The 456,518-nt window shown below is 66.9% G+C and carries 361 protein-coding genes, 10 tRNA genes, 58 pseudogenes and 1 riboswitch (2 of these 430 only partly in view); of the genes and pseudogenes, 247 read left to right on the top strand and 182 right to left on the bottom strand.

The window, feature by feature from the left end:
* Window positions 1-6, top strand: partial view of a dodecin family protein gene (locus DL544_RS15690; RefSeq protein WP_005410663.1) — the final stretch only. The gene continues 198 nt to the left of window position 1, outside the view; the window shows 6 of its 204 coding nt (coding positions 199-204); its start codon lies off the left edge, out of view; it ends in the stop codon at window positions 4-6.
* Between the two features lie 6 nt (window positions 7-12).
* Here the strand turns inward: DL544_RS15690 and DL544_RS15685 are convergent, their stop codons facing one another.
* Complete coding sequence (locus DL544_RS15685; RefSeq protein WP_139727511.1) at window positions 13-840, bottom strand: kinase; 828 nt, start codon at window positions 838-840, stop codon at window positions 13-15.
* Between the two features lie 40 nt (window positions 841-880).
* On the opposite strand from DL544_RS15685, the gene pdxH reads away from it, so the two are divergent.
* Window positions 881-1,480 (top strand): pyridoxamine 5'-phosphate oxidase, encoded by a 600-nt coding sequence (pdxH, locus tag DL544_RS15680; RefSeq protein WP_065178210.1) that lies wholly within the window; start codon window positions 881-883, stop codon window positions 1,478-1,480.
* 84 nt (window positions 1,481-1,564) lie between these two features.
* Here the strand turns inward: pdxH and prpR are convergent, their stop codons facing one another.
* The gene (gene prpR, locus DL544_RS15675; protein ID WP_139727509.1) at window positions 1,565-3,148 is read right to left on the bottom strand and encodes a propionate catabolism operon regulatory protein PrpR; all 1,584 of its coding nucleotides are present in this window, start codon (window positions 3,146-3,148) and stop codon (window positions 1,565-1,567) included.
* A gap of 154 nt (window positions 3,149-3,302) precedes the next feature.
* On the opposite strand from prpR, the gene prpB reads away from it, so the two are divergent.
* The 9 genes and pseudogenes from prpB to pbpC all read left to right on the top strand — a co-directional run bounded on the left by prpB (window position 3,303) and on the right by pbpC (window position 19,069).
* Complete coding sequence (gene prpB / locus DL544_RS15670; protein WP_005418360.1) at window positions 3,303-4,196, top strand: methylisocitrate lyase; 894 nt, start codon at window positions 3,303-3,305, stop codon at window positions 4,194-4,196.
* A gap of 35 nt (window positions 4,197-4,231) precedes the next feature.
* Complete coding sequence (gene prpC / locus DL544_RS15665; RefSeq protein WP_005418357.1) at window positions 4,232-5,389, top strand: bifunctional 2-methylcitrate synthase/citrate synthase; 1,158 nt, start codon at window positions 4,232-4,234, stop codon at window positions 5,387-5,389.
* Between the two features lie 97 nt (window positions 5,390-5,486).
* Window positions 5,487-8,105, top strand: a complete 2,619-nt coding sequence (gene acnD / locus DL544_RS15660) for a Fe/S-dependent 2-methylisocitrate dehydratase AcnD (RefSeq protein WP_139727507.1) — start codon at window positions 5,487-5,489, stop codon at window positions 8,103-8,105.
* A gap of 99 nt (window positions 8,106-8,204) precedes the next feature.
* Window positions 8,205-8,447 carry a type II toxin-antitoxin system ParD family antitoxin gene (locus DL544_RS15655; RefSeq protein WP_139727505.1) on the top strand — a complete coding sequence of 81 codons (243 nt, stop codon included), beginning with the start codon at window positions 8,205-8,207 and terminating at the stop codon, window positions 8,445-8,447.
* Window positions 8,444-8,806, top strand: a complete 363-nt coding sequence (locus DL544_RS15650) for a type II toxin-antitoxin system RelE/ParE family toxin (protein ID WP_139727503.1) — start codon at window positions 8,444-8,446, stop codon at window positions 8,804-8,806. The genes DL544_RS15655 and DL544_RS15650 overlap by 4 nt, the downstream gene beginning before the upstream one ends.
* Window positions 8,807-8,809: 3 nt before the next feature.
* A complete protein-coding gene (gene prpF / locus DL544_RS15645) occupies window positions 8,810-9,988 on the top strand; it encodes a 2-methylaconitate cis-trans isomerase PrpF (RefSeq protein ID WP_065196951.1) in 1,179 nt (392 codons plus the stop codon).
* Window positions 9,989-10,112: 124 nt separating this feature from the next.
* Window positions 10,113-11,573, top strand: a complete 1,461-nt coding sequence (locus DL544_RS15640; protein ID WP_139727501.1) for a bifunctional 2-methylcitrate dehydratase/aconitate hydratase — start codon at window positions 10,113-10,115, stop codon at window positions 11,571-11,573.
* A gap of 185 nt (window positions 11,574-11,758) precedes the next feature.
* Window positions 11,759-16,639 carry an alpha-2-macroglobulin family protein gene (locus DL544_RS15635; protein WP_139727499.1) on the top strand — a complete coding sequence of 1,627 codons (4,881 nt, stop codon included), beginning with the start codon at window positions 11,759-11,761 and terminating at the stop codon, window positions 16,637-16,639.
* A 49-nt stretch (window positions 16,640-16,688) separates the two neighbouring features.
* Window positions 16,689-19,069: pseudogene (pbpC, locus tag DL544_RS15630) on the top strand (penicillin-binding protein 1C).
* A 115-nt stretch (window positions 19,070-19,184) separates the two neighbouring features.
* Here the strand turns inward: pbpC and DL544_RS15625 are convergent.
* Window positions 19,185-19,760, bottom strand: a complete 576-nt coding sequence (locus tag DL544_RS15625) for a ferritin-like domain-containing protein (RefSeq protein WP_139727497.1) — start codon at window positions 19,758-19,760, stop codon at window positions 19,185-19,187.
* A gap of 29 nt (window positions 19,761-19,789) precedes the next feature.
* Entirely contained in the window at window positions 19,790-20,272 is a 483-nt protein-coding gene (locus DL544_RS15620; RefSeq protein ID WP_005418341.1) for a peroxiredoxin, read from the bottom strand.
* A 261-nt stretch (window positions 20,273-20,533) separates the two neighbouring features.
* Here DL544_RS15620 and DL544_RS15615 point away from each other — a divergent pair, with 261 nt between their 5' ends.
* Window positions 20,534-21,421, top strand: a complete 888-nt coding sequence (locus DL544_RS15615) for a DnaJ C-terminal domain-containing protein (RefSeq protein WP_005418339.1) — start codon at window positions 20,534-20,536, stop codon at window positions 21,419-21,421.
* A gap of 80 nt (window positions 21,422-21,501) precedes the next feature.
* Here DL544_RS15615 and pilH read toward each other — a convergent pair whose 3' ends face one another.
* Window positions 21,502-21,873 carry a twitching motility response regulator PilH gene (gene pilH / locus DL544_RS15610; RefSeq protein ID WP_005410644.1) on the bottom strand — a complete coding sequence of 124 codons (372 nt, stop codon included), beginning with the start codon at window positions 21,871-21,873 and terminating at the stop codon, window positions 21,502-21,504.
* A gap of 88 nt (window positions 21,874-21,961) precedes the next feature.
* Window positions 21,962-22,956: pseudogene (locus tag DL544_RS15605) on the bottom strand (YhdH/YhfP family quinone oxidoreductase).
* A 153-nt stretch (window positions 22,957-23,109) separates the two neighbouring features.
* Here DL544_RS15605 and hflK point away from each other — a divergent pair.
* The 5 genes from hflK to DL544_RS15580 all read left to right on the top strand — a co-directional run bounded on the left by hflK (window position 23,110) and on the right by DL544_RS15580 (window position 27,741).
* Window positions 23,110-24,243, top strand: a complete 1,134-nt coding sequence (hflK, locus tag DL544_RS15600; RefSeq protein ID WP_005418335.1) for an FtsH protease activity modulator HflK — start codon at window positions 23,110-23,112, stop codon at window positions 24,241-24,243.
* Window positions 24,240-25,103, top strand: coding sequence for a protease modulator HflC (gene hflC / locus DL544_RS15595; RefSeq protein ID WP_005414169.1), 864 nt, complete (start codon window positions 24,240-24,242; stop codon window positions 25,101-25,103). Before hflK ends, hflC begins: the two co-directional genes overlap by 4 nt.
* 67 nt (window positions 25,104-25,170) lie before the next feature.
* Window positions 25,171-25,356: a DUF2065 domain-containing protein gene (locus tag DL544_RS15590; protein ID WP_065185447.1), complete on the top strand. Its 186-nt coding sequence runs from the start codon at window positions 25,171-25,173 to the stop codon at window positions 25,354-25,356.
* Between the two features lie 291 nt (window positions 25,357-25,647).
* Window positions 25,648-26,940 (top strand): adenylosuccinate synthase, encoded by a 1,293-nt coding sequence (locus DL544_RS15585; RefSeq protein WP_005418326.1) that lies wholly within the window; start codon window positions 25,648-25,650, stop codon window positions 26,938-26,940.
* 132 nt (window positions 26,941-27,072) lie between these two features.
* Window positions 27,073-27,741: a hypothetical protein gene (locus tag DL544_RS15580; protein ID WP_065178223.1), complete on the top strand. Its 669-nt coding sequence runs from the start codon at window positions 27,073-27,075 to the stop codon at window positions 27,739-27,741.
* Here the strand turns inward: DL544_RS15580 and DL544_RS15575 are convergent.
* Together DL544_RS15575 and DL544_RS15570 are read right to left on the bottom strand one after the other, a co-directional pair.
* The gene (locus DL544_RS15575; RefSeq protein WP_065178224.1) at window positions 27,671-28,351 is read right to left on the bottom strand and encodes a M23 family metallopeptidase; all 681 of its coding nucleotides are present in this window, start codon (window positions 28,349-28,351) and stop codon (window positions 27,671-27,673) included. The two genes, DL544_RS15580 and DL544_RS15575, sit on opposite strands and share 71 nt — an antisense overlap.
* Before the next feature lie 4 nt (window positions 28,352-28,355).
* Window positions 28,356-29,498, bottom strand: coding sequence for a L,D-transpeptidase family protein (locus DL544_RS15570; protein ID WP_255312988.1), 1,143 nt, complete (start codon window positions 29,496-29,498; stop codon window positions 28,356-28,358).
* Between the two features lie 52 nt (window positions 29,499-29,550).
* On the opposite strand from DL544_RS15570, the gene DL544_RS15565 reads away from it, so the two are divergent.
* Window positions 29,551-31,677, top strand: coding sequence for a methyl-accepting chemotaxis protein (locus tag DL544_RS15565; RefSeq protein WP_065178226.1), 2,127 nt, complete (start codon window positions 29,551-29,553; stop codon window positions 31,675-31,677).
* A gap of 88 nt (window positions 31,678-31,765) precedes the next feature.
* On the opposite strand, the gene DL544_RS15560 is transcribed toward DL544_RS15565, so the two are convergent.
* On the bottom strand, window positions 31,766-32,056 hold the full coding sequence (locus DL544_RS15560; RefSeq protein ID WP_032954416.1) for a hypothetical protein: 291 nt from the start codon (window positions 32,054-32,056) through the stop codon (window positions 31,766-31,768).
* A gap of 14 nt (window positions 32,057-32,070) precedes the next feature.
* Window positions 32,071-32,577, bottom strand: coding sequence for a hypothetical protein (locus DL544_RS15555; RefSeq protein WP_255312987.1), 507 nt, complete (start codon window positions 32,575-32,577; stop codon window positions 32,071-32,073).
* 173 nt (window positions 32,578-32,750) lie between these two features.
* On the opposite strand from DL544_RS15555, the gene DL544_RS15550 reads away from it, so the two are divergent.
* Complete coding sequence (locus DL544_RS15550; protein ID WP_065178227.1) at window positions 32,751-33,491, top strand: alpha/beta fold hydrolase; 741 nt, start codon at window positions 32,751-32,753, stop codon at window positions 33,489-33,491.
* Between the two features lie 9 nt (window positions 33,492-33,500).
* On the opposite strand, the gene DL544_RS15545 is transcribed toward DL544_RS15550, so the two are convergent.
* Together DL544_RS15545 and DL544_RS15540 are read right to left on the bottom strand one after the other, a co-directional pair.
* Complete coding sequence (locus DL544_RS15545; RefSeq protein ID WP_065178228.1) at window positions 33,501-33,977, bottom strand: hypothetical protein; 477 nt, start codon at window positions 33,975-33,977, stop codon at window positions 33,501-33,503.
* Between the two features lie 22 nt (window positions 33,978-33,999).
* Window positions 34,000-36,090: a catalase gene (locus DL544_RS15540; protein WP_139727495.1), complete on the bottom strand. Its 2,091-nt coding sequence runs from the start codon at window positions 36,088-36,090 to the stop codon at window positions 34,000-34,002.
* A gap of 114 nt (window positions 36,091-36,204) precedes the next feature.
* On the opposite strand from DL544_RS15540, the gene DL544_RS15535 reads away from it, so the two are divergent.
* The 3 genes and pseudogenes from DL544_RS15535 to DL544_RS15525 all read left to right on the top strand — a co-directional run bounded on the left by DL544_RS15535 (window position 36,205) and on the right by DL544_RS15525 (window position 38,973).
* Window positions 36,205-36,927 carry a helix-turn-helix transcriptional regulator gene (locus DL544_RS15535; RefSeq protein WP_005418296.1) on the top strand — a complete coding sequence of 241 codons (723 nt, stop codon included), beginning with the start codon at window positions 36,205-36,207 and terminating at the stop codon, window positions 36,925-36,927.
* 82 nt (window positions 36,928-37,009) lie between these two features.
* Window positions 37,010-38,376, top strand: a pseudogene (locus DL544_RS15530) (amino acid permease).
* Between the two features lie 186 nt (window positions 38,377-38,562).
* Entirely contained in the window at window positions 38,563-38,973 is a 411-nt protein-coding gene (locus tag DL544_RS15525; RefSeq protein WP_005418291.1) for a VOC family protein, read from the top strand.
* Between the two features lie 93 nt (window positions 38,974-39,066).
* Here DL544_RS15525 and gcvP read toward each other — a convergent pair whose 3' ends face one another.
* A complete protein-coding gene (gene gcvP / locus DL544_RS15520; protein WP_005418289.1) occupies window positions 39,067-41,934 on the bottom strand; it encodes an aminomethyl-transferring glycine dehydrogenase in 2,868 nt (955 codons plus the stop codon).
* A 62-nt stretch (window positions 41,935-41,996) separates the two neighbouring features.
* Window positions 41,997-42,099, bottom strand: a riboswitch (glycine riboswitch).
* Window positions 42,100-42,398: 299 nt separating this feature from the next.
* On the opposite strand from gcvP, the pseudogene DL544_RS15515 reads away from it, so the two are divergent.
* The 3 genes and pseudogenes from DL544_RS15515 (at window position 42,399) to DL544_RS15505 (ending at window position 45,126) form a co-directional block, all read left to right on the top strand.
* Window positions 42,399-43,624, top strand: a pseudogene (locus DL544_RS15515) (multidrug effflux MFS transporter).
* Between the two features lie 144 nt (window positions 43,625-43,768).
* Window positions 43,769-44,665 (top strand): siderophore-interacting protein, encoded by an 897-nt coding sequence (locus tag DL544_RS15510; protein ID WP_139727493.1) that lies wholly within the window; start codon window positions 43,769-43,771, stop codon window positions 44,663-44,665.
* Between the two features lie 68 nt (window positions 44,666-44,733).
* Window positions 44,734-45,126, top strand: a complete 393-nt coding sequence (locus DL544_RS15505) for a hypothetical protein (RefSeq protein ID WP_005418286.1) — start codon at window positions 44,734-44,736, stop codon at window positions 45,124-45,126.
* A 103-nt stretch (window positions 45,127-45,229) separates the two neighbouring features.
* Here the strand turns inward: DL544_RS15505 and DL544_RS15500 are convergent, their stop codons facing one another.
* The 4 genes from DL544_RS15500 to DL544_RS15485 form a co-directional block, all read right to left on the bottom strand.
* Window positions 45,230-47,194 carry a M2 family metallopeptidase gene (locus tag DL544_RS15500; RefSeq protein WP_139727491.1) on the bottom strand — a complete coding sequence of 655 codons (1,965 nt, stop codon included), beginning with the start codon at window positions 47,192-47,194 and terminating at the stop codon, window positions 45,230-45,232.
* Between the two features lie 603 nt (window positions 47,195-47,797).
* Complete coding sequence (locus DL544_RS15495; RefSeq protein WP_065179478.1) at window positions 47,798-49,447, bottom strand: phosphoethanolamine transferase; 1,650 nt, start codon at window positions 49,445-49,447, stop codon at window positions 47,798-47,800.
* On the bottom strand, window positions 49,444-50,211 hold the full coding sequence (locus DL544_RS15490; RefSeq protein WP_065179477.1) for a phosphatase PAP2 family protein: 768 nt from the start codon (window positions 50,209-50,211) through the stop codon (window positions 49,444-49,446). Before DL544_RS15490 ends, DL544_RS15495 begins: the two co-directional genes overlap by 4 nt.
* 112 nt (window positions 50,212-50,323) lie before the next feature.
* Entirely contained in the window at window positions 50,324-52,027 is a 1,704-nt protein-coding gene (locus DL544_RS15485) for an ArnT family glycosyltransferase (protein ID WP_065179476.1), read from the bottom strand.
* Between the two features lie 130 nt (window positions 52,028-52,157).
* Between DL544_RS15485 and DL544_RS15480 the strand changes: the two are divergent.
* The 3 genes and pseudogenes from DL544_RS15480 (at window position 52,158) to DL544_RS15470 (ending at window position 55,514) form a co-directional block, all read left to right on the top strand.
* A pseudogene (locus DL544_RS15480) lies at window positions 52,158-52,870 on the top strand (response regulator transcription factor).
* On the top strand, window positions 52,857-54,143 hold the full coding sequence (locus DL544_RS15475; protein WP_139727489.1) for a sensor histidine kinase: 1,287 nt from the start codon (window positions 52,857-52,859) through the stop codon (window positions 54,141-54,143). The pseudogene DL544_RS15480 and the gene DL544_RS15475 overlap by 14 nt, the downstream one beginning before the upstream one ends.
* Before the next feature lie 120 nt (window positions 54,144-54,263).
* Entirely contained in the window at window positions 54,264-55,514 is a 1,251-nt protein-coding gene (locus tag DL544_RS15470; RefSeq protein WP_005418276.1) for a DUF819 family protein, read from the top strand.
* A 222-nt stretch (window positions 55,515-55,736) separates the two neighbouring features.
* Here the strand turns inward: DL544_RS15470 and DL544_RS15465 are convergent, their stop codons facing one another.
* Window positions 55,737-55,961: a YbdD/YjiX family protein gene (locus DL544_RS15465; RefSeq protein WP_005410613.1), complete on the bottom strand. Its 225-nt coding sequence runs from the start codon at window positions 55,959-55,961 to the stop codon at window positions 55,737-55,739.
* Window positions 55,961-58,042: a carbon starvation CstA family protein gene (locus DL544_RS15460; protein WP_005418274.1), complete on the bottom strand. Its 2,082-nt coding sequence runs from the start codon at window positions 58,040-58,042 to the stop codon at window positions 55,961-55,963. The genes DL544_RS15465 and DL544_RS15460 overlap by 1 nt, the downstream gene beginning before the upstream one ends.
* Window positions 58,043-58,257: 215 nt before the next feature.
* Here DL544_RS15460 and DL544_RS15450 point away from each other — a divergent pair.
* Window positions 58,258-59,108 (top strand): annotated as a pseudogene (locus DL544_RS15450) (pirin family protein).
* A gap of 128 nt (window positions 59,109-59,236) precedes the next feature.
* Here DL544_RS15450 and DL544_RS15445 read toward each other — a convergent pair.
* The 3 genes and pseudogenes from DL544_RS15445 to DL544_RS15435 form a co-directional block, all read right to left on the bottom strand.
* Window positions 59,237-59,694 (bottom strand): annotated as a pseudogene (locus DL544_RS15445) (hypothetical protein).
* A gap of 196 nt (window positions 59,695-59,890) precedes the next feature.
* Window positions 59,891-60,610: an aquaporin Z gene (aqpZ, locus tag DL544_RS15440; RefSeq protein WP_139727487.1), complete on the bottom strand. Its 720-nt coding sequence runs from the start codon at window positions 60,608-60,610 to the stop codon at window positions 59,891-59,893.
* A gap of 121 nt (window positions 60,611-60,731) precedes the next feature.
* Window positions 60,732-61,595 carry a pirin family protein gene (locus tag DL544_RS15435; protein ID WP_005418267.1) on the bottom strand — a complete coding sequence of 288 codons (864 nt, stop codon included), beginning with the start codon at window positions 61,593-61,595 and terminating at the stop codon, window positions 60,732-60,734.
* 532 nt (window positions 61,596-62,127) lie between these two features.
* Between DL544_RS15435 and DL544_RS15430 the strand changes: the two genes are divergently transcribed.
* Both DL544_RS15430 and DL544_RS15425 read left to right on the top strand, forming a co-directional pair.
* Entirely contained in the window at window positions 62,128-62,421 is a 294-nt protein-coding gene (locus tag DL544_RS15430) for a transposase (RefSeq protein WP_032954795.1), read from the top strand.
* Complete coding sequence (locus DL544_RS15425) at window positions 62,418-63,278, top strand: IS3 family transposase (protein WP_065185370.1); 861 nt, start codon at window positions 62,418-62,420, stop codon at window positions 63,276-63,278. The genes DL544_RS15430 and DL544_RS15425 overlap by 4 nt, the downstream gene beginning before the upstream one ends.
* Window positions 63,279-63,509: 231 nt before the next feature.
* Here DL544_RS15425 and DL544_RS15420 read toward each other — a convergent pair whose 3' ends face one another.
* Window positions 63,510-65,573 (bottom strand): 3-hydroxyacyl-CoA dehydrogenase NAD-binding domain-containing protein, encoded by a 2,064-nt coding sequence (locus DL544_RS15420; RefSeq protein WP_005418265.1) that lies wholly within the window; start codon window positions 65,571-65,573, stop codon window positions 63,510-63,512.
* Window positions 65,574-65,808: 235 nt separating this feature from the next.
* Here DL544_RS15420 and rpoE point away from each other — a divergent pair, with 235 nt between their 5' ends.
* The 9 genes and pseudogenes from rpoE (at window position 65,809) to recO (ending at window position 74,459) form a co-directional block, all read left to right on the top strand.
* Complete coding sequence (gene rpoE / locus DL544_RS15415; protein ID WP_005418256.1) at window positions 65,809-66,429, top strand: RNA polymerase sigma factor RpoE; 621 nt, start codon at window positions 65,809-65,811, stop codon at window positions 66,427-66,429.
* Window positions 66,426-67,306: pseudogene (locus tag DL544_RS22550) on the top strand (sigma-E factor negative regulatory protein). Before rpoE ends, DL544_RS22550 begins: the two are co-directional and overlap by 4 nt.
* Window positions 67,307-67,380: 74 nt before the next feature.
* Entirely contained in the window at window positions 67,381-68,913 is a 1,533-nt protein-coding gene (locus tag DL544_RS15405) for a DegQ family serine endoprotease (protein WP_065185459.1), read from the top strand.
* Between the two features lie 182 nt (window positions 68,914-69,095).
* The gene (lepA, locus tag DL544_RS15400) at window positions 69,096-70,889 is read left to right on the top strand and encodes a translation elongation factor 4 (protein WP_005418237.1); all 1,794 of its coding nucleotides are present in this window, start codon (window positions 69,096-69,098) and stop codon (window positions 70,887-70,889) included.
* 54 nt (window positions 70,890-70,943) lie between these two features.
* Window positions 70,944-71,738 (top strand): signal peptidase I, encoded by a 795-nt coding sequence (lepB, locus tag DL544_RS15395; RefSeq protein ID WP_005418234.1) that lies wholly within the window; start codon window positions 70,944-70,946, stop codon window positions 71,736-71,738.
* 37 nt (window positions 71,739-71,775) lie between these two features.
* Window positions 71,776-72,159: a DUF4845 domain-containing protein gene (locus DL544_RS15390; protein ID WP_014038086.1), complete on the top strand. Its 384-nt coding sequence runs from the start codon at window positions 71,776-71,778 to the stop codon at window positions 72,157-72,159.
* Window positions 72,149-72,829: a ribonuclease III gene (rnc, locus tag DL544_RS15385; RefSeq protein WP_005418230.1), complete on the top strand. Its 681-nt coding sequence runs from the start codon at window positions 72,149-72,151 to the stop codon at window positions 72,827-72,829. The genes DL544_RS15390 and rnc overlap by 11 nt, the downstream gene beginning before the upstream one ends.
* On the top strand, window positions 72,826-73,722 hold the full coding sequence (gene era, locus DL544_RS15380; RefSeq protein WP_005410599.1) for a GTPase Era: 897 nt from the start codon (window positions 72,826-72,828) through the stop codon (window positions 73,720-73,722). The genes rnc and era overlap by 4 nt, the downstream gene beginning before the upstream one ends.
* An 18-nt stretch (window positions 73,723-73,740) precedes the next feature.
* Window positions 73,741-74,459: pseudogene (recO, locus tag DL544_RS15375) on the top strand (DNA repair protein RecO).
* A gap of 675 nt (window positions 74,460-75,134) precedes the next feature.
* On the opposite strand, the pseudogene DL544_RS15365 reads toward recO, so the two are convergent.
* Window positions 75,135-75,862 (bottom strand): annotated as a pseudogene (locus DL544_RS15365) (Hpt domain-containing protein).
* Between the two features lie 127 nt (window positions 75,863-75,989).
* On the opposite strand from DL544_RS15365, the gene rlmD reads away from it, so the two are divergent.
* From rlmD to DL544_RS15320, 9 genes and pseudogenes are all read left to right on the top strand, one after another.
* A complete protein-coding gene (gene rlmD / locus DL544_RS15360) occupies window positions 75,990-77,324 on the top strand; it encodes a 23S rRNA (uracil(1939)-C(5))-methyltransferase RlmD (RefSeq protein ID WP_139727483.1) in 1,335 nt (444 codons plus the stop codon).
* Between the two features lie 34 nt (window positions 77,325-77,358).
* A complete protein-coding gene (locus DL544_RS15355) occupies window positions 77,359-77,844 on the top strand; it encodes a CYTH domain-containing protein (RefSeq protein WP_053500339.1) in 486 nt (161 codons plus the stop codon).
* Window positions 77,845-77,956: 112 nt separating this feature from the next.
* Window positions 77,957-78,643 (top strand): DsbA family oxidoreductase, encoded by a 687-nt coding sequence (locus tag DL544_RS15350; protein ID WP_139727481.1) that lies wholly within the window; start codon window positions 77,957-77,959, stop codon window positions 78,641-78,643.
* Between the two features lie 164 nt (window positions 78,644-78,807).
* Window positions 78,808-79,815 carry a beta-N-acetylhexosaminidase gene (nagZ, locus tag DL544_RS15345; protein WP_139727479.1) on the top strand — a complete coding sequence of 336 codons (1,008 nt, stop codon included), beginning with the start codon at window positions 78,808-78,810 and terminating at the stop codon, window positions 79,813-79,815.
* Complete coding sequence (locus tag DL544_RS15340; protein ID WP_005418223.1) at window positions 79,815-80,369, top strand: hypoxanthine-guanine phosphoribosyltransferase; 555 nt, start codon at window positions 79,815-79,817, stop codon at window positions 80,367-80,369. Before nagZ ends, DL544_RS15340 begins: the two co-directional genes overlap by 1 nt.
* Window positions 80,370-80,450: 81 nt before the next feature.
* Window positions 80,451-81,196: pseudogene (locus tag DL544_RS15335) on the top strand (S-methyl-5'-thioinosine phosphorylase).
* A gap of 88 nt (window positions 81,197-81,284) precedes the next feature.
* Window positions 81,285-81,491 carry a cold-shock protein gene (locus DL544_RS15330; protein ID WP_005410590.1) on the top strand — a complete coding sequence of 69 codons (207 nt, stop codon included), beginning with the start codon at window positions 81,285-81,287 and terminating at the stop codon, window positions 81,489-81,491.
* 125 nt (window positions 81,492-81,616) lie between these two features.
* Entirely contained in the window at window positions 81,617-82,885 is a 1,269-nt protein-coding gene (locus tag DL544_RS15325) for an FAD-dependent oxidoreductase (RefSeq protein WP_139727478.1), read from the top strand.
* Between the two features lie 180 nt (window positions 82,886-83,065).
* Window positions 83,066-83,335, top strand: coding sequence for a hypothetical protein (locus DL544_RS15320; RefSeq protein WP_053500349.1), 270 nt, complete (start codon window positions 83,066-83,068; stop codon window positions 83,333-83,335).
* A gap of 1 nt (window position 83,336) precedes the next feature.
* On the opposite strand, the gene pdeM is transcribed toward DL544_RS15320, so the two are convergent.
* From pdeM to DL544_RS15300, 4 genes and pseudogenes are all read right to left on the bottom strand, one after another.
* Window positions 83,337-83,978: a ligase-associated DNA damage response endonuclease PdeM gene (gene pdeM / locus DL544_RS15315; RefSeq protein WP_061479805.1), complete on the bottom strand. Its 642-nt coding sequence runs from the start codon at window positions 83,976-83,978 to the stop codon at window positions 83,337-83,339.
* Window positions 83,968-86,426 (bottom strand): annotated as a pseudogene (locus DL544_RS15310) (ligase-associated DNA damage response DEXH box helicase). The gene pdeM and the pseudogene DL544_RS15310 overlap by 11 nt, the downstream one beginning before the upstream one ends.
* On the bottom strand, window positions 86,423-88,030 hold the full coding sequence (locus tag DL544_RS15305; protein WP_139727476.1) for an ATP-dependent DNA ligase: 1,608 nt from the start codon (window positions 88,028-88,030) through the stop codon (window positions 86,423-86,425). Before DL544_RS15305 ends, DL544_RS15310 begins: the two are co-directional and overlap by 4 nt.
* Window positions 88,027-89,025 (bottom strand): ligase-associated DNA damage response exonuclease, encoded by a 999-nt coding sequence (locus DL544_RS15300; RefSeq protein WP_005418210.1) that lies wholly within the window; start codon window positions 89,023-89,025, stop codon window positions 88,027-88,029. Before DL544_RS15300 ends, DL544_RS15305 begins: the two co-directional genes overlap by 4 nt.
* 113 nt (window positions 89,026-89,138) lie before the next feature.
* Here DL544_RS15300 and DL544_RS15295 point away from each other — a divergent pair, with 113 nt between their 5' ends.
* Entirely contained in the window at window positions 89,139-90,776 is a 1,638-nt protein-coding gene (locus DL544_RS15295; RefSeq protein ID WP_139727475.1) for an acyl-CoA dehydrogenase family protein, read from the top strand.
* Window positions 90,777-90,956: 180 nt separating this feature from the next.
* Here DL544_RS15295 and DL544_RS15290 read toward each other — a convergent pair whose 3' ends face one another.
* From DL544_RS15290 to DL544_RS15280, 3 genes and pseudogenes are all read right to left on the bottom strand, one after another.
* Entirely contained in the window at window positions 90,957-91,367 is a 411-nt protein-coding gene (locus DL544_RS15290) for a hypothetical protein (protein ID WP_005418205.1), read from the bottom strand.
* A 154-nt stretch (window positions 91,368-91,521) separates the two neighbouring features.
* A complete protein-coding gene (locus tag DL544_RS15285) occupies window positions 91,522-91,863 on the bottom strand; it encodes a hypothetical protein (RefSeq protein ID WP_005418203.1) in 342 nt (113 codons plus the stop codon).
* 124 nt (window positions 91,864-91,987) lie between these two features.
* A pseudogene (locus tag DL544_RS15280) lies at window positions 91,988-93,162 on the bottom strand (thiolase family protein).
* Window positions 93,163-93,344: 182 nt separating this feature from the next.
* On the opposite strand from DL544_RS15280, the gene DL544_RS15275 reads away from it, so the two are divergent.
* Complete coding sequence (locus tag DL544_RS15275) at window positions 93,345-96,188, top strand: autotransporter serine protease (protein WP_139727472.1); 2,844 nt, start codon at window positions 93,345-93,347, stop codon at window positions 96,186-96,188.
* A 47-nt stretch (window positions 96,189-96,235) separates the two neighbouring features.
* Here the strand turns inward: DL544_RS15275 and DL544_RS15270 are convergent, their stop codons facing one another.
* On the bottom strand, window positions 96,236-97,333 hold the full coding sequence (locus DL544_RS15270) for a Glu/Leu/Phe/Val dehydrogenase dimerization domain-containing protein (RefSeq protein WP_072169099.1): 1,098 nt from the start codon (window positions 97,331-97,333) through the stop codon (window positions 96,236-96,238).
* A gap of 277 nt (window positions 97,334-97,610) precedes the next feature.
* Between DL544_RS15270 and DL544_RS15265 the strand changes: the two are divergent.
* Window positions 97,611-98,687, top strand: a pseudogene (locus tag DL544_RS15265) (HDOD domain-containing protein).
* 3 nt (window positions 98,688-98,690) lie between these two features.
* Here the strand turns inward: DL544_RS15265 and DL544_RS15260 are convergent.
* The 3 genes and pseudogenes from DL544_RS15260 to DL544_RS15250 all read right to left on the bottom strand — a co-directional run bounded on the left by DL544_RS15260 (window position 98,691) and on the right by DL544_RS15250 (window position 101,657).
* Window positions 98,691-100,246, bottom strand: a pseudogene (locus DL544_RS15260) (phospholipase D family protein).
* Window positions 100,247-100,410: 164 nt separating this feature from the next.
* Window positions 100,411-101,109 (bottom strand): RNA pseudouridine synthase, encoded by a 699-nt coding sequence (locus tag DL544_RS15255; protein WP_065185471.1) that lies wholly within the window; start codon window positions 101,107-101,109, stop codon window positions 100,411-100,413.
* 47 nt (window positions 101,110-101,156) lie between these two features.
* On the bottom strand, window positions 101,157-101,657 hold the full coding sequence (locus DL544_RS15250) for a M48 family metallopeptidase (RefSeq protein WP_139727470.1): 501 nt from the start codon (window positions 101,655-101,657) through the stop codon (window positions 101,157-101,159).
* 63 nt (window positions 101,658-101,720) lie between these two features.
* Here DL544_RS15250 and DL544_RS15245 point away from each other — a divergent pair, with 63 nt between their 5' ends.
* Both DL544_RS15245 and DL544_RS15240 read left to right on the top strand, forming a co-directional pair.
* The gene (locus DL544_RS15245; protein WP_005418186.1) at window positions 101,721-102,278 is read left to right on the top strand and encodes a DUF2058 domain-containing protein; all 558 of its coding nucleotides are present in this window, start codon (window positions 101,721-101,723) and stop codon (window positions 102,276-102,278) included.
* 170 nt (window positions 102,279-102,448) lie between these two features.
* Entirely contained in the window at window positions 102,449-102,715 is a 267-nt protein-coding gene (locus tag DL544_RS15240) for a DksA/TraR family C4-type zinc finger protein (protein WP_005418184.1), read from the top strand.
* 522 nt (window positions 102,716-103,237) lie between these two features.
* On the opposite strand, the gene DL544_RS15230 is transcribed toward DL544_RS15240, so the two are convergent.
* Both DL544_RS15230 and DL544_RS15225 read right to left on the bottom strand, forming a co-directional pair.
* Entirely contained in the window at window positions 103,238-103,831 is a 594-nt protein-coding gene (locus DL544_RS15230; RefSeq protein ID WP_005418176.1) for a mechanosensitive ion channel family protein, read from the bottom strand.
* 35 nt (window positions 103,832-103,866) lie between these two features.
* Complete coding sequence (locus DL544_RS15225) at window positions 103,867-104,046, bottom strand: hypothetical protein (protein ID WP_005418175.1); 180 nt, start codon at window positions 104,044-104,046, stop codon at window positions 103,867-103,869.
* 126 nt (window positions 104,047-104,172) lie between these two features.
* Between DL544_RS15225 and DL544_RS15220 the strand changes: the two genes are divergently transcribed.
* The 3 genes and pseudogenes from DL544_RS15220 to DL544_RS15210 all read left to right on the top strand — a co-directional run bounded on the left by DL544_RS15220 (window position 104,173) and on the right by DL544_RS15210 (window position 106,172).
* Window positions 104,173-104,751, top strand: a complete 579-nt coding sequence (locus DL544_RS15220; RefSeq protein ID WP_005418173.1) for an RNA polymerase sigma factor — start codon at window positions 104,173-104,175, stop codon at window positions 104,749-104,751.
* Window positions 104,748-105,281, top strand: coding sequence for a hypothetical protein (locus DL544_RS15215; RefSeq protein WP_139727469.1), 534 nt, complete (start codon window positions 104,748-104,750; stop codon window positions 105,279-105,281). The genes DL544_RS15220 and DL544_RS15215 overlap by 4 nt, the downstream gene beginning before the upstream one ends.
* Before the next feature lie 10 nt (window positions 105,282-105,291).
* Window positions 105,292-106,172 (top strand): annotated as a pseudogene (locus tag DL544_RS15210) (DUF4097 family beta strand repeat-containing protein).
* A 49-nt stretch (window positions 106,173-106,221) separates the two neighbouring features.
* Here DL544_RS15210 and DL544_RS15205 read toward each other — a convergent pair.
* The 3 genes from DL544_RS15205 to DL544_RS15195 all read right to left on the bottom strand — a co-directional run bounded on the left by DL544_RS15205 (window position 106,222) and on the right by DL544_RS15195 (window position 108,300).
* The gene (locus DL544_RS15205; RefSeq protein ID WP_005410566.1) at window positions 106,222-106,404 is read right to left on the bottom strand and encodes a hypothetical protein; all 183 of its coding nucleotides are present in this window, start codon (window positions 106,402-106,404) and stop codon (window positions 106,222-106,224) included.
* A gap of 11 nt (window positions 106,405-106,415) precedes the next feature.
* Window positions 106,416-106,709 (bottom strand): YkgJ family cysteine cluster protein, encoded by a 294-nt coding sequence (locus DL544_RS15200; RefSeq protein ID WP_080104338.1) that lies wholly within the window; start codon window positions 106,707-106,709, stop codon window positions 106,416-106,418.
* Between the two features lie 229 nt (window positions 106,710-106,938).
* Window positions 106,939-108,300, bottom strand: coding sequence for an Hsp70 family protein (locus DL544_RS15195; protein WP_061480625.1), 1,362 nt, complete (start codon window positions 108,298-108,300; stop codon window positions 106,939-106,941).
* Between the two features lie 179 nt (window positions 108,301-108,479).
* On the opposite strand from DL544_RS15195, the gene DL544_RS15190 reads away from it, so the two are divergent.
* Window positions 108,480-108,815: a zinc ribbon domain-containing protein YjdM gene (locus DL544_RS15190; protein ID WP_005414225.1), complete on the top strand. Its 336-nt coding sequence runs from the start codon at window positions 108,480-108,482 to the stop codon at window positions 108,813-108,815.
* A 7-nt stretch (window positions 108,816-108,822) separates the two neighbouring features.
* Here DL544_RS15190 and DL544_RS15185 read toward each other — a convergent pair whose 3' ends face one another.
* Window positions 108,823-109,974, bottom strand: coding sequence for a transglutaminase-like domain-containing protein (locus DL544_RS15185; RefSeq protein WP_139727467.1), 1,152 nt, complete (start codon window positions 109,972-109,974; stop codon window positions 108,823-108,825).
* Window positions 109,975-110,217: 243 nt separating this feature from the next.
* Here DL544_RS15185 and DL544_RS15180 point away from each other — a divergent pair, with 243 nt between their 5' ends.
* The 4 genes and pseudogenes from DL544_RS15180 to DL544_RS15165 all read left to right on the top strand — a co-directional run bounded on the left by DL544_RS15180 (window position 110,218) and on the right by DL544_RS15165 (window position 113,066).
* Window positions 110,218-110,805 (top strand): HD domain-containing protein, encoded by a 588-nt coding sequence (locus tag DL544_RS15180; RefSeq protein ID WP_139727465.1) that lies wholly within the window; start codon window positions 110,218-110,220, stop codon window positions 110,803-110,805.
* A 49-nt stretch (window positions 110,806-110,854) separates the two neighbouring features.
* Window positions 110,855-111,028: an oxidoreductase-like domain-containing protein gene (locus DL544_RS15175; protein ID WP_049415754.1), complete on the top strand. Its 174-nt coding sequence runs from the start codon at window positions 110,855-110,857 to the stop codon at window positions 111,026-111,028.
* Entirely contained in the window at window positions 111,025-111,642 is a 618-nt protein-coding gene (locus tag DL544_RS15170) for a DUF998 domain-containing protein (protein ID WP_005418159.1), read from the top strand. Before DL544_RS15175 ends, DL544_RS15170 begins: the two co-directional genes overlap by 4 nt.
* Window positions 111,643-111,720: 78 nt before the next feature.
* Window positions 111,721-113,066: pseudogene (locus DL544_RS15165) on the top strand (virulence factor family protein).
* A gap of 128 nt (window positions 113,067-113,194) precedes the next feature.
* Here the strand turns inward: DL544_RS15165 and mprF are convergent.
* The gene (mprF, locus tag DL544_RS15160; RefSeq protein ID WP_139727463.1) at window positions 113,195-115,759 is read right to left on the bottom strand and encodes a bifunctional lysylphosphatidylglycerol flippase/synthetase MprF; all 2,565 of its coding nucleotides are present in this window, start codon (window positions 115,757-115,759) and stop codon (window positions 113,195-113,197) included.
* 193 nt (window positions 115,760-115,952) lie between these two features.
* Between mprF and DL544_RS15155 the strand changes: the two genes are divergently transcribed.
* Window positions 115,953-116,300, top strand: a complete 348-nt coding sequence (locus DL544_RS15155) for a RidA family protein (RefSeq protein WP_005418155.1) — start codon at window positions 115,953-115,955, stop codon at window positions 116,298-116,300.
* Between the two features lie 50 nt (window positions 116,301-116,350).
* Here the strand turns inward: DL544_RS15155 and rnfB are convergent.
* The 9 genes and pseudogenes from rnfB to DL544_RS15110 all read right to left on the bottom strand — a co-directional run bounded on the left by rnfB (window position 116,351) and on the right by DL544_RS15110 (window position 125,562).
* A pseudogene (rnfB, locus tag DL544_RS15150) lies at window positions 116,351-116,763 on the bottom strand (Rnf electron transport complex subunit RnfB).
* A 24-nt stretch (window positions 116,764-116,787) separates the two neighbouring features.
* Window positions 116,788-117,378, bottom strand: coding sequence for an HAD family hydrolase (locus DL544_RS15145; RefSeq protein WP_005418147.1), 591 nt, complete (start codon window positions 117,376-117,378; stop codon window positions 116,788-116,790).
* Window positions 117,379-117,456: 78 nt separating this feature from the next.
* A complete protein-coding gene (gene metG / locus DL544_RS15140; RefSeq protein ID WP_139727461.1) occupies window positions 117,457-119,532 on the bottom strand; it encodes a methionine--tRNA ligase in 2,076 nt (691 codons plus the stop codon).
* 99 nt (window positions 119,533-119,631) lie between these two features.
* Window positions 119,632-120,075, bottom strand: coding sequence for a DUF2147 domain-containing protein (locus DL544_RS15135; RefSeq protein WP_065179246.1), 444 nt, complete (start codon window positions 120,073-120,075; stop codon window positions 119,632-119,634).
* A 495-nt stretch (window positions 120,076-120,570) separates the two neighbouring features.
* Window positions 120,571-120,975, bottom strand: a complete 405-nt coding sequence (gene gloA2 / locus DL544_RS15130) for an SMU1112c/YaeR family gloxylase I-like metalloprotein (RefSeq protein ID WP_065185483.1) — start codon at window positions 120,973-120,975, stop codon at window positions 120,571-120,573.
* Window positions 120,972-122,042, bottom strand: a complete 1,071-nt coding sequence (locus DL544_RS15125; RefSeq protein ID WP_053498963.1) for a serine hydrolase domain-containing protein — start codon at window positions 122,040-122,042, stop codon at window positions 120,972-120,974. Before DL544_RS15125 ends, gloA2 begins: the two co-directional genes overlap by 4 nt.
* Before the next feature lie 16 nt (window positions 122,043-122,058).
* Complete coding sequence (locus DL544_RS15120) at window positions 122,059-123,999, bottom strand: DUF885 domain-containing protein (protein WP_139727459.1); 1,941 nt, start codon at window positions 123,997-123,999, stop codon at window positions 122,059-122,061.
* Window positions 124,000-124,093: 94 nt separating this feature from the next.
* On the bottom strand, window positions 124,094-124,882 hold the full coding sequence (locus tag DL544_RS15115; RefSeq protein ID WP_065185485.1) for a queuosine precursor transporter: 789 nt from the start codon (window positions 124,880-124,882) through the stop codon (window positions 124,094-124,096).
* Entirely contained in the window at window positions 124,879-125,562 is a 684-nt protein-coding gene (locus DL544_RS15110) for a DUF502 domain-containing protein (protein ID WP_005418129.1), read from the bottom strand. The genes DL544_RS15115 and DL544_RS15110 overlap by 4 nt, the downstream gene beginning before the upstream one ends.
* Before the next feature lie 76 nt (window positions 125,563-125,638).
* Here DL544_RS15110 and DL544_RS15105 point away from each other — a divergent pair, with 76 nt between their 5' ends.
* Entirely contained in the window at window positions 125,639-126,955 is a 1,317-nt protein-coding gene (locus DL544_RS15105) for a hypothetical protein (protein ID WP_139727457.1), read from the top strand.
* 135 nt (window positions 126,956-127,090) lie between these two features.
* Here DL544_RS15105 and DL544_RS15100 read toward each other — a convergent pair whose 3' ends face one another.
* The 4 genes and pseudogenes from DL544_RS15100 to trxA form a co-directional block, all read right to left on the bottom strand.
* The gene (locus DL544_RS15100) at window positions 127,091-127,543 is read right to left on the bottom strand and encodes a DUF4442 domain-containing protein (RefSeq protein ID WP_005418128.1); all 453 of its coding nucleotides are present in this window, start codon (window positions 127,541-127,543) and stop codon (window positions 127,091-127,093) included.
* A 97-nt stretch (window positions 127,544-127,640) separates the two neighbouring features.
* Window positions 127,641-129,263: a CHASE2 domain-containing protein gene (locus DL544_RS15095; protein ID WP_005418127.1), complete on the bottom strand. Its 1,623-nt coding sequence runs from the start codon at window positions 129,261-129,263 to the stop codon at window positions 127,641-127,643.
* A pseudogene (locus DL544_RS15090) lies at window positions 129,260-130,959 on the bottom strand (FecR family protein). Before DL544_RS15090 ends, DL544_RS15095 begins: the two are co-directional and overlap by 4 nt.
* A gap of 107 nt (window positions 130,960-131,066) precedes the next feature.
* A complete protein-coding gene (trxA, locus tag DL544_RS15085) occupies window positions 131,067-131,924 on the bottom strand; it encodes a thioredoxin (protein ID WP_005418123.1) in 858 nt (285 codons plus the stop codon).
* Between the two features lie 49 nt (window positions 131,925-131,973).
* On the opposite strand from trxA, the gene DL544_RS21330 reads away from it, so the two are divergent.
* The 9 genes and pseudogenes from DL544_RS21330 to DL544_RS15045 all read left to right on the top strand — a co-directional run bounded on the left by DL544_RS21330 (window position 131,974) and on the right by DL544_RS15045 (window position 139,071).
* Window positions 131,974-132,153, top strand: a complete 180-nt coding sequence (locus tag DL544_RS21330; protein WP_141653594.1) for a hypothetical protein — start codon at window positions 131,974-131,976, stop codon at window positions 132,151-132,153.
* A 28-nt stretch (window positions 132,154-132,181) separates the two neighbouring features.
* Window positions 132,182-132,780, top strand: a pseudogene (locus DL544_RS15080) (DUF998 domain-containing protein).
* Between the two features lie 105 nt (window positions 132,781-132,885).
* Entirely contained in the window at window positions 132,886-135,528 is a 2,643-nt protein-coding gene (leuS, locus tag DL544_RS15075) for a leucine--tRNA ligase (protein WP_139727456.1), read from the top strand.
* Between the two features lie 137 nt (window positions 135,529-135,665).
* Window positions 135,666-136,328 (top strand): LPS-assembly lipoprotein LptE, encoded by a 663-nt coding sequence (locus DL544_RS15070; protein WP_479692420.1) that lies wholly within the window; start codon window positions 135,666-135,668, stop codon window positions 136,326-136,328.
* A complete protein-coding gene (holA, locus tag DL544_RS15065; protein WP_139727455.1) occupies window positions 136,262-137,299 on the top strand; it encodes a DNA polymerase III subunit delta in 1,038 nt (345 codons plus the stop codon). The genes DL544_RS15070 and holA overlap by 67 nt, the downstream gene beginning before the upstream one ends.
* 3 nt (window positions 137,300-137,302) lie before the next feature.
* Complete coding sequence (nadD, locus tag DL544_RS15060; RefSeq protein WP_072168534.1) at window positions 137,303-137,968, top strand: nicotinate-nucleotide adenylyltransferase; 666 nt, start codon at window positions 137,303-137,305, stop codon at window positions 137,966-137,968.
* Between the two features lie 58 nt (window positions 137,969-138,026).
* Complete coding sequence (gene rsfS, locus DL544_RS15055) at window positions 138,027-138,437, top strand: ribosome silencing factor (RefSeq protein WP_005418109.1); 411 nt, start codon at window positions 138,027-138,029, stop codon at window positions 138,435-138,437.
* Window positions 138,438-138,501: 64 nt separating this feature from the next.
* Window positions 138,502-138,972 (top strand): 23S rRNA (pseudouridine(1915)-N(3))-methyltransferase RlmH, encoded by a 471-nt coding sequence (gene rlmH / locus DL544_RS15050; RefSeq protein ID WP_005418108.1) that lies wholly within the window; start codon window positions 138,502-138,504, stop codon window positions 138,970-138,972.
* A 22-nt stretch (window positions 138,973-138,994) separates the two neighbouring features.
* Window positions 138,995-139,071: transfer RNA gene (locus tag DL544_RS15045), tRNA-Asn, on the top strand.
* A gap of 101 nt (window positions 139,072-139,172) precedes the next feature.
* Here DL544_RS15045 and arcD read toward each other — a convergent pair.
* The 4 genes from arcD to DL544_RS15025 all read right to left on the bottom strand — a co-directional run bounded on the left by arcD (window position 139,173) and on the right by DL544_RS15025 (window position 145,347).
* Window positions 139,173-140,594, bottom strand: coding sequence for an arginine-ornithine antiporter (gene arcD / locus DL544_RS15040; protein ID WP_139727453.1), 1,422 nt, complete (start codon window positions 140,592-140,594; stop codon window positions 139,173-139,175).
* Between the two features lie 164 nt (window positions 140,595-140,758).
* Entirely contained in the window at window positions 140,759-143,548 is a 2,790-nt protein-coding gene (locus tag DL544_RS15035; RefSeq protein WP_061479655.1) for a TonB-dependent receptor, read from the bottom strand.
* A 195-nt stretch (window positions 143,549-143,743) separates the two neighbouring features.
* Window positions 143,744-144,394, bottom strand: coding sequence for an energy transducer TonB (locus DL544_RS15030; RefSeq protein ID WP_139727451.1), 651 nt, complete (start codon window positions 144,392-144,394; stop codon window positions 143,744-143,746).
* Window positions 144,395-144,609: 215 nt separating this feature from the next.
* Entirely contained in the window at window positions 144,610-145,347 is a 738-nt protein-coding gene (locus DL544_RS15025) for an SIMPL domain-containing protein (RefSeq protein WP_005418081.1), read from the bottom strand.
* Window positions 145,348-145,477: 130 nt separating this feature from the next.
* On the opposite strand from DL544_RS15025, the pseudogene DL544_RS15020 reads away from it, so the two are divergent.
* The 4 genes and pseudogenes from DL544_RS15020 to tldD all read left to right on the top strand — a co-directional run bounded on the left by DL544_RS15020 (window position 145,478) and on the right by tldD (window position 152,955).
* Window positions 145,478-146,085: pseudogene (locus DL544_RS15020) on the top strand (Maf family nucleotide pyrophosphatase).
* Entirely contained in the window at window positions 146,078-147,565 is a 1,488-nt protein-coding gene (gene rng / locus DL544_RS15015; protein WP_005418079.1) for a ribonuclease G, read from the top strand. The pseudogene DL544_RS15020 and the gene rng overlap by 8 nt, the downstream one beginning before the upstream one ends.
* Window positions 147,566-147,595: 30 nt before the next feature.
* Window positions 147,596-151,451 (top strand): annotated as a pseudogene (locus DL544_RS15010) (YhdP family protein).
* Window positions 151,452-151,509: 58 nt separating this feature from the next.
* Window positions 151,510-152,955 carry a metalloprotease TldD gene (tldD, locus tag DL544_RS15005; protein ID WP_005418077.1) on the top strand — a complete coding sequence of 482 codons (1,446 nt, stop codon included), beginning with the start codon at window positions 151,510-151,512 and terminating at the stop codon, window positions 152,953-152,955.
* A 41-nt stretch (window positions 152,956-152,996) separates the two neighbouring features.
* Here the strand turns inward: tldD and yjgA are convergent, their stop codons facing one another.
* The gene (gene yjgA, locus DL544_RS15000) at window positions 152,997-153,584 is read right to left on the bottom strand and encodes a ribosome biogenesis factor YjgA (protein WP_005418075.1); all 588 of its coding nucleotides are present in this window, start codon (window positions 153,582-153,584) and stop codon (window positions 152,997-152,999) included.
* A 68-nt stretch (window positions 153,585-153,652) separates the two neighbouring features.
* Between yjgA and pmbA the strand changes: the two genes are divergently transcribed.
* Together pmbA and DL544_RS14990 are read left to right on the top strand one after the other, a co-directional pair.
* A complete protein-coding gene (gene pmbA / locus DL544_RS14995; protein WP_070488917.1) occupies window positions 153,653-155,020 on the top strand; it encodes a metalloprotease PmbA in 1,368 nt (455 codons plus the stop codon).
* A gap of 87 nt (window positions 155,021-155,107) precedes the next feature.
* On the top strand, window positions 155,108-155,479 hold the full coding sequence (locus DL544_RS14990; RefSeq protein WP_065179227.1) for a DUF4870 domain-containing protein: 372 nt from the start codon (window positions 155,108-155,110) through the stop codon (window positions 155,477-155,479).
* A gap of 75 nt (window positions 155,480-155,554) precedes the next feature.
* On the opposite strand, the gene DL544_RS14985 is transcribed toward DL544_RS14990, so the two are convergent.
* The 5 genes and pseudogenes from DL544_RS14985 to DL544_RS14965 all read right to left on the bottom strand — a co-directional run bounded on the left by DL544_RS14985 (window position 155,555) and on the right by DL544_RS14965 (window position 160,828).
* Window positions 155,555-156,433 carry a polyprenyl synthetase family protein gene (locus DL544_RS14985; RefSeq protein WP_053498934.1) on the bottom strand — a complete coding sequence of 293 codons (879 nt, stop codon included), beginning with the start codon at window positions 156,431-156,433 and terminating at the stop codon, window positions 155,555-155,557.
* Window positions 156,423-156,683, bottom strand: coding sequence for an exodeoxyribonuclease VII small subunit (locus tag DL544_RS14980; protein WP_005410522.1), 261 nt, complete (start codon window positions 156,681-156,683; stop codon window positions 156,423-156,425). The genes DL544_RS14985 and DL544_RS14980 overlap by 11 nt, the downstream gene beginning before the upstream one ends.
* 35 nt (window positions 156,684-156,718) lie before the next feature.
* Window positions 156,719-158,004: pseudogene (tilS, locus tag DL544_RS14975) on the bottom strand (tRNA lysidine(34) synthetase TilS).
* 575 nt (window positions 158,005-158,579) lie between these two features.
* Window positions 158,580-159,125: a WG repeat-containing protein gene (locus DL544_RS14970; RefSeq protein ID WP_139727449.1), complete on the bottom strand. Its 546-nt coding sequence runs from the start codon at window positions 159,123-159,125 to the stop codon at window positions 158,580-158,582.
* A complete protein-coding gene (locus DL544_RS14965; protein WP_053497129.1) occupies window positions 159,122-160,828 on the bottom strand; it encodes an alkaline phosphatase in 1,707 nt (568 codons plus the stop codon). The genes DL544_RS14970 and DL544_RS14965 overlap by 4 nt, the downstream gene beginning before the upstream one ends.
* Window positions 160,829-160,982: 154 nt before the next feature.
* On the opposite strand from DL544_RS14965, the gene DL544_RS14960 reads away from it, so the two are divergent.
* Window positions 160,983-162,317: a dicarboxylate/amino acid:cation symporter gene (locus DL544_RS14960; protein ID WP_072168520.1), complete on the top strand. Its 1,335-nt coding sequence runs from the start codon at window positions 160,983-160,985 to the stop codon at window positions 162,315-162,317.
* A gap of 257 nt (window positions 162,318-162,574) precedes the next feature.
* Here the strand turns inward: DL544_RS14960 and DL544_RS14955 are convergent, their stop codons facing one another.
* Both DL544_RS14955 and DL544_RS14950 read right to left on the bottom strand, forming a co-directional pair.
* On the bottom strand, window positions 162,575-163,348 hold the full coding sequence (locus DL544_RS14955) for a C40 family peptidase (protein ID WP_139727447.1): 774 nt from the start codon (window positions 163,346-163,348) through the stop codon (window positions 162,575-162,577).
* A gap of 131 nt (window positions 163,349-163,479) precedes the next feature.
* Window positions 163,480-164,019 (bottom strand): C40 family peptidase, encoded by a 540-nt coding sequence (locus DL544_RS14950; RefSeq protein ID WP_005418044.1) that lies wholly within the window; start codon window positions 164,017-164,019, stop codon window positions 163,480-163,482.
* A gap of 111 nt (window positions 164,020-164,130) precedes the next feature.
* Between DL544_RS14950 and DL544_RS14945 the strand changes: the two genes are divergently transcribed.
* From DL544_RS14945 to DL544_RS14915, 7 genes and pseudogenes are all read left to right on the top strand, one after another.
* A complete protein-coding gene (locus DL544_RS14945) occupies window positions 164,131-164,613 on the top strand; it encodes an FKBP-type peptidyl-prolyl cis-trans isomerase (protein ID WP_005418041.1) in 483 nt (160 codons plus the stop codon).
* A gap of 99 nt (window positions 164,614-164,712) precedes the next feature.
* Entirely contained in the window at window positions 164,713-165,957 is a 1,245-nt protein-coding gene (locus DL544_RS14940) for a DUF418 domain-containing protein (RefSeq protein ID WP_139727445.1), read from the top strand.
* Between the two features lie 26 nt (window positions 165,958-165,983).
* Window positions 165,984-166,145, top strand: a pseudogene (locus DL544_RS14935) (amino acid dehydrogenase); the annotation flags it as partial.
* Window positions 166,142-167,500 carry a glutathione-disulfide reductase gene (gene gorA, locus DL544_RS14930; protein WP_139727443.1) on the top strand — a complete coding sequence of 453 codons (1,359 nt, stop codon included), beginning with the start codon at window positions 166,142-166,144 and terminating at the stop codon, window positions 167,498-167,500. The pseudogene DL544_RS14935 and the gene gorA, both read left to right, overlap by 4 nt.
* Window positions 167,501-167,659: 159 nt before the next feature.
* A pseudogene (locus DL544_RS14925) lies at window positions 167,660-168,578 on the top strand (DMT family transporter).
* A complete protein-coding gene (locus tag DL544_RS14920) occupies window positions 168,485-168,913 on the top strand; it encodes an MGMT family protein (protein ID WP_425604922.1) in 429 nt (142 codons plus the stop codon). Before DL544_RS14925 ends, DL544_RS14920 begins: the two are co-directional and overlap by 94 nt.
* Window positions 168,914-169,006: 93 nt before the next feature.
* Window positions 169,007-169,681: a rhomboid family intramembrane serine protease gene (locus DL544_RS14915; protein WP_139727441.1), complete on the top strand. Its 675-nt coding sequence runs from the start codon at window positions 169,007-169,009 to the stop codon at window positions 169,679-169,681.
* A 90-nt stretch (window positions 169,682-169,771) separates the two neighbouring features.
* Here DL544_RS14915 and DL544_RS14910 read toward each other — a convergent pair whose 3' ends face one another.
* From DL544_RS14910 to DL544_RS14875, 8 genes and pseudogenes are all read right to left on the bottom strand, one after another.
* Window positions 169,772-171,355 carry a phytoene desaturase family protein gene (locus DL544_RS14910; RefSeq protein WP_139727439.1) on the bottom strand — a complete coding sequence of 528 codons (1,584 nt, stop codon included), beginning with the start codon at window positions 171,353-171,355 and terminating at the stop codon, window positions 169,772-169,774.
* Between the two features lie 73 nt (window positions 171,356-171,428).
* Window positions 171,429-171,923, bottom strand: coding sequence for a VOC family protein (locus DL544_RS14905; protein ID WP_139727437.1), 495 nt, complete (start codon window positions 171,921-171,923; stop codon window positions 171,429-171,431).
* 123 nt (window positions 171,924-172,046) lie between these two features.
* On the bottom strand, window positions 172,047-174,056 hold the full coding sequence (locus tag DL544_RS14900; protein WP_139727436.1) for a M13 family metallopeptidase: 2,010 nt from the start codon (window positions 174,054-174,056) through the stop codon (window positions 172,047-172,049).
* Between the two features lie 220 nt (window positions 174,057-174,276).
* Window positions 174,277-176,379: a M13 family metallopeptidase gene (locus tag DL544_RS14895; protein ID WP_111201700.1), complete on the bottom strand. Its 2,103-nt coding sequence runs from the start codon at window positions 176,377-176,379 to the stop codon at window positions 174,277-174,279.
* A gap of 187 nt (window positions 176,380-176,566) precedes the next feature.
* Complete coding sequence (locus tag DL544_RS14890) at window positions 176,567-179,551, bottom strand: TonB-dependent receptor domain-containing protein (protein ID WP_139727434.1); 2,985 nt, start codon at window positions 179,549-179,551, stop codon at window positions 176,567-176,569.
* 186 nt (window positions 179,552-179,737) lie between these two features.
* Entirely contained in the window at window positions 179,738-180,082 is a 345-nt protein-coding gene (locus DL544_RS22065) for a hypothetical protein (RefSeq protein WP_235642161.1), read from the bottom strand.
* Between the two features lie 505 nt (window positions 180,083-180,587).
* Window positions 180,588-183,395 carry a TonB-dependent receptor domain-containing protein gene (locus DL544_RS14880; protein ID WP_065179173.1) on the bottom strand — a complete coding sequence of 936 codons (2,808 nt, stop codon included), beginning with the start codon at window positions 183,393-183,395 and terminating at the stop codon, window positions 180,588-180,590.
* Window positions 183,396-183,811: 416 nt separating this feature from the next.
* A pseudogene (locus tag DL544_RS14875) lies at window positions 183,812-186,599 on the bottom strand (TonB-dependent receptor plug domain-containing protein).
* Between the two features lie 214 nt (window positions 186,600-186,813).
* On the opposite strand from DL544_RS14875, the gene apbC reads away from it, so the two are divergent.
* Window positions 186,814-187,668: an iron-sulfur cluster carrier protein ApbC gene (gene apbC, locus DL544_RS14870; protein ID WP_005418013.1), complete on the top strand. Its 855-nt coding sequence runs from the start codon at window positions 186,814-186,816 to the stop codon at window positions 187,666-187,668.
* Between the two features lie 79 nt (window positions 187,669-187,747).
* Window positions 187,748-188,320: a dCTP deaminase gene (dcd, locus tag DL544_RS14865; protein ID WP_005418012.1), complete on the top strand. Its 573-nt coding sequence runs from the start codon at window positions 187,748-187,750 to the stop codon at window positions 188,318-188,320.
* Window positions 188,321-188,426: 106 nt separating this feature from the next.
* Here dcd and DL544_RS21325 read toward each other — a convergent pair whose 3' ends face one another.
* The 3 genes and pseudogenes from DL544_RS21325 to DL544_RS14855 form a co-directional block, all read right to left on the bottom strand.
* Window positions 188,427-188,594 carry a LiaI-LiaF-like domain-containing protein gene (locus DL544_RS21325; protein ID WP_005418011.1) on the bottom strand — a complete coding sequence of 56 codons (168 nt, stop codon included), beginning with the start codon at window positions 188,592-188,594 and terminating at the stop codon, window positions 188,427-188,429.
* A 15-nt stretch (window positions 188,595-188,609) separates the two neighbouring features.
* Window positions 188,610-189,032 (bottom strand): HIT domain-containing protein, encoded by a 423-nt coding sequence (locus DL544_RS14860; RefSeq protein WP_005418010.1) that lies wholly within the window; start codon window positions 189,030-189,032, stop codon window positions 188,610-188,612.
* A pseudogene (locus DL544_RS14855) lies at window positions 189,029-189,699 on the bottom strand (dienelactone hydrolase family protein). The gene DL544_RS14860 and the pseudogene DL544_RS14855 overlap by 4 nt, the downstream one beginning before the upstream one ends.
* A 203-nt stretch (window positions 189,700-189,902) precedes the next feature.
* Here DL544_RS14855 and rimO point away from each other — a divergent pair.
* Window positions 189,903-191,263 (top strand): annotated as a pseudogene (rimO, locus tag DL544_RS14850) (30S ribosomal protein S12 methylthiotransferase RimO).
* Window positions 191,260-192,084 (top strand): DUF3025 domain-containing protein, encoded by an 825-nt coding sequence (locus DL544_RS14845; protein WP_139727430.1) that lies wholly within the window; start codon window positions 191,260-191,262, stop codon window positions 192,082-192,084. Before rimO ends, DL544_RS14845 begins: the two are co-directional and overlap by 4 nt.
* Before the next feature lie 86 nt (window positions 192,085-192,170).
* Here DL544_RS14845 and greB read toward each other — a convergent pair.
* A pseudogene (gene greB / locus DL544_RS14840) lies at window positions 192,171-192,676 on the bottom strand (transcription elongation factor GreB).
* Between the two features lie 88 nt (window positions 192,677-192,764).
* A pseudogene (locus DL544_RS14835) lies at window positions 192,765-194,269 on the bottom strand (helicase HerA-like domain-containing protein).
* A 122-nt stretch (window positions 194,270-194,391) separates the two neighbouring features.
* On the opposite strand from DL544_RS14835, the pseudogene DL544_RS14830 reads away from it, so the two are divergent.
* Together DL544_RS14830 and DL544_RS14825 are read left to right on the top strand one after the other, a co-directional pair.
* A pseudogene (locus DL544_RS14830) lies at window positions 194,392-196,001 on the top strand (transglycosylase SLT domain-containing protein).
* 23 nt (window positions 196,002-196,024) lie between these two features.
* Window positions 196,025-196,372 (top strand): ribonuclease E inhibitor RraB, encoded by a 348-nt coding sequence (locus tag DL544_RS14825; RefSeq protein ID WP_139727428.1) that lies wholly within the window; start codon window positions 196,025-196,027, stop codon window positions 196,370-196,372.
* 46 nt (window positions 196,373-196,418) lie between these two features.
* On the opposite strand, the gene asd is transcribed toward DL544_RS14825, so the two are convergent.
* The gene (gene asd, locus DL544_RS14820; protein ID WP_053501139.1) at window positions 196,419-197,261 is read right to left on the bottom strand and encodes an archaetidylserine decarboxylase; all 843 of its coding nucleotides are present in this window, start codon (window positions 197,259-197,261) and stop codon (window positions 196,419-196,421) included.
* A pseudogene (locus DL544_RS14815) lies at window positions 197,258-197,906 on the bottom strand (SCO family protein). The gene asd and the pseudogene DL544_RS14815 overlap by 4 nt, the downstream one beginning before the upstream one ends.
* A 121-nt stretch (window positions 197,907-198,027) precedes the next feature.
* On the opposite strand from DL544_RS14815, the gene prmB reads away from it, so the two are divergent.
* From prmB to DL544_RS14750, 14 genes and pseudogenes are all read left to right on the top strand, one after another.
* Window positions 198,028-198,957, top strand: coding sequence for a 50S ribosomal protein L3 N(5)-glutamine methyltransferase (gene prmB / locus DL544_RS14810; RefSeq protein WP_069139585.1), 930 nt, complete (start codon window positions 198,028-198,030; stop codon window positions 198,955-198,957).
* Window positions 198,954-200,057: a chorismate synthase gene (gene aroC / locus DL544_RS14805; RefSeq protein WP_139727425.1), complete on the top strand. Its 1,104-nt coding sequence runs from the start codon at window positions 198,954-198,956 to the stop codon at window positions 200,055-200,057. Before prmB ends, aroC begins: the two co-directional genes overlap by 4 nt.
* Window positions 200,050-201,087, top strand: coding sequence for a 2-hydroxyacid dehydrogenase (locus DL544_RS14800; protein WP_065179164.1), 1,038 nt, complete (start codon window positions 200,050-200,052; stop codon window positions 201,085-201,087). Before aroC ends, DL544_RS14800 begins: the two co-directional genes overlap by 8 nt.
* An 89-nt stretch (window positions 201,088-201,176) precedes the next feature.
* A complete protein-coding gene (locus DL544_RS14795; RefSeq protein WP_065179163.1) occupies window positions 201,177-202,205 on the top strand; it encodes an aspartate-semialdehyde dehydrogenase in 1,029 nt (342 codons plus the stop codon).
* 148 nt (window positions 202,206-202,353) lie between these two features.
* A pseudogene (locus DL544_RS14790) lies at window positions 202,354-204,380 on the top strand (FimV/HubP family polar landmark protein).
* Window positions 204,381-204,406: 26 nt separating this feature from the next.
* Window positions 204,407-204,769 carry a VOC family protein gene (locus DL544_RS14785; RefSeq protein ID WP_139728134.1) on the top strand — a complete coding sequence of 121 codons (363 nt, stop codon included), beginning with the start codon at window positions 204,407-204,409 and terminating at the stop codon, window positions 204,767-204,769.
* Between the two features lie 33 nt (window positions 204,770-204,802).
* Window positions 204,803-205,573 (top strand): tRNA pseudouridine(38-40) synthase TruA, encoded by a 771-nt coding sequence (gene truA / locus DL544_RS14780; protein WP_065179161.1) that lies wholly within the window; start codon window positions 204,803-204,805, stop codon window positions 205,571-205,573.
* Window positions 205,570-206,226: a phosphoribosylanthranilate isomerase gene (locus DL544_RS14775; protein WP_065179160.1), complete on the top strand. Its 657-nt coding sequence runs from the start codon at window positions 205,570-205,572 to the stop codon at window positions 206,224-206,226. Before truA ends, DL544_RS14775 begins: the two co-directional genes overlap by 4 nt.
* A gap of 168 nt (window positions 206,227-206,394) precedes the next feature.
* The gene (locus DL544_RS14770; protein ID WP_065179159.1) at window positions 206,395-207,069 is read left to right on the top strand and encodes an OB-fold-containig protein; all 675 of its coding nucleotides are present in this window, start codon (window positions 206,395-206,397) and stop codon (window positions 207,067-207,069) included.
* Between the two features lie 40 nt (window positions 207,070-207,109).
* Complete coding sequence (locus tag DL544_RS14765) at window positions 207,110-209,086, top strand: hypothetical protein (protein ID WP_255312980.1); 1,977 nt, start codon at window positions 207,110-207,112, stop codon at window positions 209,084-209,086.
* Window positions 209,087-209,168: 82 nt separating this feature from the next.
* The gene (locus tag DL544_RS14760) at window positions 209,169-213,101 is read left to right on the top strand and encodes a DNA repair ATPase (RefSeq protein WP_255312979.1); all 3,933 of its coding nucleotides are present in this window, start codon (window positions 209,169-209,171) and stop codon (window positions 213,099-213,101) included.
* Window positions 213,101-214,555, top strand: a complete 1,455-nt coding sequence (locus tag DL544_RS22060) for a hypothetical protein (RefSeq protein WP_255312978.1) — start codon at window positions 213,101-213,103, stop codon at window positions 214,553-214,555. Before DL544_RS14760 ends, DL544_RS22060 begins: the two co-directional genes overlap by 1 nt.
* Window positions 214,552-215,259 (top strand): cell division protein FtsY, encoded by a 708-nt coding sequence (locus tag DL544_RS14755; RefSeq protein WP_065196986.1) that lies wholly within the window; start codon window positions 214,552-214,554, stop codon window positions 215,257-215,259. Before DL544_RS22060 ends, DL544_RS14755 begins: the two co-directional genes overlap by 4 nt.
* Window positions 215,260-215,303: 44 nt before the next feature.
* Window positions 215,304-216,413 carry a toxic anion resistance protein gene (locus tag DL544_RS14750; protein ID WP_065196987.1) on the top strand — a complete coding sequence of 370 codons (1,110 nt, stop codon included), beginning with the start codon at window positions 215,304-215,306 and terminating at the stop codon, window positions 216,411-216,413.
* Window positions 216,414-216,484: 71 nt separating this feature from the next.
* Here the strand turns inward: DL544_RS14750 and DL544_RS14745 are convergent, their stop codons facing one another.
* Entirely contained in the window at window positions 216,485-217,372 is an 888-nt protein-coding gene (locus DL544_RS14745) for a LysR family transcriptional regulator (protein WP_139727423.1), read from the bottom strand.
* 72 nt (window positions 217,373-217,444) lie between these two features.
* Between DL544_RS14745 and trpB the strand changes: the two genes are divergently transcribed.
* The 5 genes and pseudogenes from trpB (at window position 217,445) to glmM (ending at window position 222,622) form a co-directional block, all read left to right on the top strand.
* Window positions 217,445-218,686, top strand: coding sequence for a tryptophan synthase subunit beta (trpB, locus tag DL544_RS14740; protein WP_139727421.1), 1,242 nt, complete (start codon window positions 217,445-217,447; stop codon window positions 218,684-218,686).
* Entirely contained in the window at window positions 218,683-219,363 is a 681-nt protein-coding gene (locus DL544_RS14735; RefSeq protein ID WP_005417951.1) for a hypothetical protein, read from the top strand. The genes trpB and DL544_RS14735 overlap by 4 nt, the downstream gene beginning before the upstream one ends.
* Before the next feature lies 1 nt (window position 219,364).
* Window positions 219,365-220,172, top strand: a pseudogene (gene trpA, locus DL544_RS14730) (tryptophan synthase subunit alpha).
* 214 nt (window positions 220,173-220,386) lie between these two features.
* Window positions 220,387-221,261: pseudogene (gene accD, locus DL544_RS14725) on the top strand (acetyl-CoA carboxylase, carboxyltransferase subunit beta).
* Window positions 221,261-222,622, top strand: coding sequence for a phosphoglucosamine mutase (glmM, locus tag DL544_RS14720; protein WP_065196991.1), 1,362 nt, complete (start codon window positions 221,261-221,263; stop codon window positions 222,620-222,622). The pseudogene accD and the gene glmM overlap by 1 nt, the downstream one beginning before the upstream one ends.
* Window positions 222,623-222,700: 78 nt before the next feature.
* On the opposite strand, the gene DL544_RS14715 is transcribed toward glmM, so the two are convergent.
* The 3 genes from DL544_RS14715 to DL544_RS14705 are packed head-to-tail and all read right to left on the bottom strand — an operon-like array spanning window position 222,701 to window position 226,594.
* On the bottom strand, window positions 222,701-223,558 hold the full coding sequence (locus tag DL544_RS14715) for a polysaccharide deacetylase family protein (RefSeq protein WP_134955820.1): 858 nt from the start codon (window positions 223,556-223,558) through the stop codon (window positions 222,701-222,703).
* The gene (locus tag DL544_RS14710; RefSeq protein WP_134955819.1) at window positions 223,551-224,696 is read right to left on the bottom strand and encodes a glycosyltransferase family 4 protein; all 1,146 of its coding nucleotides are present in this window, start codon (window positions 224,694-224,696) and stop codon (window positions 223,551-223,553) included. The genes DL544_RS14715 and DL544_RS14710 overlap by 8 nt, the downstream gene beginning before the upstream one ends.
* A gap of 20 nt (window positions 224,697-224,716) precedes the next feature.
* Window positions 224,717-226,594 carry a DUF3413 domain-containing protein gene (locus DL544_RS14705; protein ID WP_139727419.1) on the bottom strand — a complete coding sequence of 626 codons (1,878 nt, stop codon included), beginning with the start codon at window positions 226,592-226,594 and terminating at the stop codon, window positions 224,717-224,719.
* 150 nt (window positions 226,595-226,744) lie between these two features.
* Between DL544_RS14705 and DL544_RS14700 the strand changes: the two are divergent.
* The 27 genes and pseudogenes from DL544_RS14700 to pnp all read left to right on the top strand — a co-directional run bounded on the left by DL544_RS14700 (window position 226,745) and on the right by pnp (window position 254,757).
* Window positions 226,745-227,721: pseudogene (locus tag DL544_RS14700) on the top strand (isopenicillin N synthase family dioxygenase).
* Window positions 227,722-228,567: 846 nt separating this feature from the next.
* Window positions 228,568-229,323 carry a triose-phosphate isomerase gene (gene tpiA, locus DL544_RS14695; RefSeq protein ID WP_005417939.1) on the top strand — a complete coding sequence of 252 codons (756 nt, stop codon included), beginning with the start codon at window positions 228,568-228,570 and terminating at the stop codon, window positions 229,321-229,323.
* Between the two features lie 31 nt (window positions 229,324-229,354).
* Entirely contained in the window at window positions 229,355-229,792 is a 438-nt protein-coding gene (gene secG, locus DL544_RS14690; RefSeq protein ID WP_065179767.1) for a preprotein translocase subunit SecG, read from the top strand.
* A 51-nt stretch (window positions 229,793-229,843) separates the two neighbouring features.
* Window positions 229,844-229,928, top strand: a tRNA-Leu gene (locus DL544_RS14685).
* 110 nt (window positions 229,929-230,038) lie between these two features.
* Complete coding sequence (locus DL544_RS14680) at window positions 230,039-230,395, top strand: NADH-quinone oxidoreductase subunit A (protein ID WP_005417937.1); 357 nt, start codon at window positions 230,039-230,041, stop codon at window positions 230,393-230,395.
* Window positions 230,386-230,940 carry a NuoB/complex I 20 kDa subunit family protein gene (locus DL544_RS14675; RefSeq protein ID WP_005417936.1) on the top strand — a complete coding sequence of 185 codons (555 nt, stop codon included), beginning with the start codon at window positions 230,386-230,388 and terminating at the stop codon, window positions 230,938-230,940. Before DL544_RS14680 ends, DL544_RS14675 begins: the two co-directional genes overlap by 10 nt.
* Window positions 230,941-230,973: 33 nt before the next feature.
* A complete protein-coding gene (locus DL544_RS14670; protein ID WP_099551935.1) occupies window positions 230,974-231,723 on the top strand; it encodes an NADH-quinone oxidoreductase subunit C in 750 nt (249 codons plus the stop codon).
* Entirely contained in the window at window positions 231,720-233,027 is a 1,308-nt protein-coding gene (locus DL544_RS14665; protein WP_005417935.1) for an NADH-quinone oxidoreductase subunit D, read from the top strand. Before DL544_RS14670 ends, DL544_RS14665 begins: the two co-directional genes overlap by 4 nt.
* Before the next feature lie 97 nt (window positions 233,028-233,124).
* Complete coding sequence (gene nuoE, locus DL544_RS14660) at window positions 233,125-233,652, top strand: NADH-quinone oxidoreductase subunit NuoE (RefSeq protein ID WP_005410460.1); 528 nt, start codon at window positions 233,125-233,127, stop codon at window positions 233,650-233,652.
* Between the two features lie 4 nt (window positions 233,653-233,656).
* Window positions 233,657-234,997, top strand: a complete 1,341-nt coding sequence (gene nuoF, locus DL544_RS14655; RefSeq protein ID WP_005417934.1) for an NADH-quinone oxidoreductase subunit NuoF — start codon at window positions 233,657-233,659, stop codon at window positions 234,995-234,997.
* Window positions 234,994-237,228, top strand: a complete 2,235-nt coding sequence (gene nuoG, locus DL544_RS14650) for an NADH-quinone oxidoreductase subunit NuoG (protein WP_139727417.1) — start codon at window positions 234,994-234,996, stop codon at window positions 237,226-237,228. Before nuoF ends, nuoG begins: the two co-directional genes overlap by 4 nt.
* Window positions 237,225-238,319: an NADH-quinone oxidoreductase subunit NuoH gene (nuoH, locus tag DL544_RS14645; RefSeq protein ID WP_065186670.1), complete on the top strand. Its 1,095-nt coding sequence runs from the start codon at window positions 237,225-237,227 to the stop codon at window positions 238,317-238,319. The genes nuoG and nuoH overlap by 4 nt, the downstream gene beginning before the upstream one ends.
* 3 nt (window positions 238,320-238,322) lie before the next feature.
* The gene (gene nuoI / locus DL544_RS14640; protein WP_005417924.1) at window positions 238,323-238,811 is read left to right on the top strand and encodes an NADH-quinone oxidoreductase subunit NuoI; all 489 of its coding nucleotides are present in this window, start codon (window positions 238,323-238,325) and stop codon (window positions 238,809-238,811) included.
* Window positions 238,812-238,820: 9 nt separating this feature from the next.
* Window positions 238,821-239,477, top strand: a complete 657-nt coding sequence (locus DL544_RS14635; protein ID WP_005417923.1) for an NADH-quinone oxidoreductase subunit J — start codon at window positions 238,821-238,823, stop codon at window positions 239,475-239,477.
* Window positions 239,474-239,779 (top strand): NADH-quinone oxidoreductase subunit NuoK, encoded by a 306-nt coding sequence (nuoK, locus tag DL544_RS14630; protein ID WP_005417921.1) that lies wholly within the window; start codon window positions 239,474-239,476, stop codon window positions 239,777-239,779. The genes DL544_RS14635 and nuoK overlap by 4 nt, the downstream gene beginning before the upstream one ends.
* Before the next feature lie 7 nt (window positions 239,780-239,786).
* Window positions 239,787-241,952: an NADH-quinone oxidoreductase subunit L gene (gene nuoL / locus DL544_RS14625; protein ID WP_065186671.1), complete on the top strand. Its 2,166-nt coding sequence runs from the start codon at window positions 239,787-239,789 to the stop codon at window positions 241,950-241,952.
* A gap of 23 nt (window positions 241,953-241,975) precedes the next feature.
* Entirely contained in the window at window positions 241,976-243,484 is a 1,509-nt protein-coding gene (locus tag DL544_RS14620) for an NADH-quinone oxidoreductase subunit M (RefSeq protein ID WP_005410452.1), read from the top strand.
* A gap of 15 nt (window positions 243,485-243,499) precedes the next feature.
* Window positions 243,500-244,960: an NADH-quinone oxidoreductase subunit NuoN gene (gene nuoN / locus DL544_RS14615; RefSeq protein WP_065179770.1), complete on the top strand. Its 1,461-nt coding sequence runs from the start codon at window positions 243,500-243,502 to the stop codon at window positions 244,958-244,960.
* Window positions 244,961-245,088: 128 nt separating this feature from the next.
* Window positions 245,089-245,165: transfer RNA gene (locus DL544_RS14610), tRNA-Met, on the top strand.
* An 82-nt stretch (window positions 245,166-245,247) separates the two neighbouring features.
* Window positions 245,248-245,324 (top strand) — tRNA-Met (locus DL544_RS14605).
* A gap of 367 nt (window positions 245,325-245,691) precedes the next feature.
* Window positions 245,692-246,135 (top strand): annotated as a pseudogene (gene rimP, locus DL544_RS14600) (ribosome maturation factor RimP); the annotation flags it as partial.
* 150 nt (window positions 246,136-246,285) lie between these two features.
* A complete protein-coding gene (gene nusA, locus DL544_RS14595; protein WP_005417911.1) occupies window positions 246,286-247,797 on the top strand; it encodes a transcription termination factor NusA in 1,512 nt (503 codons plus the stop codon).
* Window positions 247,798-247,888: 91 nt separating this feature from the next.
* Window positions 247,889-250,531 carry a translation initiation factor IF-2 gene (infB, locus tag DL544_RS14590; protein ID WP_139727415.1) on the top strand — a complete coding sequence of 881 codons (2,643 nt, stop codon included), beginning with the start codon at window positions 247,889-247,891 and terminating at the stop codon, window positions 250,529-250,531.
* A 132-nt stretch (window positions 250,532-250,663) separates the two neighbouring features.
* Complete coding sequence (rbfA, locus tag DL544_RS14585) at window positions 250,664-251,047, top strand: 30S ribosome-binding factor RbfA (RefSeq protein WP_065179361.1); 384 nt, start codon at window positions 250,664-250,666, stop codon at window positions 251,045-251,047.
* 107 nt (window positions 251,048-251,154) lie between these two features.
* Entirely contained in the window at window positions 251,155-252,063 is a 909-nt protein-coding gene (gene truB / locus DL544_RS14580) for a tRNA pseudouridine(55) synthase TruB (RefSeq protein WP_139727413.1), read from the top strand.
* Between the two features lie 173 nt (window positions 252,064-252,236).
* Entirely contained in the window at window positions 252,237-252,497 is a 261-nt protein-coding gene (gene rpsO, locus DL544_RS14575) for a 30S ribosomal protein S15 (protein WP_005417886.1), read from the top strand.
* A gap of 151 nt (window positions 252,498-252,648) precedes the next feature.
* A complete protein-coding gene (pnp, locus tag DL544_RS14570) occupies window positions 252,649-254,757 on the top strand; it encodes a polyribonucleotide nucleotidyltransferase (RefSeq protein ID WP_053499253.1) in 2,109 nt (702 codons plus the stop codon).
* 121 nt (window positions 254,758-254,878) lie between these two features.
* Here the strand turns inward: pnp and DL544_RS14565 are convergent, their stop codons facing one another.
* Window positions 254,879-255,871: an outer membrane protein assembly factor BamD gene (locus DL544_RS14565; protein ID WP_235646260.1), complete on the bottom strand. Its 993-nt coding sequence runs from the start codon at window positions 255,869-255,871 to the stop codon at window positions 254,879-254,881.
* A gap of 215 nt (window positions 255,872-256,086) precedes the next feature.
* On the opposite strand from DL544_RS14565, the gene DL544_RS14560 reads away from it, so the two are divergent.
* A complete protein-coding gene (locus DL544_RS14560) occupies window positions 256,087-257,277 on the top strand; it encodes a glycoside hydrolase family 18 protein (RefSeq protein WP_065186673.1) in 1,191 nt (396 codons plus the stop codon).
* Window positions 257,278-257,366: 89 nt separating this feature from the next.
* A complete protein-coding gene (locus DL544_RS14555; RefSeq protein ID WP_065186674.1) occupies window positions 257,367-257,771 on the top strand; it encodes a VOC family protein in 405 nt (134 codons plus the stop codon).
* 24 nt (window positions 257,772-257,795) lie between these two features.
* Here DL544_RS14555 and DL544_RS14550 read toward each other — a convergent pair whose 3' ends face one another.
* Genes DL544_RS14550 through DL544_RS14540 form a run of 3 tightly spaced genes read right to left on the bottom strand, consistent with a single transcriptional unit; the run spans window position 257,796 to window position 259,925 of the window.
* The gene (locus DL544_RS14550) at window positions 257,796-259,355 is read right to left on the bottom strand and encodes a PepSY-associated TM helix domain-containing protein (RefSeq protein WP_065179358.1); all 1,560 of its coding nucleotides are present in this window, start codon (window positions 259,353-259,355) and stop codon (window positions 257,796-257,798) included.
* Window positions 259,356-259,365: 10 nt separating this feature from the next.
* Entirely contained in the window at window positions 259,366-259,629 is a 264-nt protein-coding gene (locus DL544_RS14545; RefSeq protein ID WP_049413666.1) for a hypothetical protein, read from the bottom strand.
* The gene (locus DL544_RS14540) at window positions 259,629-259,925 is read right to left on the bottom strand and encodes a hypothetical protein (RefSeq protein ID WP_005410439.1); all 297 of its coding nucleotides are present in this window, start codon (window positions 259,923-259,925) and stop codon (window positions 259,629-259,631) included. The genes DL544_RS14545 and DL544_RS14540 overlap by 1 nt, the downstream gene beginning before the upstream one ends.
* 428 nt (window positions 259,926-260,353) lie before the next feature.
* Between DL544_RS14540 and thrS the strand changes: the two genes are divergently transcribed.
* The 9 genes from thrS (at window position 260,354) to DL544_RS14495 (ending at window position 268,146) form a co-directional block, all read left to right on the top strand.
* A complete protein-coding gene (thrS, locus tag DL544_RS14535) occupies window positions 260,354-262,255 on the top strand; it encodes a threonine--tRNA ligase (RefSeq protein WP_005417872.1) in 1,902 nt (633 codons plus the stop codon).
* 48 nt (window positions 262,256-262,303) lie between these two features.
* The gene (gene infC / locus DL544_RS14530; RefSeq protein ID WP_080104334.1) at window positions 262,304-262,846 is read left to right on the top strand and encodes a translation initiation factor IF-3; all 543 of its coding nucleotides are present in this window, start codon (window positions 262,304-262,306) and stop codon (window positions 262,844-262,846) included.
* Between the two features lie 266 nt (window positions 262,847-263,112).
* The gene (gene rpmI / locus DL544_RS14525) at window positions 263,113-263,310 is read left to right on the top strand and encodes a 50S ribosomal protein L35 (RefSeq protein ID WP_005410436.1); all 198 of its coding nucleotides are present in this window, start codon (window positions 263,113-263,115) and stop codon (window positions 263,308-263,310) included.
* Window positions 263,311-263,321: 11 nt separating this feature from the next.
* Window positions 263,322-263,681, top strand: coding sequence for a 50S ribosomal protein L20 (rplT, locus tag DL544_RS14520; RefSeq protein ID WP_005410435.1), 360 nt, complete (start codon window positions 263,322-263,324; stop codon window positions 263,679-263,681).
* 193 nt (window positions 263,682-263,874) lie between these two features.
* Window positions 263,875-264,870: a phenylalanine--tRNA ligase subunit alpha gene (locus tag DL544_RS14515; RefSeq protein WP_005417865.1), complete on the top strand. Its 996-nt coding sequence runs from the start codon at window positions 263,875-263,877 to the stop codon at window positions 264,868-264,870.
* An 87-nt stretch (window positions 264,871-264,957) separates the two neighbouring features.
* On the top strand, window positions 264,958-267,339 hold the full coding sequence (gene pheT, locus DL544_RS14510; RefSeq protein WP_065186676.1) for a phenylalanine--tRNA ligase subunit beta: 2,382 nt from the start codon (window positions 264,958-264,960) through the stop codon (window positions 267,337-267,339).
* A 26-nt stretch (window positions 267,340-267,365) separates the two neighbouring features.
* Complete coding sequence (locus DL544_RS14505) at window positions 267,366-267,665, top strand: integration host factor subunit alpha (RefSeq protein ID WP_005410432.1); 300 nt, start codon at window positions 267,366-267,368, stop codon at window positions 267,663-267,665.
* Window positions 267,646-268,002 carry a MerR family transcriptional regulator gene (locus tag DL544_RS14500; RefSeq protein WP_005410431.1) on the top strand — a complete coding sequence of 119 codons (357 nt, stop codon included), beginning with the start codon at window positions 267,646-267,648 and terminating at the stop codon, window positions 268,000-268,002. The genes DL544_RS14505 and DL544_RS14500 overlap by 20 nt, the downstream gene beginning before the upstream one ends.
* Window positions 268,003-268,070: 68 nt before the next feature.
* Window positions 268,071-268,146 (top strand) — tRNA-OTHER (locus DL544_RS14495).
* A gap of 82 nt (window positions 268,147-268,228) precedes the next feature.
* Here the strand turns inward: DL544_RS14495 and DL544_RS14490 are convergent.
* Window positions 268,229-268,702, bottom strand: coding sequence for a tyrosine-type recombinase/integrase (locus tag DL544_RS14490; RefSeq protein WP_005417861.1), 474 nt, complete (start codon window positions 268,700-268,702; stop codon window positions 268,229-268,231).
* A 19-nt stretch (window positions 268,703-268,721) separates the two neighbouring features.
* Between DL544_RS14490 and DL544_RS14485 the strand changes: the two genes are divergently transcribed.
* Together DL544_RS14485 and DL544_RS22055 are read left to right on the top strand one after the other, a co-directional pair.
* Window positions 268,722-269,225 carry a hypothetical protein gene (locus tag DL544_RS14485; protein ID WP_176556929.1) on the top strand — a complete coding sequence of 168 codons (504 nt, stop codon included), beginning with the start codon at window positions 268,722-268,724 and terminating at the stop codon, window positions 269,223-269,225.
* Between the two features lie 267 nt (window positions 269,226-269,492).
* Window positions 269,493-269,738, top strand: a complete 246-nt coding sequence (locus tag DL544_RS22055) for a Rid family hydrolase (RefSeq protein ID WP_255312977.1) — start codon at window positions 269,493-269,495, stop codon at window positions 269,736-269,738.
* A 115-nt stretch (window positions 269,739-269,853) separates the two neighbouring features.
* Here DL544_RS22055 and DL544_RS14475 read toward each other — a convergent pair whose 3' ends face one another.
* Window positions 269,854-270,315 carry a carboxymuconolactone decarboxylase family protein gene (locus DL544_RS14475; RefSeq protein ID WP_069139815.1) on the bottom strand — a complete coding sequence of 154 codons (462 nt, stop codon included), beginning with the start codon at window positions 270,313-270,315 and terminating at the stop codon, window positions 269,854-269,856.
* 555 nt (window positions 270,316-270,870) lie between these two features.
* On the opposite strand from DL544_RS14475, the gene DL544_RS14465 reads away from it, so the two are divergent.
* Window positions 270,871-271,071 (top strand): hypothetical protein, encoded by a 201-nt coding sequence (locus tag DL544_RS14465; protein ID WP_005417854.1) that lies wholly within the window; start codon window positions 270,871-270,873, stop codon window positions 271,069-271,071.
* Window positions 271,068-271,409 carry a low molecular weight protein tyrosine phosphatase family protein gene (locus tag DL544_RS14460; RefSeq protein ID WP_005417852.1) on the top strand — a complete coding sequence of 114 codons (342 nt, stop codon included), beginning with the start codon at window positions 271,068-271,070 and terminating at the stop codon, window positions 271,407-271,409. Before DL544_RS14465 ends, DL544_RS14460 begins: the two co-directional genes overlap by 4 nt.
* On the opposite strand, the pseudogene DL544_RS22545 reads toward DL544_RS14460, so the two are convergent.
* Together DL544_RS22545 and DL544_RS14455 are read right to left on the bottom strand one after the other, a co-directional pair.
* Window positions 271,388-271,474: pseudogene (locus tag DL544_RS22545) on the bottom strand (GNAT family N-acetyltransferase); the annotation flags it as partial. The gene DL544_RS14460 and the pseudogene DL544_RS22545 overlap by 22 nt on opposite strands.
* A gap of 137 nt (window positions 271,475-271,611) precedes the next feature.
* Complete coding sequence (locus tag DL544_RS14455) at window positions 271,612-272,127, bottom strand: DUF3011 domain-containing protein (protein WP_139727408.1); 516 nt, start codon at window positions 272,125-272,127, stop codon at window positions 271,612-271,614.
* 241 nt (window positions 272,128-272,368) lie between these two features.
* Between DL544_RS14455 and DL544_RS14450 the strand changes: the two genes are divergently transcribed.
* On the top strand, window positions 272,369-272,764 hold the full coding sequence (locus tag DL544_RS14450; protein WP_032954354.1) for a hypothetical protein: 396 nt from the start codon (window positions 272,369-272,371) through the stop codon (window positions 272,762-272,764).
* On the opposite strand, the gene DL544_RS14445 is transcribed toward DL544_RS14450, so the two are convergent.
* Window positions 272,756-273,469 carry an aspartate/glutamate racemase family protein gene (locus DL544_RS14445; RefSeq protein WP_065186022.1) on the bottom strand — a complete coding sequence of 238 codons (714 nt, stop codon included), beginning with the start codon at window positions 273,467-273,469 and terminating at the stop codon, window positions 272,756-272,758. The two genes, DL544_RS14450 and DL544_RS14445, sit on opposite strands and share 9 nt — an antisense overlap.
* An 86-nt stretch (window positions 273,470-273,555) precedes the next feature.
* Between DL544_RS14445 and DL544_RS14440 the strand changes: the two genes are divergently transcribed.
* The 5 genes from DL544_RS14440 to DL544_RS14420 all read left to right on the top strand — a co-directional run bounded on the left by DL544_RS14440 (window position 273,556) and on the right by DL544_RS14420 (window position 275,871).
* A complete protein-coding gene (locus DL544_RS14440; protein ID WP_005417843.1) occupies window positions 273,556-273,867 on the top strand; it encodes an ArsR/SmtB family transcription factor in 312 nt (103 codons plus the stop codon).
* Window positions 273,867-274,217 (top strand): SRPBCC family protein, encoded by a 351-nt coding sequence (locus DL544_RS14435; protein ID WP_065179579.1) that lies wholly within the window; start codon window positions 273,867-273,869, stop codon window positions 274,215-274,217. The genes DL544_RS14440 and DL544_RS14435 overlap by 1 nt, the downstream gene beginning before the upstream one ends.
* Window positions 274,218-274,254: 37 nt before the next feature.
* Window positions 274,255-274,863 (top strand): ATP-dependent Clp protease proteolytic subunit, encoded by a 609-nt coding sequence (locus tag DL544_RS14430; protein WP_005417839.1) that lies wholly within the window; start codon window positions 274,255-274,257, stop codon window positions 274,861-274,863.
* Window positions 274,864-274,961: 98 nt separating this feature from the next.
* Window positions 274,962-275,603 (top strand): LysE family translocator, encoded by a 642-nt coding sequence (locus DL544_RS14425; RefSeq protein WP_005417837.1) that lies wholly within the window; start codon window positions 274,962-274,964, stop codon window positions 275,601-275,603.
* 94 nt (window positions 275,604-275,697) lie between these two features.
* Window positions 275,698-275,871, top strand: a complete 174-nt coding sequence (locus tag DL544_RS14420; protein ID WP_005417836.1) for a DUF1328 domain-containing protein — start codon at window positions 275,698-275,700, stop codon at window positions 275,869-275,871.
* 36 nt (window positions 275,872-275,907) lie between these two features.
* Here the strand turns inward: DL544_RS14420 and DL544_RS14415 are convergent, their stop codons facing one another.
* The 3 genes and pseudogenes from DL544_RS14415 to DL544_RS22050 form a co-directional block, all read right to left on the bottom strand.
* Window positions 275,908-276,240, bottom strand: coding sequence for an SMR family transporter (locus tag DL544_RS14415; protein ID WP_065179577.1), 333 nt, complete (start codon window positions 276,238-276,240; stop codon window positions 275,908-275,910).
* Between the two features lie 33 nt (window positions 276,241-276,273).
* Window positions 276,274-276,507: a DUF1653 domain-containing protein gene (locus DL544_RS14410; RefSeq protein WP_005417832.1), complete on the bottom strand. Its 234-nt coding sequence runs from the start codon at window positions 276,505-276,507 to the stop codon at window positions 276,274-276,276.
* A 12-nt stretch (window positions 276,508-276,519) separates the two neighbouring features.
* Window positions 276,520-276,803, bottom strand: a pseudogene (locus tag DL544_RS22050) (hypothetical protein).
* Between the two features lie 402 nt (window positions 276,804-277,205).
* Between DL544_RS22050 and DL544_RS14400 the strand changes: the two are divergent.
* The 3 genes from DL544_RS14400 to DL544_RS14390 all read left to right on the top strand — a co-directional run bounded on the left by DL544_RS14400 (window position 277,206) and on the right by DL544_RS14390 (window position 278,477).
* Entirely contained in the window at window positions 277,206-277,412 is a 207-nt protein-coding gene (locus DL544_RS14400; RefSeq protein WP_065196610.1) for a hypothetical protein, read from the top strand.
* A 132-nt stretch (window positions 277,413-277,544) separates the two neighbouring features.
* Entirely contained in the window at window positions 277,545-278,102 is a 558-nt protein-coding gene (locus DL544_RS14395; protein ID WP_005417825.1) for a DUF3011 domain-containing protein, read from the top strand.
* 171 nt (window positions 278,103-278,273) lie between these two features.
* Window positions 278,274-278,477 (top strand): hypothetical protein, encoded by a 204-nt coding sequence (locus tag DL544_RS14390; RefSeq protein ID WP_005417823.1) that lies wholly within the window; start codon window positions 278,274-278,276, stop codon window positions 278,475-278,477.
* Window positions 278,478-278,609: 132 nt separating this feature from the next.
* On the opposite strand, the gene dxs is transcribed toward DL544_RS14390, so the two are convergent.
* From dxs to DL544_RS14355, 7 genes are all read right to left on the bottom strand, one after another.
* A complete protein-coding gene (gene dxs, locus DL544_RS14385) occupies window positions 278,610-280,517 on the bottom strand; it encodes a 1-deoxy-D-xylulose-5-phosphate synthase (RefSeq protein ID WP_053499260.1) in 1,908 nt (635 codons plus the stop codon).
* A 105-nt stretch (window positions 280,518-280,622) separates the two neighbouring features.
* The gene (locus tag DL544_RS14380; RefSeq protein WP_032954353.1) at window positions 280,623-281,288 is read right to left on the bottom strand and encodes an HNH endonuclease; all 666 of its coding nucleotides are present in this window, start codon (window positions 281,286-281,288) and stop codon (window positions 280,623-280,625) included.
* A gap of 413 nt (window positions 281,289-281,701) precedes the next feature.
* Window positions 281,702-283,492, bottom strand: coding sequence for an acyl-CoA dehydrogenase C-terminal domain-containing protein (locus DL544_RS14375; RefSeq protein ID WP_065196611.1), 1,791 nt, complete (start codon window positions 283,490-283,492; stop codon window positions 281,702-281,704).
* Between the two features lie 64 nt (window positions 283,493-283,556).
* On the bottom strand, window positions 283,557-284,033 hold the full coding sequence (locus DL544_RS14370; protein WP_053501243.1) for an LEA/WHy family protein: 477 nt from the start codon (window positions 284,031-284,033) through the stop codon (window positions 283,557-283,559).
* Window positions 284,034-284,196: 163 nt separating this feature from the next.
* On the bottom strand, window positions 284,197-284,748 hold the full coding sequence (locus DL544_RS14365) for a lipocalin family protein (protein ID WP_069139810.1): 552 nt from the start codon (window positions 284,746-284,748) through the stop codon (window positions 284,197-284,199).
* Between the two features lie 159 nt (window positions 284,749-284,907).
* A tRNA-Phe gene (locus tag DL544_RS14360) sits at window positions 284,908-284,983 on the bottom strand.
* A gap of 71 nt (window positions 284,984-285,054) precedes the next feature.
* A tRNA-Phe gene (locus DL544_RS14355) sits at window positions 285,055-285,130 on the bottom strand.
* Window positions 285,131-285,492: 362 nt separating this feature from the next.
* Between DL544_RS14355 and DL544_RS14350 the strand changes: the two genes are divergently transcribed.
* Window positions 285,493-286,518 (top strand): NADP-dependent oxidoreductase, encoded by a 1,026-nt coding sequence (locus DL544_RS14350; RefSeq protein WP_139727406.1) that lies wholly within the window; start codon window positions 285,493-285,495, stop codon window positions 286,516-286,518.
* 79 nt (window positions 286,519-286,597) lie between these two features.
* On the opposite strand, the gene DL544_RS14345 is transcribed toward DL544_RS14350, so the two are convergent.
* Window positions 286,598-287,440, bottom strand: coding sequence for a bifunctional transcriptional activator/DNA repair enzyme AdaA (locus tag DL544_RS14345; protein WP_005417800.1), 843 nt, complete (start codon window positions 287,438-287,440; stop codon window positions 286,598-286,600).
* Between the two features lie 132 nt (window positions 287,441-287,572).
* Here DL544_RS14345 and DL544_RS14340 point away from each other — a divergent pair, with 132 nt between their 5' ends.
* Window positions 287,573-288,334 (top strand): SDR family oxidoreductase, encoded by a 762-nt coding sequence (locus DL544_RS14340; RefSeq protein ID WP_065186026.1) that lies wholly within the window; start codon window positions 287,573-287,575, stop codon window positions 288,332-288,334.
* Window positions 288,335-288,340: 6 nt separating this feature from the next.
* On the opposite strand, the gene DL544_RS14335 is transcribed toward DL544_RS14340, so the two are convergent.
* Window positions 288,341-288,826 carry a hypothetical protein gene (locus DL544_RS14335; RefSeq protein WP_065179572.1) on the bottom strand — a complete coding sequence of 162 codons (486 nt, stop codon included), beginning with the start codon at window positions 288,824-288,826 and terminating at the stop codon, window positions 288,341-288,343.
* A gap of 164 nt (window positions 288,827-288,990) precedes the next feature.
* On the opposite strand from DL544_RS14335, the gene DL544_RS21315 reads away from it, so the two are divergent.
* On the top strand, window positions 288,991-289,161 hold the full coding sequence (locus tag DL544_RS21315) for a hypothetical protein (RefSeq protein WP_005417792.1): 171 nt from the start codon (window positions 288,991-288,993) through the stop codon (window positions 289,159-289,161).
* Window positions 289,162-289,221: 60 nt separating this feature from the next.
* Here DL544_RS21315 and DL544_RS14330 read toward each other — a convergent pair.
* Window positions 289,222-289,297, bottom strand: a tRNA-Ala gene (locus DL544_RS14330).
* Between the two features lie 497 nt (window positions 289,298-289,794).
* Here DL544_RS14330 and DL544_RS14325 point away from each other — a divergent pair.
* Window positions 289,795-292,124, top strand: a pseudogene (locus tag DL544_RS14325) (TonB-dependent receptor).
* 132 nt (window positions 292,125-292,256) lie between these two features.
* Here the strand turns inward: DL544_RS14325 and rnd are convergent.
* Window positions 292,257-293,336: a ribonuclease D gene (gene rnd, locus DL544_RS14320; RefSeq protein WP_005417789.1), complete on the bottom strand. Its 1,080-nt coding sequence runs from the start codon at window positions 293,334-293,336 to the stop codon at window positions 292,257-292,259.
* 84 nt (window positions 293,337-293,420) lie between these two features.
* Between rnd and DL544_RS14315 the strand changes: the two are divergent.
* The 4 genes and pseudogenes from DL544_RS14315 to DL544_RS14300 all read left to right on the top strand — a co-directional run bounded on the left by DL544_RS14315 (window position 293,421) and on the right by DL544_RS14300 (window position 297,884).
* A pseudogene (locus DL544_RS14315) lies at window positions 293,421-295,312 on the top strand (SUMF1/EgtB/PvdO family nonheme iron enzyme).
* Between the two features lie 88 nt (window positions 295,313-295,400).
* Window positions 295,401-296,297 carry a M48 family metallopeptidase gene (locus DL544_RS14310; protein ID WP_065186028.1) on the top strand — a complete coding sequence of 299 codons (897 nt, stop codon included), beginning with the start codon at window positions 295,401-295,403 and terminating at the stop codon, window positions 296,295-296,297.
* A 436-nt stretch (window positions 296,298-296,733) separates the two neighbouring features.
* Window positions 296,734-297,027, top strand: a complete 294-nt coding sequence (locus DL544_RS14305) for a transposase (RefSeq protein ID WP_032954795.1) — start codon at window positions 296,734-296,736, stop codon at window positions 297,025-297,027.
* The gene (locus tag DL544_RS14300) at window positions 297,024-297,884 is read left to right on the top strand and encodes an IS3 family transposase (protein ID WP_065185370.1); all 861 of its coding nucleotides are present in this window, start codon (window positions 297,024-297,026) and stop codon (window positions 297,882-297,884) included. Before DL544_RS14305 ends, DL544_RS14300 begins: the two co-directional genes overlap by 4 nt.
* A 201-nt stretch (window positions 297,885-298,085) precedes the next feature.
* Here DL544_RS14300 and xseA read toward each other — a convergent pair whose 3' ends face one another.
* Both xseA and queG read right to left on the bottom strand, forming a co-directional pair.
* Window positions 298,086-299,417 (bottom strand): exodeoxyribonuclease VII large subunit, encoded by a 1,332-nt coding sequence (gene xseA / locus DL544_RS14295; protein WP_139727404.1) that lies wholly within the window; start codon window positions 299,415-299,417, stop codon window positions 298,086-298,088.
* A gap of 44 nt (window positions 299,418-299,461) precedes the next feature.
* Window positions 299,462-300,532, bottom strand: a complete 1,071-nt coding sequence (gene queG, locus DL544_RS14290) for a tRNA epoxyqueuosine(34) reductase QueG (RefSeq protein WP_005417785.1) — start codon at window positions 300,530-300,532, stop codon at window positions 299,462-299,464.
* A gap of 23 nt (window positions 300,533-300,555) precedes the next feature.
* On the opposite strand from queG, the pseudogene DL544_RS14285 reads away from it, so the two are divergent.
* The 6 genes and pseudogenes from DL544_RS14285 (at window position 300,556) to DL544_RS14260 (ending at window position 308,114) form a co-directional block, all read left to right on the top strand.
* Window positions 300,556-302,039 (top strand): annotated as a pseudogene (locus DL544_RS14285) (NAD(P)H-hydrate dehydratase).
* The gene (gene tsaE, locus DL544_RS14280) at window positions 302,036-302,518 is read left to right on the top strand and encodes a tRNA (adenosine(37)-N6)-threonylcarbamoyltransferase complex ATPase subunit type 1 TsaE (protein ID WP_139727402.1); all 483 of its coding nucleotides are present in this window, start codon (window positions 302,036-302,038) and stop codon (window positions 302,516-302,518) included. Before DL544_RS14285 ends, tsaE begins: the two are co-directional and overlap by 4 nt.
* An 82-nt stretch (window positions 302,519-302,600) precedes the next feature.
* On the top strand, window positions 302,601-304,169 hold the full coding sequence (locus DL544_RS14275) for an N-acetylmuramoyl-L-alanine amidase (protein ID WP_053500617.1): 1,569 nt from the start codon (window positions 302,601-302,603) through the stop codon (window positions 304,167-304,169).
* 234 nt (window positions 304,170-304,403) lie between these two features.
* A pseudogene (gene mutL / locus DL544_RS14270) lies at window positions 304,404-306,208 on the top strand (DNA mismatch repair endonuclease MutL).
* An 11-nt stretch (window positions 306,209-306,219) separates the two neighbouring features.
* Window positions 306,220-307,149, top strand: a complete 930-nt coding sequence (locus DL544_RS14265; protein WP_053500615.1) for a DUF1684 domain-containing protein — start codon at window positions 306,220-306,222, stop codon at window positions 307,147-307,149.
* 2 nt (window positions 307,150-307,151) lie between these two features.
* Window positions 307,152-308,114: a TraB/GumN family protein gene (locus tag DL544_RS14260; RefSeq protein WP_139727400.1), complete on the top strand. Its 963-nt coding sequence runs from the start codon at window positions 307,152-307,154 to the stop codon at window positions 308,112-308,114.
* A gap of 74 nt (window positions 308,115-308,188) precedes the next feature.
* On the opposite strand, the gene phaR is transcribed toward DL544_RS14260, so the two are convergent.
* The 3 genes from phaR to gluQRS form a co-directional block, all read right to left on the bottom strand.
* The gene (phaR, locus tag DL544_RS14255) at window positions 308,189-308,722 is read right to left on the bottom strand and encodes a polyhydroxyalkanoate synthesis repressor PhaR (protein WP_005417756.1); all 534 of its coding nucleotides are present in this window, start codon (window positions 308,720-308,722) and stop codon (window positions 308,189-308,191) included.
* Between the two features lie 182 nt (window positions 308,723-308,904).
* Window positions 308,905-309,645 carry an acetoacetyl-CoA reductase gene (phbB, locus tag DL544_RS14250; protein WP_005417754.1) on the bottom strand — a complete coding sequence of 247 codons (741 nt, stop codon included), beginning with the start codon at window positions 309,643-309,645 and terminating at the stop codon, window positions 308,905-308,907.
* Between the two features lie 17 nt (window positions 309,646-309,662).
* Window positions 309,663-310,583: a tRNA glutamyl-Q(34) synthetase GluQRS gene (gluQRS, locus tag DL544_RS14245; RefSeq protein ID WP_065178239.1), complete on the bottom strand. Its 921-nt coding sequence runs from the start codon at window positions 310,581-310,583 to the stop codon at window positions 309,663-309,665.
* A 93-nt stretch (window positions 310,584-310,676) separates the two neighbouring features.
* On the opposite strand from gluQRS, the gene htpX reads away from it, so the two are divergent.
* On the top strand, window positions 310,677-311,543 hold the full coding sequence (htpX, locus tag DL544_RS14240) for a protease HtpX (RefSeq protein ID WP_049415827.1): 867 nt from the start codon (window positions 310,677-310,679) through the stop codon (window positions 311,541-311,543).
* A gap of 659 nt (window positions 311,544-312,202) precedes the next feature.
* On the opposite strand, the gene DL544_RS14235 is transcribed toward htpX, so the two are convergent.
* The gene (locus DL544_RS14235) at window positions 312,203-313,030 is read right to left on the bottom strand and encodes an inositol monophosphatase family protein (RefSeq protein ID WP_005417749.1); all 828 of its coding nucleotides are present in this window, start codon (window positions 313,028-313,030) and stop codon (window positions 312,203-312,205) included.
* A gap of 119 nt (window positions 313,031-313,149) precedes the next feature.
* Here DL544_RS14235 and DL544_RS14230 point away from each other — a divergent pair, with 119 nt between their 5' ends.
* The 3 genes from DL544_RS14230 to DL544_RS14220 all read left to right on the top strand — a co-directional run bounded on the left by DL544_RS14230 (window position 313,150) and on the right by DL544_RS14220 (window position 317,022).
* A complete protein-coding gene (locus DL544_RS14230; RefSeq protein WP_065178241.1) occupies window positions 313,150-313,920 on the top strand; it encodes an RNA methyltransferase in 771 nt (256 codons plus the stop codon).
* Between the two features lie 103 nt (window positions 313,921-314,023).
* Window positions 314,024-314,899 (top strand): phosphate/phosphite/phosphonate ABC transporter substrate-binding protein, encoded by an 876-nt coding sequence (locus tag DL544_RS14225; RefSeq protein ID WP_065178242.1) that lies wholly within the window; start codon window positions 314,024-314,026, stop codon window positions 314,897-314,899.
* A complete protein-coding gene (locus DL544_RS14220) occupies window positions 314,896-317,022 on the top strand; it encodes a putative bifunctional diguanylate cyclase/phosphodiesterase (protein ID WP_005417742.1) in 2,127 nt (708 codons plus the stop codon). The genes DL544_RS14225 and DL544_RS14220 overlap by 4 nt, the downstream gene beginning before the upstream one ends.
* A 68-nt stretch (window positions 317,023-317,090) precedes the next feature.
* On the opposite strand, the gene epmB is transcribed toward DL544_RS14220, so the two are convergent.
* Window positions 317,091-318,032, bottom strand: coding sequence for an EF-P beta-lysylation protein EpmB (epmB, locus tag DL544_RS14215; RefSeq protein WP_255313134.1), 942 nt, complete (start codon window positions 318,030-318,032; stop codon window positions 317,091-317,093).
* A 194-nt stretch (window positions 318,033-318,226) separates the two neighbouring features.
* Here epmB and efp point away from each other — a divergent pair, with 194 nt between their 5' ends.
* The 5 genes and pseudogenes from efp to DL544_RS14190 all read left to right on the top strand — a co-directional run bounded on the left by efp (window position 318,227) and on the right by DL544_RS14190 (window position 322,489).
* Entirely contained in the window at window positions 318,227-318,793 is a 567-nt protein-coding gene (gene efp, locus DL544_RS14210) for an elongation factor P (protein WP_005410381.1), read from the top strand.
* 205 nt (window positions 318,794-318,998) lie between these two features.
* Window positions 318,999-320,341, top strand: a pseudogene (locus DL544_RS22540) (TRZ/ATZ family hydrolase).
* 24 nt (window positions 320,342-320,365) lie between these two features.
* A complete protein-coding gene (gene ubiG, locus DL544_RS14200) occupies window positions 320,366-321,082 on the top strand; it encodes a bifunctional 2-polyprenyl-6-hydroxyphenol methylase/3-demethylubiquinol 3-O-methyltransferase UbiG (protein ID WP_049412667.1) in 717 nt (238 codons plus the stop codon).
* Window positions 321,079-321,773 (top strand): annotated as a pseudogene (locus DL544_RS14195) (phosphoglycolate phosphatase). Before ubiG ends, DL544_RS14195 begins: the two are co-directional and overlap by 4 nt.
* Before the next feature lie 11 nt (window positions 321,774-321,784).
* Window positions 321,785-322,489 carry a squalene/phytoene synthase family protein gene (locus DL544_RS14190; protein WP_065196619.1) on the top strand — a complete coding sequence of 235 codons (705 nt, stop codon included), beginning with the start codon at window positions 321,785-321,787 and terminating at the stop codon, window positions 322,487-322,489.
* 87 nt (window positions 322,490-322,576) lie between these two features.
* Here DL544_RS14190 and DL544_RS14185 read toward each other — a convergent pair whose 3' ends face one another.
* From DL544_RS14185 to yidD, 3 genes are read right to left on the bottom strand one after another with little or no spacing between them, the layout of a single operon-like run.
* Window positions 322,577-323,425, bottom strand: a complete 849-nt coding sequence (locus DL544_RS14185; RefSeq protein ID WP_065186035.1) for a M23 family metallopeptidase — start codon at window positions 323,423-323,425, stop codon at window positions 322,577-322,579.
* Window positions 323,425-324,771, bottom strand: coding sequence for a dihydroorotase (locus DL544_RS14180; protein ID WP_139727398.1), 1,347 nt, complete (start codon window positions 324,769-324,771; stop codon window positions 323,425-323,427). The genes DL544_RS14185 and DL544_RS14180 overlap by 1 nt, the downstream gene beginning before the upstream one ends.
* Window position 324,772: 1 nt before the next feature.
* A complete protein-coding gene (gene yidD, locus DL544_RS14175; protein WP_005417723.1) occupies window positions 324,773-325,027 on the bottom strand; it encodes a membrane protein insertion efficiency factor YidD in 255 nt (84 codons plus the stop codon).
* 271 nt (window positions 325,028-325,298) lie between these two features.
* Between yidD and dksA the strand changes: the two genes are divergently transcribed.
* Complete coding sequence (gene dksA, locus DL544_RS14170; protein ID WP_065186037.1) at window positions 325,299-326,525, top strand: RNA polymerase-binding protein DksA; 1,227 nt, start codon at window positions 325,299-325,301, stop codon at window positions 326,523-326,525.
* 605 nt (window positions 326,526-327,130) lie between these two features.
* Here the strand turns inward: dksA and DL544_RS14165 are convergent.
* The 3 genes from DL544_RS14165 to cysS are packed head-to-tail and all read right to left on the bottom strand — an operon-like array spanning window position 327,131 to window position 330,258.
* Window positions 327,131-328,378 (bottom strand): MFS transporter, encoded by a 1,248-nt coding sequence (locus tag DL544_RS14165; protein WP_005417718.1) that lies wholly within the window; start codon window positions 328,376-328,378, stop codon window positions 327,131-327,133.
* Window positions 328,375-328,827 carry a SufE family protein gene (locus DL544_RS14160; protein ID WP_005417717.1) on the bottom strand — a complete coding sequence of 151 codons (453 nt, stop codon included), beginning with the start codon at window positions 328,825-328,827 and terminating at the stop codon, window positions 328,375-328,377. Before DL544_RS14160 ends, DL544_RS14165 begins: the two co-directional genes overlap by 4 nt.
* A 54-nt stretch (window positions 328,828-328,881) precedes the next feature.
* Window positions 328,882-330,258, bottom strand: coding sequence for a cysteine--tRNA ligase (cysS, locus tag DL544_RS14155; protein ID WP_139727396.1), 1,377 nt, complete (start codon window positions 330,256-330,258; stop codon window positions 328,882-328,884).
* A 185-nt stretch (window positions 330,259-330,443) separates the two neighbouring features.
* Here cysS and DL544_RS14150 point away from each other — a divergent pair, with 185 nt between their 5' ends.
* The 11 genes and pseudogenes from DL544_RS14150 to DL544_RS14100 all read left to right on the top strand — a co-directional run bounded on the left by DL544_RS14150 (window position 330,444) and on the right by DL544_RS14100 (window position 341,822).
* Window positions 330,444-331,007: a glycine zipper 2TM domain-containing protein gene (locus DL544_RS14150; RefSeq protein WP_065178248.1), complete on the top strand. Its 564-nt coding sequence runs from the start codon at window positions 330,444-330,446 to the stop codon at window positions 331,005-331,007.
* Between the two features lie 319 nt (window positions 331,008-331,326).
* Window positions 331,327-332,336 (top strand): annotated as a pseudogene (locus DL544_RS14145) (N-acetylornithine carbamoyltransferase).
* Window positions 332,337-332,403: 67 nt separating this feature from the next.
* Window positions 332,404-333,596: pseudogene (locus DL544_RS14140) on the top strand (argininosuccinate synthase).
* Window positions 333,597-333,756: 160 nt separating this feature from the next.
* Window positions 333,757-334,845, top strand: coding sequence for an acetylornithine deacetylase (locus DL544_RS14135; RefSeq protein ID WP_139727395.1), 1,089 nt, complete (start codon window positions 333,757-333,759; stop codon window positions 334,843-334,845).
* 76 nt (window positions 334,846-334,921) lie between these two features.
* Window positions 334,922-336,250 carry an acetylglutamate kinase gene (locus DL544_RS14130; RefSeq protein WP_065178251.1) on the top strand — a complete coding sequence of 443 codons (1,329 nt, stop codon included), beginning with the start codon at window positions 334,922-334,924 and terminating at the stop codon, window positions 336,248-336,250.
* A gap of 3 nt (window positions 336,251-336,253) precedes the next feature.
* Complete coding sequence (locus DL544_RS14125) at window positions 336,254-336,856, top strand: GNAT family N-acetyltransferase (protein WP_065186041.1); 603 nt, start codon at window positions 336,254-336,256, stop codon at window positions 336,854-336,856.
* Window positions 336,853-337,806 carry an N-acetyl-gamma-glutamyl-phosphate reductase gene (gene argC / locus DL544_RS14120; RefSeq protein ID WP_065178253.1) on the top strand — a complete coding sequence of 318 codons (954 nt, stop codon included), beginning with the start codon at window positions 336,853-336,855 and terminating at the stop codon, window positions 337,804-337,806. The genes DL544_RS14125 and argC overlap by 4 nt, the downstream gene beginning before the upstream one ends.
* A gap of 20 nt (window positions 337,807-337,826) precedes the next feature.
* The gene (gene argH / locus DL544_RS14115) at window positions 337,827-339,122 is read left to right on the top strand and encodes an argininosuccinate lyase (protein ID WP_065178254.1); all 1,296 of its coding nucleotides are present in this window, start codon (window positions 337,827-337,829) and stop codon (window positions 339,120-339,122) included.
* Entirely contained in the window at window positions 339,122-339,385 is a 264-nt protein-coding gene (locus DL544_RS14110) for a YciI family protein (RefSeq protein WP_065178255.1), read from the top strand. Before argH ends, DL544_RS14110 begins: the two co-directional genes overlap by 1 nt.
* A gap of 11 nt (window positions 339,386-339,396) precedes the next feature.
* Entirely contained in the window at window positions 339,397-340,554 is a 1,158-nt protein-coding gene (gene proB, locus DL544_RS14105) for a glutamate 5-kinase (RefSeq protein ID WP_065186042.1), read from the top strand.
* A complete protein-coding gene (locus tag DL544_RS14100; RefSeq protein ID WP_065178257.1) occupies window positions 340,551-341,822 on the top strand; it encodes a glutamate-5-semialdehyde dehydrogenase in 1,272 nt (423 codons plus the stop codon). Before proB ends, DL544_RS14100 begins: the two co-directional genes overlap by 4 nt.
* A gap of 113 nt (window positions 341,823-341,935) precedes the next feature.
* Here DL544_RS14100 and pgaD read toward each other — a convergent pair whose 3' ends face one another.
* The 10 genes and pseudogenes from pgaD to DL544_RS14050 form a co-directional block, all read right to left on the bottom strand.
* The gene (gene pgaD, locus DL544_RS14095; RefSeq protein ID WP_065186043.1) at window positions 341,936-342,406 is read right to left on the bottom strand and encodes a poly-beta-1,6-N-acetyl-D-glucosamine biosynthesis protein PgaD; all 471 of its coding nucleotides are present in this window, start codon (window positions 342,404-342,406) and stop codon (window positions 341,936-341,938) included.
* Window positions 342,403-343,658: pseudogene (gene pgaC / locus DL544_RS14090) on the bottom strand (poly-beta-1,6-N-acetyl-D-glucosamine synthase). Before pgaC ends, pgaD begins: the two are co-directional and overlap by 4 nt.
* Before the next feature lies 1 nt (window position 343,659).
* Window positions 343,660-345,546 carry a poly-beta-1,6-N-acetyl-D-glucosamine N-deacetylase PgaB gene (gene pgaB, locus DL544_RS14085; RefSeq protein ID WP_139727393.1) on the bottom strand — a complete coding sequence of 629 codons (1,887 nt, stop codon included), beginning with the start codon at window positions 345,544-345,546 and terminating at the stop codon, window positions 343,660-343,662.
* Window position 345,547: 1 nt separating this feature from the next.
* Window positions 345,548-347,575 (bottom strand): poly-beta-1,6 N-acetyl-D-glucosamine export porin PgaA, encoded by a 2,028-nt coding sequence (gene pgaA / locus DL544_RS14080; RefSeq protein WP_139727391.1) that lies wholly within the window; start codon window positions 347,573-347,575, stop codon window positions 345,548-345,550.
* Between the two features lie 342 nt (window positions 347,576-347,917).
* Window positions 347,918-349,123, bottom strand: a complete 1,206-nt coding sequence (locus tag DL544_RS14075; protein WP_065178262.1) for a CynX/NimT family MFS transporter — start codon at window positions 349,121-349,123, stop codon at window positions 347,918-347,920.
* Between the two features lie 224 nt (window positions 349,124-349,347).
* Window positions 349,348-349,424: transfer RNA gene (locus tag DL544_RS14070), tRNA-Pro, on the bottom strand.
* A gap of 140 nt (window positions 349,425-349,564) precedes the next feature.
* A tRNA-Pro gene (locus DL544_RS14065) sits at window positions 349,565-349,641 on the bottom strand.
* Window positions 349,642-349,696: 55 nt separating this feature from the next.
* Window positions 349,697-349,813, bottom strand: coding sequence for a cytochrome bd-I oxidase subunit CydX (cydX, locus tag DL544_RS14060; protein ID WP_005410354.1), 117 nt, complete (start codon window positions 349,811-349,813; stop codon window positions 349,697-349,699).
* Between the two features lie 53 nt (window positions 349,814-349,866).
* Window positions 349,867-351,018 (bottom strand): cytochrome d ubiquinol oxidase subunit II, encoded by a 1,152-nt coding sequence (cydB, locus tag DL544_RS14055; RefSeq protein ID WP_069139781.1) that lies wholly within the window; start codon window positions 351,016-351,018, stop codon window positions 349,867-349,869.
* Between the two features lie 15 nt (window positions 351,019-351,033).
* Window positions 351,034-352,623 (bottom strand): cytochrome ubiquinol oxidase subunit I, encoded by a 1,590-nt coding sequence (locus tag DL544_RS14050; RefSeq protein ID WP_053501033.1) that lies wholly within the window; start codon window positions 352,621-352,623, stop codon window positions 351,034-351,036.
* A 228-nt stretch (window positions 352,624-352,851) separates the two neighbouring features.
* Between DL544_RS14050 and cydD the strand changes: the two genes are divergently transcribed.
* Window positions 352,852-354,597: a thiol reductant ABC exporter subunit CydD gene (gene cydD / locus DL544_RS14045; protein ID WP_065178265.1), complete on the top strand. Its 1,746-nt coding sequence runs from the start codon at window positions 352,852-352,854 to the stop codon at window positions 354,595-354,597.
* Window positions 354,594-356,267 (top strand): thiol reductant ABC exporter subunit CydC, encoded by a 1,674-nt coding sequence (cydC, locus tag DL544_RS14040; RefSeq protein ID WP_065196625.1) that lies wholly within the window; start codon window positions 354,594-354,596, stop codon window positions 356,265-356,267. Before cydD ends, cydC begins: the two co-directional genes overlap by 4 nt.
* 98 nt (window positions 356,268-356,365) lie before the next feature.
* Here cydC and DL544_RS14035 read toward each other — a convergent pair whose 3' ends face one another.
* From DL544_RS14035 to ccmA, 11 genes and pseudogenes are all read right to left on the bottom strand, one after another.
* On the bottom strand, window positions 356,366-356,710 hold the full coding sequence (locus DL544_RS14035) for a DUF1294 domain-containing protein (RefSeq protein ID WP_065178267.1): 345 nt from the start codon (window positions 356,708-356,710) through the stop codon (window positions 356,366-356,368).
* Window positions 356,711-357,823, bottom strand: coding sequence for a homoserine O-acetyltransferase MetX (metX, locus tag DL544_RS14030; RefSeq protein ID WP_065178268.1), 1,113 nt, complete (start codon window positions 357,821-357,823; stop codon window positions 356,711-356,713). It abuts the gene before it with no gap.
* 150 nt (window positions 357,824-357,973) lie between these two features.
* Window positions 357,974-358,963: a tetratricopeptide repeat protein gene (locus DL544_RS14025; RefSeq protein WP_065178269.1), complete on the bottom strand. Its 990-nt coding sequence runs from the start codon at window positions 358,961-358,963 to the stop codon at window positions 357,974-357,976.
* Entirely contained in the window at window positions 358,957-359,406 is a 450-nt protein-coding gene (locus DL544_RS14020) for a cytochrome c-type biogenesis protein (RefSeq protein WP_065178270.1), read from the bottom strand. The genes DL544_RS14025 and DL544_RS14020 overlap by 7 nt, the downstream gene beginning before the upstream one ends.
* Window positions 359,407-359,410: 4 nt before the next feature.
* Complete coding sequence (locus DL544_RS14015; RefSeq protein ID WP_005417655.1) at window positions 359,411-360,028, bottom strand: DsbE family thiol:disulfide interchange protein; 618 nt, start codon at window positions 360,026-360,028, stop codon at window positions 359,411-359,413.
* Between the two features lie 8 nt (window positions 360,029-360,036).
* The gene (locus DL544_RS14010) at window positions 360,037-361,956 is read right to left on the bottom strand and encodes a heme lyase CcmF/NrfE family subunit (protein WP_065186051.1); all 1,920 of its coding nucleotides are present in this window, start codon (window positions 361,954-361,956) and stop codon (window positions 360,037-360,039) included.
* Window positions 361,957-362,418 (bottom strand): cytochrome c maturation protein CcmE, encoded by a 462-nt coding sequence (gene ccmE, locus DL544_RS14005; protein WP_005417653.1) that lies wholly within the window; start codon window positions 362,416-362,418, stop codon window positions 361,957-361,959.
* On the bottom strand, window positions 362,415-362,603 hold the full coding sequence (locus DL544_RS14000) for a heme exporter protein CcmD (protein WP_005417652.1): 189 nt from the start codon (window positions 362,601-362,603) through the stop codon (window positions 362,415-362,417). The genes ccmE and DL544_RS14000 overlap by 4 nt, the downstream gene beginning before the upstream one ends.
* Window positions 362,600-363,370: a heme ABC transporter permease CcmC gene (gene ccmC / locus DL544_RS13995; protein ID WP_005417651.1), complete on the bottom strand. Its 771-nt coding sequence runs from the start codon at window positions 363,368-363,370 to the stop codon at window positions 362,600-362,602. Before ccmC ends, DL544_RS14000 begins: the two co-directional genes overlap by 4 nt.
* Window positions 363,371-363,413: 43 nt before the next feature.
* A pseudogene (gene ccmB, locus DL544_RS13990) lies at window positions 363,414-364,105 on the bottom strand (heme exporter protein CcmB).
* Window positions 364,102-364,729, bottom strand: a pseudogene (gene ccmA / locus DL544_RS13985) (heme ABC exporter ATP-binding protein CcmA). The pseudogenes ccmB and ccmA overlap by 4 nt, the downstream one beginning before the upstream one ends.
* 178 nt (window positions 364,730-364,907) lie before the next feature.
* On the opposite strand from ccmA, the pseudogene DL544_RS13980 reads away from it, so the two are divergent.
* The 3 genes and pseudogenes from DL544_RS13980 (at window position 364,908) to DL544_RS13970 (ending at window position 367,421) form a co-directional block, all read left to right on the top strand.
* Window positions 364,908-366,055 (top strand): annotated as a pseudogene (locus DL544_RS13980) (pyridoxal phosphate-dependent aminotransferase).
* Between the two features lie 14 nt (window positions 366,056-366,069).
* Complete coding sequence (locus DL544_RS13975) at window positions 366,070-366,876, top strand: amidohydrolase (protein WP_139727389.1); 807 nt, start codon at window positions 366,070-366,072, stop codon at window positions 366,874-366,876.
* Window positions 366,877-366,986: 110 nt separating this feature from the next.
* The gene (locus DL544_RS13970) at window positions 366,987-367,421 is read left to right on the top strand and encodes a hypothetical protein (RefSeq protein WP_139727387.1); all 435 of its coding nucleotides are present in this window, start codon (window positions 366,987-366,989) and stop codon (window positions 367,419-367,421) included.
* On the opposite strand, the gene DL544_RS13965 is transcribed toward DL544_RS13970, so the two are convergent.
* A complete protein-coding gene (locus DL544_RS13965; RefSeq protein WP_065186057.1) occupies window positions 367,408-367,701 on the bottom strand; it encodes a hypothetical protein in 294 nt (97 codons plus the stop codon). The two genes, DL544_RS13970 and DL544_RS13965, sit on opposite strands and share 14 nt — an antisense overlap.
* Window positions 367,702-367,796: 95 nt before the next feature.
* Complete coding sequence (locus tag DL544_RS13960; protein ID WP_139727385.1) at window positions 367,797-368,924, bottom strand: MFS transporter; 1,128 nt, start codon at window positions 368,922-368,924, stop codon at window positions 367,797-367,799.
* A gap of 90 nt (window positions 368,925-369,014) precedes the next feature.
* Between DL544_RS13960 and DL544_RS13955 the strand changes: the two genes are divergently transcribed.
* Window positions 369,015-369,803: an AraC family transcriptional regulator gene (locus DL544_RS13955; RefSeq protein WP_139727379.1), complete on the top strand. Its 789-nt coding sequence runs from the start codon at window positions 369,015-369,017 to the stop codon at window positions 369,801-369,803.
* A 116-nt stretch (window positions 369,804-369,919) separates the two neighbouring features.
* On the opposite strand, the gene DL544_RS13950 is transcribed toward DL544_RS13955, so the two are convergent.
* The 3 genes and pseudogenes from DL544_RS13950 to DL544_RS13940 all read right to left on the bottom strand — a co-directional run bounded on the left by DL544_RS13950 (window position 369,920) and on the right by DL544_RS13940 (window position 373,327).
* Window positions 369,920-371,512, bottom strand: a complete 1,593-nt coding sequence (locus DL544_RS13950; RefSeq protein WP_139727377.1) for a pseudouridine synthase — start codon at window positions 371,510-371,512, stop codon at window positions 369,920-369,922.
* Window positions 371,513-371,533: 21 nt separating this feature from the next.
* Complete coding sequence (scpB, locus tag DL544_RS13945) at window positions 371,534-372,409, bottom strand: SMC-Scp complex subunit ScpB (RefSeq protein ID WP_053497859.1); 876 nt, start codon at window positions 372,407-372,409, stop codon at window positions 371,534-371,536.
* A 13-nt stretch (window positions 372,410-372,422) separates the two neighbouring features.
* A pseudogene (locus DL544_RS13940) lies at window positions 372,423-373,327 on the bottom strand (segregation and condensation protein A).
* A gap of 374 nt (window positions 373,328-373,701) precedes the next feature.
* Here DL544_RS13940 and DL544_RS13935 point away from each other — a divergent pair.
* From DL544_RS13935 to DL544_RS13890, 10 genes are all read left to right on the top strand, one after another.
* Window positions 373,702-374,001 (top strand): YciI family protein, encoded by a 300-nt coding sequence (locus DL544_RS13935; RefSeq protein ID WP_005417634.1) that lies wholly within the window; start codon window positions 373,702-373,704, stop codon window positions 373,999-374,001.
* Complete coding sequence (locus DL544_RS13930) at window positions 373,998-374,273, top strand: BolA family protein (protein WP_005417632.1); 276 nt, start codon at window positions 373,998-374,000, stop codon at window positions 374,271-374,273. The genes DL544_RS13935 and DL544_RS13930 overlap by 4 nt, the downstream gene beginning before the upstream one ends.
* 148 nt (window positions 374,274-374,421) lie before the next feature.
* On the top strand, window positions 374,422-375,459 hold the full coding sequence (locus DL544_RS13925) for a LacI family DNA-binding transcriptional regulator (protein WP_005417630.1): 1,038 nt from the start codon (window positions 374,422-374,424) through the stop codon (window positions 375,457-375,459).
* Window positions 375,460-375,536: 77 nt separating this feature from the next.
* Window positions 375,537-378,593, top strand: a complete 3,057-nt coding sequence (locus tag DL544_RS13920) for a TonB-dependent receptor (RefSeq protein ID WP_049414530.1) — start codon at window positions 375,537-375,539, stop codon at window positions 378,591-378,593.
* A 250-nt stretch (window positions 378,594-378,843) separates the two neighbouring features.
* On the top strand, window positions 378,844-380,448 hold the full coding sequence (locus DL544_RS13915; RefSeq protein WP_005417626.1) for a glucoamylase family protein: 1,605 nt from the start codon (window positions 378,844-378,846) through the stop codon (window positions 380,446-380,448).
* Window positions 380,449-380,452: 4 nt separating this feature from the next.
* A complete protein-coding gene (locus tag DL544_RS13910; RefSeq protein WP_053497855.1) occupies window positions 380,453-381,793 on the top strand; it encodes a sugar ABC transporter substrate-binding protein in 1,341 nt (446 codons plus the stop codon).
* On the top strand, window positions 381,790-382,671 hold the full coding sequence (locus tag DL544_RS13905) for a carbohydrate ABC transporter permease (RefSeq protein ID WP_005410323.1): 882 nt from the start codon (window positions 381,790-381,792) through the stop codon (window positions 382,669-382,671). The genes DL544_RS13910 and DL544_RS13905 overlap by 4 nt, the downstream gene beginning before the upstream one ends.
* Entirely contained in the window at window positions 382,668-383,504 is an 837-nt protein-coding gene (locus tag DL544_RS13900; RefSeq protein ID WP_005417620.1) for a carbohydrate ABC transporter permease, read from the top strand. Before DL544_RS13905 ends, DL544_RS13900 begins: the two co-directional genes overlap by 4 nt.
* Window positions 383,501-386,668 (top strand): discoidin domain-containing protein, encoded by a 3,168-nt coding sequence (locus tag DL544_RS13895; RefSeq protein WP_065178281.1) that lies wholly within the window; start codon window positions 383,501-383,503, stop codon window positions 386,666-386,668. Before DL544_RS13900 ends, DL544_RS13895 begins: the two co-directional genes overlap by 4 nt.
* 2 nt (window positions 386,669-386,670) lie before the next feature.
* Window positions 386,671-387,555, top strand: a complete 885-nt coding sequence (locus tag DL544_RS13890) for an endonuclease/exonuclease/phosphatase family protein (protein ID WP_065178282.1) — start codon at window positions 386,671-386,673, stop codon at window positions 387,553-387,555.
* Window positions 387,556-387,720: 165 nt separating this feature from the next.
* On the opposite strand, the pseudogene rne reads toward DL544_RS13890, so the two are convergent.
* A pseudogene (gene rne / locus DL544_RS13885) lies at window positions 387,721-391,006 on the bottom strand (ribonuclease E).
* A 408-nt stretch (window positions 391,007-391,414) separates the two neighbouring features.
* On the opposite strand from rne, the gene DL544_RS13880 reads away from it, so the two are divergent.
* The gene (locus tag DL544_RS13880; protein WP_031269982.1) at window positions 391,415-392,389 is read left to right on the top strand and encodes an RluA family pseudouridine synthase; all 975 of its coding nucleotides are present in this window, start codon (window positions 391,415-391,417) and stop codon (window positions 392,387-392,389) included.
* 347 nt (window positions 392,390-392,736) lie between these two features.
* Here DL544_RS13880 and zupT read toward each other — a convergent pair whose 3' ends face one another.
* The 3 genes from zupT to DL544_RS13865 form a co-directional block, all read right to left on the bottom strand.
* Window positions 392,737-393,567 carry a zinc transporter ZupT gene (zupT, locus tag DL544_RS13875; protein WP_139727373.1) on the bottom strand — a complete coding sequence of 277 codons (831 nt, stop codon included), beginning with the start codon at window positions 393,565-393,567 and terminating at the stop codon, window positions 392,737-392,739.
* A 75-nt stretch (window positions 393,568-393,642) separates the two neighbouring features.
* On the bottom strand, window positions 393,643-394,059 hold the full coding sequence (locus DL544_RS13870) for an energy transducer TonB (protein ID WP_065178285.1): 417 nt from the start codon (window positions 394,057-394,059) through the stop codon (window positions 393,643-393,645).
* Entirely contained in the window at window positions 394,056-394,406 is a 351-nt protein-coding gene (locus DL544_RS13865) for a 4a-hydroxytetrahydrobiopterin dehydratase (RefSeq protein WP_021203009.1), read from the bottom strand. Before DL544_RS13865 ends, DL544_RS13870 begins: the two co-directional genes overlap by 4 nt.
* Before the next feature lie 90 nt (window positions 394,407-394,496).
* Between DL544_RS13865 and DL544_RS13860 the strand changes: the two genes are divergently transcribed.
* Together DL544_RS13860 and DL544_RS13855 are read left to right on the top strand one after the other, a co-directional pair.
* The gene (locus DL544_RS13860; RefSeq protein ID WP_049417239.1) at window positions 394,497-395,096 is read left to right on the top strand and encodes an NfuA family Fe-S biogenesis protein; all 600 of its coding nucleotides are present in this window, start codon (window positions 394,497-394,499) and stop codon (window positions 395,094-395,096) included.
* 10 nt (window positions 395,097-395,106) lie between these two features.
* Window positions 395,107-396,867, top strand: coding sequence for a hypothetical protein (locus DL544_RS13855; RefSeq protein WP_139727371.1), 1,761 nt, complete (start codon window positions 395,107-395,109; stop codon window positions 396,865-396,867).
* Window positions 396,868-397,051: 184 nt separating this feature from the next.
* Here the strand turns inward: DL544_RS13855 and DL544_RS13850 are convergent, their stop codons facing one another.
* Complete coding sequence (locus tag DL544_RS13850) at window positions 397,052-397,465, bottom strand: barstar family protein (RefSeq protein ID WP_065196636.1); 414 nt, start codon at window positions 397,463-397,465, stop codon at window positions 397,052-397,054.
* Window positions 397,465-397,917 carry a guanyl-specific ribonuclease gene (locus DL544_RS13845; protein ID WP_065178290.1) on the bottom strand — a complete coding sequence of 151 codons (453 nt, stop codon included), beginning with the start codon at window positions 397,915-397,917 and terminating at the stop codon, window positions 397,465-397,467. Before DL544_RS13845 ends, DL544_RS13850 begins: the two co-directional genes overlap by 1 nt.
* Before the next feature lie 218 nt (window positions 397,918-398,135).
* Here DL544_RS13845 and DL544_RS13840 point away from each other — a divergent pair, with 218 nt between their 5' ends.
* A complete protein-coding gene (locus DL544_RS13840; RefSeq protein ID WP_005410310.1) occupies window positions 398,136-398,747 on the top strand; it encodes a superoxide dismutase in 612 nt (203 codons plus the stop codon).
* Window positions 398,748-398,878: 131 nt separating this feature from the next.
* Here the strand turns inward: DL544_RS13840 and DL544_RS13835 are convergent, their stop codons facing one another.
* On the bottom strand, window positions 398,879-399,727 hold the full coding sequence (locus DL544_RS13835; protein WP_065186062.1) for an endonuclease/exonuclease/phosphatase family protein: 849 nt from the start codon (window positions 399,725-399,727) through the stop codon (window positions 398,879-398,881).
* A gap of 162 nt (window positions 399,728-399,889) precedes the next feature.
* On the opposite strand from DL544_RS13835, the gene DL544_RS13830 reads away from it, so the two are divergent.
* Entirely contained in the window at window positions 399,890-401,455 is a 1,566-nt protein-coding gene (locus tag DL544_RS13830) for a POT-type proton-dependent oligopeptide transporter (protein WP_061477998.1), read from the top strand.
* A 7-nt stretch (window positions 401,456-401,462) separates the two neighbouring features.
* Complete coding sequence (locus DL544_RS13825) at window positions 401,463-402,086, top strand: rhomboid family intramembrane serine protease (protein WP_005417591.1); 624 nt, start codon at window positions 401,463-401,465, stop codon at window positions 402,084-402,086.
* Between the two features lie 48 nt (window positions 402,087-402,134).
* Here the strand turns inward: DL544_RS13825 and DL544_RS21310 are convergent, their stop codons facing one another.
* Window positions 402,135-402,296: a hypothetical protein gene (locus DL544_RS21310; RefSeq protein WP_162911592.1), complete on the bottom strand. Its 162-nt coding sequence runs from the start codon at window positions 402,294-402,296 to the stop codon at window positions 402,135-402,137.
* A gap of 208 nt (window positions 402,297-402,504) precedes the next feature.
* Between DL544_RS21310 and DL544_RS13820 the strand changes: the two genes are divergently transcribed.
* The 3 genes from DL544_RS13820 to cfa are packed head-to-tail and all read left to right on the top strand — an operon-like array spanning window position 402,505 to window position 404,861.
* A complete protein-coding gene (locus DL544_RS13820; protein ID WP_005417588.1) occupies window positions 402,505-402,807 on the top strand; it encodes a GNAT family N-acetyltransferase in 303 nt (100 codons plus the stop codon).
* A gap of 37 nt (window positions 402,808-402,844) precedes the next feature.
* Window positions 402,845-403,726, top strand: a complete 882-nt coding sequence (locus tag DL544_RS13815) for a DUF3298 and DUF4163 domain-containing protein (protein WP_139727369.1) — start codon at window positions 402,845-402,847, stop codon at window positions 403,724-403,726.
* A gap of 19 nt (window positions 403,727-403,745) precedes the next feature.
* Entirely contained in the window at window positions 403,746-404,861 is a 1,116-nt protein-coding gene (gene cfa, locus DL544_RS13810; RefSeq protein WP_032954308.1) for a cyclopropane fatty acyl phospholipid synthase, read from the top strand.
* A 127-nt stretch (window positions 404,862-404,988) separates the two neighbouring features.
* Here cfa and DL544_RS13805 read toward each other — a convergent pair whose 3' ends face one another.
* The gene (locus DL544_RS13805; RefSeq protein ID WP_065186065.1) at window positions 404,989-407,157 is read right to left on the bottom strand and encodes a M3 family metallopeptidase; all 2,169 of its coding nucleotides are present in this window, start codon (window positions 407,155-407,157) and stop codon (window positions 404,989-404,991) included.
* Between the two features lie 130 nt (window positions 407,158-407,287).
* Between DL544_RS13805 and DL544_RS13800 the strand changes: the two are divergent.
* Window positions 407,288-407,766, top strand: a pseudogene (locus DL544_RS13800) (glutathione peroxidase).
* Window positions 407,767-407,842: 76 nt separating this feature from the next.
* Here the strand turns inward: DL544_RS13800 and DL544_RS13795 are convergent.
* From DL544_RS13795 to DL544_RS13780, 4 genes are all read right to left on the bottom strand, one after another.
* Window positions 407,843-408,622, bottom strand: coding sequence for a ferredoxin--NADP reductase (locus DL544_RS13795; protein WP_005417572.1), 780 nt, complete (start codon window positions 408,620-408,622; stop codon window positions 407,843-407,845).
* Window positions 408,623-408,702: 80 nt separating this feature from the next.
* Window positions 408,703-410,556, bottom strand: coding sequence for an ABC transporter ATP-binding protein (locus tag DL544_RS13790; RefSeq protein ID WP_139727367.1), 1,854 nt, complete (start codon window positions 410,554-410,556; stop codon window positions 408,703-408,705).
* Between the two features lie 141 nt (window positions 410,557-410,697).
* Complete coding sequence (locus DL544_RS13785) at window positions 410,698-411,147, bottom strand: carboxymuconolactone decarboxylase family protein (protein ID WP_053497828.1); 450 nt, start codon at window positions 411,145-411,147, stop codon at window positions 410,698-410,700.
* Window positions 411,148-411,183: 36 nt separating this feature from the next.
* Entirely contained in the window at window positions 411,184-412,080 is an 897-nt protein-coding gene (locus DL544_RS13780; RefSeq protein ID WP_065178295.1) for an RNA polymerase sigma-70 factor, read from the bottom strand.
* A 147-nt stretch (window positions 412,081-412,227) separates the two neighbouring features.
* Here DL544_RS13780 and DL544_RS13775 point away from each other — a divergent pair, with 147 nt between their 5' ends.
* From DL544_RS13775 to DL544_RS13765, 3 genes are all read left to right on the top strand, one after another.
* Complete coding sequence (locus tag DL544_RS13775) at window positions 412,228-413,745, top strand: fumarate hydratase (RefSeq protein ID WP_005417564.1); 1,518 nt, start codon at window positions 412,228-412,230, stop codon at window positions 413,743-413,745.
* Between the two features lie 122 nt (window positions 413,746-413,867).
* Complete coding sequence (locus tag DL544_RS13770) at window positions 413,868-414,206, top strand: hypothetical protein (RefSeq protein WP_005417563.1); 339 nt, start codon at window positions 413,868-413,870, stop codon at window positions 414,204-414,206.
* 58 nt (window positions 414,207-414,264) lie between these two features.
* Window positions 414,265-414,900 (top strand): glutathione S-transferase family protein, encoded by a 636-nt coding sequence (locus tag DL544_RS13765; RefSeq protein ID WP_139727365.1) that lies wholly within the window; start codon window positions 414,265-414,267, stop codon window positions 414,898-414,900.
* Window positions 414,901-414,972: 72 nt separating this feature from the next.
* On the opposite strand, the gene arsC is transcribed toward DL544_RS13765, so the two are convergent.
* From arsC to DL544_RS13750, 3 genes are all read right to left on the bottom strand, one after another.
* Window positions 414,973-415,314 (bottom strand): arsenate reductase (glutaredoxin), encoded by a 342-nt coding sequence (arsC, locus tag DL544_RS13760; protein ID WP_139727363.1) that lies wholly within the window; start codon window positions 415,312-415,314, stop codon window positions 414,973-414,975.
* The gene (locus DL544_RS13755; RefSeq protein WP_005417552.1) at window positions 415,314-416,468 is read right to left on the bottom strand and encodes a phospholipase A; all 1,155 of its coding nucleotides are present in this window, start codon (window positions 416,466-416,468) and stop codon (window positions 415,314-415,316) included. Before DL544_RS13755 ends, arsC begins: the two co-directional genes overlap by 1 nt.
* A 118-nt stretch (window positions 416,469-416,586) precedes the next feature.
* A complete protein-coding gene (locus DL544_RS13750; RefSeq protein ID WP_005417547.1) occupies window positions 416,587-417,072 on the bottom strand; it encodes a DUF456 domain-containing protein in 486 nt (161 codons plus the stop codon).
* A 235-nt stretch (window positions 417,073-417,307) separates the two neighbouring features.
* Here DL544_RS13750 and DL544_RS13745 point away from each other — a divergent pair, with 235 nt between their 5' ends.
* Complete coding sequence (locus DL544_RS13745; protein WP_005417546.1) at window positions 417,308-417,517, top strand: cold-shock protein; 210 nt, start codon at window positions 417,308-417,310, stop codon at window positions 417,515-417,517.
* Window positions 417,518-417,590: 73 nt separating this feature from the next.
* Here the strand turns inward: DL544_RS13745 and DL544_RS13740 are convergent, their stop codons facing one another.
* Both DL544_RS13740 and DL544_RS13735 read right to left on the bottom strand, forming a co-directional pair.
* Entirely contained in the window at window positions 417,591-418,085 is a 495-nt protein-coding gene (locus DL544_RS13740) for a glycine zipper 2TM domain-containing protein (protein ID WP_005417545.1), read from the bottom strand.
* A 136-nt stretch (window positions 418,086-418,221) separates the two neighbouring features.
* A pseudogene (locus tag DL544_RS13735) lies at window positions 418,222-418,655 on the bottom strand (hypothetical protein).
* Window positions 418,656-418,734: 79 nt separating this feature from the next.
* Between DL544_RS13735 and DL544_RS13730 the strand changes: the two are divergent.
* Window positions 418,735-419,562, top strand: a complete 828-nt coding sequence (locus DL544_RS13730; RefSeq protein WP_065186068.1) for a tRNA threonylcarbamoyladenosine dehydratase — start codon at window positions 418,735-418,737, stop codon at window positions 419,560-419,562.
* 77 nt (window positions 419,563-419,639) lie between these two features.
* Here DL544_RS13730 and DL544_RS13725 read toward each other — a convergent pair whose 3' ends face one another.
* A complete protein-coding gene (locus DL544_RS13725) occupies window positions 419,640-420,413 on the bottom strand; it encodes a TatD family hydrolase (protein ID WP_138952032.1) in 774 nt (257 codons plus the stop codon).
* On the bottom strand, window positions 420,410-420,625 hold the full coding sequence (locus DL544_RS13720; protein WP_005417541.1) for a DUF6116 family protein: 216 nt from the start codon (window positions 420,623-420,625) through the stop codon (window positions 420,410-420,412). Before DL544_RS13720 ends, DL544_RS13725 begins: the two co-directional genes overlap by 4 nt.
* A 163-nt stretch (window positions 420,626-420,788) precedes the next feature.
* Here DL544_RS13720 and DL544_RS13715 point away from each other — a divergent pair, with 163 nt between their 5' ends.
* The 9 genes and pseudogenes from DL544_RS13715 to DL544_RS13675 all read left to right on the top strand — a co-directional run bounded on the left by DL544_RS13715 (window position 420,789) and on the right by DL544_RS13675 (window position 430,430).
* Window positions 420,789-421,631, top strand: coding sequence for a glycine zipper 2TM domain-containing protein (locus tag DL544_RS13715; protein WP_065178309.1), 843 nt, complete (start codon window positions 420,789-420,791; stop codon window positions 421,629-421,631).
* A 125-nt stretch (window positions 421,632-421,756) separates the two neighbouring features.
* Window positions 421,757-422,299: a GNAT family N-acetyltransferase gene (locus tag DL544_RS13710; protein WP_005417537.1), complete on the top strand. Its 543-nt coding sequence runs from the start codon at window positions 421,757-421,759 to the stop codon at window positions 422,297-422,299.
* Between the two features lie 175 nt (window positions 422,300-422,474).
* Window positions 422,475-423,130, top strand: a pseudogene (locus DL544_RS13705) (glutathione S-transferase family protein).
* Between the two features lie 61 nt (window positions 423,131-423,191).
* A complete protein-coding gene (locus DL544_RS13700; protein WP_139727361.1) occupies window positions 423,192-425,471 on the top strand; it encodes a transketolase C-terminal domain-containing protein in 2,280 nt (759 codons plus the stop codon).
* 3 nt (window positions 425,472-425,474) lie between these two features.
* A pseudogene (gene asnB, locus DL544_RS13695) lies at window positions 425,475-427,417 on the top strand (asparagine synthase (glutamine-hydrolyzing)).
* A 66-nt stretch (window positions 427,418-427,483) separates the two neighbouring features.
* The gene (locus tag DL544_RS13690; RefSeq protein ID WP_049410520.1) at window positions 427,484-428,044 is read left to right on the top strand and encodes an NADPH-dependent FMN reductase; all 561 of its coding nucleotides are present in this window, start codon (window positions 427,484-427,486) and stop codon (window positions 428,042-428,044) included.
* A 247-nt stretch (window positions 428,045-428,291) separates the two neighbouring features.
* Window positions 428,292-429,722 carry a replicative DNA helicase gene (locus DL544_RS13685; RefSeq protein WP_005417526.1) on the top strand — a complete coding sequence of 477 codons (1,431 nt, stop codon included), beginning with the start codon at window positions 428,292-428,294 and terminating at the stop codon, window positions 429,720-429,722.
* Between the two features lie 241 nt (window positions 429,723-429,963).
* Window positions 429,964-430,176: a hypothetical protein gene (locus tag DL544_RS13680; RefSeq protein WP_065178303.1), complete on the top strand. Its 213-nt coding sequence runs from the start codon at window positions 429,964-429,966 to the stop codon at window positions 430,174-430,176.
* Entirely contained in the window at window positions 430,173-430,430 is a 258-nt protein-coding gene (locus DL544_RS13675) for a hypothetical protein (RefSeq protein WP_139727359.1), read from the top strand. The genes DL544_RS13680 and DL544_RS13675 overlap by 4 nt, the downstream gene beginning before the upstream one ends.
* 114 nt (window positions 430,431-430,544) lie before the next feature.
* Here the strand turns inward: DL544_RS13675 and lpdA are convergent, their stop codons facing one another.
* From lpdA to purB, 6 genes and pseudogenes are all read right to left on the bottom strand, one after another.
* Window positions 430,545-431,981 (bottom strand): dihydrolipoyl dehydrogenase, encoded by a 1,437-nt coding sequence (gene lpdA / locus DL544_RS13670; protein WP_005417523.1) that lies wholly within the window; start codon window positions 431,979-431,981, stop codon window positions 430,545-430,547.
* Window positions 431,982-432,044: 63 nt separating this feature from the next.
* On the bottom strand, window positions 432,045-433,244 hold the full coding sequence (sucB, locus tag DL544_RS13665; RefSeq protein WP_053499860.1) for a dihydrolipoyllysine-residue succinyltransferase: 1,200 nt from the start codon (window positions 433,242-433,244) through the stop codon (window positions 432,045-432,047).
* A gap of 40 nt (window positions 433,245-433,284) precedes the next feature.
* The gene (locus tag DL544_RS13660) at window positions 433,285-436,116 is read right to left on the bottom strand and encodes a 2-oxoglutarate dehydrogenase E1 component (protein ID WP_053499858.1); all 2,832 of its coding nucleotides are present in this window, start codon (window positions 436,114-436,116) and stop codon (window positions 433,285-433,287) included.
* Between the two features lie 185 nt (window positions 436,117-436,301).
* Window positions 436,302-437,198: a GNAT family N-acetyltransferase gene (locus DL544_RS13655; RefSeq protein WP_065186073.1), complete on the bottom strand. Its 897-nt coding sequence runs from the start codon at window positions 437,196-437,198 to the stop codon at window positions 436,302-436,304.
* Between the two features lie 11 nt (window positions 437,199-437,209).
* A pseudogene (locus tag DL544_RS13650) lies at window positions 437,210-438,624 on the bottom strand (ribosomal protein uL16 3-hydroxylase).
* A 727-nt stretch (window positions 438,625-439,351) separates the two neighbouring features.
* On the bottom strand, window positions 439,352-440,719 hold the full coding sequence (purB, locus tag DL544_RS13645; protein ID WP_065178598.1) for an adenylosuccinate lyase: 1,368 nt from the start codon (window positions 440,717-440,719) through the stop codon (window positions 439,352-439,354).
* 293 nt (window positions 440,720-441,012) lie between these two features.
* Between purB and DL544_RS13640 the strand changes: the two genes are divergently transcribed.
* Window positions 441,013-442,440 carry a class II fumarate hydratase gene (locus tag DL544_RS13640; RefSeq protein WP_005417504.1) on the top strand — a complete coding sequence of 476 codons (1,428 nt, stop codon included), beginning with the start codon at window positions 441,013-441,015 and terminating at the stop codon, window positions 442,438-442,440.
* A gap of 108 nt (window positions 442,441-442,548) precedes the next feature.
* Here the strand turns inward: DL544_RS13640 and DL544_RS13635 are convergent, their stop codons facing one another.
* The 6 genes from DL544_RS13635 to DL544_RS13610 form a co-directional block, all read right to left on the bottom strand.
* The gene (locus DL544_RS13635) at window positions 442,549-442,974 is read right to left on the bottom strand and encodes a hypothetical protein (protein WP_065186862.1); all 426 of its coding nucleotides are present in this window, start codon (window positions 442,972-442,974) and stop codon (window positions 442,549-442,551) included.
* Window positions 442,975-443,080: 106 nt separating this feature from the next.
* Entirely contained in the window at window positions 443,081-443,686 is a 606-nt protein-coding gene (locus DL544_RS13630) for a YggN family protein (protein ID WP_065178600.1), read from the bottom strand.
* Window positions 443,687-443,715: 29 nt separating this feature from the next.
* A complete protein-coding gene (locus DL544_RS13625; protein ID WP_139727358.1) occupies window positions 443,716-444,603 on the bottom strand; it encodes a GIN domain-containing protein in 888 nt (295 codons plus the stop codon).
* Between the two features lie 25 nt (window positions 444,604-444,628).
* Window positions 444,629-445,657 (bottom strand): ABC-2 transporter permease, encoded by a 1,029-nt coding sequence (locus tag DL544_RS13620; protein ID WP_065178601.1) that lies wholly within the window; start codon window positions 445,655-445,657, stop codon window positions 444,629-444,631.
* Window positions 445,654-446,529 (bottom strand): ABC transporter ATP-binding protein, encoded by an 876-nt coding sequence (locus tag DL544_RS13615; protein ID WP_061480097.1) that lies wholly within the window; start codon window positions 446,527-446,529, stop codon window positions 445,654-445,656. Before DL544_RS13615 ends, DL544_RS13620 begins: the two co-directional genes overlap by 4 nt.
* The gene (locus DL544_RS13610; RefSeq protein ID WP_005417481.1) at window positions 446,529-446,888 is read right to left on the bottom strand and encodes a GntR family transcriptional regulator; all 360 of its coding nucleotides are present in this window, start codon (window positions 446,886-446,888) and stop codon (window positions 446,529-446,531) included. The genes DL544_RS13615 and DL544_RS13610 overlap by 1 nt, the downstream gene beginning before the upstream one ends.
* Before the next feature lie 601 nt (window positions 446,889-447,489).
* Between DL544_RS13610 and DL544_RS13600 the strand changes: the two genes are divergently transcribed.
* The 8 genes from DL544_RS13600 (at window position 447,490) to DL544_RS22025 (ending at window position 453,574) form a co-directional block, all read left to right on the top strand.
* Window positions 447,490-448,077 carry a glutathione peroxidase gene (locus DL544_RS13600; protein ID WP_005417477.1) on the top strand — a complete coding sequence of 196 codons (588 nt, stop codon included), beginning with the start codon at window positions 447,490-447,492 and terminating at the stop codon, window positions 448,075-448,077.
* A gap of 96 nt (window positions 448,078-448,173) precedes the next feature.
* Complete coding sequence (locus DL544_RS13595; RefSeq protein ID WP_139727356.1) at window positions 448,174-449,151, top strand: FKBP-type peptidyl-prolyl cis-trans isomerase N-terminal domain-containing protein; 978 nt, start codon at window positions 448,174-448,176, stop codon at window positions 449,149-449,151.
* 23 nt (window positions 449,152-449,174) lie between these two features.
* Window positions 449,175-450,524 (top strand): UDP-glucose dehydrogenase family protein, encoded by a 1,350-nt coding sequence (locus DL544_RS13590; RefSeq protein WP_053499456.1) that lies wholly within the window; start codon window positions 449,175-449,177, stop codon window positions 450,522-450,524.
* Window positions 450,517-450,759: a SlyX family protein gene (locus DL544_RS13585; protein ID WP_005410256.1), complete on the top strand. Its 243-nt coding sequence runs from the start codon at window positions 450,517-450,519 to the stop codon at window positions 450,757-450,759. Before DL544_RS13590 ends, DL544_RS13585 begins: the two co-directional genes overlap by 8 nt.
* A 10-nt stretch (window positions 450,760-450,769) precedes the next feature.
* A complete protein-coding gene (locus DL544_RS13580) occupies window positions 450,770-451,450 on the top strand; it encodes a DUF2058 domain-containing protein (RefSeq protein ID WP_139727353.1) in 681 nt (226 codons plus the stop codon).
* 53 nt (window positions 451,451-451,503) lie between these two features.
* A complete protein-coding gene (locus DL544_RS22035) occupies window positions 451,504-451,764 on the top strand; it encodes an acyltransferase family protein (RefSeq protein WP_255312976.1) in 261 nt (86 codons plus the stop codon).
* Complete coding sequence (locus DL544_RS22030) at window positions 451,704-452,618, top strand: acyltransferase family protein (protein ID WP_255312975.1); 915 nt, start codon at window positions 451,704-451,706, stop codon at window positions 452,616-452,618. The genes DL544_RS22035 and DL544_RS22030 overlap by 61 nt, the downstream gene beginning before the upstream one ends.
* An 11-nt stretch (window positions 452,619-452,629) precedes the next feature.
* Window positions 452,630-453,574, top strand: a complete 945-nt coding sequence (locus DL544_RS22025; RefSeq protein ID WP_255312974.1) for an SGNH hydrolase domain-containing protein — start codon at window positions 452,630-452,632, stop codon at window positions 453,572-453,574.
* A gap of 14 nt (window positions 453,575-453,588) precedes the next feature.
* On the opposite strand, the gene DL544_RS13570 is transcribed toward DL544_RS22025, so the two are convergent.
* Together DL544_RS13570 and metH are read right to left on the bottom strand one after the other, a co-directional pair.
* A complete protein-coding gene (locus tag DL544_RS13570) occupies window positions 453,589-454,776 on the bottom strand; it encodes an MFS transporter (protein ID WP_139727351.1) in 1,188 nt (395 codons plus the stop codon).
* 86 nt (window positions 454,777-454,862) lie between these two features.
* On the bottom strand, window positions 454,863-456,518 hold the 3' portion of the coding sequence (gene metH, locus DL544_RS13565; RefSeq protein ID WP_139727348.1) for a methionine synthase. It continues 1,029 nt past the right edge of the window; the window shows 1,656 of its 2,685 coding nt (coding positions 1,030-2,685); its start codon lies off the right edge, out of view; the stop codon is at window positions 454,863-454,865.

The following is a 456,518-nucleotide window of genomic DNA, read 5'->3' as shown; positions in this document are numbered from 1 at the left end:
GAATAGGCGTGCTCAGCGCACGTCCTGCACTTGGCGCTGGCCGTCCAGTACCACCACGTGGTCGGCGAGGGCGGGCAGGGTGTGCAGTGCCTGCCGACTGACCCGCTCGTAGTACTGCACGAAGCGCTCCAGCTGTGGCCGGCTCATGCCGTGCCGGCCCGGCTGCGCGGCTTGCAGGTTCTGCTCCTGCTGCCAGCGCCAGCGCGGTACCACCGAAAAATCCGGCGGATGAAGGAACCATAGCCGGTCGCAGCGCTGCCACAGCGCCGGGTAGTCGCGGGCCAGCGCCTGGTTGCACCAGCGCCGCCAGCGGCCATCGGCGTCGGCCTCGCGCTCCAGCGCGTTCAACGGGCTGTCCAGCGCGTTGTCATCCTGCGCGGGCGTGCCCAGAAACCAGCCTTCGAACACCAGCAGGTCCAGCGGTTGGTGCAGGCGCGGCCATTGCGCTTCGGGCAGGCGTTCGTCGGCCAGCTTGTCGAAACGCGGCATCGCGAAGGGCTGGCGCGCGGCCACCGCATCCAGCACTGCGTGGGCCAGCGGCAGGTCATGGGTTCCCGGCGGGCCCCGGGTGATCAGCAGTGGATGCACCTGGCGGGCCAGCCGCTGCCGCTGTGCGCGGGTCAGGTAGACATCATCAATGGACAGCGTGGCGGCGTTCAGGCCGCGTGCCTGGGCGCGGGCCACGACCTGCGCGGCCAGCGTCGATTTGCCGCTCCCCTGCAGGCCGCTGATCGCCAATACTGGAACCGCTGCGCCACTGCCCAGTGCGTCGTCCAGCACCTGTTCGGCCAATGTTTCGGGGAATCCTTTCACCTGGGGCATATACGCAGCAGCGGCCATGCAGCCACAATAGCCCAATCCGTGTGAGAAGAACGCAATCATGAGCGACCTGTACGCCGAAGCCCTGTCCACGTTTGCCAGCCTGTTCGAAGAGGCCAGGCAGAGCCGCGAGGTCGAGCCGAACGCCATGACCGTGGCCACCGCCGATACGCACGGCCGTCCGTCGGCGCGCACCGTGCTGCTGAAGGCGTTCGATGAGCGTGGCTTCGTGTTCTACACCCACCTGGACAGCCACAAGGGCCGGGAGCTGCAGGCCAATCCGCAGGCTGCACTGCTGTTCCTGTGGCGCAGCCTGCGCGAGGCCGGCATCCAGGTGCGCATCGAGGGTCGCGTCGAGCAGGTGGCCGATGCCGAGGCCGACGCCTATTTCGCCAGCCGCCCGCGGATGAGCCAGATCGGCGCCTGGGCTTCGCAGCAGTCGAAGACGCTGGCCACGCGCGAGGAATTCGACGCGCGCGTGGCCGAGGTCGAAGCCCGCTTCGAGGGCCAGGACGTGCCGCGCCCGGACGGCTGGAGCGGCCTGCGCGTGGTGCCTGACCGCATCGAGTTCTGGTACGGCGCGCAGTTCCGCCTGCACGAGCGCTGGTGCTATGAAGCCGGTGCTGAAGGGCGCTGGAGCAAGCGACTGCTGTATCCGTAAGTCAGGGCGGTGCCGGGGCTGCTGTAGAGCCGAGCCCATGCTCGGCTGTTGTCCCTGCAGAAGCAGCCGAGCATGGGCTCGGCTCTACAGACCCTCCGCGCGCAGCCAGCGCCATAGCGTGGTGCGTGATACGCCCAGCGCCTGTGCCATGCCCTCGCGGTCATTGCGATGTTCCTGCAGCAATGCTTCCAGCTGCGCACGCGGCGGGCGTTTGCCGTTGCTTTCCAGCGGCAGTGCCGCCGCGCCTTCGCTTGCCAGCTCGGGCGCAAGCTGCAGCAGTCGCGAAGCATCAATAGGCCCTTCAGCCGGCTGCCAGTGGATGCGTAGTCGATCCACCAGATTGCGCAGTTCGCGCACGTTTCCCGGCCACTCGGCCGCGCTCAGCAACGCCAGTGCATCCTCATCCAATGGCGCGTCGATGCCACGCAGCTGGCGGAAGAAGTGCTGTGCCAGCAGCGGGATGTCACTGCGCCGCGCACGCAGCGGGGGCAGGGCGATGCGTAGCGCGGCCAGCCGGTAATACAGGTCGCGACGGAAGCTGCCGGTCGCCGCGCGCTGCTCCAGCGACTGCAGGGTGGCGGCCACCACGCGCAGGTCGACTGCGGTCGGTTCGGTAGCGCCGACACGCAGCACCTCGCGTTCTTCCAGCACGCGCAGCAGGCGGGTCTGCAACGGCAGCGGCAGTTCGCCGATCTCATCCAGGAACAACGTACCGCCATCGGCGGCCTCGACCAGGCCCACGCGACCACCGCGCCGTGCACCAGTGAAGGCACCATCGCTGTAGCCAAACAGTTCGGCTTCCAGCAGTGATTCGCTGATGGCGCCGCAATTCAGCGCCACGAAGCGCCCGCGACGGCCGCTGGCGGCGTGCAGTTGACGCGCTACCAGTTCCTTGCCGGTGCCGGTTTCGCCGGTGACCAGCACCGTGCTGTCGTGCGGTGCGTAGAGCGCGATCTGTGCGCGCACCTGGGCCATCGCTTGGCTGTCGCCGAGCAGTTCATGCGTGTCGGCACGCGCTGCCGGGCGCCGGCGCGGGGCGGCTCGGTTGCCGCTGGAGCGGGCCAGCGCCTGGGTCAGCTCCAGCGCATGTTCAAACGCCTGCCGCACCGAGTCGGCCGAATAGAGCAGTACCCCCGGCAGGCCGGCCTGCTCGGCATGGTCGATGGCCATGCCGGTGCCGACGATGACCTCGATGCCGTTGGCGCGCAGGTCGGCGATGCAGTCGCGCGCATCCTCGCGGGTGACGAAGCGGCGGTGCTCGATATCCAGGCCGAAACTCTGCTGGAAGTTGCTGAACGCCGGTACGTCGCTGGCGTGGGTGACCAGGCCGATGCGGCTGGCGATGCGGCGGGCACGGGCCAACGCTTCCATCAGGTCGAAGCCATTGGCCTGGATCGGCACCAGTGGCAGCTCCAGCCGACCGCGCAGCCAGGCCGCGTTGGAGCCGCCGGCGATGACCACGTCGCAATGCTCGCGGCGCAGGCGTTGACCGATCACATCCACCGCTTCCTCGAAACCTAGGTTGATCTGCTCGATGCGCGCGCGTCGATCGAATTCGGGAATGACATCGCCGAGCAGGCCGGTCAGGCGCGAGACGCTGACCGTCCAGATCACCGGGCGACCGGGGTCGGTGTCGGCGTGGCGCAGGGGTGAGCGGGGCAGGTACATGGCGGCTGGAGGTCGACGTGATGTTTCATGATACATCCGTTTCAGTGTTTCATACGTTTCACTATTGCGTGGCGGTCATCCCTGTGAAATCAACGGCTTGCAGCTTGGCATGGTGCTTGCGCCTACCTATCCGTTCTCCAACCTGGATTGCCGCATGACCGCTTCCGCCCCTTTCTCCGCCGGTGCCCGCTTCCGTGAGGCGCTTGCTGCCGAATCGCCGCTGCAGGTGATCGGCGCCATCAACGCCAACCACGCCCTGCTGGCCAAGCGCGCCGGCTTCCGCGCCATCTATCTGTCCGGCGGCGGTGTTGCCGCGGGCTCGCTGGGCCTGCCGGACCTGGGCATCAACACCCTGGAAGACGTGCTGGTGGACGTGCGCCGCATCACCGATGTCTGCGACCTGCCGCTGATGGTGGACATCGATACCGGCTTCGGGCCGAGTGCGTTCAACATCGCGCGCACCGTGAAATCGCTGATCAAGGCCGGCGCGGCCGCCTGCCACATCGAAGACCAGGTTGGCGCCAAGCGCTGCGGTCACCGTCCGGGCAAGGAGATCGTCTCGCAGGGTGAAATGGTCGACCGCGTGAAGGCTGCCGCCGATGCCAAGACCGATCCGGACTTCTTCCTGATCGCGCGTACCGACGCCATCCAGGTGGACGGCGTGGACAAGGCCATCGAGCGCGCCATTGCCTGTGTCGAGGCCGGTGCCGACGGTATCTTCGCCGAGGCGGCCTACGACCTGGACACCTACCGTCGCTTCGTCGACGCGGTGAAGGTGCCGGTGCTGGCCAACATCACCGAATTCGGTGCCACCCCGCTGTTCAGCCGCGATGAACTGGCTTCGGCCGGTGTTGCGATCCAGCTGTTCCCGCTGTCGGCGTTCCGCGCGGCCAACAAGGCGGCCGAGAACGTCTACCAGGCGGTGCGCCGCGATGGCCACCAGCGCAACGTGGTGGAAACCATGCAGACCCGCGAAGAACTCTACGACCGCATCGGCTACCACGCCTTCGAGCAGCAGCTCGATGCGCTGTTCGCCGCCAAGAAATAAGCAGTACCCTGCACCATCAAGTTTCGGAGGGAAACATGAACGATACGACCGCAACCCCGACCTTCAAGCCGAAGAAGTCCGTCGCCCTGTCCGGCACCGCCGCCGGCAACACCGCGCTGTGCAGCGTGGGCCGCAGTGGCAACGACCTGCATTACCGTGGCTACGACATCCTGGACCTGGCCAACACCAGCGAGTTCGAGGAAATCGCCTACCTGCTGGTGCACGGCAAGCTGCCAACCCGCGCCGAGCTGGTTTCGTACAAGGCCAAGCTGAAGTCGCTGCGTGGCATCCCGGCCGCGGTGAAGGCCGCACTGGAAGAACTGCCGCCGTCGGCACACCCGATGGACGTGATGCGCACCGGTGTGTCCGTGCTCGGCTGCGTGGCGCCGGAGAAGGATGACCACAATCATCCGGGCGCGCGCGACATTGCCGACAAGCTGATGGCCTGCCTCGGCTCGATGCTGCTGTACTGGTACCACTGGAGCCACAACGGCCGTGCCATCGACGTGGAAACCGACGATGACTCGATCGGTGGCCACTTCCTGCACCTGCTGCACGGCGAGAAGCCGCAGGACTCGTGGGTGAAGGCGATGCACACCTCGCTGATCCTGTACGCAGAACACGAGTTCAACGCCTCGACCTTCACCTGTCGTGTCATCGCCGGTACCGGCAGCGACATGTACAGCGCGATCTGCGGTGGCATCGGCGCACTGCGTGGCCCGAAGCACGGCGGCGCCAATGAAGTGGCGTTCGAAGTGCAGAAGCGCTACGACAATCCGGATGAGGCCGAGGAAGACATCAAGGCCCGCGTCGAGCGCAAGGAAGTGGTGATCGGCTTCGGCCATCCGGTCTATACCGTCTCCGATCCGCGCAACAAGGTGATCAAGGACGTGGCCCGCGAGCTGTCCGAAGAACAGTCGAGCATGAAGATGTACGACATCGCCGAGCGCCTGGAATCGGTGATGTGGGACATCAAGAAGATGTTCCCGAACCTGGACTGGTTCAGCGCCGTCAGCTACCACATGATGGGCGTGCCGACCGCGATGTTCACCCCGCTGTTCGTGATCGCGCGCACCGCCGGCTGGAGCGCGCACATCATCGAGCAGCGCATCGACGGCAAGATCATCCGCCCGAGCGCCAATTACATCGGTCCGGAAGACCGCGACTTCGTCGCCATCGACAAGCGCGTCTGATCCACCTGCTGTCCCCATCCGGCCGGCCGCGTGCCGGCCGGATGCTTTCGCCGCCGCACCGCCGGCACCCGGCCCGCCCCAAGCATTCCGCCAGCCCATGAATACCGATTACCGCAAGAACCTCCCCGGCAGCGCGCTGGACTATTTCGACGCGCGCGCCGCCGTCGATGCAATCCAGCCCGGCGCCTATGCCACCCTGCCGTACACCTCGCGCGTGCTGGCCGAGAACCTGGTGCGCCGCTGCGATCCGGGCACGCTCGCCGATTCGCTGAAGCAGCTGATCGAGCGCCGCCGTGACCTGGATTTCCCGTGGTTCCCGGCGCGCGTTGTGTGCCACGACATCCTCGGCCAGACCGCACTGGTCGACCTGGCTGGCCTGCGTGATGCGATCGCCGACAAGGGCGGCGACCCGGCCAAGGTGAATCCGGTGGTGCCGGTGCAGCTGATCGTCGATCACTCGCTGGCGGTGGAGTGTGGTGGTTTCGATCCGCAGGCGTTCGAGAAGAACCGCGCGATCGAGGATCGCCGCAACGAAGACCGCTTCCACTTCATCGACTGGACCAAGCTGGCGTTCGAGAACGTGGACGTGATTCCGCCGGGCAACGGCATCATGCACCAGATCAACCTGGAGAAGATGTCGCCGGTGATCTACGTGCAGGACGGCGTAGCCTTCCCCGACACCTGCGTGGGCACCGACAGCCACACCCCGCACGTGGATGCGCTGGGCGTGATCGCCATTGGTGTGGGCGGCCTGGAAGCCGAGAACGTGATGCTCGGTCGTGCCTCGTGGATGCGACTGCCGGATATCATCGGCGTCGAGCTGACCGGCAGGCCGCAGCCGGGCATCACCGCCACCGACGTGGTGCTGGCGCTGACCGAATTCCTGCGCAAGGAGCGCGTGGTCGGCGCGTACCTTGAATTCTTCGGCGAGGGAGCGGCGGCACTGACCATCGGTGACCGCGCCACCATCTCCAACATGTGCCCCGAATACGGCGCCACCGCCGCGATGTTCTACATCGACGGGCAGACCATCGATTACCTGCGCCTGACCGGGCGCGAGGAATCGCAGGTGGCGCTGGTGGAAAACTATGCGCGCACCACCGGCCTGTGGGCTGACGACCTGGCCACCGCACAGTATGAGCGCGTGCTGCGCTTCGACCTGTCCAGCGTGGTGCGCAACATGGCCGGCCCGTCCAACCCGCACAAGCGCGTGGCGACCGCCGAGCTGGCCGAGCGCGGCATCGCCGACGAGGCCAAGCTGGCAGCGGGCAAGGCCGAGCAGGCACAGGGGCTGATGCCGGATGGCGCGGTGATCATCGCCGCCATCACCAGCTGCACCAACACCTCCAACCCGCGCAACGTGATCGCTGCCGGCCTGCTGGCACGCAAGGCCAATGAGCGCGGCCTGCTGCGCAAGCCGTGGGTGAAGTCATCGTTGGCGCCCGGCTCGAAGGCGGTGCAGCTGTACCTGGAAGAGGCCGGCCTGCTGCCGGACCTGGAAAAGCTGGGCTTCGGCATCGTCGCCTTCGCCTGCACCACCTGCAACGGCATGAGCGGCGCGCTCGATCCGGCCATCCAGCAGGAGATCATCGACCGTGACCTGTACGCCACGGCTGTGCTGTCGGGCAACCGCAACTTCGATGGCCGCATCCACCCGTATGCGAAGCAGGCCTTCCTGGCGTCGCCGCCGCTGGTGATCGCCTATGCCATCGCCGGCACCGTACGCTTTGACATCGAGAAGGACGTGCTGGGCGTGGACGCCGACGGCAACGAGGTGCGCCTGAAGGACATCTGGCCGAGCGACGCCGAGATCGACGCCGTGGTCAAGGCCTCGGTCAAGCCGGAGCAGTTCCGCCGCGTCTACAACCCGATGTTCAATGTGCGCGTGGAGCACGGCGCGACGGTCAGCCCGCTGTACGACTGGCGCCCGCAGAGCACCTATATCCGTCGCCCGCCGTACTGGGAGGGCGCACTGGCCGGTGAGCGCACGCTGTCGGGCATGCGCCCGCTGGCGGTGCTGCCGGACAACATCACCACCGACCACCTGTCGCCGTCCAACGCGATCCTGGCCTCCAGTGCCGCCGGTGAGTATCTGGCGAAGATGGGCCTGCCCGAAGAGGACTTCAATTCCTACGCGACCCACCGCGGCGACCACCTGACCGCGCAGCGCGCCACCTTCGCCAACCCGAAGCTGTTCAACGAGATGGTGCGCAACGACGACGGCAGCGTGAAGCAGGGTTCGCTGGCGCGCGTGGAGCCGGAAGGCAAGGTGATGCGCATGTGGGAAGCCATCGAGACCTACATGGAGCGCAAGCAGCCGCTGATCATCATTGCCGGTGCCGACTACGGCCAGGGCAGCTCGCGTGACTGGGCCGCCAAGGGCGTGCGCCTGGCTGGCGTGGAGGCGATCGTGGCCGAGGGCTTCGAGCGGATTCACCGTACCAACCTGATCGGCATGGGCGTGCTGCCGCTGGAGTTCAAGCCGGGCACCACCCGCCTGACCCTGGGCATCGATGGCACCGAGACCTTCGACGTGGTCGGCGAGCGCACCCCGCGCGCCGAGCTGACGCTGGTCATCCACCGCCGCGACGGCCAGGACGTGATCGTGCCGGTCACCTGCCGCCTGGACAGCGACGAGGAAGTGGCGATCTACGAGGCCGGTGGCGTGTTGCAGCGCTTCGCGCAGGACTTCCTGGAAGGCGCCAAGGTGGCGTGATACCGGCCTGAATGCCTGCCCCGGAGGCCGGGGGCGGGCTTGTCCGACACCTGGGCAGGGCGCACACTGACTTGGCAAAAACTGCCAATGGAGAGTCTCATGGCCACCATGAACATTTCGCTGACTGATCCGCTCAAGCAGTTCGTGGACGAAGAAGTGCGCGAAGGCGGCTACTCCAGCACGTCGGACTATGTGCGCGACCTGATCCGCCAGCGCCAGCGCAGCAAGGCCGAAGAACTGCTCAAGCAGCTGATTGCCGAGGGGCTGTCTTCTGGTCCTTCGGCGCCTCTGGCGCCGGATCACTTCGACAAGCTCCGTGAGCGTGCTCGGAACCGCAAGTGAGACCTTCGCACTGGTCTCCTGCAGCGGTTCTAGATCTCGACCAGGCAGCAGCCTGGTATGCAGATCAGGGCGGAGAAGTGCTGGAAGTCGGCTTCATCGATGCGGTGGAGTCCGTCGTCAAGCTGGTCGAGGCTCACCCGGGTGCTGGTTCCACATTGCATGCGGATCTGTTGCCCTCGCTGCCAGCGCCGTTGCGTTTTCATCCGGTTCGTCGCTTCGACGGCTACCTGGTCTACTACGTGGAGCTACTTGCGCACGTTTCCATCGTGCGCATCTGGAATGCTTCGCGGGGTATGGAAGCACTGCTCGAAGACGAGGAGCTCAACCCCGATATTGGTTCGTCGCACCCAGGATACTGATCCATGACTTTCCTCCCGCAACTCCGTATTCCCGCCACCTACATGCGCGGTGGCACCAGCAAGGGCGTGTTCTTCCGCCTGCAGGACCTGCCCGACGCCGCGCAGGTGCCGGGCGCCGCACGCGATGCGCTGCTGATGCGCGTGATCGGCTCGCCCGATCCGTATGGCAAGCAGACCGACGGCATGGGCGGCGCCACCTCCAGCACCAGTAAATGCGTGATCATTTCCACCGCGTCGGTGCCGGACCACGATGTGGACTACCTGTACGGCCAGGTCTCGATCGACACCGCCTTCGTCGACTGGAGCGGCAACTGCGGCAACCTCAGCACTGCGGTGGGTCCGTTCGCGATCGCCAACGGCCTGATCGATCCGTCCCGCGTGCCACGCGACGGCCTGTGCACCGTGCGCATCTGGCAGGCCAACATCGGCAAGACCATCATCGCCCACGTGCCGATGCGCGATGGCGAAGTGCAGGAGACCGGTGATTTCGAGCTGGATGGCGTGACCTTCCCGGCCGCCGAGATCCAGCTGGAGTTCATCGATCCGTCCGATGACGGCGATGCGGGCGCGATGTTCCCGACCGGCAACCTGGTCGACACCCTGGACGTGCCGGGCGTGGGCAGTTTCGAGGTGACCATGATCACCGCCGGCATTCCGACCATCTTCCTCAATGCGGCCGACCTGGGCTACACCGGCACCGAACTGCAGCCTGCGATCAACGAGGACAAGGGGGCGCTGGAGCGCTTCGAGAAGATCCGCGCCTACGGCGCCTTGCGCATGGGGCTGATCAAGAACCTGGAAGATGCGGCGACCCGCCAGCACACGCCGAAGGTGGCCTTCGTGGCACCGGCGCAGGACTACGTGTCGTCCAGTGGCAAGGTCATTCCGGCCTCGGCGATCGACCTGCATGCGCGTGCGTTGTCGATGGGAAAGCTGCACCACGCGATGATGGGTACCGCTGCCGTGGCGATCGGCACCGCGGCAGCGATTCCGGGCACGCTGGTCAATCGCGCTGCTGGAGGCAGCGAACGCGAAGCGGTGACCTTCGGCCATCCCTCCGGCACGTTGCGCGTGGGTGCGCAGGCCGGTCTCGTTGACGGCCAATGGACGGTGACCAAGGCCATCATGAGCCGCAGCGCCCGCGTGCTGATGGAAGGCAAGGTGCGGGTACCGGTCGAGTGATGCGTTGGTGAACGCCAACCAAGGTTGGCGACTACCGGGCCGCAGAGACAGATTGCTTTGGTAGATGCCAACCTTGGTTGGCATGGTGCACGGGCGACCGTGCACCGCAACGAGGAGATCGATGATGTCCGACAGCCACACCCCATCCAACGAGCGTGCAGCGTGGGATGCGCTGCTGGTGGGCATCGTCGACTACGTGCGCGACGCGCGCATCGACTCACCGCTGGCGTTCCAGACCGCGCACCACTGCCTGCTCGACACGCTGGGCTGCGGCCTGGAAGCGCTGTCGTTCCCGGCCTGCAGCAAACTGCTTGGTCCACTGGTGCCGGGCATCAGCGTGGTCAACGGCGCGCGCGTTCCGGGTACGCATTACGTGCTGGACCCGGTGCAGGCCGCCTTCAACATCGGCGCGATGGTGCGCTGGCTGGATTTCAACGATACCTGGCTGGCGGCCGAATGGGGGCACCCTTCGGACAACCTGGGTGGCATCCTTGCCATCTGCGACTGGCTGGGGCGCAACGCGCAGGCTCTGCGGCGCCCACCTCCGACCGTGCGCGACGTGCTGCTGGCAATGATCAAGGCGCACGAGATCCAGGGCGTGCTGGCGCTGGAGAATTCCTTCAACCGGGTCGGGCTGGACCACGTGGTGCTGGTCAAAGTGGCCACCACCGCTGTGGTTGCGCAGCTGCTCGGCCTGGATCGCGAGCGCATGCTCAATGCGTTGTCGCTGGCCTGGGTCGATGGTCAGTCCCTGCGCACCTACCGGCACGCACCCAACACCGGCTCGCGCAAGAGCTGGGCAGCTGGCGATGCGACCAGCCGTGGCGTGCGCCTGGCGCTGATGGCGGCCAGTGGCGAGATGGGCTACCCCAGCGTGCTCAGCGCGCCGACCTGGGGCTTTGAAGCGGTGTCGATGCATGGCAAGGCACTGACGCTGGGGCGACCGCTGGGCAGCTACGTGATGGAGAACGTGCTGTTCAAGATCAGCTACCCGGCCGAGTTCCATGGCCAGACCGCAGTGGAGGCGGCCATCATGCTGCACCAGCAGTTGCGTGCGATGGGGCGGCGGGTCGAGGACATCGCGCATATCGCGATCCGGACCCAGGAAGCCTGCATCCGCATCATCGACAAGCAGGGCCCGCTGCATAACCCGGCCGACCGCGACCATTGCGTGCAGTACATGGTCGCCATCGCGCTGCTGCACGGGCGGCTGGTGGCCGAGGATTACGAGGACGACGTTGCCGCTGATCCACGCATCGATGCCCTGCGGGCGAAGATGGCCTGCCATGAGGATCCGCAACTCAGCGCCGACTACCTGGACCCGGACAAGCGCAGCATTGCCAACGGCCTGGGCGTGCGCTTCAGCGACGGTACTGAGCTGCCCGAGGTACTGGTGGAATACCCGCTCGGCCATGCCCGACGCCGGGAGGAAGGCATTCCGCTGCTGATGGACAAGTTCCGCCGGCACCTGGCCCACCGCTTCCCGACAGTCCAGCAGCAGCGCATCCTGGCGGCATCACTGGATCCGGTGGCGCTGGCGGCAATGCCGGTGACCGACTATGTGGACCTGTACCAGCCGGGGTGAGGCCGCTCTGGTAGATGCCAACCTTGGTTGGCATGTGGGGGGCGCCAGCCAAGGTTGGCGGCTAGCGGGTCCCGGGCGGAACCGGGTTTCCGACCGCCGGGGCGCCAACGCCTTGACGCGGCCTGCCTATAATGGCCACCTCGATCAAGGAGTGACGACATGAGCGGTCCGGCACGGCGGAAGCGGTGGGATGGGCGGCGGCGGTACTGGCAGGAGGCCTGTTGCTGGGCCTGGCCGGCTGCCGCAACGACAGCGCGCAGCTGCCCAAGGCCAGTGGCGAGGCGATCACCACCAAGGCCGAGCAGGTGAAGGAATTCACCCTGCTGCGGGCCTACCCGGACCAGAAGAATGACGGCCTGTCGCTGGCGCTGGAGTTCTCGCGCCCGCTGGTCGGCACCCAGGATTTCGACACGCTGGTGCGCTTCGAGGAGAAGGTCGGCACCGAGGACAGCAGCTGGACGCTGTCCGATGACGGCCTGACCCTGCGCTACCCGTTTGTCGAGGCCGGCAAGGAGTTCAGCCTGGTGGTCTCGCCGGACCTGCTGGCCGCCGATGGCAGCCGCCTGGGCAAGGAACTGAAGCAGAAGGTGTTCAGCGGCGAGCTGAAGCCGGTGGTTGGCTTCGCCTCGCAGGGCAGCGTGCTGCCTGCCAAGGACAGCCGTGGCCTGCCGGTGGTCTCGGTGAACGTGCCGGAAGTCGACGTCGAATTCCTGCGCGTGCGCGAGAAGGATCTTCCGACCTTCTTCAGCCAGTACCAGCGCGGCGGCCGCCGTGGCAGCTGGGAGCTGAGCAGCGACTACGAGCGCAGCCCGATCAACAAGCTGGCCGAGCCGGTCTACGTCAACCGCTTCATCCTTGGCGGCAAGCAGAACGAGCGGGTGCTGACCTACCTGCCCACCCAGGACATCAAGGAACTGCAGGAGCCGGGCCTGTACTTCGCCCTGCTCAAGCGTACCGGTGACTACGAAGGCGAGTTCGACACCGCGTTCTTCTCGGTCAGCGACATCGGCCTGCATACCCGCGCCTACAAGGACAAGCTGTTCGTGCACACCGCCGGCCTCAAGGACGGCGCGCCGCTGAAGGGCATCGACCTGCGCGTGCTCGACGCCAAGGGCGAGGTGGTGCTGAAGGGCAGTACCGACGGCAATGGTAATGCGCTGCTGAACTACACCCTGGATGCCACCCACGTGCTGGTCGCCAGCAGTGGCAAGGACACCAGCTTCCTGCCGTTCAACCAGCCGGCGCTGGACCTGAGCGAATTCGCCGTGGCCGGCCGTGACAATGCCTGGTTCGACGTCTATGCCTGGTCCGGGCGCGACCTGTACCGCCCCGGCGAGACCGTGCGCCTGTCCGCGCTGCTGCGCGACAACGACGGCAAGCCGGTCAAGGCGCAACCGGTGTTCCTGCGGCTGAAACAGCCCGACGGCAAGACCTTCCGCGAGACCCGCCTGCAGCCAGGCGACCAGGGCTACATCAATTTCGAGCAGGTGATCCCCGCCGAGGCGCCGACCGGGCGCTGGCAGGTCGAGTTCCGCACCGACCCGGCCAGCAAGGAAGCGATCCAGGGCATGACCCTGCGCATCGAGGAGTTCCTGCCCGAACGCATGAAGCTGGACCTGGACAGTGCGCAGAAGACGCTGAAGCCGGGTGAGGACCTGCGCCTGCAGGCCAATGGTGCCTACCTGTATGGCGCACCGGCCGATGGCAACCGCTTCACCGCACGCATGGCGGTGGCCGCCGAACAGAAGCCGGTGGACGGCCTGCCGGGCTATTTCTTCGGTGACCCGACCCTGCAGCTGCCGCGCGAGGCCAAGGACGTGATCGATACCACGCTGCCGGCCAATGGCCAGCTGCGTGAGGATGTGGCGTTGCCGGAAGAGGCGGCCAAGGCCAAGGCGCCGATCGCCGTGGTGCTGTCCGGCAGCCTGTATGAAACCGGCGGCCGCACAGTCACCCGCACCCTGAAGCGGGTGATGTGGCCGGCCAATGCGCTGGTCGGCGTGCGGCCGCTGTTCAACCCGGACGATGGCGCCGATTCCAATGGCAATGCGCGCTTCGAGCTGATGCGCGTGGATGCTGCCGGTACGCCGCAGCCGGCCAAGGGCCTGAAGATCACCCTGGTGCGCGAGCTGCGCGACTACCACTGGACCTTCAACGACAACCGCTGGGACTACGACTTCACCCGCCGTTTCGAGAACAGGGAAACCCGCACCGTCGATGCCGGCAACAGCGCGGTCGCCTTTGATTTCCCGGTGGAGTGGGGCGAGTACCGGGTGGACGTGTTCGATCCGTCCACCGGCCTGACCAGCCGCTATCCGTTCCGTGCCGGCTGGAGCTGGGGCGATGACAACCGTGGCCTGGATGCGCGCCCGGACAAGGTCAAGCTGGGCCTGGACAAGACCGGTTACAAGGCCGGTGACACCCTGGAGGTGACGGTGACCCCGCCGCACGCCGGCAAGGGCATCCTGATGGTCGAGACCGACCGCATGCTGTATGTGCAGGACATCGAGGCCAAGCCGGGTTCGACCTTCAAGATCCCGGTCACCGCCGACTGGGAGCGCCACGACGTCTACATCACCGCGCTGGTGTTCCGTGGCGGCAGTGCGCCGAGCAAGATCACCCCGGCCCGTGCCGTGGGCGTGGTGCACGTGCCGATGGACCGCAAGGGCCGCACCGTGGCCGTCGGCCTGGTCGCGCCCAAGCAGATGCGCCCGGAGCAGGACCTGCCGGTAACCGTCAGTGCGCCGCAGCTGGCCGGCAAGACCGCGCACGTCACCGTTTCGGCGGTGGATGTGGGCATCCTCAACATCACCCGTTTCCCGGTGCCCGATGCCGGTGCACACTTCTTTGCCCAGCGTCGCCTCGGTATCGATGCCTACGACATCTACAGCCGGGTGATCGAGAGCTTCGATGGTGGCAGCGGCAAGCTGAAGTTCGGCGGCGACATGGCGCTGCAGGCATTGCCGCAGGCCAAGCGCCCGACCGCGCGCGTGCAGACCGTGGACCTGTTCTCCGGCCCGGTACAGCTCGATGCCAAGGGCAATGCCCGCATCCGGCTGAAAGTGCCGGACTTCAACGGCACCCTGCGCGTGTCGGCGCTGGTCTACAGCGATGACCAGTACGGCAAGCGCGACGTGGAAACCATAGTGCGCGCACCGATCCTGGCCGAAGCCAGCATGCCGCGCGTGCTGGCCCCGGGCGACCGCAGCACCGTGACCCTGGACGTGCAGAACTTCACCGGCAAGCCGGGCCAGTTCAACGTGAAGGTGGAAACCGAGGGCCCGTTGAACCTGGGCGAGGGCAGCCGCAGCGTGCAGTTGAATGCCGACGCCAAGACCACGCTGAGCTTCCCATTGTCGGCACGCGAAGGCCACAGCGTGGCCAAGGTGAGGGTGCGGGTGGACGGCAACGGCTTCAAGGCCGATCGCCGCTACGACCTGCCGGTGCGTGCGGCGTGGCCGCAGGTGCTACGTTCGCAGGTGCGCACGCTCGATCCGCTGGCGGCGGTCAGCCTCGACAACAGCCTGACCGAGGGCCTGATGTCCGAGTCGGTGAATGCCCGCCTGCTGGTCAGCCCGCTGCCGCCGATCCCGTTCGCCAGTGCACTGCAGGGCGCGCTGAACTATCCATATGGCTGTGCCGAGCAGACCACCAGCAAGGGTTACGCCGCGCTGATCCTGGACCAGGCCACCTCGTCGATGCTCGGCGCCGATGGCCTGGATGCCAAAACCCGTAGAGAGCGCATGGAAGGTGCGTTCGGTCGCCTGGCGTCGATGCAGGTGGCCAATGGCAACTTCTCGATGTGGGGTGACGATGGCTACGTGAACCCATGGCTGACCCCGTACATCACCGAGTTCCTGCTTGATGCCAAGGACGCCGGCTTCGCCGTGCCCGACAACGTGCTGCAGAAGGCGCTCAACCGGCTCAGCGAGGATCTGCTGTCCGGCGGCAATCAGTTCTATGGCCAGGAGGATCGCGAGAAGCTGAAGTTCGCCAACCAGGCGTATTCGGGCTACGTGCTGGCCCGGGTCAATCGTGCACCGCTGGGTACCCTGCGCACGCTGTACGACAACGAACGCAGCAAGGCGGTCGGTGGCCTGTCGCTGGTCCACCTGGGCGTGGCGCTGTCGCTGCAGGGTGATGCCAAGCGTGGCCAGGCCGCGCTGGCGGCGGCCTTCGCCAAGTCCAGCAGCGAACGTCCGTCGTACTTCGGCGACTACGGCAGTGCGATCCGCGATGATGCACTGATGATCGCGCTGACCCACGAGAACAAGCTGGCCAAGCCCGCCTGGGATGCGCGTGCGGTGGATCTTGGCCGTGGCCTGGATGCGCGCCGCAATGCCGGCTGGATGTGGCTGAGCACGCAGGAACAGGTGGCGATTGCCCGCCTCGGCAAGGCCCTGGCCGCCAACCAGAAGGCGCTGGTGGCCGGTGAGCTGGTGATCGGTGGCAGCACCGAAGCCATCGGCGAGCGCAAGCTGTTCGGCCGCAACTTCAGCGCCAGCGAGCTGGCCAGCGGCGTGCGCTTCACCCCGCAGGGGCAGCCGCCGATGTTCGCCAGCATTGATGTGGCCGGCATCCCGCGCAGTGCGCCCGCACCGGACAACAGCGTAGTGGGTATTGAACGCAGTTACTTCGGTACCGATGGCAAGCCGTGGTCGCCGCGCCCGCTGAAGGAAGGCGAAGCACTGATCGTGCGCGTCACCGTCACCGCCGACACCACGATGCCCGATGCACTGCTGACCGACCTGCTGCCGGCGGGCCTGGAGATCGAGAACTTCAACCTGGGCGATGCCAAGCAGTGGGCCGACGTGGTGGTCGATGGCATCACCATCAGCGACCGGGGTGAGGCCGCCGATACCAAGCACGAGGAGTTCCGCGACGACCGCTACGTGGCCGCGCTGAAGCTCTCGCGTGGCAGCAAGGCTAACGTGTTCTACCTGGTGCGCGCGGTGACCCCGGGTACCTACTCGGTGCCGCCGCCGCTGGTGGAGGACATGTACCGGCCGCAGCTGCGCGGTGTCGGCCGCAGCAACCCGACCACGATCACGGTGGTACAGCCGTGACCGCGCGCACGGGCCGCGACGGCGCGGCCCGTCCTGCTGGCAACCCGCAATGAAGAACACGATGACGACCCGGCTGGCGACCCTGCGCCGCCGGTGGCGGCCGCTGTGGCCGTGGCTGCGCTGGGGCATGGCCGCTGCGCTGGCGCTGCTGCTGGTGCTGGATTTCGCCTTCCCGCCGCCGCTGCCGAAGCAGCGTGATACCAGCACACTGGTGGTGGCTGCCGACGGCACGCCATTGCGCGCGTTTGCCGATGCCGAGGGCGTGTGGCGCTATCCGGCCTCGATCGACAGCGTCTCACCGCTGTACCTGCAGGCGTTGCTGACCTATGAAGACCGCTGGTTCTGGCGCCATCCGGGCATCAACCCGCTGGCGATCCTGCGGGCCAGCGGCCAGCTGCTGCGCGGCGGCCGCATCGTGTCCGGTGGCTCGACCCTGACCATGCAGGTCGCGCGCATTCTCGATCCGCACTCACGCACCCCGTGGGGCAAGCTGAAGCAGATGCTGCGTGCGGTGCAGCTTGAGGTGCACCTGAGCAAGCAGCAGATCCTGGCCCTGTACCTGGAGCGTGCACCCTACGGCGGCACCATCGAAGGCGTGGAAGCGGCCAGCTGGGCCTATCTGGGCAAGCCGGCGGCGCAGCTGTCGCATGCCGAGGCTGCGCTGCTGGCGGTGCTGCCACAGGCGCCCAGCCGGCTGCGCCCGGACCGCCATCCGGAAGCTGCGCAGAAGGCGCGCGACAAGGTGCTGTCACGCATGGCCGAGCTGGGCGCGTGGACACCGGAAGAAGTGGAGGATGCGCGCGTCGAGAACGTGGTGGCGCGTTCGCTACGCCCTCCCTTGCACGCCGCGCTGCTGGCGCAGCGCCTGCACTCGGCGCATCCGGGCCAGGCACGCATCCAGAGCAGCATCGACATCGGCCTGCAGCGCACGCTGGAAGAGCGCGTGGCCAGCTATTTCTCGACGCTGCCCGAGCGTACCTCGGCGGCCCTGCTGGTGGTCGACAACCGGACCCTGCAGGCACGCGCCTATGTCGGTACATTGTCCTTCGGTGACCGCCAGCGGCTGGGTCACGTGGACATGGTGCAGGCCTGGCGTTCGCCAGGCTCCACGCTCAAGCCGTTCCTGTACGCGATGGCGCTGGACGATGGCCTGATCCATTCGGAAAGCCTGCTGGTCGATGCACCGCAGAGTTTCGGCAGCTACCGCCCCGGCAACTTCGACATGGCCTTCAATGGGCCCATCGGTGCCTCCAGCGCATTGCGGCTGTCGCTCAACGTGCCGTCGGTGGATCTGCTGCAGCGGGTCGGCGCGGCGCGCTTCGCTGCCCGCCTGTCGCACGCCGGGATCCAGCTGCGCTTCCCGCCGGGCAGTTCGCCCAACCTGTCGCTGATCCTGGGCGGCACCGGCGCGCGCCTGGAAGACCTGGTCGGCGCGTTCGCCGCGTTCAACCGGAGCGGTATCGCCGGCCGCGTGCGTTACACCGACGACGAGCCGATGATCGAGCGGCGCCTGGCCTCGCCGGGCGCCAGCTGGATCGTGCGCGAGATGCTCGAATCAAACCCGCGCCCGGGGTACAGCGCCGGGACGTTCGATGTCGGTGGCCGCCCGCGCGTGGCGTGGAAGACCGGCACCAGTTACGGGTACCGCGATGCATGGGCGATCGGCAGTACCCGCCACTACACGGTGGGCGTGTGGGTGGGCCGGCCGGACGGTACTCCGTTGCCGGGCCAGTACGGCGCGGTCACCGCGCTGCCGCTGATGTTCGAAGTGGTGGACAGCCTGCCGCGCCAGCGTGGTGATTCGGCGGCCGCGCCGATGCCGGCCAGTGTCAGCCAGGAAGACATCTGCTGGCCCACTGGCGAACGTGCCGAGGGACTGCCGGCCGCACTGTGCCAGCGGCGGATGCCAGCCTACCTGCTCGATGGCGCCGCACCGCCGACCTTCCCGAACGCGAGGCGCGGCGCTGGCAGCCGGGCCGGCAGCGTTACCTGGCCGATGCCCGCAGCGGACTGCGCGTGTCTGCTGATTGCCGCTTGCCGCACGAAGAAGTCGCCCGCGAGATCGCGCGCTGGCCGGCGTTGCTGTCACCGTGGCTGCCCAAGGCCACGCGCGAGGCTTCGCAGTTGCCGGGACTGTCGCCAGACTGCCGCGACGACGGGCGCGAGGCCAGCGTCGCGCTGCATGTGGACGGGCTCAATGACGGCGCCACGCTGGCGCGCGCGCCTAATTCGGAACACGGCGTGCGCCTGCAGCTGCGCGCGCTGGGCAGCGAGCAGGCGGTGGACTGGTTGCTGGACGGCCGCTGGATCGCGCAGACCCACGGCGCGCAGTTGATGCAGCGCGAGTTCGCCGATCCCGGTGCGCATACCCTGACCGCCTTGGCCGCAGACGGCGCGTGGACGCAGGTACGGTTCACTGTCCTCCGGTAGGCGCCGGGCCATGCGCGGCGCGCGGTCCAGCGCCAACGACACCGCCGTGCTCTGGTAGGTGCCAACCCTGGTTGGCACGCGGCAAAGGCGCCCACCAAGGTGGGCATCTACCGGATCACTCCCCGATCCACCCATCCAGCAGATCGGCGAACTCGTCGGCGTGTTCCTCTTCCTGTGCCAGGATCTCTTCGAGGATGCACTTGGTGGTGGTATCGCGGTCGCCGATGAAGTTGATCATCTCGCGGTAGCTGTCGATGGCGATGCGTTCGGCCACCAGGTTCTCGCGGACCATGTCGCGCAGGTCGCTGCCTTCCTTGTATTCGGCATGCGAGCGCGCGGTCAGCGTATCCGGGTTGAAGTCGGGCTCGCCGCCGAGCTGCACGATGCGCTCGGCCAGCTTGCCGGCATGCGCCTGTTCCTGCTGTGCATGTTCAAGGAATTCAGCTTTCACCGCGTCGGCCAGCATGCCCTTGGCCATGAAGTAGTGCCGGTAGTAGCGCAGCACGCACACGTACTCGGTGGCCAGTGCGTCGTTGAGCAGCTTGATCACCACCTTGCGGTCGGCGCTGTAGCTGTCGGTGATCGCACCATCCTCGATGTTGCGCCGGGCACGCTCGCGCAGGGCCGTGCGCTCGCTGATGCCGGGAATCTGCGCGGTGGGCTTGGGGGCTTTGGCTGGCTTGCTGGACATGGCTGGCCGTTTCCTCTTGCGGTGGGAGATCAGGTGGGCAGGTGCTCCAGCACGTAGTCGGCCGAAGACACTTCGAATTGACCGGGCTGTTCAACCCAGGCGGCGCGGACCACGCCGTCGACCACGAACAGGGCGAAACGGCGCGAGCGGATGCCCATGCCCGAGGCACTGGCGTCGAGCTCCAGGCCGAGCGCACGGGTCAGTTCGGCATTGCCGTCGGACAGCATCAGCAGGCCGTCGGGCACGTGCTGATCGGCGGCCCAGGCCTTCATCACGAACGGGTCGTTGACGGCCATGCAGTAGACATCGATGCCGCGCTGGCGGAAGGCCTCGAATTTCTCGACGTAGCCGGGCAGGTGGCGGGCCGAGCACGTCGGCGTGAACGCGCCGGGCACGGCGAACAGCACCACCTTGCGCGCGTCGAACAGCGAATGCGTATCGAGCGTTTCAATGCCCTCGCGGATGCGCTTGAGGGTGACTTCCGGAATGCGGTCGCCGACATGGATGGTCATGGGGAACTCCTTGCTGGGGCAGCGTAGTGGGCCGGATGGGACAGGGACGTCAAGACATTGGAAAACCGGCGTGCAGGGCCCATCTTCAGGCTTTGCGGAGCGGGCTTCCAGCCATAGCCTGGGGCAGGGCGATGGCAACCGCATTGCGCAGGATCAGTCGGCCTCACCGGGGCCGCACGAGCGACGGCGTAGCATCGCCGGCGCGTAGAATGAACCCGGGGCGGCGCCACCGGCGCGGCCGAAGCAGATCGAGGTAGCTGGATGGAATTCAAGGATTACTACGCCACCCTGGGGGTGGAACCGAGCGCGGGCGAGGCGGAGATCAAGACCGCCTACCGCCGGCTGGCACGCAAGTACCACCCGGACGTCAGCAAGGAGGCCGGGGCCGAAGACAAGTTCAAGGCGGTCAACGAGGCCTATGAGGCGCTGCGCGACCCGGAAAAGCGTGCAGCCTACGACCAGCTGCGCGCGCAGGGCTATCGCCCGGGCGAGGAGTTCAACGTGCCGCCGAACTACGGCGGCGCCGGTGGTTTCAACTTCGAGGAAGTGTTCGGGGGTGGTGGCGCCAACGGCGGCTTCAGCGACTTCTTCGAAAGCCTGTTCGCGCGCCAGCGCGGCGGTGCCGGCCCTGGCCCGGGATTCAGCAGCCAGGGCCATGCGCCCAACCGCGACACCCGCGCCAAGCTGTCGGTACCGCTGGAAGCGGCCTACAGCGGCGACAGCCTGCGCATCACCGTCAACGGCAAGCAGCTGGACGTGCGCGTGCCCAAGGGCATCCGTCCGGGCCAGGTGATCCGCCTGGCGGGGCAGGGCAACCATGGCGGCAACCTGCTGCTGGAAGTGGAGTACGCCGCACACCCGCAGTTCGAGGTCGATGGCCGCAACATCCTCTACACCCTGCCGGTCACGCCGTGGCAGGCCGCGCTGGGCACCAGCATCAGCGTGCCGACCCTGGGCGGCGCGGTGGAACTGAAGATCCCGGCCGACTCCGATGCCGGGCGCAAGCTGCGCCTGCGCGGGCGTGGCCTGCCGGGCAATCCGGATGGCGACCAGATCGTCGAGATCGAGATCGTGGCCCCGGCCGCGACCGACGAGGCGCAGAAGAAGGCCTACCGGAACCTGGCCAAGGCGTTTGGCGAGACGATCTGAGCACGCCTTCCGGTAGTGCCGGCCGCTGGCCGGCAATCACACATCATTGCCGGCCAGCGGCCGGCACTACCGCGCGCGTCTCAGCCCTGCCCGGCGAACACGCGCTCCAGCACTTCGGACAGCTCGTCTTCCGAGAACGGCTTGGTGATGTAGGCCTTGGCGCCTTGGCGCATGCCCCACATGCGGTCGGTGTCCTGGTCCTTGGTGGTCACCAGGATCACTGGAATATGCCGGGTTGCCTCGTCGCGGGCGAGGGTGCGGGTGGCCTGGAAGCCGTTGAGATTGGGCATCACCACGTCCATCAGGACCAGGTCGGGCAGCTCGGCCTTGGCGGTTTCGACCCCGGCGGCGCCATCGGTGGCGGTCAGGATCTGGTGCCCGAGCTTCTCGACGATGCGCTGTATCCCCAACAGCTGCGACGGTGAGTCGTCGACGATCAGAATGCGTGCCATGTTGTTCCCCATGTAATGCCCGCAGTGTAGTGCGGGCTCATTACCGGCGGGAGGGGCGCATCTGCCGTCCGTCGCCTGCCTGCTACGTTCAGTCGATCCGCACCACGGTGCGGCCCAGCGAGCCGCCCGCCAGCATCCGCTCGAACACGGCCGGCAGGCCATCAAGGCCAACCTCGGCGGTACAGATGCGGTCCAGGTGCTGCGGTTTCCATTCGTTGCCCAGCCGCGCCCAGACATCCTCGCGCAGCCCGCGTGGCGCATTGGCCGAGGACACGCCCAGCAGCGACACGCCACGCAGGATGAACGGCATCACGGTCATGTCCAGCGCCGGGCTGGCCGCCAGGCCGGCACTGACCACGCTGCCGTAGGGCGCGGTCTGCGCCAGCAGGCTGGCGAGCATGGCGCCGCCGGCATTGTCCAGGCCCCCACCGAAACGCGCCGATTGCAGTGGGCCGGTGTCGGCCAGGGCCTCACGCGGCAGCACCTCGGTGGCGCCGATGGCGTGCAGGAAACCGGTCTGGTCGGGTTTGCCGCTGATCGCATGCACCGTGTAGCCGGCGCGGCTGAAGATCGACAGTGCCAGCGCGCCGACGCCGCCACTGGCGCCGGTGACCGCCAGCGGTCCAAGTTCCGGGCTCTGCCGGTTGTCCTGCATGCGCAGCAGCGCCAACGCCGCGGTGAAGCCGGCGGTGCCCAGCACCATCGCCTCGCGTGGGCTCAGCCCGGTCGGCTGGGCGATCACCGCACGCGATTCCAGCCGCACATACTGGCTGTAGCCGCCGTCGCGGGTCTCGCTGAGGCCGCAGCCGGTGGCCAGCACCGCGTCGCCTTCACGCCATTCCGGATCGGTGCTGGCGACCACGGTGCCGGCTACGTCGATGCCCCCACCAGCGGGAAGCGGCGCAGGATCTTTCCCTTGCCGGTGCCGGCCAGGGCGTCCTTGTAGTTGACCGAGGACCAGTTGGCGCGGATCAGAACCTGGCCGGGGCTGAGGTCTTCGACCTTGAGCTGGGCCAGGCCGCTGCGGTAACCGGCGTCGTCGTTTTCGATGCGGAAGGCGGTGAACGGGGTGGTGGGGGCCATCGGCATTGCCTGACTTCGAGGAAAACGCCACCTTACCCCGTTGCCCCCCTTTCGATCCTGCCGATCCGCCCCATCTTGTATGATCGGTAATGGTTTCACGGCTGGCGCCGCGGGAAGGGCCCGCGCCGCAGCCCACATCTTGATGGAGCGTGCATGGCCTGGAATACACCCGGCGGCAACAAGGGCGGACAAGGCCCCGAGGACAATCGACGCGGGCCGTTCGGGTCACGCGGCGGTGGCAATGGTGGTGGCTGGGGCGGTTTGCCCGGGCCACTGAAGGACCTGTTCGACGGCGGCATCGTGCGTTGGGTGGTGGCGGCCGTGGTGCTGCTGGTGCTGTTCTCCAGCTTCCAGTTGATCGGCGAACAGCAGCGTGGCGTGGTCCTGCGCTTTGGCCAGTTCTCGCGCATCCTGCAGCCCGGTCCGAACTTCAAGCTGCCGTGGCCGATCGAATCGGTCACCAAGGTCAACGCCACCGAGATCAAGACGTTCTCGATCCAGGTGCCGGTGCTGACCCGCGACGAGAACATCGTCAACGTCTCGCTGAACGTCCAGTACCGCATCGACGACCCGCAGCAGTACCTGTTCGGCACCGTCGATGCCAACCAGGTGCTGGAGCAGTCGGCGCAGAGCGCGGTGCGCGAGGAAGTCGGCCGTGCCGACCTCAACGCCGTGCTGAACAACCGTGGCCCGCTGGCCGTGGCCGCCGAGGAGCGCCTGCAGGCACTGCTGAAGGCGTTCAAGACCGGCCTGACCGTGACCGGCCTGACCCTGCAGGACGCCCGTCCGCCGGAAGAAGTGAAGCCGGCCTTTGACGAGGTCAACGGTGCCCAGCAGGTCAAGGAACGCCTGATCAACGAGGCCCAGGCCTACGCTGCCAAGGTCGTGCCGGAAGCCCGGGGCCAGGCCTCGCGCGCCCGTACCACCGCCGAAGGCTACAAGCAGGCCGTGGTGTCCAAGGCCGAGGGTGACGCGCAGCGCTTCAGCCTGTTGCAGGCCCAGTACAAGGACGCCCCGGAAGTGACCCGCAAGCGCCTGTGGCTGGAGACCGTGCAGCAGGTGCTGAGCGAGAACCGCAAGGTGATCGGCGGCGATGGCCGCCAGCTGATCTACGTGCCGATGACCGGCGATACCCGTCCCACCACCTCGGCCCCGGCCGCAGTGGCGAACCCGGACGTGGTGATGCCGTCGCTGCCGGGTGCAGCGGTGGAAGCTTCCCGTGATCCGGGCCGGCCGGTGGGCCGCCCGACCGGGCGACCGAGCGGCCGTGAGGAGGGCAGCCGATGAAGAGTCCTATCTGGATCGCCGTGATCGTGGCGGTGGTGCTGGGCCTGCTCGGCTCGGTGTACGTGGTCCGTGAGGACCAGACCGCCATGGTGCTGAACCTGGGCAAGGTGGTGCGTTCGGACATCAAGCCGGGCCTGCATTTCAAGGTGCCGGTGGTGGAAACGGTGAAGGTCTTCGACCGCCGCTTCCAGGTGCTCGACACCGCGCCGGCGCGCTACTTCACCGCCGAGCAGAAGGACGTCAGCGTCGACTTCTTCGCCATCGGCTACATCTCCAACGTAGGTGACTACTTCCGTGCCACCGGCGGCGATCCGCGCATCGCCAATGCCCGCCTGGCACCGATCATCACCGACTCGCTGCGCAACCAGATCAACTCGCGCACCCTGCAGCAGCTGGTGTCCGGCGACCGCAGCGAGCTGATCGCCGAGCAGCTGAAGGGGATCAACGAGGCGGTGGCCGGCCTCGGCATGCAGATGATCGACCTGCGCATCAAGCAGGTGGACCTGCCGACTGACAGCCAGGTGATCAACGACGTGTACGAGCGCATGCGCGCCCAGCGCAAGCAGGAAGCGGCCAAGCTGCGTGCGGAGGGCGAGGAGCAGTCGCTGACCATCCGTGCCCAGGCCGACCGCGACAGCACCGTGCTGATCGCCGAGGCCGAGCGTGATGCACAGCGCCTGCGCGGTGAAGGCGATGCCGAGGCGGCCCGCATCTACGGCAAGGCTGGCTCGGCTGATCCGTCGTTCTATGCGTTCTACCGCAGCCTGGAGGCCTACCGTGGCTCCATGACCGACGGCAATGGCGTGATCGTGCTCGACAAGAACGACCCGTTCCTGCAGTACCTGAAGAACGACCGCTGAGGTCGCAGGGCACTACCCCACGGGGCCCGGCCAGACGCCGGGCCCCGTGCTTTTTCCGGAGTCCCCCATGAAAGATCTGTTCGCCGCCGTCTGCCTGGTCGCGGTGCTGGAAGGCCTGTTCCTGTTCGTGGCGCCGTTCGCCTGGAAGCGCACGGCCGAGCGCCTGCTGGACCTGCCCAGCCCGGCCCTGCGCAGCTTCGGCGGGCTGGTGCTGCTGGCCGGCCTGAGCCTGCTGTGGTGGGCGCGCCACTAGCAGGGTAGTGCCGGCCGCTGGCCGGCAACCTGGGATGCCGGCCAGCGGCCGGCACCACCGGGCGGGACGGCTGACCGGTGGGTGAAGCCGTCCGTCGGAAAGGTGGCAGCGGACCCCGGAAACCCGGATAATGCACAAAAGCCGGACGGGCCTCCCCGTTCGGCTTTTTCCGTGTCTGGGCCTTCCATCGCCGGCCGCTCCCGTCTGGAGCCGCCCTCCAGGTGCTGGCCAGCCCCGCCACGGTTTACCCGTCCGCGGCCCCGATGGCCGCAACAAATCGAGGAGCCCGTCATGGGTCAGTCTGTCGTAGTGTTGGGTGCCCAGTGGGGCGATGAAGGCAAGGGCAAGATCGTCGATCTGCTCACTGAGGAAATCGGCGCCGTCGTGCGCTTCCAGGGTGGCCACAATGCCGGCCACACCCTGGTCATCAACGGCAAGAAGACCGTCCTGCACCTGATCCCGTCGGGCATCCTGCGTGACGACGCGCTGTGCCTGATCGGCAACGGCGTGGTGATCTCGCCGGCCGCGCTGCAGAAGGAAATCGCCGAGCTGGAAGCCTCCGGCGTGGAAGTACGTTCGCGCCTGAAGATCTCCCCGGCCGCGCCGCTGATCATGCCGTACCACATCGCCCTGGACCAGGCGCGCGAACGCGCTGCCGGTGGCAAGGCGATCGGCACCACCGGCCGTGGCATCGGCCCGGCCTACGAAGACAAGGTGGCGCGTCGCGGCATCCGCATCGCCGACCTGCATTACCCGAAGCAGCTGGAAGAACTGCTGCGCACCGCGCTGGATTACCACAACTTCGTGCTGACCAAGTATCTGAACACCGATGCGGTCGACTTCCAGAAGACCTTCGACGAAGCGCTGGCCTTCGGCGAATACGTGCAGCCGATGAAGTCCGACGTGGCCGGCATCCTGCACGACCTGCGCAAGCAGGGTAAGCGCGTGCTGTTCGAAGGCGCGCAGGGCGCGCTGCTGGACATCGACCACGGCACCTACCCGTACGTCACCAGCTCCAACACCACCGTCGGTGGTGCGCTGGCCGGTTCCGGCGTCGGCGCCGATTCGATCGACTACGTGCTGGGCATCGCCAAGGCCTACGCCACCCGCGTCGGCGGCGGCCCGTTCCCGACCGAACTGGACGACGAAGTCGGCCAGGGCATCCGTGACCGTGGCGCTGAGTACGGTGCCTCGACCGGCCGCCCGCGTCGTTGCGGCTGGATGGACATCGTCGCACTGAAGCGCGCCGTGGCCATCAACGGCATCAGCGGCCTGTGCATCACCAAGCTGGACGTGCTCGATGGCATGGAAAAGCTGAAGGTCTGCATCGCCTACGAATACAACGGCAAGCGCACCGAATATGCTCCGCTGGATGCGCAGGGCTGGGAAGAGTGCACCCCGGTGTACCTGGAGTTCCCGGGCTGGAGCGAGAACACCCACGGCATCACCCAGTGGGACGAGCTGCCGCCGGCGGCACGCGCCTACCTGCGTTCGCTGGAAGAACTGGCCGGCTGCCCGATCAGCATCGTTTCGACCGGCCCGGACCGCGACCACACCATGGTCCTGCAGGATCCGTTTGCCTGAGTGAGAGACCGGTAGCGCTGGGCCCTGCCTGGTGTTGCTGAAGGAAAAGCCCCGCGCAAGCGGGGCTTTTTCGTTTTCGGTACTGTGGCGGCACAGCCGGCAGGGCAGCGCAGCGATGACGGAGACTTCGGTATGAAGGGCGAGACGGTCGCACGGGTGACTCTGTGGCTGCTGTGGAGCCTGTGGACGCTGGCCTGCATCGTGCTGGTGCTGGGCGCGCTCGCCAATTACCTGGCTTCGCGCACGCAGACCCTGCCGCTGGTGCTGCAGCCGGGCGCGACCGCCGAGATCACGGTGTACCGCTTCATCGACGACCCGCTGCGACTGCGTCTGCGTTATGCGGATGACGGCGCCGATCCGGCGGTCGATCCCGAGCTGCGCCTGCGCGCGGAAACCCCAACCGATCGCACCGAGTTCCGCGCGGAGAGCCGCTCGGCGGTGACCGATCCGGAGATCCATCGCGCACTGGAATCGGTCGAGCGAGACCGGGTCGCCGCCTCGTACTTCGGCTACGGCCGCAGTGACGCACTGCCGCGAGGCCGTTCCTCGCTGCGGCTGACCGTGCTGGAGGTCGATCCGGCGTTGGCCGGCCGTGCGGCCTCGGTGGACCTGCTGCCGCCGATGGACGTGCTGAAGCTGACCGACCTCGACTACCTCTGGCTGTGGCCGTTCTTCTTCTGGAAGATGGCGGCGCTGTTCCTGCTGATTCCAGGGGCCGCGTTGGCTGTCTTTACTGTGGCGTTGTGGCGCTGGCAGCGCCGGGCATCATCGCTGCCGACTTCAGCAGTGGATAGGGATTGATCGACTCTCCCTTCCACCACTGCTTCTCTGGCCCCAGCACATGCACCTCGAAATGCAGGTGCGGGGCATGGGCGCTGGCGTTGCCCGTGCTGCCGACGTAGCCGATCACCTCGCCGCGCCTGATCACCTGCTTTTCGGCCAGGCCATCGGCATAGCGCTGCAGATGCGCGTAGTAGTAGCACCAGCGTCCACCGGGCTCGAACTGGTAGATCGTCAGTCCACCGCGCTCGCTGTCGAACAGTTTTTCCACCGTGCCATCCGCCACCGCCAGTACCGGCGTTCCTGCATCGGCCATGATGTCGATGGCATCGTGTACGCGGCCCTCGCTGCGTGCATCGGTGAAGGTATCGCGCAGCTGCGAGGGCAGGATGCCCTGCACCGGCAGCAGCAGGCCGGACGGGGCATCCGGAGCCTGCGCGGCCGGCGGCGCAGTGGAGGCGGGTGGGGCTGTTGCACCTGGCGCTACCGGTTCCGTCACCGGCGCGGCGGCCACCGTCGATGGCGCTTCCGGCAGCGCGTCGGTCACCGGCTCATCCATATCGCGGTGCAGCCACCAACCTGCACCCAATCCCAGCAGAACACCCAGCACGATCAGTTGCGAAAGACGCATCGACTCACTCCTGCATCACGACAGGCACCGAGGTGTCCACTGCGTCGGCCACGCGCAGTGCATCCCAATTGGTCATGCGTACGCAGCCATGCGACTCGGTCTTGCCCACGTGGCCGGGTTCAGGCGTGCCATGCAAGCCGTAATGCGGCTTGGACAGATCGATCCAGACCCGGCCGACCGGATTGTTCGGGCCGGGCGGCAGCGTGGCTTTCTTTTCCCCCTTGCGGGCATCCCATAACAGCTTGGGGTTGTAGTGGAACGGCGGGTCGCGGTACACGCCCAGGATCTTCCATTCGCCGATCGGCAATGGGTCGTGCTGGCTGCCGGATGACACCGGCACCTGCGCGATCAGCTTGCCCTGTGCGTCCAGTAGCTGCAGCGTGGAGTCGGATTTGTCGACCACGATCCTGGCGGCCTTCGGCAATGCGGCCGGGGTGATGTTGGGGACCTGGATGCGGCTGCCAGCCCTGGTCAGATCCACGCCGGGATTGAGCATCTTCATCAGCTCTGGGGACGCGTGGAAGCGCTCGCCCAGGGCTTCTTCCACACTACCGTAGCCCAAAGATTTCAGCTTGGCCTGGGCGGCGGGTCCTTTCGGTATCGGCTGGAACGGGCCGACGACATCCTCAGCAGTCAGCGTGTAGCTGGCCAGCGGCGTGATCGTATCGGCCTGCAGAGCCTTCCAGGTGGCGTCGTCCAGCTCACCCGTTACGGTCAGGCCGTGTGCCGCCTGGAAGCCTGACACCGCCCGCCGCTGGTTGCTGCCTAGCTCACCATCAATCTGGCCCGGAGAGAAGTTCGCACGATCCAGCAGCACCTGGGCATGCAGTGCGGAGCGCACTGCGGTGTCCGGGCCAGCCTTCTCGGCAATGGGGCGGGCAGGTTGGGCGGCGGCGCCTGCGCGAAGGCCGGCGACGCCAGCAGCGAGATTGCGAGCAGGGTGGATCGAGACACAGATGAGCGCATTGGGATCTCCAGCAGGTACGCCGCCACCTTGCCCGCAGGCGGCGCCGAGCCGCCGTGAAAGGGATCTGATGCCCGCATGAGCAGGCATGTCATTGCGGCCGGTTGCCAGCGGCAGGTGCCGCTGGGGACGGGGGCTCACCAAGGTGAACGGTGGCCGACGCCGTCGATGGGCGGCGATCAAGATTGCCTGCCGTGCCGCCGATAAGCCCACATCCCCCGTTTTGGATACCCCCATGAACTACTTGAGGAACGTCAGGGTTGCCTGGCGTCTTGGGCTGGGCTTTGGCCTGTTGCTGCTGCTGGTTGCCGCCGTAGTGGCCACCGGCGCCACCGCCAGCGTCGTGCAGAAGCGCGCGATGCAGCAGGTGGTCGACGTCAGCGTGGCCAAGGTGCGCCTGTTGTCGCAGATGCTCGACGCCAACAACCAGATGATGGTGGTGCGCCGCGAGATGCTGATCCGCCAGGGCGAAGACCGCGGCAGCGATGAGAAGCGCATTGCCGATCTGGTCAAGCGCTATGAGGCCAGCTGGACCGCCTACCAGGCATTGCCAGGCGATGCGGAGGGCAAGGCCATCGCGGAAACCATCGCGGCCAAGCGTGCCATCGCGCGCCCACTCAACAAGCAGACCAGCGAACTGATGGAGCAGGGCGACTACCCGGGCGCCGTGGCGCTGACCCTGGGGCCGGTGCAGGAAGCCGCCAACGGCTGGAACAAGGCGCTGTCCGATGGCGTGGACTTCGAGGAGAAGGAAAGCCGTGAGGCTGCCGCCGAGGCGATCCGCCTGGGCGAGCGCAGCCTGCTGCAGCTGCTGGTGCTGGGCGGCGTCGCGCTGCTGGTGGGTATCGGTGCCTCGGTGATGATCGGCCGCAGCCTGACCGGTCCGCTGGCGCGCGCGGTGAACCTGGCCGAGCGCCTGTCCAAGGGACAGCTGGACCAGGAGTTCCGCCTCGGTGGCCGCGACGAGCTGACCCAGCTGGGCGAGGCGATGGCCAGCGTGCGCCAGAGTGTGCAGGCGGCGATCGGCGCGCAGTTGCAGATGGCCGAGCAGCACGAGGCCGGTGCAATCCGCTATCGCATGGACGCCAGTGCGTTCCCCGGTGATTTCGGCCGCATGGTGCAGGCCACCAACAGCCTGGTGGAGTCGCACGTGCAGGTGGAACTGCTGATGGCCGAGGTGATGCAGCGTTACGCCGTGGGTGACCTCAGCCGCGACCTGCCGGACTACCCGGGCGAGAAGGGCACGCTGACCCGCACCCTGGCAGCGGTGAAGCAGAGCCTGATGGCGATCAACGCGCAGATCGATGAACTGGCCCGCGCCGCACGCGCCGGCGATTTCAGCATGCGTGGCGATGCCGCTGCGTTCCAGTACCAGTTCAAGACGATGGTCGAGCACCTCAACGGCATGATGGCCAGTTCGCAGGCCAGCATCGCCGATGTTTCCGACGTGCTGCGCGCGATCTCGCATGGCGACCTGACCGCACGCATGGAGGGCGAGTACGACGGCGTGTTTGCGCGCATGCGCGACGATGCCAACACCACCACCGCGCAGCTGACCGGCATTGTCCGCGGCATCCAGGTGGCTGCCGACAGCATCAACAACGCGGCCCAGGAACTGGCCGCCGGCAACAACGACCTGTCGCGCCGCACCGAGCAGCAGGCCGCGAATCTGGAAGAAGCGGCCGCGTCGATGGAGGAGCTGACCTCCACCGTACGCCAGAACGCCGAACTTGCCCGTCAGGCCGACAGCGAAGCGCATGCCGCCGGTGCCGCCGTGCGCGAGACCGAGCAGGCGATGGCACAGATGGCATCGGTGATGGGCGAAATCGATCAGTCCTCGGCGCGCATCTCGGAAATCTCCACGGTGATCGACGGCATCGCGTTCCAGACCAACATCCTGGCGCTGAATGCCGCAGTGGAAGCTGCGCGTGCAGGCGAGCAGGGCCGTGGCTTTGCCGTGGTCGCCAGCGAAGTGCGCACACTCGCGCAGCGTGCCGGTGTCGCCGCCAAGGAGATCAAGGAACTGATCGAGGACGCCGCTTCCAAGGTGAAGAGTGGCCTGGCGGTGACCGTTGAATCGGAAGCCGCGATCGCACGCGTGGCGCAGGCCAGTTCGCGCACCACCCAGCTGATGAGCGACATCGCAGCGGCCAGCAAGGAGCAGGCCGCCGGCATCGAGCAGGTCAACCAGGTGGTGGTGCAGATGGACCAGGTGACCCAGCAGAACGCCGCGCTTGTGGAAGAAGCCACTGCCGCGAGCCGCGCGCTGGAAGAACAGGCGCATGCACTGACCACGTCAGTGGCGGTATTCCAGCTGGAGCAGGGGCCGCGCATGCCGGTCATGCCGGCGCGGGCGGCGTAAGCGACCTGTAACTGGATACTGGAAGGCGCCCTGCCTGCGATGTCCCGCATGCAGGGCGTCGATGCACCCACCGGAACGATGCCGCGGGCTAGCGCCCGCGCGCTGAGCGTTCGATCAGCCAGCCGGCTGCGTACAGCAACAGCAGTGTTGGCGGAACCAGCACTGCATATGCGGTCGACCAGGGTTTGCCACGCAGCAGGCCGCCTGCGCCGATGGCATCGAGTGCGGCGGACTGCAGGGTGATGGGGAGCGCCATCAGGATATAGGTACCCTTCGGGTCCCCTTCCGACTGCGCGCCGTGAACCAGCCATGCGGTCAACAGCAGGTAGACCACGCAAAGCGCAAGACCGGTCCAGCTCAGGAGTCGCCGCATCTTCATCCGCATGCCCCGGTTCAACGGACGTCGAAGCGGGCCTGCAGCGGCAGGCTCACCTTCCGCAGCAGATCCCGGACCACCACCTGCGCAGTCCACGTGCCTTTGGGATCACCGGCCTCGGCGACGAACTTCAGGTGCAGGTTGGTCATGTACAGCAGGTTTGGCGGGCCTGTCAGGGCGGCGGTGAAACAGGGAACATCGCGTTCGTCGATACTGGTACTGCCGTCCGGGCGCAGCATGCGCAGATCGCAGTGCACCTTGGGTACGCGGTTCTCGTCCAGTTGCGGGTTGGAGAGGAATGTCAGCAGGAACAACTCACCGCCCAGGTGGACTTCGTTGGCCTCGTTGAAGCCGGGAGTGGTCTCCGGCGGGGTCTCCCACTTGGCCCGCCAGTCGGCATCGGAAGTGACCAGCAGCGATGCCGCGAAGCCGCCGCTGGATTTCATGGCATCGGTCTCCGTCAACGCCTTGCCATCCCCATTTATCCAACCATCGCTGGCGGAGCTGTTCAGTGGCAGCATCATGGCCATCATGGCCAGCGCGCAGGTCCATCGCATCAACGGCTCTCCCGGGTAGCCGCGTCCCGCGGCAGAGCGGGTAGTATTGCCCAACATTGGCCGGCAAAGCAGCAGGACAGCCGGAGCAGGGGTTCCGTTGCCTGCCGATGTGGGTGATGCTTGCCAGCAAAGGAGGTGGCATGGGAATCGGGAGCGAGGAAACGCCGATCTGTTTCCCTGCATCGGCCGCGCCGCAGCACGTGCTGATGCTGCCCGGTCTGGATGGCTCCAGCAGGCTGTCGCCCCCGTTCCTGTCGGCACTCCAGGCTTACGGTCTGACAACGCAGGCGATCACGCTGCCCGCGCAGGGACCGCAGGATCACGCCACGCTTGCCCAACGGCTGTGGTCGCAGCTGCCCAGTCGTCCCTTCATCCTGCTCGCCGAGTCTTTCTCGGGCCCGTTGGCTGTTGAACTGGCCACGCGCCATCCCACCGGGCTGCGCGGACTGGTGCTTGCAGCGACCTTTGCGCGTCGGCCGGTGCCACTGCCGGCAGCCAGCGCAGCCCTGCTGTCGCCGGCCTGGCCGCTGCCTCCCGTGGCATTGCTGGCGCGCCTGTTGCTGGGGCCGTGGTACACCCGCGGGCACACGTCGATGCTGCGCGATGCGTTGGCCAGGACTCCGACGAGCACGTTGCGGCAACGCGCCGCAGCAACCCTGCGGGTCGACGTGCGTGCATTGCTGCCAGCGATCCAGGTGCCGACGCTGTGCCTGCACGCGTGCCACGACCGCCTGCTGTGGCCGCCCAGCGTGGCCGAGCTGCAGGCCCTGTTGCCCGATGCCCGCCATGTGTCGTTGGAGGGGCCACATCTGCTGCTGCAGGCGCGTGCCGACGCAGCTGCAGCCGAAGTGGCCGCGTGGATGAGGACGTTGCCGCGTTGAACGATGCGCTCAGCTGCGGGCGCGGGTACGTGCCGCTTTCCTGGCCGCCACCTTGCGCACGGTCTTCTTCGCCGCACGGGTCTTGGCCGCCTTCTTCGCTGCAGCACTGCGCGAGGCGGCTGTACCGGCCTTCTTGACCGCTGTCTTCTTTGCGGCCTTCTTGGCGGCGGTCTTACGAGCCGGTGCCTTCTTTGCCGCCGCCTTCTTCGCAGGCGCCTTCTTCGCGGCCGTCGCCTTGGTCGTGGCCTTCTTTGCGGCTGACTTCCTGGCAGGCGCCTTGCTGGCCGCCTTCTTGCTCGCGGCCTTCTTCGTACCCTTGCGTGCGCTGCCGCTACGTTTGCCGCCACCGTCCTGCTTGTTCACGGTGGCCCAGGCGATGCGCTCGGCAGTCCCTTCACTTGCGCCGCGCTCGCGCTCGCTGTCCTCGATGTGCTCGGCCTGGCGCTTCTGTTTCCCGGTATATGCGGATTTGTCACCACGGGGCATGACGGATCTCCTGTCGTAGTAGTCAGGCCAGCAGGCGCAGCTTCGGTTCACGCGCCCATTGGCGGGTGGCGGCCGCCGCCAGGAAGGCCTTGGCGTCTTCCGCTTCGACGATGCCGGCATCGTTGCCGACCCGCGCCGCCTTCAGCAGCGTCTGGCCGCCTGCGTCGCTGGCGATGGCCTTCAGGTGCGCCCACGCCTGGCTGACGAATTCGACGGCTGCACTCTCTTTCGACAAGGCCTTCGCGGCTTCCGGGCTGAGCACCACAGCCACCGCATCGAACACAGCCGATGGCGTGCCCGCCAGTTGCCCATCCGCCGCCTGCATCGCCCCATCGCTCAGCGTGGCGCCGCCTACTTTGGGCGCGACCAGCTTCACGTCTGCACCCGCCTTCCGGGCCGCTTTGCTCAGGCTGGCCATCACGCGCGCGTCGGAGCCCTCATCAAACAGAATGCCGATGCTGCGCCCTTGCAGGGTGGGCTTGTTGCGCCCGATCACGCGCACCTCGGGAGCGGCAGGCATGTCCTGCACCGGCGTGGCGGTCGGCGCGGGGTCGGGCAGTGCAGGCAACGCGAGCCCATCAGCTACGCGCTGTGCCAGTGATTCGTCGATGTTGCGCAGGTGGCTGACGGTACGCACCCGCACCTTGAGTGTTTCCACCTTGGACAATTCGAACACGAGTGCCGATGCCAGATGCGCCTGTTCCGGCTTCTCAAGGCTACGGAAGAACATCCGGGCCTGGCTGTAGTGGTCGGCGAAGCTCTCCGCGCGGGTGCGGCCCTTGCGGCCATCGTCGGCGCTGGCGTGGCTGCGGAAACCTGCGGGCGTCTCGCGCGGCGAGTCCTCCTGCAGCGAGCTGGGATCGTAGGCCACGCGGCCCTTGGGCACCTGCATCTGCATGTGGCCATCGCGCTGATGATTGGCAAGCGGGCACTTCGGAGCATTCACCGGGATCTGGTGGAAGTTCGGGCCGCCAAGGCGCAGCAGCTGGGTGTCCAGGTAGGAGAACAGGCGGCCCTGCAGCAGCGGATCGTTGCTGAAGTCGATGCCCGGCGGCACGTTGGCCGGGCAGAACGCCACCTGCTCGGTCTCAGCGAAGAAGTTGTCGGGCCAGCGGTCCAGCACCATGCGCCCGATCACCTGCAGCGGTACCAGCGATTCAGGGATGATCTTGGTCGGATCCAGGTGATCGAACGGAAATGCCTCGGCGTCCTCTTCCGTGAACAGCTGTACCGCCAGTTCCCACTCGGGGAAATCACCGCGCTGGATGGCCTCGAACAGGTCGCGGCGATGGAAGTCATTGTCAGCCGATTGCAGTTTCAACGCTTCGTCCCAGACTGTTGACTGGATGCCCAGCCTGGGTCGCCAGTGGAATTTTACGAAGGTCGACTCGCCCGCCTCGTCCAGCAGGCGGAAGCTGTGCACACCGAAGCCTTCGATCATCCGCAGCGAACGCGGGATGGCGCGGTCGCTCATCGCCCACATGATCATGTGCATCGACTCGGGCATCAGCGAAATGAAGTCCCAGAAGGTGTCATGGGCTGAGGCGGCCTGCGGGAACGCACGGTCTGGTTCCATCTTCACCGCATGCACCAGGTCCGGGAATTTCATGGCGTCCTGGATGAAGAACACCGGAATGTTGTTGCCAACCAGATCCCAGTTGCCCTCCTTGGTATAGAACTTGACCGCGAAGCCGCGCACGTCGCGGGGGGTATCCACCGAGCCCGCGCCGCCGGCTACCGTCGAGAAACGGGTGAACACGGGCGTCTTGACGCCTACCTCGGTCAGGATACGCGCGCGGGTATGGGCGGCCAGTGACCGGGTCAGCTCGAAGTAGCCGTGTGCTGCGCTGCCACGTGCGTGCACGATGCGCTCGGGAATGCGTTCGTGATCGAAGTGGGTGATCTTCTCGCGCAGGATGAAGTCCTCCAGCAGCGTGGGCCCTCGAGTTCCCTGCCGCAGGGAGTTCTGGTTGTCTGCCACCGGGATGCCCTGATCGGTGGTCATCACCGGATGGGTGCCCCCGGCCTGCTGGTGCAGTTCATCGCCGTCGCCCCGGCGGTGGTTTTCGGCAGGGGCGATTGCGCGCTTGCCGGTCGGCTTGCTGGCGGCCATTGACGTTGGCTCCGAATCATCAGAAGGAACCACGACACTGGAACCAGCCCCGTTAAACCCAGGTCCGGCAGAGGTGAACGTACAGGCAAAAGCAGGCTCGGGTATGCTTGCTCCATGCGAGTCGAGCCCGCCGACATCGAAGCCCTGTTCGACGCCATCCCGGACGTGCTGTTCTTCATCAAGGACCGCCAGGGGCGGTACACCCACGTCAACCAGACCATGCTGCGACGGCTGGGCCTGCGCGCACGCAAGGACGTGATCGGGCGCACAGCGGCCGAGATCTACCCGACCGGCCTCAGCGCGGACTATGTCGACCAGGACGCCCGCGTGCTGTCCGGCGAGGTGATCGAGAACCTGATGGAGCTGCACCTGTTCGCCAACCGCGAACCGGGCTGGTGCCTGACCTGCAAGCGCCCGCTGCTGGTCGACGGCGCCATCGAGGGCCTGATCGGCATTTCCCGCGATCTGGGCCAGAAGGACAGCCTGGGCGCCCAGTACGAGCAGCTGCGGCTGGCGCTGGCCCACCTCAACGCGCACTACGCCGAGAACGTGCGCATGCAGACCCTGCTGGACATCACAGGCTTTTCGCTGTCCAAGCTGGAGCGCAGTTTCCGCAAGGTGTTCCAGATGACCCCGCAGCAGGTGCTGACCCGGCTGCGGATCCAGATGGCCATGCACCTGTTGCATGGCGACGACAGCATTGCCTGCATCGGCCAGGCCTGCGGTTTCAGCGACCAGAGCGCCTTCACCCGCAAGTTCAAGGCTGAAACCGGTTTCTCGCCGCGCGCCTATCGCGCCCGGATCGGCGGCAACGTCGGCGAGCCCGCACTGGCCTGAGCCCCCTGCTGCGCTGTGCCTATCCCCGCGGGCCTGGGACAGGGTAAGGTGTCGCCCCTGTAGCCCGCCGCCAGCCCCGCCGATGCCCAATTCGATTCCGACCGCTTCGCCGTCCCGCCTCGGACATTCGCTCAAGCCCCGCCAGCTGATCATGATGGGCCTGGGCAGTGCCATCGGCGCCGGCCTGTTCCTCGGCTCGGGCGTGGGTGTGCAGGCGGCCGGTCCGGCCGTTCTGGTCTCGTATCTGGTCGCTGGCGCGCTGGTGATCATCGTGATGAACGCACTGGGCGAGATGGCGGCGGCCAAACCGACCAGCGGCGCGTTCTCGGTGTACGCCGCCGATGCCATGGGCGCCACCGCTGGCGCCACGGTCGGCTGGTTGTGGTGGGTGCAGCTGGTGATCGTGATCGCCGCCGAGGCGGTCGGTGCGGCCGGGTTGCTTGCCACGGTCTGGCCGGTGGTGCCGGTGCCGATGGCTGCGTTGGCCTTCATGCTGTTCTTCACTGCGATCAACCTGCTCGGGGTGAAGAACTTCGGCGAGTTCGAATTCTGGTTCGCCATCCTGAAAGTGGCGGCGATCCTGGCCTTCATTGCCATCGGCGTGGCACTGCTGATGGGCTGGCTGCCGCAGGTCACCTCACCTGGCCTGAGCAACTTCACCGGACACGGCGGTTTCGCACCGAAGGGCCTGGCCGGGATCGGTGCGGCGCTGCTGGTTGTCGTTTTTGCCTTCGGCGGCACCGAAATCGTCGCCGTTGCGGCGGCCGAAACCGAAGATCCCGAACGCAGCATCGCCCGTGCCATTCGTACCGTGGCCTGGCGCATCCTGGTGTTCTACATCGGCTCGCTGAGCGTGATCATCGCCGTGGTGCCGTGGACCAGCGAAGCACTGAAGTCGCCCTTCGCCGCCGTGCTGGACATTGCGCGCATTCCGGGCGCAGGCACCGCCATCACCCTGATCGCGGTGATCGCGCTGCTGTCGGCACTCAATGCCAACCTCTACGGCGCCTCGCGCATGATGTATTCGCTGGCGCAGCGCCGCGAAGCGCCGGCCGTGCTGGCTGGACCGATCCGCGGCAGGTGCCGGTCATCGCCGTGCTGGCCAGCGTGCTGTTCGGCTTTGCGGCCACGGTGATGGAGCTGCTGTTCCCGGACCGGGTGCTGCCGGTGCTGCTGAACATCGTCGGTTCCACCTGCCTGCTGGTGTGGACGCTGTCGCTGGTTTCGCAGCTGGTGCTGCGCCGCCGCGCCGATCGCCTGGGTACCCGGCTGCCATTCCGCATGGCCGGTTTCCCGTGGCTGACCTGCTGCGCGCTGGCGATCCTGGCGCTGATCTTCGGCCTGCTGCTGAGCGAGGCGCACACCCGCCTGCAGTTCCTGTCGATGGTGGCGCTGACCGCCACCATCGCCGCCGGCAGCGCCATCGCCCGGCGCATGCGCGAGGCGTGACTGAAGCTGTAGAGCCGACCCTACGGTCGGCTGCGGTTGCTGTAGTTTCTGTAGAGCCGACCCTGTGGTCGGCTGCTGTTCGCATAGTCGCCAGCCGAGCGCGGGCTCGGCTCTACAGCCGGCATACATCCGCCGTGCCATCCTGATCGTGTGGGCCGCCAGCGGCCCGTCGACCAGGAGTACCGCATGCTGCGCAGCCGTCCCTTCCTGATGTTCACCGGCCAGGCCGAGGCCGCGCTGGCCCTGTACGCCGAAGCCTTTGCCGATTTCCGCCTGCTGGCCCTGCAACGCCACCCCGAGGGGGCCGGCGCCGGCGTACCCGGACAGGTCCGCCAGGCCATCTTCCTGCTCGGTGGCACCCATTACCTGTGCTTCGACAGCCTGGATGTGCACGACTTCACCTTCAGCCCGTCGATCTCGCTGTTCGTCGAGTGTTCCGGTGCCGAGCAGTTCGAGCGTGCGGCACGCGTGCTGGGCGAGGGCGGCCATTGGTTGATGCCGGTGGGTGATTACGACTTCAGCAACCGCTATGGCTGGGTGCAGGACCGCTTCGGCGTATCGTGGCAGTTGAGCCTGGGACAGATGCCGGACCCGTGATCGGGTAACTGTGGGTGTGGACCCTGGTTCACACGCCCTCATGAAAACGGCCCGCTTGCGCGGGCCGTTTTTCTTTATCGATGCAGTGAGGAATCAAGCCTCGACTTCATCATCCTTGTAGGCATCGACCGGGATGCAGGCGCACATCACGTTCTTGTCACCGTACACGTTGTCGACGCGTGCCACCGGCGGCCAGTACTTGCTCTGCTTCAGGCTGGCCAGCGGGAAGGCGGCCAGTTCGCGCGGGTAGGCGTGGGTCCACTCGCTGGCGGTCACCGCGGTGGCGGTGTGCGGCGCGTTCTTCAGCGGGTTGTCCTCGCGGTCCAGGCGGCCGTCTTCGATCGCGCTGATTTCCTCTCGGATCTGGATCATCGCGTTGATGAAACGGTCCAGCTCGTGCAGCGACTCGCTCTCGGTTGGCTCGACCATCAGCGTGCCGGCCACCGGGAAGCTCAGGGTCGGGGCGTGGAAGCCGAAGTCGATCAGGCGCTTGGCGACGTCCTCGGCACCGATGCCGCTGGTCTTCTCCAGCGGGCGCACGTCCAGGATGCACTCGTGCGCCACCAGGCCGTTACGGCCGGTGTACAGGGTCTTGAAGTGCGGAGCCAGGCGCTTGGCAATGTAGTTGGCGTTGAGCTGCGCGACCTGGGTGGCCTTGCGCAGGCCTTCGCGGCCCATCATCGCGATGTACATCCAGCTGATCGGCAGGATCGAAGCACTGCCGAAGCTGGCCGCGCTGACCATGCCGACCGGGCCGTTGTCACCCAGCTTGCCCGGCAGGAACGGGGCCAGGTGCTCCTTGACCGCGCACGGGCCCACGCCCGGGCCACCACCGCCGTGCGGGATGCAGAAGGTCTTGTGCAGGTTCAGGTGCGAAACGTCCGAACCCCACTTGCCCGGCTTGGCCACGCCGACCAGGGCGTTCATGTTGGCGCCGTCGGTGTACACCTGGCCGCCGTGCTTGTGGATGATCTCGCAGATCTCGACCACCTCTTCCTCGAACACGCCGTGCGTGGACGGGTAGGTCATCATGATCGCGGCCAGGCGGTCGCTGTACTTCTCGGCGTTGAGGCGGATGTCCTCGACGTCGACGTTGCCGTTGGCATCGGTCTTGGTCACCACGACCTTCATGCCGCACATCTGCGCCGAGGCCGGGTTGGTGCCGTGCGCCGAGTCCGGGATCAGGCAGATGTCGCGGTGGCCTTCGCCGCGCGAGCGGTGGTAGGCACGGATCGCCAGCAGGCCGGCGTACTCGCCCTGCGCGCCGGAGTTCGGCTGCAGGCTGACCGCGTCGTAGCCGGTGCATTCGACCAGCATCGCTTCCAGCGTGTCGATCAGTTCCTTGTAGCCCAGCGCCTGGTCGGCCGGCACCAGCGGGTGGATCTGCGAGAACTCCGGCCAGGTCACCGGGATCATCTCGGCGGTGGCGTTGAGCTTCATGGTGCACGAACCCAGCGGGATCATCGTGCGGTCCATCGCCAGGTCCTTGTCGGCCAGCGAACGCAGGTAGCGCAGCAGTTCGTGCTCGCTGTGGTGGGTGTTGAACACCGGGTGGGTCAGGAACGCGGACTGGCGCAGCAGGCCCGCCGGCAGCGCGTCGGCGGTGCTGGCGTCCAGCGCCTCGACGTCAGCCTGCGCGCCGAACACGGCGGCCAGCGCGACCACGTCGGCGCGGGTGGCGGTCTCGTCCAGGCTGATGCCGACCGAGTCGCTGTCGATCGCGCGAAGGTTGTAGCCGGCGGCGCGTGCCTTGGCGTGGATCTCATCGGCATGCACGCCGGTGATGTGCAGGGTGTCGAAGAAGTCGCCACCGACCTGCACGCCGGCGTTGCGCAGTGCCGCAGCCAGGATCGAGGCCAGGCGGTGGGTGCGCCGGGCGATGCGGGTCAGGCCTTCCGGGCCGTGGTAGACCGCATACATCGAGGCCATCACCGCCAGCAGCACCTGTGCGGTACAGATGTTCGACGTCGCCTTCTCGCGGCGGATGTGCTGCTCGCGGGTCTGCAGGGTCAGGCGATAGGCCGGGTTGCCCTGGGCATCGATGGAGACACCGATCAGGCGGCCCGGCATCGAGCGCTTGTAGGCGTCACGGCAGGCCATGAACGCGGCGTGCGGGCCGCCGAAGCCGAACGGCACGCCGAAACGCTGGCTGTTGCCGACCACGATGTCCGCGCCCCATTCGCCGGGAGCGGCCAGCAGGGTCAGCGCCAGCAGGTCGGTGGCCACGGCCACCAGGCCGCCGCGTGCATGCACGGCCTCGACCAGCGCCTTGTAGTCGCCGACCTGGCCGAAGGTGTCCGGGTACTGCAGCAGCAGGCCGAAGGCTTCCGCTTCCAGTGCTTCGGCCGGGGTGCCGACGCGCAGCACGATGCCCATCGGTTCTGCGCGGGTACGCAGCAGTTCCAGGGTCTGCGGGTGCACGGCGTCGTGCACGAAGAAGGTGTCCGACTTCGACTTGGCCGAACGCTTGGCCAGGGTCATCGCTTCAGCGGCGGCGGTGGCTTCGTCCAGCAGCGAGGCGTTGGCGATCTCCATGCCGGTCAGGTCGGCGCACAGGGTCTGGAAGTTGATCAGCGCTTCCATGCGGCCCTGCGAGATCTCGGCCTGGTACGGGGTGTAGGCGGTGTACCAGGCCGGGTTTTCCAGGATGTTGCGCAGGATCACGTTCGGGGTGTGGGTACCGTAGTAGCCCTGGCCGATGAAGCTGCGCAGCACGGTGTTCTTGTCGGCGATCGCGCGGATCTTCGCCAGTGCCTGCACTTCGGTCATCGACTCCGGCAGCGCCAGCGGCGCCGGCGACTTGATCTTGGCCGGCACGATGGCATCGGTCATCGCATCCAGCGACGCGTGGCCGACGACGTCGAGCATCTGCGCGATCTCGGCATCGTTGGGGCCGATGTGGCGCTCGACGAATGCATTGTGGTGCTCGAGCTCACGCAGGGAAGGGGTGTTCTGGGACATGGCGAAGGATCCGTCAGGAAAGGGCACACGCACGGGCACAAGCCGCCGGTCGGCGGTCTGCGGGGCGCCCCTCTGTCCTTTTGCCTGAGAGTTTAAAAGCGCGGCGGACCGCAGCTTCGTGCCCCTTCGGCGCCGGATCGAACCGGTCTCTCCAGAGTTCTGTTACGGGTGGTATCGGGCCTGAGCGATTACGGGCGTTGCGCCTTCGGCAGCGGTGTTCCGCTTCTCCCACCGTGTTGCCCGCCGATTATAGCCCGTTGCGGGCCCGCTGGCCGTCTACGGGCCTGGCCGCTGCGCCTGAATGGCCGATGGCCCGGACGTGCGTTTTGTGCATCGCTGCATGGCATCAGGCGCAATCCCCACCTATGATGGCCAGATACCTGAATTCATCTGGCGCCCTCCCTGCAGACGGGGACCGGCGCCCGCCGTGCGTGCCACGCATGGCCCTGCCGGACGCCTTTCCCATGACCGCCGCTGTTGCTCCCTCCACCCGCCGCATGGCCCTGCTGCTTGCCGGCCTGGCCATGTTCGGCCCGTTCTCGATCGACACCATCTTCCCGGCCTTCCCGCAACTGGCCCGGCGCCTGGCGGTGGACGAGGTGGCGGTGCAGCAGACCATCAGCGTGTACCTGCTGTTCTACGGCCTGATGAGCCTGGCGCACGGCCCGCTGTCCGACGCCTGGGGCCGCAAGCGGGTGATCCTCGGTGGACTGGTGGTGTTCGTCGGCGCCTCGGTGGGCTGCGCACTGTCCACCGACCTGACCACACTGCTGGCCTTCCGCGCCCTGCAGGGCCTGTCGGCGGGTGTCGGCATGATCGTCGGCCGCGCGGTGATCCGCGACCTGTACCACGGCCATGACGCGCAGCGGCTGATGAGCCAGGTGTCCATGCTGTTCGGCATCGCCCCGGCCATCGCGCCGATCATCGGTGGCTGGATCCTGCTCAGTGGCGCGGGATGGCCGCTGATCTTCTGGTTCCTGGTGGTGTTCGCGCTGGTCCTGCTGGCGGCCACTGCACGCTACCTGCCCGAGACCCATCCGGTCGAAGCGCGCGTGCCGTTGTCACCGCGCGCGTTGATGCGTGATTACGTGCGCATCGGTTTCAATCCACGCTTCCTGCGCCTGGCGCTGGCCGGCAGCATCGGCTTTGGTGGAATCTTCCTGTACATCTCCTCGGCGCCGGTGTTCGTGATGCAGCACCTGCACCTGGGCGAGGGCGGGTTTGCCTGGTTGTTCATCCCGACCATCGGCGGCATGACCACCGGCTCATTCCTGTCCGGGCGCATGGCCGGGCACACCACGCCCACCCGCCAGGTCTCCATTGGTTTCGGCCTGTGCGCATTGTCGGTGCTGTTGAACGTTGGCTACGTGGTGCTGTCGCCACAGTTCGTACTGCCATGGGCGGTACTGCCGATCTTCCTGGGGGCATGGGCATGGCGCTGATCTTCCCGATCCTGGCGCTGGCGGTACTGGACATGTACCCGCATCAGCGCGGCCTGGCCTCGTCGCTGCAGGCCTTTGTGCAGCTGATGATCAGCACCGTGGTGGCCGGCGTGGTGTCACCACTGCTGAGCGGTAGCCCGCTGCACCTGGCACTGGGCCAGGCGGCGTTCTTCGGCGCCGGTTTCGTGTTCTGGTACTGGGAACACCAGCGCGAGCGTGCGGCGCAGGCAGCCTGCACGGGTCACTGAGCAGCGCGCAGGGGTAGGGCGGGCCACGATGCCCGAAACACTTGCGGCAGGGAACGGCCGGACTAGGCTGGGCACTCCAGCCAGCCGGTGCGTGGATGCACGACAGCCAGCCGATCCGATGTCGTTGCATGAGGTTTCCCCAAAATGGCTGCGCAGCAGACCTACCGCCTGTTCGAGGTGGCGCTGAAGGAGCGCCGCGTTCTTTCCCCTTCCCTGGATCGCATGGTGTTCACCGGCGCCGACGTGGCGCGGATGAAGACCGAAGGCCCGGACCAGCGCATCAAGGTGTTCTTCCCCTTGCCTGGCCAGGACCTGCCGCAGGTGCCCTGCGGCGAGGACTGGTATCCGCGCTACCGGGCGCTGCCGGACGATCAGCGCCCGCCGATGCGCACCTACACCATCCGCCAGCTGCGTGCAGAGCTGGGCGAGGTCGATGTTGATTTCGTGCTGCATGGCGAGACCGGGCCGGCCTCACGCTGGGCCATCCATGCACGCCCCGGCGACCGTGTGGTGTTGCTGGCTCCCGATGCCGACTGCGCCGACAGCAGTGAAGGTTGGGAATGGAAGCCGCCGGCCGGCGTCGGCCAGGTGCTGCTGGTGGCCGATGAAACCGCGTTACCGGCGGTGGCTGGCATTCTTGAGGAACTGGCGGCCATGGTGGATCCGCCGCGTACGCTGGCCTTGCTGGAAGTGGCGCAGGCCGGCGACGCGGTGCCGCTGAAGGCACCGGCTTCCGCCGAGCTGGTCTGGCTGCCACGCGGGCGCGCGGCGTACGGGGCGCCGCTGTTGCAGGCGGTGCAGGCGCGGCTGGCAGCCGCCTCGAGCGTGGCCGCTGGCGACGAACTGGAAGAGATCGACGTTGACGCGCAGATCCTCTGGGAACAGGCCGATGCCAGCGTGGCCGGGCCGCTGTATGCCTGGGTGGCAGGCGAGGCGGGGGCGGTGATGGCGATCCGTCGCCATCTGGTCCGCGACTGCGGGCTGGACCGCCGCGCGATCACCTTCATGGGCTACTGGCGGCACGGCAAAGTGCTGGATTGAGGGGGTGTGAAGCGGCGTGGCGGGTGGGGTGCGCTATCCTTGCGCCCCCCTCGCAGCGGTATTGCACCATGTCCACCAGCTCCAAGACCCGCCGCGACCAGCGCCGTCGCCAGGAAAAGCAGGCCGCCAACAAGGCCGCTGCCCAGGCTTCGCCGGTGGAGCCGCATGCCGAACTGCGCGACGCGCAGCGCACCCTGCTGGCCGGTGTCGTGCGCCGCGACGGCGAATGGGTGCTGGGCATGGACGGCCGTATCGCCGGCCACAGTGACTCTGCCGCACAGGTACTGGCGCTGATCATGCAGGCCGGTGAACTGCACGAGCGCAACGGCACGCCGGTGCGCCTGATGTACTCCGATGCGCTGCGCGATGCCGCGCACGCCGAAGCGAAAGAGAAGGGCCAGACCTTCGAGGAATTCAAGGCGGAACTGGCCGCGGCGATGGCGGCGAAGAAGGACAGCTGACAGGCATTCCGGAAAAACCGGCCGCTGGGTCTTCATCGCGTAGCTGCCGGCCAGCGGCCGGCGCTACAGAAAGGGGCGGATCCTTGCGGACCCGCCCCTTTTCTCATTTCGCCGCCGGGGCGGCGTTGGCCTGCCAGCCACACATCTGGCCTTCGTTCTGCTGCTTCAGCCACTCGTTGACCGGAGTGAAGTACTCGATCATCGGGCCGGCATCGAGCTTGTCGGTGCCGGTCAGCTCCTTCAGCGTGGCCTGCCACGGCTGGCTGGCACCCTTGCTCAGCATCGCCCAGTATTTCTGGCCGGCTTCCTTGTTGCCGTAGAAGGTGCACTCGTGCAGCGGGCCCTTGTAGCCGGCTGCATCGCACAGGCCCTTGTAGAACTGGAACTGCAGGATGCGGGCCAGGAAGTAGCGGGTGTAGGGGGTGTTGCCCGGCACGTGGTACTTCGCGCCCGGATCGAAGAATTCCTCGCCACGGGGGCTGGCCGGGGCCACGCCCTGGTACTTGGCCTTCAGGTCCCACCACGCCTTGTTGTAGTTGTCGGCGGTGATCGAACCATCGAACACGCCCCAGCGCCAGCGGTCGATCATCAGCCCGAACGGCAGGAACGACACGCCCGACAGCGCCATGCGCATCTGGTTGTTGATGACCGCTTCGCGGCTCTCGGTCGGTGCATCGACCAGGCCGATCGAGCTGAGGTACTTGGGCGTCATCGCCAGCACGATGGTGTCGCCGATCGCCTCATGGAAGCCATCGTTGGCACCGCCCTGGAACAGCGGCGGCAGCGGGTTGTAGGCCAGGTCGTAATAGATGTGGCCCAGCTCGTGGTAGATGGTGGTGAAGTTCTCTTCGTTCGGCTTGATGCACATCTTGGTGCGCACATCGCCTTCCATGTTCATGTCCCAGGCGCTGGCGTGGCAGACCACGTCGCGGTCGTCAGGCTTGATGAACTGGGTCTTTTCCCAATAGGACTGAGGCAGCGACGGCATGCCCAGCGACACGTAGAAGTCCTGCGCGCGCTCGGTCATCTGCTTGGCGGTACGCAGTTCGGCCTCACGCTGCGCCTTGTACTGGGCGGCCACGTTGGCGTCCTTGCCGGCCTTGGCCAGCGCCGCGCTCAGGTTGGTCTGGTACTGCTTTTCCAGTGCCGCGGTGATGTCCAGGCTGCCGGCGCCGGGGTAGGGTTCCAGCTGGTCCCACAGGTTCGACCAGTCCTGCTGCCACATGTTGCCGAGCAGGTGCGCGGCGATCAGGCCGTTGCCCACTTCGGCCTTGTCCTTGCCGTAGGTCTTGTCCAGCTTGCCGCGTGCGTAGCAGTGCAGCTGCTCGTACATCGGCTTGACCTGTTCCCACAGGCGATCGGTTTCCGGGCCGATCTGCTCCGGCGGCATGTCGTAGCCGCTGCGCCACATCTGGCCGGCGTCGGCAAAGCCCATGCCCTTGGCGCCTTCGTTCACCAGGCCGACGAACTCCTGGTAGTCGCCGCGCATGCTCTTGGTGGTGCTGTGCCAGCCCTGCCAGGCGTCGAGCTGCTTGTCATAGTCGCGGCTGCGCGCCAGCACCTGTTCCAGCTCGCCCAGCTGGCGGCAGGAGTTCGGATCATTGGCATCGGTGCAGTACTTGCCGGCACCGTAGCTGCCTTCCATGCGGGTGGCGATCTGGGTCAGCTCGGCCAGCTTGGCCGGGTCGCGCGGCGCCGGCATCGACGACATCAGCTTCAGCAGGTGGATCGCGCGCTTGCTGTCCTCGCTCATCGGCTTGCCGTCGAACTTGGCGGCCTGTTCGATCCAGCTGTTGAGCTGGGTGAGCGAACGCTCGTTGGCTTTGGCCGCAATGCGTTCCGAATCACCGTTGATGTAGGTGGAGGACAGCCACTGCGCCGAGGTCATCTCCGGGTAAGCGGCCTTGAATTCGGCATTGATGCGGGCCACGAACTGGTCGGCGGTTTCACCGGCCGGAGCGCTGCTGCTGGCGGTATCGGTGCCTGGGGCAGCTTCCTTCTTGCAGGCGGCCAGGGCCAGCGTGGCGGCGGCGATTGCCGAGGCCAGCAGGAGATGACGGTGTTTCACGGGCGGTCCTTGGGTGGTGAACGACGGCCGAAGGCTAGTGGGCCGTCGCTGCCACCGCAAGTGGCGGACGTCAGCCGGGCGGCGCCCGGCACCCGCAGAGGCCAGAGCACAAGCAACAGCAACCGCCGAAGCAATCGCAACAGCGGGGTATCCGTGGGATGGCGCGGCGGTGTGGGCTTGCAGGACACGCCGTAAACCCATCCATGGGGGCTCGATGGCGCCATCCATGGCGCCAACGGTCCTGCAAGCCCACACCGCCCCACGTCTGACAGATCGTGGCGGCTGTTGGTAGGTGTCGACCTTGGTCGACACATCTGTCAGGTATCGACAATCAAAATGGGGTCAGATCCGTTTTCCTCCGGAAAACGGATCTGACCCCAAGATCGTTCCAACAGATCGCGGAAAACTGTCGAAGGCGGGGTGGGTCCGGTTGCGGGGGCGTGAGCCGCATGGATGCGGCGACCGAGCTTACATGGACGTACTTGCAGCGTCCCCCGCAACCGGACCCACCCCGCCACCCCTCAGGAAACCCGCTTCTGCTGTTGCTTCGGCCGTTGCCGTTGCCCCCGCAGGTGCAGGGCTGCAAGCCCTGCCGAACAACCCTCAACCTTCGCAGTTGGCGAACACGTCGCGGTCGCGCTCGTACAGCGCCGTCTTCACCTGCATCAGGCCCAGCACCGACGGGAACAGGTTGTCGTGGTCGGTATACGCCGCCGAACGCTTGCGCACGCACTGCAGATCCAACCCACGGCTGCTGGCGAAGCCCGGCGAGAACCACATCGTCATCGGTACGCGGGTCTGCTCGGCCGGTGCGATCGCATACGGCACGCCATGCAGGAACAGGCCCTTCTCGCCCAGCGATTCACCATGGTCGGACAGGTAGATCATCGCCGTGTCGTAATCCTGCATGCCCTGCAGGGTACCAATGGTCTTGCTCAGGAAATGATCGGTGTACAACACCGCGTTGTCATAGCTGTTGGTGATCTCGTCGCGCGAGCAACGGCCGATGTCACGGGTGTCGCAGGTTGGCTTGAAGCGGGCAAAGGCGGGCGGGTAGCGCTCGAAGTAGGCCGGGCCGTGGTTGCCCAGCTGGTGCAGCACCACCACCCGGTCGCCGGGCTTGGCCCGCACCTGGGTGGCCAGGTCCTGCAGCAGGATCTCGTCCATGCAGCGGCCATCGGCGCACAGGCCCGGTGTAGTGGCGTCGGACAATGACTGGAAGTCCAGGCCCTCGCACACGCCCTTGCAGCCGGACTGGTTGTCACGCCACAGCGGCGCGATGCCGGCGCGATTCAGTACGTGCAGCAGCGACTGGTGCGCACGGATCTTCTTCTCGTCGTAGTCGTGGCGGCCCCACGGCGAGAACAGGCACGGCAGCGAGACCTCCGTGCTGGTGCCGCATGAGTGCATGTCCGGGAAATTGATCACGCTGGCCTGTGCCAGTTCCGGAGTGGTGTTGCGGCCACCGTTGAGGCCCCAGTTCTGCGCACGGACGGTCTCGCCCATGACGATCACCAGCAGGCGCGGCTTGCTGGCCGGGGCGCGTGGCGTGGCCTTGGCGTCGGTGCCGATCGGCAGCTTCGGTGCGCGCTGCACCGGGTTGTCGCCACGCAGCGCACGCGGCATGCCCAGCAGCACGTTGGCCGGGGTGGCGAGGTAACGCACTTCGCGCTGGTTGCGCATCAGTGCCGAAACATCCTGGAACGAGATCAACGCGCCGCCGACGGCGGTCACCGCGGCCACCGCCAGGAACCCCAGTCGCCACAGCAGGCTGCGGCCCCAGCTGCGGCGACGCAGCTGCACGCGCCACAACACCGCCATCGGCAACACCGCCAGCAACAGTACCGGCCACAGCAGCGACACGGTCATCAGCTCGCGGCTTTCCTTGGGGTCGGTCGCCAGCACGTTGCGCAGCATGTCCGCATCCAGGTAGATGTGGTAGCGGCTCATGTAGTGCGCGGCGAATGCGGTCACCAGCAGCAACAGGCTGATCACCACCTTGGCGTTCCAGCGCCAGACCAGGATGCCCAGCAGCACGCCGTGAGCGCCCAGCAGCAACAGCAGCAGCGAAAGCGCGTAGCGCAGGCTGCCTGGATGGCTGGCCATCGCGCTGTGCCAGAACAGGCCATTCCCGGCTACCGCGAAGAACAGGCTGGTCAGCGCGATCAGCGCTTCGGTGGACAGCTGCGGCCGCCAGTGGCGCAGACCCGCAAGGGCGGGGAGGCGGGCGGGCCATTGGACCGATGCACTCATGCGTTTGCCTCCTGGCGGTTGGGACGGTCCCGCTGACGGCGTGTCAGGACGCGTTTGACGATCAGATACAGGCCGAGCGAAAGCAGCCAGCAGATCAATGCGGTGGCGACGTCATGCGAGAGGAAGTGCGCGCCGCGCAGCTGCTGGCTGATGCCGAACACCAGACCGGTGCCAAGACCGATCCACAACCCGGCCCAGCGCCATGAAGGGCGCCACAGCAGGGCAAAAAAGTAAAGGGACAACCATGCATAACCCGCGCTGGCGTGGCCCGCCGGGAAGCAGGCCTGCGCGGCCATGCCTGCGGGGCGCGCCGTGAAAAGCCCGATGAAAGGCTGGTGGCCACCGTAGCGGAGCAGATCCCACGGGCATTCCATCGGCACCAGCGACTTCAGCAGGGAGATCACGCCGGTGCCCAGCGCCAGGGCAAGTACGACATAAAGCAGCGCCCACCGCAGGGTGTGATCGCGTCCTTTACGCCAGTGATGGAAGCACAGCAGGAGCACGACCAGCGCCGCCGCAGTGCTCAACCATTTACCGGCCTTGTGCACGACGCTGCGGGTGATCCAGGCGTCCTGCAATGCCCAATGGCCGCCCTCAAGACGGAACAGGTGGTCGGCCACCCACTGGTCGCCGCCGAACCCCATCAGCAGCGCAAACACGGGCAGACCGATTGCGACAGGCAGCCAAAAGTGAGTTACGGCGAATCTTGACGCCAGTGGCGATGTCGCAAGCGGCGCGATCGAATCAAGGGGACGAACGGGCATGCTGAAGGAAGGCGGGTTCGGGAATCCGCAGTCATGCTCGTCACCTGCATGTCGGAGAAGGGTCGGACGCTCGTTCGCGCCGGGTTAATGCTTGCCCGGCACGAGTCAACGTTCAGTCTTCTTCGGCGGTCGAGCCGGCCCGTTCGGCGTGGCATTGCGGATCCCAGGCCGTACCGGGAAGCAGTTGCCAACGATTCCTGTTGGCAACACCGATATCGATCACCTTGGCCGGATCCACGCAGGGGCTCATCGCCTCGTCCAGCACCAGCAGCCAGCGCTTGTCCGGCGCCTCGGCCACCCACGGGCCGGCGTCGTGCCACTGCTCGGCCCAGGGCCGCTTGAAGCCGAACTCGCGTACCGGGCGGTCAGCCTGCAGCAGGTTCTGCTCGCGCCAGGCGACCAGCGCCAGTTCGGCGTCCGGACCGATCCGTGCGCCGACGCGGCGCATCAGCGCCGATGCCGATGCGTAGGGATCCAGTGCCGGAATCAGCACCAGGCCGTAGAGCATCCACAGCATGCCGTGGGTCAACAGCACCAGTGTCGTGGCGCGGCGCACCCGCAACCAGACGACCAGCGTGGCCAGCGCGATGGCGAAGGTCAGCAGGCCATCACCCAGCACCGGCAGCAGCGCATCGGGCATGGCCCGGCGCTCCAGTTGCGCCAAGGCCCACGGGTGCTCGGTCATCAGCATCACGCCGAGCACGCCGGTGGCCAGCATCAGCACCACGCTGTAGCCGAACAGATAGCGGCGCACGCACAGCCGGCGCAGCAAGCCGGGCAACAACGGCGCACCCGCCAGTGCCATCGCAGGCAGCATCGGCAGCACATAGACCTCGCGCTTGCCCGGGCTGGCGCTGAAGAACACCAGCACCAGCAGCGCCCAGCCCAGCAGCAGCCACTGCCGGCGGTCGCCCCGGCGGATGCGGCGCCACCACGGCTTGAACAGCAGCGGCAGCAGCAGGCTGCCCGGCAGCCATAGGGTCAGGATCACCTGCAGGTAGTACCAGGCCGGTTGGCGATGGTGCCAGGCGTTGGCATAGCGGGTACCGGTCTGCTTGAACAACAGTTCATGCGCGTAGGCCTGCAGTTCGGCGCTGGGCGTGTGCAGCAGCGCCCAGCCCAGCGGGGCAAGCCACACCGACACGCCCAGCAGGAAGGCCGGGATCAGCCACAGCAGCGTTGCCGGGTGGGGGCCGTCCACGCTGCGACCGCGGCGACGCTGGTACAGCCACCAGCCGAACCACGGCAGGACCATCAGCAGCGGCAGGAAACCCACGCCTTTGGTCACCGTGCCGAGGCCAGCGGCGAACCCCGCCAGCCACAAGGCAGCCAGGTTGCGGCGTTCGCACAGGTGGCGCATCAAGCCCCACAGGGCCACCGTGGTCATGCCGACCAGCACCATGTCGATCTGCGCGCGCTTGGCCATCAGGCCAAACTGCAGGGTGCAGAACAGCGCCGCCAGGGCGTACAGGGAATGCCGCGGTGACCACAGTCGGCGTGCCAGATCCGACACCAACCACAGGCTGAGCAGGGCGCCCAGCAGCGACGGCAGCAGGAACGACCACTGCCAGCTGCCGACGATCTCGTAGGCCGCCGCCTGCAGCCACATGAAGACCGGCGGCTTCTCCGCATACAGCTCCACGCCCCGGTGCGGCAGCAGCCATTGCCCGCTTTCGACCATGGTGCGGGCCGCCAGCACGAAGCGCGGCTCGTCCGGTGGCTGCGGCTGCCGAAGGCCGATCCCCGCTGCCAGCGCAGCAACGATCAACAGCCACAACAGGGGCAGGCGCCAACGGCGGGGCAGGGCTACGGGCACGGCAGGCTCCGGGAGCAAAACGGCCATTTTGAGGTGGCGGGGGTTGGAAAAGCGTCAGAGGAGGCCGGGGCGACCGCATTCCGACATGCGCAGCGCTACCATGGTACGAACTTCCGTGGATGTTTCGTGCATGCGTCTGTTGGTGATCGAGGACAACCGCCAGCTGGTGGCCAACCTGTTCGACTACTTCGAGTCGCGCGGGCATGTGCTCGACGTGGCCCCGGACGGCATCACCGGCCTGCACCTGGCCGGCAGCCACCCCTACGACGCGGTGATCCTGGACTGGATGCTGCCACGCATGGAGGGGCCGGAGGTGCTGCGTCGCCTGCGCGCCGAGCACGCTTCGGAGGTGCCGGTGATCATGCTGACCGCGCGCGACGAGCTGCCGGACAAGATCACCGGATTCCGCGCAGGTGCCGACGACTACCTGACCAAGCCGTTCGCCCTGCCCGAGCTGGAAGTTCGGCTGGAGGCGCTGCTGCTGCGTTCGCAGGGCCGAAACCCGCGCAAGCGCCTGCAGGTGGGCGACCTGGTGCTGGACCTGGCGACCCTCGAAGCCCAGCGGGGGGGCAGGTACTCCACCTGTACCCGGCCTGCCGCAAGCTGCTGGAGGTGCTGATGCGTGCCAGCCCCGGTGCGGTCACCCGCCAACAGCTGGAGTTCGCCCTGTGGGGCGATGAGCCACCGGATGGTGACCTGCTGCGCTCGCATGTCTACGAGCTGCGCCGCAGCGTCGACGGTCCGTTTGCCGACAAGCTGATCCACACCCTGCCGCGGGTTGGTTATCGCCTTGCGGTGACCGCGGCCGCCGGTGCAGGCAAGGATGATGATGAAGGCGCGTAGGCCGGGCCCGCTGTACCGGCGCGTGGTGTGGTGGTTGCTGGGCTACCTGGCCCTGCTGTCGATCGCCGTGTTCAGCGTCGGCAACTACGTGCACGAACACGCCGAACATGCCGCCTGGCGCGCGCTGCTCAATTCCGAACTGGACAGCATCGTCGAGCACGTCGAGCATGAGCCGCACTATCGCTGGCAGGATTCGGACACGCTCAGCCTGTACCGCTTCGATGCAGTCAACCTGCCTGACAGCCTGCGTACGCTGCATCCGGGCCTTCACGACGGCGTGATGATCAAAGGCCGGGAGACGGCGGTGATGGTGCGCGAGACCCGGTCGATGGGACGTGTCGCGCTGGCGCTGGACATCTCCGACTTCCATGACCTGGAGCAGTTCGCCACGCGCTGGGTGATGCTGGCCGGGGTGATCATGATCTTCGTCACCGTGCTGATGGCGTCCTTCGGTATGGAACGCATGGTGCGCCCGTTGAGCCTGCTGGCCCAGCACATCGGCGCATTGCGGCCGGGCGTTCAGGGCCAGCGCATCGAGGTCTACCCGCGCGGCAGTTCCGAGCTGCACACCATCGCCGATGCGCTGAACGACTACCTGGACCGCAACGAGCAGTTCGTCGAGCGTGAGCGGGTCTTCATCAGTACCGCCAGCCATGAACTGCGCACGCCGATCGCAGTGATGACCGGTGCAGCCGAGCTGGCGCTGGAGCAACCGGGCCTGCCCGAACGTGCCCGCCAGCAGATGCAGCGGGTCCTGCGCACGGCACAGAGCGTGGAGCAGCTGATCGAGCTGCTGCTGGTGCTGGCGCGTGATCCTGCGCGCCTGGCCGCGCGTGCCGAGCGCATCGCACTGGACCAGCTGCTGCCGGAGATCGTCGACGACCATCGACACCTGCTCGGCGACAAGGACCTGAGCATCGGTATCCAGGCCGCGCCGGTGGATATCGTCGCGCCGCTGGCGGTGGTGCAGGCAGCGATCGGCAACCTGCTGCGCAATGCCATCGAAAACAGCGGCCGCGGCCATATCGAGCTGCAGCTGAGTTCGTCGGCGGTACTGACGCTGCAGGACCCCGGGCATGGGATGAGCCCGGAGGAGATCGCGGCGATCCACGCGCGCATGGCCCGCGGTGAGCGTGCCGATCGAGGCAGTGGCATCGGCCTGGACCTGATCGCGCGGCTGTGCGAGCACCTGGGCTGGACGCTGCAGTTGCAGCCCTGCCAACCGCGCGGGACGCGTGTCACCCTGGACTTCGGCGCTTCGCGCCCCGCCTGATCGGACGGCCGACCTGCTTCGCGCTGCGGCATGACCCGGCGTGAAGACAGTGTTAATCTCGACCTGCGCCGCTTCATGCGGCGCTTTTTTTTCCCGCTCTTTCGATCGACAGAGGATCCCATGCCGACCGAACCCGCTACTGCCCTGATCAGCAACGATATCGTTGGACTGGGCCTGATTGCCGCCACCCTGGCCCTGATCTTCTGGGCCGCCAGTGGTCCGACCCCGCTGTTGAAGAAGATCTTCGCCTGGGTGCCGGCACTGCTGCTGTGCTATTTCATCCCCGCCATCTACAACACCGCCGGTGTCATCGATGGCCACAACACCTCGCTGTACAACCCGGTCGCGCGTGACGTGCTGCTGCCGGCCGCGCTGGTCCTGCTGACGCTGTCGATCGACCTCAAGGGCGTCATCAAGCTGGGGCCGAAGCTGTTGCTTGTGTTCTGTGCCGGTACCGCTGGCATCATGCTCGGTGCGATCGTCTCCTTCCAGCTGATGAAGCTGATCCATCCGGAAACGGTGGCCGGTGATACCTGGGCCGGCATGGCCGCACTGGCCGGCAGCTGGATCGGTGGCGGCGCCAACATGGTCGCCATGCGTGAGGTGTTCGGCACCGATGCCACCACCTTCGGCCAGTTCGCCGTGGTCGACGTGGCCTGCGCCAGCCTGTGGATGGCGATCCTGCTGTTCCTGGCCAACCGCGCGCAGCAGATCGACACCCGCAACGGGGCCGATACGCGCGCCATCGACGAGATGAAGGCACGCATCAGCGCCTACGAGGCACAGAACGCGCGCATTCCCAGCATGACCGACCTGATGGTGATCGTCGGCGTGGCACTGGGTGGCGTCGGCCTGGCCCACGCCATCGCCGCACCGCTGTCGGGCTGGTTCAAGGCCAACGTCAGCTGGGCCAGCCAGTTCAGCCTGGACAGCCAGTTCGTGTGGGTGATCCTGCTGTCCACGGCGATGGGGCTGGGCCTGAGCTTCACCCGTGCGCGCCGGCTGGAAGCCGCAGGCGCTTCGCGGTTGGGCACGGTGTTCCTGTACTTCCTGATCGCCTGCATCGGCATGCAGATGAACCTGCTGTCGCTGCTGGATCGGCCGTGGCTGTTCCTGCTCGGCGCGATCTGGATGGCCACGCATGTGCTGGTGCTGTGGGTGGTGGCCAAGCTGCTGCGCGCGCCGCTGTTCTTCTTCGCGATAGGTTCGCAGGGCAACATCGGGGCGGCCGCCTCGGCACCCGTGGTAGCCGCGGCCTTCCATCCGACGCTGGCGCCGGTGGGGGTGCTGCTGGGTACGGTGGGCTATGCCACCGGTACCGGGTTGGCTTATGTCACCGGCCTGATCCTGAAGTGGATGGCCGGCGCCTGAGTTCTGACCGGACGATCCTGTTGCGGGTTCGCGGCGTGCGCCGCGAACCCGCTCTGCCCGTGTAGAGCCGAGCCCGCGCTCGGCATTCTTTCAAAGAAGGGGTCAGATCCGTTTCCCGGAGGAAACGGATCTGACCCCGGACACCATTCGATCAGCGGCGGTCTTCATCCACGCATGGCGTGAATCTACTGAAGGCCGCTGCAGCGCTGTCGAACCCGAGCCTCAACAGCAGCGGCCACCATTGCGCCCGCCGTAGCGCGCTTCCTGGCGCTCGCGGAAGAACGTCTTGTAGTCCATCGGCTCCTGGTCCGGATGCTTTTCCAGCATATGCCGGACGTAGTTGTCGTAATCAGGAATGCCACAGCACAGTCGTGCGGTCTGCACCAGGCGCCGCCAGATGCGGCGGTGCGCCTGGTACTGGCCGGCGGGAACCAGTTGCGTACTCATCACAGATCCACCATTTCATGCGGCTTCAGCGCCACGTAAGGGGTCTCGCGGTCGCTGCGCTGCGGATTGCGGCGTGCCGCCAGGATGGTCTTGATCGAATACACCAGGACTGCGCCCACCACCAGCAGGAACAGCGCGGTCAGGCCGGTATTGACGTAGGCGTTGACCACGATCTGCTTCATCTGCGCCACCGACTTGGCCGGCGCCGTGATCGTGTCGCTGGCGAGCGCGGCCTGGAACTTGTGTGCCTGTGCCAGGAAACCCTGCGCCGGGTTGCTGTCGAAGATCTTGATGAAGCCGGCATAGGTGGTGCAGATCAGCAGCCACACCGCCGGTACCGCAGTGACCCACGCATAGCGGTCGCGCTTCATCTTGAACAGCACTACCGTGCCCAGCATCAGTGCGATACCGGCCAGCATCTGGTTGGAGATGCCGAACAACGGCCACAGGGTCTGGATGCCGCCGAACGGATCGACCACACCGGTGTAGAGCAGGTAGCCCCACAGCGCCACGCAGCCGGCGGTACCGATGATGTTGGCGGTCCACGACTCGGTCTTCTTCAGCGCCGGCACGAAGTTGCCCAGCAGGTCCTGCAGCATGAAGCGTCCAGCACGGGTGCCGGCGTCCACCGCGGTCAGGATGAACAATGCTTCGAACAGGATCGCGAAGTGGTACCAGAACGCCATCATTGCGTCGCTGCCACTGGGGATTGCTTCGTGCAGGATCTGCGCGATGCCCACCGCCAGTGTCGGCGCGCCACCTGCACGATGCAGGATGGTCGGCTCGCCGATCGCCGCCGCGGTCGCGGTCAGCTGCTCCGGCGTGATGGTGAAGCCCCAGGTGTTGGTGATGTAGTGCGCCGCCGACGCAGCATCGGCACCGATCACCGCGGCCGGGCTGTTCATCGCGAAGTAGATGCCCGGGTCGATGATCGATGCGGCCACCAGTGCCATCACCGCCACGAACGATTCCATCAGCATGCCGCCGTAGCCGATGTAGCGCATGTGCGCTTCATTGGCCAGCAGCTTCGGCGTGGTGCCGGAGGAAATCAGCGCATGGAAACCAGAGACCGCACCGCAGGCGATGGTGATGAACAGGAACGGGAACATGCCGCCCTTCCACACCGGGCCGTCGCCACTGGCGGCGAACTGGGTCAGCGCCGGCATCTTCAGTTCCGGCATCACGATCAGGATGCCGACGGCCAGCGCGATGATCGTGCCGATCTTGAGGAAGGTCGACAGGTAGTCGCGCGGGGCCAGCAACAGCCACACCGGCAGCACCGATGCGACGAAGCCGTAGCCGATCAGCATCCAGGTGATCTGGGTGCCAGTGAACGTGAACGCCGGGCCCCACACCGGGTCGGCGGCGACCTTGCCGCCGTACCAGATCGCGGCCAGCAGCAGGATCAGGCCGACCACCGAGATCTCGCCGATCTTGCCGGGGCGGATATAGCGCATGTACACGCCCATCAGGATGGCGATAGGCATCGTCGCGATTACCGTGAACATGCCCCACGGGCTTTCGGCCAGCGCCTTGACCACCACCATCGCCAGCACCGCCAGGATGATGATCATGATCAGGAACGCACCGAACAACGCGATGGTGCCGGGTACCTGGCCCATCTCTTCTCGTACCAGGTCGCCCAGCGAACGGCCGTTGCGACGGCTGGACAGGAACAGCACCATGAAGTCCTGCACCGCACCGGCCAGCACCACGCCCACCACCAGCCACAGCAGTCCAGGCAGGTAGCCCATCTGCGCGGCCAGGACCGGGCCGACCAGCGGGCCGGCGCCGGCGATGGCGGCGAAGTGGTGGCCGAACAATACGTGCTTGTTGGTGGGCACGTAGTCCAGGCCATCGTTGTTGATCACCGCCGGCGTGGCCCGGGTCGGATCGAGCTGCATCACCTTGTTGGCGATGAACAGGCTGTAGAAGCGGTAGGCCACCAGGTACAGCGACACCGCGGCGACGACGATCCACAGCGCATTGATGTGTTCGCCGCGGCGCAGGGCCACGGTGCCCAGACAGAAGGCGCCGAGCAGGGCGAGGACCGCCCAGCCTATTTTGGAAAACCCTTTCATGAGGTGCTCTCTCCCGGAAAGACAGTCAAAGAGTCCCGCGTGCCCTCGACAGGGTCAATTGGCACAGGACGAATCGGCGGTAGTACTTTGGTCGTACGCTTGTTGTGCTGACGTGCAGCGAACATCAGGGATGGAACAATCGGTTGCGGCGCCGTCCATTGGCGTGTGGCCGTGCGGCGTCCATCTTCAGTGGCATCCATCCAACAGGAGTCGCCATGAGCTTTCCCGAACCGGTCCGCGTGCTGCGGACCATCCGTGGCATGCCCACCTCCGACGGTGCCGGCGTGCGCCTGACCCGCGTCATCGGTGGCCCGACGCTGCCCGACCTCGATCCGTTCCTGCTGCTCGATGAATTCGGCACCGACCGCGCCGAGGACTACATCGCCGGTTTCCCGGAGCATCCGCACCGCGGATTCGAGACCGTCACCTACATGCTCGACGGGCGCATGCGGCATCGCGACAACCATGGCAACGAAGGCCTGCTGACCCCGGGCAGCGTGCAGTGGATGACCGCTGGCCGTGGCCTGGTGCATTCGGAGATGCCCGAGCAGGAGAGCGGGCAGATGCGCGGTTTCCAGCTGTGGGTGAATCTGCCGGCGAAGGAGAAGATGACCGAGCCGAAGTACCAGGAGTTCGCGCCTGAGCGGATTCCGGTGGTGCACCCGGAAGCGGGCGTGGAGGTGAAGGTGATTGCTGGCACGGTCGATGGCACCCGCGGCCCGATCGTGCAACCGGCCACCGACCCGCTCTACCTCGACATCACGCTGGCGCCCGACCGTGCCTGGACCTATGCGCTGCCGGAAGGGCACAACGCCTTTGCGTACGTATTCGAAGGTGGCGTGACCGTGGTGAGCAGGACGCCGCGCGCGACGTCGCCCGCCAGGAACTGGCGGTGCTGGGCGGTGGCGAGCAGTTGCACATCTCGGCCGGCAATGAAGGCGCGCGCCTGATCCTGGTGGCCGGCCGTCCGCTGCGCGAACCGGTGATGCGCCACGGGCCGTTCGTGATGAACACGCGGCAGGAACTGATGCAGGCCTTCGTCGATTTCCAGGAAGGCAAGTTCTGACGTAGTACCGGCCGCTGGCCGGCAACTGCCTCGCATGGAGGCGGATCGGGGTGCCGGCCAGCGACCGGCACAACCGTTGGATGGGGTCGCGCTGCGGGGATGCTGCCAGGCAGTCATCCCCGTCATCCTCAGCGCCCGGCGGCCACGGCCGACGGGGTCAGGCTCATGCCCTGCGCCAGCTGTTGCAGTGACCCCAGCTCCTGCGCGCTGTCCGGATACAGCGAAATCTGCGCGTAACGCCCCTTGTCGAGCTTGACCACGCTGATGCGCCGTTCGGCATACCCGGCGGTTGCTGGCCGCCCAGGTCGGGCTGGTACCAGTACAGCGATTCACCGCCGAAGCTGCCTTTTTCCTGCCGCAGCGAGCGGTTCAGCGGAATGGACGGGTCACGCGCGCTGAGCATCAGGCTCAGCACTTCGCGGCCATCAGGGGTGCTGGCGCGGCAGACCAGGAAATCGGCCTGCACCTGCTGCTGCCACTGCAGACCGCTGCTGGCCGGCAGCGAAGGACATTCGGACGGCGCCTGCGCGGCGGCGTGGGCCGCAGCGAAAAGCAGGCTCGACAACATGACAGGCACGAACTTCATGCATCCCCCAAGGTGATGAATTGGTTGGCTTCGCCAGCAGAGCCGGCGACCATGGCATCCCATCCCCGGACGCCCCCCATCCGGCATGTGCACGGACGGTCAACTCAACCTTAACGGAACGTGAGCAATCGCACAATTCGCGGTTGCAAGCGCAACCATTGCGGCCGAGGGTCGGCCGCAATGGTTGCTGCGGGGATCAGCGGTCGTTGCCGATCCACTTGTAGATCAGGCCGCCAATCGCGCCACCCAGCAACGGGGCGACCCAGAACAGCCACAACTGGCTGACCGCACCGCTGCCGGCGAAGAAGGCAACGGCCGTGGAGCGGGCCGGGTTCACCGAGGTGTTGGTGACCGGGATGCTGATCAGGTGGATCAGGGTCAGCGACAGGCCGATCGCCAGCGGGGCGAACCCGGCCGGTGCCTTGCCGTGGGTGGAGCCCATGATCACGATCAGGAACACCGCGGTCAGGACCACTTCGCACAGGAAGGCCGCAGCCACGCTGTAACCACCGGGCGACAGCGCGCCATAGCCATTGCTGGCGAACGCTCCGGCCTGGCTGCCATCGATGGCGAAGCCGCTGGCGCCGGAGGCGATCTGCAGCAGGATGAAGCCGGCCAGCAGGCCGCCCGCAACCTGGGCGATGATGTACGGCACCAGGTCCTTGGTCGGGAAACGACCACTGGCCCACAGGCCGACGCTGACCGCCGGATTGAAGTGCGCACCGGAGATATGGCCGAACGCATAGGCGCCGGTCACCACGGTCAGGCCGAAGGCGAGCGCCACGCCGAGGAAGCCGATACCCAGCGGATTGCCGTCACCACCGAACTTGGCGGCCAGCACTGCACTGCCACAGCCACCCAGAACCAGCCAGAACGTGCCGAGGAACTCGGCGGACAAGCGTTTACCCATGCTCATGTGTTGCACTCCTTTGACGGTCGAAAGTGTGATTTATGTCACATTTCAATGATCAGCGGGTGACTGTAGCGTCAACGCCGGGTGCAGGAATACACCCTCGGATGTGTGCAACACGCGATGCTCAGTACTGCGGCAGCGGGATGAACTCCTTGTCGTCGCCGGGGATGGTGCCGAAGCGACCGGCTTCCCAATCGTGCTTCGCCTGCTCGATACGCTCTTTCGAGCTGGACACGAAGTTCCACCACAGGTGGCGCGGGCCATCCAGCGGCTCGCCACCGAACAGCATCGCCTTCACCGGTGTCTTTGCGCGCAGGCGGCCGCGTGCGCCGGCTTCGGGGATGACCAGGTGCTGTGCGGGAATGTCCACGCCATCCAACTGCGCGTCGCCCTCAAGGATGTACAACGCGCGCTCGCGGTGACCGTCGTCGATGTCGATTTCCGCGTCCGGGTCCAGATCGATCGCCACATTGAGCGTATCGGCGAACACTTTCACCGGCGATTCCTCGCCATAGGCGCGGCCAGCGATCACCCGAAGCCAGGCACCCTTGCGGCGCTGCTCGGGCAGGGTGGCAGCGGCATGGTGATAGAACGCCGGCTCGATTTCCTCATGCGACTTCGGCAACGCGACCCAGGTCTGCATGCCGTGGATCGGGTTGTCATGGTCGCGGTCCGATTGTGGCGTGCGTTCGGAATGGGCGATGCCGCGGCCGGCGGTCATCCAGTTGACGTCACCGGGACGAATCACCTGATCCGAGCCCAGGGTGTCGCGGTGGCCGATGGCGCCCGACCACAGATAGGTAACCGTGGCCAGGCCGATGTGCGGATGCGGGCGCACGTCGATGGCGGTGCCGGGGTGCATCAGTGCCGGGCCCATCTGGTCGACGAACACGAACGAGCCGATGCTGCGCGCCTGCAGGGTGGGGACGGCGCGGCGGACTTCGAGGCCGCCGATGTCGTGCACGCGCGGGGCGATGATGGTGGTCATGCGGGCGTTCTCGCTGGCAGGGATCAGGTGGTCAGCATCGCATGCGGCTGTGACGGGGACATGCCTCGTATGGGTAACAGGGTGTTCCAGCCAACGGCGCAGCCCCTCGTGGCTGGTTGCTTGGTCGCTGAAGGCAGAAGCAAAAGCAGAAACCGCGCTTGGCCGGGCGGGTGGGTGGCGCAGGACACGCCGTAAACCCGTCCATGGGGGCTCGATGGCGCCATCCATGGCGCCAACGGTCCTGCGCAACCCACCCGCCCGACCTCTGACAGTTTCCGTGTGCGTCCAGCCACGGAGAAGAAAATAGAAAATCAAACGCCGGTCGCTTCGCTGTTGGTGTCGACCAAGGTCGACACCCGCCAGTTCGTAATGATCCGTGCTGAACAAGGTCGACACCTACAGCCATCGCAGTTCACCCACCGTCACCGGGAAACTGTCAGGGGTGGGGCGGAGTCGGGTTGCGGGGTGTCTGATCTGGCCCCCGTCAGCGGACGCCAAGAAGCGATACTTTGATCGCACTTGGAGGTCCCTTATGTCCCGTATCACCCGTCGTAGCTATACCGATGAGTTCAAGCACCAAGCCGTGGAGTTGGCCGAGTCGCTCGGGCCTGCCGCAGCAGCCCGTCAGCTGGAGATGTCGGTCAAGACGCTGGCAAATTGGCTTGACGCGGTCCGTGCTGGCCGGTCTCTGACCTCTGAGGCTCGCAGGCCAACCACCGACCTGGAAAGCGAGATCAGCCGCCTTCGGGCCGAGAACGCCAATCTGAAGATGGAGCGGGAAATCCTAAAAAAAGCGGCGGCGTTCTTTGCCAGAGAGTCCAAGTGAGGTACGCCTTCGTCGCCAGTCAAAGGACTCACTACCCGACCAGGTTGTTGTGTCGGGTTCTTGGGGTTTCTGTCTCTGGATTCCATGATTACCTGCGTCGGCAATGTGCCCAAGCGTGCGATGCCGATTCGGCCCTGCGTACCGAGCTTCGGGCCATTCATGTGACCAGCAAGCGCAGTTATGGGCGACGTCGGCTGGTCAGGGCCTTACGAGCCAGGAATCATCCAGTCGGCCACAAGCGCGTGGCACGGTTAATGGCCGAGGAGCGAATCCAGGGCAAGACCAAAGGCCGATTCCGACCCAAGTCCTCCGGCGGCTCATCTCAGCTCGCCCCCAACCTGCTGGATCGGCAATTTGCCCCCGGAACCGGACCGACGGCGTGGGTCGGGGATATCACGTATGTCCCCACCCGCCAGGGATGGCTGCATCTGGCCGTGGTCATCAGCGTCCAGACCCGGCAGGTGCTGGGCTACAGCGTTTCCAAGCGTCTGACTGAAGAGCTGGTGGTGAAAGCATTTGCCAATGCCTGGGCTCTGCATCCACAACGACCCGGCCTGATCTTCCATTCAGATCGTGGTGGGCAGTACTGGGGGAACGAGTTTCGCCAGCTGCTGCAGTCCCATGACGTGGTCCAAAGCATGAGCCGGCCTGGCAATTGCTGGGACAACGCGGTGGCCGAGAGCTTCTTTGCGACGCTCAAGACAGAAGAGGCTGCCGAGCCTTACGCCAGTAGGGAACAAGCCAGCCAGTGCATCGCTGCTTACATCCACGGCTTCTACAATCCAGCCCGGCTACACTCGGCGCTGGGCTACCACTCGCCTAACAACTACGCCCGGCAGCTCCGGGCTGCCGCCTGAAACGGCTTCATGGCGTCCGTTTTCAGGGGGCCAGATCAATCCGCGGCATGGATGCCGCGGCCAAGCCCCCAAAGACGGGTTTACGGCGTCCCCGCAACCCGACACCGCCCCGCCCAACAAACAGAAAAGCCAGAGCCGGCTGTTGCTCTGGCTCTGGCTCTGGCTCTGGGTTTGGCTTTTGCTTCGGCGGTTGCCTCTGCGGGTACCGGGCCGCAGGCCCGGCCGATCAACTCAAACCACTGGTTCGCGCAGGGCGGGGTTGTCCCAGCCCGGGCGCGGGGCGAAACGGTCGCCGTGGCGCTGCTGCAGCGCCTTCAACCGCTCGACGATCGCATCGGCACCGACCGCACGGATGTGCTGGATCGGACCGCCGCGGAACGGGGCGAAACCGGTGCCGAAGATCACGCCGGCATCCAGCAGGTCCGCATCGGCCACCACGCCTTCGTGCAGGCACGCCACTGCCTCGTTCAACAGCGGCAGGATCAGGCGGTCTTCCAGGTCGGCCGGGGCCTGGTAGTCGCTGGCCACGTCCGGCTTCTTCGGCTTGCCGTTTTCCCAGGTGTAGATGCCCTGGCCATCCTTCTTGCCACGCTTGTCCGGTTCCACCGTCTGCAGCGCGGCCGGAATCTGCAGGCCCAGGAACGGTGCCAGTTCGCGGCCGACTCCGGCGGCCACGTCCAGGCCGACGGTATCGATCAGTTCGATCGGGCCCATCGGCATGCCGAACTTCACTGCGGCCTTGTCGATCACCGGGCCCGGGACGCCTTCGGCGTAGGCGGTGGCCGCTTCCAGCATGTACGGGAACAGCACGCGGTTGACCAGGAAGCCCGGACTGCCGGCCACCGGCACCGGGAACTTGCCCAGCGCCTTGCAGAACGCGGCCAGGCGGCGCTCGGTCTCCGGCGCCATGCCATCGTGGTGGATGATTTCCACCAGCGGCATCTGCGCTACCGGGTTGAAGTAGTGCAGGCCGGCGAACTGCGCCGGGCGCTGGATGTGATCGCGCAGTTCCACCAGTGGGATCGACGAGGTATTGGTGGTCAGCAGGGCGTCCTGCTTCATCTTCGGTTCCAGCGTCTGGTACAGCGCACGCTTGGCTTCCGGGTTCTCGATGATCGCCTCGATCACCAGATCCGCTTCGGCAACCCCATTGCCTTCCAGGTCGGCACGCAGGCGTGCGGCCACGGCGGGGCGCTTGCTTTCGTCGCGCACCTTCTTGGCGAACAGCGCCTGCGCGCGTTCCATGGCCGGGTCGATGAAGCGCTGCTCGCGGTCCTGCAGGGTCACCTCGAAGCCCTTGTAAGCGGCCCACGCGGCGATGTCGCCGCCCATCACGCCGGCGCCGACCACGTGCACGTGACGGATGCCGGAATCACCACTGCCCAGGCCCTTCAGTCGCTCGGTGAGGAAGAAGATACGGATCAGATTGCGCGCGGTCGGTGTACTGGCCAGCTTGACCACGGCGCGCCGCTCGGCGTCCAGGCGGGCCTGGATGGGCTTGCCGCCACTGCGTTGCCAGGTGCTGATCAGCGCGTACGGCGCCGGGTACTGGTCCTTCTTCGCCTTGCGTGCGACCTGCTTGACCATCTGCGGCGCCAGCAGCCTGCGTGCCAGCCAGGTGTTGGTGGCCCATGCCGTCGCGCGCTGCTTGAACGGGCGGGTGGTGCCGGACAGCGCCAGCGCGACGGCGGTGTCGAGCACCACCGCTGGCGCCACCACCTTGTCGACCAGGCCGATGCCACGCGCGGCCGAGGCCGACAGGGTGCGGCCGGTCAGCATCAAGTCCATTGCCGCCGGCGCGCCCACCAACTGCGGCAGGCGGGCGCTGCCGCCCCAGCCCGGGAAGATGCCAAGCTGGGTTTCCGGCAGGCCGATGCGGGTGCTGCTGTCATTGGACGCCACGCGGTAGCGGCAGGCCAGCGCCAGTTCGGTGCCGCCTCCCAGGCAGTGGCCGTGGATCGCCGCAACGGTGGGGCAGGGCAGCTCGGCCAGCTTCTGATAGGTGGCCTGGCCACGACGGATCGCGTCATTGACGGTGCCGCGACGGTCGAATTCCTGGAACTCCTTCAGGTCGGCACCGGCAATGAAGCCGGCCTTCTTCAGCGACTGGACCACCACGCCCTTGGGTGGGTCCAGCGCGATGCGCTCAAGCAGGTCGCCCAGCTCCAGCAGCACGTCCTGCGACATCGCGTTGACGCTGCTGTCCTGACGATCCAGGGAGAGAACCACCACGCCGTCGTCGCGGATCTCGGGGTGCCAGTGGCTGAAGCGGAGACCATCGAAGCCTGAAAGCATGGACGTTCCATCCGGTTGTGTATGGAGAAGCGGCTATGATCCAGAGGTTGTTTCCCTCGCGTCAAATCCCAATAGCAGGGGAGTGGCGCCCCCGGATCCATGGCCGTGGACCGGGACGCTAACGGAACGGTGGTTAAAAGCTGGTGCGGCGCCAGGTGATCGGCGACTGAACTTTTCCCGGGATTGGCAGTCTCATTGCCCGACGTCGGTTGGGCTGACAGGAGTGCGGCCCCTCATGGCCGAGGTTGATACACCACAGGAGCTGGATCTGGAACTGGTCCGGCGCGTGCAGCACGGCGAGAGTGCCGCCTTCGATGTCCTGGTGCGCAAGTACCAGCATCGGGTGGTGGCCCTCGTCGGTCGCTACATCGCCGACTGGAGCGAATGTCAGGACGTCGCCCAGGACACTTTCATCCGTGCCTACCGCGCGATCGGGAGTTTCCGTGGCGATGCCCAGTTCTCAACCTGGTTGCATCGAATCGCCGTGAATACCGCCAAAAACTACCTGGCTTCACACAATCGACGGCCGCCGACCGATGACATCGACATCGGCGATGCCGAACAGTTCGACAGTGGTACGCGCCTGCGTGACACCGACACGCCCGAACGCGAGTTGATGCGCCAGGAGCTGGAACAGACGGTGATGAAGGCCGTCAACGCGCTGCCGGAAGAACTCCGGTCAGCGATCACCCTGCGCGAGGTGGAAGGCCTGAGCTACGAGGATATCGCGCAGAAGATGGGGTGCCCGATCGGCACGGTGCGTTCACGGATCTTCCGGGCGCGCGAGGCGATCGACACCGAACTCCGGCCGCTGCTGGACATCGGCAGCGCCACCCGTGAGAAGAGCCGCGTATGACCAGTAACCCGTTCAACGAATCGCAGAACCATCAATCGCCCGCCGGGCAGCGCCTGGACCAGCGCCATCGCGAGCAGCTGTCGGCCCTGGTCGATGGCGAGCTGGGCGCCGATGAAGCGCGTTTCCTGCTGCGCCGGATGGAGCACGACCCCGAGCTGGCCGGTTGCCAGGAGCGCTGGCAGCTGCTGGGCGACGTGATGCGCGGGCAGGCGTCGGCACTGGCTCCGGCCGGGTTCAGTGCCGCCGTGGCTGCCGCCATCGCGGCCGAGCCGACGCCGCAGGCCGAGCCGCGTCGCCAGGTACGTCGCAGTGGCTGGCGGGCCTGGGGCGGCGGCGCGGCTCTGGCCGCATCGGTTGCTGCGGTCGCCCTGTTCATGGGGGGCGAGAAGCTGAAGGAGGCCACTCCCGGCGAGCCATTGGCCCCCAGGTGATCGCCAGCCAGGCGGAACTGCCGCCGGCGCCGACCTCGCCGGCCCCGGTGACTGAAGCATCGGTGGATACCGCCGCGATGGCCGTGGCGGCGGCGCCGGCTGTGGCGATGGCTGCTACCAGCCGTCGCCAGGACGCCCGCCGCGCCAGTGCAACCCGCAGCCAGCAGGCCGCGCGTGCCGCCCAGCGCGATGACGCTCCGCAGCGCGCCATCGCCGCCGTGCAGGCACCGCTGGCTCCGACCGTACCGGCCAACGCCAACCGCAACCTGCCATTCGGCGAGGTCGGCGGGCTGCAGGCCCGGCCGTGGCCGCGCTCCAGCCTGGCGCCGACCGCAGGTGGCGCGCTCAATGCCAGTTTCCCGGCCCGCGCCGGCGGTGCCGCGTTCTACCCGTTCGAGCCGCGCCTGCAGGACGACCTGCCGGTGCCGCCGCGCCCGCGCGACTGAGCCGGGCGCCTTCACGCCCCGCCGTCGGCGGGGCCCGTATTCCTCTTTCCATCCGACCCGGAGGTTGCCGTCCGATGACTCCCCGACTTCGCACGCAGGCCATTGGCCTGCTGGCTCTGACCCTTCCCCTGGTGGCCTGCGCGCAGGCGCCGGCGCCTGCCGCCCCGGCCCAGCCTGCGCCGGCCGCGGCGCCGCGGGCGCCTGCACAACCGCTGGTCAGCGGCCTGCCCGACTTCACCAACCTGGTCGAACAGGTCGGCCCGGGCGTGGTCAACGTCGACACCACCATCGTCCGCAACAACCGCCAGGCCTCGCGCGGCCCGATGGGCGACGATGACATGCCCGAGTTCTTCCGCCGCTTCTTCGGCCCTGACTTCCCGATGCCGGGGCAGGGGCCGGGTGGGCAGGATGGCGGTCCCAGCATCAAGGGGCGTGGCATGGGATCGGGCTTCATCATCTCGCCCGATGGCTATGTACTGACCAACTACCACGTGGTGGCCGACGCCAGCGAGGTGAAGGTCAAACTGGGCGACAGCCGCGAGTTCACCGCCAAGGTGGTGGGCAGCGACCAGCAGTACGACGTGGCCCTGCTCAAGATCGATGGCAAGAACCTGCCCACCGTGCGCGTGGGTGATTCCAACACCCTGAAGCCGGGCCAATGGGTTGTCGCGATCGGCTCGCCGTTCGGCCTCGACCATTCCGTTACCGCCGGCGTGGTCAGCGCCGTCGGTCGCAGTACGGGGGGGCCTGACCAGCGCTACGTGCCGTTCATCCAGACCGACGTGGCGATCAACCAGGGCAATTCCGGCGGTCCGCTGCTGAACACCCGCGGCGAAGTGGTCGGCATCAACTCGCAGATCTTCTCGGCCTCCGGCGGCTACATGGGCATCAGCTTCGCGATCCCGATCGACCTGGCGATGAGCGCGGTCGAGCAGATCAAGAAGAGCGGCAAGGTCACCCGCGGCCAGCTCGGCGCGGTGGTCGAACCGATCGATTCGCTGAAGGCGCAGGGACTGGGCCTGCCGGACAGCCGCGGCGCGCTGGTCAACCAGATCGTGGCCGGCAGTGCGGCCGCCAAGGCCGGCGTGCAGGTGGGCGATGTCATCCGCTCGGTCAACGGCAGCGCGGTCAACAGCTGGTCCGACCTGCCGCCGCTGATCGGTGCGATGGCGCCGGGCAGCAAGGTGAACCTGGTGGTTTACCGCGACGGCAAGCCGCATGAGCTCAGTGCCACGCTGACCGCACTGAGCGAGGACGGGCAGGGCAATGCCCGCGGGCCGTCGGCTGGCGCTGGCGAGGCGGCTCCGCAGACCGGTGCCAACGCCCTGCTGGGGCTGGACGTCAGCGACCTGAACGCGGCCCAGCGCAAGCAGCTGGGGCTCAACGGCAATGAAGGCGTGCGCATCACCGGGGTCAAGGGCCAGGCAGCACGCGATGCCGGCCTGTCGCCGGGCATGGTGATCCTGCAGGTCGGCCGCACTGCGGTCGGCAGCGTGGATGCCCTGAACCGGGCGTTGTCCAGCTTCAAGAAGGACGACGTGGTGATGCTGCTGGTCCGCACGGCCAACGGCAACAGCGCCTTCGTGGCGGTGAAGGCCGGCCAGTAAGGCCCCTGCCAGGGCCGCTTCGGCGGCGCCGGCGCCGCCCCCGAAGCCCCGCCCCGGCGGGGCTTCGTCCGTTCTGGACCCGGTCCGATGAGGCAGTTTTCGCGGCCGGGCGCCGGGCGTGCGATAATCGACCGTTACCCTGACGACGCCGCGCGCCGCCGCCACCTATGTCTTCTGATTCGATGCGGAACATCCGCAACTTCTCCATCATCGCCCATGTCGACCACGGCAAGTCCACGCTGGCCGACCGCATCATCCAGCTCTGTGGTGGCCTGCAGGCCCGCGAGATGGAAGCGCAGGTGCTCGACTCCAATCCCATCGAGCGCGAGCGTGGCATCACGATCAAGGCGCAATCGGTGTCACTGCCGTACTTGGCCAAGGACGGGCAGACCTATCACCTGAACTTCATCGACACCCCCGGCCACGTCGACTTCTCCTATGAAGTCAGCCGCTCGCTGGCCGCCTGCGAAGGCGCGCTGCTGGTGGTCGATGCGGCGCAGGGCGTGGAAGCGCAGTCGGTGGCCAACTGCTATACCGCAGTGGAGCAGGGCCTGGAAGTGGTGCCGGTGATCAACAAGATCGACCTGCCCACCGCCGACATCGAGCGCGCCAAGGCCGAGATCGAGGCCGTGATCGGCATCGACGCCTCCGACGCCGTGCCGGTCAGTGCCAAGACCGGCCTCAACGTGCAGGACGTGCTGGAGGCGATCGTCCATCGCATCCCGCCGCCGGTGCCGCGCGACACCGACAAGCTGCAGGCGCTGATCATCGACTCGTGGTTCGACAACTACCTGGGCGTGGTCTCGCTGGTGCGCGTGATGCAGGGCGAGATCAAGGCCGGTGACAAGCTGCAGGTGATGTCGACCGGCCGCAACCACCAGGTCGACAACGTCGGCGTGTTCACTCCCAAGCGCAAGGTGCTGCCGGCGCTGCGTGCCGGTGAAGTGGGCTGGGTCACCGCCAGCATCAAGGACGTGCATGGTGCGCCGGTCGGCGACACCCTCACCCTGGCCGGCGATCCGGCGCCGAAGCCGCTGCCGGGCTTCCAGGAAATGCAGCCGCGCGTGTTCGCCGGCCTGTTCCCGGTCGATGCCGAAGACTATCCGGACCTGCGCGAAGCGCTGGACAAGCTGCGCCTGAACGATGCCGCGCTGCGTTTCGAGCCGGAAAGCTCCGAAGCGATGGGCTTCGGCTTCCGCTGCGGCTTCCTGGGCATGCTGCACATGGAGATCGTGCAGGAGCGCCTGGAACGCGAATACAACCTGGACCTGATCAGCACCGCGCCGACGGTGGTGTATGAGGTCCTGAAGACCGACGGCTCGGTCATCAACATGGACAACCCGGCCAAGCTGCCGCCGGTGAACCAGGTCGAGGAGATCCGCGAGCCGATCATCCGCGCCAACGTGCTCACTCCCGAGGAGTACATCGGCAACATCATCAAGCTGTGCGAAGAAAAGCGCGGAAGCCAGATCGGCATCAACTACCTGGGCAGCCAGGTGCAGATCAGCTACGAGCTGCCGATGGCCGAGGTGGTACTGGACTTCTTCGACAAGCTCAAGTCGGTCAGCCGTGGCTATGCCTCGCTGGATTACCACTTCGTGCGCTTCGACGCGGGCCCGTTCGTGCGCGTTGACGTGCTGATCAACGGTGACAAGGTCGACGCACTGTCGCTGATCGTGCACCGCAGCCACGCCGACCGCCGCGGCCGCGAGCTGTGCGAGAAGATGAAGGACCTGATCCCCCGCCAGATGTTCGACGTGGCCATCCAGGCTGCCGTCGGCTCGCAGATCATCGCCCGCACCACGGTCAAGGCGATGCGCAAGAACGTGCTGGCCAAGTGCTATGGTGGCGACGTCTCGCGCAAGAAGAAGCTTCTGGAAAAGCAGAAGGAAGGCAAGAAGCGCATGAAGCAGGTCGGCCGCGTGGAGATCCCGCAGGAAGCGTTCCTGGCCGTGCTGCAGATGGACAACAAGTAAGCCCGCACCGGCCTCGCGGGGCCGGTCGTCTGGTGACGTTGCAAAGGACCCTGAATGAAACTGTTTGAGATCCTCCTGGTCGTGCTGACCCTGGCCTCGGGCCTGATCCTGCTCGCCGACAAGCTGTACCTCGCCAAGCGCCGCGCCCAGCGCGCGGGCCTGCTCGACACCGAGCCGGTGCTGGTGGACTACTCGCGTGCATTCTTCCCGGTGCTGGCGATCGTGCTGATCGTGCGCAGTTTCATCGCCGAGCCGTACAAGATCCCGTCCAGCTCGATGATGCCGAACCTGCTGATCGGCGATTTCATCCTGGTCAACAAGTTTTCCTACGGCCTGCGCCTGCCGATCAGCAACACCAAGATCGTCCCCTTCGGCGAGCCGTCGCGCGGCGACGTGGTGGTGTTCCACTTCCCCGGCCACAGCGACAACGATCCGGCCAAGGGCGAGAACTTCATCAAGCGCGTGATCGGCGTGCCGGGTGACACCGTGGTCTTCGAAGGCGACGGCGTGATCCTCAATGGCGAACCGCTGAAGTACGACAACAAGGGCATCTATGCCGGGCACAAGGGCCAGGGCGAGGGCGCCAACCTGCTGGTCGAGCACCTGCCGGGCCGTACCCATACCGTGCTGGAGACCGACTATCCGCGTGGCCAGGGCCAGTGGACCGTACCGGCCGGCAAGTACCTGGTGATGGGCGACAATCGTGACAATAGCGACGATGGCCGCTTCTGGGGCCTGCTGCCGGAAGAAAACCTGCGCGGCAAGGCCTTCCTGATCTGGCTGAACTGCCAGGGCTGGTTCTGCAAGGATGGCTTCGAGCCGTCGCGGATCGGCTCGAGCATCAACTGAGTACCTTCACATCCAACGCGTATCTGGGGAGAACGCAATGAAGACGATGAACACGCAGCGTGGCATGACCCTGACCTCGTTCCTGGCGGTCCTGATCGTGGTGGGTTTCTTCCTTTACATCGGCATGAAGCTGTTCCCGATGTACCAGGAGTATTACGCGGTGCGCTCGGCGATGAAGAGCCTGGCCAAGGAGCCGGGCGTGGGCAGCATGGAGCCGGCCCGGATCCAGGATCTGTTCTTCAAGCGCCTGTACATCAATTACTCGGAAAACGTGAAGCCGGCCAACGTGAAGTTCGACCGTCGCGACAATGGCTGGACCCTCAAGGTCAACTACGAAGTGCGCCGTCCGCTGGTCGGCAACCTGGACGTGGTTGGCAAATTCGATTCATCCCAGGACCTGACTCGAAGCGGTGCCGAATAAACCTTTCCAACGTGGTGACCTGATCGGTCATCCCTTCCGCGACCCGGCGCTGCTCAAGCAGGCGCTGACGCATCGTAGCGCCGGTGCGCCACACAACGAGCGCCTGGAATTCCTGGGCGACAGCATCGTCAACATGATGGCGGCCGAGGCGTTGTACCGACGCTGGCCCAAGGCTGACGAGGGCGCGATGACCCGTGCCCGCGCCGAACTGGTGCGTGAGGGCGCGCTGGCGGTGATTGGACGTAGCCTGGAGCTGGGCGAGCGGCTGATCCTGGGCCCGGGCGAAATGAAGTCCGGTGGCCACCGTCGTGATTCGATCCTGGCCGACGCGGTGGAAGCCGTGGTGGCTGCGATCTACCTGGATGCCGGTTTCGAGGCCTGCCGGGCGGTGGTACTGCCCTGGTTCAGCGCTTCGATCGAGGCACTGCCGGCCTCCGGCCGGCCCGAGAAGGACCCCAAGACCCGCCTGCAGGAATGGCTGCAGGCCCGACAGAAGGCGTTGCCGCAGTATGAACTGGTGTCAGAATCCGGTGACGACCACGCCAAGCATTTCCGGGTACGCTGCAACGTAGCCGACCCGGCCGCCAGCACCGAGGGCGAAGGCGCCTCGCGGCGGCTTGCCGAACAACAGGCGGCTGCGGCCGTCCTAGAACAACTGGATTCCAAGTGAGCGAACAAACTCCCCATCATTGCGGCAGCGTGGCCGTCATCGGCCGCCCGAACGTGGGCAAGTCGACCCTGACCAATGCTCTGGTCGGCGCCAAGGTCAGCATCGTCTCCAACCGTCCGCAGACCACGCGCCATCGCCTGCTGGGCATCGCCACCTATCCGGAAGGCCAGCTGGTGCTGGTCGACACCCCCGGCCTGCACAAGGTGCAGAAGCGGGCGATGAACCGGGTGATGAACCGCGCCGCGCGTGGCTCGCTGGAAGGCGTCGATGCCGGCCTGCTGGTGATCGAAGCCGGTCGCTGGGATGAAGAGGACAGCCTGGCGTTCAACGTGCTGCGCGACGCCGGCATCCCGGTGGTGCTGGTGGTCAACAAGATCGATCGCCTGAAGGAAAAGGGCGCGTTGCTGCCGTTCCTGCAGCAGGTGACCGAGGGTCGCGACTTCGCCGCCGTGCATCCGATCTCCGCGCAGAAGCGCAATGGCCTGGAAGCGCTGGTGCGCGACGTGCTGAAGCTGCTGCCGGAAGCCCCGCCGATGTTCGGCGAGGATGAGATCACCGACCGCAGCCAGCGTTTCCTGGCCGGTGAACTGGTGCGTGAGCAGCTGATGCGCCAGCTCGGCGAGGAACTGCCCTACGCCACCACTGTCGAGATCGAGCGCTTCACCGAGGACGGCAACCTGCTGCGCATCGGTGCGGTGATCTGGGTCGAGCGTGAAGGCCAGAAGGCCATCGTGATCGGCAAGGGCGGCGCCCGCCTGAAGGAGATCGGCGCCAAGTCCCGCCTGCAGATGGAGCGTCTGTTCGGGGCCAAGGTGTTCCTGGAAACCTGGGTGCGCGTGCGTGAAGGCTGGTCCGACGACGAGGCCGCGCTGAAGGCCTTCGGTTACGAGTAAGGCGTTGTAGTCGCTTCGATGATGATCGAGGACGACACCGGCTTCGTGCTGCACGCACGGGCCTACCGCGAGACCAGCCTGCTGGTCGAAGTGTTGAGCGCACAGCATGGCCGTATTGGGCTGCTTGCGCGTGGCGTGTCCACTGCCAAGGGCCAGGTGCTGCGCGCCGCCCTGCAGCCGTTGCAGTGGATCCGCTTCAGTGCCCAGCAGCGGGGGGAACTGGCCCAGCTGCGTAGCGCCGAGGCGCTGGATGCCGCGCCACGCCTGGTCGGGCAGGCCATGCTGGCCGGTTTCTACCTGAGCGAACTGACCCTGCGCCTGGCCCCGCGCCAGGACCCGCTGCCGGAGCTGTACCTCGCCTACGGCGAGGCGCGTGCGCGGCTGGCGGTGGGCGCTGGCCTGGCCTGGACCCTGCGCCGTTTCGAACGCGAGCTGCTGTCTGCGCTGGGCCTGGGTTTCGAGCTGGACAGTGCCAGCGATGGCCAGCCGATCGATCCGGCGGCGCGCTACGAACTGGACCCGCAGGAGGGTGCGCAGCGCCTGCTGAGCGAGCGCGGCGGGAGCGCCGGGCAGCCGCCACCGGGTCGGCGCTGTTGGCGCTGGCGGCTGACGAAGAGCCGGATGCCGCCGATCTGGCCAGCCTGCGCCTGCCGATGCGGCGGGTGCTGGCCCATCACCTGGGGCCGCGCGGCCTGAAGTCCTGGGAAATGCTCGAGCAGCTGGCGCCCCGCAGGTAGGAGGTGTTGAGCAGGGCTTGCAGCCCTGCACCTGCCGAGGCCAAAGCAACAGCAACAGCGTGCATTCCGTGGGATGGCGGGGTGGGTCCGGTTGAGAGGGGCGCTGCAAGTACCCCTCCGGGGCCCGGCCCAGCCGCCAGCGGCTGTGCGTTCGGGCGCTTGCGAAGCAGTGCTTCGCAAACAAAGCGCCCTCACCCATGTAAGCTCGGTCGCCGCTTGCTCGTGTGCGCTGTCCTGCGCACACGGCAAGACCGGGGTTGGGCGTCCTGCCCAACCCGCCCGAGGCATGCCTCGGGCCCATGCGGCTCACGCCCCCTCAACCGGCCCCACCCCGCCTTCGACAGATTCTTGCGAGCTGTCGGACATGCCGACGGGGTCAGATCCGTTTTCTTTCGGAAAACGGATCTGACCCCAGTTTGAATTTCGATATCTGACAGATGTGTCGACCAAGGTCGACACCTACCAACAGCCGAGTGAACCTGTCGAAGGCGGGGCGGTATCGGAGGGCGGGGTGTCAGCCGCATGGATGCGGCTGCCAAGCCCCCATGGACGGGTTTACGGCGTCCCCGCACTCCGATACCGCCCCGCCAACCCACGGGATGCCAGCTTTTGCTTTTGCTGTTGCCTTGGCTTGAAGCATCTGCGGGTGCAGGGCGCAGCCCTGCCGAGCAACCCTCAGTGCAGCAGGGCAGCCACCGCGTCGCGGAACCCCGCCTGGGCCTGCCCGGACTCGGGCGCATGATGCAGCTGGCGCACCGCCCGTCCCAACCGTGCCGCCCCACGAAGCCACAGCTGGCCTGCAATCGGTGCAACTGGCTGCGCAACTGGCGCTCGTCGTGCTGGTCGACCGCCTGCTCGACCGCGTCGCGCACGCCCGGCAACTCGGCCAGGAACAGTTCGCGCAGTGCGATCAGGTGGTTGCGCTGGCCATTGAGCGCTGCCAGGGCTGCGGTCTCGTCCCAGTCCTGTACGGCCAGTTCGACCGCGGCCGGGGCCTGTGCCACGAAGATCCCCGCCGGGCTGTTGACCAGCGCTCGGCGCACGGCCTTCAGCAGCTGGTCGCGGCCCAGTGGCTTGACCAGGGTGTCGCTGAAACCAGCTTCGCGCAGGCGGGCGTGAATGGAGGCATCGCCGTCGGCGGTATGTGCCAGCGCCGGCGTGTCGGGATGTGAACGGCGCAACTCACGCAACAGCTGCGCGCCATTGCCGTCCGGCAGGTTGACGTCGATCAGCCACAGGTCATGCGAGCCGGGCTCGGCACTGGCCAGGGCACTGGCCAGCGAATCTGCGGTGTCCACATCCGCCGGTAACGTTTCCAACGCCGCCTTGAAAAAACCGCGGCTGATGATGTCGTCCTCGACAAGCAGGAAGCGGGGCCGTGCGGCCCGCGGGGTCATCTGCATCAGGGCTGCCTCCATGTCAGCTGTCCCAATCATCAAGCACGGCGGCCACGGGCGCAAGCGGGTCCGGACCCCATCGGTCAGGATCTGCGACAATACGCCCCCATTTTTGCCCGCAGCCTGTTGCCACGTGGCCCGATCCCGCTCCCGCACCGACCGTACCCCGTTCCAGACCGAGATCCTCGACCTCAGCCATGATGGTCGCGGTGTCGCCCGCCGTGAAGGCGAGGGCGGCAAGGTCACCTTCGTCAGCGGCGCCCTGCCCGGCGAGATGGTGATGGCTGAACAGACTGCCCGCAGCCGCCATTTCGACGAGGCGCGCACCCTGGAAGTGCTGCAGGCCTCGCCGCAGCGGGTGACCCCCAAGTGCCCCCATTTCGGTACCTGCGCCGGCTGCGTGCTGCAGCACCTGGACGAAGACCAGCAGATCGTCGCCAAGCAGCGCGTGCTGATGGATAACCTGGAGCGGATTGGCCATGTGAAGCCGGGCACCGTGCTTGCGCCGCTGATCGGCGAGAGCTGGGGCTACCGCCGCAAGGGCCGCTTCTCGGTGCGCCGGGTCGAGAAGAAGGACAAGACCCTGGTTGGCTTCCGTGAACAGGATCCGCGTTTCGTCGCCGACCTCAGCCAGTGCCTGACCGTGATTCCGGAGATCGGCACCAAGGTCGAGGCGTTGTCCACCTTCATCGAAACGCTCGATGGCAAGCGTGACATCCCTCAGATCGAATTCATCGCCGGTGACCAGGCCGTGGTCCTGACCGTGCGCCACCTGCAGCCACTCAGCGATGCCGACCGCGCGGCCTGGGCCGCCTTCGGCCAGCAGCATGGCTTCGTGATCTACCTGCAGTCCGGTGGCGTGGACACCGTGCAGCCGCTGGACGGGCAGGGCGTGGCGCTGTCGTTCCGGCTGGCGCCGTGGGATGTCGAGCTGGCGTTCCGCCCGCTGGATTTCATCCAGGTCAACGCCAAGCTCAACGAGAAGATGATCGCCCACGCCCTGGACCTGCTGCAGCCGGGTGAGGACGAGCGCGTGCTGGACCTGTTCTGCGGCCTGGGCAACTTCACCCTGCCGTTGGCCCGCCGTGTGCGTGAAGTGGTGGGTGTGGAAGGCGATGCCGGCCTCGTCGCGCGTGCGCGTGAGAACGCGGAGCGCAACGGCCTGGCGAACGCGCAGTTCTTCAGCGCCGACCTGACCCAGGACCAGCGCAGCACGGCGTGGATGCGCCAGGGCTTCGACAAGCTGCTGCTGGATCCGCCGCGCTCGGGCGCGATCGAAGTGCTGCAGCAGCTGCCGCTGAAGCAGTTCAAGCGCATCGTCTACGTCAGCTGCCACCCGGGCTCGCTGGCGCGCGATGCCGGCTATCTGGTCAACGAACAGGGCTTCACCCTGGTCAGCGCCGGTGCCATGGACATGTTCCCGCACACCGCGCACGTGGAAAGCATCGCGGTATTCGAAAAGCGCTGAGCAGCTGTCATCACCCGTGGCGCATAATTGCGCCATGGGCATCGAAATCGAACGCAAATTCCTGGTCAGCAGCGATGGCTGGCGCACCGCCGCGCATCGGGTGATCCCGATGGCGCAGGGCTACATCAACGACATGGGCGCGCTCGACCGCGGCACCCAGAACGCCTCGGTGCGCGTACGCATCGAAGGCGACCACGCCGCGCTGAACCTGAAGTCGCGCACCCTCGGCCATACCCGGCAGGAGTTCGACTACCCGATCCCGGTGGAGGACGCGCGCGCACTGCTGGCGCTGTGTGTCGGCGGCCTGATCGACAAGCGCCGCCATCTGGTCGAACACGCCGGCCTGACCTGGGAAGTGGACGAATTCCTCGGTGACAACGCCGGTCTGGTGGTGGCCGAAGTCGAACTGGAAAGCGCCGATCAGGCCATCGACCTGCCGGACTGGGTCGGCGCCGAAGTGACCGATGACGCCCGCTACTACAACGTTGCCCTGGCCAGCCGCCCGTATTCACAGTGGTGAACCCCAAAAAGGGGACGGAGGGGATTAAGTCGTCTTTACCCCGCCTGTGCGGAAAGCGACTTAATCCCCTCCGTCCCCTTTTATCGAGGAAGGCGGTCCCCATGTCGTGGACATGAGAATCGACATCTACTCCGACGTGGTCTGCCCCTGGTGCTGGATCGGCAAGCATCGTTTCCAGCAGGGCGTGCAGTTGCTGGGCGCCAATGCGCCTGAACTCGATATCCACTGGCAGCCGTTCCAGCTGGACCCGGATGCGGACGACACCCCGGTGCCGCTGCGCGAGGCCTATGCGCGCAAGTTCGGGGGCGTCGAGCGCACCGAGCAGATCCTCGGCCAGACCCAGACCACCGCGCGCGCGGAGGGGCTGTCGATGGATTTCAACCAGGGCCAGGTGCGGGTGACCACACTGCCGGCGCATCGGGTGTTGTGGCTGGCCGGCCAGCATGGCGTGCAGGATGCGGTGGGTGAAGCGCTGTTCCGCGCCCACTTCGAACATGGCCAGAACCTGGCCGACAACGCTGTACTGGTGAAGGCCGGCGTGGCGGGCGGCCTGGACGGTGGTGAAATCGCGCAGATGCTGACCTCCGACCGCGGCCTGGCCGAGGTCGAAGCCAAGCTGGCGCAGGCCCATGCACTGGGCATTTCTTCGGTGCCGACCTTCGTGATCGATGGGAAGTGGGCGATTTCCGGGGCGCAGCCACCCGAGGCGTTCGCCCAGGCCCTGCGGCAGATCGCGGCAGAACAGGGCGCCCCGGCTGACGGCGACGAGGCCTGCGGCCCGGACAGCTGCAAGGTCTGACCGGCTCCTCAAAAGGGGACGGAGGGGATTAAGACGTATCCAACCCCTTGGGGCCGATTGCGCCTTAATCCCCTCCGTCCCCTTTTTCTGACCACTGCGCCTGTCGGCCGGTTCTGCGACAATGCGGCACTGCGCCATGCGGGCGCGCGTTGTGGAGATCGACCATGCTGCTGATCGGCGTTGCCGGCACCGAACTGACCGCCCAGGAACGTGACTGGCTGCAGCACGACGCCGTGGCCGGAGTAGTGCTGTTCAAGCGCAACTTCGCCTCGCGCCAGCAGGTGACCGATCTGAGCGCGGCCATCCGTGCCGCTGCCCCGCGCCCGCAGCTGATCTGCGTGGACCAGGAAGGCGGCCGTGTGCAGCGCTTCCGCGAGGGTTACAGCGATCTTCCGCCGCTGCAGGACATTGGTGCCCTGTACGCCACCGACCCGCAGCAGGCCCTGGCGCTGGCCGAGCAGCACGCCTGGCTGATGGCCAGTGAAGTCCGCGCCAGCGGCCTGGATCTCAGCTTCGCCCCGGTGGTCGACCTTGGCCGCGGCAACCGCGCCATCGGCAACCGCGCCTTCAGTGAAGACCCGCAGGTCGTGGCCGCGTTCACTGCAGCCTATGTGCGCGGCATGCACGCGGTCGGCATGGCCGCCACGCTCAAGCATTTTCCTGGTCACGGCACCGTGCTGGAAGACACCCACGTCGATACCGCGATCGATCCACGCGCGCTGGACGAACTGCGCGCGCAGGACCTGGTGCCGTTCCAGGCCGGCATCGCCGCCGGTGCCGATGCGGTGATGATGGCGCACGTGATCTATCCGCAGGTGGCAGCGGAGCCCGCCGGCTATTCCCCACGCTGGATCCAGGACGTCCTGCGCGGCGAACTCGGCTTCCGCGGCGTGGTGTTCTCCGATGACATCGGCATGGCCGCCTCGCACAGCGCCGGCGGCGTGCCGGCACGCGTGCACGCGCACCTGGACGCCGGTTGCGACGTGGTGCTGGTCTGCCATCCGGAACTGGTCGATGAAGCCCTGCATGCGGTGCAGGGACGTTCCCTCAATACTGCTGCGCTGCTGGGCCTGCTCGGCCGCGGCGCGCTCGGCTGGGACGGCCTGCTGGCCGATGCCCGCCATGGCGACACCCAATCCCGTCTGCTTGAAACCCTTGGAAGAACCGTCTGATGCCCAACCTCACCATTTCCCAGGCCCTGGCCCAGGCTGACCTGCTGGTCGACCGCCCCACCATCGACAAGGCCATCGCTGCAATCGCCGACGCCATCGCGCGCGATTACAAGGGCGAGGTGCCGTTGTTCCTGTCGATCATGCATGGTGCGCTGCCGTTCGCTGGCCAGCTGGCGCTGGAACTGGGCGCGCGCGGCCAGGACGTGCAGTTCGATTACCTGCACGCCACCCGCTACCGCGGCGAAACCACCGGCGGTGACCTGGTCTGGAAGCACAAGCCGGCCACCTCGCTGTTCGGCCGCCGCGTGCTGCTGGTCGACGACATCCTCGACGAGGGCTACACCCTGCAGGGCGTTCGCACCTGGTGCCTGGAACAGGGCGCGACCGATGTGCGCATCGCTGCGATGACCGTGAAGAAGCACGACCGTGCGCTGCCTGACGTGACCGCCGATTACGCGGGCATCGAGCTGCCGGACCGCTACGTATTCGGCTTCGGCATGGACGTCAACGAGACCCTGCGCTGCGTGCCGGCCATCTACGCAATGAAGGAATAACGGCGCGGCCGCACGCGGCGCGTCTTTTCCATCGCCGGCATCCTCGGGTGCCGGCGTTCGTCTTTTCATGGAGTGCTTCTAATGCAACAGATCGCCCTGGCCGTGATCGGCGGTACCGGTGTCTACAACCTGGCCAAGCTTGACGACGTGCAGACCCACGAGGTCGACACCCGCTTCGGCCGCCCATCGGGCCCGGTGCGCGTGGGCACGCTGCTCGGCCATCGCGTGGCGTTCCTGGCGCGGCATGGCGAGGGGCATTCGCTGCCGCCGCACAAGATCAACTACCGCGCCAACCTGGCTGCGCTGCAGCAGCTGGGCGCGCAGCGGGTGCTGGCATTGAACACGGTGGGGGCATCACCGAGAACTTCGGTCCGCGCGTGCTCGCCTGCCCGGACCAGATCATCGACTACACCTGGGGCCGCATCAGCACGATCTGTGAAGAAGAAGGCTCCGACGTGGTCCACGTCGATTTCGGCCATCCGTACACGCCGATGCTGCGCAGCAAGATCCTGGCGGCAGCCAAAGTGACCGGTGTCACGGTCCATGACGGTGGCTGCTATGGCGCAACGCAGGGCCCGCGCCTGGAAACCGTCGCCGAAATCGCCCGCATGCGCCGCGACGGTTGCGATCTGGTGGGCATGACCGGCATGCCGGAAGCCGCACTGGCGCGGGAGCTGGGGCTGGATTATGCCTGCCTGGCGATCATCGCCAACTGGGCCGCCGGCTGCGGTGATGGCGAGGAGATTACGATGGCCGAAGTGCTGGCCAATGTGCAGGCGGCCAGCAACGGACTTCCGGAACTGGTGGGCGAATTGGCGCGGGGGTGATTGTCTTCCCCGAGCAAGCTTTGCATACTCAGCTTGTGCGCGGGTTCAGCGTACACCACCCATTCATTGCATAAGGTCTCGCATCACCATGCCGAACGGTACCGTCAAGTGGTTCAACGACGCCAAGGGATTTGGCTTCATCTCGCCGGAGGATGGCAGCGCCGACGTGTTCGCGCACTTCTCCGCCATCAACTCCAAGGGCTTCCGCAGCCTGCAGGAAGGCCAGCGTGTCACCTATGACGTGACCCAGGGCCCGAAGGGCGCCCAGGCTTCGAACATCACGCCGGCCGAGTGATCCACTCGACAGTGCGTTGAAAACCCCGCTCCGGCGGGGTTTTTTTTGCCCTGCGACAAGAATTGCGCTGCCGTGGGCGGAGGCCCCGCTGGGCATCCGGATTTGTGCTCGGGCACAATGCGCCCATGAAGGAACGACTGCGCATCGCCGTGATCGGCTACGGCACCGCTGGACAGGCATTGTCCATCCTGCTCTCCCGTGATGGCCACGAGGTGGAGATCTTCGAACGTGTGCCCACGCCGGGACCGGTTGGCGCCGGTTTCCTGCTGCAGCCCAGCGGCCTGCAGGTGCTGTGGCAGATGGGCCTGCTTGACGCCGTGCGCGCGCATGCCGCGCCGGTGCATCGCCTGTACGGCGATACGCCGTGCGAACGCGCAGTGATGGACATGCGCTACGCCGGCCTGGACGCGCGCCTGCACGGCCTTGGCATGCAGCGCGGCGCCCTGTTCTCGTTGCTGGATGATGCGCGTGCAGGTGCGGGCCAGCTGCATGCCGGCGTCAGCATCGCTGCAGTGGATGCCGAGCACGGCCGCCTGCGTGACAGCGAAGGGCGCCTGCACGGTGCGTTCGACCTCGTGGTGGCCGCCGATGGTGCGGCCTCGACGCTGCGCGGCACGATCAAAGACGGTAACGGACTGGATCGCGTGTATCCGTGGGGTGCGCTGTGGTGCCTGTTGCCGGCCGAAGACTGGCCACACCTGCAGGAGCTGCGGCAGCGCTACGTGGCCGCACGCAAGATGATCGGGCTGTTGCCGGTCGGTACGCGGCCCGGTGATGACACGCCGCGCCTGAGCTTTTTCTGGAGCCTGCCACGCGACGATTTCGAACGTTGGCAGGCCGACGGCATGACGCCCTGGCTGGACGAACTGCATGCGCTGTGGCCGCAGGCCAGTGCACGCTTCGCGCATCTGCGTGACGCCGGCCAGCTGGCACGGGCCGTCTACCGCGACGCAGTGATGACGCGCTGGCATCACGGCCGCATGGTGCTGGCCGGCGATGCCGCGCATGCGATGAGCCCACAGCTGGGCCAGGGCGTGAACATGGCGCTGCTCGATGCGCTGGCGCTGCGCGATGCCTTGCGCGCGCATGGTGGCGGTGCCACGGCATTGCAGGCCTACCAGGCGCAGCGCAGGGCACACGTTGCGGTCTACCAGCGCTGGAGCCGTTGGCTGACGCCGCTGTTCCAGTCCGATCGCGATGCCTGGGCCAAAGCGCGCGACGTGCTGCTCGGCCCGATGGGGCGCCTGCCGGGTGGACGTGGTCACATGCTGCGTGTGCTCAGCGGTACCCAGCATGGCTGGTTCGGTTCGCTCGCGCTGGATCCGGCTTTCGTCGACGCGCTGGCCACTGCGGCGCAGGTGCCTCGCATCAACGCGATCACAGCCACTGCGTGAAACGCGTCGTCACGTGAATTAACGGTTGCCTCACTGCGCATATGCGAGAAGTAGGTTGCACGCGATTGCGCGTCGCCCGTTTTCCTTTCCGTGATCAACATCGCGCGTGGCCCGGGAGGCGCTGCCGTCGCGGCCTGTTGCGGCCCGGATGTGCCGCCTGTTGTCGAAGAGGAGGATGCCATGTTGTTCGCGGTCGAGGAGCTGGAATCGGAAATCTGCAAGCTGCGCGGTCTGTTGCAGATGCTGCACGAGGACCAGCCCGACGTACTGGAGGACGTGTTCGAGTTCCATGTCGGCAGCCTGATCAGTCATGCGTCGCCTGAGCACCACACGCGCATCCGCACCTGCGCGCAGGAGATGCTGGCGGCGATCCAGGCATTGCCGCGGCGACGGGAAGAGGACACGCCTGAGTTCCAGCTGATGCCGCAGCTGGATATCCGTCCGGCCTGATTCAAGCCAGGGGCAGTGCCACCAGGCCGTTGTCCACGCAGGCGACCATCTGTTCGCCGGCAGCGGGAACAGGAACGATTCCGGCGGTGAACGCGGAGAAGGCCGGCAGGAGCGTCATCCTGTCACGCAGCCAGAATGCGGGGAAGCGCCGCCGCAACGGAGGCAAAGCGATCTGTGGATGCAGATGCCCGGCGATCACATGCAGCTCCGCATCGGGCACCGGCTCATGCCGAAGCAGGAACGGTGGCAACCGTACTTCGTCGTGGATCTGCACCTGCAGCTCGGCATGCGGCAGCTGCCGGTCATGATTTCCGCGCAGGACATGCACGTCCAGTGCGGCATTGCGTTCGCGCCATCCCAGCCATTGCTGGTACCACGCAGCACGATGCGCCGGGCCGTGCAGGATGTCGCCCAGGATCCACACCTCGCGGCAGGCACGCGCGTCCAGCAGCCCCTGCAGGCGTTGCAGGTCCTTGCCGGTACCGCCGCCGGGCAGCGCGATGCCTGCGCGGCGGAAGACATCGGCCTTGCCCAGGTGCAGGTCGGCGAGCAGCAGTGCCTGCCGCGCGGGCCAGTACAGTGCACGCGCGCCAAGCAGCACCAGCGGCTCGCCTGCGCGCAGCAGCGGCAGTTCATCGGCCATGCCGACGCTCCAGCTGCTGGGCCGCGCGTTGCACCCGGGTACGCCAGTCTTCGTTGCTGAACTGCCCGCGCAGGCGTTCGGCCCACAGCGGGAAACCCAACGGCGTGAGTGACGCCGGGCGCTGCACCGAGAGGGTCTGCATCCGAACCCTGGCCAGTACCTGTTGCAGCCCCGGCATGTCGAGGCTGTCATTCAGCACTTCCTGTTCCGCCAGCGCCAGCAGCAGGTGATCCGGGTCGTGCTCGCGCAGTACGTCGTAGAGCAGTCCCGCGGACGCCTGCAGCTGGCGCAGTGCCCGTGGCATGCCACCGGGCAGGCTGGGGACCAGCAGGCCGGCGACGCGTGCGATGCCGCGGAACTGGCGACGCGCCAGCTCGCCCAGGTTCACCGCAGCACGCAGATCATCCAGCAGCTGATCGGTGGAGAACAGCGCCCGCCATTGCGCCGCATCCAGATCGATGGCCTGTGCCGGTGCCAGCACCAGGCCGTGATCGTTCACCGCATAGCCGATGCTGTTGCGCTGCCGGCGGGTACAGCGCAGCGCCAGCAGGGCGGCCAGCGCCTCATGCACGTGGCGGCCGGCAAAGGGATAGACGAACAGGAACTGGCCTTCGCGACGACGCACATCCTCCACCAGCAGATGGGCTGGGCCGGGAAGCGCCGACAACCGCTGCTGCAGTGCCAGCAGGGGTGACAGCCAGCGTGACTCGGCGCTGTCGTCAGCACCGGACAGTACCCACTCCAGCTCGCGGCCCAGCGGCATCGACAGCGGCAACTGGCCGCCCTGCCAGCGCGGCACGATCCCCTCACCGCGTCCTCGTGCCAACCGGACGAAGGCAGTCATGTCGCGCAGCTGCACCAGCTCCAGCAGGCGCCCGGCGAACTGGAAGCGGTCGCCACGGCGCAGGCGGCTGGCGAACTGTTCCTCCACGGCGCCCAGGCTGCCGCCGCGCAGGAACTGCACGCGCACGCTGCCATCGCTGCTGATGGTGCCGATCGACAGCCGATGACGCAGCGCCTGGCGACGGTCGTGCATGCGGTACCACCCATCGGCATCACGCACGACCTTGTGGAAATCGGGGTACTGGGCCAGCGCTTGGCCACCCTGCACGACGAATGTGAGCACGGCCTGCCACTGGTCGTCGCCGAGCGACGCGAAGGCATGGGTACGCCGCACCTGCGCCAGCAGGTCGGCGCTGTCGAAGCCGCCCGCCAGGGCGCGGCTGACCGCATGCTGGGCCAGCACATCCAGCGGCAGCGTCGGCGGCCTGCGCGCTTCGACCACGTTCCCGGCCAACGCACGGCGCACGGCGGCGTACTCGGCCAGTTCCAGCGCATGGCTGGGCACGCACAGGATGGAACCGCTGGCACCCGGGCGGTGCCGTGCGCGTCCGGCGCGCTGGCGCAGGCGCGCCACGCCCTTCGGGCTGCCCAGCTGCAGTACCTGCTCAACCTCGGGGAAGTCGACGCCGAGGTCGAGGCTGGAGGTGGCAACCACGCAGCGCAGCGCGCCCGCGCGCAGGCCATCCTCCACCTGCTGGCGCAGCACCGGGTCCAGCGAGCCGTGGTGCAGCGCAAGCGTGTCCGGTTCTTCCGGCCAGACTGCGGCCAGCGCCTGATGCCACAATTCAGCTTGCGCGCGCGTATTGGTGAACAGCAGGCTGCTGCGTGCCTGCATCAGTGCATCCAGCACGCGTGGCAGCTGCGCCAGGCCCAGATGCCCGGCCCAGGGGAAATGTTCGCCAGGGTCCGGCAGCACGCTGCGCACGCTCACTGCGCGAGGGCGTACGCCCTGCACGATCGGTGCATCCGGTTGCCCGGGCAGCAGTACATCGCGCGCCTCATCCAGATTGCCCAGCGTGGCCGACAGTCCCCACAGCTGCGATGCAGGCGCGGCCTGGCGCAACACTGCCAGGTTCAACTGCAGCAGCACACCGCGCTTGTTGCCCAGCAGTTCGTGCCATTCGTCCACCACCATGCAGCGCAGCCGCTGCATGCGCGGCAGCGTATCCGGATAGCTCAGCAGCAGCGCCAGTGATTCCGGCGTGGTCACCAGTACGTCGATGCGGCCCTCGCGCGCCTGGCGCCGCTCGCGGTTGCTGGCGTCACCACTGCGCAGGCCGACACGCCAACCCAGCCCCAGCCCATCGACCACGGTCTGCAGCGCGCGCGCGGTGTCGCTGGCCAACGCGCGCAAGGGGGTCACCCACAGCACCTGCAGCGGGCGGACCGCGCTGGCGCGGCGGGGGAGGGTGGCGGGTCGATCATGGCCTGCAGCAGCGGTCCGCCGAACATCGCCAGTGTCTTGCCGCTGCCTGTGGGTGTATGCAGCAGCCCGGATTCGCCGGCGAGATAGTGACGCCACATCGCGCGCTGGAACGGCAGTGAGCGCCAGCCTCTGGACGCGAACCAGTCTTCCAGCCGGCGCAGTGCCTGGCTGCGGTTCATCGTGCCAACGCCTGCAGCGTGGCCAACTGATCGGCTTCGCTGGCGGGCTTGTCGTGGCGCCAGCGCAGGATGCGCGGAAAACGCACGGCGATGCCCGACTTGTGCCGGCTGCTGCGGTTGACTGCCTCGAAGCCCAGCTCGAAGACGTGTTCGGCGCGAACGCTGCGCACCGGGCCGAAGCGCTCGCGGGTGTTGGCGCGGATCCAGCGATCAAGCGCGAGGATTTCCTTGTCATCCAGGCCCGAATAGGCCTTGGCGACCGGTACCAGCGTGTCGCCGTCCCAGACGCCGAAGGTGTAGTCGGTGTACAGCGTGCTGCGCCGCCCATGGCCGGCCTGCGCGTACAGGAGCACCGCATCGATGGTGAGCGGATCGACCTTCCATTTCCACCAGTCACCGCGGCGGCGCCCGGCCTGGTAGGGCGAGGCATGCCGTTTCAGCATCAGTCCTTCCACGCCGCGTTCGCGTGCCACGTCGCGCATTGCCGCCGCCTGGAGCCAGTCGTCGGCGTCAACGCCCGGTGAGAGCTGGATCCGTGCATCGTTCAGTGCACCGACGACCTCGGCGAGACGCGCGCGCCGCTGCTGCAGCGGACGTTCGCGCAGGTCTACGCCATCGAGTTCAAGCAGGTCATAGGCGAGCACCCGCACCGGCGTGTTGCGCAGGGTGGCCGCACCGGGTTTTCGGCGCTGGATGCGCGTCTGCAGCGCAGTGAAGGCACGCGGCAGGTCCGCGGCTTCGTCCCAGGCCAGCAGCTCGCCGTCCAGCACGCAGCCATCGGGAAGCGCCATCGCTGCCTGTTCGATCTCGGGGAAGCGGCCATCCAGCCGCTCTTCGCCGCGTGACCACAAGGCGACCTCGCCGCGCCGGCGCAGCAGCTGCAGGCGGATGCCATCCCACTTCCATTCCAGCAGCCAGTCATCGATCGGGCCGAGTCGTTCGGCAGGGGATCCCTCCAGTGGCGAGGCCAGGAAGAACGGATAGGGCTGCTGCCGGTCCAGCGGCAGCTCATCCGGCGACAGCAGCTGGGTCAGCAGCCCGGGCGAGGGCACCCACTCGCCCAGCATGCGCTGGGCGATGCGTGCGATGTCCAGGCCGGACCACTCGGCCAGCGCCTGCTGCACCAGTCGCTGCGACACGCCAATGCGCAGGGCGCCGGTCAGCAGCTTGTTGAATACCAGGCGTTCGCCGCTGCACAGTTGCTGCCAGCCGGCGACGATCGCCGCGCGACGCACCGCCTCGGGTTGGTTGGCGACCGCCAGCAGGTGCTGTTCGATCCATTCGGCCAGGGGCCGGTCAGGCGAAGGGTGTGGTGGGTCGTCCAACAGCAGGGTCAGCGTTTCGGCCAGGTCACCCACCTGCGCATAGCTGTCTTCCACCAGCCACGGTGGCAACCCTGATTGCTCGGCGATCCACGCGCGCAGTTCGCCACTGGCGGCGATCTTCCTGCGCGCGCCGCCCACCTTGCCACCACTGAGCAGGTACAGCGCCCACGCCGCATCGTGTGCGCCTGCCTGGCGGAAGTAGTCGACCAGCGCTGCGCGCTTGTCCAGCGTGGCAGTGCTGCGGTCCAGGCGTTGGTAGAGCGCTGCGAAGGACTTCATTCCTCGCTCCCGAAATCGGTACGGAAGGCTTCGGCAGCCACGCCGCGCTCGCGCAGGAACGGAATCAACGCATCGGTATTGCCATGGGTGGCGATCACCCGCTGCGCGCCGGTCTGTTGGATCGTCTGAAGCAGTGCTGGCCAATCGGCGTGGTCGGAAATGACGAAGCCTCGATCGACGTTGCGGCGGCGACGGTTGCCGCGCAGTTGCATCCAGCCCGAGGCGAAGCCCAGCTGGTGACGGCCGAAGCGGCGCATCCAGGGCGTGCCCGCAGCCGAGGGCGGGGCCAGGATCAACTGGCCGGCGGCATCGGGCTGGCGGCCCTGTTCGGCCACGGTGAGCGTCTCCAGCATCGGTACGCCGGCCTGCCGGTACACCGCCACGCCATTGGCGATGGCGCCATGCAGCCAGGCCGGCCGATCGTCCAGTGGCCGCAGCTCTGCCAGCACCCGCTGTGCCTTGCCCAGCGCATAGCACAGCAGGATCGCAGCCTCGCCGCGTTGTTCGCATTCGCGGCGCCAAGCCACGATTTCGGCAGCAACGGCCGAAGTGTCCGGCCAGCGGTAGATCGGCAGGGCGAAGGTGGCTTCGGTGATGAAGGTATCGCAGGGCACCACTTCGAACGGCGCACAGGTTGGGTCAGGCTGCCGCTTGTAGTCGCCGGAGGCGACCCAGACCTGCCGCCCGTCGTCGATGCGCACCTGCGAAGATCCCAGGACGTGACCGGCTGGATGCAGCGATACCTGTACCCGGCCCAGGCGGAACGGCACGCCCTCGACGTGCGCCTGCACCGGAACATCGCCCAGGCGCCAGCGCAGGATCGGCAGGCTGCCTTCGCTGCAGTGGTACTCGCCCATGCCCGGGCGGGCGTGATCCCCGTGGCCATGCGTGATGACCGCGCGCGCTACCGGTCGCCAGGGATCAATGTGGAAATCGCCGGCGGCGCAGTACAGCCCTTCCGGGCGCAGCACCACCAGATCGTCGTTGGCTGCCATGCGATCACTGTGGCCTGCTGCTCGTGCAGACGGTGAGAACCGGCCTGAACACGGGCTTGGCAAGTCATGCGGCACAATCGGGCCGCATACCTCTTGCCGCCAGGATGGACCGGATGAGTGGACCAAGCTTCAGCAGCGACGCGCCCTACGAAACCCATGTGGTGTTGAACCAGCCGCCACCGTTCGCGGGGCGCCAGTTGTGGACTGACGACGTGGCGCTGATGGAAGCCGTGCAACGCGAAGGCGCTGGCGGCTTCGCGCCACGCCTGGCGGTCTATGGCGCGCTGGCCGGCGACGAGCTGTACCGGCTCGGCTTCGATGCCAACCGCGATCGCCCACGCCTGCGCACGCATGATGCGCAGGGTCATCGCATCGATACGGTGGAGTTCCACCCGGCCTATCACCAGTTGATGGAGACGGCGAAATCGCACGGTGTCGCCGGCTTGTCCTGGCATGAACCGCAACCCGGCGCGCATGTCGCGCGTGCGGTGTTGAGCTACCTGCACCACCAGGCCGAGGCCGGCACCAGTTGCCCGTTGACGATGACCCATGCAGCAGTAGCGGTGCTGCACACGCAGCCGCATCTGGCCGAGTGGGCACGCAAGGCCGCAGCGCCGGTCTATGACGCGCGCGACGTGCCGGTGGCTGACAAGGCCGGCATCACCCTGGGCATGGGCATGACCGAGAAGCAGGGCGGCTCGGATGTGCGCTCCAACAGCACGCGCGCCGAACCGATCGATGGTGAGCGCTATCGCCTTGTCGGCCACAAGTGGTTCTTTTCCGCACCGATGTGCGATGGCTTCCTGGTGCTGGCGCAGGCGCCGGGAGGACTGACCTGCCTGCTGATGCCGCGCCGGCTGGCCGACGGTGACCGCAACGCATTCCGGTTGATGCGGTTGAAGGACAAGCTTGGCGACTGGGCCAATGCCTCCAGCGAAGTCGAGTTCTGCGGCGCGCAGGCATGGCGGGTGGGCGAGGAGGGGCGTGGCGTGGCCACCATCATCGGCATGGTGATGATGACCCGCCTGGATTGCATGCTGGGCGCAGCGGCGGAAATGCGCATGGCGTTGGCGCAGGCGTTGCACCACGCACGCCATCGCCGCACCTTCGGCAAGCTGCTGGTCGAGCACCCGTTGATGACCAATGTGCTGGCCGACCTGGCACTGGAATCGGAAGCGGCCACGGTACTTTCGATGCGCATCGCACGCGCGGTGGATCGCGCCGCCGTGGATGCCAACGAAGCTGCGCTGGCACGGGTGGGAACGGCGCTGGGCAAGTACTGGCTGTGCAAGCGCGCGCCGGCCTTCGTCAACGAAGCGCAGGAATGCCTCGGCGGCGCAGGCTATGTGGAGGAATCGATGCTGCCGCGGCTGTACCGGCAGGCGCCGTTGAATTCGATCTGGGAAGGCAGTGGCAACATCCAGTGCCTGGACGTACTGCGCGCGCTGGCACGTGAACCGGAGGCACTGGCGGCGCTGCGCGCCGAGCTGGCAGCGGTGGCCGATCGTGATGCGCGCTACGCAGCGGCATTGCAGCGTTGGGCAGCGGCACCGGCACCGGATGAGTCGCAGGCGAGGCTTTTCTGCGAGCGCACTGCGCTGCTGTTGCAGGCAGCGTTGATGTTGCGGGCGGGCAGTCCAATGGCTGAAGCGTTCGTGCGCAGCCGGCTGGAAGGGGAGCATGGGCTGGTGTTCGGGACGCTGCCGGTGGGTGTGGATCTGTCGGCAATGCTGGCGCGCGCGCTGCCTTAGGGGCGGCCAACGGCGATGGCGCTTACGCCCCTGCGCAACCTACCCGCGCGTCCTTGGACACTTTCCGTACGCGTCCAGCACGGAATCAACAGAAAGAGCAGAGAGCGAAAAGCAGAAAAGCCGCGGCAGTGCCGCGGCTTTTCCTGTAGCGCCGAGACGATGCCCGGCTGCCGGTAGGCCTTAGTGCTTGGCTTCTTCCTTGGCGGCGTTGGCCTTGGCGTCATTGGCGACATCACGGGCCTTGTCAGCAACCTTCTGTGCGGCGTCCGCAGTGGCGTCGCTGGCATGTGCAGCGGCGTCGGTGGCCGCAACCTTGGCCTTGTCTGCGGCGTTTGCGGTGGCGTCTGCGGCCTTGTCCAGTGCCTGCTGGGTATCGGCGGCGGCCTGCTCGGAAGCGGCAGCGGTCTTGTCGGCAGCGTTGCGGGTGGCTTCGGCGGCCCTGTCCACGGCGTCACGGGCGGCAGCGCCGGCGCTGTCGGCGGCCTGCTGCGCGTCCTGCTTGGCCTGTTCGGCTTCCGGACCCTTGCAGGCGGCCAGGGCCAGCAGCAGGGAGGCGGCCAGCAGCGTGGTGGTGATCGGGCGAATCTTCATGGCGGTCTCCGGTACTGCAATGGATGGGGACGCCAGCCTATTCATGCCGTTGTGAAGACGGGGTCGCGATCCGAGGCGCGCGCAGGCAGCAGGCCAAAGAAAAAGCCGCTGGCGAACCAGCGGCTTTTCCAGAACAGCCTGAAGAAAGAAGTTATTACTTCTTGGCTTCTTCAGCAGCGTCCTTGGCCTGCTCAGCGGTAGCTTCGGCAGCCTTGGCAGCGTCCTTGGCTTCGCCAGCAGCAGCGTCGGTCGCGGCAGCAGCGGTGTTGGCAGCAGCGTCGGTCGCAGCGTCAGCAGCGGTGGCGGCGGTGTTGGCAGCCTGCTGGGCAGCGTCGGCGGTCTGGGCGCCGGCAGCGGCGGCCTGGTCGGCAGCAGCCTGGGCTTCGGTGGCGGCTTCGTTGGCCGAAGCAGCGGCGTCCTGGGCAGCTTCCTGCTTCGAGCAGGCGGCCAGGGCCAGAGCCAGGGACATCGCGACCAGCAGCTTGTTGATGCTCATTGTGTAAATCCTCGTCGTTAGAATTAGGCAACGCGCATGCTGCGCGCCGACAACATGATGACAAGCCAAGATTGGGTGTCAAGCGATCCCGCATTCATTTTTGCGAAATCGTCGTTAAATCTTTTTAAATCAATTCGATGGCGATGGCTGTTGCTTCACCGCCACCGATGCACAGGGTGGCAATGCCGCGCTTGCCACCGCGCGTGCGCAGGGCGTTGACCAAGGTCACCACCAGGCGTGCACCGGAGGCACCGATGGGATGGCCCAGTGCGCAGGCCCCGCCATTCACGTTGAGCTTGTCGTGCGGGATGCCCAGTTCACGCATCGGTGCCATCGCCACCACGGCGAAGGCCTCATTGATTTCGAACAGGTCGATCTGGTCCAGCGACCATCCGGTCTTGGCCAGCAGTGTGTGGATCGCGCCGATCGGGGCGGTGGTGAACCATTCTGGTTCCTGCGAATGGGTGGCGTGGCCGACGATGCGCGCCAGCGGGTAATGCCACGTGCGTTGGCGTCTTCCTCGGTCAGCAGTACCACTGCGGCGGCGCCGTCGGAGATGCTGGAGGAGCTGGCGGCGGTGACGCTGCCGTCCTTCTTGAAGGCCGGGCGCAGGGTCGGGATCTTGGCGATGTCGGAGCGGCCGGGTTGCTCGTCGGTGGCGACCTCGACCTCACCCTTGCGGGTGGCGACCTTCACCGCGACGATCTCGTCGGCGAATGCCCCATTGGCCTGTGCGGCCTGTGCGCGCTTGACCGATTCGATCGCGTAGGCGTCCTGTTCCTCGCGGCTGAACTGGTACTTGTCCACGGCGCATTCGGCGAATTCACCCATGGCCTTGCCGTCGTAGGCGTTGACCAGGCCGTCGTGGGCCATGTGGTCGATCGCCTGGAAGTTGCCGAAGCGGTTGCCGGTACGCGAGTTGGGCAGCAGGTGCGGGGCGTTGGACATCGATTCCATGCCACCGGCGATCACGATGCTGGCCGAACCGGCCTTGATCAGGTCATGGCCGAGCATGATGGTCTTCATGCCCGAGCCGCACACCTTGTTGAGGGTGGTGGCACCGGTCGACAGCGGAATGCCGGCGGCGATCGCCGCCTGGCGGGCGGGCGCCTGGCCGAGGTTGGCCGGCAGCACGCAGCCCATGAGGACTTCAGAGACGTCGCTGGCCGGCACGCCCGATTGTTCCAGGGCGGCCGCGATGGCGGCCGCGCCGAGGGTCGGGGTCGGCACGCCGTTGAACTGGCCGAGGAAGGAGCCGATGGCGGTGCGCTTGGCGGCGGCGATGACGATGTTGGACATGGCAATCTCGTTGATGCGTAAGCAATGTTCGGAAAGGAGACCGAGGACGTTGGAAGCGCCGCGATTTCCCGGCAGACTGCGTGGGGGTCGACCCAAGTATAGAGGGTCGGGGAGGGCCGCCGCTGGGCGGCACCGCATGCCTGCCGGGATGTAGGCAGGCCAACGTTCATGGGAAGGAATCGATGGAACGCACGATGATGGTGAGGTCGGCGCTGGCGTCGGCGCTGGCGATGGCATTGACGGCATGTGGTGGCGGCGGAGGCGGCGGCAATGTCCGCATCGATCCACCCCCGACCACCCCGACGCCCCCGACCACGCCCCCGCCGACCACACCGCCTCCGGCCAAGCCGCAGGAGCCGGCCTTCGACGCGCACCTGTCCGTGACCAATGCGCGTGCCGCACAGGCCGCCGGCCTGACCGGGCAGGGGGTGCGCATCGGCATCGTCGATTCGGGCGTGCAGCGCAACGCAGTGGCGCTGAACGGGCGCGTGGTCGCCAACCTCAACTACATCGACCCCGCCCGCAACAACCTGCAGGTGGACGACGTGGTGGGCCACGGCACGGCGGTGGCCAGCCTGGCCGCGGGTGCTTCGGTGGGATCCTGGCCGGGCGGCATCGCCCCCGGCGCACAGATCGTTTCGGCGCGGATCATCGCCGACAAGCCGCCCGTCGATGACGGCAGCGGCAAGGGCAATTCCTTCAGCGGCCCATTGGGCGTGGCGCAGGTCCACCAGGACCTGATCAGCTACAACGTGAAGGTGATGAACAATTCGTGGGGCGGCCTGTACTGGACCGACCTGCCGACCACCGCGCAGGTGGCGGCCGAGTACCGGCCGTTCGTCATCAACCATGGCGGCCTGGTGGTGTTCGCGGCCGGCAACGATGCGCGTCCCGAGCCGAGCAGCCTGGCCGCGCTGCCCAGCCAGCTGGGCGTTGCCGGCTCGCTGCCGGCGGCCGATCTGGAGCGCGGCTGGCTGGTGGCCACTGCGGTGGATCCGTATGCACCGGGCACGCTGGCCAGCTACGCCAATGCCTGCGGCCAAGCCGCGCGCTACTGCCTGGCGGCGCCGGGCAGCGCGGTCTATCCCGATGCCAACGGCGGCAGCTATTACTGGAACTACGGCACGTCCTTCGCCGCCCCGCTGATTTCCGGCGCCGCCGCCCTGGTCTGGCAGCGCTACCCGTACTTCGACAACGACCTGGTGCGGCAGACCCTGCTGGGCACCGCCAAGGACATCGGTGCGCCCGGCGTGGATGCGGTGTTCGGCTACGGCCTGCTCGACATCTCGCGGGCGATCAAGGGGCCGGAGCGCTTCGACTGGGGCGATGTGGTGGCCAATGTCGATGCGCCATCGAGTGGCTCGCTGTGGAGCAATGACATCGTCGGCAGCGGTGGCTTGGTCAAGCAGGGCGGGGGAACCCTGGTGCTGGGGGGCAACAACAGCTACAGCGGTGCCACCCGCATCGAGCGCGGCATCCTGTCACTGCAGAACGGCAGCGTGATCCGCTCCAACGTGACGATCCTGGCGCAGCCCGATCCGGATTCGACCGGCCTGCAGTTCAATGGCGGTACGCCGCGCGTGATCGGCAATGTGGTCAACGGCAGCAGCGTGTTCCTGACCACCGGCAACACCACCGGCACCATCGAGGGCAACTACACCCAGCAGGCCGGCGCGCAGCTGATGATCGCGCTCGGTGCCAATGCGCTGCAGGTCACCGGCAACGCCACGATCGACGGGGGCGTGCGCGTGCACGGCTTCGTCTCCGGCTATGTGCCGCAGAACGGCAGCCGCCAGGACCTGATCCACGCCGCCGCCGGCCTCAGCGGTACCTTCAGCAGCCCGGCCACCTCCAGCGGCCTGCAGGGCCTGTCGCTGCTGCAGAGCAGCTATGGATATGACAGCAACAACGCTTGGTTGAACCTGACCCAGGTCAGCGTCACGGCGGCCGCGACCGGGCTCACGGCCTCGGCGCAGTCGGCTGCGCAACGCGTGGACAGTGCGTTCAGCGCGCTTGATGGCGATACGACGCTGCAGGGCTCGGCCTTCGGTACGGCCGCCGGTGCGCTGCAGTGGACCGGCGGTGGCAGCAAAGGCCTCGAGGCCAGTTTGCAGAGCCTGTCCGGACAGGCGCATGCGCGGGCCGAGTCGGCCACCTTCGACAGCATCGACATGTCACGCCGCGCGATCGCCGAGCGCTTTGATCGCGTGCAGGCGGCGCCGCGCCTGCGCGGGGCCTGGCAGAGCGCGCTCGGCGAAGCCGGGCAGGGCAGTTTCGCCGGCAATGCCGCCGACAGCCGCGGTTGGATGGCCGGCCAGGACCTGCCACTGGGCAGCAATGGGCTGATGGGCGTGGCCTTTGGCGAAACCCGCAGCAATGGTGGCAGCAGCGTCGGTGGTGATCGTGGGCGTGATCGCCAGGCGCAGGCGCAGCTGTATGCCGGCTGGAACCTGGGCCGGGGCTATGCGCTGGCGCAGGTCGGCAGCGGCCAGTTCACCCGGGCGCTGGATCGCCAGTTGCTGCTGGGCGCCGGCGCCTACGGTGTCTCTGCACGTTACGGCGGACGTTTCAGCAGTGCCAGTGTCGAAGGCGGCTATCGTTTCGGCCGCGCGGGTGCGTCGTTCACACCCTACGTGGGCGCCAGCAGCACGCGCGTGGATACCGATGCCTTCAACGAACTGGGCGGGTTCGGCTTCGGCCTGCGTGGCGATGCCAACCGCGTACAGCGCAGCCAGATGCTGGCCGGTATCCGCGGCGAACGTGGCTGGGGGCGCTGGACCCTGCGCGGGCATGCCGAATGGCAGCAGCGGCTCGATGGTGCCGATGCGGACTGGCAGGCCAGTTTCGTCGGCGTTGATGCATGGGCGCCACTGGCGAGCTGGAACGCGCCGCGCGGCAGTGCGCTGTTCGGCGTGGCGCTGGAGTCGTGGTGGGGCCGCAACGGCCGCCTGAGCCTGGGCTTCGACCAGCGCGTCGGCGGCGAAGGCGCGCGGCAGGCGGCGTTGCGCTACAGCACCGGGTTCTGAACGGGCGGTCGCGCCGGGTCGAAAGGCCCGGCGCGACATCGGCAGGCTCAGCCGCCGCGCAGGTTGCCCAGGCGCGGGGTGCTGCGACCCAGCGGCATCTTCAGCTTGCCGATCGACAGGATACGGCTTTCGGCGATGCGGTCGGCTGCCCGCTGCGGCGCGATGTTCTCGCGTTGCGACAGTTCGAAGATGCGGGTGAGGTTGTGGTAGATGCTGCGGATCAGGCGCATCGCGCGTTCGCGGTTGTAGCCATCAATCTCCAGCGACACGTTCATCACGCCGCCCGCGTTGACCGCGTAGTCAGGTGCATACAGGACGCCGCGCGCATGCAGTTCATCGCCGATTTCCAGGCTCGACAGCTGGTTGTTGGCGGTACCGCAGATGATCTTCGCCTTGATCCGCGGCAGGGTGTCGGCGTTGATCGCGCCTTCCAGCGCGCACGGTGCGAACACATCGGCGTTCACTTCGTGGATCTCGTCCGGCTTGACCGCTTCGGCGCCGAAATCGCTGACCGCGCGATCAACCAGCGCGCTGTCCAGGTCGGTGACATACAGTTTGGCGCCGCGATCGCGCAGCAGCTTGACCAGCTCCATGCCGATGTGGCCGAGGCCCTGCACTGCGATGCTGGTCTTGCCCACTTCCTCATGGCCGAACTTGAAGCGCATCGCCGCCATCAGCGCCTGCAGCGCACCGTAGGCGGTGAACGGGGCCGGATCGCCGGAGCCGCCATGGACCTGGTGCACGCCGGTCACGAACTGGCTCTCCAGGTAGATGTTCTCCATGTCGTTGACGTCGGTACCGACGTCCTCGGCGGTGATGTAGCGCCCTCCCAGCGAGTCGACATAACGGCCGAAGGCGCGGAACAGTACTTCAGTCTTGTCCACCTTCGGGTCGCCGATGATCACTGCCTTGCCACCACCGACGTTGAGGCCGGCCAGCGCATTCTTGTAGGTCATCGTCCGGCTCAGCCGCAGCACGTCGGCCAGCGCCTCGTCGGTGCTGGCATACGGACGCATGCGCACGCCACCCAGGGCCGGGCCCAGGGTGGTGTTGTGGATGGCGATGATCGCCTGCAGGCCGGCATCGTGGTTGTGGCAGAACACCACTTGTTCGTGGCCGGTGGTGGCGAGGGTTTCGAATAGCATGGCGTCTCCGATGGCGCGATCAGCGGCGAACTGCAGCGAACGGCCAGTGAACGGTAGGGTCCCAAAACAAAAAAAGCGACGTCGTCATGGCTGGGGGACGGGTCGCGCGGCGCCATTCTAGTCCATTCCCCTGGCCGGTGCCGTCGACATCGCATGCCTTCCGGTTAAAGAAGATGAAAGTGCGGCCGATGCTGCGACGACGGCGGGTGGCCGGATTGGCGTGAAGAGGCGGGCGGTCAGTGACGGCAAGGACATTGCAACGACAGGGCGGGCGGCGATGACAGCGGCCTGGTGGCGATCGCTGCGCGGCTGGCTGGCGCGTTCGACCGGGGCGGCACCGTCGCGGCTGGTTGCTGCGTCCCGCCAGGCGGTGGCCGCCGCAGCGGCGAGCCTGCAGGGCGAGGCGCTGCCCCCGGCCGAGATCGCTGCACATCTGCAACGTGGCCTGCATGCGCTGGCCCTGTACCCGCGTCTGGCCGGTGAATCCACGCCCGTGCAGGCCGCAGCGCTGGGCGAGGCGGTGGCGCGCGCGCTGCAGGACCGCAACTGGGCGGCCAAGCAGCTGCCCCGCCGGCCGCAACTGCTGCCGCAGCTGATCCAGACCGTCAACGACGATGCCGCCTCAGCGCGGGTGATGGCCGCGATCATCGGTCAGGACCCGGTACTGACCGGCAACCTGCTGCGCATCGCCAACAGCCCGGCCTACAAGGTGCATGAGCGCCCGGTCGAAAGCCTGCAGCGGGCGGTGACACTGGTGGGTACCGACGGCGTGCGGCAGATCATCAGCGCGGTACTGGTGCAGCCGGTGATGCAGGTGCAGTGCGAAGTGTTCCCGCAGTTCAGCACGATCATCTGGGAGCACGCATTGCTGGCCTCGCGCGCGGCTGCAGACCACGCACGCACGGTTACCTTCGGTGATGCTTTCGCCGCGTAGTGGCTGGGCCTGGTGCAGGGACTGGGCGCGTCACTGGTAATGCGCCAGCTGCTGCAGGAAGCGCAGGCCCGCGGCGAGGCCGTGGAGCCGGCGTTGGCCCTGCAGATGTTGCAGCAGTGGTCGTTGCCGTTGGCGCAGCGGGTCGCCGCCGCATGGGAGCTGCCTGAGCCGGTTCACCAGGCCCTGGCGGTGGATGCAGAAGGGGCGCTGGCCGACAGCCTGCGCCTGGCCAGCGCCGCCGCAGCGGCCAGCCTGTTGTGCCGCCATGGGCATGCCAGCCAGAGCCGCATGCTGGCGCTGCTGGAGCAGCTGCCTTCAGCCCCGCCGCATGCATTGCGCTGGATCTGGCGGCGCCTGCATGGGCGCAGCGTGGAAACGCTGGATGATGCCGGACAGGACCAGGCCGGCCCGGCGGCCTGAGTACTACAGCTGCGATTCGACCGGCAGCCAGCTGATGGCCCGCGCGGTCCAGCGCTTGCCCAGGCTCGCGCCGGGTTCGGCCTCCACCCAGTGCGGTGGCGGTTCACGCTCCAGCCAGCGTAGCCGGCCTCGGTCGTCCAGCGCCAGCCACCAGCTGTGCCTGGGGTCCGCCAGGCGCAGGTACTCATCGCGCAGCTGCGCCCCAGCACCGGGTCGTCGAACAGTACGCCCATTTCGGTGTTGAGGTAGGCCGAGCGAGGGTCGAGGTTGAACGAGCCGACGAAGCCGCGGCGGTCGTCGACCACGAACGCCTTGGTGTGCAGGCTCGCGCCGCTGCTGCCGAACATGCCGGCATCGCCGGACTGCCCCTGCGCCTTCAGTTCGTACAGGTGGACGCCCGCTTCGAGCAACGGCACGCGGTAGCTCATGTAGCCGCCGTGCACGGCGGCGACGTCGTTGGCAGCCAGTGAGTTGGTCACCACGCCGACCTGCACGCCCCGCCCGGCCATGGCCGAAAAGCCATCCAGGCCTTCGTTGCCTGGCACGAAGTAGGGTGAGATCAACAACGTTTTGTGCCGGGCGGCCTGCAGCTCGCTGATCAGGGTCGACACCAGCCAGGCAGCGCGATCATCCCTGCGATGCTTCATCGGCGGGTCCGAGACGATGCGCACTGCACTGCTCCAGTGCAATGGCTCGGGACTCGGGCGTTGCCGCTGGCGCGATTCGGTCACGCGCGCAAGGTAGGGCCGGGCCACGTCCCGCTGCGCCTCATGATCCGATTCGCGCACCAGCAGGCGCAGCTGTGCATCGGTATGGAAGGCAAGCGCGGATACCGGAATGGCGGCCTCGCTGTTCCAGTAGTCGTCGAAGATCCGGTTGGCCTGCTCCACGGCAGGGCCGGCGACCAGCAGGTCCAGATCCTGGAAGTTCACATCGGTGCGCGCGCTGAAGTACTCCTCGCCGATGTTGCGGCCGCCGACGATCGCGACGCGGCCATCGGCGATCCAGCTCTTGTTGTGCATGCGGTGGTTCACGCTGAAGAAGCGTTGCACCATCTCCACCACGCGCAGGATGCCGGTCCGGTTGCGGAACGGGTTGTAGAGGCGGATTTCAATGTTGGGGTGCCGGTCCAGCGCCATCATCAGCGCGTCCTTGTCCTTGGCGTTCATGTCATCGAGCAGGATGCGCACGCGCACACCGCGCTCGGCGGCGTCATGCAGCGCCTTGGCCATCAGGTGGCCGATCAGGTCGTCGTGCCAGATGTAGTACTGCAGGTCCAGGCTGCGGCCAGCGTGCGCGGTGATCATCGCGCGCGCGGCGAAGGCATCCATGCCATCACTGAGGAACGCTACGCCTGATTGCCCGGGATGCGCGTCCTGCAGCGGCACGATCTGCTGGTCGATGCGGGTCTGCGCCGGCTGCAATGGCAGTACATGCGAGGGCGCGCCCTGTGCCTGTGGCGTGAGATGGTCGGCCAGCAGCAGCCCGGACAGGACCAGCAGCAACAGCGCGGCGAGGATGATTGCAGCGACGCGCAACAGGCGTCGCCACAGGGGCATGGGCAGGCTCATGCCTCGATGGTAGATCCACGCCCTGCGTGAAGGAATGCCTGCAGGATCGATAGGGCGTCAGCGCCCTTGACTTCGGCAAGGGATCCGACCCCGCGGGCGTCACGGATGGGGGCGGACCCGTTTCTGCAGGAAAGGGCCCTGACCCGCAGGCCTCAGAACCGCTCGTCGCTGCCCAGGTAACGCCACTGCGCCGGCGGCAGCGGCCCCAATGCCACGCGGCCGATGCGCAGTCGGCGCACGGCCAGCACCTGCAGCCCGGCGGCGGTCACCGACACGCGCAGCCCCTTGGCGGTCAGCCCCTTGCCGGCAAAGCGCAGGCGCTGCTCGCTTTGCCAGCTGACCTTCGCGCCGCCGGATTCCTGCTGCAGCCGCGCCAGCAGCCACGGTCCTCGCTCGGGGCCGCCTTCGGCCACTTCGATCAGGTATTCCTGTTCGGTGCGGCCCAGATTGCGCTGTAGATGGGCCAGCGTGGCCGGATCCTGGCTGACCACCACCAGGCCGCTGTCGCTGGCCGGAAGTGCAGCGGCCAGCTGCAGGCCGTGGAAATGGCGCTGCAACGGACGGATGTCGCTGGCATCAAGTTCGCTGCGGCTGTCACTGCTGACCAGCGCACACAGGGTCTCAGCAGCAACGCCGGCCGGCTTGTGCAGCAGCATGCTGACCCGCTCGGCCTTTTCATCACTGGCCTGCTCGGCCACGACGATCACCACGCTGTCATCGACCGGGCGCTGTGGCTGTTCCACCACTTCGCCGTCGACCGTTACCCAGCCGCCTTCGATATAGCGCCGCGCTTCGCCGCGGGGGATGCCGAGCAGGGCGGACAGGCGTTTGTCGAGACGGATCGGTTCCATGGCGGGCAGGTCGGGCAGGGGGCGCGCAGTGTAGCTGCTGCGGCCGGTCAGCGCTGGCTGCGGTTGGCCAGCTCGGTCAGGTACAGACGGGTATCGAACTCCAGCTGCAGGTAATCCGGTTCCATGTGCTGGCACAGCTGGTAGAAGGCCTTGTTGTGGTCGGCTTCCTTCAGGTGGGCCAGCTCATGCACCACGATCATGCGCAGGAACGCCGCTGGCGCCTGGCGGAATACCGCAGCGATGCGGATCTCGCGGCTGGCCTTGAGGCGGTTGCCGTGCACGCGGGAAATGGCGGTATGCGTACCCAGCGCGTGCTTGATCACTTCCAGGGTGTTGTCGTAGCAGACCTTGTTGAGCGGCACCGACTTGCGCAGGTAGCGATCTTTCAGCGCCTGGGTGTAGTCGTACAGCTGGCGGTCGCTGCGCACCTCGTGCGGGTCGGGATAGCGCTGCTGCAGCCAGGGGCCGAGCTTGCCCTGCGCCAGCAGTTCGCTGACCTGGGCGACCAGGGGTTCGGGGTAGCCGGTGAGGTACTTCAGGACTGCCATGCAGGGGCGGCGGGGCGTCGGTAGAATGGAAGCATCCAAGATTACACGCGGTATGTACCAACCATGGCAAAGCCCAACGCGCTGCAGGAACAATTGCTCAAGGCCGGTCTGGCCAAGAAGTCGCAGGCCAGCGCCGCCGCGCGGGAGCAGGCCAAGGCCCGCCAAGGCAAGGCCGAATCGGCCTCGGCCGAGGTCCAGCGTGAGGCTGAACGTGCCCGTGCCGAGAAGGTCGAGCGCGACCGTGCGCTGGCCGCCGAGCGCAATGCCCAGGCCAGGCAGGCGGAACAGAAGGCACAGGCGAAGCAGATCATCGCGGCCCATGCAGTACCCCACAAGGGCGATGACGAGTATCGCTTCAGCGATGGCGCGGCGATCCGCACCCTGCTGATCGACCCCAAGCTGCGCAAGGCGCTGTCGGTGGGCGTGCTGGTCATCGTCGCCAATGGCGAGGGTTACGCCCTGCTGCCGCGCGCCGCCGCCGAGAAGGTGCGCGAGCGGGCTCCGGAGGCGATCATCGTCGACCACGGCCAGCCGGGCTCGACTGCCGAGATCTCCACCGGCAACGCCGAGGACGACGCCTACTACGCCCAGTTCCAGGTGCCGGACGACCTGATCTGGTAGGCAAAAAGGGGACGGAGGGGATTAAGTCGCGATCGCCCCGATTGGATCCGTTGGCGTTCTGCTCAGCTTGCTGAAGGCGCACCGGGCACGGCTCGGCGCAACACTGGCCTGCTCATTTGTGCGCGGGTGTATCGTCCCCATATCAGGCGACACACCTGCGGAGGAAGACCATGGCCACCGGTTGGGCGGGAGATGGCGCGGTCCAGGACCAGATCGACGCCACCGTCGACGATGCGATCGCCCGCGCGCGCCGCCAGCTGCGGCAGGGCCCGGGCCTCGAGCACTGTGAGGAATGTGAAGCGCCGATTCCGTTGGCGCGACGTCGTGCTGTGCCGGGAGTTCGCCTGTGCGTGGCGTGCCAGCAGGCGCATGACGAAGAAGAGCAGGCGCATGCCGGTTACAACCGGCGTGGCAGCAAGGACAGCCAGCTGAGGTAAGGGGTGCTCGGCAGGGCTGCGCCCTGCACCTGCTTGGAGCAACGGCAACGGCAACGGCAAAAGCGTGCTATCCGTGGGATGGCGGGGTGGGTCCGATTGAGGGGGACGCTGCAAGTACGTCCATGTAAGCTCGTTCGCCGCATCCATGCGGCTCACGCCCCCTCAACCGGACCCACCCCGCCTTCGACAGATTTCCGCGATCTGTTGGAACCTGCTGCTGATGGTGGGTGCCGACCGTTGGTCGGCACGGGGTCGGATCCAATTCTGACTATCGATATCTGACAGATGTGCCGACCAACGGTCGGCACCCACCAACAGCGCGCGGAATCTGTCAGAGGTGGGGCGGTGTGGGTGGGCAGGACCGTTGGCGCCATGGATGGCGCCATCGAGCCCCCATGGATGGGTTTACGGCGTGTCCTGACCACCCACACCGCCCCGCCATCCCACGGAATGCCGCTCTTGATCTTGCTTCGGCTTCGGCCTCTGCAGGTGCAGGGCGCAGCCCTGCCGAAAACCCCACCCTCAGCCGTCGCCCTGGATGCCGCCGGGGGCCTGCGCCGGGTCGCGCCAGCGGCGCACCGTGCGCTGGAAGAACAGGTTGTTCGGCAGCTGCAGCACCGTACCCTCATGGCCGTCGCCGGTTTCCTGCAGCGTGGTGTAGATCAGGTTCACGTCGATCACCCGCCCCTTCAGGCCCGGCTTCTCGCCGTTCTCCAGCACTTCGATGTAGTCATGCAGGCGGAACGGGCGAGTGGTGAAGATCAGCAGCGTGCAGAAGATGTTGGAGAGCACGCTCCAGGCCGCGAAGAAGGCCACTGCGCCCACGGCCGCGAAGCCGGTGAACGCGGTCCACAGCACTGAAGGCTTCGCGCCGAGCAGGCTGAGGATATACAGCAGGGCGCTGAAATAGACCACGAAACTGGTGATCCGGCGCGCGCCCATCACCATTTCAGGTGGCAGCGTGTAGTGCTCGGCAAAGCGCCGGATCAGGCGACGGGCCAGTACCCGAAGCAGCCAGGCGACCAGCAGCACCAGCACGATCTGCAGGGCCACGCCCGCGTAGTTCAGCCATGGGTGGCTCCAGGCCGGCAGGTGATCCTTCAGCGACAACATCATGGGGGCGAAAACAGGTGGTGGGAACGGCCTCGATGTTACCCGGCGCGTGCCGGGGTTTCGACCATCGGCGACCACGCCAGGCAGACCAGCTCCTGTCGATGCTGCTGCAGGCAGGCGCGGCCGTTGTCGGGGCACAACCGCAAGGACAGGCCCGATGCCTGCAGCACGACGCAAGCGACGATTACCAGCAGGGCGGCGCAGGACGAGCTGGACATGGCGGAACTCCCTGGAGGTGTTTTCTCGAATGACCTTCCATGGATGCAGCCATTGTCGAAAAGGTTGCATGGCCTTGATCGGCGATCGGCTCTAAACCTTTTTCCGGGTCGCCGCATCCAAGCGATATGCTCGACACCACCATGCCAGCGCCGCCTGCCGCCCACGCCCCTGTCGACGAACCCGCCCTGGTGCGGGCGGCCGCCGCCGGTGACACTGCGGCCTACGAACTGCTGTACCGGCGCCATGCGCCGCGCGTGTTCGCCGTACTGTGGCGCCTGTGCGGGGGCCAGCAGGCGCGTGCCGAGGATGCCCTGCAGGAAGCGTTCCTGCAGGCATGGAAGGCGCTGCCGGGGTTCCGGTTCGAAAGCAGCCTGTCGACCTGGTTGCACCGGTTGGGCGTCAACGCTGCACTGATGGAACTGCGCGGGCGCGCCGCCGGGCAGGACCACGACAGTCTGGAGGAGGTCGACGGCGGCCTGCAGGAGCTGGCGGTGCACGACCGTTGTGCCGGTACCGAGCGCGACCTGGAGCGCGCACTCGCGACGCTGCCTCCGAGGGCGCGTGCGGTACTGGTACTGCACGACATCGAAGGCTGGAAGCACCAGGAAATCGCCGAGCAGCTGCAGATGGCCGTCGGCAGTTCAAAGGCACAGCTGCATCGTGCGCGCGGCCTGCTGCGCGCACGGCTGGGAGACATGACATGAGTACACACGAACACGATTCCGATCACGATCTGCTGGCCCGGCTGCGCGCGTTGCCCAGCGAGCGAGATGTTCCCGCCGATGGCTGGGCGCGCCTGTCGGCGCAGCTGCCGCCGCGCGAGCCGCAGGCGGCGCCTGTGCCGGCCGACAACGTGGTGGCGCTGCCAGCGCGTTCGCGGCGCCGCTGGTGGTTGCCGGCCGGCGCTGTCCTGGCGGCCAGCCTGGCGCTGTACGCGGTGGCGCCATGGCGCCACGTGCAGCCGGATGCGCCGGTGCCGTCTACCCTGCAGTTGCAGGCTGCGGCGATGACCGAGCAGTACCGGGAGGCGGTGGCCTCGCTGCCCGCAGGCCGGGCACCGGAATGGCAGCCGGCCCTGCACGAACTGGATGAAAGCGCGGCACAGATCCAGGCCGCGCTGGCGCAGGATCCACGTGCGCCTCACCTGCTTGGCCAGCTCAAGCGCACCTATGCGCTGCGGCTGGAACTGACCCGGCAGGCGGCCTATGCCGCCGAGTCCGGCCTGACGACCTGAGGAGACCCCGATGACACGAACCCTGATGACCTGCTGCGGCGCGCTGCTGCTGCTGCCCGCAGTGGCCCTGGCTGACACCCGGATCGACGAGCGCCACAACCTGGCCGCCGGCGGCCGCATCGAACTGAGCAACGTGGCCGGCAAAGTGACCGTGCGTGGCTGGGACCGCAACGACGTGCAGCTCACCGGTACGCTCAGCGATGGCCTCCAGCTGCGCCAGGAGAAGAGTGCCAACCGCGTACGCTGGGAAATCGAGTATCCGCGTCGCAACAACAACGGTGGCGCAACGCTGGTGCTGAACGTGCCGCGTTCGGTGGAACTGCTGCTGAGCACGGTCAGTGCCAACCAGGACATCAGCGGCATCGATGTGCGTCGCCTGCAGGCCGACACGGTCAGCGGCAGCCTGAGCGCCTCCGGTCGCAGCGGCGACAGCAGGCTCAATACGGTCAGTGGCGGTGTCAGCGCGCGCCTGCAGACTCCGAAGCTGGATGTGAATACGGTCAGCGGCCGGATCGAAGCCGGTGGCGGCGTGTCCGGTGACATCGGTGCACAGACGGTATCCGGCCGGGTCGAGGTCGATGCCGGGCGGGTGCAGCGGTTGGCGGTGGAAACCGTATCGGGCAGCATCGATCTGTCGGCGGCCGGGCTGGCGCCGGGGGCCGGATCAATGTCGAATCGGTGAGTGCGTCGGTCAACCTGCGCCTGCCACGCTCGGTTTCGGCGCAGCTGTCGGTGAACAGCTTCAGCGGGTCGATCAACAGCGATGCCGGGCAGGTGGAGCGGCCGCGCTACGGCCCCGGCAGCCATCTTGATACGCGGCTGGGCAGCGGCGACGGTGATATCCGCATCCAGTCGCATTCGGGCAGTGTTCGGGTAAGCCTGGATCGCTGAGCGCGATCCGGCAGGCCGCGGCGGCAGCGCCGCCGCGGTCGGTACTGGGTCAGCTGGCTTTCTTCAGCGCCCAGGTGGTGCCGAGGACTTCGATCTTGCCACCGGCCTTGCGGAACGCTGCCAGGTCCGAAGCGATCGAATCGCTGCTGACCACGGTGCTGGCGGCCGCGCCCTTGCGTTCGCTGCGGATGCTGTTGCTGGCCTTCGCGGGGGTCTTTGCCTTGCGGGGCATGGTTGCTCCTGTCAGGTGGAAGGGGAGGAAAGCGCCCAGGCGTCGGCCTGGCGCAGGTAGTCCTGCCGCTCACGGCGGCAGTCACTGCCGCCCATCGAGAACTGGCGGCAGATCGCCGGGCGCTGCGAATAGATCGTGCAGCGCAGGTGATAGGGATCGATCGCCGCACACCAGCCTTCCTCGTTGCGCGCCATCACGGCACGGCCGTGGGTGTCGCGTGACAGGAACTGGCCGGGCACGTGGTCGCCGGGCTGCAGCAACACGGGCAGCCGGCAACAGACCGCGTCACAACGGCGGCAGTCGATGGGTGCATGTGCTGCGTCAGGTTGTAAGGCCTCAGGGGCCTGGCGGGTGCCCAAAGCGGGTCTCGATGGCGGCTCCGGTGGTACGCGGACCATGAACGAGCCAGGAAGGCATGGCCGCTAGGCCCGCAGGGCGGGCCAGGCTGCACCGTGGACACACACCGGCGTGGCCGGTGGAAGGTGCAGCAGGGTTCTAGCCGACCAAGAGTAACTTAGATCGCGTAACGTTTTGTTAATCCTGGCTTGCTGCCGCCAAAGCAAGGCCCTGGACCACGCCCAGCGAGGGCTCGCCGTGGACCATGCGGGCGCCCGGGAAGGCCTCCGCAACGGCCTGGCGCAGATACCCGGCGCGGGACATGCCGCCGGTCAGGAACACCGCGTCCGGGTCGCCGCCGATGTCGCTGCGGACCTGGGCCAGCAGCTCCCGGAGCTGCTCCAGATAACCATGCGCGGCTGCGGCCAGGCCGTCGGCGCTGCTGTCGGCATGCAGGTCGCGGGCGATGTAGTCCAGCGTGCTGCGATGTTCGCTGGCGGCGCTGAGGGCGATCTTGGCGCGCTCGACGTCGCGGTACAGGCGGGCGGTATTGCCGGTGTCCTGCAGGGCCTGCAGGCGCGCGCCCCACGGATTGTCGACATGGTCATACTTGTGCTGGCGGAAGTCGCGCTGGCGGGTCATGTCCTGCACGGTGGCCGCTTCCACATAGTGGTGGGCGGGCACGCGGGTGATGCCGCGGCCGAACAGCGGCATGTAGCTGGACAGGCTCAGCGCCAGGTCGATGTCGGTACCGCCGCGGGCGATGCCCCAGGCGCGGTGGATGCGCGGGGCGTCGTCGCCGCCGACTTCGGCGTGGGCGATATCGGTGGTACCGCCGCCGATGTCGACGATCACGGCCTGGTGCCGTTCGCGGCTTTCTGCGTGATAGTGCATGGCCGCCGCGGCCGGTTCCTCGAGGAAATCGATCTGGTCGAAACCGGCCTGGCTGGCGGCTTCGCGCAGGATGTCCAGCGCCTGGTCATTGCCGGCCGCACCGATCGAGCTGCGGAACTGCACCGGACGGCCAAGCAGGGCCGCTCGCAGCGGCTGGCCGAGCTGGGCGCTGGCGGTCAGGCGGATGTGTTCGAGGATGTGCGCGGCGATGCCGGTGATGGTCTGCTTGGCGCGTGGGTGCAGGTTGTAGCCGAGCATCGATTTCGGGCTCTGCACCAGGTTGCCTTCGTGTTCCTCGAAATAGGCTTCCAGCGCTTCGTCACCGTAGACCGCATTCTGCAGCAGGTCGCTGGCACTGCGTTCCTTGCCGGCACGGGCTTCCATCCATTCCCGGCGCAGCGCGCGCAGGGCTTCGCGGCGCAGCGCCTGCGGCGTGCGTTCCTGGCCGGCAGCGCGGGCCGCACGCGCAGCGCTGTCGATCATCTGCTGCAGCTGGTGCTCCTGGCCGTCATCGAGCTGAAAGTCATCCGGGTCGGGCACCACGCCGGGGAAGTACACGCTGGTACGGAACTGCTCGGCGTCGCCGAAGCGGATCGGCAGCAGTTTTCCTTCATGCACGATGGCGGCGGCGGAGTTGCTGGTACCGAAGTCGATGCCGAGGCGCATGGGGAGTTCCGGGGGCGATCAGGGGCCGCGCACTCTGCTGCAGTTCGCCGCTGACTGCAAGGTCCCGCGGTTTCCTGTTCCGGGCCGGGTCAAGGAGGTCGCGGCGTACTGCCCGGAAAATGCCGGGGGAGCCGGGCGGTTACAATGGCAGCTGTTGATTCACTTTGAGGTACTTGCTGATGTCTTCTGTCCCTGCCTGCCCGCAGTGCACCCTGGAAAACACCTACGCCGATGGCGCGCTGTGGATCTGCGCCGACTGCGGCTTCGAATGGACCGCCGAGGAAAGTGCCGGTTCGACCCTGGTCGTGCGTGACAGCAACGGCAATACCCTGCAGGCCGGTGACACCGTCACCGTGATCAAGGACCTGAAGGTGAAGGGCTCCTCGATCCCGCTCAAGCAGGGCACCGTGATCCGCAACATCCGTTTGGTGGAGGACGATGCCGAGCACATCGAAGGCAATTCGGACAAGATCAAGGGCCTGGTCCTGAAGACCTGCTTCCTCAAGAAGGCCTGACCGGCCTTCAGCGCCGGGCCTGCTGCTGTGCGCGCCAGCGGGCCAGGCTGTCCAGCTTGGCCTGGTAGCGCGCCTGCTGCGGCGCCCCGCCCAGTTCCTGTGCACGCAGCAGCTCACGATCGGCGTGCTTGAGCTGGCCCGCCAGGAAATAGACCCGCGCCAGACCGAAGTGGAACTGGTGCGCGGTGTCGTACAGGCGCACGGCCTGCCGGTAATAGCGGATCGCCTGCTGCAGTTGCCCGGCGCGTTCGGCCTCGGCACCGAGCATGTACTGCGCGAATGGGTCTTCGCGCTGCACCGATTGCAACCGCTGCTCCAGCGCCTGGGCCTGCGCAATCATGCCGAGCTTGCGGTAGAGGGCGCTGGCGTTGGTGAGTGCAGCATCCTGGCGGCCGTCCAGTCGCAGCGCCCTTTCCAGAGCCCGGCGTGCAGCGGCGGTATCGCCCGTGCGGTTTTCCAGCACGCCCAGGTTGTTCCAGGTGGCAGCGAAGCTGCCGTCCTGCGCCAGCGCGGTATCGAAGAAGGTACGTGCGCCTGCCAGGTCGCCGCTGGCCATGCGTTCGGCACCGCGATTGTTGTAGAAGTGCGCCAACGCCCGCGCCTGGCTGATCGGCAGCGGCCCGCGGCGGTCGTACAGCACATTGCGATCCAGATCGACGGTGGCGAAGCGGCCGGCAAAGCCGACCCCGGCATTGACGTGGCCTACGCTGTAGACCAGGCCCTGGGCCTGGTCCTGGTACCACGACACCACCTGGCCAACTTCCTGCACGCGCGCCTGGATGCCGGCTTCGCGTGCCAGTGCGACGAACATCAGGGTGAAGGCCAGGCAGTTGGCGCGTCGCTGCTGCCAGATTTCGCTGACAGTAAGGGTCGCGTCGGCGTCGTACTGCAGGTCCATGCCATGGCGGTCGAAGATCATCTCCACCAGCGCCTGCAGGCGCTGCTCGCGCGAATAGCTGCGACGGGTCACCTGGGTGTGCAGCATATCGAGCATGGCCGGTGGAATCGCGAACACCTGATGCGGTGTTGGAATCGTCGGCGCGGTGGTGCTGGCAGCGACCGCAGGGGCTTCGCTCGCGTCAGGGTTCAGTGCGATCGCGGAGGGTGCCGCCAGTGCGGCCAATGCGAGCAGAACGGATCGGGCGGCAGGACGGTACATGACGGCTCCCGGCAGCGGCGGGCGCTCCCGCCTGAGGCGAGTGTAGACCTGTGCGCGCACCCCTGCAGTGACCGCTGGTCGGTCCGCGCGTTCATCCACAGCCGGTGTGGACCAGCGCTCGACAAAGCTGTGGACAACCGCGTTGGGGCCCCGTGCGGAGAGCGTTGTGAGGGTGTGGTGAAAAAATGGCCGGCTTGCCCGCTACCGGCGCAGGCGGGATGATCCGGTCATGGACTTCTCCCGCTGACGCTCGCTCCGGCGCAGTGGCAGGCGCTGCAGGACAGCTATGCAACGCCACCACGTGCCTACCATCACTTCGGCCACGTGCGTGCGGTGCTGCAGCACTGCCAGGAGGTTGCCGACGGTCCAGGCTGGCAGCAGCCGGCCGAGGTCTACCTGGCCGCGCTCTACCACGATGCGATCTATGTGGCGGGGCGAAAGGACAACGAAGCGCGTTCGGCGCAGCTGGCCCTGCAGGCGATCGCACAGGCGCCGGAACTTGCCACGGTCGACGCGGCCCGGGTCGAGCAGCTGATTCTGCTGACTGCCCGCCATGGCGAGCTCGCCCCGGACGATGTCGATGCCGAGGCCGCGTTGTTCCTGGACTGCGACATGGCGATCCTGGCCGCGCCGGAGCCGGTGTTCAGCGCCTATGACCGCGGCGTGGCCGAAGAGTACAAGGGCGTGGTGCCAGGCTTCCTGTATCGCGCCGGCCGCCGCCGTTTCCTGCAGGGCCTGCTGCGTGCACCGCGCATCTTCCTCAGCGAATTCTTCCACCAGCGCCTCGACTCTGCCGCGCGCGACAACCTGCGCCGGCAGCTGGGCCGCTGAACCAGCCCGGTACACTGGGGCCCGTTTCCACCGATTGCCGCTTCCAACCGTGTCCGTCCCTGATCCCGATCCCCGTCCGCTGCCGCCGGAAGAGCCCGGTCCGAACGAATGTTGCGGCAGCGGTTGCCCGCTATGTGTGCTGGACCTGTATGCCGACGAGCTGCAGCGCTATCGCAAGGCGTTGGCCGAATGGCTGGCGCGGCACCCGGAGGCGTCCACATGAGCCGCGCGCGCCCAGCGGCACTGCTGGCGCTGGCGGCGCTGCTGCTGTTCGTGGCCACCGCGCTGTGGACCCAGTTCGCACGCACCGATCTGGACTGGGTGCGGGCCACGCTCAGCCTCTATCTGCACGGGCCGTGGGGGCTGGCATTGCGCGCGGCCTACTGCCTGCTGGCATTGGCGATCGCCCTGCTCGGCATCAGCCTCTACCGGGGCAGCGTCGGCCCGCGGCGCAGCGCGGCGGCGCCGCTGCTGTTCACTGTCTCGGCACTGGGCCTGGCCACGGTCGCCATCGGTGACAGCTGGCTGCCGGAAGCGACGCCGCTGCTGGCACCGTTCATCCACGGGCTGGCGGCCAACACGGCGTTCCTGTGTGCCAGCGTCGGCATGCTGCTGCAGGCCTGGTACCTGCGCCGCGAACCGGGTTGGCAGTCCGCCGCGAGCCTGCTCTGGGGCTGGGCCTGGCTGGCGTTCGTACTGTTGTGGCTGCATGTGTTGTGGCGCGCCGGTCCGCCGCGCGGGCTGGGCCAGAAGGTCGTGATCGTGGTGATCGTAGGCTGGCTGCTGTACCTGGCGCTGGCACTGTACCGGCGCAGTCGGCGTACCACGGCCGACTGAATCGCCAACGGCCTGCACCGGTACGTGCCGTGCACGCGGTGGCGGCGTATCGTGTGCGCATTCCATCGGGGATGCGATATGAAGCGTGCAGGGCTGGGCAGGGCAATGGGTGTGGTTCTGGCGCTGGCGGCGCTGCCGGCAATGGCGGCGGCCAACGTGCAGCAGTTCAGCCACGGGCGGTTCGAGCAGATTGCGGTGCACATGCCGGCCGGCACGCCGCAGCGGGTGGTGATCTGGTTCCACGAGCCCACCCCAGGGGGTGACACCAGCCGCCTGCCGATCGAAGCCCTGCGTGCCGACGGCGCCATCGTTGCCGCTGTGGACATCGCGCACCTGCGCGGGGTGCTCAAGCGCGAGGGTGATCCGACCTGCTCGTTCGGCGCCGGTGACGTCGAGAACTTCTCGCGCTGGCTGCAGGCGTCCCTGCATCTGCCCGGCTACCACCTGCCGCTGGTCGGCGGTGACGGCGAGGGTGCCGAGATGGCCTATTCGCTCGCGGCGCAGGCCGACACCCAGGTGTTTGCCGGCCTGCTGACCACCGGCTTCTGCCCGGACCACAACCATGAGCGCATGGTCTGCGGCGATGGTGTGAAGCACAACACGCTGCAGCCCGCCGAACTGAATTTTCCGTGGTTGAGTGCCGCTGGCGATCACGGCTGCAAGGTGGGCGAGGCCAGCCGGTTCGTTCAGCAGGTCGCCATGGCACGCGAATTCAAGCGAACCGCGCGCGGTGATGCCTCACCCGGTCTGGTGGCCGCGGCGCGGGTGATCGGCGCGCAGGCCGGGGTCAGTCTGGCACCGCCGCCGGCCGCGCTGAAAGGCCTGCCGGTGGTGGAAGTACCGGCGACCGGTAGCGGCGATACGCTGGCGGTATTCGTTTCCGGCGATGGTGGCTGGGCCGGCCTGGACAAGGACGTGGCGTCGTCGCTCAACGAGCACGGCGTGGCCGTGGTCGGCATCGACTCGTTGCGGTACTTCTGGAGCGAGCGCACGCCGAAGGGCTTCGCCGCTGACCTGCAGAAGATCATCGACCACTACCGCCAGCAGTGGCACCGCGACAAGGTGATGCTGATCGGTTTTTCGCAGGGTGCCGACGTGCTGCCGGCCACCATCAACCAGCTCGACGCGGGTACCCGAGAGGCGCTGGACCGCATCGTGCTGCTGTCGGTAGGCAGGAAGGCCGACTTCGAATTCCATGTCAGCAACTGGCTGGGCGGCGGCGGCGATGGCCTGCCGATCGCTCCGGAAGTGGCCAGGCTGCCGGCGGAAAAAACGTTGTGCGTGTACGGCGACAAGGACGAGGACGCACTGTGCCCGGACCTGCCGGACAATGACGGCGTGAGGAAGGTGAAGCTGCCGGGCGATCACCATTTCGGGGGGACTACGATCGCTTGGCCGAAGTGATCCTCAAGGGCGGGGCGTGAAGCGGAGAGCGTGCGAACCAACGGTTCGCACCCACCAGAACGAGCCGCGGTAACGCCGGGCCACGCCCGTCAGCGTGTTGGCGCTGGCGTGTCGACCAAGGTCGACACCTGCCGGGTGGTGCGGGTCGTCAGTTGCGCCGCGGGTCCAGAGAGATCAGGCGCGTGGCGTCCAGCAGCGCCGCCGGCAGGTGCATGCCGCCGGGCGCGGCGAGATAGCGCGGCCGCCATTGCGGATCGAACTTCGACTTGAAGCGGCGCAGGCCACTGAACCCGTAGAAACGTTCGCCATGCCGCGCCAGCAGGCCGGCCAGCCGGTTCCAGCGGCCAGCCAGACGATGCTGTGCCAGCCCGGAAAGCGGCGCCATGCCCAGCGAGAAACGTGCATAGCCCTGTGCGCGGCCCCACAGGAACAGCTCGATGAAGAGGAAGTCCATCGTGCCCTTCGGTGCTTCGCTGACGTGGCGCATCAGGTCCACCGACAGCTCGGCGCCTGCCGGTGCCTGCCACAGGTTGGCGAAGGCCACGATCTGGCCTTCGGCCTCGACCAGCGCCACCGGGAAGCGCACCAGGTAATCCGGGTCGTAGCTGCCGAGCGAGAAGCCCTTTTCGTCGCCGGCCTTGTCTTCCAGCCATGCGTTGGAGATCGCGTGCAGGCGCGGCAGCAGGCTGGGAACTTCCTCCACGGGCGCCACGCGGAAGGACAGGCCACCCCGCTTGCCCCGGTTCCAGGCCTGGCGCAGGTCGGCGCGCTCGCGCCCTTCCAGGCCGAAATCATGCAGCGGCACCATCGCTTCTTCGCCCAGCTTGACCAGCCCCAGGCCGAGGTCAAGGTAGGTCTGCCAGTAGGACTCGCCGACCTGGTAGAAGACGGGGCGCAGGCCGAGGCGGTCGGCTTCCTCGCGGAAGCGCCAGATCAATGCGCGGGCGACGTCCGGCGGGCCGACCGGGTCGCCCATCGCGATCAGCGAACCTCCATAGCGCTGCATCATCACGAAGCCCAGTTTCGCTTCATCGCGCAGCACTGCCTTGTCAGCGGTCAGCACCAGGCAGGCCTGGGTGTCGGTGGCACCGGCCAGGACTGGCGCCAGCGATTGCAGCGTCGCTTCATCGGCGGCGGGCAGCGGGCGGCGTGTGCTGTGCAGCAGCCGCGCCAGGCCGAACATCACCAGCGCGATGGCCACCACCAGCAACGCGCGCAACGCGCGCGGTGCGTTGCCGGAGACCGCGAACTGCCACCACAGCTCGTTCTGGTATTCGACATGGCTGTAGGTGAAGAACAGCAGCCAGGTCACTGCCACCAGCACCAGGCCCAGGTTGCGCAGCCACGGCCACGACCAGGCTTCATCCAGCAGCGCACCCTGGCGGTAGAACTCGCGGCGCGCGGCCCACAGCGCCATCGCCACCAGCACCGCCGAGACGGCGATCAACGGTTGGCCACCGCGCAGCCACAGCGGCAGCGGGGTGACCACGCACACCGCCATCGCCAGCATCCACGCCGCGTGGCTGCGACGGGCCAGGCCCTGCCCGATCAGCAGCAGCGCGACACCACTGAGGCTGCCGATCAGGTGCGAGGTTTCCAGGATCGGCAGCGAGGCATTCACCAGGTGCCGGCGTGGCGTGGGCAGCGTGCCGTCGATGACCAGCGCGGCGCCGATGCTGAACACCGCCAGCGCGATGATCTGCGGCAACCATGGGCGCAGTGCGTTCCAGCCGGCGCGGGTTGCCCCGGCACTGGCCTGCAGCGGCTGGCGCAGCGCGGGCGCAAGGGCGAGCAACGTGGCCAGCACCAGCGGTAGTACGTAATAGGTCACGCGGTAGATCAACGCGGCCGCCAGCACCGCCGCCGGTGCCACCTGGGGCAACAGCTTCAACAGGCTCCATTCGAACACGCCCAGGCCGGCCGGCACGGTCGAGACCAGGCCGGCCAGTACCGCGACGAGGTACAGGCCGACGAAGCCGGGCAGGCCGGTGGGCGTCGAGTCCGGCAGCAGCACATAGAACGCGGCGCTGGCCAGCACCAGCTCGATCACGCTGAGCACGGTGACGCCGAGCATGGTGCGGCGGTCGGGTAGCCACAACGCATGGCCGAACACGCTGAACTGCCGTCCATCGCGACCGACCAGCAGCACGGTACCCAGATAGGCGAGCAGGGCGACGATGCCGACGATGCGCACGGCATCGGGATTCAGTGGCAATGCCAACGCCGCTGCCGCCGGTTCCATGCAGAGCGCCACGCTGATCAACAGCCACGCACCGAACACGAAACCGAGCGTGCTCATCAGCACCACCTGGCCGATCTGCGCCAGGTCCAGGCCGGCGCTGCGGTAGCCACGCAGGCGCACTGCGCCACCGGTCAACGCGGCAAAGCCCACCGTCTGGCCCAGCGTATGCGCAAGGAAGGCGGTAATGCCGATGCGTGCCGGATGCACGCGGATGCCGCTGCGGCGCAGGCCGATGGCATCGAAGCCGATCAGGCAGGCGTAGCTGGCCAGGCCGAGCATCACGGTGAGCGTGATCTGCAGGCCACTTAGCTGGCGGAACGCCTGGCGGATGGCGCGGTAGCCGTGCTCATCGAATTCACTGGCCAGGCCATGCAGGGCCAGCGAGAGGATCAGCAGTGGAACGACAATGGTGAGGACCCGCTTCCATGCCGGGGTGGAGGAAGCGGCGGCGGGGTTGGTGGCTGCGGTCATCGGCGCAAGGGTGCGTCAGGAGGGGCGAGTGCGGTGTCAACGCGGGGCGTGGCGCATCGTGCGCCTGTCGCCGCCATTTGACCAGCAGATGTGTCGGAGCCCGGTAGTGACGCGTCGCGCGGGGGACCCGTGCACCCACCGTTGACCGGATTGGAGGACAATGCGGGCCTGATCACCCGCAGGAGCCACGCCCATGATGGAGCGTTACGACGTCGGACCGCGCATGTCCGAAATGACCGTGTACAACAAGGTCGCCTACCTCTCCGGCCAGATTCCGGAAGACACCAGCCAGGACATCACCGGCCAGACCCGGCAGGTGCTGGCGGAGATCGACAAGCTGCTGGCGCTGGTCGCCAGTGATCGCCAGCACGTGCTGCGTGCGGAAGTGTTCCTGGCCGACATCGCCGACTTCGACGGCATGAACAAGGCGTGGGACGAGTGGGTGGTCGAGGGCGCGACTCCGGCCCGCGCAACCTTCGAAGCCAAGCTCGCCCACGCCGAGTGGAAGGTCGAGATCGTGGTGACGGCAGCGGTGCCGTAACTGCGGGATGGGGTCAGATCCCTTTCCTGCGGAAAGGGATCTGACCCCTGTTACAGGCGCACCAGCTCGATGCAATCCACCGGGCACGGGGGATGCACAGCTCGCAGCCGGTGCACAGGTCGGCAATGACCGTGTGCATGTATTTGGCGCCGCCGACGATGGCGTCCACCGGGCAGGCCTGGATGCACTTGGTGCAGCCGATGCAGTCGGCTTCGACGATCAACGCCACCTGGGCCGCCTTGTGCTCGCCGCGCGAACGATCGAACGGAATCGCCGGTACGCCGAGCACCTGTGCCAGCGCCCGTGCACCGGCGTCGCCACCCGGCGGGCAGCGGTCCACACCGGCCTCGCCACGTGCCATTGCCTGCGCGTACGGGCGGCAGCCGTCATAGCCGCATTGCCCGCATTGGGTCTGCGGCAGCAGGCGGTCGAGGCGTTCGGTCAGGGGCGGGATCAGGCTCATGCGTGGCGAAGGCTGCGCGTTGGGTTATTTCAGGGGCTTGCCGCGGAACCAGCGCTCGTGGGCCAGCGCCAGCATCGGCTTGTCTTCGGAACTGTCACCGTAGGCATGGATGCGCACGTAGCGCGACAGATCGAACTGGCGGCGGATGTGCTCGACCTTGCGCGGGCCGCAGTCGCCACCAGCGTAACGGCCGGTCAGGCGGCCGTCCTGGCTTTCCAGCCGGTTGCAGATCAGCTGCAGGCCCAGCTGCTCGCACCACGGCCGCAGGTACAGGTCCAGCGAGCCGGACACGATCACGACGGTGTGCTGCTGTTCCTTGTGCCAACGGATCTGCTCCAGCATTTCCGGGCGCACCACGTCGGGCAGGAACTCGCGCGAGAAGCCTGCGGCCAGCGTGGCGATGTCATCGCTGTGGCGGTCACTGAAGGTCAGGCGGGTGACGCGTGCACGGATGCGTTCGGCCGAGATCAGCTTCAACCTGTACGCGGCCAGCCACGGCCCGACTTTCCACCATGCCTGTGCCAGCTGTTCGGCGGTGGCCACGCGGCGCAGGAAGCGGCCATAGGTATCGCAGGTGGTCACGGTGTGGTCGAAGTCGAACAGCGCCAGTTCCATTGCGTTGCTTCCCATCGCGTTGCCTCCCGGGGCCGGAGCTGCCGACGGGCGCGGCCGTAACCACGCCCGCTGCAGGCATCAGCGAACCGGCATGCCCGGCTGCGCGCCGCTGTCGGCGTCCAGCAGCGCCAGTGCGCCACCGTCGAAGCCGGCTGACAGGATCATGCCTTCGCTCAGGCCGAAGCGCATCTTGCGCGGGGCCAGGTTGGCGATGAATACCACGCTGCGACCCACCAGCTTCTCCGGTTCGCCGTAGCTGCCACGGATGCCGGAGAAGATCTGGCGCTTGCCCAGCTCGCCGGCGTCCAGTTCGAAGCGCAGCAGCTTGTCCGAACCTTCCACGAACTCGCAGACCAGCACCTTGCCGATGCGCAGGTCGAGCTTGGCGAAATCGTCGATGCCGATGTAGGCCGGCGCGTCGGCGCTCTTTGTTTCGTCCTTGGTGGCCAGGGCCGGGGCCGGGGCGGCCGGCTTGGCAGCGGGGGCAGCGGCAGCCGCCGGCTGCAGGGTGTCCTTGGAGGCGTCGATCATGGCGTCAATCTTCTTCGGGTCAATACGGGTGAACAGCGGGGTGTACTGGGTGATGCGGTGTCCCAGCAGCGGTTGCGCCAGCTCGGTCCAGTCGTTCACCGGCGCGGCCAGGAAGGCCTCGGCCTGCGCGGCGGTGGCCGGCAGCACCGGCTTCAGGGCGGTGACCAGCACGCGGAACAGGTTCAGGCCCTGGCTGCACACGGCCTGCAGCTGCGCATCGGCGCCTTCCTGCTTGGCGATGACCCACGGCTTGACGTCGTCGATGTAGCGGTTGGCTTCGTCGGCCAGGGTCATGGTCAAGCGGATCGCCGCAGCCGGGTCGTTGCGCTCGTAGGCTTCACGGATCGGCGCCAGCCCATCGACGAAGCGCTGGTACTGCGCCGCGTCGGGCAGCTGCGCGGCCAGCTGGCCGTCGAAGCGCTTGCTGATGAAGCCGGCGCAGCGGCTGGCCAGGTTGACGAACTTGCCGACCAGGTCGGCGTTGACGCGGGCGATGAAGTCGCCCAGGTTCAGGTCGAGATCGTCGACGCCACCGCCGGACTTGGCGGCGTAGTAGTAGCGCAGCGCTTCCGGCTCCAGGCCGGCATCGAGGAAGGTACGGGCCATCACGAAGGTGCCGCGCGACTTGCTCATCTTGGCGCCGTCCACGGTCAGGTAGCCGTTGACGTGCAGGCGGGTCGGCGCGCGGTGGCCGGTTCCGTGCAGTACCGCCGGCCAGAACAGGCCATGAAAGTTGACGATGTCCTTGCCGATGAAGTGGTGCAGTTCGGTGGCGGTGCCGGCACGCAGGTGCGCTTCGAAGTCCTCACCGATCCTGCCGCACAGGGTCTGGAAGCTGGACAAGTAGCCGATCGGTGCATCCAGCCAGACATAGAAGTACTTGCCCGGCTGGCCGGGAATCTGGAAGCCGAAGTACGGCGCATCACGCGAGATGTCCCACGCGCGCAGGCCACCTTCGGCATTGAGCCATTCACCCAGCTTGGCCTTCACGCCCGGCAGGGCGACATCGCCGGCCAGCCATTCGCGCAGGAACGCATCGAAGTGGCCCACCTCGAAGAAGAAGTGCTCCGAATCGCGCATTTCCGGCGTGGCACCGGAGATGACCGAACGCGGTTCCTTCAAGTCGGTCGGTGCGTAGGTCGCGCCGCAGACTTCGCAGTTGTCGCCGTACTGGTCGGGACTGCCGCAGTTCGGACAGATGCCCTTGACGTAGCGGTCGGGCAGGAACATGCCCTTGGCCGGGTCGTAGAACTGCGCGACCGAACGGCGGCTGATGTGGCCGGCCGCTTCCAGCTTCAGGTAGAACTGCTCGGTCAACGCCTTGTTGGCCGCCGAATTGGTCGAGTCGTAGTGGTCGAAGGCCACGCCGAAGGCGGCGAAGTCACGTTCGTGGCTGGCCTGGATGTTGGCGATGAAGGTTTCCGGGGTGACCCCGGCCTTTTCCGCGGCCAGCATGATCGGTGTGCCGTGGGTGTCATCGGCGCAGACGAACCAGGTCCTGCCGCCGCTCATTCGCCGCGCACGTACCCAGATGTCAGCCTGGATGTAGCCGACCAGGTGGCCCAGGTGCAGCGGGCCGTTGGCGTAGGGCAGGGCGGTGGTGACGAGCGCGGTACGGGTCATGGTCGCGGGTGGATCCGAGGGGAACCGCAGATTATCGCATGCCCGCAACGACGTGACCCGGCCGGGGCCGGGTCACGGGTTGACGGAGGTGCGGGGCGCTTATTCGCGCTGCCAGGTCTGCGCGCGGCAGATGAAGGCGATGCAGCCGGACACGTCCAGCCGGGTGCCGCCGGGCTGCAGTTCCATCTTCGACTTGTAGGTCTTGCCGTTGGCCGGGTCGAGGATGGTGCCGCCGGACCACTTGTTGGCGCCGTCGGCCTTCAGGTTCCAGAGGATGGTCATGCCCTTCACCGGCTTGTTCCTGTTGGCGCCTTCACAGCCGTCACAGACCGGGTTCGGGCCCTTGTCCGAGTGCAGGATGTCGACCACCTTGCCGGTCAGCGTGCCGTTGGGGGCCTGGGTGATCTCGACGATCGACTTCACCTTGCCGGTCTTGTCGTCGATGGTCTTCCAGCGGCCGGCGGCGCCGTCGGCGGCCTGCGCCGAGAGTGCGGCCAGGCACATCGGCAATGCCAGCAGCAGGGTCTTGAAGGTCTTGCGCATGGTCCCCTCCCAGGGTTCATTCCGGCACGGTGCCGGCATGGGTCGACTGTATACCCATTCGGCGGAGTATGGGGAAGGGGGGCGTTGCAGGGTTGCGCCCTGCACCCGCGGTAGTGCCGGCCGCTGGCCGGCAACCTCAACGGCGGGATTCCGTGGGATGGCGGGGCGGTGTGGGTGGGCAGGACACGCCGTAAACTCCGCTCCGCGGTCCGGCCCAGCCGCTGGCGGCTGGGCGTTCGGGCGCTTGCGAAGCAGTGCTTCGCAAGCAAAGCGCCCTCACCCTTGGGGCTCGATGGCGCCATCCATGGCGCCAACGGTCCTGCCCACCCACACCGCCCCACCTCTGACAAATTCCTTCGGCTGTTGGTAGGTGTCGACCTTGGTCGACACGGTAGATCCACGCCATGCGTGGATGATGTTTCCGGTGGCGGCGATGGGGTCGGCGATGGGGTCAGATCCCTTTTCCGTCGGAAAAGGGATCTGACCCCCGGGGCCTCAACCGACTTCGTACAGCTCCAGCGGCAGGCCATCCGGGTCGGCGAAGAAGGTGAAGCGGCGGCCGGTGTATTCGTCCACGCGGATCGGTTCGCAGTCCACGCCGTGGCTGGCCAGGCGTTCGATGAACGGCTCCAGCGCAGCGACCCGGAACGCGAGGTGGCGCAGGCCCTGGGCCTCCGGGCGGCTGGGGCGGGGCGGTGGCGAGGGGAACGAGAACAGTTCCAGCTGGCTGCCGTCGGGCAGGGCCAGATCCAGCTTCCAGGAGTCTCGCGCGGCGCGGTGGTTCTCGGCCAGTACGCGCAGGCCGAGGATACGGACGTAGAAGTCTTTTGAATACGCATAATCGCTGCAGATCAGTGCCGCGTGGTGGATGCCCAGCAGGGCGTCGGAACCGGTGTTCATTGCAGGGTGTCCAGCCAGCGCTGGGCGATCTTCTGCGCCAGCGGGTACGGTTCGGGATCGTTGCGATTGGTCAGCACGATCACGGTCAAGTGCTTTTCCGGGTATCGAACGATCACATTTCGGAAGCCGATGCTTTCGCCGCTGTGCCATTGCACCGGGCCGTTCAGGCGCCATCCGAAGCCGTAGTGCGGCACATCCGGTTCGGATGTCGATGTGGCCGGGCTGAACATCGCGCGGCGCGAGGCCTTCGACAGCAGGCGGTCGTCGTACAGCGCCGCATCCCAGCGGGCGAGGTCGTCCAGCGAGGAGTAGATCCCGCCATCGCCGAGCACGGCACTGGTGGCGCTCTGGTCGGTGCGCTGCCAGCGGCCATCGATCCAGCTGTAGCCATAGGCGCGTGCGGCGATGGTATCGATGCCGTCCTGATGGGCCACGGTGTGGGCCATGCCTAGCGGGCGGAAGATGCGCTGTTGCAGGAAGGCTGCGAAATCCAGGCCGGAGGCGCGGCCGACGATCAGTGCCAGCAGCGCATAGCCGCTGTTGCTGTAGTGGTACTGCGTGCCCGGCGCGAAGTTCAGCCGGTCCTGGCGCGACAGCAGGGTCAGCACATCGGCGTCATGCACCTGCCGAGTGTCAGCCGGATCCATCAGGTCTTCGTAGTCGAGCAGGCCGCCGGTGTGCGATAGCAGCTGGCGGATCGTGATGGCCGCGGCAGCCGGGGGCAGTTCGGGCAGCCACTGCCGGGCAGGTTGATCCAGCCCAAGCCGGCCATCCTCCACCAGCAGCAGCACCGCCGCAGCGGTGAACTGCTTGCTGACCGAGGCCAGCCGGAAGTTGCTGGCCGGGGTGACGGCGGTGCCGTCCTCCACCACCGCCAGGCCGTAGCCACGGCGGAACACCGCTTGCCCGTCGTGCAGCACCAGGACTGCAGCGCCGGGTACCTGGCCGTCGTAGGCCTGCATCAGGCCGTCGATGCCCGCATCCGGTGGTTTCAGCACCGGTGCGGCGATACCCGTTGAAGGCAGCAGGCCCAGCACGACGGCGAACAGGGCGACGGCAGGGCGCATGACGGCTCCGGAGGGGTCAAGGTGAAGGCGTGGCCGTAGTGCTGGCCGGCTGCACCATCCAGCGTTCCATCTTGCGGTCCAGCACGTCCAGCGGCATCGAGCCGTCCTTCAGCAGTTCGGCGTGGAAGCGGCGCAGGTCGAAGGCGGCGCCCTGGCGCGCCTTGGCCTTGTCGCGCAGGGCAACGATGGTGGTCAGGCCGGCGACGTTGGACAGTGCCTGGCCGGGCTGGGCCATGATCCGCTCCACCTCGGCACCGGCGTCGTCACTGCTCATGTCCACGGTCTTCTGCAGGTAGCTGACGGCCTGCTGCTTGCTCCAGCCCTGTGCGTGCACGCCGGTATCGGCCACCACGCGGGCGGCACGCAGCAGGCGCGAGTACAGGTAGCCGACGCGGTCGTAGGGATCGGTGTAGATGCCCAGGTCCTCGCCCAGCGTTTCGGCGTACAGGCCCCAGCCTTCGACGAAGGCGAGATCGCCACCGAGGCGGCGGAAGCGTGGCAGCTTGGCCAGCTCCTGCTGCAGGCCCAGCTGGACGTGGTGGCCCGGGATCCCTTCATGCAGGTACTGCACCGGCACGTTCCAGCGCTTGCGGCTGGGCAGGTCGCGGGCGTTGATGTACAGCACGCCCGGTTGCCCGGCCGCCGACGGCTGATAGGCGGCAGCGGCGGCGGTCAGTGCGCGCTCCGGCTCCACCGCACGGACCTCCAGCGGTGCCTTCGGCAAGGTATCCAGCACCTGCGGCAGGCGTACGCTGACCTGCTGCTGCACCTGGCGGTAGCGGTTGATCAGCGCGTTGGCATCGCCGTACTGGAACTGGCGGTCGTTGCGCATGCTGCGCAGCAGCTTGGTGGGAGAACCGCGCAGCTTGGCGTCCTTCATTACCGTGGCGATCTGCGCCTGCAGTTCCTGCACGCGCTGTTCGCCCAGCGCATGCAGTTGTGCGGCGGTCTGGTCGCTGGCGGTGGTCTGCACGATCAGGTTGGCGTACCAGGCCTGGCCATCGGGCAATGCGCCCAGGCCGCTGCTGGCGCGTGTGGCCGGCAGGTATTCGGTGGCGATGAAGCCGCGCAGGGCGCGGTAGGCCGGCATGATGCGCAGCTCGATCATGCGCTTGTATTCGGCGCTGATGCGCGCCTTGTCCTCAGCCGGGATGGTGTTCGGCATGGTGCGGATCGGCGACCAGAAAATGCTCTCCTCGGCGGTCGGCTTGATCACCGCATCCAGCTGCGGCAGCACTTTTTCCATCAGGTCGCGTGGTTGCACCACGCCGGCCTTCATGCCCTGGCGCATGTTGTCGATGGCCTGGTCGAACAGCTCGGGAATGCCCAGCGAACGGCGTGACCAGGTGTCGTAGTCCTGCACGGTGTTGAATGGCTGCGCGCCCGCACCGGAGCCGAGGATCGCCATGATGCTGCCGATGTTGTAGTACTGGCTGATCGGCATCATCCAGCTCGGGTAGCGCTCGGCGGCCAGCGATGCGCGCGCGTCGCGCACGAAGATCTCGTAGCTGAGCAGGTCCTGGCCCTGCAGGCCGTCACTGCCGAGCTTCTCGACCTTGCCCAGCCATTGCGTGGTGAAGTCGTGCGACTGCTGGCGCCAGGCGGCGGACAGGATGTTGGGCAGCTGGTCGTTGTAGCGGGCCTCGCCCTGGAAGGTCGCCTGCAGCGGATTCAACCGCATCGAGGCATCCCAGTATTCGTCGTACAGGCGCTCCAGCTGCACCTGCTTGGGTACGGCCCGGGCCGGGGCGACCGGGCGGGGCGCGGCGCGGCGCGCCGAACTGCCACGCGCCGGCGCGGTGGCGCGGGCGGGCCTGGCCTTGGGCTTGGCAGCCTGGCGGGTCTGCGCAGCGGCAGGGCGGCTGGCCTTTTTCTTCGCTGCTTCGGCCGACGGCATGGCACTGAACAGGAACAACGCGGCAATGGCGGCGGCCAGGGCGCGGGTGGGATGCGGCATCAGGAGCTTCCGTGGAACACAGACCGTGGAGCTTGCACGATCCGGCCGCGTACGGCCAGCGTGAAGGCGCAGTCAGCTTTTTGCCGCTGGGGCTTCAGTCAGCCGCGGCCGCGGCGCGCAGGGCGGCGGCCCTGTCGGCGCCCAGGTAGCGGGTGATCGCGCGCCGCATCAGGTACAGCAACGGGATCAATGCGATCGCAAAGCCCATCTTGTAGATGTAGTTGACGCTGCTGACGGCCAGGAACAGCGACGTCGGCCAGTGCTGTGGGCCGAGCACGAAGGCGATCCAGATCACCACGAAGCTGTCCACCACCTGGGAGATCGCGGTGGATCCGGTCGCACGCAGCCACACGTGGCGCTCGCCGGTGGCCTGGCGGATGCGATGGAACACGGCCACGTCGATCAGCTGGCCGAGCAGGAAGGCGACCAGCGAACCGGCGATGGTCCACATGCCCTGGCCGAACACCGCGGCGAATGCCGCCTGGTAGTCCGGCACGCCGTGGCCGTCCATCGAGGTGACCCACCAGCTGGCCGGCGCCAGCGAGATCGCTGCGAAGGCGAACAGGAAGCCATAGGCGATCAGCACCACGGCCAACCACGAGATGAAGCGCACGCCGCGCTTGCCGAAAAACTCGTTGATCGTGTCGGTCATGATGAACACCACCGGCCACAGCAGGGTACCGGCGGTGAAGCTGAGCGAGCCGGTCTGGCCAAACAGGTTCCAGTTCAGCGGATCGATGCCGAGGGTGTCTTCCAGCGCGAAGATCTTCACCCCGATCAGTTCGGCCAGCACGGCGTTGCCGCAGAAGAACGCGGCCAGCACGATGAACAGCAGGACCGCGCGGTCCTGCAGCGGGCGCTCGATCGGCGCCGCGGTTGTCATTCGCTGCGTTCGCCTGCGCGCGTGAACGGAACGCTGGACGGTGCGACGGCACCGCCGGAAATGATGAAGCTCATGGCCTGGTCGACGGTCCAGTCGGTCGGGGTCAGCAGCTCCACCGGCACGATCTCCAGGTAACCCGAGGTCGGGTTCGGTGTGGTTGGCACGTACACCGCGGCCAGTTCACGGTCGGTGCCGTGCTCCTTGATCACGCGGGTGACCAGCCCGACCGACTTCATGTCGCGGTGCGGAAAGTCGATCAGCACCACGCGCTGGGTGCTGCCCGGTTCGGTCTGCAACATGTCCAGCAGCTTCTTGGCGCTGTCGTAGATGATGCTGGCCAACGGAATGCGCTTGATCACCGCGCCGACCCAGCGCAGCAGGCGCTGGCCGAGCACGCGGCGGCTGGCCACGCCCACCGCCAGGATCACCAGCAGGGTGGCCAGCAGGGCGATGGTGTTCTGGATCCATTCGGCACGGACCCAGCCGAGGTAATGCGGGAAGCTTGTCGCGATCTGCTCGGAAAGCGGCACCACCAATGGGCTGGAAATGCCCGAAAGCAGCACGAACACGAACTTGACCACGACCCAGGTCAGCCAGATCGGCAGCAGGGTCAGCAGGCCGGTAAGGAACAGGCGCTGCAGGGAGGGGCGGGGGACCAGGGCGGGGGCTTCGAGCGACATGCGCGCATTGTAGCGGCCACGGCCGGTCGATTACGCTGGGGGATCGACTGCGGCAACGATGCATGGAAGGGAAGCTGTGTTGAAGATTCTGCGCGGACTGGGCTGGGCCCTGGCAGGACTGCTGGTGCTGGCCATCGTGGTGTGGTGCGCCTCGCGCATGTGGCCGGTGCCGGAATCACGGCTGCAGGCCCAGCAGCGGTTGCAGGCCCGCCTGCCCGCTGATGGCCGCAACGGCTTTGCGCTGCTGTGGACACTCGCGTTCGACGATCTCGACCCGGACCAGCGCGATCAGGCGTTGGCCCGGGATGTACAGCGCTGGGAGGCGGATCCGCGCGGCAATGGCGGCGCCCGTCCGCAGCTGGCAGAAGACCACGTCGAGCTGCATTCACGGCCTTCGGCCAGCTGCGGACCGACCGCCAGTGACTGCCTCGGCCAGGTGCGTGCGGACCCGCAGCGCTTCGTCGATGCCCACGCTGGCCACCAGCAGCTGCATGCGCGCCTGGACCAGCTGGCCGATGCGGATCACTTCGTGTCGCCGTTCCGGCCAAAAGGGGAAGGCATCCTGGTGCCGATGCCGGCCTATGGTTTGGTGATCGACGCCACCAGCGCACGCGCGCTGGCGTATGTGCAGGGTGATATCGACGGTGCGCTGCGTGGCAGTTGCCGGGGGCTGCAGCTGGGCCGCCGGCTGGTGACGGGCGGCAGCTACCTGGTGGAGAGCATCATCGGTGCCAGCCTGGTGCAGGCCAATGCCCAGCTGCTGGCCGACATGCTGGTCGAACTGCCGGCCGACCAACCGCTGCCAGCGGAATGCGAGCAGGCGATGAAGCCGATGCGGGCCGCCGAACAGAGCCTGTGCCGTGCGATGCAGGGCGAGTATGCGATGAGCAGGGCTGCGATCGAAACCTCGGCGCAGAAGTTCGGTGGCGTGCTGGTACTCGATCGCAGCAGCACCCTGGCGCGAGTGGCGGGCAACCTGGGCTGGGCCTGTGGCGCGGCGGCGATGACCGCGCTGGAGGCGGATCGCCCGCTGCCGGTGCCGGCACCGCCGCAGCATGACTTCGGCTGCCTGTCGAACGTCATGGGGTGCGTGCTGGCCGATATCGCGGGCCCGGCCTATCCCGCGTATTCGTCACGGCCCCAGGATGCCGCCGCGATGGTGCGGCTGATCGGTGCGCAACGCTGGCTGCGACAGCAGGCCGAGGACCCTGTGGATGCGCTGAAGCGCTTGCCTGGCCAGTTCCGCTCGCAGGTGCGGACACCGCAGTTGTCGGCCGATGGCCGCCGCCTGCAGGTACCGCGGCGCTCAGCGCCGCGCAGCACCGACGAGAGCCCATGGTTGTCGGTATCGCTGGTGGCAGGGGACGCCCCGGCCGCCGCCGCGCGCGACTGAGCAGCGGCGGCCAGTGCGCGCTGTCCTCGTCATCCTCGCGGCTGCCTTCGCTCCGCGTCGCACCGCAGGTGCACGCGCATACGCGCGCATCGAAGCCTCCCTGCCAGGGCAGCAGAGGACAGCGCCCGCGCCGGATCAGCGCGCGTGTGGCTTCAACCGCAGATAGACCTGCTTGCGCACCTGGGCGACCACCTCGCCGCTTTCGTCGACGACGTCGTTGCTGAACCAGCGCAGCACCTTCTCGCCGCCCGCCGCTTCGGCACGCAGTTCGGACAGCAGCGCATCGTCGATGCGGAACGAGGTGCGCACCGTGCCCCGGCCAGGCTTGAGGAAATCGATCGCACCGGCCCGGTCCCACACGTAGTAGTCACGGCCGAGGATGTGCAGCAGGCCCAGCATCCAGAACGGGTCGGTCATCGCGAACAGGCTGCCGCCGAAATGCGTGCCGACGTAGTTGCGGTTCCACGGCCGCAGCCGCAGCTCGACGTCGATCTGCCGGTAATCGGGCGTGATGCGGGTGACATGGATGCCGGTGAACAGGAACGGTGGCCACAGGTTGATGCCGAAGCGGAACAGGCGGGCGTTCATGCGGGTCCGGGGCGCGAGGCGAGGTGCCCAGTCTAGCCATTCGCATGCGTATGTTGCACCCCGGGCGTGTGTCCAACGGCGGCGTGCATGTCCTGCCTCATGGGCCGTCGATCATGTACCCGTCGCGGCCGTTGGCCTTGGCCTGATAAAGGGCGGTGTCGGCGCCTTCCACGAAATGGTGGGGCTGCAGTTCGCCGTCGGGCACGCGGGTGAATACGCCGATGGTGAGCGTGACGGTATCGTCGCTGCCATCGCCCGGCGCCGGCAATGCGCGCACGCAGGCAATCAGGTCCTCAATCACCTGGCGTGCGCCCTCGGCCGGTGTATCCGGCAGCACCAGCGCGAATTCGTCGCCACCGTAGCGTGCCGCCATGTCGCGCGGGCGGCGCGCATGGGCGCCGATCAGGCGGGCGACATCACGCAGCACGCGGTCGCCCACCTGGTGCCCGTGGCGATCGTTATGGCGCTTGAAGTGGTCGACGTCGATCAACGCCAGGCTCAATGGCTTGCCGCTGCGCCGCGCTGCATCGCATTCCTGCTGCAGCGACTGCTCGAAGCGGAGGCGGTTGCCCAGGCCGGTAAGGGCGTCGCGGTTGGCCTGGCGGTGCCAGGCCGAGATCCGCCACACCGCCCAGACCAGCAGTGCCAGCGTCACGCCCAGCATCGCGCTGGCCGGCGCCCACCACAGGTCACTCGTGCGCAGCAGCAGCCAGCTCAGCAGGGCAGGCATCGGCAACGAACACAGCGCGACCAGCCAGGGCAGGCGCAGGCCGAGCAGGATCACGCACAGCGCCACCAGCACACCGCTGATGGCGTGCTGCCAGGCATGCGGTAGAACATCGATCTGCTTGTGCTGCAGCAGCATCGAGGTGATGTTGGCCTGGTACTCGCTGCCGCTCATCCAGAACTCGCGGGTGGTCGGGGTCAGCAGGCGGGGCGCGATGCCGCTGGCCGTCATGCCAACTACGATGCGGCGGCCATGCAGCATCGCCATGTCCACGTGGCCATCGAGAACGTCCGCATAGGACACCTGTGGCAGCCGCTCGGGGGGGCCGGCGTAGCGCACGCGAACGTAATCGTCGCGACGCCATTGATAGGGCGAGCCCAGTTCCGGGTCGGGATCGGGCAGGCCGCGTACGGCACCGGCAGGCAGGTCGGCCAGTGCCAGGCCCAGTGCCGGCCAGTGCGGCTGGCCGATACCTGCGTGCAGATAGACGCCACGGGCGACGCCGTCGCCATCCACCTCGACATCGGTGTGGCCAATGGCGGCAGCACTGGCAGCGATCTGTGGGATCGGCAGCATTTCCTCGGCCATGCGGTCGCCGGCCGCCGGTGCGGCCAGCACCGGCAGCACCACCCGGCCATTGCGTCGGATGGCGGCCGCCAGTTGATCATCCTGTCGGCTGTCACGGCGATCCGGTTCGGACAGCATCAGGTCCAGCGCGACGCGTTCGGCGCCGGCATCGGTCAGGCGGTCAAGCAGGCGTGCATGCACCGAGCGTGGCCAGGGCCACTGGCCGATGCGCTGCAGGCTGCCTTCGTCGATGGCGACGATCAGCACGCTGGGATCGGGGCGGTACTCCCAGTTGCCGACCAGCGCATCATAGGCCGCCTCGTCCTGCCGCCACAGCCATTGTCCCTGGCTGGCCACGATGGTCAGCCCGCCGGCCAGCAGGGCCAGCAGGATCCGCTTCGACCATGGCAGCGGCGAGCGCCTCACAACAACAACCAGAGCAGCAGGGCACCGCCACCCGCGCCGTAGCACAGGCGGCACGGCAGCGGGACCTGCTGGGCAGGCGAGAACGCGCTGGCGTGGCCGTCATCGTCGATGTACTGCACGCGTACATGCAGGGTGCCGCTCCACGGGCGCTTGAAGCTCACCTGCGGCTGATCCACGGTTTCGTCGACCAGCGGTGCCTTGAAGTCGCCGCGGCGATCCACCTGCACCCGGTAGCGTTGGCCTTCGCTGCCGGCCTGCCAGCGCAGCGTCAGCTCGCCGTGTGCGGCCTCGGGCGGTTGCAGTGCCGGGTCCACTGGTTCATTGCTCAGCTGCAGCGGCAACGCCTGGCCATAGCGGCCCTGTCGGCCTTCGCCATCGCGCGAAGCCACGCGCCAGTAGTACTGGCCGGGCGGCAGCGGTCGCGTCAGGCGCAGGTCGGTCGCATGGGTGGCCTGCTCCTGCAGGGGCTGCAGGAAGCTGGGCTCGGTGGCGATCTGCAGGACGCTGCTGCGCGCACCGGGGCCTGGCTCCAGCGGAAACGCGGGCGGTCGCTGTTGATCGTCTGCCCATGCAGCGGCGATACGGTCAGTGGCGGTGGTGGCTGGTCACCGAGCTCGAAATCGGCGCTGGCATCCAGGCCTTCGACCCCCTGGGCGTCGACCGCGCGCAACAGGATGCGCAGCTGGCCAGGCGGCAGGTCGCCGATCGCCAGCCGGGTGTCGGCGGTGGTGGCGGCGAACAGGAGGATCTCCGGCGTTGCCGCCTGCACCACTTCCACCCGGTAATGATCGGCGCCATTGACCGGTTCCCAGGCAAGCAGGGTCGGCAGCGGCGCCAGGCGCAGCGCGTCATTGCGCAGCGCCGGCGCCGGCAGCAGTGCAGAGACCGCAGCGGGCGCCGCATCGGCACTGCTGCTGCGGGTGGCCTGGCCCGGCCGGACCAGGCGCTGGCCATGGGAGTTGCCGACCTGCACCTTGCCCTGCAGGACCTCGGTGGCACCGACGTGCCCGTCATCCCCGGCGCTGACCCGGAACACCGTGCCGCGCACGCTGCTGGTCGCGGTGGGCGCATCGATGATGTAACGCGAGGCGGGACCGCGCGCCGGCGTCACCCGGTTGCTGGCTCGCCCCTGCTGCAGGCGCAGTCGGGTGTCGACCATGCCGGTGTGGCCGTAACGGCTCAGCTGATCCAGGCGCAGGCGCGAGTACTCGCGCAGCTGCAGGCGCGAGGCATCGGCGAATTCCAGGGTGATGCTGGAGTCGCCTTCGGTCTCCACGGTGTCACCGATATGCAGCTGTTCGCCGGCCTGGAGCGCGCGGGTCGCCGTGCCATCGGCGCCTGCCAGCGCGACCTTGCCGCGCACGGACAGCACCCGGGCCGGCGCCGGTTCGGTGCGCAGCCAGCTGATCGGGAAGCGCAGCAGCTGGCCCGGCGGCAACTGGTAAGGGTTGTCGATGCGGTTGTGCTGCTGCAGCTGCTGCCAGCGTACCGAGGGCTTCAGGTAGAGCCCGCCCAGGTCCCACAGGGTATCGCCGGGCCGGACGCGATAGTTCCAGTCCTGGGCGCCGGCAAGGGCGGGCATCAGGAAGAGGGCGCAGAGCAGAGCGCCCGTTAAATGCATGGCGAACGACAGAGAGCGGACGACGGTCACAGTTTGCAATCCCGGCAATGCGGGGGTGCAGCTGCAAGACCCCATGGCCCCGACCTCATCCCCCCGAACGGATCGTGGCGACCGCATGGCCACCAGCGCGCGCATTATTGCCCGCGTTCAGTGCAGGGATTCTGAACGGGGCGGGCTCCCGTTCAGAACAGCAGCGACGCCATCCTGCGGCGGTACTGGCCGACCAGGTCCTCGTCGGAGATCACATTGAAGGCGTCGATCAGCGCCTTGCGCGGCAGGCCTTCCTCGAATCCGCGGTCGATCCGCAGCATTTCGAGGAACTGGGCCAGCGCGGCCTCGTCATGACCGCCGAGCAGCAGTTGCACGCCGCGCAGGTGGCGGGCCTTGAGGTCCTTGCCGTCAGCGGCGATGCGTGCCTCCAGCACCTCGGCGGCCGGGGCATCTTTCAGCGCGGCGGCGAAGGCCAGGCGGGCGCGGGCACGCACGGCACGGTCGTCGGTGGCCAGATTGGCAGGCAGGCCGTCGATCAGGGTGCCTGCCTCGTCCACGCCACCGATCTGCAGCAGGGCCAGGGCCAGGTCGAGCTTCAGTTCATCCTTGTCCGGCTCGGCGGCGATCTGCGCACGCAGCACATCGACCTGCGCCTGCGGATCCAGCGGGGTGTCATCTTCGGGGACAGCATCGCCCACATCGGCCGGTACGATGCCGTGCTGGGCCAGGAACTCACGCAGCTGGCCTTCCGGAATGGCGCCCGGGAAACCGTCCACCAGCTGGCCGCCCTTGACCAGGAACACGGTCGGCACCGAGCGGATCTGGAAGGCCGCAGCGATCTGCTGTTCCTTGTCGACATCGACCTTGGCCAGCTCGAACGCACCGTTGTACTCGGCAGCCAGCTTTTCCAGCATCGGGCCGAGGGTCTTGCACGGCCCGCACCAGGTGGCCCAGAAGTCGACCAGCACCGGCGTCTGCAGCGACTTCTGCAGGACTTCGGCCTCGAAGGTCGCAGTGGTGGCGTCGAATACGTAGGTCGTCTCGGTCATGGGGAAAGCATCGCTTGGCATCTGGAGACCGATTCTATGGTGACGATCGATGTCCGTCTCAACCCTGCCATCACATCGCGCGCGACGGCCTCGGGGGCGTGGCACGCAGTACAGCTCGTGGATCACCCGCTTTCCGGAGCTGACCGGCGTAGTGGTCGCGGTGCGCCGGAAGCACCCGGCCTCGGTCGCGCGCTTGGCGCACCGCGTCGCTGCCGCGACAATGCGCTGATCCATTCTTTTCCGGGTGACTGCGCGCAATGTCCATGGTCCGGCTTGATCGTTGGTTGGGACTGCTTGCTGCAGTCGTGTTCGTCCTGGCTGTGTCTGGCTTCGGTGCCGGCCTGGAGGGTTATGCACAGGCGCGCCACCCGGTGGCGCTGCTGGGTGCGCGGGTGTACCGCATGCGCTGGCCTTCAATCTGCTTGGATTTGTGCTGCCCGGCGTGCTCGCCGCGGTGGTGGCTGAGCGCCTGCGCCGCAGCCTGCCCGCCACTGCCGGCTGGGCATCGAGGGTCGGCAGCCAGATGCTGCTGCTGGCTGGCCTGGGCTTTGCCGCGATGGGCTTGCTGCCGCTGGACGTGGACGATCTGCATGGGCCGGCCAGCCAGCTGCATGCCAGTGCCTGGATGATCTGGGTGCTGGGCTTCGTCGCCGGAACCCTGTTGCTGGGCACGACACAGCTGCGTCAGGCGCATGGCCGCGCCCTGGGCGCCTTGGCCCTGGGCTGCGGCATGCTGGCTGCGGTGGCCGCGTTTGCCCTGCAGGGCGTCCTGCCGGCGCCGCTGGCACAACGGCTGGCGTTCGCCTGCTGGGTGGCCTGGCTGGCCACCGCACTGCCGCTGTCGCGCCAACGCTGAGACGGCTCCCGGGGCATCGCGGCGCCCACCCCCAGCAGGCAGGATTGGAGACGTTTGCCGCACTGCGGTACGCTGTACCGCTTTGCCGCCGCATCCGCGTGTTCCATGACCAGCGCTGAAACCAACGCCTACGACCCGCAGCAGGTTGAATCCGCCGCCCAGCAGTACTGGGACGCCACCCGTGCCTTCGAGGTCGACGAGACCTCGGACAAGCCGAAGTACTACTGCCTGTCGATGCTTCCGTACCCGTCCGGTGCGCTGCACATGGGCCACGTGCGCAATTACACGATTGGCGACGTGATCAGCCGCTACAAGCGCATGACCGGCCACAACGTGCTGCAGCCGATGGGCTGGGACGCGTTCGGCCTGCCGGCGGAAAACGCCGCGATCAAGAACAAGACCGCGCCGGCGGCGTGGACCTACAAGAACATCGACCACATGCGCAGCCAGCTGAAATCGCTGGGCTATGCCATCGACTGGTCGCGCGAGTTCGCCACCTGCCGTCCGGACTATTACGTCCACGAGCAGCGCATGTTCACCCGCCTGATGCGCAAGGGCCTGGCCTATCGCCGCAACGCGGTGGTGAACTGGGACCCGGTCGACCAGACCGTGCTGGCCAACGAGCAGGTCATCGACGGCCGCGGCTGGCGCTCCGGTGCGCTGGTGGAGAAGCGTGAGATCCCGCAGTGGTTCCTGCGCATCACCGACTACGCCCAGGAACTGCTGGATGGCCTGGACGAGCTGGACGGCTGGCCGGAATCGGTCAAGACCATGCAACGCAACTGGATCGGCCGCTCGGAGGGCCTGGAAATCCAGTTCGACGTGCGCGACGTCGATGGTGGCGTGCTGGATCCGCTGCGCGTGTTCACCACCCGCCCGGACACGGTGATGGGCGTGACCTTCGTGTCGATCGCCGCCGAACACCCACTGGCGCTGCACGCAGCGAAGAACAACCCGGAACTGGCCGCGATGCTGGCCGACCTGAAGCAGGGCGGTGTGTCCGAGGCCGAGCTGGAGACCCAGGAAAAGCGCGGCATGGACACCGGCCTGCGCGCGCTGCACCCGGTCACCGGCGAGCCGGTCCCGGTGTGGGTCGCCAATTTCGTGCTGATGGGCTACGGCACCGGTGCGGTGATGGCGGTGCCGGGCCATGACCAGCGCGACAATGAAGTGGCCAACAAGTACGGCCTGCCGATCAAGCAGGTCATCGCGCTGAAGGACCCGCGTACTGAAGAAGAACGCAACTGGGACGGTAGCCGCTGGCAGGACTGGTACAGCGACAAGAGCCGTGCGTTCGAGCTGGTGAACTCGGCCGAGTTCGACGGTCTGGATTTCCAGGGGGCCTTCGAAGCCCTGGCCGAACGTTTCGAGCGCAAGGCCCAGGGCCAGCGCCGCGTCAACTACCGCCTGCGCGACTGGGGCGTGAGCCGCCAGCGCTACTGGGGCTGCCCGATTCCGGTGATCTACTGCGACAAGTGCGGTGCGGTGCCGGTGCCGGAGGAGCAGCTGCCGGTGGTACTGCCGGAGGACGTGGCGTTCTCCGGGACCGGTTCGCCGATCAAGACCGACCCGGAATGGCGCAAGACCACCTGCCCGGAATGCGGTGGCGCCGCCGAGCGCGAGACCGACACCTTCGACACCTTCATGGAGTCGAGCTGGTACTACGCCCGCTACACCTCGCCCGGTGCCCGTGACGCTGTCGACAAGCGCGGCAACTACTGGCTGCCGGTCGATCAGTACATCGGTGGCATCGAGCACGCGATCCTGCACCTGATGTATTTCCGCTTCTACCACAAGCTGCTGCGCGACGCGCGGATGGTGGACAGCAACGAGCCGGCGCGCAACCTGCTGTGCCAGGGCATGGTGATCGCCGAGACCTACTACCGCCCGAATCCGGACGGTTCGAAGGACTGGATCAACCCGGCCGATGTGGAAGTGCAGCGTGACGAGCGCGGCCGCATCACCGGCGCCACCCTGATTGCCGACGGCCAGCCGGTGGTGGTCGGTGGCACCGAGAAGATGTCCAAGTCGAAGAACAACGGCGTGGACCCGCAGGCGATGGTCGGCAAGTACGGCGCCGACACCGTGCGCCTGTTCTCGATGTTCGCCGCGCCGCCGGAGCAGTCGCTGGAGTGGAACGAGGCCGGCGTGGACGGCATGGCGCGCTTCCTGCGCCGGCTGTGGGCCCAGGTGCAGAAGCATGCTGCCGACGGTGCCGCCCCGGCGCTGGACGTTGCAGCACTGGATGCCAACCAGAAGGCGCTGCGCCGCAAGACCCATGAAACCATCGGCAAGGTCGGTGACGACTACGGTCGCCGCCACAGCTTCAATACCGCCATCGCAGCGGTGATGGAGCTGATGAACGCGCTGGCCAGGTTCGAGGACGACAGCGAGCAGGGCCGCGCGGTGCGCCAGGAAGCGCTGCAGGCCGTCGTGCTGCTGCTGAACCCGATCACGCCGCATGCCAGCCACGCCCTCTGGCAGGTGCTGGGCCATGGCGAGACGCTGCTGGAAGACCAGCCGTTCCCGCAGGCCGACAGCAGTGCGCTGGTACGCGATGCCCTGACCCTGGCGGTGCAGGTCAACGGCAAGCTGCGCGGCACCATCGAGGTGGCGGCCGATGCCGCGCGCGAGCAGGTCGAGGCGCTGGCGCTGGCCGAGCCCAACGCGGCCAGGTTCATGGAAGGCCTGACGGTGCGCAAGATCATCATCGTCCCGGGCAAGATCGTGAACATCGTCGCCGCCTGATGTACCTCGCACCGGCCACCCGCGCGGTGGCCGATGCCTTTCCAGAAGCAGGGCCGGGTGCTTGATGGCCCTGCATTCACGCGGCTTCGGGCACGCTGTGTGTTGCCGTGATCGCCCGGCTCCGCCAGACTGTCTCCATGACCCGAATCCTGCTTGCCCTCGTTCTTGTCCTCGGCCTCGCCGGCTGCGGCTTCCATCTGCGCAACAAGCTGATGCTGCCGACCGACACCGCCCCGGTGAAGGTGGTATCCACCGCCCCGTACAGTGAACTGGTCAAGCTGCTCAATCGCAGCCTGCTGGCCTCTGGTGCCAGGCTGGCCGATGAGGACAGCAAGGAACCCAGTACCCAGCTGCAGGTGTTGTCCGAGCGCTGGGGTGACCTCCCGATCGCCATCGACTCGCAGGGTCGTGCGCAGGAGTACAGCCTGCGCTATGCGGTGATCTTCATCTTCCGCCGCGAGGATGGCAGCGAACTGGTGCCGCAGCAGGTGATCGAACTGTCGCGCGACTACGTGTCGCCGCCGACCGACGCCACCGGTACCACCACCGAACGCGAAATCCTGGCCACGGAGCTGCGCCGGGAAATGTCCGCCTCGATCATCCGCCGTATCGACAGCGTGGTCCGCGCCGAGATCGAGAAGGGGGCAGCCTGTCCGCGCCGAAGGCCAAGCCGATCGAGGGCGCGGTGCCGGCAGAGCCTGCCGCCGCCGTCAAGCACTGAGCGGCAGCGACGATGGAACTGCGTCCGGAGCAGCTGGCCAGCCAGGGCGCTGACACCGGGTTGGCGCCGGTGTACCTGATCGCAGGCCCGGAAACACTGCGCGTACTGGAGGCCGCAGATGCCATCCGCGCGCGTGCGCGCGCCTCGGGCATCGGCGAACGCGAAGTGTTCGATGCCGACGGGCGTGATTTCGACTGGAACCAGCTTGACGCCAGCTTCAATGCGCCAAGCCTGTTCAGCGCCCGCCGCCTGGTCGAGGTGCGCCTGCCCAGCGGCAAGCCGGGCAAGGAGGGCGCCGAGGTGATCAGCCAGTTCTGCGCCAACCCGGCACCGGACGTGGTGTTGATGATCACCGCCAATGAATGGAGCAAGGCCCACCAGGGCAAGTGGGCCGAGGCGGTCAGCCGCATCGGCGTGCTGTCGGTGGCATGGGCGATCAAGCCGCACGAACTGCCGGACTGGATCGAGCGCCGCCTGCGCGGCAAGGGCCTGCGTGCCGACCCGGCCGCCGTGCAGCGCCTGGCCGAGCGGGTGGAGGGCAACCTGCTGGCCGCCGCCCAGGAAATCGACAAGCTGGCGCTGTTGGCCGACGGCCAGCCGTTGGATGTGGAACGGATGGAGTCGCTGGTGGCTGACGCTGCCCGCTACGACGTGTTCCGCTTGGTGGAGGCGACGTTCTCCGGCCAGCCGCCGGCGGTGCTGCGCATGCTGGCCGGCCTGCGCGGTGAAGGGGAGGCGGTGGCCGCATTGATGCCGATCGTGATCCGCGAACTGCTGGCGGGCGCAGGCCTGGCCCGCGTGCAGGCGCGTGGTGGCAACCTGGCCGCTGAAATGAAATCGCGCGGCATCTGGGAATCGCGGCAGGCGCCTTACAAGCGCGCGCTGCAGCGGCACCCGGAAGGCAAGCGCTGGGAGCGCTTCGTGGCCGAGGCGGGGCTGGTCGACCGCATTGCCAAGGGGCGCGCTGACGGCGACGCCTGGCTGGCGCTGGAACGCCTGCTGGTGGCCGTGGCCGAGCCGCGTGCCGTGCGCCTGCTGGTGCGGGCCTGAGTGATGAGCCTGCGGATCTACTACGGGGGCACCTTCGATCCGGTGCACCTCGGGCACCTGGCGATCGCGCGTGCGGCCCGTGATGAACTGCAGGTCGCCGTGCGCATGCTGCCGGCCGCCGATCCGCCGCACCGCGCGGTGCCCGGTGCCACTGCTGAGCAGCGCTGCACGATGTTGTCGCTGGCCATCGGCGACGAGCCGGGGCTGCTGCTGGACCGTCGCGAACTGGATCGTGCCACCCGCTGCCCCGGTCGCCCGTCGTACACCGTCGACACGCTGCGCGAGCTGCGTGGCGAGCTGGGCCCGAGCCGGCCGCTGGCCTGGCTGGTGGGCGCCGACAGCCTGCTGGGGCTGTCCGGCTGGCATGAATGGGAGGCCCTGTTCGGTCTGGCCCACTTCGTGGTGGCCGAACGGCCGGGCAGTCCGTTGCAGGCGTCGATCGATGGCGAGCTGGGGCGCGCCCTGCAAGGGCGCTGGGCCGACAATGAGCAGGCCCTGTTCGCCAGCCCGGCCGGGCGCATCCTGCGCCTGCACCACCCACTGCGCGAGGAATCGGCCAGCGCCGTGCGCTCGCAGATTGCCGCTGGCGGTCCCTGGCGCGCACTGCTGCCACCGGCCGTGGCCGACTATGTCGCTGCACACGGGCTGTACCGCCCGGCCACGGCGTGAATGGCGCGGCCGCGCCATCCCCGTATAATCGCCCCCACGTTTATCGAGTCGATCCATTTTGAGCAACCAGACCCAGCCCCAGACCATCAAGGTCGATCTGCCCAGCCCGCCGCCGTCCGTGCCGGAACTGCTGGCCAGCGTCCGCCAAGCCACCGAAGACCTGAAGGCCAAGGACCTGGTCGAGATCGACGTGCGCGGCCGGTCCAGCGTTGCCGACTACATGATCGTCGTTTCGGGCACTTCGACCCGCCACGTCAAGTCGATTGCCGATGAAGTCGTGCGCTTCGCCAAGAACATCGACGTGATGCCGCTGGGTGTTGAAGGCGAGCGCGAAGCGGAGTGGGTGCTGGTCGATCTGGGCGACGTGATCGTCCACGTGATGCTGCCGCGCGTGCGTGAGTTCTACGCGCTCGAGCGCCTGTGGACCGTCGGCGACCAGCCGCCGTCCAGCGACGACGAAGTGGCCTGAGCCGCACGTTGACGCATCCCTTCGACGGCGCCGATGGCGCCGTCGACGTTTTGGAGGACCGTTGATGAAAGCCCGCCTGATCGCCACCGGTGAACGCGCGCCCAGCTGGGTCGCGCAGGGGTTCGCCGAATACCAGAAGCGGCTGTCGCATTGGCTGCCGTTCGAGCTGGTGGAAATCGAACCCGGCCTGCGCGGCAAGGGGCGCGATCCGCGCCGTGCCACCGAGGATGAAGGCAAGCGGGTCATCGCCGCGCTGCCGAAGAACGCTTACGTGGTGGCACTGGACGTGCCGGGGCGGCAGTTGAGTTCCGAGCAGCTGGCGCAGCGCCTGGAGCATTGGCGCGGGCAGGGCCGGGACCTGGCGTTCCTGATCGGTGGCCCGGAAGGGCATTCGCCAGAGGTCTCCGCGCTGGCCGACGAAAAGTGGTCGATCGGACCGCTGACGCTGCCGCACATGCTGGTGCGTCTGGTGGTGGCCGAGCAGCTGTATCGGGCTGCCGCAATGATTGCCAATCACCCCTACCATCGCGCGTGAAGAGTGGTTATACTAGTCGTCTGCCCGAATAGCTCAGCCGGTTAGAGCACTTGACTGTTAATCAGGGGGTCGTTGGTTCGAGTCCAACTTCGGGCGCCACCTTGCAAAACCTGCATCGCGAGATGCAGGTTTTTTTTTGCCGTGTTGTGGCGGCGAGCCCATGCTCGGCTGCATCCTCCAAGCCGGGCACGCGCTCGGCGCTACAGCGTGATCCGGCCCTTCCAGAACGCTGCCAGCGTGGCGATCGCTACTGCCAGGATCGCGCCGAACAGCGCCCACTCCCAGCGCGTGAAAACCGGCTCGCCGCGCTGGCGCCGGGTCTGCGCAAACAGAACAACGCCGGGCACGTACAGCAGCACCGACAGCAGCAGGTTGTTCAGGCCGCCGGCATACACCAGCCACAGCGCGTAGGCGCTGGCCAGCAGCGCGACGACGAAATCGCGCCAGCGCTCGCGTGGCTCACCCGCGTAGGACTGCCCGCGCCAGGCCAGTTGCACGCCGAACGCGGTGGACAGGAAGTAGGGCACCAGGCTCATCGATGCGGCCAGCAGCACCAGGCCGGTGTAGCTGCCCGCATTGAACAGCACCAGCAGCAGGAACAGCTGGATCAGCCCGTTGCTCAACCACAATGCATTGGCCGGCACGCCACGCGCATTCTCGCGTCCCAGGAAGGCGGGCATCGTGCCGTCGCCAGCGGCGGCATACAGCACTTCGGCACACAGCAGCACCCAGGCCAGCAGCGCGCCCAGCACCGAAATGATCGAACCGGCGATGATCACCGTCGCGCCCCATTCGCCGACGATGGCGCGCAGCACGTAGGCCATCGACGGGTTGGGCAGCCCGGCCAGTTCGGCCTGCGACAGCACGCCCATCGACAGCAGGCTGACCAGGACCAGCAGCAGCCAGACCCCCAGGAAACCGATCACCGTGGCACGGCCGACGTCGGCACGGCGCGCGGCTCGCCGCGAATAGATGCTGGCGCCTTCGATGCCGATGAACACCCACACGGTGACCAGCATCATGCCGCGCAGTTGCTGGCCGAGGTCGCCGAGCGCAGGCGTGCCGAAGAAGTCGGCGCGGAACACCTCCATGCGGAACGCGCCGGCGGCCAGCACCAGGAACAGTGCGATGGGCAGCAGCTTGGCCACTGTCACCAGGCCGTTGACGATGGCTGCTGTGCGCAGGCCGCGCAGCACCAGCAGGTGGACGGTCCACAACAGTACGGACGAAGCGGCCACTGCGGCTGGCGTGTTGCCTTCGCCGAACACTGGCATGAAATGGCCCAGGCCGCTGAAGATCAGCACGAAGAAGCTGGCATTGCCCAGTACCGAAGCGACCCAGTAGCCCCACGCCGCGGAGAAGCCGATGTAGTTGCCGAAGCCTTCGCGTGCATATGCGTAGATGCCGGTGTCCAGGTCCGGACGGCGGTTGGCCAGGGCCTGGAACACGAAGGCCAGCATCAGCATGCCCGCACCGCTCAGCGCCCAGCCGATCATCAAGGCGGCCGGACCGGCACTGCGCGCGACGTTCTGCGGCAGCGAAAAGATACCGGCGCCGACCATCGAGCCGACTACCAGTGCAGTCAACGCCGGCAGGCCGAGGCGTTGCGATGTCGTGGCCATTGAGATCCCCTGCGGCCCGGATGCCGCGAGCACACCCTAGCCATGTACTCGTGAACATGGCTGCAAGGCCGGGTGTGCGGGAGCCGGCATGGACAACGAACAGCCAGGAAACGACGAAGGCCCGGGCAACAGCCCGGGCCTTCGAAGCAAACACAGCAGCGGGATTATTTGAACGTGTACTTGGCGCCGACAGTGAAGTAGCGGCCAATCGCACCACTGAAGTGCAGCGGGTTGTAATTGACTGCACCGTAAGTGCTCGGGTCGAGCGGCGCGATGCGGTCGAACACGTTCTGCACCGAAGCGTTCAGCTCGAAGGCTTCGGTGATGTTCCAGCGGCCGGACAGATCGAAGGTGGTGAACGAGGAGATCTTCTCTACCGGCTCGCCGTCTTCATAGAAGGCCAGGTAGTCACCGCCGCGGCGGTCCTTGTTCTCCAGCTTGCTGATGTAGTTGGCCACGCCGCTGATGCTCCACGGGCCCTGCTTCCAGGTGGTGCCGAAGTTGATGCGGTCCTTCGGCGTGCCGATGCAGTTGGTCACGTCGCAGTTGCCGTGGGTGCCCACATAGTCGACGGTGGTATCACCCTCGGTGCGCTCGAACTTGAGCACGTGGCTCCACTGCAGGTCCATTTCCAGCTGGCCCGGGCCGATGTCGAAGGTCTGGCGGATGTCGGTGTCGATACCGCGGACGCGCGAGGAGTTGGCATTCACGTAGGCGGTATTGACGGCCAGGATGGTGCCGCTGTTGGCGACTCCGCCGATGTTGTTGGCATCGCGGAGAACGTTGCCCGCGGCGATGGCGTCGGCCGTGCTGCCCTGCGCGATTTCGTTGGTGCGCTTGATTTCCCACGCATCCACAGTCAGCGAGGTGGTCGAGGTTGGCTGCAGCACGATGCCCACCGAGTAGCTCTTGGACTCTTCCGGCTTCAGGTCCTTGTTCGGCCGCGTGATGATCGCCACCGAGCGCGCGGTGCATTCGTTGGCCGGGTCGATGGCGCAACGCACCGGATCGCGGGCGTTGGAGAAAGCGGCCAGGCCACCGTCACCGTTCTCGGCCGGGTTCGGCGCACGGAAGCCTTCAGCGTAGCTGGCGCGCAGTGCGATCCAGTCGGCCGGGGTCCACTTCACGCCCAGCTTCGGCGTGGCCTTGCCTTCGCCGCTTTCGTACTTGTCGTAGCGGACCGCAGCGCTCAGCTCCAACTGCTCCAGCACCGGTGCGGACAGTTCGGCGTAGCCGGCATACACATTCTGCGTGCCGTCGTAGGCCGAGTAGCCCAGGCCGATGATCTGGCCGATATCGGTGAAGGTCTGCGGCGTCAGGCTGTTGCTCGTCTTGCGCCACTCCGTACCGAAGGCCAGGCCCAGCGGACCGCCCTTGAGATCCATCAGGCTGCGCGAGATGGTGAAGTCGAACATGTCCAGGCTCGACTTGGCACGCGCGCTGATGGTCGGGCTGATGGCATCGTAGACCGACTGCGGCGTCTGCGAGGCATTGTCGCCGATGCGCCAGGTGCCATAGGGGCAGGCCGGATTGCCCAGCACGCAGCGTACTGCGTCATAACGCAGGAAACCCGTGCGCTTGTTGACCAGGTCGGTGCCGGAATGCAGGTAGGCGGTGTCGTAGCTCCAGTCGCCCCAGTTGCCCTTGACACCCACCAGGAAGCGGTTGAACTCATTGGTATTGTCGGTCACGCGCGGGCCCACGTCCCACGCGCTGTAACGCAGGCGGGCCGCGGTGGGCAGCGGGTTGTCCGGATGACCTGCATACAGCTGGGTCGCACCGGCACCGCTGTTGGCGTTGACCGGGCCGCCAGGGTAGCCCCAGCCGCCGGATACGCCGGATGGCGTATTGCTGAAGATCGTTTCCTTCTTCGAGTAACCGATCTCGGTATAGACCTCGCCGCCTTCACCAAACGCGAAGCTGGCGCGGCCGAACACGTTCACGTACTTCTCTTCCGGGCTCAGGTCGCGGTACTGCTGCGCCGGATCCCACAGGCAACCCTGGGCCTGCGCGGTCGCGTCACTCTGCCCGGGAATCGTGGTCAGCCCGGCGCAGCCCGGCAGGGCAACCAGATGGCCGGTGGCATCGAACACCGAGCCATTGGGACCCACGCCGCCGGCGGTACCGCCCGACAGGTAGGCACCGCCCAGGAACTGCGCGTCTGCAGCGTCGTAACCCCAGCGCCGGATATCGCCGGTGCCGATCCACTTGCGGTTCTTGCGGTCGCTGATCTTGATCGCGTCGGTCTTGCCGACGTCCAGGCTGAAGAACGCATTCCAGCCATCGCTGGACAGGTCGCCGGTGCCGGCAGTGAGGGTCGCCTTCTTCGCGTCGCCATCGCCGTCACCGGAAATGCCGTAGGAACCGCGCAGGATGGCGCCTTGGAAGTCGCTGCGCAGGATGATGTTGACGACGCCGGCGATGGCGTCGGAGCCATAGATCGCCGAGGCGCCGTCCTTGAGCACTTCCACGCGCTCGACGGCATCGAGCGGGATGGTGCTGAGGTCGGTGAAGACCTTCTGGCCGTCATCGGCCAGGCCGTAGGTGGCCATGCGGCGGCCGTTCAACAGCACCAGCGTCGAGCCGGCGCCCAGGCCGCGCAGCGAGATGCCGGCGCCGCCACCGGCGAAGCCGTTGCCGAAGGTCTTGGGAATGGAGCCTGCGCCGTCGGCGGTCAGGGTCTGCAGGTACTCGGCGACCGTGGTCTTGCCGGTGCGGTCGATTTCCTGGCGGGTCACCACCTGCACCGGCGACGGTGTCTCGGTGTTGGTGCGCGGGATGTTGGAGCCGGTGACCGTGATGCGGTCGAGGTTGGTGGCCTGCTCCTGTGCAAAGGCTGAGGAAGAAGCCACGGCGCCGACCAGCAGCAGGGTGCTGCCAGCAAGGATATGGGTGATGGACGATGCCAGGGTGGTGCGGCGGCGGCTGGCGGGCCGTTGGATCGGGTGTTTCACAGCTTCTCTCCTAACTGGAAAACCGTAGCGTTGAGGGCTGTCGCCGGATCGATACCGGGACGCGCCAATCTAGGTTTCCAGCAGGTGACGAAGACGTGAATTTTTGCTTAATCAGTAACGCTTGGCTCGGGCATGTCCGCATTTGTCGGGCATTGGCAGGGGCCGGCCCGGCGCGGGGCCGGGCCGGTGGGACGCTCAGTCCGGCAGCGAGAACTGCACCGGCACCATGCCGATGGCCGGAACCGCCACGCCGTCACGCTGGGCAGGCTCGAAGCGCCAGTGCTTGAGCACCTGCTGGCGGGCGGCCTGGTCCAGGTTGCGCGAGCCGCTGCTGCGCTCGACGCTGACCGCGACCGGCTGGCCACGGGTGTCCACTTCCACCCGCAACAGCACCGTGCCCTGTTCGTAGTTGCGCAGGGACTGGATCGGATAGGTCGGCGGCGGAGCGCTGCGGTACTGCAGCTGGGCGCCGGCCAACGGGGTGGAAGTGTCGATGCTGGGCGCCAGCTGCGGCGGAGCCGGTTCGGCGGCCGGCAATGCGATGCCCTGGGTCTCTTCCACGGTCGCGGTGGGTGCGGGCAGTGGCGGTGCCACCGGCTGCGTCCGGGGCTTCGGTACCACCTGGACGATCTCTTTTGGCGGGACCGGAGCCGGCGGCGTCGGCGGTGGCGGGATCTTCTCGATCAGCCGCACCGGAGTCTTTTCACGCGGGGCCTGCACGGCCTGGTAGGTCGCAGGGATGAGCAGCAACAGGAAGGCCAGCAGGTGCAGGGCGATCGCTGCACTCCAGGCGGCGACGCGGGCGGGGTCGAAGTGCGGGGATGCAACGGGATAGGTACGAACCATGATCCACCTCCATGCCAGTGACGAAGTCCTCAACGCACCAGGGTCCGTGGCGGGGTTGCCGCACGCGGCTGGCAGTTCATCAGTAGCGCGGCATGGCGGCCACTGCCTAGAGGCAGGGGCATGCGCGTTGGGCTGGCCTTCAGCCAACGCCGCCGGAATAGACGAAAAAGGCGGGCCCCTGCGGGACCCGCCTGGGTCGGCCGTGCCGGGCGCGATCAGCGGCCCAGTTCGAACACCACGTCCAGGTTGACCGAGACGGTCGATTCACCCGGTGCGACCGGGGTGGCCTTGTCCATCGCCGCGCCGGCGGCCATGGTGCGCATCATCGGCATCGGGCGGAAACCGCCGTTGCTGTTCTCGGAAATGCTGACGATGCGGCGCACCTGCAGGCCCAGCGACCTGGCATAGGTCTGGGCGCGGGCCTGGGCCTTCTTCAGGGCGGCCAGGCGGGCTTCGTCATAGACCGGTTCGGGCTGGTCGATCTCAAACTGCGGACCGTTGATCTGGTTGGCACCCTGCGCGGCCAGCGCGTCGAGCACCTTGCCGAGCTTGGCGATGTCGCGGACCTTCAGGCTGACCGTGTTGCTGGCCTGGTAGCCGGTGATCTTCGGTGCCTCATTGTCGGCATAGCGGTACTGCGGGTTGAGGCTGACGCCGCTGGTCTGCACGTCGCGCTCGGCGATGCCGGCGGCCTTGATCGCGGCCAGCACCTTGTCCATCTGCTGGGCGTTCTGGCGCATGGCGCTGTTGCCGTCGGCTGCCTGGGTGACCACACCGGCCGACAGGGTGGCGACGTCCGGCACGCGGGTGGCCTCGGCATTGGCCGAGATGTTCAGCAGGGTGCCTTCGGCCGCGGCGGCGATCGACGGCGACGACGGAGCGGCATGAGCAGTCATCGAGGTTCCAAGGGCGAGGGACAGGGCAAGCAGCAGCGGGGTGGCGGTCAGGCGCATGGGATCTCCTTGTTGTGCCGGTGAGGGTGGTGTCGTAGCGATGAACGCGCTGTGAGCCTGATCGGGGTTGTACGCGTTCCGTAACGGGTTGCCGACGATTCAGGTGGCGGCCTCAGGTTATGCTGTGCCGATGCTCTATCTTGCTTCCCGCTCCCCCGACGCAACCAGCTGCTGGCCCGACTCGGACGCCCCTTCCAGGCCCTTGACCTGGAGGTCGTCGAGCAGCGCGCGGCCACTGAAAGCGCCGAACAGTATGTATGCCGGGTCGCCGCCGACAAGGCGCGCGCCGGGCTGGCCCGGGTGCTGGCCGACGACCCGCAGGCGCGGGTGCTTGGTTCGGATACCGAGGTCGTGCTGGATGGCGAGGTCTTCGGCAAGCCGGTCGATGCCGCTGACGCGCGGGCGATGCTGGCGCGGCTGGCCGGGCGCACCCACCAGGTGATGACCGCCGTGGTGGTGGTCGGTGCGGGCGGCCTGGACAGCGAGCTGGTCATTTCCGAGGTGACCTTCGCCCCGATCGACGCCGCCGACATCGCCGCCTATGTCGCCACCGGCGAGCCGCTGGACAAGGCCGGTGCCTACGCCATCCAGGGCGGGGCCGAACGCTGGATCGAACATCTTTCCGGCAGCTACTCCGGCGTGATGGGGCTGCCGCTGCTGCATACCGATCGTCTGCTGGCGCGCTGTGGCGTGCCGGTCCCCACTGCCGATGCCGCCAGGGAGGCTGCCGATGTCTGAGGAAATCCTGGTCAATGTGACCCCGCGCGAGACCCGGGTCGCGGTGATCGAAAACGGCATGCTGCAGGAACTGCACATCGAGCGCGGTTGGCGCCGTGGCGTGGTCGGCAACATCTACAAGGGCAAGGTGCAGCGGGTCATGCCCGGCATGCAGGCCGCCTTCGTCGAAGTCGGCCTGGAGCGCGCCGCGTTCCTGCACGCCAACGACGTGGTGCGGCCGGCACCGGTGGCCAGCGCCGACACCGAGAACACCACCCTGCCGCCGCCGGCCAGCGTGCCGATCGTCGAGCTGCTGCGTGACGGCCAGGACATCGTGGTGCAGGTGGTGAAGGACCCGATCGGCACCAAGGGCGCCCGCCTGACCACGCAGATCAGCATTCCCTCGCGCTACATGGTGCTGCTGCCGCAGTCCAAGGTAGTGGGCGTGTCGGCGCGCATCGAGGACGAAACCGAGCGCGCCCGCCTGAAGGCGCTGGTGACCGAACTGTCGGCACAGCATGGTGGCTACGGTTACATCGTGCGGACCAACGCCGAAGGGCAGCCGGCCGAGGCCATCGCCGAGGACATCGCCTACCTGTCGCGCGTGTGGAACGTGGTCGAGCGCCGCGGCCGCGAAGCGCCGTCGTGCAGCATCATCTATGAAGACCTGAGCCTGCCGCTGCGGTCCGTGCGCGACCTGATCCGCAAGGACGTGGACAAGGTGAAGGTGGACTCGAAGGAGACCTTCGGCCAGCTGCAGGCCTTCGTCGCCAAGTACATGCCGGTGCTGGCCGAAAAGCTGGAGCTGTATTCCGGCGACCGCCCGATCTTCGACATGTTCGGCGTGGAAGACGAGATCGGCCGCGCGCTGGACAAGCAGGTGCCGCTCAAGTCCGGTGGCTACCTGGTGATCGACCAGACCGAGGCGATGACCACCATCGACGTCAATACCGGCTCGTTCCTTGGCCAGCGCAACCTGGAAGAGACGGTGTTCCGCACCAACCTGGAAGCGGCGCAGGCAGTGGCGCGTCAGCTGCGGCTGCGCAACCTGGGCGGCATCATCATTATCGACTTCATCGATATGGATGATGCAGAGCATCGCCGTCAGGTGCTGCGCACGCTGGAAAAGGCGCTGGCCCGCGACCATGCCAAGACCACGGTGTACGACTTCTCGCCGCTGGGCCTGGTGGAGATGACCCGCAAGCGCACGGTCGAAAGCCTGGAGCGCCAGCTGTCGGAAACCTGCCCGCAGTGCAGCGGCCGCGGCAGCATCAAGACCACCGAGACGGTGACCTACGAGATCTTCCGCGAGATCACCCGTGCCGTGCGCCAGTTCGATGCCGCGCGCCTGCTGGTGATCGCATCGACCAAAGTGGTCGCGCGCATCACCGATGAGGAATCCTCGGCGGTGGCCGAGCTGGAAGAGTTCCTCGGCAAGAGCATCCGCTTCCAGGCGGACGAGCAGTACCTGCAGGAGCAATTCGATGTCGTTCTGCTCTGATCCTCGCCGGCTGCAGGCCGGCGGTGGCCGATGAGCGCGCCGCCGCGCCTGCGACTGCGAAGGATCCGCCGTCATTTCATTGCCGCCTGTGCGGTGGGCCTGGTCGGGCTTGCACTGCTGGTGGGCACCTTCAGCCAACTGCTGCCGCTGGCCGAGCGTCATCCCGACAGGATCGCCGCCTGGCTGAGCGAGCGGGCTGGCCAGCCGGTGCGTTTTGACCAGCTGCAGACGACCTGGACCCGTCGTGGCCCGCTGCTGCAGCTGAAGGGCCTGCGCATCGGTGCCGGGCAGGGCCTGGCGATCGGCGAGGCCGAGGTGCTGGTATCGATGTACAGCGGGCTGCTGCCCGGGCGCTCGCTGACCGAATTGCGCCTGCGTGGCCTGGCCCTGGACCTGCAGCAGGGCGAAGACGGACGCTGGTCGGTGCGCGGGTTGCCGCAATCCGACAACGGGGGGATCCGCTGGATGCGTTGCGCCGGCTCGGCGAGCTGCAGGTGATCGGCGGCCGCCTGGGCGTGCACGCGCCGGGGATCGGCATCGACACCACGCTGCCGCGCATCGACCTGCGCATGCGGGTCAATGGTGATCGCCTGCGCGTGGGTGTACGCGCCTGGGCCGATGCACAAGCGCTGCCGCTGACCGCGGTACTGGACGTGGACCGTGCGCGTGGCAACGGCCAGGCCTGGCTCGGCGCCGACCCGGTCGATTTCCATGCCTGGTCGCCCTTGCTGGCGGCCGGCGGCGTGCGCCTGCGCGAGGGCAAGGGCGAGCTGAACCTGTGGCTGACCCTGCGTGATTTCGCGCCGGTCGCGCTGACCACCGATTCGGACCTGCGGGACGTGCGCGTCGACGGTGCACCGATGCCCGGCGTGGCAGCGCCGCAGCTGCAGCTGCAGCGGCTGCAGGCCCGCCTGCGCTGGCAGCGCCAGGCCGATGGCTGGGCGTTGCAGGTGCCGCGCCTGCGCCTGAAGACCGAAGATGGCGCACAGCAGCTCGATGGCCTGCAGCTGCAGATCGGCAAGCAGCTGCGGGTGAACGCCGGTGCGGTGCAGGCCGGCATCGCACTGCGTGCGCTGGCTCTGAGTGATCGCCTTGAGCCGGGCCTGCGTCGCTGGCTGTTCCTGTCCAGGCCGCAGCTGGACGTGCGCGCGTTGCAGCTGTCGGGCGAACACGATGGCCCCCTGTGGGCGCAGGGTGAACTGCAGTCGCTGGGTTTCGCCAGCGTGGGCAACTCGCCCGGCCTGCGCGGCCTGGGCGGGCGCTTTGAAGGCGACGCCGATGGCTTCAGCCTGCAGCTGCAGCCGCAACGGCAGCTGCAGTTCGATTGGCCGACCGGCTTTGGCGTGCGGCATGACCTGCATCTGGCCGGACAGGTCGTGGGGTGGCGCGACGAGGGCGGCGGTTGGCGGATCGGAACGCCGGCCATGCGCGTGGAAGGCACCGACTACGCGGCCGACGTGCGCGGCGGCGTCTGGTTCCAGGGCGACGGTACGCGGCCGTGGCTGCAGCTGGCCGCGAAGCTGGACGACGTGCCGATGACGGCGGCCAAGCGCTTCTGGATCCACTCCAAGATGAGCAAGGGCGCCACCGACTGGCTGGACATGGCACTGGCCGGCGGCCAGGTGCGTGGTGGTGTCGGCCTGGTCACCGGTGACCTGGACGACTGGCCGTTCGACAACAATGATGGCCGCTTCGAGGCCACCGGCCACATCACCAATGGCGACATCCGCTTCCAGCACGACTGGCCGCTGATGAGCCAGGTCGACGCCGACATCGCCTTCATCGGCCCTGGCTTCGACATGCGTGGACGGGGTGATCTTGCCGGCGTGGCGGTACAGAAATTCGAAGCGGGCATTCCGGACTTCGGGCACCAGCCGTTGTACGTACGTGCCGACGCGCCGAGCGAGGCCGGCAAGCTGCTGGCGATGCTGCGCCAGAGCCCGTTGCACAAGGATTACGGCGATACGCTGGACAACCTGGTCGCCAGTGGTCCGGCGCATGTGACTTTCGATCTGCTGCAGCCGCTGCACCACGATGAAGGCGGTGGTCATCTGCAGGGGACGGTCGACCTGACCGGCGTGAAGCTGGTCGACAAGCGCTTCCAGCTGGCCTTCGACAACATGCGAGGGCAGGCGCGCTACAGCAATGGCGGCTTCGGCGCTGAGGAACTGGCGGTGCGCCACCTCGGCCAGGATGGCCGCCTGAGCCTGCGCGCTGGTGGCTACGTGCACGACAGCACGCGGGCTTTCGAATCGCAGCTGACGGCGCATCTTGATGCGGGCGTACTGATCGACCGCGCACCGGAAATGACCTGGCTCAAGCCCTACATCACCGGCACTTCAGCGTGGACCATCGCGGTCAACCTGCCCAAGGTGGCCCCGGGGGCGCCCGCGCCGCCGAGTGAACTGCGGTTGAGTTCGGACCTGGTCGGCACCCGGCTGGACCTGCCGGCACCGCTGGACAAGCCGGCCGCCGAAGCGCTGGCGACCACGGTGGCCGCGCAGTTGCCGATGGGCGCCGGCCGCATCGATGTGGCCTTCGGCCAGCGCCTGGCCCTGGCCGCACGCAGCCACAACAACCAGACCGGCGTGCAGGTCACGCTGGGCAGTGATCATGTTGATCGTGAGCCGCCGCCGAGCGGGCTGACGGTCAATGGCCGCAGCGCGACGCTGGATGCGCTGGAGTGGATCGGCCTGGCGCGGGTGGCGGGGACGACGATGCGATGCCGCTGCGAGCGGTGGACGTGCAGGTTGGCCAGTTGAAGCTGATCGGCGGCGTGTTCGAGCAGACCCGGCTGCAGCTGCACCCGGGCTCACAGGCACTGGATGTGCGGCTGGACGGCCCGTCGCTGGCCGGACGCCTGACTGTCCCCAATGCGGACGGTGGCACGATCAGTGGCCAGCTTGACCGCGTGCACTGGCAGTCACTGCCGGCGGCACCGGGCGCGCCGGTTGCACCGGCGCGGGTACAGGCCGGTGCCAACGACATGGACCCGGCCAAGCTGCCGCCGTTCGCGCTGGACATTGCCGACCTGAAGTTCGGCAAGGTGGTGCTGGGCCAGGCGGTGCTGCGCACGCGACCGTTGGCCAATGGCCTGAACGTGGATGCGCTGCGTTTCCGTGCGCCGGACCAGGAGATCGACATCAGCGGTCGCTGGCTGGGCCGGACCGGTGGTGCCCGAACCGAGTTGACCGCACAGGTGCGCAGCGAGGATCTGGGTGGGTTGATGCAGAATCTTGATTACGGCGGCCAGTTGCGCGGCGGTTCCGGCCAGGCGCAGTTGCAGGCCTCGTGGAGCGGAGGCCCGTCGGACTTCCAGCTGGGCAACCTGCAGGGCAGTCTCGACCTGCACGCGCGCAATGGCCAGCTGCTGGAGCTGGAGCCAGGCGCCGGCCGCGTGCTGGGCCTGCTCAGCGTCGCGCAGCTGCCGCGGCGCCTGATGTTCGACTTCCGCGACTTTTTCTCCAAGGGCTTCGCGTTCAACCAGATCGACGGCAGCATGCAGTTCGGCCAGGGCATGGCGCGCACCGACAAGGTGCTGATCGAAGGCCCGGCGGCCAACATCACCATCCGTGGCCAGGCTGACCTGCGCAACCAGCGGTTCGACCAGACCATCGACGTCAACCCGCGCGCGGGCAACCTGCTGACCGTGGTCGGTGCGGTGGCCGGCGGCCCGGTGGGGGCCGCGCTGGGCGCGGCCACCAATGCGGTATTGTCCAAGCCGCTGGGCGAGATTGGCGCCCGAACCTACAAGGTGACCGGTCCATGGAAGGAACCGAAGGTGGAAGTGATCGAGCGCAGCCGCGACAAGACCCCATCACCGCCCGTGCCGGCGTCTGCACCGGCCATTCCGCCGACCGTCACCGACCTGCCGCGCTCGCGCTGAGCGCGGTTCCCTGTTCACGGGGCTTGCCTGAGCGCCCCCGCACCCCCAGATCGAAACCATGACTGATATCGCCCTGACGCTTGCCCAAGACCGCCTGCTTCGCCCCGGCGGCCTGGATACCGCTGGCCTTGAGCGCACCTTCGGCCAGTTGCTCGGCCCCGGTGTCGACTTCGGCGACCTTTATTTCCAGCACGCCCGCCGCGAGAGCTGGAGCGTGGAAGACGGCATCGTCAAGGACGGTGCCCATTCCATCGAGCAGGGGGTGGGCGTACGTGCGATTTCCGGCGAGAAGACCGGATTTGCGTACTCCGATGACATCCATGCCGACGCGCTGCTGGCGGCGGCGCAGTCGGCGCGCGCGATCTCGCGTGAGGGCGGTGCGCAGTCCGGGCGATCGCTGCTGCGCGGCAATGCGCGCGCACTGTACCCGGCGCTGGACCCGATCGATGGTATCGGCAACGAAGCCAAGGTCGAGGTGCTCAAGCGCCTGGATGGTTACCTGCGTGCCGCCGACCCGCGCGTGAGGCAGGTGATGGTGAGCCTGTCCGGCGGCGTCGATACGGTGCTGATCGCCCGCAGCGACGGTGTGCTGGCGGCCGATGTGCGTCCGCTGGTACGCCTGAATGTGCAGGTGATCGTCGAGCACAACGGCCGTCGCGAGTCCGGCTATGCCGGTGGCGGTGGCCGTTATGGCTACGAAGACCTGTTTGCCAGCGGCCGCCCCGAAGCCCTCGCCCAGGAAGCGCTGCGCCAGGCGCTGGTGAACCTGGAAGCAGTGCCGGCGCCGGCCGGCATGATGCCGGTGGTGCTCGGCCCGGGTTGGCCGGGCGTGCTGCTGCACGAAGCGGTCGGCCACGGCCTGGAAGGCGACTTCAACCGCAAGGGCACCAGCGTCTACGCCGGCCGCATCGGCGAGCGTGTGGCGGCACCGGGGGTGACCATCGTCGACGACGGCACCCTCGACGGCCGCCGCGGTTCGTTGAACATCGACGATGAAGGCCACCCCAGCCAGTGCACCACGCTGATCGAGGACGGCATCCTGGTCGGCTACATGCAGGACAGCCTCAATGCGCGGCTGATGGGCATGGCCCCGACCGGCAACGGGCGCCGCGAATCGTTCGCGCACCTGACCATGCCACGCATGACCAACACCTACATGCGCGCCGGCGAGCACGATCCGCAGGAGATGATCCGTTCGGTGAAGAAGGGCCTGTACGCGGTCAACTTCGGCGGTGGCCAGGTCGACATCACCAGTGGCAAGTACGTGTTCTCGGCCACCGAGGCCTACCTGATCGAGGACGGCCGCATCACCACGCCGGTGAAGGGCGCGACCCTGATCGGCAACGGCCCGGAAACCATGCAGAAGGTGCGCATGGTCGGCAATGACCTGGCCCTGGACGAGGGCGTGGGCATCTGCGGCAAGGACGGGCAGAGCGTGCCCGTGGGGGTCGGCCAGCCCTCGCTGTTGATCGAGGGCATCACCGTCGGCGGTACCCAGGCCTGAGCGTGGCGATGGCCACAGCAACCGCCCGGGCCGACGCGGACTCAGTCCTCGTCGGCTTCGCCGGTCCCGATGTGGTCGGTGTCTTCGGCGCCGGCCTTCAGGCCCAGCGCGGCCGGCAGCATCAGGCCGCGCAGCACCTGGAAGATCTCGCGGTAAGCGCGCGGCGGCTTGTTCCTGGCCTTCTCGGCCTGCGCGTTGCGTACCAGCGTGCGCAGCTGCTGGCGGTCGGCCTGCGGATAGTCATCGAGCAGAGCGGCCAGTGCCTTGTCACCCTCGGCCAGCAGGCGGTCGCGCCAGTCTTCCACGCGGTGCATCATCGCCACTTCGCGGCGGCCGGTTTCGCTGTTGGCGTCCAGCGCATCGCGGATCGCATCCAGCGTGGCCTCTTCTTCGCGGCGCATGTGCTTGGCCAGGAACGCCAGTTGGCGCTTGTGGGCGATGTGGGCGGTGATGCGCTTGCACTCGGCAATGTGCGGCAGCAGGTCTTCCGGAATCGGCAGGCGCGCCAGCTGGGCCGGGGTCAGCGACACCAGCTTCTCACCCAGGGCCAGCACGTCGAGTGCATCGCGCCGGTTCTGGCTGCGGCTCTTGTCGTGGAATTCACCGGTTTCTTCGTCGCGTCCGCGCATCGTCCCTACCTGATTTCAAAAAAAGTCGCCCGGCGTGATGCCGGGCCCAACCCGTACAGGATAAAGCATTGAACGTGATCGCCCCTGAAGTGGCCGTCGGCGACGACAGCCTGGCCCGGCTGGAACGGCTGGCCGACCTCTCCCAGCAGCTGCTCGACCGCGCCCGCGCGCTGGGCGCCAGCCAGGCCGAGGTCAGCTGCAGCGAGGATCGGGGCCTGGAGGTCAATGTCCGCCTCGGCGAGGTCGAGACTGTGCAGTCCACCCGTGACCGTGGCATCGCCGTGACCGTCTATTTCGGGCAGCGCAAGGGCAGTGCCAGCACTGGCGACCTGAACGAGGCCAGCCTGGCCGCTACGGTCGAGCAGGCCTGCGCGATTGCCCGGCATACCGAGGATGACCCGGCCGCCGGCCTGGCCGAGGCCGCGCTGATGGCCACCGACTTCCCGGACCTGGATGGCTGGCACCCGTGGGCGCTGCAGGCCGATGAGGCGGTGGACCTGGCCCTGGCCTGCGAGGCCGCTGGCCGCGAGGCCGATGCGCAGATCCGCAATTCCGATGGCGCTTCCGTATCGAGCATGCAGAGCCTGTCGGTGTACGCCAATTCGCATGGCTTCTTCGGTCGTGAGCGAGGCACCCACCATTCGGTCGGCTGCGCGCTGATCGCCGGGCAGGGCGACGGCATGCAGCGCGATGGCTGGTATACCAGCGCGCTGGCACAGGGGGACCTGGAAGACGTGGGTCTGGTCGGCCGCCGCGCCGCCGAGCGCACCGTGGCCCGCCTGCAGCCGCGTTCGTTGGCCACTGGCAGCATGCCGGTGCTGTTCGCCCCGGAAGTGGCGCGCAGCCTGGTCGGCCACCTGCTGTCGGCAGTGTCCGGCGGCGCGTTGTACCGCCAGGCCAGTTTCCTGCTGGACAGCGTCGGCCAGCGCCTGTTCCCGGAGTGGATGCAGATTGACGAACTGCCGCACCTGCGCCGCGGCCTGCGCTCGGCCGCCTTCGACGGCGACGGCGTGGCCACCCGTGCTTCGGCGCTGGTCCGTGACGGCGTGCTGCAGCGCTATGTGCTGGGCAGCTATTCGGCGCGCAAGCTGGGCCTGCAGACCACCGCCAATGCTGGCGGTGTGCACAACCTGCAGCTGGCGGCCAATGCCGGCTCGCTCGAAGAGATCGCCCGACAGATGGGTGACGGCCTGCTGGTGACCGAGCTGATGGGGCAGGGTGTGAACGGGGTGACCGGCGACTATTCGCGCGGCGCCGGCGGCTTCCGTGTCGAGAACGGCGAGATCCAGTACCCGGTGGACGGCGTCACCATCGCCGGCAACCTGCGCGAGATGTTCAGCAGCATCGAGGCGGTCGGCAGCGACGTCGACCCGCGCTCGCACATCCGGACCGGCTCGATCCTGCTGGGGCGGATGACCATTGCCGGTAATGATTGATGGCGTCGATGGCGTAAGCTATGCCCGCCTGACGCAACCAGCTTGGTGCTGGTGGGTCAAGACCACCCAATGAAAAGGAGTTTTGTCGTGAGTGAATTCGATAACGTCCCGCCGCCGCCGGCAACCACCAATGCCCCGGCCGACCAGCGCACCATGGCGCTGGCCGCGCACCTGCTGGGCATCTTCACCTGGTTCATCGGCCCGCTGATCATCTGGCTGATCAACAAGGATGACGCCAGCAAGTCCTTCGTGACAGACCAGGCCAAGGAAGCGCTGAACTTCCAGATCACCATCACCATCGCGATGCTGATCTGCATCGTGCTGACCATCGTGATCATCGGCGGCATCCTGGCGCCGATCGTCGGCATCCTGAACCTGGTGTTCTGCATCATCGCCGCCGTGAAGGCCAACAACGGCGAAGCCTACCGCTACCCGTTCGCGCTGCGCCTGATCAAGTAATTCCGGCCGCACGCGCAAACAGGAACGCCCGGCATTGCCGGGCGTTCCTGTTTGGCGGCAGCATCACGCCAGCGATCAGTGATCGCGTTCCACCGCCAGCGTGGCCAGCGCGCGCAGCGCGTCGGCCTCTTCGCCATGGCCGGCCAACGTAGCCTGCATGCGTGCGGCCAGTTCGCGCAGCTGCGCCTTCGCACCGTCCATGCCGAGCAGCGCGGGGAAGGTGCTCTTGTCCTGCGCCTGGTCCTTGCCGGCGGTCTTGCCCAGCTGTTCGGAACTGGCTTCGACATCGAGGATGTCATCGCGGACCTGGAAGGCCAGGCCGAGCGCGTCGGCGAAGCCGTCCAGCTGGGCCAGCTGTGGTTCGTGGGCCTGGCCGCACAGCGCTCCCATGCGCACCGCTGCACGGATCAGCGCGCCGGTTTTCAGCGCGTGCATGCGGGTCAGTGCCGCCAGCGTCTGCTGCTGGCCGGTGGCATCGATGTCCAGCGCCTGGCCGCCGCACATGCCGGAGGCACCGGAGGCGTGGGCCAGGGTCTGCAGGCAGGCCACGCGCAGCGTGGCGGGCAGTGGCGCATCGGCCAGCAGGCCGAAGGCACGGGTCTGCAGGGCGTCGCCGGCCAGGATCGCGGTGGCTTCGTCGAAGGCGATGTGGGTGGTCGGCTTGCCGCGGCGCAGCGCGTCATCGTCCATGGCCGGCAGGTCGTCGTGCACCAGCGAATAGGCGTGGATGAGCTCGACGGCCATCGCCGCTGCGTCAAGGCTTTCAGGCTGCGCGCCGAACAGGTGCCCGCTGGCATACACCAGCAGCGGGCGCATGCGCTTGCCACCGCCCAGCACCGAATAGCGCATGGCCTGGTGCAGGCGCTGCGGTGCTTCGGCAGGCGAGGGCAGGGCAGCGTCGAGCTGGCTTTCGATACGGTCGCGCCAGCGCGCGAACAGAACCTCAGCCGTCATGGCTGGGCGGATCGAAAGGTTCGGATGCTTCCGGCTGCGCCGGATCGCTGAGCAGGCGCACGCGCAGTTCGGCCTGTTCCAGCGCCTGCTGGCACTGGCGGTACAGACCGACGCCGCGTTCGTAAGCACTGAGCGAGGCTTCCAGGCTCAGCTCGCCGGTTTCCATCTGCTCCACCAGCTGTTCCAGCGATTCGAGCGACTGCTCGAACTGGGCGACCGGGGAGGCGTTTTCGGGGGACTTCTTGGCCATGCGGCAAGTGTGGACGGGCTGCGCGCGGGGTCAATTCACCAGCCGCCGGGACGCCACTGCAGCTGCGCGTCGTGGGCCTGCAACCAGGCCTGCAGGGGAGCTGCGATGACCACGTCGGCGGCGGCAAGCAGCTGGGGCCCATCGAAGATCAGCGGCAGCTGGGCCCGCCGCCAGGGGGCCAAGTGCTCGCGTTGCAGGCAGTCCTTCAGCGCATGCGAATGCGGGCGGCCGGGCAGCACGATGCGCTCGCCACCCACGCGTGCACGGACCTGAAGCGGGCGTTCGAAGGCCACGGCGCCCTGCAGGCGCAATTGGCCACCATCGGGCAGCGGCAGGGGGCACGCCCATCCCATTCGGCCTGCCATCCGCAGGGCAGCGATGGCAGCTGCGCGGGCAGCAGATAGGCGTGATCGCGCCATTGCTGGATGGCATGCTCGTGCCAGCGCAGCCGCGCCTGGCGATCGTTGCTGGCCGGCAGCAGTTCGTGCAGACCCTGCTGCAGTACCGTGGCCGGCAGTGGGGCGGCACCATGGCCGATCACCCAGGCGCGCAGCACGCGCGCGGCGCGTCCCGGTGACACCTGACGCAGCAACTGCAGCGACAGCACGCGTGGTGCCACTTCCAGGTGCGCGATCAGCTCGGCGTCTTCCTCGTCCAGCAGAGCACGGGTCTGCCCGCAGTGCATCGCGCTGCCCGCCAATGCCGCAGCCGCATGCGGCCAGCGCTGGCGCAGCAACGGCAGCACCTGCAGGCGCAGGAAGTTGCGATCGGCGTGGTCGTGGCCATTGCTGGGGTCTTCGATCCAGCGCAGCGCGTGCTGCCGCGCGTAGTCGAGCAGTGCGCTGCGTGGCACCGCCAGCAGCGGCCGCCATAGAGGCTGTTCGCCAAGGCGGCTGTGTGCGGACATCGCGGCAAGGCCATCGACGCCGGATCCGCGCAGGGCCCGCAGCAGGAAGGTCTCGGCCTGGTCGTCCTGGTGCTGCGCCAGTGCCAGTGTTTCGCCGTCGCGCAGTTCGGCGGCGAACGCTGCACGTCGTGCCTGCCGCGCCGCGCCTTCAAGGCCGAGGCCCGCGCGCTTGTCGACCTGCACGTGATGCACGGCCAGTTCAATGCCCAGTGCCGCGCATTGCTGCTGGCAATGCAGCACCCAGGCGTCCGCATCGGCCTGCAGGCCATGGTGTACGTGCATCGCACGCAGCGCCGTGCCGGAGGCCTGTGCGCAGCGCCACAGCCAGTGCAGCAGCACGGTCGAGTCGACACCGCCGCTGTAACCCACCAGCAGCGGCGCATCCAGCGGAACGAGGGCAGGGAAGGCAGTCACGGCGGCAAGTATAGGGTGGGGTTTGCTTGGCAGGGCTGCGCCCTGCACCTGCTACGAGCCAGAGCAACAGCAACAGCAACAGCAACAGCAACAGCTGGTCTGCTGAGGGATGGCGGGGTGGGTCCGGTTGCGGGGACGCTGCAAGTACGTCCATGTAAGCTCGGTCGCCGCATCCATGCGGCTCACGCCCCCGCAACCGGACCCACCCCGCCTTCGACAGTTTCCTGCGAACTGTCGGATTGCTCATGGGGTCAGATCCGTTTTCCGCAGGAAAACGGATCTGACCCCCGGATTCAATTCGATATCTGACAGATCTGATCCATGCATGGCGTGGACGGTCCAACCGTCACCGGAAATCTGTCGGGGGTGGGGCGGTGTGGGTGGGCAGGACCGTTGGCGCCATGGATGGCGCCATCGAGCCCCCAAGGACGGGTTTACGGCGTGTCCTGACCAGCCACACCGCCCCGCCCAACTCACAGAAAACCAGAGCCGCTTTTGATCTTGATTTGGCTTCGGCTTGGGCTTGGGCTTCGGCTTCGGCTTCGGCAGGTGCAGGGCGCAGCCCTGCCGAAACCCTACTTCACCCGGCGGCCCGCGCGGTCGATGCGGAACCGCTCTCCGCCTTCCATCGGCGTGTGGCCATCGGCATTCGGCATGCCACGCCGGCACCCGTTGCAGACCTCGGCCACGCCATCCTGGAACGGCCAGGCGAAATCGAAGGTGCCCGGCACCACCTGGCGGAATTCCAGATCGAAGTAGCTCACGCGATTGCCGACGCGGCCGCGCAGCAGGCCTTCCTGCGGCGTTTCCGGGCCGTTGTCCCAGGTAAGCACCGGCAGGCTGTGGCCCGTGCGGTCGACGTAGTGGAAGCCCTGGTCGGCATACACCACGGCCAGGCCGTGGTCGTCGTAGTTCAGGTCCTTCAGCGTATCGGCGCTGATCTTCAGCCGGTGATCGACCACCTCGCAGTTGGGGAGCGGCCACAACCCGTGTTCGTCGGTCAGCAGCTTGCATGCCGGTGCCTGTGCCTGTGCATTGGCACTGACCAGCACGCCAAGCATTGCCAGCGACCGCGCAAAGCGGCCGCTGGCAGGGGCAGGGCGGGCCTGCCGCGCGATCACTTGGCCTCGGCCTTGCGTTCGAAGGCCGTCGGTGCCGGCAACTGCACAGGGACGCCCTTGTCATCGCAGGTGCCGGCCTGGCACAGGCGCTCGCGCAGGGCTGGGGTGGCCTGCACGATCATGTGGTAGATCGCGTTCTGTTCCAGCGTGCCGCGGATCGCCTTGCTGCCCGGGCCACGTGCCCAGATGCCGACGTCCTCACCACCATGCGATTCGGACTTCATCGGCACCAGCGCTTCCTGCATGTAGTCCGGATGCTCGGTGTCGACCTCGCGCAGGTTCGGGCGACCGTTGGCCGGTTCGAAGCTGCTTGGGTTGTGCGGGTAGCGCTTCGGCCCGGCCGGCTGCTGGTTGCTGCTGCCGGTGTGGCCTGGGCCGTTGGCGTAGCTCAGCGTGGTGTACGGCTGGCCGGTACCGTCCAGGGCGTAGTCCAGCTTGCCGGCGCCGTCTTCACCGCCCTTGTCCTTCACCTTGCCCAGGATCGGGTTGCCGCGTGCCGGGTAGCCGACGAAGTTCAGCGTGTGCGAGTGGTCGGCGGTGACGATGATCAGGGTGTCGTCGGCCGAGGTCAGCTCGTTGGCCACGCGCACCGCATCGGACAGCGCCACGGTCTCGGTCAGTGCACGGTAGGCATTGCCGCTGTGGTTGGCGTGGTCGATGCGCGCGCCTTCGATCATCAGTACGTAGCCTTCCGGGTGCCTTGAAAGGTTCTTGATCGCCGCTGCGGTCAGTTCGGCCAGGCTCGGCTCACCGCCCGGATCCTGCGGGCGCTCGTACTCGTAGCGCATGTGGTCCGGTTCGAACAGGCCAAGGATGGCCGGCGCATTGGCGGCCGCGGCCAGCTGCTTGCTGTTCCAGACATAGGCACCCTGCGGATGCGCCTGCTGCCATTCCTGGACCAGGCTGCGGCCGTCCAGGCGCTGGCCGACCTTGTCGTCGTATTCCGGGTCGCGCTCTTCCACGGTGGTGAACTCACCACGGCCGCCACCAAGGGCGACAAGCGGGCCGCGCCCATAGCGCGAGGTCGACAGCAGTTGCTGGGCGATGTCCTTGCAGCCGGCCGCCTTGGCCGCTTCAGTCAGGTCGGTGTCGTTTTCCCAGTTGCGCTCGGGCGAGTGCGCGTAGGTGGCAGCCGGGGTGGCATGGGTCAGGCGTGCGGTGGAGACCACGCCGGTGGCCAGGCCGGCGCTGTCGGCCAGCTGCAGCCAGGTCAGCAGGCCCTTGGACAGGCTGTCGGCACAGTCGGTGCGGCTTCCGGCACTGACGCCGATCGCGCCCATGTGGGTCTTCACGCCGGTGGTGATGGCGGTCATGGTGCCGGCCGAATCAGGCGTCTGCGAATCGGTGTTGTAGGTCTTGCTGAACGCCGTGGCCGGGAAGCGTTCCCAGGACAGCAGGTTCTCCTCGCCGGAGCCGCCCTTGCGCTGGCCCTCGTAGATGCGCGAGGCGGCCACAGTGGTCAGGCTCATGCCGTCACCGAGGAACAGGATGACGTTCTTGGCCTTGCCGGACATCGCACCATTGGCCGCAGCCTGGGCGGCCCCGCTGCGGTACCACCACTGCGGGGTCTCGCCGGCCGGATGGGCGACGGGATCGACGGCGACCTTCAGGCCGGCCGGGGCGGACGCGGGGGCGGAGCTGGCGCAGGCGCCCAGCAGAAGGGTGGTGGCGCAGGCGGCCAACAGGGAGACGGAACGACGCATGGACGCTGGGATCTCACAAACTGTAACGGGACATTCATTATGCCCGCCCCAGCAAGGCACGCCGATGACACACTGATTTGCCGGCCGGGCGGTCGTTCTGCGGGCTGCCTTGGGCTATCGTGCCAGCATCCCTTCCTTCCCCTCTGGATTGCCTATGACGCTGGTCTCTGCCTGGCTGCGGATTCCGTTCTGGCAGCGCGTGGTCGGTGGCTTCGTGCTCGGCGCGCTGGCCGGCTGGGCGCTCGGCCCGGCCGCGGAAACGTGGTTTGGCCCGCTCGGTGAGCTGTACGTCACCCTGATCAAGATGATCGCCGTGCCGCTGGTGTTCTTCGCGGTCATCAACGCGATCTCGTCGCTGCACGGGCAGAAGTCCGTGGCCGCGCTCAGTGGGCGCACCTTCCTGTGGTTCGTGATTACCGCTGCGCTGGCAGTGTGTGTCGGCCTGGCCGTGGGTACGGTGCTGCAGCCCGGCGCGGGTGGCCTGCAGTTGTCGATGGCCAGCAACTACGTGCCGCGCGAAGTGCCCAGCGTGGTGCAGGTGCTGCTGGACGTGGTGCCTGCCAATGTCTTCTATGCACTGTCCGGCATCGGCACCAAGGTCAACGCGGCCGGTGAGACCGTGCTGGCTGCGGGTCGCGGCTCGATCCTGCCGGTGATCTTCTTCGCCGGCCTGGTGGGCTTTGCCATCGTCAAGCTGGGCGAGAAGGTGACCGAGGCGCGCAAGCTGGTTGGCCAGATGAGCGACATCATGATCCAGGTGACCCGCTTCGTACTGGAAGTCACCCCGATCGGCACCTTCGGCCTGATCGCAGGCCTGGTCGGCAGCTATGGGTTCGAGAAGCTGCTGCCGCTGGGCCATTTCGTGCTGGCGTTGTACGTGGCCTGTGCGCTGCACATCGTGGTGGTCTACAGCGCGCTGCTGCTGGCGCACGGCCTGAACCCGCTGAAGTTCTTCCGTGGCGCCGCACCGGGCATGCAGGTTGCGTTCGTCAGCTCGTCCAGCTTCGCTGCGATGCCGGTGGCGCTGCGTTCGATCACCCACAACCTGGGCGTGAACAAGGACTACGGTTCGTTCGCGGTGCCGCTGGGCGCCAGCATCAAGATGGACGGCTGCGGCGCGATCTATCCGGCGCTGTGCGCGGTGTTCATTTCGCAGTACAGCGGCGTGCCGCTGACCCCGGAGCAGTACGTGGTGGTGCTGATCGCCTCGGTGCTGGGCAGCTTCGGCACCGCCGGCGTGCCGGGTACTGCGGTGATCATGGCCACGGTGGTGCTGAGCGCAGCCAATCTGCCGCTGGAGACCATCGGCTACCTGTATGCCATCGACCGCATCCTGGACATGATGCGCACGATGACGAATGTGACCGGCCAGATGCTGGTACCGGTGCTCGTGGCCAAGGAGACCGGGTTGCTCGACCAGGCGGTGTATGACAATCCGTCCAGCAATGTGGGCGTGGACGATCCTGACCCGACCCCGCCACGCAGCTGAGGTTGCGTGGAGATGAAAGGCCCGCCCTGACCCGGCGGGCCTTTTGTTTGGGAGCTGGTTGGCGCGGTGGCGGCCAAGGCGGGTCCTGGTAGATCCACGCCATGCGTGGATGGAGGCAGTGCCGACCAACGGTCGGCACCCACCAGGGCAGGCGGCGCGATGCCGACCAAGGTCGGCACCTACTGGGGGCGCAAACAAAAAAGCCGCTGCGGGGCAGCGGCTTTTTGTCTTTCAGGCGGCGCCGTAGCGCCAGCGGGTCAGAGGTCGACCCGGCGGGCCTGCATGAACTTGTTGCCCCAGTAGCCACTGAGCAGGGTGTCCACGCGGACGTCCTTGCCGGAGCTCGGTGCGTGCAGGAAGCGGCCGTCGCCGACATAGATGCCGACATGGTCGACGCGGCCCTTGCGGCCGAAGAACACCAGGTCACCGGCAGCCAGCGCGGTGCGGTCGTTGATCAGTTCGGCGTTGTCATCGTGGGCCATCTCGCGCGAGACGCGCGGCAGCTCGATGCCCAGGGCCGAACGGAACACATAACCGACCAGGCCGCTGCAGTCGAAACCGCTGTCCGGGTTGCTGCCACCCCAACGGTACGGGGTGCCCAGCAGGGTCATCGCGCGGCGCAGCAGCGACTGCACCTTGCCGTTGTCGGCGGCGGTACCGACAACGCTGCCATTGGCGGCGCTGCTGGTGTCGTAGTTGGCGAGCAGGCGGCTGAGGTCGCCGGCCACCACGGCCGAGCGGTCCATCAGCGGAATGGTGTCGTTGGCGGCCAGGTGCGGCAGCAGGGCGGCCAGCGTGGCGCTGGCGGCGGCATCGACGCGGCTGCGCTGCGGAGCGGCAGCCTCGGCCTTGGCGGCCGGTCGGGCGGCGCTCTCGGCCACCGGGGCCGGGGGCACATCGGAACGGTTCGGAGCAGTCTGCGACCAGACCGGAAGGCTGGTCAGGCACAGTGCCAGGCCAAGCAACAACGGGCGGGCACTGCGTGAAGATACGGAAGTCTGGCCTTCGCTTTTCAGGTCGTCAGTCGTCACGCGTCGGTCACAGGAAAAAAACGATGGGGCATCATGCCCTGTAAAAGCGCCGATAAGTTAAAAATTCCGTTAGTAAAACGTTATTGCGGTAGTGATTTCCGTCACAGTTTTGAACATATCGCCTGTTCATTTTAGCGAAGGACGCGTTTCGCCCCTGTGTAGTGGTCTTTCCAGTAGGGGCCGCTAAGCGAGTCGAGGCGTACCGTCCCGCCGGTACTCGGCGCGTGCACGAAACGCCCCTCACCTACATAGATGCCGACATGGGTGACGCTGCCTCGGCTGCCAAAGAACACCAGATCGCCGGTGGCCAGGCGCTGCGGATCGATCTTCGGGCCCTGTACCGCGGCCAGGTCGCGCGAGGTGCGCGGCAGTCGCAGGTCCAGCATTTCGCGATAGACATAGGCGACCAGGCCGCTGCAGTCGAAGCCCGAATCCGGGGTGTTGCCGCCATAGCGGTAGGGCGTGCCGACCAGGCTGATGGCCCGCATCAGCACCGAGTTGGCGGCCTCGGGGTTGTCCGGCACGGTCTTCGGCCAGTTCGCCGTCGGCGGGGGCGGCGCCGGGCGGGTGGCCTTGCCGCCGCCACAGGCGGTCATCAACACGGGCAGGGCCAGCAGCAGGGCCGGGGCGAGAAACCGGCGAGGGCCGGACGAAACTGGCGTGATGTGCATGATCTCCGGATAATGCGCCACCTTGGATTGGCCGTCATGATGGCGGCGTCCCCGCCGGGCGACAACCCGCCCCAACCCGCCTGCCTCCGGCAGATCCAGACAGAGTTGCGCATGAAGATCGAAAAAGACCGCGTTGTCCGCTTCCACTACACCGTTTCCGAAGTCGGCCAGGAGCCGATCGAGTCGTCCAAGGACCGCGGCGAGCCGCTGGCGATCCTGATCGGCCACGGCAACATCATCCCGGGCCTGGAAAACGCCATGATGGACAAGGAAGCCGGCGCGACCTTCAACGTCGACGTCAAGGCGGCCGATGCCTACGGCGAGCGTCGTGAAGGTCTGTCCCAGCGCGTGCCGAAGAAGCACTTCGGCAACACCAAGCTGGCCCCGGGCCAGCAGGTCGTGCTGCAGACCAACTTCGGCCCGCGTGCGGTGACCGTGCAGAAGGTCGGCATGAGCGTCGTCGACGTCGACCTGAACCACCCGATGGCCGGCAAGGACCTGCACTTCGACGTCGAGATCGTCGACGTGCGCGAAGCCGGCAAGGAAGAGATCGACCACGGCCACGTCCACGGCGACGGTGGTCACCAGCACTGATCGCAGCGCGATCGTGATGGATGCAGCGGCCCGCTTCGGCGGGCCGTTGCGTTTCTGGAACACGGCGCGGCCATCCATGGCGTACGGGCCGGCGGCATAATGGCGGACCTGCCTGACGGACGCCCCGTGAACGCCGCTTCTCCTTCCCTGCAGCCGGTCGCTTCCGGCGAACGCATCGCCGTGCTGGACGTGCTGCGCGGTGCCGCGCTGCTGGGCATCCTGCTGATGAACATCGAGGCCTTCAGCGGACCGCTGGACCTGGCCTTCACCGGCATCGACGTGCATTGGCAGGGCATCGACTACTGGGCCGATGCCTTTGTGTACGTGTTCGTGCAGGGCAAGTTCTTCACCCTGTTCTCGCTGCTGTTCGGCGCCGGCTTCGCGGTGATGGCGCAGCGCGCTGAGGCCGCCGGGCGCGACTTCACCCCGTTCTACCTGCGCCGCAGCGCTGGCTTGCTGCTGATCGGCCTGTGCCACGCGCTGCTGGTCTGGTCCGGCGACATCCTGGTGATGTACGCGTTGGTCTCGTTGCCGTTGCTGGCCTGCCGGGAGGCGCCGCGCAGCTGGCTGCCGTGGATGGGCGTGACCGTCTATCTGGGCGGCGTTGCGCTGATGCTGCTGGTGGGCGCGATGGTGTCGATGGCTTCGGCCGAAGAGGTGCGGGGCATGCTTGCCGAGGCGCAGCAGAGCATCGACCTGCAGCGGCAGGTGTACGGGCAGGGCAGCTGGGCGCAGGCCACTGTGCAGCGCCTGAGCGAGTTCGGCACCTCGATGGGCGCGCTGCTGATCACCGGCCCGGAAGTGCTGGGCATGTTCCTGATCGGCAGCTGGTTCGCCGGCAGCGGCGCGTTGGCGACGCCGGAGCGCTTTCCGCGGCTGTACGCGGTGCTGCGTTGGGGGGCACTGCCGCTGGGCCTTGTGGTCACGCTGCTGGGTGTTGCCTGGAAGCCCTACCTGGCGCCGGGTGCCTACGGCCTGCCGGTGACGGCGGCGATGGCGCTGGTGACGATCGGTGGCCTGCCGATGTGCCTGGGTTACCTCGCGTGGATCGTGCATTGGCGTGCGCGGTTGGCCTGGCTGGCACCGGTCGGGCGCATGGCGCTGACCCACTATCTTGGCCAGTCGCTGCTGTGTACCTGGACCTTCTACCACTATGGCCTGGGCAGGTTCGAGATGACGCCGCGCAGCGTGCAGCTGTTGTTGGCGCTGCTGCTGTTTGCCGCGCAGGTGATCTTCTCGCACCGGTGGCTGCGCCATTTCCGCTTCGGCCCGATCGAGTGGATATGGCGTGCCATGACCTATCGGCAGTGGCCACCGATGCGGCGCAGGACGAAGCAGGGGTGAGCGATGGGCGCGCATGCGCTGTGCCGATCGGCCGCGCGCTCGCGCGTCCTCACGTCTGGCTTGCAGCGGGGCGTGGCATGCTCAGCATCAGCATGAGCGCCGGCACCGGCCAGCTGATCGCCGATCTCGTCTGCGGCCGCACGCCAGCGATCGATCCTGCCCCTTACCGACCCGAGCGATTCCGATGAGCACTGCACCTTATGATTACGACCTGATCGTCCTTGGCGGCGGTTCCGCCGGCCTGGCCGGTGCCATCCGTGCAGCGCAGCATGGCAAGCGCGTGGCGATGCTGGAACCGGGCGAACTGGGCGGTACCTGTGTCAATGTTGGCTGCGTGCCTAAGAAGGCGATGTGGCTGGCGGCCGATCTGCACGAGCGCATCGGCCTGGCCAATGCGATGGGCTTCGATGTCGAGGCACGCCCGGCGCTGTCGTGGAAGGAGCTGGTGATCCATCGCCAGGCCTACATCACCAACATCCACACCAGCTACCACAAGCGCCTGGATGAAACCGGTGTGGTGCGCATCCCTGCGCGCGGCCGTCTGCTCGATGCGCATACCGTGGCCTGCAGTGACGGCGTGCATTACAGCGCCGAGCACATCCTGATCGCCACCGGCGCGCATCCGCTGCGTCCGGATATTCCCGGCGCGGAACTGGGCCTGGTTTCCGATGATTTCTTCGATCTGCGTGCGGCACCGGCCGAGGTGGCGATCATTGGTGGCGGCTACATCGCGGTGGAACTGGCCGGGTTGCTGCAGGCACTGGGCAGCAAGGTGAGCCTGCTGGTGCGCGGCCAGCGGTTGCTGGAGCGCTTCGACTACGAGCTGACCGACCAGCTGGCCGAGAACCTGAAGCAGCAGGGCGTGCGGATCCACTTCGACTATCGCCTGCGCGAACTGCAGCGCGATGGCGAGCGCGTGCGTGCGTTCGGCCATGACGGCCCGATCGACAGCGTGTTCGATGCGGTGTTCTTTGCCACCGGCCGCCGCGGCAACAGCCGTGATCTGGGCCTGGAAGCGCTCGGCATCGGCATTGGCGAGCACCAGCAGGTGCAGGTGGACGAATGGCAGACCACCTCTGTGCCGAGCGTGCACGCGGTGGGCGACATCGCTGGCAAGGTCGGCCTGACGCCGGTGGCGGTGGCCGCTTCACGGCGGCTGATGGACCGCCTGTTCGGTGGACGTCCGCAATCGAAGATGGATTACGAGAACGTGGCCAGCGTGGTGTTCTCGCATCCGCCGCTGGGTGCAGTGGGCATGAGCGAAGAGGAAGCGCGCGCGCGTTTTGACCAGGTGAGCGTTTACCACAGCCGTTTCCGCCCGATGCTGCAGGCGCTGGCCAACGGCACCCAGCGCAGCCTGTTCAAGATGGTCTGCGCGGGCCCGGAGGAGCGCGTGGTGGGTATCCACCTGCTGGGCGAAGCGGCCGACGAGATCCTGCAGGGCTTCGCGGTGGCGGTGAAGATGGGCGCGACCAAGGCCCAGTTCGACGACACCGTGGCGATCCACCCGACCTCGGCCGAGGAAGTGGTGCTGATGCGCTGAGCCCGCAGTTGTAGAGCCGAGCCCACGCTCGGCTGCTTTTCGCCCAGGCTTGGCGAAGCCGAGCGCAGGCTCGGCTCTACAGGGCACCGGGGGCGCCCGTGCGACAATGGGCGCCCCCACGCCTTACCGGGCCGCTCTGCGCGGCCCGCCGTCGTCCTGATGTCCACGCCCGCTTCCCGCATCGCTACGGCTTCCCCCGCATCGCGCTGGGGGTATCGGCCTGGCTGCGATCGGCGCCATTGCTGCTTCCGGCAAGGCCATCATCGTCAAGCTCGGCCTGCGCCACGGCGTGGATGCCACCACGCTGCTCGCCCTGCGCATGCTGATGGCGCTGCCCTTGTTCGCGTTGATGGCCTTGTGGGCCGCGCGCCGGGCCACACCGCTGTCCTGGGCCGACCGCGCCCGCGTGCTGTGGCTGGGCTTCACCGGCTATTACCTGTCCAGCCTGCTCGATTTCCAGGGCCTGCAGTACATCAGCGTGACGCTGGAACGGCTGATCCTGTACTTGAACCCGACCCTGGTGCTGCTGATCAACGTGCTGCTGGCACGGCAGCGGCCGGGCCGCTGGCAGATCGGCGCGCTGGTGCTGAGCTATCTGGGCGTGCTGCTGGCCTTTGGCCACGATCTGCAGCGCGAAGGTGGGCAGATCATCGTCGGCAGCCTGCTGGTGCTGGGCAGTGCGCTCAGCTACGCGCTGTACCTGTTCGGCAGCGGGCAGGTGGTGGCACGCATCGGCGCGGTGCGGCTGACCGCCTACGCCAGCTGCGTGGCCAGCGTGCTGGTGCTGCTGCACTTCGCGGTGACCCATCCGCTGCCACTGCTGTGGCAGGCACCGGCGCCGGTGCAGTGGCTGTCGCTGGTCAATGCCACCGTGTGCACGGTGCTGCCGGTGCTGGCGATCATGCTGGCGGTGCAGCGCGTGGGTTCGTCGCTGGCCGCGCAGGTCGGTATGCTGGGCCCTGTTTCCACCATCGTGATGAGCCTATGGCTGCTCGACGAACCGATGGGGCCGGCACAGATCGCCGGCACCGTGCTGGTGCTGATCGGCGTTCTGCTGGTGACCCGCCTGCGGCGCTGACGCCGGAGCAGGCGCGTGCGCGCATCCTGGCGGTGATCCGCGCGATCCCGGCGGGGCAGGTGATGGGCTACGGCCAGGTGGCGATGCGCGCGGGCCTGCCCGGGCGTGCGCGCCTGACCGCGCGCATCCTGGGCCAGAACGACGACCCGGACCTGCCCTGGCACCGCGTGCTGCGCTCGGATGGGCGCATCGCCATGGAAGAAGGGTCGGCGGGCTGGCGCGAGCAGTCGCAGCGGCTGCGTGCCGAGGGCGTGGTGGTTGAGAACGGCCGGGTGCGGATGCCCACGACCGATCCGGCGGTTGCGCTGGATGCTGCCGTTTGGGGCCCGGGCTGAGCATCGCTGGCGACTGAACAGGCCGGACCTGCCGGTCGCCAACAAGGCGCGGTGCTGCGGCTATGATGGAGGCCGTTCCATGCCGGTGCTCCCATGTTCCCGCGTCTGCCAACCGTCACCAAGGCCCTGCTGATCGCCAACGCGATCCTGTTCCTGCTGCAGCAGCCGTTCCTGCTCGGCATGCAGACCTTCGAGCCGTTCATGCTGCAACCGCTGCAGCAAGGCTTCGATGCGTTCTCGCCGGGCGGCAACTTCCAGCCCTGGCAGCTGCTGACTTACGGTTTCCTGCATGGCAACTTCATGCATCTGTTCTTCAACATGCTGGCGGTCTTCATGTTCGGCGCGCCGCTGGAGCAGACCTGGGGCGAAAAGCGCTTCCTGCTGTATTACCTGGTCTGCGTGGCCGGTGCCGGTGTCTGCCAGCTGCTGGTGGGTACGCTGCTGGAGAACCCGGCCACGGTGCTGGGGGCCTCTGGCGGCGTGTTCGGCCTGCTGCTGGCCTACGGCATGCTGTTCCCGAACCAGCGGGTGATGCTGCTGTTCCCGCCGATCCCGATGAAGGCGCGTACCTTCGTGATCCTGTTCGGCGTGGGCGAACTAGTGCTGGGCATGACCGGCTTGCAGCCGGGCGTGGCCCACTTCGCGCACCTCGGCGGCATGCTGTTCGGCTGGTTGCTGATCCGTTACTGGCGAGGGCAGCCGCCGTTCAACAAGCGCCGACCGCCCGGCCCACCGAAGCGCCCGAACCATCTGCGCAGCGTCAAATGATCCGAAGGATCATTTGACGCTGTAGGTGCCGACCGTTGGTCGGCACGCCTTCTCCCACGCGGGTAGGTGCCAACCTTGGGTGGCACGCCTTCAGAGATCCTGCAACACCACCTGCGCCGCATTGTGACCTGGCGCGCCGGTCACGCCGCCCCCGGGATGTGCTCCCGACCCGCACAGATACAGGCCGGGCAGGGCACCACGATAGCCAGCCTGGCCAACCATCGGCCGTGCCGAGAACAACTGGTTGGCACTGAGCGCTCCGTGAAAGATGTCGCCGCCGATCAAGCCGAAGGTGCGCTCCAGATCCAGCGGTGACAGCACCTGGCGGCCCAGTACGCTGCCAGCGAAACCCGGCGCATATCGTTCAACGGTGGCGATCATCAGATCGGCCACCGTTTCACGATGATCATCCCAGTGACGCCCACCGGGCAGCACGGGCGCCACGTGCTGGCAGAACAGGCTGGCCACATGCTGCCCGGGCGGCGCCAGCGAATCGTCCAGCGTGCTGGGAATGAGCATTTCCACGATCGGTTCGCGTGACCAGCCATTGCGACGCGCATCCAGCCAGGCACGGTCCATGTAATCCAGGCTGGGGGCCATGATGATCCCGGCGCTGAGGTGATCGCCGGGACCGGGCAGAGCGCGGAAGTCCGGCAGCTGCGACAGCGCGACATTCATCCGGAACGTGCCCGAACCGCAGCGCCAGTTCGCCATGCGTTCGCGCGTTGCGTCCGGTACCTGCTCCGGTGCCAGCATCTGCTCGTACAGCAGCTTTGGATTGACGTTGGCGATCATCGCGCGTGCGCGCAGGATTTCGCCGTTGGCCAGCGCCACGCCCACGACACGACCCTGCTCGATCAGCAGGCGTTGCACACCGGCATCCACGCGCAGCTCAGCCCCGGCCTCCCGCGCGGCAGTGGCGATGGCCTGGCTGATCGCGCCCATGCCACCGATCGCATGGCCCCACGCACCTTTCATGCCATTGCACTGGCCGAACACGTGGTGCAGCAGTACGTAGGCACTGCCCGGTGTATAGGGGCTTGCGTAGTTGCCGACGATGCCATCGAAGCCGAACAGCGCCTTGATCGGTTCGCTTTCGAACCAGCGATCCAGATACTCGGCTGCCGACAGCGTGAACAGGTCCAGCAGCTCCTGCCGCAGCGAGGCATCCAGCGTGGCCAGTTCACGACCAAGACGACCCATCTGCCACAGCGCAGGCAACGCGCGCCAACCACCCGCAACGCCGGCATCCGGTGGCGTGCGCAGGGCCCACGCGCGCAGCACATCGGCGAAGATCTCCAGGCGCGCTTCGTATTCGGGTAGCCGCTGCGCATCCAGCTCGGAGAACTTCGCGACCTCGGCCTGGGTGCGGCCCGGTGCGGACAGCAGGTAGCGGCCGTCCGGCAATGGCAGGAAGTTGTTGGCCGGGCGATTGACGATGCGCAGCCCATGCGCATGCAGCCGCAGGTCGTCGATCACCTTCGGCTGCAGCAATGACACCGTGTAGGACGCCACCGAGTTGCGGAACCCGGGGTGGAATTCCTCGGTGACTGCCGCGCCGCCGAGAACGCCACGACGTTCCAGCACCAGCACCTTCTTGCCAGCGCGTGCGAGATAGGCCGCGCAGACCAGGCCGTTGTGGCCGCCACCGATGATGATCGCATCCCAGGACATCAGCACCTCGGAAAAAGGGGACGGAGGGAATTAAGTCGCAATCCGCATCTGCGCACAGGGGGGAAGAAACGACTTAATCCCCTCCGTCCCCTTTTTTGATTGCCGCTTCGATGGTGGCGATGTCGATCTTCTTCATCGGCATCATCGCGTTGAAGGCGCGCTTGGCCAGTGCCTTGTCCTGGCTGGTCACCGCTTCGATCAGCATGCGTGGGCTGATCTGCCAGGAAACGCCCCATCGGTCCCTGCACCAACCGCACTGGCTCTCCTGCCCGCCGTTGCTGACGATGGCGTCCCACAAGCGGTCAGTCTCGGCCTGGTCCTCGGTCTGGATCTGGAAGGAGAAGGCTTCGCTGTGCTTGAACGCGGTGCCGCCGTTGAGGCCGACGCAGGGGATGCCGCAGACCGTGAATTCGACGGTCAGTATGTTGCCCTCCCTGCCGTCCGGGTAGTCGCCCGGGGCGTGGTGGACAGCGGTCACCGCGCTGTCGGGAAAGGTGTTGGCATAGAAGGTGGCGGCCTCGAGCGCGCCGTTGTCGTACCAGATACAGATCGTGTTCTTGTGTGCCATGTCCGGCTCCACGTTGGACGAAGCCGCAGCGATAGCACGCGCAGTGTTAACCCGGGATCGTGCTGCACCCGCAAAAAAAGAGCGCCCGAAGGCGCCCTTTGTACTAACAGTGCGGCCGCGGGCTCAGCGCCAGACCTTGATCTGGTCGGCTTCGCTGCGCTGCATCGGCTGCCCGGCCTTGCAACTGAAGGTGGCACCGAACGCCGGCAGGTTGGCCAGCGTGCCGTTGCTGCGCCACAGGCCCGGTGCGCGGATGTCGGCGGTCAGGCGGCGTGCGGCCTCGTTCGGCGACAGCTGCTGTGCCCACAGCGTCGACCAGGCGCGGAAGAAGCCCTGCTGCTGTGCCTGCTTGGCCTTGGGCTCCTGCGCGGCATACGCCGCCCATGCCAGTTCCAGGCCGGCGATGTCGGCCAGGTTTTCTTCCTGGGTGAGCGTGCCGTTGACCTTGGCACCCTTTACGCCCGGGAAGTCGTAGGCGCTGTACTGCGCGGCCACGCGATTGCCGAGCAGGGTCCAGGCGGTCTTGTCGGCCGGGGTCCACCAGCTGCGCAGCTCACCCTTGGCATCGACCAGCGCGCCCTTGGCATCGATCGCACGGGTCAGCTCATGGCCGACCAGGCCACCGAAGCTGCCGAACTTGTCGGCGGCGTCGGCCTTGGCGTTGAACACCGGGCCCTGCAGGATCGCGGCGGTGACGATCAGGCGGTTCTGCGCCAGGTCGTAGGCCAGCGACGGCTGCTGCGGCAGCACGTCCCAGCGGCGGTCGGCATTGCCCTTGCCGATGCGCTTCATTTCCTCGCGGTGGCGCCAGGTCGATGCAATCAGCATGTTGCCACCAAACGAGCCGCGCCCCATCGGCTGCACGCTGTAGTCCAGGTCGCGCAGTGGAGTGCCGATCTCGATCTTCAGCGCAGCCAGCTTGGCCTGCGCTTCGGTCTTGGCTTCGGCACTCATCCAGCTGCTGTTCTTTACCGCCTCGATCTGTACTTCGCGCACCTTGTCGACGATCCATGCGGCCTGGCGACGATCTTCGGCCGACAGGTAGCGGGCGGCGTACTCGCGGCCGACCATCGGGCCGGCGGCCACATTGATTGCATCCAGCACGGATTCCCAGCGCTGCGGCGGCAGGGTCTGGCCACGCAGCACACGGCCGCGGAATTCGAACTCGGCGTCGCGGTAGGCCTTGGACAGGTACGGCGCCATCGAATCGCCCACGCGCCAGCGCAGGTAGGCTTTCCACTGGTCCGGCTTGAGCTTGGTGACCATGCCATCGAGCTGCTTGAACAGGCCCGGATCGGCCAGCGAGACCAGATCGTCATCCACGCCCTGTGCCTTCAGGAACGCGTCCAGCTGCAGGTTGCGGTAGCGGCTGTTGAGCTCCTTGGTGGAGATCGGCGCGTAGTTGTTGAACGGGTTGTTGATGCCGGCCAGCGACTGCGCGTTGCGCGCCAGCTCGGTCTCCAGCGCGATCACCGCCTGCGATTCGGCATCCAGCTTGGCCGCCGGGGTGCCGGTCAGCGCCAGGATCTGCTTGACGTAGTTGCGGTAGCGGCCCATCAGCGCCACGGTATCGGCGTCGGTGCGGGTATAGAACGCCGGATCCGGCAGGCCCATGCCACCCTGCATGAAGTAACCGATGTGGCGGTCCAGTGCCTTCAGGTCGACGTCAGGGCCGAAGTTGAAGGCGACCGGGATGCCCACCTGGTGCAGCGCGGCGATCGAGGCCGGCACATCCTTGGCCTTCTTGATGGCGTTGATGCGGGTCAGCAGCGGCGCAATCGGATTGGAGCCGTCTGCTTCCACGGCGGCTTCGTCCAGGCCACTGGCCCAGAAGTCGCCCAGCAGCTTCTGCACATTGCCCTGCGGCGACTTCATCGCGGCGTCGAGCAGTTCACGCTGCTGCTGGCGGCTGCGGTCAACCAGCTGTCCCAGCGCGGTGACGGCGCCGGTCTGCGGCACCGGGTTGGCCTTCAGCCAGCCTGCATTGGTGGCGTCGTAGAAGTCGCTGCACTGGGCGCTGACGGCCGGGGCGCGTGCGGCCTTCTTCTTGGCGGCGGCAAACGCATCTTGGGTCGGGACCAGGGTCGCCAGGCTGATGCCCAGGGCGATGGCAAGCGGACGGAAGTTGGGCATGTGGAACGAATCCGTGATGGATTGAGGGCGCGCGCACTATAGCAAGCCAGGCATGGGCGCGGGATGCACGCGTCGCGGTGCATTCGCCGACCAAGGTCGGCAGCTACCGGGGAGCGCCGGGATCAGTAGATCCACGCCATGCGTGGATGAAAGACACCCGGAAAACAAAGGCCCGGGAATTCCCGGGCCTTTGCAGGTCTGCAATAGCGTCAGCCAGGACTTACCAGATCACCACCTGCTGCTCGCCGGTGCGGGCCATCGGCGAACCGGCCTTGCACTGGAACGCGGCGGCGAAGGTCGGCAGGTTCGACGGCGCACCCATGGCACGGAACTGCGCCGGGGCGTGCGGGTCGGTGGCCAGGCGGACCTTGGCGTTTTCCGGGGTGTACTTGGTGCGCCACACGGTGGCCCAGTTGAAGAAGAAGCGCTGGTCTCGGGTGAAGCCATCGACCTTCGCATCTTCCTTGCCGGCGGAGGCCTTCTGCAGGGCGTCGTAGGCGGTGGCCAGGCCACCCAGGTCGGCGATGTTCTCGCCCAGGGTCAGGTGGCCGTTCACCGCCTGGCCGTCGACCTTGTACTGGTCGAACTGCTTGACCAGCTTGCCGGTGAGGCCTTCGAAGTTCTTCTTGTCGGCCGGGGTCCACCAGTCTTCCATGTTGCCGGTCGGCCCGAAGCGTGCACCCTGGTCGTCGTAACCGTGGGTCATTTCATGGCCGATCACCGCACCGATGCCGCCGTAGTTCAGCGCGTCGTCGGCCTTCGGATCGAAGAACGGCGGCTGCAGGATGGCGGCCGGGAACACGATCTCGTTCTGCAGCGGGTTGTAGTAGGCGTTGACGGTCTGCGGGGTCATGCCCCACTCGGTCTTGTCCACCGGCTTGCCGATCTTGGACAGGTTGAACTTGTAGTTGAACTCGTTGGCCGCGCGCACGTTGCCGAGGAAGCTGTCGCGCTGGGTCTGCAGGCCCGACCAGTCGCGCCACTTGTCCGGGTAACCGATCTTCGGGGTGAAGGTCTCCCACTTGGCGATGGCCTTGGCCTTGGTTTCCTCGCTCATCCAGCTCAGGCCCTGGATGCGGTCCTTCAGCGCGGCGGCCAGGTTCTTCACCAGTTCTTCCATCTTCGCCTTGGCTTCCGGCGAGAAGGCAACCTTCACGTACAGCTGGCCGAAGGCTTCACCGGCATCATTCTCGATGGTGCCCAGCACGCGCTTCCAGCGCGGCTTCTGTTCCTTCTGGCCGTTGAGGGTCTTGCCGTAGAACTCGTAGTTCTCCTGCACGAAGGCGTCAGCCAGGTACGGCGAGGCACTGTCCACGGTGTGGAAGCGCAGGTAGGCGCGCCACACCGACGGATCGGTATCGCCCAGCGCCTTGCTCACTTCCTCATGGAACGCCGGCATGGCCAGCGAGAACTTCTCCGGCGCGGCCACGCCCTGCGACTTGAAGAACTCGGTCCAGCTGAAGTTCGGGGTCAGCTTGTCGGCGTCGGCCAGGGTGACCGGGTTGTAGTACAGCTCGACGTTGCGCGACAGCTCGACGCGCGACTTGGAGGCCTTGGCCAGGCGGGTTTCGAACTTGACCACGTCCTCGGCCTGCTTGGCCGCGTCGGCCGCGGCGACGCCGGACAGCTCCAGCACCTTGGCGACGTGTGCCTGGTAGGCCTTCAGCTTGTCGGCGTTCTTGGCATCGGTGTAATAGGTGGTATCCGGCAGGCCCAGGCCGCCCTGGCTGGCGTAGGCCATGTTCATGGTCGAGTTCTTGAAGTCCGCTTCGGCGCCGAAGCCGAACAGGACGTTGTCACCCTTGGCGGCGCTGGTGCGCAGGTAGTTGGCGATCGCCGCCTTGTCCTGCAGGCCGTCGATCGCCGCCAGGTCGGCCTTCAGCGGCTCGATGCCCTGCGCGTTGATCTTCGCTTCGTCCATGCCGGTCGCCCACAGGTCGCCGACGATCTTCTCGATGTGGTTCGGGTTCTTGACCTGCGCGACCTGTTCGGCCAGCTGGTGCTGCACGGCCACCGAGCGCTCGTCGAGGATGGTGAACGCGCCCCAGCTGGTGCGGTCGCCCGGGATTTCATTGGCGGCCAGCCACTTGCTGTTGACGTAGTCGCCAAAGGCGGTGCAGGCGTCCTTGGTGGTGTCCAGGTCGCTCGGCTGGAAGGCGTTGTAGGCCGGCAGCTTGCTCTCGTCCAGCTTATAGGTGGTGGCTTCGGCGGTGGCCGGGGCGGAGGCGGCGGCGTCCTTGGCCGGGGTTTCAGTCTTGCCGCAGCCGACCAGCGCGGCCGAAACGGCCAGGGTCAGCAGCACGATCTTGGGAGTACGGGTCACTTGAATGGCCTCCGGGCCGAGTGAGTCAGGGAGTGGCCGCAGGTGCGACCGTGGGCCGAACGATACGCCGCCGGCCAGACCTGCAAGGGTGTCGAAGGTCATGGTCGGGCGCAAGGGCTTTTGCCGGGCCCGGAAAAGGCAGACCCGGCAAAAGCCGGGTCTGTCGGGTGTTGCGGTTCTGGATGGATCAGAACTTGTAGGTGGCGCCCATGTACATGTAACGGCCGATGTTGTCGTACATCGCCGAACCGACGTCGGAGCCGAAGTAGTTCACCGGCGGATCCTTGTCGAAGGCATTGTCGATGCCCAGGTAGACGTCGATCTTGTCACCCGGGAAGCGGTAGCCGAACTGGAAGTTGTGGTACGTGTACGAGCCGTTGCGGATCGGGCTGGTCTGTCCCGGGTTGGCCTGGTAGCTCTTCGGCTGCACACGCAGGTTCGGGCCGACGTAGGTCATGTCCCACGACGCGCGCCACTGGCCCAGCGAGTACTTGGTCTGCAGCTGGCCACGCCAGCGCGGATCGGTCACCCAGGTGACGTTCTCGTCGTACTCGTTCGGGAAGGCCTGGAAGGCCCACTCGCGCGACTGCAGCAGACGGGTGCCCACCAGGCGGATGACGGTGTCACCCTCGGCCAGCTTGAAGCGGTAGTCCATTTCCAGATCGACGCCGACGCGACGCGAGCGGGCGAGGTTTTCGTTCAGCGCAACCCAGCGGCTGATCGAGTATTCCGGGAAGGTGCGGCCGCCAGCATCGGTCTTGCCGCCCACCGGTGCGCGTTCGATGAAGCCGCAGAAGCTGTTGTTGATCCCCCCCGGCGAATCCACGCAACGGGTTGCATTGGTCTGCGCGGTCACCGCACCAATGGCGTCCTTCAGGCTGATCCACCAGTAGTCGACGGACATGCCGAAGCCCTGCAGGAAATCAGGCTGCCAGACCAGGCCATAGGTGAAGCTGCGTGCGCGTTCCGGCTTCAGGTCCGGATTGCCGCCGCTGACGCCCGGGCGGGTGGCAGTGTAGGTGTCGACCCAGCCGACCGGCACGCCCAGCGCCGAGCAGTTGGCCTGGCGCAGTGCCGGGTCCGCCGCGGTGTTCGGGCGGTTCGGGTTGGTGGCCAGGTAGTTGCAGGGGTCGTTGACCGTGGCGAAGTTTTCGCTCTGCGGGTTGTACAGCTCACCGATGCTCGGTGCGCGCACCGCCTGCGACAGGGTGCCGCGGGCACGCAGCGACGGGATGATGGTCCAGTCCAGGCCCACCTTCCAGGTGGTGGTCTTGCCGATGCTGCTGTAGTCCGACCAGCGGCCTGCGGCGTCCAGGGTCAGGTTGTAGATGCCCGGGATGTCGGCCAGCAGCGGCACGGTGGTTTCAACGAAGGCCTCGCGCACGTCGTACTTGCCCATGCGGTTGGGAATGGCGTTGAGGAAGGTCAGGCCCTGCGCGGCCAGCGGATCGGTGATTTCGCGGCTCTTTTCGCGGCGGTATTCAACGCCACCAGCCACGCCGACGTCACCGGCCGGCAGGCTGAAGAGCGAGCCGTTGGCCAGCGATGCGCTGAACACCGACTGCTGCAGGCGCGAGTAGTTGAACGAATTGACGTTCATCCAGTCACGTGCAGCTTGGGTCACCGCGCCGTTGCCGAACACCGAGAACGGCACGCAGCCTTCGCGGGCGAACTGCGAGTACACGCGGTTGCCGTTGTTGGGGTTGGTCGCGTTCGGGTTCAGCGTGGTGCGGCAGACGATCTGGCCAGTGGCCGGGTTGACCACGGTATCCAGGCCAGCCTGCCAACGCTCGTTGATACGGTTGTTGAGGTTCCAGCGCTTGACTTCGCTCTGGCCCCAGTTGCCGTAAACGTCGTAGGTCCAGTTCTCGGTCAGGTTGCCTTCCATGCCCAGCACAAAGCGCTGGGTGTTGCGCTCCACGTGCTCACCACGCTGGCCGGCGTCGACGTTGAAGCGGCTCAGGGTTAGCTGGCTCAGGCCGGCGCTGGTCATCAGTGCACGCAATTCCGGCGACACGTAAGCGTTATCGCGCTGGATGCGCAGGGTCTGGTCGAACGACGGCTGTGCCAGGAAGTCGGACACCGTTTCGGTGTACTTGCCCTCGAAGTACAGGCGGTGGTTGTCGGTCAGGTCGAAGTTGACGACCGTGTTGATGCTCTTGCGGTCGAACTTCGGCTGCAGGTCGGCAACCGAGTTCAGGTCGGCGAAATCACAGTTCACGCAACTGGTTGCGCTGACCACGGTGCCGTCGTAGCGCTGCTTGCGGAAGGTGCCATCCGGGTTGAACTGATAGCGGTTGCCCCAGGTAGCCGGATTGTTCGGGTTGAAGGTACCAATGTTGAAGGTACCGCCGAAGGAGATCGAGTGGTTGCCGCCCGGGCCTGCAAGCACGGTTTCCGGGTTGCTTTCGCTGGACGGCTTGCTGCTGTCGTAGTTCGGGTTGCGCACCGACACCAGGAACTCGTTGCCGATGGCGCGGTCGGTGCGGACGAAGCGGTCCTGCTTGCTGTACTCAAGGGCGACGGCGGCGTTGCCGCGGCCACCAGCGAAGTCGGTGCCGGCCGAGGCGCTGATGAAGGAGCGGTTGAAGCCGCCTTCGCTGGCCATGCCGGTCTGACCGCGCACTTCGGCGCCGTCGAAGGACTTCTTCATGATGAAGTTGACCACGCCAGCCACGGCGTCGGCGCCGTACACAGCCGAGGCACCACCGGTGATCACTTCCACGCGCTCGATCCATTCCACCGGGATGGTGTTGACGTCCACGGCCGAGGAACCCGAGGTCGCGCCGACGTGGCGGCGGCCATTGACCAGCACGAGAGTGCGCGAGGTGCCCATGCCACGCAGGTCCATCAGACCCACGCCGGCGGTGCCGATGAAGCGGGTCGAGTTGCCCAGCGTGTAGGTCGGTGTCAGTGCTGGCAGGCGCGTCATCAGATCGCCGATGTTGTTCGCACCGGTGGCACGAATCTCCTCGGCGGTGATGGCCGTGACCGGCGAGGGGGTCACAAAGCCCGTACGCGCAATGCGCGAGCCGGTCACACTGACGCGATCGAGGTCGATCGGGTTGGAGGAGGCTTCCTGCGCGAAGGCAGGTGCTGCGGCCACGGCGAGCAGACCGACGAGCAGGGCGCTGCTGAGCGGGTGACGGCCAGGTGGGCGGTTGTACGTCATCGTTATGGGTCCCCTAATGAATTGAAGCGTGCTGTTCCGTCCGTTCGTTACATCTAAGTTCATATAACGGGCGTCGTTCATGGAACCTAACACGGCCTTAACGAGAAATGCATACAAATGTCACAAAATGGTACCTGGGTGCACTTCGGAGTTGGCTGAAAGTGCAACAAATACAATCGTTTAATATCAATTGTGATCTGCCGGCGACAACTTGATGACGCGAAGCTGAACGTGGTGAGATGGGCCACTTTGCGCAAATAGGCGTTTCATCATCCGTCCAGGAGCGGTGTTCATCAGAGGGGCGGAGGAAGCTGCCGTAATTGGCCTGCCGCGTGGCGATCCCCTTGCCTGGCGACTAGGCCGTCGATGTGTCGGAACTGCCTTTGCGTAGCTTTCGTAGTTCCAAATCGACTTCGGGTTGCCCAGCAGGTCCTGGAAGTCCTCACCCGGCTGCACCTGCACTTCATGCTTCAGCATGTTGGTGTAGTTGTCCGAGAACTGCAGCGAACCGAAGCGGCCGATGTCTTGCAAGTACGTGAAGCCGACGGTAAGGGCCTGCAGGTTCTGGCAGGCTCATCTTCGGGGGGGCACAGCGAGCTCAGGTTGCTGGCCGAATCGCGTACGACCCAGTCGGCCACGTTCTGACGGGTGGATGAGGAGCTCTTCGGCAAGTCGTTGCGGCAGCAGTACTCGGCCAGCAGCAGCGGGTCTATGCTGGCTGCATCAACTTCGTTCTCGATCTTGCAGTTGTAGCAGTCGGCCGAGATCGACAAGTTTCTACAACCGGGGTATGGGCCGATTCGGCCAAGTTGCACTCGGTTTCTACGGCTACATGCCGAAGAATAGTGGTCAGGCGGCAAACGCGCTTGTGCCGTTCGTGGAGCGCGTGGATGCGTTCGATGAGCCCAAGTGCCAGCTCCGCTGGGGCCGGGAATGGGCAGGCCCTGTTCCACCAGGGCCTGTTCTTCCATCCGCTCAGGCCGGACACGAAAAAGCCCCGCCATGGCGGGGCTTTTCCGTTGCTGCGGTTGCGGGATTACTTCACGCCGAACGCGTACTTGGCCTGCACGTAGATCGCGCGCCCGTAGGCGTTGTACAGGTAGTTGTTGTACGGCTGGCCGCTGGTGCCGGCGAAGCTGTAGCGCTGGTTGTCCGGCATCTTGTTGAACACGTTGTTGACCATCAGCGACAGGGTCAGGTTTTCCATCGCGCGGTAGTTCACGCTCAGGTTGTAGGTGGTGTAGGAACCCCACTTGCCTGCCTTGTAGCCGGAGCTGTGGACGTAGTCATAGCCGTTGCCCACGTAAGCCATGTAGTTCGGCGTCTTGCCGATGTAGTTGGCATACAGGGTGGTGGTCCAGTTGTCCTTGGCCCAGCCGATCGAGCCGTCCGCGCGTACCTTGGCGTACGAGTCATACACCCACATCGCATACGGGTCGTGCAGCAGGTCCAGGAACTCGTCACCCGGCTGCGGCTGCAGCTTGCGCTTGAGCATGTCGGTGTAGTTGGCCGAGAACTGCAGCGAACCGAAGCGACCGATGTCCTGCACGTACTTGAAGCTGGCGGTCAGTGCTTCCAGGTTCTGGCGCGCGACGTTCATCTTCGGCGTGTAGATCTCGTCGAGCACGCCCGATGCATCACGGGTGATCCAGTCATCGACGTTCTGGCAGCTGGCCGAGGTGTTGTTGGACTGGCCGTTGCGGCAGTAGTACTCGGCCAGCAGCAGCTGGTCGGAGCTGAGCGTATCGACCTCGTTCTTGATCTTCCAGTTGTAGTAGTCGACCGACAGCGACAGGTTGTTGATCGGTGCCCACACGACGCCTGCATTCCAGACGTCGGCGGTGATCGGCTCCAGGTCGGGGTTGCCCGAGCGGGTGCCGAACACCGAGACGCTGTCGTACGGGCAGCCGGTGGTGTTGGCCGGGTCGTAGCCCAGCTGGCCGCAGCGATAGTAGTCGGTGGAGCCGTTGGCGTAGTAACCACTGCGGCCCTGGAAGGCATCGGACAGGGTCGGTGCGCGGAACGCCGTACCGTACTTGCCACGGAACAACAGGCTTTCGATCGGGCGGAACTCGATGCCGACGCTGTAGGTGGCCTTGTCCACGGTGTTGCTGCCGATCTTGAAGGCGTCATAGCGGCCGGAGCCGGTGACGGTCAGCGTTTCCAGCAGCGGCATGCGCAGTTCGGTGGTCACCGCGTAGTTGCTGCGATGGCCGGCACCGGATACGGCGGTGGTCCCCCACACGCTGCCGTCCATCAGGCCCGGGTCGGGCGTGTAATCCCAGCCTTCACTGCCGCCTTCCAGAACCACGGCGAAGCCGGCATCGCCACCCGGGAGCTTGAACAGCGAGCCATTGGTGACCTGGGCGCGGGCCAGGTTCTGCCAGGTGCGGCTTTCGCTGTAGCTGTAGCCGGTGAAGCTCTGGAAGTCACCAGCGGGCAGCGGTGCGTAGAACGCTTCCCAGTTCGGGCTGTAGATGTTGTAGCCGGTGCTGGTGGTACCCAGCACCGGGCCCAGCACGCGCTGCTCGAAGTAGTCGTTGATCGGATCGTTCCAGCGCACGAAATTGCGCTCGGTCAGCTTGTACTCGCCACGGGTGAAGCTGAGGCTGTAGTCCCAGTTGCCTGCGGTGCCGCGGCCGCCAAGGGTGACCTGGTAGGCCTTGTTGCGGTCGGTGTTCATGATGTCGCGGTAACCGCCGCCGCCGATGTCCTCCGGCGCGAACACGCGCTGCAGGTTCATGTACTGGCCGCTGGCCTGGTCGTAGAAGCGGCCCCAGCCCGAGGAGGTGCCCCACCAGGTGTAGCCGGAACCGGTGGCGTACTTGACCTCCTCCAGGCTGTACAGCGCGTCGCCGAACAGCTGGAAATTGTCGTTCACGTCGAAGGTGGCCGAGCTGTAGATCTGCCCGCTTTCCTTGCCGTTCTTGATGGTCTTGTAACCGGTGCCGTAGACCGAGCCGCAGGCCTGGCCGGTCGGACGGGTACCGAGCACGGTGGTGCCGTCGAACTGGCCCGCCACGTTGGCGCACCGGTTCGGGTCCATCATCGCGTAGCGGTTGTTGGCGGCCGGCAGCAGCACCAGGAAATCGTTGGAGACGTACTGCGGGCTGTAACCGTCGGGGTTGTTGACCTTGGTCAGGTCGCGCTGGTAACCCCAGATCGGGCTGGTCTTCTCGTACTGCACGTTGACCAGTGCATGGAAGCGGTCATCCTTGGAGTTGAAACCGCGTGCGCCGCTGAAGCGGAAGCTGTTGCCGCCACCTTCGCTGTAGGCACCGCCGCGCACATTGAGCACACCGCCATCCATGCGCTCCTTGAGGATGATGTTGACCACGCCGGCGATCGCGTCCGAGCCGTACAGCGACGACTGGCCACCCGGCAGGATCTCGATGCGCTCGACGATGTCGATCGGGATGCCGCTGATGTTGTTGAAGGTATCGCCGCCGTTGTACAGCGCCGGATACGAGAGCATCGGGCGGCCGTTGATCAGGTACTTGGTATAGCCCGGGCTGAGGCCGAACATGCCCGCCGCTTCGGCGCCCTGGGTGAAGGATGCGGAGGTCTGGCCACCCTGCAGGCCGCCCGTGGACAGCGAGGACTGCTGCAGGACATCGGCGACGCTGGTGAAACCGCGGGTCTGGATATCCTCGGCGGTGACGGTCAGGACGGGCGTGTGGTTCTCGATCTCGGTCTGCGGAATCAGCGACCCGGTGACGGTCACACGATCAAGCTGGGTCGGCGCATTGCCGTCCTGGGCCAGGGCGGTGCCGGAGGCCAGGAGGGTGCCGAGCAGGGCGAGGGTCAAAGGGTGGCGCGAGAGCGTGGAACGTTGGCGAGACATGGTGGATCCCCGTAGTGAGCAATGTCTTGGCGGCGCATTCCCTGCGCATTAACAATTCGTTCAGTGTGACTCCATTCAGGTCGACCGTAACACGTCGTTAACGCTGTCAACACAGGCCTGTCACATCAATGCGCCGTTGGGAAATGAAAAAACGCTTACGAATCAATGGATAAGGCGATTTGTTTTGGCATGTTTCAAAAGATGGCGGCGTGCAAGGGAGCATGTCGGCATTGCGGATATGCCCTGTAGATCAATGCGTTGCCTTGGATCAGCGCTGCCGGGAACCTGGATGTTTGTGCGCTGTGGATCACACTTTCTGCTACAGGCCGGACGGGAGGGTGGGGCGCAGTGGTGCAAAAAAAAGGCCCCGCCGAAGCGGGGCCTGGTCCAGACACGCGGTCCGGGATACGACGGGATTAGAAGTCGTACTTGACCTGGGCCGAGATCTGACGGCCGTAGACGCTGTAGAAGCCGTCGTTGAACGGGGTCGATTCGTTGCCCGGGTAGTTGTAGCGCTGGCCTTCCGGCAGCTTGTTGAACACGTTGTTGACCATCAGCGACAGGGTCAGATCGTCCTGTGCCTGGTAGTTCAGGCTCATGTTGTACGTGGTGTACGAGCCCCACTTGCCGGCCTTGGCGCCGGAGGAGTGGACGTAGTCGTAGCTGCGGCCGGTGTAGGCCAGGTAGTTCGGGGTGCTGCCGACGTAGTTCGCGTACACGGTGGTGGTGAACTTGGAGATGGCCCAGCCCACCGACACGTCGCCGCGTACCTTGGCGAAGTTGTCGTAGTACCACATGTTGTACGGATCGCTCAGCAGGTCCAGCTTCTGCGCACCCGGCAGGGCCACCACTTCACGCTTGAGCATGTTGGTGTAGTTGCCGGAGAACATCAGCGAACCGAAGCGGCCCAGGTCCTGCTGGTACTTGGCACCGACGGTCACCGCTTCCAGGTTTTGGCTGGCCACGTTGAGCTTCGGGTGTACACGCGGGTCAGGTTGCCACCGGCGTCGCGGGTCACCCAGTCGGTCACGTTCTGGCAGCTGGCCGAGGTGTTGTTCGGCAGGCCGTTGTGGCACTGGTACTCGGCCAGCAGCAGCTGGTCGGTGCTCAGGGTCTTGACCTCGTTCTTGATCTTCCAGTTGTAGTAGTCGACCGACAGCGAGAAGTTGCTCACCGGGGCCCACACCACGCCTGCGCTCCACACGTCGGCGGTGATCGGCTTCAGGTCCGGGTTGCCGGACTTTTCGCTGTACACCGAGGTGGTCTTGTAGAACGAGCAGGCTTCGTCACGCAGCGCGTAACCCATCTGGCTGCAGCGGTAGTAGTCGTTCTGGCCGGAGGCGAACGAGCCGCTCATGCCCTGGAAGGCATCGGACAGGGTCGGCGCGCGGAACGCGGTGCCGTACTTGCCGCGCAGCAGCAGGCTTTCCACCGGACGGTATTCCAGGCCGATGCTGTAGGTGGCCTTGTCGACGGTCTTGTCGGCGATCTTGAAGGCGTCATAGCGGCCCGAGGCGCTGATGGTCAGCGACTCGAACACCGGCATGCGCAGTTCGCTGGTCACCGCGTAGTTGCTGCGGTGGCCGGCACCGGCCACGGCGCTGGCGCCCCACGCGTTGCCATCGACGAAGGCCTGGTCGGGCGAGTAATCCCAACCCTCGCTGCCGCCTTCCAGCACGACGGCCAGGCCGGCGTCGCCGCCCGGCAGGGAGAACAGCGAACCGTTGGTCACCTGCACGCGACCGAGGTTCTGCCAGGTCTTGCTGCGGTGGGTGCCATAGCCGGTGAAGCTGGCGAACTGGTCCGGGGTGATCGGCGAGTAGAAGGCGGTGTAGTTCGGGTTGTAGATGCCGAAGCCATCAGCAGTGGTGCCCAGGCGCGGGCCCAGCACGGTGTCGCCGAAGAAGCCTTCGATCTTGTCCTTCCAGCGCGCGAAGCGGTTCTGGTCCAGACGGTATTCGCCGCGGGTGAAGCTGGCGCTGTAGTCCCAGTCGCCGACCATGCCCTTGCCGCCCAGGGTGACCTGGTAGGAACGGCTCTCATCGGAGTTCAGGATGTTGTTGTAGTGGCCCGGGCCGATTTCTTCCGGCGCGAAGGCGCGCTGCAGGTTCACGACCTTGCCCAGGCCCTGGTCGTAGAAGCCGCCCATCACCGACTTGGTGCCCCACCACAGGGCGCTGGAGCCGGAGGTGAATTCGGTCTTTTCCTTGCTGTACAGCACGTCGGCGAACAGCTGGAAGTTGTCGTTCACGTCGAAGGTCATCGACGAGTAGAACTGGCCGCTGTTCTTGCCGTTCTTCAGGGTCTTGTAGCCGGCGCTGTACACCGAGCCGCACGATTCGCCCGATGCACGCTTGCCGACGGTGGTGGTGCCGTCGTACAGGCCTGCCACGTTGGCGCAGCGGGTCGGGTCCATCATGTACAGCTTGTTGTCGGCGTTGCCGATGACAGCAAAGTCGTTCGACGGCAGCTGCGCGGTGTAACCGACCGGGTTGTTCTGCTTGGTGATGTCACGCTGGTAGCCCCAGATCGGGCTGCCGTTTTCGATCTGCACGTTGACCAGGGCGTGGAAGCGGTCGTCGAACGCGTTGAAGCCCTTGGCGGCGCTGAAGCGGATGTTGCTGCCACCACCTTCGGTGTAGGTGCCGCCACGGATCGACATCGTGCCGCCGTCCATGCGTTCCTTCAGGATGATGTTGACCACGCCGGCGATCGCGTCCGAGCCATACAGCGACGACTGGCCGCCCGGCAGGACTTCGATGCGCTCGACGATGTCGATCGGAATGCCGCTGATGTTGTTGAACGACTCGCTGCCGTTGTACAGCGCCGGATACGAGAGCATCGGGCGGCCGTTGATCAGGTACTTGGTGTAGCCCGGATTCAGGCCGAACATGCCGGCGGCTTCGGCGCCCTGGGTGAACGCACCCGAGGTCTGGCCACCCTGCAGGCCGCCGGTGGTCAGCGATGACTGCTGCAGCACTTCAGCAACACTGCTGAAGCCGCGGGTCTGGATGTCTTCGGCGGTGATGGACATCACCGGGGTCTGGGTTTCGACCTGGGTCTGCGGGATCAGCGAACCGGTGACGGTGATCTTGTCCAGGTTGGTCGCCTTGTCCTGGGCCATTGCCGGGAGGCGGCCATCAGAGCGGAAATCAGGGCGACGGCGAGCGTGTTGCGACGTGCGGTATTGCTGACGTGTTTCATGTAGTTCCAATGGAGAGCAAAAAACAAAAACGGCACTGCGCATGCGCCATCGCGCGGGCCGGAACAACGGGCTCCGCAGCTCAAAACAGTGCTGATCGAACGTAACATGAACTTAACAATCTGTGCACGAATCCGTCGCAATCCTGAATTTCAGTCAGGTTACGTCCAGCTTGTATGATGTCGGGTTATTCCCCTGACTCCGCCGGTGCTCGTTGTGAACAGTTCTCCCCGCCGTCCCCATGCCAGCCAGGTCCAGAAGGGACTTACGCCGCATGCCCGCATCCGCAATGTCATCGCGGTCGGTTCGGGCAAGGGCGGCGTCGGCAAGTCCACCACCTCGGTGAACCTGGCCGTGGCGCTGCAGCAGCTCGGTGCGCGGGTGGGCGTGCTCGACGCCGACATTTACGGCCCCAGCGTGCCGGCCATGCTGGGGCTGTCCGGCCGCCCGGAAAGCCCGGACAACAAGAGCATCGAGCCTCTGCGTGCGTTCGGCGTGGACACCATGTCGATCGGCTACCTGATCGAAGAAGACACCCCGATGATCTGGCGCGGCCCGATGGCCACCTCGGCGATGACCCAGCTGTTCAACGATACCCTGTGGGACGACCTGGATTTCCTGCTGATCGACCTGCCGCCGGGCACGGGTGACATCCAGCTGACCCTGACCCAGAAGATTCCGCTGGCCGGTGCGGTGATCGTCACCACGCCGCAGGACATCGCCACGCTGGATGCGAAGAAGGCGCTGAAGATGTTCGAGAAGGTCGAGGTGCCGGTGCTGGGCATCGTCGAGAACATGGCGGTGCACACGTGCAGCAGCTGCGGGCACATCGAGCACCTGTTCGGCGAGGGTGGCGGCGAGCGCATGGCCGCGCAGTACGGCGTGCCGCTGCTGGGGTCGCTGCCGCTGCAGATCGGCATCCGCGAGCAGGGCGATGCAGGCACGCCGATCACCGTGGCCCAGCCGGATTCGGCACCGGCCCAGGCCTACCGCCATGCCGCGCAGCGCCTGATCGAGGAAGTCGGCAAGCGCCCGCGGGCCTCGATCCCGATCCTGTCCTCGCTGCTGTAAGTGCCGGGGCAGGGGCCGCCGGCGCAGGCCGGCCCCCTGCTAGAATCCTCGCGCCCCCTCGTACCCCCCAGGACAAAGCATGAGCATCAAGAGTGACCGTTGGATCCGCCGCATGTCCGAGCAGCACGGCATGATCGAGCCGTTCGAGGCCGGGCAGGTCAAGCAGGCCAACGGCCAGCGCATCGTCAGCTATGGCACGTCCAGCTATGGCTATGACGTGCGCTGCTCGCGCGAGTTCAAGGTGTTCACCAACATCAACTCGACGATCGTCGATCCCAAGCACTTCGATCCGGGCAGCTTCGTGGATATCGTCGGCGATGAGTGCATCATCCCGCCGAACAGCTTCGCGCTGGCGCGTACCGTGGAGTACTTCCGCATTCCGCGCGATACCCTGGTGGTGTGCCTGGGCAAGAGCACCTACGCGCGCTGCGGCATCATCGTCAACGTGACGCCGCTGGAGCCGGAATGGGAAGGCCACGTCACCCTGGAATTCAGCAACACCACGCCGCTGCCGGCGCGCATCTACGCCAACGAAGGCGTGGCGCAGATGCTGTTCTTCCAGGCGGCCGCCGATGACATCTGCGAGACGTCGTACCGCGACCGTGGCGGCAAGTACCAGGGCCAGACCGGCGTGACCCTGCCGCGGACCTGAAGATTGCAGGCGATCTGTAGAGCCGAGCCATGCTCGGCTTCAAGGCAGGGCAGCCGAGCATGGCCCGGCTCCACATGAAGGAAGGCGGCGCAATGCGCCGCCTTCCTTATTTGCCGCGACCGAACAGCATCGCGATGCCGACACCCACCAGGGCCACCGGCCACCAGGTCAGCAGCAGCTTGGACAGGTTCAGGTGCGTCCAGCCGAGATTGCTGGCGAGCATGAACAGGCCGATCAGGATCAGCAGGACGGCGGCAACGAGGTTGAATCGCATCGGGTCGGCGAAGGCTCAGGACAGGGCCGGATATCCTAGCCGTTCCTTCCAGTAGGCGACATGCTGGTCCAGCGCCGCCGGCTCGTAGCGGTGCGCCGGGCCGCTGCCCCAGACCGGGCCCGGCCAGGCCGGATCACCGTCGTGGCGGCCGATCACATGGAAATGCAGCTGGCGCACGATATTGCCCAGCGCCCCGATGTTGATCTTTTCCACCCCGTCGGAGCCCTTCAGGGCCTTGCAGGCGCGGTTGAGCTCGGTGCGGAGCTTGTCCTGCTGCTCGCCGTCCAGCTCGATCCACTCGGTGACCCCGGCCAGGCGCGGTACCAGCACCAGCCAGGGGAATCGTTCGTCGTTCATCAGCCGCACTTGCGACAACGGTCCTTCCGCCACCAGCACGCTATCGGCGGCCAGGCGTGAATCGAGTTCGAATTCGCTCATCCAAGATGCTCCGAGAAGAAGTCCAGGGTGCGTTGCAGCGCCAGGGCGGCGCTGTCTGGATCATACGCATGTCCGACCTCCCGGTTGAAGGCATGATCGGCCGGATAGACGTAGGTGGCCATCTGCGGCAGCTTCTCGCGGTGGGCCTGCACGGCTTCCGGTGGGATGCTGCGGTCCTGGGCGCCGAAGTGGAAGATCACCGGCGCCTTGGGTGTCTCATCAAGGAACTGGACGTTGCGGGCGCCGTAGTAGCTGACCGACGGCAGCCCCAGGCGCACTGCGGACAGCATCGCCACCGTGCCGCCCCAGCAGTAGCCGACGGTGCCCACCTTGCCGTAGGGGGCCAGCCGGGTGGCCGCCGCGCGGACCACTTCCAGCGCCCGCTCCATGCCCAGCGCGCCGACCCGTTCCAGGCCCTGCTTCACGCCGTCGGCGTCGTAGGGCAGCGCGTCCGGATCGGCGTCGGGGCCATCGAGCAGGTCAAAGAACGAGGGCGCCAGCACCGCATAGCCTTCCGCCGCGAAGCGCTCGGCCACGCTGCGGATATGCGGATTGGCGCCGAAGATTTCCTGCACCACCACCAGGCCGCCGCGCGCGTGCCTTCCGGCAGGGCCTGCCAGGCCCGTACCGGGCCGTGATGCGTATCCAGGGTGATCCACTCGGCCATCGTTTCCATCTCGTTGTGGGGAACAGAACGGCATTGTCGGTGCTGCATGGGTTAGCGCGATGTCAGCGGCTGTGCGGGATCGGGCGGCTGGCCATTCAGAGCGCGGCCGCCAACCCCGGTATACTGGCGCCCTTTCAGGCCCCGGCCCCCAGGAACCCCTGCCACGACGGCAGGGGCCCCGGCCCCCAGAGTCCCGCGATTCCATGTCCCAGCTGAACCCCAAAGTCGGCTTCGTCAGCCTTGGCTGCCCGAAGGCCCTCGTCGATTCCGAGCGCATCCTCACCCAGCTCCGTTCGGAAGGCTACGACATCGTCCCGTCCTACGATTCGGCCGACGTGGTGGTGGTCAACACCTGCGGCTTCATCGATTCTGCGGTGACCGAGTCGCTGGACGCGATTGGCGAAGCGATGAACCAGAACGGCAAGGTCATCGTCACCGGCTGCCTGGGCAAGCGCCCGGAGCAGATCCGCGAGGCGTACCCCAACGTGCTGGCGGTGTCCGGCCCGCAGGATTACCAGAGCGTGATGGAAGCGGTGCATGAAGCACTGCCGCCCAAGCACGATCCGTTCGTGGACCTGGTGCCCGACTACGGTATCAAGCTGACCCCGCGCCACTACGCGTACCTGAAGATTTCCGAAGGCTGCAACCACAAATGCAGCTTCTGCATCATTCCGTCGATGCGCGGCAAGCTGGTTTCGCGCCCGGTGGATGAGGTGCTGCGCGAAGCCGAGCGCCTGGTGCGTGGTGGCGTGCGTGAGCTGCTGGTGGTTTCGCAGGACACCTCGGCCTACGGCGTGGACGTGAAGTACGCCGAGAAGATGTGGCGCGACAAGGCCTACCAGACCCGTTTGAAGGCGCTGTGCGAAGGCCTGTCGGAGCTGGATGCATGGGTGCGCATGCACTACGTGTACCCGTATCCGCACGTGGACGAAGTGGTGCCGTTGATGGCCGAGAATCGCATCCTGCCGTACCTGGATATCCCGTTCCAGCACGCCAGCCCGCGCATCCTGCGCCTGATGAAGCGCCCCGGCGCGGTGGAGAAGACCCTGGAGCGCGTGCAGAACTGGCGCCGTATCGCGCCGGACATCACTGTGCGTTCGACCTTCATCGTCGGCTTCCCGGGCGAGACCGAAGCCGAGTTCGAGGAACTGCTGTCGTTCCTTGACGAAGCGCAGCTGGATCGCGTCGGTGCGTTCGCCTACTCGCCGGTCGAGGGTGCCACCGCCAACGACCTGCCTGACGCCGTGCCGGAAGAGGTGAAGCAGGAACGCCTGGCCCGTTTCATGGAGAAGCAGGCGCAGATTTCCGCCGCGCGCCTGGAAGCCAAGATCGGCACCGTGCAGCAGTGCCTGGTCGACGCCATCGAAGGCGACATCGCCGTGGCCCGCTCCAAGGCCGATGCCCCGGAGATCGACGGCCTGGTGCACATCCAGAATGCCGACCAGGTGCCGCTGCGCGTGGGCGAATTCGTCGACGTGGAGATCACCGAGAGCGACGAGCATGACCTGTACGGTGACGCGCTGGCGGCCGCCCCCGTCCGGCGTTCGACCTCAAGGTGCTGTGATCGCAGCGACGGCCGCCACCGGCAACGGCGGTGGTTCACGGCGCTTCGTACCGCCGCCACGTGCGGCGGTAGCTGCACGGCGGTTCGAGCACCCGCTGTTTGCCGGGCTTCAGGACTTCCGTGACCTGCTGGACGGCATCGCATGGCCGTCCATCGCGGCGCTCGATGCACGTCTGGCCGTGCCTGGCAAGCGCCTGGTTGAACAGGACGCCGCGCTGCTGGCCGATGGCCTGCATTATGAGGCGCGTATCGCGCAGGGACGCATCGCCACCCGTGCCGGCAACTGGCACGACCTGTTCAATGCGCTGGTGTGGGCCTCACAGCCGCAGCTGAAGCGCGCGCTCAACGTGCGGCAGTGCCTGCATATCGAGGCGATGCCACCCGGCCAGCGCAATCGCGCGCAGGCCGCCTTGACCCAGTTCGACGAAACCGGCGTGATCGTGCGTGTGCGCGATGACTCACTGCTGGCTGCCTGGGATGCACACGACTGGCCCGCGTTGTTTGACCCGGTGAACTGGCAGAGCGGTGACATCGCCATCACTGTGGTATTCGGGCATGCGCTGATGGAACAGGCCCTGCTGCCGGGGCGATTGCTGGTCGGCAAGTGCGTGGTGGTGCAGGGCGATGTCGAAGCCGCCTGTGTCGACGTGGTGAGCGCTGCCATTGCCGAGGGCAGGGCAGTGACCGATCCGCTTCAGCTGCGGCCGTTACCATTGGCCGGTGTTCCCGGCTGGCATGACGTGCAGGATTCTGCCTTCTACCGCAATGCCGACTATTTCCGCCCGCCTCGTGCAGGGCGCACGTACCCGCCACCGTTGTAGAGCCGAGCCCATGCTCGGCTGCGTTGCCCATCAGCCGAGCATGGGCTCGGCTCTACAACGGCGGCGAGGTCGGGCATGGCTCGACGCTACATAGGCTCGTACTCCACGCCGATCACTGCAAAGGTGAACTGCCCGCCGGGCAGCTCCACCGAGAACTCATCATCCAGCCGCTTCTTCAGCAGCGCACGCGCCAGGGGGAATCGATGCTGATCCAGCCCAGGCCCGCATCGGTCTCATCCGGGCCGACAATGCGATAGCGGCTGGTGTCGCCGCTGTCCACGTTCTCCAGTTCCACCCACGCGCCGAAGAACACTGCGAGCGGATCGGTTGGCGTCGTATCGACCACGCGCAGCGATTCCAGCCGCTTGGTCAGGTAGCGCACGCGGCGGTCGATCTCGCCCAGTTGCTTCTTGCGGTAGGTGTACTCGGCGTTTTCGGAACGGTCGCCTTCTGCTGCAGCGGCGGCGAGCGCTTTCACCACTTCCGGGCGGCGCACGCGCCATAGCTCATCCAGTTCGGCCTTCAGTCGCGCATGCCCGGAAGCGGTGATCAGGGCGGTGCTTTTTTCTGCGGGGGGACGCCAACGGGACATGCAATACGACTTCTTTTCTGGATGACGAATGAGAGAGCAGGGTCAGATCCCTTTCCAGCGGAAAGGGCTCTGACCCCAGCAGGGGCAGCTAGCGCTTGCCGCCGAAGATGCCACCGAGGATGCCGCGCACGATCTGGTTGCCCAGCTTGGTGCCGACAGTGCGCGTGGTCTGCTTGGCCATGGTTTCGATCATGCCCTGGCGGCGCTTGGTGCCGAAGATCGCATCCTTGATGGCCTGGCCGAACCCCCTTCCTGAGCTTCGTCCTGCTCGCGGCTGCGCGCGGCCGGCGCCTGTGCCTGCTCGATGCTCTTCTGCGCGCGCTGGGCCAGCAGTTCGGCGGCCGATTCGCGGTTGATCGCGGTGTCGTAGCGGCTGCCGACCGGGCTGCCGGCGCGTACCTGTGCACGCTCGGCCTCGGTGATCGGTCCCATCCGGCAGCGCGGCGGCGCGATCAACGTCTGCTGCACGGGCATCGGCACGCCCTTGTCCTGCAGCGTGGATACCAGTGCCTCACCGGTGCCGAGCTGGCTCAGCACCTTGGCCACGTCCAGCTTCGGATTCGGCACGAACGTCTCGGCCGCGGTTTTCACCGCCTTCTGGTCGCGCGGGGTGAACGCACGCAGTGCGTGCTGAACGCGATTGCCCAGCTGGCCGAGAATATTGCCCGGCACGTCGTCGGGGAACTGCGAGCAGAAGTACACGCCCACGCCCTTGGAACGGATCAGGCGCACCACCTGCTCGATGCGCTGCACCAGCGACGGCGGTGCATCATCGAACAGCAGGTGCGCCTCGTCGAAGATGAAGACCAGCTTCGGCTTGTCCAGGTCGCCCACTTCCGGCAGCTGCTCGAACAGTTCCGACAGCAGCCACAGCAGGAAAGTGGAATAGAGCTTGGGCTTGAGCACCAGCTGGTCGGCGGCGAGGATGCCGATCATGCCGCGGCCGTCGTGGTTGACCCGCATGATGTCGGCCAGTTCAAGTGCCGGTTCGCCGAAGAAATTCTCGCCACCGTCCTGCGCCAGGCGCAGCACCGAACGCTGGATCGCCGCGATCGACTGCGCACTGACCAGGCCGTACTCGGTGGAAATGTCCTTGCGCTCCTCGGCAACCAGGCCGAGCAGGGCGCGCAGGTCGTCCATGTCCAGCAGCAGCAGGCCGCGGTCGTCGGCCAGCTTGAATACGATGTCGAGTACCCCGGCCTGGGTGTCGTTCAATTCGAGGATGCGCGACAGCAGGGTCGGGCCCATCTCGCTGACCGTGGTGCGCACCGGGTGGCCCAGCTTGCCGTACAGGTCCCAGAAGATGGTGGGGCTGGCGGCCGGCGCATAGTCGGCCACGCCGATCTCGGCGGCACGCTGGAGCAGGTTTTCTGCGCCGGTGCCGGGCACGGCCAGGCCGGAGACATCGCCCTTCACATCGGCCAGGAACACCGGCACGCCCCGTCGCGAGAAGCCCTCGGCCAAGGTCATCAGGGTCACGGTCTTGCCGGTACCGGTGGCGCCGGCCACCAGGCCGTGGCGGTTGCCGAGTTTCGGCAGCAGGGTGACGGCAACATCGTCGGTAATGCCTTTGCCGAGCAGAATCGGATCCATGGTCCAGCCCTTGTGATGAATAGCCCAATGTTAACCGCCGGCAGTGACGGTCCGAAGGTCGGCTTGCCCGGACCTTGGCGGCGCCGCTACTCTGCCTGCCTGTTTCGCACACAGTGCCATCAATGCCCGTTCCTGTCCTGATTTCCCGCGGTTGGCCGCTGCTGGCCCTGGCCGGCCTGGTTTCCCTGGCGCCCGACGCCCACGCACAGCGGGTTTCGGCCCGGGACAAGGTGAAGGTGGATGCGCTGCAGCAGCGCATGACCGCCGCCGAAAAGCGCTACGGCGATGCCCTGCTGCTGGTCGCCAACGCCGATCCCAAGGGCAGCAACGAAGCCGATGCCGCGCTGGAGGACATGGAAGATGTCCTCAACGACTGCGTCAAGCAGAAGGGCTGCCAGATGGGGACCCTGCTGGCCAGCTACAAGCGCCTGCTCAAGCACGACGCCGATGCCGCCGCCAGCGATGACGTGGCCGATGAGGGCGGTGACCGTCTGGAAGCCGACCCGGACCACATCGGCCCCCTCACCGCCGACGTGCCCGAGGCCGCGCGCGCTGCCGCGCTGTTGAACGACAAACGGCACGCCTTCGACAGCATGGTCGAGTACAACCCGGCGGTGCAGGCCGGCATCCGTCGCTGGCTGACCGACATGCGACCGGCGCTGCTGACCAGCTACGAGAATTACCAGAACCTGCGCGCGGTGATGTGGCCGGAGTGGGAAAAGCGCGGCCTGCCCGAGGCGCTGCTGTTCGGGATCATGGCCAAGGAATCCAACGGCCGTGTGCATGCTTCCTCGCGCGCCGGCGCCGCCGGCCTGATGCAGTTCATGCCGGCCACCGGCCGCCGTTTCGGCCTGGGCCCGGACGGCACCGGCTTCGATACCCGCTTCGACGCGCGCAGCGCCGCTGAAGCCAGCGCCAGCTACCTCAACGAGCGCCTGCGCGAACTGAACAACAACGTGGAAATGTCGGTGGCCGCCTACAACGGTGGTGAAGGCCGTGCCGCACGCGTGTTCAAGCAGAGCGGTGGGCAGAGCTTCTGGACCGACAGCGTCTACAACCAGTTCCCGGGCGAGACCAAGGACTACGTGCCGATGGTGATCGCCGCGGCCTGGATCTTCCTGCACCCGCAGCAGTACGGCGTGGAGTTCCCGAAGATCAGCGCGCAGCCGGCCACGCTGCGCCTGGCCAAGTCGACCACCATCTACGAACTGACCATCTGCCTGGGCAGCCACGGTACCCGCGATGGCTACATGCGTGCGCTGCGCAACCTCAACCCGCGCTATGAGGCCGATGGCTGGATTCCGGCCGGCACGCTGATCAATGCCACCACCCGCATCGCCGGCCTGTACCAGCGCAACTGCGTCAGTGGCCCGCGTGCCGACCTGGCCCGCACGTTGATCACCGCTGATCTCAACGCGGCGATCAAGCGCCCGGCCGTGGCGAGCTATACCGGCAGCGTGGCGGTGGGCGGCGTGGTGCCGGTGGCCGACGCGGCTGCATCCACCAGCGTGCCGACCGCACCGGTGGCGCCGGTGTCGACGCCACGCCCGGCACCGGCGGCGCGCCCGAAGCCGGTGCGCAGCCACAAGGTGGGCCGGGGGAGACCCTGGGCGCCATCGCCGCCAAGTTCCAGTGCGACCTGCCGACCCTGGCCCGCGCCAACGGCCTGAAGGCACCGGCCTACAGCCTGCGCCACGGCCAGACGCTGAAGCTGCAGGGCTGCGACAAGTAATTCCCCCGACCCCTGGAACCCGCATGGATCTCGAAGACACCCGCAACCTGTTCGCCAACCTCCGCGAAAACACCGACTGGGACATCAACGGCCCGTTGCTGTGGGGGTATTTCTTCGTCCACGCCAGTGCCGAGCCGCTGCAGGCGCTGGCCCAGCACCTGCAGGCGCAGGGCTACACGTTCGTGGAACTCTTCGAGCAGGAACCGGAAGAGGGCGACGCCTCGTTCCACGTGCTGCACGTGGAGCGGGTGGAAATCCACGACGAAGCCTCGCTGGACCGCCGCAACCAGGAATTCGCGGCGCTGGCGGCGGAGCACGGCGTGGAAGACTACGACGGCATGGACGTCGGCCCAGCACCGGTCCTGCAGTAACGCGCGTACCGGTAGTGCCGGCCGCTGGCCGGCATCCCCTTTTTTGTCAGCGCAGCTTTGCCAGGGCCTGGCCCAGCTGCACAGGGCTCTCGGCGCCCAGCTGCGGTGCGAATTCGGCCACGCCCGGCGGCAGCAGCACCACCACGGTCGAGCCGTAATTGAAGCGTGCCATCTCGGCGAAACGCTCCAGCTTGATGCCCTGGCCGCGGTAGTCCTTGCGGGTGATGCGATCGCCGTAGGCCGGGATCTCCTCGCCGCTCCACACGGTTTCCACGCCGGATACCAGCAGCGCGCCAACCATCACGCTGACCATCGGGCCGAAGCTGGTGTCGAAGTGGCAGACCAGGCGCTCGTTGCGGGCGAACAGGCGCGGCACCCCGTTGACGGCCGCAGGACCGACACTGAACAGGCGTCCTGGCACGTGCACGGTTTCACGCAGGGTGCCGGTCCACGGCATGTGCACGCGGTGGTAGTCGCGCGGCGACAGGTACACGGTGGCGTACAGACCGTCGTTGTACGGCTTGGCATCCTCGTCGCTGCCCAGCAGCTCGGCGGCGGTGAACGACTGGCCCTTGGCCTGGAAGATGCGGCCGGCCTCGATCTTCCCCAGCTGGCTGATGCGGCCGTCGGCCGGCATCACCAGGCTGCGCGGATCGGCATCGGCCACGCGCGCGCCCGGCTTCAGCGCGCGGGTGAAGAACTGGTTGAAGGTCGCATAGCTGCGCGGGTCCGGGTTGGCCGCTTCGTCCAGGTTGACGTTGAACTTGCGGGTGACGGTGTCGATCAGCCAGCGCGACACGCGCGGATCGTCCGAGTACGCCAGCGAGCGTGCCATCGAGGACAGCAGGCGATGGGGCAGGGCGTACGTCAGGGCGGTGGTGAGGCTCATGGGGCGGTTTTCTCGGTCAGCTTCTGCAGGTCGCGGGCGATCGCCGGCGCATTGAACGGGGGCGCACCAGGCCGGCAAGGCGGCCCTGCGGGTCGAGCACGGCCAGGCTGGCCGAATGCTCGACGGTGTAATCCTCGGGGTTTTCGTCGAAATGCTTGCCCGGCACTTTCTGGAACACGAAACCCAGCGAGGTGGCGAAGCGCTCCAGCGAGGGGATATCGGCGGTGGCGGCCAGGGTGTCCTTATGGAAGCCGTGCACGTACTCGCCCAGGCGGGTGGCGCTGTCGCGGTCCGGGTCGACCGAGATGAACAGCACGCGCGGGCGCAGGCCATCGGGCAGGGCCTCCCACTGGTTCTGCGCGCCGGCCAGCTCGGCCAGGGTGGTCGGGCAGACGTCCGGGCAGAAGGTGAAGCCCAGGAACACCAGGGTCCAGTGGCCCTTCAGTTCGCCCGGGATCAGGCGGGTGCCGTCGGACTGGGCCAGGTTGAAGTCGGGCAGTTCACGCGGCTGCGGGTACAGGGTGATCGCTTCGGTGGCCGGGCGTTGGCCGGCGGCTTCGGCGCGAACACCTGCTGGGCGGCGAGCAGGCCAAGCCCCGCCGCCAGGGCGATCAGCAGGATGATGCCGGCATTGCGATTGAACATGGGGGCTCCCACGCGAAATGGGCTCCATCATACCGGCTGCGGCCCGATCGTTTCCGCCGCAACGGATGCTGCCGCGGGCGCCAGCCCCTATAATCGGGGCCACTTTGCCCGCAGTACCGCCATGACCGCTGAAACGGCCGCCGAACTCCACACGATCATCGATCTGATCCGCTACGGCACCAGCCGTTTCAACGAAGCCGGGCTGACCTTCGGGCACAGCTACGACAATGCGCTGGATGAGGCAACCCAGCTGGTGCTGCACAGCCTGCACCTGCCGCACGACCTCGGCCCGGCCTACGGCCAGGCACGCCTGCTGCAGGCCGAAAAGCTGCGCGTGCTGGAACTGTTCCAGCGTCGCATCGACGAACGCATCCCCGCTGCCTACCTGACCGGTGAGGCCTGGTTCGCCGGCCTGAGCTTCAAGAGTGACACGCGCGCGCTGGTGCCGCGCTCGCCGATCGCCGAACTGATCGAATGTGGTTTCGAACCGTGGCTGGCCGGCCGCGATGTCAGCCGCGCGCTGGATCTTTGCACCGGTTCGGGCTGCATCGCCATCGCCATGGGCCACTACTACCCGAACTGGGAAGTGGACGGCGTCGACCTGAGTGACGACGCACTGTCGCTGGCCGAGGAGAACAAGGAGCGCCTGCAGGCGCACAACGTTACCCTGATCAAGTCGGACCTGTTCAATGGCCTGACCGGCCGCCACTACGACCTGATCGTCACCAACCCGCCGTACGTCACCAACGACGAGACTGATGCCCTCCCGCAGGAGTATTCCTACGAGCCGGAAATGGGCCTGCGTGCCGGTGACGATGGCCTGGACCTGGTGCTGAAGATCCTGCGCGATGCCCCGCTGCACCTGAGCGAAGACGGTCTGCTGATCTGTGAAGTGGGTGAGTCCGAACAGCATCTGGTCAAGCTGCTGCCGGAAGTCGATTTTTCCTGGATCGAGTTCAAGGTCGGCCAGATGGGCATCTTCGCGGTCGAATGCCGCGAGCTGATCGCCCACAGCGCACGCATCACCGAACTGGCGGCGCAGCGCCCGTGAGCTCCAATTCGTTCGGCAAGCTGTTCACCGTCACCACGTTCGGCGAGTCGCACGGGCCGGCCATCGGCTGCGTGATTGATGGCTGCCCTCCGGGGCTGGCGCTGGACGCGACCGAATTCGCCCACGACCTGCAGCGCCGTGCGACTGGCAAGAGCCGGCACACTTCCGCGCGGCGCGAGGCCGACGAGGTCGAGATCCTGTCCGGCGTATACGAGGGCCTGACCACCGGCACTCCGATCGCGCTGCTGATCCGCAACACCGACCAGCGCAGCAAGGATTACGCCAACATCGGCCAGCAGTTCCGCCCGGGCCATGCCGACTACAGTTACTGGCACAAGTACGGCATCCGCGATCCGCGTGGCGGTGGCCGTTCCTCGGCACGCGAGACCACCATGCGCGTGGCCGCCGGCGTGGTCGCCAAGAAGTGGCTGGCCGAGCGCTTCGGCGTGACCGTGCGTGGCTACCTGTCGCAGCTGGGCGACATCACCCCGGCCGGTTTCGACTGGTCGGCGGTGGAAGACAATCCGTTCTTCTGGCCGCACGCCGCACAGGTGCCGGAGCTGGAGGCGTACATGGATGCGCTGCGCAAGTCTGGCGACTCGGTCGGTGCGCGCGTGGACGTGGTCGCCGACAACGTGCCGCCGGGCTGGGGCGAGCCGATCTACGGCAAGCTTGACGGCGAACTGGCCGCTGCGCTGATGAGCATCAATGCGGTGAAGGGCGTGGAGATCGGCGACGGATTCGCCAGCGCCGCGCAGAAGGGCACCGAGCACCGTGACCTGCTGACGCCGCAGGGCTTCGCCAGCAACCATGCCGGCGGCATCCTCGGTGGCATCTCCACCGGTCAGCCGGTCGTCACGTCGATCGCCCTGAAGCCGACGTCCAGCCTGCGCCTGCCGGGCCCGTCGCTGGATACGGCCGGCAACGTGGTCGAGGTGGTCACCACCGGCCGCCACGATCCCTGCGTCGGCATCCGCGCCACGCCCATCGCCGAGGCGATGGTGGCGCTGGTGCTGATGGACCAGGCGCTGCGTCATCGCGCGCAGTGCGGCGATGTCGGCACGATCACCCCGCGCATTCCCGGGCAGATCGATGGCTGACACGCGGCCGACCGTGTGGGTGAGCCAGCCGCTGATCGAGGCGGCCATCGCGCCGCTGCGCGATCGCGTGCAGCTGCGCAGCACCGACACCGTCACCGCCTGGTCGCCGGACCAGATCGCCGCACAGCTGGCCAGCGCCGACGGCGCGATCATCACCCTCAACGAGCGCATCGGTGCGGCCCAGGTAGCCGATGCCACGCAGCTGAAGGTGATCGCCAATGTCGGCGTCGGCTACAACAACCTGGATGTCGACGCGCTCAGCGCGGCCGGCATCCTGGCCAGCAACACGCCGGACGTGTTGACCGAAACCACCGCCGATCTCGGTTTCGCGCTGCTGATGGCAACCGCGCGCCGGATCACTGAGTCCGAGCGCTGGCTGCGTGAAGGGCAGTGGCAGCAGTGGTCGTTCCAGACCATGCTGGGCGCGGATGTCCATGGCAGCGCGCTGGGCATCCTTGGCATGGGCCGCATCGGCCAGGGCATCGCCCGCCGCGGCGCGCACGGTTTCGGCATGAAGGTGCTGTACCACAACCGTTCACGGTTGCCGGCCGATACCGAGGCGTCGCTCAGCGCGACCTACGTGGACCTGGATACGCTGCTGGCACAGTCCGACCATCTGGTAACGGTGCTGCCCTACACGCCGGCCTCGCATCACATCATCGATGCGGCTGCGCTGGGGAAGATGAAGCCGACGGCAACCCTGGTGAACATCGCCCGCGGCGGCATCGTCGACGAACTGGCGCTGGCCGAAGCGCTGGCCAACGGCCACCTGGCTGCCGCCGGCCTGGATGTGTACGAGGGCGAGCCGAAGGTGCGCCCGGAGCTGCTGGCGCTGCGCAACGTGGTGCTCACTCCGCATATCGGCAGCGCTTCGCTGGCTACGCGCACGGCGATGGTACAGCTGGCTGTGGATAATCTGGCTGCCGGGCTCGGCCTGGACGGCGGCCCGTCGCGCATGCCGAGCGCGATCAACGCTGACGCGGCGATGGCCGCGCGCGTGACGCTGGGCAAAAAAACCGGGAAACGATAGGGAACCTCCGCGCGCTCCGCTTGAGGAGGTTCCCCGAACCCAGCTGTCGTGCGTGTTTTTCCCCATTCCAGTTTTCGTGAGAGTTCCCCATGAGCAATGCACAGCGCAGTTTCCACGTCGCCGTCGTCGGTGCCACCGGCGCCGTTGGCGAGACCATGTTGTCGATCCTGGCCGAGCGTGATTTCCCGGTCGGTAGCCTGAGCGTCCTCGCCTCCGAGCGTTCGGCCGGTGGCGAGATCGAATTCAACGGCCAGAAGGTCAAGGTCCAGGACCTGGCCACCTTCGATCCGACCGGTGTCGAGATCGCGCTGTTCTCGGCTGGCGGCAGCGTGTCCAAGGAATACGCACCGAAGTTCGCCGCCGCCGGTGCGGTGGTGATCGACAACTCCTCGGCCTTCCGTTACGACGATGACGTGCCGCTGGTGGTGTCCGAGGTCAACCCGGAACAGGTCGCCAACCGTCCGCGCGGCATCATCGCCAACCCGAACTGCTCGACCATGCAGATGCTGGTGGCGCTGGCGCCGCTGCACCGCAAGTACGGCATCGAGCGCATCAATGTGTCCACCTACCAGTCGGTGTCCGGCGGTGGCCGCTCGGCGATGGAGGAACTGGGCAAGCAGACCGGCCAGCTGCTCAGCTTCCAGGAGATCGATCCGCAGCGCTTCCCGGTGCAGATCGCCTTCAACCTGATCCCGCACATCGATGACTTCCAGGACAATGGCTTCACCAAGGAAGAGATGAAGCTGATCTGGGAGACCCGCAAGATCCTGGGTGACGACAGCATCCTGGTGAACCCGACCGCGGTGCGCGTGCCGGTGTTCTACGGCCACTCCGAGTCGGTGGCGATCGAGACCCGCGACAAGGTCACCGTCGCTGAAGCGCGCGCGCTGCTGGAGCAGTCGCCGGGCATCGAAGTGGTGGATCGTCACGAGGCCGGTGGTTACCCAACCCCGGTCACCCACGCCTCGGGCACCGACGCGGTGTACGTCGGCCGCATCCGCGAGGACCTGTCGCACCCGCGTGGCCTGAACCTGTGGATCGTGTCGGACAACGTGCGCAAGGGCGCTGCCCTGAACGCCGTGCAGCTGGCCGAGCTGGTCGCCGCCGAGCAGCGCTGATCACAGCGGTTGCCTCACCGGTAGTGCCGGCCGCTGGCCGGCATTGCCGTGATGTGTGGGCGTGCGTGTCTGCTGGCCAGCGGCCGGCGCTACCGAAGGTCCCCTCGGTGGGTGCGGACCCCGGTCCGCACGCTTTATAGTGTCGCCCATGAATAAACGGGCCAGGGGCGCGAAGCGCCCGCTCCTCTATCTTTCCACCGCGCTGCTGGCCCTGGCCAGCAGTTCGGCGCTTGCCCTGGGCTTGGGTGACATCCGTGTCCTGTCCAAGCCGGGCCAGCCCCTGCTGGCCGAAATCCCGGTAGTCTCGGCCGATCCATCCGAACTGGAGAACCTGCGCGTCGCGCTGGCCTCTGCGGTCACCTTCGAGCGCGTCGGCCTGCAGCGGCCGGCCGGGCTGGTCAGCGAGCTGCAGTTCGAACTGACCCGCAATGCGCAGGGCAGGGCGGTGGTGCGGGTGACCTCGCAGACGCCGGTCGAAACCCCGTCGCTGAGCTTCCTGATCGAGGCCGACTGGGGCCAGGGCCGCCTGGTGCGCGAATACTCGGCACTGGTTGATGCGCCCTCGAGCGCACTGGCGGTGGCCGAACCGGAAATCGTCGCGCCGGCCGGTACCCTCTCCAACACCATCGTCCGTGACGTTGCACCGGCACCGGCCGCTGCGGAGAGCGCAAGCGCACCTGCGCCGTCCACTGCGGCAGCGCCGGCACCTGCATCGGCTCGCCCGCGTGCAGGGGCTGCACCCGCTGCCGCGCAGGCAGCCGATGGCAGCGTCATCGTCCAGCGTGGGCAGACCCTGTCGCAGATCGCCAGCGCGGTGGCCCGCGGCAACCAGGTCAGCCGCGACCGCGCGATGATCGCCCTGCTGCGGGCCAACCCGGAGGCCTTCATCCGCGGCAACGTCAACCTGCTCAAGCAAGGCGCCGTACTGCGCATGCCCGGCAGCGATGCACTGGCGGCGGTCGATGCCGCCGAGGCCGCAGCGCTGGTGCGCGAGCATGCCGCGCAGTGGCGGCAGGCGCGCACCGTGCCGCAACCGGCGGTACCGTCGCCCCGGTGGCCGCGGCGGCAACCACGAACGCTTCTTCCCCGGCCGCGGCCAATGGGGCACGACTTGAAATCGCCCCGGCGCTGGCTTCCGACGCCGCGCGCGCGGGCACAACCACCGGCACTGGAGCCGGCAGCGAGGGTGACATGCTGGGCAACGAACAACTGCGCCAGGCACGCGAGGACATCGCGACCCGCGATGCCGAGATTGGCGAGCTGAAGCAGCGCGTCGCCGACCTGGAAAAACTCAAGGAACAGCAGCAGTCGCTGATCGCGATGAAGGACAACGACCTGGCCGCCGCGCAGCAGCGCCTGGCGCAGGTACCGGATACCCGCGATGCGGCAACGCCGTGGTACTGGCTGGGGCTGCCGGTGCTGCTGCTGGCGGCCGGTGCAGCCTGGCTGCTGCGTCGTCGCAAGCCATCGCCGCTGCCGCCGCTGCGCGACGAAGACGATGCCGCCGGTCTGATCGCTGCGGTACCGGCGGGCGCGGCGCTGGATACCCTGGCCGAGCAGTCCTCGTGGTCGTCGGTGGTGCCCGAAGCGGGCCGCCAGGAGCCGGCGATGCCGGCTTGGGCGAGCGAAACCGGGGGGCAGGATGACGTGGTTGCCGAACCGGTCGCCGACGTCGCCGCCCAGGCTGACTGGCAGGCGCAGACGCTGCGCGATGACGAAGTGGTGGAGCTGCCCGAGGCAGTGACCGACCTGCCGCGCTGGGACGAGCCGGTGCTCACGCAGGAGGATCCCACGCCGGCCGCCGCAGCGCAGGATGAGCCGCTCGCGCAGGCGGCCCCCGGCGAGGTGGCAGTGCCGGACTACGCGCTGCATGCCGAACAGCAGCCGCAGTTCCGCGGCGTGTTCGACCTGCCGGCAGAGCACCCTGACGGCGAGGCTTCAGGCGCAGCACCGCACGACGCGCTGGCCGCTGCGCCGCATGAAGACGGTACTGCGGCGCCGGCCGGCGATGCCGGCTGGGCGCCGCGCGCCGGGCAGGAGCGCCTTGAGCTGGCCATCGCCTACCTCGACCTGGGCGATGCCCAGACCGCGCGAACGTTGCTGCAGGAAGTGGCCGAGGGCGGCGACCTGCACTGCCAGGCCCAGGCCCGCGAACTGCTGGCCCGCCTGCCGTGATCGACCCTGCCGACAAGGACCGCGCCATGAGCCGCGAGCGCCGCATCGACTACGTTGAATTCGCTTCCACGGATCCTGCGGCCAGCCGCGCCTTCTTCGAGAAGGCGTTCGGCTGGTCGTTCGTAGACTATGGCAGCGACTACACCGCGTTCGACGACGGCCGCCTGCAGGGCGGCTTCTTCCGCGGCCAGCCGCTGCGGGCCAGCGATGCCGGTGCGCCACTGCTGGTGCTGTACGCTGACCAGCTGGCACCGATCGAAGCGGCGGTGCTTGACGCTGGCGGTGAGATCATGCGGCCGGTGTTTTCCTTCCCCGGCGGCAGCCGTTTCCAGTTCGTCGAGCCCGGCGGCAACGAACTGGCGGTGTGGTCCGAACGCGATCCGGCCTGAGCGCCGCCCCTCCCGCAATATCTGAGGTAGCACATGCGTTACGCGCTTGGCGTCGAGTACGACGGCAGCGATTTCAGGGGCTGGCAGAACCTGGGCGAGGGCGGCCCGAGCGTGCAGGCCAGCCTTGAGCAGGCCCTGTCGTCGGTGGCCGATGCGCCGCTGCAGGTGGTCTGTGCTGGCCGCACCGATGCCGGCGTGCACGGCCAGTGCCAGGTCGTGCATTTCGATACCGACGTGCTGCGCGATCCGCGCGCGTGGATGCTGGGCACTACCACCCGCCTGCCGCGCTCGATCGCAGTGCGCTGGTGCGTGCCGGTGGCCGAGGATTTCCACGCGCGTTTCTCCGCGCGCGCACGCCGCTACCGCTACCGCCTGCTCAACCGCGAAGTGCGGCCCGCGCTGGACCGGCAGACCTTGAGCTGGGAGCGCCGCGCGCTGGACGAGACCCTGATGCACGCCGCCGGCCAGGCCCTGCTCGGTGAGAACGACTTCAGCGCGTTCCGTTCGGTGCAGTGCCAGGCGCTGCACGCCCGGCGTGAGCTGCAGTCACTGCAGGTCAGCCGCCAGGGCGAGGTGATCGAGGTCGCCGTGCAGGGCAATGCATTCCTTCATCACATGGTCCGCAATATCGTCGGATCGCTGATCCTGGTGGGCAGTGGCGAGAAGCCGGTGGAATGGATCGCCGAACTGCTGGCCGGGCGCGATCGCACCGTAGCCGGTCCCACCGCACCGCCGCAGGGCCTGGTGTTCCTTGGGCCCCTGTACCCCGACAACTGGCACCTGCCCGCCGAGGTCACGCTATGAGCCGTTCCTACTACCGCACACGCATCAAGTTCTGTGGCATGACCCGGGCCGGCGACGTCCGCCTGGCCGGTGAGCTGGGCGTGGACGCGGTGGGTTTCATCTTTGCCCGTGAAAGCAGCCGCCGGGTCGCTCCGGCCGAGGCACGCGCGATGCGCCAGGCGATCGCGCCCATGGTCGACGTGGTGGCGCTGTTCCGCAACAACAGCAAGGAAGAAGTGCGCGAGGTGCTGCGCACGGTACGACCGACCCTGCTGCAGTTCCACGGCGAGGAAGACGAGAGCTTCTGCCGCAGCTTCAACATGCCGTACCTGAAGGCGATCGCCATGGGCGGCCGTGAAGAGATCAACGCCCGCACCCTGCAGCTGCGCTATCCCAGCGCCGCCGGCTTCCTGTTCGACAGCCACGCGCCGGGCGGCGGTGGCGGCACCGGCGTGGCCTTCGATTGGGGCCGCATTCCGACCGGCCTGCATCGCCCGTTCCTGCTGGCCGGTGGCCTGAACCCGGAAAACGTCTACGACGCGGTGCTGGGTACCCTGCCGTGGGGCGTGGATGTCTCCAGTGGCATCGAACTGGAGCCGGGCATCAAGGACGGCGATAAGATGCGCACCTTCGTCGAGGAAGTGCGCCGCGCCGATTGCACGGTTCTTGAGTGATTGGCGTCACTATTTGCCGTGATCTGGACCTGGATTTGAGCCTGCACGCATTCTTCACATAGGATGGACCCAAGCGCGCCTGCCATGAGGGTCGGCGCGGGGATCGACGGGACGTGCATGGCGCGTCCCGAACGGGCGGCCGCCGCCCACAGCCCAGGAAGGCAAGCGATGCAGGAGTTCCTCACCGTCGTGTTCGGTTTCCCGACCCTGCCGTACAGCATCGTGCTGGCGGTGGCGGTGCTGTATTGGGCACTGGCGGCCTTCGGCCTGGTCGACGACGGGTTTGGCGATGCCGGCGCCGATGGGGCACTGCATGGCGACCCACATGAGCTGCAGGGACTGTCCGCGCTGCTGGCGCGCTGGGGCCTGGGTGGGGTTCCCCTCATGCTTGTGGTGACGCTGCTGGGTTTCTTCGCCTGGATCGTCACCTATTTCGTCCATCTGTTCGTGCTGTTGCCGCTGCCGGACCTGCTGCGCTGGGCCATCGGTGCGGTCGTGGCCCTTCTGGCGCCGTTGCCGGCGGTGCCGTTCACCGCGCTGCTGCTGCGCCCCGTCCGCAGGTTCCTGCTGCGCCTGCGCCCGGTGGCGCAGGCCTCGCTGCTGGGGCGTACCGGCGTGGTTGCCTCGCCGAAGGTGGATGCCCGCAGCGGTCACGCCACCTTCGACGATGGCGGCGCCGGACTGGTGCTGCAGGTGCGCAGCGAGATCGAACTGCAGCGTGGCGAGCGCATCGTGCTGGTCGAACACGTGGCTGATCAACACCATTACCGGGTGGTCCGCGCCGACGCGGTCGCCCTCGACTTCCAGGACAACCTGCTTCCGGGCAACAAGGAGAATCACTGATGACGTTGGCAACCATGGCCCCTTCCTGATCGGCGTAGCCGTGCTGCTGGTCGCACTGCTCGGCCTGGCCGGCCTGTTCAAGGCCTTCTACCGCAAGGTCGACCAGGGCGTGGCCCTGATCGTCAACGACATGAGCTCCACGCCCAAGGTGCACTTCACCGGTGCGCTGATCATCCCGGTGCTGTACCGCGCCGAGCTGATGCGGATCAGCCTGATCACGCTGCAGATCGACCGCCGCGGCAAGGAAGGCCTGATCTGCCGCGACAACATGCGTGCCGATATCGCCGTGGCGTTCTACCTGCGGGTCAACGAGACCCAGGCCGACGTGCTGCGCGTGGCCAAGGCCATCGGTGCCGACCGTGCATCGGACAAGCATGCCGTCGACGAGCTGTTCAACGCCAAGTTCTCCGAAGCGCTGAAGACGGTCGGCAAGAAGTTCGACTTCACCGAACTGTTCGAGAAGCGCCAGGAGTTCCGCGACGAGATCATCGCGGTGATCGGCAATGATCTGAACGGCTACGTCCTTGAGGACGTGGCGATCGACTACCTGGAACAGACCCCGAAATCGCTGCTGGACCAGTTCAACATTCTCGACGCGCAGGGCATCCGCAAGATCACCGAATTGACCGCCGCGCAGAACGTGGTGACCAACGAGCTGGAGCAGAACGAGAAGCTCGCCATCACCAAGAAGAACGTGGAAGCGCGCGAAGCGCTGCTGGCCCTGGAACGCCAGCAGGCCGAAGCCGAAGCACGGCAGAAGCGCGAGATCGAGACCATCCGCGCACGCGAGGAGGCCGAGACCGCCAAGGTGCAGGAGGAGCAGCGCCAGTTGTCCGAGAACGCCCGTATCGAAGCGCAGCAGCTGATCGAGATCCGCGACCAGAACCGCCTGCGCGAAGTGGAAGTGGCCGAGCAGAACCGCCAGCGTGCCGTGGCCATCGAGGCCGAGCGCGTGGAGCGCGCACGCCAGCTGGAGCAGGTCACCACCGATCGTGAAGTGCAGCTGCAGGGCGTGGAGCGTGACAAGGTGGTCGAGCAGGGCAAGATGGACGTGGCCAACATCACCCGTGAACGCATCTCCATCGACAAGACCGTGGCGCAGGAAGAGGAGCGCATCAAGGAAGTGCGCGAAGTCTCCGAGGCCGACCGCCAGAAGCAGGTGCTGATCCTGGAAGCCGAGGCCAAGGCGCAGGAAGCGCTGGTGCGCGAAGTCAAGGAAGCGCAGGCGCGCGAGACCGCTTCAAAGCATCGCGCGGTGGAACTGACCACGCTGGCCCAGGCCGAGCATGAAGCGGCCGGCAAGCAGGCCGAAGCCAAGCGCCTGTTGGCCGATGCCCTGCGTGCCGAACAGGCAGCGCCGGGCCTGGCCGAAGCGCAGGTGCGTGAAGCTTCGGCGCTGGCCATCGAGAAGGTCGGCATTGCCGAAGCGCGCGTGATCGAAGCCAAGGCCGAAGCCAGCCTGAAGCAGGGCAGCAACGAAGCCCGCGTTCTGGCCGAGACCCTGCAGGCGCAGGCGCAGGGTGAGGAAAAGATGGGCCTGGCCCGTGCCACCGCCACCGAGTCGCTGGGCAATGCCGAAGCCGGCGTGGTGCAGAAGAAGCTGCTGGCCGAGGCCGAGGGCCTGGTGCGCAAGTTCGAAGCCATCGCCTCGCTGAGTGACCAGGCACGTGGCCATGAAGAGTTCCGCATGATGCTGGACAACAGCCTGAAGCAGGCGCTGGCCTCGATCGAAGCCGGCAAGGAAGTCTCGCGCGAGAACGCCAATGTCATCGCCAGCGCGCTGCGCAACGCCGATATCGACCTGGTCGGCGGCGACGGCGGCATGTTCGAGAACCTGGTCAAGGCGGTGTCGCTGGGCAAGTCGATCGAAGGCTTCGCCGGCAAGAGCCCGATCGTGCAGGAGCTGATGCAGCGCTACCTGGGCGTGGCCGTGGCCGAACCGGCGCCGCGCCAGATCGCCGAGGATGCTGAAGCGGTACCGACCGTGTCGGCTACCGTGGTCGACAGCGCCCGTTGATGCATCGGGCGATGGCCGCCGCCATCGCCCGCCCGCGCCGGCCGCAACCGCGGCCGTCCGCCCGTGAGCCGGAAACCTGCTGATGTCTGAAACCCATCCGTCCGCCGAATCCACTGCGCCGGAGGCCGGCGGCAGCACCGTCGACCAGGCTGTCGCCCAGGGCGGCGCCTACGAAGTCCTGCGCCGCCGCCTGGCCGAGCAGGGCCAGCGCCTGCAGGGCCTGGCCGAAACACTCAACCGCCAGCGCCTGGCCGAGTTCGGCGACAGCCGCCTGGAGGTGGTCGGGCGCTTCCGCATCCGCAGCGACAACAACTGCGTCGGCCGTGACATCGTGCAGGTGGGCCCGGACCGCCTGCTGTTCGGCTACAACGTGTTCATCGGGTTGAAGACCCAGACCCGCATCGAGGATGTGTTCGGCCTGTACCGGCTGGTGCAGGGCAGCGATGGCTACGACGTCGCTGCCTTGGAGCTGAAGGGCAGCTTTCTCGACCAGCCCGGCTTCGTGCACGATTTCAACGAGCTGTATGCCTACTACAAGCACGCGCGCCTGCTGCAGCTGATCGTGGTCGGCGACAAGCTGCTGGCCTCGTTCCAGATCGGCGAGCGCAGCAGCGACGTGCGCGTGTTCCGCTGGGCGCTGTCGCGCGAGGGCGAGCTGACTTACCTGGATGCGCGCGGTGAGCGCGATATCGCACTGCCGCCGCCGTTCGACTTCGAATGGACCCGGGCGACCCGCGACCTCGCGGTCAACGGCCGCCACTCGCACCTGAACATCCTCGACACCCTGTTCGTTGAGACCACCGGTGGCGACCTCACCATCAAGGTCGAAAACAACACCGAAACCGGACAGGGCATCTACAGTGAACCCGTGGAGGACAGCACGCAGTCGCTGGACGACGCCCAGTTCGAGTTCGCCCGGGTCGGCTCGCTGGTATTGCTGAAGGTGCTGCCGTACCGCGAGACCGAATGGCGCGGCCTGATCTACAACACGCTGACCGGCGGCATCGTGCGCAATGATGCGATCGTGCAGGCCTGCGTGCAGCTGCCCGAAGACCATGGCGTGATCTTCCCGGGTGGCTATTACCTGCAGGGCGGCGAGCACAAGGCATTTGATGCCTCGATGGCCGGCATGCAGTTCAAGCGCAGCATCCGTTCGCCAAACGGCGAGGACGTGCTGTACATCTTCTACGAGCGCGAAGGCGGGCGCTCGGCGCTGTTCGTCTACAACACCATCCAGCGCGTGCTGCAGAACCCGGTGTTCGGCCATGGCTACGCCTTGATGCAGGACGGGCGCATGGTGCTGTTCCATGCCGAGGGCAGCGAACCGACCCGCATCCATCCGATGCAGGTCTGGCAGACGCCGTTCAGCAGTGACGAGTTTGCCGCCAGCCGACCGCCCGGCAACACCTTCATGGGCCGCATCGGCAACGCCGAGCTGGTGCGCGGCATCTCCAACCTGTTCAACCTGGCGCGCGAGATTGAAGGCCAGGACGTGTCGGTACAGCGCTACCAGCGACTGGTGGCCGATACCCGGCGCCTGTTCGATGCGCACCACTGGCTGGGCGACGAGGCCTGCGATGGCGCCGAGGCGCTGCTGCGGCAGATCAGCGCCACCGGCGAATCGGTGCTGGACGAGTACGAGAAGGTGCAGTCGATCCGCCAGCAGTCAGCGCAGGCGATGGTCGAGGCAGAGGCCGCGCACAAGGCGCTGCTGGGCCGGCTGCAACCGCAGAACTGGAGCGAGGTGCAGGCCTTCGTCGAGGCCCTCAACGCGATCACCGCATTGCGCGGGCGGCTGCTGACCCTCCGCGAGCTGCGCTACATCGACACCGCGCGCATCGAGACGATGACCGTCGAACTGGTGGAGGCACAGGACCGTGTTGGCGCCGCCACCGGTGACTTCCTCGCCGGCGAGGAGGCGCTGGCGCCGCTGGCCACGCGCCTGCAGGCGCTGGATGATGCCGCGCAGCAGGCACAGACGGCGCGCCAGCTGGACGAGCAGTTGGAAGGCCTGCGTGGCATGGCGTCCGACCTGGACATGCTGTCCGAGCTGATGGCCGGCCTGAAGGTGGACGATGCCACTGCCCGCACCCGCGTGGTCGAGTCGATCTCGGTGCTGTACGGTCGCCTCAACCAGGCGCGCGCGCGTGCTGACCAGCGCCGCAGGTCACTCGGTTCGGCCGAGGCCGTGGCGCAGTTCGCCGCCCAGTTCGCGCTGTTCTCGCAGTCGATCACCAGCGCGCTGGCGCTGGCCACCGACCCCGAACGTGCCGACGAGCAGTTGTCGCGCCTGCTGGTCCAGCTGGAAGAACTGGAGAGCCAGTTCGGCGAACACGAGCAGTTCCTCGGCGACATCCTGAGCAAGCGCGAAGAGCTGGTCGAGGCCTTCGAAACGCACAAGCAGGCCTTGCTGGATGACCGCCAGCGCAAGGCGCGTTCGGTACTGGATGCGGCCAATCGGATCCTCGACGGCCTGGCCAGGCGCACCGAGCGCTTCGCCACCGCCGATGAGCTCAACGCGTTCTTTGCCGGCGATCCGCTGATCCTCAAGCTGCGTGAGCTGGCCGAGCGCCTGCGCACGCTGCACGACAACGTCAAGGCCGACGACATCGAGGCGCGGCTGAAGGGCGTGCGTGACCAGGCGGTGCGCCAGCTGCGCGACCGCAGTGACCTGTACGAAGCCGGCGGCAACGTGGTGCGGCTGGGCCCGCGCCATCGCTTCAGCGTCAATACGCAGGCACTGGACCTGACCCTGTTGCCGCGTGGCGATACGTTGGCCATCCATCTGACCGGCACCGACTTCCTGGAGACCCTGCACGACCCGGAGCTGGACGCACTCAAGCCGTTCTGGCCGGTCACCCTCGACTCGGAATCGCCCACGCTGTATCGCGGCGAGTACCTGGCCGGCAGCCTGCTGCTGGCCGCGCAGGAGGGGCGCGACGGCCTCGATCTGGCTGCGCTGCAGCACGACGTCGCGAATCCGGAAGCGCTGGATCAGCGCGTGCGTGCGTTTGCCGCACCACGCTATCGCGAAGGCTACGAGCGCGGCATCCATGACCACGATGCGGCACTGATCCTGCGTGCGCTACTGCCTTTGCAGCAGGCGGCCGGCAGCCTGCGCCATGCACCGCGGGTGCGTGCGCTGGCGTTGCTGTTCTGGGCCGCCGAGCAGCGGCGCGAAGCGGTGGCGCAATGGCCGGCGCGGCAGGTGGGCGCCGAGGCGCTGGCACGCCTGCTGGGGTCCGACGAAGGGCGTCTGGCGTTGCGCACAGAAATGGCCGAGACGCTGCTGGCGTATGCGCAGTCCCACGCGTTGCCGTTCGATGCCGATGCCGCGGAGGCTGCATCCGCCTATCTGGGCGAAGAACTCGCGGCGGGCGATCCGGTGTTCAGCAGCAGCCGCCACGCGGTGGCGCTGCTGGAGGCATTGGCCCAGCAGCTGGAGCAGGCGGGGCAGCGTGAGGCGGTCGAGCGTGCCCTGCAGCGCGGCCAGGATCCACTGGCTACGCGTTGGTCATTGGCTGGGCAGTGGCTGCGCGCAGTGGCGCGGATGCCGGCGCATGCCCAGCATGCCGGCTATGTCGACGAAGCCGCCGCGTTGCTGCTGGTGCAGCGCCAGTTGCGCACCCGTACCAGCGATGCCGCACTGCAGGCGGAGGTCAATGGCCTGCTGGGTGAACACGCACGCATCAGCAATGGCACGCTGGTGGTATCGCTGGATGATTTCCTGGCGCGCCTGCAGCAGCACCTGCGTCATTTCGTGCCAGCGTTCCATGCCTACCAGGCGCTGCGCCAGGGCATCATCGGTCGCGAGCGCGAGACCCTGCGGCTTTCCGAGTTCAAGGCGCGGCCGCTGTCCTCGTTCGTACGCAACAAGTTGATCAACGATGTCTACCTGGGCGTGATCGGTGACAACCTGGCCAAGCAGATGGGCACGGTCGGCGAGAACAAGCGCAGCGATCTGATGGGCCTGCTGATGATGATTTCGCCCCGGGCTATGGCAAGACCACGCTGATGGAATACGTGGCGCACCGGCTGGGCCTGGTCTTCATGAAGATCAACGGCCCGGCGCTGGGCCACGAGGTGCGCTCGCTGGACCCGGCCCAGGCACCGGACGCGACCTCGCGGCAGGAGCTGGAGAAGCTCAACCTGGCGCTGGAAATGGGCAACAACACCATGCTGTATGTGGACGACATCCAGCACACCCATCCCGAGTTCCTGCAGAAGTTCATCTCGCTGTGCGATGGCACCCGCCGTATCGAGGGTGTGTGGCGCGGTCGCACCCGCACCTACGACATGCGCGGCAAGAAGTTCTGCGTGGTGATGGCCGGCAACCCGTACACCGAGTCCGGCGAGGTGTTCAAGATTCCGGACATGCTGGCCAACCGTGCCGACATCTACAACCTCGGTGACGTGCTCGGTGGCATGGCGGCCGCCTTCACCCTCAGCTACATCGAGAACAGCCTGACCTCCAATCCGGTGCTGGCGCCGCTGGCCACGCGCGACATGGCCGACCTGTATGTGCTGGTCGACCGCGCGATGGGCAAGGAGGTCTCGACCAACAGCCTCGGCCACGCCTACAGCAGCGCGGAGATCAACGAGATCACCGCCACCCTGCAGCGCATGCTGCGTGTGCGCGACGTGGTCTACCGGGTCAACCAGCAGTACATCGCCAGCGCCGCACAGGACGACCGCTACCGCACCGAGCCGCCGTTCCGCCTGCAGGGCAGCTACCGCAACATGAACAAGCTGGCCGAGAAGATCTCCCCGGTGATGAACGAGGACGAACTGCAGCAGTTGATCTCCGACCACTACCTGGGCGAGGCGCAGCTGCTGACCACCGGCGCCGAAGAGAACCTGTTGAAGCTGGCCGAACTGCGCGGCGTACTGGATGACACGCAGGCGCAGCGCTGGGCGCAGATCAAGCGCGACTTCCTGCGCAACAAGGCCATGGGTGCCGACGACAGCGATGTCGGCGGGCGCGTGGTGGCGCAGCTGGCCGATATCGCCACCGCGCTGCAGCTGCCACCGCCCGCGCCAGAAGCGATCCCCGTTGCGGCCCCGGCGCCGTGGCCGGCGCTGCTGGAGGCCCTGCATCGCCTTTCAGAGGCGCGTCCCGCCGCCGCGCCGGCGCCGGTCGTGGCAGCCCCCAGCGTGCCGGCCACGCCCCTGGCCGAAGACCTGCAGGCGGGCCTGGCGCCGCTGGTGGAGCTGCTGGCGGCATCGCAGGCGCAGCAGGTGCAGGTGTCGCAGACCCTGGCCGCGTTCGCCGGCTGGGCGCGACAGCAGGTCGAGCGGGGCACGCCGAGCGCTGTGGTGGCGCAGCGCGCGCGCGTGCGCCGCGCCGCGACGCCGGAGGAGCGGGCGCTGGATGAGGCGCTGATGCGCCACTTCTACGGCGAGTCATTGCCACCGGAAGACGGCGATGGCATGCCGGCATCCACGCCGAAGCCGCCGCCGCTGCCGTGACCACGCGCGTGCCACTGCCGCCACCGATGCTGCCGGATACGGTCGATGTCGCTGCGCTGGCCGACTATGGTGCGCCGTTGCTGCAGGCGCTGGCGCGGCGCGAAGCGCCGTTGCCACCGGATGCGGGCGAGCGCCTGGTGGCTGCGCTTGCGCGCATCGCGCTGGCTCTGCAGGCCGGCAACCCGGCGCAGATCCGGCAGCAGGAAGGCTGGTGGGGACGGCTGCTGGGGCGCGATGTCGCTCGCGAAGCAGAAGGGCACGCGCTGCAGTCGCAGCTGGGCGTACTGGCCCTGCAGGCGCGTGAGCAGGCCCAGCACCTGCAGCAGCACATGCAGCTGCGGGCCATGGCCATCGTTGAGCATTCCGCGGCGGCCGCGGCGCTGGACGGCTGGGCCGAACTGGCTGCGTCGCGGCTGACGACGCTGGATAGCGCCGGTCAGGCCGCGCTGTCGCATCGGCTGGACCATCTTCGCCGGCTGGCCTCGATGCGCCGCCTGGAAGCCGGCCAATGGCAGCTGCTGCAGGACCAGGACAACATGCTGCTGCAACGCTTCGCGCGCATCCATGACGTGCTGCTGCCGGCCTGGCGGCAGGCTGCAGTGGCGGGCCAGGCCGCTGCGGGCGCTGCGTTGGCTGGCAAGGCTGCCACGTTGCACGCACAGATCGATGACGAGGTGGCCGCGGCTCAGGCTAGACTGCCTTGAGCCGGCCGCCGCTGCCGCTTACCCAACTGCAAGGAGACTGCCCGATGACCCAGGACAGCCAGACCCCCGGTGCCCTCGTACCCGGCACGACCACCGCCACTGCGCTCGATGAAGGTGCGCTGCAGGCGCTGGGACTGGTACGCGAGGATCTGCCGCGCATCGCCGAGATCCGTCTGGAACTGGACGATCTGCGCCCGGGCAACCTGCAGGTGTTCGGCCGCGAAGCGGCCACGCGCACCGCAGCGTTCTCCAGCCAGTTGCTGGACCAGGTGCGCAATCGTGACCTGGATGCCAGTGGCGAGAAGCTGGGCGAAGTGGTGCGCATCGCGCGCAGCCTGAAGCTGGATGGCTTCGCGCAGCGATCGAAGGTGCCGGTGATCGGTGGCCTGATTGATCGCATGCGCGCCTCCAAGGGCGAGCTGGTGCAGAAGTTCAGCGACACCAATGCGCAGATCGAACAGCTGCTGGCCGACGTCGGCGTGCAGCAGGCGTTGATGGGAAAGCGCGTGCGGGAGTTCGACCGCATGCACGATATCGTCCGCGAAGAACGTCGTGCGCTCGGCCTGTATGCGGCAGCGGGCAAGCAGCGGCTGGCCGAACTGCAGGCCGAACAGCTGGCCGGGCAGGGCAGCGAGGACCCCCAGCAGCGCATCCGCCAGGGCGAGATCGACAATGCGATCCGGTTGATCGAGAAGCGCGTGTCCGACCTGCAGCTGATGCAGCACGCCGCCGACCAGTCGCTGCCGATGATCCGCCTGATCCAGGCCAACGCACTGCAGCTGATCGAGAAGTTCAACACCGTCCGCGACATCACCATTCCGTCGTGGAAGCGCCAGTTCGCCATCCAGCTCTCGCTGGGCGAACAGAAGGCTGCGGTCGAACTGTCCACGGCCATCGATGACGCCACCAACGAACTGATGCGTCGCAATGCCGACCTGCTGCGCCAGGCCTCGGTGGATACCGCGCGCAGCAACCAGCGCGGCGTGATCGACGTGGCCACGCTGCGCCATGTGCACGACCAGCTGATCGCCACGGTGGAAGAAGTGCGCAGCATCCATCGCGAAGGGATGCAGCAGCGGCAGCAGGCCGAAGTCGAGCTGTCGCGCCTGCGCGAAGACCTGCAGCAGCGCCTGGCCACACCGACCGCCAGCTGAAAAAAGGGGACGGAGGGAATTAAGTCGTTTGTGCCACTTGCGACTTAATTCCCTCCGTCCACTTTTTGTTGTCAGTGGAGTTGCTGGCCCAGCCAGTCGGCGAGCGCATCCACGCGCGCATCAGGTGGTCCGTCCGGTCGCGCCAGCACCCAGAAACCACCGGTGGCGGCAAACCCCCACGGCGCGACCAGTCGCCCGGCGGCCAGGTCCTCGGCCACCAGTGGCTCGGGTGCGATCGCCGGGCCCAGCCCGGCCACCGCTGCCTCCAGCAGGTAGTACAGATGCTCGAAGGCCGTACCCAGCTGCAGCTTCGCGGGGTCCAGAGCGTGCGCCTGCGCCCACGCCGGCCACGCCTGCGGCCGTGAGCTGGTGTGCAGCAGCGTTTCCTGCAGCAGCGCCGAGGGCGGTACATGCCGCAGGCGCTGCGCGGCCGGATGCGAGGGGGCCACCACCACGCCGACCCGTTCCGGGGCCAGCTCACGCACCTGCCAGCCGCGGGGCCACGGCCCCTGCGCCAGCAGCAATACCGCATCCAGTGCCGCCTGTGCCTCGGTGAAGCTGCCATCCAGCGCTGACCATTGCAGGCGCACGCCGGGCAGGGCGGCCTGCAGCGCAGGCAGGCGCGGGATCATCCAGCGCGCCAGCACGCTGCCGCTACAGCCCAGTACCAGCGCCGGGGCCGCCGCCGGCCGCCGCAGTTCGCGCACGCAGTCTTCGATGCCGCCGAAGGCCTCGCTGCACGCTGCCTGCAGCCGCGTGCCCGCAGCGGTCAGGCGCAGGCCGCGACCGGCACGCTGGAACAGCGCCAGGCCGAGATGGTCTTCCAGCAGCTTCAGCTGCCGGCTGACCGCACCATGGGTGACATGCAGGTCGTGTGCGGCGCGGCCAACGCCGCCGAGACGGGCGGTGGCCTCGAACGCACGCAGCGCATTGAGCGGCGGCAGCAGGGAACGGCTCATGTGAGATTTCCTGACGATATGCGCCAGATAATATCCATTTTCCGGTCAAGACCCGTGCGCTAGAGTATCTACCTGTCTCGAACCAGCGGTCGCTTCCATGTCTGCCTCCCCATTGCCGACTACCACGCCTTCCCGGATGCCCAGGGCCATTTCGGCCGCTACGGCGGCAGCTTTGTTGCCGAAACCCTGGTGGGTCCGCTGCAGGAACTGGCCCAGGCCTATGACCAGGCCCGTCAGGACCCGGCATTCCAGGCTGCCTACGACCGCGACCTGGCCCATTACGTGGGCCGGCCGAGCCCGATCTACCACGCCCAGCGCCTGAGCGACCATGTCGGCGGCGCGCAGATCCTGCTCAAGCGTGAAGACCTGAACCACACCGGCGCGCACAAGATCAACAACACCATCGGCCAGGCGCTGCTGGCCGCGCGGATGGGCAAGAAGCGCATCATCGCCGAGACCGGTGCCGGCCAGCACGGTGTTGCCAGTGCCACCGTTGCCGCCCGCTTGGGCCTGGAATGCGTGGTGTACATGGGCGCCACCGACATCGAGCGGCAGAAGATCAACGTCTACCGCATGAAGCTGCTGGGCGCGACTGTGGTGCCGGTCACCTCCGGCTCGGCCACCCTGAAGGACGCGCTCAACGAAGCGATGCGCGACTGGGTGACCAACGTGCAGGACACCTTCTACATCATCGGCACCGTGGCCGGCCCGGATCCGTATCCGCGCATGGTCCGTGACTTCAACGCCATCGTTGGCCGCGAGGCGCGCGAGCAGATGCTGGCCGAGTATGGCCGCCTGCCCGATGCGATCACCGCCTGCGTCGGCGGCGGCAGCAACGCCATCGGCCTGTTCCACGCCTTCCTCAACGATCGCCAGGTCGAGATCGTCGGCGCCGAAGCCGCCGGCGACGGCATCGGCACCGGCCGCCACGCCGCATCGATCGCCGCCGGTCGGCCGGGCGTGCTGCATGGCAACCGCACCTATGTGCTGTGCGACGACGACGGCCAGATCATCGAGACCCACTCGGTGTCGGCCGGCCTGGACTATCCGGGCGTCGGCCCGGAGCATGCTTTCCTGGCCGATACCGGCCGTGCGCGCTACCTCGGCATCACCGATGAAGAAGCGCTGCAGGCCTTCCACCTGCTGGCGCATACCGAGGGTATCCTGCCGGCACTGGAGTCCAGCCACGCACTGGCACAGGCGATCAAGCTGGCGCGTGAGCGTCCGCGTGACCAGATCGTGCTGTGCAACCTGTCCGGCCGTGGCGACAAGGACGTGCACACCATCGCCGCGCGCGAAGGGCTGGTGCTGTGAGCGCGCTGCTGCGGAACAGCGGGGTGCTTCTGCTGGTGCTGGGCCTGGCCGCGTGCCAGCCGCCGGAACCGCCAGTGCTTGCGCCGGCTGCCAAAGCCACCGCGCAGCCCGCACAGCAGCCGGCCGCCAACGATGACCTCGACCCGATGGCGCGTACGCCGATCGTCGATCCGCCGTCTGCGGAAGAGAGCAACGGCGACAACGCCCCCGCCGTCGCCTCGGTGGCACTGGACCATGCCGGCGAAGTGCTGGTCGGCCAGCACATGGGGGACCTGAAGTCACTGGGGCCCTGGAAGGCACAGGGCGCGAAAGAGTTCTTCGAAGGCGACTGCGAGTACTACGACGGCAGGGGGTTGCCGCCGGGCGTGTCGATGATGACCGACGACGACCGCGTGGTCCGTTTTGATCTGAAGCCGGGCGACGACCCGGAGCTGCCGGTTGAACAGCCCGGTCCATTCGGCCTGCGCATCGGCATGACCCGTGCCCAGGCCATGGCACAGTTCCCGAAGCCGCCGGTATCCAGCCCGCATGCCTACGACGGTGACCAGGGCGAGTACCTCACCTGGCAGGACCCGGGTTCGGACCTGGGCATCCGCCTGGAACTGTTTGAAGGGAAGGTCACCCGGATGTACTGGGGAACCAGCGATGCGATTGAACTGATTGAAGGATGTGCCTGAAATGCCCGTATCCCGACTCGATGCCTGTTTCCTGCGTCTGCGCGAACAGCAGCGCAAGGCGCTGATTCCCTTCGTCACCGCCGGTGATCCCTCGCTGGAGGCGACCGTGCCGGTCATGCACGCACTGGTCGAGGCCGGCGCCGACGTGATCGAACTGGGCGTGCCGTTTTCCGACCCGATGGCCGATGGCCCGACCATCCAGCGCAGCTCCGAGCGCGCGCTGGCGCGCGGCGCCGGCAGCCGCTACGTCCTGCAGGCCGTGGCGCAGTTCCGCGAACGCGATGCGCAGACCCCCGTGGTGCTGATGGGCTACCTCAACCCGGTGGAGATCCATGGCTACGCGGCCTTCGCCAAGGCCGCCGTCGACGCCGGCGTGGACGGCGTGCTGCTGGTCGATCTGCCGCCGGAAGAAGCGGGCGACGCCCAGCAGGCGTTCGACGCAGCCGGCCTTGCGCTGGTCCTGCTGGCGTCGCCGACCACCAGCGAGGCGCGAGCCGACAAGCTGCTGGCGCTGGCCCGTGGCTATCTCTACTACGTCAGCTTTGCCGGTGTCACCGGCGCGTCCGAGCGCTTGGACAGCGATGCCGCCAGTACCCGCCTGCAGGCGTTGCGCGCGCGCATCGGTGCCGGTGGTGGCGGGCTTCGGTATCAAGGATGCCGCCAGTGCCGCGGCCATGGCCCGCCAGGCCGATGGCGTGGTGGTCGGAAGCGCGCTGGTGGCGGCGCTGGCAGAAGCGGGTTCGGCGGAAGACGCGGTGCAGCGCGCCCGGGCCTTCCTCGCCCCGCTGCGGCAGGCGCTGGACGCGTAACAGGACTGCCGGCCGCTGGCCGGGCTCCTCCTGATGGCTCGCGTGCAAGGGCTGCCGGCCAGCGGCGGGTACCGCCCAGCACCTAAACGTACGTCCCAGCATGGTTTTTTCCGGCTGCCCCGCGGCTGGAAAGGGGTGCACGGGCGGGGAAAGCGGAGCTAGACTGTCCGCCTTTGCGGCCCCTGGGCCGCCCTGAACGGAAGTGTCCTCCCGCATGAGTTGGCTCAGCAAGTTGATGCCGTCCGGCATCCGCACCGACAACACCCCAGCAAGAAGCGCAGTGTCCCCGAGGGCCTGTGGGAAAAGTGCAGCAACTGCGGCAGCGCGTTGTACCGTCCGGAACTGGAAGAGAACCTGGAAGTCTGCCCGAAGTGCGGCCATCACATGGCGATCCGCGCGCGCGCGCGCCTGGCCGCCCTGTTCGACGCCGACAGCACCACCGAGATCGGTGCGCGCCTGGGGCCGACCGACCTGCTCAAGTTCAAGGACCAGAAGAAGTACAGCGAGCGCATCAAGATCGCGCAGAAGAATACCGGCGAGTACGACGCGCTGATCGCCATGCGCGGCCTGCTCAAGGGCCGTGCGCTGGTGGCATCGTCCTTCGACTTCGCCTTCATGGGCGGCTCGATGGGCTCGGTGGTCGGCGAGCGTTTCGCACTGGCCGCAGAAACCGCGGTCGAGATCGGTGCGCCCTACGTGTGCTTCTCGCAGAGCGGTGGCGCACGCATGCAGGAAGGCCTGTTCTCGCTGATGCAGATGGCCAAGACCTCGGCCGCGCTGGGCAAGCTGCGTGAAGCCGGGCTGCCGTACATCTCGGTGCTGACCCATCCGACCACCGGTGGTGTCTCGGCCTCCTTTGCGATGCTGGGCGACATCAACATCGCCGAACCGCAGGCGCTGATCGGCTTCGCCGGCCCGCGCGTGATCGAGCAGACCGTGCGCGAGAAGCTGCCGGAAGGCTTCCAGCGCTCGGAGTTCCTGCTGGAGCACGGTGCCATCGACCAGATCTGCGACCGCCGCGAGCTGCGTGACCGCCTGTCCGACCTGCTGGCGATGCTGGGCCGTCAGCCGGCGCCGGAGGTGGCATGATGGGAGGCCGCAAGTACTTCGGTACTGATGGCATCCGTGGCCGGGTCGGCCAGGGCGTGATCTCGGCCGACTTCGTGCTGCGCCTGGGCAACGCCCTGGGCCGTGTACTGGTCGCCCAGCGCGGCCAGGACGGGCGCCGGCCGATTGTGGTGATCGGCAAGGACACCCGCATTTCCGGCTACATGTTCGAGGCGGCACTGGAAGCCGGCCTGGTGGCCGCCGGTGCCGACGTGCAGCTGCTGGGGCCGATGCCGACTCCGGCGGTGGCGTTCCTGACCCGTACGCTGGGCGTGGATGCCGGCATCGTCATCAGCGCCTCGCACAACCCGCACTACGACAACGGCATCAAGTTCTTCTCCGCCCAGGGCGAGAAGCTCGACGATGCCACCGAGCTTGCCCTCGAAGCGGCGCTGGACGTTCCGTTCACCACCGTCGAATCGGAGAAGCTGGGCAAGGCATCGCGTGGCCGCGAGGCGGTCGGCCGCTACATCGAGTTCTGCAAGGCCAGCGTGCCGCGCGCGTTCGACCTGCGTGGCGTACGCCTGGTGCTGGACTGCGCGCACGGCGCCACCTACCAGATCGCACCGCTGCTGTTCCGCGAGCTGGGTGCCGAGGTGATCGGCATTGGCGCCGAGCCCAACGGCGTCAACATCAACGCCGGCGTGGGCTCCACCCATATCGACAATCTCGCGGCCAAGGTCCGCGAAACCCGCGCTGATCTCGGCATTGCCTTCGACGGCGACGGCGACCGCGTGCTGATGGCCGACGACCAGGGCAACCCGGTCGACGGCGATGACCTGCTTTACATCCTGGCCCGCGCATGGAAAGCCGAAGGCCGCCTGCGCGGCCCGGTGGTCGGCACGCTGATGAGCAACTACGGCGTGGAGAAGGCCTTCGCCGATCTGCAGATTCCGTTCGTGCGCAGCAACGTCGGTGATCGCTATGTGCACCAGGCGCTGATCGAAGGCGGTGGGGTGCTCGGCGGCGAAGCCTCCGGCCACCTGCTGTGCCTGGATCGGGCCACCACCGGTGACGGCATCGTCAGTGCGCTGCAGGTGCTGGTGGCGTTGCGCAACAGCGGGCAGACCCTGCGCCAGGCATTGAAGGGACTGGTGCGGGTGCCGCAGAAGACGGTCAACGTGCGGCTGGGCAATGTCTCGGCCAAGGCAACGGTGCAGGCCGACAGTGTGCAGGCCGCGCTGGCCGACGCGCAGCAGTCGGTGGCCGGCCGTGGCCGTGCGTTCCTGCGCCCGTCCGGTACCGAGCCGGTGGTGCGTGTCACGGTCGAGGCCGATGATGCAACGCTGATGCAGGACACGCTGGACCGCCTGTCCGCGGCGGTCCGTGAAGCCGCCGCCTGAGGCCGCTGCACATCAGCCCGACGAAAACGCCCCGGAATGCCGGGGCGTTTTCGTTGAAGGGGCAAGGCGTTGGGCTGCCTACGGCCCCGGCACCATCTTCTTCTGGCGTGCCTTGAAGCCATTGAACAGCGGTGCGATCAGCGGGTTGTAGCTCTGTGCGATGCGTTTTCGCAGCCAGCTGGCCGGGCGGTTGCGGATCGCGAAACGATAGATGCGCTCCGGATCGCCGCCGACCACGTTGCGGCCGAACGGGTGGGTGGTGTGCAGGTAGCGGAAGCCGTGCTCGCGCGCCACCTCGATGTGGTCCTGGTCGAAATCGCCGTAAGGCCAGCACAGCGTATCGGACACCTCGCCGAGCTTGTCCCGCAGGACTTCGCGCGAGACTGCCAGATCGTGGCTCAGGCCCGCACGGCGCTGTGCGCGGTCCAGGTCGTCGCGGCGCAGCCAGCGGGTGTGGGTATGGGTGTGGCAATGCACTTCGAAGGTGCCGGCGGCGATGGCCGCGCGCGCTTCGCTCCAGCGCATCATCACGTCGTCGCTGCGGTTCTGCTGGTAGATCGCCGCTTCGCAGCCGCGGTGGTCCGGCGTGGCAGGCAGCACTGCCCCGGCAAGCCCCGCATGGGGCCGCTCCGGGCCTTCGCCCATCCAGCCGGTGACCACGAACACCACTGCGTGCATGCCGTACTTCTGCAGGATCGGGTGCGCATACACCCAGTTGTCCAGGTAGCCATCGTCGAAGGTGATCACGATCGACTTGCGCGGCACCGGCTTGCCGGCCAGGAAACCGGCGTACTGGTCCAGTGTCAGCGAGGTCCAGCCGTTGCCGGCCAACCAGGCGATCTGGCTTTCGAAATTCTCCGGTGACACGGTGATCATGCCCGGCGACGGACTGACGTGGTGGTGCATCAGCACCGGTACGGTTCGGGCATCAGCCATGTCCCAGCTCCTTCAGCCACTGGCGGTAATAGTATTCGGTGGTCTCACCGTGGCCGTCGGGAGTGAACCGGTGCGCGCTGCGCATCCAGTCCCAGCCCGCGCGGCCCATCTGCCGCCGCCGTTCCGGATCGTCCACCAGCAAGCGCAGGGCGCCTGTCAGGGCTGCATTGTCGCCCAGCCGGGTGAGGATCGCATTGCTGCCATCGACCACCATTTCCGGCACGCCACCCACGCGCGTGGCCACGATCGGCACCCCGACATAGGCGGCCTCCAGGAAGACGGTACCGGCCGCTTCCTTGTGCGAAGCCAGCGCGAAGATGTCGAAGCCGGCCATCAGCCGGCACGCGCCGTCACGATAGCCGAGCAGGTGGACCTGCTGCTGCAGCCCGTGCTCGTCGCGCAGCGCCTGCAGTCGATCCATGACCGGCTGGCCATCGCCGACCACCACCAGGTGCAGGTTCGGGTGCGTCTTGCACAGCGGCACCATCGCCTGCAGCAGGTCGGCGTGGCCCTTGGGTTCGCGCAGCACCGCCACGCAACCGACCACGATGTCCTGTTCGCCGAAGCCGAGCTCGGCGCGCACTTCCGCGCGTACCTCCTGCAGGCATTGCCAGGGGTCGTCCTTGCGGATCTCGCTCCAGCGCGGCGGGACCGCGATGGGCGGCACGATACCGATGTGTTCGGCCGGAATGCCGCGCTCGGCCAGCAACTGCTTGACGAAGCTGCTGACGGTCAGCACCCGGTGCGGCAGGCCGGTATAGGTCAGCAGCGAGTTGACCGGGCTCATCAGGTGGCGCGAGCGCACCACCAGCGGCGTGCCGCCCAGGCGTGCGCCGGCGGCGGCGATCAGCGCGTCACGGCGGCTGGTGGTGTTGACCACGTCATAGCGTTCGCGGCGCACCAGGCGCGAGACCGACCAGATGCCGCGCAGCAGGCGCAGCAGGCCGCCCATGCGCAGGGTGTGCACGGTGAAACCGTCGTCGCGTGCCAGCTTGGCCAGTCGCGCTTCGGGCTGGCACAGCAGCGCCACCTCATGGCCACGCGCGCGCATCACCTGCATGTGGCGGAAGATGTAGATCTCCTGTCCGCCCATTCCCTTGGCGGCTTCGGTGTGCAGGATGCGCAGCGGACGGTTCATGCAGGATCGATCCTTGAGGGTCAGCGGTTGCGGAAGCGGGTCAGCGCTTCCCATGCAGTGCGTACGGCGGCCGCGTCGGGCGCCTGCTGTGACAGCGGCCGGTAGCGCAGGTCCAGAGCGGTGGCGTTGCCGAACTTGTCGAACACGTAGATGGCATCGCCATGGCGCACCGCGCGCTGCGACCAGCTTTCGACCACCAGCGCACGCGGGCCCTGCGGTTCGGCCAGTAGGTCCTGGCCGGTGCTGTAATCGGTCAGTGCGTTCTCGCAACCCAGCGCGTGGCGCATCAGTGTAGGTACCCAGTCTTCGTGCGAGCTGGTGCGGGCGTCGCGGCCAGCGGCTCTGCCTGGCCAATGCAGCACGAACGGGACCTGCAGCTGGTAGTCGGAGAAGTTGCCGTTGTGGCCCCAATAGTTCAGCTTGAGGTCGTTGAACTCTTCGGCATGGTCGCCGGTGACCAGCACGATGGTGTCCTCGGCCAGGCCCTGTGCGCGAAGGTCGTCCAGCAGCGAGCCGATCAGGCTGTCTGCGTAGTGCACGGCGGTGCGGTAGCGGTTGAGTTCCGGCGTCGGGTCATGCTCCGGGCCGAATTTGAGGAAGTCGATGTCCGCAGCCATCGGCGTCGCCACGGGCGGGTAACCATCGGGCATGTGGTAGGGCGCGTGGGTGGAGTCGAGGAACACGAAGCCGAACCACGGGCGCTGCGCCGCCTGGCTGACGCGGATGTCCTGCTGCAGTGCACTGATGATCGCGCGGTCGCGGCCGTCGGACTTCAGTGCCGATGGGCCCTGGTGCAGCTGGTCGCGCACATCGGCGAAAGCCGTGCGATCGAACTCCGGGCTGTACAACGGCGCACTGCCGTACAGGTGCAGGTCGTAGCCCTGCTGGCCCAGCACCTGGAACAGTTGCGAGCCGCGCTGCTCGTCGAGCATGCTTGGCCAGTAGCCACCGGGCAGGCCGTACAGCAGCCCGAACAGGCCGTAGCGGGTGGCATTGCCGGTGCTGAAGTGCTGGTCGAACACGCGCGCGTCCTGCGCCAGCGCCGACGTGTTGGGCATCAGCTGCGGTGTCAGCACGTCCTGGCGCAGCGATTCCAGCACCACCATCAGCACATTGGGGCGATGCGGGTTCTGGCAGCGCAGCGGGTGCAGTGGGTACTGCAGCTGCGCATGGCGCGGGTCGGGCAGGCCGGCCTGCTGCTGGCTGACCACGCCCAGGCGCCGCATGAAGCTCTTGGCGGTGATCGGTTGCGCCCACGGCAGGTAGTTCCACTGCGCGATCACATCGCGGTCGCCACGGGCGTCGTAGTAGGCGGTGGCGACCTGGCCGCCGGCCATCAGAAGCGCGACCGCTGCCCACGCCTGCAGCACCCGTCGCCGGCGCGGCGCTGCCGGCAACAGCTTCCAGCACGCCCAGGCCAGCAGGCCTTCGGCGGCGAAGACCGCGGCGACCAGCAGCGCGACCTGCAGCCAGGTCTTCCAGGACAGGGCGACCTGGTCCTGCAGGGCGCCGCCGAACACCATGTTCACGACCATGGCGTTGAGGTGGAAGCGGTACAGGGTGAACACCTTGGCGTCGACCAGCAGCAGGCACAGCCACAGGCCCTGCAGGAGAACGGCGCTGATGCTCAGCGTACGGGCAGTGCGTGGCCACAGCCCCAGCAGCAATGGCAGCAGGCCGGCCAGCGCACCGAACGCGAGCAGGTGGCCGGGCAGGGCGATGGCGAGGTAGGCCAGGCCCGCGCTGCCGCCTGGATTGTCCCGCAGCGGCACGTTGCCCAGTGCGATCGCCGCAGCCAGGGCCGCATTGCCGGCGACGAACAGCGACCACCAGGCCAGCCGGCGCCAACGCCGGGTGGAACCTTCAAGGGCGGGGGCGGCAGGGGCGGCTGCGGACATGGCGGGGCGGATTCAGGGAGCGGGCAAAGGGGCGGGCCCAACGTGACGGAAGTGTTAATCCGCGCGCGGGTCGCGCATTGTATCGGTTTGTTTCTTCGTATCGAGTGGCGTCCCCCGGGCGATCTGTCACAATGTTCAGGCGGGCCATGAATGCGCTGGCCCCCCAGACCCAATGACAAGCCAGGAACCGCTGTGAGCCAGATCCCCACCCTCGACATCACCCGTTTCGACAGCGACCGCGAGGCCTTCGTGGCCGAGCTGGGCGCGGCCTATCGCCAATGGGGATTCGCGGGCATCCGCAACCACGGCATCCCGCAGGCCGACATCGACGCGGCCTACGATGCCTTCAAGGCCTTCTTCGCCCTGCCGGAAGAGGTCAAGCGCAAGTACCACGTGCCTGGCAGCGGCGGCGCCCGTGGCTATACCCCCTTCGGCGTGGAGACCGCCAAGGGCTCCAAGCACTTCGACCTGAAGGAGTTCTGGCACATCGGCCGCGAGATCGCCGACGACTCCAAGTACCGTGACGTGATGGCGCCGAACCTGTGGCCGACCGAAGTCGAGGGCTTCCGCGAGCGGGGTACGGCCTGTACCAGGCGCTGGATAACCTGGGGTCGCGCGTGCTGTCGGCGCTCGCCCTGCACATCGGCCTGCCGGAGAATTTCTTCGCCGACAAGACCAACTTCGGCAATTCGATCCTGCGCCCGATCCACTACCCGCCGATCACCACCGACGACATCCCGAACGTTCGTGCCGGTGCTCATGGCGACATCAACTTCATCACCCTGCTGGTGGGTGCCAGTGCCGCGGGCCTGGAAGTGCAGTCGCACGACGGCGAGTGGGTGCCGTTCACCTCGGACGCGGACACGATCGTGGTCAACATCGGCGACATGCTGCAGCGCCTGACCAACCATGTTTATCCGTCGACCATCCACCGCGTGGTCAATCCTCCGGGCGAGCTGGCGCGCCAGCCGCGCTACTCGGTGCCGTTCTTCCTGCACCCGAACCCGGACTTCCTGATCGACGTGCTGCCCTCGTGCATCACCCCGGAGAACCCGAGCCGGTACCCGGAGCCGATCACCGCCCACGGCTTCCTCGAGGAACGCCTGCGCGAGATCAAGCTGAAGTAAAGAAAAGTGAGGCCGCCGAAAGGCGGCCTTGTTTTTTGCAGGGTCGCACCCTGCGCCCGCGGTAGTGCCGGCCGCTGGCCGGCAAGCCCAAAGCCAAGGCGGCTCTGGATTCGTGCCGGTTGAGCGGGGCGGCGTGGGTTGGCAGGACACGCCGTGAACCCCCAGACCGGCCCAGCCGCTGGCGGCTGTGCGTTCGGGCGCTTGCGAAGCAGTGCTTCGCAAGCAAAGCGCCCTCACCCCTGGGGGCTCGATGGCGCCTTGCTCGTGTGCGCTGTCCTGCGCACACGGCAAGACCGGGGTTGGGCGTCCTGCCCAACCCGCCCGAGGCATGCCTCGGGCCCATGGCGCCAACGGTCCTGCCAACCCACACCGCCCCACCCCGACAGTTTCCCGGTGACGGTGGGTAAATCCCGATTCTCGGTAGGTGTCGACCTTGGTCGACACGGTAGATCCACGCCATGCGTGGATGAGATCTGTCAGATCGAAGTGGGGCAGGGCACCCGGAATGCCGCTTTTGCTCTTGCTCTTCTTTTTTCTTTCCGTGGCGGGCGGAACCGCCGGACTGTGTCAGAGGCCGGGCGGGTGGGGCTGCGCAGGGGCGTGAGCCGCATGGATGCGGCGATCGAGCTTACATGGACGTACTTGCAGCGCCCCCTGCGCAGTCCTACCCGCCCGGCCAAGCCCCAGATCTAGCCGGGCTCTCCGCGACCACCCAAACCCCGCCCCCCCCTCCGCCACGAGGGGCTGCGCCGTTGGCTGAAAATCCATGTAACCGCTTACAAGGAAACGGATTTTTGCCGCAACGGGTATCATGACCGGCTGACTTCACACAGGAGCCACCCGCTCATGCGCCGCAAGATCGTCGCCGGAAACTGGAAGCTGCATGGCAGCCGTCAATTCGCCAATGAACTGCTGGGGCAGGTGGCCGCCGGGCTGCCGCTGGAGGGCGTGGACGTGGTGATCCTGCCCCCGCTGCCGTACCTGGGCGAGCTGGTCGAGGACTTCGGCGCGACCGGCCTGGCCTTTGGCGCACAGGACGTGAGCAGCAACGAGAAGGGCGCCTACACCGGCGAAGTCTGCGCGGCCATGCTGGTCGAGGTCGGGGCCCGCTATGGCCTGGTCGGCCATTCCGAGCGCCGCCAGTACCACCATGAAAGCAGCGAGCTGGTCGCGCGCAAGTTCGCCGCTGCCCAGCATGCCGGCCTGGTCCCGGTGCTGTGCGTGGGCGAGACCCTGGAACAGCGAGAGGCCGGGCAGACCGAAACGGTCATCGCCAGCCAGCTGGCGCCGGTACTGGAACTGGTCGGTGCGGCCGGTTTCGCCAACGCCGTGGTCGCCTACGAGCCGGTCTGGGCCATCGGCACCGGCCGTACCGCCAGCAAGGAGCAGGCGCAGCAGGTGCACGCGTTCATCCGTGGCGAAGTCGCGCGTATCGATGCTAGAATCGCCGATTCACTGCCCATTGTTTACGGCGGTAGCGTGAAGCCCGACAATGCCGGGGAACTGTTCGCGCAGCCGGATGTCGATGGTGGGCTGGTCGGCGGCGCCTCCCTGGTGGCCGCGGACTTCCTGGCCATCGCACGGGCGGCGGCCGCGAACTAATCCTAGAAGTATTGTCCGAGGGCGGTTTCCAATGCTGATGTTGATCCTCAATGTCGTCTACGTGCTGGTCGCTGTGGCCATGATCGCGCTGATCCTGATGCAGCGTGGCTCGGGTGCGGCGGCAGGTTCGGGCTTTGGTGCTGGTGCCTCGGGTACGGTGTTCGGTGCGCGTGGCGCCTCGAACTTCCTGTCCAAGTCGACCAAGTGGCTGGCTGTCGTGTTCTTTGGCATCAGCCTCTTCATGGCCTGGTATGCCGGTCACGGCACCCGTCCGGCAGCCGACCAGGATCTGGGTCTGATGTCCGCCCCGGCAGCGGCTGCTCCGGCGGCTCCGGCGGGCGAGCTGCCGGCCGTCCCGAAGGCCGATGCGGTCCCGGCAGCCCAGGTTCCGGCCGCGAATGTGCCGGCTCAGGCGGAATCTTCGGTTTCTGGTGAAGAAAAGCCTTCAGAAGGCTCCCAGAAAGACTGAAGCCGGTTACAATACGCGGCGCATCGGAAAGATAGTCTGATGTGATCGTTTGCCCAGGTGGCGGAATTGGTAGACGCACTACCTTGAGGTGGTAGCGACGCAAGTCGTAGGGGTTCGAGTCCCCTCTTGGGCACCATTTGTAAGTAAAGCGGGTTCGTCTGGCGCGCAAGGCGCCAGGCAGGTTCCCGTCCACTCCCCATGCCAAAGCGCCTGCAGGCGCGGCGGCAGAGGCAAGAGAGAATCGCTGTGCTGGCCGAATATTTGCCGTCTCTGCTGTTTCTGATCGTTGCCACCGGTATCGGCGTTACGCTGATGCTGGTTGGTCGATTCCTCGGTCCCCGCCGCCCCGATCTGGAAAAGCTGTCGCCGTATGAGTGCGGCTTCGAAGCCTTCGAAGACGCGCGCATGAAGTTCGACGTGCGCTACTACCTGATCGCGATCCAGTTCATCGTCTTCGACCTGGAAATCATCTTCATCGTGCCGTGGACCCAGGTCTTCATGGAACTGGGCGCCCGTTCGCTGGTCACCATGGGCCTGTTCGTCGGCATGCTGTTCCTCGGTTTCATTTACGTCTGGAAGAAGGGAGCGCTGGAATGGGAGTGATTCAGACTCTCGATGGCCTCATGAACAACCCGTCGCCGGAAGGCCGGGTTGATGACATCCTGCGGCCGGAAGGCGACAACCCGCTGCTGGAAAAGGGCTTCGTCACCACCAGCGTCGACGCACTGCTGAACTGGGCGCGCACCGGCTCGATGTGGCCGATGACCTTCGGCCTGGCCTGCTGCGCGGTCGAGATGATGCATGCCGGCGCCGCGCGCCTGGACCTGGACCGCTACGGCGTGGTGTTCCGCCCGTCGCCGCGTCAGTCCGACGTGATGATCGTGGCCGGCACCCTGGTCAACAAGATGGCCCCGGCGCTGCGCAAGGTCTACGACCAGATGCCGGACCCGAAGTGGGTCATCTCGATGGGTAGCTGCGCCAACGGTGGCGGCTACTACCACTACTCCTATTCTGTGGTGCGCGGCTGTGATCGCGTGGTGCCGGTGGACGTCTACGTCCCGGGCTGCCCGCCGACCGCCGAGGCGCTGGTGTACGGGATCCTGCAGCTGCAGAAGAAGATCTGGCGTACACAGACCATCGCCCGCTGACCCCTTCACCTGACTAGAGCGCGCCAAGCCCCCATGGCAGAGCAAGCATCCTTCATCGACCGACTCTCCGCACGTTTCGCTGGTGCGAAGGTCATCGTGGTCGAACCCCGCGGCGAAGTGACGCTGGAAGTGCCTGCCGCCGAGTGGCACGCCACCGCCCTGGCGCTGCGTGACGAGTTTGGTTTCGAGCAGGCCGTGGATCTGTGCGGCGTCGACTACCTCGGTTATGGCTCCGACGAATGGGACACCGCTGACGTGTCCTCGCAGGGTTTCAGCCGAGGCGTCGAAGGCAAGGCCCAGGGCCGCTTCGCGTGGGGCGAGTTCCCCACCGAGGAAAACGGTGCCGACGGTGCCCGCCCGCAGCACATGCCGACCCAGCGCTTTGCGGTGGTCGCGCAGCTGCGTTCCTACCGGCACAACCTGATGATGCACCTGCGCTGCTTCGCCCCTGACGAAGCACTGCCGGTGGTGTCCTCGCTGACCGGCATCTGGCCGGGCCTGAACTGGTTCGAGCGCGAGGCGTTCGACCTGTACGGCGTGATCTTCGAAGGCCACCCGGACCTGCGCCGGATCCTGACCGACTACGGTTTCGTCGGCCATCCGTTCCGCAAGGACTTCCCGCTGATCGGCAATGTCGAAGTCCGCTACGACGAAGAAAAGAAGCGCGTGATCTACGAACCGGTCACCTCGGTGGAGCCGCGCGTCGGCGTGCCGCGCGTGATCCGCGACGACGCCCGTCTGCAGACCGCAGAAGGTGAGCGCGCGCAGGAGGCAGTGAAGTGAGCCACGTACACCAGGCCGGCGAAGCATTCGCCAGCAACGCCGCCGAGAGCCGGCAGGAAATCCGCAACTACACCATGAACTTCGGCCCGCAGCATCCGGCCGCTCACGGTGTGCTGCGCCTGATCCTGGAAATGGACGGTGAAACCATCATGCGCGCCGATCCGCACGTGGGTCTGCTGCACCGTGGTACCGAGAAGCTGGCCGAGTCCAAGCCGTTCAACCAGTCGATCGGCTACATGGATCGCCTGGATTACGTGTCGATGATGTGCAACGAGCACGCGTACGTGCGCGCGATCGAGACCCTGATGGGTATCGAGGCGCCGGAGCGTGCCCAGTACATCCGCACCATGTACGATGAAATCACCCGCATCCTCAACCACCTGATGTGGCTGGGCTCCAACGCGCTCGACCTGGGCGCGATGGCGGTGATGCTGTACGCCTTCCGCGAACGCGAAGAGCTGATGGACTGCTACGAAGCGGTTTCCGGCGCGCGCATGCACGCGGCGTACTACCGTCCGGGCGGTGTCTACCGCGACCTGCCGGACCACATGCCGAAGTACAAGGAATCGCGCTGGCACAAGGGCAAGGCGCTGAAGCAGCTCAATGCTTCGCGCGAAGGCTCGCTGCTGGACTTCCTGGAGAACTTCACCGTCGAGTTCCCCAAGCGCATCGACGAATACGAAACCCTGCTGACCGACAACCGTATCTGGAAGCAGCGTACCGTCGGCATTGGCGTGGTCACTCCCGAACTGGCCCACCAGTGGGGCATGACCGGCGTGATGCTGCGCGGTTCGGGCATTGCCTGGGACCTGCGCAAGAAGCGTCCGTACGCCAAGTACGATGCCGTCGATTTCGACATCCCGCTGGGCAAGGAAGGCGACTGCTACGACCGCTATCTGGTCCGCGTTGCCGAAATGCGCGAATCCAACCGCATCATCAAGCAGTGCGTGGCGTGGCTGAAGGCCAACCCGGGCCCGGTGATGGTGAAGAACTTCAAGGTCGCTCCGCCCAGGCGCGAGGACATGAAGGACGACATGGAAGCGTTGATCCACCACTTCAAGCTGTTCAGCGAAGGCTACTGCGTGCCGGCCGGCGAGACCTACTCGGCGGTGGAAGCCCCGAAGGGTGAATTCGGCTGCTACCTGGTCTCCGATGGCGCCAACAAGCCGTTCCGCGTGCACCTGCGTGCGCCGGGCTTCGCCCACCTGTCCTCGATCGATTCGGTCGTGCGCGGCCACATGCTGGCTGACGTGGTGGCGATGATCGGCACCTACGACCTGGTGTTCGGCGAGGTTGACCGGTAATGCCGTCCGCCACGCCAACGCCCGCTGCAGGCAGCCGGCGCAAGCCGGCGCCGCAGTTTCTGGAATTTCACGTTATGCATTTCGCTGAGGTCGGCCGATGAAGGCGACAGGTAATTTCGAGGCGGCGCGCGACGTCGACCCGATGGTGGTGCTGAGCGACAAGACCCGCGCTCACATCGATCACTGGCTGTCCAAGTTCCCGCCGGACCGCAAGCGCTCTGCCGTGCTGCAGGGCCTGCATGCGGCCCAGGAGCAGAACCAGGGCTGGCTGACCGACGAACTGATCGCCGGCGTGGCCAAGTACCTGGACCTGCCGCCGGTGTGGGCCTACGAGGTCGCCAGCTTCTACTCGATGTTCGAGACCGAGAAGGTGGGCCGCAACAACGTGGCCATCTGCACCAACATCAGCTGCTGGCTCAATGGCGCCGAGGACATCGTGCGCCATTGCGAGAAGAAGCTGGGCATCAAGCACGGTGAATCGACCCCTGACGGCCGCGTCTATCTCAAGCGCGAGGAAGAGTGCCTGGCCGGCTGCGGTGGCGCGCCGATGATGGTCATCAACGGTCACTACCATGAGCGTCTGACCCTGGAAAAGGTCGACGAGCTGCTGGACGGGCTGGAGTAAGGGCATGGCACATCACCACGAATCCAAGGGTCCGGTCGGCCCCGCGCCGCTGCCGCACCAGGTGGTCTATACCACCCTGCATTACGACACCCCGTGGTCGTACGAAAGCTACCTGAAGACCGGTGGCTACGCTGCCCTGCGCAAGATCCTCGAAGAAAAGATCCCGCCGGAGCAGGTCATCGAGATGGTCAAGGCCTCGGGCCTGCGCGGCCGCGGTGGCGCAGGCTTCCCGACCGGCCTGAAGTGGTCGTTCATGCCCAAGGGCAACATGCAGAAGTACATCCTCTGCAACTCGGACGAATCCGAGCCGGGCACCTGCAAGGATCGCGACATCCTGCGCTACAACCCGCATTCGGTCGTGGAAGGCATGGCGATCGCCTGCTACGCCACCGGTTCGACCGTGGGCTACAACTACCTGCGCGGTGAATTCCACCACGAGCCGTTCGAGCACTTCGAGCAGGCCCTGGCCGACGCCTATGCGAACGGCTGGCTGGGCAAGAACATCCTCGGCAGCGGCGTGGACATCGACATCTACGGCGCGCTGGGCGCCGGCGCGTACATCTGCGGCGAAGAAACCGCGCTGATGGAATCGCTGGAAGGCAAGAAGGGCCAGCCGCGCTACAAGCCGCCGTTCCCGGCCAACTTCGGCCTGTACGGCAAGCCGTCGACGATCAACAACACCGAAACCTATGGTTCGGTACCGGCGATCATCCGCAACGGCCCGGAGTGGTTCAAGGGCCTGAGCCTGACCGCCAACGGCGGCCCGAAGTGCTTCTCGGTGTCCGGCTGCGTGCAGAACGGCGGCAACTTCGAAGTACCGCTGGGCACCACCTTCGACGACCTGCTGGAAATGGCCGGTGGCCTGCGTCCGGGCCGCAAGCTCAAGGGCGCGATCCCGGGCGGCGTGTCGATGCCGGTGCTGACCGCGGCCGAGCTGAAGGGCCTGCCGATGGACTACGACACCATCCGTGCGCTGGGCTCCGGCCTGGGCTCGGGTGCGATCGTCGTGCTCGACGACAGCGTCTGCTGCGTCAAGTTCGCCTGCCGCATCAGCCAGTTCTTCCACAAGGAATCCTGCGGCCAGTGCACCCCGTGCCGTGAAGGCACCGGCTGGATGCACCGCGTGCTGGAGCGCATCGTCGCCGGCAAGGCCACGATGGAAGACCTGCACCAGCTGAAGGCAGTGGCCGGGCAGATCGAAGGCCACACCATCTGTGCGTTCGGCGAAGCGGCTGCATGGCCCATCCAGGGCTTCCTGCGCCAGTTCTGGGACGAGTTCGAGTACTACATCGTCAACGGTCATTCGATGGTTGACGGCAAGAAGGTGGAGGCAGCCGCTGCATGAGCGCGCAACCCGTAAATCCGAGCGTCCCACCCGATCACGTCACCATCGAGATCGATGGCAAGTCGCTGGTCGTGCCCAAGGGCTCGATGATTATCCAGGCGGCCGACAAGGCCGGCATTCCGATTCCGCGCTTCTGCTATCACGAGAAGCTGCCGATCGCCGCCAACTGCCGCATGTGCCTGGTGGACGTGGAGAAGTCGCCGAAGCCGGCGCCGGCCTGTGCCACCCCGGTGATGGACGGCATGAAGGTCGCCACCCGCAGCGAGAAGGCGCTGAAGTTCCAGCGCTCGGTGATGGAGTTCCTGCTCATCAACCACCCGCTGGACTGCCCGATCTGTGATCAGGGCGGCGAGTGCGAGCTGCAGGACGTGTCGCTGGGCTATGGCCGTTCGGTCAGCCGCTTCAACGAGCGCAAGCGTGTGGTGCCTGACGAGGACATGGGTCCGCTGGTTGCCACCGAGATGACCCGCTGCATCCAGTGCACCCGCTGCGTCCGCTTCACCGCCGACGTTGCCGGTACCTACGAACTGGGTGGCATGTACCGCGGTGAGAACCTGCAGATCGGTACCTTCGACGGCAAGCCGCTGACCACCGAACTGTCCGGCAACGTCGTCGACGTCTGCCCGGTCGGCGCGCTGACCAACAAGGTGTTCCAGTTCCGCGCCCGCCCGTGGGAACTGACCGCGCGCGAGTCGCTGGGCTATCACGACGCGATGGGTTCGAACCTGTTCCTGCACGTGCGTCGCGGCGAAGTGCTGCGCACCGTGCCGCGCGACAACGAAGCCGTGAACGAGTGCTGGCTGTCCGACCGTGACCGCTACTCGCACCAGGGCCTGTACAGTGAAGACCGTGCGGTCAAGCCGCTGCGCAAGGTCAACGGCGAGTGGAAGGAAGTGAGCTGGGCCGAAGGCCTGGCCGCGGCCGCCGAAATCCTCAAGGCCAACCAGGGCGACAACCTGGGCGTGCTGGTGCACCCGTCGACCTCGAACGAGGAAGGTGCACTGCTGGCCCGCCTGGCCAAGGGCCTGGGCTCGGGCAACATCGACCACCGCATCAACAACCGCGATTTCTCCGACGCCGCAACCGCCGAAGTGTTCGGCCTGCCGCTGGCCGAGATCGAGGGCGCCGACCGCATCGTGGTCCTGGGCAGCAACATCCGCCACGAACTGCCGCTGCTGCACGCTCGCCTGCGCAAGGCGCAGACCACCAAGGGCGCGAAGATCCACGTGGTCAATCCGGTGGACTTCGACTTCGCCTTCAGTGTCGCCGGCAAGCAGATCGTTGCCCCGTCGAAGTTCGTCGATGCGCTGGCCAACGCCGAACTGCGTTCGGCAGTGCAGGGCGGCAACAACACCGTGCTGATCGTTGGTGGCATCGCCGAGAACCACCCGCAGGCTGCCGCGATCCGCGCTGCCGCGCGTGACTTCGCTGCCGCTACCGGTGCCAAGCTGTGCCGCATCCCGCAGGGCGCCAACGCCGTTGGCCTGACCCGCGCCGGCGTGCTGCCGGCTGGCAAGGACGTCGCCGCGATGCTGGCGCAGCCGCGCCAGGCCTACGTGGTGTACGGCCTTGAGCCGGGCCTGGACTTCGCCGACGCCCCGGCCGCCCGCAAGGCGCTGGCGGGTGCGAAGGTGGTGGCCTTCAGCCAGTTCGCCTGCGCCTCGACCCGCGACGTTGCCGACGTGATCCTGCCGATCGGTGCGCTGCCGGAAATCGACGCCACCCTGACCAACCTCGATGGTCGCGAGCAGTCGGCCCGTGCCGGCGGCAAGCTGCCGGGCGAGGCCCGCGAAGGCTGGCGCGTGCTGCGCGCACTGGGCGGCGACATGGCGCTGGCCGGTTTCGACTTCACCGACCTGGCCGGCCTGCGTGCCAGCCTGGCCCCGGTGTCGGTCACCGTCGCTGCTTCGGCGCAGCCGGCAGTTGCCGGTGAAGGCCTGGAAGTGGCTTCGACTGCCGCGATCTACCGCACCGATGCGGTGGTCCGTCGCGCGCCGGCACTGCAGTCGCATCCGCTCAACAACGCCCCGCGCATCGTGCTGAACGCAGAAGATGCCGCTCGCCTGCAGCTGCAGGAAGGGCAGATGGCCAAGGTCGGCACCGACGCCGGCAAGGCCACCCTGCCGGTGGTGGTCGACGCCCGCGTCGCTGCGGGTTCGGTCTGGATTGAATCGGGCCACGGCGCGACCGCGCCGCTGGGCGCCGCACGCGTATCGGTGGTGGCTGCATGAACGAATTGCTGTTGAACGCGGTCGACCCGCTGCACCAGTGGCTGCTCGGCCTCGGTGACATCGGCGCGCTGATCTGGATCATCCTGAAGATCCTGGTGATCGCCGTTCCGGTGATCATCTCGGTGGCCTTCTACGTGGTCTGGGAACGCAAGCTGATCGGCTGGATGCACGTCCGCCACGGCCCGATGTACGTGGGCATGGGCATCTTCCAGGCCTTCGCCGACGTCTTCAAGCTGCTGTTCAAGGAAGTGGTCCAGCCGAGCAGCGCCAACAAGGCGATCTACCTGCTGGCGCCGCTGATCACCCTGGCGCCGGCCTTCGCGGCCTGGTCGGTGGTGCCCTTCGATTCGCAGATCGTGCTGTCCAACGCCAACGCCGGCCTGCTGTATCTGCTGGCGATGACCTCGCTGGGCATCTACGGCATCATCCTGGCCGGTTGGGCGTCCAACTCGAAGTACGCGTTCCTGGGCGCCATGCGCGCCTCGGCGCAGATGATCAGCTACGAAATCGCCATGGGCTTCGCCCTGGTCGGAGTGATGATCGCCTCGGGCAGCCTGAACCTGAGCAACATCGTCGCTGCGCAGGCCGGCAGCTCCGGTTTCTTCGACTGGTTCCTGCTGCCGCTGTTCCCGCTGTTCGTCATCTACTGGGTGTCGGGCGTGGCTGAAACCAACCGTGCGCCGTTCGACGTGGTGGAAGGCGAGTCGGAAATCGTTGCCGGCCACATGGTCGAGTACTCCGGCGGCGCCTTCGCCCTGTTCTTCCTGGCCGAATACGCAAACATGATCCTGATCAGCTTCCTGATCTCGATCTTCTTCCTCGGCGGCTGGCTGAGCCCGGTCCAGGGCTGGGTCGACTTCGGCAATGTCTCGCCGCTGGTCGACTGGATCTGGAAGGGCGGTGCACCGTGGTTGTTCGTCAAGGTGTTCTTCTTCGCCAGTGCCTACATCTGGTTCCGTGCCAGCTTCCCGCGCTTCCGCTATGACCAGATCATGCGCCTGGGCTGGAAGGTCTTCATCCCGCTGGCCATTCTGTGGATCGCGGTTACCGCCGTCATGGTGTTCTTCGGCGTGATTCAAAAGGGCGTCTAAGTGATGAACAGGATTACCCATTACTTCAAGAGCCTGCTGCTGCTCGAACTGCTGGCCGGCCTCTGGCTGACGCTGAAGTACAGCTTCAAGCCGAAGTACACGATGATGTACCCGATGGAGAAGTTCCCGCAGTCGCCGCGCTTCCGTGGCCTGCACGCCCTGCGCCGTTATCCCAACGGCGAAGAGCGCTGCATTGCCTGCAAGCTGTGTGAAGCGGTGTGCCCGGCGCTGGCCATCACCATCGACTCGGCCAAGCGCGAGGACGGCACCCGCCGCACCACCCGCTACGACATCGACCTGTTCAAGTGCATCTTCTGCGGCTTCTGCGAAGAAAGCTGCCCGGTGGACTCGATCGTCGAAACCCACATCCTCGAGTACCACTTCGAGAACCGTGGCGAAAACATCGTTACCAAGCCGCAGCTGCTGGCCCTTGGCGACCGTCTCGAGTCCGAGATCGCCGAGCGTCGTGCCGCCGATGCCGCTTACCGCTGAGGTCGAGAGATGGATTGGGTAAATATCGCTTTCTGGGTGTTCGCCATCGCGGCAACGGTTTCGGCCGGTGCGGTGATCAGCGTGCGCAACCCGGTTCACGCCGTGCTCTGCCTGGTGCTGACCTTCTTCTCCATTGCCTGCGTGTGGCTGCTGGTGGGGGCCGAGTTCCTCGGCGTGGCCCTGGTGCTGGTCTACGTAGGCGCGGTGATGGTGCTGTTCCTGTTCGTGGTGATGATGCTGGACATCGACCCCACCAAGCTGCGTGAGGGCTGGGTGCGCTACCTGCCGGTCGGCCTCATCGTCGCGGTGGCGATGCTGGCGCAGATGCTGATCCTGATCGGCGTCAAGGCACGCTCGGTCACGCCGTTCCCGGCCGACAACGCCGCTGCGGTCGCCGCCGACAGTTCCAACATCACCTGGCTGGCACGCACGCTGTTCACCGAGTACCTGCTGCCGTTCGAGTTCGCCGCCGTCATCCTGACCGTGGCCGTGGTTGCCGCCGTCATGCTGACCCTGCGCCGTCGTACCGGCGTCAAGAGCCAGAACCCGGGCGAGCAGACCATGGTCAAGGCCGGCCAGCGCCTGCGCATGGTCAAGATGGGTGCCGAAGCACCGGTCGTGCACAGCAACAGCAAGCCGGCCACCGGCGAGGAGACCCAGCCGTGATTACCCTTGGCCACATCCTTGCGCTTGGCGCGGTGCTGTTCGCCATCAGCCTGGCCGGCATCTTCCTCAACCGGAAGAACGTCATCGTCCTGCTGATGTCGATCGAACTGATGCTGCTGTCGGTGAACATCAACTTCGTCGGCTTCTCGCGCCAGCTGGGCGACCCGTCCGGCCAGCTGTTCGTGTTCTTCATCCTGACCGTCGCCGCCGCGGAAGCCGCCATCGGCCTGGCGATCCTGGTGACCCTGTTCCGTACCCGCCGCACGATCAATGTCGGCGAAGTCGATTCGTTGAAGGGCTGATCCACAGATGGAAATCACTCTCTCCAAGAGTCTGTTGATCGCAGTGGTGCTTGCGCCGCTGTTCGGCAGCATCATCGCCGGCCTGTTCGGTCGCCAGGTCAAGCGCTTCGGCGCGCAGACCATCACCATCCTTGGCGTCGCGGTGGCCTGCGGCCTGTCGATGTACACGCTCTACCAGCTGCTGTGGGGCGGCGCACAGCCGTTCAACCAGAACATCTACACGTTCTTCGAAGTCGGCCAGTACTCGGCCCACGTCGGCTTCATGGTCGACAAGCTGACCGCGATGATGATGGTGGTGGTGACCTTCGTGTCGCTGCTGGTCCACATCTACACGATCGGCTACATGCAGGACGATCCGGGCTACCAGCGGTTCTTCAGCTACATCTCGCTGTTCACCTTCTCGATGCTCACCCTGGTGATGAGCAACAACTTCCTGCAACTGTTCTTCGGCTGGGAAGCGGTGGGCCTGGTGTCGTACCTGCTGATCGGCTTCTGGTTCAAGCGCCCGACCGCGATCTTCGCCAACATGAAGGCGTTCCTGGTCAACCGCGTCGGTGACTTCGGCTTCCTGCTCGGCATCGCCGGCGTGCTGTGGGTGTTCGGCACCCTGGACTACTCGCAGGTGTTCTCGCAGGCCGGCATGCTGGCTGATCCGCGCGCCCAGCTGCAGATCTGGGACGGCACGATCCTGGGCATGCAGCTGCTCAACGAGCCGGTGATCTGGTCGATCGCTACCGTCATCTGCATCTGCCTGTTCATTGGTGCCATGGGCAAGTCGGCCCAGGTCCCGCTGCACGTGTGGCTGCCCGACTCGATGGAAGGCCCGACCCCGATCTCGGCACTGATCCACGCCGCGACGATGGTGACCGCCGGTATCTTCATGGTCACCCGCATGTCGCCGCTGTTCGAGCTGTCGCAGACCGCGCTGAACTTCGTGCTGTTCATCGGTGCCACCACCGCGTTCTTCACCGGCCTGATCGGTATCGTGCAGAACGACATCAAGCGCGTCGTCGCGTACTCCACGCTGTCGCAGCTGGGCTACATGACGGTTGCACTGGGCGTGTCGGCCTACTCGGCAGCCGTGTTCCACCTGATGACCCACGCCTTCTTCAAGGCGCTGCTGTTCCTGGGTGCCGGCTCGGTCATCATTGCCATGCACCACGAGCAGGACATGCGCAAGATGGGTGGCCTGCGCAAGTACATGCCGATCACCTTCATCACCATGTGGATCGGTACGCTGGCACTGGTGGGTACGCCGTTCTTCTCCGGCTTCTACTCGAAGGACACCATCATCGAGGCCGCCGAGCTGCACGCGCACCTGTCCGACAACTGGGTGGCCACCTACGGCTACTGGGCAGTGCTGGGTGGCGTGATCGTCACCAGCTTCTACAGCTTCCGCCTGCTGTTCCTGACCTTCCACGGCAAGGAGCGTTTCCGCGACGTGCATCATGACGATCATGGTCACGCCCATGACGCTCACCACGCCGCCGACGCCCACCACGGCGATGCGCATCACGATGACCACGGCCATGGCCACGGTCCGCATGAGCCGCACGAAACCCCGTGGGTGGTGACCTTGCCGCTGATCCTGCTGGCCATCCCGTCGATCGCCATCGGTTTCTTCAGCATCGGTCCGATGCTGTACGGCACCGACTGGGCCGGCCATCATGCCCACGATGCCATCAAGGGCCAGGCGCATACGTTCTTCACCGGAATCGTCGACTTCTACGATCCGGCCAAGAACACCATCGGCTTCCTGGGTGAGGAGTTCCACGGCCCGGTCGCCTTCGCGCTGCACGGCATGATGGCTCCGGCGTTCATGCTGACCGTTGCGGGCTTCCTGCTGGCCGCACTGTTCTACCTGTGGAAGCCGGACCTGTCGGGCAAGGCGCGCAAGACGTTCGCTCCGCTGGTGTCGGTGCTGGAAAACAAGTACGGCTTCGACAAGCTGTGGATCGATGGCTTTGCCGGTGGCAGCGTCAAGCTGGGCAAGGTCTCGCGCTGGATCGACAGCAACATCGTCGACGGCGTGGTCAATCTCTCGGCACGTGTTGTGGACGTTGCAGCCGGCGTGCTGCGTCGTACCCAATCCGGTTTCCTCTATCACTACGCCTTCGCGATGATCATCGGCCTGATTGCCCTGCTGGGCGTGCTGATGCATTACCTGCGTTGATGACCTGTACGGAATAAGAAGACGTGTCGAACTGGCCTCTACTCAGTGTCCTCATCTGGCTGCCGATCATCGGTGGCGCCCTGATCCTTGCGATCCGTGATGCGCAGACCGCCCGCTGGGCGTCGCTGGGCGTAGCGGTGCTGACGTTCGTGGCGAGCCTCTCGCTGCTGAGCGGCTACAACGCGGGCATCGACGGTCTGCAGTTCGTCGAGACCCATGCCTGGATCCCGGCGTACAAGATCGGCTACAACCTGGGCGTGGACGGCATTGCCGTGGCGCTGATCCTGCTGACCACCCTGGTCAGCGTGCTTGCCCTGATCGGCGCCTGGAGCGCCATCGACAAGCGCGTGAACCAGTACGTGGCGGCCTTCCTGATCCTGGAAGGCGTCACGGTCGGTATCTTCGCGGCGACGGACGCGATGCTGTTCTACGTGTTCTTCGAGGCGATGCTGATCCCGATGTTCCTGATCATCGGTGTCTGGGGCGGCCCGCGTCGCATCTACGCTGCGCTGAAGTTCTTCCTGTACACCTTCCTCGGCTCGGTGCTGATGCTGGTGGCACTGATCTACCTGTACATGAAGGGCGGCAGCTTCCAGCTGGCCGACCTGTATGCACTGCCACTGTCGGCCAAGGAACAGACCTGGATCTTCTTCGCGTTCCTGATCGCCTTCGCGGTCAAGGTGCCGATGTTCCCGGTCCATACCTGGCTGCCGGACGCCCACGTGGAAGCGCCGACCGCCGGTTCGGTGATCCTGGCCGCCATCGCCCTGAAGATCGGTGGCTATGGCTTCCTGCGCTTCAACCTGCCGATCGTCCCGGACGCGTCGCAGGAATGGGCCTGGCTGGTGATTGCGCTGTCGTTGATCGCAGTGATCTACGTTGGCCTGGTCGCCCTGGTGCAGGACGACATGAAGAAGCTGATCGCCTATTCGTCGATCGCGCACATGGGCTTCGTCACCCTGGGCACCTTCATTGCCCTGTGGCTGGTCCGTGAAGCCGGCAACGCCGATGCCGCCCGCCTGGGCCTGCAGGGCGCCATGGTGCAGATGATCTCGCACGGCTTCGTCTCCGGCGCGATGTTCTCCTGTGTCGGCGTGCTGTACGACCGCATGCACAGCCGCCGCATCGCCGATTACGGCGGCGTGGTCAACGTGATGCCGTGGTTCGCCACCTTCGCCATGCTGTTCTTCATGGCCAACGCGGGCCTGCCCGGTACCAGCGGTTTCGTTGGCGAGTTCATGGTCATCCTGTCGGCCTTCCAGCGCAATCCGTGGATCGCGCTGGGCGCGGCCACCACCCTGATCATCGGCGCCGCCTACACCCTGTGGCTGTACAAGCGCATCTTCTTCGGTGAAGTGGCCAACAGCCATGTTGCCGAACTGAAGGACATCAACGGCCGCGAATGGCTGGTGCTGGGCGTGTTCGCCATCGGCGTGCTGGCCCTGGGCATCTATCCCAAGCCGCTGACCGACCTGATGGAGCCCTCGATCGCGAAGCTGGCGATGCAGATCGCATCCAGCAAGCTGCTGTAATTCCAGGATTTGATGATGACCACCTCGCCGCTGCTGCCATTGACCGCCGCTGACCTGCCACCGCTCGCTCCCGAGCTGGTGCTGATCGGCAGCGCCTTCGCCCTGATGATCCTCGACCTGTTCGTCAGCAACCGGAACAAGATCGTCACCCACCTGTTCTCGCTCGCTGCGCTGGCCGTGGTGCTGTTCATGCTGGTCACCGGCGTGGGCGGGCAGGGCGAGGTCTTCCATGGCATGTTCGTGCGCGATACCGCCGCGGACGTGATGAAGACCGGGATCGTGCTGCTCAGCGGCCTGACCCTGGTCTACGGCTGGCGTTACCTGCGTGACCGCAACCTGTTCCAGGGCGAGATCCCGGTGCTGATCCTGTTCGGCACCGCCGGCATGATGATCCTGGTGTCGGCCGGCAGCCTGCTGATGGTCTACCTGGGCCTGGAACTGCTGGCGCTGTGCTCCTACGCCCTGGTCGCCAGCAACCGCGAAAACGGCCTGGCCTCGGAAGCGGCGATGAAGTACATCGTGCTCGGCTCGCTGGCCTCTGGCCTGCTGCTGTACGGCATGTCGCTGATCTACGGCGCTACCGGCAGCCTGCACCTGGACGTCATCCGTGACGCCATCCCGCACTCGGAAGAGCGCGTGCTGCTGATCACCGGTGCGGTGTTCATGATCGCCGGCGTCGCCTTCAAGCTGGGTGCCGCACCGTTCCACATGTGGCTGCCGGACGTGTACCAGGGTGCCCCGGCACCGATCGCACTGTTCATCAGCTCGGCGCCGAAGCTGGCCGCCTTCGGCATGGCCTACCGCCTGCTGGAAATGGGCGTGGGTCCGCTGTCGACCGAACTGCAGCTGCTGATCGCCGGCCTGGCCGCAGTCTCGCTGGTCATCGGCAACCTGATGGCCATCGCGCAGAGCAATCTCAAGCGCATGCTGGCGTTCTCCACCGTCTCGCACATCGGCTTCCTGCTGATGGGCATCGCCGGTGGTGGCGCACAGGGCTATGCCGCTGCGCTGTTCTACGCACTGGCCTACGCCATCATGTCGACCGCCGCCTTCGGCGCGATCATCGCGCTGTCGCGTGCCGGCTTTGAAGCCGAGAACATCGAGGACTTCAAGGGCCTCAATGCCCGCAACCCGTGGATGGCCGGCCTGGTGCTGTGCATCATGGCGTCGCTGGCCGGCATCCCGCCGTTCCTGGGCTTCTGGACCAAGCTGGCGGTGCTGGGCGCGGCCGTCAACGGCGGCCTGCTGTGGCTGGCCATCCTGGGCGTGCTGTGCGCCGTGGTCGGCTGCTTCTACTACCTGCGCGTCATCAAGGTCATGTACTTCGATGAGCCGGTGGGCGAGGCCATGCCGCGCAACAACGACCGCGTGCTGGGTGTGGTGCTGGGTGTCAATGCCCTGGCGCTGCTGGCCTTGGGCCTGGCCTGGAACCCGATCATGGTCTGGTGCCAGCAGGCATTTGCGCATCTTGCATAAAAGTTGACACAAAGCTGCGCGATTCGTGTAATATGCGCAGCCTGAGTTGTCACTGCAGCGGTTCAGCCAGAACATCGTTGCGGTAGCCCCCCCTCGAAAGAGCAGGGCAGCAGTTCAAACACTTCCGGTGCGGGGTGGAGCAGTCTGGCAGCTCGTCGGGCTCATAACCCGAAGGTCGCAGGTTCAAATCCTGCCCCCGCTACCAACTTCGGATCGGCGCCAACCGATTTGATGAATGAGGGGAGGCTTGCAGTTTTTGGAGCAACCGCTCATAATTCCGCTTCTGATGCGGGGTGGAGCAGTCTGGCAGCTCGTCGGGCTCATAACCCGAAGGTCGCAGGTTCAAATCCTGCCCCCGCTACCAAGTAAAGAGATCGCCTTCGAAGTGCTGCTTCGAGGGCGTTTTTCTTTGGGGTCTGCGTCGTTTCTGCGTGATCGGGGTCAGATCCCTTTTCCCGTGGAAAAGGGGTCTGACCCCGGGTCCGCACCTTGCACCAGCGCGGTGCAGCCGCTATCATCAGCGGCCTAGCAGTACCCCTGAAGGCGGCCTCCCAGCGGGAGTCCGGACCCGGAAGGAGGGCCGCAACCGGCAGGCAATGCAGGTTGCAACCGGAATCCAGTCACCGGAGTCTTTCCGGAAAAGGGGCCCAACGGGCCCTTTGTCGTTTCCGGGGCGTCATGTTTCCACGCCGGCCAAGGCCGGCACCCAACCATAGAGATCAAGGCAGGCTGTGAGCGACAAGGCAACCGACATCGCGAATCTGCTCGCCCCGACCGTTGTGTCGCTGGGCCTGGAGCTGCTGGGCGTTGAGTATCTGCCGGCCCCCGGCGGTGCGACCCTGCGCCTTTACATCGACGTGCCGCTGGCTGAACAGCCCGAGCGCATCATCAATGTCGACGACTGCGAGCGGGTCAGCCGCGAAGTCTCGGCGCAGCTGGACGTCGAAGACCCGATCAGCGGCAACTACACGCTGGAAGTGTCCTCGCCGGGCGTGGACCGCCCGCTGTTCAACCTGGAGCAGTTCGGCCGCCACCAGGGTGAATCGGCCAAGGTCACGCTGAAGTTGCCGCAGGACAACCGTCGTCGCCTGCAGGGCCGCATCGAAGCGATCGACGAGGCCGCGGGCACCATCACCTTCATCGTCGACAAGGCTGAAGTGGTCGTGTCGGCCGACAACATCGACAAGGCACGGATCATGCCCGACTGGGTGGCGCTGGGGCTGGCCCGAGCAAGCCGACCGGTCCGGCGCCGAAGCGTCCGAAGCCGAACACGAATTCTTCTTCCAACGAGCCGGCGGCAAAGAAGCCGCGCGCGGAGTGAGCCAATGAGCAAGGAACTGTTGCTGGTAGTCGACGCAGTCGCCAACGAGAAGGGCGTGCCGCGTGAAGTGATCTTCGATGCCATCGAGGCCGCCCTGGCCTCGGCAGCGAAGAAGCGCTATCCCGAGGAGGAAGTGCTGACCCGCGTGGTCATCGACCACAAGGATGGCAGCTACGAAACCTTCCGCCGCTGGGAAGTGGTGGCCGATGATGTGGTGATGGAATCGCCGGATCGCCAGATCCGCCTGATGGACGCGGTCGACGAGGCCGAAGGCGTCGAGGTCGGCGACTACATCGAAGAGCAGATCGAGAACCCGGACTTCGGCCGCATCGCTGCCCAGGCCGCCAAGCAGGTCATCGTCCAGCGCGTGCGCGAAGCCGAGCGCCAGCAGGTCGTGGATGCATGGAAGGATCGCGTGGGTGAGCTGATCACCGGTGTGGTCAAGCGCGCCGAGCGCGGCAACATCTACGTCGACCTCGGTGGCAATGCCGAAGGCTTCATTCCGAAGGACAAGGGCATTCCGCGCGACGTGCTGCGTGCCGGCGACCGCGTGCGCGGCTACCTGGCCGAAGTGCGCTCGGAGCCGCGTGGCCCGCAGCTGTTCATCAGCCGCGCCGCGCCGGAGTTCATGATCGAGCTGTTCAAGCTGGAAGTGCCGGAAGTCGGCCAGGGCCTGGTGGAAATCAAGGCCTGCGCCCGCGATCCGGGCGACCGCGCCAAGATCGCCGTGCTGGCCCACGACCAGCGCACCGACCCGATCGGTGCCTGCATCGGCATGCGCGGTTCGCGCGTGCAGGCCGTGTCCAACGAGCTCAATGGCGAGCGCGTGGACATCGTGCTGTGGAACGACAACCCGGCCAACTTCGTCATCAACGCGATGGCGCCGGCCGAAGTGCAGTCGATCATCGTCGATGAGGACAAGCACTCGATGGACCTGGCCGTTGCCGAAGACCGCCTGGCCCAGGCGATCGGCAAGGGCGGCCAGAACGTGCGCCTGGCCAGCCGCCTGACCGGCTGGCAGCTCAACGTGATGACCCAGGACCAGGTCACTGCCAAGTCGGAGGCCGAGCAGGCTGCCGCCCGCCAGCTGTTCATGGACAAACTGGAAGTGGACGAGGAAATCGCCGGCATCCTGGTCAGCGAAGGCTTCGGCACCGTCGAGGAAATCGCATATGTCCCGGTCGGCGAACTGCTGGCCGTGGAAGGTTTCGACGAGGACATCGTCGAAGAGCTGCGCGCTCGTGCCCGCGATGCGCTGCTCAATGAGGCCCTGGCAGTCGAGGAAGGCCTTGAAGACGGCCAGCCGGCGCAGGACCTGCTGTCCCTGAAGGGCATGGACGAAGCCACCGCATATGCGCTGGCCGGCCACGGCGTGCGTACCAGCGAGGACCTGTCCGACCTGGCCGCCGACGAGGTCATGGACTTCGGCATCGAAGGACTGGATCAGGCGCGCGCCGCTGCGCTGATCCTGGCCGCCCGTGCCGAGGAGATCGCCCGACTGGAACGCGGCGAATGAGCCGGCAATGAACAGGGCCCTGAGCCGCTCAGGGCGTAGAATCCGCGCCACCTCCAGATGCGGGGGGCGCCCACAAGATCATAGGATCCGAATGTCGCAGCAAACCACCATCCGCAAGCTTGCCGAACTGGTCAACACGCCGGTCGAAAAACTGCTGGAACAGCTGGCCGGTGCCGGCATGAAGTTCAGCGGTCCCGACCAGGTCGTGACCAGCTCCGAGAAGGTAAAGCTCCTGGGCTTCCTTCGTCGTTCGCACGGCAAGCCCGAGCAGGCCCCGGAAGAGACCGATCAGTCTGCAAAGAAGATCACGCTCAACCGCCGGAAGCAGCAGGAAGTGACGGTCAATTCCGGTCGCAGCAAGACGACCGTGAATGTCGAGGTGCGCCAGAAGCGTACCTACGTCAAGGATGGTGCTCGCGCCATGACGCCGGACGAAGAGCGCGCCGACATCCTGCGCAAGCTGGAAGAGTCGCGTGCGCGCAACCTCGCCGAACAGCAGGCCCTGGCCGAGAAGGATCGTCTGCGCGACGAGGCCATCGTCCGTGCCCGTGAGGAAGAGGCCGCCGCCAAGGAACGCGCCGAGGCCGAGAAGAAGGCCGCCGAGGAAGCTGCGGCTGCGGCCAAGGCGGCCGAGGCACTGGCCGCCAGCAAGCCCAAGCGTGCTCCGATCGACGAAACCGCGCCGCGCCCGCCGCGCGCCCCGGCCGCCGCCCCGGCTGCGCCGCGTGGTGCTCCGCCGCCGCGCAACGACGAGCGCAACAACCGCAGCGCGCCGCGCAACGAGCGTGGCCCGGGCGACCGCTTCGCCGGCCAGATGCACCTGTCGGCCGCCGACCGTGCGCGTCGTGGCAACAGCAACAACAGCAGTTCGCGTGGACGTCCGGGTGGCCGCAACCAGTCCGGTGGCCGTCGCGACATGTCGCGTGGTGGCAACAATGCCGGTCCGCACGCGTTCGAACGCCCGACCGCACCGGTCGTGCGTGAAGTCGCGATCGGCGAGACCATCACCGTGGCCGACCTGGCGCAGAAGCTCGCGCTGAAGGGCGGCGAGGTGGTGAAGGCGCTGTTCAAGATGGGCGTGATGGCGACCATCACCCAGTCCATCGACCACGACACCGCTGCGCTGGTGACCGAAGAACTCGGCCACAAGGCGATCCGTGCCAACGACAACGATGCCGAAGACGCGCTGCTGGCTTCGACCGGTGAAAACCAGGGCGAAGCCGTACAGCGCCCGCCGGTGGTCACCATCATGGGTCACGTGGACCACGGCAAGACCTCGCTGCTGGACTACATCCGCCGCACCAAGGTTGCCCACGGCGAAGCCGGCGGCATCACCCAGCATATCGGCGCCTACCACGTCGAGACGCCCAAGGGCGTCATCAGCTTCCTGGATACCCCGGGCCACGCCGCGTTCACCTCGATGCGTGCCCGCGGTGCCAAGCTGACCGACATCGTGGTGCTGGTGGTTGCTGCCGACGACGGCGTCATGCCGCAGACCAAGGAAGCGATCCAGCACGCCCGTTCGGCGGGTGTGCCGCTGATCGTGGCGATCAACAAGATCGACAAGTCCGGCGCCGACCCGATGCGGGTCAAGAACGAGCTGCTCTCCGAGCAGGTCGTGGCCGAAGAGTTCGGTGGTGACATCCAGATGGTGGAGATCTCGGCCAAGACCGGCCTGGGCATCGACGACCTGCTGGACGCGGTGTCGGTGCAGGCCGAACTGCTGGAACTGAAGGCCGTCGACGAAGGCCGCGCCTCGGGCGTGGTGATCGAATCGTCGCTGGACAAGGGCCGCGGCCCGGTCGCTACGGTGCTGGTGCAGCAGGGCCGCCTGAAGAAGGGCGACTACCTGGTGTGCGGTATCCAGTACGGCCGCGTGCGTGCGCTGTTCGACGAAACCGGCAAGCAGCCGGAGTTCGCCGGCCCGTCGATCCCGGTGCAGGTCCTGGGCCTGTCCGGTGTGCCGGAAGCCGGAGACGACTTCGTGGTGGTCGAGGACGAGCGCCTGGCCAAGGATGTTGCCCAGCAGCGTGAGACCAAGCGCCGTGAATCGCGCCTGGTCGCCACCGCTGGCAGCCGCATGGAAGACATCATGGCGACCCTGGGCAAGGGCGAGGGCCAGCAGGTCCTCAACTTGGTCATCAAGGCCGACGTGCAGGGTTCGGTGCAGGCCCTGAGCCAGGCACTGGTCGCGCTGTCCAACGAAGACATCCGCATCAACGTGATCCACTCCGGCGTCGGCGGCATCACCGAATCGGATGCCAACTCGGCGGCTGCTTCGAAGGCCACCGTCATCGGCTTCAACGTGCGTGCGGATGCTTCGGCCCGTCGCATCATTGAATCCAACGGCGTTGACCTGCGTTACTTCTCGATCATCTATGACGTGATCGATCAGGTGAAGCAGGTGGCATCCGGTCTGCTGGGCGTGGAGATCCGCGAAGAGATCATCGGTATCGCCGAGGTCCGCGACGTCTTCCGCAGCTCCAAGCTGGGCGCCGTTGCCGGCTCGATGGTCATCGAGGGCGTGGTCAAGCGCAACAAGCCGATCCGCGTGCTGCGCGACAGCGTGGTGATCTTCGAGGGCGAGCTGGAATCGCTGCGTCGCTTCAAGGAGAACGTCGAGGAAGTCCGCAACGGTACCGAATGCGGTATCGCGGTGAAGGCCTACAACGACGTCAAGCCGGGCGACCAGATCGAGTGCTTCGAGCGTATCGAAGTGCCGCGCACCCTGTAATGCTGCAAGGTGGCCCGACCAACGGTCGGGCCCTACCATGTACCTGTAGCGCCCGACCGTTGGTCGGGCGACAATCGAATCAAAGGTAGCGCCCGACCGTTGGTCGGGCGACAACTGAACCAAGAGCTGCTCGTGCCCAAGACTTTCCATCGAACCGACCGTGTCTCCGCCCAGCTGCGCCGTGAACTCGGCACCCTGGTGCACAACGCCGTGCGCGAGCACGGGTTGCCCTCGGTGAGCGTGTCCGACGTGGAAATCACCCGCGACATGGCCCATGCCAAGGTGTTCGTCACCGCCCTGATGCCGGAACGCTCGGCTGAAGCCGTGGCCGGCCTGAAGGAGCTGGGCTACCGCCTGCGCATGGACCTGGCCCGCGCGATGAAGCTGCGCCACGTGCCGGAGCTGCATTTCCACTACGACGACTCGGTCGACCGTGGTGAGCACATCGACAACATCCTGCGCGACCTGCCCGATACGCTGGCCGCGGAGAAGCGTCGCGGGAGCGACGACGAATAACCGCGCGACGCCGGGCATGCCCGGCGTCGTTGCATTCCGGCTGTGCGACGTCTGACGCAGACCGCGCTGCGGCAGCCGAGCATGGCTCGGCCCTACACATTCCTGCCATGACCCGAATTCAGTTCCGCCGCCTGGATGGCATCCTGCTGCTCGACAAGTCGACCGGCATGAGCTCCAACGCCGCCCTGCAAGTGGCGCGCCGCCTGTTCCGTGCCGAGAAGGGTGGCCACACCGGCAGCCTCGACCCGTTGGCCACCGGCCTGCTGCCACTATGCTTCGGCGAGGCCACCAAGATCGCCGGCCTGCTGCTGGGTTCGGCCAAGGCGTACGATGCCGAGATCGTCCTCGGCCAGACCACGGATACCGATGATGCCGAGGGCCAGGTGCTGGTGCAGCGCCCGGTGCCGGCGATCAGCGCCGAGGCCCTGCAGGCTGCGCTGGCGCCATTGACGGGGAACATCCGTCAGCGGGCTCCGATCTATTCGGCGCTGAAGCAGGGCGGGGAACCGCTGTATGTGAAGGCCCGCCGCGGCGAGGCCATCGAGGCTCCGGAGCGCGAGGTCCAGGTGCACGCGATCGAGGTGCTCGAACAGCTGCCCGGGCGCCTGCACCTGCGCGTGACCTGTGGCTCCGGCACCTATATCCGCAGCCTGGCCCGCGATCTCGGCGAACGCCTGGGCTGTGGCGCCCACATCAGCGCGCTGCGCCGGCTGTGGGTCGAACCGTTCCGCGCGCCGGCGATGGTCACCCTGGACCAGTTGCGGGCGATGGCCGAGGCCGGCGACGAGGCGGGCATGGACGCGCTGCTGCTGCCGCTGGCAGCCGGCCTGGCTGGATACCCGCGGGTCGACCTCGATGCCGGGCAGACCCGCCGCTTCTGCGTCGGCCAGCGCCAGCGTGACGCGTCCTGGCCGCATGGCCTGGTGGCCGTGTTCGGTCCGGACGATGCTGTCCAGGGCCTGGGCCAGGTCGACGACAGTGGCCTGCTGGCCCCGCAGCGCCGTTTCAACCTCTGACCGGGGCAGGGTGGTTCAGCCCCGGTCCTTGTCCCGGAAGCCCCTGGCCGTTACAATTTCGCGGCCGTTTTCCGGCAACCTGCCTCGCGCAGGTTTCATCCTCGTAGTCCACGGCGAGCCTGGCGGTGCGCGAAGCGCGTTCCTGCCGGCCACGCATCACAGAGAAAAAAGAAATGTCGATCGACACCCAGAAGGTCATTGAAGACAACAAGCGCAGCGCCGCTGACACCGGCTCCCCGGAAGTCCAGGTTGCCCTGCTGACCGCCCGCATCGAACTGCTGACTGGCCACTTCAAGACCCACAAGAAGGATCACCACAGCCGCCGCGGCCTGCTGCAGATGGTCAACCGCCGTCGCAGCCTGCTCGACTACCTGAAGAAGAAGGACGTCGAGCGTTACAAGGCCCTGATCGAAAAGCTTGGCCTGCGTCGCTAAGCAACGAATCCCCCGCGGCGCAGCGATGCGCCGCGGTTTTGTTTTGTAGCACCGCAATCCCCGATTCAGGCCGGAACGATCCGGCCACCCGCTGGCGGCAAGGGTCGCCGACGGTCCAAATTCGCAGACAGCATCCCCAAGGACACCCTCCGTGGCAAAAATCACCAAAACCTTCCAGTACGGCAAGCACACCGTCACGCTTGAGACCGGCGAAGTCGCCCGCCAGGCCAGCGGCGCGGTCATCGTCAAGATGGACGACACCGTACTGCTGGTCACCGCCGTCGCCGCCAAGAGCGCGCGCGAAGGCCAGGACTTCTTCCCGCTGACCGTCGATTATCAGGAAAAGTTCTACGCCGGCGGCCGCATCCCGGGTGGTTTCTTCAAGCGTGAAGGCCGTGCGACCGAGAAGGAAACGCTGATCTCGCGTCTGATCGACCGTCCGATCCGTCCGCTGTTCCCGGAAGACTACAAGAACGAAGTGCAGATCATCGCCACGGTCATGTCGCTGAACCCGGACGTGGACGGCGACATCCCGGCCCTGATCGGCGCCTCGGCTGCCCTGGCCCTGGCCGGCACCCCGTTCATGGGCCCGATCGGCGCTGCCAAGGTCGGCTACAAGAACGGCGAGTACATCCTGAACCCGACCGTCAGCGAACTGGCTGACTCGCAGCTGGAACTGGTCGTTGCCGGTACCTCCAACGCCGTGCTGATGGTCGAATCCGAAGCCGCGCTGCTGTCCGAAGACGTGATGCTGGGCGCCGTGACTTTCGGTCACCGCGAAATGCAGAAGGTCATCAACGCGATCAACGAGCTGACCGTCGAAGCCGGCACCAAGCCGTCGACCTGGGAAGCCCCGGCCAAGAACGACGCGCTGATCTCCGCGCTGAAGGAAGCCATCGGCCCGCGCCTGGGCGAAGCCTTCCAGGTGCGCGACAAGCTGCAGCGCCGTGACGCCATCTCGGCGATCAAGAAGGACGTGTTCGAAGCCCTGGCGGGCCGCGTGGCCGCCGAAGGCTGGAACCCGGCCGAGCTGTCGAAGGAATTCGGCGAGCTGGAATACCGCACCATGCGTGACTCGGTGCTGGACACCAAGGTCCGTATCGACGGCCGTGCGCTGGACACCGTCCGCCCGATCGCCGTGAAGACTGGCGTGCTGCCGCGTACCCACGGTTCCTCGCTGTTCACCCGCGGCGAAACCCAGGCCATCGTGACCATCACCCTGGGCACTGCCCGTGATGGCCAGGTCATCGATGCCGTTGCCGGTGAGTACAAGGAAAACTTCCTGTTCCACTATAACTTCCCTCCGTTCTCGGTGGGCGAGTGCGGCCGCATGATGGGCCCGAAGCGCCGCGAAATCGGCCACGGTCGTCTGGCCAAGCGCGGCGTGCTGGCTGTCATGCCGTCGCTGGAAGCCTTCCCGTACACCATCCGCGTCGTCTCGGAAATCACCGAGTCGAACGGTTCTTCGTCGATGGCGTCGGTCTGCGGCTCGTCGCTGGCCCTGATGGACGCCGGCGTGCCGGTGAAGGCACCGGTGGCCGGTATTGCCATGGGCCTGGTCAAGGAAGGCGACCGTTTCGTGGTCCTGTCCGACATCCTGGGTGACGAAGATCACCTGGGCGACATGGACTTCAAGGTGGCCGGTACCGCTGAGGGCATCTCCGCCCTGCAGATGGACATCAAGATCGAAGGCATCACCGAAGAGATCATGAAGCAGGCCCTGCAGCAGGCCAAGGCTGGCCGTCTGCACATCCTGGGTGAAATGGCCCACGGCCTGACCGCTCCGCGTGAGGAGCTGTCGGACTACGCGCCGCGCCTGCTGACCATCAAGATCCACCCGGACAAGATCCGCGAAGTGATTGGCAAGGGTGGCTCGACCATCCAGGCCATCACCAAGGAAACCGGCACCCAGATCGACATCCAGGACGACGGCACCATCGTCATCGCGTCGGTCAACGCCATCGCTGCCCAGGCTGCCAAGGCCCGCATCGAGCAGATCACCTCGGACGTCGAGCCGGGCCGCATCTACGAAGGCAAGGTCGCCAAGATCATGGACTTCGGTGCGTTCGTCACCATCCTGCCGGGCAAGGACGGCCTGGTCCACGTGTCGCAGATCTCCAGCGAGCGCGTCGAGAAGGTCGGCGACAAGCTGAAGGAAGGCGATGTGGTCAAGGTCAAGGTGCTGGAAGTCGACAAGCAGGGCCGTATCCGCCTGTCGATGAAGGCCGTCGAAGAAGGCGAAGGCGCCAGCGCCGAATAATCGGTACTGCTGATCGTGCGGTGGGTGAGGACCGTTGGTCCTCACGCTTTCGCAAATGAGAAAGCGGGCTTCGGCCCGCTTTCTCTTTGCCTGGAATCCTGTGGGCGAGGATCGTTGGTCCCTACACCTGCGCGCCTTCTTCCTCCTCTCCCAGCCACCACACCTGGCCCGGCTCGGGGTCACTCAGCGGGTGCTCGCGCTGTTCGATGGCCTCCAGCACGCGGCCGGGGGCTGCAGCAACCCACATCGCCATGAGCTTTTCCACCGCGGCCCGGCCCTGTGCGGCCACGCCGAGGTCACGTTCGCGTCTCCATTGGTCTTCACGTGGTGCCTCATCGCCATGATGGTGAGGCGTGCCGTAGCTGCAGCGGCGGCACAGCCGGCGCACGGTGGCCGTCCAGTCCTCGACCATGCCGATGCCGGGCAGCGTGATGGCCTCCAGGGCAGCGATGTCATCGGCCGAGTCGCACTGCACGAACACGGTGAAGGTCGCCATGTCCGAAGGCTGCAGGCGCTGCATGGCATTGAACACCGGCACCTGGCGCTCGTCATAGGCACGTTGGCCGGTCGAGGCCCCGTCGTGCAGCACGATGTCGCCGAAGCGGAAGCCGCTTTCAGGCAGCGGTACGTTGTCGATGCGTGCACGCACCGGATCAATGCGGCTCATAAACACCACTTCGGCGTCGGACCACGGTGCCAAGCGCACGCAGGCTACGCCGAAGTTGCCCTCGATCGGGCCTTCGCCCTCGGGCAGGGTGATGCCACAGCGGGACCATTGGCGGCGTGCTTCGGCCCAGTCACCGACGCCGGTGGCGGCGATACCGGCATTCCACGCGGTGGCTTCATCGAATTCGCCGCGCAGCTGTTCTGATTGCAGGTTGTCCTGCAGTGAGGAGGCCCAGTCGCGCAGGTACTTGTGTGCCAATCCGCGCATGTAATGCAGGTACGGGACTTCGGCAGCGAGTGCGATCAGCTCGCCGAACAGCGCCACCGCCTGCTGCAGGTCGCCTTCGCGGAAGGCGGCGTAGGCGCGCGCCTCCAGTGCCTCGCGGTCGTCGAGGGTTTCGTCGCCAAGCAGGTCGCCGCCGTCGATACTGTCGTAGTCGATGCTCATGTCCATGCGCGATTGAAGGTCTGCGGCTACCTTAGCCGATGCATGGGGCGGCGGCGTCGGTGCGTGTCCTGCTGCAGTGCATGACGGCAATCGCGTGTCTGCCCCGCTGTCGTCACGGGATGCGGTGTGCCTGTCACGGGGCGACATGCCGCGACATCCGTCCCATGGGTCCTTCCGTTTGCTAACGTGGCGGCGCCTTTGAACCGGGAGATCCCATGTTCCGCCAGACCGTGGCCGTCCTTGCCGTGCTGATTGCCGGTGCCTTGCCCATTGCCGCGCACGCAGCGCCCGCACAGCCGCCGATCTTCGGCGCCTACTACCCTGGCGGATCGGCCGAGCGCTATCCGGTGTCGAGCATTCCGGCCGAGCGCCTGACCCACCTGTTCTACGCGTTCTCCACCATCGAGGACGGCCGCTGCACGGTCGGTGCGGAAGCGCCGAAGAATTTCGCCGCACTGGCCGAACTCAAGAAGGCGCATCCGCACCTGCGCACGCTGATTTCGATCGGTGGCTGGGGCGCGGGTGGATTCTCCGATGCAGCGCTGACCGAAACCAGCCGCAAGCGCCTGGTCGATTCGTGCATGGCGCTGTTCTTCGAGCGCCACGCCGGCAGCTTCGATGGCGTGGACATCGACTGGGAATTCCCGGTCAGTGGCGGACCGAAGGAGCTGGCGCATCGCCCGCAGGATCGCGCCAACCTGACCCGGCTTGCGCAGTCCTTCCGCCAGGCACTCGATGCACGCGGTCGCAAGGTGGGCCAGCCGATGCTGCTGACCGCCGCGTTGGCCGCCGGCCGCCTGCAGACCGACGGTCCCTATGATCCAGCGGCGAGCTACGACCTGCCGGCGCTGGCCAGGGTGTTCGATTTCATCAACCTGATGAGCTACGACATGGGCACCGGCTTTTCGTCGGTGTCGACCTTCAATGCGCCCTTGCATGAAGTACCGGCCGATCCGCTGGCGCCGGAGCTGCGCCGCTGGAACAACGTGGCCGGCGCCGTGCAGTACTACCGTGAACATGGCGTGCCGGCCGACAAGCTGGTGCTGGGCGTGCCGTTCTACGGGCGCGGCTTCAAGGTCACCGGCGATGCACCGGACGGCCTGTATCAGCCCTACAGTGCACCGGCCGATGCCGGCGACTGGCGGGTGATCAAGGCGCGCTATCTCGACCAGCCGGGTTGGACCAGGCACTGGCAGCCGCAGGCGCAGAGCCCGTGGCTGTACAACGCCGGGCAGAAGATCCTCATCAGCTATGAGGACCCGCGTTCGATCGGCCTGCGTGCGCAGTTCGCCCGCGAGCAGGGCCTGGCCGGAGTGTTCATGTGGGAGCTGACCGGCGACGACGAGCAGGCCAGCCTGCTCAACGCCATGCTGGGTCCCTGGCAGAAGGCGCGCGTCGGCGATTGAGCTGCATCAGGCGATGCCCGGCGCAATGCCGCAACGCCATCGGCCCGACCCGCACAGCATGTCCATACCCGCAGCGTTACGCTGCGGGCATGATCCATCTCGAACGCCTGGACCATCTGGTCCTCACTGTGGCCGACATCGAACGCAGCTGTGATTTTTACCAGCGCGTGCTCGGCATGAACGTCGTGCGCTTCGGCGCGGGCCGTACCGCGCTGCAGTTCGGTCAGCAGAAAATCAATCTGCATCCGGCCAGTGCCCCGCTGCAGCCGCACGCGCTGCAGCCCACGCCGGGCAGTGCCGACCTGTGCCTGGTCACGCGTACCGCCACGGCCGATGTGCTGGCGCACCTGCAGGCGCAGGCCGTCGCGGTGGAGGAGGGACCGGTGGCCCGCACCGGCGCTCTGGGTCCGATCGAATCGGTGTACTTCCGCGACCCGGATGGCAACCTCATCGAAGTCAGCCGTTACCTGGACGAAGCGCACCTGCTTTGGTAGCGCCGGGCCATGTCCGGCGACGCTTCAGTTCGCCCAGACGCTGTTCGGATCGCCGTTGCGGGCGCGGCGCTGGCTGGCGACGGCCAGGCGGGCGAAGCCGAAGGCCATGGCCAGCGCGATGGCATCGATCCAGAACAGCGGCCACTGGCCACGCGCGGCGGCGCGCCACAGCCAGTCACCATTGAGTGCACCGTGCAGGACCGGCACCAGTGCAGTGCTGATCGCTGCGGCCCACAGCAGTTCGCGCGCGGCCTGTGCGGGGCGGCGCAGTGCAGCCCACAGCGCACAGGCTGCCCAGCTGCCGAAGCAGGCCCAGCGGATGCCGTGGTCGAGCGCCGACGGTGCCAGCCGCTCCAGCACCAGTGCGGTGACGAACGCGACCGAGATCGCCACGCACAGGCCGATGCACACGCCGACCGTGGCCCGCGCCATGTTCACACCGGCACGTGGCTGTTGTGGCTGGCGACGCCTGCGCCGCGACTCGATCCACAGCAGGTTGCCGGAGTAGAACAGGAACGCACCGCCGAGGCCGAGCAGGAAGTACAGCCAGACCACCACGCCGTTGCCGAACTCACCGAAGTGCAGCGCGTAGGCGGCGCTGAGCGTGGCGTGGTTGGCGTCGCGCTGGCCCGGCAGCTGCGACGCGAGCAGGTTGCCGGTGGCGACGTCCAATGCCACGGCACCAAGCGGGCCGAGGGTGCCACTGGCCTCGCCGGTGATCTCGATCGTGGCGTTGGCATCACCGCCATTGGCCAGCTTCAGGTAAGCCGGTTCAAAGTTGGCCACGCCCTGCGCGCGGGCCACTTCAAGTGCGCGCGCATGCAGCACGCGCAGGCTGCCCGGTGGCGCCGGAATCCCGCTGGCATCGCGCACCGGCGCAGTGTCCATCGCGGTCGGTACCGCTTGCAGCGCCTTGCCGTCGTAGATCAGCGGATTGAGCAGGGCCATCTGCACGAACACCAGGCACAGCAGGGCGCCCGTGACTGCGAACATCAGGTGGAAAGGCAGGCTGAGCACGCCGATCACGTTGTGCGCGTCCTGCCACAGCTGCTTCAGGTTGCGGCCCGGGCGCAGCGCGAACAGGTCGCCGAACAGCCTCGGCAGGTGGATCACCAGGCCGCTCAGCAGCGCCATGCCATACAGCAGGCTGACGATGCCCATCACATAGATGCCGGCCACCGGCAGGCCGAGGCTGTAGTGCAGTTCGTTGACCAGTTCTGCCAGTCCGGTCTGCGGCGGCGAGGGGCTGCCGGCGATCTGGCCCGGCCAGGCGTAACGCCAGCTGCCGTCATCGGCCTGCCAGTACGCCAGGGGCTGCGGGTGTTCGGTGCCGGGGAAGGTCATGCCAACGTGGCGGCGGGCCTCCGGGTGTGTCGCCAGTACGTCTTCCAGCAGGTACTGCGCATCGTCCAGGCCCGCCGGCAAGGCGGTGGCTGCGCCCGGGGTCTGCCACAGCGGCAAGTCGTGATGGAACAGGGTCAGCGCACCCGCATAGAAGGCCACGAAAAGGCCGAAGCCGGCGACCAGGCCGACCCAGGTGTGCAGGGTGGTGAACGTGCGCAGCGTCTGCGAACTGAACTTCATGGGGGAGCTCTCATTGCACCGCGCCGGTCAGGCGCAGCAGCCCGAGCACGGCGAAGCCGGCCGCGGCGCTGCCACCCAGAACCAGCCAGGCGCGCAGTGCGCTGCGGAAGCTGAACGCCCACAGGGCGGCCAGCATCCATAACGGGATGAAGGCGATCAGGGTCGGCACCAGTGCGCGCTGCCACGGGCCGGGCGGCAGCCAGGCCAGCAGGCCGGTAGCGGCGGCCGCAAGCAGGAAGCCAGCGATGATGCCGGCGAAGGCGCGCGGCCACATCAGGGTGACTCCGTGCCCGGGCGATGCCAGGCGGCCAGCGCCGGCAACAGCATCGCAGCGAGCATCCAGGTGCACAGCATCGCCACCAGGCCGGCAGCGAAGCCGAGTTCGGCCATCCACAACCACAGGGCAGCAGCGGCGGCGACCAGGCCGATCTGGCGGCCGAGACGACCGGCACGGCGCAGGCGGGGCCAACGGCAGTGCGGCGAGGCGGCATAGAAGGCCAGTGCCGAAAACATCGCTGCCAGCATGCCCAGGCTGCAGAAGCCCAGGGTGGAAAGGCCGACGGTGATCATTGCGGGCGGGCGCCGCGGCAGTGGGCCGGCGAACGCGGGGCACGGGCGGGGCCGGCGGGAGCCGGTCGGAGCGGGTGGCGCATCACGAGGTCCTGGGGGAAGCGGGCAGGCTGGCACGGGGCGGGCTGCGCGGACATGGTAATCATTGCGTTTTCACGCCGCCAGCGCCGGCCATTCAGCGGACCGCACGGCAGCCCTTGGGCTTTCCGGTGCGCTGGTTTAAGATCGTCGCAGACTCCTGACTGGAACAAGGTGGCCCGCGCCCAGCGCCGGCCGAGCGTGCGACATGAGCACTACCACCGCCCACTGTTGACCTGCCCCCGAAGGCCCTGTGTTCCAGGCGCCCTCGCGGCGCTTTTTTATTGCCCGGGCCGCGGCCCGGGAACGCTTTCCAGCCCGCCCCGCGGGCCCCGCACGAAGCCACTGCGATGATCAACATTACCCTTCCCGACGGCAGCCGCCGCGAGTTCGAAAATCCCGTCAGCGTCATGGACGTCGCCCAGTCGATCGGTGCCGGCCTGGCCAAGGCCACCATCGCCGGTTCCGTCGATGGCGTGCTGGTCGATGCCAGCGACGTCATCGACCACGATGCCAGCCTGCGCATCATCACCGCCAAGGACGAGGAGGGCGTGGAGATCATCCGCCACTCCTGCGCCCACCTGGTCGGCCACGCCGTCAAGCAGCTGTACCCGGACGTGAAGATGGTGATCGGCCCGGTGATTGCCGAGGGCTTCTACTACGACATCTATTCCGAGCGCCCGTTCACGCCGGACGACATGGCCGCGATCGAGAAGCGCATGGGTGAACTGATCGCCCAGGACTACGACGTCATCAAGAAGATGACGCCGCGCGCCGAGGTGATCGAGATCTTCAAGGCCCGTGGCGAGGACTACAAGCTGCGCCTGATCGAAGACATGTCCGACGACATCCAGGCGATGGGCATGTACTACCACCAGGAATACGTGGACATGTGCCGGGGCCCGCACGTGCCGAACACGCGCTTCCTGAAGGCCTTCAAGCTGACCCGCATCTCCGGCGCCTACTGGCGCGGCGACGCGCAGAACGAGCAGCTGCAGCGCATCTACGGCACCGCCTGGGCTGACAAGAAGCAGCTGGAGGCGTACATCAAGCGCATCGAGGAAGCCGAGATGCGCGACCACCGCCGCATCGGCAAGCAGCAGGACCTGTTCCACCTGCAGGAAGAAGCCCCGGGCCTGGTGTTCTGGCACCCGAAGGGCTGGGCACTGTGGCAGGTGGTCGAGCAGTACATGCGCAAGGTCTACCGCAGCAGCGGCTACGGCGAAGTGCGCTGCCCGCAGATCCTGGACGTGAGCCTGTGGAAGAAGTCCGGCCACTGGGACAACTACCAGGACAACATGTTCTTCACCGAATCGGAGAAGCGCACGTACGCGGTCAAGCCGATGAACTGCCCGGGCCACATCCAGGTGTTCAACCAGGGCCTGCACAGCTACCGCGACCTGCCGATCCGCTACGGTGAGTTCGGTTCCTGCCACCGCAACGAGCCGTCCGGCGCGCTGCACGGCATCCTGCGCGTGCGTGGTTTCACCCAGGACGACGGCCACGTGTTCTGCACGGAAAACCAGATCGAGTCGGAAGTGACGGCCTTCCACCAGCAGGCGCTGGCGGTTTACCGGCACTTCGGCTTCGACGAGATCCAGATCAAGATCGCGCTGCGTCCGGAGTCGCGCCTGGGTGACGACGCCACCTGGGACAAGGCCGAAGGCGCGCTGCGCTCGGCGCTGACCGCCTGTGGCGTGGAATGGCAGGAGCTGCCGGGCGAGGGTGCCTTCTACGGCCCGAAGATCGAGTACCACCTGAAGGACGCGATCGGCCGTACCTGGCAGCTGGGCACCATGCAGGTCGACTTCATGATGCCGGGCCGCCTGGGCGCCGAGTACGTGGACGAGAACAGCCAGAAGAAGCACCCGGTCATGCTGCACCGCGCCATCGTCGGCTCGATGGAGCGCTTCCTGGGCATCCTGATCGAGCACCATGCCGGCCAGTTCCCGGCCTGGCTGGCACCGACCCAGGTGGTGGTGGCCAACATCACCGACGCCCAGGCCGACTACGTCTCGGGCGTGACCAAAACCCTTGCGGAGCAAGGCTTCCGCGTCAGCTCGGATTTGCGTAACGAGAAGATCGGCTATAAAATCCGCGAGCATACGTTGCAGCGCGTGCCCTACCTGCTGGTCATCGGTGACCGCGAGAAGGAGAATGGGGCTGTGGCGGTGCGTACGCGTTCTGGCGAAGACCTGGGCAGCATGAGCCTGCAGGCCTTCATCGAGCGGCTCCAGGCCGAGGGCGCGTAAGCAAAGGTCCGGTCCGGGCGCACAGGCACCCGGACCGGTTCGATACCCTTGGGAGAACGTAATATCAGCACCCCTGACAACAAACAGAACCGCAAGAATCAGGAAATCCGTGTGCCGCGCGTCCGCGTGATCGGCAGTGACGGAGAAATGATCGGCGTGTTGTCGCGCGACGAAGCGCTGTCCATGGCCGAAGATGAAGGCCTGGACCTGGTCGAGATCCAGCCGCAGGCCGATCCGCCGGTCTGCAAGATCATGGACTTCGGCAAGTTCAAGTTCGAAGCGCAGAAGAAGGCCAGCGAGGCCAAGAAGAAGACCAAGCAGGTCGAGATCAAGGAAGTGAAGTTCCGTCCGGTCACGGACGAGGGCGACTACCAGATCAAGCTGCGCAAGATGCGCGGGTTCCTTGAAGAAGGCGACAAGATCAAGGTCAACATCCGCTTCCGTGGCCGTGAAATGAGCCACCAGGAACTGGGTCGTGAAATGGCCAACCGGATCGAGGCCGATCTGGGCGAGGACATCGTCATTGAATCCCGTCCGCGCCTGGAAGGGCGCCAGATGGTCATGATGATCGCGCCGAAGAAGAAGACCTGAGGCCGGACGGGCCGCCTTCCGGGGCGCCTGGCTGAATGGTTCAGGATAAAGGGACGCCGCTGGCGTCCCTTTGCTTTTGCAGGATGCCGGTGAAGTGCCGGCGAAAGGGCTGCAGGGGCTGGTGGCAGGGCGGTTTTGCCTGTATCATGCCCGGCTCGACCCACCCAGGACGGGTCGTACGCCGATCATGGCAGGACGGAAAGAGCGGCCCAGGCCGCCGCCAGATCAGTCAGAAACCAGGGTCATATCCCATCAAGGACATTGCAATGCCCAAGATCAAGACCAACCGGGCAGCGGCCAAGCGTTTCCGCAAGACCGCCTCGGGCAAGTACAAGTGCGGCCACGCCAACCGTAGCCACATCCTCACGAAGAAAGCGACCAAGCGTAAGCGTAATCTGCGTCAGACGGGCCATGTCCGTGCAGAAGACGCAGGCCGTCTGGACCGCATGCTCCCTTACCTCTGAGGAACTGAAAAATGGCACGAGTTAAGCGTGGCGTACAGGCGCGTCGCCGCCACAAGAAGATTCTGGATCTCGCCAAGGGCTATTACAACGCCCGTCGCAAGGTCTTCCGCGTCGCCAAGCAGGCGGTCATCAAGGCACAGCAGTACGCCTACATCGGCCGTAAGCAGAAGAAGCGCAACTTCCGTTCGCTGTGGATCACCCGTATCAATGCGGCTGCCCGCATCAACGGCCTGAGCTACAGCCGCTTCATGAACGGCCTGCTGAAGGCTGGCATCACCCTGGATCGCAAGGTCCTGGCTGACATCGCCGTGCACGACGCAGCCGGTTTTGCTGCGCTGGCCGAAAAGGCCAAGGGCGCGCTGGCGGCATAAGTCCTTCCCGATGCCGTAACCGTTCACTCGGAACGGTGTCAGGTCAAGGCAATGCATGGGGAAGGGCGCAAGTCCTTCCCCATTCTTTTTTGGGTTCCGGCGAGGCCATGGCGGCAGCGCGGGGACGGCGGTGGCGACAGGGGTCGGCCCTTCGCGCATCGCGATGGCAGATCGACTGGAGTTCCGGCCCCCCATGAGCGACATCCAATCCCTCACCACCCAGGCGCTGGCCGATGTGGCCGCCGCACAGAGTCCCGACGTGCTGGAACAGCTGCGCGTGGCCCTGCTTGGCAAGAGTGGCAGCATCACCTCGCAGCTCAAGCAGCTCGGCGCCCTGCCGGCGGACGAGCGCAAGGCCGCTGGTGAAGCGATCAACCAGGCCCGCGACGCGCTGACCCGCGCGCTGGGCGAGCGCAAGGCGCTGCTGGAGGACGCGGCGCTGGATGCGCGCCTGGCCGCCGAAGCCATCGACATCACCCTGCCGGGCCGCAACGGCGACCGTGCCGGCCTGCACCCGATCACCCGCACCCTGGAGCGCATCACCGGCATCTTCGGCCGGCTGGGCTACGAGCTGTCGGAAGGGCCGGAGATCGAGGACGACTGGCACAATTTCGAGGCGCTGAACTTCCCGCCGCACCATCCGGCGCGCGCCATGCACGACACCTTCTACTTCGGCGACGGCCGCCTGCTGCGCACGCACACCTCCGGCGTGCAGGTGCGCTACATGGGCGACCACGCGCCGCCACTGCGCATGATCGCCGCCGGCAAGGTGTACCGCAGCGACAGCGACCAGACCCATTCGCCGATGTTCCACCAGGTGGAAGGCCTGCTGGTGGACGAGCATTCGACCTTCGCCGACCTGAAGGGCACGCTGGCCGAGTTCGTGCGCGCGTTCTTCGAGCGCGACTTCGAGATGCGCTTCCGCCCCAGCTATTTCCCGTTCGTGGAGCCGGGCGCGGAAGTGGACATTGCCTGGCAGCAGCCCGACGGCAGCACCCGCTGGCTGGAAGTGCTGGGCTGCGGCATGGTCCATCCGAACGTGCTGCGCAACGTCGGCATCGATCCGGAGCGCTACACCGGCTTCGCGTTCGGCATGGGCGTGGAGCGTTTCGCGATGCTTCGTTACGGCGTCAACGATCTGCGCGCGTTCTTCGAGAACGACGTGCGATTCCTGAAACAGTTCGCGTAAGCCGCAACCATGTAGAGCCGAGCCATGCTCGGCTGCTCCTAAATTCGCAGGCCCAGGCGCATGCGCCGGGCCCACCAGGGTGACACCATGAAATTCTCCGAAAACTGGCTGCGCAGCCATGTCCCGACCGGCGCCTCGCGCGATGAACTGAGTGCAGTGCTGACCGCCATCGGCCTGGAAGTGGAAGAAGTGACCGCGCTGGGCGAAGGCCTCGATCACGTGGTCGTGGCGCGCATCGTCGAGGCCGTGCGCCATCCCGAAGCTGATCGCCTGCAGGTGTGCAGGGTCGATGCCGGGCAGGGCGAACTGCTGCAGATCGTCTGCGGCGCACCGAACGCGCGCCCGGGCCTGGTCGCGCCGCTGGCCATGGTGGGTGCGCAGATCGGCGAGCTGAAGATCAAGCCGGCCAAGCTGCGCGGCGTCGAGTCCAACGGCATGCTGTGCTCGGCCAAGGAGCTGGGCCTGGACAACGATGCCTCCGGCCTGCTGGAGCTGCCCGATGACGCGCCGGTCGGCCACGCCCTGGTCGACTACCTGGGCCTGCCGGACGCCAGCATCGAGATCAAGCTGACCCCGAACCGCGCCGACTGCTTCAGCCTGCGCGGCATCGCCTATGACGTCGCCGCCGCCACCCGCAGCGAAGTGCTGGACTTCGCTGCCGAGGCCATTCCGGCAGTCGGCAGCCGTGAGCTGAGCATCCAGCTCGACGCCGGCGCCGAAGCGCCGCGTTACCTGGGCCGTGTCATCGAGGGCGTCAACGCCGCCGCCAAGACTCCGTTGTGGATGGCCGAGCGCCTGCGCCGCAGTGGCGTGCGTCCGGTCTCGCTGCTGGTCGACATCACCCAGTATGTGATGCTGGAGCTGGGCCAGCCGATGCATGCCTACGACCTCGGCACCCTGCAGGGCAGCATTGCCGTGCGCCGTTCGCGCGCGGGCGAGACGCTGAAGCTGCTGGACGGCCGCGATGCCGCGCTGGACGACAGCTTCCTGGTGGTCACCGACGCCGATCGTGCGATCGGCCTGGCTGGCCTGATGGGCGGCTTCGACACCCGTGTCACCGACGCAACCACCGCCGTGTTCCTGGAAGCCGCGCACTTCGCGCCGGCTGCGATCATGGGCCGTGGCCGCAAGCTGGGCCTGCACACCGATGCCGGCCACCGCTTCGAGCGCGGCGTCGATCCGGCGCTGCCGCGCATCGCGATCGAGTACGCCACTCGCCTGGTGCTGGACCTGGCGGGCGGCACCCCGGCGCCGGTTACCGAGGCCGTGCGTGAAGCCGATCTGCCGCAGCCGGCAACCATCGTGCTGCGCCGCGCCCGCATCACCCGCGTGCTCGGCATCACCATCGACGATGCGGAAGTCGAGCGCATCCTGCGCGCGCTGGGCATGGACGTGGTTGCTGCTGCCGACGGCTGGCAGGTGGTCGCGCCGAGCCGCCGCTTCGACATCGCCATTGAAGAAGACCTGATCGAAGAGCTGGCCCGCATCCACGGTTACGAGCAGATCCCGACCACGCTGCCGGGCGGTGCCGCCCGCGTGGCGATGCCGAGCGAGACCCAGCTGGACGCGCTGAGCGTGCGCCGCCAGCTGATCGCCCGTGACCAGCAGGAAACCGTCAATTTCGCCTTCGTCGACGATGCGCTGCTGGCCCAGTGGCAGCTGCGCGACGGCCTGGTGCCACTGGCCAATCCACTGTCGGCCGAACTGGCGGTAATGCGTCCGTCGCTGCTGCCGGGCCTGGTCGCCACACTGGGCCGCAACGCCGCCCGCCAGCTCGGCCGCGTGCGCCTGTTCGAGCTCGGCCGCGTGTTCGCCCAGCAGGCCGGAGATGGCCAGCCGGCACCGCTGGAAACGCCGCGCGTGGCGGCAGCTGTCTGCGGTGACGCGCAGGCGGTGCAGTGGGGCCTGCCGACTCGCAAGGTCGACTTCCATGACCTGAAGGGCGACCTGGAATCGCTGGCGGCTGCCAGTGGTGCGGTACTGGAGTTCCGCCCGTCGGCCCGTGCCTACGGCCACCCGGCGCGGTCGGCCGAGGTGTACCGCGATGGCGTGGTGATCGGCTGGATCGGCCAGATCCACCCGCGTCTGGCCAAGGCGATGGATATCGAGGCCGATGTCTACGCCTTCGAGCTGGATCTGGAACCGCTGACCGCCCGTCGCCTGCCACGTGCCGGCGAGCTGTCGCGCTTCCCGGCGGTGCGTCGCGACCTGGCGTTCCTGGTGCCTGAACAGGTGGCCTGGGCCGATCTGGCGGCGACCGTGCGCCAGGCCGCCGGCCCGCTGCTGCGCGACCTGAACCTGTTCGACCGTTACGTCGGCCAGGGCGTCGAGCCGGGATTCAAGAGTCTCGCTATGGGCTTGATTTTGCAGGACAAGTCGCGCACTCTGACGGACCGCGACGTGGATGCGGTGGTGGCCGAGGCGGTCACTGCCATCGAGCGTGAACACCACGCCCGGATCCGCGGCTGAGCGGGCGGCACTCGGGGTAGCAGGCAATGGCATTGACCAAGGCGGAGATGGCGGAAAAGCTGTTCGACGAAGTCGGTCTGAACAAGCGGGAAGCCAAGGAATTCGTCGACGCGTTTTTCGATGTGCTGCGTGAAGCATTGGAACAGGGACGTCAGGTGAAGCTGTCGGGCTTCGGTAATTTCGATCTGCGGCGCAAGAACCAGCGCCCGGGTCGCAACCCGAAGACCGGCGAGGAAATTCCGATTTCCGCCCGTACGGTGGTCACCTTCCGTCCGGGCCAGAAGCTCAAGGAGAGGGTGGAAGCTTATGCTGGATCCGGGCAGTAATCGCGAACTACCGCCGATCCCGGCCAAGCGCTACTTCACCATCGGTGAGGTCAGCGAGCTGTGCGACGTCAAGCCGCACGTCCTGCGCTACTGGGAAACCGAGTTTCCCAGCCTTGAGCCGGCCAAGCGCCGAGGCAACCGCCGCTACTACCAGCGCCATGACGTGCTGATGGTGCGGCAGATCCGCAGCCTGCTGTACGAACAGGGCTACACCATCGGTGGTGCACGCCTGCGCCTGGATGGTCCCGATGCCCGCGAGGAATCGGCGCTGAGCAACCAGATCATCAAGCAGGTGCGCATGGAGCTGGAAGAAGTGCTGCAGTTGCTGCGCCGCTGATCCAATTTCCATCGTAATCCGCTATACTTCACGGCCCGCCGCACTGGCGGGCACATCGCAGCATCAGTCGGGGCGTAGCGCAGCCTGGTAGCGCATCTGCCTGGGGGCAGAGGGTCGTCGGTTCGAATCCGGCCGTCCCGACCAAAAGCAGCGATAGAACAAGGGCTTGCGCCATGCGGTGCAGGCCCTTTTTCGTTGTGCACCCTATTACCACCCTATCGCCACCCTATCGAGGTAGCGCGATACCCGTGGTGACCGGCTGCCACGGCGCTTCATGGCCACCCAGGTAATGCTCAGTCATCGACGCGTTGCCGTGTCCCATCAGCGCTTGAATCTGTTCCGTGGTCCAGCCCGCATCGCGCAGCAGCGCACCGCCCAGGCTGCGGATCTCATGGAATGTTGGCGGTGCTTCGCCACCCACGCCGGCAGCATCGCGTGCCTTTGCGAACGCACGCGACAGCTGCTCGGGCAGCACCTGCGTGTGGTGCGCTCGGTCCTTCGCGCGCTTGTCGCTGGGCCTGGCCTTTTCCGGCAGGCGGTGGATCACGAACGGCGAAACCACGTCATCGCGGCACCTGGCCAGCAGGTCGAGCAGCGGCCCGGCCACGGCGATCTGTAGTCGAACGTTCGTCGAGCCCTCGGTTTTCGACGGCACTACCCACAGGTGGCCGTCGCGCACGTCGGCAAACTTCACCGTCACCAGCCGTATCCTTCCGGCCATGCGTTCTTCCCACGGCTTCCGCACCGCCCCAATCCCCTCTGGCTGGGTCCAGACCGGCGAGCGCTGGGCGCTTTGGTACAACGGCCGGGAGACGGCCAGCGTCACGCCCGACGGCGGTTCCGGGGTCCGGCTATGGATGGAAGGCCAGAAGATGTGGCAGGTGAAGGAAGTGCGCGCGGCCAACGTCCGGCAGGCGAAGCGGTACGCCGAGCGCTGGTGCGCGGCCAGGCTGTATCCCGATCTTCCCCTGCGCCAGGCGGTCGCCCGGCTGACCGACAGCACTCCGATCCAGCCCGAGCCGCCGCTGCTAGGCCTGCCGCCGACGCGCGAGCAGCAGCAACAGGCCCGGCGCCTGGCCGAGGCCGGGCGGTTGGAACTGGCGCGGATCAAGGAAGCGCTGGAACCGCGCCGACCGCCGAAGGAGACCAAGCCCAGGGCGAGGGATCCGATGAAGGCATGGGTCAAGGCAGGTAGAGAGCAGCTGTCCCGCGCTCGAATCTGATCCCCCGTTCAGGGGAGGCGGTCGACTCAAAATGCTTGCCACACTTGCCCTTTCACCAGAGAGAGCAATGATGAACGCTACCAATCGAAAGACCGCCAGCTTCGGAGTGCCGTGGGAATCGGCCTACGGGTACGTACAGGCCGTCCGCGTCAACAACACGATCTTCGTGTCCGGCCAGCTCTCGCACACGCCGCAGGGCGAGCTGGTTGCGCCGGCGGAGCTGGGGCCGACGGCAAGCCCGCCAACTTCGATACCATGGAAGCCCAGATGAGGCGCACCTACGAGAACGCGCAGGTGCTGCTGGCAGAGCTGGGTGGGTCGATCGCGGACGTGGTCGAGGAAACGCTGTTCGTCATCGACGTTCCGGCCGCTTTCGCGGCCAGTAGCAAAGTCCGGCCGGCCGTGTATGGCCAGCCGGTGCCGCAGGTGGCCAGCAACCTGATCGGGGTCTCGGCGTTGGCCTTCCCCGAGCAGCTGATTGAGATTGCCTTCCGGGCGGAAGTCCAGGGTTAAGGCACTATGTGGGCGGGGCTTGCTCCGCCCGTTCCTTGCGGTGAGTAGGCCACCGATGGTTTTTACGAGCGCCTCGGCCCGGACAAAGCCAGGACGATCTCCGGCGTGCCGTACGCTACTTCTCCGCAGCGGGCTTGGCGCGGGGCTTCAATCTGAAGCTCACGCCCATCCGGTTGATCGCGTTCATGGCCGCAATGGTGAGCGTGAGGTCGACCAGGTCTTTCTCGCCGAATACTGCGGCTACTTTTTCGTACGCCTCATCAGATGCATGGGTTTCGCTCACGAGCGTCACTTCCTCTGCCCATGCCAGTGCGGCGCGCTCTTGTTCGGAGAATAGATAGGCGGCCTCGTGCCAAACAGGTAGGAGAGCGATTGTGTCGAACGGCATGCCTTCCTTAAGCAGATCACGGGTATGAATGTCGATGCAGTGGGCGCAGCCGTTTAGCTGCGACACACGCAAAAACACCAGATGCACCAGTTTCGGCGGCAGAGATGTGTTCGCGGTCACAAAGTGATGCAGTTGCCCCACGGCTTTGGCGCCCTCGGGAGAGACTACGAACCAGTTCGCTCGATTCATTTTAATGGGTCCTTTTCGGGTATCTGTGGGGCCGGAACCGCCCCACCCGAAGCAAGGACGCCGACGGGCAGCAGTTCGTGACACCTGCCTAGGCTCGTCGCGATCCGCTGCATGTACGCTCGCCGAGGAAGGGGATGCTGGCCGTGGGGCGCTAGATACGGGGCGCGGCGGGGAGCACCCGGAGAAGATCCTCGATTGGCGGGACAGGGAAGGGGATTGGCTGATGGGGGATCGCATCGCCGCCGTTCGGATGGCGTCGGGTAGAGCCGCCATATGCACCCTATCGGCTCGTAAGTGATTGATCGGATTGGGGCGCAATTTGCACTTTTGGGATGCCCTGCGAAGGCCTGAAACCCTTACAGATCAACGGGATGGGCCTATCTGGAACGATGCCTGGGGGGCAGAGGGTCGTCGGTTCGAATCCGGCCGTCCCGACCACTGTGATGAATCAAGAAGCCCGCGCAGCGATGCGTGGGCTTTTTTGTGCGTGCGGTGTATGCTGCGCGCCACTCGTACTACCGCGGCTGCTGAACCCGGTACTCACGAGAACACATCATGGAATCTGCAAGAAACCGTGCCTGGCGTCGCAGCCAGGCCCGCAATCGTGGTGGCGACCGCGCCACGACCGCCTACCGCTACAAGCCCGAGAAGAGCTGGAAGCTGTTGTATACGCGCGATGCCAAGCTCGCGCGTGCACGCCAGCTGGGCTTCACCTATCCGGTCCTCAGCGCCCGGCAACTGCAGGAACAGGAATGATCAACCTGCTGTTCGTCTGCAGCCGCAACCAGCTGCGGAGCCCGACCGCCGAAGCCATGTGGCGACGGCGGCCCGGCTTCAACGCGCTGTCGGCCGGCACCAGCCCGCATGCACGACGCCCCATCGGCCCGGCGGATATCCGCTGGGCCGATGTCATCTTCGTGATGGAGGCCAAGCACCAGCATCGCCTGCGGGCCGCATACGCGCGCCTGCTGGAACACAAGCGCCTGCATTGCCTGGACATCCCCGACGACTATCGCTGCATGGATCCGGTGTTGATGGACCTGCTGGACGCAAAGGTGACCACGTATCTCGATCAGCTGCCGGAAAAGCGGTAGATCAGCTCCGGATCGCCTTCGTCCAATCCATGCCCGATGCCGCTGTCGATGAAACCCGAGGCGGGCATCACCTCGCGGATATGCAGCATCGTCGAGGAAGGATCGGGTGGTGCCATCGCAGGCTCCTGGACTGGATGCGCCCAGTCCATCGATCACGTCGGCCGTGTCTGCGTATCCGCCAAAGCCAGCGTGTGGTCGGCAGTCAATACACGCGGAACTCGGCACGGCAGCCGTCGCTGACCCACACCCCGCGGCGGTCCCAGCCCCAGTTGCGGTCCTCGACGCACGGCGTCACCGACTTCTGCTTGACCAGGCGCACTTCATGGCGCACCCGGATGCGGCATTCCTTGTCCTTCTGCTCGTAGGACTCGCAGACCAGGCGCTCGCCGTCGTCATCCCGATCACGATCCCGGCCGTGCCCCGGCCAGCGGCCGCGTCCCTGTTCGTCTGCCACGAACTCAGCACGGCAGCCTTCGGTGACCCAGAGCATGCGGCGGCTCTGGCCCCAGTTCTGGTCCTCGACGCAGCGGGTGACCGACAGCTGCCTGGCCATGCGCATGCGGCCTTCGATCGGGCACTGCTGGGTCTTGTTGAACTGCGACTCGCAACGCAGCGGCGGAATGTGATCGCTGTCGTAGTCCTGGGCGGCCACCGTGGTGGCCACCAGCAGCAGGGCCAGGGCGGAGGTGGCAATGGGCGGCAACAGGCGATGGGTCATGGAGAGCCTCGGCAGGGGAATGGGCCGCAAGAATGGACCAGCCCGAGGCCGTCGGAACGGATCGTTCCGGCGCTGGCTCAGTGGGGATTTAGTAGTGCGCACCGGCCCATGCAGGGCCTTACATCCCTTATCATCGCGGCACATCCGATCGCATCGGCTTACACCTTCTTACATGTCTCCCACGCATGCCGGCGCAGCCTGTGGCTGCCGTCACTGGCGTGCAGCCGGCTTGCGGAGGAGGATGCGCGGACCACGACGACCACAGGGGGTTGCGTTGATCAGCAGTACCGTCATTCATCGCTCGGCTGGCGCAGAGGCCGGGCAGGTGCGTGTCCTGGACACCACGTTCAAGGGCAAGCATGTGTTCATTGCGTGGGGCCTGCGCGGGCCGGAACTGACCCGCAGCGCAGACCCGCCCGCCACCGTGGCTGCGCGCAAGGCGTTGCACGCCGTGGCCGGCCACAGCGAAGGGCCGCGCAGCCCGGAGGTGTTCATCGCCAACCAGTCGGCGGTGGCGATTACCGTCTATCGGCTGCTGACCGAAGCGCGTTCGGGCGATGCCATCTTCTTCCTGTGTGATTCGCAGGCTGTGGTCGACTGGCTGATCACCGCACTGGAAGTCCAGGGCCTAGGCTGACGCTGCGCGCGGTCGGGCCAGCGCAGCGTCCACCGCCGCAAGCGCGTGCAGGGTGGTCGTGTCGAACAACGGCACCGCACTGTCCTCGGGGCGCACCAGCAGCATGATCTCGGTACAGCCGAGGATGATCGCTTCGGCGCCGCGCGCGACCAGCCGCGCAATCACGCCGGCGTACACCTGCCGCGAGTGCTCGCTGGCCACGCCGGCGATCAGCTCCTGGTAGATGATGTCGTGCACGCAGCGGCGATCATCAGCCTCCGGAACCAGTACCTGCAGCCCGAAGCGGTCCTGCAGCCGGTCGCGGTAGAACGCCTGCTCCATGGTGAAGGCGGTGCCGAGCAGTCCCACCTTGCGGATGCCTGCCTGCAGGATCGCCGTGGCGGTCGGGTCGGCGATATGCAGCAGGGGCAGCGGGCATTCGGCTTCGATCCGGCCGGCCAGCATATGCATGGTGTTGGTGCAGATCACCAGCAGCTCGGCGCCACCGGCCTGCAGTCGCCGCGCGGCATCGAGCATGTGGTTGCCCAGCACATCCCACTGACCGTCGTGCTGCAACTGCTTGATGTCGGCGAAATCCACCGACCACAGCAGCAGTTGCGCCGAATGCGCGCCACCGAGGCGATTCCGCACCGCCTCGTTGATGAGCCGGTAGTACTGCGCCGAGCTTTCCCAGCTCATGCCGCCGATCAGGCCAAGGGTCTTCATGCACTGCTCCATGCCAGGAAGCCGTCATTGCAGCACAGCGGCTGTGGCAGTTGCACTACACATTAGTAGTTGCTAATGTGTTGATCATGATCGAGAACGCCCTGTTCAAGGCGCTGGCTGACCCCACCCGCCGCCACATCTTCGAAAAGCTGGCCGATGGCGGGCGGCATGCCAGCGCGCTGCGCGAGGGCATTGCGATCAGCCAGTCTGCGATGTCCCAGCACCTGGCAGTGCTGCGCGATGCAGGGCTGGTGCGTGAGCAGCGCCAGGGGCGCTTCGTCCACTATGAAGTCGATCCGCGCGGGCTGGCCCACATCGGACGCTGGCTGCAGCGTTACCGGGCCTACTGGCCGGCGCGGATGTCCGCACTGCAGAACCTGCTGGAGGAGATGGACTGATGGACGATGTTCTGAAGGAAGCGGCTCCCGCGCTGGTGATGGAGCAGCGGTTGCCTGCGCCACCGGAACGGGTCTGGCGCGCACTGTTCGATCCGGCACTGCGTGAGCGCTGGTTGCCTGCCGCCGATCTTGCCGATCCAAAGCCCTGCCTGTTCGAGGAGGGGCGGGAGCTCGGATTCCGCTTGCGCGATGCACAGCCCCCACATCTGCACAGCCTGGTGTGTTTCCGGCTGCGCGCTGATGAGGATGGGGGAACGGTGCTGACCATCGTGCATCGGCTCACCGACCGGCGCGCGCTGATACCGCCGGCGTCCAACGATGACCATCGCACGGTGATGCGCGCGGCGTGAGCCGGCGCCTGGATCGAACGCTACAGGGAGCAGGCACATGCGGGACAGAATGCAGCTGGTACCGATGGTGGTGGAACGCAGCGAGCGCGGTGAGCGCTCCTATGACATCTACTCGCGGCTCCTGCGCGAGCGCATCATCTTTCTCAACGGCGAAGTCGATGACACCGTATCGGCGCTGGTCTGCGCGCAACTGCTGTTCCTTGAATCTGAAAATCCGGAGAAGCCGATCCATCTGTACATCAACTCGCCGGGTGGGGTGATCTCCAGCGGCCTGGCGATGTACGACACGATGCAATACATCTCGGCCCCGGTGCATACGCTGTGCATGGGCACCGCGCGGTCGATGGGTTCGTTCCTGCTGATGGCCGGCGAGCCGGGTCACCGCGCGGCGCTGGCCAATGCCAGCCTGCATGTGCACCAGCCGCTGGGCGGGGTGCAGGGCCAGGCTTCGGACATCTTCATCCACGCCGAGGAGATGCAGCGCACCAAGCAGCGCATCACCCAGCTGTATGCGCGGCATTGCGGACGCAGTTTCGAGGAGGTCGAACAGACCCTGGACCGCGATCGGTTCATGAGCGCCGAGCAGGCATGCGAATGGGGCCTGATCGACCAGGTACTGGTACGGCGCGACGCGCTCGCGGCCTGAGCCTGCCTCTGTAACCACCGCATCCATGCTGCACTGTGTGTGCCGCGCCAGGCCGGCGCACTCTATGCTGGTTGGATGTTCTGAAGTGGACGCCCGACATGGCCCTGCATACCTGGTGGTGGTTCCTGGCCACGGTCTTCGTGCTGTGCGGGACGCCTGGGCCCAACATGCTGCACATCCTTGGCCGCAGCGTCGGGCTGGGATTTCGCGGCAGCGTGCCGGCCATGGCCGGCTGCCTGCTGGCGATGCTGCTGGTGCTGGCGGCTTCCGCAGCGGGCCTGAGTGCGCTGCTGCATTCCTCGCCCATGCTGTTCGAGGTGCTGCGCTATCTCGGTGTGGCCTACCTGGCCTGGCTCGGCATCAAGGCCTGGCGCGACAGTTGCCGGCCCGCACCCGCGGTGGCCGATGCTGACGAGGTCACACTGGCGCCGGTACATGGCGCAGGAACGGTGTTCCGCGGCGGCCTGTGGGTCGGCCTGAGCAATCCCAAACTACTGCTGTTCGCCGCAGCGTTCCTGCCACAGTTCGTCGACCCGTCGCGCAGCCAGGCCGTGCAGTACAGTGTGCTGGTGGCGACCTTCGCGGCCTGCGAACTGTTCTGGTACGTGATGTATGCGGCCGGTGGTCACGGCCTGCGCCGTTGGCTCGCCAAGCCATTCGCACGGCGCTGGTTCGAGCGGCTGGTGGGAAGCGTGTTCCTGGCTTTCGCAGTGGCGTTGTTGCGCTTCCGGCCGCGTTGATTCACGCCGCACACGCGGCCCGTTCACGAGCGCCGCATCGGTGGAGGCCTAGCCTGATCGCACCGTTTGCATTCCCTGCTGGGAAAGGATCGACATGATCAAGTGGGCCATCATCTTCGCCATCATCGGCATCATCGCGGGCGTGCTGGGCTTCGGCGGCATCGCTGGCGCCGCCGTGGGCATTGCCAAGTTCCTGTTCTGGGCAGGCATCATCATCGCCGTGGTGCTGTTCCTGATCGGCATGAGCGTGGCGAAGAAGGTCAGCTGAAGAAGGTCAGCTATCGCCGTTCGCGCAGCAGCGTCTTCAGTGCGCGCTGCTGCGCGAGAACAGATTGATCACCAGTACGCCGGCGCAGATCAGGCCGATCCCGATCAATGCCGGTGCATCCAGCCGCTGCTTGAACACCACCAAGCCGATCAGCGAGATCAGCACGATGCCGACGCCGGACCAGATTGCATAGGCGATGCCGGTCGGCACCGACTTCATGGTGACCGACAGCAGGTAGAAGCACAGCCCATAGCCAACCAGCGCGCCCACTGTCGGCCACAGCCGGCTCATGCCGTCCGAGGCCTTCAGCAGCGACGTGGCGATCACTTCCAGCACGATGGCGGCGGCCAAGTAGACATAGGGGTTCATCGTGGGCTCCGGTTCACTGCGGGTCGCACCGGATCAGTCGTCGATGCGAGCGAAGCGCGCCTGCGGGCCGTGTTCGCCCGGAACCTGCTCGATGAACATCGGGTAGGGGCGTACCCACAGGCCGCCTTCGCCATAGAGTGCGCGATAGAGCACCATCGGCTCCAACGTCTCGCTGCTGCGGACGATGTCGATCACCTCGTAGTCGCCGCCCTTGAAGTGGCGATACCGGCCACGGGCGAGATCGGGCAGGGGAGTCAGCTCAGCCATGGCAGGGCGTGCTCACTTGCGCGCCGGGCTGGCGGGCTTGGCGCAGTACGCGTCGATGGCCTCGGCCGTGTTGGCCAGGCCCTGCGCCTGCGCCAGCTCCCAGGGGCGCTCGCAGCGCTGGCTGTGTTCGCACCACTGATACCCGGCAGAGCCGATACAGCCGTGCGCATCACGGTCGCCCCCACCACCGGCGTCGCTGGCGACGCCTCAGCGGCATCAGCGCGCGCGGTCGCCGTGTCCTGGCTGGCACAGCCGGCCAGAGCCAGCAGGGCCGGGATCAGAAGAAGCACCTTCATGTGCGAGCTCCGCGCCTAAAGCGACATTTTCTGTCGCAAATAGCTCGACAGCAAGCGCTCAATGCACGGCGGCGCGGATCAACTCTTCGATCAGGATCAGATAGCTGGCCACGAAATAGAACTTCAGCAACGTCCAGCGTTGCTGTGAGAAGAAGGTGCGCATGTGGAAGGGGCCCCTGTTGATGACGGTAGTGTGAAGCCAGCCTGACTCCGTGACAAGGATCACGGAATGAACGGGCTAAACGGACTCAGGGATGTGAGGAAAGCCAAGATCCGACGCGAAGGCGCGGCATTTTCGTACAAATCTGATAGGCCATCCCGGAGGCGGTCGCTAGCCTGATGGTGTAACGGCAAGCGGCCCGCTGCCTGCCACTGCACCCTTTCATCCGCAGGAGCCTCCCGATGGTCATCACCGTCCAATGCAATGCCCAGCGCTGGTCCGTACTGCATCCGCAGATGAGCGACACCACCGGTTACGCCCGGGGCGCCGACGCCTTTGATGCCGCCGCCGCGCTGGCCCTGGAGCATCACCGCCGCACCGGCCAGCGCAGCACGGTGCGGGTCGAGGCGCTTGGCAACACGGTAGACGCGCTTTACGTTGGAGAGTGACGCCAGCCCCCGTAGTGCAGTCAGCCACGGTTGAGTTGTTTGAATGGAGGAACAACTGCCATCGCGCCTCCCTCTGTGCGCCGGGCCGTGAATCCCGGATGCTTGCGCCATCGTATTCATCTGGAGATCTCGATGGGCAAGGCACTCACCTGGCGCACCCTGGCCTGCACCCTGTTGCCGATGCTGGCGGCCGCCGGCGGCGCCCAGGCGCAGAGCTATGGCTACGGCTACGACGACGACCGCTATGGCGGCCGCGATGGCAGTGGCATCGTGCGCTGCGAGTCGGTCAAGAACCGCAGCAACGAGTGCCGCCTGGATGGCCGCGCGCGGCTGATCCGCCAGTTGTCCGGTTCGCCCTGTGTGGAAGGTGAGACCTGGGGCCAGTCGCGCAACGGCGTCTGGGTCACACAGGGGTGCCGTGCCGAATTCGTCGGTGAGTACCGCCGCGGCGGCGGCTGGGGCGGCAATGGCGGCGGCTGGGGCAACGGCAATGGATGGGGTGGCGGCGATGTGGTTACCTGCCATTCCAATGGCCACCGGCAGGAGTACTGCGATGCCCGCATCCGCCGGGGCGTGCGCCTGATCCGCCAGGACTCGCGCAGTGCCTGCATCGAAGGCCAGAGCTGGGGCTGGGATCGCCGCGGCATCTGGGTGAGCGATGGCTGCAGGGCGCAGTTTCAGGTGAACTGAGCTTTACGGATTCAACCCATGAAAATCAGAATAATCTGATACAGCTCACATTTTGAACGCCGTATCGTCTGTGATCAGGGCGCCTTGCGTGCCCTGATTCCCGATGTCGATTGCCGTAGCCGGCATCAGCATCGCGCCGCCGTCGATACGCTGCCTCAAGGAGTGAGCTGCATGTTGATCCGCCTGCAATGCGAACAGCGCCAGTGGCGCGTGCTGCACCCGGATAGGCCGGAGCCAATCGAGTTCCGTGATGGCGCACGAGCCTATGACTTTGCCGAGACCCTGGCCCGCCTGCACTTCGTCGACACCGGGCAGCGCGCCGCCGTGCGCGTGGAGGCCAGCGGGGCGTTCGTGGAAGCGGTCAGTTACGGTTGAGCGTGGGGCGCCTGCCGGGGCGGGCCTGCGGGGTCCGGCCATCCACGCATGGCGTGGAACCACCTGCTTCCACCGTGGAAGGTGCGAGCCTTCGGCTGCACCTTCCCGTGATGCGTGGATTCCTGATCGGCCTCAGCCCGCTGCGCTCAGCGGTGGGCTGCCTGCGGCCAGCTGTGGCCAACGCTTGAGCACGGCGGCGCGGATGCCGGCCGCATCGATACCGGCTTCGGCCAGCAGGTCCTCGCGGCTGGCGTGGTGCTGGTAGCTGTCGGGCAGGCCCAGGTGCAGGATCGGACGCAGCACGCCTTCGGCATTGAGCAGTTCACCGACACCGGAACCGGCACCGCCGGCCACGACGTTGTCTTCGATCGTGACCAGGCCCTCGTGCTGCGCGGCCATGGTCAGCACCAGCTCGCGATCCAGTGGCTTGATGAAGCGCATGTTGACCACGCTCAGGCCCAGTTCGCGGCCGACCTGCTCGGCGGCGGGCACGGTGCTGCCGAAGGCAAGCAGGGCGATGCGGTTGCCCTGCAGGCGCAACTCGCCCTTGCCGATCGGCAGGGTCGACAGGTCGGTGCCGGCCGCAACGCCGGTACCCGTACCGCGCGGGTAGCGCACGGCCGCCGGACCCGGGTGCTGCAGGCCGGTGCTGAGCATCTGCCGGCACTCGGCTTCATTGGAGGGTGCCATCACCACCATGTTCGGCACGCAGCGCAGGAAGCTGAGGTCGAGGTTGCCGGCGTGGGTCGCGCCGTCCGGACCGACCACGCCAGCGCGGTCGATCGCAAACAGCACGTCCAGATCCTGGATCGCCACGTCGTGCACCAGCTGGTCGTACGCACGCTGCAGGAAGGTGGAGTAGATCGCCACCACCGGCTTGCCACCCTGGGTGGCCATGCCGGCGGCGAGGGTGACCGCGTGCTGCTCGGCGATCGCCACGTCGAAATAGCGCTGCGGGTATTCCTTGCTGAAGCGCACCAGGCCAGAGCCTTCGCGCATCGCCGGAGTGATGCCGTAGAGGCGCGGCTCGGCGGCGGCGGCATCGCACAGCCAGTCGCTGAATACATCGGTATAGGTCGGCTTCTTGGCCCCGGCCTTGGCCACCAGGCCCTTGTCCGGATCGAACGGGCCCACGGCGTGGTAACCGATCTGATCGCCTTCTGCCGGCTCGTAGCCCTTGCCCTTGGTGGTCATCACATGCAGCAGCTTCGGGCCCTTGGAGGCGCGCAGCGTCTTCAGGGTGGACAACAGGGCCGGCATGTCGTGGCCGTCGATCGGGCCGGTGTAGTGGAAGCCCATTTCCTCGAACATCGTGGAGGGCACGAACATGCCCTTCCAGTGTTCTTCCCAGCGCTTCACGAAACGCGCCGGGTTGTTCTTCTTGTCACCGAGGATCTTCTTGCCACCTTCGCGCAGCGCGTTGAGCGTACGGCTGCCGGTCGCTCGGCCCAGCATCTTGGTCAGGCCGCCCACTGCCTCGGAGATCGACATGTTGTTGTCGTTGAGGATCACCAGCAGGTTCGGCTCCGGCTCCATGCCACCGGCGTGCATCAGCGCCTCAAATGCCATGCCGGCAGTCATCGCGCCGTCACCGATCACTGCCACAACCTTGCGGTCGTCGCCTTCGGACTGGCGGGCGATGGCCATGCCGAGCGCGGCCGAGATCGAGGTGGAGGAGTGGCCGACGCCGAAGGTGTCGTACTCGCTTTCCTCGCGCTTCGGGAACGGCGCGACACCGTCCTTCTGCTTGACAGTATGGATCTCGTCGCGGCGGCCGGTCAGGATCTTGTGCGGGTAGGTCTGATGGCCGACGTCCCACACCAGCTGGTCGACCGGGGTCTGGTACAGATAGTGCAGGGCCACCGTGAGCTCGATAACGCCCAGGCCGGCGGCGAAGTGACCTCCGCTCTTGCCCACCGATTCGATGAGGTAGGCGCGCAGTTCGTCGGCGACCGCCCTCAATTCGGATTCGTCGAACGTGCGCAGGTCATCCGGTGTCTGGATGCGCGCGAGGCGGGGATAGCGGGCAGAGTCGATCATCATGTTCGCACTTTTTCTGAACGCCCATTTTCGCCCTCAAACGGGGGTGGGGCAAGCAAACGCCGCCGTCCGTGACAGGACGGTGAGGGTTGCATTTTCGGGCGTTCAGGTGCTGAGTTTCGAGCGCTTGGGCAACTGCGCCTTCAGGAAGGCCATCTGGTCGGCCAGGATGTTGCGGTTGGACAGGATCAGGTGCTCGATCCAGCTGGGCCGGTAGGGCACTGCCAGCAGGGGCATGCCGGCCTGCTGCGGGGTGCGGTCGCTCTTGCGCGAATTGCAGTGGAAGCACGCGGTGACCACGTTTTCCCAGCAGTCCAGGCCACCTTTGGACAGCGGCATGACATGGTCGCGGGTAAGCGTCGGGCGGGTGAACTGCTGGCCGCAGTACATGCACAGATGGGCGTCGCGGGCGAACAGGGCCTGATTGGTCAGGTTCGGCGTGGGGTCGATCGCGCGGGAGCGGGCGTGGCCGCGGGCGGCGATGATCGGGTGCAGGTCCATGCCGCTCTGCAGGCCGCTGAAGCGGTTGGTGCCACCGTGGATGTGCAGGCAGGGATCGCCGAGCGTCCAGGCCACTGCCTCGCGGGCGTAGAGGCAGGCCGCATCCTGCCAGGTGATCCAGTCCAGTACGCGTCCGTGGGCATCAAGCGAGAGCAGCCGGACCGAACCGGGGCGATGCAGCGTCGTGGCGTTGGGCGATGCTTCGGCGCCCGGAGCAGAAAACGGAGCTCCGGCTTCGATCAGACCCAAGCGTGTAGTGTCTGTCTCCATCGGGAGAACAGCTTATACCTGAATGTTGACGATTTGTGTATCGCCGACAGGCGATACACAAATCGTCAACATTCAGGTCCGCGCATTCCTCCTAATCCCCGCGCCTGTCGGCGCGCCCCCTTAACAAAAGGGGGCTCTTCTCCAGAGGGATGGTCGGGGGTGGGCTGCCGGGCCGGGGTCGGATCCCTTTCCACAGGAAAGGGCTCTGACCCCTCATCCACGCGTGGCGTGGATCTACTGTGTTGACCAAGGTCGACACCTACCAACAGCAGCGGAAATCTGTCGAAGGCGGGGTGGGGCCGGTGGCGTGCGCCGTCCCCCGCAATTGGACCCACCTCGCCATCCCGCAGGAAGCCGGCTGTTGCGGTTGCCGGCCAGCGGCCCGCACTACCGGTGCCGGGCGGCAGCCCGGCTCAGGCGCCGAAGCGCTCGTCGTCCATCGCCATCAGCGGGGCGGCGCCGGACTGGATCGCAGCGGCGTGGCTGAGCGTGCGCGGCAGCACACGGGCGAAGTAGAACCGCGCGGTCTCGCGCTTGCCCTGGGCGAAGGCGGCGCCGTGTGCGCTGGCGTCGGCGGCGGCGACGCTGCGGGCCCACCAGTAGGCCAGCACCACGTAACCCGAATAGAACAGGTAGTCGTAGCTGGCCGCGCCCAGTTCGTCCGGATTGCCGGCCGCGCGCTGGAGCACATCCATCGTCAGCTTGCCCCATTCGGCGGCCTTGGCGCGCAGCGGGCCAATGAACTCGGCCAGCGCTTCGTTGCCCTCGTGTTCCTTGGCGAAGGCTTCGATCTCGGCCAGCATCAGCTTCAGGCCGGCGCCCTGGCTGGACGCGGTCTTGCGGCCGATCAGGTCCAGCGCCTGGATGCCGGTGGTGCCTTCATACAGCGTGGTGATTCGGGCATCGCGGGCCAGCTGTTCCATGCCGTGTTCGCGGATGTAGCCGTGGCCACCGAAGCACTGCAGGGCGTTGTAGGTGTTCTCGATGCCCCATTCGGTCTGGCAGGCCTTCGAGATCGGGGTCAGGAAGCTCACCAGGGTGTCGGCGCGCTCGCGCTCGGCCGCATCCTCGGCATGGTGGGCAACGTCGATGAGGGTGGCGGCGTGCAGCGCCAGCAGGCGGCTGCCTTCGACCAGCGACTTCACCGTCAGCAGCATGCGGCGCACATCCGGGTGGACCAGGATCGGGTCGGCCGGCTTGTCCGGGAATCTGGCACCACTCAGGGCGCGCGACTGCAGGCGCTCACGGCTGTACTTCAGCGCGTTCTGGTAGGCGCGCTCGGACAGGCCGATGCCCTGCAGGCCGACCCCCAGGCGCGCGGTGTTCATCATGGTGAACATCGCCTGCAGGCCCTTGTGCGGCTGGCCGACCAGGTAGCCCTGCGCGCCATCGAAGTTCATCACGCAGGTGACCGACCCCTTGATGCCCATCTTGTGCTCGATCGAGCCGCAGCGCAGTGCGTTGCGCTCGCCGACGTTGCCGTCGCGGTCGACCTTGAACTTCGGGGTGACGAACAGCGAGATGCCCTTGGCACCCGGGGGAGCGTCAGGCAGCTTGGCCAGCACCAGGTGCACGATGTTCCCGGTCAGGTCATGCTCGCCGGCGGTGATGAAGATCTTGGTGCCGGTGATCGAATAGCTCCCATCGGCGTTCGGCTCGGCCTTGGTCTTGAGCAGGCCGAGGTCGGTACCGCAGTGCGGTTCGGTCAGGCACATGGTGCCGGTCCAGCGGCCCTCGATCAGCGGCTTGAGGAAAGCCTCGTGCTGCCAGGCCTCGCCGTGCTGCTTCAGTGCTTCGATGGCGCCGTGGGAGAGCAGCGGGAAGTTGCCCCACGCCAGGTTGGCGGCATTGATCATTTCGTTCAGCGGCACGCCCAGAGTGTGCGGCAGGCCCTGGCCGCCCAGCTCCGGCGAGGCGGTCAGGCCGGTCCAGCCGCCATCGACGAACTGGTCGTAGGCCTGCTTGAAGCCGGGCGGGGTGGTCACTTCACCGGTGGCCTGGTCGAGCACGCAGCCGATCTCGTCGCCGACGCTGTTGAGCGGGGCCAGTACGGTGGCGCTGAAGCGGCCGGCTTCCTCCAGCACGGCATCGACCACGTCGGCGGTGGCGTCGGTGAAGCCCAGGCGGGCGAACAGGGGTTCGACCTTGAGCACGTCGTGCAGGGCGAAACGGAGGTCGGAAAGCGGGGCGGTGTAGCTGCTCATCGGTACGTCTCGATTTGATCAGGGCAGGGGAGAGCGGCGCCGGGCGCCGCCACGAAAGGCGCGTTCAGCGCAGCACGCCGGGCAGGCCGGGGGCCTGGTTGAGGGTGCTGCGGCTGCTGATGTCGAAGCTGCGCTGCTTCTTTTCCTGCGGCGTGGCCGCCACCGTTCCCTTCAGGCCATAGGCCAGGGTGCGGTTGCTGGCCAGCGCATCGGCCACCACCAGGCGCGCGGCCGAGCTGGGCACCAGGTCGACATTGATCACGTCGGCGGAGGTGCCGCCGATGGAGATGCCGGGCTTGGCGTGCAGGGTGCCGGCTTCGTTGTCGCCGACGGTCAGCGCCAGCGAGACGTCATCGAAGGTCATCGGCATCGAGCTGAAGTTCTGCAGGCGCAGGGCCACGGTCCAGTTGCCGTCGGCACGCACGGTCAGCTGCTGCAGGCTGGCCGCCGGTTCCGAAACACGCTTGACGATGCCGTTGTTGCAGGCAACAAGGGCGAGGGTGCACAGGACAATCAAGGCGATACGGAAACGGTGGAGCATGGGCGCAAGTCCTCTGGAGGGGTGCGTTTGGATAAGCATACTACGGCGTATGGTAGTTTGGATCGCCTGTGGCGACCCGTCGCAGAGGGTAGCGCGTGAAGATGGCGGCCGGGCGTGCGCGGTGCCGGACCGCGCGCGCGCGGCGCCGCGGTTGCGACGCGGTTCAATCGGTGGGCGTATCGCGAAGCGGGGCCATCAGGCGCAGCGGGCGCAGGTCGTAGCCCATGGCCTCGGCTTTTTCTTTCAGCGCTTCGAAGCGTGCGCGATCCATTTCCGGCAGGCGGGAGAGGATCCACAGGTACTTCCGGTCCGGTTCACCGACCAGTGCCCACTGATAGTCCGGGTCCAGCGCCAGCACCCAGTAGTCGGCCCAGACCAGCGGGACCCAGCTCAGCCAGTCCGGCGCGAAGCGCACCTGCAACTGGCCGGGATGGCCGGCCACCGCGCGTGCCACGCCTTCGGCGACCACGCGCTCACCGTCGCCGTTGCGGCAGGCGTTGGTGACACTGATGCGGCCATCGCTGCGCAGTCCGTAGTTGGCGGTGATCTCGCCCACGCACTGCTTCTGGAACGAGACCGGAAGATGCGCAATCTCGTGCCACTGGCCGGCGTAGCGATCGATGTCCAGGCGCTCGACCGCGCGCACAGGTTCAGTGGCGATCACCGGGAAAGCGGCCAGCAGCAGGCAGGCAAACAGGGCGGGGCGCAGAGGCATCGTCAGGCTCCAGGCAGGAGTCTGGAGCGTAGGTGCCGCCGCGCATGCCGGTGTAAATGTTTCGTCAACCGGGCGTGTGCGCGGGCGCCGCATCCGCCACTCGTGCAGTGCGCGAAGCACGGACAAAAAAAGACCTGCATCTCTGCAGGTCTCGAAAGATGGTGGCCGAAGACGGAATCGAACCGCCGACACGGGGATTTTCAATCCCCTGCTCTACCAACTGAGCTACTCGGCCAAACTGTGTGGCAATCACGATCAACTGCGATTCCCGAAAAAAAGACCCGCATTTCTGCAGGCTGTCGAACGTGGTGGCCGAGGACGGAATCGAACCGCCGACACGGGGATTTTCAATCCCCTGCTCTACCAACTGAGCTACTCGGCCACGTAGTTCATTGCAGCGAGGTCGCTGCCAAGGACGCGCATATTACGGAGGTCAGCCGGCTACGGCAAGCATTTTGGCAAAAAACCTTCACATTGCCGTCTGCGTAGACGCAAGTACTTGATCCGCCGTCGCGGGGCAGGGGGCGCTGGATGCCGATTCATCCGTGCGCGGTGGCGCGGTGATCATCGCGTGCGGCGGAATTCAGCGGGCCACGGTGATCGACAAACGCGGCGTGGCGCGGCCTGCGCGTGGACGGCACCGATACCGGACATGGAACGCTGTTTTCGTGACCCCATGGGGGAACGCTGCGGCGTAGTGTCGGCGTTCCTTTCCTGATGCTGGCAACAGCAGAGACCGTCGTCATGTCCGACTCATCGACCACCACCCGCATCGTGCTGGCATCGCGTCCGCAGGGGGCGCCCACTGCAGCCAATTTCCGCCTGGAGCAGGCCGCGCTGCCGCCCTTGGGCGACGGTGAGGTGCTGCTGCGCAATCGCTACCTCTCACTGGACCCGTACATGCGTGGACGCATGGATGAGGGACCGTCGTATGCCGCGCCGGTGGCAGTGGAAGCTGTGATGGAAGGCCAGACCGTGGCCGAGGTATTGCAGTCCAGGGCTGCGGGTGTCGCAGTGGGCGAACGGGTGCTGGCGCCGGGCGGGTGGCAGACCCACGCGGTGCTGCCGGCCAAGGCGCTGGGCCGCCGCCTGGACCCGGCCGGGCTACCGTTGAGTACGGCGCTGGGGGTGTATGGCATGCCGGGCTTCGCCGCCTATTCCAGCCTTCATGAAATCGCCCGCCTGCAGCCGGGAGAGACGCTGGTGGTGGCCGCCGCAACGGGGCCGGTCGGCGCGACCGTGGCGCAGTTGGCCAAGCTGCAGGGCGCGCGCGTGGTGGCCATCGCCGGTGGCGAGGCCAAGCGTGCCTATCTGCAGACGCTGGGCGTGGACGTGGCGCTGGATCATCGCGCGGCTGATTTTGCCGAGCAGCTGCGCGCGGCGGTACCTGCGGGTATCGACGTGTACTTCGAGAACGTCGGGGGCCATGTACTGGATGCGGTGCTGCCGTTGCTCAACGACTTCGCACGCATTCCGGTGTGCGGCACCATCGCCACCTACAACAATCGTGGTGTCGCGCAGCCTGGCCCGGACCGCCTGCCGGCGCTGTTCAGCCAGATCCTGCGCCAGCGCCTGACCGTGCGCGGTTTCATCGTGCACGACTTCAAGCACCTGTGGCCGGACTTCGAGCGCGAGATGGCGCAGTGGCTGCGTGAGGGCCGCATCCAGTACCGCGAGGACGTGGTGGAAGGGCTGGAAAATGCACCGGAGGCGTTCTTCGGGCTGCTGCAGGGGCGCAACTTCGGCAAGCTGGTGGTGAAGCTGGACTGAGGGCTTGGCCGATGCCGGCCAAGGTTGGCGGCTACCGGAGGTTGGGGGCGCCGACAAGGTCGGCGGCTTGCGGGTCGCGTCAGCCGTTGGCGACCTTTTCCCGGCGCAGCAGTTCGCGCTTGCGTGCCACGCCCCAGGCATAGCCGGACAGGTCGCCGTCGCGGCGCACCACCCGGTGGCAGGGCACCGCCACGGCCAGCGGATTGCTTGCGCAGGCGCGTGCCACCGCGCGGCTCGATCGCGGCGCGCCGATACGCGCGGCGATTTCGGCATATGAGGCCGTCTGTCCGCGCGGAATCTGCTGCAGCGCCTGCCATACACGTTGCTGGAAGGCCGTGCCGCGGATGTCCAGCGGCAGCGTGGCTCCTCGCGAGGGATCCTCGACCAGGCCCACCACCTGTGCCACCAGTTGTTCATAGCCGCTGTCGGCCCCGACCAGTTCGGCCTGGCGGAAGCGCTGCTGCAGTGACTGCAGCAGCGCTTCCGGATCGTCGCCGAGCAGGATCGCGACCACGCCGGTGGCACTGCTGGCCACCAGCACGCTGCCCAACGAACTTTCGGCAAGCGCGAAGTGGATGACTTCGCCGCGACCACCGGCACGCCATTGCTTCGGCGTCATGCCCAGCAGCTTCGGCGCGTTCTCGTAGAAGCGTCCGCTGGAGCCGAAGCCGGCATCGTGGAAGGCGTCGGTGATGCGTTCCTGTTGTTCCAGCCCGGTGCGCAGGCGGTCGGCGCGCAGCGCGGCAGCGTACTGCTTCGGGGTCAACCCGGTTGCTTCCTTGAAAAGGCGATGCAGACGGGTTGGGCTGCAACCCGCGATCCCGGCCAGTTCCTGCAGCGAGGGTTCGTCGTGGCTGGCTTGAAGGTGGCGGCAAACCCGTTCGACGCGGGCATCGAGGGCGGTGGTGGCGGTGCTGTCCATGGCCGGATTCTGGCACGTGCTGGTTCTGCGGAAACTCCGTTTCCTGCACCGATGGGCCGGGCCCGGAAACGGAGTGTTGGCAGGCGATAGGCGCGGCATCGTGGCGGCCACTTCACAACCGGTACCACGACCATGCGGCTGAACAACAAGATTGCTCTCATCACCGGTGCCAGCGCCGGCATCGGCCGCGCCAGCGCGCTGCGCTTCGCTGCAGAAGGGGCAAAGCTGGTGCTCAACGCACGGCGGCCAGAGCCGCTGCAGGCGCTGGCCGAGCAGATCCGCGCCGCCGGTGGCGAGGTGGTGGTGCATGCCGCGGACGTGGCTGATCCGGCCACGGCACCGGCGCTGGTGGAACTGGCCCAGCAGTCATTCGGTGGGTTGGACATCGCGCTCAACAATGCCGGCATGCTCGGCCCCGGTGCACCGGCAGCAGAGTTCCCGGTGGATGCGTGGCGCGAGGTGATGGCCACCAATCTCGATGCCGCCTTCCATGCCGCACGCGCCCAGTTGCCGGCGTTGCTGGCACGCGGCGGTGGCTCACTGGTGTTTGTCGGCACCTTCGTCGGCCACACCGTCGGCTTCCCGGGAATGGCGGCCTATGCGTCGAGCAAGGCCGGCTTGATCGGCCTGAGCCAGGTGATCGCCGCCGAATACGGCGCGCGTGGCGTGCGCAGCAACGTGCTGCTGCCCGGGGGCACCGATACCGAGATGGGCCGGCAGGCGGCACCGACCGGTGATGCGCGTGATTTCGTGCGCTCGCTGCACGCGCTCAAGCGCATCGCCGAGCCGGAGGAGATCGCCAATGCGGCGTTGTTCCTGGCCAGCGATGAAAGCAGCTTCGTTACCGGTACCGCAATGCGCGTTGAAGGCGGCGTGTCGATCACCCGAACCTGAGCGCCGTCACGTGCGAGGCGCGTAGCGGATGCCGCTGCTGGCCATGAATCCCTTCGGGTCGAACCGGGCCCAGGCCTCGCCCCAGCCGAAGCGGGCGTGGCCACCTGCCAGTTTGCGCCCCAGTGCCGTGGTCAGGGTGCGTCGCATGAAAGCGACTTCGGCATCGATCGCGGCCTGGGTCGGCCAGCCGTCTTCCAGTGTCGCATCAGGCAGATCGACGCCCATCGTCACCCTGTCGAGCTGTTGCCCGTGGAAGCCCAGGCTGATGCCAGCGGGCGCACCGCCCAGGCTGAGCCGGTGCAGGCTGAGCCAGTGATAGCCGGTGCCGACATCGCGCTCCCCTCGCACCAGCGCGGCAAAGGCGACGCGCGCTTCGTCCAGTGACAAGGTGGGGCCGATCAATGCTGGCAGGTTGCCGAGCTGGATGCTGCCGTCGGTTGGATTGAAGTTCATCGGCACGGTGTGTGCCGCGTGCTGGGCGGGCGGGGGCATGGGTGTACGCGGAATTCGTGCTGCATCGGATTCTGGGCGTGTGTTCACCGTCGCAGCAAGTGGGTTCGTGCACACGCTGTTGGCGCGGGACTGACCTGTGGATTACCCGCCGGCCTCTAGCGTGGGGCAGAACGTCGGCCTGATGCCGATGAGGGAGTAATCAGATGAACGAGCCAGACAAGGATCAGGACCCGAAGCAGGGCATCCAGGAAAGCCGCCAGGACCGGAAGCAGGACAACGTGGCGAAGCAGCGGCCGGGCCAGTGCGACCAACAGGTGCGTGATGCGCATTCGCGCAGCCCGCGCCGCAAGGATGGCGGCCAGGAACCCGGCTAGGCGGATTCCAGACAAGAAAAAACCCGTAGATCGCCAGGATCTACGGGTTCTTCTGAATAGTGGTGGAGCCAAGGAGGATCGAACTCCTGACCTCGTCATTGCGAACGACGCGCTCTCCCAGCTGAGCTATGGCCCCACGGCAGGGCTGCAGTGTAGCGCTGCCTGCCGGGCTTGCCAAGCGCCGGGCAGGGACGACGCAAGGCCTGGATCCACCGCCGTGCCGGCCGGATTCGGGCCAGTGCTTGGCGCAGCAGGGCGAATTCGACAGAGACCAGGCGTTGCGCAAGGCAATGCCGGGGGCGGCAGCAATGAGCAGTCGTCCCGCGAAGCCGTGGCGCCGTAGAAGTAAAGGCGAGAGTTGGTTTCGCAGCGCGCATGCGGGCGACTTGCGAGGGTCGATGTCGCGCTGACCCGGCTGCCAGGAGCTTCGGGGTCAGATCCGTTTTCCTTGGGAGAACGGAGCTGACCCCAAGGTGGTGACGGCGGACTGTGCCGAAACCGCTTGTTTCGCCGGGTTCGGGTGCCGCGCAACGAAATCGTAACAATTTGGGGGATAATGGCCGCTTGCGCAGTTTTCCCCCTTTTTGCCGCCCGGCTCGCGCAGGCCGCACGGACGCCTCCTCAGAGCATTCCATGCCCTCCCATTCCGATTCCCGCCGCCTGTCGGGTATGTCGTCTTCCTTCGTTTCCTTCCGCCGCCATCCGCTGGCCCTGGCCTGCGCCGGCCTGGCTCTTGTCGGCAGCTTCGGTGCCGTCGCGCAGGACAGCGCGCCGACCCCGACCGGCCTGGACACGATCACCGTGACCGCCGAACACCGTGAGCAGAACCTGCAGGAAGTGCCGGTCTCGGTGGGTGTGGTACAGGGCGAGCGCATGCGCGACTTCACCGCCGGCGGCGACGACACCCTGCTGGCACTGTCCGGCCGCGTGCCGAGCCTGTATGCGGAAACCACCACCGGCCGCATCTTCCCGCGCTTCTATATCCGTGGCCTGGGCAATATCGACTTCTACCTGGGGGCCTCGCAGCCGGTGTCGATCATCCAGGACGATGTGGTGCTGGAGCACGTGGTGCTGAAGTCCAACCCGGTCTATGACGTGGACCAGGTGGAAGTGCTGCGTGGCCCGCAGGGCTCGCTGTTCGGCCGCAACACCACCGCCGGCATCGTCAAGTTCGACACCCTGAAGCCGACCCAGGACTACACCGGCCGGGTCAGCGCCAGCTACGCGACCTACAACAGCGTGTCGATCGACGGCGGCTTCGGCGGTCCGATCAATGACATCGCCTCGTTCCGCGTGTCGGCGCTGTACCAGCACCGCGATGACTACGTCGACAACACCTACAAGGGCCCGAGTGCCGACGGCACGGTCAGCCCGAAGAAGAACGCGATGGGCGGCTTCGATGACCGCAACGTGCGCGCGCAGCTGCTGCTGACCCGAGCGACCAGTTCTCGATCCTGGCCTCGGCCCACGCCCGTGATTACGAAGGTACCTCGACCCTGTTCCTGCGCGGTGCGCTGACCAAGGGCTCGAACAAGACCGACGTGCCGCGCGACAAGGTTGCCTACGACGAAGCCGACAACAATCCGCAGGCCTACAAGACCTACGGCGGCTCGGTGAAGGCACGTTACGACTTCGGCGCGATCGACTTCACCTCAATCACCGCCTACGAAACCACCTCGGGCTACAGCCGTGGCGACACCGACGGCGGCGCTGCGGTGAACTTCCCGGTGAACGGCGTGCCGAACGGCTACGGCCAGTCGATGGGCCGCATCCGCGACCTGGACCAGTGGACCCAGGAATTCCGCCTGGCCAGCCATGACGACAGCGCGCTGCAGTGGCAGGCCGGTGCGTTCTACTTCAACGGCAGCGACACCACCGACTTCTACCAGCGCGCCTGGTTCCTGCAGGGCGCGGCCCGCAACCCGAACAACTGGGTGCGCCTGCGCAACAAGAACACCTCGTGGGCCGGTTTCGGCCAGCTGAGCTATGCCTTCACCGACAAGTTCACCGTCACGGCCGGCCTGCGCCAGACCCGGGACGAGAAGCACACCCGCCTGCTGAAGACGGCTGACACTGCCGCTGGCGTGGTCACCTACAAGGGCCGCACCGACGTCAAGATGTCCGACACCACCCCGAGCTGGGATCTGAGCGCGATGTATCAGATCACGCCGGACGTAAGCGTCTATGCCAAGGTCGCCCGCGGTTTCCGCGGCCCGACCATCCAGGGCCGCTCGGCCGTGTTCAATGCCGACTTCACCACCGCCGATTCCGAGACCATCCTGTCCTGGGAAGCGGGCGTGAAGAGCAGCCTGTGGGACAACCGCCTGCGCTTGAACGCCACCGCGTTCACCTACACCGTCAACGACATCCAGCTCAACGGCAACGATTCGGACGGCAACGGCGTGCTGTTCAACGCCGACAAGGCCAAGGCCTATGGTTTCGAAGCGGACATGGAGCTGCGCCCGATCCCGAACCTGACCCTGAGCGCCGGCCTGAGCCTGCTGCACAGCGAGATCAAGGACAAGCGCGTCTACGCGCAGGTCTGCGGCCTCAACGGCCAGGTGGTGTGCACGGTGAATGACCCGACCATCAAGGTCGGTGCCAACACCTTCGCGCAGATCGACGGCAACCCGCTGCCGAACGCGCCGAAGTACAACGTCAACCTGGCCGCCCGTTACGACTTCCCGGTCAGCGACGCGGGCACCATGTTCGTGTCCACCGACTGGAACAAGCAGGGCTACACCAGCTTCGTGCTGTACGACAGCAAGGAGTTCAACTCCAAAGGTGATTTCGAAGGCGGCCTGAAGATCGGCTACTCGGGCAACTATGGTGCCTACGAAGTGGCGCTGTTCGCGCGCAACATCACCAACGAGAAGAACCTCAAGGGTGTGATCGAGAACTACATGGCGGCGGTCTACAACGAACCGCGTACCGTCGGTGTCTCGCTGAACATGAACTGGTAATGCGTTGCCACGGTGGCGGGTCTTCCCGCCATCGTACTGCTGGAATGCAAAGGGCGGCCCGGTGATCCGGGTCGCCCTTTTTCATGGCCTTCGACGGTGGCCGGAACGCAATCCCGCGCCGCGCTCGGCACTTCAGCGTGCAGGCAGCAGCGCCTGCAGCCGCGACTCCAGTTCTTGCTGGCGCCAGCCGGCCAGTGCGGCCGGCCATTGGCGGCGCTCCAGGTAGCTTTCCAGATGTTTGCGCGAGGCCAGCACGCCATCCGGCAGACCCAGCTCGCGGCTGCGCTCGGCAACGGCGTCCTGCAGCCTCTTCAGTGCCTGCTTGTTGGTGTCGTTGGCGGGCAATGCCAGCGGTGCCTCGGCCTCATCGGCCAGCGGTGTGTCCAGCGCCTGCCACACCGCGCCGGCGAGCTTGCGCGGTGCCTTCGGGAACTGTTCAAACAGCGTGGCCAGCGCGGCGGCATCGGCCGGTGGCGTGCGTGCCAGCGTGGCGGCCAGTTCGTTGTCCAGGATCCAGCTGCGCGGGCGGTCGCTGCTGCGTGCCTGCACATCACGCCAGCGCAGCAGGCGCAGCAGGCGGCGCTGCGCGGGAGCATCGAGAAACTGCGCTGAGCGCATCGCCAGATGCGGCCAGCGGTCCTCGTCATTGGCGACGCTGGCCAGCAGGCGCTCGCCGTCGTCGTGCAGCCACTGCTGGCGGCCCAGCGCCTGCAACTTGGCATCAATGGCGTCATGCAGCGCGAACAGGTGCTCGACGTCGTCGGCGGCGTATTGCAGTTGCGACTCCGAGAGCGGACGGCGCATCCAGTCCGAGCGGGTTTCGCCCTTGGCCAGCGCCACGCCGGTGATTTCCGCGACCAGCTTCTGGTAGCCCATGCCGCCACCAATGCCGGCCAGCGAGGCGCCGATCTGTGTGTCGAACAGCGGTCGCGGCAACACGCCGCAGGTCCACTTGAAGGCAACCAGGTCTTCGCTGGCGCTGTGCATCACCTTGGTGATCGACTCATCGGCCAGCCACGGCGCCAGTGCCTCGGCCATGCCGGGAATCAGCGGATCGATCAGCAGGATGTCCTGCCCGACCGCCATCTGCACCAGAGCCAACTGCGGCCAGAACGTGCGTTCACGGATGAATTCGGTGTCCAGGCCGATGCGGGCCGGACGCTGCTGGAAGTACGCATCCAGCTCGGCGGGGGTGGTGATCCAGGTTGCCACGGGTCAGGGCCTACTACTCGGGTTTGCTCAGGCAGGGGAGAATAGCCTAACGTCGGTCCGCGTCCGTGCCGAAGGAGATCCTGCTTGCGTTTTCCGCTGTCGTCCGTGCTGTGCACCGCTCTGGCCGTGGCCTTGGCCGGTTGCACGCCGTCGCCCTCGGCAACACCGGAGCCGGGGCCGGCTGCTGGCGAAGACGCGCGGCCGCAGGAAGGTTCACTGGCGGAGCCGACGCCGGGGGTGGGGCAGGGTAGCGTCACCATTGCCGGTGAGGATGCCACCGAGGACGTGCAGCGGTGGACACCGCCACGGGTCGACCGGCAGGGCCGCAGCGTCGCCCAGCTGCGCCGCGCAGCCGAAAAGGCGTTCAGCGAAGGGCACCTGTACGAGGACGCCGACGCGGCGGTTCCGCTGTGGCTGGCGGTGCAGGAGGAAGATCCGGATGATCGCCTGGCCCGCAGCGGCCTGCAGCGTGCTCGCCAGCGCCTGCAGCAGCAGGCCGATGCTCTGCTGGTTCGGCCACTACGGCAGCGCGAGGCGCTGGCCGAGGCGAGTCGCCAGGCACTGGTGCTGCTGACCCTGGCGCCGAAGGATGAGAAGGTGCGCGCGCTGCAGGGCCGGGTGGAGCTCGCCCAGCGCGTGGTGGCCTATAACCGTGCCGGCGAGGAAGACCTGCGATCGGGGCGGATCGGCGAGGACGGTGACGGTGCGATTGGCAACTTCCGTGAAGCGCTGGCTCTGGACGAAGACAACAGCCGGGCGCGGCAGGGCCTGGCGGCGGCCGAAAGTGGCCTGATCCGCCGGGCCGAGGACGCCGCGCGCGTACGCGACTTTGCCAGTGCGGGCACCTGGCTGGCCGAAGCCAGCAAGGTCCGTGACTCGTCACCGACCATTGCCGATGCCTTCGAGCGCATCGAGCAGATCCGCGCCGCCGCGCTGCTGCAGCTGCGTGATGAGGGCCTGCGCGAGCTGGCCACGCCGCAGGGGCTGAAGCCGGCGCGCGAAAAGCTGGCCGAGGCCCTGCGCATCGCCTTGCCGGGGATGCGGTGGTGGCCCAGCTGCGCGAACGCATCGATCTGGCCACCCATTACGGCAGCTTCCGCCCGGGCCAGGTGTTCAGCGACGCGATGCGTGATGGTGGGCGCGGTCCGCAGATGGTGGTTGTGCCGCATGGCGGCTTCCAGATGGGCGCGGGTGATGCCGAGCCCGGCTCCACCGACGCCGAGCGCCCCTCCCACTACGTGCGCTTTGACCGCGGCTTCGCGATGGCGATCACCGAGGTTACCGTCGGCGATTTCGAGCGCTATGTGAAGTCGACCAATGCACGACCACGTGCGACCCGGCGCGGCCACTCGGTGGTCTATGACGAGCGCAGCGGCAATTTCATCCGCCGCAGCGGCGTCGACTGGCGTTCGGATTACGATGGCGCGCGCGCACTGGGCAACTCGCCGGTGATGCATGTCAGCGTGCGGGATGCCGAGAACTACGCGGCATGGCTGTCCGAGCAGACAGGACGCAGCTACCGGCTGCCGAGCGAGGCCGAATTCGAATATGCGCTGCGCGCCGGGAGCAGTGGCCGCTACCCCTGGGGAGACGCTGGTACGCCGCCGCCGGGCAGCGGCAATTTCACCGGCAGCAAGGACGTCTCGCCTTCGGGTCGGCATTGGCACAACGCATTCATCGGCTATGGCGATGGCTGGTGGGGACCGGCGCCGGTGGCCAGTTTCCAGGCCAATGCTTTCGGCCTGCACGACATGGCCGGGAATCTGAGCGAATGGGTGGCCGACTGCTGGCACGCCAGCTACCGGCGTGCGCCGTCCGACGGTGTCGCCTGGTTCAACCCGGGCTGCCGGTCGCGGGTGATCCGGGGCGGCAACTGGGCCAATGCGCCCGAGCAGACCCGTGCGGCCTGGCGGCAATCGCAGGATTCGGACACCACCAATGCGCGCATCGGCTTCCGCCTGGTGCGCGGCATCTGAGCGGCATCGGGCTTCACCCGCTGCTGGCGTCCGCGCACTAAGATTGCGCCGTGCCCGCCAGCCGGCGGGGTCTGCTGGAAGACCACCGATGCGCAACGATCCCTTTTCCCGCTCGCCCCAAGGTCCGCAGCGACGCGGCCTGTTCGGCAACATCCGCTGGTGGGTGCTGCTGCTGGCAGCGGGCTATGCGGTGTTCTACTGGTTCTCCAATCGCACCGTCGATCCCTACACCGGCGAGAAGGTGATGATCGACAGCAGCCTGGATGCGCGCCAGGAGACCGCGCTCGGTCTGCAGGCCTACCAGCAGATCCTCGCGCAGGAACGGCCGATGGATCCGAATGCGCCGATCGCGCGCGATGTGCGCGACATCGCGCAGCGCCTGATCGCCAAGGTGGATGTGGTGGAGACCGCGCTGGCACAGGAGCACGGCGTGCAGCCGGCGCATTTCGCGCGGGATTTCCAGTGGGAAGTGAATGTGATCCCGTCCGAGCAGGCCAATGCGTTCTGCCTGCCGGGCGGCAAGATGGCGGTCTACACCGGCCTGGTGCCGGTGGCGCGTACGCGTGATGCGATGGCGGTGGTGATGGGCCATGAGATCGCCCACGCGCTGCTGCGCCATGGTGCGCAGCGGATGGCGCAGCAGAAGCTGACCCAGATCGGGCAGATGGCCGGTGCCGCCAGCGGCATGGATGCGCAGCAGCAACAGATGATGATGTCGGCGATGGGCTACGGCTATCTGCTGCCCTATGCGCGCAGCCACGAGACGCAGGCCGATGAAGTGGGGCTGATGCTGGCTGCGGCGGCGTGCTTCGATCCCCGCGAGGCGGTGCCGCTGTGGCAGCGCATGGGCCAGGCCAGTGGCGGCCAGGCGCCGCCGGAGTTCGCTTCCACCCACCCGAATCCGGGCACCCGCATCCAGAACCTGCAGGCACTGATGCCGAAGGCGCTCGAGTACCGGCAGAAGTTCTGCGAGCAGGCAAAGTAGAGGGTGTTCGGCAGGGCTTGCAGCCCTGCACCTGCCGAAGCCAGAGCAACAGCAACAGCAACAGCCGAAGCAAAAGCTGGCTATCCGTGGGATGGCGGGGTGGGTCCGGTTGCGGGAGACGCCGTAAACCCGTCCATGGGGGCTTGGCCGCGGCATCCATGCCGCGGACACTCCCGCAACCGGACCCACCCCGCCTTCGACAGATTTCTGCGACCTGCCGGAATGGCGCTTGGGGTCAGATCCGTTTTCCGCAGGAAAACGGATCTGACCCCGAATTGATTCGATATCTGAAAGAGATTCATCCACGCATGGCGTGGATCTACCCCATCGCGGAAAACTGTCAGAGGTGGGGCGGTGTCGGAGTGCGGGGTGTCTGATCTGGCCCCCGTCAGCGGACGCCAAGAAGCGATACTTTGATCGCACTTGGAGGTCCCTTATGTCCCGTATCACCCGTCGTAGCTATACCGATGAGTTCAAGCACCAAGCCGTGGAGTTGGCCGAGTCGCTCGGGCCTGCCGCAGCAGCCCGTCAGCTGGAGATGTCGGTCAAGACGCTGGCAAATTGGCTTGACGCGGTCCGTGCTGGCCGGTCTCTGACCTCTGAGGCTCGCAGGCCAACCACCGACCTGGAAAGCGAGATCAGCCGCCTTCGGGCCGAGAACGCCAATCTGAAGATGGAGCGGGAAATCCTAAAAAAAGCGGCGGCGTTCTTTGCCAGAGAGTCCAAGTGAGGTACGCCTTCGTCGCCAGTCAAAGGACTCACTACCCGACCAGGTTGTTGTGTCGGGTTCTTGGGGTTTCTGTCTCTGGATTCCATGATTACCTGCGTCGGCAATGTGCCCAAGCGTGCGATGCCGATTCGGCCCTGCGTACCGAGCTTCGGGCCATTCATGTGACCAGCAAGCGCAGTTATGGGCGACGTCGGCTGGTCAGGGCCTTACGAGCCAGGAATCATCCAGTCGGCCACAAGCGCGTGGCACGGTTAATGGCCGAGGAGCGAATCCAGGGCAAGACCAAAGGCCGATTCCGACCCAAGTCCTCCGGCGGCTCATCTCAGCTCGCCCCCAACCTGCTGGATCGGCAATTTGCCCCCGGAACCGGACCGACGGCGTGGGTCGGGGATATCACGTATGTCCCCACCCGCCAGGGATGGCTGCATCTGGCCGTGGTCATCAGCGTCCAGACCCGGCAGGTGCTGGGCTACAGCGTTTCCAAGCGTCTGACTGAAGAGCTGGTGGTGAAAGCATTTGCCAATGCCTGGGCTCTGCATCCACAACGACCCGGCCTGATCTTCCATTCAGATCGTGGTGGGCAGTACTGGGGGAACGAGTTTCGCCAGCTGCTGCAGTCCCATGACGTGGTCCAAAGCATGAGCCGGCCTGGCAATTGCTGGGACAACGCGGTGGCCGAGAGCTTCTTTGCGACGCTCAAGACAGAAGAGGCTGCCGAGCCTTACGCCAGTAGGGAACAAGCCAGCCAGTGCATCGCTGCTTACATCCACGGCTTCTACAATCCAGCCCGGCTACACTCGGCGCTGGGCTACCACTCGCCTAACAACTACGCCCGGCAGCTCCGGGCTGCCGCCTGAAACGGCTTCATGGCGTCCGTTTTCAGGGGGCCAGATCAGTCAGCCGCATGGATGCGGCTGCCAAGCCCCCATGGACGGGTTTACGGCGTCCCCGCACTCTGGCACCGCCCCGCCAACCCGCGGAATGCCAGCTTTTGCTGTTGCTTCGGCCGTTGCTTGAAGCCTCTGTGGGTGCAGGGCGCAGCCCTGCCGAACCCCCCTCTACTTGACCTGTACGTCGATCACGCCGTCACCAACGCGGGCCTGCAGGGCGTCACCAGGTTGCACCTGGTCGATGCGCCGCACCAGCGCACCATCGTCGCTGCGGGTCAGGATGCTGTAGCCGCGGGCTACGGTGGCCAGCGGGCTGACTGCTTCCAGTGAACGCGCCAGCCCGCGCAGCCGCAGCGCATCGCGCTCCAGCAGACGCTGCATCGCTGCCTGCGGTCGTCCGCGCAGGGCGGCCAAGCGGCGCTGCATCGTGTCAAGCTGGCGCTGTGGATGGTGCCCGCGCAGGACCGCCGCTGCATGGCGAAGCCGCGCAGCACGGCGCTCCTGCTGCTGGTTGAACGCGGCATGCAGGCGTCGTCCCAGATCGAGCTGGCGTCGACGCAGCAGATCCAGTCGTGCCTGCGGGCTCTGCGTGTTCAGGCGCAACAGGGCGCGGTCGGCGCGCTGCATCGCCTGTTGCATCGCATGCCGGTGCAGCTGCAGCATGCGAACGGCCGTGCGGCGCACGCGCAGGGCCAGTTCGCGCTGGTCCGGTACCAGCAGCTCAGCCGCCACCGATGGCGTCGGTGCACGCAGGTCGGCGGCGAAGTCGCTCAGGCTGAAGTCGGTTTCGTGGCCAACCGCAGACACCACCGGGGTGCGGCTGGCGGCGATCGCACGGGCCAGGGCTTCATCATTGAAGGCCCACAGGTCTTCCAGCGAACCACCACCGCGGGTCAGCAGGATCACGTCGTAGCGGCCGCTGGCATCGGCGGCCTGCAGCAGCCGGGTGATCTGCGCGGCGGCACTGCTGCCCTGTACCAGGGTCGGCAGCAGGTCAACTTCCAGCAGCGGGAAGCGCCGGCCGAGCACGCTCAGCACATCGCGCACGGCAGCGCCGGTGGGCGAGGTGATCACGGCCAGGCGTCGCACGTGCGCCGGCAGCGGCCGCTTGCGTGCCGGGTTGAACAGGCCTTCGGCCTCCAGCCGTGCCTTCAGCTCCTCGAAGGCGCGGCGCAGCGCGCCTTCGCCGGCTTCCTCCATGTGGTCCAGCACCATCTGGTACTCGCCACGGGCGTCGTACAGGGTCACCTTGCCGCGCACCAGCACGCGCATGCCTTCGCGCGGCACGAACTTCAGGTACTGCGCCTTCATCCGGAACATCGCCGCACGCAGCTGCGCGCGCGCGTCCTTCAGGGTGAAGTAGAGGTGTCCGGAGGCAGGACGCGCCACGCTGCCCAGTTCGGCCTCGACCCAGATCGCCGGGAAGCTGCCTTCCAGCAGGTCGCGGGCCAGGGTGTTGAGCTGGCTGGGGGTGAGGATGTCGTTGTTGCGTGGCTGCATGGAAACGGCGTGCTGCGGGCGGAACGGGGGCTCAGGATCGCACGTCAGCGCGCCGTATGCTGGCCCAGTGCCCACTGCACGTGTTCACGCACCAGCGGCGAAGGATCGTCGATGCGGGTCTGCAGGGCAGCCAGCGCTTCGGCCGAGGACGGCGCATTGCCCAGCGCCACGGCGATGTTGCGTAGCCAGCGCTCATGGCCGCTGCGCCTGATCGGGCTGCCTTCGGTGCGGCGCAGGAACTCGGCTTCGTCCCAGGTGAACAGCTGGTCCAGGCGCGCGGTATCGAGGTTGTTGCGCGCGCGGAAATCGGCTTCGTCGGTGCGCTTGGCGAACTTGTTCCAGGGGCAGACCAGCTGGCAGTCGTCGCAGCCATAGATGCGGTTGCCGATCAGCGGGCGCATCTGTTCGGGAATGGCGCCGTCGTGTTCGATGGTCAGGTAGGAAATGCAGCGCCGCGCGTCCAGCCGCTGCGGCCCGGTGATGGCCTGGGTCGGGCAGACATCGATGCAGCGCGTGCAGGTGCCGCAGTGCGCCGTGGCCGGCGTATCGATCGGCAGCGGGATGTCGATGTAGATCTCGCCGATGAAGAACCAGGAACCGCCATGGCGGTCGATCAGGCAGGTGTGCTTGCCGATCCAGCCGAGCCCGGCGTTGCGGGCCAGTGCGCGCTCCAGGACGGGGGCGGAATCGACGAACACGCGGTAGCCCAGTGGCGCGACTTCGTCGTTGATCTGCGTGGCCAGCTTCTGCAGGCGGTTGCGCATCAGCTTGTGGTAGTCGCGGCCCAGCGCATAGCGCGCCACATAGGCGCGGCCCGGGTCGGCCAGCGTCGCCCAGGCTTCGGTGTCATCCTTGTGGCTGTAGTCCATGCCCACCGAGATCACGCGCACAGTGCCGGGCAACAGCTCGGCCGGTCGTGCGCGCAGGGTGCCGTGGCGCGCCATCCAGTCCATCGTGCCGTACAGGCCCTGACCCAGCCAGTCCGCCAGGTGCGCCTCATCCTCGCCCAGCTCGATACCGGCGATGCCGCAGCGCTGGAAGCCATGCGCGCGGGCCAGTTCGCGGATGCGCTGCACGGCCTGGGCCGGATCGACGGGGGTGGGGGCGAGGGACATGCGCACCAGTATAAAATCCCTGCATGGCCAACCTCGCCGATCTGTTCGATTCCGCTGCCGCGCGTGCGCTTGATGCCCAGGCGTCCACCCTGGCGGGGATGCTGGCTGGGGACTGATGGCGCAGGCCGGCCAGGCCGCCTGGCAGTGCCTGCTGCAGCATTGGCCGCAGGCGCAGCGCATCGGCGTGGTGGTCGGTGCGGGCAACAATGGCGGCGACGGCCTCGTGCTGGCTCGCCACGCGTTGCAGGCCGGGCGCGAGGTGAGGGTGATCGCCCTGCCGGGCCGGGCGCCATCGACCGCGCTGGCGCAGCGTGCAACATCGGAGTTCAGGTCCGACGGCGGCGCCATCACCGAGTTCGACGGCGCGCTGCCCGAGGCCGACCTCTGGGTCGATGCCCTGTTCGGGCTGGGTTTCGATCGCGCGCCGGAGGGCGCGGCGCAGGCGCTGATCGTTGCGATCAATGCGCAGGCGGCACCTGTGCTGGCCCTGGATGTGCCCAGTGGCGTCGATGCCGACCGCGGTGCGATACCTGGCGCGGCAGTGCGCGCGGCGCTGACCCTGCAGTTCATCGTGGCCCATCGCGGGCTGTACACCGGCGACGCGCTGGATCATTGCGGGCACAAGGCCCTGGCACCCCTGCAGTTGCCCGCTGCCGCATGGCAAAGCGTGTCGCCTGCCGTGGAGTACTGGGCGCAGGCACGGTTGCCGGCCCTGTTGCCGCCGCGCCGCGCAAATACCCACAAGGGTGAATCCGGCCACGTGCTGTGCGTCGGCGGCAACCATGGCAGCGGCGGTGCCATCGCCATGGCAGCCGAGGCCGCCTTGCGCGCAGGGGCGGGGCTGTTGAGCCTGGGTACCCGCCGCGACCACGTCGCTCCACTGCTGGCTCGCCTGCCCGAGGCGATGACCCACGCGCTGGAAGACGGCGAAGCGCTGCCGGCCTTGCTTGACAGGGCAAAGGTGGTGGCGATCGGGCCCGGTCTGGGCCAGGACGAATGGGCGCGCGCACTGTTTGCGCGGGTGCTGGCCAGCGCCAAACCACTGGTGGTCGATGCTGACGCGCTGAACCTGCTGGCGCAGGATCCGCGTGCCTTGCCTGGCGCCGTCCTCACACCGCACCCGGGCGAGGCCGCACGCCTGCTCGGCTGCAGCACCAGCGACATCCAGGCCGATCGCTACGCCTGTGCGCAGACGCTCGCCGAGCGTTTCCACGCGGTGGTGGTGTTGAAGGGCGCCGGCAGCATCGTGGCGGCGCCCGGGCAAACGCCCCGGTTGATCGCCGCCGGCAATCCCGGCATGGCCGTGGGGGGCATGGGCGACCTGCTCACCGGCATCATCGCCGGCCTGCGCGCGCAGGGCCTGTCCGCCTTCGATGCCGGCGCGGCGGGCGCGTTGCTGCATGCGCTGGCCGGCGACGCGGCTGCCGCTGACGGCGCACGCGGCCTGCTTCCTACTGATCTGCTGGCGCCATTGCGGCGACTGGCCAACCCGGAACGCTTCCCATGACCGATTTCTTCCTTGCCGACAGCGACACCACCGAACTGCTCGGGCAGTGGCTGGCGACCACCCGGCCGCCGCAGGCGCTGATCGAACTGCGCGGCGACCTGGGCGCCGGCAAGTCCACCACGGCCCGCGCGCTGCTGCGGGCGCTGGGCGTGCAGGGCGCGATCCGCAGTCCCACCTACACCCTGGTCGAGCGCTATCCGCTGGCCAGTGGCGGTGAGGCGTGGCACCTGGACCTGTATCGCATCGGCCAGGCCGGTGAGCTGGATTTCCTCGGCCTGGACGAGGGCAGCGCGGTCTTGTGGCTGGTCGAATGGCCGGAACGGGGCGCCGGCGCGCTGCCGCCGACCGACCTGGTGGTAGCACTGGAGATCGAAGGACAGGGGCGACGCGCCAGTCTCACCGCGAGCAGCGACGTTGGGCATGAATGGCTGAAACGGCTGCCTCAAGGGGGCGACTTGCAGGCCATTTCTGTCGGTTGACGAGAACAAACACCGGCAGGTTACGGATTATTAAGGAAAAAGGTGTTGCATTCCGTTCAGCGCGGTGATTGAATCCTGAGCCATGCGCCCGGGGAACCGTCTCATCGCCATCTGTGCCGCCGTCGGACTGGGTCTGGCGAGCGTCAGTGCGTGGGCGGGTGAAGTCCGCCAGGTCCTGCTGAACACCGGCGCGACCGGCACCCGTGCCGAGATCTCGCTGGTCGGCAGTGGCGGCTACAAGACCCTGTCGCTGGCCGGCCCGAACCGCCTGGTGGTCGATTTCCCCGACTCCAGCGCCGTACGCAACCTGAAGATGCCGGCCGCGCAGGGCGTGGTCACGGCGGTGCGTACCGGACAGCCGGTCCCGGGCACTTTCCGTGTCGTCTTCGACCTTGCCGAATCGGTGGCGCCGTTCCGTCCGCAGATGCAGCGCGAGGGCAATGAATCCAAGCTGGTGATCGAATGGCCGGGTGATGGCCCTGCCGTGGCCACCAGCCGCCCGGCGACGCCGCCGGCGGTGCAGTCGCAGGCGGCCGCTGTGGGGGGCTCAGTCGCGCCCGCGCCGGCCGAGAACGCGCAGTCGCGCACCGATGCTGCGCGGGCCACCGCCCTGCTGACCGCACAGGTGCAGCAGCAGGCCAGCGCCAGCGCCGCCGCACCCGCCACGCCGACCCCCGCACCGACCAGCGCGCCAGCCCAGGTTGCTGCGGCAGGCGTCGCGGCCAGCAGCACGCCTTCATCCTCGCCGGCTGCAATCCTTGCCGGCCAGCGCACTGCTGCGGTGGTGACCACGCCGCCGGCAACGGCCCCCACACCCGCGCCGACGCCGGCCGAGCCGCCGCGTCCGGCGATGCCCAGCGATGCATCGCGCATCCGCATGCAGCCCGGCATGCGCCACCTGGTGGTGGCGATCGATCCCGGTCATGGTGGCCAGGACCCGGGCGCGATCGGCCCGACCGGCAAGCGCGAGAAGGATGTCACCCTGGCGGTGGCGCGTGAGCTGGCCCGCCAGGTCAATGCCACGCCGGGCCTGAAGGCCTACCTGACGCGCGACAGCGACGTGTTCATTCCGCTGCCGATGCGCGCGCAGAAGGCGCGTGCGAACAAGGCGGACATTTTCATCTCGATCCACGCCGATGCGGCTGAAAACCGTTCGGCCACGGGTTCGTCGGTGTACGTTCTGTCGACCAAGGGTGCCTCTTCGCAGCGCGCCCGCTGGCTGGCGGACAAGGAAAACGCGGCCGACCTGGTCGGTGGGGTGCGCCTGCAGCAGACCGAAGGCACCCTGGCCAACGTGCTGCTGGACCTGGCCCAGAGCGGCTACATGAAGGCGTCCGAAGATGCGGCCGGCCACGTGCTGGGCGGTCTGAAGCGGATCGGCAACAACCACAAGCCGAACATCGAGCGCGCCAACTTCGCGGTGCTGCGCACGTCGGACATGCCGGCGATGCTGGTGGAAACGGCATTCATTTCCAATCCGGATGAAGAGCGCCGCCTGACGGACCCGGCATACCAGCGCAAGGTGGCGGGCGCCGTGCTGGATGGCGTGCACACCTTCTTCAGCCGCCAACCGCCGCCGGGCACGTTGTATGCCGCCCGCGCGCAGGCTGAGATCGACGCCGCAGCCACGATGGCAGGCGGCAGCAAGTAAGCCGCCGAAGGCGGATTACTGCTTTCCGTAGAGTCGACTGTCAGTCGACTGCGCGCGCAGTATGGGGGTTTCGGTGGCCGGCGAAGAGCAGTCGACTGACAGTCGACTCTACATGCGCAGCCTCCGTTATCATCCCCGCATGACGTCTGCTACCCATCCGCGCCCGATCCGGCCGTTGCCGGAGATCCTCATCAACCAGATTGCCGCGGGCGAAGTGGTCGAACGACCGCGTCGGTGGTCAAGGAGCTGGTCGAGAACGCGATCGACGCCGGCGCCAGCCGCGTTGATATCGATCTTGAAGAGGGCGGCGTGCGCCTGATCCGCATCCGCGACAACGGCAGTGGCATCGCGCCCGAGCAGTTGCCCCTGGCGGTGTCGCGCCATGCCACCAGCAAGATCGCCGATCTTGACGATCTCGAATCGGTGGCCACGCTCGGTTTCCGTGGAGAAGCGCTGCCGTCGATCGCATCGGTCAGCCGCTTTACCCTGTGCTCGCGGCGCGCGCACGACGAGCACGGTTCGGCACTGCAGATCGAAGGCGGCAAGATCGGCGAGGTGACCCGCGCGCGCATGCGCCGGGCACCACGGTGGAAGTGCGCGAGTTGTTCTACAACGTGCCGGCGCGGCGCAAGTTCCTGCGCGCCGAGCGTACCGAACTGGGCCATATCGAAGAGTGGCTGCGTTCGCTGGCACTGGCACGGCCGGATGTCGAGCTGCGCGTGTCGCACAACGGCAAGGCCTCGCGGCGCTACAAGCCGGGCGATCTGTATTCCGATGCGCGCCTTGCCGAAACGCTGGGCGAGGATTTCGCCAACCAGGCCGTGCGCGTGGACCACAGCGGCGCCGGCCTGCGCCTGCATGGCTGGATTGCGCAGCCGCATTATTCGCGCGCGAGCGCCGACCAGCAGTACCTATACGTCAACGGTCGCTCAGTGCGTGACCGCAGCGTCGCCCACGCAGTGAAGATGGCCTACGGCGACGTGCTGTATCACGGCCGCCAGCCGGCCTATGTGCTGTTCCTCGAACTGGATCCGACCCGCGTCGACGTCAACGTGCATCCGGCCAAGCACGAGGTGCGCTTCCGCGATTCGCGGCTGGTCCACGATTTCGTCTATCGCACGTTGAAGGATGCGCTGGCCGATACCCGTGCCGGCATGTCGGCGCAGGAGATCGGTGCCGGCCCCGCACATCCGGTGGACGCCGCCGCCGTCCCGACCGCATCGAGCGCCGGCGCGTCGGGGTTCGGGCTGGTGCGCGGGGCTGCGCCCGGCTCGGGAGGTGGTGGTGGCGGGTTTTCAGGCTGGCGTCCGCAGCAGCCGCTGGGCCTGCAGGTGGCCGATGCACCGGCCGCCTACGCCGCGCTGTACGCCGCGCCCGCCGGCGTCGAACGCGCAGCGGCGTTGCCGCCGATGCCGAGCGAGAACGGGTTGCCGGTGACCAGTGCCGACGCGGGTGTACCGCCACTGGGCTACGCGATCGCGCAGCTGCATGGCATCTACATCCTGGCCGAGAACGCTGAAGGCCTGATCGTGGTCGACATGCATGCGGCCCACGAACGCATCGGCTACGAGCGCCTGAAGAATGCGCACGATGGCATCGGCCTGCAGTCGCAGCCGTTGCTGGTGCCGATCACGCTGGCGGTGGGCGAGCGCGAGGCCGACACTGCAGAAAGCGAAGCCGAGACACTGGCGGCGCTCGGCTTCGAGGTGACCCGGGCCGGCCCCGGTTCGCTGCACGTGCGCAGCATTCCGGCACTGCTGGCGCATGCAGAACCGGAAGGACTGCTGCGCGACGTGCTGACCGACCTGCGCGAGCATGGCCAGAGCCGCCGCGTGGCCAGTGCACGCGACGAACTGCTGTCGACCATGGCCTGCCACGGCGCGGTGCGTGCCAACCGGCGCCTGACCGTGCCGGAAATGAACGCGCTGCTGCGCGACATGGAAATCACCGAACGGTCCGGCCAGTGCAACCACGGCCGACCGACCTGGGCCCGTTTTTCGCTGGCGGAGATCGACCGCTGGTTCCTGCGCGGACGTTGAGGGGAGCATCGATGCGTTATCGGGGAATGGCGGGCCTGCTGGCCGCCGTGGTGTTGGCCGCCTGCAGCCCGGCAACACCGCCGGCGCCGACGGCCGCTGAAGATCCGGCCTACGCGGCCGCGCAGCAGCAATGGCGTGTAGCGCGCTACCAGGACCTGACCCGGCCCGATGGCTGGACGGCCCTGGTCGGCCTGCACTGGCTGCAGAACAAATCCCATTTCGTTGGCAGCGGCGCCACCAACGGCATCCGCCTGACGGTTGGCCCGGACAGGCTGGGCCTGCTGCGTCGCGAAGGGACGCAGTGGTGGTTCACGCCTGAAGCCGGTGTCGATGTCAGCCACGACGGCCAGCCGGTGCGGGGCCGCATCCGCGTCGACACCGACAAGGACGCGCAGCCGACGCTGCTGGCCTTCGATGGCGGCAAGGGCCAGCTCAGCATCATCCGCCGGGGGCCACGGGACGCGCTGCGGGTCAAGCATGCCGAGGCACCTGCGCGGCGTGATTTCGCCGGCCTGCAGTACTGGCCGGGCGGCGCGGACTGGCAGGTACAGGCGCGCTTCATCGCGCATCCGCCGGGCAAGACCTTGCCGATCGTCGACATCACTGGCTTGACCACCGAGATGCCCAATGCCGGTGCGGTGGAGTTCGAACGTGATGGCCGCAGCTGGCGCCTGGAGGCCATCGGTGCGCCCGGGCAGCCACTGTTCCTGATCTTTGCCGACCGCACCAGCGGCCGCGGCAGCTATCCGGCCGGGCGCTATCTGGATACCGATGCCCCCGCTGCAGACGGCACGGTGCGCATCGATTTCAACCATGCCTACAACCCACCGTGCGCGTTCACCGCCTACGCGACCTGCCCGCTGGCGCCGCCGGAAAACCGGTTGGACCTGCGCGTGGAAGCGGGCGAGAAGGCCTACCACCTGCCTGAAGGAGAAGGCTGACCATGCCGATCAAACACCTGTTCCGTACCGCGCTGTTGCTGGCGGCCTGCGCAGTGGCGCCACTGGCCACGGCCCGCGATGGCCAGGCCAGCCCTGCCGCGGCCGCGGTCGCAACCGCGGCCAAGCCGCCGGTACCCCTGTTGTGGAAAGTCACCGGCCCGGGCGATGCACGCGTGTACCTGCTGGGATCGTTCCATCTGCTGAAGCCACAGGACTACCCACTGTCGCCCGATGTCGAGCAGGCGTTCGAAGCCTCGCAGCGGGTGGTGTTCGAACTGTCGCCGGAAGACATGCAATCGCCCCAGCTGGCCAGCCGCATGGTGCAGGCTGCGACCCGCACCGATGGCAGCGAGCTGAAGCGTGATCTGGATGCGGCCACCTGGCAGAAGCTGCAGGCTTTTGCTGCCCAGAACCAGTTGCCGCTGGCGCAGATGCAGGGCATGAAGCCCTGGTTCGTCGGTCTGAGCATTTCGATCGGGCAGATGCAGAAGCTGGGCCTGGACCCGGCGCTGGGCCTGGACCGCCACTTCATGGAACGCGCGCAGAAGACCGGCCGGAAGACCGCGGGACTGGAAGATATCGATACCCAGATCGGCATGCTGGACGGGATGACGGTGCAGGAGCAGCGGCAGATGCTGGCCGAAGCACTGGACCAGGCCGGCAAGGCCGATGAGCAGGCGCGGCTGCTGCATGATGCATGGCGTCGCGGCGACGAGCGCCTGCTGTGGACCAAGATGGCGGCAGAGATGCGCCAGCAGTATCCGCAGCTGTACCAGCGCATCAACACCGGTCGCAACGATGCCTGGGTGCCGAAGCTGCAGCCGTACCTGCAGGCCGGGCAGGGCGGTACGCTGGTGGTGGTCGGCACGCTGCATCTGCTGGGCAGTGATGGCGTGGTCGAGAAGCTGAGGGCGAAGGGCTACAAGGTCGAGCGCGTGTGCACGGGGTGCAAGGCCAAACGCTGACGCACCGCTGGAGCGATGCCAAACAAGACGGCGCGCCAGGGGCGCGCCGTTTTCGTATCAGCCGTTGCTGCAGCTCAGCGGCGGGTCTTGCCACCGGTGCCGGTACCGGTGCCGGGTTCGCCGGGCTTGTTGCCGGTTCCCGTTCCGGTGCCGCCCGGGCGCGGGCCACCGAAGCCGCTGCCCATGCTGCGCTGGAATTCCTGCCACAGCTCCAGGTTGCGCTCGGTCAGCTGGTTCATCATCGCCCACGGGGTCTGGCCCAGCAGGTTGCCCATCTGCTGGCGGAACTGCTGCTGCTGGTCGAGGAAGACCTGCATGCTGCGCTCCAGGTAGTTGCCCATGAAGCCCTGCAGGGAATCGCCGTAGAAGCGGATCAGCTGGCTCAGCAGCTGGGTCGACAGCATCGGTTCGCCGTCCTGTTCCTGGTCGGCGATGATCTGCAGCAGGACCGAACGGGTGAGGTCGTCGCCGCTCTTGGCGTCGCGGACTTCGAAGTCTTCACCGTCCAGGATCAGCTGGCGCACGTCCTCGATGGTGATGTAGCTGGAGATCTCGGTGTCGTAGAGACGGCGGTTCGGATACTTCTTGATGATGCGGGTCGCAGCCATGAAGCGGTACTCGTCACAGTAGACGCGCAGCATGGCGCAGTGCAGCAGCGGTTGCAACCGCCCCAGCCCCCGCCAGGCTTGGCTTTCAGGGGCGATCATGTTGCGCAGCAAGGGTTTGCGTGCTGCGCAGCATGACCATCGGCAGGGGCCGTCAGCGCATGCCGCAGCGGCCCCTGCGCGGCTTACCAGCCCATGTGGTGGCCGCCGTTGATGTCCAGGTTGCTGCCGGTGATCCACGAGGCTTCCTCGGCCACCAGGAAGGACACGCCATAGGCGATTTCCTCCGGCTTGCCGAGGCGCCCGGTGGGGATGTCGGCGATGATCTTGGCGCGCACGTCCTCCGGAACCGCCATCACCATGTCAGTGGCGACGTAGCCGGGCGAAATGGTGTTCACGGTGATGCCGAAGCCGGCGTTCTCGCGGGCCAGCGAAATGGTGAAGCCATGCATGCCGGCCTTGGCCGCGGCGTAGTTGGCCTGGCCGTACTGGCCCTTCAGGCCGTTGATCGAGCTGATCTGGATGACCCGGCCCCAGCCGCGGCGCCGCATGCCTTCGATCACCGGACGGGTGACGTTGAACACCGAATTGAGGTTGGTGTTGATCACATCGTGCCACTGGTCCGCGCGCATGCGGTGGAACGTCGTGTCGCGGGTGATGCCGGCATTGTTGACCAGGATCTCGACCGGGCCCAGCTCGGCCTCGACCGCACGCACCAGCGCCTCGGCGCTGCCTGGATCGGAGACATCGCCCGGGAAGATCGACACGCTGTAGCCGCGCTCGGTCATCGCCTGCTGCCATGCGCGGGCCTTGTCCTCGTCGCGGTAATTGGTGGCGACCCGGTGGCCCTGGTCGGCCAGGCGTTGGCAGATGGCGGTACCGATGCCGCCGGTTCCGCCGGTGACCAGTGCGACGCGAGATGTCATGGAATGCTGTCCGGGAATCAGGTGGGGGAAGGGGGATTCTGCAACATCGGCGCGGAAAGTGCGCCGGCCGGCAACAGGATGTCGGTCCGCGGCAGTCGAGCCGGGTCGAATGCCCGTTGCGCAGTGTGCAGCAGCGCATCCCGGTCATCGGCGCCGTCCAGTGCGGCAGGGGCCTGGCCCAGCAGCTGCCAGAGCGCGCGCAGTACCGGCACCGGCCGTGTACTGTCCACCGGCAGCGACGCCAGCGACTTGGACAGCTTGTGGCCGGGGGCGTCTAGCAGCAGCGGCAGGTGCCAGTAGCGCGGCACGGCCAGGCCCAGCGCCTGCTGCAGCAGGATCTGCCGCGCGGTGGAATCGAGCAGATCGGCGCCGCGCACCACTTCGGTCACCCCCTGCGCGGCGTCATCGACCACCACCGCGAGCTGGTAGGCCCAGCAGCCGTCGGCACGGCGCAGCACGAAGTCGCCGACTTCGGCATGCACGTCCTGCTGCTGCGGGCCACGCAGGCCATCGTCGAAGCGGACCAGGTTGCCGGGCGGTACGCGGAAGCGGACGGCAGGATCCGGTCGCGGCTGCCGCGCAACGCAGCGGTGGTGGATGCCGCCGCTGGCAGCCAGTTCGCTGCGGCTGCAGTGGCAGATGAACGCCTGGTCGCTGGCCAGCAACACGTCCAGCGCGGCCTGGTAGGCCTCGCCTCGAGCGCTCTGCCACAGGACCGGGCCGTCGTGGACCAGGCCGAACGCAGCCAGTGCCTGCAGCTGTGACTGTGCGGCGCCGGGTACGGTACGCGGCGGGTCAACGTCTTCGATGCGCAGCCGCCACAGGCCGCCGTGGTGGCGGGCCAGCAGCCAGCTGCCGAAGGCGGCAAGCAGGGATCCGGGGTGGAGCAGGCCGGTCGGCGAGGGCGCGAAGCGGCCGCAGGGAACAATGGCGGTCATGCAGGCTGAATCGTCGGTCAGGTTGGCGCTTGAATTCAAGCTGAGCGCACCGCAAATTGACAGATATCGACCCCTTCCGAGCCGGATTTTCCCATGTTCACCCGTATTGCCCTGTTCCTGGCGACCAACCTCGCGGTCCTGATCCTGGCCGGCATCGTCATGTCGATCCTGGGCGTGGACGCGCGTTCGATGAGCGGCCTGCTGGTGATGGCCGGCATCTTCGGTTTCGGTGGCTCCTTCATCTCGCTGCTGCTGTCCAAGTGGATGGCCAAGCGCTCCACCGGTGCGGTGGTGATCACTGAGCCGCGCAACCAGACCGAGCGCTGGCTGCTGGCCACGGTCGAGCGCCAGGCCAAGGCCGCCGGCATCGGCATGCCGGAAGTGGCGGTCTATGACGGCCCGGAGATCAATGCCTTCGCCACCGGCGCCAACCGCAACAACGCGCTGGTGGCGGTGTCCACCGGCCTGCTGCACAACATGAGCGAGGACGAGGCTGAAGCGGTGCTGGGCCACGAGATCGCCCACGTCGCCAATGGTGACATGATCACCATGGCGCTGCTGCAGGGCGTGCTGAACACCTTCGTGATCGTGCTGGCCCGCGTGGTCGGCGGCATCATCGACAGCGCGCTGTCGGGCAACCGCGAAGGCGGCGGTCGTGGCTTCGCTTACTACATCATCGTGTTCGTGCTGGAGATGGTGTTCGGCCTGTTCGCCACGATGATCTCGATGTGGTTCTCACGCCACCGCGAGTTCCGCGCCGACGCCGGCGGTGCCTCGCTGGCCGGTCGCCAGAAGATGATCGCTGCGCTGGAGCGCCTGCAGCTCAACCACGGCCAGAGCACGTTGCCGACCCAGATTGCCGCCTTCGGCATTTCCGGTTCGACGGCGAAGAAGCTGTTCATGAGCCACCCGCCGCTGGAAGAGCGCATCGCCGCGCTGCGGGCGTCGACGGTGGCGTAAGCCTCCGTGCTTCCGCGGTAGTGCAGGAACGCCTGGCCGCGCGCCGGGCGTTTTTGTTTGCGCGCCGATGCATTGGTGGCGCCGGGATCATTTCCGCGACCGCGGAGGGGTGTCACTTTCTTTGCGCGCAAAGAAAGTAACCAAAGAAACGCTCCGCCGGCCGCGAGCCGACGTGCTGCGCACGCCGGTGCCCTGCGCTTCTCGGCGAATCAGGGGACGGCGCCGAACTCGCTGCGCTCAAACACCGGCGCCTCTTCGCCCCTGATTCCCCTGCGATGCTCGGCTCGCTCAAGGCGGACTGGAAGGTCAAGATCAAGAGCAACAGCATCCACGCGTAGCATGGATCAACCGGGTGCCGCTGTGGCATTTGACCTTGGGTCCGCCTTGAGCGAGCTGAGCACCGCAGGTCCGGCGAGGGCGAAGAGGTGCGGGTGTCTGAGCGCAGCGAGTTCCCGCACCGTCCCTCGACGGGCCGAGGAGCGCAGGGCACCGATGCGCAGCATCGGCTCGCGCCCTGGCGGCGTGTTTCTTTGGTCACTTTCTTTGCACGAGCAAAGAAAGTGACACCCCTCCGCGGTCGCGGAAACGAATCTCCGTGCGCGCAAACGAAAACGGCACCCTCGCAGGCGCCGTCTCCATGAACCGCTTTACACGGAATCTCAGAACTTCGCGTCAAACTCCGCCGCGTAACCGGTGTTGACCAGTACCTTCTGCAGTGACTCGGCCACCTTCAGGTTGCCGGCCACGATCTGGTGGGTCTCCGGGCCACGGTTGTCCATGCGGCCCAGGGTCGCGCCCTTGAAGTCACAGACCTTGCCGCCCGCCTCGCGCACCAGCAGCAGGCCGGCAGCGATGTCCCACGCCTTCACGCCGGCTTCGAAGTAGGCGTCGGCACGGCCGCAGGCCACGTAGGCCAGGTCCAGTGCCGCCGAACCGGTGCGGCGGATGTCCTCGCCGTGCACCAGCAGGGCGTCGACCGCCTTCAGCTGGGCGCTGGCGCGGCTGCGCTCGCGCGGGGCGAAACCGGTGTGGATCATCGTGCCTTCCAGATCCTTGCGGTCGGCCACGCGGATGCGGCGGTCGTTCAGCACGGCGCCGGCACCCCGGCTGGCGGTGAACAGTTCATTGCGCAGCGGGTCGAAGATGACCGCGTCGGTCGGCTCGCCGTTCTCGACCAGCGCGATCGACACGCAGTAGTGCGGCACGCCACGCAGGTAGTTGCTGGTGCCGTCCAGCGGGTCGATGACCCACATCTGGCGGCGCTCGCCCTGCACGCCACCTTCTTCACCGAAGATGCCGTAGTCCGGATAAGCGCGCTTGAGTTCCTTGACGATGACCTTTTCCGCGTCCGCATCCACTTCGCTGGCGTAGTCCATCCGGCCCTTCTGCACCACGTTCAGTGCCTCGAGCTTGTTGATGTTGCGCAACAGGACGTTGCCGGCGAGGCGGGCGGCCTTGACCATGACGGTGACGGCGGGTTTCTGCATGGCGTGGGCTCCCGGAAAGGCAGAAGAGATGGACTGGCGGGGAAAAGAGCGGGTCCGGCGCAGTGGCCGGCCGCACAGTTTACCATTGGTCATCGTCCAGCTCGACCTTTTCCCTGTTCATGTCCCAGTTTCCCGCCGCCACCCGCCTCCGATTCGTCCTGGTCGGTACCCAGCACCCCGGCAACATGGGCGCCGCCGCCCGTGCCCTGAAGACCATGGGCCTGGCCCGCCTGGTACTGGTCGCCCCCGAGAAACCGCTGGACGAGGAGGCCTTCCGCCGCTCTGCCGGTGCCGAAGATGTGCTGGGGGACGCCCCGGTGGTCGCCACCCTGGCCGAGGCCGTGGCCGATTGCCGCCTGGTGCTGGGCTGCACCGCGCGTGCCCGCCGCGTGCAGCTGGAGGAGTACCTGCCGGCCGATGCCGCCGCTCGTGCGGTGGCCAAGGCGGGCGAGGGCGCCGAGGTGGCGCTGGTGTTCGGCCGTGAGCGCACTGGCCTGACCAACGAAGAACTGCAGCTCTGCCACGCGGCGGTGCACATCCCGTCCGATCCGGCGTTCAGCTCGCTCAACCTGGCTGCCGCCGTGCAGGTGCTGGCCTATGAGACACGCATGCAGCTGCTGGGCGCGCAGCCGGCCGCGGACGCCGAGCCCGGTTTCCGCGAACAGGCAGCAAGCCATGAGCAGATGGAGAGCTTCTTCGCCCAGCTTGGCGACACCCTGGACGAGATCGATTTCCACAAGGGCCGCGCGCCGGAATCGGCGATGCGCAAGCTGCGCCGGCTGTTCCTGCGCAGCGAGCCGAGCGAGCAGGAAGTGCGCCTGTTGCGCGGCATCCTTGCCGACACCCAGCGGATGGCGCGGCTGGCACAGGCGGGCAACAAGGACGGCTGACGACGTTCTCATTTTTTCGGGTAGTCTGTCCGGATACCCAGGGGGGATGAAGCCTGTGTCGGGTCTGCGAAGGGCAGTGCAGAGGGGACTGCTGAGCCTGGTCATGATCCTGCTGGCCGGGACGGTACATGCAGCAGCGGACCGGGTGCTGGTGCTGGGCCGGATCAGCGATGATCCCAAGGCCCATTACGAGCAGCTGCAACCGTTGCTGGACTATGTGGTGGCACGCATGCACGACGTCGGCATCACCGAAGGGCGGATCCTGATGGCACGCGACCCGCAGCAGATGGCCAGCTATCTGCGGCGGGGGCAGGTCGACTGGGTCACGGAAACGTCGGGTACGGCGGTGGCACTGGGCCAGCGCAGTGGCGCGCGGCCGCTGCTGCTGACCGAGCGCAATGGCGTGCGTGAGTACCAGACCGTGTTCTTCGTGCGTCGCGACAGTCCGATCCAGCGGATCCAGGACCTGCGCGGGCATCGCCTGGCGCTGCAGAACACGGCGTCCACCAGTGCCTACCTGGTGCCGGTGATGACGCTGCTGCAGGAGGGGCTGGCGCCGCAGATCCTGGCCGGTGTGTGGGACGTGCCGGGCCGGGACAGCGTGGGGTACGTGTTCGCACGTAGCGAGTTGAACATCGCCACGTTCGTGCACAAGGGCATGGTCGAAGTGGGGGCGGTGAGCAGCGTGGACTGGAATGACGAGCGACGGATGCCGACGGCATTCCGGCGCGACTTCCGCGAACTGCTGCGCACCGAACCCTACCCACGGGCGGTGGAAATGGTTCGCGCCGACCTTGACCCGCGGGTACGTGACCGGCTGCAGGACGTCCTGCTGCAGGCGGCCAGCGACCCGCAGGCACAGGGGGCGCTGCATCGGTTTTTCGGCACTTCCGGTTTCCACCGCGTCGATGCGCATGCGCAGCAGCGGCTGGATGAATTGAAACAAGGATTGACGCGCGTGCGGATGGAAGTGGAATGAAGTGGCTCGGCTCGGGAATGCAGGCCCGGTTCCTGCTCGCGATGGGCGGGGCGATGGTCGTGGTGGTGGCGATCCTGGCGGTGTTGCTGGGGCGGCAGGCGGCGATGCAGGGCGAGGTGCGCAACCTCAGTGGTGGCGTCATCCATGAACTGTTCGACCGCAGCGTGCGCAGCCGCGGCGAAGCGATGGCGCGCGAGCTGTCCGACGCGCTGGCCAACCCGCTGTACTACCGCGACCTGGACCAGGTCGGTGCGCTGGTGCGCAGCACCGCACGGCAGCCGGTCGTGCGCTATGTGCTGGTGTTCGACGAACGTGGCCGGCTGGTGCATGACGGCTCGATCGAGGTGTCCGGCTTCGGCCAGCCGATGACCGACCCGCTGGCCCCCAAGGCCGCGGTGGCGCAGGCGCTGGTGGTGCAGGAATCGCCCAAGGTACTCGACAACACCATGCCGATCATGGTCGGCAACCAGCGCATCGGCGGCGTCCGCGTTGGCATGGCGCTGGACGAGGTGCAGCAGCGCGAACAGGCCGCCAATGCCACGCTCGGCGAGCGCCTGCAGCAGGTCGGCAGCCGCCACCTGGGCTGGCTGCTGCTGATGCTGGGCCTGCTGGTGGTGATCGGCGTGGTGGTGATCCTGTACGTGCAGCGCACCCTGGTGGCGCCGATCCGGGACCTGGCCGCTGCGGCGCGCCGCATCGAGGCTGGCGACTACCAGGCGCCGCTGGCCGAGAACACCCGCGACGACGAAGTCGGCGAGCTGGTGCGCGGCTTCGCCCGCATGCGCGATGCCATCGCCCGCCATGACCGCGAGGTGCGGCGCATGGCCTATACCGATGCACTGACCGGGCTGACCAACCGGTTGGCATTCAGGGAGGCGCTGGACCATCGCCTGATGGCCGCGCGCGCATCCAATCATCGGCTGGGCCTGCTGTTTGCCGATATCGACGATTTCAAGCGCGTCAACGACACCCTGGGCCATGAGGCCGGTGACGAAGCGCTGTTGCAGTTCGCGCAGCGCATCGGCAGTGCGGTTACCGAGGCCGGTGGCGATGAAGCCCTGCTGGCCCGCTTTGGCGGCGACGAGTTCGTGATCCTGGTCGGTGATGGCGACGTGGCGGCCAACGCACGGCTGCTGGCCGAAGTGCTGGTGCGCGAGCTGGGCAAGCCGCTGGTGGTGCAGGGCCGGGAACTGTTCCTGGGCACTTCGATCGGCGTGACCCTGTTCCCGGATGATGCCGCCGATGCGACCACGCTGCTGAAGAACGGCGACATCGCCATGTACCAGGCCAAGATGGCCGGCAAGAACTGCTACCGCTATTACAGCCGTGCGATGGACCACGCGGTCGAGCGCCGCGTGCACATGGAGCAGGAGCTGCGCGGGGCCTGGGAGCGCGGCGAGCTGCGCCTGGCCTACCAGCCGATCTTCCGCATGCGCGATCGCCGCATGGTCGGCGTGGAAGTGCTGCTGCGCTGGCAGCATCCGACCTTGGGTACGATTCCGCCGTCGGTGTTCATCGAAGTGGCCGAGCAGAGCGGGCTGATCGAGCTCATCGGCCCGAAGGTGCTGCGTGCGGCCTGCATGGAAGCCTCGCAGTGGCCACGTGGGGCGGGCGGCGATGATCTGTTCGTGTCGGTGAATGTGTCGCCGCGGCAGCTGCGCGGCGGTGAACTGCCGGCATTGGTCGCGCAGTGCCTGCACGAGTCCGGGCTGCCGGCGTCGCGCCTGCACCTGGAGTTGACCGAAACCGCGGTGATCGGCGACGAAATGGTTGCCGCGCAGCTGCTGGACAAGCTGCACCGCACCGGCGTGAAGGTCTGGCTGGACGATTTCGGCACCGGCTTCTCCGGTCTCAGCCATCTTCGCCAGGTACCGGTGGACGGCGTGAAGATCGACAAGAGCTTCGTGGCCGACATGCAGCGCGATCCCGACGATCTGGCGCTGACCACGGCGATCATCGCCATGGCCCACGCACTGGGCATCACCGTGGTGGCCGAGGGCATCGAGCAGCAGGCGCAGTTCGAACTGCTGGTGCAGCGCGGCTGCGATCTTGGCCAGGGCTACTGGCTGAGCCACCCGGTGACCGCCACCGAAGTGGTGCGGATGATCGAATCGGGCCTCTGACCGACTGACGTTGTGCTGGGGTCAGATCCCTTTTCCGTCGGAAAAGGGATCTGACCCCGGCAGTGCTCCTACACCGGGCGCTTGCTCGGGTCGCCGGGCAGTTCGCGCACCAGTTTCGGAATCAGATAGCCGGACAGGCGTGCGGTCAGGCCGGCAATCAGCGCCTTGGCCTGGGCATCATCCACTTCGAAGTGGGCCACGCCTTCGACCCGGTCCAGCTGGTGCAGGTAGTAGGGCAGCACGCCAGCGGCGAAGCTGCGCTCGCTCAGGTCCTGCAGGGCCTGCACGCTGTCGTTGACCCCGCGCAGCAGTACCGCCTGGTTCAGCAGCTGGGCGCCGACGCCGCGCAGGCGGGCCATCGCCGCGTCCACGCTGGCGTCGAATTCATTGGCGTGATTGGCGTGGACCACGATCGCCAGCGGCCATGGCAGGCTGCCCAGCCAGCACACCAGTTCATCGTCCACGCGTTCCGGTAGCACGATCGGCAGCCGGGTATGGATGCGCAGGCGGCGGATATGCGGAATCGCGCGCAGGGCGTCGGTCAGTTCGACCAGCTTGTGCGTGGCCAGTGACAACGGGTCACCGCCGGACAGGATCACCTCATCGATGTCCGGGTCGGCCGCGATGGCGGCTACGGCCTCCTGCCAGCCGCCCTTGGCAGCGTTTTCCGCGGCATAGTCGAAGTGGCGGCGGAAGCAGTAGCGGCAGTTGATCGCGCAGCTGCCGGTGGCGACCAGCAGGGCACGGCCACGGTACTTCTGGATCACCCCGGTAGCCTTCCTGGCGGCACCATCACCCACCGCGTCGAAGCTGAACCCGGGCGCCGGGCGCATTTCCTCGTCGATCGGCAGCACCTGGCGCAGCAGCGGGTCGGCCGCATCGCCCACGCGCATGCGGGCCACGAAGCCCTCGGGCACGCGCAATGCGAACTGGTCCATGGCCGCCTCCGAGACACCCAGCGCCGCCGGGTCCAGCTGCAGCCGGGCCAGCAGGGCGTGCGGGTCGCGCAGCGCCTGGCGCCAGAGCTGCTGCCAGCGCGCGGGCGCGCCTGGCGACTGGGGCCGGGGAAGGCGGAAAGCTGCATGGAGAGGGGGCCTGCGGTTATCATGGGGGCAGAAAAACAGTCGCCCACCGGCATCCGGTGGGCTTTCCATTCTAACGGCTCGCCGCACCCGCGGTGTTTCTGCCACTCAGGAGTTTACGCATGGCCAGCTACGGCATGAACGACGTCAAGAACGGGATGAAGATCCTGGTCAACAACCAACCGGCCGTCATCATCGACACCGAATACGTCAAGCCGGGCAAGGGCCAGGCCTTCACCCGCGTGAAGTACCGCCTGATCAAGGACGGCCGTACCCAGGAAGTGACCATGAAGTCGACCGACTCGCTGGATGCAGCCGACGTCGTCGATACCGACATGAACTTCATGTACAGCGACGGCGAGTACTGGCACTTCATGGACCCGGAGTCCTTCGAACAGGTCCAGGCCACCAAGGCCGGCATGGGCGGCGCCGAGAAGTGGCTGAAGGGCGAAGAGTCCTGCGTGGTCACCCTGTGGAACGGCGAGCCGATCTTCGTTCAGCCGCCGAACTTCGTCGAACTGAAGATCACCGAAACCGATCCGGGCGTCCGTGGCGACACCTCGGGCGGCGGCGGCAAGCCGGCCACCCTGGAAACCGGTGCCGTGGTCCGCGTGCCGCTGTTCGTCAACCAGGACGAAGTGATCCGTGTCGACACCCGTTCGGGCGAATACTCCGCACGCGTCAAATAAGGTTCCGGCCGCAGGCCGACCTTGCTGTAGAGCCGAGCCGTGCTCGGACACGCGCCAGCGCATTCGCGCTGGCGCTCCCATGATCTGCTTCGGCAGATCATGGGCCCCGCTTCACGGGTCTCCAGACCCCGCCGCTTCGCGGCAGCCCCTGACCCAGGGGCGTGTCCCCAGAAGTATCTCGCCGCCCCCCAGCCAGTGAGCCCGCATGAGCGATAGCCCGCACCTCCCCGAAGCCTGCGACCTGCTCATCGAAGCTGGTCATGTCGTTCCGATCGAGCCGCATGCGGTGGTGCTGGAAGACCATGCCGTTGCCGTGCGTGGCAGCGAGATCGTGGCCATCCTGCCGCGTGCCGAGGCGCGCGCACGCTTCCGTGCCGCGCAGGTGGTCAGCCGCCCCGAGTCGGCGCTGATGCCGGGCCTGGTCAACGCGCACACGCACAACCCGATGACCCTGCTGCGCGGCGTCGCCGACGACCTGCCGCTGATGACCTGGCTGCAGCAGCACATCTGGCCGGTGGAAGCGGCCGTGATCGGGCCGGAATTCGTGGCCGACGGCACCACCCTGGCCATCGCCGAGATGCTGCGCGGCGGCACCACCTGCGCCAACGAGAACTACTTCTTCGGCGACGTGCAGGCCGCGGTCTACAAGAAGCACGGTTTCCGCGCGCTGGTCGGCGCGGTCATCATCGATTTCCCCACCGCCTGGGCCAGGACCGATGACGAATACTTCGCCAAGGCTGGTGAACTGCACGACCAGTGGCGCACCGATCCGCTGATCGGGACCGCGTTCGCGCCGCATGCGCCGTACACGGTCAACGATGCCAACTTCGAGCGGGTGCGTATGCTGTCCGACCAGCTCGACATGCAGGTGCACCTGCACACCCACGAAACCGCGCAGGAGATCAACGATTCGATCAAGCTGCACGGCCAGCGCCCGCTGGCGCGGCTGGATCGCCTTGGCCTGGTCAACGACCGCCTGATCGCGGTGCACATGACCCAGCTGACCGATGCGGAAATCCACCTGTGCGCCGAACGCGGCGTCAGCGTCGTGCATTGCCCGAATCGAACCTGAAGCTGGCCTCCGGCTTCTGCCCGGCCTGCGCCCTGCAGCGCGCCGGTGTGAACCTGGCGATCGGCACCGATGGCTGCGCCAGCAACAACGATCTGGACATGTTCAGCGAGAACCGTACTGCAGCGATCCTGGCCAAGGCCGTGGCCGATGATGCCACCGCGCTGGACGCGGCCACCACGCTGCGCGCAGCGACGCTGGGCGGTGCCCGTGCGCTGGGCTTTGCTGACCGCATCGGTTCGATCGAAGTCGGCAAGCAGGCCGACCTGGTCTGTGTCGAACTGTCGGCGCTGGAAACCCAGCCGCTGCACAACGTGCTGTCGCAGCTGGTGTATGCCACCGGCCGCCAGCAGGTCAGCGACGTCTGGATCGCCGGCAAGCCGAAGCTGGTGCAGCGCGAGCTGGTCGGCATGGACCTGCCGGGCATCATCGCCAACGCGCGCCAGTGGCGCGAGCGTATCCGTCATATCCGCGCCTGACCCCTGGCGCCGCAAGGACCCCTCATGACTGCCCCCCACGCTTCCTCCAATTTCGATCAGGCCGAGCTGGACAAGTTCGCCGCGCTGGCCAACCGCTGGTGGGATGCTGACGGCCCGCAGAAGCCGCTGCATGCGCTGAACCCGGTACGCCTGAAGTACGTCGCCGACCGCGTGCCGTTGCGTGGCGCGCGCGTGCTCGACATCGGCTGCGGTGGCGGGCTGCTGAGCGAAGCACTGGCGCAGGCCGGCGCCGACGTCACCGCCATCGACCTGGCCCCGGAACTGGTGAAGGTCGCGCGCCTGCATGCGCTGGAAAGCGGCGCCAAGGTCGACTACCGCGTGCAGGCCGCCGAGGATCTGGCCGCCGAGCAACCGGGCAGTTTCGATGTGGTCACCTGCATGGAAATGCTCGAGCACGTGCCAGACCCGGGCGCGATCATCGACGCCTGCAAGCGCCTGCTGAAGCCGGGCGGCCACCTGTTCCTGTCGACCATCAACCGCACCGCGGCCGCCTTCGCGGTGGCGATTGTCGGCGCCGAGTACGTGGCGCGGCTGCTGCCCAGGGGCACCCACCACTACCAGGAATTCATCAAGCCGGCCGAGCTGGCGCGCTGGCTGCGCGAGGCCGACCTGCAGCTGGTGGATGTCAGCGGCATGGCCTACGAGCCGTGGCGCAACCATGCCCGCCTGAGCAGCCGCACCGACATCAACTACCTGGCCTACGCGGTCAAGCCGGCATGACCTCCGCCCGCTTCCCGCGTGCGGTGCTGTTCGACCTGGATGGCACGTTGCTGGACAGCGCGCCGGACTTCGTCGCCACCTGCAATGCGATGCTGGCCGAGCGGGCCGGGCAGCGGTCGATCCGGCGCAGCTGCGGCCGGTGGTCTCCAAGGGCTCGCGCGCGATGGTCGGGGCCGCTTTCCCGGACCTGGATGCCGCTGCGCGCGATGCATTGATCCCGGAATTCCTGCAGCGCTACGAAGCGCTGATCGGCCAGTACGCGGTGCTGTTCGACGGCGTGGCCGGCATGCTCGCCGCGCTGGATGAGGCCGGTACGGTATGGGGCATCGTCACCAACAAGCCGGAGTACCTGGCGCGCCTGATCCTGCCGCAGCATGGTTGGCAGCAGCGCTGTGCGGTGCTGGTCGGCGGTGACAGCCTGGCCGAGCGCAAGCCGCACCCGCTTCCACTGCTGCACGCTGCGCAGGCCATCGGCATGGCCGCCGAAGACTGCGTGTACGTGGGTGATGACGAGCGCGACATCATCGCTGCACGTGCTGCCGCGATGCCGTCGGTGGCGGCGCTGTGGGGCTACCGCCTGCACAGCGACGATCCGCTGGCCTGGCAGGCCGACGTGCTGGTCGAGAACGCTGAACTTCTGCAACTGGCCAGTCTCTGGCCGACCCGGCCGGCAGCCCCGGCCCAGCCGTAAGGAATCCCGTAGTGAGCAGTACCGCGCTGGACAGTTTCCTCGACAAGTGGCGCAGCCGTTGGCCGGAATGGTCGGTGGCCGCCCCGTTCGTGGCCGAACCGCAACGCGAGCTCGCAGTGGCGTGGTTTGCGCTGCTGCAGGAGTTCGACGACATGCTCAACACCAGCGGCGATCCGCTGCCCGCCGATGCCAAGCTGGCGTGGTGGGGCGAGGAGCTGCGCAGCTGGGCAGGGCATCGTTCGCGCCATCCGCTGGGCCGTCTGCTGGAGCCGGTGCGTGCGCCGTGGGTGCAACTGGCCGAAGCACTGCCGGACCTCGTTGAAGCGCGTACCGTTGCGCTGGATGCAGCCGGTGCCGAGCGTGCGCTGGCCAATTACGCCGACGCCGTGGCCGCAGTGGAAGCGGCCTTGTTTGCCGACAAGCCGCGCACCGGCGCCGGTCGTGCGGTGCAGCTGCAGACCCTGGCCCAGCGCCTGCAGGACGCCGGCGTGGCCGGTGTGCCGCGCAGCCTGTTGGATGAGGATTCCAGCACGGCCGCGCAGCGCTGGGCCCAGTACCTGTTGAAAGGATGGGGCAGCCGCGTGCCGGGTCCGCGCCCGCGGCGCGTGTGGTCGAGCCTGGCGCGCGCCCGCGTTGCCGCGCAGGCCGCAGGCAAGCCAATCGAAGCCACCCCGGTGCGCACGTTGCTGCGCGTGTGGTGGGCCGCGCGCGGTTGATCCAACTGTCTGGTAGTGCCGGCCGCTGGCCGGCAGCTCGGGCACTGCAGAATTCATGCGGTTGCCGGCCAGCGGCCGGCACTACCGTTATTTGCGTTCCAGCACCAGCAACGGGTCGATGCGGGTGTCGAACCAGTTCATGCCCCAGTGCAGGTGCGGGCCGGTGGCACGGCCGGTGGCGCCGACGGCAGCGATCACCTGGCCCTGCTCCACACGGTCGCCAACTTTTACGTCGATGCGCGAAAGGTGCAGGAAGTTGGAGCTGATCCCGAAGCCGTGGTCGAGCAGCAGCGTGCCGCCGGTCAGGTACAGGTCCGGACCGGCGAAGGTCACGATGCCGGCCGCCGGCGCCTTCACCGGGGTGCCGGTCGGCACCGCGATGTCCATGCCGGAGTGGCCGGCCCCCGGCTGCCCGTTGTAGACGCGCGCATTGCCGAAGCGGCCGCTGATGCGGCCCTGTACCGGCCAGATGAAGGTCTGGGTGAAGTCGGTGCGGTCGTCATCGCGGGCACGTGCGGCGGTCACCTGCGCCTGTTCGCGCTTGATCCGCTCGGCGATCGCCGCCGGCGGATTGACCGTCTTCGGTGGCACCCCGTTGACCCGCTCGGTGGGCCAGTCGCGCGGCGTCACCGCAATGGTCGCGGTCTCGCTGCCACCATCGGGGCGTTGCACCTGTACGCGCAGCGGACCCTTCTCGTCGCGGCCGATGCCGAACACCACGCTGCCGTAGCCGCTTACCCGCAGCTGGCGGCCGGCATACTGCACGCGACTGCCGGCGGGTACCTTGCCGATCACCAGCGCGCCCTGCGACGCACTGGCCGGGAACACCACGCGGCTGTCGATCAGGCTGCCGATGCCATCCTGCGCCTGCGCCCGGGAAGTGGAAAACAGGGGCGCGGCCAGCAGCAGCGCCCCGAGCATCAGTGCCGAACGCATCAGCGGTCGTAGGTCATGCGCTGGCCGGCGGGTTCACCCACCAGCTTGCTGCCGACCCACACCTGCTGGCCGTTGACCCAGGTGGAGGCGATGCGCGAGCGGAAAGTGGTGCCCTCGAACGGCGACCAGCCGCACTTGGACAGCACGTCCTCGCGCTTGACGGTGAACGGCACGTCCTCCACCAGCACCAGGTCGGCAAAGTAGCCTTCGCGCAGGAAGCCGCGTTCTTCCACGTCGAACAGCTGCGCCGGCGCATGTGCGAATTTCTGCACCACCTGCTCGCGGGTCAGCTTGCCTTCGTGCACCCGCTCCAGCGCGGCCACCAGCGCGTACTGCACCAGCGGCAGGCCCGACGGTGCCTGCGCGTAGGGCTTCTGCTTCTCTTCCCAGGTGTGCGGCGCGTGGTCGGTGGCCAGCACGTCCAGCACGTCATCGGCCAACGCAGCGGTGATTGCCTCGCGGTCGGACACTTCCTTGATCGCCGGGTTGCACTTGATCAGGTTGCCCTTGGTCGCGTAGTCCGGACGCGCGAAGTGCAGGAAGTGCACGCAGGTTTCGGCGGTGATCTGCTTGCGGCTGCCATCGGCGCGGATCAGCGGGCCCTTCTCGAACAGCGCCAGCTCATCGGCGGTGGAGATGTGCAGCACATGCAGGCGGGTGCCGTGCTTGCGTGCCAGCGACATCGCCAGGCGCGTCGACTTGATGCAGGCTTCGCGCGAACGGATGTCCGGGTGCATGTCCGGGGTCAGCGCATCGCCGTACTTTTCCTGGAAGGCCTTGAGGTTGGCATCGATCATCGGCGTGTCTTCGCAGTGCGTGATGATCGGGGTCGGGCATTCGCGGAAGATCGCGTCCAGCGTTTCCGGGTTGTCGACCAGCATGTTGCCGGTCGAAGCACCCATGAACACCTTCACGCCGGGCGCCTTCTTCGGATCCAGCGCACGGATCGCGTCCAGGTTGTCATTGCTGGCACCGTGGTAGAAGCCGTAGTTGGCCCAGGCGCGGCCGCGCGCGAGCTCGTACTTGGCTTCCAGGATGGTCGAATCCAGCGTCGGCGGGTTGGTGTTGGGCATGTCCATGAAGCTGGTCAGGCCACCGGCCACGGCCGCGGCCGATTCGCTGGCGATGTCGCCCTTGTGGGTCAGGCCCGGTTCGCGGAAATGCACCTGGTCGTCGATCATGCCGGGCAGCAGCCAGCGCCCGGCGGCGTCCACCACCTGCTCGCCGTCGCGCGGCGCCAGCCCGTTGCCGATCTGCGCAATGCGGCCGTTCTCGATGCGCAGGTCGCCGTCGAAGGTGCGGCCTTCGTTGACCATCCGGGCGTTGGTGATGAGGGTGGAGGACATGTCAGTGTTTTCCTGTGCAACGGCAAGAGGGGGCGTGGGTGGATTCGGGCACCGGATCGAAGCCGCCGGGGTGGAACGGATGGCAGCGGCCCAGCCTGCGCGCAGCCAGCCAGCTGCCGCGCAGCGGCCCGTGCCGGGAGATGGCATCCATCGCGTATTCAGAACAGCTCGGCACGAAACGGCAGCGCGGCCCCAGCAGGGGGCTGATGAAGCGCTTGTAGAAGCGCAGCAGGGCAATGAGCAGGCGCGAGATCACCCAGTCATCTTATGCCAGTTGGCATGAAGGCCGCATTTGTGCAGGATGGGCCGTTGGTCGCATGTCGCCGATGGCCTGCGACCGGTACCAGCACCCGCGGGTGTTGGCCAGGTTCCGTACCGCGCAAGGCGGTCCGTGTTCGTCGGACTGCCACTTGGGCACCTTGACTCCAGGACTGAATGGAGCAGGGTGCCAAGGTTGCTGCTGCGGGTCGGGTAGGCTATAAAGGCCCGCTTTCCCGGGCCCCGGGGAATCCAAGGAAGAGCGTTTCGTGGCTGCTAAAAAAACTGCAAAGAAGGCCGCAACGGCCGCCAAGAAAACCGCCAAGCCTGTTGTGAAGAAGTTGGCGGCAAAGCCCGTTGCCAAGAAGCCGGCCAGCAAGCCGGCGACCAAGGCAGCGTCCTCGCAACCGGCGGCCAGGAAGGCCACCGCAAAGAAAACGCCGGTCAAGGCAACCAAGCCGGTGGCGAAGAAGGCCGCTGCGCCCGCCAAGGCCAAGCCAGCCGCTGCCAGCAAGAAGGCGCCGGTGAAGAAGACCGTCAGCAAGGCTGCGCCGGTGAAGAAGGCCGCCGCCAAGCCGGTGGCCAGGAAGGCAGCCGCCAAGCCAGCGCCGAAGGCGGTGGTGAAGAAGGCTGCAGCCAAGCCGGTCGCCAAGCCCGTAGCAAAGAAGGTCGCTGCGGCTAAACCGGCCGCCACGCCCGCCGCTGTAAAGAAGGTTGCCAAGAACGTTGCCGCGCCGGCCACAAAGCCGACCCCGGCCCCAGTAGTGAAGTCCGCACCGAAGCCTGCTGCCAAGCCGGCTCCGGCCAAGCCTGTCCCGGCCAAGACCGTGGCAGTGGCGGCAGCCCAGCCGGCCTCAACGCCGGCCCCGGCCGCCGCTCCTGTCGCTTCGAAGGCCCCGCAATCCAAGAATCCCGTGCCCGTTTCGAAATCGCCTGCCAAAACCGCCGTGAAATCCGATTCCGCCCCGAAGACCGTGTCGCGCCCTGTCGGCAAGGTTGCCGTGGCCGTCGCCGCCCGCTCGGCAGCACCGGCCCCGCGCAGCAAGTACAAGGTGGTCGAGTACAAGACCGACGAGGCCACTGGCCGCCCGATCCTGCCGGCTGGCTACAAGCCGTCCTCGGAAGAGGAATACATGAGCTCGCTGCAGCAGGAGTATTTCCGCCAGCGCCTGCAGAACTGGCGCGCGGACCTGGTGGAAGAGTCCAAGCAGACCATCGAGAACCTGCGCGAGGAAGTGCGTGACATCGGCGACGAAGCCGAGCGTGCGACCCGCGAGACCGAGAACTCGCTGGAACTGCGTACCCGCGACCGCTACCGCAAGCTGATCGGCAAGATCGACAGCACCCTGAAGCGCCTGGAAGCCGGCGACTACGGGTACTGCGTCGACACCGGCGAAGAAATCGGCCTGGAGCGCCTGGAAGCGCGCCTGACCGCCGAGCGCACCATCGACGCCCAGGAGCGTTGGGAGCACCTGCAGAAGCAGCAGGGCGACTGATTCCAGTTCGTTGTCTGGTCATGCGAAAAACCCGGCTTCGGCCGGGTTTTTTGTTGGGTTCGTGTTGGCTGTGTAGAGCAGCGCCTTGCGGGTATCGGGTGGAGCCTGCGGGTGGGTCCGGGCAGGACACGCTGCAAGTACATCCCTGTAAGCTCGGCCGCGGCATCCATGCCGCGGACGGTCCCGCCCGTACCCACCCGCAGGCTCTCGACGGTTTCCTGCGTGCGCGGCCGATGTAGAGCCGAGTCCACGCTCTGCTCAGGCCGACAGGAGCGGTCATGCGTGCTTGCGGCTGTTGAGTCCGCCTTGTAGCGAGCCGAGCACCGCAGGGGAATCAGGGGCGAAGAGGCCGCTCTATCCTGTAGAGCCGACTGCTAGTCGGCTGGCTCTCCGCGCGGTCCCCTGATTCACCGAGGAGCACAGGGCACCGGCGCGCAGCGCCGGCTCGCGGATGGCGGAGCGTTTCTTTGGTTACTTTCCTTGCACGAGCAAAGAAAGCTACATCCCACCGCGGTCGCGGAAAGAGCCCGCCGGGCATGGCCTGGCGCTACCGGTTCATGGGCGCACGGAAATACGCAGCCGAGCATGGGCTCGGCTCTACAGGTTCACTGCAGGTCGCGAAGATTCAGTTTCCGCAGCGTTGGGTTCTTCCACGCGGTGATCCCGGCCACGCTCAGCACCGCGAATCCGCCCAGCACCACCGCCGGCACCAGGCCGAGCAGCTTCGCCATCGTGCCGGCATAGAACGCGCCCAGCTCGTTGGACGAACTGATGAAGATGCCGTTGATCGACGATACGCGACCGCGCATCTCTTCCGGCGTAGCCAACTGCAGGATGGTCGAGCGGATCACCACCGAGACACCATCGAACGCGCCGTAGAACAGCAGGATCAGCGCCGACAGCCAGAAGTGCTGCGACAACCCGAAGCTGATCACGCACAGGCCGAAGCCGGCCACCGCGAACAGCAGGACGCGGCCGGCATTGCGGTGCAGCGGGTGGCGCGCCAGCCACAGGCCTACGCACACCGAGCCCAGCGCCGGCATCGCGCGCAGGATGCCCAGGCCTTCCGGGCCGTGGTGCAGGATCTCGTGCAGGAACGCCGGCAGCATCGCTACCACGCCGCCCAGCAGCACCGAGAACATGTCCAGCGCCATCGCGCCGACCATGATCCGGTTGCCGACCACGAAGCGCGCGCCTTCGGCGATGCTCTTGAAGATCGGTGCGGCCGGACCGGTATGCACCGGTTCTTCCACCTTCAGCGTGGCCAGGCAGGCCATCGCCACCAGCGCAAAGGCCGTAGCCACCGCGTAGGACAGGCCCTTGCCACCGAAGCCGACCAGCACGCCGCCCAATGCCGGGCCGGCGATCATGCCGGCCTGGAACACCACCGCGCCCAGGCCGGCGCCACGGGCAAACTGGTCACGGGCCAGCACGCGGGCGAACAAGGCGTTGTAGATCGGCGACAGGAAGGCGCGGACCATGCCGGTCAGCGCGATGGCCGCGTAGATCGGCCACACGCCGTCAATCGGCAACCAGCCCATGGCCACGCTGGTCAATACCAGTGCAGTGGCGATCAGCCCGCAACAGGCGACCATGCCCAGCCGACGGCGCGGCAGGTGATCCACCAGGTAACCGGCGAACGGAGCCACGCAGAAGAACGGCACGACCTCGGCCAGGCCGATCAGGCCCAGCGAGAACGGATTGCGGGTGACTTCGTAGATGTGCCAGCCGACAGTGACCGCGACCACCTGGTAGGACAGCATCGCAAAGATGCGGTAGGCCAGCAGCCTGGCGAAACCGGGCCGGGACAGCAGGCCCAGTGCACTGTCTTCGGCCGTGGCGGGCTCGCTCACGACGGGTCGCGCTGCAGCTGCGCCTGCGCCGTCTCACGGATGAACGCCAGCATCGCCGCCACGCCGTTGCTGCGGGTGGGCGAGAGGTGGCGGGCCAGGCCGATGTCCTGGATGTAGCTCGGTTCGGTGGCCAGGATCTCCTGCGCCGAGCGCCCGGAGTACACGCGCAGCGCCAGGAAGATCAGGCCGGAGACAATCGCCGAATCGCTGATGGCATGGAAGCGCAGCGACTGCGCGTTGCCTTCCGGCACGATCCAGACCATCGACTGGCAGCCGAGCAGGCGATGCTCTTCGGTCTTCCATTCTTCCGGGAAGGCCGGCAGCTTGCGGCCGAGGTCGATCAGGTACTGGTAGCGCTCGGACCAGTCGCCGAAGAAGCCGAATTCCTCGGCGATGGCGGTCTGGGCCTCGGCGGCGGTGGATTCAAGCGGGAACGGGGAGTCGGTCACAACAGTCTCTACGGTGGGGGCCTGGCCGGCGGACCGGCCACGGGGCAGGGCAGGTCAGCTGCGCTTGCGCGACCAGCGAACGCCCTGCGGGGTGTCATCCAGCACGATGCCTTCGGCGGCCAGCTGGTCGCGGATGGAGTCGGCACGGGCGAAGTCGCGTGCCTTCTTGGCCGCGGCGCGCTCGTCGATCAGGCCCTGGATGCGGGCATCGTCGCCGTCATCGCTGGCCACGGTGCCGAACCACTGCGCCGGATCGGCCTGCAGCAGGCCCAGTGCCAGGCCGGCGCCGAGCAGTTCACCCTTCAGGCGCGCCTGCTCGGCCGGGTCGGTGGCACGACGCGCATCGGCGGCGATGCGGGCCACTTCGGCCAGCGCCTGTGGGGTGTTGAGATCGTCGTCCAGGGTCGCCTCGACCGTGGCCGGAATCACTGCCGTGGCCTCGATCGACGCCAGTTCGCGCAGGGTGCCGTACAGGCGGTCCAGGGTGCGCACCGATTGTTCGATCAGCGCATCGGACCAGTCCAGCGGCTGCCGGTAGTGGGCCGACAGCAGGGCCAGGCGCAGCGCTTCTGGCGGATGCTGGCGCACCAGATCATGCACGCGCTCGATGTTGCCCAGCGACTTGCTCATCTTGGCGCCGCCGAAGTTGAGCATGCCGTTGTGCAGCCAGAAGCGGGCGAAGATCTTGCCGCCGTGGGCGCATTCGCTCTGCGCAAGCTCGTTCTCGTGGTGCGGGAACTGCAGGTCGACGCCGCCGGCATGGATGTCGATGGTCTCACCCAGGTGAGCCGCGGCCATCGCCGAGCACTCGATGTGCCAGCCCGGGCGGCCACGGCCCCAGGGCGACGCCCAGCCGGGCAGGTCGTCGCTGGACGGCTTCCACAGCACGAAATCACCCGGGTCGCGCTTGTACGGGGCCACGTCGACGCGGGCGCCGGCCAGCATTTCGTCGGGGTCGCGGCGCGAGAGCTTGCCGTAGCCGTCGAAGCTGGCCACTGCGAACAGTACGTGGCCCTCGGCGGCATAGGCATGCCCGTTGGCGATCAGCTGCTCGATCATGGTGATGATCTGCGGAATGTGCGCGGTCACCTCCGGTTCGATGTCCGGCGGTACCACGCCCAGCGCGGCCATGTCTTCACGGTAGGCGGCGGCGAACTTGCCGGTGATGGTGCTGATCGGCACGCCCTGCTCGCGGGCGGCGGTGTTGATCTTGTCGTCCACGTCGGTGATGTTGCGGGCGTAGCGCAGCGCGCCGAAACGGCGCCGCAGCAGATCGGCCAGCACCCCGAACACCACCGGGCCACGGGCATTGCCGATGTGCACGTAGTTGTAGACCGTGGGGCCGCACACATACAGGGTCGGACAGGCCGGGTCGAGCGGAGTGAACGGTTCGAGCTGGCGAGTCAGGTTGTTGTGCAGGCGCAGGGTCATGGGGCTGTGGCTGGGGGACAAGCCTGTGATTTTAGAACGTGTCGGCCCCCTTTGGGGGCACTGGCTGCCACCGGTGGACGCCGGTTCCTCCGGGTGGGGTGGGCAGGAGCAGCGTGGACGGGTAATGTTCAGCCCTTGCGCTCGCCACTGCCTACACTATTGCCGTGTCCTTGCTCCCGTCGCCAATGAAATCCACCGCGTTGCTGACCCTGGCCTACCTGTCGGCGCTGCCCGCCGTGGTGCTGGCCCAGGAGGCCGAGCCCCGCAACCGGGTGGTGATCGTGGAGAACGTGAAGTTCGACTACGCGCAGGTGCTGAACGTCGAACCCGTGTTCCAGACCCTGCGCGCGACCCGCACCGAGGAGCACTGCGAGCCGGTGTCGACCCGGACCCTGGCCCCGGTGAACGTGACCGGCGAGGAGCCGGTCGAGGACAAGGGCCGGATCAGCCGCTTCTGGGACTCGGTGCGCTCGATGTTCAAGCGCAGTGACGAGGAGGCCGTTGAGGAGGTCGGAACCGAGTCGCCGGCCCCGGCGCCGGCCAACAACGGCCCCATGCTGACCCGCGACTGCCGCATCGTGCCGGTGGGGCGTGAATTCCGCCGGCCCATCGCCTACGACGTGGATTACGTCTACAAGGGCACCAAGTACCGCTCGCGGCTGCCGGAAGACCCCGGCAACCGGCTCAAGATCCGGGTGTCGATCACCCCCTGGGTCGGTCCGGAGCAGGGCGCCGCCGGCAATCCCTGATTCTGCGACCCCGGCCCCTTGCGCCGGTCACGGCCGCATGCAAAGATATTCGGCCATGAAGCTCACCGACTTCCAGCACGACAGCAGCGCAGCCCGACAGGCGTCTGGCATGACCTCGCGTGCGCGTCGACCGGAACCCCACATTCTCGCTGGGTAACCGGAGCTTTTTGCTGTTCGTCCGAAAAAAACCCAGCCCGCCGGCTGGGTTTTTTCGTTTCTGCGTTCTGAAAGCTGCAACTGCAACCTTTTCGCTCCACCTTTGGTTCCTGCTTTTCCCTTCCACTGCGTCGAACCCGGCGCCGCCACGCAAGGAAAGATGATGTCCCCCAAGCACTTCCTGAACACCCAGGACTGGAGCCGCAGCGATCTCGACGCGCTGCTGACCCAGGCCGCGCTGTTCAAGCGCAACAAGCTCGGCGACCAGCTCAAGGGCAAGTCGATCGCGCTGGTGTTCTTCAACCCGTCCATGCGCACCCGCACCAGCTTCGAACTGGGCGCGTTCCAGCTCGGCGCCCACGCGGTGGTGCTGCAGCCGGCAAGGATGCGTGGCCGATCGAGTTCAACCTCGGCACGGTGATGGACGGCGATACCGAAGAGCACATCGCTGAAGTGGCCAAGGTGCTGGGCCGTTACTGCGACATCATCGCCGTGCGCGCGTTCCCCAAGTTCGTCGACTGGGCCTACGACCGCCAGGACATCGTCCTCAACAGCTTCGCCAAGTACTCGCCGGTGCCGGTCATCAACATGGAGACCATCACCCATCCGTGCCAGGAGCTGGCCCACATCATGGCGCTGCAGGAGCACTTCGGCACCCAGGACCTGCGCGGCAAGAAGTACGTGCTGACCTGGACCTACCACCCCAAGCCGCTGAACACTGCCGTTGCCAATTCGGCGCTGACCATCGCCACCCGCATGGGCATGGACGTGACCCTGCTGTGCCCGACCGCCGACTACATCCTCGACGACCGCTACATGGGCTGGGCCGAGCAGAACGTGGCCGAGAGCGGCGGTTCGCTGAAGATCAGCCATGACATCGACAGCGCCTACGCAGGCGCCGACGTGGTCTACGCCAAGAGCTGGGGCGCGCTGCCGTTCTTCGGCAACTGGGAACCGGAAAAGCCGATCCGTGACCAGTTCAAGCACTTCATCGTGGACGAACGGAAGATGGCGCTGACCAACAACGGGGTGTTCAGCCACTGCCTGCCGTTGCGCCGCAACGTGAAGGCCACCGATGCGGTGATGGATTCGCCGCAGTGCATCGCCATCAACGAAGCCGAGAACCGCCTGCACGTGCAGAAGGCGATCATGGCCGCGGTTGCCGGGCGCTGATCCAACACTTCAGCCGACCAGCGGTTGGCTCTACCGAATTCCCATCCCCCAAGTGGACCTGACCCCCATGAGCAACAAAGACGTCGTTCTCGCCTTCTCCGGCGGCCTGGATACCAGCTTCTGCGTGCCGTACCTGCAGGAGCGTGGCTACAACGTGCACACCGTGTTCGCCGACACCGGTGGCGTGGATGATGAAGAGCGCGATTTCATCGAGAAGCGCGCCGCCGAACTGGGCGTGACCAGCCACGTCACCGTCAATGGTGGCCCGGCCATCTGGGAAGGCTTCGTCAAGCCGTTCGTGTGGGCCGGCGAAGGCTACCAGGGCCAGTACCGCTGCTGGTTTCGGACCGCTACCTGATCGTCGATGCCGCGCTGAAGCGTGCTGCCGAGCTGGGTACCCACATCATCGCCCACGGCTGCACCGGCATGGGCAACGACCAGGTCCGCTTCGACCTGGCTGTGAAGGCACTGGGCGACTACCAGATCATCGCGCCGATCCGCGAGATCCAGAAGGAACACACCCAGACCCGCGCCTACGAGCAGAAGTACCTGGAAGAGCGCGGCTTCGGCGTGCGCGCCAAGCAGCAGGCCTACACCATCAACGAGAACCTGCTGGGCGTGACCATGTCCGGCGGTGAGATCGACCGTTGGGAAGCCCCGGGTGAAGGCGCGCGTGGCTGGTGCTCGCCGCGCAGCGAATGGCCGGAACAGGCGCTGACCGTGACCCTGAAGTTCGTTGAAGGCGAAGCCGTGGAACTGGACGGCAAGGCGCTGCCGGGCGACCAGATCCTGGCCCAGCTCAACAAGCTGTTCGCCCCGTACGGCGTTGGCCGCGGCGTCTACACCGGCGACACCGTGATCGGCCTGAAGGGTCGCATCGTGTTCGAGGCCCCGGGCCTGGTTTCGCTGCTGGCCGCGCACCGCGCGCTGGAAGATGCCGTGCTGACCAAGCAGCAGAACCGCTTCAAGCCGGACGTCGCACGCAAGTGGGTGGAGTTGGTGTACGAAGGCTTCTACCACGACCCGCTGAAGACCGACATCGAGGCCTTCCTTAAGTCCTCGCAGGCCAAGGTCAACGGCGAAGTGGTGCTGGAAACCCGCGGCGGCCGCGTCGATGCAGTGGCGGTGAAGTCGCCGCACCTGCTCAACGCCAAGGGCGCCACCTACGCGCAATCGGCCGACTGGGGCGTGGAGGAGGCTGAGGGCTTCATCAAGCTGTTCGGCATGAGTTCGACGCTTTACGCGCAAGTCAACCGCTGAGCGGTTGACCTGTGACGGGGGCGCCGGCCGCTGGCCGGCGCTTCGCAGCGTCAATGGAGGGTAGTGCCGGCCGCTGGCCGGCTCGTGGCACGGCTGGATCATTGCGCAGCCGGCCAGCGGCCGGCACTACCGATCTCAAACCCTACGGATATTCAGACACATGCTTGAACAGACGCTCGATCACCTGCAGGCTCTGGTGTCGTTCGACACCCGCAACCCGCCGCGTGCGATCACCACCGGTGGCATCTTCGATTACCTGCGCGACAACCTGCCTGGCTTCAACGTCGAGGTGATCGACCATGGCGCGGGTGCGGTCAGCCTGTACGCCGTGCGTGGGACGCCGAAGTACCTGTTCAACGTGCACCTGGATACCGTACCGGACTCGCCGCACTGGAGTGCCGATCCGCATGTGATGCGGCGCTTGGACGACCGTGTGGTCGGCCTGGGCGTGTGTGACATCAAGGGCGCCGCCGCTGCACTGGTGGCGGCGGCCAACGCCAGCGATGGCGACGCCGCGTTCCTGTTCTCCAGCGACGAAGAAGCCAACGACCCGCGCTGCATCGCCGCGTTCCTGGCCCGTGGCCTGCCGTATGAAGCCGTACTCGTGGCCGAACCGACCATGAGCGAAGCGGTGCTGGCGCATCGTGGCATCAGCTCGGTGCTGATGCAGTTCGCCGGGCGGGCAGGGCACGCCTCGGGCAAGCAGGATGCGGCCGCCAGCGCATTGCACCAGGCCATGCGCTGGGGAAACCGCGCGCTGGATCATGTGGAATCGCTGGCTTCGGCGCGCTTTGGCGGACTGACCGGCCTGCGCTTCAATATCGGCCGCGTCGAAGGCGGCATCAAGGCCAACATGATCGCACCGGCTGCTGAGGTGCGCTTCGGGTTCCGCCCGCTGCCGTCGATGGACATCGATGGCCTTCTGGCGACCTTCGCCGGTTTCGCCGAGCCGGAAGCCGCCGTGTTCACCGAGACGTTCCGTGGTCCCAGCCTGCCCGCCGGTGACATCGCCGAGGCCGAGAACCGCCGCCTGCTGGCGCGCGATGTGGCCGACGCGCTTGAGCTGCCGATCGGCAATGCCGTGGATTTCTGGACCGAGGCGTCGCTGTTCTCGGCCGCTGGCTATACCACACTGGTATTCGGCCCGGGTGACATCGCCCAGGCACACACCGCCGATGAGTTCGTGACGCTGGACCAATTGCAGCGCTATACCCACGCCGTGCACCGGATCATCACCGCCGGCGCCTGATCGACCCCACAACGCCGCCATGCCCCGGGCATGGCGGAACTGCAACGCGGCGACCGCCGCCTGTGACGAAACCGAAATGTCTCCTGCCCTCCAGCCCCACCGCCAGACCCGCCAGACCATCGTGCGCCTGCTTTCCAGCATGGCCAGCGCGAAGGAGATCAGCCAGTACCTCAAGCGCTTTTCGCAGCTGGATGCCAAGCGCTTCGCCGTGGTCAAGGTCGGCGGCGCGGTGCTGCGCGACGATCTCGACGCGCTGACCTCTTCGCTGTCGTTCCTGCAGGAAGTCGGGCTGACCCCGATCGTGCTGCACGGCGCCGGCCCGCAGCTGGATGCCGAGCTGTCGGCGGCCGGCATCGAGAAGCAGACCGTGAACGGCCTGCGCGTGACTTCGCCGGAAGCATTGGCGATCGTGCGCCGGGTGTTCCAGCAGTCCAACCTGCGCCTGGTCGAGGCGCTGCAGCAGAACGGCGCACGTGCCACCTCGATCACCGGTGGCGTGTTCGAGGCCGAGTACCTGGACGTGGACACCTACGGCCTGGTCGGCGAGGTGAAGAAGGTCAACCTGGCACCGATCGAGGCCAGCCTGCGTGCCGGCTCGATCCCGGTCATCACCAGCCTGGGTGAAACCGCCGGTGGCCAGATCCTCAACGTCAACGCCGACTTCGCCGCCAACGAGCTGGTGCAGGAGCTGCAGCCGTACAAGATCATCTTCCTGACCGGCACCGGTGGCCTGCTGGACGAGGCGGGCAACGTGATCGATTCGATCAACCTGTCCACCGAATACGACCACCTGATCGCGCAGCCGTGGATCCACGGTGGCATGAAGGTGAAGATCGAACAGATCAAGGACCTGCTCGACCGCCTGCCGCTGGAATCGTCGGTGTCGATCACGCGTCCGGCCGACCTGGCCAAGGAACTGTTCACCCACAAGGGCTCGGGCACGCTGGTGCGCAAGGGTGAGAAAGTACTGCGCGCCACCGCCTGGAGCGAGCTCGACCTGCCGCGGCTGAAGGGCCTGATCGAATCCAGCTTCGGCCGCACCCTGGTGCCGGACTACTTCGAAAAGACCAGGCTGCTGCGTGCCTATGTCAGCGAGAACTACCGCACTGCGGTGATCCTCACCGACGAGGCCGAAGGCGTGTACCTGGACAAGTTCGCCGTGCTCGACGACGCGCAGGGCGAAGGCCTGGGCCGCGCGGTCTGGAACGTGATGCTGGAGGAGACACCGCAGCTGTTCTGGCGCTCGCGCCACGGCAACCCGATCAACCACTTCTACTACGCCGAGTCCGATGGCTGCTACAAGCAGGACCATTGGAAAGTGTTCTGGTTCGGCGCCGATGGCATCGACCGGATCAAGACCTATGTCGACCACTGCGCGCAGCGCGCACCGAGCCTGCAGGGCTGAGCGATGACCAATCCTGACGTTTGGAACACGGTGCCTACCCTGCGCGGCCAGCACGTGGCGCTGCAGCCGCTGCAGCTTGAGCATGTCCCCGGCCTGCGCGCTGCCCTCGAAGGCAGCGGCCTGGACCAGCTCTGGTACACCCAGGTGCCGTCACCGCAGCAGGTCGAGCACTATGTACAGGCCGCGCTGCAGGCGCACGCCGAAGGCAAGGTGCTGCCGTTCGTGATCCGCGACGCCGCCGGTGACATCATCGGCAGCACGCGCTTCTACGACATGGATGCCAGCGTGCCCAAGCTCAGCCTCGGCTACACCTGGTACACGCCGCGCGTGCAGCGCACCGGCGCCAACACCGAGGCCAAGCTCTTGCTGCTGCAGCACGCCTTCGAGGCCATGGGCTGCATCAGCGTGGTGCTGGAAACCAGCTGGTTCAACGTCACCTCGCGCACCGCCATCGCCCGCCTCGGCGCCAAGCAGGATGGCGTGCTGCGCAACCACAAGCGGCACGCCGACGGCACGCCGCGCGACACCGTCATCTTCTCCATCATCGATGCGGAATGGCAGGGCGTGAAGCGCCACCTGCAGTACCGCCTGGACAGTCACGCATGAACGATTCGACCTTCACCCTGGGCATCGTCGGTGCCCGCGGCCATACCGGCGCCGAGCTGATCAAGCTGGTGGCCGCCCACCCGCGGCTGAAGCTGGCTTTCGTCTCCTCGCGCGAGCGCGCCGGGCAGCGCCTGTCCGACCACCACCCGGAATTCCAGGGCGAGCTGCAGTACGAAAACCTGGACGCCGATGCGGTGGCGGCCAAGGGCGTGGACGCGGTGATCCTGGCCCTGCCCAACGGCCTGGCCGCGCCGTTCGTGGCTGCGCTTGAAACCGCGAAGCCGGACACCGTCATCGTCGACCTCTCGGCCGACTACCGTTTCGACAACAGCTGGTACTACGGCCTGCCGGAGCTGACCCGCGGCCGGTACAACGGCCAGAAGCACATCAGCAACCCGGGCTGCTATGCCACCGCGATGCAGCTGGCGGTGCATCCGCTGCTGGACCTGCTGGCGGGTCCGCCGCAGTGCTTCGGTGTCTCCGGCTACTCCGGTGCCGGTACTACGCCGTCGGACAAGAACAACGTCGAACTGCTGGCCGACAACCTGATGCCCTACGCGCTGACCAACCACGTGCACGAGCGCGAGGTGTCCGTACAGCTGGGCGTGGCGGTCGAGTTCATGCCACACGTCGCGCCGCACTTCCGTGGCATCACGCTGACCGCCAACCTGTGGCTGAACCGCGTGCAGACCCGTGAGCAGATCGTCGAGCGCTTCCAGCAGGCCTATGCCGGTGAACCCTTGATCGAAGTGCTGGACGAAGCGCCGTGGGTCAGCCGCATCGCCGGCCGCCACGGTGCCCAGGTCGGTGGCTTCACGCTCGCGCCGGGCGGCAAGCGCGTGGTCGTGGTGGCGACGCTGGACAACCTGCTGAAGGGCGCGGCCACCCAGGCCATGCAGAACCTCAACCTCGCGCTGGGCATCGACGAACTGACGTCGATCCCGCACTGAACACGCATTCCGGAGCCCCCATGGCAGACCTTCTTTGGCAGAAGCCCGGCGTCGCCGTCGACGCCCAGATCCAGACCTTCCTCGCCGGCGACGACGTGATCCTCGACCGCGAGTTCTTCCTGCATGACATCGCTGCCAGCGCCGCGCATGCGCAGGGCCTGCAGCACATCGGCATCCTCAGTGCCGATGAGCTTGCCGGACTTCTGCGCGAACTGGAGATCCTGGCGCAGGACTTCCGCGAAGGCCGCTTCGTGCTGGATACGCAGTACGAGGATGGCCACTCGGCGATCGAAGCGCGCCTGACCGAACGCCTTGGTGATGCGGGTCGCAAGATCCACACCGGCCGCAGCCGCAACGACCAGATCCTGGTCGCCACGCGCCTGTGGCTGAAGGAGAAGCTGCAGCGCGTTGCCCAGCTCAGCACCGAAGTGGCAAAGGTCGCGCTGGACCGCGCGCAGGCCGAGAAGGACCTGCCGATTCCCGGTTATACCCACATCCAGCGTGCCGTGGTGTCCTCGGCCGGAATGTGGTGGGCGGGCTGGGCCGAGGCCTTCATCGACAACGCCATCCGCGCCCGTGACACCCATGCACTGGTCGATGCCAATCCGCTCGGCACCGCTGCCGGCTACGGCGTGAACCTGCCGCTGGACCGCAAGCACACCACCGCCGCGCTGGGCTTCGCGCGCATGCAGATCTCGCCGATCTACGCGCAGCTGTCGCGTGGCAAGTTCGAGCTGGCTGCACTGGAAGCGCTCGGTGGCGCCACGCTGGACCTGCGCCGCATTGCGTGGGACCTGTCGCTGTTCACCAGCGCCGAGTTCGGCTTCGTCGCGCTGCCGGCGCAGTACACCACCGGCAGTTCGATCATGCCCAACAAGCGCAATCCGGATGTGATCGAGCTGATGCGCGCCACCCACGCCAGCGTCGCCGCTGCGCGCACCGAGATCGAGCAGCTGCTGTCGCTGCCGTCCGGCTACCATCGCGACCTGCAGTCGTCCAAGGGTGCCATCTTCCACGGCTTCGGCCGTGGCCTGGCCGCGCTGGAGCTGCTGCCGGCGCTGCTGGCCAACCTGGAATGGCGCGACGACAGGCTGCGTGCGGCGATCGATTCGGGCATGTATGCCACCGACGTGGCGGTGGAAGCGGCCGTGGCCGGTGTGCCGTTCCGCGAGGCCTACAAGGCCGCTGCGGCCGGTGCCGACAGTGCAGGGCAGGGACGCACGCCGGAAGGCAGCCTGGCTGCGCGTGTATCGCCGGGCTCGGCCGCTGACCTGCGCCTGGACGAACTTCGCGCGCGCTGGCAGGCGTTGTCCTGATGGCGGCCACGGTGTATCTGGTGCTGGCGATGCGCCGGCCGGACTTCAACGATGCAGCGGTGCAGCCGCATCGTGATTTCCTCGATGCGTTGCAGGCGCAGGGCAAGCTGCAGCTGACCGGTGGCTTCGCCGATGGCAGCGGTGGCGCCTACGTGCTGTGCAACGTGGACAGCCTGGCGCAGGCGCGGGCCATCGTCGCCACCGATCCACTGGTGACGATGCAGGCCTCCGACCTGACCGTGCACGAATGGAACACCCGCTGAGAGCCTGACCGATGATCCAGCACGCTGCCCTTGTCGCCTCGCCGTTCCCCGAACAGGTGCTGCCGCCGTGGCGGCGTGCGGTGCTCAAGGTCGGCAGCAGCCTGCTGGCAGCCGATGGCGGCGGCCTGTCGCCACGCCACGCGCTGGGCCTGGCGCAGTTCGTCTCGGCCAATCTCCTGGCCGGGCGCGAGGTGGTGATCGTATCTTCCGGCGCGGTCGCTGCCGGGCGCGCAATCCTGCCTCGGGCCGATGAGCCTGGCGCGGCGATGGCGGCGAGGCAGGCCCTGGCCGCGCTCGGCCAGGCCCAGCTGATCGGGCTCTGGCAGCGCTTCTTCGAGCGCCCGGTGGCGCAGGTGCTGCTGACCCACGACGACCTGCGCAACCGCCGCCGCTACCTCAATGCACGCGCCACGTTGAGTGAACTGTTGCGCCTGGGCGCATTGCCGGTGGTCAACGAGAACGACACCGTGTCGGTGGATGAGCTCAAGCTCGGCGACAACGACAACCTGGCTGCCACCGTGGCGGCGCTGGTCGACGCCGATGCGCTGTTCATCGCCACCGACATCGATGGCCTGTACAGCGCCGACCCGCGCACCGTGGCCGATGCGCGGCCGTTGCACGACGTGCCGGAACTGGGTGACGAGGTGCTGGCGATGGCGGGCGGCGCCGGCTCGCGCGCCGGTACCGGCGGCATGCGCACCAAGCTGGAGGCGGCGGCGAAGGCCGGACGCCTGGGCATCGAAACCTATCTGTTCAATGGCCGCAGCGGTGACGTGGTGCGCGCGCTGGCGCAGGACCGCCTGTTCGGCACCCGCATCCATGCCGCACGCAGCCGCGAGGCCGCCCGCAAGCACTGGCTGCGGCATGCACCGCTGGCCGAGGGTGTGATCGTCATCGATGCCGGTGCGGCACAGGCGATGCGCGAGAAGGGCGCCTCGCTGCTGCCCGGTGGCATCACCGGTGCAGAGGGCGTGTTCCGCCGTGGCGACATGGTGCAGGTGTGCTGGAACGCGCCGCAGGGCCGTGTCTGCGTCGCGCGCGGCGTCAGCCAGTACGCGGCCGATGATGTGCGCCGGATCGCCGGCCGCCATTCGCGCGACATCGAGGCCGTGCTCGGCTACAACTACGGCGGCAGCGTCGTCCATCGCGACGATCTGGTGCTGCCATGACCGGTTTGAAGGACACACCGATGAGCGAGATCGAAGCGCAGGCGCGTGCCTGCCGTGATGCGGCGCAGATCGTTGCCGGCCTCGACGGCGCGGCACGACGCACGCTGCTGCTGGCGATGGCGCAGGCGCTGGAAGTGAATGCAGGGTTGATCCTGGCCGGCAATGCACGTGACCTCGCCGCCGCGCGCGAGAAGGGCGTGGGCAGCGCCATGCTCGATCGTCTGGCACTGGACCCGCCGCGCCTGTTCGCGATGGCCGAAGCCGTGCGCGAAGTGGCCGGATTGCCAGATCCTGTCGGCGAGGTCACCCGCGATGACGTGCGCCCGAACGGCATCCGCGTGCAGAAGGTGCGCGTGCCGCTGGGCGTGATCGCGATGATCTACGAGGCGCGCCCGAACGTGACCGCCGAAGCCGCGGCGCTGTGCCTGAAGGCGGGTAACGGCGTGATCCTGCGCGGTGGTTCCGAGGCAATTCACTCCAACACCGCGATCGCGCAGGCACTCGCCGGTGCGTTGAAGGCCAACGGGGTACCGCCGGCCGCCGTGACCGTGCTGACTGACCTGCGCCGCGAGGCGATGCTGGAACTGCTGCAGCTGCATGAGCTGATCGACCTGGCGATTCCGCGCGGTGGCGAAGGCCTGATCCGTTTCGTTGCCGAGCATGCGCGGGTACCGGTGATCAAGCACTACAAGGGTGTCTGTCATCTGTTCGTGGATGCCAGCGCCGACCTGGGCAAGGCTATCGACCTGCTGGTGGATGGCAAGTGCAGCCGGCCAGCCGCCTGCAATTCGCTGGAGACACTGCTGGTACACCGTGACGTAGCCGATTCCTTCCTGCCGCGCGTGGCGCAGGCGCTTGGCCAGCGTGGCGTTCAGCTGCGCGCCGATGCGCAGGCGCAGCCGCTGCTGCCGGGCAGCACGGCGGCGACCGAGGAGGACTACGCCGCCGAGTTCCTCGACCTTGTGCTGGCCGTGCGCGTGGTGGACGACCTCGATGCGGCCATCGCGCACATTCGCCGCTATACCTCCGACCACACCGAAGTGATCGCGACCGCAGACGCCGACCATGCCGAGCGCTTCGTCACTGCGCTGCGCTCGGCGGTGGTGATGGTCAATGCCTCATCGCGCTTCTCCGATGGTGGCCAGCTGGGCCTGGGCAGCGAAATCGGCATTTCCACCACGCGCCTGCATGCCTATGGCCCGATGGGTCTGGAAGCGCTCACCGTCGAACGTTTCGTGGTGCGTGGCGAAGGGCAGACGCGCACATAAGTGGAACCACGCCATGCGTGGGTGTTCTTCGCGGCAGACCCCGGTGCCGACCATGATCGGCACCCACCAGGCACAAGCGCCGACCAGGGTCGGCACCCCACCGGGTTGTCGGGCTACACCACCTCGCGGCGGATGCCGACCGGACGTGCGTGATCATCCATGTGCAACGTGGCGGCCTTGCAGCCCATCAGGCGTTCGGCCAGCCCCGTGCTGGCACCCAGATCGGCGGCCACTTCGTTGAGGCTGGCCAGTGGCCGCGGCAGGCGGCGTTCGTGGCCACGGAAGCGGGCGCGGTTGTACTCGGCCCAGCCGATCAGCAGCACGCTGGCGCCCAGCAGCATCAGCGGCAATGCCACCAGCACGTAGGGATCGAACTGGCTTTGCCGTTCGTACAGCTGCTGCCAGGCCAGCTGGCCGCCAACCAACCACGAGAACAGGGTCACCAGGGGCGCCCACAGGTAGAAGTAGAAGCCCCAGAACGCCAGGGTGACGAATCCCCAGGCGGTGCGCTGGAAGCGCGGCTGGCGGTGTGGCTTGCGGATCATCCGTGAGTCGAAGCGGTTGGACGGGCGTTGCGCGTTCATCGGATCCCCCGGTCAGGGCTGGTCCAGGTGGCGCGCTTGCTGCGACGGCGCAGCAGTGTCTTCGGCAACGCCACCAGGGTGGTGGAAAGGCTGATCAGCCAGTACGCCATCGGGTACCAGATGACCCAGAAATAGTTGCGTCCAATCTGTGTTTCGTAACGTCGGTCGATGATCAGGCTGCTGGCGAACTGCAGCAGGCAGACCAGCGCCAGGATCACGCCATGCCACTGCGGCAGCAGGCTGGCGATATGCAGCTGCGGCGGCAGCTCGACGAACTTGCCCAGTGCCCACAGCAGCACGATGAACAACATGGTGTAGGCCCAGATCACGCTCAGCACGTACTCCAGAAGCACGCCCCACATGCGCCGCTCTTTCCAGTGCAGCAGCGAGCGCGCGTGGCGCAGCATCACCTCCACGCCGCCCTGGGCCCAGCGCAGGCGCTGCCGCCACAGGCCCTTGAGGGTCTCCGGCATCAGGATGAAGCACAGCGCATTGGGTTCGTAGCGGATGTCCCAGTGCGCGCGCTGCAGGCGCCAGCTGATGTCGATGTCCTCGGTCACCATGTCATCCGACCACCAGCCGACCTGATGCAGGGCGGTACGGCGGAAGCCGGCGATCACCCCGGAGATGGTGAAGATGCGCCCGTATACGCGCTGCGCGCGCTTGATCATGCCGATGATCGAGGAAAACTCGGCCACCTGCAGGCGTCCGAGCAAGGTGGAGCGGTTGCGGATGCGCGGGTTGCCGGTGACCGCACCGACCCGGTTGCCGCTGACCAGGTGCCAGATCATCCAGTGCAGCGCATGTTCCTCCAGCATTGCATCGCCGTCGATGCACACCAGGTACTCCGAGCGAGCGGCCAGTGCGCCCATGCGCAGCGCATTGGCCTTGCCCAGGTTACGATCCAGGTGCAATACGCGCAGCCGCGGGTGCCTTGCCGCCAGCACATCCAGCCGCGCGCCGGTGTCATCGCTGCTGCCATCATCGATGGCGATCACTTCGTAGTCGGCGGGGTAACGCTGGGCCAGCGCCGCAGTGAGTGTGTCATCCAGATTCTCTGCCTCGTTGTGGCAGGGCACCAGCAGGCTCGCGAAGGGGGATCGACCATCAATGGAGGGTCGTTGCGCGGGCGCGAGTGGCGTTCGCGCCGGTAGTAGTAGTAGAGGCCGCCGGACATCCAGAAGAACGCCATCACCATCGGGTAGTAGAAAGCGAACTGGAACAGGACCTGCAGCAGCGGATGCATGTCCATGTCACTTCTCCGGGTACGGGAAGGTGCCGGCGGACATCGCCGCGCGGGCATCGCGGGTGGAGGGCTGGTCGGCGATGAAATCGTCCGGGTACCAGGCGAAGTGGTGCACGCCCTGTGCCTGCAACTGGCGGATCTGTGCGCGCAGGCGCTCGGCGGGAATCGGTTGCCCGTTGCGCCAATCGACGGTCTGCAGCTCGAACAGGGTGTGCTGCAGCTGCGGGTCGTGTGCGCGTACTGCGGCCAGCAGCTGGTCCAGCCAGCGCTCGGGGTGCTTGCTGCCTTCCATCCACGGCATCGCCATCAGCGCGGTCTGGTCATAGGCCTTGTTGAACAGGTCCAGGCGCTGCGCGAACCAGGCCTCGCTCTGCGGGCGGAGTACCGGCTCAGCGTACAGGTTGCGCACGGTGGCCAGTTTCGGGCGCCAGCGTTGCGCGCTGTCGCGCAGCGCCAGGGTGAAGCTGATCAGCGCCTGCGTGCGCGCACTGCCATCGCCGCCGGCTGCCAGTGCCGGCAGCTCGGTGTCGCGCAGGTAGCCGTCGTCATGGAACAGCAGGCCTTCAAAGTAGGAATTGACCGCCAGATCCTCGTAGATGTCGAGCATGATCTGGCGGGCCTTCGGGTTGGTGAAGTCGAGCCGGTACATGCCGTCGGCATCGCCGTTGCGGATCGCCAGCGCCTTGCGCTGCGCCGGGTCGGGCAGCTCGAAGCCAAGCACCGGCAGCCATGCGTAGACCTTCACGCCGGCGCGGGATTTCAGTTGCCAGGCGACGCGGCTGAACAGGTCCGCCCGCATCGGCATGTGACGGTTGGGGAAGTACAGCGCATCGGCCGTGTTGTTGCCGTCCGGATCGGCGAACGCCTGCTGGTAGACGTGCGTCGGCGCGATGCGCTTGACCCGTTCGACCAGCGCATCGAGGTTGCGTGCCTGCTGCGCCGGGTCAGCGTCGTAGACATCATCCAGGTCGATCTGCAGGGCACGGATGCCATCGAGCGCGACATCGCGGCGCAGCTCGTAGGCCAGGCCTTCCACGGTCGGGTTGTCGCTGACCAGGAAGCGCGCCAGGCCATGCAGGTCGCTGGCCACCGGCGTGCTGCGGCCCTCCAGATCGAAGGACACCGGCATGCCCAGCTGTTCGGCGATGTCATTGCTCAACTGGTTGTAGGCCGCGTACGGCCAGACGATGGCGCGCGGGCGCACGCCCAGGTGCTGCTCGATGCGCTGCACGCTGCGCGCGAGGTCGGTGCGCAGGCGCTGCCCATACTGCGCTTCAGTCTCGTAGCTGTGCGTGGCCGGGCTGTAGATGCGGGTGACCACGGCGGGCGTGGAATTGCCCTGTGGATTGGCGAGCACGCCGTGGTGCAGGTCGTCGGTGTGGCTGGCCACTTCGATCAGGCCACTGTCGTGCATCTGCTTCAGCTGCGCCCAGGTGACGAAGTCATCGCGGCCGAACGGCCGGTACCCGTAGTCGATGGTGCGTCCCGGAGCCATGTCCACGTAGTCGGTGATTACCGCCACCAGTGCCGGGTAGCGGTAGGCCTGCAGCAATGGGAAGGCCTTGTCGTAGACGCTGCGCAGGCCGTCATCGAAGGTCAGCAGCACAGGCTTGGGCGGCAGCGTGGCCCGCCCCTGCGAGGCATCGATCACCTGCGACAGCGAGACCGGGTGATAACCATGCGCGCCGAGCCAGTCCAGGTGTGCGGCGAAGTTCTGCGTGCTCACCGCATAGGTATCGGCATCGCCCTTGGCCGCGACCTGGTCGCGGATGTCGTGGTAGCTGAGGATCAGCAGGCCATTGTCGATCGCATCGAGATGCGCGGCCTGCTGCGCGAACGCCGGCGGCATGGCGGCCAGCAGCAGGAGCACGATCAGTCGCAGGAAGCAGGCCATGTCAGTCTCCCCAGCGCAGTGCGGCTTCGAAGCCGATATGACGCTCGCGGTGGCCGTCGTAGACCGGCCGCGACCAGCGCACGCCGTATTCGAGCACGCGGCCCGGGCCCAGCTGCCACTCGTGCATGTAGGACACCGTCGGCACCAGCGCACTGCCGAACCCGTCCTGCCAGTAGTCACCCAGCGAGACGGTCAGCCGGTGCCGGAAGTGGCGCTCGTAGTGGCGCCACAGCTGCTGGTCGATGCGCAGGCCGATCTCGACCATGCGGTCGCGCTTCGGATTGAAGTAGGGCGCGTCGTCGCGGCTGCCGCGGCTGGTATAGGCACTGGCCAGACCATCGAGCAGCCAGCGCGGGCGGGTCAACAGGCGCTGTTCAATGCTGGTGCTGAACAGTTCGCGATGGTTGCCGTCGTCGTAGCGGAAGCGGCTGGCACCGAGCATCCAATGGGTGAGCTCGCTGCGCCGGTAGTCCACCTGTGCGCTCACGCTGTCGGCGCTGATGCCGGCCGCGCGTGCCTGCATCGAGGCGTCTGGATCATTGCGCGCGGCCACCAGGCCGGCGTGCCAGTAATCGTTGAACTGCCAGCCGACGCCGACCCGCAGGCCGGTATCGCCGATGTGGTCGTTGGCGCGCAGGACGGCCGCTTCCGCATCCAGCTGCCCGAAGCGGTAGCGCACGCCCGCACCCAGCCACAGGGGATCGATGCGCTGGTCCTGGAAATCGGTCGAGCGCCGGTCGGCCAGGGCGAACAACCGCCAGCGGTCATCAAGGATCGGTGTCTCCACTTCCACACCGTAGTGGCGATCGTTGTTGCCCAGTGGCGAGGTGCCACCGCCACCGGAGCTGCGGCCGATGTCGGTCCATGCCTTCAGCTGCCAGCCGCGATGCGCACGCCAGGCCTGGTCCATGCGTTCGACAGCCGGTTGGGTGGGATAGCGTGCGACCAGGTCATCGTGCAGCGGCCGCGCCAGGTCGTCGCGCTGCAGGGCGACGTAGGCCTCTTCCATGCCCAGCCGCGGTTCGATGTCACGCGGGTCCAGCGCGTGTGCCATCTGCTGCCGCTGCAGCGCCCTGCGTGGCCAGCCGCGCATCATGTAGACGCTGCCCAGCGCACTCTGCAGGCCTCCGTTGCCGGGTGCGATGTCCACCATCGACTCCAGGTCGTGCTGCGCGGTGACCAGGTCGCCGCTGTAAGCGCGCACCATTGCCAGGTTGAGATCGGCCTCGTAGCGTGACCAGTTCGCGTACGGTGATTTGCCGTTGCTCCAGCGCCACGCCGGCTCCTTGTCGCGCCATGCCTGCAGCAGGTCGATCGCTTTTTCCTGCTGCTCGCTTTCCAGGTAGGCGTAGGCCAGTTCCGAATGCGAGGCGTCGCGCGCCGGATCGCCAGCGACGGCTGCCTGCAGTACCGGAATGGCTTCTTCCGGGTGCAGGGTGCCCATCAACGAATCGCCCACGGCAGGCAGCACGTAGTCGGGCAGGGTGTGGCCTTCGGCCTGCAGGGCTCGTGCTTCCTCGCGGACCTGCGCATGGCGGCCCAGCCGGTTGAGCAGGATCAGCCGGTCCATGCGGATGCGCAGTGGCGCCTGCGAGGGCGGGGTGCCTTCGCCGCCGATGTAGCGCTGCATGCGCGCCAGGGTCGATTCGGCTTCTTCCAGGCGGCTGTCCTCGCTGCTGCTGTAGGCCAGGCTCCAGACCACGAGTTTGGCCAGGTAGTCGCCTTCCAGGCGCTGCTTCTGGGCGTCGTCGAACAGCTGCGGCCGCTGCTGGTACAGCTCCCAGGCGCGCCAGGCATTGCCGATGTCGCCCAGGGTCAGCACGCGCAGCTTGAACAGCAGATCGTCGTTGGGCTGCTGCTGGCTGGCGCGCTCGATTGCGCCGAGCGCATCCAGCCAGCGGGCCTGGTCGCGGTAGCGGGCGATCTCGGCCAGGGCCGCGTCGCGGTCGGTCGGAGCGGCGCCGCTGGCCCAGGCCAGAGCGGTGCATGCGAGGCCGACGCAGAGCGCCAGCCGGCGGTGGACAACCATTGGGGACCCCCTTGGCTTCCGAACCAGACAACCTGCGAAAATGTGACGCAAGTCACATGCCAGTATTTGGCGTGGCCGTGGCCCGCGTCACTCCCTTCGTGCGTTCCCGCCCATTGAAGACGGATACAACCCGGACAGCGACCTGCAATGTCTTGTCTGAAACGAGAGTCCCCCGCACACCGAGTGGTGGCCTGGGCGGCGCTGCCGCCCCCATGCCCGATGCCGGCACGCGGCAAGGAAGGGCATTCGTGGGCACTATCCGCCCGGAATTGTCAGTTCGGCGTCAAGATTGCCCGGTGTCTGACGAGCGGTAGGCGGGGCCGTCTGGCGGCCCCGGCCGGGCTACCAGAGATCTTCCAGCTTGCGGGGCTTGCAGGCGACCCACGAGGCGCACAGCATCAGGGTGGCGCAGCCGAACAGGAAGCTGAACGGGAGCGTCCAGCCATTGCTGACGGTATGCAGCCAGCCGACCAGGAACGGGCCCAGGCAGCTGAAGCTGTAGCCCACGCCCTGCATGAAGCCCGACAGCGCGGCCGAGCCGGCCGGGGTGCGGGTGCGCAGGTTGATCAGGGTCAGCGCCAGCGGGAAGGTGGACGGGCCGACGCCGAGCAGGCAGGCCCACAGCAGGGGAGCCTTCATCGGCGCCAGCAGCAGCCCGGTGAAGGCGATCACGAACGAGAAGAAGCCGATCAGCACCAGCGGGAACGGGTTCTGCATGCGTACCGCCATCGACGGAATGACCAGTGACGGCAGCAGGCCCAGTGCCGAGAACACCGCTACCATCACGCCACCGAATGCAGGCGTGCCACCGGCCTCGACCACGATGCGCGGCAGCCAGGTGAACATCGAATAGGTCATCAGTGAGGTCATGCCGAACATCAGCGTCATGCTCCAGCCCAGCGACGTGCGCCAGACCTTTCCGTGCGGCTGCGCGGTGGGATCGGCGGCGTCGGCCAGCGGCTTCGGTGCGCGCCTGGCCAGCACCAGCCACGGCAGCGCGGCGGCCAGTGCAAGCAGCGCCCACATGCCCAGCGACACGCGCCAGCCTGCAGCGTTGGCCACCGGTACTGCCAGTAGCGCCGGCAGCATCGTGCCCAGCTGCAGCACGCTGATGTAGAGCGTGCTCATGGTGCCGACCTTGTTGGCGAAGTAACGCTTCACCAGCGGCGGCACCACCACGTTGCCGATGCCCATGCCGGCCAGCGCGATTACCGAGCCCAGCAGCAGCGTGCCGACGTTGCCGGCGCTGGAGCGCAGCAGCAGGCCGGCCATCGCCATCAGCATTGCCAGCAGCGTAGTGCGTTCCAGGCCCAGGCGCCGCGCCAGTGCCGGCGTGGCCACGCCGAACAGCGCGAACGAGGCGGTCGGCAGCATGCCCAGTACGCCGGTCATGGTGGTACCGAAGCCGAACTGCTGGCCGAGCACGTCCAGCAGGGGCGTGATCGACGTTACTGCGGTGCGCAGGTTGATCGCTGCCAGCAGGATGGCGGCGAAAGCCAGCACGCGCCCGTGCAGCAGCGACGGCGAATCGGAAGTGGAGGAACTCATCGGTGGTCCTTGCAGGTGTCGCACGCCGCGGCAATGGCATGCAGCGCCGGCATCGGTCTACGCCGAAGCGGCAGGTGGGGGAGTGGTGGCTGCAGGTGGGCCGGCAGCGCGGCCATTGTACGTGTGCGCTCCGGCAAGGTCCCGTCATGCGGGCGGCCTGGCGCCGGGTACAAAAAAACCCGGAGGACAGTGATGTCTTCCAGGCTTCTTGGTGACCACCGAAGTGGTCGGGGAGACAGGATTCGAACCTGCGACCTCTACGTCCCGAACGTAGCGCTCTACCAGACTGAGCTACACCCCGAAGGGAGCCGCCTATTCTAGCGATTCACCCCGATGGCGGCAAGGGGTGAATGCTGTTTTCTTCACACTGCCGAAGCAGTGCCACCTCAGGGAACAAAAAAGCCTGGATGACTTCACCAGGCTTCAATGCGACCACGTGAGTGGTCGGGGAGACAGGATTCGAACCTGCGACCTCTACGTCCCGAACGTAGCGCTCTACCAGACTGAGCTACACCCCGAAGGAGCCGCCTAAGATACCGTGTGAAGGCCAGGGCGGCAAGGTTTTTTTACAGCTCAGCGACGATTTTCTTTCTCGATGCGGTTCTGCTCGCGGGCTTCGAACCACATGCCGTTGAGGATGGCCACCGTCGAGGCGAGGCCGGCACCGAGAATCCAGGCGAAGTACCACATGGTCAATCTCCTTTGTTCAAGAGTGTGCCGACCGTCGGCCGGCACACCGGCAATCAGTAGGCGTTCGGGTTGTTGCCCATCTCTTCGGTGGTGGTCTTGCCCTTCAGCACGCGGTACACCCAGGTGGTGTAGGCGAGGATGATCGGCAGGAACACCGCCGTGGCCAGCAGCATGATCCACAGGGTCAGGTGGCTGGACGAGGCATCCCACACGGTCAGGCTGGAGGTGGGCTGGCTCGAGGACGGCAGCAGGAACGGGAAGATGGCGAAGCCGACGGTCAGGATGATGCCGGCGATGGCCGCACCGGAGGCGATGAAGGCCAGGCCACCACGACGGGCACGCAGCAGCACCGCACTGGCCAGCAGGCCCGCCAGGCCGAGCAGCGGGGCCAGGATCGTGGCCGGCATCGCGCTGTAGTTGCGCATCCAGCCACCGGCGGCGCCGAGTTCGGCGGTCTTCAGCAGCGGATTGGTGGCGCCATCGGTAACCACCTGCGAGGTGATCTGGTAACCCGGCAGGCCGAAGGCCACCCAGGCGCCACCCACTGCGAACAGCACGAAGGCGATGATTGCCGCGATGCTGCCGAAGCGGGCAGCACGATCGGCCACCGGGCCGTCGGTCTTGATCACCAGCATGGCCGCACCGTGGGCGACCAGCATCGACACGCTGAGCAGGCCGGCCAGCAGCGCGAAGGGCATCAGCAGGCCGAAGAACGAGCCGGTGTAGAAGATGCGCATGCTGTCATCGAAATGGAACGGAACGCCCAACAGCACGTTGCCCACGGCCACGCCCATGATCAGTGCGGGAATGAAGCCACCAATGAACAGCGCCCAGTCCCAGGTGTTGCGCCAGCGTTCGCTGGGCATCTTGCTGCGGAACTTGAAGCCGACCGGACGCAGGATCAGGGCGAACAGGATCACGAACATCGCCAGGTAGAACCCGGAGAAGCTGACCGCATACAGCGGCGGCCAGGCGGCGAAGATCGCGCCGCCACCCAGGATCAGCCACACCTGGTTGCCTTCCCAGACCGGGCCGATGGTGTTGATCACCCGGCGGCGCTCGGCATCAGTGCGGGCGACGAAGGGCAGCAGGGTGCCCACGCCCAGGTCGAAACCATCCATCACGGCGAAGCCGATCAGCAGGATGCCGAGCAGCAGCCACCAGATCACGCGCAGCGTGGTGTAGTCCAGAAGAATGAAATCCATCTTGGTTCTCCTGCCTCAGGCCTGGCCGGCGGCCGGCGCCGAGGCATTGTGGGAAGCATGCGGCTGGGGCGACTGCAGCGACGGCAGCAGTTCGTCCGGCCCCTTGCGGATCGCCTTGAGCATCAGCTTGATCTCGACCACGATCAGCGCGGTGTAGATCGCGGTGAAGCCGGCCAGGGTCAGCACGATTTCATGCAGGGCCAGGCCCGATGCCGCATAGAAGGTCGGCAGCACGCCATCGACCGCCCACGGCTGGCGGCCGTATTCGGCGACGAACCAGCCGCACTCGATCGCGATCCACGGTGCCGGCAGCGTCCACAGGGCCAGCTTGAGGAACCAGCGCTTGTCCTGGAAGTTGTTGCGGCACGAGTAGTAGAAGGCCAGCGCGAAGAAGGCGATCAGGTAGAACCCCAGGCCGGCCATCACGCGGAAGGTCCAGAACAGCGGCATCACGCGCGGCACCGTGTCCATCGCCGCCTGCGAGATTTCCTGCGGGGTGGCGTTGAGGATGTCATCGCGATAGCGCTTGAGCAGCAGGCCGTGTCCCAGGTCCTGCCAGTGGCGGTCGAACATCTCGCGCGCTTCCACGTCGTTCTTGTTCGCACGCAGGCGTTCCAGCGCGCCGTAGGCGAGCTGGCCACCGCGCACGCGGTGTTCGGCGCGCTCGACCAGTTCCAGGATGCCCGGAATCGGCTGGTTCAACGAACGGGTGGCGATCAGGCCCATCAGGTACGGGATCTTCACCGCGTAGTCGTTCTGGTGGGTGTCCTGGTTCGGGATGCCGAAGGCGGTGAAGTCGGCCGGCGCACGCTCGGTCTCCCACATCGCTTCGATCGCGGCCAGCTTCATCTTCTGGTGTTCACTGGCGGCGTAACCGCTCTCGTCACCCAGCACCACCACCGACAGCGATGACAGCAGGCCGAACGCTGCGGCCACCGCGAACGAACGACGGGCCAGGTCCTTGTGCTTGTTGCGCAGCAGGAACAGGGCGCTGATCGCCATCACGAACACCGCACCGGTCACATAACCGGCGCTGACGGTGTGCACGAACTTGGCCTGCGCCACCGGGTTGAACACCACCGCCATGAAGTCGACCACTTCCATGCGCATGGTTTCCGGGTTGAACACCGCACCGGTCGGGTTCTGCATCCAGCCGTTGGCGACCAGGATCCAGATCGCCGACAGGTTGGTACCCAGCGCCATCAGCCAGGTCACCATCAGGTGCTTGACCTTGGTCAGGCGGTTCCAGCCGAAGAAGAACAGGCCGACGAAGGTGGCTTCCAGGAAGAAGGCCATCAGGCCTTCGATGGCCAGCGGCGCACCGAAGATGTCACCGACGTAGTGGCTGTAGTAGGACCAGTTCATGCCGAACTGGAATTCCATGACGATGCCGGTGGCGACGCCCATGGCGAAGTTGATGCCGAACAGGACGCCCCAGAACAGGGTCATCCTGCGCCAGATCTCCTTGCCGGTCATCACGTACACGCTCTCCATGATGGCCACCATGAAGGACAGGCCGAGGGTGAGCGGTACGAATAGGAAGTGGTACATCGCGGTCAGCGCGAATTGCAGCCGCGACAGTTCTACGACTGTCTGATCAATCATGGCCTGGCTACCTCGTTGGATAGTGCCGTTGCAGGTGGCGGGAAGGGTGGTCTACGACGTGAATGATGTGACCGACTACTTCAAACAGCCTTGATCCAGATCAATGTATGAACAGGTGCCCCGGTTGATCGTATGCCAACCTGATGAAGACTGCGACTGCTGGCCGCAGAGGCCGGCCATTGCCTGCGCCTACAATGCCGTGTCTCCCCCGTTGCCCGTGAAGACCCCTTGAGCGCTGCCGAAACCTCCTCCGTCGCCCTGTCCCAGGACGCCGAAACGACCCGCCAGCGGCGCGCCCGCAGCGCGTGGCTGGCCGATCTGGCGCGGCCTGCTCGAGGCCGCCAGCGGCTGGCGGCACTGTGCATCAGCCTGTCCGGTGCCCTGTTGATCGGCCAGGCGGCCGCCATCGCCTGGCTGGTGCAGCAGGTGCTGGTAGAGCGCGCGCCGCTGGCCTCGGGGTTGCCGGTGCTGGGCGGTCTGGCGGCGATCCTGGTGGCGCGCACGCTGCTGGGCAGCGCCACCCAGGCCGCCGCCGGTGATGTGGCCGATGCCGCGCGGTTGGCCCTGCGTGAACGCGTGTTCGGACGCCTGCTTGGCCTGGGGCCGCTGTGGCTGCGCCAGCGCCGCACCGGCGAACTGGGCGAACTGATGCTGCATCACGCTGATGCGATCGAGAGCTATTACAGCGGTTTCCTGCCGGTACGCACCGAAGTGGTGGTGGTGCCGCTGCTGATCCTGGCCGCCGTAGCCTGGGTCGACTGGGTGGTGGCGCTGATCCTGCTGTTCACTGCACCGTTGGTACCGTTCTTCATGATGCTGGTGGGCTGGGGGGCCGAAGCGGCCGGCCGCGCGCAGCTGGGTGAGCTGGCGCGGATGAGCGGCCATTTCGCCGACCGCATCAAGGGCCTGGGCCTGCTGCGCCTGTATGGCCGCGGCGAGGCTGAGCTGGAGGGGATCGAGGCAGCTGCCGAAGGCGTGCGCGTGCGCACCCTGAAGGTTCTGCGCATCGCTTTCCTTTCGTCCACGGTGCTGGAGTTCTTCGCCTCGGTCAGCGTGGCGATGGTCGCCCTGTACCTCGGGCTGAGCTATCTGGGCATGATGTCGCTGCATGCAGCGGTACCGACGCTGGGGGCGGGCCTGTTCTGCCTGCTGCTGGCGCCGGAATTCTATGCGCCGCTGCGACGGCTGGCCGCGCACTACCACGACCGTGCCAATGCGCTGGCTGCCGCTGCTGAGGTGGAGCGCCTGCTGCAGTCGCTGCCCGGTGAGCAGGGCCTGATCGAGAACGAAGCCGCGCCGCTGGCGGTGGAGCCGGCCGAGGCCGCGCTGCCGCCGCTGCGGGCACAGGGTCTGGTGCTGCGTCCGCTGGGCGCGCCGCACGATGTGCTGCAGGATCTGGACGTGCTGCTGGAACCGGGCCAGCGCCTGGCCCTGGTCGGTCCCAGCGGGTCCGGCAAGAGTACGTTGCTGGAGGCGCTGGCCGGTTGGCTGCCGCCGCGTGCCGGCAAGCTGCAGGTGCGTCCCGGCGTGCAGGTGGCCTATGCCAGCCAGCGTCCGTACCTGTTCCACGGCAGCATCGCCGACAACCTGCGCCTGGCCGATCCCGGCGCCAGCGATGCGCGCCTGCGCGCGGTGGCCGAGGCTTCGCAGGTACTGCAGTTTGCGCAGCGCCTGCCGCAGGGGCTGGATACGGTGATCGGCGAACGTGGCTTCGGCCTGTCCGGTGGTGAGGCGCGTCGCATCGGCCTGGCCCGCCTCCTGCTGCGTGATCCGCAGGTGCTGCTGCTGGACGAACCCACCGCGTTCCTGGATGCCGATACCGAAGCGGCATTGCTGCGCAGCCTGGCCGCATATGCACGTGGCCGCAGCGTGGTGGTCGCCACCCACAGCCCGGCGGTGATCGCCTGGGCCGATCGTTGCCTGCTGCTGCCGGAAGGCCGCCTGGTGGAACCGGCACAGGCGGTGCGCGCATGAGCCGTTCGCCCGATTCGCTGCGCGCGGTGTTCCTGCGCCATCGTCCGCGCCTGTTGCTGACGATCCTGTTGTTGTGGACCACGATGCTGGCCGGCACTGCATTGCTGGGCCTGTCCGGTGGTTTCCTCACCGCGGCCGCGCTGGCCGGTGCCGCAGGCCTGGGGCAGGGATTCAATTTCTTCTCGCCGTCTGCGGGTATCCGTGGCTTGACCCTGGCGCGCATCGTGTCGCGCTACTTCGAAAAGCTGGTGGGCCACGATGCCACCCTGCGCATCGCCCGCGATCTGCGCGTCTGGTTCTTCCGCCGCGCGCTGCCACTGGCGCCGGCACGGCTGGGCGCTACGCGCACCGGCGAGCTGCTGGCGCGACTGCTGGGCGACATCGGCGAGGTGGATGGCCTGCTGGTACGGGCGATCGGGCCGCTGGTGGCACTGGGTGCGCTGTCGGTGGTGGCGGTTGCATCGGCGGCGCTGATCCTGCCGTCGGCGGCAGTGCTGCTGGCGGTGCTGGCGCTGCTGATCGCCTTCGGTGTGCCGTGGCTGGGCGTGCGTGGCCACGATGAGGAAGAAGCCGACCGCGCCGCGCATCGCGCCGCATTGCGCACCGCGGCCTTTGAAGGGTTGGAAGGGGCGGGAGATCTGGCCGCGCTGCATGCCGATGCCGCGTGGCAGCTGAAGGTGCGCGTGGCAGCCAAGCAGTTGGCCTCGCGTGACCGCCGCCGTCGCTGGCGCCTGGTCGCGGCCTCGACCCTGCACGGCCTGGTGGCCGGGCTGGGCCTGGTGGCGATGCTGGCGTTGGCCCTGCACGCCGCCGAACGGCAGCGCATCGCGCCGGAGATGGCGGCGGGCCTCGTGTTCCTGACCGTGGCGTTGATCGAACTGTGGGCCGGCATGGGCCTGGCCTGGCAGTCGCTGCAGTCCGGGCGCATTGCCGCAGATCGCCTGCAGGCGATCGTCGAGCAACCGCCGACGGTGGACGATCCGCAAGTGCCACAGCCGGTGCCGCAAGCCGCGCGCGTGCATTGGGACGATGTGCATTTCCAGTGGCCGGGCGCGGCGCGGCCGGTGCTGTCCGGTCTCCAGCTGACCCTGGCGCCAGGCGAACGCATTGCCATCCGCGGCGACAGCGGCAGTGGCAAGACCACGCTGTCCAGCCTGCTGCTGCGGCTGTGGGATCCGCAGCAGGGGCGAATCACCTATGGTGGCCGCGATCTGCGCGACGTCGCCCAGGCTGAGTGGCACCAGCAACTGGCGTGGCTGCCACAGAACGCACCGGTGTTTGCCGGCAGCGTGGCAGAAAACCTGCGGTTGGGCGATCCCGATGCCAGCGACGCCGCCTTGTGGGCGGTCCTCCGTCGCGTGCGCCTGGGCGACTGGGCCGAGCGCAACGGTGGCCTGCAGGCCTGGGTGGGCGAGAACGGCGCGACGATGTCGGCTGGCCAGGCGCGACGGCTGGCGCTGGCGCGGGCACTGCTGCGCAACGCGCCGATCCTGCTGCTGGACGAACCAACCGAAGGGTTGGACGTGGATACTGCACGTGCGCTGCTGCAGGATCTCTCCGGGTTGCTGGACGGGCGCAGCCTGTTGATGATCACCCACGACGACCTGCCCGAAGGCGTGGTCGATGCGCAGTACCGGTTGCGTGATGGGGTGTTGGAGCGCGAAGCGTGACAACACCCCGGTAGTGCCGGCCGCTGGCCGGCAACCACGCATCCGCGTCGAACATCATGACGTTGCCGGCCAGCGGCCGGCACTACCCATTCGAACGGTTACCGCGAGAACTCGCGCAGCATCACCGCGATCGAGGCCACGTTGGCCAGCACGCACAGCCAGAACACCCATTGGAACGCGGCCTTGCGGTGCTTGTGGCGGAACATCGCCTGGCCCAGCAGCGCGCCGGGCCAGCCGCCGGCGAACGCCAGCAGCTGCAGCGTGCGTTCGGGAATCCGCCACTGCTTTCGCTGCGCCGCGCGCTTGTCATGGCCATAGAGGCCGAACGACACCGCGCTGGCCAGCACGCACCAGCCACCCAGCCACAGCGGCAGCACGCCGCTGATCATCAATGCAGCCAACGCGCCGAAAGCAGCCAGCGCGAGATTACGCCGCCACGCCACTTACAGCGCGTCGAGGAAGCCGCGCACGGCCGGGCCGAAACGCTCGAAATCGACGAGAAAGGCGTCGTGGCCCTGCGGAGATTCCAGGCCGATGAAGTGCGCATCGGCACCGCCGGCGCGCAGGCCATCGGCAATCTGTTGCTGCTGCTGCACGGGGAACAGGATGTCGGTGTTGGCGCCGATCGCCAGCGCCTTCTCCACCCGGATCTTCGCGAGCCCGGCCAGCACGTCGCCGTCGGCATACTCGGCCAGGTCGAACCAGTCCATCGAGCGGCTCAGGTACAGGTAGCAGTTCGGATCGAAGAAACGCACGAAGCGCCGTGCGTGGCCTTCCAGATAGCTTTCCACCTGGAATTCCAGGCCGAACGGATCGTCGTCGGTCTGGTCCGAATCCAGCCGTACGCGGCCGAAGCGGCCATCCCACTCCAGTGCGGAGCGGTAGGTGATCACGCCCAGCTTGCGCGCCATGCGCATGCCGGACTCGGGGTACTCGGCATCGTCGTAGTGGCCGCCATTCCAGCGCGGGTCAAGGCGGATCGCCTCGCGCTGCAGCGAGCGGATGGCGATCGAGAACGGCAACGCCTGCGCGCTGCCGGAAATGTTGACGTGGCTGCGCGCGATGCCCGGATGCAGCATCAGGATGGCAAGGGCCGTCATGCCGCCCATCGAGTTGCCGACCACGCAGGCCAGCTGCCCGATGCCCAGCGCACGCACGACCTCGACCGCAGCACGGGCACCGTCTTCGATTGACAGTTCGGGGAAATCAAGGCGGTAGGGCTCACCGCTGGCCGGGTTGAGCGAAGCGGGGCCGGTCGAGCCCTTGCAGCTGCCCAGCGAATTCACGCACACCACGAACCAGCGGTTGGTATCGATGGGTTTGTCGGGGCCAACCATCGCTTCCCACCAGCCCGGTGCCGGGTTGGCCTCGTTGGCCGCTGCATGCGCGTCTGGGGACAGGCCGGTCACGATCAGGATCGCATTGCTGGCATCGGCGGCCAGCGTTCCCCAGGTCTCGTAGGCCACCCGTGCGCCATGCAGGGCGCCACCGCGCTTGAACGGGAAGGGCGAGGGCAGAGCGTGGAAGCGGGTGCCGGGTGGGATGAATTCAGTCATGCGGGCATTCTAGCGGGGCCGCATGTGGAGCTGGCGACACGCTGGTTTCCATCGGCGATGCAGGTAGTGCCGGCCGCTGGCCGGCAACCTCATGAATCCTGATGCGCCTGCGTGGTTGCCGGCCAGCGGCCGGCACTACCGGGCGGCGCGTTATGGAAACCGCAGCTCCACCACGCCCTCATGCGGCAGGCTTACCTTCACCGGAACGCTCTGCAGGTCATCCTCGCTGCGGTTGGCGCTGCCGCTGCGCGAGATGCGTGCCAGCACTTCCACTTCGCGATGGGCCGACAGCGGTGCGGTTGGCATCGGACTGTCAGCGTCGCCCAGCGCAACCGTGGCCGGGAAGCCGGCCAGCGGCAGCTTGCGAGCGGCCACCGGCATCGGCGGTCCATCCACGGCGCGCGCCAGTACGAACACCTGGGTGCTGGCTGGCCAGTCGGCGTTCTTCAGTGCCGGCAGCTGCACGCGCACCTGCAGCAGCGCCGCTGGCGCCGCAGCGCCAGCATCGGGCGCCTGGCCAGCGGCCTCGCGGGCAATCGCGATCTGCGCCTGCAGCGCCCGCGCGGCGCCCGGTTCCAGTCGCGGCAGCAGGCCGCTCCACACGTCCGCAGCCTCGGCGTTCTTTCCGCGCTGCCGCAGGGCGATGCCCAGCAGCCAGCTGGCGCGCTCGGCGTCGGGGGCCAGTGTACGTGCCTGCTGCAACCAGGCCATCGCGGTGTCGTCGAACTGCTTGCCGGCATCAGCCTGCGCGCGCGCCTGCGCGGCTTCCACCAGCACGCCCGGATCATCCGGTGCCAATTCGGCGGCCTTCGCGAAGGCGTCTGCCGCAGCTGAGGCATTGCCCAGTTCGGCCTGCGAACGCCCGAGCAATGCCCAGCCATCGGCACGCTGAGGGTCGCGCTTCAGTGCATCCTGCAGGGCCTGCACGCCATCGCGCAGGGTGGCTACCGACGGCGTCGGCTGCACCTGTGCTGCACGCGGATCACCGACCAGCAGGTACAGGCAGGCACCGGCCACGCCCAGTGCGAACACGCCGACCACGAAACCGCGACGACCTTGGTGGCGCAACGGCCACAGCACCAGTGCTGCCATCAGCGCAGCAACCAGGCCGGCCAGCACCGGCAGCCAATGGTTCACCATTCGTCTCCTTCATCGGCCTTGCCGGCCGGTGCCGCGCCGACGGTGCGTCCACGTCGGCGGACGATGCCCAGCACCACCAGTGCACCGGCGCCGAGCACCAGCAGGGGGCCACCCCACAGCAGCCAGGTGCCCGGCTGCAACGGTGGTTGATAGAGCACGAACTCACCGTAGCGGGCGACCAGGAACTGCTTGATCTGTGCGTCGTCGTGGCCCTGCTGCATCAGCTGCAGCACCTCGCGGCGCAGGTCCTGCGCGATCTGCGCATTGGAATCGGCCAGCGACTGGTTCTGGCACTGCACGCAGCGCAGCTGCGCGGCCAGGTCATGGAAGCGGCGTTCCTCGGCATCATCGCGGAACTGCAGCGGCTGCGGATCGTGCAGCGGCTGCTGGGCCAGTGCGGCCAGCGGCACCATCAGGAGCAGCAGCGCCAGCAGCCAGCGCATCGGCTCAGGGCGCCGTATGCAGGGTGTTGCCGGCACTGCCCTGGGCCTTCTCGATCTTCTGCAGTGCCGGGATCAGCTTCTCGTCGACCACGCGCTGGGTCATCGCGCCACTGTACTTCCAGCGCACGATGCCACTGCCATCGACCAGGAACGTCTCCGGTGCGGCGGTCACGCCCCAGTCGATCGCGGTGCGGCCCTCGACGTCGCTGAGCACCACCATGAACGGGTTGCCCAGCTGTTCCAGCCAGTGCAGCGCGTCGGTCGGATCATCCTTCCAGTTGTAGCCGATCACGCGCACGCGCTTGCTCTCGGCAAAGCGGGTCAGCACCGGATGTTCTTCGCGGCAGGCCGCGCACCAGCTGCCCCAGACGTTCAGCAGATAGGGCGCACCGCGCAGGTCGTCGCTGTGTACGATCATTTCCGGGTCATGCAATACCGGCAGCGCGAACGCCGGCGCCGGCTTGTCGATCAGGGCCGACGGCAGCACGTCGCGCTGCGGGTCGCCCGATTTCATCACCCCGTAGATCATCAGCCCGAGCAGGCCGAAGAAGAACAGCACGCCGATCACGATGGCTACCGGCGGCAGCGGGCGGGAGGGGCGCGGGGCGGGGGACTCGGACATGGGAACTCCTACGGACGACGGAAACGGCGGTCGGCGGCGGTGATGAATCCGCCCAGGGCCATCAGCAGCGCGCCCAGCCAGATCCAGCGCACGAACGGCTTGATGTGCACCCGTACCGCCCATGCATTGTTGCCCAGCGGCTCGCCCAATGCCACGTAGACATCGCCGTCGAAGCGTGCATCGATGCCGGCCTCGGTCATCACCTGGCCGCCGCTGGCGTACTGGCGCTTTTCCGGATGCAGCAGGGCCAGCTCGCGGCCGTCGAGGAACACGCGCAGGTGGCCGCGGTCGGCGATGAAATTCGGCCCTTCGCGATGGTCCACGCCCTCGAAGCGCACTTCGTGGCGACCGATCACCAGCTGCTGGCCAGGCGCCAGCGCCACTTCGCGTTGCACGTTCAGCGCTTCCACCAGCAGCGCGCCCGCCAGGAACACGGCGATGCCGGCGTGGGCGACGATCATGCCGAGCATCTCGGCGGTGAAGCGGCCGTTGCCGCGCAGGCGCTGCCAGACGAAGCGTGCGGTGCCGAGTGCGACCCAGGCCGCAGCGGCGACGCCGATGCCGGCCTTCCAGCCGTTCTGCGGCGCCTGCCACCAGGCCAGCGCGCCCAGCAGCAGCGCCAGTCCCAGCCAAGGTGCCAGCAGCGCGAAGGCGCGCGAGGGCTGGTCACGCTGCCATTTCACCAGCGGGCCGAACGGCAGCAACAGGATCATCGGTGCCATCAGCAGCAGGAACAGGCTGCCGAAGTAGGGCGGGCCGACCGAGATCTTGCCCAGCGACAGCGCATCGGCCAGCAGCGGGTACAGCGTGCCCAGCAGCACCATTGCGCAGGCGGTGGCCAGCAGCAGGTTGTTGGCCAGCAGCAGGGTCTCGCGCGAGGTGGCGGTGAAGCCACGGCGCGGATCGTCGGCGTCCACGCTCAGCTGGCTGGCACGCAGCGCATACAGCAGCAGGCTGCCGCCCACCAGCACCGACAGGAACACCAGGATGAACAGGCCGCGCGAGGGATCGGCGGCGAACGAATGCACGCTGGTCAGCACGCCCGAGCGCACCAGGAAGGTGCCCAGCAGTGACAGCGCGAAGGCGGCGATCGCCAGCAGCAGGGTCCAGCTGCCGAAGGTGCCGCGCTTTTCAGTGACGGCCTGTGAATGGATCAGTGCCGCACCGACCAGCCACGGCATGAAGCTGGCATTTTCCACCGGGTCCCAGAACCACCAGCCTCCCCAGCCCAGCTCGTAGTAGGCCCACCAGCTGCCCAATGCGATGCCCAGGGTCAAAAAGCCCCAGGCAACGTTGGTCCACGGCCGCGTCCAGCGCAGCCAGCGCGCATCCACGCGACCTTCCAGCAATGCCGCCACCGCGAACGCGAACGGCACCGCAAAGCCCACGTAGCCGATGTACAGCATCGGCGGGTGGATGATCAGGCCCGGATCCTGCAGCAGCGGATTGAGGTCGCGGCCTTCCAGCGGCGCCGGGTTCAGGCGCAGGAACGGATTGGAGGTGAAGATCAGGAAGGCGAGGAAGCCGACGCTGACGATGCCCATCAGCGCCAGTACGCGCGCCTGCACCGATGCCGGCAGGTGCCGCGAGAACAGCGCCACCGCGCCGGTCCACAATGCCAGCACCAGCGCCCACATCAGCAGCGAGCCCTCATGCGCGCCCCACACCGCCGAATAGCGGTAGATCAGCGGCAGCAGCGAATTGGAGTTCTCGGCCACGTAGCGCACCGAGAAATCCTGCTGCACGAACGCGGCGGTCAGCACCGCGAAGGCGCCGGCCAACAGCAGCAGTTGCGCGAAGGCGGCAGGCCGCGCCACTGCCATCCATGCCGCGTTGTTGCGATGCGCACCGACCAGCGGCAGGCCGGCCTGCAGCAGCGAGGCCAGCAACGCACACAACAGCAGGATCTGACCCAGTTCGGGCAGCACTCAGCGCACCTCGGGGGCCGTCACCGGCACGTCGTGCTTGCGATGGGCATCGCCCATCTTGTCGGCCACTTCCTTCGGCACGTACTTCTCATCGTGCTTGGCCAGCACTTCGTCGGCGACGAAGACACCGTCCTGCAGGCGGCCACTGGCGACCACCGCGGTGCCTTCGGCGAACATGTCCGGCAGGATCCGCGAGGTGGTCACCGCCAGCTGTGCATCGCCGTCGGTCACTTCGAAGCGCGCCTCCAGCGAGCCGACCGGGCGGTTGAAGGAGCCCTTCACCACCATGCCGCCCAAGCGGAAACGCGACTGTGCATCGACATCGCCGCGCAGCACTTCCGAAGGGGTGTACAGGTAGGCGATGTTGCGCTCGAGCGCCATCGCCACCAGCGCGGTGGCCAGGCCGGAGGCGAGCAGGGCCAGCAGCACCCACACCAGGCGGCGACGCTGCACCGGGGTCATCGTTCCAGCTCCGTCGACAGCGTCGTCGCCGCGTCCTGCCTGCCAGCGCGGGTCTGCTGCCGCTGCTGGCGGGCCAGTGCCAGCCGGCGCGCCACGCGCAGGCGTAGCCACGAACCGAGGGCATCGGCGCTGAGTACCAGCACGAATACGGCGTAGGCGCCGATCACATAGGGCAGGTGGGTCATGGCTGGGCCTCCCGGGAGGCGCGCGCGGCATCGACACGGCCGCCGACCCAGGCCTTGCCGGCCTCGCGGTCGAGATTGTCGGCGCGGGCCTTGGCCAGCACCGAACCGGCGAACCAGAACTTGGTGCCGATCACCATCCACCACAGCGGCGCGATCATCGCGCTGCTGATCGCCGATTCACCGAACACGCTGATCGACTGGCGCTGGTGCAGGCCACCCCACCAGTCCACCGAATAGCGGATCACCGGCAGCAGGCTGACACCTACAATCGCCAGCAGGCCAGCGGCGCGCGCGGCGCTGCGGCGGTCTTCGATGGCGTGGTACAGGCCGATCACGCCCAGGTACAGGAACAGCAGTACCAGTTCGCTGGTCATGCGCGGGTCCCAGTCCCACCAGGTGCCCCAGGTGCCCTTGCCCCAGATGCTGCCGGTCAGCAGGGTGATGAGGGTGAAGCCGGCGCCCATCGGCGCGCAGGCCATGGCCAGGATCTCGCAGACCTTGATCCGCCAGATCAGCGCGATCGCGGCATACAGCGCCATCAGCGCGAACACGAACAGGCTCATCCAGGCACTGGGCACGTGGATGTAGAGGATCCGGAAGCTGTCCAGCTGCTTGGCTTCAGGCGGCACCACCAGCAGCGCCTGCCACATGCCGACCAGCAGCACCGGCACTGCAGCAAGGTAGAACACCCGCGACCAGCGGGCAGCGAAACGGTCGAACGTGGGAGGCGAACCGAGTTGGTGGAACCAGCGGACAATCGGATTCATGCGTGGCGGCTATCCAGCAGGGGTGGATTGGCTCTCAGCTCGGTCAACTCAGAGAAATACGTATTGCAGCGGCGGTGGCCAGCGGCGCCAGCACCAGCGCGACCAGCAGGCCGGCGCCCAGCATCAGCAGCGCACCGACCGGATCCTGCCGCGCCCGGCTGCCGCCAGGCTGCTGCGCCGAACACCAGCACCGGCACGTACAGCGGCAACGACAGCAGCGCCACGAGAATACCAGAGCGCCGGATGCCAACGGTCAGTGCGGCGACCACGCCACCGATCAGGCTCAGCAAGGGCGTGCCCAGCAGCAACGATGCCAGCAACATCGGCAGCTGGTCATGCGGCAGATGCAGCATTTCGGCCAGCAGCGGGCTGACCACGATCAGCGGCAGTGCCGTGGTGGCCCAGTGCAGCAGCACGCGCACCAGTACCAGCCAGGGCAGCGGCACCGGCGCCAGCAGCCATTGCTCCAGCGAGCCATCTTCGGCGTCGGAACGGAACAGCGAATCCAGCGACAGCTGTCCCGCCAGCAGCACGCCAGCCACAGCACGGCGCCGGCGGTGGCGGCCAGCAGTTGTGGCTCACGACCCTGGCCAGCGCGAACAGAACCACCACCAGCACCGCGAACAGCAGCGGTTGCAGCGCGTCGCCGCGGCGGCGCCAGAGCAGGCGCAGGTCGCGCTTGAGCAGGGCGCCTGCGGTCTGCCACAGGCCTGGTTCGGTACCCGGCGCGATCATGCGGCACCGCCGAGGTCGAGCTGGCGGGTACGTACGGCGGTGCGGCATAGGCGCCATGGGTGGTGACCAGCGCAGCGCCGCCGGCGCGCAGGTGCGCCGAAATCATCCGGTTGACCAGGGTGATGCCCTCCAGGTCGAGGTTGGCGTAGGGTTCGTCGAGCAGCCACAGTGGCGCCGGCGACAGCCAGATGCGCGCCAGTGCCAGCCGCCGCTTCTGCCCGGCCGACAGGTGGCGTACCAGAGTGTCCTCGTAACCGGCCAGGCCGACGATGGCCAGCGCGTTGCCGGGCATCTGCCGCGCACGGCGGCCGTGCAGGCCACACAGGAAGTGCAGGTTTTCCAGCGTGCCGAGGTCCGGCTTCAGCGCCGGCAGGTGGCTGAGATAGGCGACATAGCGCGCACGCTCTGCGTTGCTGGAGGGCTTGCCGTCGATCCGCACCTGGCCGGCGCCGGGCCGGGCCAGGCCGGCCAGAACGCGCAGCAGGGTGGTCTTGCCGGCGCCGTTGCCACCTGCACCAGCAGGGCTTCACCCGCGTCCACATGGAAGTCCAGCGGGCCGAACACCGGCTCGTCATTGCGGGAGAAGCTCAGGCCGCTGGCGGCCAGCAATGCAGGGGTGTTCAAGGGGCAGGGGTCTTCATGCCGGAGTGCGGTCGCAATTGTAGCGGTGAATTCGCAGGGTAGTGCCGGCCGCTGGCTGGCAATTTCTCCAACTGCCAGCCGAGGTTGCCGGCCAGCGGCCGGCACCACCGACGCGCGGATTGCGTAAACTCGAGGGCCTTGTTCCCCACAGTCCAGGCCGATGCAACCCACCACCAAGCTGCCCAAGGTCGGTACCACGATCTTCACCGTGATGTCCCAGCTCGCCGCCGAACACGGCGCGGTCAACCTGGGCCAGGGTTTCCCGGACTTTTCCGCGCCGCAGCGCCTGATCGATGAGACTGCCAAGGCGATGGCCGCCGGGCTGAACCAGTACCCGCCGATGACCGGCGTGGCCCCGCTGCGCCAGGCCATCGCCCAGAAGGCGCTGGACTGCTACGGCGCGCAGGTGGATGCGGACAGCGAGATCACCGTCACCAGCGGCGGCACCGAGGCGATCTTCAACGCCATCCACGCCGTGGTGCGTGCGGGCGAGGAAGTGATCGTGCTCGACCCGGCCTACGACTGCTACGAGCCGGCGATCGACCTGGCCGGCGCCAAGGCGGTGCATGTGTCGCTCGATCCGCAGACCTTCGCCGTCGATTGGATCGCGTGCGTGCAGCGATCTCCCCGCGCACCCGCATGTTGATCGTCAACACCCCGCACAATCCGTCCGGCGCGATGCTGTCGGCGCAGGACATGCAGGCGCTGGCCGAACTGCTGCGCGGCACGCAGATCTACCTGATTTCCGATGAAGTGTATGAGCACATCATCTACGACGGCCGTCGCCATGAGTCGGCGCTGCGCTACCCGGAGCTGCGCGAGCGCGCATTCGTGATCTCCAGCTTCGGCAAGACCTACCACTGCACCGGCTGGAAGATCGGCTATGCGATCGCGCCGCCGGCGCTGACCGCCGAGTTCCGCAAGGTGCACCAGTACAACACCTTTACCAGCTTCGGCCCGGCGCAGTACGGTTTCGCCGCGATGATCCGCGACGAACCCGAACACCACCTGGAACTGGGCGCCTTCTACCAGGCCAAGCGCGACCGTTTCCGCGAGCAGCTGGCCGGTACGCGCCTGAAAGCGCTGCCGGTGCCGGGTGGCTACTTCCAACTGGTGGACTACTCGGCCATCAGCGACCTGCCCGACCATGAGTTCGTGAAGTGGTTGACCATCGAGAAGGGCGTGACCGCCATTCCGCTGTCGCCGTTCTACGAGACTCCGCCGGCCGGCCAGCGCCTGGTGCGCCTGTGCTTTGCCAAGAACGAAGCGACCATGGACGCGGCGATCGAACGCCTGCGGCTGCTGTGAGCGGAGGCGTAGACATGCAGGACCTGCGCATTTCCCTCGTCCAGGGCGACACCCGCTGGCACGACCCGGCCGGCAACCGTGCCTACTATGGTGCGCTGCTGGCGCCGCTGGCCGGCACCACCGACCTGGTGATCCTGCCGGAGACCTTCACCAGTGGTTTCTCCAACGAGGCCATTGCCCAGGCCGAAGGCATGGACGGCCCGTCCGTGGCCTGGGTGCGCGAACAAGCGAAGGCGCTGGACGCGGCGGTGATCGGCAGCGTGCAGCTGCGCGACGGCGAGGGCGTGTACAACCGCCTGCTGTTTGCCACGCCCGAGGGCGAGCTGCAGTACTACGACAAGCGCCACCTGTTCCGCTACGGCGGCGAGCACGAACGCTATGCTGCTGGCCGCGAGCGCCTGAGCGTGGAATGGAAGGGTTGGCGGATCAATCCGCAGGTCTGCTACGACCTGCGTTTCCCGGTGTTCTGCCGCAACCGCTACAACGTCGAACGCCCGCAGCAGCTGGATTTCGACCTGCAGATCTTCGTCGCCAACTGGCCGTCTGCGCGCGCCTATGCGTGGAAGACCCTGCTGCGTGCGCGGGCAATCGAGAACCTGTGCTTCGTGGCGGCGGTAAACCGCGTCGGCGTGGACGGCAACCAGCTGCACTACGCCGGCGACAGCGCAGTCCTGGATTTCCTCGGCCAGCCGCAGGTGGAGATCCGCGAGCGCGAACAGGTGGTCACCACCACCATCTCGGCCGAGGCGCTGGCCGCCCACCGCGCGCGTTTCCCGGCGATGCTCGATGCCGATGCCTTCCACCTGGACGAGCAGGCCTGATACAGCACGACGGCGGCTGAATGCCTGCCACGCAGCGCGCGCGCCTGCATCCAACGTGCACGTGCGCGCTGCTAGATTCGCCGGCAGTCGATCGAACTGGAAGTCCCGCCATGAACAAGCCCTTCGCCCTGCTGCTGGCCCTGTCCGCTGCCACGCTGGCCCCGGCCGCGCACGCCGCTGGTAACCTCGATTGCCAGCTGCGCTACAACCTGTCCGGCTGGTCGTTGATCTACAAGACCGCGTCGGGCAACGGCACCGTCAGCTGCAGCAATGGCGCCAGCCTGCCGGTGCGCATTGAAGTGAAGGGCGGCGGCCTGACCGTGGGCAAGTCGAAGATCACCAATGGGCGTGGCAGCTTCACCGGCGCGGTCAGCGTCAACGAGCTGCTGGGCACCTACGCCTCGGTCGGTGCGCATGCCGGCGCGGTGAAATCCAGCAATGCGCAGGTGATGACCAAGGGCGACATCTCGCTGGCCCTGTCCGGCACCGGCAAGGGCTGGGACCTGGGCGTGGACGGCGCCGCCTTCACCATCAACCGTCGCTGAGGCGCGTCGGCTCGGCAGTTCCCCAGCTGATGCGGATGTAGTGCTGTTCGGAGTCGCTCAACAGCCGTTCGACATCGAAACCATTTTTCAGCAATTGTGCGACCGCGTCTTCGACGAGCTGCTCGCTGGCCATTACCTGGCTGAAGCCGAACACGATGTAGCGACGGCCATTTTCCGAGCCGGCCTGGATGGCGTTGTCGAGGTCGCGGTAGAACAGCTCGATCGGGCGCTTGGCGGCGTCAGCATTGGCGCGGGCCTGTTCGGCGGTGATGGTGATCATGGGCATCTGCCTTGGGTGGGACAGCGCGCACGATAGCCAGCGAATCAAAGCCGTTCCCGGAAGCCGCGCACAGTGCGCTCCATTTGCAGCAATTCCTAGGTCGCAGCGGGACGCCGTCGCTGCAACCACAAGGCCAGCAGGCCACACACGATGAGCGTCGGTCCCAGCAGCTGCACTGCACCGACCAGCGCCATTGCCGCACCGATCAACAGGTAGTAGAGCAGGCCGAACAGCGCGCCTGCGCTGCCGAGACAGTGTGGATAGCCGCGCAGGACCTGGCCGAGCACATTGGGAATGGCCAGGCCGAAGCCCGTCACCACTGGGACCATCGCCGCGACCAGGGCAGGGTGATCATGCAGCAACGCGGCCAGCAAGCCTCCCGTGAGGACCAGGCCTGCGGCGATGCGGATGCGCGTTGTTGTGGCAACGCCTGCACGCAGCAGGCGGCCATTGCCCCACGCGCCCAATGCCGAGCCCAGTGCCAGCACCGCGCCGCTGGCGCCGAACCAGACGGCGGGCCAGTGCAGGCGCGCAAACACGAAGGGGCCGAGTACATACCAGCTGTACATCGCCACGTTGAACGCCGTCACCAGCAGCGCCTGTGACCAGATCCAGCGATCGCGCAGCAGTTGCCGCAGCAGCGGCAGCATGGGCGTGTGCGGGATATGTGCAGGGCGGCTTTCACGCAGGCCCGCCAGGCATGCGACTGCCAGCAGGGCAGCGATCAGCAGCAGGCCGGACTGTACGCCGACGTAGCCATGGGCGGCGACCAGCAGCGTGCCCAGTGCAAGGCCGATGGCCGGACTCAGGGCCAGGGCCATGCCGATCCAGGAGAATGCCTGCGCCAACGCCGGCCCCTGCAGATGGTCGCGCAGCACGGTCTGGGTGACCACCGAAGCGGAGGCGGCGCCGACCGCAGCCAGCGCTTGGGCCAGCAACACCGGGCCGAAGCTGCCAGCCAGCAGGCCGCCCAGTGCAGCCGCGGCAAAGACGCCGAGGCCACAGAGAAGGGCTGGGCGACGACCGATACGATCAGCCAGGCGCCCCCACAGCAGCACGCCTGCAGCGAAGCCGAACAGATACAGGCTCATCGCCTGGCTGGCGGTACCCGGCGGCAGGGCGAAGCGTTTGGCCAGATCGGCCAGGGCCGGGCTGTACAGGGTCTGCGCCAGCTGGGGAAACATCAGCAGCGCGATGGTGAGCAACAACAGGCGACGCGACATGCGGGCGCTCCACGAACAGGGCCGCGCATTGTGGTCGTGCCTGTAATGGCGCACTCTCTGCATCCTGTCATTGGATATATGAAATCGGACATGGCCTGGTTGCAGCCGGACGCGCCCTTCGACGCTGACGCCTGGAGCGCTCCGGTGCTGGGGATCGCGGCGTCACTGGCGGATCACGATTCGGGTTGGCACCAGCATGCACGCGCGCAGCTGCTCTACACCCGGCAGGGCTGTACGCGCCTGACCTACGGTGATCGCATCAGCCTGCTGCCGCCTGCGCGCGCGGCGTGGATTCCGGGCGGGCTGCGCCATCGCGCGCAGATGCGCCAGGCGGTCGACTACCGTTCGTTGTATTTCGACGCCACCCTGTCGGCCCAGCTGCCCCGGCAACCGGCGATCATCGGCGTAGGTCCGCTGCTGCAGGCCTTGCTGGAGCCGATCACGCAGGCGCCGTTCGACCATGACTGGCAATTGCCGCGCGCATACCATCAACTGGCGTTGTGCGTGCTGGAAATCGCCGCTGCACCGGTGGCGCCGATGGACCTGCCTTTGCCGCGTGATCCACGCATTGCACGTTGCCTGCCGCTGGCCGAACAGCTGCCGCCCGAACTGGGCGAGCTGGCCGAGCGCGCGGGTCTGAGCGTGCGCACCATTGGCCGGCTGATGCAACGTGATACCGGCATGGGCTATCAGGCCTGGCGCCAGCAATGGCGCCTGATGCGGGCCATGGAGCTGCTGCTGCTCGGGCATCGCGTCGCGCATGTGGCGCAGGACACTGGCTTCTCCGCCGAGAGCCCGTTCATCGCCTTCTTCCGCAGCATGGCCGGCACCACGCCCGCCGCTTTCCAGCGCCACGCAAAAGGGGACGGAGGGGATTAAGTCGTTTTCGCCACGCCATGTGTCGAAGGGGCGAAAACGACTTAATCCCCTCCGTCCCTTTTTTAAAGAAAAACCCCGGCCTGGGCCGGGGTTTCTCATTTCAGCGTGGCCTGTGATCAGCCGCCGCGCGGGCCGCTACGGCGCGGGCCGCCGGGACCGCGGTTGCCACCGGGGCCACGGTGGCCCCCCGGACCGCCGGGACCACGGCTACCGCCCGGGCCACGGTTGCCACCACCACCCGGACCACGACCGCCCGGACGGGCGCCCTGTGCCGGCTTTGGGCTGCCATACGGGTTGAAACCCGGGGTTGCATGGTCGGACGGGAAGCTCGGGGCGTTGCCCGGATGACCGTACGGGTGCTTGTTGCCCTGGCCCTGCGAGCGGTTGCCGGCACCGGCCGGACGACCCTGACCGCCTGCGCCGCCACGGCCTTCACCACCGAAACCGCCACGGCCCTGGCCGCCACCGGCGCCCGGGCCCTTCGGCTTGCCGTACGGACGGCCTTGGCCGCCTGCGCCCGGACCACGGGCACCCGGGCCACGTGCGCCCGGGCCGGCATTGCGATGGCCGCTCGGGCCGGTGCTCACGCCATCGGGCACGTACCAGGTGCGGAACGCGGCCGGATTGCCTTCCGGCAGCGAACGGTCATTCTTCGGCGCGCGCTGCTTGAACGGCTTCTGCGACTGCTTGGCCGCTGCTTCACCGCTGACCGTCAGGCCGCCCTTGAAGCCGCCACCCTTGCCGCCGCGACCACGGCCGCGGTCTTCGCGGACGTTGTCGAAACGGCGCAGCTCGCGACCTTCGTCAGCGGTGTTGTGGCCATTGACGTAGGCATTGCCGCGGCCACCTTCGCGCACGCGCACGGTGGTCTTTGCGGCGCGGCGCTGGCCGATCACCGGCTGCAGCGTCAATGCCGACGGAGCGCCTTCTTCCAGCTTCAGCTGCGCACGCAGCGCTTCCACCTGAGCGGTGCCCAGTTCCACCGAATGGCCACGGGCCAGTTCGCGCGGCAGGCTCACCTTGCCATAGCGGGTGCGCTTCAGGCGGCTGACCTGGCAGCCCTGCGATTCCCACAGGCGGCGCACTTCGCGGTTGCGGCCTTCCTTCACCACGACGCGGAACCAGTCGTGAGAATCGGTGCCGCCGATGCGTTCGATCTCATCGAACTTGGCCGGACCGTCTTCCAGTGCGACGCCACGGCTGAGGCGGTCGACGATGGCGTCGGAGACCTTTTCCTCGCCTTCCGGTGCACGCACGCGCACCACGTACTCGCGCTCGACCTCGAACGACGGGTGCATCATGGCGTTGGCCAGCTCACCGTCGGTGGTGGCCAGCAGCAGGCCGGTGGTGTTGATGTCCAGGCGGCCGATGGCGATCCAGCGCGCGCCCTTCAGCGGCGGCAGCGACTCGAACACGGTCGGGCGGCCTTCGGGATCTTCGCGGGTGGTCACCTGGCCTTCCGGCTTGTTGTAGACCAGCACGCGCGACGGCTCGGCCAGGGCAGTGGCGACGAAGCCGCGGCCATCCAGTTCGATCCTGTCGCCGCTCTTGACCGACATGCCGGTCTGCGCGACTTCACCGTTGACCTTGACCAGGCCTTCGGCGATGCGCTGTTCCAGCGCGCGGCGCGAGCCGAGGCCGGCCTGGGCCAGCACCTTGTGCAGGCGCTCTTCCAGCTTGAACTGTTCGGAGGTGGCTTCGCGCTTCAGCGAGAGCTTGTTACGGGGGTGTCACTCATCAGTTTTGCTCCGGCCGACGGTTTCGAGGTCGGCCTCTGGTTCGGAATCGGCTTGGTCAACAGCCACGGTCGTCATCGCGACGGCGTTGTCTTCGCGTTCGTTCACTGGCACCGCGCGCTCGCCCGGCGCGGAATCGGGGTGCCCATCATCGAGGGGCGAAGGTGCTTGCTCATCGGAGGCCGATGCAGGGGCTGCATTGGCGGAATCGGGGGTGTCACTGCCGGCCAGGCCGGCGTCATCGTTCGCGGCAACGCCATCGGCGCTGGCCGAGATGTCCGGACCCTCGGCACCGGCCACGGCCGGTGCATCACGATCCAGGGCCAGCTGCGGTTCCAGCTCGCCCAGGTCCTTCAGTTCCGACAGCGGCGGCAGTTCGTCCAGCCGCTTCAGCCCGAAGTAGTCCAGGAAGCCCTTGGTGGTGCCGAACAGCGCCGGCTTGCCGGGCACGTCGCGGTGGCCGACCACGCGGATCCATTCGCGTTCTTCCAGCGCCTGGATGATGTTGCTGCTGACCGCCACGCCGCGCACCTGCTCGATCTCGCCGCGGGTGATCGGCTGCCGGTAGGCGATCAGCGCCAGGGTTTCCAGGGTGGCGCGGGTGTAGCGGGTCTTGCGTTCGGTCCACAGCCGGCTGATCCAGCCATGTACTTCGCTGGTGACCTGGTAGCGGAAGCCGGAGGCGACCTCGACCAGTTCCACGCCACGACCTTCGCAGGCCTCGCGCAGGCGCTCCAGCGCACGTTCGATGCTGCCCGGCGGTGCCGGTTCCTCTTCCGGAAACAGGTCCTTCAGCTGGGCCAGGGTGAGTGGCTGGCTGGAGGCCAGCAGGGCACCCTCGACAATGCGGTCGATCAGCGATTGATCCATCGGCAGTCAGCGCTCACTCGTTGGCATTGGCGGCGTCGTTGTCGTCAAACTCGCTGCTGAACTGCAGCGGCGCGTTGGTGTTGCCAGCAGCCAGCGACTTCACGTAGATCGGCGCCAGCGGTTCTTCCTGGACGATGTCCAGCAACTGTTCCTTGGCCAGTTCCAGCACTGCCAGGAACGTGACAAGCACGCCCAGCTTGCCTTCTTCGGCGGTGAACAGCCCTTCAAAACGATAGAACTTGCCGTCTTCCAGGCGTCCCAGTACTTCGCCCATGCGTTGCCGCACACTCAGTGCTTCGCGCTTGATGGCGTGGCCGCTGAACAGCTCGGCGCGCTTGAGCACGTCGTGCAGGGCCAGCAGCATTTCCTTCAGGTCCACCGGCGGCGGCAGCTTCACCGTGGCGCGCTCGGGCATGAAGGCATGCGCCACCGTCGTGTCGCGGTCCTGGCGGGGCAGGGCGTCGATGTCCTCGGCGGCCTGCTTGAAACGTTCGTACTCCTGCAGCCGGCGCACCAGCTCGGCGCGCGGGTCGGCCTCATCGCCTTCCTCGCTGACCGGGCGCGGCAGCAGCATCCGCGACTTCACCTCGGCCAGGATCGCGGCCATCACCAGGTACTCGGCCGCCAGCTCGAAGCGCAGCTCGCGCATCACGGTGATGTATTCCACGTACTGCCGGGTGATTTCGGCCACGGGAATGTCCAGCACATCCAGGTTCTGGCGGCGGATCAGGTACAGCAGCAGGTCCAGCGGGCCTTCGAAGGCGTCCAGGATGACTTCCAGCGCGTCCGGCGGGATGTACAGGTCCTGCGGGATCTGCAGGACCGGTTGCCCATGCACCACGGCCAGCGGCATTTCCTGCTGCTGGGGGCGGGCGGCCGGGTTGGCGGGTTCGCGTCGAGCGCGAGTTCGGAAGTCATCTAATGGACATCAGGATTGCAACGGACCAGTCGCGGCACCGGGTTCGCCGGGCCAACGCCACGGAGCCCCAGGGCACCAGACGCGCCGGGATCGGCGCGATTCCACACATATCAAACAGCAGGACGCGCCGCAGTAAACGGCAGCGACAGAACTACGGGGAGGTCGTCTACGTGGCCCGGCCAGGTGGTCCGGTTTGAAGCAGCGGATCTGTCGTCGGGGGCTGCGTGGCCGCAGAAACCAACGGGCTGCTGCATCCAGCCACGTGCAATGGAGTCTAGGGTAAGCCTTTGCTGCGCCAGTGTCCAGCCGGACCGGGGCAGGGGCTGCATTGGCTAGAATCGGCGGACCCGACAATGCAAGCGAGGAAATGCCGGTGTGGTATGTGATCGAAGGGTATGACGGCCAGGATGTGCTGGCGCAGCGGCTGCAGGCGCGGCCGGAGCATCTGGCGCGGCTGCATGCGCTGCGCGACGCGGGACGCCTGCTGCTGGCCGGGCCGTGCCCGGCGGTGGACAGTGAAGACCCGGGCCCGGCCGGTTTCAGCGGTTCGGTGGTGATCGCGCAGTTCGAGTCGCTGCCGCAGGCCCAGGCCTGGGCCGATGCCGACCCGTACGTGGCTGCAGGCGTCTACACCCGCGTGCAGGTCCGCCCGTTCCGCAAGGTGCTGCCGTGAACGCGGAACGGATCGAGCGGATCCGTGATGCGCTGCAGCAGGCGCTGGCGCCGAGCGTGCTGGAGATCGAGGACGATAGCCATCGTCACGCCGGCCATGCCGGTGCGCGCGACGGGCGCGGCCATTTCAACGTGCATGTGGTCAGTGAGCGCTTCGCCGGGCTGGGGCCGCTTGCCCGGCACCGCGCGGTCTATGCCGCGCTGGGGTCGATGATGGAGACCGATATCCACGCGTTGTCCATCCGCGCGCAGACCCCGTCAGAACAGGGCTGAGCCCTTGTCCCACGCTGTCCTGGCGGGTCCTTCATGGCCTCGCCACGGACAGGTTTTCATGTCCATTTCGGGACATTCGCCTAACGGACTGTTTACAAGCCTGGATGGAAACGCTTACATTCCGCGCCAATGCTGGTAGGTCCAAGCCGTGGAGGGCGGCTTCGTGAACAAGGCAGCTATCACAATCAAAGACGTCGCACGCGAAGCCCGGGTCTCCGTGGCCACGGTTTCCCGCGCGCTCAACGGGCATGAAAATGTCGCCGAACCGGTCCGCCAGCTTGTGCTGGAGGTGGCCGCACGGCTGCGTTACACCCCGCACGCCGCCGCCCGCAGCCTGAGCAGCCGCCGCACCAATACGGTGGGCGTGGTGCTGCCTGACCTGTACGGCGAGTTCTTCTCCGAGCTGATGCGCGGCATTGACGGGGTGGCCCGCAACCGCCGCCAGCACCTGCTGGTGTCCAGCTACCACGGTGACCAGGAACAGCAGGGCGCCGCCCTGCGTGCCATGCGCGGCCGCGTCGACGGCCTGCTGGTGCTTTCGCCCTATGCCGAGAGCCCGGGCTTCCTGACCGACAACCTGCCGCAGTCGTTGCCGACGGTGTTGATCAACACCTATCTGCCCGGGCAGGACCACCCGGTGCTGAGCATCGACGACCACGCCGGCGCAATGGCGATGACCCGCCACCTGCTGGATGCCGGCCACCGCCGCATTGCCTTCATTTCTGGTCCGGACCTCAACTTCGACGCGCGCGAGCGCCTGCGCGGCTTCCGTGACGCGCTGGCGGCTTCTGGCGGTGGCGCCGAAGGCATCGAGTTGCCCGGTGATTTCGACGAAGCTTCCGGCCATCGTGCCGGTCAGGAGTTGCTGGCAGCCGGAGCGCTGCCCGATGCCGTATTCGCCGCCAACGACATGATGGCCCTGGGCTGCCTGTATGCGTTCACGCAGGCAGGGGTCCGCGTCCCGGCCGATGTGGCCTTGGCGGGTTTCGATGACATTCCACTGGCGCGTTTCGTCCACCCGTCGCTGACCACCATGCAGGTCAGCATCGCCGAGCTCGGCGACCGGGCCATGACGCGCCTGATGCAGTTGATGGACGGCACCTCCACGGATGGGGCAGGGGACAAGCAGACCCTGGTTCCCCGCTTGATTGTTCGCGATTCCACCACTCCGCCATCCGGCCGTTGAAGCCAGAGGCGTTTCTTCTTTTTTTGACTGATCGCAGGGACCGCGCAAGCGGTTACCGCCACCCGGAGATTGAGTTGATGATGCATACCACCTTCCGCATGCCGGCGCGCCGGCTGCTGAGCACCGCTCTGGTCAGCTGCCTGATGCTGGCTGCCGCCCCGAACGTCATGGCGCAGTCGGCCAACGCCAGCCTGCGCGGCCAGGTTGCCGGTGCCCAGGCCGGCACCGAAGTGACCGCCACCAACGTCGCCACCGGTACCGTCCGCCGTGGCACCATCCGCGCCGACGGCAGCTACTCGCTGATGGGCCTGGATCCGGGCACGTACAACGTGGTCGCCAACGGCCAGACCCAGAAGGTCACCGTCACCGTGGCTTCGACCGCGACGCTGAACTTCGCTGGCGCAGCCAGCAGCACCCCGGGCTCGACCGCGGCCACCAACCTGGACACCGTCAACGTTGTTGCGCCGACCCTGCTGCAGGAAGTGCGCACCTCCGAAGTTGGCAAGACCGTCAGCCTGCAGCAGATCCAGACCACCCCGCAGGTGTCGCGCAACTTCCTGGAGTTCGCCGACGCGGTGCCGGGCCTGATCTTCACCCGCGATGCCAAGGGCAACACCTCGCTGCGCGGCGGCGCAACCAATGCAGATGGCACCAACGTCTACATCGACGGCGTCGGCCAGAAGAGCTACGTCAAGGGCGGCGGCGTGGCCGGCCAGTCCGGCAGCGCCGGTAACCCGTTCCCGCAGCTGGCCATCGGCGAATACAAGGTCATCAGCGGCAACTACAAGGCCGAGTATGGCCAGGTGTCGAGCGCCGCCGTGACGGCTGCGACCAAGTCCGGCACCAATGAGTTCAAGGGTGAGGCGTTCTACCGCTACACCGATGAAGACATGCGTGCCAAGACCCCGGCCGAGCGCCAGGGTGGCAAGGAGAAGATGGTCTCGGCCGAGAAGGAATACGGCTTCGCCCTGGGTGGCCCGATCATCCAGGACAAGGCGCACTTCTTCGTGACCTACGAAGCCAAGCGCTTCGACCTGCCGGTCACCATCGCGCCGGATGGCGCGGTCACCGGCGCTGCCGGCCTGCTGCCGCCGGCCGGCGCCGCCGGCCTTGGCCCGGCCAGCCAGCCGTTCCAGCAGGACCTGATCTTCGGCAAGATCGACTTCGAGCCGACCGACAACGATCGCATCGAGCTGACCTTCCAGGACCGCGACGAAACCCAGTCGCAGTTCAGTGGCCAGACCTCGCCGGAAGCCGGCCGTGAAGTGGTCAACACCGACCGTCGTTACGCCCTGCGCTGGAACCACAGCGGTGAGCGCTACTACAACGAGTTGATGGTCACCCACGAGGATTCGTTCAACAACCCGACGCCGCTGACGCTGGCCAACGGCATCACCTACACCGCACCGGACGGCCCCGAAGACCGCACCATCGTGAAGATCGGTGGCGCCTCGGCACTGGATTCGCAGGTGAAGGGCCAGAAGGGCTGGTCGATCGAAGACAACCTGACCCTGGATGGCATCCAGTGGGCCGGTGACCACACCATCAAGATGGGCGTGAAGTACAAGCAGATCGACCTGTACGCATCCGATGCGGCGCAGATCAATCCGACCTTCACCTACTCGCTGGGCGATCCGGACTTCCCCGATTCCATTCCGTACAAGGCGCAGTTCGTCAAGCCGGTGACCGGCGTGACCGGCGTGTCCGGCGAAGTGCGTTCGAAGTCCAAGCAGTACGGCGTGTTCATCCAGGACGACTGGCAGGTCAACGATCACCTGCAGCTGAACATCGGCCTGCGCTGGGACTACGAAAAGACCCCGTCCTACCTGGACTTCGTGACCCCGCAGCAGGTGGTCGACGCCATCTATTCGCAGGATCCGCGCGCTCCCGCCGGCCAGACCTATGCCGATTCGCTGGCACTGGGCGGCCTGGACATCAGCGACTACATCAGCAACGGTCACAACCGCAAGGCATTCAAGGATGCCTGGCAGCCGCGCCTGGGCTTCTCGTATGACATCAATGCCGACGAGCAGCACGTGATCCATGGTGGTGCTGGTCGTTCCTACGACCGCGACCTGTTCGACAACCTGCAGCTGGAAACCACCAAGCTGGCCCTGCCGCAGCCGACCATCTACTTCCGCAACCCGGCCACCGGCGCCTGCATCAACGGCCAGGCTGCCTGCTATGACTGGAACCCGAACCTGCTCAACGGCATCGGCAACCTGCAGGCACTGGTCGGCGCGACCAGCAATGCCGGCCTGGAAGTGGACCTGCTGAACAACAAGCTGAAGGCGCCGTACTCGGACCAGTTCAGCCTGGGCATGAGCAACCAGATCGGCGACTGGCTGACCGACGCCACCATCGCACGTACCCTGAGCTACGACGGCTTCGCCTTCACCTTGGGCAACCGTTATCCGACCGGCCAGTTCTTCGATGATCCGCGCCTGTGCGGTGGCACCTCCCCGGGCCTGAGCCAGGCCTGGAGCTGCAACGTACCGGGCTTCGGCAGCCTGATCATCGGCCAGCAGGGCATCAAGACCCGTGCCACCCAGGTCCTGCTGTCGGCGCAGAAGCCGTTCACCAAGGAAAGCGGCTGGGGCACCTCGATCGCCTATACCTGGACCACCGCGCGCCACAACCGCGACATCAACGAGAAGTACGCCTTTGATCGCGGTCTGATCGGTGACTACCCGACCATCCGCTCCAACGGCGCACCGCGCCACCGCCTGGTGGTGACCGGTTCGTACGCGGGCTTCTGGGGCATCACCTTCGGCGGCAAGATCACCCTGGCCACCCCGACCGCCGTCAACGACTGGTACCCGGTGATGCAGGCCAGCGGCTACACCCTGCCGACCCCGCAGGCGGCCGTGCCCAACGCAACCGGCAAGTTCCTGGTGGGTGGCAAGATCTTCGGCTACCGTTCGGTCGACCTGCAGGCGACGAAGACGTTCAAGCTGGCGGGCAACACCGAGCTGTACGCCCGCCTGGACATCATCAACGTGTTCAACTTCGACAACTTCTCCACCTACAACTACGTCAAGACCAACGGCAAGCTGCAGGCCAGCTACAACGAGACCGGCGACATCATCGGCACTCCGCGCCAGGTCAAGGCCGAAGTGGGCTTCCGCTTCTAAGCGGCGCCGCCTGTTGCTGTATCCGATGCCGCCGGTCCGCCGGCGGCATCGATTGTGTGAGAACGGCAATGGCCGGCCCCGTGCCGGTCCATTGCCCACGCCGCTGCCGGGCAGGGGGCAGCGGCGTGGGCAATGATCGCGGTGTCAAACCACGTTTTTCGTGGTTTTTTTAAGAGCGCATCTTGTAAACGATTTCAGATCATTGGACGGTATGCTTTCCCATCGATCAGACCACCGGAGGAACCGCGCCATGCAGGCACGCCATCTGTTGTCCGCGGCAGCGTTGAGCCTGGCCGTCGCCGCCTGCCAGCCGGCCCAGCAGGAGCCTGCCAAGCCGCGTCCGCCGGTGATCCTGATCGAGGCCGATGCACCGCCGCGGCCGATGAAGCCGGAGCTGCCGCCGCTGTTCGATGACATCGAGCGCCGCACCTTCCAGTTCTTCTGGGACACCACCAACGAGATCAATGGCCTGACCCCGGACCGCTATCCGTCGCGGCCGTTCGCAAGCATCGCGTCGGTGGGTTTCGCGCTGACCGCTTATCCCATCGGTATCGAGAACGGCTGGGTCAGCCGCAACCAGGCGATCGACCGGACCCTGACCACCCTGAAATTCTTCCGCGACGTGCCGATGGGCCCGCAGCGCACCGGCAAGGCGGGCTACAAGGGTTTCTACTATCACTTCCTGGACATGCAGGAAGGCCGTCGCTACGACAGCTGGGTCGAACTGTCCTCGGTGGATACCGCACTGCTGATGATGGGCGTGCTGTTCGCGCAGTCGTACTACGACGGTGACGATCCGCGCGAGAAGGAAATCCGCCAGATTGCCGATACCTTGTACAAGAAGGTCGACTGGCCGTGGCTGCAGCAGCGTGCACCGCTGATCTCGATGGGCTGGTTCCCCGAGAGCGGCTTCATCGACCACGACTGGATGGGCTACAACGAGGCGATGATGGTCTACATCCTCGCCCTGGGCTCGCCCACGCACCCGGTCAGCCCGGACGCGTGGACGGTGTGGACGCGCACCTATGACAACGACTGGGGTGTCTACCAGGGCCAGGAATACCTTTCCTTCGGCCCGCTGTTCGGCCACCAGTACAGCCACGTCTGGATCGATTTCCGCGATATCCAGGACGCGTACATGCGCGAGCGCGGCAGCACCTATTTCCTCAACAGCCGCTCGGCCGCGCTGGCCCAGCGCGAATACGCCATCGCCAACCCGATGCAGTGGAAGGACTATGGCGAGAACGTCTGGGGCCTGACCGCCAGTGATGGCCCGCAGAACACCACGCAGGAGTACCGCGGCGAACAGCGCCAGTTCCGCCATTACTCCTCGCGCGGCGCCGGCCTGCGCGAGAACTTCGATGACGGCACCATTGCCCCGACTGCGGCGATCGCCTCGGTGGTGTTCGCGCCCGAGCAGGTGATCCCGGCCACGCTGGAAATGCACAAGCGCTACGGCGACTACATCTATTCCAGCTACGGCTTCCTGGATTCGTTCAATCCCAGCTTCAACTATGACATCCCGATCAAGACCGGTCGCCTGGTGCCGGATCGCGGCTGGGTCGCCAGCGACTACATCGCCATCGACCAGGGGCCGATCCTGACCATGATCGCCAACTACCGCAACGACTTCGTCTGGGAAGTGATGAAGAAGAATCCGTACATCCGCAAGGGCCTGGAGCGGGCCGGATTCAGCGGCGGCTGGCTGGCGCCGGAAGGGTCGTTCCAGCCGCTGGAACTGCAGAAGGACGAAAAGGCCGCGGCAGCACGCGCGGTGGGTATCGCCGAATCACGCGCGGCTGCCGCGCAGGAACAGAAGAACAATGCCAACCGCACCACAGGCCAGGGCAAGTAACCCGATGCCGAACTGGATCGACCGCCTGCGCCGCTGGGCGCTGCCTGCCCTGGCCGCCCTGGCCGTGGCCGGCTGCGCCCGCACCGAACCGGGCACCACCACCGTGCGCTTCTGGGCGATGGGCCGCGAAGCCGAGGTGGTCAGCGAGCTGATCCACGAGTTCGAGGCCGAAAATCCCGGCATCAAGGTGGATGTGCAGAACATCCCGTGGACCGCCGCGCACGAAAAGCTGCTGACCGCGTTCGCTGCCGACGGACTGCCGGACGTGTGCCAGCTCGGCAATACCTGGGTGCCGGAGTTCGCCGAACTCGATGCATTGACCCCGCTGCAGCCGTTCGTGCAGCGCTCCACCGTGGTCGACCCGAAAGATTACTTCCAGGGCATCTGGGACACCAACGTGATCCACGGTGAGCTGGTCGGCGTGCCGTGGTACGTCGATACGCGCCTGATCTACTACCGCAAGGACCTGCTGGCCAAGGCCGGCTACGACCACCCGCCGCGCACGTGGCCGGAGTGGGAGGAGCAGATGGCGGCGATCAAGCGCATGCAGGGCCCGAACCGCTACGCGGTGCTGATGCCGATCAATGAGTTCGAGCAGCAGCTGTCGCTGGCCCTGCAGCAGCCCGATCCGCTGCTGCGCGACGACGATACCCGCGGCAATTTCGCCAGCCCGGGGTTCCGCCGCACGCTGTCCTTCTACGCCAACATGTTCGAGCAGGGCTGGGCGCCGAAGATGTCCGAGACACAGATCTCCAACGTCTGGGATGAATTCTTCCGCGGCTTCAACGTGTTCTACATCTCCGGTCCCTGGAACATCCGCGAGTTCAAGAAACTGCAGCCGAAGGAACTGGAAGGGCAGTGGGGCACCGCTGCGCTGCCGGGGCCGGACGGTCCGGGCGCGGGCATCGCCGGTGGCACCAGCCTGGTGATCTTCCGCAAATCGCAGCAGAAGGAGGCGTCCTGGAAGCTGATCGAATTCCTGTCGCGCCCGGAAATCCAGGCACGCTTCCATTCGATCATCGGCGATCTGCCGCCGCGCCGCAGTGCCTGGAACGCGCCGTCGCTGGCCAACGATCCACTGGCCGCCGCGTTCCGTGATCAGCTGGAGCGGGTCAAGCCGACGCCGAAGGTGCTCGAATGGGAGCGCATCGTGCAGGAAATGCGCATTGTCACCGAGAAGGTCGTGCGCGGTGGCCTGCCGCAGGACAAGGCCGTGGCCGAACTGGACCAGCGCGTGGACAAGGTGCTGGCCAAGCGCCGCTGGATGCATGAACAACAACGCCTGCAGGAGCGCGCGCCGTCGCCGCGCTCGAGCAGCGCAGTGGCCGCCGGGAGCGCGCAATGAAACGTACTTCGCTGGCCGGCTGGATCTTCGCCGGCCCCTCGCTGATCGTGCTGGGCGTGTTCTTCGGCCTGCCGGTCGCCTCGGCGCTGGCGCTGAGCGTGACTGACTTCGACCTCTATGCACTGGCCGACAGCAGCAACCTGCGCTTCGTCGGCCTGGGGAACTACATCGACCTGCTGCAGACGCCGATGTTCTGGAAGTCGCTGTGGAACACCACCTACTTCGTGTTGATCGGCGTACCGTTGTCGATCGGCGTGTCGCTGGGCGCGGCCATGCTGCTCAACGCACCGGCCGCGCGCTTCAAGGCGCTGTTCCGTACGGCACTGTTCGCGCCGGTGGTGACCACGCTGGTGGCGGTGGCGGTGATCTGGCGCTACCTGTTCCATACCAGCTATGGCCTGGTGAACTACGGGCTGGGCCACCTGGGCATCAGTCCGATCGACTGGCTGGGTGATCCCAACTGGGCAATGCCGACCATCATGCTGTTCGCGGTGTGGAAGAACTTCGGTTACAACATGGTGATCTTCCTCGCCGGCCTGCAGGCGATCCCGCATGACCTGTACGAAGCCGCGCGCATCGACGGTGCTTCGCGCTGGAAGCAGTTCCTGCACATCACCCTGCCGATGCTCGGCCCGGTACTGCTGGTGGTCGGGGTGATCACCGTGTCCGGCTACTTCCAGCTGTTCGCCGAGCCGTACGTCATGACCCGCGGCGATCCACTGCAGAGCACCGTCAGCGTGCTGTATTTCATGTTCGAGGAAGGCTTCAAGTGGTGGAACCTGGGACGCGCATCGGCTGTAGCGTTCCTGCTGTTCCTGATCATCCTGGCGGTGACCACCGTGATGCTGCGTTTCGGCCGCAAGAGGCAGTTGGTATGAGTCGTGAAATCGGCCAGTCGCGCTGGTATCCGTGGATGATCAATGGTGCGCTGCTGGTGCTGGCCCTGGTCAGCCTTGCACCGCTGCTGTGGATGCTCTCGGTCTCGTTCATGCCGCAGGGTGAGGCCAGTCATTTCCCGCCGCCACTGCTGCCTTCGAGCATCACCACGCACAACTACCACGAGCTGTTCGCGCGCACCGGCATGGGCGGCAACTTCGCCAACAGCCTGCTGGTGTCGCTGGCTATCACGCTGGGTTCGCTGCTGCTCAACACCATGGCCGGCTACGCCTTCGCCAAGCTCAACTTCGTTGGCCGCGAACGCCTGTTCCAGGTGCTGATGGCAGCACTGGTGATTCCGGCGCAGGTGGCGATGCTGCCGCTGTTCCTGCTGATGAAGCAGCTGGGCCTGGTCAACAGCTTTGGCGGGGTGATCGTGCCGGCGCTGGCCAGCGTGTTCGGCATCTTCCTGGTGCGCCAGTACGCGCGTTCGATCCCGGACGAGCTGCTTGAAGCGGCGCGCATCGACGGCGCGGGGGAGTTGCGCATCTTCTTCCAGATCGTGCTGCCGATGCTCAAGCCGGTACTGGTGACCCTGGCGATCTTCACCTTCATGGGTGCATGGAACGATTTCATGTGGCCGCTGATCGTGTTGACCGACCAGGAGCACTACACTTTGCCGGTGGCGCTGGCCACCCTCTCGCGCGAGCACATCATGGACGTGGAAATGATGATGGCTGGCGCGGTCGTCACCGTGGTTCCGGTGCTGGCACTGTTCCTGGTGCTGCAGCGTTACTACATCCAAGGTCTGTTGCTGGGGAGCGTCAAGGGATGAAGCGAGCGATCGCCGTTGGACTGGGCCTGTTGTGGACTTCCCTGGCGATCGCCGCACCACCGGCACTGCCGGCGCCGAAGGTACTGGACGATTTCGACGACATCGGCGCCTGGAAGCTGGTGCTGTCCGACCAGGTCAGCGGTTCGCTGCGGCCGGTGAGCGGTGCCGGTGGCGGCCGCGCGCTGTGCCTGGACTACGATTTCCACAAGGTGTCGGGCTACGTCGGCATCCGCCGCGCGCTGGGCATCGAGTACCCGGCCAACTACCGCTTCGGCTTCCAGCTGCGGGGAGATTCGCCGGGCAACGACCTGCAGTTCAAGCTGATCGATGCCAGCGGCGATAATGTCTGGTGGGTCAATCACCCGGGCTACAGCTTCCCCAAGGCGTGGACGCCGGTCGAATACCGCCGTCGCCAGATCGACAAGGCGTGGGGGCCGTCGCCGGAGAAGGAGATGGCGCGCAGCGCTGCGGTCGAGTTCACGATCTACAGCAAGGTCGGCGGCCGTGGCACGGTGTGCTTCGACAAGCTGACCCTGCAGGGCCTGCCGCCGCAGGATGATTCGGCGCTGGTGCCATCGGTGATCGCCGACACCGCCACCGCGCTGCAGGACCGGATGATTGACGGAAAGAGCGATACGTTCTGGATCAGTGGCGGGGTCAAGCAGCAGACCATCAGCCTGGACCTGCACAAGAGCCGCGAGATCGGCGGTGCGGTGATTGACTGGCTGCCGAACCTGGAAGCCAATCGCTACACCGTGCGTACGTCCGAGGATGGCCGGGACTGGCGCACCGTGCGCGAGGTGGCCGGCGGTGCGGGCGGCCGCGACTGGCTGGCGCTGCCGGATACCGACGCGCGCTACGTGCGCTTCGATCTGCACGATGGCCCGAACTGGCGCTATGGCATCCGTGACATCACGCTCAAGCCGCTGGCGTTCGCGGCCACGCCGAACGCATTCCTGTCCTCGGTGGCGGCCGACCTGCCGCGCGGCTCGCTGCCGCGCGCATATGTGGGCGAACAGCCGTACTGGACCCTGCTCGGCCTCGATGGCGGCCAGGAGCAGGCACTGATCAGCGAGGACGGTGCGCTGGAACCGGCCAAGGGCAGTTTCAGCATCGAGCCGTTCATCCGCGTGGACGGCAAGTTGCTGGACTGGTCGAAGGTGGCCATCACCCAGTCGCTGCAGGATCGCTACCTGCCCATCGCCAATGTCGACTGGGTGCATGAGAAGGCCGGCCTGGCGGTAACCAGCTTCGTGCAGGGCACGCCGGAGCGCGCGCAGCTGATCGGTCGCTACCGGTTGAGCAATCCGGACAAGGTGGCGCACGAGTACACCCTGGCGCTGGCGATCCGGCCGTGGCAGGTGAACCCGCCGACCCAGTTCCTCAACACCGTCGGCGGCTTCAGTCGCATCGATGCGCTGGATGTGGGCGAACAGCTGGTGCGCATCAACGGTGAGCCGCGCATCTATCCGTTGCAAGTGCCGGATGCGCGCTTCGCCAGCACGTTCGATGGCAAGCTCGACGCGATGCATCTGGCCTCCGGGAAATACCCGGCCAGCACGGCGGTGAAGGACAGCACCGGCATGGCGTCCGGTGCGCTGCTGTATACGATCAGGCTGGAGCCTGGCCAGAGCCGAGAAGTGGCGGTGGTGTTGCCACAGACCGGAGGCTGGGCGCCGCAGGCGCTGGATGTGGCCAAGGCGCAGGCGCAGGTCGCAGAGCAGTGGCGGCAGAAGCTGGGGGTGGTCTCGTTGCAGGTACCGGCTGCGGGCCAGGCACTGGTCGATACCCTGCGCACCGCCGTGGCGCATATGCTGATCTCGCGGGTCGGCCCGCGCCTGCAGCCGGGCACGCGCTCGTACGCGCGCAGCTGGATCCGCGATGGCGCGATGATTTCCGAGGGCCTGCTGCGCATGGGGCGCAGTGATGCGGTGCGTGATTACATCAACTGGTATGCGCCCTATCAGTTCGAGAATGGCAAGGTGCCGTGCTGTGTCGATGCACGTGGCAGCGATCCGGTGCCGGAGAACGACAGCCATGGCGAGCTGATCTACAGCATTGCCGAATATGGGCGCTATACCGGTGACAGCACCTTCGCCGAACTGATGTGGCCGCATGTGCAGGGCGCCTATAACTACATGGAGCAACTGCGCGCCAGCGAGCGCACGGACGAGAATCGGGCGCGCAATCCGGCGTTCTACGGGATGATGCCGGCCTCTATCAGCCATGAAGGCTATTCGGCCAAGCCGATGCATTCGTACTGGGACAATTTCTGGGCGTTGCGCGGCTACAAGGATGCGGCATCGCTGGCGGCCCAGCTGGGCAAGGTCGAAGCCATGCAGATTGCCGAATCGCGTGACCAGTTCCGTGATGACCTGCAGGCCTCACTGCTGTCGGCGATGCAGCAGCACAACATCGATTACCTGCCGGGCTCGGCCGAGCTGGGCGATTTCGATGCGACCTCGACCACCATCGCGCTGGCTCCGGGCGGTGAACAGGGGCGCCTTCCGCAGCAGGCGCTCGATGCCACCTTCGAGCGCTACTGGAAGGAGTTCGTGGCCCGTCGCGATGGCAAGCGCGAGTGGAAGGACTACACGCCCTACGAGTGGCGCAACGTGGCCGCCTTCGTCCGCCTCGGCTGGCGCGATCGCGCCTGGCAGGCGACTGAGTTCTTCTTCAAGGACCGTACGCCGCAGGCCTGGAACCAGTGGGCCGAAGTGGTCTCGCGCACGCCACGCAAGCCGTTCTTCGTCGGTGACCTGCCGCATGCCTGGGTGGCCTCGGACTTCGTGCGCTCGGCCCTGGACATGTTCGCCTACAGCCGTGACATGGACGATGCGCTGGTATTGGCCGCCGGCATTCCGACCGCCTGGCTGCAGGGCGAGGGCATCGCCGTGCAGGGCCTGCGCACGCCGCAGGGCCAGCTCAACTACCACCTGCAGCGCAGCGACAAGCAGCTGGTGCTGGAGGTGCAGCCGGGCCTGGTGCCACCGGTCGGTGGCGTGGTCTTGCCGTGGCCGTACGCCGGTGATCCGGGCGAGGCGACCATCAACGGCGAAGCGGCCGAATGGACCAACAGGGAACTGCACGTGCACCAGCTGCCGGCGCGGGTCGAGATCGATGTACCGGGCGCGGTGCGCCGCGCCGAGCGCAAGGGGCAGTAACGATGAAGCAGCAGGGGGCAAGGGTGCGCGCGGCCGTGCGTGCCCTGGGACTGGCCATTGCATTGGCATTGCCGGGTGCCGTGATGGCAGCCGTGCCAACCGCCGCGACGGCGGCTGACGTCGCCAGCGCGCCAGGCATGAGCATGGTGACCTTCAACCTGCATCACGACCGCGAGGACTGGCCGAGCCGCCGCCGCACCATCCTGGCCGAACTCAAGCGCCTGCAGCCGGATGCGGTTGCCCTGCAGGAGGTGATCCAACGCCGTAACGTGCGCAACCAGGCACAGTGGCTGGCCAGCCAGCTGGGCTACAGGTACATCTTCGTCTCCACCGATCCGGTGGGCGCGCCGAAACGTTACGGCAACGCGCTGCTGAGCCGGCGCCCGATCCTCGCCCAAGGTGAGCACCTGTTGCGGCCGCTGGACGATTATCGGACGGTCGCCCATCTGCGCATCGATGTGGACGGCAAGGCGGTCAACGTCTATGCCACCCACTTCAACGAGCGCAGCGACGAGAATGGCCAGCGCATCCGTCGCACCCAGGTCGAGGACCTGCTGCGCTTCATCGCCAGCACCTCGGCCGGCGCACCGGTGGTGATCGCGGGCGACTTCAACGCACTGGTCGATGCCAGTGACCTGAGCGAGCTGCGCAGCCATTACGGTGACAGCTACGGCAGCGTGCACGTCAACACCGACCTGGCCGGGGTCAGTACGCTGAACAGGCACTACTACCCGGTGGCCTCGCGGATCGACCACATCTTCTTCCAGCAGGACGCGATGGTTGCACGTGAGGCCAAGCTCCTGTTCGACCAGCCCGATGACAGCGGTCGCTGGGCCTCGGACCACTACGGCGTGTGGACCCGCCTGCAGTTCGCTCCGACGCGCTGATGTCCTGGTAGGTGCCACCCTGGGTTGGCACGGACGTGTCCGCGTTCGCTCCAACAACGGCGCCGACCAGGGTTGGCCTCCCAGAGCGCTGCACGCGCCCAGCGCACAAACAGAAGCGGCGGGGATCATCGATCCCCGCCGCTTTTTCACGCGATCAAAGCGCGATCAGTTCGCCGGCGGCGTGCGCTTGGCGCCTTCTTCGCCTTCTTCGTCGGCCTTGGCTTCGGCCGCCTGGGCTGCCGCATCGGCGTGGCCATCGGCGACCGGATCGATCGACGGTGTCACCACTGCATCGGCAACCGGGCCGCAGCTTCCACCGGTGCCGCTTCAACTGCCACCGGCGCGACCGGCTGTTCGGCGACCGGTGCGGTCTCGACGACCGGTTTGGCTTCAAATGCAGGAGCGGCTTCCGCCACCGGGGCAGCCTCAACGGCCAGCGGCTTGGCTTCGACCGCCGGAGCGGCTTCAGCGATCTCCGGCTTCGATTCCACGACCGCAGCAGCCTCGGCCTCGGCCACGGCCGACTTCACTTCGACCACCGCAGTGGCTTCAGCGACCGGGGCAGCCTCAACCACCACCGGCTTCGCTTCGACCGCCGGGGCTGCCGCTACCGCTGGCTGGGCCGGGGTTGCAGCGTCGATGGCATCAAGCATGCTGGTCTGCACCGGCGACGCCGCCGGTTCGGCCTTGGCGACGGCTTCGACCGGAGCCTGTACCTTCGCCACGACCGATGCAGGAGCGTCGATCACGGCGCTGCTCACCACCGCGACCGGTGCGGCGACAGCAGCGGCGGCGGCGCGGACCGGCTTCTCGGCTTCGGCAGCGGTCGGTTCGGCTTCGTCATCGAATTCGAACTCCGGCTGCGAACGCGCCGGCTGTGCCGCGGCCACCGGAGTGGTCCCGGCAACGCTGTCGTTGCTCTGCCCGGCGACATCAGCGGCATCGGTGTCATCACCGTCGTCCGCGTCGTCCTGATCATCGCCCAGGCCATCGCTGCCGGCAGCGTTCTCGGCGCCACCACGACGGCGGCGACGGCCACCACGACGGCCACGGCGGCGGCGGGTTGCGCCTTCACCGGCCTGCTCGCCGTTGGCGTCGAGGGCAGCCTCTTCACCGGTCACGGCAATCGCCTCGGCCTCATTGGCGGCGTTGGCAGTGCTGTCGGCCGGTGCAGTGACTGCCGCCGGAGCGGAGGCAGCCGGTGCAACCGGCGCCACCGGCGCAGTGGCTTCCTGCGCGGTCACGACGTTGGCAGCGACGGCCGTAGCGGCTACGGCTGCCGCCACGGCCTCGGCCGGCAGCTCGGCGGCGCTGCGCTGCGGCTTTTCGGCCGGCTTGTCACCGTCCTGCTGCTGGCGCGGCTGCTTGGGCTGCTTCAGCTTCGGCTGGTTCTGGTTCTGGTTCTGGCCCTGCTGCTCGTTGCGCGGCTTGTTCTGCTGCTGCGGCTGCTGCTGGCCATCCTTCTGCTGCGGTTCTTTCTGCCTGCCCTGCTGTGGCTGCTGCTGGGCATTGCCGTTGTTGCCGTTGCGGCCGTCCTTGTTGCGCTGCTCAGCACGGTCCTTGCGGTTGCCGCCATCCTTCTGCTGCTGCGCGTTACCGTTGCCACCGTTGCCACGGTTTTCGTCGCGACGGTCCTTGCGATCCTTGTTGCGATCCTTGTTGCGGTCCTTGCGACCACCGTCCTGCTGCTGGCGCGGAGCCGGGGCGGCCGGAGCCGGCGCTGGTGCCGGCTCGCCACCGAACACGCGCTTGAGCCAACCGATCACGCCGCCGCTCGAAGCCGGCGCCACTGGCGCTGCCACGACCGGAGCCGGAGCGGCTGCAGCCGGAGCCGCTTCCTCGCGCACCGGGGCGGGAGAGGTGTGCTTGACCTGGGTCACGGCCGGCGGCGGATGTTCAGCTGGCCCTTGGTCAGGGCGTGCACCGGCAGCTTGCGCGGGGTGCCGCGCTGGTAGCTGGGCTTGCTGCTCTCTTCACCGAGCTCGTTCTCACGCAGGCGGGTGACGGCATAGTGCGGGGTGTGCAGCTGCTCGTCGGCGACGATCACGATCGGCGCTTCGTGGCGCTGCTCGATCTCGCGCAGGGCGCTGCGCTTCTCGTTCAACAGGTAGTTGGCGATCTCCACCGGCGCCTGGACCAGCACCTGCCCGGTGTTCTCCTTCATCGCGTGCTCTTCGGCGACGCGGATGATCGACAGCGACAGCGACTCGACGCTGCGCATGCGGCCGTGGCCGTCGCAACGCGGGCAGACGATCTGGCTGGATTCGCCCAGGCTCGGGCGCAGGCGCTGGCGGCTCATTTCCAGCAGGCCGAAGCGCGAGATGCGGCCGACCTGCACGCGGGCACGGTCGTACTTCAGCGCGTTGGCCAGGCGGTTCTCGACCTCGCGCTGGTGCTTGTTGGAGGCCATGTCGATGAAGTCGATCACCACCAGGCCGCCCAGGTCGCGCAGGCGCAGTTGGCGAGCCACTTCCTCGGCCGCTTCCAGGTTGGTCTGGAACGCGGTGTCCTCGATGTCGCTGCCCTTGGTGGCGCGCGAGGAGTTCACGTCGACTGCGGTCAGTGCTTCGGTCTGGTCGACCACGATCGAGCCACCCGACGGCAGGCGCACGTTGCGCTCGTAGGCACCTTCGATCTGCGACTCGATCTGGAAGCGGTTGAACAGCGGGATGTCGTCCTTGTAGTGCTTGAGCTTGCGCAGGGTCTGCGGCATCACCTGCTGCATGAACTCGCGGGCGTGCTCGTACATCTCCTCGGTGTCCACCAGGATCTCGCCGATGTCGGCGCGCAGGTAGTCACGCAGGGCGCGCACGATCAGGCGTGATTCCTGGTAGATCAGGAACGGGGCCGGCTTGCTCAGTGCGGCTTCGGCGATGGCGCGCCAGACGTTGAGCAGGTAGTCCAGGTCCCACTGCAGCTCTTCCGCATCGCGACCGACGCCGGCGGTGCGGATGATCACCCCCATGTCGTCGGGAATGTTCAGCTTGTCCAGGGCCTCCTTCAGCGCGGCACGGTCTTCGCCCTCGATGCGGCGGGACACACCGCCGGCGCTGGGCGAGTTCGGCATCAGCACCATGTAGCGGCCGGCCAGCGAGATGAACGTGGTCAGGGCGGCGCCCTTGTTGCCACGCTCTTCCTTGTCGACCTGGACAACGATCTCCTGGCCTTCCTTCAGCAGCTCGCGGATACCGGCCTTGTTCTGGTCGACACCGGCCTGGAAGTAGTCGCGGGAAATCTCCTTCAGCGGCAGGAAGCCATGGCGGCCACCGCCATACTCGACGAAGGCGGCTTCCAGCGAGGGCTCGATGCGGAAGATCCGGCCCTTGTAGATGTTGGACTTCTTCTGTTCCTTCGACGGCTGTTCGATGTCGATGTCATACAACGACTGGCCATCCACGATGGCAACACGCAGCTCTTCAGCCTGCGTGGCGTTGATCAGCATTCGCTTCATTGTTGCGTTCCTCGCAAGCGGCTACCGCGCGGAACGCCATGGGGTTTCGCCTCTGGACACGGCTCGCCGCCCATTCGCGCAAGCGCGGGGAGGGCGGCTTGGGTTTCCAGCGCTACGACACCACGGCAGGCCGCGGGAGCGCTTCACTCTTATGGGTTTTTGGGTGTTGCAGGGCCGCAGGCAGCTGTCAGCCAGGCTGGAGCGCCACGCGGGACATGTTCAGCACGGTTGCGTGTCAGGCATCCGGCGATGGCCGGGAAGGCCGGTGAGCCGCTAACATGGCCGCCCCGCGGGCGGTGGTCGCGCACTGTGCCGGATTCGTCGGAAGCTGGGCTTCTGGCCCTGAGTAACTTCCAACGAAATCAATCCCTTATCTCGCCCCCCGAGTGTAACAGAATAAACAGCCTGATGACCGCCCAAGACCCGACCAAACCCGCTGGCGACAAGCCTTCCGTGCGCATGATCACCGTTCCCGCCGACCGCGCCGGCCAGCGCCTGGACAACTTCCTGCTCGGCCAGCTGAAGGGAGCCCCGCGCAGTCTGGTGTACAAGCTGGTGCGCAGTGGGCAGGTTCGGGTGAACGGCGGCCGCGCCAAGGCCGAGCGCAAGCTGGAGGCGGGCGATGAGGTGCGTGTGCCGCCGGTCCGTCTCAGCGAGGAAGGAGACAAGGCCGGTCCGCCAGAGGCGTTCATGCGCCGCCTGGAGCAGGCCATCGTCTTCGAGGACGCCCGGCTGCTGGCCCTGAACAAGCCCTCCGGCGTGGCCAGCCACGGCGGCAGCGGCATCAGCTTCGGTGCCATCGAGACCCTGCGCGCCTTGCGCCCGGGACAGACACTGGAGCTGGTCCATCGGCTGGATCGCGACACCTCGGGCCTGCTGATCGTGGCCAAGAAGCGTTCGGCACTGAGCGAACTGCAGGCGCTGTTGCGTGAAGACCACGGCGCCGGCATCCGCAAGCGCTATCTGACCCTGCTGGCCGGCCGCATGCCGGACGGCGTGATGACCGTCGACGCGCCGCTGCACGTGGGCCTGCGCCAGGGCGGCGAGCGCCATGTACAGGTCAATGCGATCGGCAAGGAATCGATCAGTCACTTCCGGGTGCTGGAGCGCCGCGGCGGCCATTCGTACTGCGAGGTGCGCATCGAAACCGGCCGCACCCATCAGATCCGCGTGCATGCCCAGCATCTGGGCCATCCGGTGGCCGGTGACGACAAATACGGCGATCCTGCGGTCAACAAGCGGCTTCGTGAGCAGATCGGACTGAAGCGACTGTTTCTGCACGCGGCCTCGCTGGAGTTTGCACTGGACGACGGCAAGAGTCCGTATGTGCTGAACGCGCCGCTGGCCGATGAGCTGGTCGAGGCGCTGGACCGGCTGCGCTGACGGCGGTTCGGCGGCGCCGGGTGCTTGGTCGGCGCCGTCGCTTCCCTGCGGAGAGTGGGCTTGTCACTTTCTTTGCTCGTGCAAAGAAAGTAACCAAAGAAACACGCCGCCATCCGCGAGCCGGCGCCGCGCGCCGGTGCCCTGCGCTCCTCGGTCCGCCGAGGGACGGCGCGGAACTCGCTGCGCTCAGACACCCGCGCCTCTTCGCCCTCGCCGGACCTGCGGTGCTCGGCTCGCTACAAGGCGGACCCGGACATCCGCAGCGTAGGCCCATACCCGCCCGTGACCTCTCGATACTGTGGGACGTACCAGCCGCGAGGGGGCTCAGCCCGTTGGCTGCAAATCCCTCACCACTTGAACAGCACCAGGCTGATCGCCAGCGAGCCCATGCCCGCCACCAGCCCATAAACGGTCTCGTGGCCCTTCGCATAGCGCTTGGCGGCCGGCAACAGTTCATCCAGTGCCAGGAACACCATCACGCCGGCAATCAGCCCGAACACCCAGCCGAAGGTGGCGTGCGAAAGCGACCCGGACAGCAACCAGTAGCCGAGCGCCGCGCCCACCGGCTCGGCCAGACCCGACAGCAGGCTGGCGCTGAATGCATAGGCCTTGTTCTGGGTGGCGAAGTACACCGGCACCGCGATCGCGATGCCCTCGGGGATGTTGTGGATGGCAATCGCAAAGGCCAGTGGCATGCCCACCGACGGGCTTTCCAGCGTGGCGAAGAAGGTCGCCAGCCCTTCCGGGAAATTGTGCGCGGTGATCGCGACGGAAGTCAGCAGCGCGACCCGCTTCAGGTACTCGCGGCTGTTCTCGCGGAACGCAGGATCTTGCTTGTCCAGGCTGTCATGCGGGTTGGGAATGAAGTGGTCGATCAGCACGATCACGATCACGCCCAGCAGGAACGCCAGGGTGCCGTAGGTGAAACCGGTGCGTTCGCCATGGGCCAGTGCGAACGAAGCAATGGACTTGTTGAGGATTTCCGACAGCGACACATAGACCATCGCGCCGCCGGCGAAGGCCAGGCCGAAGGCCAGCAGGCGCGGGTTGGGGCGGCGCGAGAACAGCACCAGCAGGCTGCCGATCGCAGTGGCGAGGCCGGCCGCGAGGGTGACCGCCAGCGCAATCCAGATGTTTTCGGGGGAATCTGCAGCATCTACCGACGCAGTCCTGGTCAACAGACAACCGCCCCGGACAGGGCCGGGGCGGCGAGGGCGAGGCGGGCGCCGGCTGGCCTCGTCGGGTGCGTGCGATCAGCCGCCGCGGCGCAGGCGCTCTTCAATGGCGAAGCACTGGTCCGGCTTCGGCTGCGGCGGGTTGAAGCTGACCGGCACCTGGATGGTGGCCGGCACCGCCTGGCCATTGCGTGTCGCGGCCTTGAACTGCCAGCCCTGCACGGCGGTTTTGGCCAGTTCGTCCAGCTGCGGGTTGCCCGCGCCAGTCAGCAGGGCGACCTCGCTCGGCTTGCCGTCGGTGCCGATGGTCACCTTGAACGTACTGGTGCCGCCCACGCCCATGCAGGCCAGTTCAAGCGGGTACTGCGGCGGCGGCGTCTTCACTGCTGCGACTTCGGTTGGCGGCGGCGGCGGTGGTGCCGGCGGTTCGGACGAGCCGCAGCCGGCCAGGCCGGCCGCAGCGATCAGGGACAGGCTCAGCAAGCGTACGTTCATGGCAGTTGCTCCGTCAGGGCCGAAGTCTTGGCCGCGCAGATGAAGTCGTTCTCGCTCAGACCGCCCACGTCATGGGTGGAAAAGCGCACGACCGCGCGGTCGTAGTGCACGCCCAGGTCCGGATGGTGGTCCTCGCGATGGGCAATCCAGGCCAGCGCGTTCACGAAGGCCATGGTGGCGTAGTAATCCTTGAAGCGGAAGGTGCGCGTCAGGGCCTGCCCGCCCTCGCTCAGCTCCCAGCCGGGAACCTGCGGCAGCAGTTCGGCCAGGCGGGCTTCGCCGAGCTTGTGGTCGCTGCCTTTGCGTGGCACGCAACGGGCCTGGGCCAGTGGAATCAGGTCGGCCATGGGAATCTCCACCTCGTGTTGACTGAACAATGCGCCGGACGGTGTATAAACCGAATGAGCGGCTGACGCTTACTTGGCTAGAATAGCCTGATGATCCAGATCTCCGACACTGCCCAGACCCATTTCCGCAAGCTGATCGAACGCGAGGGCGTGCCTGGCATGGGCGTGCGCCTGAGCGCGGTCGACCCCGGTACTCCGCGCGCCGATGCCCGGCTGGAGTTCGCCGAACCCACCGACCTGCTGGGCGACGAGTGGGCGGTGGACTGCGATGGCTTCACCCTCTATGTCGATGCTGGCAGCGTTGGCTGGCTCGACGGTGCCGAGATCGACATCGTCGCCGGCACCGCCGGTGCCCAGCAGTTGACCATCAAGGCGCCGCGCATCAAGGGTGAAGCGCCCGGTGATGCGGCCTCGCTGGTCGAGCGCGTGCACTGGGTGGTGGAGAACGAAGTCAATCCGCAGCTGGCCTCGCATGGCGGCAAGGTGGCCGTGCAGGAAGTCTCGGCCGACGGCGTGGTGCTGCTGCGCTTCGGTGGTGGCTGCCAGGGCTGCGGCATGGCCGACGTGACGCTCAAGCAGGGCATCGAAAAGACCCTGATGGGCCGTGTGCCGGGCGTGACCGCCGTGCGCGACGCGACCGACCACGACAGCGGCCACGCGCCGTACATCCCGCGCGACAACGTCGCCTGATCGCTGACGCGTGCCTCTGACCCGGGCCGAGCAACTCATCGATCTGCTGCTGGCGCGCCAGCAGCCCCGCGCTGTCCTTGAGAAGACCACGCGCCTGCCTTATGGCTGGGCGTTGTGGCTGCGCTCGCTGGGGCCGCTGCCGCGACCGCTGCACGCCCGCGAAGTGATTGCGGTATTGCTGCCGCGTCCGCTGCCCGGCCGGCCAGGCCAATCGCCGCAGTTGTCACCGTGGCAGGCGTTGCGCCGTCTGTTCTGGCAGGACTGGGACGCTGCGCCGCGCGACCAGCGCTGGATGCGCTGGACCTCGGCGCTGATCAGCGCACTGCTGCACCTGCTGTTCTTCATGCTGCTGCTGTGGGTGGCGGTGATCCGCACCACTGCGCCAGACGAAGAGGGCGCCGAGGGCGAGCGCGTGCAGGTGGAGTTCGTCGGCCGCGCGACCCAGGAAGGCGGGGGCGATCAGCCCGGCGCCGAAGTCGCTGCGGCCGCTGCGGCAGGTCGGGTTGCGACGGGGCAGCAGGCGGACGCCGCCACAGCTCCTGCCCCGCGTCCGGCGGCTGCCGAAGCCGCCGCATCTTCCCCTGCATCCGCGCCGACCGCCGGTGTTCCTCCGCCGCCAGCCGAAGCCGAGCCGGCGCCGGTTGCCGCGCCGCCGCCTTCACCGGTCCAGGCCACCGAGGTGGCGCAGGCCAGCACGGATTTCGTGGTGCCGCCGGTCAGCGTGCCGCGAACCGAAGTCAGCGTCGTACCACGTGACAGCACGCCCGTTGTGCGCGAGCGCAGCGTGCAGCCGGTGCAGGCGCCGCCGACGCCAAGCCAGATGCGCAGCCCGGAACTGGCCGTGCGCACGCCGCAGGTGCGTGACATCCAGGTGCGCGAACGCGAAGTCAGCATCGTCGAAGCGCCCGTCGCGCCCAAACCGCTGCGCAGCCCTGAAATGCAGGTGCGCGTGCCACAGCAGGACGTGCAGGTGCGTGAACGTGAAGTGCAGGCCGTGGCCGATCCGCAGGTGCGGATGGCGGCGGTGGCCGGGCGTGAGCCCGCCGTACGCGCGCCCACCGGCCGTGATGTACAGGTGCGGGAGCGTGAAGTGGCCCCGGCACCGGCGGTGGCACCGGCATCCTCCAGTGGCAGTGCCACCGTGACGCCTGCGGCTGCGGCCCAAGGCCGCGCGGCGCAGACGAGCAGCAGCACGCGTCCGTCAGCCTCCAGCAGCACACCGGCAAACGCAGGAGCGCGCCCGGCCCCCGATCCCGGCAACTGGGCGACACCGGCCAAGGGCGATGACTGGGGATCTTCCAGCCGCAGCCGCGACGGCAGCAATGGCGGTGCCCGCCAGGCCAGTGCCGCCGGCAGGGGCAATGGCCTGTTCAATGCCGATGGCAGCGTACGCGTGCCGGGCCAGGACGGCGACGGCCACGCCGAGCGAGGTGCGCCCGGTGGCGCCAACGACGGCTGGAGCAAGGAGCGCATCGCGCAATCGGGCACATGGCTGAAACGTCCGCCGTACGACTACACGCCGACGTCGCTCGACAAGTACTGGGTGCCACAGGAATCGCTGCTGGCCGAATGGGTGCGCAAGGGCGTCAAGGCGATGGAGATTCCACTGCCGGGCACCAACACGAGGATTTCCTGCGTCATTTCGATCCTGCAGGCCGGCGGTGGCTGTGGCCTGACCAACCCCAACATGCAGGACCAGCCGGCCGTGGCACGGCCGCCGCCGGACATTCCGTTCAAGAAAGAACTGCAGGAAGACAACGGCAGCCGCTAGCGGCTGCCGTTGTCCACGCATGTTCCCTTATCCCCGCGCCGTTGGCGCGCCCCTTGAACAACAAGGGGGCTTTTCGCTGGACCCACAGCGGGATGTGGCGGTCGTGCTGGCGTGCTTTGGTAGATGCCAACCTTGGTTGGCACAGAAGCGCCGACCAAGGTCGGCCTCTACCCAGGCACTGACCTTACGTGCTCTGCGACAGGAACACCCAGAACGGCACATCGCGACCCACCCAATCGCGGCTGGCTTCATCCATCACGTCCAGCAGGGTGTCGAAGTCCTTCTGTGCGCCGGCACGCAGCGCATCCACGTCGGCCAGGAACAGCGCGTAGCCGTTGGCTGGCAGCCATTGCAGATCACGCAGGTTGTCCGACAGTGCATCCCAGTTGCCGCCGAAACCGGCCGGGAAATCCAGTTGCGCGGCGAGCCGGGCGAGCAGGGTGCGCTTGTCCGTCACGCCCTCCAGATCGATGCGGATCACCTTCAGGCTGGCATCGCGCATTGCTGCGGCCAGCGCGCCGATGTCATCGCTGTCGATGGCATAGACGCCGGCATTGTTGATGTCATGCAGGCCGAGGCCGAAATCATCGTGGCTCATCACTGCGCTCCCTGGGCCGGTACGGTGAAGCTGCGGAACGATTCGTAGTGGTCGTCGGTGTAGTACCACGCCTCCGGCGGATCGCCGCCGGTGACGATGCGGCGCGTGCCACGCGTGCGTGCACCGGGGGTGTCGACGGTGTACTCGCGGTAGTAGCCACGCGGACGTTGCGGCAATTGCTGTTCACGGTTGCCGAAGGTGGTGCCGTCCTGGCGGTGCGGGAATGGACCGCCTCGCTGGATCAGGGCAATGGTCTGGCGTGCTTCGGTGGGCAGGAACGCGGGCAGGCCGTTGTCCCGTCCGGGCGTGGCCGTGGCAGGCGCCCGTGCGGTCGGTGTTCCCTGCAGGTCCGGTGCGAACTGTGGCGTCGGCGGCCGCTGCAGGAAATGGTTGGCGACCAGGCCGAGCAGCAGCAGGGCGATGGCGGTGATCAGCAGCCGGGGGTTGCGCATGGGCAGGGGCGGGCGAGGGTGGTACATGCACTGTAGCGCCTGCGCGCTGCATGGCACATGAGGAGGGCGCCGCGTCACTGCTGCGTAACAATTGCCGTCGTGCTCACTGGCAGGACGCAATTTCCTTTACATCCCCTTGGTAATCTGCGGGTCTGTCCCCATCATTCACGGCGCACCGCCCGACATCGTCGGGTGCCCTCGCAATCAGGAGATGCATCATGGCCTACACCCTGCCCAAGCTGTCCTACGCCTACGACGCGCTGGAGCCGCATATCGATGCGGCGACGATGGAAATCCATCACACCAAGCATCACCAGACCTACATCAACAACGTCAACGCGGCGCTGGAAGGCACCGAATACGCTGACCTGCCGGTCGAAGAGCTGGTGAAGAAGCTCAAGTCGCTGCCGGAGAACCTGCAGGGTCCGGTGCGCAACAACGGTGGTGGCCATGCCAACCACTCGCTGTTCTGGACCGTGATGGCCCCGAACGCGGGCGGCAACCCGGTGGGTGACGTGGCCAAGGCCATCGACAAGGACCTGGGCGGTTTCGACAAGTTCAAGGATGCCTTCACCAAGGCGGCGCTGACCCGTTTCGGCAGTGGCTGGGCATGGCTGAGCGTGACCCCGGACAAGAAGGTCGTGGTCGAGAGCACCGGCAACCAGGACAGCCCGCTGATGGAAGGCAACACGCCGATCCTCGGCCTGGACGTTTGGGAGCACGCGTACTACCTGAAGTACCAGAACCGCCGCCCGGAATACATCGGCGCGTTCTTCAACGTCATCGACTGGAATGAAGTCGAGCGCCGTTACCAGGAAGCGATCGCCTGATTGCGGTGATGGGATGAGTGGAAAGGCCGGGGGAGACCCCGGCCTTTCCTGTTGCAGGATTCATTCGGTAGCGCCGGCCGCTGGCCCGCAATCGTGTGGTCCCCGGGGAGCCGGCCTGCGGCCGGCACGACCTATTCGGCAGTGGCCGTATCGTCCTGCAGGCGCAGGGTTGCCAACACGCCGAGGCGCAGTCCGGGCAGGTCGCCGTCGGCGGGCAGCAGGATCGGCTGCTGGCGGATGCCGCCGAAGTGCTTGACCTGGAACAGCACGTCCAAGCCGTGGCCACTGGCGCCGCCACCACTGGCTGCAGGCGGCTCGGCGCGGCCGCCGGGATTGCGCCGTGCCGGCTGGAAGCCGGGCGTGCTACGCACCAGCTCAACCGTGCTGGCCGAAAAGTCGCCCGCGATCAGGCTGGGCATGCCTTCGGCGGTGGCGCCGATCCAGGTCATCAGGTCGCTGGTCTGGTGTTGGCGGGCGGTGGCCTCGTCCGGGTCCGGGCGGAGCCGCGCCACATAGATGTTGACCAGCGCCTCGCCCAGCTTCAGCCGCATCATGCCGGCCGCACTGAAGGTGCCGGGAGGATGCAGCAGGGTCACGCCGTCCTCGCTCACCGGCAGCCGGGTCAGCATGGCGTTGCCATGGCGCAGTGGCTGGCTGGGTGGGTCGGCGGTGACGAAGTCGCAGCTGTAGCGCAGCCGGCTGGCCAGCCAGCAGGCCGGGTTGCGGCCTTGCTGCTGCAGCACCTGCTGCACCGAGATCACGTCCGGCTGCAGGTCGGTCAGCAGTTGTGCGACCTGCTCGCGGCGCTGCTTCCATTGCGCGTCATCGCGGCTGGGCAGCTCCAGCGCGGCTACCGTCAGCTGCCGAGGTTCGCTCTCACGGGCAACGGCGGCCGGCGCCTGTGGTCGTGCCTGCGCCTGCAATGCCAGCAACAGCGCAAGGCAGCTGAGCAGGAGGCGGGCGGGGGCGAGGGGGCGCATAACGATAAGTTTACGCTTTTGCCGTGCAGGTGCCGTGACTTCCGGCAGGGCCTGCACTGCCTGCCACGGATTGGCACCGTTGTCATGCAGCCCTGCAGCGTGCTTCGCAAGCCCCGGTTCCGGTAACCTTGCGCCTTTCGCTTTGCAGGAATGCCTTACAGGATGAGCCACGACGCAGTCGCCCCCATCGCCGGCCAAGGAAAGATGCCGCGCCAGATTCCGTACATCATCGGCAATGAGGCCTGCGAACGGTTCAGTTTCTACGGGATGCGCAACATCCTGGTGCAGTTCCTGATCACCTCGCTGCTGCTGCAGGAAATCACTGCGGAAGGCCGTGCCGGTGAAGCCAAGGACATCATGCACAGCTTCATGATCGGCGTGTATTTCTTCCCGCTGCTCGGTGGCTGGCTGGCCGACAGGTTCTTCGGCAAGTACCACACGATCCTCTGGTTCAGCCTGGTCTACTGCGCCGGCCACCTGTGCCTGGCGCTGTTCGAGAACAGCCGCGAGGGCTTCTTCCTCGGCCTGGGCCTGATCGCGCTGGGTGCCGGTGGCATCAAGCCGCTGGTGGCCTCGTTCATGGGCGACCAGTTCGACCAGAGCAACAAGCACCTGGCCAAGATCGTCTTCGACGCCTTCTACTGGATCATCAACTTCGGCTCGCTGTTCGCCTCGCTGCTGATCCCGCTGGCACTGAAGAACTGGGGTCCGCAGTGGGCGTTCGGTATCCCGGGCATCCTGATGTTCATTGCTACCTTCGTGTTCTGGCTGGGCCGCAAGCGCTACGTGCTGGTGCCGCTGCCGCCGAAGGATCCGCATTCGTTCGCCAACGTGGTGCGTACCGCGCTGACCACGCGCGTGGCCGGCCAGGGCCGTCCGGGCCTGGTGATCGCCGTGCTCGGCCTGGCGCTGGCGGCGGCCTCGTTCGGCCTGGTCGGCTCGCTGGGCATCGTGATCTGCCTGTGCCTGGCGCTGGTGGCCATCCTCGCCGGCATCGGTGGCGGTACCTGGTTGCAGCTGGACCGCGCCCGCGGCCAGCATCCGGCCGAAGCCGTGGAAGGCGTGCGCTCGGTGCTGCGCGTGCTGGTGATCTTCGCGCTGACCACGCCGTTCTTCTCGCTGTTCGACCAGAAGGCCTCGACCTGGGTCCTGCAGGGCCAGCAGATGCAGATGCCGAGCTGGTTCACCGCCTCGCAGATGCAGGCGCTGAACCCGCTGCTGGTGATGATCCTGATTCCGTTCAACAACCTGGTGCTGTACCCGGCCCTGCGCCGCTTCGGCTTTGAGCCGACCGCGCTGCGCCGCATGACCGCCGGCATCGCCTTCAGCGGCCTGGCCTGGATCGTGGTCGGCGGCATCCAGGTGGTGATGGACGGCGGCAACGCCATGTCGATCTTCTGGCAGATGCTGCCGTATGCGCTGCTGACCTTCGGTGAGGTGCTGGTCTCGGCCACCGGCCTGGAGTTCGCCTACAGCCAGGCGCCACAGGCGATGAAGGGTGTGGTGATGAGCTTCTGGAACCTGACCACCACCATCGGCAACCTGTGGGTGCTGCTGTCGAACGCTGCCGTGCGCAACGATGCCGTGACCCACAGGATTGCCAGTACGGGCCTGAGCGAAGCGGCGTTCCTGATGTTCTTCTTCGCCGGTTTCGCCTTCGTCGCGGCGTTGGCCTTCGGTTGGTACGCGAAACGCTATCGTATGGTCGACAACTACCGTAGCGCCTGAGCCTGACATGACCCCCGTCAATCTGCTGTTGATCGCCATCACCGCCATCCTGTCGTGGATGGCGTTCAACAACCGCAAGCTGGCCGATCGCCTGATCCTGTGGCCGCCGGCCGTCGACCGCCATCGCCAGTACGACCGGCTGGTGACCTATGGCTTCATCCACGCCGACTGGTCGCACCTGATCTTCAACATGATCACCCTGTTCTTCTTCGGGGGATTCATCGAGAGCGTGATGGTGCAGCTGACCGGCAGCTACCTGACCTACCCGGCGTTCTACATCGGCGCGCTGCTGGTCTCGATCCTGCCCAGCTACCTGAAGAACCAGAAGAACCCGAACTACCTCAGCCTCGGGGCATCCGGTGCGGTGTCGGCGGTGCTGTTCGCCTTCATCCTGATCAAGCCGTGGTCGATCATCCTGGTGTTCTTCATCCCGGCACCGGCGATCATCTATGCCGCGTTCTACGTCGGCTACAGCATCTGGATGGACAAGCGCGGCGGCGACCGCATCAACCACAGCGCTCACCTGGCAGGTGCGGCGTTCGGCGTGATCTTCATGCTGGCCATGCAGCCGAGCATCTTCAACCACTTCCTGCGCGAACTCTCCAACCCGACCTTCCGCCTGGGCGGCTGAAGCGTGCCGGGGTCGGATCCTGTGGATCCGGCCCCGGCGTATCCGGTTTCAGGCTTGGGTCGTGTGGCCGTAGGTATCCAGCAGGCGGGCGAATACTTCCTCGCCGATGCGCTGGAAATCCTGATCCTCGGTCTGCCCTTCCACCGCCAGTTGCAGCAGGCCCTCCAGCAGGGCGCGGTCGGTATCGGAATGGGAATCGCTGGCGTGCATGGGAGCCTCCACGGTGGTGCGCATGATCAACGGTCGCAAGGGTCGTGCCAGCCTGGCCGTACCCCGCCATAGGCGATAGCGGCCGGCGACCCTCCAGCTTGAGGGCGAAAACTGACGTGAATGGACTGGACTTGCCCCTGTTCAGGCTTCACGCGATCATGGCGCCCGGCTGCGCACCATCCACGCAGTCGCCGCAGGAGACAGTTCCATGGCTTCGGTCACGCCCCCCGGTCTGGCCTACGAGGTCGAACACGATCTGGCCAACCACCGCTTCACCGCCCGTGTGCGAGGACAGCTGGCGGTGCTGGACTACCAGATCAAGCGCAAGCGCATGGTCATCACCCACACCGAGGTGCCTGAGCCGATCGCCGGCCGTGGCATCGCCGGTGAACTCACCCGCGTGGCACTGCGTTTCGCCCGCGAGCAGAAGTACAAGGTGGTGCCGGCATGTTCCTACGCCGAGGCCTTCCTGCAGCGGCACGAGGAGTACCACGACCTGCTCGTTGGCTGAATGCCAGCGGGCCACGCTTCAGCCATGGCAGGCGATGATGTACAAACATGAACAGGGGATCCCGATGAAGATTGGAAACAACCGGCCACTGCACGGCAGCGTGCTGGCCGGCGTGGTGGGCGTGCTGTTGCTGGCCGGTTGCCAGCGTGAAAGCGAGCCGGCGCCGGTAACCGACGCGGCGCCCGCCGCCGAAGCCACCGCCGCCGGCGAGACGCCAGCCACGGAAGCGCCGCTGGACCTGCGCGACGTGATCGAAAACAACGAGCGTGAGGTGGTGGGCATCAGCTACCCGGCGGGTATCGACCGCTACCCCGGTCTGGCGCGCGCGCTGCAGGACTATGCCACCAGCGCACGCAGCGACCTGCAGCAGGCGCTGGACGGGCTGGGCAACGACAAGCCGACCATGCCCTACGAGCTGTCGCTGAGCTTCGAGAAGCTGCTGGAAACCCCGCAGCTGGTGGTGGTCAGTGCCGATGGCAGCCGCTACACCGGTGGCGCCCATGGCGAACCGCTGGTGGCGCGCTTCGTATGGCTGCCGCAGCAGCAGCAGATGCTCAGTGCCGACAAGCTGGTGACCGATGCCAAGGGCTGGAAGGCAATCAGCGATTTCGTCTCCGACCAGCTGCGCGAACGCGTGGCCACGCGGCTCAGCGGCGAGGACATGGACCCGGCCCAACTGCAGGAATCGCTGCGCAACGCATCGCGCATGATCGCCGACGGTACTGGCCCGCAGGCCGACAATTTCAGCCAGTTCCAGCCACTGACCGACGACAAGGGGCAGATCACCGCGCTGCGGTTTGTTTTCCCTCCGTACCAGGTGGGTCCATACTCGGACGGCACCCAGACCGCCGATGTACCGGCGGCGGTGCTGTTGCCGCACGTGGCCAAGGACTACGTGGAGCTGTTCGCACGCGGTTGACCGCAGTCGAGGAGGTGGCGTGGATACAGGGTTGCAGGAGCGGGTCGCCGGCCTGCTCCACGAAGCCGGGGTCCGCATCGGCGGTACCCAGCCACAGGACATCCAGGTGCATGACCCGCGCTTTTTCGCGCGGGTCATGGGCCACGGCTCGCTCGGCCTGGGCGAGAGCTACATGGAAGGGTGGTGGGATGCGAACGTCCTGGATGAATTCCTCGTCCACCTGATGCAGGCGCACCTGGATGAACGGGTGCACGGCTGGCGCGAAGTGGCCGATGCGCTGAGGGCGCGCCTGTTCAACCTGCAGGCGGGGCAGGGCAGCTACGAGGTCGGGCGCCGTCATTACGACCTGGGCAACGATCTCTACCAGGCCATGCTCGGCCAGCGCCTGGTCTACAGCTGTGGCTATTGGCGCAACGCCGATGACCTCGACGCCGCACAGGAAGCCAAGCTCGACCTGGTCTGCCGCAAGCTGGGCCTGCGCCCGGGCCAGCGCGTGCTGGACATCGGCTGCGGTTGGGGTGAAGCGCTGAAGTTCGCCGTTGAGCGCTACGGTGTCAGCGGCGTCGGCGTGACGATTTCGCAGGAGCAGGCCGAGTTCGCGCGGAACCTGTGCGCGGGCCTGCCGATCGAGATCCGACTGCAGGACTATCGCGAGCTGGACGAACCGTTCGATGCGATTTTCTCGATCGGCATGTTCGAGCACGTCGGTGACAAGAACTACGCGGGCTTCTTCGAGGTGGCCAAGCGCTGCCTGTCGCCGCGCGGCCTGCTGCTGTTGCACAGCATCGGCACCAACATCTCCCGGCATCGCACCGATCCGTGGATCGCGCGCTACATCTTCCCCAACTCGATGCTGCCGTCGGCGGTGCAGATCACCCGGGCGTTCGAAGGCCGTTTCGTACTGGAGGACTGGCACAACTTCGGCACCGACTACGACCTGACCCTGCAGGCCTGGCGGCGCAACGTAGAGGCGGCGTGGCCACGGCTGGATGCGCGCTACGACGAGCACTTCCGCCGCATGTGGCGCTTCTACCTGGCCGGGTCGATGGCCACCTTCCGCTGCCGGCACGCGCAACTGTGGCAGCTGGTGCTGTCGCCGGAAGGCGTGCCGGGTGGGTACGTGGCGCCACGATGAAGCCAGCGCGGGGTCGGAGACCCCGGGGTCAGATCCCTTTTCACAGAAAAGGGCTCTGACCCCAACCACAACAAAAAAACCGCCCGGTCTCCCGGGCGGTTTTCGTTTCACGCTACCGCGCAGGTGATCAGTTGCCGGCGCCGGTCAGGCCACGCTTTTCCAGCAGCGGTTCGATCTGCGGCTCGTGGCCGGCGAAATCGCGGAACAGCTGCATCGCGTCGACGCTGCCGCCCTTGGACAGCAGGGTGGCACGGAAGTGGTCGCCGTTCTTGCGGCTCAGGCCGCCATTGTCCTTGAACCACTTCTGGGTGTTGGCATCGAGCACTTCCGACCAGATGTAGGCGTAGTAGCCGGCCGAATAGCCGCCCATGATGTGGCTGAAGTACGGGGTCTTGTAACGCGGCGGAACCGGAGCGTAGTAGATGCCGTCCTTCTCCAGCGCGGCGCGCTCGAAGGCCATCACGTCCTTGGCCGCCGGCACCTGGTCCGGGCCGATCTGGTGCCAGCGCTGATCCAGCATGGCCGCACCCAGGTACTCGGTGGTGGCGAAGCCCTGGTTGAACTTGGCCGCCGCCAGCACCTTGTCCAGCAGCGCCTGCGGCATCGCCGAACCGTTCTGGTAGTGCTTGGCGTAGTTCTTCAGGATGACCGGGTTGTCAGCCCACATCTCGTTGACCTGCGAGGGGAACTCGACGAAGTCACGCGGCACCGAGGTGCCCGAGAAATACGGGTACTTCACGTTGGAGAACATGCCGTGCAGGGCGTGGCCGAACTCGTGGAAGGTGGTGTTCACCTCGTCCCAGGTCAGCAGGGTCGGCTGGCCGGCCGGCGGCTTCGGAATGTTCAGGTGGTTGGCGACCACCGGCTTGAAGCCGGTCAGCTTGGACTGCGAGACGTAGGAGTTCATCCACGCACCACCGCGCTTGGAGGCGCGTGCATACGGGTCGAAGATGAAGATCGCCAGCTGGCTGCCGTCGGCGTCGAACACGTCGTAGACGGTGACGTCATCGTGGTAGACCGGCAGGTCGGTGCGCTGCTTGAAGGTCAGGCCGAATTCCTGGCCCGCGGCGTAGAACACGCCGTTCTCCAGCACGTTCTTCATTTCGAAGTACGGCTTCAGCTGCGACTCGTCGAAGTTGTACTTGGCCTGGCGCACCTTCTCGCTGTAGAAGGCCCAGTCCCACGGTTCCAGCTTGAACGTCGGCTTGCCGGCGGCCTTCTGTTCCTGGTCGATCATCGCCTGCAGGTCGGCGGCTTCACGCTTGGCGTTGGCCACCGCGGCCGGGGCCAGCTTGCCCAGCATTGCGTTGACCGCTTCGGGGGTCTTGGCGGTCTGGTTGGTCAGGTTGTAGGCGGCGAAGTTCGGGAAGCCCATCAGCTTGGCCTTGTCGGCACGCAGCTGCATGATGCGCGAGACCAGCGCGGTGTTGTCGAACTCACCGCCACGGCTGCCACGGCTGACCGACGCTTCGTAGATCTTCTGGCGCAGGGCGCGGTTGGCCAGGTTGGTCAGCGGCGGCTGGCCGGTGGTGTTGAGCAGGGTGATCACGTACTTGCCGTCCTGGCCGCGGGCCTTGGCGGCTTCGGCGGCGGCGGCGATCTGCTCCTTGGACAGGCCGTCCAGCGCCTTGACGTCGTCGACGGTGATTGCCGAAGCGTTCACTTCCGACTGCACGTTCTGGCTGAACTTGGTGCCGAGGTTGGCCAGCTCGGCGTTCATCTCCTTCAGCTTGGCCTTGTCGGCCTCGGACAGCTTGGCGCCTGCGCGCACGTAGTTGTCGTAGTACTTCTCGACCAGGCGCACGCCTTCGGCGTCCAGGCCCAGCTGGCTGCGGGTGTCATACAGCGCCTGGATGCGGGCGAACAGCTTGCCGTTCAGCGCGATCGCATCGCTGTGCGCGGCGAACTTCGCCGAGTAGTCGGCCTGCAGCTTCTTGCGGGTGTCGTTGGTATCGGCGCCGACCAGGCTGAAGAACACGGTGGTCGCGCGGTCGAGGATGTCACCGCTTTTTTCCAGGGCGATGATGGTGTTGTCGAAGGTCGGCTTGGCCTTGTTGTTGGCGATGGCCTCCACTTCCTTCAGCTGCTGCGCCATGCCGGCGTCGAAGGCCGGGGCGAAGTCGCTGTCCTTGATCCTGTCGAACTGCGGATAATGCAGGGGCAGCGGGCTTTCGGCGAAGAACGGATTGGCCTGCTGGGCATGGGTGCTGGCAGACGGGGTGACGGCGCTGGCCGAGAAGGCGGGCAGGGCAAGGCCGAGGGACATGGCCACGGCAAGGGCAAGGCGGGTGGTCAAGGCAGGGACTCCGGTAAGGCAAACAAGGGCCCGAGGGTAACCCGGCCGGCGGCGCCCGCACTTGTGTCAAAAGGCATGTTGCCGGCTCCGGGCGCGGGTACCATGCATTCACCACCCACGGCCCGCCATCATGACCAGCGCCTACGATTTCAGCTTCCGTGACCTCGACGGCCAGCCGCAGGCGCTGGCCCGTTATCAGGGCCACCCGTTGCTGCTGGTGAACGTCGCCAGCCGCTGTGGCTTCACCCCGCAGTACACCGGCTTGGAACAGTTGTGGCAGGACTACCGCGAGCGCGGCCTGGTGGTGATCGGCTTCCCGTGCAACCAGTTCGGTGCGCAGGAGCCGGGGGCGCGGCGCAGATCCGGCAGTTCTGTTCGCTGGACTATCCGGTCAGCTTTCCGCTGTCGGAGAAGATCGAGGTCAACGGCGAGGGCGCTGATCCGTTGTGGGCCTGGATGACGCACGAAAAGCGTGGCCTGCTCGGCAGTGCCCGCATCAAGTGGAATTTCAGCAAGTTCCTGGTCGATCGCCAGGGGCAGGTGGTGTCGCGGCATGCGCCCACCACCAGGCCGGAGCAGTTGCGCAGCGCGATCGAAGCGCTGCTGTGAGGTAGTGCCGGCCGCTGGCCGGCAATCCCATGGTGCCAGGAAGCGCGGGCCAGCGGCCGGCACTGCCGTTGCAGCATCATTTCTCGACGAACGCGCGCTCGAACACGTAGTGGCCCGGTTGGCCGATGCGCGGCGAAACCTGGAAACCCCGGGCATCGAGCACGGTGCGAAGGTCGGCCAGCATCTGCGGGCTGCCGCAGATCATCGCGCGGTCGTTTTCCGGGCTCAGTTCCGGCAGGCCGAGGGTGCGCTGCATCTCGCCGCTCTCCATCAGCTGGGTCAGGCGGCCCTGGTTGGCGAACGGCTCGCGGGTGACGGCCGGGTAGTACAGCAGCTTGTCGCCGATCATCTCGCCGAGGAACTCGTGCTCACGCAGTTCCCTCTCGAAGTAATCGCGGTAGGCCAGGTCCTTTTCGTAGCGCACGCCGTGGCACAGGATCACCTTCTCGAAGCGCTCGTAGGTTTCCGGGTCCTTGATGACCGACAGCCACGGCGCCAGGCCGGTGCCGGTGCCCAGCAGGTACAGGTTCCTGCCGGGATGCAGGTCGCTGATCAGCAGGGTGCCGGTGGGCTTCTTGCCGACCAGTACCTTGTCGCCCGGCTTGATGTGCTGCAGGCGCGAGGTCAGCGGGCCGTCCTGCACCTTGATGCTGAAGAACTCCAGCTGTTCTTCCCAGTTGGCACTGGCAATGGAATAGGCGCGCAGCAGCGGTCGCGCCTCGGTTTCCAGGCCGATCATCACGAACTGGCCGTTCTCGAAGCGGAAGCCGCTGTCGCGGGTGGTGGTGAAGCTGAAGTAGGCATCGGTCCAGTGACGGACCTCAAGCACCGTTTCGGCGCCGAAAGCGGAGGACATGGGCGTATCTATCGAAAGTCGTCGGGGGTAATTCTATCTCAAATGAGACAAGTTCTCATTGGGCGGAACGAGAGGCGTTCTCAGCGGTAACCCGCCGCCTGCAGCTCGAACAGCTCGGCATAGCGGCCGCCCTGCGCCATCAGCTGCGCATGGGTGCCGCTGGCCTCGATCCGGCCATCGGCCAGCACCAGGATGCGGTCGGCCATGCGTACCGAGGAAAAGCGGTGGGAAATCAGTACTGCGGTGCGATTATCCGCCAGTTCCCTGAACCGCTGGAACACCTCGAACTCACTGCGGGCATCCAGCGCTGCCGTTGGCTCATCCAGGATCATCACCTGCGCATTGCGCATCCATGCGCGGGCAATGGCGATCTTCTGCCACTGGCCACCGGACAGGTCCACGCCCTGCTTGAAGCGGCGGCCGATCTGCTGGTCGTAGCCGCCGGGCAGGTCGTCGATGACTTCCTCGGCCATGCCGCGTCGCGCCGCGTCAGCGATGCGTGCCTGGTCGTCCATCGCCTCGACCTGGCCGACGCCGATGTTTTCGCCGGCGCTGAGGTTGTAGCGCACGAAGTCCTGGAAGATCACCCCGAGGTTGGCGCGCAGGTCATCCAGGTCGTAATCGCGCAGGTCGCGGCCATCGAGCAGGATGCGGCCTTCGTCCGGTTCGTACAGCCGCGCCAGCAGCTTCACCAGGGTGGTTTTGCCGGCGCCGTTCTCGCCGACCAGGGCCAGCACTTCGCCGGCGTGCAGCTGGAAATCCAGGTGACGCACCGCCCACTGTTCGGCATCGGGGTAGCGGAAGCCGACGTTCTCGAATACGAAGCCCTGGCGGATCGGTTGCGGCACGCGCACGGCCCCATCGCGCGAGTGGATTTCCGGCTGGATCTGGAAGAACGAGAACAGGTCATCCAGGTACAGCGCCTGGCTGGCCACCTGCGAAAAGCCGATCAGCAGGCCTTCCAGCAGCTGGCGCAGGCGCAGGAAGCTGCCGGCGAGGAAGGTCAGGTCGCCGATCGAGAAGTCCCCACGCACCGTGCGCCATGCGATGTAGGCGTAGGCGGTGTAATACCCCAGCGTGCCCAGCGCAGCCAGCAGCGTGCCCCAGAACGCGCGGCGCCGTGCCAGGGCGCGGTTGGCCTGGAACAATGCCACCGACAGGCGCCGGTAGCGCTCCACCAGGAAGCGGTGCAGGTTGTAGATCTTCACTTCCTTGGCCGTTTCCACGCTGGCGCCCAGCTGGCGCAGGTAGTCGAGCTGGCGGCGCTCGGGCGTCCACTGGAAGTTGAGGCTGTAGCCGGCCGCGTTGAAGTGCGATTCGCCGATGAAGGCCGGCACCAGTGCCAGCGCCAGCAGCAGGATCAGCCACGGCGCGTAGACCAGCAGGCCGACGGCGAGGCTGGCCACGGTGATCGCGTCCTGCACCTGGCCGAACAGCTGGCTCATCAGGTTCATCCGGCCCATGGTCTGGCGCCGCGCACGGTCCAGCTTGTCCTGCAGGTTCGGGTCTTCGAAATCCTCCAGGTCCAGCGTCGCGGCGTGTTCCATCAGGCGGATGCTGGTGGCGTTGGCGAACAGTTCGGAAAGCAGAGCGTCGGCGTAGCTGACCAGCCGGCCGAGCAGGTCCGAGGCGATGGCCAGGCCGAATTCCAGTGCCAGCAGGCCCAGCAGTGGATTGAGCAGGCCGCTGGACAGCGCCTCGCCCAGCGGCGGGAAGCCGGCATCGTGCTGGCTCAGGTGCAGGGCGCTGTCGATGATCAGCTTGCCGACGTAGAGCATCGCCACCGGCAGCAGCGCACGGATCAGGCGCAGCCCCAGGCTGGCCAGGGTCAGCGCCGGACTGGTCTTCCAGACCATGCGCAGGAAGGGGGGCAGATTGCGCATCGCCCTGAAGCGCTGGCGCAGGCTGGGTTTCTTCGCGGCGGCAGTAGGCATGCCGCCATTGTGCGCGCGCACGGCGTGCAGATGGGGTCATATGGGGTCAGATCCCTTTGCAGCGCAAAGGGCTCTGATCCCGCCACCGCGCCTCGGAGTCAGAGCCCTTCGCCATGCGAAGGGGTCCGACCCCGCTCTCCGTTACGGCAGCGGTGGCAGCAGCCCCGCACCCAGCCGGTTCCAGGCATTGATCACCGCGATGCCCATGCTCAGGTCGCTGATGCCCTTCGCATCGAAGTGCGGTTCCAGTGCATCGAACGCCGCTTGCGACGGCGCTCCGTCGGTCAAGCGGGTCAGCGCCTCGGCCCAGCCCAGTGCTGCGCGTTCGCGCGCATCGAAGAAGCGGCTTTCGTGCCAGGCGGGCAGGGTGTCCAGCTTGCGCGGCTCGATGCCACCCTTGCGCAGCGCGGTGCCGTGCATGTCCATGCAGTAGCCGCAGCCGTTGAGCTGCGACACGCGCAGGAACACCAGTTCCATCAGGGTCGGGTCGATCGAGCTGTCATGCACCGCCTGGCTGGTGGCCAGCAGGCCCTTGAAGGCCTCGGCGGCCAGGCGGGTGTAGGGGACGCGGGGGAAGGTGTGATCGGACATCGTGGGCTCCACGGCGGCCACGATGGCCGCCTTTCATCACAAGGACGCCGCAGCGTCGTGGTGCGTGACAACCTTCGGCAATTTTTCTGGATTCAGCACGCTGTACACGTTGGCGATGCGACCATCGACCACTTCGATGGTGGTGATCGAGTGCAGGCGGTCACCCTGGAAACGCAGGATCGCCGGTTCGCCGTTGACGTAGCCCAGCTGCGCCGGATGCGCCGCGCCGCGGCGGGCGATGGCCCAGAACAGGCGGCCGATGCGTTCGGCGCCCAGCAGGGGCCGTACCGCCGCAGTGACTACGCCACCGCCGTCGGAGACCAGTACCGCATTGGCGTGCAGCAGGGCCTGGATCGCTTCGCTGTCGCCGCGCTGCGAGGCATCCATGAAGCGCGCCAGCAACTGCCGGTGCTGGATGGCGTCGGCGTTGAAGCGCGGCCGTCCGGCCTGCAGGCGCTGCCGGGCACGGTGCACCAGCTGCCGGCAGTTGGCTTCGCTGTGGCCGATCAGGTCGGCGATCTCACGGTAGTCGTGGTCGAAGGCCTCCTTCAGCAGGAAGGCGGCGCGTTCTTCGGGGCCGAGCTGTTCGAGCAGGGTCAGGAAGGCGACCGAGACCTCGTCGGCCAGCGCATGCAGCTGGGCCGGGCCGGGCGCGGGGTCAGGCTCCAGGGTGACCGCCAGCGGTTCGGCCAGCCATGGGCCGACATAGTGGACACGCTCGCGCTTGGCCGCTCGCAGGCGGTCCAGGCCGAGCCGGGTGGTGGTGGTGACCAGCCAGGCCTCTGCATCGCGGACACTGGCAGGATCGGCGCCGGACCAGCGCAGCCAGGCGTCCTGCACCACGTCTTCGGCGTCGGCGCGGCTGCCGAGCAGGCGATAGGCCAGCGCCATCAGGCGCGGGCGGTGGGTCTGGAAAACGGTTTCGGCGTTCATGTGTGCAAGGACGCCGCAGTGGCGCGTGGCGTGACAGAGCGTCGGGGGGAATCTTGCCGGCCAGCGGCCGGCACTACCACCCCGGGGCCGGGGGAGGGGGTAAAATGGGCGGATTACCCCCGCCAGCCTCGAGCAAGCGAGCAAGCCGTGACATCGATCAAGCAGGAAGACCTCATCCAGTCCATCGCCGACGCGCTGCAGTACATCTCGTACTACCACCCGGTCGACTACATCAAGAACCTCGCCGCCGCGTACGAGCGCGAGGAGTCGCCGGCCGCGAAGGAAGCGATGGCCCAGATCCTGATCAATTCGCGGATGTGCGCCGAAGGCCACCGTCCGATCTGCCAGGACACCGGCATCGTCACCGTGTTCCTGGAAATCGGCATGGACGTGCGTTGGGATGACGCCACCATGGGCGTGGAAGACATGGCCAATGAAGGCGTTCGCCGCGCCTACATGCATCCGGACAACAAGCTGCGCGCCTCGGTGCTGGCTGATCCGGCCGGCAAGCGGATCAATACCAAGGACAACACCCCGGGTGTGGTCAACGTCAAGGTGGTGCCGGGCAACAAGGTCGACGTCATCGTTGCCGCCAAGGGCGGTGGTTCGGAAGCGAAGACCAAGTTCGCCATGCTCAACCCGTCCGACTCCATCGTCGACTGGGTGCTGAAGACCGTGCCGACCATGGGCGCCGGCTGGTGCCCGCCGGGCATGCTCGGCATCGGCATCGGTGGCACCGCCGAGAAGGCGATGCTGCTGGCCAAGGAGGCGCTGATGGAACCGATCGACATCACCGAGCTGCAGGCCCGTGGTGCCTCCAACCGCATCGAGGAGCTGCGCCTGGAGCTGTATGAGAAGGTCAATGCATTGGGCATCGGTGCGCAGGGCCTGGGCGGCCTGACCACTGTGCTGGACATCAAGATCAACGACTATCCGACCCATGCGGCCAACCTGCCGGTGGCGATGATCCCGAACTGCGCCGCCACCCGCCATGCGCACTTCACCCTGGATGGCAGTGGCCCGGTGATGCTGGACCCGCCGTCGCTGGAAGACTGGCCGAAACTGACCTATGACGCGTCCAAGGGCACCCGGGTGGACCTGGACACGATCACCCCAGAGGACGTGGCCAGCTGGAAGCCGGGCCAGACCCTGCTGCTCAACGGCAAGCTGCTGACCGGCCGCGATGCCGCGCACAAGCGCATGGTCGACATGCTCAACAAGGGCGAGGAACTGCCGGTCGACCTGAAGGGCCGCTTCATCTATTACGTCGGCCCGGTCGATCCGGTGCGCGACGAAGTGGTGGGCCCGGCCGGCCCGACCACGGCGACCCGCATGGACAAGTTCACCGAGCAGGTATTGGCACAGACCGGCCTGCTGGGCATGGTCGGCAAGGCCGAGCGCGGCCCGGCCGCCATCGAGGCGATCAGGAAGCACAAGTCGGCCTACCTGATGGCCGTTGGTGGTTCGGCCTACCTGGTGTCCAAGGCGATCAAGGCGGCCAAGGTCGTTGGCTTCGCCGACCTGGGCATGGAAGCGATCTACGAGTTCACCGTGCAGGACATGCCCGTGACCGTGGCGGTGGATTCCACCGGCGAATCGGTGCACAAGACCGGCCCGCGCGAATGGCAGGCCCGCATCGGCAAGATTCCGGTGGTTGTGGAGTAAGCCCTTCATCCCGGACCAGACAACGGCGCCCCTGTGGCGCCGTTGTTGTGTGGGCAAAAATATTGATGTTCCGGTAGCGGTTGTTCTGCTACGGTCGGAACACCCTCGCACAGGACGTGTCCATGGCCCTGCATCGGTTCATCGTGGTAGGCGTGCTGCTGGCCCTGGCCGGTTGCAGCACCCCGGCGTCGTACGAAGGCGCGGATTTCCCCGCATCGGCGCAATGCCGCGTGCAGTGCCAGGCCGGCTATCGCAGCTGCATGGCGCAGAATGACTCCCTCGGCAGCCGCCAGAGCAACTGCGAGCAGCAGGTGGTGCCGGCGCCGGACAAGCGCTGCAAGGACGTGGACAATCCGGACCTGCGCCGTGCCTGCGAACTGAAGACGCACGACTGCGCGATGCGCGCGCCGATGATGTCCTGTGGCGAGCGCCGGGATTCCTGCATGAGCAGCTGCGGCTGAGCCATGATCGCGCGCGTGGGCGCATAATCGGCTGATCCACCCGCACAGGATCTTCCGCATGAGCACCACGCTGTATGGTTCGACCAGTACCGCCGCGCTGGTCGTGCACTGGCTGCTGATCGAGCTCGGCATCGAGCATGAACTGGTGCTGCTGGATTTCGACGCGCGCGAGCACAAGTCGGCGCAGTACCTGGCGCTCAATCCGGCCGGTGTGGTGCCGACACTGTTGATCGATGGCCTGGTACTGACCGAAGCGGCGGCCATCGCCCTGTACCTGGCCGATCGCCACCCGGAGGCCGGCCTGCTCCCGGTGCCGGGCACGCCGCAGCGTGGCGATGCCTACCGCTGGATGTTCTGGTGTGCCAATACGCTGCAGCCGGCCTATCGGGCCTGGTTCTATCCGCATGAAATGGCCGGCCAGGCGAACGTCGAGGCCAGCCGCGAGAGGGCGCGTCAGCGGCTCGAAGCGGCCTGGCAGCACGTTGCCGCTCACCTGCAGGCGCACGGCCCGTACCTGCTGGGCGCCAGGCCCTGCGTGGTCGACTACATGCTGGTGATGCTGATGCGCTGGTCGCGCAACATGCCCAGGCCCAGTGACACCTGGCCGGTGCTCAAGGCGCATGCCACCTCGATGAAGGCGCGCCCGGCGTTCGCCGAGGTCTACCGACGCGAAGGCATCACCGACTGGCGGTGACCAAAAAAGGGGACGGAGGGAATTAGGTCGTTTGTGCACAAACGACTTAATTCCCTCCGTCCCTTTTTCGGGTTACAGGATCTCCAGCACTGTTTCCGGTGGGCGGCACAGCCGCGTGCCCTTGGCCGTACGCACCACGGGGCGATTGATCAAACGGGGGTGTTCGCTCATCGCCGCCAGCAGCGTGGCGTCGTCGGCGCCGTCCAGGCCCAGTTCGGTGAACAGCGCCTCCTTGCTGCGTACCAGTTCCTGTGCGTGCAGCCGGGATTCGGCCAGTACCTGGCGCAGCGTGACTGCGTCCGGCGGGTTGCCCAGGTAGTCGATCACCACCGGCTCGAAGCCCGCATCGCGGATCAGCTTCAGTGCGCCGCGCGAGTTGCTGCAGGCCGGGTTGTGCCAGATCGTCACGTCCATCAGAACCACTCCAGCAGAGACACGCCCACACCCACATAGGTAGCCTTGTGGTTGTAGTCGATCAGGCTTTCGCCGTAGCCGTCGAAGACCTGCACATGACCACGCAGCAGGTTGCTGATCGGGAAGCCGTAGTCCAGCTGCAGCGCACCGTGCGAACGGCTTCCGGTGCGCAGTGAATGGCGCGCCATCAGCGAGACCTCATGCCCATTGCGGTTCCAGGTCAGGGTGGCGTCGCCGCGGCCCATGTAATCCTCGATGTCCGGATTGTTGTCTTCGCTGCGGCTTTCGGGAATGCGGTACCAGGGACGCAGCACCAGCGCCCAGTTCTCGCGGTCCAGACCGATGTTGAGCATGACCCGGTTCCAGCTGCGTGACAGCGGGTCGGCGCGTCCATTGGACTGGTGGTTCAGCGCGATGCCGGTCATGCGCCCGCGCCAGCCACCGATCGAGTAGCCGTTGCGGAACACCATCATCACTTCCGGCTCGTAATTGGTTTCGCGGAACGGGCGCGAATCCTCGCTGTTGTAGGCCTGCCAGCGCGAACTCTGGGTGTAGCCGGCCCAGATGTCGCCGTTGTCGCCGAACAGGTTCTCGACGATCTTGGTCTTGAAGCTGATCTGGAACTTCAGCTCGGCACTGTCGAGTACCTGCGGGGTGGTTACGCTGTTGGCCGGGTTCGGCGAGTGCGGCATGGTGTTGCGATCGCTGGTCCAGAAGGCGGGCAGCAGGTACACCGGCTTGTAGGCGCGCAGTTGGAACGGCCCCAGCTTGGAGTCCTCGGCCAGTTCCCAGCGGCTGTCCAGCAGCGAACCGCGGCCGGCGTTGGCCAGCGCGCTGTCCGGCGTCGCCGGGCGGAACAGGTCGCTCACCCGCTCGCGCAGCTTTTCCTCGCCCTGGCTCACGCGCGCGGTCTGCCGTTCTTCGCGGCGGGCCTGTGCAGCCGCTTCGGCGGCAGCATCAGCGGCGGCGGTAGCCTCCGGGGTATGCCCGAACAGGCGGTCATAGCAGGCCAGCCGGGCCGCGTCGGTGGTAATTGCCGCGCAGGCGGCCGGTGAGGTATCGGCGGTAGGCGCGAACTCCTGCGCAGCCAGCGGTGCACTGGCCAGGGCAAGCGCCAGCGGCGCCAGACGGGGAGACAGCGTGGGGAGGGTCATTGCAGCAGGCCCTTCGATGAATTCGGGAATCACACAGTGTGGCGGCTGTGCCGGATCGCGGCCAGCCCCACGGTTTATGCACGGTCACAGCGTGCGCGTGGCGTGAAGGCCCGGTGGCTCAGAAGAACCAGGCGAACGCGAACAGGCCCAGCATCGCGATCACAACCGCCAGTTTCAGTGCCAGGCCAAGCAGGATGCCGAGCCAGGTGGCCAGACCGACCCTGGTCGAGCGGCCGAGTTCGCGGGTGTGCCAGTACTCGCCGAGCAGGGCACCGACCAGCGGTCCGGCGAACAGGCCGATGGGCATGAAGAACAGGCCGACGATGCTGCCGACGAAGGTTCCCCACAGCGCCTTGCGGCTGGCACCGACACGCTGCGCGCCGACCACCGTGGCCAGCACGTCCACCAGCAGCGAAAGCAGGGTCAGTACCCCAAGCGCGACCAGGGTAGGCCAGCCGACGTGGGCAAAGCCGTCGGCCCAGGCGGCCAGCAGCAGTCCGATGAACACCAGCGGGATGCCCGGGAGGGCCGGCAGGATGATGCCGGCGATGCCTATCAGGACAAAAATGACCGCTAGCAGATACAAGATGAATGAGAGTCCCATGCTGTCCCGTATGGAGTCCGTTTTGGGGTTGACAGTGAAAGATTTTGCCAGTTGCTTTTTCGTTTTGGCCGGGTTAAGTTGCAGTCGCTGAGCTTGGCAAGGTCACCGTGGATCGTGGCCTGATGAAGCAAGATCTTCCCGATCCGCTGCATCGATGCACCTCGCTTCCCCCTTGCTTGTCAGCCGCCCACCAGGCGTTTCCAACAACAAGAGAGAGTCAAAGGGAGTTAGTGAGATGGCTGATCGCGAGACCGGTACGGTAAAGTGGTTCAATGATGCGAAGGGCTTCGGCTTCATCAGCCGGCAGAATGGCGAGGACGTGTTCGTGCACTTCCGCGCCATCGAGACCCAGGGCTTCAAGAGCCTCAAGGAAGGCCAGAGTGTGAGCTTTGAAGTCGTGCAGGGCCAGAAGGGCCTGCAGGCTGACAAGGTCCAGCCGATGTAACACCTGCCGTCCGTCGGCATGAAAAAAGGCCCGCGCAAGCGGGCCTTTTTCTTTGCCTTTGGCCCGCTGCAGGTCAGCGCAGGATGACCTTGCCGTTGACCACGCGCACATAGGTGTTCTCACGGATGCCACCCAGGTCACGCTGGTTGACCACGATGGTGCGGCCATCATCCATGCGCACGCTGATGTCGTAGGTATCGCTGGTCACGTTCTTCTGGATCTGGTTGCCGGCCAGGGCGCCACCGACTGCGCCTGCAGCGGCGGCAATGTTCTTGTTGCCACGGCTGCCACCGGTGTGGTCGGAGATTTCATGGCCGGCCACGGCGCCAACGATGCCGCCGAGGATCGCGCCGGTCGCGCTGGGCGCGGTGCGGCCCGAGGGCACGGTATTGATGCGGGTGACGATGCCACAGTCCGCGCAGCGGCCCTGGTTGTAGCCGCCGTTGTTGCCGTAGCCGCCGTTGTTGTAGCCGTTGTTGTAACCACCGCCACTGTAACCGGGCGAGGTGGCACAACCGGCCAGCGCGAGGGTAGCAATGGCGCTGGCGGCGATGAGCTGGATCTTCATGGGGCGTCTCCTGGCCGTGAAGGCGGGTATGTTGGGTGGTACTGCGTCATGCAGCAGGGTGGACGAATCCTCTCCCTTCGAACGTGAACAACGCGCCAACCACGCACCCGATGCCCGGCTGCAGGATGAACGCGCCTCAGCGGAAATCCTGGTGGCAGGCCCGGCAATCGGCCTGCAGCGTTTCCACGAGCTGGGCCAAGGCCCTGCAGTCGCCTGGCGGTGCAGCCAGCGCCGTGTTGAGGTTGCCGCGAAGTCGGCTGGCGTGCTGCTGGAACTGCGTGCTGTCCTTCAGCCCGGAAACGCCAGGTCCAGGTCATTGGACAACAGGCGTAGCGCCTGCAGCCGCGGCACGCTGTCGGCCAGGCTGCAGCGGTTCTGCTGCTGGGCCCGCTGCAGCAGCTGCGACTGCCGCTGCATCACCTGCATCAGGCTGTCCGGGAACGGGTCGCGACGCGCCTGCAGGGCGCGGCCTACCATCACCGTGGCGACCAGGCCGATCAGCAGGCCCAGGCACAGTACGAACAGGTAGCGATGGGCAGGGGACAGGCGGCGGGGCGGGCTGGCGTTCATGCGGGCTCTCCGGGCGTGCAACGGTGGGTTCGACGCCCGCGTGCTTTGGGCGCTGGCACCTGCACGTTAAAATAGCCCGATGAACGAACAGGTCAAACAACGCTTTGCCGGCATCGAACGGCTGTATGGCGTGGGTGCGCTCGAGCGCCTGCAGGGCAGCCGCGTGGCGGTGGTCGGCATGGGCGGCGTCGGCTCGTGGGTGGTGGAGGCGCTGGCCCGTTCGGCGGTCGGTCATCTGACCCTGATCGATGCCGACGACATCTGCGTGTCCAACACCAACCGGCAGCTGCCGGCGATGGAAGGCAATTACGGGCGCAACAAGGCCGAGGCGATGGCCGAGCGCTGCCGTGCGATCAATCCGGGGATCGACGTCGATGCCGTGCAGGCATTCCTGACGATGTCCAACATGGCTGAGCTGCTGGACCGCGGGTTCGATCTGGTGATCGATGCCTGCGACAGCTTCCGGGTCAAGGTCGAGACGATCGCCTGGTGCCGCCGCCGCAAGCTGCCGCTGCTGACCATCGGCGCTGCCGGTGGCCGCACCGACCCGACCCTGGTACGTATCCGCGATGTCTCGCGCACCGAGCATGACGCCATGCTGGCGCTGATCCGCAAGAAGCTGCGCAGCGAGTTCAACTTCCCGAAGAACGCCAAGCGCTATTTCGGCGTGCCGGCGGTGTATTCGCTGGAGAATGTGAAGTACCCGCAGGCCGATGGCAGCGTCTGCGGCATTCGTCCGAACCTGGGTGCCGATGCGGCGTTGAAGCTGGACTGCGGCGCCGGTCTGGGCGCGGCGACCCACATCACCGGCGCGTTCGCCTTTGCGGCGGTGGGCAAGGCGCTTGAGATGCTGTTGGAGCCGAAGAAGGCGAAAACCGAGGTGGCCGAGGCTTACGCCGACGCGTGACGGTGGTGCCGGCCGCTGGCCGGCATCGGGTTCGTCGCCGTCGTTACAGCGTGCCGGCCAAGGTCGGGCCCCCGCCGTCACATTGCCGGCAGCGCGAACAGCCGCCGTGCATTCTCTGTCGTGGCCTGTGCCAGGGCCTCCAGCTCCATTCCGCGCAGCGCGGCCACGTGCCGGGCAATGGTTGCCAGCCGTGCCGGTTCGTTGCGCTGGCCGCGGACCCCTGCGTCGGGCTGGTCGGGCGCGTCGGTTTCCAGCAGCAGCTGCTCCAGCGGCATCCCGCGTACCAGCCGTTGCAGGCGCTGCGCCCGCTCGTAGGTCAGCGGACCGCCAAGGCCCAGCAGGAAGCCGTGCCTGTGCAGTTGCGCGGCCTGTTCGGGGCTGCCGGAAAAACTGTGCACCACGCCGCGCAGGCCGCCGACGCGACGGATCGCGGCGATCACCGCATCCACCGCGCGTCGCGCGTGCACGATCACCGGCAGATCGAATTCTCGGGCCAGTTCCAGCTGGCCGATGAAATACGCCTGTTGAGCCTCGGCATCCAGTCCTTCGACGAAGAAGTCGAGGCCGCATTCGCCGATCGCGCAGGGGCGTTCGCGCTCGATCCACTCGCGCAGCAGTGGCAGGTGCCCAGGCTGGTGATCGGCCAGGAACATCGGGTGCAGGCCGAAGGCCGGGTACAGCCCGGGCGCCTGCTGGCAGACCTCGCGCAGTTTCGGCCAGCTGGCAGCGGTGACCGCTGGCACCACCTGTTGGCGCACACCCACGGCCTGCGCCCGCTCGATCACCGCGGCACGGTCAGGGTCGAACGCGCTCGCGTCGAGATGACAGTGGCTGTCGACCAGCACGCTCAACGCTGTTCCAGCGGCGGTGGCGTGGTGGCGTTGCGGCTCTTCCAGTTCGCCAGCAGCAGCGTGCCGAAGCCCAGCACCAGCTCATCGATGAACGGGATCGGGTCCGGGATGAACAGCGTCAGCACGAACAGGCCGGCGGTGAGCTTGAACAGGGTGGGGTAGCGCAGCCGGCGCGCCCATTGCAGTACTGGCAGCAGCATCGGGTTGGCCATGGCGGGGATCCTCGTGGGGAATATGCAAACGCTACCACGGGCCCTGCATTTCCCGATGCTGAATGGGTTATAGCAATGAGCAGGAAATGTGGAGATTCCGTTCAGGCAGCGCGTGCTGCAATCTGTCCCGAGAACGTTGCGGATGGTCCGCAAGGAGCAGGTCATGAAAAGCACAACTACAACTGTCCTGGTCGCAGCGGGCGCGCTGCTGGTTGGTGGCATCGCCACCGCCGCCTTCATGAAGAGTGGCGACCGCTCGCCCGACTCCATCAGCGCCGCAACCCCCAATGGCGAGTCGCGCCTGGTCGATGGCAACGCCACCGACGATGGCGTACGTGGTGACAAGCTTGACCCGTCCGCGCCGCGCGGGCTGGAATATGCCGATGTGCTGAAGGTCGACCCGATCACCGAGAAGCAGAAGGCCTATGCCACCGTGATCGGCACCGATCCGGTGCGCGAGACCTCCACCACCCAGACTCCGCACGAGGTCTGCCAGGACGTGACGGTGCAGGAACGCCTGCCGGAGCGTGATGGCAACGTCGGCGGTACCGTGGTCGGCGCGGTGGTGGGTGGCCTGCTCGGCAACCAGGTCGGTGGCGGCAACGGCAAGAAGGCCGCGACCGCAGCCGGTGCGGTGGCCGGTGGCTTCATCGGCAACCAGATCGACAAGCGCCATGTGGGCGGCCGCGTGGTCAATCGTACCGAGCGCCAGTGCCACACCGAAACCGCAACGTCCGAGTCGAGCCGCGTCACCGGTTACAACGTGACCTATCGCAACGAAGACGGCACCACCGGCACCATGCGCATGGCCAGCAAGCCGGGCAGCCGCATCGCCATGGGTACCAATGATGTGGTGAAGGGCTACAACGTGACCTATCGCTATGATGGCGCCGAGAAGACCGTGCGCATGGACAACAAGCCGGCCAGCGATCGCCTGCCGGTGGTCGATGGCCAGCTGGTCACGCAGACCGCTGCTGCCGGCGCCACTGCGGCCACGCGCCAGTAATCCAGAACACCCTGCTGCACCCGACGGGCCGGCTCATGCCGGCCCGTTTCGTTGTGCGCACGGGCATTGATCCGTGGGGAAAGGGAATCGATCATGATGGATGCCCCCTTCGACAAGGAGTCGGCATGAGCATCTTCGACCTGCGCCTGGAAACCGAGCGGCTGATCCTGCGCCCGCTGCTGCGCGAGGACTACGAACCGTACCTGGCATTCTGTGCCGACGAGGAAACGATGCGCACCCTGGGGGGTGTTCAACCGCCCTCGGTGGCATGGCGCGGCTTCTGCAGCCTGGCCGGCGCCTGGCAGCTGTTCGGCTTCTCGATGTTCAGCGTGATCGAGAAATCCAGCGGTGACTGGATCGGCCGGATGGGACCGTGGCAGCCGCAGGACTGGCCTGGAACCGAGGTCGGTTGGGGTATTCGGCATGCCAGCTGGGGCCGGGGCTATGCACCGGAAGCGGCGGTTGCTGCCATCGACTGGGCATTTGACACGCTGGGCTGGGACGAGGTGATCCACACCATCGCCGAGAACAACGACAACTCGAGGGCGGTCGCGCGCAAGCTGGGCAGCACGCTGCTGCGCATGGGAGAGCTGCCGCCGCCGTACAACGACAAGCCGATGCAGATCTGGGGCCAGTCGCGAGAACAGTGGCGGCAGCGCGTGCGCTGAGCGTTGCCGGTAGTGCCGGCCGCTGGCCGGCAACCTCGATGTGGCAGGATTCGTGCGATTGCCGGCCAGCGGCCAGCGTTACCGTGTTGCCATGCTGCATCCGCGCTTGGCATTCACCGGCGGGCTTGCCAGACTGCGTGCAGCTGGCCGCCGGCCGGATCCGAGGAAGCAGGCAATGGTGGAAGAGCGCGTCCCGTTGACGGTGCATGGCATGTCGGTGTCCGGCAATTGCCACAAGGTCCGCCTGCTGCTGGAGCAGCTCGGCAGCCGCTACCGCTGGGTGGAAGTGGACAGTGCCCATGGCCAGACCCACACCGCCGAGTTCCTTGCGCTCAATCCCAACGCCAAGGTGCCGTTGATCGTCCGCGACGATGGCCGCGTGTTGACTGAATCCAATGCGATCCTGTTCTGGTTGGCCGAAGGGACGCCCTACCTGCCTACCGACGGTTGGGAACGCGCGCAGGCATTGAGCTGGATGTTCTTCGAGCAGTACACGCACGAGCCATGCGTGGCGGTAGCGCGCTTCATCCGCGGCTGGACACCGCCCGATTCACCGCGCCGTGCTGAACTGCCACGCCTGCACGAGCGCGCCGCCACCGCGCTGGCGGTGATGGAGCAGCACCTGCGCGAAGCGCAGTGGTTCACCGGCAGCGCATACGGTATCGCCGACATTGCGCTGTTCGCCTATACCGACGTCGCAGGCGAGGGCGGCATCAGCCTGGCGCCCTTCCGGAAGTGCGCGCCTGGCTGCAGCGCGTGCGCGCGCAGCCGCGCTTCGTGGCGATGCCAGCGGTGACCGCCGAGGTGCGCGCGCGTTTCGAGGCTGCCTGATCCCACAGGGTAGCGCCCGGCGTTGCCGGGTGGAATGCAACAACGACACGGAGGGTGTTCGATGTTTGCTGTGGTCCCAGATCCGATTCCTGCGCGCATGCGCGTGCTCAACCGCGCCGAAGTGTGCGACGCCAATTTCCTCGACGCGGTGCGTGGCTGGCGAGGCACACCGCGCGCACGTCCTGCACCGGACGCGCCGATCCTGCCGGGCAGCTCGCTCAGCGCTGCGGCCTTCGGTGAGCTGTTCGATTCCCAGCTGGCCAGCCGCCAGCTGGACCTGATGGCGCGCGTATTGCGCGTGCAGAACAAGGTCTTCTATACCATCGGGTCGTCCGGCCATGAAGGCAACGCGCTGCTGGCGCGGGCCTGCCGGCATACCGACCCCGCATTCCTGCACTATCGCTCCGGCGCCTTCATGGTCGAGCGCTCGCGCCAGGTGCCGGGCATCGACCCGTTGCGCGATGCGGCGCTTTCATTTGCGGCCAGCGCCGATGACCCGGCCAGTGGCGGCCGGCACAAGGTGTGGGGCAGCAAGCCATTGTGGGTATTGCCGCAGACCTCGACGATCGCTTCGCACCTGCCGAAAGCGCTGGGCACCGCGCTGGCCATCGAGAGTGGCAAGCGGCTGGGCCATGCGCTTCCCATTCCGGCCGACAGCATCGTGCTGTGCTCGTTCGGCGACGCCTCGGCCAACCATGCCACTGCGCAGACCGCATTCAACACCGCGATGTGGGCGGCCTACCAGAAACTGCCGGCGCCAATCCTGTTCGTCTGCGAGGACAACGGGCTGGGCATCTCGGTGAAGACGCCGGACGGCTGGATTGCCGAGCGCTTCAGCCACCAGCCAGGGCTGGACTATTTCTTTGCCGATGGCCTCGACCTGGCCACTGGGCACGCCCAGGTGCAGGCCGCAGTGGACCACTGCCGGCGGACGCGGCGACCGACCTTCCTGCATCTGCGCACCACGCGCCTGATGGGCCACGCCGGCACCGACTTCGAGGTGGAATGGCGTGCATTGCCGGAATTGTGCGCGGCCGAGGCACAGGATCCGCTGTTGCGCTCGGCGCAGATCGCGCTGGAATCGGGCTGGATGGATGCAGGCGCCATCGAAGTGGCCTACGAGACGATGCGCGCGCGCTGCATGGCCGCCGCTGCCGATGCCGAAGGCCGTGCGAAGCTGCAGTCGCTGCAGGAGGTCATGGCGCCATTGGCACCCTATACGCCCGCAGCGGTGCAGGCCGAAGCCCGGCGCGAGGTCGCCGACGAAGCGCGCGAGGCACTCTATGGCGGTACCGAGGCCTTGCCGGAACGACAGGCGCCACGGCATCTCGCGATCCAGATCAACCACGGCCTGCTGGAGCTGCTTGCGAAGTATCCGCAGAGCCTGCTGTTCGGCGAGGACGTGGCTCAGAAGGGCGGTGTCTACACCGTCACCAAGGATCTGCTGCGCCGCTTCGGTCCACGCCGGGTGTTCAACACGCTGCTGGATGAAACCATGATCCTGGGCATGGCGCAGGGCCTGGCCAACCTGGGCATGCTGCCGATTCCGGAGATCCAGTACCTGGCCTACCTGCACAACGCCATCGACCAGCTGCGTGGTGAAGCCTGTTCGCTGCAGTTCTTCTCCAACGACCAGTACCGCAACCCGATGCTGGTGCGGGTGGCCGGGCTGGGCTATCAGAAGGGTTTCGGCGGGCACTTCCACAACGACAACTCGATCACCGCGTTGCGCGACATCCCCGGGCTGGTGGTCGGCTGCCCCTCGCGCGGTGACGATGCGGTGATGATGCTGCGCACGCTGGCCGCATTGGCGCGGGTGGATGGGCGCGTGGCGGTGTTCCTGGAGCCGATCGCGCTGTACATGAGCAAGGACCTGCACGAAGCAGGGGATGGCCAGTGGCTGTTCGACTACCCGGCACAGAGCCAGGCGCTGGTGCCGGGCGAGGGCCGGGTGTATGCACCAGAGGCCGGAGACCTGGTGATCTACACCTATGGCAATGGCGTGCCGATGGGGTTGCGCGCGGCGCGGGCGATCGAGCAGCAGCTGGGCTGGCAGGTGCGGGTGGTCGACCTGCGCTGGCTGGTACCGTTGGATGCCGGCTTCATCGCGGCCCAGGCCGCGAGCGCGCGGCGGGTGCTGGTGCTGGACGAAGGCCGCCACAGCGGCGGAGTGGGTGAGGGCGTGGTCACGGCACTGGTCGAGGCCGGCTTTGGTCACCTGCCGCTGCGCCGCGTCTGTGGCGCCGACACCTACACGCCACTGGCAGGGGCAGCAATGTTCGGGCTTCCAAGCGACAATGCGGTGATTGGCGCCGCCCTCGACCTGGCGCAGGAACCCTGATGCATGTGTGGATTGGCGGGAATGTTGTTGCCGGCGCCGCTGGCGTCGGCCGAGGCGCTGCAGGCGCAGGCGCTGGCCATGGGCCAAGCGCTGCACCATCGCGGGCCGGATGATGGCGGCAGCTGGGTCGATGCCGAGGCGGGCATCGCGCTGGCGCATCGACGCCTGAGCATCCTCGACCTGTCCCCGCTGGGCCACCAGCCGATGGCCTCGGCGGACGGCCGCTACGTGATGGCCTACAACGGCGAGGTCTACAATTTCGCGGCCCTGCGTGAACAGCTGGAGCCGCTGGGGCACACCTTCCGCGGCCATTCCGACACCGAAGTACTGCTGGCGGCAATCCTGCAGTGGGGCGTCGAAGACACCCTGCAGCGCTGCAACGGCATGTTCGCCATCGCGCTGTGGGACCGTCAGGATCGTTGCCTGTGGCTGGCCCGCGACCGCGTCGGCAAGAAGCCGCTGTACTACGGCTGGGCCGGCGACACGCTGGTGTTCGGTTCGGAACTGAAGGCGCTCTGGCAACATCCGGCGTTCGACAACGACATCGACCGCGATGCGCTCACCTTGCTGCTGCGGCTGGATTACATCCCGGCGCCGCACAGCATCCACCAGCGCTGCTACAAGCTGATGCCGGGCCGAGTGCTGCGGCTGGATGCAGCGGCTGTGGCCGCAGGCGCCGCGGCACACCGCCCGGAGCAGGCGCAGCGCCCGTACTGGGATGCGCGCGCACGCATGCAGGCGGCGTTGGCCGCCCCGTTCCAGGGCCGCATCGAGGAGGCCGAGGAACAGCTGGATACGCTGCTGCGCGATGCGGTGGCGCTGCGCATGGTGGCCGACGTGCCGGTCGGCGTGTTCCTGTCCGGCGGCACGGACTCATCGCTGGTGGCAGCGCTGATGCAGGCGCAGAGCGGGCAGCCGGTGCATAGTTTCAGCATCGGCTTCACCGACTCGGGACATGACGAAGCTCCGCTGGCCAGGGAGCTGGCGGCTCATCTCGGCTGTGATCACACCGAGTTGTACGTCAGTGGCGCCGACGCGCTGGCGGTGGTGCCGCAGTTGCCGGCGATGTTCGATGAACCTTTTGCCGATGCGTCGCAGGTGCCGACCGCGCTGGTGGCACGGCTGGCACGGCAGGGCGTGACCGTCGCGCTGTCCGGCGACGGTGGCGATGAGCTGTTCTTCGGCTACACCCGCTATGTACGCGCGCTGCGCAACTGGCAGATGCTCGGACGCGTGCCGGGGCCGCTGCGGCGCTGGATGGGCGCACGCTCGCAGCAGCAGGGCGAGGCCTCGCGGACCGGTGGCCTGGCGGCGCTGCTGGCCGAGACAGGCGCACGTGGCATCGGCGACGTCTACCGCAACCGCATCTCGCGCTGGCGCGACCCTGCCGCGGCGGTACCCGGTGCGCAGGCGGCCGGCAGCTTCTACGACCTGGCCGATCCGCTGCACGGCGCGGGGACACCGGCTGACGCGATGATGCTGGCCGATTTCGTGACCTACCTGCCCGATGACCTGTTGTGCAAGGTCGACCGGACCTCGATGGCGGTCAGCCTGGAGGCGCGCGCGCCATTGCTGGACTGGCGCGTGGCCGAGTTCGCCTGGTCGCTGCCGCTGGGCTTCAAGCGCAGTGAGACGACCAGCAAGGTGCTGCTCAAGCGCGTGCTGGGCCGTTACGTGCCGCATTCAATGGTGCACCGTCCCAAGCGCGGTTTTGGCGCACCGGTCAGTGACTGGTTGAAGGGCGACCTGCGACCCTGGGCAGAGGACCTGCTGCAGCCGGCGCGGCTGGAGCGTGAGGGCGTGCTGTCGGCGGCGGCGGTGCAGCCGCTGTGGCAGCAGTTCCTGGGGGGCAGCGCAAGTGGCATACCCACTTGTGGAACGTGCTGATGTTCCAGGCCTGGCAGGCGCATTGGCGGCAGGCGCGGACCGGCGTGACCGGCGGCTGATCTTCACCGGATGGCACGGGCCTGGCGACTAGGCTGGGCCTCCCGCACCGTGAGGAGTATGTCCCGATGTCCGTCCCCACCATCGCCGTGTTCGTTGGCAGCCTGCGCAAGGATTCCTGCAACCGCAAGCTGGCCCATGCGCTGGAGAAGCTCGCCGGTGATCGCGCGCGCTTCCAGTACGTGCAGATCGGCGATCTGCCGTTGTACGACCAGGATTTCGACGCTGATTATCCGCCGCAGGGCACCCGGCTGAAGGATCAGGTGCGCGCCGCCGACGCGGTGCTGTTCGTGACACCCGAGTACAACCGGTCGGTGCCCGGCGTGCTCAAGAACGCCATCGATATCGGATCGCGCCCGTACGGTGACAGTGCGTTTGCCGGCAAGCCGGCGGCGGTGATCGGCGCCTCCATCGGCCAGATCGGTACCGCCGTGGCCCAGCAGCACCTGCGCAACAGCCTGGCCTTCCTGGACATGCATGTGCTGGGCCAGCCCGAGGCATTCATCCACTTCAAGGACGGCCTGATCGATGCCGATGGCACGATCCACAACGAAGGCACGCAGAAGTTCCTGCAGGGCTACGTGGACCGGTTCCTGGCGTTGATCGCAGTGCACGTCAAGGGCGATTGACGCCTGCGGGGTCAGAGTCCCCTGCGTCGCAGGGGATCCGACCCCGGGGCGTTGATCTGCGATAATGTCCCGCTCGGGCGCCGCAACGGCGCCCGTCGCAGGCAGTGCGACGCTTTCACGCCAGTCTGGCCAGGTACCGGCGGATATCCCCCGTTTTCCCACGGCTTATCCACAGGCTTGTCCATGGCTGCCGGGGTCGGCACATGCCTACACTCGTCTGGCCCACTTTTGCAGGAAACACCGCAGCATGTCCGCTCGTCCCGGCTTCCGTTCCAACCGCAGAGAGCGCGGTGATGGCTTCGATCGCGATCGCGACGAGTCGCGCATCGACCAGTTGCGGGTACCGCCCCATTCGGTGGAAGCCGAGCAGGCGGTGCTGGGTGGCCTGATGCTGGCGCCCGAGGCGTATGACCGTGTCAACGACCAGCTGACCGAAAGCGACTTCTATCGTCGCGATCACCAGATGATCTATCGTGCGATCCGCGAGCTGTCCGAGCGCGAACGGCCGTTCGACGCGGTGACGCTGGGCGAGTGGTTTGAATCGCAGGGCAAGATGGAACTGGTGGGTGACGGCGCCTACCTGATCGAACTGGCCAGTACCACGCCGTCAGCTGCCAACATCGTGGCCTACGCCGAGATCGTGCGCGACAAGGCGGTGCTGCGGCAGCTGATCCAGGTCGGCACCGACATCGTCAACGACGGTTTCCAGCCGGAGGGGCGTGACAGCAGCGAGCTGCTGGCCTCGGCGGAAAAGAGCGTGTTTGCAATCGCCGAACAGGGTGCGCGTGGCCGTACCGATTTCGTGGCCATGCCCGGTGCACTGAAGGATGCCTTCGAGGAGCTGCGCAATCGCTTCGAGAACGGCGGCAACATCACCGGCCTGCCGACCGGTTACAACGATTTCGACGCGATGACCGCTGGCCTGCAGCCGACCGACCTGATCATCCTCGCGGCGCGCCCGGCAATGGGCAAGACCACCTTCGCGCTGAACATCGCCGAGTACGCGGCGATCAAGTCGAAGAAGGGCGTGGCGGTGTTCTCGATGGAAATGTCGGCGTCGCAGCTGGCGATGCGCCTGATTTCCTCCAATGGACGCATCAACGCGCAGCGCCTGCGTACCGGCCAGCTGGAGGACGAGGACTGGAGTCGCGTCACCAGCGCGATCAAGATGCTGAAGGAAACCAAGATCTTCATCGACGACACGCCGGGCGTGTCGCCTGAAGTGCTGCGTTCCAAGTGCCGCCGCCTCAAGCGCGAGCATGACCTGGGCCTGGTGGTGATCGATTACCTGCAGCTGATGAGCGTGCCGGGCAACAGCGAGAACCGCGCGACCGAAATCTCGGAGATCTCGCGTTCGCTGAAGGGCCTGGCCAAGGAACTGAACGTGCCGGTGATCGCGCTGTCGCAGCTCAACCGCTCGCTGGAAACGCGTACCGACAAGCGCCCGGTGATGGCCGACCTTCGCGAATCGGGCGCAATCGAGCAGGACGCGGACATGATCGTGTTCATCTACCGCGACGACTACTACAACAAGGAAAACTCGCCGGACAAGGGCCTGGCCGAAATCATCATCGGCAAGCACCGTGGTGGCCCGACCGGCTCGTGCAAACTGAAGTTCTTCGGTGAGTACACCCGCTTCGACAACCTGGCCCACGACTCGGTCGGTTCGTTCGAATAGCGGTCATGCCGGCCGCTGGCCGGCAACCACCATCGGGCGAGCCAAGGCACCGGCAGGAGCTGCTGTCAGCGCGGGTTCCATGCGGTCGCCACGAAGCGCAGCCGCGCGTGGGCGTGGCGTTGCGCTGCGCTGGACCGGTTTCATCGCCGCCAGCCCGGTTTCGTCGCAAACTGTTTGCCGGCGCCAGGGTAGGGCGCCAAGGTGTCCGCAGGCGGCAGGGTGCCGTCCCAAGGAGACCGTGATGAAGACCCTGTTCGCGCTCGGTGTGTGGTGCCTGCTGTTCGTACTGTGCTGGCCGCTGGCGATCCTCGCCCTGATCGCCTGGCCGTTCGTGTGGCTGCTGAGCCTGCCGTTCCGACTGGTCGGCATCACCTTCTCGGCGCTGTTCGCCTTCCTGCGCGCGCTGTTCATGCTGCCGGCGCGCATGCTCGGTGGCCGGACGGTGCCCGCATGAGGGCGGTGGTGCTGGTCGGTCTGGCCCTGTTGGCGGGCCCGCTACAGGCCGCTCCTCCAGCACCGCCTTCGGTGTGGCTGGAGCGCCAGCAGGCAGCCGGTGCCGACGAAGCGAATGCTGCTGGGGCGAAGGCTTCGACGAGGCCCGGGGACAGGGAGCGCTGCCGGGTCACGAAGGAATGGAAGGTCGGCGAGACGGTGGTGCAGCATCGGATCTGTGACGATCCACCGAAGAAGCCCGCTGGAAAGGTGTAGCGCCGAGCCCAATGCTCGGCGCTACAGGAAAATGAGCAACAAAAAACCCCGCCAAGGCGGGGCTTCTTGAATCCGGGTGAAGCCGGCCAGCGGCCGGCACTACCAGGTGGACGATCAGTTCGCTTTGTGGATGGCGCGCTTGCTGACCGCCATCGCGGCGTCGTGGATCACTTCCGACAGCGACGGGTGGGCGTGGCAGATGCGGGCCAGGTCATCGGCCGAGCCGCTGAACTCCATGGTCAGCACGCCTTCGTGCACCAGTTCGGAGACGTTGGCGCCAACCAGGTGCATGCCGAGGATGCGATCGGTTTCGGCATGGGCCAGGATCTTCACGAACCCCGCCGGCTCGATCATCGCTACGGCACGGCCGTTGGCGGCGAACGGGAAGCTGCCGGCCTTGTACGGAATGCCCTCGGCCTTCAGCTGGGCTTCGGTCTTGCCGACCCAGGCCAGTTCCGGCTCGGTGTAGATGACCCACGGGATGGTGTCGAAGTTGACGTGGCCCGGCAGGCCGGCGATCAGCTCAGCCACCGCGATGCCTTCCTCGAAGCCCTTGTGCGCCAGCATCGGGCCGCGCACGCAGTCGCCGACCGCCCACACGCCGTTGACGCCGGTGTGGCAGTGCGCGTCGACTTCGATCTGGCCGCGCTCGTTGACCTTGACGCCGGTGCCTTCGGCCAGCAGGCCCTTGGTGGCGGCGCGACGGCCGACGGCCACCAGCAGCTTGTCCACGGTCAGGGTCTTTTCGCCTTCCGCGTCAGTGTAGGTGACGATGACTTCCTTCTTCTTGCCCTTGCCGGTGATCTCGGTCTTGGAAACCTTGGCATTGAGCTTGATGTCCAGGCCCTGCTTCTTGAATTCCTTGGCAGCGGCCTTGGCCACTTCGGCGTCGGCAGCCGCCAGGAACTCCGGCATGGCCTCAAGGATGGTGACTTCAGCGCCCAGGCGCTTCCACACGCTGCCCAGTTCCAGGCCGATCACGCCGGCACCGATCACCGCCAGGCGGTTCGGCACTTCGGTGAAGTCCAGGCCGCCGACGTTGTCGACGATGGTCTCGCCGTCGAACTTGGCGAACGGCAGTTCGATCGAATCCGAACCGGCCGCGATGATGACGTTGGTGCCCTTCAGCTCGACTTCCGAACCGTCGTGCTGCTTCACCTTGACCACGTTGCCGGGCTGCAGCTGGCCGAAGCCGTAGTAGGCGGCGACCTTGTTGGCCTTGAACAGCATGCCGATGCCGCCGGTGAACTGCTTGACGATCTTGTCCTTGCGTCCAATCATCGCCTCGACGTCGATCTTGGCATCCTTGAAGCTGATGCCGTGGTCGCCAAAGATGTGGCCCATGTTCCAGAACTGGCGCGAGGAATCGAGCAGCGCCTTGGACGGGATGCAGCCCACGCGCAGGCAGGTGCCGCCGAGGGCCGGCTTGCCGTCCTTGCCCAGCGCTGCGTCGATGCAGGCGGTCTTCAGGCCCAGCTGGGCCGCGCGGATGGCAGCGTGGTAACCGGCCGGGCCGGCACCGATGACGACGACGTCGAATTGTTCAGCCATTGAATTATTCCTTGATGCATTACCAGAACCCCTCCGCGCAGGCGCGGAGGGGCGGGAGGTTTCTTACAGGCCGAACAGCATGCGGCCCGGGTTTTCCAGCTGGTTCTTGATGTCCACCAGGAACTGCACCGAGTCCTTTCCGTCGATGATGCGGTGGTCGTAGGACAGCGCCAGGTACATCATCGGCGCGATCACGACCTGGCCGTTCTGGGCGATCGGACGCTCCTTGATGGCGTGCATGCCCAGGATGGCGCTCTGCGGCGGGTTGATGATCGGGGTCGACAGCAGCGAACCGAAGGTGCCGCCGTTGGTCACGGTGAAGGTGCCGCCCTGCAGTTCTTCCAGGCCCAGCTTGCCGTCACGTGCCTTCTTGGCGTAGTCGGCGATGGTCTTCTCGATGTCGGCGAACGACATGCGCTCGACGTTGCGCAGGACCGGCGTGACCAGGCCCTTCTCGGTCGACACGGCGATCGAGATGTCCGAGTAGCCGTGGTAGATGATGTCGTCGCCGTCGATCGAGGCGTTGACCAGCGGGAAGCGCTGCAGCGCGTTGGCAGCGGCCTTCACGAAGAAGCTCATGAAGCCCAGCTTGATGCCGTGGGCCTTGACGAACTCGTCCTGCAGCTCCTTGCGCGCCGCCGACACCTTGGACAGGTCGACTTCGTTGAAGGTGGTCAGCATGGCGGTGGAGTTCTTCGACTCCATCAGGCGCTCGGCGATGCGCTTGCGGATGCGGGTCATCGGCACGCGCTCTTCCGGACGTGCACCACCGGCCTTGCCGGCGCCGCCGTTGCGGGCGAAGTTGACGATGTCTTCCTTGGTCACTGCACCACGACGGCCGGTGCCGTCGACGTCGGCCGGGTTCACGCCTTCGGTGATGGCGGTGAAGCGGGCGCCCGGCGGCAGGGTGTCGGCGGCCGACTTGGCAGCCGGAGCCGGAGCGGCGGCTGCGGCCGGAGCAGCGGCGGCCGGTGCGGCTTCAGCCTTCTTCTCTTCAGCGGCCGGGGCCGGAGCCGCAGCCACGGCGCCTTCTTCGATGATCGCCACGACCTGGCTGGAGGTCACGGTATCGCCTTCCTTGAACTTGATTTCCTTCAGCACGCCGTCAACCGGCGACGGCACTTCCAGCACGACCTTGTCGGTTTCCAGGTCAAGCAGGTTTTCGTCGCGCTTGACGGCGTCGCCCACCTTCTTGTGCCAGGTGGCGATGGTGCCGTCGGCGACGGATTCGGGCAGTACCGGGGCTTTGACTTCGGTGGCCATTGCGGGAGCTTCCTGGTTTGTCTTCTAAATAGGGGGAGGATTATTCAGCGAACGTGTCGTTGAACGGGTTGACCAGTGCGTCGGCAATCAGCTGCTGCTGCTCGCGGACGTGGTCAGCCATGTGACCGGCAGCCGGCGACGCCGAACGTGCGCGACCGGCGTAGTGCAGGTTCTGGCCATCGGCCAGGCAGAACTGCAGGTGGTGGCGGATCTGGTACCACGCGCCCTGGTTCTGCGGTTCTTCCTGCGTCCACACCACGTCGGTGGCCTTGCCGTACTTCTTCAGCTCGGCAGCCAGCAGCGCACGCGGGAACGGATACAGCTGCTCCACGCGGATGATCGCCACGTCGTCCTGGCCACGCTTGGTCTGGTCTTCCAGCAGGTCGTAGTAGACCTTGCCCGAGCACAGCACCACGCGCTTGACCTTCTTGGCATCGGCATTGGCGTCGCCGATCAGGTGCTGGAACTCGCCATTGGCCAGTTCGTCCAGGGTCGACACGGCCAGCTTGTGGCGCAGCAGCGACTTCGGCGACATCACCACCAGCGGCTTGCGGGTGGTCATGTGCAGCTGGCGACGCAGCATGTGGAAGGCCTGCGCCGGGGTCGACGGCACGACAACCAGCATGTTCTCCAGGGCGCACAGCTGCAGGAAGCGCTCCAGGCGCGCCGAGCTGTGTTCCGGGCCTTGTCCTTCATAGCCATGCGGCAGCAGCAGGGTCAGGCCGGAAATGCGGCCCCACTTGGCTTCACCGGCGGCGATGAACTGGTCGATCACCACCTGGGCACCGTTGGCGAAGTCGCCGAACTGGCCTTCCCAGATGCACAGCGTGTTCGGATCGGTGGTGGAGAAACCGTACTCGTAGGCCATCACCGCTTCTTCGCTCAGCAGCGAGTCGATGACGGTGGCCTTCTCCGGCGAGTCCACCAGCTGCCGCAGCGGCATGTAGTAGTTGTCGGTCTTCTGGTCGTGCAGGATCGCATGGCGGTGCGTGAACGTACCGCGGCCGACGTCCTGGCCTACCAGGCGCAGCGCGTGGCCTTCGTCGAGCAGGGTGGCGTAGGCCAGGTTCTCGGCAAAGCCCCAGTCGCCCGCGATCTCGCCGGCGGCCATCTTGCGGCGGTCGTCGTAGACCTTGGCCACGCGCGAGTGCAGCTGCACTTCGTCCGGGATGGTGTTGATCAGCTTGGCCAGCTCGACCAGCTTGTTCTTCTCGACCTTGGTCGAGACCGGGTCGGACAGCTTGCCTTCCAGCAGCTTCGGCCAATCGACGAACAGCGGGCTGGTCGGCGGAGTCTTCTCGACCTTGGCCAGCTCGGTGGTCACTTCACCGGCGTCCAGCTTCTCGCGGTAGGCATCGACCATGGCCTTGCCGGCACCGGCGGCGATCACGCCCGCCTTTTCCAGCTGCTCGGCATACATCTCGCGGGTGGTGGGGTGCTTGCGGATCACCTGGTACATCAGCGGCTGGGTGATCGCCGGCTCGTCGGCCTCGTTGTGGCCCCAACGGCGGTAGCACATCAGGTCGATGACCACGTCCTTGGCGAACTTCTGGCGGAACTCGAAGGCCAGCTGCGCGGCGAACACGACGGCTTCCGGATCATCGCCGTTCACGTGCAGCACCGGGGCGGCGATCATCTTCGCCACGTCGGTGGCATAGCGCGTGGAGCGCGTATCCAGCGGGTTGGAAGTGGTGAAGCCGACCTGGTTGTTGACCACGATGTGCACGGTGCCGCCGACGGCGAAGCCGCGGGCCTGCGACATCTGGAACAGCTCCATGACCACGCCCTGGCCGGAGAAGGCCGCGTCGCCGTGGATCAGGATCGGCATGACCTGCTTGCGTGCGGTGTCCTTGCGGCGCTCCTGGCGCGAACGCACGGAACCGGCCACGACCGGGTCGGCGATTTCCAGGTGCGACGGGTTGAACGCCAGCGCCAGGTGCACCGGGCCACCGTCGGTGGCCACGTCGGCGGAGAAGCCCATGTGGTACTTCACGTCGCCGGCCGACGCGTGCTCGTCGTGCTCGAACTTGCCTTCGAATTCGTCGAACAGCTTGCGCGGGTTCTTGCCCAGGGTGTTGACCAGCACGTTCAGGCGGCCGCGGTGGGCCATGCCGATCACCACGTCCTTGACGCCATCCTTGCCGGCGCTGCGGATGATGGTGTCCATCATCGGGATCAGCGAGTCGCCGCCTTCCAGCGAGAAGCGCTTCTGGCCGACGTACTTGGTGTGCAGGTAGCGCTCCAGGCCTTCGGCCGCGGTCAGGCGCTCCAGGGTGCGGCGCTGGGTGTCAGCGTCCAGCTGGTAGTTGCCACCGGCCGCTTCCAGCTTCTTGTAGATCCACTGGCGCTGCTCGACCTCGGAGATGTGCATGAACTCCGCACCGATCGAGCCGGTGTAGGTCGCCTTCAGGCGTGCGAGCAGGTCGCGCAGCTTCATGCGCGGCTGGCCGCCGACGCCGCCGGTGCTGAACTCGCTGTTGAGATCGGCATCGGACAGGCTGTGGAACGGCAGGCCCAGGTCCGGGGTGTTGACCGGCGCGGCCAGGCCCAGCGGATCGAGGCGGGCGTCCAGGTGGCCGCGCGAGCGGTAGGCGGTGATCAGACGACCGACATTGCGCTCGCGCTCGTCGCCCGCACCGGTGCCGGTGCCAGCTTTCAGCGCATCCTTGGCCGCGTCCGCGATGTGGGAGATGACGGCCGAGTGCGGAATGTCACCTGCTTCGCGGCCCTTGAAGCCGTCGAAGTAGGTTTTCCATTTGGGATCGACACTATCCGGGGAGACCAGGTACTGCTCGTACAGGTCCTCGACATAGGAGGCGTTGCCGCCGGCGAGTTGCGAAGATTGCGCAAACTGCTTCAGTTGATTGTCCACGATGGAGGGTGTTGATTCGCTTTGTGGGGTATGGCTTCAGAAGGACCCGGCAGGAAGATGAATAGCCCTGCGCGGGCGCGTTCAAACAGCCAAATTGTACCCCCAACGGGACACGAAGGGCACCACCACAGGTATCCCGCGTCCGCTGGTGCCGGTTCCAGACAGGTTGGGTCAGCGGTGCCGGCTCAGATGCCGAGCGCGCGCAGTTCGCTGCAATCGCGCGAACGGTCCCAGACGCGTTGCAATTGCTGCCCGAACGGCTGCGAACGTGCCGGCAGCGCGATACCGGCCTCGCCGTCGAGGCGATGGCCGATCAGACGAAAGTAGAAGTCGCCCGCATCGTTGAGCAGGCAGGAAGAGGCCAGCGCGCGGTCGACCGGGTCGCTGACCTCGCGGAACTGGATCACGCTCGGCAAGCGCTGGGCCAGCGCCAGCAGCGGTGCCCCGGCAGAGGCGATCGCAGCGGCATCGTGCACGATCACCCGCAGCTGCTTGTCGTGGCGGGCGGTGACGAAGCGGCGCAGGGCGGCCTGCACCGGCGCCGCGTCGAGCAGTCCCGGGTCCAGCTGGCGGCTGTGCAGCCACAGCTGGCGGCGGGCGCGGTGGACGATGGCCGTGGTGATGGCCACCGCCTGCTCGCGGCGGTCGATCGCGCTGGTCGCGCCCAGCCGGCGGCGCATCTGCTGGTGGCCGATGCCGGCCTCCTCGAACACCTCGCCTTCCGGCAGGAAGCCCTGGCGGGCATAGAAATCGCGGGCGGGCAGCTGGGCGTGCAGGTGCAGCTCGGCCAGGCCGAGCCTGCGCCCGGCCTCGACCAGTGCCTCCAGCAGGGCCTCACCGACCCCGTGGCTGCGATGGCTGGCCAACACCGCCATGCGGCCGATGCGGCCGTCCGGGGCCAGCCGGCCGGTGCCGACCGGCTGGTTGTCACTGTCCAGGGCCAGCACATGGACGCTGAGCGGGTCCAGCGCATCGCGTTCCAGTTCCGCGGCGATGCCCTGTTCCTGCACGAACACGCGTTGGCGCACGTCGTGGATGGCAACGTGGGCGTCGGCGTGGCTGACCTGCTGGACCCGGACCATGGCGGCAGGGCTCAGGCGCGACCGTCGTCGCTGTCGCCTTCGTCGTGATCCTCGAAGTTGACGATGACTTCGATGCCGTCGTCGTGCACGGTCACGGTGTGGACATCGTCGGACACCGCGTCTGCGTCGATCGCGTCGACACGGTCACGGCCTTCGACCACTTCGCCGAGCACCACGGCGTCTTCGCCGTCATCCTCCTCTTCAGCGTCATACACCTCGTTCGGATCGATCAGCTGGAACACGCCACCGACCAGCAGCTGCTGGAGCACGGCACGGCCCTTGTCGGACAGGCCGCGATAGGCGGCGGCGTCGAGCTGCTCGGCACCGGCCAGGCGCTGGGCGTCCTTCACCGGCAGCGCGAAGTCCTGGCCGCTGACGTACAGGCTGGCGCCGCGCTTGGCCCGGCGCCAGGCCAGGCGTGCCCACGGGTGGCGCTGCAGCAGCAGGCCGGAGGCCAGCGCCTGGACCACTTCCTCCGGTGCCGGTGCGGCCTGGTGGGCCATCACTTCGCCGGCGGCGCGGTAGGTGGTGATGAAGCGACCGAACCAGTCACCCAGCTTGTCCGGGTCGTTCATGCGGATGGCGTTGAGCGCGGTGATCACCCGCGCCATCGCCACCGTGTCGATTTCGTTCGGGTCGGCCGGCACCTTGAGGTCGGCATCCTGGTAACGGATGTTCTCGTCGGCATCGGCGATCAGGGTGTCGAGGTAGTCGCTGATCAGCTCGGCCGAGGACGGCGCGCGCATGCCGAAGGAGAACGTCAGGCAGGGATCCTCGGCGACGCCGTGGTGCGGCACGTTCGGCGGCAGGTACAACATGTCGCCCGGCGCCAGCACCCAGTCGTGGGTCGGCTTGAACACCTTCAGCAGCTTCAGTTCCACGTCCGGGCGGAAGCCCAGCGGTGGCTGCTTGCCCTTGATCGATTCGCTGGCGTCGATCTGCCAGCGGCGGTGGCCGTGGGCCTGCAGCAGGAACACGTCGTACTGGTCGACATGGGCGCCGACCGAGCCGCCGGTGGCGGCGAAGCTGATCATCACGTCATCCATGCGCCAACGCGGCAGGAAGCTGAAGTGTTCGATCAGGGCGCGCACGTCCGGGTCCCACTTGTCCACGTCCTGCACCAGCAGGGTCCAGTCGTGGTCGGGCAGGGCCGGGAACACGTCTTCCTGGAACGGGCCGGTGCGCACGCGCCAGCCGTCCCGGGTCTTGTCGTGCTCGATCAGGCGCGCCAGCACGCCTTCCTCGCAGGCCAGCCCGGCCAGGTCTTCCGGCTGCACCGGGGTCTGGAAGTTGGGGAAGGCGTTGCGGATCAGCAGCGGGCGTTTCTGCCAGAAGTCGCGCAGGAAGGTGGCCGGCGCCATGCCCAGCGGCTGGCCGGGGCGGGCGGTGACTTCGATGAGGGGGCGGAGGACTTGCGGGCGGCCATGGGGGAATCCTTGCAGCGGAAAGCGGGAGGGGCGGCGTGGCGGGCCGCCGAGGTCTCCATTGTCCGACGTTCGTGGGATTGCGCACGTGTGGTGGTTTGTCGCGGGGTGTCCGGCCAACGGCGGAGCCCCTCGTGGCGGGGACGGGTTCACAAGCAAAAGCCGCGCTTGGCCGGGCGGGTGGGCTGCGCGGGGGACGCTGCAAGTACGTCCCTGTAAGTTTGGCCGCCGCATCCATGCGGCGGACACCCCCGCGCAGCCCACCCGCCCGGCCCCTGACAGTTTCCTGCGCGGCCCGCCACGGAATGAAAGAAGAAAATCAAAGGCAAAAGCGGGTCGCGCGCTGCGCTTGCTCATGTAGAGCAGAGCCAACGCTCGGCTTGCTGTTGCCCGTGCCCAAAAGCAGCCGAGCACGGGCTCGGCTCTACAAAAGACCCTCAAACAAAGAGGGACGCGGCGAAGCCGCGTCCCTCTTTCAAATTCCGTCCCGACAACCCAATGCTCTTCGATCCGTCACCGGGAAACTGTCAGAGGTGGGGCGGGTTGGGTTCGCGGGGTGTCCGCGGCATGGATGCCGCGGCCAAGCCCCCAGGGACGGGTTCACGGCGTCCCCCGCGAACCCAACCCGCCCCGCCAAGCGAGGCAGTAACCCAGAGCCGCCTTTGACGTTGCAGTTGCAGTTAAGCCTGCCGCAGGCAGCGCCCGCGGCCGCCGCCGCAAGCAAACCCCTTAGATCTTCTTTGCCAGCGCCTCGGCCAGGCCGGTGTAGCTGCCCGGGGTCATCTCGAGCAGACGCTGCTTCGCATCCGTCGGCAGCTCCAGCCCCTGCACGAACGCACGCATCGACTCGGCCGTGATGCCCTGGCCGCGGGTCAGCGCCTTCAGCTGCTCGTACGGGTTCGGCAGGCCATGGCGGCGCATCACCGTCTGCACGGCCTCGGCCAGCACTTCCCAGGCCGCGTCCAGATCCGCATCCAGGCGCTGCGGGTTCACCTCCAGCTTGCCCAGGCCCTTGGCCAGCGAATCCAGCGCCACCTGGCTGTGGCCGAACGCGGTGCCCAGCGCACGCAGCACGGTGGAATCGGTCAGGTCACGCTGCCAGCGGCTGATCGGCAGCTTGGCGCTGAAGTGCTCGAACAGGGCGTTGGCGATGCCGAAATTGCCTTCCGCATTCTCGAAGTCGATCGGATTGACCTTGTGCGGCATCGTCGACGAGCCGACTTCGCCTTCCTTCAGGCGCTGCTTGAAGTAGCCCAGCGAGATGTAGCCCCAGATGTCGCGGGCCAGGTCGATCAGGATGATGTTGGCGCGGCGTGCGGCATCGCCGATCTCGGCCACGTTGTCGTGCGGCTCGATCTGCGTGGTGTACGGGTTGAATACCAGGCCCAGGCCGGTCACGAAGCGCTCGGCGAAGGCAGGCCAGTCCACGTCCGGGTAGCTGGCGATGTGGGCGTTGTAGTTGCCGACCGCACCGTTGATTTTGCCGGTCAGTTCGACTGCGGCAATCTGCCTGCGCTGGCGCTCCAGGCGGGCGACCACGTTGGCCAGTTCCTTGCCCAAGGTGGTCGGCGAGGCGGTCTGGCCGTGGGTGCGCGACAGCATCGGCTGGCCGGCCTGGGCGTGGGCCAGGCTGCGCAGGGTGCTGGCGATGCCGTCCAGGGTCGGCAGCAGCACTTCACGGCGGGCCTGTTCCAGCATCAGGCCGTAGCTGAGATTGTTGATGTCTTCGCTGGTGCAGGCGAAATGCACGAATTCCAGCGCCGGAGCCAGCTCGGCGTCGTCCTTCAGCTGTTCCTTGATGAAGTACTCCACCGCCTTGACGTCATGGTTGGTGGTGCGCTCGATCTCCTTCACGCGTGCAGCCTGGGCCGGGCTGAAGCTGGCGGCCAGGGCGCGCAGGCGGGCGACGGCGGCGTCGGAGAACGGGGCCAGTTCGACGATGCCCGGCTCGGCGGCCAGCGCCAGCAGCCATTCCACCTCGACCGTGATGCGGGCCTTGATCAGGCCGTACTCGGAGAAGATCGGGCGCAGGGCGTCGACCTTGCCGGCATAGCGGCCATCGAGCGGGGACAGGGCGAGCAGGGCGGAATCGGACATGTCGGCAGGGCTGGGGCGAGCGGCGGGGGCCATATTCTACGACGTGCCGGTCAGGTAGTGCCGGCCGCTGGCCGGCAACCACGCCCGGCCTACGCTTCCATGGATTGCCGGCCAGCGGCCGGCACTACCCCTGCGCGTGCACAACGGCCGTGCAGACGGAACGATCTGGCCCGCGCTCGTCATCCCACGCTGCGGGCAAGGGAGTATCGTTGGCGCAGCCGCCAGCCCGGGAAGCGACACCCTGCCAGCCGCCGCTTCCCTTTCCCCAACTGAAGTAGTGCGGAGTTGATGCAATGAGCAAAGCTGCAAGCAAGGGTTTCAGAATCGAACACGACAGCATGGGCGAGCTGCAGGTGCCTGCCGACGCCCTGTGGGGCGCGCAGACCCAGCGTGCCGTGCAGAACTTCCCGGTGTCGGGCCAGCGCATGCCGCGCGGTTTCATCCGTGCCCTGGGCCTGGTCAAGGGCGCCGCCGCGGGCGTCAACGCGGAGCTGGGCCATCTGCCGAAGAACGTGGCCAAGGCCATCCAGACCGCTGCCGCCGAAGTGGCCGCCGGCAACTGGGATGCGCAGTTCCCGATCGATGTCTACCAGACTGGTTCGGGCACGTCGTCGAACATGAATGCCAATGAGGTCATCGCCACACTGGCCAACCGTGCCGGCAAGGCGGGCAAGACCGCCGTGCACCCCAATGACCACGTCAACCAGGGGCAGAGCTCCAACGACGTGATTCCGACCGCGCTGCGCGTGTCGGCGGTGTTGGCGACGCATGAGCAGCTGCTGCCGGCGCTGGTGCACCTGCGCAAGACCCTGGACAAGAAGGGCCGCAGCCTGCGCAAGGTGGTCAAGACCGGCCGTACCCACCTGATGGACGCGATGCCACTGACCTTCGAGCAGGAGTTCGGCGCATGGTCGGCACAGCTGGCCTCGGCGCAGGAGCGGATCGAAGACAGCCTCAGGCGCGTGCGCCGCCTGCCGCTGGGTGGCACCGCCATCGGCACCGGCATCAATGCCGACCCGCGCTTCGGCGCGCAGGTGGCCAAGGCACTGAAGCAACAGACCGGTTTCAAGTTCGACAGCGCCGAGAACAAGTTCGAGGGCCTGGCCGCGCAGGATGATGCCGTGGAACTGTCGGGCCAGCTCAATGCACTGGCCGTGGCGCTGATCAAGATCGCCAATGATCTTCGCTGGATGAATGCCGGTCCGCTGGCCGGGCTGGGCGAGATCGAACTGCCGGCGCTGCAGCCGGGCAGCTCGATCATGCCGGGCAAGGTCAACCCGGTGATTCCGGAAGCGACCGTGATGGCCTGCGCGCAGGTGATCGGCCACCACACGGCAATCACCGTGGCCGGGCAGACCGGAAACTTCCAGCTCAACGTCACCCTGCCGCTGATCGCGGTGAACCTGCTCGATGGCATCGGCCTGCTGGCCAATGTGTCGCGGCTGCTGGCCGACAGCGCGATCGCCGGGTTGAAAGTGCGCGAGGACCGTGTGGCCGAAGCGCTGGCGCGCAATCCGATCCTGGTCACGGCATTGAATCCGATCATCGGCTACGAGAAGGCCGCGGCCATCGCCAAGCGTGCCTACAAGGAACAACGCCCGGTGTTGGACGTGGCACTGGAAGACAGCGGGCTGGAGGAGGCCGAATTGCGGCGCCTGCTGGATCCGACCGCACTGACCGCAGGTGGCATCCAGGCTGGCGGTGGTGGCGCCGGCGGTTGATCTGCTGGTTGTAGAGCCGAGCCCATGCTCGGCTCAGGTTCCGGGCAGCAGCCGAGCATAGGCTCGGCTCTACAAGAGGAAACGCCGCCCTGGGGCGGCGTTTCTGCTTCAGCGACGGTCGGCGACGATGTTGCCGAACGTGTCGGTGTAATCCTTGAACTCGGGTATGCGCTGGACCAGGTCCGCCGGAATCACTTCCATGCCCTCCGGCGGCTGGATCTTCACCGGTTGCATGTTGGGATCGGCCGGGGCGGCGACCAGGGTGTTCTGGCGCAGCACCTGCAGCTTGCCGAACATCGTCTGCAGCATCTGCTTCTGCCCCTGGTCCAGCGGGATCTGGATCTCGTCCAGCTTCATCGTGCCATCGCCGAGGATGATGATGTTCGGTGCCGGCGGGCGACGCACGGTCACCATGCCTTCGCTGACGGAAATCTTGGGCTTGCCGCGCTCGGCGCGGTGATTGCGGTAATCCTTGTCACAGCCGACCAGGCCCAGGCAGAGCAGGGCGGCCAGCAGCAGGAACAACTTCTTCATGGCATTCGGTTCGGGGGCGTCCGGGGCCGACATTGTAAGCCGGTCGGCACGTGACGGCCGGCAGCGGGGCGCCGCTGCCGGCCGGGTGCGCTGATCTGTCACAGGCCTAGCGCTGGACCACGGTGTCCTTGCCGCAGTCGTCGACGTCACTCTGGTCCATTGTGGCGTAGGGCTTGAACGCGGGCAGCGAAGCGGCCAACGCCTGCTGGCTGGCCAGCATCGCCGGCATGCGGTTGCAGATGCGCTTGGCCTGGGCTTCGATCTTCTCCGCCTCGGCATTGATCCGCTTCTCGATGCCCTCGCTGTCGCCGCTGAAGATGCCCTTCAGGGCCTCTCCGGCAGCACTGGCGCCGAGCTTGGCACCGGCCAGGCCGACATCCATGCCGTCCATTGCAATGGCGACCACGTGGCCGCGGTACTCCTGCAGTTGGCGGCGCTGGGTTTCGTTGGCGGCCACTTCCTTGCCGGCGATCAGCAGGCGGCCATCCGGGGTGATCTCGGCACGCGGCTGCTTGTCGGCCGAGATCTTGATGTTGCCCTCGGTGATGTCCTTGCGGGCATCGTCCATGGCCTCCTTGACAGTCTGGCCGACGCCGCTGGTGGCCTCGGCGACGCTCTTGCCGATGGTCTTGTCGGGTGCGGAAGAAGTGCCGCCGCAGGCGATCAGCGGCAGGCACAGCAGGGTGGCAGGCAGCACGCGCAGCAGATTCATGGCAGTTTCCTCGATCGATCCGTTAGCGGTTACTTCTTACGGGGCAGGGTGACGGTGCCACTGACGTTGCGGTGGCCGACATCGCCGCTGCCGCTGTGGTCGACGGTCAGGCTGCCGCGCACGCCATCGACCTGGATGTCCCCCGAGCCGTGGCTGCGCACATGCACATTGCCGCCGATGTCGGACAGATCAACATCGCCCGAGCCGACCACACCGACCTCGACGTTGCCTTGCACGCGCTTGAACCCGATGTCGCCGGAACCGACCGTGTCCAGTCGTGCGTTGCCGCGGACATCGCTGATCTTCAGGTCACCCGAACCGACAGTGCCGGTGACCGCTTCGCCACCGATGTTGCGCACCTTGACGTCGCCGGAACCCAGCGAAAGCAGGTTCAGCGAACTGCCGCCATCAATGTCCAGGTCGCCCGAACCCACCGCTGCGTGGATGCTGCCGCGGGTGCCACGCACGATGGCATCACCGGAGCCGACATCCACGCTCAGCGACTGCGCGTTGTCTACGCTGGCGTCGCCGGAGCCGACCTTCAGCTGCAGGGGCAGGTTGTCCGGCACGCTGCCACGGATGTCCAGCCAGGCGTAGCTGCTGCCCAGGCTGATGCCGCTGTCGCGGCCCTCGCGGCGCAGGCTCACCACCAGCTTGTCGCCCACCCTGCGCTGGTCCAGTACCAGCTGGTCCAGCCATTCCTGGCTGGACGCGCAGGCGCGGCCATCGAGCTGGCCAGTGCCCTTGCCGGCGACGACCTTCAGGTCGTGCTGGTTGACCTCGAGCACCACAGCCCTGGCACCGGCCACATCCAGCTTCAGCGTGCGGGCGGCGGTGAACTTGCAGTTCGGAGCATCGGCGGCCAGCGCCGACAGCGGCAACAGCAACAACGCAGAACAGGCGAGCAGGGAACGCATGGGTGGTGCCTCCGGGTGGATGGAATCAGATCTCGCCGGCGCGCTTGCGCAGACGGATGGCAAGGACGATGAACACGGCGCCGACGGCGGCGCCGATCCACAGTTCCGGCATCGCCAGTGACTTCAGCTGCGAGGCCGGCGACATCAGGCTGACCACCGATTCGAGGTCGCGACGCGTGCCTTCCTCGGCGCTGAGGCGATACACCAGGTCCGTGCCCGGTACGCCGCCCAGCAGCAGCCGGCCAACGATGTTCTGCCAGAACCAGCCCGTGGTCAGGCCGATCAGCGGCATCACCTTGGTCGTGCTGACGATGACGCCGGCGAACAGCGGCAGCATCACCGCCCACAGGAACGGCTTGCTGCGGGCCCAGGCCGAGCACAGCAGCAGCCAGCCGGCGGTGGGCAGGGCCCACAGGGCGTAGACCGGGATCCAGGCCAGGTGGCCGGCGGCCAGGGTCAGCGGGCTGGCCGGGCCCCAGATCAGGGTCATTGGGCTGCCGCCGTGCATCAGCGCGACGATGCTGATCACCAGCATGAAGCCGAACATGGTGATGATGCCGGCGATCACCGCGATCAGCGGGGCCACGATCAGTGCGCTGATCACCTTGGACAGCACGGTCTGGGTATCCGACAGCGGCAGTGACTTCCAGAACAGGATGCTGCGGTCGCGGCGGTCGTCGTACAGGGCACCCAGGCAGTAGAAAAACACCACGAAGGCCAGTACCAGGAACGGCCAGGCCGAGCTGAGCACCAGGGTCAGGTCGAGGCCGTTGCCGAGGTCAGCCAGATCCTTGGCACTGATGTCGCGGGTCAGCAGGGCCAGGTCCAGGCCGTTGATGTTCACGTCTTCGCCGTCGATGTGCAGGCCACCATCACGCGCGGCCCGGTGCAGGGCGAACAGGCCGAAGGCGATGCCGATGGTGCTCATCACCAGCGAGATCAGGCCGGCGATCAACGGTGCATACAGGAAACCGCCACGGTTCTCCCAGTACTCGCGCTTGAGCAGCCAGCGCAGGGTGCCCATCGGGCTGACGGGGTGGTTGACGGCATTCATGCGTAGGTCCCCTTCATGATGGCGACGAACAGATCGGCCAGGCCCGGGCTGCGGGTCTCGCCAAGCGTGGAAAGCTGGGCGCGCGGCACGCCATCGAACAGCATCACGGTCTTGCCGAACGCCAAGCTGCGCTCGTCGATCGGCTTCAGCGCACGCGCGGTCTCCAGCTGGTCGGCGTTGACCAGCAGCTCGGTGTAGCGCTGGCCGACATCGTCCATGTCCGCGTCGAGCACGATGCGGCCATCACGGATGAACATGACGTCGCTGAGGATGTGCTCGATCTCTTCCACCTGATGGGTGGTGACGATGATGGTCTTCTGTTCGTCGAAGTAGTCCTCCAGCAGGCGCTGGTAGAACTCCTTGCGATAGAGGATGTCCAGGCCGAGAGTGGGCTCGTCCAGCACCAGGATGCGGGCGTCGATGGCCATCACCAGCGCCAGGTGCAGCTGCACGATCATGCCCTTGGACAGTTCGCGCACGCGCTGCTTCGGTTGCAGCTTGGTATTGGCCAGGAAGCGCTCGCAGCGGGCCCGGTCGAAGCGCGGGTGCACGCCGGCGACGAAGTCGATCGCCTCGCGCACCTTCAGCCAGCGCGGCAGCACGGCGACGTCGGCGATGAAGCAGATGTCATTCATCAGCTCGTCGCGATGCAGTCGCGGATCGCGGCCGAGCACGCTCAGGTCGCCTTCCACCGAGGTGAGGCCGAGGATGGCCTTCAGTGCGGTGGTCTTGCCGGCGCCGTTGGGGCCGATCAAGCCGACGATGCGCCCGCTCGGAATGCTGAAGCTGGCGTTGTCGAGGGCTACCGTGGTCCTGTAGGCCTTGCGCAGGCCTCGCGCGGTGATGACGGGTTCGCTTGCAGTGCTGTTCATCAGACGTTCCCCTGGGGCAGCAATTCGTCGAGGCTCAGGCCCAGGCGCTGAATGCGCTCCAGCACCGCGGGCCATTCTTCGTTGAGGAAGCGCTCGCGCTCGCTGCTGCGCAGCTGCGTGGCCGCCTGCTCGGTCATGAACATGCCCAGGCCGCGGCGCTTCTCGACCAGGCCTTCATCGGCCAGTTCCTGGTAGGCGCGCGAAACGGTGATGGGGTTGAGTTGATAGTCGGCGGCCACCTGGCGCACCGAAGGCAGGGCATCGCCCGGCTTCAGGATTCCGTCGAGCATCATGGCGATCACGCGCTCCTTCAATTGACGGTAGATGGGAGCGCCGTCGCTCCACTGGATGTCGCTCATATTCAGCTCCGTGGGGTCAGCGGCTGGGCGAACGAGAAATACGGCATGGACAGGGAGCTGTGCAGCCGACGCGGGGGAGGGGGGAGGAATCGGCGTTCCCGGCCGGTGCAGCGGTTGCGTCCTGCGCACTGTCGGGAGAGGCGGGGGTGGTGGGCGTGGCCAGCCAGGCCAGCACGATCAGGGTCGAAACAGCAGCGGCCGCGGGTGCGGTGAGGTTGCGACGGATGCGGGCGTTCACGGCTTCCCCCTGTCTCAGGTGACTGGTGTTGTATGCAACTATAACACCGGCACGCCTGGGTGCAACCCCCTGCCGTCCCCAACTGATGGCAGGGGTGGTCAAATTGCTGAAATATCCTCTTATCCATTTGATTGGAAAGGGAAATAAATTTGATGTGCGGGCTGGTCCAGTTCCGCCTGCCATTCAGTGTTGTCCATGCTATGTCATCACTGCGCCGTCGTTGGCAAGGCCAGCGGGAAGACGCCACGCCGCGCAAAGCCGCTGGCGCTTGCCGCAACGGGGGGGCGGGGGCGGTGCTATAGTTCGGCCGATTCCCGGCCGCTACCGGCCGGCCCTGTGAATGGCTACCGCGGACCGCTCTCGATGCCCCTGCCGACCGTTATCCCGCGCCGCCTGCGCGGCCTGTCCCTGCTGACCCTGCTGGTGGCCGGCCTGGCCGGTTCCGGCCATGTGCTGGCGGCCGATCTGCTGGACCTGGAGTACCGCCCACTGGCCAGCAAGCAGCAGGTCAACCTGCAGCAGCGCTACCACGGGCAGGTACTGCTGGTGGTCAATACCGCAAGCAAGTGCGGCTATACCCCTCAGTACGAAGGCCTGGAGGCGCTGCAGAAGCGTTATGCCGGCCGCGGCTTTGCCGTGCTCGGTTTCCCGTCCAACGATTTCAAGGGCCAGGAGCCCGGTGACGAAAAGCAGATCCAGGATTTCTGCACGCTCACCTACGGCGTCAGGTTCCCGATGTTCGAGAAGGTGCATGTCGTCGGTGCACAGGCCACGCCGCTGTACCAGAGGCTGACCGCGGCCACCGGCGTGGCGCCGGGCTGGAACTTCCACAAGTACCTGGTCGGCCGCGATGGCAAGGTCATTGCCCAGTTCGCCAGCAAGGTAACGCCGGACGATCCGCAGCTGACCGCCGCCATCGACAAGGCGCTGGCCGCAGCCGCCACGCATTGATATCCGGCACGGATGCCTCGACATCGACGGCATGCGTGCGACAATGTTTCTTTTCGCGCCGACGTCGGCGCCCAGACACTTCCAGGAATGCAGCGAATGAAGATGGGAATGCGCGGCGCCGCGGCGTCGGTTCTGATTCTGGCGATGGGCACTTCGGGTGTCGCTCTGTCGCAACAACCGGCTGCCCCCGCAGCCGTCAAGGAGACCGCAACCTTGAATTCCCCCAAGCAGAAGCTCGGCTACGCCATCGGCCTTGATGTCGCCAAGTCGTTCACCCCGATCGCCGATGAGATCGATGTGGCCGCGCTGCGCACTGCCGTGGAGCGTTCGTTCGAAGGCCTGCAGCCGCAGATCACCCAGGAACAGGCCAAGGCCACCGATGCCGCGTTGCGCCAGGTCGTGATGGCCCGCAGTGGCCAGCAGGTGCCGGGCATGGCGCCGGGTTCGCAGCCGCCGAAGGTCGATCGCGTCAAAGTGTCGCAGATGATCGGTTCGTACTCGGTCGGCCCGTCGCTGGCACAGCTGAAGGACGACATCGATGTCGCCTCGCTGTTTGACGCGATCAGCACAGGCCTGAGCAAGGGCCAGCCGAAGATGACGGAAGCTGACGCGACCGCCACCATCCAGGCCTTCATGGGCAGCAAGCAGGCCGAGATGCAGGCCAAGGCCGCCGCCGCTGCGCAGACCAACCGCGAGGAAGGCAACGCGTTCCTGGCCAAGAACAAGACCCAGCCGGGCGTGGTGACCACCCCGTCTGGCCTGCAGTACCAGATCATCCGCCCGGGTAGCGGCGAGCGCCCGCTGCCGAGCAGCAAGGTGCGTGTGAACTACGAAGGCAAGCTGCTCAACGGCACCGTGTTTGACAGCTCCTATGGTCGCCAGCCGGCCGAGTTCGGCCTGGACCAGGTGATCAAGGGCTGGACCGAAGGCGTCGCGCTGATGCCGGTCGGTTCGAAGTACCGCTTCTGGATCCCGGGTGAGCTGGCTTACGGTGAGAACGGCACCCCGGGTGGCCCGATCGGCCCGAACGCGACTCTGACCTTCGACGTCGAGCTGCTGGGCGTCCTGCCGTAAGCGACCACGGAGCCTGCACGGACATGCGCGTTGCGATTTTCGGTACCGGTTATGTAGGGCTGGTGACCGGTACCTGCCTGGCCGACGTCGGCCACCAGGTGGTCTGCGTCGATATCGACCAGGCCAAGGTCGATGGCCTCAACCAGGGCATCATCCCGATCTATGAGCCGGGCCTGGAACCGATGGTGAAGGCCAACCACGCGGCGTCGCGGCTGGCGTTCACCACCGATGCCGCGGCCGCGATCGGCCACGGCCAGGTCGTGTTCATCGCCGTCGGCACGCCGCCGGACGAGGATGGCAGTGCCGATCTGCAGTACGTGCTGGCTGTGGCCCGTACCATCGGGCGGCACATGAGCGTGCCGACCGTGGTGGTCAACAAGTCGACGGTGCCGGTGGGCACCGCCGACAAGGTGCGTGCTGCCATTGCCGCAGAGTTGGCGGCACGTGGCGCGGACATCGCCTTCGATGTGGTGTCCAACCCGGAATTCCTGAAGGAAGGCGACGCTGTCGCCGACTGCATGCGCCCGGATCGCATCATCATCGGCGCGACCAGCGCCGAGTCGGTGGCGGTGATGCGGCGCCTGTACGCACCGTTCAACCGCAACCACGACCGCGTGGTGGAAATGGACGTGCGTTCGGCGGAGCTGACCAAGTACGCCGCCAACGCGATGCTGGCGACCAAGATCTCGTTCATGAACGAAATCGCCAACATCGCCGAACGTGTCGGCGCCGATGTCGAGCAGGTCCGCCAGGGCATTGGCTCGGATCCGCGCATCGGCTGGCATTTCATCTACCCGGGCGCCGGTTACGGCGGCTCGTGCTTCCCCAAGGATGTGCAGGCGCTGGCCCGCACCGCGCAGCAGGCCGGCCTGGAGCCGAAGTTGCTGAACGCCGTGGAAGCGGTCAACGACGCGCAGAAGGGCCATCTGTTCGCTCTCATCCAGCGTCATTACGACAAGGGTGAAGACGAAGGTGTGCGTGGCAAGACCTTTGCCGTGTGGGGCCTGGCGTTCAAGCCGAACACCGATGACATGCGCGAAGCCTCCAGCCGTCGCCTGCTGGCGCAGCTGTGGGAAGGCGGCGCGACGGTGCGTGCCTACGATCCGGAAGCGATGCACGAGTCGCAGCGCATCTTCGGCGAGCGCGATGATCTGGTGTTCTGCAGCAGTGCCGACGAGGCGCTGCAGGGGGCCGATGCACTGGTCGTGGTGACCGAGTGGAAGCAGTTCCGCAGCCCCGATTTCCAGATGCTGCGCGAGCAGTTGAAGGACGCGGTGGTGTTCGACGGCCGCAACCTGTACGAGCCGGCGGATGTGGAAGCGGCGGGCCTGGCGTACTACGGCATTGGCCGGGGGCGCTCGCTGCATGTCTGATCTGCTGCCAACCGAACGCGAGCAGGCGCTGGAAGCGCGCCTGGTCGAACTGGAAATGCGCGTGTCCTTCCAGGAACAGGCGCTGGCCGAACTGAGCGATGCGCTGGCCGATGCCCGCATGCAGGGCATGCGCAACGCCGACGTGCTGCGCGTGCTGCTGGAAGACCTGGGCAAGGTCCGCAACGCGCTGAATTCTTCCGATCCGGCGAGCGAACCGCCGCCGCCGCACTACTGATCCGAATCCTATGAGCGATACCCTCCGCGACCAGCTGATGGGCCTGGGCTTCAAGCCTGCGCCCAAGCCCGAGCGCAAGAATGATGGCCCCCGCCGTGATGGTCGCCCGCAGGGCAAGGGTGGCAACGGCAATGGAAAGCCGCAGGGCGCTGGCAAGGGCGAGCACACGCCCGGCGAGCGTCGTGGACATGGCCATGGCGGCCCGGGCAAGCCCGGCCAGTCGCGTGGCCCGGGCCAGCAGGGCCCGCGCAAGCCGCGCAGCGCCGAAGAGATGGACCTGGCCAAGGCCTATGCCATCCGCGCGCAGAAGGAAAAGGAAGAGCGCATCGAGACCGAGCGCCTGAAGCAGGAAGAAGCGCGTGTGCGCCGCGAGGCCAAGGCCAAGCTGGAAGAACTGCTGAAGGACAAGAGCCTGAACTCGGAAGTGGCCGATATCGCCCGCCACTTCCCATATGGCGGCAAGATCAAGCGCATCTATGTGACCGCCGAACAGCTGACCGCGCTCAACGCCGGTGAGCTGGGCGTGGTCCAGCTCAATGGCCGCTACCTGCTGGTGACCGCCGAGGTGCTGGCGCAGTCCGAGGCGGTGTTCGCCGCATCGGTGGCGCTGAAGGTCGATCCGAACGCGCCGGCCGAGGAAGATCCGTACGCGGACCCGCAATACCAGGTGCCGGACGACCTGGTCTGGTAATGGACTGAGTTGCCTGCCACGCCCGCCGACGTGGCAGTTGGGGGAGGGGCAGGATGACGGCTGATGCAGGGCGCGGTTACGTACCGCACATCGATGGACTGCGCGCGATCGCCGTATTGGCGGTGATCGTGTTCCACCTGGATCCGGCCTGGCTCCCGGGTGGCTTCACCGGCGTGGACGTGTTCTTCGTCATTTCCGGTTTCGTGGTGAGTGCTTCGGTGCACCGCCTGCCGCCACTGTCGCTGGGGCATCGATGCTGCGCTTCTACGCGCGCCGCATCCGCCGTATCGCTCCGGCCCTGGTTGCCTGCCTGATGGTCACCGCGGTGGCCAGCGTGCTGTTCATCCCCGAATCGTGGTTGAGCGAGGCCAGTGACAAGACCGGGCTGATGGCCTTCTTCGGCTTCAGCAACTGGGTGTTGGCCGCGGTGGGCAACGACTACTTCGCGCCCAAGGCCGAGTTCAATCCCTATACCCACACCTGGTCGCTGGGTGTGGAAGAGCAGTTCTACCTGCTATTTCCGCTGCTGTTCCTGGCCTGGGCACGGGGCGCGCGTGGGCGCTGGCTCAGCGTGGGCCTGTTCGCGCTGGTCAGCGTCGCATCGCTGCTGCATGCGGCGGTACTGGGCCTGCGCGAGGCCCCGCCTTCCTGGGCCTTCTACGCAACGACCACGCGGTTGTGGCAGCTGGGCGCAGGTGTGCTGCTGTTCCAGCTGTTGCACGTGCGCGCATCGCTCGATCCACTGACCCAGCGCTCGCTGGCCCGCAGCAGGTGGGTGTTCTCGCTGCTGGCCGCGCTGTCGCTGGCCCTGCTGGGCTGGGCGCTGTGGACGGCGCGCGCCGGGCATTCACCTTGGCCGGACGGCCTGCTGCCGGCCTTCGCGACGGCGGGCCTGCTGTGGGCCCTGCACAACCATCCGCAGGCCTGGATCGGCCGCGTGCTGGCCTGCGCGCCCATGCGCCGCATCGGCCTGCTGTCCTACTCGCTGTACCTCTGGCATTGGCCGGTGTTCGTACTGATGCGCTGGACCGTGGGCCTGGATACGCCGCTGCAGATGCTTCTTGCGATGCTGTTGGTGGGCGTGTTGTCCTGGCTGTCGTGGCGCTGGGTGGAACAGCCTTTCCGTGGCCCGTTGGCGCCGCGGGCGACTTCGCTGCGCTGGTGGTGATGGGGGCGCTAGTGTTGGTAGGTGCCGGCGGGATCCAGTTCGGCCTCTATCGCGAGGCGCACTGGATTTCGTTGAGCACGGTCACCCGACATCCTGCCGACTGGTATCCGGAAGGTCGCGGTGCGGCGGCTGACTATCCCGGTTGCGAACTGGTGGCAGGCAAGCATCCGTTCGCTGGCGGCAATGCCCGCTCATTCGCGCGTCGCGCATGCGACCACGCGCGGGTCGAGGGTTTCCCGCAACGGATCTTCGTCGCCGGTGACTCGCATGCGATGGCATATACCGAACTGTTGAGACGCGTAGCCCTTGAGACGGGCGCTACCGTGATCCTGTACGGGCGCGGTGGTTGCCCGCAGGTAAGCCTGCAGCGATGGCGGGGGGCTGGTGGTGGCTGCAGCGACTACGATGCTGCCGTGCGCGCCGACATCCAGCACCAGGCACGGGCAGGCGATGCGGTAGTGCTGGTGTCGCTGCGCATGCCGCGCCTGTCCGACCAGTACATCCTCTTCGATGCTGCCGAGAAGCTGGCGGATGAACGATCGCCGCGTGCGGCTGAACTGCGCTCGGCCGAGGTGCCCGAGGAGATCGCGCTGTGGAAGCCTGTGGCCGAACAGGGCGTGCGTATCGTGCTGGAAGCGCCCAAGCCGGTATTGCCGGCACCGCCGTATCGCTGTTCAGACACCTTCAACGCCAGGAACGCCATTTGTCGCAATGGTGTCGACAGCACCCGCGCGGACATGGATGCGCTGCGTGCACCGATGCTGGGCAGCCTGCAGCAGGTGGTTGATGGCCTGCCCGGCGCAGTGATGTGGGATCCGCTGCCGGTGTTGTGCGATGCCACCCTGTGCCCGGCACAGCGCGATGGCCGGCCGCTGTACTTCGATGGCGATCACCTTAGTGGCTATGGCAACCGCGTGCTGCTGCCGTCGCTGCTGCAGGTACTGCGGCAGCACTGAAGCGGGCAGAGCGCTCAACCCGTGCGTGCGCCGCTGCGCCGCGCACGGATCAACGGCAGGCTCAGCGCGAAGAAGCAGAGCAGGGCGCCAATCAGGGCGAAGCCGCTGCCGGCCAGGAACGCGGTGCGGCCGTCGTCGATCTTCCACAGTTGGCCGGCAATGAGCGCGCCCAGCACACCGCCGACACCGGACGAAAAGCCGTACAGCAGTCCTTGGCCGTGGCCGTTGAGACGACCGGGGAAGTAGGTCGCCAGCATCTGCATCGCTGCAGCGAAGAACGCGGCAAAGCCCAGCGCGTGCGCGGTCTGCGCCAGAAGCATCACCGGCAGGTTCTCCGGGAACAGTGCGGTCACGGCCCAGCGCAGGCAGGAACTGACCAGCGCGATCAGCAGCATCCAGCTGGCGTCGTAGCGGCGGAAGAAGCGGCCGATGGTGAAGAACACGCCCACTTCGAAGACCACGCCGATGGTCCACAGCAGGCCAAGGGTGGAGGTACGGTAGCCGTGATGGTCCATGTAGACCGAAAAGAACGTGTAGTACGGGCCGAACGACAGCTGTTCCATGAAGGCGGCCAGGAAGAACGCCAGCACCGGCGGTCGGCGCACGATCTGCCAGAAGCCGCTGGTGTCACCCGCAGTCTTGCCGATGCCGCGCGCGTAGTGGTTGCTGAAGGCCGAGGCAACCAGCAGCACGAACAGGGGCAGCATCATCCACGGCAACAATCCGGCGTGGTTGCCGGCGCCATCGCCTTCGATCAGCCAGCCGAACAAGGTGACCACGGCGATGAAGCCGAGCGAACCCCAGACCCGGATCAACCCGTAGCGGTGGCTGTCGTTGCCCAGGTGGGTGAGGGTGATCGACTCGAACTGCGGCATCACCGCGTTGTAGAAGAAGCAGAACACGATCATCGCCGGGTACATCCACGGCTGCGGCAGTGGCAGCAGGAAGGCAGCGAAGCTGAGCAGGGTCAGCACGCAGCCGACGCGCAGCAGGCGGATCGGCCGCGGTGATGCGGCCGCCAGCGAGGTCCAGGTACTGGGTGCGATCACGCGGGTGGCGTACCACAGGCCCATCATCACGCTGATCGCGGTCACGCTCATGCCGCGCGCGGTCAGGAACAGGCTCCAGTACGGCGTGAACGCGCCGAGCGCCGCGTAGTAGAACAGGTAGAAACTTGAGAGGCGGGCAACGGGAACGGTCATCGCCGAATGATGAAGCAAAAAAGGGGACGGAGGGGATTAAGTCGCTAATGCACAAACGACTTAATCCCCTCCGTCCCCTTTTTGTGTCATTCGGGGTCGTAGTCGAGGTTGGAGGCCAGCCAGCGTTCGGCTTGGGCGCGGTCCACGCCCTTGCGCCGGGCATAGTCGGTGACCTGTTCGCGGCTGAGCCGCCCGACCACGAAGTACTGGCTCTGCGGATGGCTGAAGTAGTAGCCCGAGACAGCGGCCGTGGGCAGCATCGCGAAGCTCTCGGTCAATTCCATGCCCGCGTTCTTCTCAGCCTGCAGCAGGTCGAACAGGCGGCGCTTCTCGCTGTGCTCGGGGCAGGCCGGGTAGCCCGGTGCCGGACGGATGCCGCGGTACTGCTCGTCGATCAGGGCCTCGTTGTCCAGCGTCTCGGCGCGGTCGTAGCCCCAGAATTCGGTACGCACGCGCTGGTGCAGGCGCTCGGCCAGCGCCTCGGCGAAGCGGTCGGCCAGTGCTTTCAGCAGGATCGCGTTGTAATCGTCGTGCTCGGCTTCGAAGCGCGCGACGTGGGCGTCGATGCCGATGCCGGCAGTGACGGCGAAGGCGCCGATCCAGTCCTGCTTTCCGCTGTCGGCCGGCGCAATGAAATCGGCCAGGCAGAAATCCGGGCGTTCGGCTGGCTTGTCCACCTGCTGGCGAAGGAAGTGCAGGGTGGTTTCGCCCTGTGCGTGCTGCACGCGGACGTCGTCGCCGATGCTGTTGGCCGGCCACAGGCCGAACACGGCCTTGGCCGTCAGCCACTTCTCGCCGACGATGCGCTCGAGCATCGCACGGGCATCCTTGTACAGCTCGCTGGCCTGGGTACCGACGATCCCGTCGGTGAGGATCGCCGGGAACTTGCCGGCCAGCTCCCAAGCCTGGAAGAACGGCGTCCAGTCGATGTAGTGGACCAGTTCGGCCAGGGAATAGTCGTCGAACACGTGCAGGCCGGGCTGATTCGGTGTCGGTGGAGTGTAGTTGTCCCAGCCGCCATGGAATTTCTGCGCGCGCGCATGTTCCAGCGTGACCAGGCGCTTGGCGTCGCCCCGGTTGCGGTGGCGTGCGCGGATTTCGGCATAGTCGGCTTCGTTGGCGGCAACGAAGGCCTCGCGCAGATCACGCGAGATCAGCGACTGCGCCACGCCAACCGCGCGCGACGCATCCTTCACCCACACCGTCGGCGCCTTGTAGTGCGGGTCGATCTTCAGCGCGGTATGCGCACGCGAAGTGGTCGCGCCCCCGATCAGCAGCGGCAGGTCGAAGCCCTGGCGCTCCATCTCGCGGGCGACGTGGCTCATCTCCTCCAGGGACGGGGTGATCAGCCCGGACAGGCCGATCAGGTCTGCGTTGTGCTCGCGGGCAGCATCGAGGATCTTCTGCGCCGGCACCATCACGCCGAGGTCGACCACGTCGAAGTTGTTGCAGGCCAGTACGACGCCGACGATGTTCTTGCCGATGTCATGCACATCGCCCTTCACCGTGGCCATGATGATCCTGCCGTTGCTCTTGGCAGTGTCACCGCTGCGCGCCTTTTCCGCTTCGATGTAAGGCAGCAGGTAGGCCACGGCCTTCTTCATCACGCGCGCGGATTTCACCACCTGTGGCAGGAACATCTTGCCGGCGCCGAACAGGTCGCCGACGATGTTCATGCCGTCCATAAGCGGTCCTTCGATCACGTCCAGCGGGCGGCTGGAGGCCTGCCGGGCCAGTTCGGT

Source organism: Stenotrophomonas sp. pho (assembly GCF_006228405.1).
GTDB lineage: Bacteria > Pseudomonadota > Gammaproteobacteria > Xanthomonadales > Xanthomonadaceae > Stenotrophomonas > Stenotrophomonas sepilia.
This window is presented reverse-complemented; position numbering and strand designations above follow the sequence as displayed.

What these genes read in the sequence shown, in the direction of transcription:
- nuoE (WP_005410460.1), top strand. Translation starts at nt 233,125, where the DNA reads ATGAAGGCGACAGGTAATTTCGAGGCGGCGCGCGACGTCGACCCGATG.
- DL544_RS15190 (WP_005414225.1), top strand. Translation starts at nt 108,480, where the DNA reads ATGTCTTCTGTCCCTGCCTGCCCGCAGTGCACCCTGGAAAACACCTAC.
- phaR (WP_005417756.1), bottom strand. Translation starts at nt 308,722, where the DNA reads ATGGCTGCGACCCGCATCATCAAGAAGTATCCGAACCGCCGTCTCTAC.
- prpC (WP_005418357.1), top strand. Translation starts at nt 4,232, where the DNA reads ATGAACGATACGACCGCAACCCCGACCTTCAAGCCGAAGAAGTCCGTC.
- DL544_RS14275 (WP_053500617.1), top strand. Translation starts at nt 302,601, where the DNA reads ATGCGCCCGGGGAACCGTCTCATCGCCATCTGTGCCGCCGTCGGACTG.
- nagZ (WP_139727479.1), top strand. Translation starts at nt 78,808, where the DNA reads ATGCTGCTGATCGGCGTTGCCGGCACCGAACTGACCGCCCAGGAACGT.
- DL544_RS15135 (WP_065179246.1), bottom strand. Translation starts at nt 120,075, where the DNA reads ATGCGCAAGACCTTCAAGACCCTGCTGCTGGCATTGCCGATGTGCCTG.
- DL544_RS15560 (WP_032954416.1), bottom strand. Translation starts at nt 32,056, where the DNA reads ATGAAGATGCGGCGACTCCTGAGCTGGACCGGTCTTGCGCTTTGCGTG.
- DL544_RS15495 (WP_065179478.1), bottom strand. Translation starts at nt 49,447, where the DNA reads ATGAGTGCATCGGTCCAATGGCCCGCCCGCCTCCCCGCCCTTGCGGGT.
- DL544_RS14460 (WP_005417852.1), top strand. Translation starts at nt 271,068, where the DNA reads ATGATCAACCTGCTGTTCGTCTGCAGCCGCAACCAGCTGCGGAGCCCG.
- DL544_RS22035 (WP_255312976.1), top strand. Translation starts at nt 451,504, where the DNA reads ATGACGGCTGATGCAGGGCGCGGTTACGTACCGCACATCGATGGACTG.
- DL544_RS14450 (WP_032954354.1), top strand. Translation starts at nt 272,369, where the DNA reads ATGCGCGGACCACGACGACCACAGGGGGTTGCGTTGATCAGCAGTACC.
- DL544_RS14550 (WP_065179358.1), bottom strand. Translation starts at nt 259,355, where the DNA reads ATGAAGTTCAGTTCGCAGACGCTGCGCACGTTCACCACCCTGCACACC.
- truA (WP_065179161.1), top strand. Translation starts at nt 204,803, where the DNA reads ATGCGTTACGCGCTTGGCGTCGAGTACGACGGCAGCGATTTCAGGGGC.
- hflK (WP_005418335.1), top strand. Translation starts at nt 23,110, where the DNA reads ATGGCCTGGAATACACCCGGCGGCAACAAGGGCGGACAAGGCCCCGAG.
- DL544_RS15275 (WP_139727472.1), top strand. Translation starts at nt 93,345, where the DNA reads ATGGAACGCACGATGATGGTGAGGTCGGCGCTGGCGTCGGCGCTGGCG.
- DL544_RS13750 (WP_005417547.1), bottom strand. Translation starts at nt 417,072, where the DNA reads ATGGGACTCTCATTCATCTTGTATCTGCTAGCGGTCATTTTTGTCCTG.
- DL544_RS15250 (WP_139727470.1), bottom strand. Translation starts at nt 101,657, where the DNA reads ATGGCAGTCCTGAAGTACCTCACCGGCTACCCCGAACCCCTGGTCGCC.
- DL544_RS15390 (WP_014038086.1), top strand. Translation starts at nt 71,776, where the DNA reads ATGAAGACGATGAACACGCAGCGTGGCATGACCCTGACCTCGTTCCTG.
- DL544_RS14775 (WP_065179160.1), top strand. Translation starts at nt 205,570, where the DNA reads ATGAGCCGTTCCTACTACCGCACACGCATCAAGTTCTGTGGCATGACC.
- DL544_RS13970 (WP_139727387.1), top strand. Translation starts at nt 366,987, where the DNA reads ATGAACAAGCCCTTCGCCCTGCTGCTGGCCCTGTCCGCTGCCACGCTG.
- DL544_RS14420 (WP_005417836.1), top strand. Translation starts at nt 275,698, where the DNA reads ATGATCAAGTGGGCCATCATCTTCGCCATCATCGGCATCATCGCGGGC.
- DL544_RS14465 (WP_005417854.1), top strand. Translation starts at nt 270,871, where the DNA reads ATGGAATCTGCAAGAAACCGTGCCTGGCGTCGCAGCCAGGCCCGCAAT.
- DL544_RS14110 (WP_065178255.1), top strand. Translation starts at nt 339,122, where the DNA reads ATGGCGGCCACGGTGTATCTGGTGCTGGCGATGCGCCGGCCGGACTTC.
- DL544_RS15505 (WP_005418286.1), top strand. Translation starts at nt 44,734, where the DNA reads ATGTCCACCAGCTCCAAGACCCGCCGCGACCAGCGCCGTCGCCAGGAA.
- pgaA (WP_139727391.1), bottom strand. Translation starts at nt 347,575, where the DNA reads ATGGTTGTCCACCGCCGGCTGGCGCTCTGCGTCGGCCTCGCATGCACC.
- nusA (WP_005417911.1), top strand. Translation starts at nt 246,286, where the DNA reads ATGAGCAAGGAACTGTTGCTGGTAGTCGACGCAGTCGCCAACGAGAAG.
- DL544_RS14050 (WP_053501033.1), bottom strand. Translation starts at nt 352,623, where the DNA reads ATGATTGATCAGACAGTCGTAGAACTGTCGCGGCTGCAATTCGCGCTG.
- gorA (WP_139727443.1), top strand. Translation starts at nt 166,142, where the DNA reads ATGAGCACTGCACCTTATGATTACGACCTGATCGTCCTTGGCGGCGGT.
- DL544_RS14350 (WP_139727406.1), top strand. Translation starts at nt 285,493, where the DNA reads ATGTCCGACTCATCGACCACCACCCGCATCGTGCTGGCATCGCGTCCG.
- xseA (WP_139727404.1), bottom strand. Translation starts at nt 299,417, where the DNA reads ATGCAGCCACGCAACAACGACATCCTCACCCCCAGCCAGCTCAACACC.
- DL544_RS13790 (WP_139727367.1), bottom strand. Translation starts at nt 410,556, where the DNA reads ATGCCTACTGCCGCCGCGAAGAAACCCAGCCTGCGCCAGCGCTTCAGG.
- DL544_RS13690 (WP_049410520.1), top strand. Translation starts at nt 427,484, where the DNA reads ATGTCCGTCCCCACCATCGCCGTGTTCGTTGGCAGCCTGCGCAAGGAT.
- pilH (WP_005410644.1), bottom strand. Translation starts at nt 21,873, where the DNA reads ATGGCACGCATTCTGATCGTCGACGACTCACCGTCGCAGCTGTTGGGG.
- DL544_RS15435 (WP_005418267.1), bottom strand. Translation starts at nt 61,595, where the DNA reads ATGACCACCATCATCGCCCCGCGCGTGCACGACATCGGCGGCCTCGAA.
- DL544_RS14305 (WP_032954795.1), top strand. Translation starts at nt 296,734, where the DNA reads ATGTCCCGTATCACCCGTCGTAGCTATACCGATGAGTTCAAGCACCAA.
- DL544_RS15285 (WP_005418203.1), bottom strand. Translation starts at nt 91,863, where the DNA reads ATGAGCATCAACAAGCTGCTGGTCGCGATGTCCCTGGCTCTGGCCCTG.
- DL544_RS14235 (WP_005417749.1), bottom strand. Translation starts at nt 313,030, where the DNA reads ATGCAGAAACCCGCCGTCACCGTCATGGTCAAGGCCGCCCGCCTCGCC.
- DL544_RS13740 (WP_005417545.1), bottom strand. Translation starts at nt 418,085, where the DNA reads ATGAAGATCCAGCTCATCGCCGCCAGCGCCATTGCTACCCTCGCGCTG.
- DL544_RS14500 (WP_005410431.1), top strand. Translation starts at nt 267,646, where the DNA reads ATGCTGGATCCGGGCAGTAATCGCGAACTACCGCCGATCCCGGCCAAG.
- DL544_RS15655 (WP_139727505.1), top strand. Translation starts at nt 8,205, where the DNA reads ATGGCCACCATGAACATTTCGCTGACTGATCCGCTCAAGCAGTTCGTG.
- DL544_RS13845 (WP_065178290.1), bottom strand. Translation starts at nt 397,917, where the DNA reads ATGCGCAACCCCCGGCTGCTGATCACCGCCATCGCCCTGCTGCTGCTC.
- DL544_RS14125 (WP_065186041.1), top strand. Translation starts at nt 336,254, where the DNA reads ATGACCAATCCTGACGTTTGGAACACGGTGCCTACCCTGCGCGGCCAG.
- rng (WP_005418079.1), top strand. Translation starts at nt 146,078, where the DNA reads ATGTCTGAGGAAATCCTGGTCAATGTGACCCCGCGCGAGACCCGGGTC.
- DL544_RS14505 (WP_005410432.1), top strand. Translation starts at nt 267,366, where the DNA reads ATGGCATTGACCAAGGCGGAGATGGCGGAAAAGCTGTTCGACGAAGTC.
- cydX (WP_005410354.1), bottom strand. Translation starts at nt 349,813, where the DNA reads ATGTGGTACTTCGCCTGGATTCTCGGTGCCGGCCTCGCCTCGACGGTG.
- DL544_RS14965 (WP_053497129.1), bottom strand. Translation starts at nt 160,828, where the DNA reads ATGCGTCGTTCCGTCTCCCTGTTGGCCGCCTGCGCCACCACCCTTCTG.
- rplT (WP_005410435.1), top strand. Translation starts at nt 263,322, where the DNA reads ATGGCACGAGTTAAGCGTGGCGTACAGGCGCGTCGCCGCCACAAGAAG.
- pgaD (WP_065186043.1), bottom strand. Translation starts at nt 342,406, where the DNA reads ATGAACGCGCAACGCCCGTCCAACCGCTTCGACTCACGGATGATCCGC.
- DL544_RS13830 (WP_061477998.1), top strand. Translation starts at nt 399,890, where the DNA reads ATGAGCCACGACGCAGTCGCCCCCATCGCCGGCCAAGGAAAGATGCCG.
- DL544_RS15355 (WP_053500339.1), top strand. Translation starts at nt 77,359, where the DNA reads ATGGGCATCGAAATCGAACGCAAATTCCTGGTCAGCAGCGATGGCTGG.
- cysS (WP_139727396.1), bottom strand. Translation starts at nt 330,258, where the DNA reads ATGACCCTGCGCCTGCACAACAACCTGACTCGCCAGCTCGAACCGTTC.
- tpiA (WP_005417939.1), top strand. Translation starts at nt 228,568, where the DNA reads ATGCGCCGCAAGATCGTCGCCGGAAACTGGAAGCTGCATGGCAGCCGT.
- DL544_RS13720 (WP_005417541.1), bottom strand. Translation starts at nt 420,625, where the DNA reads ATGGCCAACCCGATGCTGCTGCCAGTACTGCAATGGGCGCGCCGGCTG.
- DL544_RS13730 (WP_065186068.1), top strand. Translation starts at nt 418,735, where the DNA reads ATGAACGAACAGGTCAAACAACGCTTTGCCGGCATCGAACGGCTGTAT.
- cydC (WP_065196625.1), top strand. Translation starts at nt 354,594, where the DNA reads ATGAGCCGTTCGCCCGATTCGCTGCGCGCGGTGTTCCTGCGCCATCGT.
- DL544_RS13900 (WP_005417620.1), top strand. Translation starts at nt 382,668, where the DNA reads ATGAGTCGTGAAATCGGCCAGTCGCGCTGGTATCCGTGGATGATCAAT.
- nuoG (WP_139727417.1), top strand. Translation starts at nt 234,994, where the DNA reads ATGAGCGCGCAACCCGTAAATCCGAGCGTCCCACCCGATCACGTCACC.
- DL544_RS21310 (WP_162911592.1), bottom strand. Translation starts at nt 402,296, where the DNA reads ATGCACGCCAGCGATTCCCATTCCGATACCGACCGCGCCCTGCTGGAG.
- DL544_RS14785 (WP_139728134.1), top strand. Translation starts at nt 204,407, where the DNA reads ATGAGCCGCGAGCGCCGCATCGACTACGTTGAATTCGCTTCCACGGAT.
- DL544_RS13915 (WP_005417626.1), top strand. Translation starts at nt 378,844, where the DNA reads ATGCAGGCACGCCATCTGTTGTCCGCGGCAGCGTTGAGCCTGGCCGTC.
- DL544_RS13610 (WP_005417481.1), bottom strand. Translation starts at nt 446,888, where the DNA reads ATGAGCGACATCCAGTGGAGCGACGGCGCTCCCATCTACCGTCAATTG.
- DL544_RS15545 (WP_065178228.1), bottom strand. Translation starts at nt 33,977, where the DNA reads ATGCCCCGTGGTGACAAATCCGCATATACCGGGAAACAGAAGCGCCAG.
- DL544_RS15535 (WP_005418296.1), top strand. Translation starts at nt 36,205, where the DNA reads ATGCGAGTCGAGCCCGCCGACATCGAAGCCCTGTTCGACGCCATCCCG.
- DL544_RS15430 (WP_032954795.1), top strand. Translation starts at nt 62,128, where the DNA reads ATGTCCCGTATCACCCGTCGTAGCTATACCGATGAGTTCAAGCACCAA.
- DL544_RS13710 (WP_005417537.1), top strand. Translation starts at nt 421,757, where the DNA reads ATGAGCATCTTCGACCTGCGCCTGGAAACCGAGCGGCTGATCCTGCGC.
- DL544_RS14560 (WP_065186673.1), top strand. Translation starts at nt 256,087, where the DNA reads ATGTTCCGCCAGACCGTGGCCGTCCTTGCCGTGCTGATTGCCGGTGCC.
- tldD (WP_005418077.1), top strand. Translation starts at nt 151,510, where the DNA reads ATGACTGATATCGCCCTGACGCTTGCCCAAGACCGCCTGCTTCGCCCC.
- DL544_RS14825 (WP_139727428.1), top strand. Translation starts at nt 196,025, where the DNA reads ATGGATCTCGAAGACACCCGCAACCTGTTCGCCAACCTCCGCGAAAAC.
- argC (WP_065178253.1), top strand. Translation starts at nt 336,853, where the DNA reads ATGAACGATTCGACCTTCACCCTGGGCATCGTCGGTGCCCGCGGCCAT.
- DL544_RS14670 (WP_099551935.1), top strand. Translation starts at nt 230,974, where the DNA reads ATGGCAGAGCAAGCATCCTTCATCGACCGACTCTCCGCACGTTTCGCT.
- leuS (WP_139727456.1), top strand. Translation starts at nt 132,886, where the DNA reads ATGACCAGCGCTGAAACCAACGCCTACGACCCGCAGCAGGTTGAATCC.
- DL544_RS14705 (WP_139727419.1), bottom strand. Translation starts at nt 226,594, where the DNA reads ATGTCCGCAGCCGCCCCTGCCGCCCCCGCCCTTGAAGGTTCCACCCGG.
- proB (WP_065186042.1), top strand. Translation starts at nt 339,397, where the DNA reads ATGATCCAGCACGCTGCCCTTGTCGCCTCGCCGTTCCCCGAACAGGTG.
- DL544_RS14340 (WP_065186026.1), top strand. Translation starts at nt 287,573, where the DNA reads ATGCGGCTGAACAACAAGATTGCTCTCATCACCGGTGCCAGCGCCGGC.
- DL544_RS15170 (WP_005418159.1), top strand. Translation starts at nt 111,025, where the DNA reads ATGAGCCGCGCGCGCCCAGCGGCACTGCTGGCGCTGGCGGCGCTGCTG.
- DL544_RS14515 (WP_005417865.1), top strand. Translation starts at nt 263,875, where the DNA reads ATGAGCGACATCCAATCCCTCACCACCCAGGCGCTGGCCGATGTGGCC.
- DL544_RS14715 (WP_134955820.1), bottom strand. Translation starts at nt 223,558, where the DNA reads ATGGCTGATGCCCGAACCGTACCGGTGCTGATGCACCACCACGTCAGT.
- gcvP (WP_005418289.1), bottom strand. Translation starts at nt 41,934, where the DNA reads ATGTCCCAGAACACCCCTTCCCTGCGTGAGCTCGAGCACCACAATGCA.
- prmB (WP_069139585.1), top strand. Translation starts at nt 198,028, where the DNA reads ATGACCGCTGAAACGGCCGCCGAACTCCACACGATCATCGATCTGATC.
- DL544_RS13620 (WP_065178601.1), bottom strand. Translation starts at nt 445,657, where the DNA reads ATGAATGCCGTCAACCACCCCGTCAGCCCGATGGGCACCCTGCGCTGG.
- DL544_RS13960 (WP_139727385.1), bottom strand. Translation starts at nt 368,924, where the DNA reads ATGTCGCGTCGCCTGTTGTTGCTCACCATCGCGCTGCTGATGTTTCCC.
- DL544_RS14920 (WP_425604922.1), top strand. Translation starts at nt 168,485, where the DNA reads ATGGCTGCTCGACGAACCGATGGGGCCGGCACAGATCGCCGGCACCGT.
- DL544_RS14675 (WP_005417936.1), top strand. Translation starts at nt 230,386, where the DNA reads ATGGGAGTGATTCAGACTCTCGATGGCCTCATGAACAACCCGTCGCCG.
- DL544_RS15215 (WP_139727469.1), top strand. Translation starts at nt 104,748, where the DNA reads ATGAGTACACACGAACACGATTCCGATCACGATCTGCTGGCCCGGCTG.
- DL544_RS13585 (WP_005410256.1), top strand. Translation starts at nt 450,517, where the DNA reads ATGTCTGATCTGCTGCCAACCGAACGCGAGCAGGCGCTGGAAGCGCGC.
- efp (WP_005410381.1), top strand. Translation starts at nt 318,227, where the DNA reads ATGGCCAGCTACGGCATGAACGACGTCAAGAACGGGATGAAGATCCTG.
- secG (WP_065179767.1), top strand. Translation starts at nt 229,355, where the DNA reads ATGCTGATGTTGATCCTCAATGTCGTCTACGTGCTGGTCGCTGTGGCC.
- DL544_RS14795 (WP_065179163.1), top strand. Translation starts at nt 201,177, where the DNA reads ATGAGCAATGCACAGCGCAGTTTCCACGTCGCCGTCGTCGGTGCCACC.
- metG (WP_139727461.1), bottom strand. Translation starts at nt 119,532, where the DNA reads ATGACCCGTACCGCGCTCGTCACCACCGCCCTGCCCTACGCCAACGGC.
- arsC (WP_139727363.1), bottom strand. Translation starts at nt 415,314, where the DNA reads ATGGACGTGACGATCTGGCACAACCCGGCCTGCAGCAACTCGCGCGGC.
- DL544_RS14545 (WP_049413666.1), bottom strand. Translation starts at nt 259,629, where the DNA reads ATGTGGCCGCGCGCCTTCGCCGGCATCATCGCTGGCTTCCTGCTTGCG.
- DL544_RS15240 (WP_005418184.1), top strand. Translation starts at nt 102,449, where the DNA reads ATGGCCACCGGTTGGGCGGGAGATGGCGCGGTCCAGGACCAGATCGAC.
- DL544_RS13770 (WP_005417563.1), top strand. Translation starts at nt 413,868, where the DNA reads ATGGCCCTGCATCGGTTCATCGTGGTAGGCGTGCTGCTGGCCCTGGCC.
- DL544_RS14395 (WP_005417825.1), top strand. Translation starts at nt 277,545, where the DNA reads ATGGGCAAGGCACTCACCTGGCGCACCCTGGCCTGCACCCTGTTGCCG.
- ccmC (WP_005417651.1), bottom strand. Translation starts at nt 363,370, where the DNA reads ATGAATCCGATTGTCCGCTGGTTCCACCAACTCGGTTCGCCTCCCACG.
- DL544_RS14540 (WP_005410439.1), bottom strand. Translation starts at nt 259,925, where the DNA reads ATGATCACCGTCGGCCTTTCCACCCTGGGCTTCTGCAGCCTGGGCATG.
- phbB (WP_005417754.1), bottom strand. Translation starts at nt 309,645, where the DNA reads ATGACATCTCGCGTCGCACTGGTCACCGGCGGAACCGGCGGCATCGGT.
- DL544_RS13765 (WP_139727365.1), top strand. Translation starts at nt 414,265, where the DNA reads ATGAGCACCACGCTGTATGGTTCGACCAGTACCGCCGCGCTGGTCGTG.
- DL544_RS13600 (WP_005417477.1), top strand. Translation starts at nt 447,490, where the DNA reads ATGCCCCTGCCGACCGTTATCCCGCGCCGCCTGCGCGGCCTGTCCCTG.
- DL544_RS14440 (WP_005417843.1), top strand. Translation starts at nt 273,556, where the DNA reads ATGATCGAGAACGCCCTGTTCAAGGCGCTGGCTGACCCCACCCGCCGC.
- DL544_RS13700 (WP_139727361.1), top strand. Translation starts at nt 423,192, where the DNA reads ATGTTTGCTGTGGTCCCAGATCCGATTCCTGCGCGCATGCGCGTGCTC.
- DL544_RS14915 (WP_139727441.1), top strand. Translation starts at nt 169,007, where the DNA reads ATGTTCCCGCGTCTGCCAACCGTCACCAAGGCCCTGCTGATCGCCAAC.
- DL544_RS14260 (WP_139727400.1), top strand. Translation starts at nt 307,152, where the DNA reads ATGCCGATCAAACACCTGTTCCGTACCGCGCTGTTGCTGGCGGCCTGC.
- DL544_RS15295 (WP_139727475.1), top strand. Translation starts at nt 89,139, where the DNA reads ATGAGTGGACCAAGCTTCAGCAGCGACGCGCCCTACGAAACCCATGTG.
- DL544_RS15115 (WP_065185485.1), bottom strand. Translation starts at nt 124,882, where the DNA reads ATGACAACCGCGGCGCCGATCGAGCGCCCGCTGCAGGACCGCGCGGTC.
- DL544_RS14150 (WP_065178248.1), top strand. Translation starts at nt 330,444, where the DNA reads ATGAAATCCACCGCGTTGCTGACCCTGGCCTACCTGTCGGCGCTGCCC.
- DL544_RS13635 (WP_065186862.1), bottom strand. Translation starts at nt 442,974, where the DNA reads ATGAAGAAGTTGTTCCTGCTGCTGGCCGCCCTGCTCTGCCTGGGCCTG.
- DL544_RS15205 (WP_005410566.1), bottom strand. Translation starts at nt 106,404, where the DNA reads ATGCCCCGCAAGGCAAAGACCCCCGCGAAGGCCAGCAACAGCATCCGC.
- aqpZ (WP_139727487.1), bottom strand. Translation starts at nt 60,610, where the DNA reads ATGAGCATGGGTAAACGCTTGTCCGCCGAGTTCCTCGGCACGTTCTGG.
- DL544_RS13890 (WP_065178282.1), top strand. Translation starts at nt 386,671, where the DNA reads ATGAAGCAGCAGGGGGCAAGGGTGCGCGCGGCCGTGCGTGCCCTGGGA.
- DL544_RS13570 (WP_139727351.1), bottom strand. Translation starts at nt 454,776, where the DNA reads ATGACCGTTCCCGTTGCCCGCCTCTCAAGTTTCTACCTGTTCTACTAC.
- DL544_RS14225 (WP_065178242.1), top strand. Translation starts at nt 314,024, where the DNA reads ATGATCCTGCTGGCCGGGACGGTACATGCAGCAGCGGACCGGGTGCTG.
- DL544_RS13920 (WP_049414530.1), top strand. Translation starts at nt 375,537, where the DNA reads ATGATGCATACCACCTTCCGCATGCCGGCGCGCCGGCTGCTGAGCACC.
- DL544_RS13840 (WP_005410310.1), top strand. Translation starts at nt 398,136, where the DNA reads ATGGCCTACACCCTGCCCAAGCTGTCCTACGCCTACGACGCGCTGGAG.
- DL544_RS15585 (WP_005418326.1), top strand. Translation starts at nt 25,648, where the DNA reads ATGGGTCAGTCTGTCGTAGTGTTGGGTGCCCAGTGGGGCGATGAAGGC.
- DL544_RS13715 (WP_065178309.1), top strand. Translation starts at nt 420,789, where the DNA reads ATGAAAAGCACAACTACAACTGTCCTGGTCGCAGCGGGCGCGCTGCTG.
- DL544_RS13865 (WP_021203009.1), bottom strand. Translation starts at nt 394,406, where the DNA reads ATGGCCGACCTGATTCCACTGGCCCAGGCCCGTTGCGTGCCACGCAAA.
- DL544_RS14475 (WP_069139815.1), bottom strand. Translation starts at nt 270,315, where the DNA reads ATGAATCGAGCGAACTGGTTCGTAGTCTCTCCCGAGGGCGCCAAAGCC.
- DL544_RS15565 (WP_065178226.1), top strand. Translation starts at nt 29,551, where the DNA reads ATGAACTACTTGAGGAACGTCAGGGTTGCCTGGCGTCTTGGGCTGGGC.
- DL544_RS15575 (WP_065178224.1), bottom strand. Translation starts at nt 28,351, where the DNA reads ATGCGTCTTTCGCAACTGATCGTGCTGGGTGTTCTGCTGGGATTGGGT.
- DL544_RS15100 (WP_005418128.1), bottom strand. Translation starts at nt 127,543, where the DNA reads ATGAACGCCCGCCTGTTCCGCTTCGGCATCAACCTGTGGCCACCGTTC.
- DL544_RS15590 (WP_065185447.1), top strand. Translation starts at nt 25,171, where the DNA reads ATGAAAGATCTGTTCGCCGCCGTCTGCCTGGTCGCGGTGCTGGAAGGC.
- DL544_RS15110 (WP_005418129.1), bottom strand. Translation starts at nt 125,562, where the DNA reads ATGTCGCTCGAAGCCCCCGCCCTGGTCCCCCGCCCCTCCCTGCAGCGC.
- glmM (WP_065196991.1), top strand. Translation starts at nt 221,261, where the DNA reads ATGGGAGGCCGCAAGTACTTCGGTACTGATGGCATCCGTGGCCGGGTC.
- DL544_RS15325 (WP_139727478.1), top strand. Translation starts at nt 81,617, where the DNA reads ATGAAGGAACGACTGCGCATCGCCGTGATCGGCTACGGCACCGCTGGA.
- DL544_RS15245 (WP_005418186.1), top strand. Translation starts at nt 101,721, where the DNA reads ATGGCAAAGCCCAACGCGCTGCAGGAACAATTGCTCAAGGCCGGTCTG.
- dxs (WP_053499260.1), bottom strand. Translation starts at nt 280,517, where the DNA reads ATGATCGACTCTGCCCGCTATCCCCGCCTCGCGCGCATCCAGACACCG.
- rpmI (WP_005410436.1), top strand. Translation starts at nt 263,113, where the DNA reads ATGCCCAAGATCAAGACCAACCGGGCAGCGGCCAAGCGTTTCCGCAAG.
- DL544_RS14485 (WP_176556929.1), top strand. Translation starts at nt 268,722, where the DNA reads ATGCGTTCTTCCCACGGCTTCCGCACCGCCCCAATCCCCTCTGGCTGG.
- nadD (WP_072168534.1), top strand. Translation starts at nt 137,303, where the DNA reads ATGAGCCTGCGGATCTACTACGGGGGCACCTTCGATCCGGTGCACCTC.
- pdxH (WP_065178210.1), top strand. Translation starts at nt 881, where the DNA reads ATGAGCGACCTGTACGCCGAAGCCCTGTCCACGTTTGCCAGCCTGTTC.
- DL544_RS13820 (WP_005417588.1), top strand. Translation starts at nt 402,505, where the DNA reads ATGGCTTCGGTCACGCCCCCCGGTCTGGCCTACGAGGTCGAACACGAT.
- DL544_RS14220 (WP_005417742.1), top strand. Translation starts at nt 314,896, where the DNA reads ATGAAGTGGCTCGGCTCGGGAATGCAGGCCCGGTTCCTGCTCGCGATG.
- DL544_RS14750 (WP_065196987.1), top strand. Translation starts at nt 215,304, where the DNA reads ATGACCCAGGACAGCCAGACCCCCGGTGCCCTCGTACCCGGCACGACC.
- DL544_RS15460 (WP_005418274.1), bottom strand. Translation starts at nt 58,042, where the DNA reads ATGAAAGGGTTTTCCAAAATAGGCTGGGCGGTCCTCGCCCTGCTCGGC.
- DL544_RS14945 (WP_005418041.1), top strand. Translation starts at nt 164,131, where the DNA reads ATGAAGATCGAAAAAGACCGCGTTGTCCGCTTCCACTACACCGTTTCC.
- DL544_RS15550 (WP_065178227.1), top strand. Translation starts at nt 32,751, where the DNA reads ATGGGAATCGGGAGCGAGGAAACGCCGATCTGTTTCCCTGCATCGGCC.
- DL544_RS14800 (WP_065179164.1), top strand. Translation starts at nt 200,050, where the DNA reads ATGGCTGACACGCGGCCGACCGTGTGGGTGAGCCAGCCGCTGATCGAG.
- DL544_RS14375 (WP_065196611.1), bottom strand. Translation starts at nt 283,492, where the DNA reads ATGAGCAGCTACACCGCCCCGCTTTCCGACCTCCGTTTCGCCCTGCAC.
- DL544_RS14380 (WP_032954353.1), bottom strand. Translation starts at nt 281,288, where the DNA reads ATGGAGACAGACACTACACGCTTGGGTCTGATCGAAGCCGGAGCTCCG.
- DL544_RS13615 (WP_061480097.1), bottom strand. Translation starts at nt 446,529, where the DNA reads ATGAACAGCACTGCAAGCGAACCCGTCATCACCGCGCGAGGCCTGCGC.
- htpX (WP_049415827.1), top strand. Translation starts at nt 310,677, where the DNA reads ATGTTCACCCGTATTGCCCTGTTCCTGGCGACCAACCTCGCGGTCCTG.
- DL544_RS15615 (WP_005418339.1), top strand. Translation starts at nt 20,534, where the DNA reads ATGGAATTCAAGGATTACTACGCCACCCTGGGGGTGGAACCGAGCGCG.
- DL544_RS14445 (WP_065186022.1), bottom strand. Translation starts at nt 273,469, where the DNA reads ATGAAGACCCTTGGCCTGATCGGCGGCATGAGCTGGGAAAGCTCGGCG.
- truB (WP_139727413.1), top strand. Translation starts at nt 251,155, where the DNA reads ATGACCCGAATTCAGTTCCGCCGCCTGGATGGCATCCTGCTGCTCGAC.
- arcD (WP_139727453.1), bottom strand. Translation starts at nt 140,594, where the DNA reads ATGGCCACGACATCGCAACGCCTCGGCCTGCCGGCGTTGACTGCACTG.
- nuoF (WP_005417934.1), top strand. Translation starts at nt 233,657, where the DNA reads ATGGCACATCACCACGAATCCAAGGGTCCGGTCGGCCCCGCGCCGCTG.
- DL544_RS15255 (WP_065185471.1), bottom strand. Translation starts at nt 101,109, where the DNA reads ATGGAACCGATCCGTCTCGACAAACGCCTGTCCGCCCTGCTCGGCATC.
- DL544_RS14335 (WP_065179572.1), bottom strand. Translation starts at nt 288,826, where the DNA reads ATGCCCCCGCCCGCCCAGCACGCGGCACACACCGTGCCGATGAACTTC.
- DL544_RS14425 (WP_005417837.1), top strand. Translation starts at nt 274,962, where the DNA reads ATGGCCCTGCATACCTGGTGGTGGTTCCTGGCCACGGTCTTCGTGCTG.
- DL544_RS22060 (WP_255312978.1), top strand. Translation starts at nt 213,101, where the DNA reads ATGGAATACGTGGCGCACCGGCTGGGCCTGGTCTTCATGAAGATCAAC.
- prpF (WP_065196951.1), top strand. Translation starts at nt 8,810, where the DNA reads ATGACTTTCCTCCCGCAACTCCGTATTCCCGCCACCTACATGCGCGGT.
- DL544_RS14015 (WP_005417655.1), bottom strand. Translation starts at nt 360,028, where the DNA reads ATGTCCGAGTCCCCCGCCCCGCGCCCCTCCCGCCCGCTGCCGCCGGTA.
- nuoH (WP_065186670.1), top strand. Translation starts at nt 237,225, where the DNA reads ATGAACGAATTGCTGTTGAACGCGGTCGACCCGCTGCACCAGTGGCTG.
- DL544_RS14760 (WP_255312979.1), top strand. Translation starts at nt 209,169, where the DNA reads ATGTCTGAAACCCATCCGTCCGCCGAATCCACTGCGCCGGAGGCCGGC.
- DL544_RS14265 (WP_053500615.1), top strand. Translation starts at nt 306,220, where the DNA reads ATGCGTTATCGGGGAATGGCGGGCCTGCTGGCCGCCGTGGTGTTGGCC.
- DL544_RS13580 (WP_139727353.1), top strand. Translation starts at nt 450,770, where the DNA reads ATGAGCGATACCCTCCGCGACCAGCTGATGGGCCTGGGCTTCAAGCCT.
- DL544_RS15490 (WP_065179477.1), bottom strand. Translation starts at nt 50,211, where the DNA reads ATGCCCGTTCGTCCCCTTGATTCGATCGCGCCGCTTGCGACATCGCCA.
- DL544_RS15475 (WP_139727489.1), top strand. Translation starts at nt 52,857, where the DNA reads ATGAAGGCGCGTAGGCCGGGCCCGCTGTACCGGCGCGTGGTGTGGTGG.
- DL544_RS15320 (WP_053500349.1), top strand. Translation starts at nt 83,066, where the DNA reads ATGTTGTTCGCGGTCGAGGAGCTGGAATCGGAAATCTGCAAGCTGCGC.
- DL544_RS13975 (WP_139727389.1), top strand. Translation starts at nt 366,070, where the DNA reads ATGCAGGACCTGCGCATTTCCCTCGTCCAGGGCGACACCCGCTGGCAC.
- DL544_RS15070 (WP_479692420.1), top strand. Translation starts at nt 135,666, where the DNA reads ATGACCCGAATCCTGCTTGCCCTCGTTCTTGTCCTCGGCCTCGCCGGC.
- DL544_RS13595 (WP_139727356.1), top strand. Translation starts at nt 448,174, where the DNA reads ATGAAGATGGGAATGCGCGGCGCCGCGGCGTCGGTTCTGATTCTGGCG.
- lepA (WP_005418237.1), top strand. Translation starts at nt 69,096, where the DNA reads ATGCGGAACATCCGCAACTTCTCCATCATCGCCCATGTCGACCACGGC.
- dcd (WP_005418012.1), top strand. Translation starts at nt 187,748, where the DNA reads ATGAGCATCAAGAGTGACCGTTGGATCCGCCGCATGTCCGAGCAGCAC.
- DL544_RS15510 (WP_139727493.1), top strand. Translation starts at nt 43,769, where the DNA reads ATGGCTGCGCAGCAGACCTACCGCCTGTTCGAGGTGGCGCTGAAGGAG.
- DL544_RS14430 (WP_005417839.1), top strand. Translation starts at nt 274,255, where the DNA reads ATGCGGGACAGAATGCAGCTGGTACCGATGGTGGTGGAACGCAGCGAG.
- tsaE (WP_139727402.1), top strand. Translation starts at nt 302,036, where the DNA reads ATGACCGATTTCTTCCTTGCCGACAGCGACACCACCGAACTGCTCGGG.
- DL544_RS14565 (WP_235646260.1), bottom strand. Translation starts at nt 255,871, where the DNA reads ATGAGCATCGACTACGACAGTATCGACGGCGGCGACCTGCTTGGCGAC.
- DL544_RS13850 (WP_065196636.1), bottom strand. Translation starts at nt 397,465, where the DNA reads ATGAGCCACGATGATTTCGGCCTCGGCCTGCATGACATCAACAATGCC.
- DL544_RS13870 (WP_065178285.1), bottom strand. Translation starts at nt 394,059, where the DNA reads ATGAACGTACGCTTGCTGAGCCTGTCCCTGATCGCTGCGGCCGGCCTG.
- DL544_RS13745 (WP_005417546.1), top strand. Translation starts at nt 417,308, where the DNA reads ATGGCTGATCGCGAGACCGGTACGGTAAAGTGGTTCAATGATGCGAAG.
- DL544_RS14435 (WP_065179579.1), top strand. Translation starts at nt 273,867, where the DNA reads ATGGACGATGTTCTGAAGGAAGCGGCTCCCGCGCTGGTGATGGAGCAG.
- pdeM (WP_061479805.1), bottom strand. Translation starts at nt 83,978, where the DNA reads ATGGCCGATGAACTGCCGCTGCTGCGCGCAGGCGAGCCGCTGGTGCTG.
- DL544_RS14410 (WP_005417832.1), bottom strand. Translation starts at nt 276,507, where the DNA reads ATGGCTGAGCTGACTCCCCTGCCCGATCTCGCCCGTGGCCGGTATCGC.
- DL544_RS15270 (WP_072169099.1), bottom strand. Translation starts at nt 97,333, where the DNA reads ATGCTATTCGAAACCCTCGCCACCACCGGCCACGAACAAGTGGTGTTC.
- DL544_RS15540 (WP_139727495.1), bottom strand. Translation starts at nt 36,090, where the DNA reads ATGGCCGCCAGCAAGCCGACCGGCAAGCGCGCAATCGCCCCTGCCGAA.
- pheT (WP_065186676.1), top strand. Translation starts at nt 264,958, where the DNA reads ATGAAATTCTCCGAAAACTGGCTGCGCAGCCATGTCCCGACCGGCGCC.
- DL544_RS15155 (WP_005418155.1), top strand. Translation starts at nt 115,953, where the DNA reads ATGATGGAGCGTTACGACGTCGGACCGCGCATGTCCGAAATGACCGTG.
- rpoE (WP_005418256.1), top strand. Translation starts at nt 65,809, where the DNA reads ATGGCCGAGGTTGATACACCACAGGAGCTGGATCTGGAACTGGTCCGG.
- DL544_RS13685 (WP_005417526.1), top strand. Translation starts at nt 428,292, where the DNA reads ATGTCCGCTCGTCCCGGCTTCCGTTCCAACCGCAGAGAGCGCGGTGAT.
- lpdA (WP_005417523.1), bottom strand. Translation starts at nt 431,981, where the DNA reads ATGGCTGAACAATTCGACGTCGTCGTCATCGGTGCCGGCCCGGCCGGT.
- nuoI (WP_005417924.1), top strand. Translation starts at nt 238,323, where the DNA reads ATGAACAGGATTACCCATTACTTCAAGAGCCTGCTGCTGCTCGAACTG.
- rlmH (WP_005418108.1), top strand. Translation starts at nt 138,502, where the DNA reads ATGAAAGCCCGCCTGATCGCCACCGGTGAACGCGCGCCCAGCTGGGTC.
- DL544_RS15555 (WP_255312987.1), bottom strand. Translation starts at nt 32,577, where the DNA reads ATGATGCTGCCACTGAACAGCTCCGCCAGCGATGGTTGGATAAATGGG.
- DL544_RS14415 (WP_065179577.1), bottom strand. Translation starts at nt 276,240, where the DNA reads ATGAACCCCTATGTCTACTTGGCCGCCGCCATCGTGCTGGAAGTGATC.
- DL544_RS14020 (WP_065178270.1), bottom strand. Translation starts at nt 359,406, where the DNA reads ATGCGCTGGCTGCTGGCGCTGCTGCTCCTGATGGTGCCGCTGGCCGCA.
- DL544_RS13860 (WP_049417239.1), top strand. Translation starts at nt 394,497, where the DNA reads ATGATCCAGATCTCCGACACTGCCCAGACCCATTTCCGCAAGCTGATC.
- DL544_RS15290 (WP_005418205.1), bottom strand. Translation starts at nt 91,367, where the DNA reads ATGAAGATTCGCCCGATCACCACCACGCTGCTGGCCGCCTCCCTGCTG.
- DL544_RS15025 (WP_005418081.1), bottom strand. Translation starts at nt 145,347, where the DNA reads ATGCGCCTGACCGCCACCCCGCTGCTGCTTGCCCTGTCCCTCGCCCTT.
- DL544_RS15465 (WP_005410613.1), bottom strand. Translation starts at nt 55,961, where the DNA reads ATGAGTACGCAACTGGTTCCCGCCGGCCAGTACCAGGCGCACCGCCGC.
- ubiG (WP_049412667.1), top strand. Translation starts at nt 320,366, where the DNA reads ATGACTGCCCCCCACGCTTCCTCCAATTTCGATCAGGCCGAGCTGGAC.
- DL544_RS14745 (WP_139727423.1), bottom strand. Translation starts at nt 217,372, where the DNA reads ATGAGCCGTTCCCTGCTGCCGCCGCTCAATGCGCTGCGTGCGTTCGAG.
- DL544_RS15225 (WP_005418175.1), bottom strand. Translation starts at nt 104,046, where the DNA reads ATGTCCAGCTCGTCCTGCGCCGCCCTGCTGGTAATCGTCGCTTGCGTC.
- DL544_RS14455 (WP_139727408.1), bottom strand. Translation starts at nt 272,127, where the DNA reads ATGACCCATCGCCTGTTGCCGCCCATTGCCACCTCCGCCCTGGCCCTG.
- DL544_RS13675 (WP_139727359.1), top strand. Translation starts at nt 430,173, where the DNA reads ATGAGGGCGGTGGTGCTGGTCGGTCTGGCCCTGTTGGCGGGCCCGCTA.
- DL544_RS14950 (WP_005418044.1), bottom strand. Translation starts at nt 164,019, where the DNA reads ATGCACATCACGCCAGTTTCGTCCGGCCCTCGCCGGTTTCTCGCCCCG.
- DL544_RS21330 (WP_141653594.1), top strand. Translation starts at nt 131,974, where the DNA reads ATGTCCGTCTCAACCCTGCCATCACATCGCGCGCGACGGCCTCGGGGG.
- metX (WP_065178268.1), bottom strand. Translation starts at nt 357,823, where the DNA reads ATGACTGAATTCATCCCACCCGGCACCCGCTTCCACGCTCTGCCCTCG.
- DL544_RS14960 (WP_072168520.1), top strand. Translation starts at nt 160,983, where the DNA reads ATGACGCTGGTCTCTGCCTGGCTGCGGATTCCGTTCTGGCAGCGCGTG.
- DL544_RS13965 (WP_065186057.1), bottom strand. Translation starts at nt 367,701, where the DNA reads ATGATCACCATCACCGCCGAACAGGCCCGCGCCAATGCTGACGCCGCC.
- DL544_RS13895 (WP_065178281.1), top strand. Translation starts at nt 383,501, where the DNA reads ATGAAGCGAGCGATCGCCGTTGGACTGGGCCTGTTGTGGACTTCCCTG.
- holA (WP_139727455.1), top strand. Translation starts at nt 136,262, where the DNA reads ATGGAACTGCGTCCGGAGCAGCTGGCCAGCCAGGGCGCTGACACCGGG.
- DL544_RS14710 (WP_134955819.1), bottom strand. Translation starts at nt 224,696, where the DNA reads ATGAACCGTCCGCTGCGCATCCTGCACACCGAAGCCGCCAAGGGAATG.
- DL544_RS15300 (WP_005418210.1), bottom strand. Translation starts at nt 89,025, where the DNA reads ATGGCAGCCAACGACGATCTGGTGGTGCTGCGCCCGGAAGGGCTGTAC.
- DL544_RS22055 (WP_255312977.1), top strand. Translation starts at nt 269,493, where the DNA reads ATGAGGCGCACCTACGAGAACGCGCAGGTGCTGCTGGCAGAGCTGGGT.
- DL544_RS14555 (WP_065186674.1), top strand. Translation starts at nt 257,367, where the DNA reads ATGATCCATCTCGAACGCCTGGACCATCTGGTCCTCACTGTGGCCGAC.
- DL544_RS14310 (WP_065186028.1), top strand. Translation starts at nt 295,401, where the DNA reads ATGCGCAACGATCCCTTTTCCCGCTCGCCCCAAGGTCCGCAGCGACGC.
- DL544_RS22030 (WP_255312975.1), top strand. Translation starts at nt 451,704, where the DNA reads ATGCTGCGCTTCTACGCGCGCCGCATCCGCCGTATCGCTCCGGCCCTG.
- DL544_RS13795 (WP_005417572.1), bottom strand. Translation starts at nt 408,622, where the DNA reads ATGTCCTCCGCTTTCGGCGCCGAAACGGTGCTTGAGGTCCGTCACTGG.
- DL544_RS14860 (WP_005418010.1), bottom strand. Translation starts at nt 189,032, where the DNA reads ATGAGCGAATTCGAACTCGATTCACGCCTGGCCGCCGATAGCGTGCTG.
- DL544_RS14400 (WP_065196610.1), top strand. Translation starts at nt 277,206, where the DNA reads ATGGTCATCACCGTCCAATGCAATGCCCAGCGCTGGTCCGTACTGCAT.
- infB (WP_139727415.1), top strand. Translation starts at nt 247,889, where the DNA reads ATGTCGCAGCAAACCACCATCCGCAAGCTTGCCGAACTGGTCAACACG.
- DL544_RS14905 (WP_139727437.1), bottom strand. Translation starts at nt 171,923, where the DNA reads ATGGCACACAAGAACACGATCTGTATCTGGTACGACAACGGCGCGCTC.
- trxA (WP_005418123.1), bottom strand. Translation starts at nt 131,924, where the DNA reads ATGACCGAGACGACCTACGTATTCGACGCCACCACTGCGACCTTCGAG.
- DL544_RS15405 (WP_065185459.1), top strand. Translation starts at nt 67,381, where the DNA reads ATGACTCCCCGACTTCGCACGCAGGCCATTGGCCTGCTGGCTCTGACC.
- DL544_RS13835 (WP_065186062.1), bottom strand. Translation starts at nt 399,727, where the DNA reads ATGCGCCCCCTCGCCCCCGCCCGCCTCCTGCTCAGCTGCCTTGCGCTG.
- DL544_RS15195 (WP_061480625.1), bottom strand. Translation starts at nt 108,300, where the DNA reads ATGCGCCTCGGCATCGACTTCGGTACCAGCAACTCCGCCGCCGCCATC.
- DL544_RS13880 (WP_031269982.1), top strand. Translation starts at nt 391,415, where the DNA reads ATGACCGCCCAAGACCCGACCAAACCCGCTGGCGACAAGCCTTCCGTG.
- DL544_RS13755 (WP_005417552.1), bottom strand. Translation starts at nt 416,468, where the DNA reads ATGACCCTCCCCACGCTGTCTCCCCGTCTGGCGCCGCTGGCGCTTGCC.
- DL544_RS14910 (WP_139727439.1), bottom strand. Translation starts at nt 171,355, where the DNA reads ATGTCCTGGGATGCGATCATCATCGGTGGCGGCCACAACGGCCTGGTC.
- DL544_RS13910 (WP_053497855.1), top strand. Translation starts at nt 380,453, where the DNA reads ATGCCGAACTGGATCGACCGCCTGCGCCGCTGGGCGCTGCCTGCCCTG.
- DL544_RS14025 (WP_065178269.1), bottom strand. Translation starts at nt 358,963, where the DNA reads ATGGTGAACCATTGGCTGCCGGTGCTGGCCGGCCTGGTTGCTGCGCTG.
- DL544_RS15125 (WP_053498963.1), bottom strand. Translation starts at nt 122,042, where the DNA reads ATGCGCCCTGCCGTCGCCCTGTTCGCCGTCGTGCTGGGCCTGCTGCCT.
- thrS (WP_005417872.1), top strand. Translation starts at nt 260,354, where the DNA reads ATGATCAACATTACCCTTCCCGACGGCAGCCGCCGCGAGTTCGAAAAT.
- DL544_RS14980 (WP_005410522.1), bottom strand. Translation starts at nt 156,683, where the DNA reads ATGGCCAAGAAGTCCCCCGAAAACGCCTCCCCGGTCGCCCAGTTCGAG.
- DL544_RS14185 (WP_065186035.1), bottom strand. Translation starts at nt 323,425, where the DNA reads ATGCGTTCGGCACTGATGCTCGGGGCGCTGCTGCTGGCCGCGCCCCTG.
- ccmE (WP_005417653.1), bottom strand. Translation starts at nt 362,418, where the DNA reads ATGACCCCGGTGCAGCGTCGCCGCCTGGTGTGGGTGCTGCTGGCCCTG.
- gluQRS (WP_065178239.1), bottom strand. Translation starts at nt 310,583, where the DNA reads ATGACCGCCATTGTTCCCTGCGGCCGCTTCGCGCCCTCGCCGACCGGC.
- DL544_RS13955 (WP_139727379.1), top strand. Translation starts at nt 369,015, where the DNA reads ATGGCCTGGTTGCAGCCGGACGCGCCCTTCGACGCTGACGCCTGGAGC.
- DL544_RS13630 (WP_065178600.1), bottom strand. Translation starts at nt 443,686, where the DNA reads ATGAATCTGCTGCGCGTGCTGCCTGCCACCCTGCTGTGCCTGCCGCTG.
- DL544_RS14770 (WP_065179159.1), top strand. Translation starts at nt 206,395, where the DNA reads ATGCAGGAGTTCCTCACCGTCGTGTTCGGTTTCCCGACCCTGCCGTAC.
- DL544_RS14880 (WP_065179173.1), bottom strand. Translation starts at nt 183,395, where the DNA reads ATGTCTCGCCAACGTTCCACGCTCTCGCGCCACCCTTTGACCCTCGCC.
- DL544_RS14230 (WP_065178241.1), top strand. Translation starts at nt 313,150, where the DNA reads ATGTCCCAGTTTCCCGCCGCCACCCGCCTCCGATTCGTCCTGGTCGGT.
- DL544_RS14075 (WP_065178262.1), bottom strand. Translation starts at nt 349,123, where the DNA reads ATGAGTTCCTCCACTTCCGATTCGCCGTCGCTGCTGCACGGGCGCGTG.
- hflC (WP_005414169.1), top strand. Translation starts at nt 24,240, where the DNA reads ATGAAGAGTCCTATCTGGATCGCCGTGATCGTGGCGGTGGTGCTGGGC.
- nuoL (WP_065186671.1), top strand. Translation starts at nt 239,787, where the DNA reads ATGGAAATCACTCTCTCCAAGAGTCTGTTGATCGCAGTGGTGCTTGCG.
- rpsO (WP_005417886.1), top strand. Translation starts at nt 252,237, where the DNA reads ATGTCGATCGACACCCAGAAGGTCATTGAAGACAACAAGCGCAGCGCC.
- scpB (WP_053497859.1), bottom strand. Translation starts at nt 372,409, where the DNA reads ATGGATCAATCGCTGATCGACCGCATTGTCGAGGGTGCCCTGCTGGCC.
- DL544_RS13815 (WP_139727369.1), top strand. Translation starts at nt 402,845, where the DNA reads ATGTACAAACATGAACAGGGGATCCCGATGAAGATTGGAAACAACCGG.
- DL544_RS15230 (WP_005418176.1), bottom strand. Translation starts at nt 103,831, where the DNA reads ATGATGTTGTCGCTGAAGGATCACCTGCCGGCCTGGAGCCACCCATGG.
- DL544_RS13680 (WP_065178303.1), top strand. Translation starts at nt 429,964, where the DNA reads ATGAAGACCCTGTTCGCGCTCGGTGTGTGGTGCCTGCTGTTCGTACTG.
- lepB (WP_005418234.1), top strand. Translation starts at nt 70,944, where the DNA reads ATGAAACTGTTTGAGATCCTCCTGGTCGTGCTGACCCTGGCCTCGGGC.
- pgaB (WP_139727393.1), bottom strand. Translation starts at nt 345,546, where the DNA reads ATGGCCTGCTTCCTGCGACTGATCGTGCTCCTGCTGCTGGCCGCCATG.
- argH (WP_065178254.1), top strand. Translation starts at nt 337,827, where the DNA reads ATGGCAGACCTTCTTTGGCAGAAGCCCGGCGTCGCCGTCGACGCCCAG.
- nuoN (WP_065179770.1), top strand. Translation starts at nt 243,500, where the DNA reads ATGACCACCTCGCCGCTGCTGCCATTGACCGCCGCTGACCTGCCACCG.
- DL544_RS14130 (WP_065178251.1), top strand. Translation starts at nt 334,922, where the DNA reads ATGTCTCCTGCCCTCCAGCCCCACCGCCAGACCCGCCAGACCATCGTG.
- DL544_RS13590 (WP_053499456.1), top strand. Translation starts at nt 449,175, where the DNA reads ATGCGCGTTGCGATTTTCGGTACCGGTTATGTAGGGCTGGTGACCGGT.
- DL544_RS15685 (WP_139727511.1), bottom strand. Translation starts at nt 840, where the DNA reads ATGGCCGCTGCTGCGTATATGCCCCAGGTGAAAGGATTCCCCGAAACA.
- DL544_RS13785 (WP_053497828.1), bottom strand. Translation starts at nt 411,147, where the DNA reads ATGTCCGATCACACCTTCCCCCGCGTCCCCTACACCCGCCTGGCCGCC.
- DL544_RS13640 (WP_005417504.1), top strand. Translation starts at nt 441,013, where the DNA reads ATGAGCAAAGCTGCAAGCAAGGGTTTCAGAATCGAACACGACAGCATG.
- DL544_RS14890 (WP_139727434.1), bottom strand. Translation starts at nt 179,551, where the DNA reads ATGACGTACAACCGCCCACCTGGCCGTCACCCGCTCAGCAGCGCCCTG.
- DL544_RS13655 (WP_065186073.1), bottom strand. Translation starts at nt 437,198, where the DNA reads ATGGTCCGGGTCCAGCAGGTCAGCCACGCCGACGCCCACGTTGCCATC.
- DL544_RS15340 (WP_005418223.1), top strand. Translation starts at nt 79,815, where the DNA reads ATGCCCAACCTCACCATTTCCCAGGCCCTGGCCCAGGCTGACCTGCTG.
- acnD (WP_139727507.1), top strand. Translation starts at nt 5,487, where the DNA reads ATGAATACCGATTACCGCAAGAACCTCCCCGGCAGCGCGCTGGACTAT.
- DL544_RS15220 (WP_005418173.1), top strand. Translation starts at nt 104,173, where the DNA reads ATGCTCGACACCACCATGCCAGCGCCGCCTGCCGCCCACGCCCCTGTC.
- DL544_RS21325 (WP_005418011.1), bottom strand. Translation starts at nt 188,594, where the DNA reads ATGCGATTCAACCTCGTTGCCGCCGTCCTGCTGATCCTGATCGGCCTG.
- DL544_RS15625 (WP_139727497.1), bottom strand. Translation starts at nt 19,760, where the DNA reads ATGTCCAGCAAGCCAGCCAAAGCCCCCAAGCCCACCGCGCAGATTCCC.
- prpB (WP_005418360.1), top strand. Translation starts at nt 3,303, where the DNA reads ATGACCGCTTCCGCCCCTTTCTCCGCCGGTGCCCGCTTCCGTGAGGCG.
- DL544_RS14635 (WP_005417923.1), top strand. Translation starts at nt 238,821, where the DNA reads ATGGATTGGGTAAATATCGCTTTCTGGGTGTTCGCCATCGCGGCAACG.
- DL544_RS15305 (WP_139727476.1), bottom strand. Translation starts at nt 88,030, where the DNA reads ATGAAGTCCTTCGCAGCGCTCTACCAACGCCTGGACCGCAGCACTGCC.
- sucB (WP_053499860.1), bottom strand. Translation starts at nt 433,244, where the DNA reads ATGGCCACCGAAGTCAAAGCCCCGGTACTGCCCGAATCCGTCGCCGAC.
- DL544_RS15640 (WP_139727501.1), top strand. Translation starts at nt 10,113, where the DNA reads ATGTCCGACAGCCACACCCCATCCAACGAGCGTGCAGCGTGGGATGCG.
- DL544_RS15525 (WP_005418291.1), top strand. Translation starts at nt 38,563, where the DNA reads ATGCTGCGCAGCCGTCCCTTCCTGATGTTCACCGGCCAGGCCGAGGCC.
- DL544_RS13825 (WP_005417591.1), top strand. Translation starts at nt 401,463, where the DNA reads ATGACCCCCGTCAATCTGCTGTTGATCGCCATCACCGCCATCCTGTCG.
- DL544_RS21315 (WP_005417792.1), top strand. Translation starts at nt 288,991, where the DNA reads ATGAACGAGCCAGACAAGGATCAGGACCCGAAGCAGGGCATCCAGGAA.
- prpR (WP_139727509.1), bottom strand. Translation starts at nt 3,148, where the DNA reads ATGTACCTGCCCCGCTCACCCCTGCGCCACGCCGACACCGACCCCGGT.
- DL544_RS15350 (WP_139727481.1), top strand. Translation starts at nt 77,957, where the DNA reads ATGAGAATCGACATCTACTCCGACGTGGTCTGCCCCTGGTGCTGGATC.
- DL544_RS14180 (WP_139727398.1), bottom strand. Translation starts at nt 324,771, where the DNA reads ATGTCCTCCACCCTCATCACCAACGCCCGGATGGTCAACGAAGGCCGC.
- DL544_RS15580 (WP_065178223.1), top strand. Translation starts at nt 27,073, where the DNA reads ATGAAGGGCGAGACGGTCGCACGGGTGACTCTGTGGCTGCTGTGGAGC.
- DL544_RS15330 (WP_005410590.1), top strand. Translation starts at nt 81,285, where the DNA reads ATGCCGAACGGTACCGTCAAGTGGTTCAACGACGCCAAGGGATTTGGC.
- mprF (WP_139727463.1), bottom strand. Translation starts at nt 115,759, where the DNA reads ATGACCGCAGCCACCAACCCCGCCGCCGCTTCCTCCACCCCGGCATGG.
- DL544_RS15185 (WP_139727467.1), bottom strand. Translation starts at nt 109,974, where the DNA reads ATGTACCGTCCTGCCGCCCGATCCGTTCTGCTCGCATTGGCCGCACTG.
- DL544_RS14000 (WP_005417652.1), bottom strand. Translation starts at nt 362,603, where the DNA reads ATGACCCACCTGCCCTATGTGATCGGCGCCTACGCCGTATTCGTGCTG.
- asd (WP_053501139.1), bottom strand. Translation starts at nt 197,261, where the DNA reads ATGAGCCTCACCACCGCCCTGACGTACGCCCTGCCCCATCGCCTGCTG.
- DL544_RS13780 (WP_065178295.1), bottom strand. Translation starts at nt 412,080, where the DNA reads ATGAACGCCGAAACCGTTTTCCAGACCCACCGCCCGCGCCTGATGGCG.
- DL544_RS14345 (WP_005417800.1), bottom strand. Translation starts at nt 287,440, where the DNA reads ATGGACAGCACCGCCACCACCGCCCTCGATGCCCGCGTCGAACGGGTT.
- DL544_RS14100 (WP_065178257.1), top strand. Translation starts at nt 340,551, where the DNA reads ATGACCGGTTTGAAGGACACACCGATGAGCGAGATCGAAGCGCAGGCG.
- gloA2 (WP_065185483.1), bottom strand. Translation starts at nt 120,975, where the DNA reads ATGAACACCGGTTCCGACGCCCTGCTGGGCATCCACCACGCGGCACTG.
- queG (WP_005417785.1), bottom strand. Translation starts at nt 300,532, where the DNA reads ATGTCCCTCGCCCCCACCCCCGTCGATCCGGCCCAGGCCGTGCAGCGC.
- DL544_RS13905 (WP_005410323.1), top strand. Translation starts at nt 381,790, where the DNA reads ATGAAACGTACTTCGCTGGCCGGCTGGATCTTCGCCGGCCCCTCGCTG.
- DL544_RS15120 (WP_139727459.1), bottom strand. Translation starts at nt 123,999, where the DNA reads ATGCCGCATCCCACCCGCGCCCTGGCCGCCGCCATTGCCGCGTTGTTC.
- DL544_RS14390 (WP_005417823.1), top strand. Translation starts at nt 278,274, where the DNA reads ATGTTGATCCGCCTGCAATGCGAACAGCGCCAGTGGCGCGTGCTGCAC.
- DL544_RS14370 (WP_053501243.1), bottom strand. Translation starts at nt 284,033, where the DNA reads ATGCTCCACCGTTTCCGTATCGCCTTGATTGTCCTGTGCACCCTCGCC.
- purB (WP_065178598.1), bottom strand. Translation starts at nt 440,719, where the DNA reads ATGTCCGATTCCGCCCTGCTCGCCCTGTCCCCGCTCGATGGCCGCTAT.
- yjgA (WP_005418075.1), bottom strand. Translation starts at nt 153,584, where the DNA reads ATGCGCGGACGCGACGAAGAAACCGGTGAATTCCACGACAAGAGCCGC.
- DL544_RS14365 (WP_069139810.1), bottom strand. Translation starts at nt 284,748, where the DNA reads ATGCCTCTGCGCCCCGCCCTGTTTGCCTGCCTGCTGCTGGCCGCTTTC.
- DL544_RS15420 (WP_005418265.1), bottom strand. Translation starts at nt 65,573, where the DNA reads ATGCTTTCAGGCTTCGATGGTCTCCGCTTCAGCCACTGGCACCCCGAG.
- DL544_RS15620 (WP_005418341.1), bottom strand. Translation starts at nt 20,272, where the DNA reads ATGACCATCCATGTCGGCGACCGCATTCCGGAAGTCACCCTCAAGCGC.
- DL544_RS15470 (WP_005418276.1), top strand. Translation starts at nt 54,264, where the DNA reads ATGCCGACCGAACCCGCTACTGCCCTGATCAGCAACGATATCGTTGGA.
- cydB (WP_069139781.1), bottom strand. Translation starts at nt 351,018, where the DNA reads ATGGATTTCATTCTTCTGGACTACACCACGCTGCGCGTGATCTGGTGG.
- DL544_RS13625 (WP_139727358.1), bottom strand. Translation starts at nt 444,603, where the DNA reads ATGCGTTCCCTGCTCGCCTGTTCTGCGTTGTTGCTGTTGCCGCTGTCG.
- DL544_RS14940 (WP_139727445.1), top strand. Translation starts at nt 164,713, where the DNA reads ATGGCGGACCTGCCTGACGGACGCCCCGTGAACGCCGCTTCTCCTTCC.
- DL544_RS15145 (WP_005418147.1), bottom strand. Translation starts at nt 117,378, where the DNA reads ATGGAACTGGCGCTGTTCGACTTCGACCACACCGTGACCACCTGCGAT.
- DL544_RS14900 (WP_139727436.1), bottom strand. Translation starts at nt 174,056, where the DNA reads ATGCCCAACTTCCGTCCGCTTGCCATCGCCCTGGGCATCAGCCTGGCG.
- DL544_RS14985 (WP_053498934.1), bottom strand. Translation starts at nt 156,433, where the DNA reads ATGACGGCTGAGGTTCTGTTCGCGCGCTGGCGCGACCGTATCGAAAGC.
- DL544_RS14135 (WP_139727395.1), top strand. Translation starts at nt 333,757, where the DNA reads ATGCTTGAACAGACGCTCGATCACCTGCAGGCTCTGGTGTCGTTCGAC.
- DL544_RS15030 (WP_139727451.1), bottom strand. Translation starts at nt 144,394, where the DNA reads ATGGTTCGTACCTATCCCGTTGCATCCCCGCACTTCGACCCCGCCCGC.